Here is a 446,592-nt window from a genome sequence, read left to right on the forward strand (position 1 = left end):
GCAGCGGGCCAGCATTTCCGGGGCCGAAATGGGCTGCCAGGGCGAGGTCGGCGTGGCCTGCTCCATGGCGGCCGGAGGGCTCGCCGCAGTATGGGGCGGCAGCCCGCAGCAGATCGCCTGCGCGGCGGAAATCGGCATGGAGCACAACCTCGGCCTGACCTGCGACCCCGTCGGCGGGCTGGTGCAGGTGCCCTGTATCGAACGCAATGCCATCGGCGCGGTCAAGGCGGTCAACGCCGCGCGGCTGGCACTCCACCGGACCGAGGCCGAGACCTGCGTCAGCCTCGACCAGGTGATCGAGACCATGCGCCAGACCGGGCTCGACATGAGCACCAAGTACAAGGAAACCAGCCAGGGCGGGCTGGCTGTCAATGTGATCGAATGCTGATGTTGCCGGACTGTCCGGCCCACGGATAAGTCTCTCGACAAAAGCCCGGTCGCCCATATGAATGGCGATCATGGGAGAGACCACGCCAGCCGCATCGCTTGCCGAACCCTTCGGCAATTTTTCGCAGATCCTGTCGCATTGGGCGGCTGCCCAGCCGGACAAGCCAGCCCTCCGCGACGATGGCGGAGCACTCAGTTGGGCCGAACTCGACGACCGGATCGAGCGGCTGGCAGCGCGGCTGGCGGAGACCGGGCTGCAAAAGGGGCAATCGGTCGCCATCCTCGGCACGTCCTGCATCGCCTATGCGCTGGTGTTTCTCGCGGCGGTTCGCGCGGGCGGGGTCGCCGCGCCGCTTACGACCAGCGCCAGCCGCGAACAGCTCGAAGGCATGGCTGCGGATTCGGGCGCGCGGCACCTGTTCATCGATGCGGTTAAAAGCGCCGAGCTGGGCGATGATTTTGCGACCGGGCTCGAGCATATCGCGCTGGAGGACATCGACGCCTGGATGGCCCCTGCCGGAACGAAAGCACCCGCTTTCACGCCGGACCCGAAAGACCATTTCAACATCATCTATTCCAGCGGCACGACGGGCATCCCCAAGGGCATCGTCCATTCGCACCAAATGCGCTGGCGACAGTTCGCCGCGACCGCCTCCTCGTTCCTTGGCTCGGGAATGCCGGTCGTCTCGCTGGCCTCGACCCCGCTATATTCCAACACCACCATGGTTGCTTTCCTGCCGCCGCTGCTGGCGGGCGGCACGGTGCGGGTCATGGGCAAGTTCAACACGGTGAAATGGCTGGAGCACGCGCAGGCCGACAAGGCCACGCTGACCATGCTGGTGCCGGTGCAATACCAGCGGCTGATGGCCGAACCGCGGTTCGACGAGTTCGACTTGTCGTCCATGATGCTGAAATACTGTACCAGCGCGCCATTTTCGGCTGAGCTCAAGGCCGAAGTGCTGCGCCGCATGCCCGGCGGGCTGATCGAGATCTATTCGATGACCGAAGGCGGCGTGGTCTGCCTGCTGCCCTGCCATGAGTTCCCTGACAAGCTCCACACCGTCGGGCGACCTGCGCCCGGAAGCCAATTAAAGGTGCTCGACGACGAGGACCGGCCGTTGCCGCCGGGCGAGGCGGGCAACCTCATCGGCCTCTCCCAGACCATGATGGCAGGCTACAAGAACCAGCCTGGCAAGACCCGCGAAGGCTATTGGACCGACCCGGAAACGGGCGAGGTATGGCAGCGGATGGGCGATATCGGCCGGGTCGATGCCGATGGCTTCGTCGAACTCGTCGGCCGGGCCAAGGACATGATCATCTCGGGCGGGTTCAACATCTACCCCAGCGATCTCGAGGCCGAGCTGGCCAAGGACCCGCGCGTCGCGGAAGCGGCGGTGATCGGGATACCTTCGGTGCAATGGGGCGAAACCCCCTTGGGCTTCGTCAGGCTGGCCGACGGCGTGCCGGCGGGCGAGGTCGAGGATATCCTCGGCAGCACCAATGCCCGGTTGGGCAAGACCCAGCGGCTGAGCGCGCTCCATCCCATCGACGAGATGCCCCGCAGCCATATCGGCAAGCTGCTCAAGACCGAACTGCGCGAGCTGGCGGATCGATTTCCCGTGTAAACGGACCACTGCGGCAAAGCGGTGCGGCGCGCCTCTGGGGGAGGGGGCAGGCGCGCCGCACCAGCGCGACCCGGATGCTTGAGCGCTCGGGGTACATCACGGGTCCGCGCGCGCAGGCGCAGCGGTTACAGGGCACGACCAAAAAAATGGAGAATAGGGCCGCGAGACGCAGGTCGCCGGGGGGAGGGGGAGAGAGGTGGCGACCGCGTCTCGCGGCTTTACCGATCGTTGCCGCGCCCGTGGCTGCGGTTCCGATCGTCCGGCTGCCGAGGGATCGTGCAGCCTGAGGGAGCCGGGGTGAACATTCGGGGGGGAGAGGAGGGCTCACCGCCGGCTTCGAGGAGTGAAATAATCTTTCGCACCGCTTTCTAAAAGTGAGAAAACACGCAGGCGAGTTGCGTCAGACGCAACTAACTCGACAGGTTTTGTTCATCTGAGTGCGCCATCCGCAAGAGAGTGTTCGACAATGCCACCTTGGGTTTCCCTTGCGCCCAAGCTGGACAGCCCCCGCGCCCTTGCCTACCGCGCTCGGCCATGGACGACGCACTTCTCCCCGATTCCATCCTTATCGTCGATTTCGGCAGCCAGGTGACCCAGCTGATCGCGCGCCGGGTGCGCGAAGCCGGGGTCTATTCTGAAATCGCGCCTTTCACCCAAGCCGAGGCGGCGTTCAATCGCATGGAGCCCAAGGGCATCATCCTCTCCGGCTCGCCCGCCGGAGTTCCGGAGGATGGGAGCCCGCGCGCACCGATGGCGCTGTTCGAGGCGGGCGTGCCGATCCTCGGCATCTGTTATGGCCAACAGGTGATGAGCCACCAATTGGGCGGCGAAGTGCGGCCCGGGCACGAGGTCGGAGACGGCGGCGAGTTCGGCCGCGCCTACCTGACCGTGACCAGGGATTGCGCGCTGTTCGAGGGGCTGTGGAGTGTGGGCGAACGCCACCAGGTGTGGATGAGCCACGGCGACAAGGTCACCCGCTTCGCCCCCGGTTTCGAGATCGTCGCCATTTCCGACGGCGCACCCTTCGCGGTGATCGCAGATGAAAGCCGCAAGTTCTACGGCACCCAGTTCCACCCCGAGGTCGTCCACACACCCGATGGCGGCAAGCTGCTGGCGAATTTCGTACACAAGGTCTGCGGGCTGGCGGGTGACTGGACCATGGCGGCCTATCGCGAAACGAAAGTGCGCGAAATCCGCGAGCAGGTCGGCGGCAGCAAGGTCATTTGCGGGTTATCCGGTGGGGTCGACAGCTCCGTCGCCGCGATACTGATCCATGAGGCGATCGGCGAACAGCTGACCTGCGTTTTCGTCGACCACGGCCTGTTGCGGCTGGGCGAGCGCGAACAGGTCGAGACCATGTTCCGCGACCACTACAACATCCCGCTGGTGGTGGTCGATGCCGAGCAGATGTTCATGGAAGGCCTCGCCGGCGTCACCGACCCCGAGGCCAAGCGCAAATTCATCGGCAAGACCTTCATCGACGTGTTCGAGGATGAAGCGAAAAAGCTCGGCGGGGCCGAGTTCCTCGCGCAGGGGACGCTCTATCCCGACGTCATCGAAAGCGTCAGCTTCACCGGCGGGCCGAGCGTCACGATCAAGAGTCATCACAATGTCGGCGGACTGCCCGAACGCATGAACATGAAGCTGGTCGAGCCCTTGCGCGAACTGTTCAAGGACGAGGTGCGCGAACTCGGCCGCGAGCTGGGCCTGCCCGACATCTTCGTCGGCCGCCATCCATTCCCCGGCCCAGGCCTCGCCATCCGCATTCCTGGCGAGGTGACCAAGGAGCGCTGCGATATCCTGCGCAAGGCCGACGCGATCTATCTCGACGAGATCCGCAAGGCCGGGCTGTATGACGCGATCTGGCAGGCTTTCGCCGTGCTGCTGCCGGTGCGCACCGTCGGCGTGATGGGCGATTATCGCACCTACGACAGCGTCTGCGCCCTGCGCGCCGTGACCAGCACCGACGGGATGACGGCGGACGTCTATCCATTCGATGCTGCTTTCCTGACCGGCTGCGCGACGCGGATCGTCAACGAGGTGCAGGGCATCAACCGCGTGGTGTACGACTATACCAGCAAGCCGCCTGGGACGATTGAGTGGGAGTGAGGCATCGCCGTGACGCTGCCTAACGCGTGAACACCGCGACCCGGTTCAAGACATAATAGCGGCCTGCAATCGCCATCAGCGCACCGAAGAGTGTGAATGTGATGCCTATGCCGAACAGCAAGGCCTCGCGAATAGGTTCTTCTCCGTATGCAAGCGCGAACAGGATGGATGCCGTGAACGCACCGGCGCAACCCGCTGTGCCGGCTGAATCACCAAAGATACTGTTTGCCGTAGCCCCCACAGCAATTCCAAGGGGCCAGGCGAATACGATGCTCACTGCGAGGCCGAGCAAATTTCCCCAAAGGAGGGCAAGAAGAAATGCACCGGGGTCCCCTGAGAGCTTATCGAAACCGAACAGGATGCTTACGAACCCAGTGGCGGTGATGAGACCGCCTACGGCAGAGGCAACTAAAGCGATCGCAACGACATCGCCGAAATCTAGTTTTTGTGCCATACTGGCAAGATAGCTTGCAAGGAGACTCTGGTCACGCGCTATTGCCGGACGTCGACTTGGTACCAGTCACCTTGACCAACCTACCCTCACCCGATGACCATCCACTTCAATATCGGCGAGGCCAAGGCGCAACTTTCCAAGCTGATTGCGGCCGCCCTGCGCGGGGGAGGAAGTGGTGATCGACAAGGACGGCGTGCCGCAGGTGCGGCTGACGCCGGTTCCTGCCGCGCAAAAGATCGACAAGGAAGAGCGGAAGAAGCGGATCGCGGCGTTTCTTGCCGAGGTCGATACGATGGACTTTGATCGCAGCGGTAGCTGGTAACTCGAATATGACGAGAACGGCCTGCCAGTTTGATCTGCGTTGATACCTCAGCGGTGATCGCGGTCCTGCTCGACGAAGAGGAGCGCGACCATTTCTCGGAGCTGATGTCCGACGCCGACCAATTGTTCATGAGCGCAGGCAGCCTGATCGAATTGCGGATTGTCTGCCGCAATCGTGGCGGCGATTGGCTCGTCTCCCGCGCAGAATTGCTTTTGGCCGAATTCGGTATCGACATCATCCCCGTTGACCGCGAAATGGCCGATCTCGCTCATACCGCTTTCACCCGCTACGGCACGGGCACAGGCCATCCGGCACAGCTCAACTACGGCGACCTGTTCGCCTATGCGCTTGCCAAGAGCCGCAATATCCCGCTGCTGTTCAAGGGCGCGGATTTCGCCGCGACCGATGTGATCGCCGCCACGTAAGCCCCAACGAATTCGCGTGTAGCGCTGCCCGCGCCCTGCTAGCGCGATGCAGGGTCGGAATGGGGGAGAGGCACTATGGCATCATCGGCTGGCAGGGCGCCCGTATCGAGCACGCGACTGTTCTGGGTGGTGATCCTGCTCGCGCTGTCGGTGCTGCTCAATTACGTCGACCGGGGTGCGATCGGGGTCGCCGCGCCGCTGATGATCGACGAGCTCGGCTTCACCGCGACCGAATTCGGCACCGCGGTTTCGGCCTTTTTTTGGGTCTATGCGCCGCTCTGCCTGTTCGTCGGCTGGTTGTGTGACCGATTCTGCGTCTACCGCATGTTCGCCGCGGGCATTGCGCTGTGGGCGCTGGCGACACTGCTGACAGGCTTCGTCAACGGGCTGGTACTGCTGATCGTGCTGCGGTTGCTGCTGGGCCTGGGCGAGAGCATCGCCTTCCCCGGCAGCTCCAAGATCTTCGCCGCCGAAGTGCCGGCACATCGTCGCGGCAGCGCCAATGCGCTGGTCGGCGCGGCGCTGGCGTTCGGCCCGGCGGTAGGTGTGCTGACCGGCGGGGTAATCCTCGAAGCGATGGGCTGGCGGCCGATCTTCTGGATATTCGGCCTCGTTACCCTGCTGTGGCTGGTGCCGTGGCATTTCGCGTCGAAGCCGCTGCGAAGTGACAGCGTGACGGCCCCGGTGGTCGATCCGGTGCCGATGAAGCGCCTGTTCGCCATTCCCACGCTGTGGCTGATGGGCGCGGCGCATTTCATGTCGAACTACGGCTTCTATTTCCTGCTCGCCTGGCTGCCGCTCTACCTGACCAAGACACTGGGCTATTCGATTGCCGAGATGACGTTGCTGACGACGCTCAGCTTCACCTCTCAAGGTATCGCGGCGCTGGTTGCGGGGCGTTTGTCGGACATGGCGGTGGTGCGCGGTGCGGACGAAGCGCGCGTGCGCCGACTGTCGATGATCGGCGGTCAGGCCATTCTGGGCATCGCTATCGCGGGGATCTGGTATGCGAACGACGCCTGGACGCTCGGCGCTTGGCTGGTCGTGGCGGGTATCGGCACCGGCTGCGTGTCGGTAAACCTGTTCGCGGTGGCGCAGATTTTCGCCGGACCGCGCGCGGCAGGAGGCTGGGTCGGCATCCAGAACGCCATCGGCAACGCGTCTGGCATCGTCGGTCCGCTGGTGACCGGGATCATCGTCGACCAGATGGGATCATACGGCCTCGCCTTCGCGCTGGCGGCGGGATGTGCCGCAGTCGGCGCGCTGTGGTGGTGGCTGGTCATCCCGCCGATCCGCCAGATCGACGCATAGGCCGGCGCCTGCGCCTTGCCCTGCAGGAACCGCACGCACGCCCGAACGCTGACTAACCATGCTGGACGATGCGCAGGTCGAGGAAGTCTATCGTCGACTGGCGCGAGAGATGCCCGGCCGTACCCCCGGGGCGAAGGGACCCAAAGGCCAGCCGGATGCCTTCCGGTCCTGCATATCCTGCATGCTTTCCGCCCAGTCGCTCGACCGGAACACGGCGGCAGCGGCGCGCAACCTGTTTGCGCTCGCGCGGACGCCGACGGCCATGCTGGCATTGGGTGAAGGGCAGATTGCCGCTGCCATCAAGCCCTGTGGCCTTTACAACACAAAGGCGCGCAACATCCGCGCCTTCTGCTCCGCCCTTCTGGCAAGGCATGGCGGCAAGGTACCGGAAACACGCGAAGCGCTGATGGCGCTCCCGGGCATCGGGCGGAAATGCGCCGACATCGTGCTCAGCTTCACCTTCGGAGAGGATGTGATCGCGGTCGACACCCACGTGCACCGGGTTTGTAACCGGATCGGTTTGACGGATGCAAAAACGGCAGACCGGACGGCTGCTCAACTGGAGCGGCGCTCACCGGCCTGGGCGCTGCGCGACGGGCATTTCTGGCTGATCCAGTTCGGCAAGCGCATCTGCCGCGCCCGCGCGCCGAAGTGCGATCTTTGCCCCGTAGCGGAGCTATGCGAATTCCTCGCTGCCTCCGGTGTCGAAGGTCAGCCCTCCTTTTCTGGCAGGCGGTAGGGCACGAATTCGCTCAGGAATACATTGCCGGTGTAGAACCCGCCGACCGGATCGATGGTCGTCACGATATCGGTGCTGCAAACCTGCGAGCCGAAACGGCGGAAGACGAGCGTATCGCGGTCGTCCAGGGATTCGGGGTCGCGGGTGCGGTTGACCCAGACGGTCCTGCCGATCTTGTAGACGATTGCCGTCCCGTCGATCACCTGGAAGCTGCGCACGGGAAAATCGCGGATGCAGCTTTCCGGCTCGCCGGCAACGCGGCCTTCGATCAGCTTGGCCAACTTGGCCTCGCCCTTGCTCGCCACGGTGTCGGCCGCGTCCTGCTGTGCGGACACGGCCATGGGCAACGTCAATGCGGCGAGAGCGAAAGCGGAAAGGGCGGTCTTGATCATGGCGCGTCTCCTGCTGTCGCAGTCCATATCACAATCGGCTGAACCGCGCCTGAAAAAACGTCTCAGGGGTGGCCCGGATCCGAACCTGCGGCGATATCTGGCAGGCCGGCCTGGTCGATCCCGTCGGCGGGACCTCCCTCCAGCACGAAACGGCGGTCGCAATAGCCGCAATCGACATAGCCATGCTCGTCGATTTCAAGCCATACCCGCGGATGGCCCAGTGCGGCCGGGCGGTAGTTGGCGCCGCCGCGGATATCGCTCGCGCCGTCGCAACTGACGCGGCGGGTGGATACTTTGACGGCTTCGGGCGGTGCGGTGTTCATGACGGTGCCGATAATCCCAAGACCAGCCGCATGCAATCTCCCCTTTGCACTCGCATCTTCATCGGCCTATCGCCCGGGCCATGACCCAGCCTCCCGCCATTTCCATCCGCGACCTGCAGAAGACCTATGCCGGGGTGAAAGGCGAGCCGGGCAAGCAGGCGCTCAAGGGCGTCAGTTTCGATGTGCCGCAGGGCGAGGTGTTCGGCCTGCTCGGTCCCAACGGGGCGGGCAAGTCCACGCTGATCAACATCCTCGCCGGGCTCGTCACCAAGAGCGGCGGTGAGGCCGAGATCTGGGGCTTCGACATCGATCGCAGCCCGCGCAACGCCAAGCGGTCGATCGGCATCGTTCCGCAGGAAATCGTCTTCGACCCCTTCTTCACGCCTTATGAAGTGCTGGAGAACCAGGCCGGCTTCTACGGCGTGCCCAAGGCCGAGCGGCGCAGCGAGGAACTGCTCGAAGCGGTCCGGCTGGCGGACAAGCGCAACGCCTATGCCCGCACGCTCTCTGGCGGGATGAAGCGCCGCCTGCTGATCGCCAAGGCGATGGTCCATTCCCCGCCGATCCTGGTGCTCGACGAGCCGACGGCAGGGGTCGATGTCGAGCTGCGCCGCCAGCTATGGGAACTTGTGACCGAGCTCAACCGGCAAGGCGTCACCATCGTCCTCACGACGCATTATCTCGAGGAAGCCGAGCAGCTGTGCGACCGGATCGCGATCATCAACCACGGCGAACTGATCGCCAACAAGCCGACCAGGGATCTCGTCGGCATGGCGCGCGAGAAGATCGTGCGGGTTTCGGTCGACAAGGACCTCGGTGGACCGATCATGGAGGCAGGCTTCGTCAAGGCCGAGGTGCTGGAACCCCGCACCCTTGAGATCACCTACAACCGCGACGCCATGAGCGCGGGGATGGTGCTCGCCATCGTCCAGCAGCACGGCTACGGCATCGAGGACGTGACGACGCGCGAGGCAGATCTGGAGGACGTGTTCGTCCAGCTGACAACGGAGAACGTTTAGAAATGAGCGATCACGAGTCGGAATCCGGAGCGTCGAACGACAAGCTCGAGGTGGGCCTCCCATGGTGGACACTGCTGTTTCCTTTTCTCGGGGCAGTGGCGGGCATCCTCGACCTCACCACACTTGGCGGAATCTGGACAGCTGTATTCGGAGCGATACTGGTCGGATCAGTGCTTTCAGCAGTGCATCACGCAGAAGTCATCGCTCACAAGGTCGGAGAACCTTTTGGCACGCTGGTCTTGGCAGTCGCCGTCACGGTCATCGAAGTGGCGCTGATCGTGTCGCTGATGATTTCAAGAGTCGCCAATGCCGAAACACTGGCTCGCGACACCCTAGTCGCCGCAATAATGATCATCATGGCCGCCATGCTTGGGGCCTGCTTCCTCATCGGAGGTTTCAAGTTTCGCGAACAGCATTTCACCCGAGACGGCGCGAACGTCGGCCTTGTCACGCTAGCTGCTCTTGCAGTGCTGGTGCTGGTTCTTCCGAATTACACCGGCAACAATGCGGGAGTGGGCCAATATACGGAATCCCAACTCATCTTCGTCGGTATCGTTTCCCTGATCCTTTATCTGACTTTTGTACTTGTCCAAACCGTTCGTCATGTCGCCTATTTCCTTCCCGCGAATGCGAAATTGAAGGACAAAGACGTACCGCCACCTAGCCTGCAGGTGGCGTGGCTCGCATTCGCCATGCTCATCGTGTCGCTCGCGGCAGTGATTCTGCTTGCCAAGGGCTTGTCTCCCATCATCCAAGGTGCGCTAATCGATGCGAACCTGCCCCTTGCGCTGATGCCGATCCTGATCGCCGGCATGGTGCTTGCGCCGGAAGGATTGGCTGCGGTGAGGGCTGCCCAGCGTGACGACCTCCAATCCGGGATCAACCTTGCCGTAGGATCCGCGCTCGCTGCGATGGGCCTGACCATTCCAGCGGTTGTTTTTGTCAGTATTTTGTTCGAGTTGGATATAACCCTTGGTGTGAACCAGCGGGATACAACGCTGCTAGTCCTGGTCCTGTTTGTATCGGCTGTCGGAATGGCGAGAGGGCGGGTGACCGTGCTGCATGGGATCGTTCACCTCGTGATTTTCGCTACCTATCTCTTCACAACCATGGTGCCATGAAGAAGCGCGACGGACGCATCATCGGTTCCTACGCCGCCGGGCGCACCGCCGCGCCGGCGCAGCAGTCGGGGTGACGGCGCTCTACGATACGATAGGCGTCGATTACGCCAATCTGCGCCGGCCCGATCTGCGAATTGCGGCGCAGATCGATACAGCCCTGGGCGATGCGAAGACGGTGCTCAATGTTGGGGCGGGCACCGGTTCGTATGAACCGGCTGCGCGGCAGGTCACGGCGCTCGAACCGTCGGCCGAGATGATTGCCCAGCGCGCGGAGGACGCGGCCCCGGCGGTCCAGGGCACGGCGGAGGAGCTGCCGTTTGCCGACGACAGCTTCGATGCGGTCATGGCGGTGCTGACCATCCATCACTGGACCGACAAGGCACGGGGGCTGGCGGAACTGCGCCGCGTCGCGCGCGACCGAGTGGTAGTGCTGACCTATGATCCCGATTTTCGCGGCCAGTGGCAAACGCACTACTGGCCGGGCCTGATCGGCCTCGACAATGGCGTGATGCCGCCGCTCGATTTTTTCGCCGCGCACCTCGGCCCGGTCGAGATCGTGCCGGTCATGGTCCCGCACGATTGCATCGACGGGTTCCTCTATGCCTACTGGCGCCGCCCGCAGGCCTATCTCGACTCGCAGATCCGCAAGGGCAGCTCGGGCTTCTGGCTGATCGACGGGGTGGAGGAAGGCGCACGGCGGCTGGAGGCAGACCTTGCCAGCGGTGCCTGGCAGCGAAGGCATGGGGCCTTGCTCGAGCGCGAGAGCTACGATGCCGGATATCGCCTCGTCACCGCGCGCTTCGGGTAGGGAGGGTTCCAACGACAATGTCCGCCTCGATAATCGTCATCGGCACCATCCGCCTGCCACCGCACAAGGTTGACGAGGCGCGTGGAGCGATGCGGCAAATGGTCGAGGCCAGCCGCGCGGAAGACGGCTGCCTCGAATATGCCTACGCAGAGGATGTGCTCGAGCCCGGCCTCGTTCGCGTGATCGAACGCTGGCGGGACTGCGCAGCGCTGGAGCGGCATTTCGCCGCGCCGCATCTCGCCGAATGGCGCGCAAGCTGGCCGGACCTCGAAATCGGGGAGCGCAAGCTGGTGAAATACGATGCCGGAACCGGAATGCCGGCCTGATTCCTGCCTAACGCGGCCGGTGCCCCAGCCCCGCGTCCCGCACGGGCGTGACGATCCAGTGGCCGGGGAATTCCTGCTCCAGCACCTGGCTGCAACAGCGGCACCGGCCTACTTCGCGCCCATACATCGTCTTGACCGTGCGGCGGTCGACATGGTGTCGGCCCAGCGCACAGCGAATTCGCCCGAAAAACATCGGTTGCGACCTCCCGTTATGTTCCCCTGTCGCCGCCGCCCGTATCGTGGCGCGGATGAACGCAAAGTGGCTAGCGGCAAGGCGTTCTCTGCTTGCCGCCATGCGTTGGCAGCGGCATGACGCGGGGATGACACAGTCGCAATTCGGGCCTCCCCATGACGTCCTCATCATCGGTTCCGGTGCCGCCGGGCTCACTGCCGCGCTGGCGCTGGCGGAAACGAAGCGGGTACTCGTGCTGGCCAAGGGTTCGCTCACCGGCGGCTCGACCGCTTGGGCGCAGGGCGGCATCGCCGCCGTACTCGACGAAGGCGACACTTTCGAGGACCACATCCGCGACACCATGATCGCGGGCGCGGGCCTCAACCGGCTGGAAACGGTCGAATTCGTGGTCGAGAACGCGCCTGCATCGATCGAGCGGCTGGTCGAGCTGGGCGTGCCCTTCAACCGCCAGTCCGACGAGCTGCATCTCACCCGCGAGGGCGGGCACAGCCACCGCCGCATCGTCCATGTCGACGACGCGACCGGCTGGGCGGTGCAGGCGGCGCTGGTCAAGGCGGCCGAGGCGCATCCGAATATCACCCTGCTGCCGGGGCGGACCTGCATCGACCTCATTACCAGCCGCAATGCCGAGCGTTACTCGGGCGACGGTCATGTCTGGGGCGCCTATGCCCTCGACGAGGCGAGCGGCAAGGTCGAGGCGCATGTCGCCCGCGCCACCGTGCTGGCCAGCGGCGGGGCAGGCCGGGTCTACCAGTTCAGCACCGCCCCGCGCGGCGCGACCGGCGACGGGATCGCCATGGCCTGGCGTGCGGGCTGCCGCGTCTCCAACATGGAGATGATGCAGTTCCACCCGACCTGCCTCTACAATCTGGAGGTCAAGAACTTCCTCATTACCGAGGCGGTGCGCGGCGAGGGCGGGCGGCTGTTCAACCCGGTCACCGGCGAACGATACATGGAGAAATACGATCCGGAGCGGCTGGAGCTGGCCCCGCGCGATATCGTCGCCCGCGCCAATGACGACCAGATCAAGCGCTATGGCCTCGATTTTGTCCACCTCGATATCAGCCACCAGCCAGCCGATTTCGTGAAGGGCCATTTCCCGACCATTTACGAGAAGCTGATGGGCCTCGGCATCGACATGACGAAAGAGCCGATCCCGGTCGTCCCGGCGCAGCACTACACCTGTGGCGGGGTGCTGGTGGGGCTCGACGCGCGGACCGACCTGCCCGGCCTGTGGGCGGCGGGGGAATGCACCGAGAGCGGGTTGCATGGCGCGAACCGCCTTGCGTCCAACAGCCTGCTCGAATGCTTCGTCTTCGGCGAGGCGGCGGCGAAGGACATCCTCTCCCGCTGGTCCGATCTCGCCCCGCCGCCGCCGATCCGCGAGTGGGACGCCAGCCGGGTGACCGATTCCGACGAGGAAGTCGTCATCAAGCAGAACTGGACCGAGATCCGCCGCTTCATGTGGAACTATGTCGGCATCGTCCGCACGACCAAGCGGCTCGAACGCGCCGCCCACCGCATCCGTATGCTGGGGCAGGAGATCGAGGACTATTACGGCAGCTTCCGTGTCACCACCGACCTCATCGAACTGCGCAACCTGCACCAGAGCGCCGACCTGATCGTCCAGAGCGCGCTCAAGCGGCACGAGAGCCGGGGGCTGCACTACACGCTGGATTACCCGGAAACCGATGCTCTTGCGCGGGATACGGTGCTGGTGCCGTAACGTTCGTCGGGCCTCCACGCCGCTTGGTCGGGAATATTGTTACGCCGGTAGAAGCGCGATTGTTTGAATCGTGCTTTGACGGCATTTGCTGTGTCGGGAGCGGCGCATCAGCCCCCAGCACGACCCCTTTGGTCCCGCGCCGCTCCCGATCGACCACCGATGCCCCCGGCACGAGGAGTTACGGGACTGTGCTCGGCTAAGGCGGTCAGGAAAGTGGCCGGTCATTCACCTGTTCGATGGAGGATGATCTGATGAAGACCCTAGCCCTTGTATTTTCGTTCGCAGCCTTGGCTGCCGCTTCGCAAACGCCTGCTCTCGCGGAAAGCGGCCAGGATGAGATTGTCGTCAGCCCGGCGCGGGCCATGGAAGACTGGCGGCAGAGCATCTCGCGCAACCTCAACCGCCATCTCGACAACGCCGTGGAACGTTTGGGTTCCGCGCCGGATAGTGGCATCGTCCAGCTGCGGTTCAAGCTTGACGAGGCTGGCCGGCCGGTCGCGATGCAAACCTATCGCAGTTCCGGATCGCTTGCCGGCGATCGCGCCGCGCGCTGGGCGGTTCGCCGGCTCGACGGGCTTGACCGGGGGCCGGTGGCGCGCACGCCGGATACGGTGTTCCAGGCCAACATCATCTTTGCCGGTTCTCGGGCGGAGCGGCTCGAGCTGGCTGACAGGCTGGCATGGATGGAACGCGAACGGCTGGCGCGCGGCGATACCGCTGTCGTAGCCTTGGGCCTGTAAGCCGCCCCCCGTGGACGCGAAAGACGGGCGGTCCAGCCGGCAGGCGAGGGCCGCCCGTTGCCGTCGGGGCATCTTGCCCGACCGGCCCGCTTGCGCCATGCAGCGCAAACGCGCAGCCGGGGGAGAGAGCGAGCCGTGCCAGAGATTACCGCCAACGGCATCACCATCCATTACGACGACCACGGGCCGAAGGATGCCGAGCCGATCCTGCTGATCATGGGCTTCGGCGCGCAGATGACGATGTGGCCGCAGGAACTGGTCGATGCGCTGGTCGCCCGCGGCTTCCGCGTCATCCGCCATGATAACCGCGATATCGGGCTCAGCCACAAGTTCGACGGGGTGAAGGCTCCCGGCATGATCCGCATGGCGCTGATGCGCAGGTTCGGCTTCAGGCCCAAGGCGCCCTATGGCCTGCATGACATGGCCGACGACAGTGCCGGGCTGCTCGACGCACTGGGGATCGACAGCGCGCATATCGTCGGCGGCAGCATGGGCGGGATGATCGCCCAGCATGTCGCCGCGCGGCACCCGCACAAGACGAGGTCGCTGACCTCGGTCTTCTCGACCACCGGCCACCCCAAGCTGCCCGCCGCGAAGAAGGAGGCGATGGAAGTGCTGATCAAGCGGCCGGCTTCGCTCGAAGAGGAGGTGTTGGTCGCGCACGGAAAGCGCGTGGTGCGCACGATCGGTTCGCCCGGCTATCCTCCGTCGGAAGAGCGGCTGGAGGAAAACGTTCGCGCCGCCGTACGCCGCAGCGTCTATCCCGAAGGGCCGCTGCGCCAGATGGCCGCGATTATCGCGGACGGGGACCGCACCAGTATGCTCAAGGACATCACCGCCCCGACCCTCGTCTTGCATGGGGAGGACGATCCCCTGATCCCGGTCGCCCACGGCCATGCGACGGCAGCGGCGATTCCCGGCGCGAAGATCGTCACGATCCCGGGCTGGGGGCATGACCTGCCGGTCGAACTGGCGGACGAACTGGCGACGCACATTGCCGGCCATGCCCGCGCTGCAGGCTAGGGCCTCGCTTCGGGCGCGTCGGCCAGTGCGGCCTTCCTCAGCTGCAGTTCCGGCCGCAACCAGCCCCACCACAGGGCATTCACCGGGGCGGAAACCATCCAGGCATTGCGGTCGGTCAGGAACGGGATGCGGGGCAGATCGACAAATCCCGCCGCTGCCACGCATCCGATTACGAACCATGCGGCCGCCAGCCAGCCGAGCGGCCGTTCGTAGCGGCTGCCGAAGCGCACGAGCTGGTCCAATATCCGGTTCTGCCGCATTCTTTTCACCCCGCCCGCGATTCCGAAATTGCGCCGCAGGCTAGCGAAAAAACACGGCTTGAGTCGAAAGATTCAATCACCACTTTTTTCTTCACAGATTGATTTTGGGGCTTGCGCGGTTCGCGACTCAAGCTTTCTCCACGCGTCGCCGTGTATTACCCGAACAAGACACCCTGTAATGGCCGGGCCGGTAACCATTAAATCGCAATTTACCCTCTTGCGCAGGAGACGTCGCTGATTCAGTATCTAGTGGTTCGCTGATAGGGCAAGCCCCAAAACCTAGTCAGATTGGCCCGCAGTTGCGGATTCCCGCAAGAGGGGGAGGAGTCGGTCGAGGCGAGTGCAAGGGGAGGCCTGTGGGCGAAACGGGGGACAGTCAGGGGACGGCGGAACGCATCGACTTTGGCTTTCTGGCATGAGGGTCGCGGCACGGGATTCGTTCCCGCATCGTTGCCCGAATCGTCGGAACAAGTGTAGAACGGGGATGGCTTCCGGGTCGTCCCGACAGAAGAGAGCGGGGCACAGGAAATGGATTTCAAGGCAGGGGATGACCGCGTGATGGAAGCAGACTTGCTGAGCGGAACCGAAGAGACGACCGAACACCCCCCCAAGACACCCGCGGCGAACCCCGCCAGGAAAGCAGTAAAGATGGAAACGCAGGACACGGGCAGCGAAGAACTGGTGGCCGATGCTGCCGGCGGGGCCATGGCCGAGGTGGCGAAGGCCGCAGCGGCCCCCAAGGAAGACAGCAAGAAGATCAACGACCGCCGCTTTACGATCGTCACCGACGAATCGCGCGACGCCCTGCTGACCGATTTCGGCAAGGAAACGCTGATCGACCGCTACCTGCTGCCCGGAGAGAACTTCCAGGACCTGTTCGCCCGCGTGGCCGATGCCTATGCCGACGACGAGGATCATGCCCAGCGGCTCTACGACTATGTCTCGAAGCTGTGGTTCATGCCCGCGACCCCGGTGCTGTCGAACGGCGGCACCAACCGCGGCCTACCGATCTCGTGCTACCTCAACTCGGTTTCCGACAGCCTCGACGGCATCGTCGGCACCTGGAACGAGAACGTCTGGCTGGCATCCAAGGGCGGCGGCATCGGCACCTATTGGGGCAATGTCCGCGGCATCGGCGAACCGGTCGGTTTGAACGGCAAGACCAGCGGCATCATCCCCTTCGTCCGCGTGATGGACAGCCTGACGCTGGCCATCAGCCAGGGCTCGCTGCGGCGCGGCTCGGCGGCCTGCTACATCGACATCCACCATCCGGAGATCGAGGAATTCCTCGAGATCCGCAAGCCGAGCGGCGACTTCAACCGCAAGGCGCTGAACCTGCACCACGGCGTCCTCATCACCGACGCCTTCATGGAAGCGGTCCGCAGCGGCAGCGAATTCGAACTCAGGTCGCCCAAAACCGGCGAGGTGCGCGGCAAGGTCGACGCCCGGTCGCTGTTCCAGAAGCTGGTCGAAACCCGGCTGGCGACGGGCGAGCCCTACATCGTGTTCTCCGACACCGTGAACCGGATGATGCCCAAGCATCACCGCGACCTCGGCCTCAAGGTCTCGACCTCGAACCTGTGCTCGGAAATCACCCTGCCGACCGGCATCGACCACCTGGGCAACGACCGCACGGCCGTGTGCTGCCTGTCCTCGCTCAACCTCGAGAAGTGGGACGAGTGGAACGGCGACAAGCGTTTCGTCGAGGATGTCATGCGCTTCCTCGACAACGTGCTGCAGGATTATATCGACCGCGCTCCGGAAGAGATGGCCCGCGCCAAGTATTCGGCCATGCGCGAACGTTCGGTCGGCATGGGGGTGATGGGCTTCCACTCCTTCCTCCAGTCGAAGGGGCTGCCGCTGGAAGGGCCGATGGCCAAGGCCTGGAACCTCAAGATGTTCCAGCACATCAGCGCCAAGGCCAACGAAGCATCGATGGTGCTGGCCGAGGAACGCGGGCCGTGCCCCGACGCAGCCGACATGGGCGCGATGGAACGGTTCAGCTGCAAGATGGCGATCGCGCCGACCGCGTCGATCAGCATCATCTGCGGCGGGACCAGCGCCTGCATCGAGCCGATCCCGGCCAATATCTACACCCACAAGACGCTGTCGGGCAGCTTCATCGTCAAGAACCCCTATCTCGAAAAACTGCTGCGCAAGAAGAGCAAGGATTCGACCGCGGTGTGGAACTCGATCCTCGAGAAGGGCGGCTCGGTCGCGCATCTCGATTTCCTGACGCCCGACGAAAAGGCGGTGTTCAAGACCAGCTTCGAGATCGACCAGCGCTATTTGCTCGAATTCGCCGCCGACCGTTCGCCCTATATCGACCAGGCCCAGTCGCTGAACCTGTTCATCCCGGCCGATGTCGACAAGTGGGACCTCGCCATGCTGCACTTCCAGGCGTGGGAGAAGGGCATCAAGTCGCTCTACTACCTCCGCTCGAAGTCGGTGCAGCGCGCCGGTTTCGCCGGCGGCGTCGAGGCCGACAACACCGCCGACGCGCCCAAGATCGAGCTCAATGCGGGCGAGCAGACCGATTACGAGGAATGCCTGAGCTGCCAGTAAGGGGTTGAAGGTCGCACCATGAACAACGCCATGCGCAACTCCGGTTGCCTGATCATTGCCGCCATCGTGGCCGTGCTGGCCATTCCGGCGATGCTCCTGCTGTGGCCGCAATATCGCGTTTATTCCAATCGGCTAGCGGGCGAAGCGGCGCTCGCTGAAGCCCAGTCTTCGCGCAAGGTCGCGATCCTCGAAGCGGAGGCCAAGAAGGAAAGCGCCATCGCCCTTGCCGAGGCCGAGGTTATCCGTGCGGAGGGGGCAGCCAAGGCCAATCGTATCCTGCAGGATTCGCTGGGCGGGCCAGACGGGTACCTGCGTTATCTCCAGATACAGGCGCTGGAGGATACCGAAGCCAGCCTCATCTACGTCCCGACCGAGGCGGGCTTGCCGGTGACGGAATCGAGGCGAGTGGGGCAATAGGGGTTGGCAGCTCGGGCGGCGGGAAACCTGCTCGGGCCGATCAACCCCATGGGTCGTCTGCCGAGGAGCGCCTAACCTCACTCTTCCAAGGCCGTCGCGCCGGGTCCGCCAAAACGGGAACCCCCGGTGCCGGACGCGCCCCTGAGGAAGAAGGCCGCCGGTCACCGGGGGAGGCACCGCCCGATCCATCAAGGGAAGATTACGGGGGTGCCGGGCGCGCGGCCCGCATCATCTGCAGGCGGCGCGCGCCAGGGAAATTATCGGGTGAAACGCTCGCTCAGACCGTGGTCGTCGCGCGCGTGCCGAGGCCGGCGGGGATGCGAGCATCTTCCTTCAGCCAGACGCGGTTTTCCGCGATCCGGTCGACCATATCGATCGCGAGGAAGTGGTGCATCTGGTCGGCGCTGTCGGACTTGGTGAGCTTGATGTTGTCGCCATCGACCTCGTCGACGGTGCCGACATGCTGGCCGCGGGTGTCCACGACTTCCATATGCTCCTTGATGCGAAGCTTCTCGAACATGGGAATATCCTTTCGTTTTCAGTTCCTTATGAACCAATAACGGAAGGGGCAGCGGTTCGTTCCGCAATTCGTCGACGCATGCGCACGGCTCACGGGCCGGGCGGTCGTCAGCTGGCGATGCGGTCCACCCGCAGCTCGATCCGCTCGGACACGACCACGCGGTCGCGTCCCTCGTCCTTGGCCCGATAGAGCGCGCGGTCGGCGCGGGCGGTCAGTTCGGCGAGGTCGATTTCCGCGCCCGGCCCGCTGGAGGCGATGCCGATGCTGGCGCTCAGCTGCCGCGCCTCGTTCTCGCGCACCCGTACCTCGACGCCGGCGATCTTGCTGCGGACGATCTCGGCAAAGGCGCTCGCCTCGGCCAGCGTGCGGCTGGGGAAGGCGCCGATGAATTCCTCGCCCCCGAAACGTGCGACGATGCCGTCGGTCCCGGCGAAACATTCCTCCAGCGCGCGGGCCACGCTGCGCAGCGCCCGGTCGCCGGCCTGATGGCCGTATTCGTCGTTGAAGCGCTTGAAGTGGTCGAGATCGATCATCATCACCGAGACCGATCCGCCCCCGGCCCGCGCTCCGTTGCGGAAGGCGCTGTCGAAGACGCTGCGGAACGCGCGGCGGTTGGCGAGGCCGGTCAGCGCGTCGCTTTCCGACAGTTCGCGCAACACGGCGAGATTGTATTCGAGCTCCGCATGGGTGAAGCGATCGCGCAGGTCGTAGAGGAAATTGCGCTGGCGCTGCTCGCCGTTGCGGATGGCGATGACGAGCGCGCCGCCGCCGACGAGGACGGTCAGGATCGCGTGTTCCAGCCACTGCGTCAGCGGCAGCGGCGCGGGCCACAGCGAAACCAGCAGCGTCGCCGCGACGAAGCCGGCGGCAAAGCCGGCCAGTTCCTCGCGCAGGAACGGCAGCAGCATTACCGCCATGGCGAAGAGCAGCGTCGTCGCCATGGTATAGCGCGCCGCGGTGGCCGGCTCGGCAAAGCCCGCCAGGTGAGTCGCCACCGCGGCAAAGGCGATCAGGCAGCTCGCCATCCCCAGCTTGAGGATGCGCAGCGGCAGCCGCCGCGCCAGCAACAGCAGGACGATGGCCGGCGCCACCACCAGCACCGCGCGCAGCGCCAGGCCGCGGGCGAGATATTCGGGCAGGGCCACCGCATCGAGCAGGATCGACAGCACCGTCACCGCCAGTCCGACCAGCTGTTGCTGGAACAGCTCCTGCCGGATGCTCTCGCCGTTGCGTTCGAAATAGGCGCGTCGCAGCACCGGCGGCCAGGCCGCAAAGGCGCCGCCGCGTTCGACCGCCTCGTGCACGGCCTGCTCGATCGCGGAGCGCTGGAACGGGCTGGCGGCGGCGGTCATGCGATGTGTCGGTACCCCTCGTGCCAACGGAGAACGCGCCCGTCCGCCCGGCATGGCCGGGGCAGCGGTTGCAACGAAGCGCCCGCTATGGCCGAAAAGGGTTAAGGCCGCGTTTTCCTTGGCTTAGGGGATGGGCGCAGGAACCGCCCGCAAGGCGGTGGAAAAGACCCGGACTTTCGCCCGGGCTTGCTATCGAATCACCGATGTGATTCCTATGTTGGAAATTCACGCCGATCCGTTGGAGACACAAGATGTCGTTGCTCGAAGCCCGCAAGACCTACAAGCCCTTTGAATACCCGTGGGCCTACGAGTTCTGGAAGCGGCAGCAGCAGATCCACTGGATGCCGGAAGAAGTGCCGCTGGGCGAGGATTGCCGCGACTGGGCGCAGAAGATTTCCGAACACGAGCGCAACCTGCTCACCCAGATCTTCCGTTTCTTCACCCAGGCCGACGTCGAGGTGCAGGATTGCTACCACGACAAATACGGCCGCGTGTTCAAGCCGACCGAGGTCAAGATGATGCTGACGGCGTTCAGCAACATGGAAACGGTGCACATCGCGGCCTATTCGCACCTGCTCGACACCATCGGCATGCCCGAAAGCGAATACAGCGCCTTCCTCGAATACGAGGAGATGAAGGACAAGCACGATTTCCTGCAGCAGTTCGGCGTCGATACGGACGAGGATATCGCCCGCACGCTGGCGGCCTTCGGCGGCTTCACCGAAGGGCTGCAGCTGTTCGCCAGCTTCGCCATGCTGATGAACTTCCCGCGCTTCAACAAGATGAAGGGCATGGGCCAGATCGTCAGCTGGAGCGTGCGCGACGAGAGCCTGCACTGCGAAGGCATCGTCCGCCTGTTCCACGAATTCGTGCGCGAGCGGGACTGCCTGACCAAGGCGGTCAAGGAAGACCTGATCGACATCTGCCAGAAGACCGTGCGGCTGGAAGACAACTTCATCGATCTGGCGTTCGAGATGGGCCCGGTCAGCGGCATGAGCGCGAAGGAAATCAAGAAGTACATCCGCTACATCGCCGACTGGCGCCTGGGCCAGCTGGGCCTGCAGCCGATCTACATGATCGAAGACCACCCGCTCCCCTGGCTCGCCCCGCTCCTCAACGGGGTGGAACACGCCAACTTCTTCGAAACCCGCGCGACGGAATATTCCAAGGCCGCGACCAAGGGCAACTGGAACGACGTGTGGTCGAGCTTCGACAAGCGCCAGAAAGCCAAGGCCGCGAACGAGGAAGACAGCGCGGTGGACGAGGGACCGGATATGTTCGGTGAGACGGGCGCCGGGAGTGTGGCGGCGGAGTAGAAGCATCGGTTTCGGAGCCATCGCTTGACTCGCGTCAAACGTTGACTAAGATCCCGTTTTGTTCCAAGACTTAGGGGCCGATCAATGCTGAAGCGTTCCAGCGCGCCTTCGCCGGCCAATGATCTTCTTGATATTGCAGGCAAGACCAAGTTCGCCACTATTCTCGCCGATCCCCCTTGGCAGTTCCAAAATAGAACGGGGAAAGTGGCACCAGAGCACAAGCGGCTCAACCGCTACGGCACTATGGAACTTGCCGATATCTGCGCGTTGCCTGTTGCGGATATCGCGGACGATCCCGCTCACCTCTATTTGTGGGTGCCAAACGCGTTGTTGCCTGACGGTTTGGATGTGATGAAGGCATGGGGATTCAGATATGTTTCCAACATCGTGTGGGAAAAGGTTCGCAAAGACGGTGAGCCCGATGGGAGAGGTGTAGGGTTCTATTTCCGCAACGTGACTGAAGTTCTGCTTTTTGGTGTTCGCGGCAAGAGCGCTCGAACACTTCAGCCGGGGCGTAGCCAAGTTAATATCATTCGGAGCCGCAAGCGGGAGCACAGCCGCAAACCGGATGAACAGTATCCGATCATTGAGGGATGCAGTTGGGGACCTCGTATAGAGCTATTCTCGCGAGGGAAGAGGAAAGGCTGGACGGTCTGGGGCAATCAGGCTGACGAAAGCTACAAGCCGGACTGGAACACCTATACTTACAATAGCGGCGTAGCTATTCCGACGGAATGACCACCGATCACCTTGTTCCGCAAGACATAGCAGAACTCTACGAGATACATGAATGGCGAAACGCGGTTGGCGTGTTGCAAACTGCTTGCCCGGATGAGTGGATCGACATTCAAGCGGCCCTTCGCGCCTTCCGTCTTATGCGAAGCGAGATCCTGACGGCAGGTGGGAGCCGCTCCTCCATCGTTGCCAGATTGGAGCAACCGCTTAAAGATGCGGGCTGGGTTGAGAAGCAATTCGAGACAGCAATTGTAGTCGATGGCACTCAAAGAGAATCGCCAACGCACAGTGTCGACTGCTTTAAGGGGCGCGTTGCGCTTGAGGTTGAGTGGAACAACAAGGACCCCTTCTATGATAGGGACCTAAATAACTTCAGGTTGCTCTTCGACCTCCAAGTGATTGATGTAGGTGTCATTATCACGCGGTGCTCCGAGTTGCAGGCAATTTTCAACGAGCTTGGCCGTGGGCCGAGCTTCGGCAACTCCACAACGCACATGGGCAAACTGCTTCCTCGGCTGCGAGGCGGTTCTGGTGGCGGCTGTCCGATTGTGGTCTTCGGGATCAGCCAAGCGCTATATGTTGCCGACCAACTGATCTAACGCCACCGCCCCTTCGGTACCGCGTAGCTATCCACCCGCCGCTCAAGCCAATCGTGCCAGCTGGCATTCACCGCGCATAGCAGGGGTTGCTGGGCGATCCCCGGCGCGGGGCCTACCCCTAACCCCTCCCGCAAGCGGGAGGCGACCTTGTGGGTCTGACCCATCGGGAATGGCGCAATCTCCTCCCCTCTCGCGTGCTGGAGGGGCCGGGCGTGGGCGCGGAGCCGCTGGCCCCATACGGCAGTGCATTCTCGAGCCGAATAATCTACCGCAACGCCATGCGCATCGCCGAAATCGCGACCTATTACGCCATCGCGATCAACCTTGTTGCCTTCATGTCGTTCGGCATCGACAAGTCGCTGGCCGAAACGGGCAGCTGGCGGATCAGCGAGGCGGCGCTGCTGGGCTGGGCGCTGATCGGCGGGACACCCGGCGCCTATGCTGGCCGCGCCCTGTTCCGCCACAAGACCCGCAAGCAGCCCTTCAGCAGCGAGTTGCACGGCATCGCCAAGCTTCAGGTCTTTGCTGTGATCGGGCTGGCCGTCTATTTCGCCTTGGCCTGACTCACCGCCAGCAATCCCGCCGCCGGCCCCCAACCGAAAAAAACTTTCCTACATGGCCAAAATCTGGCTCATCCTGCCAGATGACCCGCAAGCGCCCCCAGTCGAAACAGGCCTCCGCTCCCGCCGCCTCGTTCCAGCCGGAACCCGCGGCAGCCCCGCAACTTCCGGCCCACCCGCCCGAGCCGCCCGCCTCGCGCGAGCTCGACGCCCACGGCTTCGACCCCGCCGACTACGACTGGCTCCCCGTCACCCGCAAGCCGCGCAAGGACGGTTGGTCACCCAGCCGCCAGCGCGAATTCATCGCTGCGCTGGCGGAATCGGGCTCGGTCGAGGTCGCCGCCATGCGGGTCCACATGAGCCCGTCCTCGGCCCACCGCCTGCGCCGCTCGCCGGGGGCGGAGCAGTTCTCCGCCGCCTGGGACGTCGCCTTGCAGCATGCCGCGCAGGTGCTGCTCGACACCGCTTTCGAACGCGCCTTCAACGGCACCACCGAGCCGGTGTTCGACCGCGACGGCCATCATGTCGGCACCCGCCATCGCCAGAACGACCGGATGCTGATGTTCCTGCTGCGCGCCTATATGCCCGAGCGGTTCCGCCACGCCCATCGCGACTGGCGCAGCCCGGGCGAGCAACTGCCGCCGCCGCCGGTGTCGATGGAGCAGGCACTGGCGCAGATGGCCCCGGTCCCACCCGCCGAACCGCATTCGCTGATGGCACCCGACGAACTGGAGGACGTGCTGCAATGCGCTGAAATCCTCGATGGCAAGCTGCCTGGCTGGCGCGAGGGCGCGACCGATACGATGCCTGCGCCGCTGCCCGATGTCGAGCGCGAGACCGAGTACGAACTGCTCAAGGCCGGTGTCGAACGCGACAGCGACGGCAATTGGGTCCCCGGTCCGGACTATGTTTTCGAGTGAACTTTGTGTGAACTTCGGGTTCGCGCCGCGGCGCGCTTGACCGGCCCTACCGCGCCGGCACCCGGTCGCGGATGCGGTCGAAGCCGGCCTTTATATTGGCAAACCGTGCCTCGATGTAGGGTTCGAACTGGGTGTCGGTGAAGATGTAGTCCCAGTTGCCCTCGATCCCCTCGCGCACCAGTTCGCCGACATAGCGCGGGTCGATCCCGGCCTCGATCGCGGCGCGGGCCTGCTGGACCAGCTCGGCCGCGCCTTCGCCCTCGTTGACCGGCTCGATCTCGCCGAAGCGTGCCGGCAGGTGGCGGCGCGACTCCATGATCTGCGTGCGGATGAAGCCCGGGCACAGCACGGAAACCCCGATGCCGCGCGGGGCGAGATCGACCCTGAGCCCCTCGCTCAGCGCGACGACGCCGTATTTGGTGACGTTGTAGGACGGGCCGGTCGCGGCGATCAGACCGGCGATGCTGGCGGTGCTGACGATCTGCCCGCCTTCTCCGTGCCGTTCCATCAGCGGGCCGAAGATCTCGATGCCCCACACCACGCTCATCAAATTGACCCCCAGCGCCCAGTCCCAGCTGGCATCGGTCCATTCGCCATAGCCGCTGCCGCCGCCGACCCCGGCGTTGTTGACGAGGATATGGACCTTGCCGAAGCGTTCGATGGTGGCGTCGGCGGCCTGCTGCAGCTCGGCCTTGAGGCTGACGTCGGCGCGCACGCCCGCGACATCGGCGTTGGTGCCCGCCAGCCCCGCCACCGCCGCATCGAGCGCGGGCCGGTCGATGTCGCACAGCATCACCTTGACCCCGGCCGCGGCGAGCGCCTGGGCGATCCCGAGCCCGATCCCCGAACCCGCGCCCGTAACGAATGCGACCTTGCCTTCGAGCTGCTGCATGGTGTGTCTCCCCGCAAGTGCGACCCGCCATGCGCTGCATGGACCTGCACGGCGATACAGGCAATCGCAGACTTCGCCGCGCAGGTGACCGGACCTGCGGGTCCCGCCCCTCTGCGTACGAACCTCGAAGCGTGCTAGGAACCCCAGGGGGCGGGCGGAACCGCGACCGGACGGGTCGTGTCGAACTCGACCCGGAACAGGCGATCGGCAGGGGCACCGGAGGCGATGGTTCGCCTGAGCTGGTAGGCGAAGCGCGCCTCGGGCGATCCGGCCGGATCGACCTCGACAGTCCAGACATTGGTGACGGAGGCGGGCAGTCCGGCTCCTTCGAACATTGCGATGCTCTCGGCGTCGACAGGGAACGACTGGCTGCGCCGGGTGCCCTCATCGGCGGTATCGCCGCCGTACATCGTCACCGCATCGCCGGTGCCGTCCTCGTGCCGATGGTCGTGCTTGAGCCGCAGGCCCGATTCCGTGCGGGTGAGTACCCAGGTGCGCGACCGGTCCCAACTGCCATCGGCGCGCTGGACGTGAAAGGGCACCCGGATCTCGCGCTCATCGCAGCTGCGGACATGCATGACCATCGACGCGCCGCGAAAGGCGGCATCCGCAGCATCGTCGCTGACGAGTGCCCCGGCGTAGGCCTTGCCGCAGTGACCGGCGAGTGCGGTCCAGAATACGTCCTGGGAGTCGGCTGGCTGAGGGGCGGAAGCGCATCCGGTCAAGGCGATGACGGAAACAACGGGCAACAAGGCGATACGACGTGTCATGGCGCGGATCGTGGCACCGTCTTGCTCCGAAGCCAAGCCTTGCCCCGCACCCGCGAGCCTCCTGCGGTTTCATGGGGAGGAGGCGTATCGCCTGGTCCTTGGTGCTGTGCATGGCCTGGCCGCCGGCAGCGCATCAGGCGCACCAATCGATGTGCGATCCGCTCCAGCCGCTGTCTTCGGCGAGGCCTTGTTCGACCATCTCCTCGCTCAGCCATTCCTCGCGGCCTTCGGTCACCCGCCACGCGGCGCGCAGTTCGCGGCCATACTGATCGCGCGTCGGATCGTCGCCGCCATCGATGGTGAACGGGCCGCGGTTGAGCCAGGCGAGCAGCGCGCCGCGCGCCTCGCGGGCCTTGAGGCGCTCCGCCTCGCAGGCCCCGTCGAGTTCGGGCGCGTCGAAGCCGGTCAGGCGGATGCGGCGCTGGCCGAAGGCGATGGTGTCGCCGTCGATCACACAGGCGCCCGAGTGGTGCAAGCCGCACAGGGTGAACCTGGCCTCGGTCGGCGTGCCATTGCGGAGCGAAGCGGGCCGGCCGCTCAGCCACAGGCTCGCACCGATAATGGCGGCCACCACCAGCCATGGGCGGAGCCTGCGCCAGCGGGCGGACCAGCGGCGCTGGCGCTGCCACTTGCGGTCGAACTGCGGCGGGCGGATCACGGCCATGCGCCGCCCCTACACCAGCGCCGCCGACCTTGCATCGCGTGCTTCCCTATTTCCCACGCCTGCGCTAGGCGCGGCGCGTCTGACACGAGGACCCGGAATGGCGGATAGCGACACCCCGATGCTGCAAAAGGCCGAAGTGCTGATCGAGGCGCTGCCCTATTTCCAGCGCTATGCCGGGCGCACTTTCGTGGTCAAATACGGCGGCCACGCCATGGGCGATCCGGAAGCGGCGAAGGACTTCGCCGAGGATATCGTGCTGCTGAAGGCGGTCGGCATCAACCCGGTGGTGGTCCACGGCGGCGGGCCGCAGATCGGCGCCATGCTCAAGAAGCTGGGCGTCGAAAGCACCTTCGTCGATGGCCTCAGGGTGACGGACAAGGCCACCGCCGAAGTCGCGGAAATGGTCCTCTCCGGCGCGATCAACAAGGAACTGGTCGGCTGGATCGCGGGGGCCGGCGGCAAGGCGATCGGCATTTCGGGCAAAGACGGCGGGCTGGTGACCGCGCGCAAGGTCGAACGCACCACGCGCGACCCCGACAGCAATATCGAGCAGGCGGTGGATCTCGGTTTCGTCGGCGAGCCGAGCCATGTCGATACCACCATCCTCGACACCGCCGTCGCCGCCGGGATGATCCCCATCGTCGCCCCGATCGGCGCGGGCGAGGACGGGCACACTTACAACATCAACGCCGATACTATGGCGGGCGCGATCGCGGCCGCACTGGGCGCGGCGCGGCTGTTCCTGCTGACCGATGTGAAGGGCGTCCTCGACAAGCAGGGCGACCTGCTGACCGACCTGACCCCGGCGCAGATCGGCGCACTGAAGGACGACGGCACCATCAGCGGCGGGATGATTCCCAAGCTCGAAACCTGCGTCCACGCGGTCGAAGCCGGGTGCGAGGCGGCGGTGGTGCTCGACGGGCGAGTGCCGCATGCGATGTTGCTCGAATTCTTCACCGCGCGCGGGGCGGGAACGCTGATCCGCGCCGGCGATTGAAGCAATAGGCCCGGCGTATTATACTGTTGATACACCCTCGCGGTCTCGGCTAGGTTCTATACGAGACTGCATCACACGGTTCGAAAGGTAAGCAAGCCTTGCTGCTCTACACAATCTACCAGATCCTGGAGATCATCACCAATGTGGTCGTGATGCTGGTGATCGTCCAGTTCATCATCGGGCTGCTGCTGGCCTTCAACGTCATCAGTACCAGCAACCAGTTCGTCACGGCGGTCTACCAATCGATCAACTCGCTGATGGAGCCGGTGCTGGCACCGATCCGGCGGGTCCTGCCCGGTACCGGGGCGATCGATTTCTCGCCGCTGGTCCTGATCATCGGCTTGCAGATCCTGATGATCATCATCGGCAACGTCATTCGCGCCACCGCATGACCGCAGCTGTTATCGACGGGAAGGCTTTCGCGGCCAAGCTGCGCGAGCGGGTGGGCGAACTGGCCGCCGGTTTCGAGGCGCAGGCGGGCCGCAAGGCAGGCCTCGCCGTAGTGCTGGTGGGGGATGACCCTGCGAGCCAGGTCTATGTCGCCTCCAAGGCCAAGCAGACGGTCGCCTGCGGCATGGCCAGTTTCGAGCATCGCCTGCCTGCCGATACGTCGCAGGCCGATCTCGAGGCGCTGGTCGACCGGCTCAACGCCGATCCTGCGGTCGACGGCATCCTCGTCCAGCTTCCGCTGCCCAAGGGCCTCGATGAGCAGGCCGTGGTCGCGCGGATCAGCCCGGACAAGGATGTCGACGGGCTGACCCCGACCAGCACCGGGCACCTCGCACTGGGCCTGCCGGGGCTGGTGCCTTGTACCCCGCTCGGCTCGCTGATGCTCTTGAAGGACCGGCTGGGCGATCTTTCCGGAATGGACGCGGTGGTAATCGGTCGCTCGATCCTTGTCGGCAAGCCGATGGCGCAATTGCTGCTGGCGGAGAACTGCACTGTCACCGTGGCCCACAGCCGGACACGCGATCTGCCCGACGTCGTCCGCCGTGCCGATATCGTGGTCGCCGCCGTTGGCCGGGCCGAGATGGTCCAGGCCGACTGGCTCAAGCCCGGCGCGACGGTGATCGATGTCGGCATCAACCGGCTCGATCCCGATCCCGGGGCAGAGAAGGGCCGGCTGGTCGGCGATGTCGATTATGCCGGTGCCAGCGCAGTCGCGGGCGCGATCACCCCGGTCCCCGGCGGGGTCGGCCCGATGACCATCGCGGTGCTGCTGCGCAACACGCTGGTGGCGGCGCATCGCAATGCCGGGCTGGCCGTTCCGACCAAGCTTTAGGCTTACAAGTTCCGCGCGAGCGGGTAGGGGGACCGAATGCTGAAAGCCGTTTCCGCCCTTGCCCTTGGCGCCCTGCTGGTATCCTGTGCCGCCAGCCAGCCCCGCACGCCGCGGCAGATGATCGACCGGGCGCTGGCGGCCTCGCCGGGCAACGCCAGCCCGGGCAAGGTGGTTGCCGCCGAACTCGCTTTCGCGCGGCTTGCGCGAGAGAAGGGGCAGTGGACCGCCTTCCGCACCTTCGCCGCCGATGATGCGGTGATGTTCGTGCCCGAACCGGTCAATGCGCGCGAGTGGTTAGCCAGGCAGAAGGACCCGGCGGAATCGGTCAGGTGGCAGCCGCACCAGGTGTGGATGAGCTGCGACGGCTCGCTGGCCGTGTCCAAGGGTGCCTGGCAGCGGCCCGACGGCAGCTTCGGCTATTTCACCACCGTGTGGGAAAGGCAGCAGGACGGCGAGTACAAATGGGTCATGGACCAGGGCGATGTGCTGGCGGAGCCTCTTGCAGAGCCTGACGTGGTCGAGAGCGAAACGGCCTCGTGCACACCGGAACAACCCGGTCCCGATATCCGCCTTTCGCCCGTTGCCCCGGACAATACCCGGATGATCGGCGGCCGTTCGCAGGACGGCAGCCTCGAATGGTCGGTCGCATATTCGCCGGGCACGCATCGCAGGCATATGCTGGTGACCCTCGTGCGCGAAGGCAAGCGGTGGGGCGTGTTCATGCAGACGGTCTATCCTGCCGCAGGTGGCCAATGACCGAGCTCTTCATTTCCGCCTTCATCACGCTGTTTGTTGTGATCGACCCGCCGGGCTGCGCCCCGATCTATGCCGGGCTGACCAAGGGCGCCACGCCCGCCCAGGCGCGCAGCATGGCCTTGCGCGCCACGGTGATCGCCTCGATCATCCTGCTGATCTTCGCCCTGTTCGGTCAGCAATTGCTGGCCGCGCTGCACATCGAGCTCGACAGCTTTCGCATCGCCGGCGGGCTGATGCTGTTCTTCATCGCCTTCGACATGGTGTTCGAGAAGCGCACCCAGCGCCGCGAGGAGCGGGCCGAGAAAATCGCCGCCACACCGGAGGTCGAGGACGTCTCGGTCTTCCCCATGGCGATGCCGATGCTGGCGGGGCCCGGCGCGATCGCCGCGATTATGCTGCTGATGAACGAGGCTGCCGACTGGAACGAGCGCGGCGTGGTGCTGGCGGCGCTCGCGGCAGTGCTGCTGATCACCGCCGCAGCGCTGGTCGCCGCCGGCCCGCTGATCCGAGTGCTGGGCGACCGGGTCGAGGCCGTCATCACCCGCCTGCTCGGCGTGCTGCTGGCGGCGCTCGCGGCGCAGTATGTGATCGACGGGCTGAAAAACAGCTTCGGGGTTTAGGGGCCGGATACGGTCGCGAAGCGACCGCAAGGCCGACCGGCCGCCCGAAGGGGTGGCCCCTCAGGGGCCGGGTCCCCGGAGGATAGCCAAGCCGACGGAGGTCGGCGCCGGCGCTTGAGGCTATTGAAGAGTCACCCGGTCATCATCGCCGTCGCGGCGGCCGAAGAAGTACATCAGCTGGATCAGCAGTTCGCAGCGCGCGGCAAGGTCGGGTGCTTCGAGCAGCGCCTGCTTGCTGGCGGAATCGAACGGGGCGATCTGGCTGACGCCGTTGATCAGGGTCTGGTCGTCCAGGTTCTGGACCGAATCCCAGTCGACCGCATAGCCCTGCGCATCGGCGAAGCGCCGCGCCTCGCGCTCGAACCCGGCGCGTTCGATATGGCTCAGCACTTGGTCGCCGTCTTCGGGAACCAGTTCGGCCTCGACCTGGCGGAACGGGGTCTGCACGTCGAGTTCGCGGAGCAGGCGGAAGCGGCTTTCGCCCTCGAGGATCAGGTTGTAGCGCCCGTCGTCGAGCGCTTCGATCTCGTCGATCTTGCCGACACAGCCCATTGTGTAGAGCGGCGCGCCCTCGACCGCCTCCTGCGGCTGGATCATCGCGATCCGCCGGTCCCGCGCCAGCGCGTCGCCGACCAGCGAACGGTAGCGCGGCTCAAAGATGTGCAGCGGCAAGTGCAATCCCGGGAACAGGATCGCGCCGGACAGCGGGAAGATCGAGAGCCGCATGGCGTTGAGCCTTATCCGAACAGGATCTTGGACAGGCGGCGGCGGGTGGCGACGACCCACGGATCCTCGAGGCCGACTGCCTCGAAGATCTGCAGCAGCTTGGTTCTTGCAGCGCCGCCGTTCCATTCGCGGTCGGTTTCGAACATGGCCAGCAATTCGTCGGCCGCAGCGTCGCGTTGCCCGGCGGCAAAGGCCGCCTCGGCATAGGCGAAGCGGGCGTCCATCTCGCCGCCCGCAGCCTTGTCGCGAAGGGATGCCAGTTCGCTGTCATCGACCTTGTTGGCAGCGAGTTCGAGGGTGGCCCTCACACGCTCGATCGCCGGGTCCTTCGCCACATCTTCCGGAATATCGGCGAGGATCGCCTGGGCTTCGTCGGTCTGCCCCATGCCGATCAGCGCCCGCAGATAGCCCGACATGGCCGCCGCATTTGTCGGCGCAAACTCGATCACCTGCTGGAAGATGCCGGCCGCACGATCTGCGTCGCCGCCTGCCAGCACCTCTTCACCCATGGCGATGAACTGTTCGATCTCTTCGGGCGAGGGGCCCTGCGGCGCGCCGTCACCCTCGGCCCCCGGCTGGATCGGCAGTTGCGAGAGGATCTGGTCGAGCGTCTGCTTCAGCTGCGATTCGGTGCGGGCGTTGGTCAGGTCGGCAACCGGCTGGCCCTGGAACATGGCATAAACCGTCGGGATCGAACGGACCTGGAACTGAGCGGCGATGAACTGTTCCTCGTCGACGTTGATCTTGGCCAGCACCACCCCCTTGTCGGCATAGTCCGCCGCCACCTTTTCCAGCGTCGGCGTCAGCGCCTTGCACGGGCCGCACCATTCGGCCCAGAAATCGAGCACGACAAGCTTGCTCATCGACGGTTCGACGACATCCTTGCGGAACCGGTCGACGGCCTTCTGTTCTTCGATGCTTAGACCCATGCTGGCCAAGAAACTTCCCCTTCGTTCGGTCGCCGCCCCCGTCCATGGGCGCGACTCGGTGCCTGCGCAATGTGGGCCTTCTGCCGCATTTGTGAAGGGCACGGGGCAGGCAGGAAGAGAATCGATTTTTCCGCTTGCGAGGCCGCGAGGTCGCTGCTAACCGCGCGCTTCCCCGGCGATGGAAGGCTTTTGAGCCCTGTCGCGGAACGTCAGTGAGCGGGCGTAGCTCAGGGGTAGAGCACAACCTTGCCAAGGTTGGGGTCGGGCGTTCGAATCGCCTCGCCCGCTCCATCGGCAGCATACATAGCTGCCGGTAGTTCCTCGCCAGTGGCGAGCGCGAGAATAGAGGCAAGTCTGCCGGAAACCTCGATATTTACCCCGCGCTCCGCTTCACGGGGTGTGACTATGACCTGATCGATCAGGCTGCGGATGATCCTTCGGGCATGTAGCGTCGTCTCCTCATCGCTTGTCAAGGCTTTGGCGAGTTTACTCACCTCATCGCGGTACGTTTCGGCGATGTGAGGATGTAAGGTGATTGCAGATACAGCGTCGGATTCAGCCAGCTCGCGCTCGATTCTTTTCCGCTTTTCGTTTGCTTTGCAGAGGGCCTGCTGGATCTCCGGAAATTCTGCGCCGCCCTGGGCGACTGCATCCACTAACCGGCCAATCTCGCGATTGGTTGTATTCAGCTCTTTTTCGAGTGTTTGCAGCTTTCTGCGCTGAGCATTGTGCTTCCGCGCACGTTCTTGGTGAAATTCTCGGACGAAGATCTCAACGAGTTTAGGGTCTAGCATCCGCCGTTGGAGTCCATACAGCACGCGCGACTCGAATTGCCCGGTCGTTATTGTGGCGGAATGGGCGCAGCCTGTCCCCTTTCGATTTGAGGAACAGCCCCAGCGTTCCTTGCCGATAACGATCCAACTCGAACCGCAACAACCGCAAGTTGCCATGCCGGACAAGAGGCGTTTTGGTCGGTGTTGTCGGTTAAAGGTGCGTCCCTCACCCTCATTTCGCCTTTCTTGGACACCGTCCCACAATTCCTGGGAAACAATTCGCAGATGCTCAACCTCGCAGATTTGCCACTCGCTTTCGGGGCGCGGTTTAATCAAGAACTTGCGCGTTTTCGGATTTAGAACTTTCGTCGACCGATTATGGACCAATTGTCCGATGTATATTCGATTTTGCAGAATACCGTTGCGGCGCTTTCGATCGCCAAGGATGGTTCCAGCAAGCCACGGACCGCGTGGTCCGGAAATGCCCTCATCATTCAAACGCCGCGCTATCATGATGGGGCTCATGCCATCTGCGTACTCAGTGAAAATGCGTCGAACGATGTCAGCTCGGTCTGGAACAATTTCACGAAGGCCGAGGATGGGTTCACCGTCTGCATTGATTCTTATTTCTTTTCGATAGCCGTAGGCGATCCCTCCCGGTGATCGACCATCTCTTACAGCACCTTTCTGGCCGCGAACTACCTTGGAACCCATTCCTCGACGGTAGTCCGCGTCAAAGAAGCCTTTTACTACAGCGATCAACTCGGAAATCGGTCCGTCAGAAAGCGTGAAGATGCGAGCATTCGCATATGTCACTTGCTCGTAAATATGGAGGGCATCTCCCGTATGCCTTGCCAGGCGGTCCGTTGCTTCAACGAGAACTTGATCAACGTCCCCTTTGTCCAATCTGGTCAGTAGAGCATTAATTCCTGGGCGAGCGGTTTCACTAAGTCCGGCAGCTCCGCTGGTCGCGTCATCGCTGAATTCGCCGACGATTTCCCAACCTTCTCGCTCGCAACGGCTGCGAAGGTCGTTAAGTTGATCCTCTGTCGAGTTCGGATTTTGCAGATCGCTGCTGTATCTGGCGTATAGGACTGTGCGCATCGTCTTTTCCTTTCGATTCTTCGTAGTCTGCGCGCCGGGCGGCCGCGTGGGCAAGCAGCTTGGCGAGCTCGACAAGGGAGGGGTCCGCTTCAGGCATTGAAGTTCCCCTTGTCGCGTTTTGGTGTGGAAGGGTGCATACTTGCACCGCCGTTCGCCGTAGTGATCAGCCACTTCGAGACCTCAGACGTGAAGGCGAACAGGCCTCTGCGATTGGGGATACGGAAAGTTTCAATCTGTAGCTGACCGCGACGTTTCGCTTGCCGCATCGCTGCGGTATTTTGAAAGCCAAGGGCACGGGCCAAATCAGAGTTGCCGATTAGCGGTCCATATTGCTGGTGCAGGTGGTCTTGCAGCTGACTTGATGATGTGTTCTTTTTCACGTTGTTCCGCCTGGTAGCGCTGAGTTTTGCGCTGTGTTGGCGTTCAAAAGTCGGGAAAAGCGAACGGAAGAAATTTCAGAGTTTCGTTAAGCTATTCGGGAGGAAGAAGTGGGACAGAGCGGCAGGCCGGCAAAGACGGGGCTAGATCGCGAGATGCCCGCCTTTTGGGTTGATCACCTAAAGCGTGCGACCGGGAGCACCAGCGCACGGGAGTTTGCTCGTGAGAAACTGGGGCGTCCCGAACTCGCTGACGCTTTCGCAGGATACGAGACTGGAGCGCATGCACCGAACTGGGTCAAAGGTGACCCCGATTCTTCCCGGATAGTGAAGTTGTCAGAGGAAATTGTGCCAGGTTCCTCTCGCTATCTGACCTCTCCGATGTGGGACGTGCTGCAGGGTCGTGAGATCGCGCCGAACGTCCGCGAGGATTGGCTAGATCAGGTGAAAAATGAGGTGACGTGGGTCAGATCTCAGGCTGGTGCTGCTCCACATAGATACCGTGGAGAGCAAGATCGTCCGGAAGTCATGTTCGCCCGTCTTGAAGCGATGATTGCGCTTATCGATAAAGCGCGGACCGAGTATGACCGTTCTAGCGAGCAAGAACTCCTCAGATTTTATGCGACTATGTCAGAAAAAATCGCTGGTGCAGTGTTTCCAGGTCGGTTCGCTCACACAATCATGCCACACGCAGGCGATTGGGTCGGAGAACCTCAATCTGCTTTCTGGCGTTGGCGAGCACGCTGTGCTGAGAAAGCGATGCGATGGGAGAAGTTCGGTGCGGCGATCGTGGCGATCATGCTCTCCGTAGCTCTTGTCTTTGGGGGAAGCGCGACACCTAGCCAAGTCGTGGTGATTGCCTTTCCGTTGCTCGGTTGCCTGATCGCCCTCGGCACGGCCGAAAAGCCAGTTCGAAAGAGCCCACCCGCTAGGACAACGCCAATTGCTACCTGAGGAACCCGTAAACTCAGCTACCTTGCCAGTTCGGGAACTTCGCCCGCAGACGGTCTATCGTGTGGCGCCATTTCGCCGTCTTGGGCATGCAAACCGTATTCTGGTTGCCGAACATGCCGAGTGCGTGGATCGCCTCGTTGAGAGGCACGCTATCAAGCTAGTTGTATGCACGTCGACGGTGTCAATAGTCAGGACGGTGTTGTTCGCCTTGGCGGTGGGCAAGAGCGCGTTTCCTTCGCCAAAGTTGGCGATGTAGACACGGTCGATCATCAGGACCCCAAAAGCATCAATGCGACTTCGGCAATTTCCTGCACGCGGGCCTCATGGTCTTCATCGTGTCGGATGTGCGATGTCAGGAAATCAAAATTGCTTTGCCCCGTCGCCATATTCAGCTCTTACCATTGAAAAACTTCTGCTCAATAGGATGTGGACATTCCCACATGTGTACAGGTTCACAGCAAATTACTGCAGATTTCGATAAAGCGTCGCATGGTGACAGTTCAGCACTTTCGCCACTTCGCGCACCGATTGCCCCTCTTCGATTAACCGCTTGCCCAGCGCGACTTGCTCGGCACTCAGCTTGGCCGGCCGTCCAAACTTGACGCCACGCCTCCTCGCCGCCTCCCTGCCGGACGATGTGCGCTGCCGTATGAGCTCACGCTCGAATTCGGCGATGCCGGCGAACACGGTCAGGACCATCCGCCCCGCTGGCGATGTCGTGTCGGCCCACGGCTCCGCCAGCGATCTAAGGCCCGCTTCGGCATCGGTCAGCTGCTGGGCGATATCGAGCAGGTCGCGGGTCGAACGGGCAATTCGATCCAAGCGCGTCACCACCAGCGCGTCACCTGCGCGCAGATGCTCCATCAGCCGCGTCAGTTCCGGTCGATCGCGCTTTGCGCCGGACAGCTTTTCTTCGAACAGGCGTTCGCACCCGGCGGCTCGCAACTCACTCCGCTGCAGCTGCAGATCCTGGTCGTCGGTCGATACGCGGGCGTAGCCAATCAGCATGTCGCGAATATGGTGCGAAACAATGTACTTTCGCAACAAACTTTTGCGACATTGATTCGTAAGCGGGATCGGGTGGCGCGGACCTTATCGCACTAATCAGGATTTTCGCGACAGCGCGTAATCCGTGGCAGGGGCTTCCCCAAATCCAATCAGTTCCTTATCTAGGTCATTGCCCGTCGGTCAGTCCCGCGGGTGAGGCTTAGTAACCTCAAACCGTCACCGCCGGTCGAACCAGTTTCGGCCGGGTGGCCGTCGCGTATGTCCAGGGTCCGCCTAAAGGTGGCGGCGCCTTGTGGTGACGCAGGGTTACTAACACCCGGCTCGGGTCCGCCTCTTGATCAGATCGGAGGGAACCTGATGAGGGCCGCAAAATATGTCGCAACTCTGATGTCAGCAGCGCTGGCTCTGCCAATCCCGGCATCCGCTCAGAATAACGATCAGTGGAATGACTTCTGGGAAGCCATTGGCGGCAGCGAGAACGTAGACCGTGTGGGTGAAGACTCGCTCATTGCCCGGCCGTTGCGGGACAACGCCAATGAAATCGTCGGTGCGCGCTTCTTTAGGGAGCGTGGGAGTTCCGATCCGATGGCTGTCTCCCAGCGCAGCTTGCGATCATTTGAAGAAAGCTGTCGGGCGCGGGGCGGAAGTGTTCTCGCGGTCGATAATGTACGCACGACCGTATTCGGCGACAGGGTTTTGGCGCACCTCGTTCAGCCTACCGGCATGCGGCACCAATGGCGAGGTCAAGTTGCGATCTGTGATGGCAGTGATGGGGAACCGATCGCTGGCTTCGTTTCACTCGTGAAGGACAACTCCGAAATCTACCGCAGCGACGACGCCGGAAGCCAGCTGATCGGGGCATTGCTCGGCGGGCTGCGGAATACTACCGCAATCTACCTATTCCGTGCGGATCGCCTGCCTACAGCCACTGATGCAACGGTTCTCTCATCAGCTGAAGAGCGGTGGGATGCCGATTCCGAGGCGCGCATCCGCGCAGCGCGGCAGGAGGCGGAGGTATTCCAAGCCAATCTGGCGATTGGAGACGAGACCAATTGCGGCACCGTAATAGACGTTCGAGGGTCAATGGCGGAGGTGGCAGTCCCCACAAGCCGACGCGCGCCAAATGGAGAAGCGATATTCTGGTCACGCAAGGAGCGTCTTTTTCCGCCCGGACATGGCGTCTGCACGTACGGCTTGTGACGACCCTTCGCGTAATGGACCGCTCCTGGGTGGCTCGTGCCTACTTGGCTGCGTCTAGGATTGGGGTGGATTGGCGACGTCTGGTCAAACGCATTCAAGCGCCATGACGGATGACAGTTGGTTGAGCTAACCATTTAGAAACACAGCGTATCCCATATTCGCAAACGCTGCGAGAACCCTTTTAAGACTGTTTCTTGAGGCTTAGCCTTCTGAAGATAACACGGGAGGGAAAGCGACGAGAGGAATATGAAGCTACTGAGGCGCCTTGGGATTCTGCTAGTCGCATGTGCTGCGATCTATCTCAGCATCCTCGTCTTCGTCGATCCGCGATGCAGGGTTGATGGTAACCCGTTCGATTGTGACGATGACGTGTTAGGACCGATGATCCATATTGTTCCGGATACCGAAAATACTCCTTAGCCAACCTGCGACTGTTTCGAGCTATGGCAGAAACGGGGTCGCAAGCGGACTGTTTGCTCTTGAGCATATGAACCTTTGAAGCGGACTTCAGGATAGCAGTCCAACCTTGCGTCCAGACGGCAGGTTACACTAGATCGACTTGAATCCTACGGCCTTAAAGAATGTGTAAGCAAACGTGCCATTCACTCCAGCAGCGGTGTTGAGCGCGTCAATTCCTGCATCAAAGCGAGCGGCCGAAATGACGCCTTTCTCGATCGCTTCGTCGCGAATGCCTTGGATCATCGCGGCAAAAGTGTTGCGGGTAAAGGCAGCTGCGAGTTGGGGACTGGACCCATCAGCATAGACTTGGCGCGGGTGGACCTTCACCTGCTCGAAACCTCCCGCCGTCATAAGCGGATACAGGCGACGTCCGATCATTGCGTCCCCTCCTTTTTGCGCTTGTAATTCGCACTGGGCGGCAACCGCAGCCAAAGCCGCTTCGTTAGCCGGATGCATCAATACGGAGCCATGATCGCCTTCGATAACCGTCAGTGTGCCTCCAGTTTTCAAAACGCGCTTGAGTTCTGTCAGCGCCGCTTCAGGGTGACGTAAGTGCTCGAGAACAAAGCAAACAAAAACGTGATCGAAGCTGCCCTCGGGGTAGACCAGAGAGTGGATGTCTCCCTCCTCAAGAGTCAGGCGTTGTTCGCTACCAATTAGCCTTTGCCGCGCTCTCGCGATTGAATCCGGCGACACGTCGATCGCTGTAAATCGAGTCTCCGGATTATTGTTGAGCAGAATAGCAGTCTGGCTGCCGACCCCGCAACCGACTTCGAGCACGTGCGCATTCGGAGGGTAGCGAGTATCGTGATGGAGAAGTATCTCCAAAGCGCTTGCCTGATCTTCGAGGCGAAGTTTCGCAGCTTCATCGTAGCCATGGACATAATTCGACATGTGGCTCCTCCTTTCGAAGAGCCGAGTCTGTCATCGTCGGCAACCCTCCGTCTTGAACGTGGTTGCAACGCCGTTAGCTAGCGAAGCACGAAACACTCCTGGTGTCAGTGCATAAGCGGAGCGAAATGTCCGCGTCAGGTGGCTCTGGTCGCTAAAGCCGGCCGACACCGCGGCGTCCGCGATTGGATGACCGGCCAGTATCAAACGACGCGCGCGGTCAAGCCGGATCTGCCGCAACAGCGCAAAGGGTGTGAACCCGGTAGCTCGCTCAACTGCTCTGATGAGCTGGAAACGGCTCACCCCGGCCATCTTGGCCAGTTCCGCCAGCGCGGGTGTCAGGGCTGGATCATCTTTCATCCGCTCGATTACCATGTTCACTCGGGCCGAACTGGGACGCTCTTGCTGCGATCGAAGGCGTATGATCGATACAAACGTGTCGCTTATAGCTTCTTCCAACTCGAGCTGATCGGGGCACTCTTGCGACTGCAAAAGCCTATGAAGGTTGATGAAACGTCGCCTCATCTCTAGATTTACAATGACTGGGCGAAGGAATTCGAGCTCCATGTCGCTCGTGCCGAAATGAACTTCGTCACTACAAGCTGCGGCAATGATCGATGGCTCAACATAGAACATCGTCCATGACCGGATACTCCCTCCGATGGGCGCTCCATCATGAATTTCACCCGGGGACACGGTGATCAGATCGCCGCAAATAGCCTCGACGCGCCCATGTCCGCTCTCAGACCGATGAGCGCCTTCAGTGATCAGGCCCAATCCGAATTCATCATGGCTATGCCGGGAGAACGTGAAATCCGAGGCAATCGTCACACTGCGGATGCCTCGCACGCAGCTTGATACTTCGGTCTTGCTCAAAATCGGCACGGCCGGAGACTAACCCACCTGACAGTTTCGGTCACTTCTTAAATCCTACGGATTAATGTGCCGACGTGCGCTCTTGGCGCAATGCAAAAACTTTTTGAACGACCGCAATTGGGGTCGGATCCCGAATGCCGGGAATTGGCACACCATAGCGGCAAAGCGGTCTTTGGTTTCGCGCGGAGATTCGAACCATTTTTGACGTTATGCTGCAGGCCGCTCTTCGAACGAGGCCGATAGCTTTTTCCCGCAGGCGCCGCACGGTTTCAGCTTTCGCTTCAGTACGGAGAGGCGGCGGTACGGAAAATCGCCTCCGGCATAGTGGCGAATGTCGACGTTGGTCGAGAAACAACCACTCGGGCAATGGAGGCTCATCGAGATTTTGGTAGCATATGCTTCGGCCAATGTCATCCGCCATAGCCGGTCGCGCTGTTTGCGGCGGTACTGATGCTCGTTCACCGGCTTTGCCTGTCCCGGCATCCGGTTGAACAGCCGATAGCCCTGATGCAGCAGTTTCTGCGCCCAACGTAGCTCAGCCTCGAGGCTGTCGGCGCGGGTCTTGCTGGTTTCGAGGATCATGACGCCGGGCAGAGATCCTTCCTGCGCCATGCGGTAAATTTCGTTGTGCACCGAGCCGTTTGTGCCCTGAAGGCCGAGCGCGCGCCGCATGTGGCTCTTGAAGCGCTTTGCCAGCTCCGATGTCTCTCCCACATATAGCGGCAGGCCTCGGTATTGACCATGCGGATCGCGGCGCGACGGATCGTAGACCAGGTAAACGACATAAGCCGCGGGCCCGGCGATCAATTCCGCTTCCTCTGCGATTGCGTCGATTAGCTTCTTCAGTTCCCAGCGGTTCGCGAAATTTGCTTTGGACATCGAACTTCTCCTTTGTTCGATGCCGCCCCACCCCCTCTTCTTTCTTCACCCCTGCCAATTCCCGATTTCACGTGCAGCCGGAGTGGGAGCGTTGCCCGAAGGGCTCCTTCTTCATAATCTGCGCGTAAAAGGGGTAAGCGATGCCTGCATCATTCAATCCTGGGTCATTCGACATCGGCGGTTTTGATCTCGACATCACGCTGACAGACGCGGCGCTGGACGACGTGAACCGGCCCACCCGCCGAATGCTGGCGAACGCCTGTATCGAGATCGATCCATTCGATGCCTACTACGCGTCGCTAGAACTCTTCGAAGCGTTGCAGGCGGTCCATGAGGAATGCGCAGATGCCAAGGCGAAGCTGGCGCGCATATTGTCCACCCGGTGCGACGATTTCCAGCGGTGCCTGTGTTATTCGCTCGCCGGCCGCGGGGTGGTGCAGATGCTCGAAGACTTCTAGTGGTTGCTGCAGATCCTTAAAGGAAGGGCCAAAATCTCAGCCGATTTGCTTCGCAATGGCGGACAAGTGCAAACCGCTCGTTCGCCATACATTGGCGACGAGCCAGACGGTCCTATTGCCGCAGCGAGCCCAGGCTTCGAACTCGGTGCATCTTGGTTTCTCGATCCAGAACTGGGTGGGAGATTGAAGGACTGATCTCGGCAATCATAGACCCTCTCTTAGGCCTCGGTGCGCTGGAACTGTGCCTGCCTATCGGCAGCTTTGCGCCCCAGTTCCGGTCGGACCGGCTCAAGCGCAGAGCGCCTAAAAGCGGACATTGTCGTCGATCGGCTTTGGTAGCCGGATCTGGGAGATTCCCGCCGTTCGCTGACAATTATGTCGAACGGCAGTTCTTCTCAATTTGAGCCATGTCACATAGTGGTGCCTATGTCTGAAACCTTTCTTCGCTTTCAAAGACTGGCAGCTGAGATCAGGTCGAAGAGAACCCGGGCGGCCAACTTGGGGAGAGATTGGGTATGGGGATGGCCTAGGCCGAAAGATCGAGGCGCTTTGCCCTTACGTCATGATCAGACTTAATGGCGATAAACGCCCCTACGATCATGGTGACGGTGAGATCTTCGATCTGCTGCCACGCCAGGCGCCGGTTCTGCAGGTAGGCACCTGCTGCTGCTGGCAGGCCGAAGCTGATGTCCGTTACGGCACGTGCCGTTTCATAGTCCAGATCGAAGTGACGTGCTGCGATCGTGGTCATGTAATCGACGGCGGCGTCGCGCCCGTAATCGGTCGGGTCGTGGATTGCGCTGACCGTGGGTTCGGATTGTAACCGCTCGATGATGAGGCCGCGCTCATCGATGTAGCGGATGTAAGCGTGGGTGAGTGCCCGTACCAGTTCCTCGAATGTTGTCGCGCTTTGCGCTGCATCCGCCTGCATTCTTCGCATCCGCCGCAACTCGCGCTCCAGCAGTACGCTGAGGAGGTCGTGCAGATTTGAAAAATAGTTGTAGATCAGCGATTTGCTGACACTCGCTTCCTGCGCGATCCGCTCCATTGACAGCGCGGCCACGCCTTCATTGGCGATCATTTCTGCCGCCTGGTCGAGAATGGCGGCGCGCCGCTTTTCCGGATCAAGGCGTGTGCGCCGCGCAAGCTTGGGTTTGACCTCCGTCATCGGGCCAACTCTAGCGAGTTCCAGTGAGGATTCCAGCGCCTTGGACTTCTCGCTTGAGTCAAGGGCGTGGCTCAACCTACTGGCCTTATAGTCCATTAAAGGCGCCATATAATGTGCATTCGGCTTGCTTTCGAGCACATTTCCGCTGCTCTATTGACTATTTGTCCATCATATGCGAATGGTCGGGCACAAAGGGAGGAAATAGGGATGTTTGATCGCCATTCTCTGGGCGCGCGCGCCTCGCTGATTGCCATGTCGTTTGCATTAGTTCCATCGGTCGCTTTCGCGCAGCAAGGGACCTCAGACGACACCGCCGCGGCAGAAAATCCGGTAATCGTCGTGACTGCCCAGAAGCGCGAGCAATCGCTGCAGGAAGTACCGATTGCTGTGACAGCGTTTTCCGCCGACACTCTCGACAGCAAGACCATCGACGATGGCCAGGATCTGAGCTTCTCGGTCCCCAACCTGACCGTGACCGATGCTGGCGCTTCGCTGCGCGGGATCGGCAATCTCGCGATTTCCAGCACTTCGGAGGGTGGCCTGGGCTACCATATCAACGGAGCTTATATCGGCTCTCCTTCGACCACCGACGAGTATTACGACATTGAACGGATCGAGGTGCTGCGTGGGCCGCAAGGGACCCTCTACGGGCGGAACACGACCGCCGGTGTGCTCAACATCATTACTCGCAAGCCGACGCAGGATTTCGAAGGTTATGTGACCGGCAACTACGGCAATTACGACAACATGCGGATCGAAGGGGCGATCAATGTCCCGTTGGGAAGCGTGCTGGCATTCCGCGGGGCAGGCTACTTCCTGGATCGGGATGGCTACACCCGGAACCTGTTTACCGGCACCGATGTGGATGACCGCCATCAGTACGCCCTTCGCGGTACGCTGGGTCTCGACCTGGATACCACCCGTGCCAACCTCATGGTCAGCTATTTCAATGAAGACAGCCGGCGCAATTTCGGCACCAAGGGGGTCTGCAAGAAAGATCGCACAATCGGCTGTTCGCCGCTTGAGCGCGGCTTCGAGACTCCGGACTCGCGATCGACGATATTCAACCTGCTGGGTTTTGTAACCGGCACGCTGACGGGCGCGCAGGACTACTTTGCCGGGGCGCTCAATCCCACCAGCCTGCGCGAAATCAACCAGGACATCGATCCCAGCTTCAATGTGGAGGAGTGGTTCGCGACGCTTGAAATCTCGCAGGAATTCGGTGCTCTCACGCTCACGTCGTTGACCAGCTTCCAGGATCGCACATTCGAAACGGTCAACGATTTCGACCGCTTCGTTCCGACTATGAACGCCTTGCGGCCGATCACCTACGACGTCCTCGCCGACGGAACGCGAGTAACGACCAACCAGTTGCAGTCGGGTCGGCGCGACCGGGGCGATTACCGCCAATGGACGCAGGAATTGCGCCTCGCTTCCGATTTCGACGGGCCGTTCAACTTCCTGCTCGGGGCCAATTACTACGACCAGAAAACAAGCTTTTTCGTCGACATCACCCATCTCACTCTGGCAGCTCGTGCGCAGCAGGCAGGTCTGATCCCGGAATACGAAGCATACCGGATCCAGACCGATCCTGCGACCACCAAGAGTTTCGGCCTGTTCGGCGAAGTCTACTTCGATCTCAACGACACGACCCATCTGACCGGCGGGATCCGCTACAGCAACGACAAGAAGACCATCCTCACGCGCGAGCTGTTCCTCAATCCCGTCAATGGCCAGGTGCGGCCGTTCACCGAGGGCAGGTTCAAGAAGGGTGTCTTCACCGGGCGGATCGTGCTCGATCACGAGTTCGCACAGTCGCTCAACGGCTATGTCTCGGCATCGCGCGGCTACAAGGCCGGCGGCATCAACCCCGGCGGGGCGACCGTGCCGACCTTCGATCCGGAATACCTCAATGCTGGTGAAATCGGTCTCAAGTTCCAGTCCGATGATGGCAGCTTCCTGCTCAATTCGTCGGCATTCTACTACGATTACTCCGGCCTCCAGATTGGCCAGGTGGGCGTCACCAGCGCCAACACGGTGAACACCGACGCCTCGGTTCTCGGTGCTGAACTTGAATGGGTTGCACGACCGGGGAGTCGATTCCAGTTCGACGGTTCGTTTTCCTTCCTGAAGACCAAGATCAAGGGCTTCCAGTCGGGGGACGAGGGCGATCCGAACGCCATTGCGCCCGGCGCCGTTCCCGTTATCGGACCCAACGGGCAACCACTCCGCAACGGCAGCGGGGTCGTCATCAAGGATCTCGACGGAAACGACTTGCCGTTCTCACCTTCATGGAAGATTTCGCTGGGCATCCAGTACTCCCTTCCGCTCGGGAATGACTGGGAACTGGTGCCGCGCCTGGATCACTACCAGCAGGGCGAATACTTCGGAACCGCCTTCGCCAAGCCGATCGACCGCTTCGAAGGTTACAGCCAGACCGACTTCAAGCTGCTGTTCGCTCCGGTCGACCGGCAGTGGGAACTGCGCGCTTACGTCAAGAACCTGTTCAACAATGACGATGTCATTCGCATGTCGCAGGAAGGGCCGCTGGTCGGTCGTTTCCGCAGCTTGATCATCCTCGAGCCACGGACTTACGGTATCGAAGCAACTTACAGGTTCTGATCCTTGTTGTCGGGTAACACAAAACGGGCAGGGGTCCTGCTCGCTGCCGCCGCGCTGCTACTCTCCTACGGCGCGGCGGCAACCGCAGAGGTCCCATCTTCGCCGCCACCTGCATGGTCGGTTGCGCCGGCCGCACCGGAACTGGCCAGGATCGGACCATGGAACGTCGGAACCACCGTGCGCCAACTGCCCGTCGCAATGGCTGGCAGCAGGGCGACCGAGCGCGTGCTCGAAGTTCGCTTGTTTTACCCGGCGATTGCAACTTCCGGCCCGCGGGCGACCTATCTCCATACTATCAGGCCGCCCCAGTCGGCGGAGTTTGTGGTGCAAGAGGCCGGCCTAGCCTATCCCGTTGCGACACCGGCAACGGAAGAGTCTTTTCCTCTAGTGGTGGTGTCACACGGTTTCGGGGGTTGGGAAACACATCTCAGCCGGATCTGCGAGGTCCTTGCCTCGCACGGCTACGTCGTCGCAGCGATCGATCACGCCGACGAACGATTTGACACGGTGCCGGGCTTCCTCGCGTCGTTTTCGCATGTGCTGTTGCGCCGGTCGAACGATCAGCGGCAAGCCATCGCCCAACTGACAGGGGGCGAAGCTGGCGCCGGGCTAGCGATCGCTACCGACACACCCGTCGGACTGGTCGGCTACTCCATGGGTGGATACGGCGCACTCGGCACCGCCGGTGCGAGCTACGATGCGCAATCGTCCACTTTGGCGGGTTTGCCCGCTTCGGATGTCGCGGCGTTGAGCGAAGTCACCGCTGACCCCGCTACCGGACTCGGCGCGCTGGTGTTGATCGCGCCGTGGGGCGGGCAACCCGACAGCCGGATGTGGACCGGGCCAGCGCTCGCCCAGGTCAAGACGCCCACGCTGCTCATCGGCGGCAGTGCCGACAAGATCGTCAATTACGGCGAGGGTCTTCGGTGGATCTACGATCACATCGTCGGCAGCGATCGCCGGTTCCTGACATTTCGCGAGGCCGGGCACAATATTGCGGGTAACGCCATCCCGCTGACACCCGGAATGGATCCGCAGGTCGTCGACTATTTCGGCGAGCCGGTGTGGCAGCGCGAGCGCCTCAATCAGGCCATCAGCCATTTCGTCGTCGCGTTCCTCGATGCGCAGCTGAAGGGCATGGACGACCGCGAGGCCTACCTTTCGGTGCCGACCGAAGACGCAAATGATGGCCAGTGGCCGCTTGCATTTGGCACACTGCAGGACGGGCGCACGGCGGGCGAGGCGGAGCCCGGATACTGGCGCGGATTCCAGCGCGGCTGGGCGGCAGGCATGACTCTAGAACACAAGCAGGCAGGTGAATAAGCGATGACCTTTGACCTTTCGGGCCATGTGGCCATCGTGACCGGTGGCAATGCGGGGCTTGGCCTCGGCATGGCTCGCGGACTGGCGAAGGCCGGGGCCGATATAGCCATCTGGGGGCGCAAGCAGGATCGCAACGAAGTTGCGGCAGAAGAACTTTCCGCTCTCGGAGCCAAGGCGAGCGGCTTCGAATGCGACGTGACAGATGCGCAGCAGGTCGCCGACGCCATGCAGGCGACGGTCGCAAAATTCGGAAAGGTGGATAGCTGTTTCGCCAATGCCGGCGGGTCGGGGGTGCAGAAGCCCTTCACCGAGCTTTCGCCGGACGACTGGTCCTACGCGCTCGATCTCAATCTCGTTAGCGTGGTCCATACTTTTCGCGCAGCAGCACGCCAGTACATGGCGCAAGGGAGCGGTGGCAAGTTGGTGGTGACATCGTCGATTGCGGCGCTGCTCGGGGTTCCGGGCGGGGCCTATACGTCGACCAAGGCTGCGGTGTCGGGACTGGTCCGCAGCCTCGCGGTGGAGCTTGCGCCGGCAGGTGTGCAAGCCAACGCCATCCTGCCGGGATTCATCGAGACCGAAATGTCGCGCAACACGCCCAAGGCGTTTCAGGACGCTTGCCTGCGCCGGACGCCTTCGGGCCGGCTCGGGACGATCGAGGACATGGAAGGTGTGGCCGTTTTCCTTGCGTCACCGGCCAGCAGGCTCGTCACCGGCCAGTCGATCGTCATCGATGGCGGCCAGTCGATCTACCCCTTTTAGGACTCTTTCGCCTCAGCGGTGGGCAAAACCTGCCGGATCGTGCCAGCGCATCTGCTCAATGGACTGGGTTGCCGGGGCCGATGTCCGCTGCTGGAAGGCTAGCAAATTGCCCTCGGGGTCGCGTGCATAGCGGATGGACCAGCCCCTAAGTTCGAATGTGTCACCAGCAAAGGCGACGCCCTGCTTCTGCAGTCTCGCTACAGTACCGGCAAGATCGGTCACCTCGAAAGTTGGACCGCTGTAGCCAAGCCTGTCGATCATGCCCTTGCGGTACCCCAGTGGTGTTTGCGGGGTCGCATAGTGCCAGAATTCGAGCTCGAGGTTCCAGGTCGCGAACCAGCTGCCTTCTACAGCGATATTGTCGATATCGACAACGTCGTCGAGCGTCTTGCGCGACGTGCGTGGCAGGTCGCGGTGCGGACCATAGCCCAGGATTCCCGTGTAGAACTGGACCATGCGGTCCTTGTCGCCGGTGACGTTCGCGATGTGCGTAACCCACGCGGAATCGGTCCTGCGCGGCTTGTCGACCTGTTCCATCTCGATCATGATCCCGTCGCGATCGAAGCCATAGGCATAGGTGACGCCGTAGCCGCCGATATCGACCGGTCCGTCGCCACGTGACAGCATTTCCATGCCAAGCTTGCGGAAGCGGGCATAGCCCGGATCGCTCGATGCGGTTTGCCAGCAGATATGGGTATAGCCCGGCCCGATTGCGGAGCGGCGTTCCGGTGCCAGGTCTTCATCGGGGTCAATGTCGGTCAGTTCGATGAAGACCGTTGGCGTGCGGATGAGCGCGACTTCGATTTCACCCTTCCTCTTGCCCAGGATGTCGGCCGGAAGTGCGCCGGCGGGAATGAGCTTTCGCTGCACCACTTCGAACGGCACTGCCTGAGAGTAGTAGGCGATCGTGTCGTCGATATCGGAAACCGTGATACCGATATGATGCACCCCGCGGATGGCATCGGGCGTGGCAGCTTGGACGGCTGGCGCATCGTTGCCAGTGGCGAGGGATGTGCTCCCAGTGCTCGTCGAGCACGCGGTCAGTGCAAGGCTGCTGCTGAGTGCGAGCACTATCGGCCTCATTATTGCTTACCCTTCCTGCGGTAGGCGAGCAGCACATTGCCGCCGATCTCGCCGAATTTGTCGTAGCCGGAATTGACGAACAGCATGCCGCCCGCGACGACTGGTCCCGCGCTGTCGATGCTGCCACCCTTGGCCGTAATGCGGTTGACGGTGCTGAACTCGCGATTGGTCTCCGTCATCCACAGCACCGAACCATCGCGAGCCGAATAGGCCATCAGGCGCCCGTTGTGCGCGCCAGCAAAGATGACCCCCGGTATGGCGGTGACCGGCGCGGACAGCGCTGTCGCGCAGGCGAAGCTCACCTGTTCGCAGGTCATCGGTTCGAGGCGCGACCAGATAGGCTTGCCAGTCAAGACGTCGAAGGCGTGGATGCCCTGGCGCGGTGGACCTTCGGCAAAGCGGCTGTTCGGGGTATCGGCGATCCCGACCCACAGGGTCGCGCCGTCCGATGCCATACCCCAGTGGATCCCGCCGTTGTAGCCTCCCATGCCGGCACGACGCCGCCACAGGATGCGACCCTTGTCGTCCGGATCGAGGCCGAAGATTTCGCCCGACTTCTGTCCGGCCAATATCACGTCCTTGCCCGATGGAGTTGTCACCAGCATCGGCGGCGCCCCGAAGTCGAAATCAGGACCTTCGGTTGCCGGGCAGTTTGCGCCTCCGGCGGCCCCGCAAGCGGCGTTCCATGCATCGCCGGCAACTATCTGGCGAACCCATCGCGGGCGACCCGTCGCGAGTTCCAGCGCCACGATGGCATCGCTGTTCCCGTTGGCCGGGGCGGTGTAGTTCTCGCCCGTACCGACATACAGCAGCCCGCGCCTGGCATCGACCGTCGGGGTCGACCACACAGGCGCACCGCTCGGAGCGAGCACCGTGGCCCCAGCCCGGTTCTTGCCCGCAGGTCTGGCCTTGTCGGTACTGTACCAGCGCCACAGCGGCTTGCCCGTGGCCGCATCGAGCGCGGCCATCCCGCCGCGGAAGGTGCAGCATTCGTAATCGTCGCTGTAAGCGCTCACCACCTCGGTCGAGGACATCGGCACGAACAGCTGGCCGTCATGCAAGGCGAGGCTGCCTGTCCCTGTGCCGTCCGGGTGATCCTTGACCGAGCGTGTCCAGATTGCCTTGCCGGAACGTGCATCGACGGCATGCACCTTGGCATCGAAGTCGATGAAATAGAGTGTCGCGGGGGTGCCGTCCTTGCCGGTCCCAATCAGCGGGGCGGTCCGTACCTCGGCGCCGGCATCGTAGCTCCACCAGATGCAGCCGCTCTTTGTATCAAGTGCATAGAGATGACCCGACTGACTGCCGGTAAACAGCGCTTCTTCGGTGACCGCCGGCTGCGAGCGTGCGCGCTGCGCACCGGGGAAACCGAACGCCCAGGCAAGCTCCAGCTCGCCAACATTTGCCGCAGTGAGTCCGGCTGCATCGGCAGGCTGGTAACGCGTGTTGGCCAGGGCATTGCCCCAGCGGTTCCATTGCGGGCCAGTTGCCAAAGCGAGCTTTCCGTCGCAGCGCGGGCCGGTCGCGGCGGTTGCCGACTGGCCCTTGCCGAGATGTTCGGCGAGGAGAACGATGTCGATCGGCGAGAGTGACGCGGCTTGTGACTTCATCACGCCCTGGAACAGGGCGGCCTTGATGAAGTCGGCGCTGCGCTCTTCGAGTGCACTTCGCTGCGGTGCGCCGCCGACTCCCTTGTCGTGGCAGGCGGCGCAGTTCTCGGTATAAAGCTTTTCCGCATGCGCAGCTTGCCCGCTTTGGGCGAGGGCCGTTCCGGGATCGCCGACTTCGGCGGTGCACGCGGACATTTGCAGCAATGCAGCAAGCAGCCACAAGAATCGTCTTGGCATTCGCTCCGGCCTCCCCTATCGACGAATAGTCTAATAACGGTGAGGGTGTCAATGCGGCACGCATTGGTCATGGCTGTCTTCATGCTTGCCGGCTGCGCTGGCTCGACCGTGACATCCCGCTTTGTACCTCGAACCGATCCGGCGGTCGAATTGCTCAACGACAAGGTCGGAGAAACAGCCTTTCGCGAGGGCTATTTGGGGAGCGGTCCGGACCGCATCCACTACGTCGAAGGCGGCGAAGGGCCAGTGATCCTCTTCGTCCATGGCTTCCCCAGCTTCTGGTACAGTTGGTCGAACCAGCTGCAGGCTTTCCGAGGGTGCCGCAGGGTGATTGCCATCGACGCGCCCGGGGCCAATTTTTCGGGGCGCTCGTCGTTTGACGATGACTACCGGATCGAGCGGCTGGCGAAGCGGCTGGACGACGTGATTGCCGAGCTGGCTGCGGGCGAGCAAATTACCCTTGTTGGTCATGATTGGGGCGGAGCACTTGCCTGGAGCTATGCCGAATGGAAACCGGACCGGCTGGATCGCCTAGTAGTTTTCAGCGCGCCGCCCCATGACCTGTTCCTCGAACTTGCTGCCACGGATCCCGAACAGCAGGCGCGATCGGGCTATATGCAGACATTTCGCGATCTTGATGCCGAAGCCGTACGAGTGAGAGCAATCGGGGCAACACTATATGAGACAGCCTATGCGCCGATGGTCGCAAAGGGCGTTCTGACAGAGGCGGAAGGTGCGCTGTTCGAAAAGACTCTAGCCGACCCGGATGCGGTCAGTGCCGGGATGGCCTGGTACCGTGCCAATATCCCGCCCTTCGCAAGCATCAACCTGGCGCGAGATGCCTGGCCGTCGGCTGTTGCGAAGGCCCGGCTGCCGGTGTTGCTGGTGCGCGGTGCGGACGACCGCACCTTCGTAAAGTCCATGGGCGAATACGCGCGTGCACATGCCGACAGCCTCCAGATCGTTACACTTCCGGATGTCGGCCACTGGACACCGTTCGAGGATGCCGAAGCAGCCAACGCCGCACTGGGACATTTTCTTGGCTTGCCGGACGGGCGCTGCCCCTCCGAGCCTACCATCGGCGAATGACTGAGTATTATTGACCGATGATCCAATACCTAAACCTTAGCCCTGCAGGACTTCGATCGGAAAGCGCGGCATGACGATACTTGCCTACCTGGCTGGGAGCGCGTTCGCTATCGTCGGTATCGCGGTACTCCTCCACCGAATGGGGCTGAGTGAGACGTCCCATGTTCTGAACGCGGAGCAGGCAAGCGAGCTCCTGCGCACGGAATCAGGCAAGGCATTGCCGCGCGACATCGCGATCGCCCTTGACCACTCTGCTGCGATCGCTTTCCCCCAACAGGCTGCGCCCGAACTGCTGTTGGCGATCGGCAACCGCTGGCTTCACCGTTCGCTTGAGCCGCCGCTGATCCAACATTGGGAGATATCTGGCGGAGAATGCCGGCTTCGCTTCCGCGACCCAACTTTGCCGCGCGCGGCAATCGCCCTGCGCGATGCGGACGCTGCGCGCCTTGGGGACGTTTTGACCAAGCTGGTAAAGGAGCATGGCAGATGACCGGGATACTCGAACCGATTCCGCTCGACCAACTGCCATCTCTGGTCCGGTTTGCCATTCCCGCCTTCGTGCTCGCCATCATCGTAGAGATCTTGCTGGTCGTCGGGCGTCGTCGCGGAGACTCGTTCGAGATGCGCGACGCTGCGGCCAGTCTTGCAACCGGAACGTTGAGCACGATCATTGGCGGGGCCACTGCCTTTGCGGCGGTGGCGATCGCGATGGCGACGTGGGAACTGCGCATACTAACGTTGCCGATCAACCTTGCTTCACTGGTTCTCCTCTTTGTTATCGATGATCTGGCCTACTACTGGGGACACCGCACGGCCCACAGGGTCCGCTGGTTCTGGGCCAATCATGTCGTTCATCACTCTAGCCAGTATTTCAACCTAACAACCGCACTCCGCCAACCCTGGTTCGCCAATCTGACCGGGCATGTCGTGTTCAAGCTGCCGCTGGTGCTTGTCGGCTTCCATCCCTTGGCGATAGTATTCGTCAGCGGGATCAACCTGATCTACCAGTTCTGGATTCACACCGAGACGATCGAGCGTATGCCGCGCTGGTTCGAAGCGGTCTTCAACACCCCATCGCATCACCGCGTCCACCACGCCCGAAATCCGCGTTATCTTGACCGGAACTATGCCGGGACGCTGATCATCTGGGACCGGCTGTTCGGCACGTTCGTGGCGGAGGACCCGGTCGAGCCGCCCCGGTTCGGAATCATCAGGAACATCGGCTCGTTCAATCCTCTGCGGATCGCGACGCATGAGTTCAGGGAGATATGGCGCGACCAATTGCGCGGGGGGATAGGCTGGCGGCATCGATTGGCGTACCTGTTTGCACCTCCAGGCTGGTCGCACGACGGCAGTCGCCAGACATCAGACCAGATCAAGGATGCCGCAGTGACAGACCTGTCTTCGCCCACGAAGCAAGGTCCGAGCGAAGCAAGCGCGACAAATGACTGAACCATCGCTTCTGGTCGCGGCATCGGAACTGCCATTGATCGGTGCGGTCCTGTACGCGGCCATTGGCGCCGGACGAAGGTCCTTCGGATTCCCGGTTTTACTATGTTACGTGTCGGCACTGGCCGGGCTTGGGATCGCGGCTGGATTGGGGATCGTTCGCTATTCCGGCCTTGGGACACAGACCGTTGAAGCAGCCCATCGGTTCGCAAGTACTATCAGTGCCGGTACTCTCTTTTCTCTGGCCGGGCTCGCCCTTATCCTTGCCAACCGCGATCGGCCCAGATGGTCTGTTGCGATCGTGATAGTGGCCATGCTGCTTGGTGCTGCTGGTACAGTACTGGGACTAAGAGATGTGTCGTTTCCGGTTGCAAGCCTCCTAGCGTTTTCAATTGGGCTGCACTCGCTCTTAGGCGTTTCGTGCCGCGGCGCCCTGTTGTTGTTTCTGGCCACCTTAGCGGTAATCGCAATGCCTCTGCTCGGCTTCCTGTCGCCGGATTTGCGCATAGCGATGTTTCATGTTGCCCTTGCAGGTTGGGTAGCCGCATTGAGCTATGTCTTGCCTTCACTGGGGCGTGCAAGGTTAAGTGTTTAATGCAATCCAGCAGCTGGTTCTGCAACGGCTGTTCATTGATCGTCTGGCTGCGTCGATCTGAGAGACTCTGTGAGAGCAAATGCACACTCTGCCGGAACGGTCGTAATCAGCTAGGGGCGCGGCTCGCAGCGGGTATTGGAACCCTACGCCGATTCAAAACGGGTTGCGATCAGACTGACAGCATCAACCCGAATGATGACCATCAGCGATTTGCAGTTTCACGGGGGGCAGCGCGATCCAGGGTTTTGAGCAGATAGTTCGCCGCAGCCGCGGCCGAGCCATCTCCCGTCAGCGCCACAGCAACGATGGCCTCATCCTTCGGCGAATAGGCCACGATCGCGCCCGCACCGGGCGTGCCACCGGCGTGGCCGATCCACCGCAGCGTATTGTCTCCGTCCTTAGCCTCGAAAAGCATCAGACCCAAGCCGTAGTAGGTTCCATTGTCGAACATCGGATAAAGGTCGGCGAGCATCGCGGTGGTCGTGTCGGGCCCGAGCAATCGCCCTTCTAGAAGGGCCCCCAGAAAGCGCGTCATGTCGCCCGCATCGCTGGCAAGTGGACCGGCAGCTCCGGCCCAGGAAGCCTCAATGACTGGTCCGGTCCCAGAAACAGGTGGCGCTACGCCTACCGACGAGCCACCGGGCGGCAACGCTCTCATCCTCGTCAGACCCAAGGGTTCGATTATGCGGCGCGTGATCGCCTCATCAATAGGGCGGCCGTCGACCTGCTTCACGATCTCTCCCAATAGGCTGTAACCTGTGTTAGAATAGCGCCAAGCTGCGCCGGGACAGAACAAGGCCCCATGACGACGCACAATGGCCAGCTGCTCAGGTAGATCGAGAAAGTGGGGCGTCGCACGGACTTCCTCATCTTCGTTGGCGCTGTATAGACCTGCTGTGTGTGCAAGAAGGTCGCGAACGGTCATCACATCACCGTTCGGAACGGCGTCGATCCAGCGAGATGCGCGGTCCTCGAGACTGAGCTTCCCCTCCTCGACCAGTTGCAGGACAACCACCGCAGTCGCCATCTTGCCGGCACTTGCCCAGAACAGCAGCGGTGCATCCTCGGAGGTTTCGTTGCGCATCCACATGCCCTCATCGGGCAGCAGAACGGCGGCACTCATCGCGGGAGCCGACACCAAATCGCGAACATTGTCGAACGCCGCGTCCAGCTTTTTTGCTACGGGCGTCTTTAACTGAGCGTCCGGGACGATTGGCCCAATGTTGAACTCGACCGGGGCAAGGCGGCTTGGTCCGACATAGTCCACACGCTCCTCGCAGGTCGAAGTTCGCACATCGCGTGCGAGTAAACTGGCTGGTGCAGCTAGCGCCAACAGAAAGATCGGAAAAACTGTCAGTCTGGTCACTGCCATCCCTTTCGATGATCAGCGTTCATCTCACCTAAAACTTTAACCGGAAATGACGAAAACGTCGGGCAAATGGCTGTTGGGGGCGACTGGATGGCTTACCTTTAGCTTGAACAAGTATGATACAAGCTTTTTACGTCCGCATTGCGATCCTAAACCATAGAAGCAGACAGCCCGCTCACGGCCCAACTGCTGTCATTCCTTTTTCGGCCCGCCAACAAGATAGCTTCTCATCGATTCCCGGTCGGAGTTAATCGCAAAAGGCGGAAAGCATAGCGCCTGCATCACGGACGTTTCTCTTAGAGCCAGGCTTGCCCAGGTAAGCGGAGAATCGCCGTTCACATCTCGAGCCGCGCGTTCAGCACCAGCTCCAATAAGCAACCTGATTGAGTCGAGCGTTCCGTTTGCGGCTGCGCGGTGGAGCGGTGACTCCCCACGAGTGCGTACATCGCGCATGAATGAGCCGGTTTCCATGCCAGGAATCGTGGCCGCGTTCGGGTCAGCACCAGCTGCAAGCAACACCTCGACTACCCGTTCATGCTCGATGCTCTTTTCGCTGCACAGTGCCGCATGGAGCGGCGTTTCACCATTTTCGGCGTTCGCACTTCGCGGGTTGGCTCCTTGTTCGATGAGAAATTCGCACAGCCTCCAGTGACCATGAAATGCTGCGCCGTTTAGCCCAAGATCAGATCCGAGATCTTCCAGTCTTACCCCTCGTTCACAAAGATATCGAATTGCAGAGACATCGCCGTAGTAAGCGCACCATCCTATCAAGGAGACACCGTCCACTTTCGCGGTCGGGTCTTCGCCCTTGTCGGCCCACTCGACGATGAGATCGGTGCGCCCGGCAGCAATCCTATTGAGCATGATGTCCTGCCTCTGCTTTGTGTGTGGCAGTCATTATCCTGCACAGCTGCGGCGCAAGCAACCGTTGTCATGAGAGGCGATGGTCCGCTTCCCTCATCTGAGCCTTCAATAGCTGACTGTCGGCTACCGGCCCACTTTCTGCCGCAAAGTGATGGAATGCAATCGGCGGCTTTCAGCTTCGCAATTCAAAGCGTGGAACGTCGGATATGAGGGTGGAAAGCGGACTGGCGGCTTCTCAAAAGCGCATCACGATGCACAGGCTCAATTTACAACCCACACGCATCGCTGAAAAGCAGGGGGTCAAATGTTTTTGAGCGGGCTCAGAACTCGTTCGATCAATGCAGTGTCGCAATACTCGACGATGTCGACGACGTTCCCGCCTTCGAAAGTGAAAACCCAGCAATAGCGATTGGGGTAGCGCTCGCCTTCCTTGGTTAAGCTGTGGTTTTGGCCTTCTACCGCAATGACGGGGCCATCGCCAATGTAGCGAGATGCTGTAACGATATTCGGTCCGTCAAACTGCGCTGCCAAAGGGCGCAACAGATCGTTGACGACCGATGCTTTACCTTCGAAGGACCGTGACCAACTCGTCGAACCAATAATGTGCCATCGGACATTATCCGACATCATCGCCACGAAGGCGCGACCATCGCCTTTAGCAGTTCCATCAAAAGCTGCTTCTAATACGTCGAGATTGGCCATGTCCGCTTCTGGCACCTAGAGCCGCCAACTGCAACGGCCGCTTCGGGGTCGTTTGCGGCTGGTCCGGTTTCGCGCAGATTTTCGCGATAGCAGCCTGTCCGCTCGGGGCGGGGCGCTGATCGCGCTCACCGACCGATTTGGGTTGGAAAGTGGAATGGCGGCTTTAGTCAGCTGGGGCGAAGGTGCGCACTGGCATGGTGCTCAAGGGCCGTCTATTCGAGATACATGCCGCCAACGGTCGTATTCGATAGTTACTGCGTTCTATGCAGCCGGTGGGTCCATCTGATCCTGCGGCACGAGCGCGGTCGCGACATCATCTTCGTCAGCGCTTGGTCGGAGCGAGGTTCGGCGCTGGCTGCAGAGCACGGCCTTTCGCCGCGCGATCTGGATGCCACCTACCTTTTTATCGACGGAGGGCGCGGGCTGGTGCGATCCGATGCCGGGCTGGCGCTGCTGGCCCGGATGCGCGCGCCCTGGCGATTTCTGTTGTGGCTGCGGGTGGTGCCGCGCCCCCTTCGCGACCGGGTCTATGATCTGGTCGCCCGCAACCGCTATCGCTGGTTCGGCAAGGCCGACCGCTGCTTTGTGCCCCCGCCCGGTATGGCGCACCGCTTCATCGACCGGGATTAAGGGTCAGGCGGAACGCCCAGCCTGCTGCCAGGTGATCGCCAACCCTCCTCGCGGGCGCAGCGAGAAGCGCGGTTCGGAAACGACGTCAGCCGGCCCTTCGACCGGGACCCAACGCTGCAACAGGCTCGCGACCACCAGACAGACCTCCATCATCCCGAAGCCCTGCCCAATGCAAATGCGCGGGCCGTTGCCGAATGGGAGGTAGGACTTGGGCGAGGCTGTCTCGCTGGCAAGGAACCGCGCTGGATCGAAACACTCGGGCTCGGCAAACCAGCGCGGATCGCGGTGCATCGAATAGGGCGAAATCTGCACCAGATCGCCCTTGCGGATGGTGAAGCCTGGCATCTCCACGTCACAAGTCGCGCGGCGCAGGAACAGTGCATAGGCAGGCGGATAGAGCCGCAGCACCTCCATGATGACCGCGCGCAGCACCGGCAGGCTCGGTAAGTTTTCAGCCCGCGGGGGTGCGCCTTGCAGCACGGTGCCCAGTTCGGCACACAGCCGCTCGCGCCACTGGGTTGACTGCACGAGGCAATGCGCCGTCCAGCCCAGCAACGCGCCAGAGGTTTCGTGTCCCGCGATCAGCAGGCTCATCGCATCGTTGCGGATCGCGATCCGGTCTCCCGCGTGCTGTTCCGCCAACATCGAGAGCAGATCCCCCCGGTCGCCTTCCGTCTCGGCAAGGCGGGCATCGACCAGACGGCAGACGAATTCGTCCATCACCCCGATCGCCCAGCGCTTGCGGCGCTTGGCCGCGAGCGGGAGCCAGTCGGGCAGCACCAGCGGTGCGGTGGACTCGTGGAAGGCGGTTTCGGACAGGGTCTGGATCGCCGCCTCGATGACGTCGCCATCGGACGGAGGAGGGCTGGAAAAGAAGGTATCGGCCGCGATGTCGAGTGTCAGCCGCGCCATGGCGGCATCGGTCTCGATCGTGACCTCGCCCCGATCGCCTGCCCTTTCGGACCATGCCTCGCCAAGACGGCGGGAGTGGAGCACCGCCTTCGCGCCATAATCGGGCAGCCGCTGGCGAGCGAAGGCGGGTAGCACCTTGCGGCGGCGGGCGCGCCATTCCTCGCCTTCGGCCAGCAGCATGTTGGCGCCGGTCCACTGCGCGACGACCTGTGTCAGTTTCTCGAAGCGGATGAAGCTTTGCCACTGGTGGACCAGCACGGCCTCGACATCGTCCGGGTGGAACAACAGCCACGAGCGGTAGGGCCCGAGCCGCAACCGCACCGCATCCCCGTGGCGGGCGCGCATGTCGGCATAGAAGGCGAGCTGGTCGCGCTTGATCCGCATCAGGTGGCCGAGCCCCAGCGACAGAGTCAGCGGGCTGCGCTCCCGCCGAGATGGGGCAGGGTTCGTCATGCCACTGGCTCGCCCACGGTAACCGGCGCATCCTGCCCGCGCAGGTAGCGAAGGGGCAGGACAACCAGCAGCACGGCCGCGCCCATCAGGGCAGAGGCGAAATTGACATGGCCCAGCGCCTTGCCAATCGCTGCAGCGGCGGTGAAATCCCGCGCCTCCGAAGGGTCGCGATAGGAGAGTGGCGCGCTGGGCTGCGCAACAAGGATCAGGCCGACGGGGTCGCGGCGCTGCAACCACCCGGCAAAGGCGGCCTGCCACGTCTGCCCCGGATCGAAGACGAGCCGCGCCGCTTCCGGCACCCAAGGCCGCCAGCGGGGCAGCCACTCGGGCACGTTGGCGCGGTAGGTCGGCCAGCCCTCGGGGAAGCGCTGGAGCAGATCATGACGATGGTGCCAGCGTACCATGCCGGCCACGAACACCCACGCCATCACTGCCGCCGAAGCGACCCAGACATTGCCGATGATCACCCCGATCACGATCCAGCTCAAGGCGGATGACAGCTGCATCGGATTGATGAGATATGCGAACACGCCGGTGCGCACGAGGCGCTTGGTAGGATCAAGCGGGATCGGCGTGCCCTCGCCATGGACCACGAACATCTGCACCGCCGACAGGCCGAGCACGAAGCAGGCCGCCAGCACCGGCAATCCCGCAAGGATCAGCCATAAGTGCCGGGCACCCATGTTCCAGCTTCCGCCCATCGCTAGCATGATTACCGATGGCAGCACATAGAAGGCGAGAGAGCCGTATCCCAGCGCCAGCAGCGCCGCCCGCCATGCGAGATGCTCGCCCCGTGCTGTCCAGCGAGCGAGGTGGATCGCCGGGAGGTGTGCCACGAGAAACACCAGCACGATGCCTGCGAACCAGAACGGCCCCGCCATCACCAGCGGATCGAGCGAGGAGAACACCATGCCGTGCAGGCCAAGGATGATCGGCAGCACGAGATAGAGCGGGCGGATGGTCGGGAACAGGAAGGCCAGCACCGGGCCAAACAGGATCGCCCCGCCGATCCAGATGTCGGCAGGAAGCCCCATAACCATCAGCACATCGCCGCCATAGCGCCACCACCCTGCTGCAATCGCCAGCTGGTGCGTGGCGAAGATCATCGCGAAGCCATAGAGGAAGGCAAACACGCCACCCACGATCACGCGCGGCTCGTGACGGTGCCTCGCGCCCAGCACCAGCACGGCCGCCAACGGTCCGAGGAACAGCGCCCAGCGCAGCGCCCACAGCCATTCGCGCGGAAGATCGATGTCGATCATGCCAGCACCGCCCGCACGATGGGCTCGCGCAAGGGCTGGGGCAGCCGGGTTTCGAACAGCTCGACCACCAGAAACACGACCGGGAGACCCAGCGCGAGGTAAAGCGCCAAAGGCGGCAGAAGAATGATCAGCGCCAACTGGATGATTGTGCCGAGCCGCATCAGCGCACCCTCGCGCGAGCGGGTTGCGGGCATGGCGAGCAGCAAGCCAGCAAGGATTGCCGGGAAGATCAGGGCCAGCGGGAAGGCGAGCAGGTGATCCGGATTACCTTCGGCAAGCGCAGTCACTATAGTCGCAAGCCGCACCGCCACGCCCGAGCCGATCGCCAGGGTCAGCGCCACCTTGATGCTTCTGCGCAGTCTGAACAACAGTCCTAACCCCGTCCCCTTCATTGGCAACTTCATCGGACACGATGTTGGCCAAACCATTGTTCAAAATCGCGTTATCAGCAATGAGTGAACAAAATTCACCATCGGCTGCGAAATGCACCAAGACGATAAGCATACGGCAGGTTAGGGGTCGGCTTGCGGAACGGCAGCTTCCCGCGGTTGAATTCCAAGACCGGACAGGCCGCAACCGGCCCAGAAGCCGCCAGGCTGTGACCGTTCCCCTAATGGCCAATCAAGGCCCAGGAGAACGAAAATGGGTTACTCGAGATTTGACCCCGCTATGCAGGCCCGTGCGGCATGGAATGCTGGCAAGACCGTTGGCACGAAGCGACCGCTAACACAAAAGCAAATCTGGGCGATCCGCTTCCATCTCGATCGAGAGGGCCGACTGCGAGACAAGGCACTCTTCGATCTCGCTATCGACAGCAAGTTGAGAGGTTGCGACCTGGTCAAGATCAAGATCGGCGACATCGTGGCGGGGTCGGACGTCCGCACCCGGGCAATCGTGATTCAGCAGAAAACCAATCGCCCGGTCCAGTTTGAATTGACTGCGGATGTTCGTGCAACGTTGCTTTCATGTTTGGAGCGACGCTGCGGGACGATCACCGACTACCTCTTTCCAAGTAGGATCGACCACGTCGGCCACATGAGCACGCGCCAGTATGCACGGCTTGTAGACGAGTGGGTGACAGCAATTGGTCTGAGGAAGTCCGAGTACGGAACGCACTCGCTTCGGCGGACTAAGGCCGCGATGATCTACCGCGCCACGGGCAACATCCGAGCTATCCAGATACTGCTCGGCCACACGAAAATCGAGAACACCGTGCGCTATTTGGGCGTCGACGTTGAAGACGCCCTTCTGCTGGCGGAGCGTACCGAAATCTGACCTAAGCCGCGGTCGGCCGGCGCCACTGGCCGACCGCTTTCAGGCGGGCGCGGAGGTTTATCAACTGACCGCAATTAGGGTGGTTTGCGGACTGGCTGCTTTCGGTGAAGAGAAGGGTGAAGCGGCCGGCGGCCCGGTTTCGCTACGCAGCGCGAGGATGGCGCGAAGAGTTTCGACGGCGGACCCAGAGACTGATCGCCAGAATGATCCCCCATCCGCCGACGATCCAGAGCGCAGGCAAGAGCGCTTCCATCGGATTGGTTAGCCGCAGTGCCGTGCCGTAGATCATGGCAGGGGTTACCGCCTCACGTCGCTGAGAGGTCCATTCGCCGCCCAGCTTCGAAGCGATGGCTTTGCCGCCCGTTGACAAGGCGACAATCGCATCGCCCGTCGCAGCCTCGATGCGGACGGTATTGTTGACCGCAGGCAGATTGCCCCCGTTGTGACCATAGATGAAGCCTCCACGGGTGCTTGTCGCAAAGAGCTGCAATCCGAGACCCCAATGAGGAGATCCCAGCAATTTCGCTTCGGGCACGCGCATGGATACGAGCAGACCCGGCGAGATCACACCCCGACCAGGCGCTTCTCCCGCGGAACCCTCGATATGCGCTTGAGCAAAGCGCGCCATGTCGTTCGCTGACGAATAGAGCGATGCCGCCGCCGCTGCCGTGTAGCGGTAGTGCGGGGCAGCTGCACCATCGGAATCGAAGAACTCGGCAACGTCCGCAGCGCCAGCGGCGCCCGTCCGAAAGGTCGATCGCTCCATGCCGAGCGGCTTTAGGACCGCACGTCCCATGTAGTCTGCGAACGGCTCCCCTGAAACCTCTTCGATCATCAGTTGAAGGAGGGTGTAACCTCCACCCGAGTAACGCCAAGAGCCGGGCTCCTCGCCAACGCGTACCGCGCCAGTTCGTAACGGGCAGGCGTCGGCAGCTTTCGTCAAGGACTCTTCGATCGATTGCAGCTTCGCGTACGGTGAGAATCCGCAATAACCCAAGTCGTCGGTCAGACCAGCAGTATGGCTCAACAATCGTCGCACGGTGACTTGCTCGTTCGGATAATCACGGCGAGGGAGTTTCCAGCGTTTGACATAACGCGAAACGGGAGCATCCAGATCGATCTTGCCGGCTTCGACAAGCGTCATCACGCCCCAGGCCGTTACCCATTTGCTGACCGAAGCCATCTGGAACAAGGTGTCGCCGGAAACCGGTTCGCCGATCGACATCGTGTGCAAATGAGCGACCCTACCGTCCTCGATCAGGACGAGCGCAAGATTGCCACGATGGTCCCTCGCTTCTTCGCGCGCGGCATCGACGAACGCATCACTGCCGGTCCCCTCGATTTTCATTCCGCCAATTCCGGCCAGCGGCGCGAGGGTGACGAGTACGGCCCAGATTACCATCAGAACCGATGCGGCCATCGCAAATTTGAAACGCGAAAGCTTCGCCGTCATTTGCCCCCCAACACGTCAGTTTCCGCAACGCGGACAAAAATCAGGTGTTTGCGCAACTAGCGTTTTAAGAGGTGACAGGTTTGAGGCCAAGCCGCTTAGGGCCTTATTGTCCGCAATTGGGGTCGGGAGCGGAATGTCCGGTTATGGTAACCCCGAAATAAAAGCGGACATGTGACGAGGCACGGGGCTACTCGATCATATAGCCAACAGCACGACGCCTGCAATGATGAGTGCACAGCCTCCAAGCCGGGCGAGTGTCATCTTCTCGCCAAGCATGATCACGCCGAGCAGCGCCCCGACCATCATCGACATTTCACGCGCAGGCGCCACGGCATGCAACGGCGCGCCCATTTGGAGGGCCGTTAGGACAAGGATGTAGCCCAGCGGCGCGAGGAACCCGACAGCAGCGGCCAGCATCCAATAGCCGGTCAGGCGTTTACGAAAACCGGGCCAGTCGCGAAGAACGGTGGGTAGCAGGAAAAGCAGCCGCACAGTGTTCGCGCACCAGTCGAGGAGGATGGGATTGATACCGAGCACCTTTGTTCCCCATCCGTCGACGACAGTATAGCCCGCGATCATTGTACCCGTCGCGCCACCCCAAGCCACCCCTGTGCGGGCAGCGGGATCAGCAAGACGCGTAATTCGCCCGCCCGTCGCCAGCATGACGATGCCGCCGACTACGGCGAAGAGCCCGGTAACTGCACCGACAGTTATGTGCTCTCCAAGCAAAGTAAACGCGCCAAGTGCGGACAGCATCGGTCCAGTGCCTCGCGCGACAGGGTACACGACCGACAAGTCCGCCACCTGATAGCCACGCTGCAATACGAGGCTGTAGGCAAGATGAAGGATGCCGCTCGCGACGATGCAGATGACGACCTGCCTTGTCATTGGAAAGCCAAAGCGTGCGATCGCCCAAGCCGCAGCGGGCGCATAGATCAACGTGGCGAAGCCGGTGTAGGCGGCAACGAACGGTGCGCCGACGGATGCTGCCTTCTTGGCAAGCAGATTCCAGGTAGCGTGGGTGAAGGCGGCAACGACGACAAGCAACAAAGCAAACACAGACATGCGGCACTCCTCGAGCAGGATCGGCGATCCCTTACTCGACGTCTCCGCCTCTGGGCTTTTGTCCCTCGGGTGCAGCCGAGACCACCGGCCTCGGTTTTCGCAACGCTCGGTCCAGCGGCGTTGTCGCCCGGAACCCTAGTTGCCACTCAGTCGATGGCATAATCTTTGCGCGGTGACTGGTTCAGGTCAAGCGTCTGCTTTCAAGCCTGCAATTAGCGGATCGAAACGTCCGCAATAGGGTCGGCTGCAGAAAGGCAGCTTTCCTCGCTTTCAAGCCTCGAAGCGGACTGGCGGCTTCCGGCCCACTTTCAGTCACGCACCTCCGTGATCTGCGCAGTGAGATGTTGCTCGCGAAGAGCCACATCACTGTTGTGCGCGTTGCGCCACTTCCGCCGAACGGATCGATGCAGGTCGACAACGCGCCAGGCCGAAAGCGGCGTCCGCCGAGTCTGGAGCTCGCCGGCAACCTCGTGGTCGAACCTGTTGCGACAGGCCAACGGCAGCATGTCACGTGCTACACGGATCAGCTCTGCACTGGCGGGCGGCCCCATGAACAGACGTTTTGCGATTTGCCCTTGGGCAAGGAACGCCAGGGCAACCGTGACAGACGCGAAGATAGCCGATGCCATCGGGCCGCCGATAAATGGCGATATCGCAAGTGGGCTCAGCAAAAGCGCCGAGGTAACAAGGAGCGCCGCGAGCTGGTATCGAAGCATCAAAAACTCGATGCGCGCGGCGCACCGCGATTGTTTAAGGGGGTTCATAGTCTCTCCTTCTACGATCCGATCGGGCTTTCGCCATATTTGCGAAGGACATCGTCGAAGGCTTCGGCCATCAGGTCCTGCAAACTGAAGCCATTGCGCCGCGCACAGGTGTGCATGGCCAGCGAGAGTTGAGGTGAGAAATAGCCCGAAATCGCCTTACGCCCGACCCGGCTTGGAGGGGTCTGGGGTTGAGTTGCAGGCGTCACGGGTTCGGTCGTCGCATCGTCCTTAGGTTGCTTGTCAGCAAGATTGGCAAAGCGGTTCATGCGGACATCCTTTCCAGTTCGCGTGTGGAAATGTTCAGCTGTTCACATGCCCAAATGTGAAGCTGTTCGATTTCGACCGCTGCTTTACCGCCGAGATCTATCTCGAAGACCGTATGGCCGCCTGCGACCGCATGACGATAGGCTGCGCGGTCGGGCAGGATGACCGGGCAGGTCTGCGCCCCGAATCCTGCAACCAATTCCTTCGCATCGGCGTAGATCAGCGGAGCATTGGGCGGGCCGGCGGTAAATATAACAAAGGCCGGCTTGGCGAGCAGTTCGACCAGGCGGATGGTCGTTCTCATTGCGGCGAGATCGAACGCGCTGGGACGGCACGGTATAAGAACAAGGTTCGCGCAATCGACGGCTTTGCTGGCTGCAAGATCGGCATGGGGCGGTGTGTCGATGACGATCAACTCGGCGCCTTGCTCAGATGCAGCTTCGATTTTCGAGGCGATGCGCGGTGGCGCGCTGTCGATGATCTCGGGTGGCACGCCTTGCCGCCATTCGGCCCATTGCGAGGCGCTGGCCTGCGGGTCGGTGTCGATCACAAGGCTGATCTGACCTGCTCTGGTCGCAGCGGCGGCAAGGTGGATCGCCAGCGTCGTCTTTCCCGCACCGCCTTTCTGGCTGACGATAGCGACGGTGCGGGTGTTCGGATGTGGTGTTGTTGTCATGCGCGATGGTCCTCATGTTCACATGTAAGAGTGTGGGCACATTCGGATGTGACCATGTTCAGCGTCCGCGTTCCAAATCTCGCGCACGCTCCAAATCGCGTTCGCGGTCGCGCATGAGCTCGTCCTGGCTGCGGCTGATGCCGCTGCGCGATGGGGGCTTTTCGAGCGTAATGTCGCGCTCGCGGTTCTGGAGGACGGCCATCGCGTATTCGGGGCCGAGCTTGTCTGAGAGCTTCTGAAGGTCTTCCTTGAAGCCGGGATAGTGGTCGGGCGATCTGGTCTTGGCCTGCGAGATGTCCATCGCGCTGATTTTCTCGCCGGTCCTGGTCTCGACCTGGCGCTGCACACGATCGGGATTGTCGGTCACCAACGTAGCGTGCTCGGCGATGCGGGTGACTGCGACCAGAAAAGAGGCCGTGCTGTTGAGCGCACGTTCGCGCTCGGACATCATGATGATGCCATCCCTGGCGGTCATGCCCTGAGCGACATGCACGTTGATTGCATAGGCGAGATCGAGCCGCTCGAGCATCGGGTCACCTTGCGGCAGCTGGTACAGCTTGCCATCGCCCTCCTTTATCGTGACCTTGCCGCCATCGATGCGCTCGACATGGGCAATATCGCCGTTGAGCAACCCACGTTCGCCGTCCTTCGCGGTCCAGCGAATGCGGTCCTGTTCGTGAAGGGCGATGCTTTTCCATTCGAAGATCGTGACCGCATCGTGCTTGAGATTGGCGGGGAGTCGCGAGGGATCGAGTGTTCTGAGCTCACCATCGCCCATATGCAGCTCGACCTTGCCATCTGAGACGTCGACGACCTCGCCGCGCTCACCGCGCTGGAACTTTTGGCTCGGCAAGTTCGTCTGGAATGCGACCACGCGACCTTCGTGATAGCCTTTGAGTTGGCGTGCGCCTTCGCGGGTGATGGTTACCCGGTCGAGTACATCGAGGCGGATACTGTTCGCACCGAGCTCGCCCCGCGCAGCCAATGCCTTCTGCGCCTCCGCATTGCCCGCGCTTCGCATGGCGCGACCTGCGGCAAGGAGGACGGTACTGTCGCGCTGATCCTTCGGTAGCTCGGCCCACATGGTAGCAGCAGTCTTCGGTATATCTCCAGGCGCGACCTCGATGGTCGCTGCTTTTAGCTCCTTGAAAGCCTGATCGATGTCACCATCCCCCAGCGCACGATTGAGCGCTTGCATCTGCGGCGTCTGCGCGCGCAGGTTCTCAGCGATGTCGCTCCTGCCTAAATCCTGATCTTGAAGCTGGGCGAACGGCTTGCCCGCCTCGATGGCCGGTAGCTGCTTGATATCGCCCGCCAGGACGAGCCGGCCGACATCCATCCGGTTGGCGAGATCGATCAGACGTGCGAGCCGATCCGTACCGATCTGGCTCGCCTCGTCTACCATCACCAGCGTGCCCCTCAATTCCTCCCGCGCCTCCGCCCCCCTTTCGACGCTTGCACTTCCGTCGAGAACCCGCGCATACCGGGCCAGAAAGCCATCCACAGTGGATGCCGGAGCTGCGGTTTTCTCCCCAAACTCACGCGCAATGCGCCCCACATGAGACAGCGCCACCACATTTCGCCCTTCCTCCCGCGCAATGGCGGCAACCGGAGCCAATGCGGCTGACTTCCCGACACCAGCGCCGCCTTGAACCAAATGCACGCGATCTTTGCTCGTCAGAATATCGGCCCCGGCCTTTTCCTGACCCTGATTGAGGCGTCGCAGGCCTATGGCCCGCGCCTGTTCCTGCAGGCGCGCAACCACACCATCCCGCTCTGCGATGGGCTCAACGCTGTCCTTTCCCGCTTGCGCCAAAGCAACGACCTTGTTCTCCATCACCATGGCCTGCTGCGTGGTAAGCATCCGGTCGCGATCGGCCGGGCCGCTGCCAAGCAAAAGACCCCGTTGCTGAAGTTGCTCGATACGCGCCTCAATGGCTTCGACGGTAAATGGTCCCTGGCGCTCAAGCGAATGGCGGATCAAATCATTGCGACTGAAAGCTGCCTCGCGCTCACCCAATTCGCGCGCAGCTGAGGCGACCGCTTGTGCTGCCGCAAACGCTTTGGGATCAAGCCGGCCAAGCCTCTCCGGGACCAATGGGTCTTTATCCTTCGGGGTCAGCCCCATAGCGCTGGCAATCGCCATGCCCTTGGCGCCGATCCCGCGAATGCCGGCCACAAGCCGGGTCCAGACAGTCTGCTCGGCGCTGGATCGCGCCAGAGCTTTGTCGATCAGAGGTTTGGGATCAAAGCCAACACGCTTTGCCGTTTTCTCCCACCGCTCTTTCTGACCCGCTATGTCCGGGTCCGCATCCTTGCCCTTGCGCGTCGCGAGAGCAGCAAGTTCAAGTTCTCTGGCGCTGCTTCGACCATCCTTTTCGGCTTCGGCCACCACCTCAGCGCGCCGGGTCGAAAAGGCTTCAATCACTTCGCGGGAAACACCCCTGATCTCGAATGCTCCATCGACCGCCTCCCTCGCGGGAACAGTTTCATAGCCGAGCGCCTCGACCCTCGCGCGCATTTCGGCGTTATGCACCGCGCTCATCACATGCTGAGCGCGGTAAAATTCAGGGTTGTGGACCGCTCGCCACTTGCCGTCAGCGGTCTGGGTCGCATTGATGCCGACGCCGTGAATATGGAGGTGGGGCTCCATGTTACGGTTCACATCGTGCAGAAAACTCGCGACAAGGAGGTTGCCCGTGCGCTCGGGCACAGCGGTGCCCAGTTCGTTGTCCCAGACCCGCGCTTCTACCACGTTCTTTTCGGCCCATTTCAGGGCCACCTTCGCGGACTCCTTGAACGCTTCGATCAGGCGCTTGTCGCCGCCAACGAGCGCCATAAGTGACACAGACTTTGAGACGCTGAAGTGGAGTTCGTCGCCAGGCCGGTGAAATCCGTCCTTGGCCCGGATTTCCGAACCGTCGGGCAGCCTGCCTTCGATGACGGCCGCGAACGTGTCCTTGTCGACCGAACCACTCAGTCCCAGCGTCTCAGCACCTTTGCCAAGCCATTCGCTGGTATCGAGCGATTGGTCGGACGTGTAGTAATTGTCGGCGGTGTAATATTCGACCGCAGCCGCACCGCCCGAAACTGGCGCAACATGGATCATTGCCGATCCTCATGTGCGATGACACGAAGGCCGAGTTCGCGCTCTGACTCAGGAAGCTGGCAGTCATTGCGGCCGTATTCGCGCTCAATCAAACGGCACATCTGAGAGGGGCTGTCGATCAGTTTTGAAGCCTGCCAGACAGACCACCCATTAAAGAGCCCTGGCAGCACAAGCCCGATCATCAATCCGAGGGCCAGCAGCAATCCTCCGCACGAAGAAAGGAATTTAAGCGAAAGCATCCGATTGTCACCGAGATAAAGCCCGCGCATTTCCCGGGGCTCGCTCGCCAGCTCAATCGTCTTGGCCAGTTGATCGGCGATCTGGGTGAGGCGCGTTTCAAGCGCTTCGAAAAGTTTCGGCTCGAGCTCTTCGAATGCGGCCAGCAACTCCTCGGTCTTGGTCAGGAAAGGCGAAAGACTGGCTTCGTCCTGCTTTCGAAACTCGGCGATGAGCCGCTGCTGCGCGAGACGGTTGGCTTCTTCACCACCATTCCATTTCTCGTGAAGTTTATGCTGCATCCGGACGTTGTCGGCCTGTGCCCGGTCCATTTCGATCACGAGTTCTTTGAGCTGATGAATCAGGCCGCTTACAGTCGTGTCGAGCCGTGGGGCAGCTGTTTTCTGGAAGATCGCTCGCCCGGCGTCATAGGCCTCAACCAGCTCCTCGGCGAGGTCGCGAAGTAAAGCCGCGTTCGAGAGACTCCGCTCGGCCGCGATACCACTGAAGCGGGTGTAAATCTCGACAGAAACAGAGGTGTGGAGCTGTTCAGTCTTCGCCATAAGGACCTCCCGGCGAGAGGGACGGCCGCGAAGTCTCTGTATTCCTTAAGTATCTGATATATGGCGGTTCTACAGGACACCTGCAGACCGCAAGTATGACAGAGCCAGCTTTCCGCAACCAACTACAAAACGTTACTTGACCCGTATGGCACCGTTTTCCGTGGGTTTGTCCGCTCCACCGAAAGCAGGCCACCTGCATGGAGTGTGAAACTCTATTTTCGTCCTCCGGAGTCCGGGCGAGCGAGTTTGAGGCATTTCGAAGTCTTCTTGGATTTCCGGTGGGGCGCAGCCGGCCGAACGGCCGGAACATTCGCGTGGGCGTTCTGACCTGACTCATGCCGCATTCTCCCGATAGACATTCGGGTGACCGGCGCGATTGAGATCGAGGGCCGACATTGGCTGAGGTGCTGTTTCCGGCTCTTGGTCCAGTTCGCTGCAGCAACGCTGGTAAAAGCCATAGGCGAGCCGCTCAAAGGGCCATCCCGTACCGATCAGATTCAAGATCAGTGGCGGCTCTTCATTCAAGGCAGCTTGGAATGCGGCGCGGTTGATAAGGACGCGATCGTATGCATCGAGCACGAAATCGCAGAAGGATGCCCCATCAACCCGAGTGAACATTTCACCCAGAAGCATCGCATCCGGGCCAACGCAATGCTGCTCGACCAGCTGCCGTATTGGGTCATTCCAACTGTCGAAATGCTCCAGCCAGACGTCGTGCCAGATCGCCCAGGTCAACCGATCTTCGGTGCCTGACAGCCGCTCACAAATGGCGTCGGCGGTCTGATCGTAGATCGCCTCGAACAGCGCGGGCAGAGCTGCAAATATCGGCTCTGGATCGACCTCGCGCAGCAGGATCGCGGCAGCATGCCGCCAGCTCAGAACATCTGTTCGCCGGGGATGGTATGTTGGCCACCAAGGATTGCCGTCTTGCAAGGCATGCCAAAGACCTTCGAGCTTCGAAGGAGTCATGTTGCGTACCCTTTCGCGAGCTTCGCCAAGGAGGCGGAGGCAAGCTTCCCGAAGCTGCCGTGATCATCTTGGCCAGACGGTTCTGGTGTGAACGAACCTTCGCCCAATATCCCCTCTGGGTAGCCTTGTGCCGCCCTGAGCATCGGCAAGAGGCCAGTGGGGTTGCGCAGCAGTCCAGCCAGGCATTTTCGAACTGATCGGGCTCGATAGCGATGCTCGCCAGGCAATCGGGCATTGCGATCGATGATCACGATGCAGACCGCTGCGCGCTCGCGTCCCAGCCTCTCGCATGCTTGACCGAATGTAGCCTCTGAAATGCCATGCCAGCGGCATATCGTGGCTGATGCATCGACAAGGTCGTGCCAGCTCGGTGGTCGTCCTTGAGGAAGGATGCTTTGATAGTCGGAAGTAGCAATTCGAGCGACCAACGCGGGCGTGACCTTTGTCGCACGATCATTATCACCTCTGCCGCAACGAGCGCCGCTACAGTTTTTCGCAGAGTTTGATTCAGGTATGTTGGGTGTAACGATTTCTTCCGTCTGGTCGGAAGATTTCGTTGCACCAGAGGGAAGTTCCAGCAGTACCAAGAGAGCTTCAAGCGCATTCCTCAATGCTTCCAGCTTCTCGACATCGTTGATGCGAGAGACGCGGCCGCGCGGCAGGATCTCGCTCGCCCGCTCGAGTGCTTCCGGATTATCAGAGGCCCGGACTTCTCGATTGAGCGCCGTAACTTCCTGCTTGAGGCAGAATACCGCGCTAGCCTGCAGTTCGATCGCTTCGCGCCGCGCCTGCCATTTGGTCCAGCCATCGATCAGCGGGCGAAGACTGATCCCCGCAAGCGCGACGATATTGCCATTGTGACGCTTGCCGCTGCGTCTGGCATGCGGAGTGTGAGTACGCTCTATAAAGCCGGCTTCGAGCAGTTCCGCTTCGGCATTGTGCAGGACCTTGGTCGAGATGCGCAGGGAAGCTGAGATGCTTTGTGGCTGCTCCCAAGTCCCACAGATTTTGCCGGATTCGAAGTCGGATTGTCGGCATGCTCGAATGAAGTATTGCAGAATGCGAACCGCCGTTGCCGAGAGCCGCTCTTCTTTGCATGTGCCAGGCGCGATTTCTGTGATGAGATCGGAGAGTTTGTAGATGGTGACGCCATCAGGCAAACCCCCGTGAGTAAGGGAGACGCTCATTTGGCACCTCCGGCAAGGTTTGCCCTTGCACCCGATTCGACCATCGCGTAGAAGCAAAGGATAGCCGTGACGCTATGAATTTTGCCGCCGGGAAGGGTGCCAGCCCTTCCGGCGGTTTTTCGTTTACACCATAGATCTGGTGGATCTGACACTCGCGGTGAGGATCGCTGTGGGCGGAAGTGAGGCCGTTTTCGCTCCTCGTCGCATATCAAAGCTGTCCAGGTGGACCTCCGTACACTCCTGCAAGTTTGATAATGTTCTGAAAAATAGAAAGAAAACATACTACACGCTTATCCTCGCGAATTTGTATGTTTCCGTCAGAATCCTTTCGCCCGCTCCATTTCTCCCGATTTGTCGTTTGTCCCTGCGCATGCTCGCCCGGTCGAGTTTTCGCTTGCCTTCGCACGTCCTTGGTGCTGAAGGCGGCGCTCATCATGTAACAGTGTAACATCACCTGGCGTCCAAGGCGCCGCGTGATGCAAGCTCGTCAAACGCGAATGAAGGACCAGACTACGCCATGCGCGCCAACGCCACTGCACGCCGTCTCGCCGTTTCCTCCCTTGCCTTCGCCACGGCCCTGGCCGCGCAGCCGGCGCTGGCGCAGTCCGCGCCGTCAGCTGATCCCGCGGCGACACAGCCCGATGACGATCTGCACAATCGCCGTACGGGCGAGGGCGAGGAGATTGTCGTCACCGCGGCGGGGCTAACCCAGCTCGACGTGCTTGCCGGCACGTCGGTGGTCGAAGGTTTCGAACTGCAGCGGTCGCTTGAGGCCAATATCGGCGAAACGCTGGTCAAGCTCCCCGGCGTGACGGCGAGCGGTTTCGCCCCCGGTGCCTCGCGGCCGGTCCTGCGCGGGTTCCAGGGGGACCGCGTGCGCGTGCTGGTCGACGGCATCGGCTCGATCGATGCCTCCAATACCTCGGTCGACCATGCTGTCACCGTCGATCCCCTGACGGCGGAGCGGGTCGACGTGCTGCGCGGCCCTGCCGTGTTGCTGTTCGGTAGCCAGGCCATCGGCGGTGCTGTCAACGTGATCGACAAGCGCATCCCGCGCCGCATGCCCGACGAGAAGATCCATATCGACGCCTTGCTGCGCGCCGATACCGCGCTCGACGCGCGTGAAGGCGGCCTGTCGGTCGACCTGCCCGTGGGATCGATGTTCGCCTTCCACGCCAGCGGATCCTATCGCACCACCAACGATCTCGAGATACCCGGCTATGCCGTGGCGCCCGAACTGCGCGCGGACCTGCTGGCCGATGCCGCGGAGGAAGAGGCCGAGGGCGAATTCGAGGAAGCAGCCGAACTGCGCGAAGCGGCGGAACAGCGCGGCACCGTGCCCGGGACGGCTACCGAAACCTGGACAGCCAATGCCGGCCTCACCCTGTTCGCCGGCGAGAGCAACCTCGGCTTCGCCATCGGCTGGTACGACAGCACCTACGGCATCCCGATTCGCCCCGGCGCCGGCCACCACGGCGAAGAAGGCGGCGAAGAGGAGGAAGGCGAAGAAACGGTTTCGATCGGCCTCGAGCAATTCCGTGCCGATATGCGCGGCTCGCTCGACCTCGGTGACGGGTTTTTCGGCGAACTCGTGACCCGCGCCGGCTTCAGCGACTATACGCATACCGAATTCGAAGGCGACGAAGTCGGCACGGTCTTCGACGTCCAGGGCATCGAGGGACGCGCCGAACTGGTGCAGAACCGCAAGGGCGGCTGGGGCGGCTCGACCGGCATCCAGTACTATACCCGCGATTTCGACGCTTTCGGTGCCGAAGCCTATGTGCCCAAGAACGTGACCAACCAGTTCGCGATCTTCTCGCTGCAGGAATTCGAGGCCGGACCGGTCCACCTCGAACTGGCCGGACGATACGAGATGACCGATGTCCGCGCGCCCACCCTCGATGTCGAGCGCAGCTTCGATACGCTGTCCGGTGCCATCGGCATCGCCCACGAAACAAGCGGCGGCCTGCGCTTCGGCCTCAACGGCAGCCGCGCCGAGCGCGCGCCGAGCGCCGAGGAACTGTTCTCCGACGGTCCGCATATCGCGACGCAGGCTTTCGAAATCGGCGACGTCACGCTGGGCAAGGAAAGCGCCTGGGGCGTCGAGGCCTTTGTCCGCGGGCGCATCGGCGCTGCCACCATCAGCGTGGCTGCATTCAAGAACTGGTTCGACGACTACATCTATCTCAGCGAGACCGGGCTCGAGGAAGACGACCTGCCCGTGTTCCAGTACCTGCAGTCGGATGTCGATTACTGGGGCGTTGAAGGCGAGGTGAAATTCCCGCTGGTCGATACCGGCCCGCTGCGTTTGACGGCCGACCTGCGCGGCGAATACGTCCGGGCCGAATTGTCCGACGGTACGCCGCTGCCGCGCATCCCGCCGCTCAGCCTGCTGGGCGCGCTGGAGGCCGATTTCGAGGCGTTCAACCTGCGCGGCGAGGTCGAATGGTTCGACGGGCAGGAGAGGACCGCGCCGTTCGAAACCGCGACCGACGGCTTTACCCTCGTCAACGCCTCGGTCGCCTGGCGGCCGCTGCGCGGCGACAATAACGTGACGCTGCTGCTGAAGGCGGAGAACCTGCTCGACGTGACAGGCCGCCGCCACTCCAGCTTCACCAAGGAATTCGTACCGCTGGCCGGACGCAATATCCAGGCCAGCGTCCGCTTCAGCTTCTAGCTTTCGACCTCGAAGCTGATTTCCGCATTGGCTTCGAGGCGTTCGACCAGGTCTTCGCCGAGAAACGCCCCGGCAGTGCCGACACCGCCCCCGGCGGTGCAATCGAGCAGGGCCATGCCGGTCTCGGCCAGCATCCGGCTGGTCGAGCCGTAGCCGGGATCGTACTTGCCCTTGACGCCGAGGCGTACCTCCTCGTCGTTAAGCCCGGTCTTGCCGATGAAGAGCACGTCGTAGAAACCCTGCTCGCGCTGTTCCTTCGTCGGGCCTTCGCCCGGCTTTGGCGGCTTGGCGCCGAAGGGGTTCTTGAGCATTTCAGCGACCGCATTGGCCGCAGCCTTGCCGGCCTCGCCGGGGCTGGTCAGCATCATCTCGTCGTACTTGAAGTTCTCGCCATAGGGATGACCGAGCAGGAAATTGGTGCGGTGGACGTTCTTGGTGTTGATCGTCGCCATGATGAAAGGCGCGGCCCACTTGCCGGTGTCCTCGTCGTATTCGGGAATCAGGCCGGTGGGCTGGTTCGGCCCTTCGAAGCCCGGCGTCAGCCCGAAGGGGCTGGAGAGGATCGGGATCAGCTTGGGGTTCTTGGCCACCGCCTTGACCGTGGCGGTGAGGCTGGCAGCGGTCCCGCCCGAGAAGGTACCAGCCATCGCCCGCACGCGGCCCTTGACGCGGCTGCAGGGCTTGCCGAATTTTTCCTGCGAGGCCTTCTGCAGCATCAGCACGCCGAGATCGAAGGGGATCGAATCGAACCCGCTGGAGAAGCAGATACGCGCGCCGCTGGTCTTGGCCGCTTCGTGGTGCTGGTCGATTTTCTCGCGCATCCAGCCCGGTTCGCCGCACAGGTCGGCATAGTCGGTGCCGGTGGCAACGCAGGCGGCGACCAGTTCGTCGCCATAGAGCTGGTAGGGACCGACGGTGGTCAGCACGACCTTCGTCCGGCGGCACATCGCCGTCAGCGTTTCGGGGTCCGAGGCATCGGCGACCACCAACGGCGTCGAGGCAGGCGCCCCGATCTCGTCGCGAACTTCCTCCAGCTTGGCCAGGCTGCGGCCTGCCATCGCCCACTTGGGCGCATCGGGCTTGCCGCCATAGTGGCGGACGAAATGCTCGGCGACCAGCCGTCCGGTGTAGCCGGTGGCGCCGTAGACGATGATATCGAATTCGCGGTCAGACATAAGCCATCCTCTTTCCGTCACCCCCGCGAAAGCGGGGGTCCCGCTGATCTTCAGGGATGCTCTCAATAAAAGCGGGACCCCGGATCAAGTCCGGGGTGACGAGTCAGGTAATGGGTGTTCCTGAAACGGGAGTCAAAGCGTTCCCTTGTCAGAAGCGGAATTGCCGGCTGGCAAGGTCGTACATGATCTCCTCCGAGCCGCCGCCGATCGCCATCACCCGCACCTCGCGGTAGATCCGCTCCACCCGCCCGCCGCGCATGAAGCTGGCGCCGCCCATGATCTGGCAGGCCTCGCGCGCGCAATATTCCATGGTCTGGGTCGCCTGCACCTTGAGCAGGGCGAAGTCGCCGGGGAAGGCGCAGCCGGTCTTCACGGTCCAGGCGGCATGGTCGATCATCGCCTGCGTCGCCTGGATCATCTGCAACATCCGCGCGAGCTTGTGGCGGATAGCCTGGCGCGTCACCAGCGGCCGACCGAAGGTCTCGCGCTGCCGTGCCCAGTCGAGCGCGTCTTCGTAGCAGAGCCGGGAGTAGGCCGCCGCCTGCTGGGCCATGCCCAGCCGCTCGCCGTTGAAATTGCGCATGATCCCGCCGAAGCCTTGGTTCTCCGGCCCGATCAGATTGCTTGCCGGGACCTCGACCGCGTCGAAATGGATCGTCGCCGTGTCCGAGGCGTGCCAGCCCATCTTGGCCAGCGGCGTGCGGGCAACGCCGGGCCGGTCCATCTCGACCAGCAGCAGCGAGACGCCGCCCATACCCTCGCCGCCGGTGCGAACGGCGAGCGTTATGTAGTCGGCCCGCATGCCGCTGGTGATGTAGGTCTTCTCGCCGGTGACCACATAATGGTCGCCGCGCCGCTCGGCCCGGGTGCGGAGCTGGGCGACATCCGATCCGCCGTCCGGCTCGGTGATGCCGAGGCATATTATCTTCTCGCCGCTCAGCACTGCGGGCGCAATCCGCTGCTGCAATTCGGGGCTGCCCATGGCGATGATCGGCGGCAGGCCGATACCGTGGGTCAGCAGCGAGGCGGGTATGCCGCCCGCGCCTGGCCGGCACATTTCCTCCGACTGGACCAGCGAGTGGAAGATATCGAAGCCGCCTTCTTCGATCGTCCCGCTGCCACCCAGATGCTCAGGGTAGCCCATGCCGATCACCCCCGCTTCGGCGGCCTTGCGATGCAGCTCGCGCGGCAATTCGCCTGCCGCTTCCCATTCCGCGACATGCGGCATGATCTCGCGGGCGACGAAGCTCCGCACGCTCTGGCACACGGCCTCATGCGTTTCGTCGTAATGCGGCGACCGGGCGCGCCACTGGTCGAACAGCGGGGTTTCCATGATGCGGTATGCCTCCCTTGGTCGCTCTATCCGGTTTCCTGTGTCCGTGTCGACAGGCCTCGCCCCGGCCGGGAACCGCGCCGGTTTTCCGACCGTTCGGATAGCGGGGTGGGAACGTAACGACAGGATCAATCCCCGATGCCGCATACCCTCACGCTCAAGGCCATTCGCCCGGTCACGCACAACGTCAACGAACTGACGTTCGACCGGCCTGAGGGCTTCGACTTCCGACCCGGACAGGCCACCGATCTGGCGCTCGACCGCGACGGATGGCGCGGCGAGCAGCGGCCCTTCACCTTCGCTTCGCTTCCCGGCGAAGAGCGGTTGCAATTCGTCATCAAGTCCTACCCGTCCCATTCAGGCGTCACCGAGCAGATCGGCCAAATGGAGCCAGGCGACCGGGTTATCATCGAGGATCCGTGGGGCGCGATCGAGGACAAGGGACCGGGCACGATCATTGCCGGCGGGGCTGGGATCACCCCCTTTATCGCCATCCTGCGTGCCCGCCAGGAGAAGGATGGAACGCTCGAGGGATATCGCCTCATCTTCTCCAACGAGCGCGAAAACGACATCATCCTTCGCGAGGAGCTGGAGGCGATGCCCGGGCTCGATCTCGACCTTGTCCTGACCGACGAACAGGCGCCGGGCCTACACTCCGGCATGGTGGACGGCGACTATCTCGATCAGGCGGGCGTCGACCTGTCCGGTATCGTCTACCTGTGCGGCCCGCCGCCGATGGAGGAAGCGCTCGTCACGGCGCTGAAGGCGCGCGGGGTCACAGACGACCGTCTAGTCCGGGAAGAGCAGTAACCCCCTGTCAGGCCGCAGCGCTAAAGCCGCGGCAGGGTAACGCCGCGCTGGCCCATGTATTTGCCTGCGCGGTCGGCATAGGTCACCTCGGGTCGTTCGTTGCCAGCCAAGAACAGGAACTGGCACGCCCCTTCGTTGGCATAAATCTTGGCCGGCAGCGGGGTGGTGTTGCTGAATTCCAGCGTCACGTGGCCTTCCCAGCCCGGCTCCAGCGGGGTCACGTTCACGATGATCCCGCAACGGGCATAGGTGCTCTTGCCCAGGCAGATCACCAGTACATCCTCGGGGATGCGGAAATATTCCACCGTTCGCGCCAGTGCGAAGCTGTTGGGCGGAATGATGCAGACATCGGTCTCGCGGTCGACGAAACTGTTGCTGGCAAAATCCTTCGGATCGACCACCGCGCTGTCGACATTGGTGAAGATCTTGAACTCGGGCGCCACCCGCGCGTCATAACCGAAGCTCGACAGCCCGTAGGATATGCACCCCTCGCGCCGCTGCGCCTCGACGAAGGGTTCGATCATCCCCTCGTTCATCGCCTTGTCGCGGATCCACTTGTCGGAAAGAATCGCCATGTCCGCACGATTCCCCAATGTGCCCGGGGCGGCAAGCAATGCTAGCCGATTTCCCCTATTTGATTTGCTTTGCCCCGAGCGCGGGATTGATGGCGGTAATGTGGTTGAGCCACTTCTTCGGCCGCCGCAGCATGTCCTTGGGATAGCTGACCTTCAGTCCGGCCAGCTCCGCCATGCGGCCCACGAAATGGATGCAGTTGCGCGTCTCGAGGTCGTAGTACTTGCCAGGTGCGCTGCGCCATGACTCGATCTCGCGCTTGATCCGCGCGTATTGCGCATCGCTGATCGTCAACGTGAAGTGGCGGTTGGTCTTCGGGATCGTCTTGGGCTTTTCCGAGATGACCGTGTGTTCCACCGGACCCTTGAGGATTGCCGGCGTGGTGCGGAGCGCGGAGAAGCCGTAGTTTTCGTCCACCCGCTTGCCGGTCGACAGCGTGCCTTCCAGCACGACGAAGGCATGGGGATAGCGCCCGAACAGCACCGAGCCGTCGAAGGAATGGAAGTGCATCTTCACTTCCGCTGCGGCAGCGCCCGACCAGGCGAAGGCGAAAATGGCGAGGAGAAGCTTGAGGTATCGGCCCATGGGCGCGCGTCTTAACGCTCGAATCGGTCCATGATAAGCCCCCGTTTTCCGTCCGTTTCCTGCCTTCAAACCCTATCCTGCCAGCAGCGTCGCATTGCCGCCGGCAGCGGTCGTGTCGATGCAGACCACGCGCTCGGTGGCGAAGCGGGCGACATAGTGCGGCCCGCCGGCCTTGGGCCCCGTGCCAGACAGTCCTTCGCCGCCGAAGGGCTGGCTTTCCACTACCGCCCCGATCTGGTTGCGATTGACGTAGAAGTTCCCGACCCGCGCCCGCGCCTCGACGAAGCGGCGGGTGGCTTCGATCCGGCTGTGCAGGCCCAGCGTCAGGCCGAAGCCGGTGGCATTGATATCCTCAATGACCTGTTCCAGCTGGTCGGCCCGGAAACGGGCGACATGGAGCACGGGGCCGAAGTTCTCGCGCTTCAGATCCGCGATCGACTCGATCTCGATGATGGTCGGCGCGACGAAACAGCCTTGGGCGGCGGACGCGGGCAGGTCGCGCCGCCAGACCTGTGCGCCGCCCTGCTTGCGACGGGCGACATGGCGCTCGAGCGCTGCTTGTGCATCGGGATCGATCACCGGGCCGACGTCGGTGGCGAAGTCCGCCGGATCGCCGATCGAGAGCGCTTCGAACGCGCCGCGAATGATCTCGAGCATCCGGTCGTAGACATCGTCCTGCAGGTACAGCACGCGCTGCGCCGAACAGCGCTGGCCCGCGCTCTGGAACGCGCTGGCGACGACGTCGCGCGCGACCTGTTCCGGCAGCGCGCTGCTGTCGACGATCATCGCGTTCTGCCCGCCGGTCTCGGCGATGAAGGTCGCGATCGGCCCCTCGCGCGCGGCGAGCGCACGGTTGATCGCGCGCGCCGTGTCGGTCGAGCCGGTGAAGGCGACACCTGCAAGGCGAGGGTCGGAGGTGATCATCTGGCCTACGTCGCCCGTACCGGGGAGCAGCTGGAACACATCCTCCGGAATGCCCGCCTCGTGGCACAGGCGCACCGCCAGCGCGGCGATCAGCGGGGTCTGCTCGGCCGGCTTGGCGACCACGGTGTTGCCGGCGGCCATGGCGGCGGCGGCAGGGCCGATGAAGATCGCCAGCGGGAAGTTCCACGGGCTGATCGTGGCGAAGACCCCGCGGCCCGCCAAGTGCAGCCGGTTCTCCTCCCCGGTCGGGCCGGGCAGGATGGTGGGGGCGGTAAACTGGCGCCGCGCCTCGGCGGCATAATAACGCAGGAAATCGACCGCCTCGCGCACTTCGAGCACCCCGTCGAGCACGGTCTTGCCCGCTTCGCGGCGGCAGAGACTGATAAATTCGTCTGTGTGCGCCTCGAACAGGTCGGCGGCTTCTTCCAGCAGCAACGCGCGCTTCTCGCCGCCGAGCGCGTTCCAGCCCGGCTGGATAGTCACGGCGCGGGCAATGGCATCGCGCACCTCCCCTTCGGTCGCATCGCGGCGAATGCCGACTGTGTGGCCAAGATCCTGCGGGGCGGTGATCGGGGCTTCCTCGCCTGCCTGCGCTGCCGGGAAGGTCGGGCCGGCGTGCCATTGACGCTCCTCCAGCGCATGCAGCCGCGCCAGCAATGGTTCGCGCACCAGGGGATCGGCGAGGTCCACGCCCGCGCTGTTCCTGCGATTGGGGAAGATATTGGCGGGCAGCGCGATATCCGGATTGCGGCGCGGGGAGAGCGCGGCGAGTTCCGCCACCGGATCGCCCGCCAGCTCGACGGCAGGAACCTCGGCATCGGCCATGCGGTTGACGAAGCTCGAATTGGCCCCGTTCTCCAGCAGGCGGCGGACGAGATAGGCCAGCAAGTCCTCGTGCACGCCGACCGGCGCGTAGATGCGCACCCGGGACTTGCGATTGCCCTCGGCTGCGGCGAGCGCGTCGTAAAGTTCCTCGCCCATGCCGTGCAGGCGCTGGAACTCGAACTCGGGGCCCTGTTGGCCTGGCTCTCCACCGCTGGAGGCCATGCTGCCAGCGAGCGCCTTGATCGCGCCCACGGTGTAGGCATTGTGCGTGGCGAATGCAGGATAGATCGCGTCCTGTGCTTCGAGCAGCCTGGCCGCGCAGCCGAGGTAGCTGACATCGGTCGCCACCTTGCGGGTGAAGACCGGGAAATCCGTGTACCCGCCGACCTGGCTCAGCTTGATCTCGCTGTCCCAGTAGGCGCCCTTGACCAGTCGGACCATCAAGCGGCGACCGTGACGGCGGGCGAGCCTGATCACCCAGTCGCACAGCGGCGCGGCGCGTTTCTGGTAGGCCTGGATGACGATGCCGAAGCCTTCCCAACCCTCTGCGAAGAGATCGTCGTCGGCGACCAGTTGCTCGATGATGTCGAGCGAGATTTCGAGCCGCTCGGCTTCCTCGGCGTCGATGTTGAAATGCATGTTGGCCGCGCGCGCCTGCAGGGCGAGGTCGCGCAGCATCGGCACCAGCGCCGCGACTGCCGCCTGCTGGTGGAACACGTCGTATCTCGGATAGAGCGCCGACAGCTTGACCGATATGCCCGGGCTCGACCGCATCGATCCGTCGCTCTCGGCCGCCAGCCGGGCGATCGCCGCAGCGTAGGACTGGCGATAGCGCTCCGCATCGGCAAAGGTCAGCGCGCCTTCGCCCAGCATGTCGAAGCTGTGGGTGATGCCCTTGGTGCGTTCGGGCCGGGCACGCTTCAGCGCCTCGTCGATGGTGCGGCCATAGACGAACTGCCCGCCGAGGATCTTCATCGCCTGCAATGTCGCCTTGCGGATGACAGGTTCGCCCAGCCGGTTGATCGTCCGCTTGAGCGTAGTGCCCATGCCGCGCTGCTTTTCGTCCGGCCGATCCAGCACTTCGCCGGTCAGCATCAGCGAGAAAGTCGCCGCATTGACAAAGGTGGAGCTGCTTTCGCCCAGGTGCTCGCTCCAGTCGATATCGCCCAGCTTGTCGCGGATGAGCGCGTCGGCGGTGGCGTGGTCGGGCACGCGCAGCAATGCCTCGGCGAGGCACATCAGCGCGATGCCTTCCTCGGTCGCGAGGCCATAGGTCTGCAGGAAAGCATCGATCCCGCTCGCCTTGCGGCTGCGGGCATCCTCGATCAGCCTGACGGCCAGTGCCTGCGCCTCGCGATGCACGCCTTGCGCGGCAGCCGCCTGCCGCAGCCGCTCGGCCACGCAGGCCTCCTCTTCCATCCGGTAGGCCTGGCGCAGGGCGGTGCGGTCGAGCGGGGCGAAGTCTGGCATGGGCGCGGGTTTCTCTCGAGCTGATGACTCACGGGGTCTTGCCGCCCGTGAACCCGAAAATTGGCGCAATCAAGGGGCCTCGCATTGCCGCAAAGGAGCCGCTATCCCCGCCGCAACAAACGAACATATCGAGGGGAGGGAAGGCGATGGATATTGCCAGGCTGATGTATCGCGACGGGCTGATGGCGGGCGAGCGCATCCTCGTCACCGGCGGCGGCACCGGGCTGGGCAAGGAAATGGCCGAGGCCTTCCTCAAGCTCGGGGCGGAAGTCCACATTTGCGGCCGGCGCGAGGGCAAGCTGCAGGAAACCGCCGACGAGCTGATGGGGCGGCACGGCGGGAAAGTGACGGGCCATGCCTGCGACATCCGCAGCCACGATTCGATCAAGGCGATGATCGACCGCATCTGGGAAGGCGGCGCGCTGACCGGCGTGGTCAACAACGCCGCGGGGAATTTCATCAGCCGGACCGAGGACCTTTCCGTCAACGGCTTCAATGCCATTGCCGACATCGTCTTTCGCGGCACCTTCTATGTCACGCACGAAGTCGGCACGCGGCTGATCAAGGAAGGCAAGCGCGGCAACTTCCTCGCCATCCTGACCACCTGGATCTGGAACGGCGGGCCCTTCACCGTGCCATCGGCCATGAGCAAGAGCGCGATCAACAACATGACCCAGAGCCTCGCCGTCGAGTGGGGTCGCTATGGCCTGCGCTTCAACGCCATCGCCCCGGGGCTTTTCCCCACCGACGGGATGAGCGCGCGCCTCAGCCCCGGCGGGCGCGGCGGCAATTCGGGTGACCGGATGAACCCGATGGGCCGCCATGGCGAAATGCACGAACTTGCCAACCTCACGGTGTTCCTGATGGGCCCAGGGGCCGAGTGGGTCAACGGCCAGACCATCGCCATCGACGGTGCGGGTTACCAGGCCAACAGCGGCAATTTCTACCAGGCGCTGGCCCCGCTGGGCGATGCCGAGTGGGAGCATATGCGCACCATGATCAAGGGCACCAACGCCAGGGACAAGGCCGAGCGGAGCGTCGATACGCGCGAAGGGTAGGCGCCATGGCGCAGCTGGGCGAATCCCGTTTCTGCACCGCGCACGAGGTGCTGGGCGACGGCTCGGTTGCATTGACCTGCTCCGATGATCGGCGCGCATGGCCCTGGCTGGCGCTCGATCCGCATCACCCGATCGTGGTGCAGACGGTGAACTTCTGGGCCTCGGTCGAGGCCGGGCTTGCCAAGCACAGCTGGGACGACGGCCAGTGGACCGCGCTCACGGAAATGGAATGGCAATGCGGCGCGCCCGGCTGCGGCCATGCGCATCATGGCCTGGCGGATTACTACGATGACGATGGCAAGCAGCGCTTCCGCATCACCATGTTCGATGCCGCCGGTCGGCTGGTTTACCGCATGAGCGGGGCGGGGGTGGTCTTCCGCACCCGCAATTTCGAAGGCTGGCGCGCCGAGGCCAAGGCGGCGGCGGGCTCGGAGCGCGCGCCCTTCGTGTTCGCGGCGGACGAGGCCGTCCATGCGCCGGTGGCAGGCGGCAGCTTCCTCGGCGCCGATGATGCGGGGCTGGCGCTGGTCACGCCCGGGAACGGCCTGCCCCCGGGCCACCCCTACATGAGCGGTTCCGGCGACCATGTGAACGCGACCCACTTGGCCGAAGCGGTGCGACAATACGCCGCGCTGGTGCTGGGCAAGGGCGCAGCCCTGCCGAGCGGCGGGGAAATGCACTTCCGGCGCTATGTCGAGCTGGGAGTGCCGTTCAGCATAGCGGGGGACGACACCGCGTCGGTGACCATTCACCAGGCCGGCAGGCCCTGCTGCGAGGCGCGGTTCGACTACGCCTGACGGCGCCTAGCGATCTTTCGGCTTGCCCTTGAACGGCAGCTTGCCGCCTGTCCCGCCCTTGCGGTGGGGCTTGGGCTTTGCGCGCTGGCGATCCTCGGAGCGAGCTCCCGGCCCGCCGGGCACGCGCGTATTGTCGCGGCGCGGGGGCGGCCCCTTCCTGTCGTCACGGCGGCCATCGCGCTGCCCTTCGCGGCGGTTTTCGCGGGCCGCATCGCGCGGGGTTTCGTTCGAGGGCTCGATCAGAATCTTCTCCTGGTCGTCCTCGCCCCCGGCGGTGCGCTCGACCGCGGCGGCAAACTTGCCCGCCACATTGCGCGGGATCTGGAAGAAAGTTTCGTTCGGCCCGATGCGGATCGCGCCGATCTCGTTGCGGGTGATGTGCCCGCGGCGGCACAGCAGCGGCAGGATCCAGCGCGGATCGGCGTTGCGGCGACGGCCGATGTCCATGCGGAACCACACCGTGTCCTCGAAGCCCGGGCGGTGGCGCTCCTGCTGCGCGGCGCGGCGCGCCTCGGGCGTGTTTGCCAGCAGGTCTTCGGGCTCGGGCATCTTGGCCCGGTGCGAGGCCACCAGCATAGCGGCGATATCTTCGGGGCTTTTCTCGGCCAGCAGGCGGTCGGCCAGTTCGCGGTCGCCTTCGTCGATCTCGACCGGCTGGAGCAGCACCTCCAGCAAGCGCTCGCGGTCCCTCGCCTTGATCGACTCGCGGTCGGGCGCATCGGTCCATTCGGCTTCGATCCGGGCCCGGCGGAGCATTTCCTCGACCCGGCGGCGGCGCGAGAACGGCACGATCAGCACGGCGGTGCCCTTCTTGCCCGCGCGCCCGGTGCGGCCCGATCGGTGCTGCAGTGTCTCCGCGTCGCGCGGGATCTCGACATGGACGACGAGGCTCAAAGAGGGCAGGTCGATCCCGCGCGCGGCAACGTCGGTGGCGACGCAGACCCGGGCGCGGCGATTGCGCAGCGCCTGCAGCGCGTGGTTGCGTTCCTGCTGGGAATGTTCGCCAGACAGGGCCACGACCGCAAAGCCGCGCTCCTGCAAGGTCGCGTGAAGATGCCGCACATTGTCGCGGGTGGCACAGAACAGGATGGCAGTCTCCGCCTCGTGGTAACGAAGCAGGTTGACCACCGCGTTCTCGATCTCGGGCGGGGAGACGGTCACCGCCTGGTAGGCGATGTCGCCATGCCCGCGCTGGTCGCCCAGAGTCGCGATGCGCAGCGCGTCGTGCTGGTAGCGGCGGGCGAGCGCCTCGATGGGCTTGGGCATAGTGGCCGAGAACAGCAGCGTGCGGCGGCTTTCGGGCGTTGCGTCGAGGATTTCCTCGAGCTCTTCGCGGAAGCCCATGTCGAGCATTTCGTCCGCTTCGTCGAGCACGACGGCGGCGAGCGCGGAGAGGTCGAGTGCGCCGCGTTCCAAGTGGTCGCGCAGGCGCCCTGGAGTGCCGACGACGATATTGGCCCCGCCGCGCAGCACCTGGCGCTCCTTGGTCGGATTCATGCCGCCGACGCAGGTGGCGATGCGGGCGCCCGCCGCCTGGTAGAGCCAGGCGAGCTCGCGGCTGACCTGCAGCGCCAATTCGCGTGTGGGCGCGACTACCAGCGCGAGCGGCCCGGCGGCGAAACGCAGCTTGCCGTCATCGTCGAGCAGTTCACCGGCCATGGCGAGGCCGAAGGCGACGGTCTTGCCCGAACCGGTCTGCGCCGAAACGACCAGGTCGCGCCCGGCCGCTTCGGGTTCGAGCACGGCGGCCTGCACCGGGGTGGCATCGGCATAGCCGCGCTGGGCCAGCGCATCGCGCAGGGCGGGGGGGAGATTGGAGAAACTCATGATCGGATCTCGCAAGGGTCAGCCGCATCGCAGCCAGGACGTCAGGTGCAGCGACGCGGCGGTTGGGTGCCCGCAGGCAAGTCCGACACTGTCGAAAAAAGTTGGTGCGGTCGAGAAGACTCGAACTTCCACGGGCTTTCGCCCACAACGACCTCAACGTTGCGCGTCTACCAGTTCCGCCACGACCGCACACAGTCAGGGCTGCCAGATTGCGGGCCCCGGGGTGGTAGGAGCGCGCCCCTAGCAGCGTGTTCCGGACGCTGCAAGCGGCTTTGCGCGAATTGCGTGCGCAGGGCCGGGCTCAGTTGGGGCTCCAGCCGATCCGGGCGCGCCGCGCGCGTTTCGGCACCGAATTGGTCGCCTCGTTGATGGTCACCGATTCCCCGGGCGCCAGCGTCGTCACCGGAGGCTTGATCTCCCAGCGCCACACGCGGTTGTCGTTCGAATCGTACAGGGCAACCAGGACGTTGGGCACCCGCCGCGTCTCGCGCCCGATGTTGGTGATCTTGCCGCTGACGGCGAACAGTATGCTGCCGTCGGACATGGGCCGGCGGTCCTGCTGGCTGGACGGGAAGTCGAGCCTCAGGTCGGGCTGGTCGAGGCCGAAGGTCGGTTTGCTGACCGGTAGCCAGTCGGGCGTGCCGTAGAAGGATATCGCCGCGATGGTGCCCGCAGCTGCCAAGGCGAACAGCGCGGCAACCGCGGTCCAGATCTTGAGCGGATTGCGCCGCGCGCGGAACGGCGGCTCGTAATCGAACTGCGAATATCCCTCTTCGGGGTCGGGCACCGGCGGCGGTGGAGGCGTCGGTTCGCCGAACGGCGGCGGCCCTTCGAACACGCCGCGAGCGGGCGGAGTATCTGCCGCATCGTCGGCGGCGGTTTCCGGTTCTGCAGGCGCGTCCTCGGTCGCCGCCACGGGGGGCGGGGCGGGCTCGGGCCTGGCCGACGCCTGGCGGGGCTCGGCTGCGGGACGATCCGCCGTTTCCCCTGTCGGCGCGCGTCCGGCGGGCGGCGCGGGTCTGGCAGTCACCTCGGGAGTGGCGGCGGGGGCGGCTGCCATGCCGGTCTGTGCGTCCGGTTCCGCCGAGGGCGGTCCGGCGGCAGGCCGGGCTGGCGGTTCAGGCCCGTCCTGGAACCAGCTGTGCCTGCACTTGGCGCAGCGAACGGTGCGGCCTTCGACGCCAATGGCGCTGTCGGGCACCACATAGCGGGTGGAACAGGCGGGGCACGCAATGATCATCCGGCTACCGCCTTACGACGCATAGCGAATCGGTGGCAAGGGCGGCTGCGGTGGATGCATTTGCGCTTGGCGCTTTTTTCCACATGGAAGCCTCGCTATAGGCCCTTTCGACGATGCCAGGTGCCATTCCGCCCCACTCCCGCAAGGCTGCAAGATGAGCGAGCGCGACGAAGAGGTCGTGACCTTCGACAATGTCGGCCTGCGTTACGGGACCGGCAAGGAAATCCTCAGCGACATCAGCTTCACGCTGTGGCCGGGGAGTTTCTATTTCCTTACCGGCGCGAGCGGAGCGGGGAAGACCTCGCTGCTCAAGCTGCTGTATCTCGCCCAGCGCCCGTCGCGCGGGGTGATCCGCATGTTCGGGACCGATGTCATCACCCTGCCGCGCGGTCGCCTGCCGACCTATCGCAGGCGGCTGGGGGTGGTGTTCCAGGACTTCCGCCTGGTCCCGCACCTGTCCGCCTATGACAATATCGCCCTGCCGCTGCGGGTTTCGGGCGTGCCGGAGGCGGAACTGGCCAAGCCCGTGTCGGACATGCTCGACTGGGTCGGCCTTGCGCACCGGGCCGAGGCGCGCCCGGCGACGCTGTCGGGCGGGGAACAACAGCGCGTCGCCATCGCCCGTGCGGTCATCGGTCGCCCCGACGTGCTGGTGGCCGACGAGCCGACCGGCAACGTCGACCCCGACATGGCGATAAAGCTGCTGCGCCTGTTCGAGGCATTGAACCGGCTGGGGACGACGGTAGTGGTCGCGACCCACGACCTGCACCTGCTGCAGAAGGTGCCGCAATCGATGATCATGCGGCTCGACAAGGGGCGGCTGTCCGATCCGACCGGTATGCTGCGTAACCCGCCGCGCCGCCCTGCCGGGGGGCGCGCGTCATGAGCGGAGCCGACCATGCGGATCGTGGCCGGGCGCGTCGCGGGCTGTCGCCCTTCCGCGGCGAGCGTACCAGCCAGCTCCTGCCGCAGGGCAGCCTGGCCGGCCCGGTGCCCTGGGTGATTGCCATCATGGTGGCGCTGACGGTCGTGGCAACTGCCGCCGGGCTGGCGCTCAGCAACCTGGCGCAGGGCGCCCGGGCGGAACTCTCGGGCGGCGCCACGGTGCAGATCGTCCAGGCCGACAGCGAGGACCGCGCTCGCCAGGCTGCAAGGGTGCGCGAGGTGCTGGAAGGCTTCGGCGACGTCGCAAGCGTGCGGCAGGTGCCGCAGGGCGAACTCGAAAGCCTGCTCGAACCCTGGCTCGGCGCCGGGGTAGACCGAGAGGCCGTGCCAATCCCGGCGCTGATCGACGTGCGATTGAGCGAGGCCGCCACGCCGGACAAGCTGCGACGGATGCGGGCCGCGATCATGCAGGTCGCGCCGGATGCGCGGATCGATGCGCAATCGACATGGCTGCAGCCGGTGTTTTCGGCCATCACCTCGCTGCAATGGCTGGCGGTCGCGCTGGTCGTGCTGCTTGCGGGAACGAGCACGGCGGCGGTGTTCCTCGCCGCTCGCAGCGCACTGGGCAGCAATCGCGACACGATCGAGATCGTCCACCTGCTGGGCGGCACCGATGTCCAGATCGCGCGGGTGTTCCAGCGCACAGTCGGCTTCGATGCGACGCTGGGCGGGGCGGTGGGCCTGGTGCTTGGAATGACGGCAGTGCTGCTGCTGGGCCGGCAGTTCGCCGCGCTCGACAGCGGGATGGTCGCGGGCGGAGGGTTGCGCTGGTACGACTGGCTGGCAATCGCGGCGGTTCCCGTCATCACGGTGGCGCTGGCGATGGTCACGGCCCGGCTGACGGTGGTCGCCGCACTGAGGAAAATGCTGTGATCTGGCGGTCCGCCCTGCTGGTCCTCATCGCCTGGGCGCTCGGGTTCCTCTGGTTCGCGGTCAGCCTGCCGCGCCCGCTCGAGGGCAAGTCCACCGACGCGGTAATCGTGCCCACGGGCGGGGCGGGGCGGATCGCCCGCGGGATCGAAATCATCGACGCAGACCAGGCCCGGCTGATGCTGGTGACCGGGGTCGACCGGGACGTGAAGCCGCGCGAGTTCGCGGCCGAGTTCGATGTCTCCATGGCGCAGATGCAGTGCTGCATCGTACTGGGCTATGTCGCCGAAGACACGCGTGGCAACGCGGCGGAAACGGCGGACTGGGTCGCCACCAACAAGATCAGGTCGCTCCGCCTCGTCACCTCGGACTGGCACATGCGCCGGGCGGCGGGCGAATTGCGGAGCAAGCTGCCGACCAATATTGAAGTCCTCGAGGACGCGGTGCCGACCGAGCCGTCGCTGTTCATCCTGTTCCTCGAATACAACAAGATGCTCGCAAGCCTGTTTTCGCGATGAACGTGCTGCGCAGTGCCCTGTTCTATCCGGTCTATTACATCGGCAGCAGCATCTATGTGGTGCTGGCGCTGCTGGCGTTCGTCGTCGACCGCAAGCTGTTCCGCCGCGCGGTCAAGGGCTGGGCGGGGTACCACCGCGATTGCCTGCGCACGATCGTCGGGATCGACATTGCGATCGAGGGCGAGCGGCACGAGGGACCGGCGCTTTACGCGATCAAGCACGAAAGCTTCTTCGAAGCGCTCGACGCGCCGCAGATGTTCCAGTTTCCGGTGGTCTTCGCCAAGAAGGAACTGTTCCGAATCCCGGTGTGGGGCTTCCTCGCGCAGCAATACGGCCTGGTGCCGGTCGCGCGCAGCGAAGGCGCGAAGACGCTGCTGAGGATCATGCGCGAGGCACGGCGCAAGGCCGACGAGGGCCGCCCGCTGGTGATTTTCCCCGAAGGAACCCGCGTGCCTCACGGACAGCGCGGAAAGCTCCAATCGGGCTTTTCCGGCATTTACAAGATGGTCGGCCTGCCGGTGGTGCCGGTCGCGGTCGACAGCGGCCCGCTCTACCACAGCTGGATCAAGCGGCCCGGGACCATCACCTACAAGTTCGGCGTGCCGATACCGCCCGGCCTGCCGCGCGACGAGGTGGAACGACAGACTGAGGCTGCGATCAACGCACTCAATGCGACTTAATGATCCCGCCCGAAGTCGGGCTTTGCGTCGTCCTGCCCTTCGTCGATGATCGAGCGGCGGATGGCGCGGGTGCGGCTGAAGAGGTCGTGCAGCGTCTCGCCGTCGCCTGAACGGATGGCGCGCTGGAGCGCGGTGAGATCCTCGGTGAAGCGGCCCAGCATTTCCAGCACGGCATCGCGATTGTTGAGGAAGACGTCGCGCCACATCACAGGGTCGCTGGCGGCGATGCGGGTGAAGTCGCGGAAACCGCCGGCGGAGTACTTGATCACTTCGCTGCGGGTCACGCCTTCCATGTCCGACGCGGTGCCGACGATGGTATAGGCGATCAGGTGCGGGATGTGGCTGGTGACGGCGAGCACGATGTCGTGATGCTCGGCATCCATGATTTCGACCTTCGCGCCGAGCGACTGCCACAAGGCAGTGAGCCGCCTGACCGCCTCTTGCGGCGCGCCTTCGGGCGGGGTTAGGATGCACCAGCGGCCCTCGAACAAGGTCGCGAAACCGGCGTCCGGCCCGCTCTGTTCCGTCCCGGCGACCGGGTGGGCGGGGATGTTGACGTGACCGGGCAAGGCCTCGGCCAGCGCCTTCTGCACCGACCGCTTGGACGAGCCGACATCGCTGACGACGGCATCTGCGGACAGGGCAGGCGCGAGTTCGCGTGCTGCCTCGCCCATGGCACCGACCGGGACGCAGAGGACGACAAGGTCCGCCCGGGCGACGGCATCGGCGGCCGTCTCGCAGACGGTGCCGACCAGCCCGCGCTCGGCGGCGCGCTGGCGCGTTGCCGGATCGCGGTCATAGCCGGTGGTCTCGACCTGCGGCAGACGATCGCGCAGGGCGAGGCCGAGCGAACCGCCGAGCAGCCCGAGGCCGATGATGGCGACCCGCTGGAAGCTCACTGCGCGGCTTCCGCCGCCGCGGCGATCGCGGCGGCGATGGCATCCATGTCCGCGGCGGTGCCGATAGTGATGCGCAAGGCCTGCGGCAGGCCTTGGCCGGGCAGGTGGCGCACGGCGTAGCCCGCATCGGCCAGCGCTTCGAGCGCGGCGGCGGCGGTCAGCGCGCCCTCGAACAGCACCAGCACGAAATTGGCCTTGCTCGGCAGCGGGCGGATGCCGTGATTGCCCAGCGCCGCCATAGCCTCGCTGAAACGCGCCAGTTCGCGCGCGTTGTGGTCGCGGGTCGCAGCGATGAAGGACTGGTCGGCCAGGCCCGCCAATGCCGCCGCTTGTCCCCCGTTGGTGACGTTGAACGGCCCCCGAATGCGATTGAGCGCATCGATCAGTTGAGGCGCGCCTGTGGCCCAGCCAATCCTCTCGCCGGCCAGGCCATAGGCCTTGGAGAAGGTGCGGGTGACGAGCACGTTCTCATGCGCAGCGGCGAGCTTGAAACCGCCGTCATCCTCCTCCGGCGCAAGGTATTCGGCATAGGCCTGGTCGAGCACCAGCAGCACCGATGCAGGCAGGCCCGCATGGAGCCGCGCGATCTCGACGCGGGGCAGGAAACTGCCGGTCGGATTGTTGGGGTTGGCAACGAACACCACGCGGGTCCGCCCGTTGACCGCCGCCAGCAGGGAATCGACGTCGGTGGCGTAGTCTCTGTCGGGCGCTTCGACCGGCGTCGCGCCGCAGCGCCGTGCGGCAATGTCATAGACGGCGAAGCTGAAACGGCTGAACAGCACTTCGTCACCGGGTCCGGCAAAGGCCTGCGCCGCAAGGTTGAGCAGTTCGTCCGAACCGGTGCCGCAGACCACACGCTCAGCATCGAGGCCGTGCACCTCGGCGATCTTGCCGCGCAGCGCCCGCGAGTCCGGATCGGGGTAGCGCGCCGGGCCGGCACTGGCGGCGAGCGCCTCCAGCGCGGCTGGCGAGCACCCCAGCGGATTCTCGTTGGCGGACAGCTTGATGAGCTCGTGTCCGCCCTTGCCGATCGATTTTCCGGGGACATAGGCATGGATGCCAGCGATCCAGGGCTTGATGGTGGGGCGGCTCGTCATAGTGCGGGCCTCCTAGAGCAACGCGTTGACACGGCAAAAAAGAAAATACAGCCCTTCGACAAGCGCAGGGCGAACGGGTACGGGCAATCTCCAAATCCCGTTCGGGCTGAGCCTGTCGAAGCCCTTTCCTTCCTGCTGGCGTATTCTCGAGTGTCCAATCCGCACCACACAATTGCGCTGTCTGACCCGCTGTCCCTCGACAGCGGGCAAGTGCTTGAGCGTGTCGAGATCGCCTACGAAACCTATGGCGCGCTGGCGGCGGACAAGTCGAACGCGATCCTCGTCTGCCATGCGCTGACCGGCGACCAGTATCTTGCCAGCACCCACCCCATCACCGGAAAGCCCGGCTGGTGGGAACGGATGGTCGGGCCGGGCCTCCCGATCGACACGGATCGCTATCACGTGATCTGCGCCAATGTTATCGGCAGCTGCATGGGATCGACCGGGCCCGCCAGCCTTGCCCCCGACGGCGAGCCTTTCGGGATGCGTTTTCCTGTCATCACCATTCGCGACATGGTGCGCGGACTTGTCGGCCTGCTCGACGGGCTGGGGATCGAGCAGCTTCACGCCGTGGTCGGCGGCTCGATGGGCGGAATGCAGGCCCTGAGCCTTGCCGCCAACTGGCCCCAACGCGCCGCGCGCGTGCTCGCCATTGCCACCACTGCGCGGCACTCGGCGCAGAATATCGCCTTCCACGAGGTCGGGCGGCAGGCGATCATGGCCGACCCGAACTGGCGCGAGGGGGATTACTACACCAGCGAGCAGGCTCCCGACGCCGGGCTGGCGGTAGCGCGGATGGCGGCGCATATCACTTATCTGAGCGAGGAAGGACTGACCGAGAAATTCGGGCGGCGCCTCCAGGATCGGGCGGAAAAGACTTTCGGGTTCGACGCCGATTTCCAGATCGAGAGCTACCTGCGCTACCAGGGCAGCGGCTTCACCCGGCGGTTCGATGCCAACAGCTACCTCTACATTACCCGCGCGATGGACTATTTCGATATCGCCGAAGAGCATGGCGGCAAACTGGCAGACGCCTTCGCCGGCACGACGGCACGCTTCTGCCTCGTCAGCTTCGACAGTGACTGGCTCTACCCGACCGCCGAGAGCCGTCACGTCGTCCATGCGCTCAATGCCGCGGGCGCGCCCGTCAGTTTCGTCGAGCTGAGCGCCCCGTTCGGCCATGACAGTTTCCTGCTCGACGTCCCGGCGCTCGACCGGGTGGTGAGGGGTTTCCTCGATGGCTGAGTTGCGCCCCGACCTTCGCACCATTCTCGAGCGGATCGAGCCGGGCAGCCGCGCGCTCGATGTCGGGTGCGGCGATGGCGCGCTGATGGCGGCGCTGCGCGACGGCAAGCAGGTCGATGCGCGCGGTATCGAGATCGACGGGACCTGCGTCGAGCGCTGCGTGGCGCAGGGGCTCAGCGTGGTGCAGGGCGATGCCGACCGCGACCTCGCCTTCTATCCCGATGGCGCGTTCGACTACGCCATCCTCAGCCAGACGCTCCAGACCACCGCCCGGCCCGACCATATGCTGGCCGAGCTGCTGCGGGTCGGCAGGCGCGCTTTCGTCAGCTTTCCCAACTTCGCCTATTGGCGGATGCGCTGGGCGCTGGTGAGCAAGGGTCGCATGCCGGTGACGCGCCACCTGCCCGTCAGCTGGTACGAGACGGCGAACATCCACCATGTGACGGTGAAAGACTTCGAGGAACTCGCCGGCGGCCTCGGCATCCGGATCGAGAACCGCTGGTTCTTCACGCGGGAACGCGAGGTGTCCGGCGGCGGTGCCAACTGGCGCGCGGAATATGCCCTGTTCGAGGTGAGCCGCGACGCCGCCCCGGTCAGAGGTAAGAGATAGCGACCACTGCCGCCAGCGCAGCCCCGGTCACCGCGCCTGCAATCTTCGAACTGACGCCGAGCCAGTAGTTTAGGGGCAGTGTCTGGCGCGAAACGTCATGTTCCTCGTGCGCCATCCGTGTGGTCCCGCTCCTCAAATCGGCAATTGCGGCCAAAGCGCAAAAAATTGAAATAAGCACCAGCGTGACCAGAACGACATACCATTGCATTTCGGCGACCTCCTAAGCGACGGCATAACTTCGTTACTTCAACCAAGCTCCGCCAAGATTATCTTATCCGTTCGACGCTATTCTGCCAGATATTTCGCATGCCACCCCACGTGCTCGGCCATGAAGGTCGAGATGAAGTAGTATGAATGGTCGTAGCCTTCCTGCAGCCGGATGGTCGGCTCCATCCCCGCTTTCGCACAGGCCATGGCGAGCAGGCCGGGGCGAAGCTGTTCCTCGAGGAAGGTGTCGGCGGTGCCCTGGTCCACCAGCAGATGGGAATGCCGCGCGCCGTCCTCGATCAGGGCAACAGTATCATATTCGCGCCATGCTGAGCGGTCTTCGCCCAGGTAGCGGCCCAGCGCCTTTTCGCCCCACGGCACCTCGCCCGGCGCAACGATCGGGGCGAAGGCGCTGATCGAGCGGAAGCGGGCCGGGTTGCGCAAGCCGATGGTCAAGGCACCGTGGCCGCCCATGGAGTGCCCGGTGATCGACTGGCGGGCCATGTCGAGCGGGAAATGTGCGGCAACCACTGCGGGCAGCTCACGCTCGATATAGCTGCGCATACGGTAGTGCTTTGCCCAAGGCTCCTGCGTCGCATCGACATAGAAACCCGCGCCCTTGCCGAAATCGTATTCGTCTGCGACATCGGGCACATCGTCGCCGCGCGGGCTGGTGTCGGGGGCGATGAAGGCGACGCGGTGCTGCGCGCAGGCGGCGCGGAATTCGCCCTTCTCGGTGACATTGGCATGGGTGCAGGTGAGGCCCGAAAGATACCATAGCACCGGCAACGTCTCGCCCTCGGCATGGGCGGGAAGGAAGACCGAGAAGGTCATCTCGGTGCCGGTCTCCGCCGACCGGTGTGCGTAGACGCCTTGCACCCCGCCATGGCTACGGATCTGGCTGATGGTTTCGAGGGTCATGGGTTCAGCCTTTGCACTTCGGTTTGCTTCCCCGTCACTCCGGCCCCCGAGCCGGGGTCCCGCTTCTTTCGCGATATTGCGCTCGGCCGGAAGAAAGCGGGACCCCGGATCAAGTCCGGGGTGACGGGATCTGGTATCTCAGGTCTTGGCGGGAATCGCCGCCGCCACCGGCGCATGGCCCCAATGCCGCAGCAGGCGCAAGATGTCCGCGCCGGACAGCCCGACCGTCGCGGTGTTGCGCAGCGGGTGGACGTTGACCAGCCCAGCTCGCGCCAGCCCGCTGTCGAGCACCACGGTCACGCTTCCGGGCGCCGCATTGATCATGGCGAGGGGAGTGACCGACCCGGGCGCGATGCCGATCAGGCGCTGCATGTCCTCGGCATTGCCGAAACTCACCCGCTTGCAGCCGATCGCCTCGGGCAGGCGTTTCAGGTCGACGCGGATGTCGGCGGACACGGTCACGAGCCAATAGGCGCCGCCCGCATCCTTGAGGAACAGGTTCTTGGTATGCTCACCGGGAAGATGCGCCTTGATGTCGGCGCTTTCCTCGACGGTGAAGACCGCCGGGTGTTCATGCACCCGGTGCGGGATCGCATGCGCGAGAAGGTCCGCCATGAGGCCTGCTTCACCTGTTGCGGCCCCCACCCCTAACCCCTCCCCGCCGGGGAGGGGGATTGCTGGCCGCGCATCGTCAAACGATCAGCCCATCCGGTGCAGGGCGCAGAGCTTGTTACCGTCCGGATCGCGCAGATAGGCGAGATACATGCCCGAACCGGGACGCTCGCCCGGCGGGTCCTCGATCGCGGTGCCGCCGTTGGCAACACCTGCCGCGTGCCAGGCGTCGGCCTGTTCCGGGGTCATCGAGAAGCCGACCGTGCACCCGTTGCCATGGGTCGCCGGCTGACCGTCGATCGGCTGGGTGACGAGGAAAGCGCCGCCATTGTGGAGATACATCAGCCGCCCCTTGGGATCGACGATGCCCTCGCGCCCGCCCATTGCCTTGAACGTCGCGTCGTAGAATTTCTTGGACCGGTCGATATCGTTCGATCCGACCATCATGTGGCTGAACATGCCGCTCTCTCCTCTTTGCGTTGCGTTTCGCTACCTGTCCCCGGGCACGAGTCGGGTCAATAGACAACCACGCTGCGGATCGACTTGCCTTCGTGCATCAGGTCGAAGGCGGTGTTGATCTCCTCCAGGCCCATGACGTGCGTGATCATCGGGTCGATCTCGATCTTGCCGGTCATGTACATGTCGACGATTTTCGGCACGTCGGTGCGGCCCTTGGCCCCGCCAAACGCCGTGCCGCGCCAGTTGCGGCCGGTGACGAGCTGGAACGGACGGGTGGCGATTTCCTTGCCCGCTTCGGCGACCCCGATGATGATCGAGGTGCCCCAGCCGCGGTGGCATGCCTCCAGCGCAGTGCGCATCACTTCGGTGTTGCCGGTGGCGTCGAAGGTGTAGTCGGCGCCGCCATCGGTCATCTCGACGATCTTGGCCACAACCTCCTCGCGGCTCATTCCGGCAGAATTGAGGAAGTGGGTCATGCCGAAACGCCTGCCCCATTCCTCGCGGTCGGGGTTGATGTCGACGCCGACGATGAGGTTCGCCCCCGCCAGCCGTGCGCCCTGGATGACGTTGAGACCGATCCCGCCGAGGCCGAACACGACGACATTGTCGCCGACCTGCACCTTGGCGGTGTTGGTCACCGCGCCGACCCCGGTGGTGACGCCGCAGCCGATGTAGCAGGCAGACTGGAACGGCGCGTCCTCGCGGATTTTCGCCACCGCGATCTCGGGCAAGACGGTGAAGTTCGAGAAGGTCGAGCAGCCCATGTAGTGATAGATCGGCTGGCCCTTGTAGCTGAAGCGCGTCGTGCCATCGGGCATCAGCCCTTTGCCTTGCGTCGCGCGGATCGCGGTGCACAGGTTGGTCTTGCCGCTGAGGCACGACTTACACTGGCGGCATTCGGGGGTGTAGAGCGGGATCACGTGATCGCCCGGCTTCACACTGGTGACGCCCGCGCCGACTTCGCGCACGATGCCAGCGCCTTCATGGCCCAGAACGGAGGGGAAGATGCCCTCGCTATCGAGCCCGTCGAGCGTATAGGCATCGGTGTGGCAGATGCCCGTCGCCATGATCTCGACCAGCACTTCGCCCGCCTTGGGTCCGTCGAGATCGAGCTCGACGATCTCCAGCGGATTCTTGGCTTCAAAGGCGACGGCGGCGCGGGTCTTCATGGGGGTGGTCTCCTGATGTCGGTCGGCGAGGGACTAGGCGCTTGGGCGACGCGAGGTCAATCGCGCTTTCCGCCTTGGCGCGCCCCTCCGCCTGCGATACGTCTTGGCGCCCAGGGCAGGAGAGGGAGAGTTCCATGCCGCGACTCAAACAGGCCGGGCGCGAGGCGGGCAATCCCTATGCCGACCGCATCTTCACCCTGTTGTTCGGCGAGCGTGACCCGATCGCGGAACCTGGCACCGCCACCGGCACGCCGGGCAATTGGTGGACGGTGTTCAACATCGTCCCCGACGCTTTCCGCCACACCACCGAAGGCTTCCAGTTCTACCGCTCGCCCGAACGCAAGCTCGACCCGAAGCTGCGCGAGCTGGGCCAGACGCGGGCGGGCTACACCGTCGGCTCGCAATTCGTGTTCTCGCAGCATTGCAAGGCCAGCCGCGATGCCGGCCTGACCGAGGACCAGGTGCAGGCCATCCCGCACTGGGCGGCGGCGGGCTGCTTCAGCGAAATCGAACGCGCAGTACTGGCCTATACCGATGCGCTGGTGCTGCAACGCGGGCGGGTGCCCGACGGGGTGTTCGCAGTGCTCAAGGCGTATCTCTCGGACGAGGAAATCCTCGAGCTGACCTACATTACCTGCACCTACATGATGCACGCCGTGATGAGCCGGGCGCTGAGGCTCGAATATGACGATGTCGACGACCGGGTCGTCGAAGTGCCTGCACCGGGCGAAGGTTCGCAGGACGTCATGGCGATGGTGGACGAAAGGGAGACGGACTGATGGCCTATCATCATCTGGCGCTGGCCGCGAAGGACATGAGGGCGACCCACGAATTCTACGAAGGGATCATGGGGTTCGAACTGGTCAAGGTCGAGGTCGCGCCGATCATGTCGGGTGGGTGGGGCAAGCACTTCTTCTACCGCATGGACGGCGACGACAGCCGCTTCATCGCCTTTTGGGAACTCCACGACGGGCCGGGGGCGGAGGACTACATATTCGACCTTAACAAGGCGGCCAGGCTGCCACCTGCCACCAATCACTACTCCTTCGCCGTGAGCAGCGAGGAGGAATTCGCCCAGTGGCGCGAGAAATGGCGCGCGGCAGGGCTGCAGGTGTTCGAGATCGACCACAATTGGTGCAAGTCGATCTATACCCAGGATCCCAACGGCAACGCGGTCGAATTCTGCCTGACCACCGGCGAATTCACGGCCGCCGACCGCGAACGCGCGCTGGCAGCGCTAGACGAGACCGAGTTCAAACCCTCGCCGCCACCGGCGATGATGAAGATGTGGGAACCGGCCTGAGCGTGAACGTCGGCGCGCACCGGTTTGCCGAGCTGCTGAATGCGGGCGGGCTGATCACGGCTCCGGGCGTGTATGACGGGCTGAGTGCGCGGCTGGCGGCGGCGAGCGGGGCGCAGGCGCTCTACCTCACCGGCTATGGCGTCAGCGCCAGCCTGCTCGGCCAGCCCGATGCGGGCTTCCTCGGCCGGGGCGACATGGTGGGCCGGATCGAACGATTGCTGGGCGCGGTCGACGTGCCGCTGATCGTCGATGCCGATACCGGCTTCGGCGATGTGGCGGAAACGGTGCGGGCCTACGAAGCGGCCGGCGCGGCGGCGATCCAGATCGAGGACCAGCGTTTTCCCAAGCGTTGCGGCCATACGCCGGGGCGCGAGGTGGTGCCGCTGGAAGAAGCGCTCGACCGGATCAAGGCCGCGCTCGATGCGCGGCAGGATAGGGCCTTCAAGATCGTCGCCCGCACTGATGCGCGGACGGCGCACGGTCTCGCCGCCGCCATCGAGCGGGCACAGGCGTTCCACGAACTGGGGGCGGATATCCTGTTCGTCGAAAGCCCGGAAAGCGTCGAGGAACTGGAGGCCATCGGCAAGGCTATTCCCGGCGCCAAGCTGCTCGCCAATATGGTCGCGGGCGGACGCACTCCGTTTCTTCCGCCCTCAGAACTTGCGGCCATGGGCTTCGCCGTCGCGATCTATCCGGTGATGGGGCTCGCCGCCTCTGCCTCCGCGCTGCAGGCCGCCTATGCCGGATTGGCGAGCGGCGTGCCGGACACCTCGGCCCATATGCCCTTCGCCGATCTCAATCGTACGGTCGGCTTCGAGGCGATCTGGGCGGAGGATGACTGCCCGGACTGAAAATCCGGCAACTCAATCGGAACGCCAAGTGCCGGCACGGCTCGCTCAGAACTGCGTCAGGCTCAGATTGTTGCCATCGGGATCGAGGAACCATGCGATCTGGGGACCGCCACCCGGCGCTTGCCAAATCCCGTCTTCGCGCTGGCCGAAGCCTTCGTAGATCTGGAAAGTGACGCCGCGGTCACGAAGAACGGACATGGTAGTGGCGATATCATCGACCAGCCAGCCGAGGATCGTGTGCGGGCTGGGCGTGTGACCGCCGATATCGCTCAGCCGCATCATGGTGCCATTGAGGTCATAAACCACCGCGAAGTCATCTTCGGAAAGCTGCGTCAGGCCGAGCGTTTCGCCATAGAAAACCTTTGCCGCCGCGCGATTGGCTGTTCCGATGAAGATCACCGGCTTGCATTGAGCTAAAGACATGGCAGCACCTCCTTCTCCCGGGAGGCATCTTACCAGCAGTGCTGGCGACTGTCAGCTTTCGTGCACGGTCTTGCTGACTAGGCAAGCGGCAACCCCGTCAGCGCCATCTTCCAGTCCGTAGCCCGACCACTTGACCCCACCGAACGGCGCATCGGCCGCGCTGACCGTCCCGCCGTTGATGGCGATCATCCCGGCCTCGATCTCGCTCGCCAGCCGCATCTTGCGCTTGGCGTCCTGCGTCCAGGCGTAGGCGGCAAGACCATAAGGCAAGCGGTTGGCTTCCTCGACCATCGCATCGTAGCCACGCATGGGGTTGATGATCGCGACCGGCCCGAACGGTTCCTCGTTCATGATCTCGGCGTCGGTCGGCACTTCGCTCATCACGGTCGGCTGGTGGAAATAGCCCTGGTTGCCGATCCGCTCACCGCCGGCGAGTACCTTCGCGCCATGCTCGCGCGCGTCGGCGATCTTCTTCTGGATGCCGTCCGGGCCGCGTTCGCTCGCCATCGGGCCCATCTGGGTGTCGGCGTCCATGCCGTTGCCGACCTTGACCGCCTTGGCCCGGTCGACGAATCCGTCGCGGAACCGCTCGAACACATCTTCCTCGACGAGGAAGCGAGTAGGGCTGACGCAGACCTGCCCGGCGTTGCGGAACTTGTTGCCCGCCATCGTATCGAGCGCCTTGTCGATATCGGCATCGTTGAACACCAGCACCGGGCCGTGGCCGCCCAGTTCCAGCGTGGCGCGCTGTAGGTTCTCGGCTGCCAGCTTGGCGAGTTGCTTGCCGACCGCGGTGGAGCCGGTGAAGGTGATCTTGCGGATGACAGGGCTGCCCATCAGGTGCTCGCTGATTTCCGACGGCACGCCGAACACCGCCTGGCACACGTCACCCGGCACGCCTGCATCGAGCATCGCCTGGACCATGGCGAGCCCGCCAGCCGGGGTTTCCTCCGACGGCTTGACGATGACCGAGCAGCCGGCGGCGAGCGGGCCGCCGATCTTGCGCATCACGTTCAAGGCCGGAAAGTTCCAGGCGCTGAAACCGGCTACGGGGCCGACCGGCTCATGCCGCACCTCTGCGCGCTGGCCGTCCGGGCGCACCAGCGTCCTGCCATAGAGCCGCTTGCACTCGCCGGCATAGAATTCGAGCAACATGGCGCAATAGATCACTTCGCCTGTGGCTTCCTTGTGCGGCTTGCCCTGTTCGCAGGTGATGGCGGCGCCGATATCCTTCGCCCGCTCCCAGATCAGCCCGGCAGCCTTGCGCAGCACGGCCTCGCGTTCGTCCGCCCCGGTCACGCGCCACTTGGCGAAGCCGGCCTTGGCGTTGGCGAGGGCGGTGTCGAGATCGTCGGCACTTGCGCGCGGCAGGGCGGCGATCGCTTCGCCCGTCGCAGGATCGAGCACATCGATCGTCTCGCGGCCGGAGGTGATGGCCTTGCCGCCGATCAACAGGGATAATTGGGGGTAGCTGCTCATGGTAATCCTCTCGTGTGCACCGCGTGCGCGCCTGATAATGGCCGGAGGCGGGCGTGTAGCGGCAATGCCAGGTCCATCTGGGCGGGGGACATTGCTTAGTAAAGGGGCAGCGTGGGTTAAGGTTCCGCATTATAGGACATGGCCGATGCTGAATCTGCTCCCCGCTCTCGCGCTCGCCGCCGCGCCCGCTCCGTCGATTGGCCCTGTTCCCGCCCAGGATGCGGGCCTGACCCTGCAGCAACAGGCTGGCCTGCGCTGTGCGGCGGCCTTCGCCATCGTCCAGCGCGACCGGAATGCAGGTACCGCGGCCCACCCCGGCTATCCCGACATGGAAGTGCGCGGGAAGGAATTCTTCGTGCGAACCGGCGCGCAATTGATGGACGAACTGGGGATCGATCGCGGCCGGGTGCAGGCGCTCATCCTTGCCGAGGTCGCGGCGCTGGACGCATCGCGCAGCCTCGAGGATGTCAGGCCCGGGTGCCTGCTCCTGCTCGACGCCTCCGGCCTCTGACCGTTCATCGGCGGGTCACGCTGCATCGCCTATCAGAGCGCGCTTTGCTGCGTTGTTCCAGGAAGGACTGACCATGCGCCGTATGCTGCTGACCGCCGTCGTGGCGCTCTCCCTCGTCCCCGTAGCCGCCTCGGCCCAGGAAGAGGAAGACGCTGCCGCCGAGCTGACCGAAACGTTGCGCGACCCGCGCACGCAGGACCAGATGGCTGCATCGGTCTCGGCGCTGTCGCGCGCATTGCTGGACATGGATCTCGCGCCCTTGGCCGAAGCTATCGGCAAGGCGACCGGCGAACCGGTGGAGGCACTGGAGCGCGGTCGGACCTTGCGCGAGATGTCGCCCGATGCCGAACGTGTTCCCGAAGCGATCGAGCGCGAGCTGCCGCAGGCGATGGACCGGATGGCCGACATGGGCGATGCTTTCGCCCTGATGCTGCCCGCGCTGCGCCAGATGGCAGAGCAAATATCGGCGAACCTCGAACAAGCCGTGGAAGAGTCCACCGAAAGGGCGCGATAAACGCCGCCCACCTGTGGATTTTCCGCGCCGCATGCGGCATGGAAACATCCCATGTGGCGTGTCTATTGCTTCCCCCTTTGCCCGTTCAGCCGCAAGATCCGCCTGTTGCTGGGTGAAAAGGGCGTGGGCTACGAGGTGTGGCGGACCGATCCGTGGGATGCGGACGACGAATTCTGGAACATGAACCCTGCCGGCCGCACCCCCGTGGTGCGTGATCCGGCGCGGGATATCACCCTGGCCGACAGCCGCGCTATCGCCGAATATTTCGAGGAAACCGTCGATCGCGCGCCGATGATCAACGGCACAGCTGCCAATCGTGCGGAAATCCGCCGGCTGGTGGCGCTGTTCGACGAGAACTTTTTCGGCGACGTCACCCTGCCGCTGCTGCACGAGCGGATGAAGAAGCGGCTGATCCTGCGCGAACCGCCCGACAGCCGCGTGCTGCGCGAGGCGATGAAGCTCGCGCATGGTCATCTCGACTACATCGATTGGCTGGTCGATACCCGGCCCTGGCTTGCCGGCGCGCAGATGAGCCTCGCCGACCTCGCCGCTGCGGCGCAGATCTCGGTCGCCGACTATCTCGGCGGGATCGACTGGAAGGGACACGACCAGAGCCGCGACTGGTACACGGCCTTCAAGAGCCGCCCGAGTTTCGGCCCGTTGCTGAGCGAACGGATGGAAGTAATCCAGCCGCCGACGCACTACGCGATGCTGGATGCCTAATTGGCTTTTCGCAGCCGCCTCCGCGGCTGCGTCCTCGGGGCTGTTCCTTCGCTGCGCTACGGGCCCCTGTGCGCGCGGTCGCGATTGCGGCCCCTCCGCCGGGGCCGTTCTGAAGCCACTGTAATCTCCACCCCCGTTCGCACGAACTCGCGGGTGTTGGCGCATCAACCGGCGATGCCTACATTTCCCTGCAAAGGAGACACCCGATGACCGATCCCAAGGCCATTCCCGACAGCCAGTGGCGCGAGAAGCTCGATCCCGAGCAGTACCATATCCTGCGCGAGAAGGGGACGGAGCGGGCCTTTACCGGCAAGTACGACAAGCATTACGATGCGGGCGAATATTACTGCGCCGGCTGCGGGGCCAAGCTGTTCGAAAGCGACGCAAAATACAACAGCGGCTGCGGCTGGCCGGCCTTCACCCGCCCCAGCGACGGTGAGGCCGTCGCCGAGCACCGCGACACATCCTATGGCATGATCCGTACCGAAGTGACCTGTGCCAATTGCGACGGGCATCTTGGCCATGTGTTCCCCGACGGACCGCGTGACCAGGGCGGTTTGCGTTACTGCATCAACAGCGCCGCGCTCGAGTTCGAACCGGCCGAAACAGCTGGCGACAAAAGCGGATAGGCCGTTCACGCCGCATTAGCCTTGCTCTATGCAAGGCGCGCAGCAGGCGGCATGGGCCGTCGATGCGTGACGGGATGGTTCGAGCGTAATGGTGCAGCGAGGCAGCCGCCGTAAGGCGGCGGAGCAGGCGAGACGGACAAGCGGCGCCCAGCAGCCGCCGGGCCGCATAAGGCTCTGGCTGCGCCGCATCCTGCTCGGCGGGGGCGTGGTCGGCCTGCTCGGGGCGCTTTTCCTCGGCCTTGCGGTGCTGTTCGCGGCCCGCTCGCTGCCCAGCTATACCCAGCTCAAGGCGACGCAGAACGCGCAGACCATCGTCGTGCGCGCGCGCGACGGTTCGGAAATCCTCGAACTCGGGCCGAGTTTCGGCAAGTGGATCCCGCACCGGCAGATCCCGCAGGTCATGAAGGATGCCATGGTCTCGGTCGAGGACCGGCGGTTTTATTCGCATTTCGGTATCGACCCGCTGGGCCTGATGCGGGCGGTCTATGAAGCGGTGACGGGCGACGAGCGGATTTCCGCGACTTCCACCATCACGCAGCAGCTTGCCCGCAATGTCTTCCTCAACTCCAACCGCTCGCTCGACCGCAAGATGCGCGAAGCGGTGCTGGCCATGGCGCTCGAGACGAAGTTCTCCAAGGAACAGATCCTCGAACTCTATCTCAACAAGGTCTATTTCGGCGGCGGCGCCTACGGCATCGACAGCGCCAGCCGGAAATTCTTCAGCCACCCTGGAACCGAGCTGACCACGGCCGAGGCGGCGATCATTGCCGGACTGGTCAAGGCGCCGAGCCGCTATTCCCCGACCGCCGACGTCGACGCCGCTGTCGACCGTGCAAAGGTCGTCCTGCGGCTGATGCGCGAACAGGGCCGGATCAGCCAGAGCGAGGCGCAGGTCGATGTCGGCGCGGTCAAGCTGAAGGCGGAACCGGGCCAGAACTCGGTCCGGTATTTCACCGACTGGGCCCTGCCGCAGCTCGAGATACTGCTGCCCGAAACCTTCGAGCCGATCGAGGTGTGGACCACCATCGACGTCGGGATGCAGCGTGCGGCGCAGGCCTCGATCGAGGCCAATACGCCTGGCGGCGCGCAAGGTGCGCTGGTCAGTATGGACCGCGACGGGGCCGTGCTGGCGCTCGTCGGCGGGCGCGATTACGTCGAAACCAGTTTCAACCGGGCGACCACTGCATTACGCCAGCCGGGCTCGTCGTGGAAACTGTTCGTCTATCTCGCCGCGCTGGAGGCGGGCTATACGCCCGAGGATACGGTCAAGGATGTGCCGGTCACCATTCAGGGCTGGAGCCCGCGCAATTCGGGCGGCGGCTATGCCGGCGAAATGGACCTGCGCAGCGCCTTCGCCTTTTCCAAGAACACCGTTGCGGCGCAACTTGGCAACGAAGTCGGCTTCAGCGCTGTCGCCTCCATGGCCAAGCGGCTCGGCATCACGACGGAGATTTCGACCGTGCCCTCGATGGTGCTGGGGTCGAACGAAGTGCGGCTGATCGACATGACGCGTGCCTTTGCGGCGCTGTCGGCGGGCGGCAATTCGGTCGAGCCCTACGGCATCGTCAAGGTCACAACATCGGGCGGGGACGTACTCTATCAGCACCAGAAGGCACGTTCGATCAAGCTGGTGCCCGACTATGTCGCTGCCGGAATGCTCGACCTGCTGCAGGCTGCGGTTCAGACCGGCACGGGCCGGGCGGCCCAGATCGGGCGCCCCGTTGCCGGCAAGACAGGCACGACCTCTTCCAACAAGGACGGCTATTTCGTCGGTTTCTCCAGCGGGGTGACCACCGGCGTGTGGATGGGGCGCGACGACAGCCGCGCGGTCGGCGGACTGCAGGGCGGGCGGGCCCCTGCCCAAGCCTTCGCAGCCTTCATGCGCTACGCCGTGCGCAACCGGCCGGTCGAGCAGTTCAACACGGACAGCGAATTGCCCGAATGGCAGACGGAACCCGACGAGGAATATTATTTCGGGGATCCGGACGACTACTACTACATCGACGAGCAGGGCAACCTGATCGAACCGGGGCGGATCGAAGGCCCGCGCGGTGACGGTCTGCCGCCGGAAAGCGAAGGCGGTGCGGGCACGGCCGACCGGCCAAGGCGCGGTCCCGATGGGGCCGACGACGAACAGCCGCAGGCGGCCAGCGACGATTTCCTCGACCGGGCTACGGGCGGCAGCAACGAGCCTGCCCGCACACCGCCCACCCAGCCGCGCATATATACGCCGCCGCAACCGCGTACCGTCACCCCGCCGCGTCCGCCGCAATAGGCCTGCGCGTGCACGCCGGTTCAGGCTACGCCGATACGAGACCCGTGAAATAGCCCCCGCCGGACGGACCGGGCGGGGGCTGATCGTTCAGGCGGGGCCGGACAGGGCCGACGTTACTTCTGGATGCGGACGGCCTGGAAGAAGGCAGGCGCACCGCGCCGCTCGATCCGCAGCAGAACGGATTCGCGACCCGCACGCTCGGCCTCGGCCACGATCGCCTCGAGGTCGGCCACGCTGGCAACCGGCTTGTAATTGGCACCGGTGATGATGTCGCGCCGACGCAGGCCCTTCTGCGCCGCATCCGAGCTGGGATCGACCACGGCGACCGCAAGGCCCTGGACCGAGGCATTGACCCCGAGCTGCTGGGCGATCTCGGCCGTCATCGGCAACACGCCGAGGCCGAGCTTGGCCGCAATGCCTTCGCTGCCCTGCATGTTGGGGGTCGTGTTGCTGTCCTGGTCCTCGTCTTCGGAGAACACCTGCGCCTGACGGATCTGGTCCTCGCTGGGACGGCGGCCGACCGTGACGTTGAGCCGGCGCACGGCGCCCTCACGCACCACCTCGACCGGGATGCTGGTGCCCGGCGCGATGTTGGCGATGATGAACGACAGCGTCTGTTCGGGCGTCACGTCCTTGCCGTCGATCTTGGTCACAATATCGCCCGGCCGGATGCCGGCACGGTCCGCAGCCTCGCCCTCGACCACGGTCTGGACGAATTCGCCGCGGTTGCGCGGAAGGCCGAGCGCGCTGGCGACGTCTTCAGTCACCGGCTGGATCTGGACCCCGAGATAGCCGCGTTCGATGGTATCGCCGCGGCGAAGCTTCTCGACGATCGGCGCAGCGATGTCGGCGGGGATGGCGAAGCCGATCCCGACGCTGCCGCCCGACGGGGAGAAGATGGCATTGTTGATGCCGATCACATTGCCCTGCATGTCGAACAGCGGGCCGCCCGAATTGCCGCGGTTGATGCTCGCATCGGTCTGGATGTAGCGATCGTAGGCGCCGCCGCCGGTGTTGCGCAACTGGGCCGAGACGATCCCGCTCGTGACCGTGCCGCCGAGACCGAACGGGTTGCCGATGGCGATGACCCAGTCGCCCACGCGGGCCTGCGTGGAATCGCCGAACTGCACGAACGGGAAGGGTTCGCTGCGGCTGATCTTGAGCACGGCGAGGTCCGACTGGGCATCGGCGCCGACCAGTTCGGCGCGGTATTCGCTGCCGTCCGGCATGGTGACGCTGATTTCCTCGACCGTGCCGCGCCCTTCCGGGCTGATGACATGGTTGTTGGTGACCACGTAACCGTCGGCCGAGATGATGAAGCCCGAGCCGAGCGACTGCGCTTCGCGCGTTTGCGGCTGCGAGGGCTGGCTGCGCTGGTTGAACAGGCCTTCGAAAGGCGTGCCCGCAAACGGATTGCGGTTGTCGACCTGCACCCGCTGGCGGGTCGAGATGTTCACCACTGCCGGCTGCAGTTGCGCGGTCAGGTCGGCGAAGCTCTCAGGGGCGCCGGCGCGCGGGACGACACCTGCCATGGCACGGTCGTCGTTGACGGCAACCTGGGCCCCGGCCGGTTGGCCGGTAACCAGGGAAATGGTCGCGCCGCCAAGAAGCAGCGCAGTGCTGAGGCCATATGCGTATCGCACGGGTTTCACCTTCTCTCGTTCCTCTTCGTCGTTACCCCGGTAGCTACGTTCGGGCAGCGCTTCGGGTTTCATCGTCGCCTGCGATTTCAGCGTCCGGCCACTGAACCTGCGTTTAACGACAGCTGTAGTCGAAGACGCCGGTCGATGGCCGTAGGCGTTTCGTCACCCGGTCTCCTACTGCCCGCGGAACTGCCGCAGATATTCGTTGTCCGGCGACAGGATGATCGATGTCTCTCCGGTGCCCTCGCCCTTGGCGAAGGTCGCTTCGTAACTCTGCATGGCGCGGTAGAAATCGTAGAATTGCGGATCCTTGCCGAAGCTTTCGGCATAGATGCGCGCCGCTTCCGCGTCGGCTTCCGCCCGGATGACGGTGGCGTCCTGTTCGCCCTCCGCCCGGATCGTCACCGCTTCGCGGCGCCGGTCCGAACGCATCCGTTCGAAGGCTGCGAGCAGCGGCTCGCCGCTCGGCAGGTCGGTGCGCTTGATCTGCACGTCGATGACCTCGGCGCCGTAGGCGCGCGCCTGCCGGTCGAGATTGACGCGCACGGTGGCGAGCGCGGTGCCGCGTTCGGCCGTCAGCATGGCCTGGAAAGTGCGCCGGCCCAGTTCCTGCCTCAGTACCGAATTGAGGATCGGTTCCAACGCTGTCCGGACGCCCTCGGTGCTCCCCGCGCGTTCCACCATGCGGATCGGATCGACGATGCGGAACCGTGCATAGGCGTTGACGAGCAATCGCTGCTGGTCGTTCGACAGCACTTCCTCGTCCGTCATTTCAAGGTCGAGGACACGCTTTTCGACCAGTTCCACGGTCTGCAGCAAGGGCACACTGAAATAGAGCCCGGCATCGGTGCTCCCGCCGGGGGTGTTGATCGTCCCGACCGGGCGACCGGTCTGGATAACGACCGCCTGCTGTTCTTCCGGCACCACGAAGGCGCTCATGAAGAAACCGATCACGGCGATCGCCACGGCGAGGAAGGCCAGCTTGTAGTTTTCCCAGAGCGTATCCATCGTTACTGCCTCCCCGTCACGGTCGTGGCAGGTGCGGCGGGCTGCGCGGTGGCACCCCGGCGGACTTCCGGCAGCGGCAGGTACGGTGTGACCCCGCGCGGTTCGACGATGGTCTTGTCGGTCGTGCTCAGAACACGCTCCATTGTTTCATAGTAAAGGCGCTGGCGGGTCACCTCGGGGGCGAGCCGGTACTGTTCGTACACCTTGTCGAACGCCTGTGCTTCGCCGCGGGCGAGCGAGAGCTGCTGCTGGGCATAGCCGCGCGCCTGGTTGCGGGCGGCATCGGCGTTCTGTTCGGCCACCGAGACGTCCTTGAACGCGTCGTTGACTTCTTCCGGTGGGTCGGCCTTGTCGATTTCGACGCCGAGCACCTCGATGCCCGAACGATAGCGGTCGAGGGCTTGCTGCATCCGCTGGCGCACGGCCTGTTCGATGCCGGCGCGGCCTTCGCCCGAAAACGTTTGGTCGAGCGACTTTTCCGCCACCGATGCGCGCATCGCGGCTTCGGCCACTTCCTTGACCGTCTCGATCGGCTCGACCAGCGAATATTTGAAGCCGCGCAGGTCCTTGATGTTCCAGCGGACGATGTAGCTGAGATCGACCAGGTTCTGGTCGCCGGTGAGGATCAGCTTCTCCTCTCGCGCGCCGTCCGGAATGCGCACGGAACGCACGCCCTGGACATCCTCTACATCCACGGTCTGGACGGGGAAGGGCAGGGTGAAATTGAGGCCCGGGCTGAGCGTTCGCGAATAATCGCCCAGCGTCTTCACGACCGCCTGCTCCTTTGGCCCGATCTGGTGCACCATCGTCATGCCGAGGCCCACTACGACCAGCCCGCCGAGGATGACGGGGAACCAGCTCTTGCCGCCTGGGCGTTCCGGCAGGCGGAAATTGGGCCCGCGGCCACCGCCGCCGCCCCGCCGCGGCCCTTCCGGCCCGCGGTTCCTGAAGATGTCCTCGATGCTGGCCGAGCGGCGCGGTTCGCCGCCTGAGCCTGGCGGCAACCAGGGATTGCGCGGGCCGTTGGGCTTGGCCGGGCCGGAATCGTCGCCGCCGCCGTCTCCGCCGCCGTCGCTGCCGGCACCTTCGCCGCCGCCGCCGCTACCCTTGCCGCCCCACGGGCTCTTGCCGGCCATTGCCAGCCCTGCCCAACTACGATGACCCCACGCTCGGAACCTGTCAAAACTCTCCATGCCTGACTGTATAGGTTGCCCGCCGGGGAAAAACAGGGGTGGCAGCTGCAAAATTGCTGCTATCGAGCCGCGACATATGGACGACAGCCAGTTGCAAGCCGCCCTTCCCGCTGCGATCGCCGCGCGCGTGACCTCGTTGAAGCTGCGCGAAGGCGTGGTTACCGTGGTGCTCGACGGCACCGGGCTCGACGCGAACACCCACGAGGCCATGCAGGCCGACACGCGGGCCGTTCTTGCATCCCTGCCGGGTGTGGCGGATGTCCGCACGGCGGTGATGGCCGAGCGGCCACGACGCCGTATCGTTGCGGTCGGATCGGGCAAGGGCGGGGTCGGGAAATCGACGCTGACCGCCAATCTCGCGGTCGCGCTCAAGCGCCGCGGCGTGAAGGTCGGGGTCGTCGACGCCGATGTCTACGGGCCTTCGCAGCCGGTCCTTCTCGCCAGTGCCGACAAGAAGCCCCAGGCCGAAGGGCAGAAACTGCAACCTGTCACCGGCGTGCTCGATATTCCCATGCTTTCGATGGGCCACCTGGTGCCCCCGGGCCGCGCCCTTGCCTGGCGCGGGCCGATGGCGGGCGGGGCGCTGACCCAGCTGATGGACGCAGACTGGGGCGATGTCGAACTGATCCTGATCGACCTGCCTCCCGGCACCGGCGACGTGCAGCTGACCATGGTGCAGAAGCACAAGCCCGATGGCGCGGTGATCGTCTCGACCCCGCAGGATCTCGCCCTGATCGATGCCGCACGCGCGGGACAATTGTTCGAAACTGCCGGCGTGCCGGTGATCGGCCTGGTCGAGAACATGGCCGGCTATGCCTGCCCGCATTGCGGCGAGGTTTCCGATCCCTTCGGGCAGGGCGGTGTGGAAAGCGCGGCGGCAAGGCTGGAATTGCCGTTCCTGGGGCGTATTCCGCTGGCGATGGACATTCGCATTGCCAGTGATGCCGGGACGCCGCCTGCCGCCGGCGACGATGCCGGGGGGGCACATTTCGCCGCCATCGCCGCGCAGGTCGCCGACTGGCTGGACGGCGGGCACACGCGCTGATGGTGCTGGTCAGCCGCCGCGGGGTGCTGGCCGGGGCGGCCGTCGGCGGCGGGCTGCTGGTGGCGTGGTCGATGTGGCCGCGCGACTATGCCAGCGGCCTCGCACCGACCGGCGAGGAGGCCGATTTCGACGCCTGGCTCAAGATCGCCGCCGACGGAATCGTGACCGTCGCCCTGCCGCAGCTGGAAATGGGGCAGGGCGTATCGACCGTCCTGCCGCAGGTCGTCGCGACGGAACTCGGGGCCGACTGGCGCCAGGTCGCGGTCCAGCCGGTGGCGCCGAGCGGGGCCTACGCCAATATCCCCCTCGCCGCCAAATGGGGACGGCTGTGGCTGCCCTCGGCAGTGCCCGGCTTCGTCGAGACCGGACCCGACGATCTGGTCGTAAGGCGCTGGGCCGAGGCACAGCGCTTTTGCGCGACGGCGGAAGGGACCTCGCTCGCCGCGTACGAGGCCCCGTGCCGGGCCGCTGCCGCCGCGGCCCGGGCCATGCTGGTGCAGGTCGCTGCCGACCGCTGGGATGTTGCCGCGGAGGAATGCGACACGGCACGCGGCTTCGTGGTCCATGGCAGGAAACGGCTGCGGTTCGGCGAACTTGCGCTGGATGCCGCCGAACTCGACCCGCCCGACCCGCCGCCGCTGCGCGCGGAGGCGCCTGCGGAGCGACCCGGCCCTGGCACACAAGACGCGGCCCGGTCGTTGCCGCGCCTCGACCTTCCCTCGAAGGTCGACGGCAGTCATGTCTTCGCCGGCGACGTGCGCCTGCCGGGCATGGTCTATGCCGCGATCCGGCATGGCCCGGCCGATCGGGCGCTGCTGGCGGGGTTCGATGCGGCTGCGGGGCGCGCCGTTCCGGGCTATGTCGGTGCAGTGCAGGGAAAGCGCTGGCTGGCGGCGGTGGCGGAGAACTGGTGGGCGGCGGAACGAGCGCTTGCGGCCATGGTGCCCCGTTTCACCGCCGCGTCGCGCCCGGACAGCGAGGCGATCGAGGGGCTCCTGGCCGAAGCGCGCGACAAGGGCGAAAGTTATCGGATCGCACAACGCGGCGACGGCGCCGAAGCGATGGGCAAGCCCGACCTGACGCTGCATTACGATATCCGCCCGGCGATGCACCTGCCGCTGGAAACGGCCACGGCGACGGCCTGGCTGCGCGACGGTCGGCTCGAACTCTGGCTCGCGAGCCAGGCGCCCGAAGCGGCGCGATCGGCCGTGGCGGCGGCGCTCGATCTCCGAACCGAGGATGTGATCCTCTATCCGATGCCGGCGGGCGGCAGCTTCGATGCGCGACTGGAGCACGGCCATGCGATCGAGGCGGCGCTGATTGCCCGCGAAACCGCGGGGCCGGTGCAACTGGTGTGGTCGCGCTGGCAGGAGATGCTGGCCAGCCATCCCCGAGCGCCGGTCGCGGCGAAAGTCAGCGCCCGGCTCGCGCCTGACGGCAGTATCGCGATCTTGCGCACCCGGCTGGCGGTGCAGCCCTGGGGCAGGGAGGCAGGGAGCCGATTGTTCGGTAACCGGACGAACTGGGCCGCCATCGAGGAGACGGAAGGAGAGGCCGATCCGATCGTGGGCGAGGGGGCCATGCCCCCCTATGCCATTCCGCACGTGGTGGTCGACCACGTCCCCGTGCGCACCGGCCTTCCCGCCGGGCGGATGCGCGGGCAGGCCCATGGCTATACCGCCTTCGTGCGCGAAAGCTTCATCGACGAGATCGCGCTGCGCAACGAGCGCGAGCCGCTTTCGTACCGCATTGCCATGCTGGGTGAGGATCCGCGCCTTGTCGAATGCCTCCAGCGCGCCGCGCGGCTGGCCGAATGGGGCGGCGGCAGCGACGGCCGCGGCCAGGGCCTCGCCTGCCATCGCATGGACCTGGGTGACAGCACCGGCCGCATCGCCTGCATCGCCACGGCCAAGCAGGAAGCGGGCGGGGTGCGGGTGACGAAATTCAGTGTCGCCGTAGATATCGGCCGCATCGTCAATGTCGATATCGCGCGCCAGCAGATCGAAGGCGGGCTGCTGTTCGGAACCGCTCTCGCCCTGGGGTCGGACATGGGCTGGCAAGGCGGGTTGCCTACCAGCGCCCGCCTCGCCGCCATGAACATGCCCGTCCTGGGGGATTGCCCGGAGATCGAGGTCGAGTTCCTTCCCGGCAAGGGCGCTCCGTTCGATCCCGGCGAACTGGGCATGGCCGTCGCCGCCCCGGCCATCGCCAATGCGCTGTTTTCTGCCACCGGCTTGCGCCTGCGCAACCTGCCACTGCTGTCGGGCGGACTTTAGTTCCGCTTGACGGCGGGCGCGCATTCGGGTTGGCGGCGCGCATGACCTGGCATGCCCAATCGCTCCCCGCCGACCACAAGCCCGTGAAGAGCGGGCGGATCGGCGTGCTGCTGGTCAATCTCGGCACGCCCGACGCGCCCGATGTCGCCTCGGTCAAGCGCTACCTGCTCGAATTCCTGTCCGACCGCCGCGTGGTCGAGATCCCGCCGATTGCCTGGCAGCCGATCCTGCGCGGCATCATCCTCAACACGCGCCCCAAGAAGAGCGCCGCAGCTTACCAGAAGGTCTGGACCGATGAGGGTTCGCCACTGGCGGTGATTACCCGCAGGCAGGCCGAAGGTTTGCAGCTACGGCTGGGCGATGGAGTCCATGTCGACTGGGCCATGCGTTACGGCCAGCCGTCGATCCCTGACCGGCTGAAAGCGATGGCCGAGGCAGGATGTGACCGCATCCTATTCGCACCGCTCTACCCGCAATACTCCGGCGCGACGACGGGGACTGCGGTCGACAAGGCGGCCGAAACGCTGAAGGATATGCGCTGGCAGCCGGCGCTGCGCGTGCTGCCGGCCTATCACGATCACGCCGGTTATCTCGATGCGCTGGAGGCCGACACGCTGCGCCAGCTCGACGCGCTCGATTTCGTGCCGGAAGTGCTGCTCTTGAGCTTCCACGGCATGCCGCTGCGCACGCTGGAACTGGGCGATCCCTATCACTGCCAGTGCCGCAAGACCGCGCGCCTGCTGGCCGAGCGGCTCTCCGCGCACGGGAGATGGGCCGATATGCGGGTCGTGACGACGTTCCAGAGCCGCTTCGGCCGGGCACAGTGGCTGGAACCCGCGACGGACGACACCATCATTGCCGAGGCGAAAGCGGGCACGAAACGGATGGCGGTGGCCATGCCGGGCTTTTCCGCCGACTGCCTGGAGACGCTAGAAGAAATCGCCATGGAGGGCCGCGACGAGTTCCTCGAAGCGGGCGGCGAGCGATACCAGGCGCTCGCCTGCCTCAACGACAGCGATGCCGGCATGGCGATGCTGGAAGCGCTGGTGCGGCAGGAACTGGCAGGCTGGATTTAACCTTCATTGGGTAGTGATTTGCTACTGACATTGCTGTAAGGAACTTCGCCATGGCTACCCTCGCAGCGCATTCCGCCCCCGCCCCCGTCCCGACCCATTGGACCGAAGGCAACCCGACCGAAGCCGAGCTTGCCCATATCCCCGGCGAAGGCGGCTGGCCGATCGTCGGCAACACCTTCCGGATGCTGGCCGATCCCCATGCCTTTGCCCGGCGGATGTACGAAACCTACGGCAAGGTCTATCGCAACCGCGCCTTCGGCGGCTGGCAGGTGGCGCTGATCGGGGCCGAGGCGAACGAGCTGATGCTGTTCGACAAGGGCAAGATCTTTTCCAGCGAGCAGGGTTGGGGGCCGATCCTCGACCAGCTGTTCCCGCGCGGGCTGATGCTGATCGATTTCGACCATCACCGCGCCGACCGGCGGGCGCTGTCGATCGCTTTCAAGCCCGAACCGATGCGGCACTACGCCGGCTCGCTCAACCGCGGCATCGCCCGGCGGATGGTGGAATGGGGGGAGGGACCGATGGCGTTCTACCCCGCCATCAAGCAGCTGACGCTCGACCTTGCGGCAGACAGTTTCCTCGGCCTGCCGTTCGGGCCGGAAGCCGACGCCATCAACACAGCCTTCGTCGACATGGTCCAGGCCTCGGTCGCGCCGGTACGCAAGCCCTTGCCATTTACCCTGATGAAGAAGGGGGTCGATGGCCGCAAATTGCTGGTCGAGTATTTCACCAAGGAAACGCACCGTATCCGCGCCGAGGGCGGCGGGCAGGACATGTTCAGCCAGTTCGCCACCGCCGAATACGAGGACGGCAGCCAGATGCCGGTCGACGAGGTGGTCGACCACATGAACTTCCTGATGATGGCGGCGCATGACACGATCACCTCCAGCGCCACCTCGCTCGTCTACCTGCTCGCCAAGCATCCCGAATGGCAGGAAAAGCTGCACCAGGAACTGACCGCGATCACCGGCGGCGAGGGCAAGGAGCTCGCCTACGACCAGCTGGGCGAGCCCGAGCTGACCGAGATGGCGTTCAAGGAAGCGCTGCGGCATATCCCGCCGGTGCCCTCCATGCCGCGCCGCGCGCTCAAGGGCTTCGAATACGGCGGTTATCACATTCCCGCCGGGACGGGCGTGGGGATCAACATCCACCTGGTCCACCACATGGAAGAATACTGGGACAGCCCGTTCACCTTCGATCCGATGCGCTTCACCGCCGACAAGGTGAAGGCACGGCACAAATATGCCTGGGTCCCCTTCGGTGGCGGCGCGCACATGTGCCTGGGGCTGCATTTCGCGTATATGCAGATAAAGATTCTGATGGCGCATTTGCTGACCCGTTACCGGATCGAGATTGCCGAGGGCTACGACCCGGCGTGGCAGGCGTGGCCGATCCCGAAGCCCAAGGATGGCCTCAGGATTGCGCTCAAGAAGCTCTAGAAATCGATCGCGATGCCGTCCTTGACCCAGTCGCCGTAGCGGGTCGGGCTCAATTCCTCGTCCACCTTTGCCTTCTCCGGCATGGGTGCCGGTTCGTCGGTCCAGTGGGCCGGCTTCTTGAAGTCCTTCGGACGTTGGGTGGCGCGTTTCATGGTGTCGAGATGCGCGCACTGGCGCTCGGTTGCAATACCGACTAACCGCCGCCCCATGGCCCAACCGACCGGAATCCATGCGCGCCGCGCCGCGCTCCAGATGCTCGATGCCGTGCTGCGCCGGGGCGAGACGCTGGAACAGGCCGAAGGGCCCGCGCTCAAGACCTTGCGAAGCACGCCCGACAAGGGGCTGGCCCGCGCGCTCGCCAACGAGACGCTGCGCTGGCTGACCGATCTCGACGCGCTGATCGACAGCGCGACCAGGCAGCCTCTGCCTGACGATGCCAAGGTGCGCACAGTCCTGCGGTTGATGCTGGCCGGCTGGCTGCGGCTGGAAACACCGCCGCATGCGGTCATCGCCACCGGCCTACCGTTGTTGGCGGGCGGGCCACGGCGACTGGCGCACGGGGTTTTCTCGACGCTCGACAAGCGGGGCGCGCGACTGCCCGAAGTGCCGACCCTGCCGGAGCGGGTGCGCGAACGCTGGGGCGAGCGCACCGCCAGCATCGCCGCCGGTCTCGCAGAACCGCCGCCGCTCGATCTCACGCTCCGCGACCCGGCAGAGACGCAGCACTGGGCCAACCAGATGGCTGCCGACAGCTTCATGCCCGGCCATTTGCGCCTGCCGCGCGGCTCTGCGGTGGAGACGCTGCCCGGCTTCAAGGAGGGCGCGTGGTGGGTGCAGGATCTCGCCGCCTCGCTGCCCGCGCGGCTGCTGGGGCCCGGAACAAAGGATGGCGAGGGACGGCACGTGCTCGACCTCTGCGCCGCACCGGGGGGCAAGACGCTGCAACTGTCCGCTGCCGGCTGGAAGGTCACTGCGCTCGACCTCAGCAAGCGGCGGCTGGACCTGCTCAAGGACAATCTCAAGCGCACCGGCCTCAAGGCCTCGCCCATCCGCGCCGATGCGCTGACCTGGGAACCGAAGCACCAGTTCGATGCGATCCTGCTCGACGCGCCTTGCACGGCGACGGGCACCTGCCGCCGCCATCCGGATGTTCTGCATCGCATCGGCCAGCGCCAGATTGCAGAGATGGCGGAGCTTCAGGCTGCGCTGCTGCTCAGGGCCGCCACCTGGCTGAAGCCCGGCGGGACGCTGGTTTACGCGGTGTGCTCTCTGGAACGTGAAGAGGGCGAGGAGCAGGCGGCGAAAGTCGCACTGGCGCCAATCCCGGTCGGCAGGGGCGAGCTGCCCGACGGTATCGAGCCAACCGCCGAGGGCTGGCTACGTACCGAGCCCGGCATGCTGACCGATCGGGGCGGTCTCGATGGGTTTTTCGTCGTGCGATGGACGAAGCCCGTAACCTGAACAGCGGCGGGAACCTTTCCCGGCTCGCATCGTTCGCTTGGAACTTCAAGCGGGGTCAAATGCAACACCCAATTCGGTTCTCGACCATTGTCCGCCCACTGGCAGGCCGGGTCTGCGCGTGAGCGAAGCGCCTGTGTCCCCGTCCGCTCAGCGGCCTGTCGGCGGATCGGCGCATGGCGCAGAGCGCCCGCTGAGCGAGGCCTACGCCCTCGAAAGCGCAGGCGCAGCCTTCAATGCGCTCGCCGACACCATGCCGCAGATCGTCTGGTCGACCTTGCCCGATGGATCGCACGATTACTACAACCGGCACTGGTACGAATTCACGGGCGTGCCCGAAGGTTCGACCGACGGCGAGGGATGGGCGGAGCTGTTCCACGCTGAAGACCAGCCCAATGCCTGGGAAAATTGGCGCCGCAGCCTTGAAACCGGCGAGCCGTACGAAGTCGAGTATCGCCTTCGTCATCATTCCGGGGAATACCAGTGGATGATCGGTCGCGCCCTGCCGATCAGGGCCGCAGACGGCTCTATCGAGCGGTGGATCGGAACCTGCACCAACGTCAACGAACAGAAACGGGTCGCCCTGCTCAACCAGATCCTGGGGCAGGAACTGAGCCACCGCATCAAGAACATCTTCGCCGTCATCTCCGGTCTCGTCAGCCTTACGGCGCGCAACAATCCCGGCTTCTCGGACGTGGCGCAGGAACTGCTCGGCCGCATATCGGCGCTGGGCAGGGCGCATGAGCTGGTGCGGCCGCACAGCGACAAATCCCGCCGCGAAATCGGTGACGTGACTTTGATCACGCTGATCGAAAGGATCTTCTCGTTCTACCCTGCCTATGACGAGGGTAGGGTCCGGATCGAAGGAGGCGATGTGGAAATCGCCAGCAGCGCGGCGACGCCCATGGCCCTGCTCCTGCACGAACTGGCGACGAACGCAATCAAATACGGCAGTCTTTCGACCTCCTCAGGCACGCTTACGATCAAGCTCGTCGACCGGGGCGACACCATGCAGTTGATCTGGACGGAAAGCGGTGCGCCAAGTTTCGAGAGTGGGGAAATCGTTCCCGGTTTCGGCAGCCGCCTGGTCGACCTTGCCGTGCGTAACCAGCTCGGCGGCAATTATACGCGGAGCTGGGAATTGGAGGGCCTGAAGCTCGATGTTACTATCGAAAAGGCCCGGATTCAGGCGGCCTGAGCGTCGTCGAACAACCGTAGCACAGGCGGAGGGGGAGGGGTCAGCCCGTTGCGGCGACGCTCGACGAAATCGATGAGCTGGCGCAGTTCGCCCACCCCGACCGGCTTCTCGACAGCGCCGATAGTGCCCGACACACCATCGCCGAGCTGCGCGGTATTCGCCGTCACGAAGATCACCTGCACGCCGAAATCGACGGCAAGGCGCCGGCCGATTTCCGGTCCGGTCGCCCCGTCCGCCAGATTGACGTCGACCAATGCGATATCGACCGTCTCGGCGTCACGCGCCAAGGCAAGGGCGCTGCCGAGATTGTCGGCGACACCAACGGGGATGTGACCGAGGTCACGCACAACTTCTTCCATTTCGAGAGCGATCAGGAACTCGTCTTCGACGATCAGGACACGGGCGGGCATAGCTAACTACATGATTTTGCTGAATGGGTTCGGGTTTCGTAAAAAATAACGCCGTGCCACCCGCCCGGTTCCGAAAATCTGACCCTCTCAGCCCTTGACCTTGGAGGCGAAACTCTTGCGAAGTTTCATGAGCTTTGGCGGGATGACCGCAAGGCAATAGGGATTTCGCTGGCCTTCGCCGTCCCAGTAGTCCTGGTGGTAGTCCTCCGCCGGATACCATTCCGACGCGTCTTCGATCGTCGTCACCGCCGTCTGGCCGCTGCCGGCGTTCCAGCGCGCGATCGCGGCTTCCGCCTCGTCCCGCTGTTTATCGTCGAGCGGAAAGATCGCGCTCCGGTACTGGGTGCCGACATCGCCCCCCTGCCGGTTGAGCTGGGTTGGGTCGTGGGTGCCGAGGAACATGTCGTAGATTTCGGCCAGGCTGATGGCCTCCGTATCGAAAGTTACGCGGATCGCCTCGGCATGGCCGGTCGTACCGGTGCACACTTCCTTGTATGTGGGGTGGGGCTTGGTGCCGCCGATATAGCCGCTCTCGACGTCGGTTACGCCGATCACGTCCTTGAAAACCGCCTCGGTGCACCAGAAACATCCGCCGGCGATGATCGCTTGCTGGGAATTGCTCATTGAAATCTCCATCGGTTGCATGCGAACATAGGTGCACAGGCCGAATTTGCCATATCGGCGTTCGGCAGTTGTCCGATTTCACTCAAGGGGTTGTTACCATGAAAAAGCTGATTGTGGCCGCCATCGCCGGGGCCTTCGCGCTCGCCGTACCGGCGCTGGCCGACGGGCACATGAAGTCCGGGGCAGGCCACGACATGTCCGACCCGGCAACCTTTGCCGCCCATTATGCCGAAGCGCTGTCGGGCGCGATCAACCATCCGACGCGGGCGGAGGACCGTGCGCGCGACAAGTATCGCCATCCTGCCGAGACGCTCAGCTTCTTCCGTGTCGCGCCCGACATGAAAGTTGGCGAATACTCGCCCGGCGGTGGCTGGTACTCTCGCCTGCTTGGGCACTACCTCGGCGGCGAGGGCCAGCTGGTTGGCATTTATGCCAACCCCCTGACCGTCTCCAGCGATCCGGCACGGCAGCAGCGCATTCGCGACGCGGCAGCCGGCTTTTCGGCCGAGGTGGCTGGCTACACCGGCCTGCCTGCGGAAAAGTTCGGCGGGATCACGCTCGAAAACATCGGCGACGACCAGCGCGGAACCTTCGACCGGATCCTGGTGATGCGCGCGCTCCACGGGATCACGCGCGGGGGAACGGCCGATACGGAGATCCGTGCCCTGCGCGACCTGCTCAAGGACGACGGCTTGCTCGGTATCGAGCAGCACCGGGCCAAGGCGGATGCCGCGTGGAGCTACGCCAATGGTTCGAAGGGCTATCTGAAGCAGCAGGACGTGATCGACTTCATGCGCCTCAACGGCTTCGAATTGGTGGCGACCAGCGAAATCAGTGCCAATCCCATGGACACCGCCGATCACCCGGAAGGCGTATGGGAGATGCCGCCCGTCCTGCGTACCAAGCGCGAAGATCTGAAAGACAAGGGCGAGAGCGATCGCATGACGCTCTTGTTCCGCAAGGCGCAGTGACGCTAGAGGGCGGCGGCATGAGACAGATCACCGTCGCCGCCCTCCAGCTGCCGCTCGGTAGCGCTGACGAACAGGCCAATATCGCCGCCGTGGGCGAGCTGGTCGAGCAGGCCGTCGCGCGCGGGGCGGAGATTATCCTGCCGCCGGAGCTCTTCTCGGGCCCCTATTTCTGCCAGGTCGAAGACGAGGCGCTATTCGCACTGGCCCGGCCGACGCTCGAGCATCCTTCGGTCGTCGCCATGCGCAAGCTCGCCGGCAAGCTCAAGGTGGCCATTGCGACCAGCTTCTTCGAACGCGACGGGCACCATTACTACAACACGCTGGCCATGATCGGCCCCGACGGCGAGGTGATGGGCACCTATCGCAAGAGCCACATTCCCGACGGGCCGGGGTACGAGGAAAAATACTATTTCCGCCCCGGGAACGACGGGTTCAAAGTCTGGCAGGTGTGCGGAACGACCATCGGCGTCGGCATCTGCTGGGATCAGTGGTACCCCGAATGCGCCCGCGTGATGGCGCTGATGGGGGCGGAACTGCTGTTCTATCCCACCGCGATCGGCTCCGAACCCTATGACGCCGAACTCGACACCAGCCGCATGTGGCAGCGCGCGATGCAGGGTCATGCGGTCAGCAACTGCATGCCGGTGATCGCCGCCAACCGCGTCGGCACGGAAGGCGCGGCGAATTTCTACGGCCACAGCTTCGTCACCAACGAGTGGGGCGACAAGGTCGTCGAATTCGGTGCAAGCGAAGAAGGCGTGCTGGTGGCAACGCTCGATCTCGACCAGGCGGCGAAACACCGCGCCGGCATGGGCTTCTTCCGCGACCGCCGGCCACAGCTCTACAGCCGTATCTGCGAGGATATCTGACCAGCACCTACCTGGTCGCGCTCGGTTCGAACCGCCGGCACCACCGGTTCGGGGTCCCGCGCGATATCGTCAGCGCGGCGATGGAGGAACTCGCAGCCCTCGGCACCGTCAGGGCCCGGTCGCCGGTCATCGTCACTGCCCCCGTTGGCCCTTCGCAGCGGCGCTATGCCAACGCGGTATTGCTGCTGGAAACCGAGCTCGATCCGCCCGCACTCATGTCGGCCCTGCACCGGGCCGAACACGAATTCGGCAGGCGGCGCTGGCGCCATTGGGGGGACCGGGCTCTCGACCTCGATATCGTGTTGTGGAGCGAAGGTGCCTTCGTTTCCGCCGCAGTGACGATCCCCCATCCGCTGTACCGCGCGCGCGCTTTCGTCCTTGAACCCGCGGCCGTCGTCGCACCGGGCTGGCGTGATCCGCAATCCGGCCTCACGGTGCGACAGGCAAAAGCCCGCTTGACCCGCAAGCGCCCGCTCCCCTAGGGGAAGCGCCCGAGCCGGTCGCTTGCCGAACCGGCCGCCCAGGTGGGCCCTTAGCTCAGTCGGTAGAGCAACTGACTTTTAATCAGTAGGTCGCTGGTTCGAACCCAGCAGGGCTCACCACCTTTTTTCGATACCTTACAAGCCATCAGCGAGGTAAGGTATGCCGTCGGGTCCGATCTAGGTCCGATTAGTTGTTGGCTGGTCGATCTACGAAGACGGTTTTGCCCGTGGGCCCGTCGGAAAAGAGATAGATGATTTCGCTAGCGTCGAGATCGTAGATGCAACCGTATTCCTGTTCCAGCTCAACCCCGAATCCATTCATGGTAGTAAACTCGCGTCGCACAAAGCCTTCCGGCCCCTTCCGAGAGTAAACCCAACCTGCCAAATGCGGATCAAACTCTTGTGGCGTCAGTAGATGGCGCTTCAACTCGGTTTCACATGCTACTGTAGCGTCCACCTTCCCAGTCTCCGCTTCGTCCTCCATTCCCCCACATGCTCCGACACAAGCTAGCGCTCCAAGCACAAGAAATTTCCGCACAGCCATCTCCTTTAGGGTCGTAAATGCCGTGGCTGAAAATGCAGTGACTCGCAAGTTGCGAGGGTGCGACGTGTTTCTGGAGAAAATGACCCGGACGGGGTGCTCAAGCTTTTAGGCGGGGCGATCCGCCGCGCACGATCTGAATGCCAAATGTCTCAAGAGGCGCTTGCTGATTTGGCCGAGATTGATCGCTCTCACATGGGGCGCATCGAGCGCGGAGAAAGGAATATCACGATTCTCAATCTCAGGAAAATTTCGAGCGCTTTGGATGTTTCGATGGCGGAGCTTCTGTCCGCTGCGAGGCTCTAGCTGTGCATTCGCCGTCAATTGATCAGACTCATTGAACGCCTAGCGCCCTAATTTCGACCATCCGAGCCGGGTCAATTTCTTCCCGAAAGCCACCGTTCGTTGAAACAAGCGCTGATGTCAGCTTCGCGCCCCAAAATCGGCCATTCGGACCGAATTTCTCGATTGCTAAAAGCGGACGTTCTCCCCGGCCATTCCGGCCAAGGTGAAAGCTGATGACATTCTCGCAATTTGACCCAACGACGCAATGCAGGGTGCCAAGGAACTTTAGCGCGAAGGCTGGTCCAAAGCGACCATTTGACCAGAAGCAGATTTGGGCAGTTCGGTTCTTTCTCAATCGCGAACAGCAGGTACGCGATCGATCGCTGTTCGATCTCACGATCGAGAGCAATTCGAGGGGCTGTGGTCTCGTCTGACTCAAGACTGGCAAATTGAGCAGTGGGCCTGAAATCAGAACGCGGGCTGCGATTATTCAGCGAAAGACCGGTCGAGCAGTTCAATTTGGAGAAAGCTTAAAACGCAATAGCGAGTTTGTTCACCTGGCTCGAACGGAGAGGTGGTGCGGTCGAGGACTATGTGCATTCAAGACGCGCCGATCAAACACGGCATCTCAGCAAACGCCAATATGCGCAACTGGTGCATGTAAGGGCCGAAGGGATTGGCCTCCCAACCGAGGACGATAGAATCCATTCGCTTCGCCGCACCAACGCTTCGATTATCTACAGAGCCACAGGCGACATTAGGGCGACAAAAACTCGCTCGGCCATCCAGGATTGAGAATATCCGTCGCTTTCCAAGGGTCGATATCGGGGACGCGCTGACACTCGCGGAGAAAGCTGAGATTTGACCACACTTGAACGCCAGGTCGGTAGGCGCTGACGTCCGTTCATCGAGCGGAATGCGGTGCAGTATCTGCCACTTTCTCGATACCAGGCTTCTAGTGCAACTATCTTGAGGGTTCGACTTCGCAACTTCGCCGAGACGATTTGCGAAACAATTCATCGCGTACCACCGCCTTCGAGGCCATGCGCGAAATTGCAGAGGCCCAATTTTTTACCGAATGAGCGTCAGCTTGCTGTAAGAGCGCCCGATCGGGATATCCATGCCGGTATCCAGACATAGCGTGGCGCCGCCTTGCGCGACGACGCGATCTCGCCGGACGACGAACGATCGGTGCACCTGCGCGAACTGGCCCTGCGGCAGCGACTCGATCAGTTTGCGCAGTGTCGTCGTGGCGAGGAAATTGCCCTCGTCGCTCCATACCTGCACGAAGTTTCCCTGCGCCTCGAAGCAGGCGACCCGGTCCAGCCGCACGTGACGCGTCGTCCGGTCCACCCGCAGGGTGAGAACATCCGGTTCGCGGGCGCGATGTTCCCCTTGCTCGGCCAGCCTTCGCCTCGCCTTGTCGAGCGCACCAGCAAATCGCTCGGCGCCAACCGGTTTGAGCAGGTAATCGACCACGTCCAGATCGAACCCGTCGAGCGCGTGTTCGCGATGCGCGCTGACGATGATCGTGAGCGGAGGGCTATCGAGCCCGCGCAGAAGGTCGAGCCCGCCGAAGCGCGGCATGCGGATATCGAGGAACATGAGATCGACATGCGTCCGGCCGAGCACTGCGAGCGCTTCGGCCGCATTGCGGCACTGGCCGACGATCTCGATATCGGGCTGGCTACGGCAGTGATGCGCCAGCACTTCGTGCGCCAGCGGTTCGTCGTCGACCAGCATCACCTTCAGCATGGGCGCAGCTCCAGCTCGAGCTCGGCCCGCCACCGGTCGCCGTCACGCCGGCTCGTCAGCGAGAATCCATCGCCAAGTATCAGCTCGAGCCTGCGGCGCAGGTTGCTGAGGCCAAGCCCCGGCGCCCCATCACTCTCGACATCGGGATCGAGCGAATTCTCGCACACAAAGCGCAGTGTGTCTGCATCAAGGCTGGCGGTGATGCCGATCCGGCTGGCGCGATCCGAAGGTTCGATCCCGTGCTTGAAGGCGTTTTCGACCAGCATGATCAGCAGCAGCGGCGGGACGCAAAAATGCCGCGCTTCGTCCGGCCAGTCGCACCGCACCGCGCAGCGATCGCCCAGCCGCAGCATCTGCAAGTCGAGATAATTGCGCAAATATACGATCTCATCATCCAGCCGCACCCACTCGCGCTGGCCTTCGTAAACGGTGTAGCGCAGCAGGTCCGACAGCTTGAGCACGGCCTCACCGCTCTCCGCGCGATCCCGCAGGCACAGGGCGTAGATCGTGTTGAGCGAATTGAACAGGAAATGCGGGTTTATCTGCTGTTGCAGCAGGTCCAATTCGGCCCGGACCAGCGCGTGCCGCCCCGAGGCATCGCGTTGCTCGGCAAGCAGGCGCTCGCCCGCCAGCACGATGGGCAGCACCAGCGCCAAAACCCCGAAGGTGAAGCCGAAATTGATCGGGTCGAATGGATCGCGGGTTTCCGATGGCAGGATGGTCCAGTCCGGCAGGTTGAGCGGCAGGTTCATGACGATGCTGCCGACTATCGGCGTCGCCACCACCCAGTAGCTCACGCTCGCCAGGGCAAACGGGATCCAGCCGTGGGTGCCCAGCATCCGCCGCACCAGCAGGTGCCGCGCGCCCCAGTAGAGGCCATAGAACAGCACCGCCACGACCGCGAACTGCCAGAGATAGCCCAGCGCCTCGGCCGGGTGCGCCGAGATGCGGGCGGGATCGAACCAGACCGACAGCGGCTGGTTGCGCACCGCATCGGCGGTCGAAGCAAAGAGCGAGGTCGTCGCCATCGTCCAGGCGCAGAGCAGCGCGATCACCGCACCGTCGAGCGTGACCGGCATCCGGCGTAGCAGCGCGGCCACATCGCCGCCGCGCAGGCGGTAACCCTCGCGCCCGCCCAACAGGAGCGCCGCGGCGCTGAACAGGGCGGCGACGGTGCTCTCTGGGATGCTTGGCAACAAGGTGCCGGGGCGGTCTGCCGCAACAAGCAAGTGCACGGCAACCGGGTAGATCACGAACCCCGCCAGCCATGCCGCCAGGGCAGCAGCCGGTCGCATCGAAAGCGCGAGCGCATGCGCCGCGATGAAGGGCACCGCAGCGAGTGTTGCCATCGCCGCATGCCATGCGAACGCGCCCAGCAAGCGGTCGTCAGCGGCCTGCTGGCGCCAGAGCGCGGCCAGCAGGATCGCCGCGACCAGCGGCAGCGCCCGGACCAGTCGGATTTGCAAGACTTCCGCCGAAGCGCGCACCTTCAATGCCTTTCCTGCCATGCGGCAACCAAACGACAGCCCCTATACAGCGCATTCCTTACGCCAGGTGTCACCCGCGAATGACGAACGGCGCCAAATCGATGACAAACGGCCGACAGGCGCCGATCCGCCCCGCAAACTGGCATTCGTCACGACAAGCCTCCCCCTGATCATCGCGCGATTGCTGTCCCGTGCAAACCCGGCGAGGTGACAACCCGGCACGATCTGGAGGCACCATGCTCGAAATTCGCGACCTTGCAAAAACCTATCGCGGCGGCGTGCGCGCGCTCGACGGACTGGACCTGACGGTATCGGCGGGAATGTTCGGCCTGCTTGGTCCCAATGGCGCGGGCAAAAGCACGCTGATGCGCACGCTCGCCGGGCTGCAACTGCCCGATCGCGGCAGCATCAGCTTCGATGGGTCGGACGTGCTTGCGGACCCGCGCGCCCTGCGAAAGAGGCTCGGCTACCTGCCGCAATCCTTCGGCGCCTACCCCTATATCGGCTGCCGCGCGCTGCTGCGACACATGGCTGTGCTCAAGGGTCTGCCGGATTCGGCCGAGACGCTGGCGCAGGTCGACCGCCTGCTCGAACTGACCAATCTTTCCGACCATGCGCGCCGTCCGGTCAGCGGTTTTTCCGGCGGGATGCGCCAGCGTTTCGGCATCGCCCAGGCGCTGCTGGGCGATCCGGCGCTGCTGATCCTCGACGAACCGACCGCAGGCCTCGATCCCGAAGAGCGGCTGCGGCTCTATAATGTGTTGAGCCAGCTCAGCGACGACAGAATTGTGCTGCTCTCCACCCACATCGTCGACGATGCCGAGCAATTGTGCCCGGAGGTCGCGATCATTGCGGGCGGGCGCATCAGGGCGGGGGGCAAGACCGCCCAGATCGTCGGCGCGCTCGACGGCCGTGTCTGGCTGGGCAGCACCGCCAAGCCGGAAGCGGCCAACGGGGCAATCCTGCTCAGTTCGTCCTATCGCCGGGGGGCGCTGGTTCGACGCTATTGGTCGCCCGCGTGCCCCGGCTCCGGCTTCGAACCGGCGCCGCCGAACCTTGAGGATCGCTATTTCCTCGAACTGCGCCAGCTCGAGGCGCGGCCATGACAGGGGCGCTGCAAGTGCGCAACGAAGCGCGTCTCCTGTGTCGCCATCCGCTGGTCGGGCTGGCACTGGTCAGCGCGGCCATGATGAGCGGCATGCTCGCCGCTGGTAGCGCGGCCCCCGTAGGAAGCACCCCCGCCGAAGCCCTGCTGCGGGCCAATTTCTTCATCCCAATATTCGTCCTGCCGTTCCTCGCCGCCGCCATCGGCCCGGTCGTGTTCCTGCGCGAGGTCGAGCACGACATGCGCGAGCTTGTCGGCAGCTATCCGCTCACCGCGAGACAATGGCTCGCGAGCCGTATCGGCAGTTGCCTGGCGCTGCTGCTGGCGGCATGCGTCATGGCGCAGCTGGCGATCCTAGCGGTGCTGTCGGGCAGAAACGGCCAGTCGCTGCCGCAGGGCATGCTGGAATCGCTCGGCTGGCTGGCGGTGATCCATGCGCCCGCGTGCCTCATCTGGAGCTGCGTGCTCGCCCGGCTGAGCAGCGCAACGGGCCATCCGGGCGTGCTCTATTTCGGCGCCGGGTTCGGCTGGGTCGCCTATATCGGCCTCGCCAGCGTGACCGGCACGCCGCTGATCGCGGGGAGCTATGTCGCATGGGAGCCGCTGCGCCAGGCGCTGCTGGTGCTCGATCCCTATGCGATCACCGCGATGACCAGCCCGATTCCCGAAAGCGGCCTACTCCGGTCCCGCACTGCCGATATCCTGGCGGGCCGCGCGGTGTGGCTTATCGCCTGCCTCCTTCTCCTGCGCGGCATCGCCGAGATGCCGAGCCGGGTGGGGCGAGCCGGGAGCGGCGCGGATGCGGCGGCGGGAAGGCCGATGCGGGCGGAGGGTATAGGGCGCCTGCCGCGCCGCACAGGGCTTCTCCTGCTGCATGTGCGCCATGTCGTGCGCGACCGGGTTTTCCCCCTGATGATCGGCGGGTGGATCCTGCTGCTGGGATCGGAAACCTTCAGCGGCCTGGCCTATGCCGAACCCCTGGCGCAGGTCGATCCCAACAGCCGCGATGCGCTCAACCGCGTGATGTGGGACGTCGTGCCGATCGCTGCGGCGCTGGTGCTGCTCTATGCGACAGACCGGATTTGCCGGATGTTCCCGGCGCTTCGGATGCACGAGCTGGTTGCGGCGACACCGTATCGCTCGCGGGCGATAGTGGGGTCGCAGGTGCTGGCGATCTGGGCGGTTGCGATCCTGTTCCTCGCCCTGGCGGGGCTTGTGGTGATGGCGGCGCAGCTGGCGGCGCATAGCCCGGTGGAGCCGCGCGAATACGCGCTCCAGTTCGGGCTTGCGCTGCTGCCGCTGCTCATGCTCGGCATGATGTTCGTGTCGATCCACGCGCTTGTGCGGCTGCGGTTCGCCGCAAATCTCGCCAACCTGGCCGTGATCCTGTTCGGCTTCACCAGCCTCGCGCCCGCGCTGGGCCTGCATCATCCGCTGTGGCGCCCGCTCGCCACGCCGCTGGTCGCGCCGGACCATTACTGGGGTTTCGAAGGCAGCATTGCAGGCTTCGCGCCCTTCGCGGCATTCTGGTTTGCCGTGGCGCTCGCCCTGCTTCTCATGGCCGTGTTGCTCTACCATCGCGGCATGGCCTTCCGGCAGGTTCGCTGGCGCTCGGCAATCCGAGCGCCGCTACTGGGGATTGCCCTTGTAATCATGGCCGGGGCCGGGATGCATGGCCGCGCGATCCACACCGCGCTGGCTGCGGAAGGCTTGCTGGTCACGCCCGAAGACAGGCGAGCGCAACGCGCCGATTACGAGCGGACTTACAGCCACTGGGCGAACGTGCCGCAGCCCGACGTTGCGTCTGTGCGTTTCGCGGTCGACTTCGACCCGGAGTCCAGCAGCGCCGCACTTGTCGCCAGGATGACGCTCGTCAACCGCTCGGACAGCACGATCACGCAGCTCCTCGTCGGCCGCAACCTGCTGCCGCTCGATGGCGAGCTCCGATTGTCGGCAGGGCGGGCGGTGCGCACGGATGCGCGCCTTGGCCAGACGGTGTTCCGCCTCGACCGCCCGATGCAGCCCGGCGAGACGCGCGAGCTGGTCTTCGCTGCAATGCTCCACCAGTCCGGGCTGGTTCCCGCCTCCATGCCGCTGGTGCTGCGCCCTTCGTTCAGCAGCCTTCCCGCCCATGCCATGCTGCCGGTGATCGGATACCAGCGGGAGCTGACGCTGCGACACCCCGAAAGGCGGGCGGAACAGGGCTTGCCCGCCTTGCAGCTGACCCCGCCGAGCCGATTGCCTCCCCAACCGGCCACGCTGGCAAGCGGCTCCGCGCACTTCGAAAGCACGATTACGACTGCCCTTGGCCAGCATGCGATTGGGCCGGGCGAACTGGTCCGGTCGTGGCAGGCGGACGGGCACCGCCATTTCCTCTATCGCAGCGATGGGCCGATGCGCAGCATGCCCGCATTCTATTCCGTACCGTGGCGGCCCAAATACGCCGAAGCGGGCCCGGTCACAGTCGAAATCCTTGCCCCGAAAATCCTTGCCAAGGACGATCCCAACCTGCTCGGCACGCTGGACGCGCTGGCGCTGCTCGGGAGCGAGGTCGCGCCCTATCCGCAGCGCACCTTCCGGCTGATCGCTATCCCCGAAATCGGGCCGAGCGGCTACGCCCTGCCGCAGACCGCCCTGCTCTCGCACCGGCTGGCATTCCGCGCGCGTCCGCGCGCCGACGCGGGCTTCAGCCAGGCCTATCGCCGCGCCGCGCACGAGGCTGCGCATCAATGGTTCGGCCATCGGATCGGTCACGGCGTTCCCGAAGAGCACGCCTTCCTGATCGAATCGCTCGCCAAGTATGCCGAACTGGTCGTGATCGAGCGCCGCTTCGGCAGCGCGGCGTTGCGCGCGCTCGTCGCCTATGAGCTGGATCGCTATCGGCAGGCGCGGCTCGACATGGCCTTTCCCGTAGCGCCGCTGATCGATGCCGAGGACAACGAAGACATGTATTCACGAGCCACACTGGTGTTCGCCTGCCTGCGCCAACGCGTCGGCGACGAGCCGATCCTTACTGCGATCCGGCAAATCACCGATCAAGGCGAGCGGTCGGGGCGACCGGCAAGATCGCTGGACTTCGTTGACGTCCTTGTCGCAACGAGCGGCCCCGAGGCTGAGGGCGCGGTCCGAAGTCTACTGCTTACAAACGCACCAATCACAGACGCTTTCGAAAAATCGGGTTGCGAACTGGCAGGCTAAAAACTCAGCAGTGCCCTATGTTGCCCAATTCGGACCTTTGCTTACCCGGTGTGCGGTCCGGCAGGACTACGTCAGATCTTGAGCACCGCATTGCAACACGCCGACAAATGCAATGCTCGTCCTCAACTTTAGTGCAAAGGCAAATCGAAACCCGACAGTCCGCTTTCGGCCCAACGCTGGCGGTCAGTTATGCGCGCCAAGATCGGTCGTTCAACCTAGTCAAACGTGATCCGCAAACCTGCCGTTCATTCATTCGGCTCTGAAAGCAAACTGTAACAGCCGCCAGTGTTTTGCAGGCGCCAATTGCTTCTATCCCCGCCCAATATCGGTCAGGCGCGCTTCATCTCCTCGGCCAACCAGTCTGCAAAAAGGCGAGCCCGCGCTGTCGGGCGACGACCTGCTGGGAACACCGCCCAGAAATCGATTGTTGGCAGTCTCCAGCCTGGGAGCACCGGCACAACCTCGCCGCTCTCGATCTCGCGTTCGATCATCCTGTCAGAGACCATTCCGAGCCCGAACCCGGCGAAAAGCGCCGCACGAAGACCTTCGGCCGAGCTTACGCGCAAGGGACCATCGACGGTGACGGAGACCGAGCTTGATCCCTGTTTGAACTGCCAGGCCGCAGCGCCTTCGAACCGTGTGTAGGTGATCACTCGGTGTTGAGTCAGTTCTCCCGGTGTCTTGGGTTCTCCGTGCTTCTCGATATAGCCGGGCGAGGCGACAACCATGCGTTTGGCGACATCGACCCGCTTGGCGACCATTGCGCTGTCCTCGAGATCGCCTGCTCTAAGGCCAAGGTCGATCCCTTCCTCGATCAGGTCGATCCTGCGGTCGTCCAGAACGAGGTCGACGAACAGGTCGGGGTGGCTGGCAAGGAATGCGTCCAGTCGCGGAATGATCTGCTGGCTGGCATAGACCGGCGGGGCGGCGATGCGGAGACGTCCGGTGAGCGCGCTGTCCTCGTCCTTCGCGGCGGCCTCCGCCGCGTCCGCCTCGTCGAGCGCGATCCTCGCTCGCTCGTAGAAGCGTTGTCCCGCATCGGTCAGCGAGTGATTGCGGGTTGTGCGGATCAGCAGCCGCACGCCGAGATAATCCTCCAGCGCGGCCACGGCCTTCGATACGGCGGGTTGACCGATATTGAGCAGCTTGGATGCAGCCGAGAACGATCCCGCATCGACCACGGTCACGAACTGGCGCATGGCAACGAGGCGATCCATGACTTCTTCCTATTCCGTTCAGGAATAAGAATTAGCGCCGAAGGCACTCTTCTGCAACGATGAAGAATAGCGCATCTCCTGCTCATCCGCAGCGCCCCCTCGCAATGCGGCCAACAGGAGATACACAATGACCACTTTCCCGATCCACACTCCCGATACCGCCCCCGAAGGTTCGAAGGACCGCCTGACCGCAGTCAAGAACGCCTGGGGCTTCATTCCCAAGCTGCAGGGCACGCTCGCCGAGAGCCCGGTGGCGCTCAAGGGCTATGATGATCTGTTCAACCTGATTGCTGCCGAAGGCACGCTGACCGCTGCCGAGGCGCAGGTCGTCTACCAGGCGATCAACGTCTATCACGGCTGCGAATACTGCACCGCCGGCCACACATTCCTCAGCCGCCAGGCTGGTGTTCCGGAAGACGTGATCCAGGCCATCCGCAACGAGCAAACCATCGCCGATGCGCGCCTCGAAGCGCTGCGCCGTTTGGCCGAGAAAGTCGCCGAAACGCGTGGCTTTGCCGGTGACGATGCGGTCGATGCCTTCATCGCAGCAGGCTTCACCAAGGCTCAGGTGCTGGAAGTCGTCACGATCATCGCGACCAAGGTGATCAGCAACTACACCAACCACCTTACCCACACCCCGCTCGAAGACTTCATGGCCGACCCGGCGCTGCGCTGGGAAGACCCGAAAGGTCGCACTGCCGCCCGCAAGGAACTGGCCGCAGCCGCCTGAGCGAGCACAAGCCCCCCAGCCCCGGCGGCCACCCCCTCCCGTCCCGCCGCCGGGGCACCCCCTTTAAACCAAGGATTATCGCCATGACCGCTTCCGACCCGCTCTTCACCCCGATCCGCTACGGCGCGATCGAAGCGCCCAACCGGATCGTCATGGCGCCGATGACCCGCACCCGCGCCGACGCCGAGGATGCGCCGCACCAGTTGCAGGCGACCTACTACACGCAGCGCGCCAGCGCCGGGCTGATCGTGTCCGAAGCCACGCATATCTCACCGCAGGGCAAGGGCTATGCGGGCGCGCCGGGCATCCATTCGCAACAGCAGATCGAAGGCTGGCGGATCGTCACCGACGCGGTCCACGCCGCAGGCGGACGCATGGTCCTCCAGCTGTGGCACGTGGGCCGTGTTTCGCATCCCTCGCTGCAGCCGGGCGGCGCTTTGCCGGTCGCGCCGTCTGCCATCGGTTTCGAAGGCCAGGCCTTTACCTATGAGGGCATACAGGATTTCGTGGTGCCACGCGCGCTCGAGACCGACGAGATTCCCGGCATCGTCGCCGACTACGCACAGGCCGCCGCCAATGCGAAGGCCGCCGGGTTCGACGGGGTCGAGATCCACAGCGCCAATGCCTATCTGCTCGACCAGTTCCTGCGCGACGGCACCAACCAGCGAACCGATCTTTACGGCGGCTCGATCGAGAACCGCGCACGGCTGACGCTCGAAGTCACCGACGCGGTGATCGCGGCGTGGGACGCCGATCGCGTCGGAATCCGCCTGTCGCCCTCGCTCACCATCAACGGGACGAGCGACACCAACCCTGCCGCGACCTTCGGCTATGTCGCTACCGAACTTTCGAAGCGCAAGCTCGCCTATCTCCACGTGGTCGAGCCGAGCGACCCGCGCGGCGATCCCGCCGACCGGCTGATCGATCCGATCCTGCTGAGAAAGGCCTTCGACGGACCCTATATCGGCAACGGTTCATATACCGGGACACGCGCCCGTGCCGCCATCGACGAAGGCCGGATCGATGCCGCATCCTTCGGCCGTCCGTTCATCGCCAACCCCGACCTGCCGCGCCGTCTGGCCGAAGGTCTGCCGCTCAACGCGATCAACGTGGAGCGCATCTATGGCGGCGGCGGCGATGGCTACACCGACTATCCGGCTTACTCCGACGAGAAGGAGGTCGTGTGATGCCCCACGATATCTTCCAGTATTACGGGTTCGACTGGCTCGCCTCCGCGCTGGCCGTGGCGATGATCTACAACCTCGGCAGCGGACGCCGCATCGGCTTCGCCTTCGGCATGGCCGCGAACCTGTCCTGGTTCGTCTTCGCCGCGCTGACGCTGAGCGTGCCGATCTTCCTCTCCAACATCGTGTTCATCACGCTCAACTTCCGCGGCTGGCGGAGCTGGGCGGAGAAACAACCCGCGAGCCTGCCAACCAAGGAACAAATCGCATGACCATCATCACCTTCCTCGGTCAGGGCGCGATGGGCAGCCGCATGGCGGACCGGCTCGAAGCCGCCGGGCACAAAGTCACCCGCTGGAACCGCAGCGGCGCCACGCAGACCCCACGCGAAGCGGTTGGCGGCGCCGATATCGTCATTGCCATGCTGCGCGATGATGAGGCGTCGCGCAGCGTCTGGCTCGATGCCGAAACCGGCGCGCTTGCGGGCATGAAGCCTTGTGGCCTCGCCATCGAAAGCTCGACCATCACCCGCGACCATGCGCTGGCGCTGGGCGAGGCAGGCGCCGCAACTGGTGTCCGCTTCCTTGATGCTCCGGTGCTGGGCAGCCGCCCACAGGCAGAAGCGGGCCAACTGGTCCACCTGATCGGCGGCGATGAAAGCGACATTGCAGAGGTCCAGCCCGTCCTTGCCGCGCTGGGAGGCAAGCATTTGCATGCGGGCCCTGTCGGCGCCGGCGCATCGCTCAAGCTGATCGCCAACACGCTGTTCGGGATCCAGGTGGCCGCCATGGCCGAACTGATCGGGCGGATGAAGGCCCTCGGCCTGGATCCGGCAACCGCCATCGGCCAGCTCGCGGAAACGCCGCTGCTGTCGCCCGGCGCGCAGGGTGCCAGCGGGCTGATGCTGGCGGGCAAGGACGATCCGATGTTCCCGGTCGAGCTGGTCGCCAAGGATTTCGGATATGCCATTGGCGGTCAGCCGCAGGCCATGCCGATCGCCAGCACCGCGCTCGGCTTATTCGAGACCGCCATGGCAAAGGGCTTCGCGGACGAGAACCTGACGGCGGTTCGCAAGCTCTATCCTTGACACCGAGGCGGACCATAGGCAGATAGTACGACATTCGTAGTATCTGTCTATGGTGAGGAATTGAGCCAGACGACAGCCTTTCGTTTTTTGACACACTTGGGACGGCTGCTTCTTGCCTCGCTGTTTCTGCTTGCGGGCCTCAACAAGATATTGAACCCGGGCGAGACTGCGGCGTTCATGGCAGAGGCCGGTCTTCGCCCCGCCGAAGTGCTGTTGCCCTTGACGATCCTGCTTGAAGTGGGCGCCGGGGTCCTGCTGGCGTTGGGCCGAAAGGGCGCTGCCCACGCAGCAGGGGTCCTGGCCGTCTTTACCCTCGCTACCAATGTCGTCTTTCATCAGTTCTGGCAATTCGACGGGGAATTCGCGCAATTGCAGCTGTCGCTGTTCTTCAAGAACGTCGCGATTGCAGGGGCGCTCCTGATGATTGCTAGTCTTGAATGGCAACGGCCTTGACCAGCGACCCGCAGTCGCTGGAAATGGCGCGTTCGTTGCGGGTGCTGATCCGCGCCTTCATGATCGACGAGCAGCGACTGGCCTCGCCTTGCGGGGGCATCCACTACAACGGACCCGACTTCCAGTCGCTGCATTTCATCAGCGACAACAGGGGTTGCAGGGCATCCGACGTGGCGGCCTTTCTGGGGCTCTCGGCAACGACCATGCAGTCGGTGATCGACCGGCTTGTCCGGCGCGGCTTGGTCGAACGGCATCGCAGCACGACCGATCGCCGCGCGGTATCGCTGGCGCTGAGCGAGGCAGGGCAGACCGCGCGGAGCATTATCCTGGCGCAGGACTCGGCCAATTGCAGCCTTATGCTGTCCGCCCTTGGCGGCGAAGAGCGGGAGTTGTTCGTCGAACAGCTCCGCCGGATCGCGCAGCGCGTAACGGACTCCAGCTGATGCTCGGCGCGAAGCGGCTTCTTGAGCTCGTCGAGCCGCAAGACCTTGGCGGCAAGCAGCGGGTCGTCGCTCACAGGAACCTCTGCCTTGGTCCGCCCGATGCCAAGCACATGAGCGGAGGATCGCAATTCGCCGCGGCGATACGATTGCTAGAGCGTGTGACTGGCGAGCCCTTGATCGAGGCGTCGTGCCAGTTTCGCAAATCTCCCAAGGTTGGCGAGGAGCTGGAAATCGAGATCGACCATCTCAGGCAGGGGCGATCGATAACGCAGGCCGGCATGTCGTTGGCGATCAATTGCGAGGCAGGCGCGAAGATTTCGGCCAGCCTCGGCAAGCGCGATGACATCGGTTCGCATCAGTGGTGGCAAGCACCCAATGTACCCCGGGCCGAGGATTGCGAGCCGCTGCGCTTCATCCGCTGCGATCCGGGGGACCAGCACGGCGAGCTCGATTTTCGGTTCGCAGCGCCGCCTTCAACGCTCGGGCCGGGCCAACTTTCTTTCTGGGTGCGCTGGGATGATGAAGACCCGGTTTCGTCGCCATTTCTCGCGCTCCTCGCGGACTATCTGCCCGAAGCCAATCACTGGGCGATCGGGCGCCCCGCAGGCGCATTGAGCCTCGACAACGCGATCCGCATAATTGCTCGCCCACGCACCGAATGGGTTCTCTGCCACGCGCAACTGGCTGCAATCGCGGACGGCCTCTATCATGGCGAGATGCGTCTCTATTCTGCAGAGGGGGCGCTCCTGGCGCTAGCCCACCAATCGGGCGTAGTCCGGCTTTTCTGACAACCTCCGGCGCGGGCCCGCTCGTGACCTTCTTCGGCCCACGTATTCCTGTCAGGCATAGCTCATAGCACTTCCTGCCCGCTACCGGGCGGCTCGTGCCTGACGCACATTCGCATCATCGAAAAAGACACCCCCGAGGTCCCGGCGGCACTCTCTCCCCCTCTCCCAGCATGCCGCCGGGATCCAGTTGGAGAACCGATGATGAAAACCCTGCTTGCCTCCGCCGCCCTCGCGCTCGCCGCGACCACGGCCCTCACCCCGGCCGCTGCCTTTGCGCAGGATGCGGCCACCACTGCCACTGCGCAGCCGGACTATTTCGACGATTACGACAGCCTCAAGCTCGAACGCGATGCGGCCGGCGTTCTGGTCGTCACCTTCCATTCGGACGGCGGCCCGCTGACCTTCACCGCACAGGACCACACCCAGTTCGTCGAGGCGTTCTACCGGATCGCGCAGGACCGCGACAACATGATCGTCATCCTGACCGGCGCCGGCGGCCAGTTCATCCCCGGCATCGACTTCGGCAGCTTCGGCAATGTGGCCGATCCCGATGTCTGGAGCGTCGTCCATGACGAAGGCGTCCAGATCCTCGAGAATCTCGCTAATATCCGCGTGCCGGTGATCGCCGCGGTCGAGGGCCAGGCCAACGTCCACAGCGAATACGCGCTGATGGCCAATGTCATCGTCGCCGGACGCGGTGCGAGCTTCAACGACCTGCCGCACTTTGCCGGCGGGATCATCCCGGGTGACGGCATCTTCACGACGTGGAGTTACCGCGCCGGTCCGGGCCGCGCCGAAGCCTGGCTGCTCGATCCCAAGCCGATCAGCGCCAGCACCGCCCAGCAATGGGGTGTCGTGTCCGAAGTCGTCGCCGATGGACAGGCGCTGACCCGCGCTCGCGAGCTCGCCGCGATCTATCTGACCAAGCCCGAAGTCACCCGCCGCAACACCCGCGTGCACTTCATCCAGCCCCTCAAGGAGCGGATCGTGCGCGAGGTCGGCTACGGCCTCTCGCTCGAAGGCGCCTCGGCCGACGCGCTGGTCAAGAGCCTCAATGCAGGTGGCGGACAATGACCCGCCACAAGGATGGCCTTTGGTCGCTGCTCGCCGGCTTCCTTCTCACCACGCTCGTGATGGTTCCCCCGATCGTCCAGGCCCACGCCGACAAGTCGGCGCGCGACGCCGCCTACCAACAGGAGTTTGCGCTATGAACAGTCTAGCATCCGATCTCGCCGCCTTCCGCGCCGAGTTCATGGGCAAGGTGCCCGCCGAAATCCGCGACGCCATGGAACGCGCCGATGCCGAACTCCTTGCCTCGGGCATCGTCGAGAAGGCACTGAAGGCGGGCGACAAGGCTCCGGCCTTCAACCTGCCAAACGTCACTGGCGAAGCGGTCGCGCTGCGCGCTCTGCTGAAGTCCGGTCCGGTCGTGCTCAGCTTCTATCGCGGCGGATGGTGCCCCTATTGCAATCTCGAGCTGCGCGCGCTGCAGGCTGCGCTGCCCGGTATCGAAGCGCTTGGCGCGAAGCTCGTCGCGGTGAGCCCGCAGACCCCGGACGAGAGCTTGTCGACCGCCGAGAAGAACGAGCTCGCCTTCGCGGTGCTGTCGGATGGCAGCAGCGCGGTCGCGAAGAGCTTCGGCATCGCCTTCGATCTCGCCGAGGAATTGCGCCCGATCTATTCGAAGTTCGGCCACGGCCTGCCCGAGATGAACGGCAGCGAGGATTGGGTCCTGCCCATGCCCGCGAACTATGTCATCGACCAAAGCGGCACAATCGCCTTCGCCTTCGTCGATCCCGACTATCGCAACCGGCTCGAACCCGCCGCAATCCTCGAAGTGCTTAGCGCGCTCGCCAAGAAGACGGCCGCCTGAGCCATGGCCCGTGCCATCACTCTCTCGCGTGACTTCGCCGATGCCGAAATGGCGCTGGCGCTTGCCGCCTTCGCCCGCACGTCCAGCCTCATGGGCGTGGCGATGGTCATTGCCGCCGATGCAACACTGCGCATCACCCTCCCGCTTATCTCCCTCCTCAAAGGAGTTGTCGCATGATTACCGTCCACGCCTTCGCCACACCGAACAGCCTCAAGGTGCCGCTCGCGCTCGAGGAAGCCGGGTTCGAGTACGATCTGCTTCCCGTCAACATCCGCAGCGGCGGGCAGAAGGATCCCGCCTTCCAGGCGCTCAATCCCAATGCCAAGGTGCCGGTACTGGTGGAAACGAACGGCGACGAGCGCTTCGTCCTCACCGAAAGCGCCGCCATCCTCATCTGGATCGCCGAGAAGACCGGCAAGCTCCTGCCTGCGTCCGGACCGGCCCGCGCCCGCGCGTTCGAGCAGTTGTTCTTCCACGCTTCAGGCCTCAGCCCCGCCTTCGGCAACGCCGGCTTCTTCCAGCGCGTCGCGCCCGAACCGATCCCGATCGCCATCGAGCGGTTCAAGGGCGAGGCGAACCGCCTGCTCAACCTGCTCCACCGGCACCTCGGCGACACGGCCTATGTCGCGGGCGACGAGCTGACCATCGCCGACATCGCCCACTGGGGCTGGCTGTGGCGGCGCGAGTTCGTGGGCGTAGACTTCGCGGCCCGCGACAATCTCGCCCGTTGGTACGCCGAACTCGAAGCGCGGCCAGCCTTTATCCGCGCGGTCGAGCGAACGAGCGCCCTTGCGGACGCCTGACTTCGCAACTCCAACATCACTTCCAAAGGAAAAACCATGTCCGACCGTACCAAACAAAACCTGTTCCATGCCTTCCTTCCCATCGGCGGAACCGGCCTCAGTTTCTCGCTCATGTTCCTCGCGATCGCGATCGCAGGACCGGTGAGCATGATGGCTGCCTGAACGCGGCCGCAAGGAGACAACCCATGACCTTCACCCGCGATACTGCATTGGGCGTGCTGCGCCTGACGCTCGTCACCGTCTTCCTCGCCTTCGGCTATGTGAAGTTCTTTCCCTTCGAAGCCGACGGGGTCGAGCCGCTGATTGCCGCGCATCCGCTGCTCTCCTGGCTGCTACCTGCGTTCGGCAAGGCGGGGGCCTCGGCCTTCCTCGGGATCGTCGAGATCACCGCAGGGCTGCTGCTGCTCGCCGGGTTCAGGAGCCGGATAGCAAGCCTTACTGGCGGTTTGCTGACGCTCGTCACCTTCGCCATCACCGTCACACTGTTTCTCTTCATTCCGCGCGTATTCGAGGCATCCGCCGGCGGCTTCCCCGCAATCTCCGGCACCGGCGGCTTCCTGCTCAAGGACGCCGTGCTGTTCGCCGCAGGCCTCATGTTCGTCGCCGATCCTCTGCCCGCTTCAATAAACTCAACTGCACTCACCACGACCACCACTTAAGCCGTTCCTCAAGGAGATCCGATATGACCCGTTCCATCATCATCACCGGTGCCAGCAAGGGCATCGGCTTCGCCGCCGCCGAGCGCCTCGCCAAGCAAGGCTGGCATGTTATCGGCACCGCTCGCCGCGCCCCGGACAAGGCCTTTCCCGGTGAGTTCATCGAAACCGACCTCGCCGATGAAGCCGCAACCGACACGCTTGCCGCCGATCTCGCCGGGCGCGGCAATGTCGTCGGCGTCGTCAACAATGTGGGGCTCACCGCACACGAGAAGTTCGGCGAGGTCGCCTGGCGCGACTTCGCGCGCCTCCAAGATCTGAATCTGCGGCCTGCACTCACGCTCACGCAGGCGATCCTGCCGAACATGCGGGCACGGGGCTTCGGCAGGATCATCAACGTCACTAGCCTCGTAACCCGCGGCTTGGGGTGGCGGACCAGCTACGCTGCCGCGAAGTCGGCGCTTGAGAGCCTGACGCGCTCGATGGCGATCGAACTCGCGCCCGAACGAATCACCGCCAACGCCATCGCGCCAGGTCCGGTCGAAACCGAGTTGTTTCGCGAAAACTCGCCCCCGGGCAGCGAAGGCGAAAAGCGCTTCCTCGCGCTGATGCCGATGAACCGCTTTGCGCAGCCGGACGAGATCGCAGCAGCGATCGCATTCCTTGCCAGCGAGGATGCCGCATTTGTGACCGGACAGACGCTGTTCGTCGATGGCGGGGCCAGTTTGCCGCGAGCACGGTGAAGGTCGGATTTTGCCATTTGCGGGAAGGAAGCGGACAGTCGGCAATCGGCCCAATATCAGCCAAGAATGGCCTCAATGCGTAATCGCTTTAACAGCCTAGACACGCTCGTTGGATGCCATGCTTTACCAGCAGGCGACGAAATACCAGCTTTGTTAAGCGCCTCCGCCGTAGCTCTCAGAGATCTTGGGGCTGAGAGAGAGAAAGATCGTCGATCAATGGTCGCACCGCCTCCGCATATTGCTGGGCATTGAGTTGATTTTCCTCGGCAAGACGACGGCCATTTGCGCCGAGCTTCACGCCGCGAGCTTTGGCAGCCGCCAAGGCGGCCTTTGTGCGTTCACTAATCCTTCGTCCTTCTTCCTCTGCCATCGCAGCGAAGATATGAAGCATAAATCTGTCTGCCTGTGGCATGTCAGCGGCTACGAAGTCGACACCGCTGTCCATGAGGCCGCTGACAAAATGAACGTTTCGTGCCAATCGATCAAGCTTGGCGATCACGAGCTGCACTTTTGATTTTCGGCAGTGCGCGAGTGCCGCTTGTAGCTGAGGACGTGAAGACTTCTTCCCGCTCTCGACTTCGATGAATTCAACAAAGTCGGCGCTGCCGATCAGCGCCATAATTGCACTGCGCTGAGCTTCCAATCCTAAGCCCGATTGCCCTTGTCGCTGCGTGCTCACCCTAAGATACGCCGCGGGCTTCGGATTATCGGCTTTGTTACGGGTAAAGGTTGGTTTATGTGTTACGCCCGCCATCATCCAATCTCCCAAATCGGGTATTTGGCCGATACGGCACTGAAGATTAAGAGGCCTTCGAGGAAGATGTCTTGCGGCAATCGAAATCCCACAGTACCGGCTCGCGCTCTTGCCTCCTCGGCCGGTTGCCATGAGTGACGTTGATTGCACTGAGCAGAGACCATCCTGAAGCAGAATTTCTTCAGCGCTGGCTTGTGCAGCTCTGCCGGCAGATTTGAGCAGAGCCACCATGCAAGCTCGCTGTCCAGTCCAGCCAATCGACTTAGGTAACGACTGCCCTTTGCGGTATGGCCATCGAACACATATGCCGGGAGCCCCTCGACTAGCTCCGTCCAGGCGAGGCGCTCCCCAACCTGTCTCACCGCTTGAGCTTGCTCCCACTCTTCCCAAAGTGCGGCAACAACGGCAGGAAAGATAGTGTTCGTCGAGCGGCATAGCTTCGCCCCGTCCTTACGAAGGCTCGTGGGCATGCCATCTGCTGTTGATTGCTCGAAAAAACGATCAGCCGATCCATTCCGCTGGGGCATTGCCTCCGAAGGGAAACGATCAGTCCCCACTAGGAGCCAAACCGCAATCGTACGTCGAAGCTGACAACGATCAGGCGCCCAAGCAAGCGAGCGGAGTTCCTCTTCGGACCTGCTTGCGACAGACGCGATGTACTCAGATGATGAGCCGCCGTGTTCAAGGATGGTAACGAGATCGTCAGTCACCCGACATTTTGCCGCAGCTGCTAATCGGGAAATTGCCCAGGCCAAGCAATGTTCATCTCCGCCCAGCTTTGCTCGCAAGCGCGCGGATGATCCCAAGGACGCGACAGCGAGGCAACCTTGGATATCGCCAAAGGATACGTCCTCCCAAGCGATGATGTTCAATCGCCGGAAGACGCCAACTAAACTGCCTCCGCAGAGATACCGTGCAGCCGATATCGCCTGATCAGCTTCACCTCGACGGATGGCCTTTTGTAGGAGACTGGAAGCGACCCAACGGTCTGGGAATTGAATGTCGTAAGCGGGTGGCAGCTCAAATTCTGCGATTTCCGGGAAAGGGAACTGGGCTTCGAACTCGCTGATGGCACGATCTGGCATTTAGACCTCCTTTTCGGAGGTCGCGCAGCGTTGCTCCCTTCAACTTTCGTAGCTTGTGACGACTTTAGAGCAAGTTTGATGGGTGGCAGCCATTGGGCCGGTAGCGGACTGGCGGGTTTTGGCCAATACGCGTGCATAGCGGACTTTCACACTGTAAATCGCAGATGTCGCCAGCCGATATGTTGACGCACCAGTTTGGTCGTTGCAGCTGGACCGCGATTTCTGAACTGCTATCCTCCAACCTTCGTGCGCAACGTGACGCGCTGCGTTGCAGCTGGACCGCGATTTCTGAACTGCTATCCTTTCATCCATGGCTCTTGTCTCCTGCGCGTAGTTGCAGCTGGACCGCGATTTCTGAACTGCTATCCTAACAGCAGCAGGAGCCGACCATGACCGATAGTTGCAGCTGGACCGCGATTTCTGAACTGCTATCCTAGCTGCCCTGGTGGCGGCGATTGATGGGAGTTGCAGCTGGACCGCGATTTCTGAACTGCTATCCTACACCCAGCCAACGGACGAGCAGATCGAGCGTTGCAGCTGGACCGCGATTTCTGAACTGCTATCCTTGATGCGCTCTCAAACCGTTGAACAAAAACGTATTTAAGAGGCATCGGAGACAGCAAAATCCTTCTGCCCAAACGTCAGAAAAGGACAAGCTGGCCAGGATTCTTGCGCTGGCGAAGGCGTGACTGGCCGTCAAAGCGGATGATGTTCTCATATTGCCGGTCCGTAAACCCAAGGATGTGCACGTCGCCCTTGTCCGGCAAATTGCGTTCGATCCGCTTTACATTGGCCTCGTATTGCTCCTTGCCGGAACAGAACCGAGCATAGATCGAAAACTGGCTCATTTCAAAGCCTTCATCGAGCAAATACTCGCGGAACTTGGTAGCAGCCCGGCTTTCTTCCCTGGTGCCCACAGGCAAGTCGAACATCACCAGAATCCACATCAGCCGATATCCGCTAAGATGGGAGTGGCCATCGCCCTTCACCGCATTTCGCCGTTAGGGACATGGCGGGCGATGGCGTTCCAGGCGAGCTGCGCCGGGGTCTGGAACAGCGCCAGCTCCACTCGCCCCTGTTCAAAACTGGCCGCGAGTGATTGGGCCAGGCGTTGGATTGCTACGCTTGTGGGTGTCGTCGAACCTTGCAGGTCAAGATCAGCCGACAGCAACGATGCCAACCGGGCCTTGGCCTGGCCGTCCAGCTCGGCCAAGCCCTCCTCCACCATCTGATAAACAGCTGCATCGACCAGCGGGCGAAAAGGCTCGACCAGATCGTCAGCCAAGGCAAAGGCGTTCAGCCGGTTGGCGTGATGGAGCCCGATCGTGGGATGCAGACCGGCAGCGATAACCGCACGCGCCACGGCAGCGCGCATGACGGTGTAGCCAAAATTGAGCAGAGCATTCGCGCCGTCCGCGTCCCGATCCCTCCGAAAATCCTGGCCCATCAGCGCCGGCCAGTAACGGCGTGCCGCCTGTGCCTCAGCATTGGCTGTATCACCGGATTTGACCCGCTCGGCCATGAGGAGGAGTGCCTGCCTCTCTACTCGCCCAAGCGCGGTGAGCAGGCTTCCCTGATTGCGGACCTTCGCCTGCACCACGGCCTGCCAGGCACGTTTGCGAAACGGAATGCCGACATCCCATTGCGCGAAAGCGTGCGTTCTGGGCGTGGTGCCCTTCAACCGGAACCGTCATGGCGACGGGAGCATGATTGGCGGCGCACAGCACCATCATTGCGCCGCGTTCCGCCAGCTTGACGACTAGGTTGGTGGTCAAGGTTACGCCGTGGGCATGGATGATGATGGCGGCGATATCATCGAGTGCCACCCGTCCCATTTCCTCGCCACCGAGCGTGACGAGCAACAGGCCGCGATGGGCAGATAAATGCACTTCATCCGTTGCGATGTCGACAATCCGATTCATGCCTGACAGAAAACCTCCAGCATAAGCTGGGTCAATGTCTGACAGATCGAAGTAAGGACGTGGTTACTTTATCGTCGTTTCAATCCCGTGGGCCGGGATCGTGAACATGACCAAGTTCGTCGACGCGGATTTGGCGAGCATTTGATGCTTTCAAGCCAGATGGAGACGAGGTGAAATAACGAAATGGGTCCTCGCCCGCTTCATGACGTGATTTCAGAGCTCCTGCTTCATTGTGCTTGGCAAATGTAATTTCACCTCTTGCTGCAAACTTCACCACCCGCATGATCTCCCGCTCGCCGCCATCGCGCTCCACCGCCAGCAGATCATTCTGCCGTAAGCTGAGCACCTTCTTGGCTGCCGGATGCGGGCGCACCTCGGCAAAATCGCGCTGATGGGCATCGAACATCGTGATGATGCTGGAATGTTCGTTACCCTCGCGATCCTTCCACTTCGTTACCCATTTGCCATCCGGAAGGCGCCAGACGTCGAAGCGAGCATTGGCATCGCCCTTCACCGCCTTGTAGGCGCGGCCATCCTTGTCACGGATCGGGATCACGTTGAGCGGTTCGGTCAGGCGGACGCGGCGGATACCCTTATAGGGGCCATCACGTTTGGCGAATTTGCGCAGGGCCTTCTCGAAATCCTTGCCGCTGGTGCCGAGCGTTGCCTTGAACAAGGCCTCCTGCAAATCGTGATCGGGCATCCGCTCCGGGTCAGTCAGATCGGCAGGCTTGAGGCTGAGGAGCGGTTTGCGCGTGACGACGATCGGCACACCTTTGGCGTTGGTCCGCCCGGTCAGGCCATAGGCGGTATCATTGTGCAAACGGCCTGAGGTGATATCGCGATCCTTACGTGGCCTGCCTTTACGTCCGTGGTCGGGCTTGAAGCTGATCGTGGTGGCATACAGTTTTTCGCGCAGGTCCTCGTGGAAACCCTCCCATGGCTTTGGCAAGTCGGCAAACTGACGATCCAGATTCTGCTCCTCCGCACGCCCGGCGGCAGTGGCAATCTTCTGGATCATTCCCGCATCGGTCGCCCCCACCACTGCCGCGTCAATCGCATGGTGGCGATGGTCGAGCCGGTTCTTGGGCGCACTGGAATGCTCATTCTCCACCCAATTATGGTCGGGCAGGATATCGTTGAGGCCCCACAACCGGCGCAGCATGGCCGTCATGCGCCCTGTCACGGCATAGACCCGGCGCCCTTCGTCGGGCGTATAGAGGCTGGAGAGATATTTGCCCGCGATACGAGAGAGATACTGCGTATCAGTCAGCTGCCGGGCGATGAAACCGCCGTCACGCTCAACCCGCTCAATTGCGTTGGGGCCGAAGCGCCATTGCTTCGACTTGTGCAGCCGCGCTACCTGATCCCGAACGATCGGCCAGCGGTCGGTTTCGCCCCACCGCTCCCACGGAGTCTTGTTGCCCTTCTGCCGGTTACAATGGGTATGGGTGACTACCTTGTTGCCCACGCTATCGTCCAAGCAGCGAGAATAAGGGATGATGTGGTCGATATCTGCGGACCCGTTCATCAGCATCTCGATGGAGATCATCTCACCGCAATATGGGCATCGGCGATCGAGCGGATTGGCAGGGTTCAGGTGTTCCCATATGCGCAGTAGCATGCGGTTGCCGCCTGAATCGCGTTGGCCGATCTGCTCCAGCTTCTTGCTGCGTTCAGCCGCTGCATCGGTAGTCTGTTTGATGCGCCTGTTATGCTCGGCCTTCTGCTTTTCGTTGAGCTTCAGCTCGCGCGCCAGCTCGACATAGATATATTCTGGCCGCCCATATCGGCGGATAATTGCGTTCACCAGCCTGCGCAGCTGGTTGAGGCCAATATGGACGGTGGGGTTGGTGATCTTTCCCCACTGGCGTTCCAGTTCGTCACCATACTCCTCCTTGCCGGGCGCGATTTCGCGGGCGAGGATCTCGCCGTAATAAGGCAGTTCATCGTGGCACTCGCCCGTGCGATGATCGCTGTGTTGATAACCGGCACGCTCCGCCGCCTGCGCATAGGTGACGACATTGGCCTTCAGCTGTTCGAGCAGCGCGCTGGTGGCGGTGAGGCCGAACCGGCCATGACCATCGGGTAGATGGGCGTTGGCAATCGCTTCCGCCCGTTTCCGGTCCACGCCGCAATCCGATTGCAGCCAGGCGAGCAGCTTTTCGGTGCCTTCCTCGTTCAGCAGTCGTTCGATAATTTGCCATTGCCGCCCGACGGAGAAAGTGGTCCAGTCCGGCCCGAAACGGTCCTTGTGCATCAGTTCGGCCCGAACCTCATCGCCGATCAGATCCTTGCGGTTTTCGCTTTCCTTGTTGAAGCGTTCACCCTCCACAAGCTTGATCGTGCGGCCCAGCGTCTTGAACGCGACTTTCTTCTTGTCCTGCAATTTGAGGATCAGCTTGTTACGCTCGTCCAGTGTCAGTTTGCGCGAGGGTGCCCCAGCGGAAACCACCTCCAGTTGATTGACCTCTTCATAAAGCCGCCGCTGCTGGAACAGCGGATGCGCCTTGGGCAGGCGTTCTTCGTCTTCGGGAATGCCGTACCATCCAGCGAAGCTGCATCTGCCGACGACCTGTGCCTTCAGCGAACGCTGAAAAAAGATCACGCGCTGGATCGCAGCTCTTGTTTCATCTGTCAGGAGCGAAAGGTGATGCGGTGCTTGCGCGAGCCAGATCTGCTCGAACTCATGTTCGTAATGCCTGCGGTCCGGGTAGAAATCATAGCCATCGGCATCTTGCCGCATCCGCACGCGCTTCACGTCTTGTTGATACAGGAATTCGCCCAGTGTGCGCGCACCGGAATCCGCGATTGCTTGATCCAGCGCCTTGGTGCCGCCGGCGATCTTGCCGTCCTCACTGTCTTTGCTGACCCGGTCCGCCTTGCGGTTCGACTTGAACCCGCGCCGCTGGTTCAGGTGGAACAGCGCGCGGCCAATCTGATGCGGAGTAAGCTTTTCGTCGAGCGCACGAACACGCAATTCGTATGGATCCTCGCCATGCAGACCCCGCCCCGCGCCCTTGTCTTGCGGCAGAAGCCCATGCTTAATCAACACCACGACCAGTGCCGAACGTCGCCCGAGGTAGCGATCCCGCCGCCGACGCATGGCACGCGCATCGCGCCGGTCCACCGCCAGGCTCGACCCGGACTTGGGATCGCGCCCGTCGGAAAAGATACGCACGCCGATATCGCGGATCGTGTCGCCATCATAAAGACACCAGCCAATGGAATTGGTGCCGATGTCGAGACCAAGACGAGTAGCCATCCGATTCTCTCCGCGAATCTGTGTATAAGAAAAATTGCATCCCGCCAAACAACGGTCTAGAGGGTTTTCTTCAGAAATCGCAGGTCTGGTTGTGAACAAGCAGCTTGACTGCACCAAATAAGACGGGGGCTACGGCCCCCGTTTGATTCTTGGGAATATAGCACTGACCGCTGCCTGGGTTGGATTTCGGTTCTGTCGGTATTGCAGGACTTGCCCCGTTAGCACATGCTCTGCCTAAGCAAGCGCCTCGCTCAGCGAATGTCAGTTATTGGGGTTTTCAGCAGGATGTCGCAATGTTAGAGATTAGGGCGCAAAGCTGTCATGCTGTCGTCAGATGTGCCGGGCGATTTGAAATTTTCTGCAATTAGGTTCCAAGTCCCAGTTTTGTGCCATTTGCAAGTGAGGGAACTTGGCAGAACAGGGACACATTTAGCTTGCGTTTTAGAACTGGCTTAAGAGGGTGTCTTATAGAGCGCTTCGGACAGCTTATATCCCAACGTAGGGTGATGCTTGAACGGAACACCCGGTTTGTAGTCCGAGGCAAGCTGGTAGATCGTATGCTCGAAATTCTCATCCGCGCCCTTGTTGCGCGGCCAAGCTGCCTTCGATTTGCGCCACTCCTCACCTTTTTCCGTACATCTAGCCAGAACCTCGTCCCAGTTCTTCGGCTCATGCGACTCCAAGTGCCAATAGATTTTCGCGAAAAGCGTCTCCCACGACTTATGACTCGGCATGATCCGACATTTGCCCGCTAGGCGGAGGTAACCGTTGCAAAAATGATACCCGACATGGGTCGGCCCACCGCGCTGCGATGTGCGTACTCTACAGCAGTCTTTGAAAAAGAATGGCCCGGCAGGATGTTCCGCCATCATAAGCGTGAGCTGGGCTTCAACCTGCTCTATGGTCGTGCGATCGCGAGCACCAAACACAAGATCATCCGTGAATGATCCCATGTAGATTTCAGTCTCAGGAAGCCCCTGAAACACCCGTCCGATCAGATCGCTCGCTATCACGTTCGACGCTGGGGAGCCTTGCGGCAAACCCTGCCGGGCCATCTTCTTTTCTTCTTCGGTCCCTCCCTTCATAGGGAGATACCTGTTTGCACAAATCACCCATCTCAGAACCTGCCACGGCAGATTCAGGTCAGGGAGTTTGGCAGGTCTGATGGACGGGTAGAAGTTGGAGACATCAGCTGAAAGCCAATACCTCAATCCATTTGCAATTTCGTCGCCAATGCGACGGGCGGCGGTATCGGGTCCGCGCCACCTTTCGTTGAAGTCGTAAGGGTTGCGGTGTCCTGTTGCAATGAGGATGTCAGCGACCAGTGCCTGCAAGGCAAGAACGTGCTTCGGGAAGCTTTGGACAGTCCGCTTACCACCGCAGGGCTTGGGAGTTACTTCGAGAACAATCATCCCCTTCTGTTTTCCAAAGGGGTTCAGGCGCTGCCCCATTTTGTCGAGTACATCCTTCGAAAGCTTAGACGCCTTGAGGTCCTTTAGCGGCAACTTGCGATGCGCCATTACGTAGGCAAAGGCCTTCATTTGCTTGCTGTTCAACGCAAGGCCAATAAGGGCGCGGCATTTTCCATTGTCGCCGGAGATGGATGCGCGCCGCAACCTACGCATCCACTCCTCATGCGCTTCCGCAACTTCGTAGATGTACTCCCTATCAGCTTCAGATAGGTCCGAGACTTTTAACATTAAATCACGGGTTTCGCGGGCTCGTTCTAGGACCCGCATAATCGAATGACGCGCGCCAAGTGAATTGCCGATAAGAAAGCCGGACATGTTGCTAGATCGACTTGCCGCTGTGATCGATTACCGGATCGCAGGTCTGCTCCGCCAAGTAGGCATCCAGATCGCTCTTCCTGTAGCGAACACCTCTGGCTCCAACCCTGACATAAGTCGGCCCCATGCCCGTTCGCGCCCAGCGTGTGAGCGTCCCATAATGGACATCCAAATATTTTGCGGCCTGAAGGCGAGAGAGAAGAGGCGGCATACGGTTCCCCTTGTAGAGGGAAGGCAGCGCAGCCACAGGAAGGCTACGTGCCTTCCTTGGTCTTCAATCGCAGATAGCTACACAACAGCATGACAAATGCAAGCCCCTGCGCTTCTGTATGTGCCAATGTTCTCATAAGTTATTGAAATTGCAATAATTGCACAAGCTATTCGAGTGCATTGGTTACGCTTTGCGCCGCTTCCTTCAAAGCCTCGTCATACAGATGCGCATAACGTTTTGTAGTGTGAGGCTGGGAATGCCCAAGCAGTGCGCCAATCACCTCAAGCGATGCCCCTTTTGAGACCAGCAAGCTGGCGAAAGAATGGCGGAGATCGTTCAAGCGGCAATTCGTGATCTTGCATTCTGCAAGGAGGGATTCGAACGTCTTGCGCACCTCGGTCAGGCGGCCCGAATGGCCGATGCCTGGAAATACAAATTCCTGACCGTTTGCGCTTTTCTTCCGCTGAGTAAGAATCTCAACCGAGGCATTGCTGAGGTGAACGCGCTGTCGCCGCCTTTGCTTTGTCTTAAATGACGGGATATCCCAATGGGCGCTCTGAAAGCTAATTTCATCGTAGCGCATCGCCAACACCTCCGACTTTCGAGCGCCGGTCATCATTAGGACCGCTATGGCATCCGCACTCGCGTCACCCCGTCGTTTGTTCAGCGCGATGCTCAGGCGCTTCATTTCCGTTACGGTAAGATAGCGCTCGCGCCCCTCCTCCTTATCTCGAATGACCCCCTTTCCAGCAGGTTTTTTTGATATCAGCCCTTCAACCTCAGCTCGTGCGAGAACTACTCGAAGATGACTATGGCAGCGGTTTGAATATATCGGCCCCGACTCTTTGGTGACCCGGTCTAGAAAAGCTTGAATGTCAGACTGAGAAAGCTGTTTGAGCTTTGTATACGGTCCGAGATGAGGAAGGATTTTACGTTCCCAAGATGCTTTGAAATCGCGCTGGTGTGCCTCGCTTCGCTTGGCCAGCAAGCTGTCCCGGTACCAATGCCAATATTCTCGGAGGCCGACCGCATCTCGCTCGGTCTTCTTCTCGATCGCTGGGTCAATGCCCTGATCGACCAGCCTGCGCAGTTCCTCGGCACGCTTCCTTGCCGCGCCGATCTTCCAAGGGCCTAACTCGCCAATCGTAATCCGTTTCTCCCTTTTGTCAGGTGCCATATAAGAAAAGACGAACGCCTTGCGGCCCGAAGGGTAGGCCTTGAGGCCCAACCCCCTCGTGTCCGAACATCGATAGAGCTTTGCGCTCTTCGTGGGTGCCTCAACCGTGTCGCAAAGTTGCTGGGTGAGGCGGGTCGTCGATTTCCTCGGCATAGGTCCGATCTAGGTCCGAACATCAATGCGCATTTGCGCTTTTTGGTGATACCTCATGCTACAACCAAACTCGTAATGTTTCCAAGGAATATCGGGGATAATCGTAGAAATCCGCTACTATGCCCAAGGCCTCGGTCACTGACTTTTAATCAGTAGGTCACTGGTTCGAACCCAGCAGGGCTCACCACCTTCGCCCGGCAGATCTTTTGCGGGCCTTACCCTCCATTAACCATCCGTCGCCATAAGGCTTTTCCGAAAGCCGGGCTCTGGGGACACCGATGGACGATCTGCTGGCAGAATTCATTGCCGAAACGCGCGAGATGCTGGACGCGCTCGGGGGCGAGCTCGTTGCCTGGGAGGCCGAGCCCGACGACCGCGAGCGGCTCGATGCGATCTTCCGTTTCGTCCACACGGTGAAGGGCAACTGCGGGTTCTTCGACTTCCCGCGCCTGGAAGCCCTCAGCCATGCGGCCGAGGATGCTTTGGGCGAGGTTCGCGCCGGACGCCGACTGCCCGACGAAGCGCTGGTCTCTGCCGTCCTCGCCATCATCGACCGCATCGGCGAACTGACGAACGCGGTGGAGGCGGGCGAGGAAATCGCCGCCGAAGGCGACAGCAATCTCATCGCCGCCCTCGCCCATGATCCCGACAAGGCCGAAGCCGCCTCGCTCGCCAAGCCGGGCAAGGACGGCGAAGGCAAGGGGCGCGCGTCGGCCAGCAACCAGCGTTCCATCCGCCTTCCGGTCGAACTGCTCGACCGCATGATGAGCGGCGTTTCCGACCTGGTGCTCGCGCGAAACGATCTTGCCCGCGTGTTGGGCGAACTGGGTGCCGATCCGCGCATCGACGGTCCGTTCGAACGCATAACCGCCATTCTCGACGACGTTCGCGACGCCGCCACGCGCATGCGGATGCAGCGCATCGAGTTCCTGTTCTCGGCCTTGCCGCGGCTGGTGCGCGATCTCGGCCAGGAACTGGGCAAGCAGGTGATGATCGACCTCGAAGGCCAGGATGTCGAGCTCGATCGCGAAATGATCGAATCGATCCGCGATCCGCTCACACACATCATTCGCAACGCCATCGATCACGGGCTCGAGCCGCCGGCACAGCGGATCGAGGCAGGCAAGCGGGAAATCGGCGTCGTATCGGTATCCGCCCGCCAGTCCGGCAACCAGATCTACCTCGTCGTCAGCGACGACGGGCGCGGTATCGACGCGGACCGGCTGGTCCGGAAAGCCATCGAAAACGGGATCCTGAACCCGGACGACGTTCCCGGCATGTCGTTGGCCGACAAGCACAACCTGATCTTCGCGCCCGGGCTTTCGACCGCCAGCGAGGTAACGTCGATCTCCGGCCGCGGCGTCGGCATGGACGTGGTGCGTGCCAACATCGAGAAGATCGGCGGATCCATCGGCGTCGCGAGCGAGCCCGGCGCAGGCGCCACCATCCAGATGCGCCTGCCGCTGACGCTCAGCATCATATCCACCCTGACAATCATGAGCGCCGGCCAGCGCTTCGCACTCCCGCGCTCGGGCGTCGAGGAAGTGATCTTCGGCGGCGATCCCGATCTCGGCTACACCGAGGTCGGTGACGGCCGCTTCATCGCGTTCCGCGGCCGGCGCATTCCGTGCGTCCCCCTGTCGGAAGTGCTGGGCCAGGACAACGACCTGCCGATGCAGGAGCGGACCTTCATCGTAGTGCGGCACTCACCGACCGAAATCAGCGCCGTCGTAGTGGACAAGGTGCTCGACCACGAAGAGGCCGTCATCAAGCCGGTCGCCCCTGCCATTACGGCGACGCGGCTCTACACCGGGGCGACATTGCTTTCGGACGGCACTCCCGTCCTGGCGCTCGATATTGCCAGCATCGCGATCGACCATAGTATCGTGACCGACAGCCGCTCGCGCGCGATCGCGCTCGAGATCGAGCAGGCCGAAGCAGCAGCCGAGAAGGATGCCATGCGGGTGATGCTGTTCGTCGATCATGAGGGCCAGCAGCGCGCGGTCGAAATGGACCTGGTCGAGAGGATCGAGACCATCGAGACCGCTATCGTGGAACGGCATGCCGGCAGTAGCCGGGCTGTGATCGATGGCCGGCTGCGCGTGCTTGGCGGTATCGACGACCGTGCCGTGGAAACCCAGAAACTGCGCCTGTTGCGCCTGCGCGATGGCGGCCGCGAGGCTTTCTTCGTCGTTCGCGCCATCATCGACGTCGCCGCCATCGAGGAAGATGTCAGGAAAGGTGCCGAGGAACGGGGTACGCGCGGCTACGTCGTGGTCGGGGGGCGGGCAATCCCGCTGCTCGATGCGGCCGATGCGGTCGCCCGCTGGGGCGATCCGTGCGAGCAGGAGGCACATTGATGATCGGAGAATTGCTCCTCGTCGCCACAGTGGGCGGACGCAACATCGCTCTCCCGGCCGCCGACGTAGCTTCGGTGAGCGAACTCGAACGGGTAACGACGGTGCCACGCGCGCCGGCGTGGATCGAGGGTATCGGCGCCCAGCGCTCCCGCGCGCTGACGGTCGTCAATTGCCACCGCGCTATCGGCTTGCCGGGCGAGGCGGCAACAGCCGGCGGCGAGACACGCTGCATCGTCGTGAAGATCGACGAACATCTTTATGCCCTGCGGGCCGACGCCATCCTCGATGTCACCATAGCCCAGAGCGATGTGACCCCGGTTCCGACGGGCCTCGGCAACGAATGGCGCTCTGTCGCGACAGGCGTGATCGAGACATCGTTCGGCCCGGCCGTGATGATCGACGTCCGGGCTGTCATCGCCGGTCCGCAGCGGCAAGCGGCTTAATCACCTGGTTACCATGTCGCGTTACAGTGGGCGCGACCAACAAGGAATGCAGCAATGAAATCGTGCCTGATTGTCGATGATTCGCGGGTAATCCGGAAGGTTTCGCGGCATATCCTCGAAACCCTGGGATTTGCGGTGGAGGAGGCCGAGCACGGCCAGGAAGCCCTCGCCAAGTGCGAAACCGCCATGCCCGACGTAATCCTGCTCGACTGGAACATGCCGGTGATGAGCGGGATCGAGTTCATCACGCAGTTGCGCGGTCGTCCCGGTGGCGGGGAGCCGAAGGTGGTTTTCTGCACCACGGAGAACGATGTCGCCCATATCCGCGAAGCGATCGATGCCGGTGCCGACGAATATGTGATGAAGCCCTTCGATCACGAAACACTGCAGATCAAGCTCCAGCTGGTAGGCTGCGCGTAAAGGAGCCCGTTATGGGCTCCGCCCTCGCACATGATCGGCGCGGCGGCGGACCGGTAATCGCCAGGCCCGGCGCAATCCGGGTGATGGTGATCGACGATTCGATCACGGCACGATCGGCCCTCAGCCGCACGATCGAGGCCCGCCGCGACATGACGGTGGTCGCCACGGCGGGCAGCGCCGAAGTCGGTCTCGAACTGCTCGACGATCGCACGGCCGATGTCATCCTACTCGACCTGGAAATGCCGGGCATGGGCGGGCTCAAGGCCCTGCCTGCCATTCTCGCCAAGGCCAACGGCGCCAAGGTCCTGGTCGTCTCGACCTTGACGACGAGAGGGGCTGAGCCCACGCTGGCGGCGCTTGCCATGGGCGCGGCCGACACGCTGGCCAAACCCAGCAGCGGCAATTTCGGGGAAGCCTATCGGGGCGAGCTGCTCGGCAAGATCGTCGCTCTGGCGACGCCGCTGCGGACGAAGGCTTCCCAGCCTGCCGTCCGCGACCCGGCTCCTCGCCCGGCGCGCTCCCGCATCAAACCGGGCGTGATCGCGATCGGTGCATCGACCGGCGGCATTCACGCGCTCGGGCGCTTTTTCGGCGCCCTGCCGCAGGCTGTAAATGTGCCCATTCTGGTGACGCAGCATCTGCCCGAAGCCTTCATGCCTGTTTTCGCCAGGCAGATTGCCAGCATGTCGGGCCGAGCGGCCATGGTCGCCGAGGAAGGCATGCCGCTGCGGCCAGGCGAGGTGATGATCGCGCCCGGCGACGGGCATCTAATGCTGAAAGAAGGGCCGGACGGTCCGGTAGCAACCATCGGCCGCTTCGATGCGCCGAGCGGGTGCCGCCCGTCGGTCGATCCGATGCTGGAGTCGGTGGCGGCGCATTACCGTTCAGCCGGCTGCGGCGTGGTCCTTTCCGGAATGGGTCGCGACGGCACGCTGGGCGCGAGGATCCTCGGCGATGCCGGTGGCCTGCTGCTCGCGCAGGACGAGGAAAGCTGCGCCGTCTTCGGCATGCCGCGCGGGATCGTCGAGGCCGGTCTTTCTGCCGAAACCTCCCCGCCCGAGCGTCTGGCGGCCTTTATTGCAGCGCGGGCGGGAGCAGCGTGATGGATGTCAATTCGGCCTCGCTGCAAATCGTCGCAGACCTCTTGCGCGCCCGCACGGGGCAACATCTCGGGCCGGGGCGGATGTGGCGCATACCCGGGGCGCTGGCGGGGATTTTTCGCGAGCATTCGGTTTCCAACGTCGACCAGCTGGTGTGCCTCCTCGCCGAGCCCGGCGCCGACAGGCTGGCGCGGGAAGTGGTCGAGGCGCTGTTGAACAACGAGACCTATTTCTTCCGCGACAAGGTCATGTTCGACATGCTGGGCGAACGGGTCCTGCCGCAGCTTTGGGAAAGTCGTGCCGCCCAGCGGACCCTGCGCATCTGGTCGGCCGGGTGTTCCAGCGGGCAGGAACTCTATTCGGTCGCAATGTTGCTCATGGCCCAGCGCGAACGATGGGCGGGCTGGAAGCTCGAGCTGGTCGGGACGGACATTTCGCAAAAGATCATCATGACCGCGCGCCAGGCGATGTTCTCGCAATTCGAGGTGCAGCGCGGGCTGACGGTCGTCCAGATGCTCGGCTATTTCGACCAGACCGATCACGGCTGGTCGCCGCAGGAGTCACTGCGCCGGATGGTCACGTTCCGCGAACACAATCTGCTGGAGCGGCCGCCGGCAGAGGCGCCATTCGACCTTATCCTGTGCCGCAATGTCCTGCTCTATTTCGATCCAGTCAATCGCAGTCGCGTGTTCGAACGCCTGCGCGAAGGCATAGCGCCGGACGGCCTGTTGATGCTCGGCGCGGGCGAGACGGTCGTCGGCCAGACCGACGCCTTTGCCCCTGCGAAGGATGGCTCGGGTCTGTACCTGCCCCAGCGCAGTGCGCACGCGCCCGTGCGGAGGTTCGGATGATGCCGGAAATCACGGTAAACACGGGCTTAACCCTTGCTTAGTTTTTGCGGGATAAATCCGTCTGAGCGCAGGACAGGCGCGGATGTGACAAGGTTGCTGGCGCCGTGAAGGATACCCGTTCCGAACTCTGGGCAACCAAACACCTCGTGTTTGCGCCCATCATCGTACTTTCAGCGATTTTCGCGCTGACGGTCGCCGCGATGGTCGCGCTCGACGGTACCGATTATCTGCCCTGGCAAGTCCTGGCAGGGCTGGGGCTTGCCACCTATGCAGCGGCAATCTGGGCACTCGCACGATGGAATTCGGCAGGGTTCGACCGCATGGAGCGCCTCGGCAAGATCGATTCGCTCACCGGCCTCCCCAATCGCCGGGCGATCCACGCCGATGTCGCCCGCGATGCGGCCGGTGCGCAGGAACTCGCTATCGCCATCGTGGATCTCGACGGTTTCAAGTCGGTCAACGATCATTACGGCCATGGTATCGGCGACCGGCTGATCAAGGCCGCTGCCGAGTGCATTGTCGGGACCTGCGGACAGGACGCACGCTGCTATCGCCTGAGCGGCGATGAATTCGCAGTGGTCGTGATCGGGCCGATCGCCGGCAATATCCTCGAAGGGCTATGCCGCACACTGATCGAACAATTTCGCACACCGCTGTTCATCGACGATCGCCGGATCACCGTGGGTGCCAGCGTGGGCCTTGCCCGCAGCAACGGGCGGGACGGATTGTCGCATTCCGAATTACTGCGCCGCGCCGACGTTGCGATGTATGCCTCGAAACGCGGCGGCAAGATGCGCTGCACCTGGTACATCGAGGAATTCGACCGCAACCGCGAAGCACGCCGCGATCTCGACAACGACCTGCGGACGGCACTCGCCAACGAGGAATTCCGGCTCCATTACCAGCCGCTCGTCGATGCGCATTCCGGCGAGATTGTCGCGGTGGAATCGCTCCTGCGCTGGGAAAGGGCGGATGGCCAGGCGATAGGCCCCAATGTCTTCATTCCGATCGCCGAGGAAAGCGGCCTCATCAATGCCATCGGGCTGTGGGTGCTCCGGCGTGCGTGCACCGATGCGAGGGACTGGAACGACCTGAAGCTGTCGGTCAATGTTTCGGCGGCGCAGCTGCGCAATCCCGAGTTCCCGGTCCAGGTGGGCCAGGTGCTCGAGGAAACCGGCTTTCCCGCCGAGCGGCTAGAGCTGGAGGTTACCGAAACCTGCCTCGTGCTCGATCCGGTGGTGGTCGGACGCAGTCTCGACGTGATCCGCCAGTTCGGGGTCAGCATTTCGCTGGACGATTTCGGGACCGGCTACGCCTCGATCGGATTCCTGCGGCAGTTCCGCTTCGAGAAGCTGAAACTCGACCGGTCGCTGGTGGTCGATGCCCAGGGCGACGACGGCAGCCGCGCTATGATGATTTCCAGCATCTCGCTGGCCCGGGCCATGGCCATGGACGTTACCGCCGAAGGCGTCGAAACCGAAGACCAGGCCGCCATGGTGAGGGCAGCCGGTGCCGACCAGATACAGGGCTGGCTCTATTACCGGGCGATGCCCAGCGACCAGATCAACCAGCTTCGGGACAAGTTCTGCGTGGCCGACGGTAACGGGCGCCTGCAGGGCAACAAGGACAGGGGAGTAGGATAGGATGAGCGCGATCGACGATCTCGCAAAGGACGTGCGTAACAGCGTCGAGCAGGAACTGCGGGCCGAGCTCGTCTCGGACGGAGTCCTTGCCGACGACCGTACGAGCCACGGTGCCGGCGGGTTGAACCTCCGGCGGGGCAAGGGGCAATTGCTGGTCACGATCGGCGTACCGGTTTCTCTTTTGCTGGCGGTTGCCATGACCGGCTGGATCGGGCTGGGCCAGGTTGCCGAAGCGCAGGATGTGGCCCAGGCGATCCAGTATGCACGCAGCAGCCTGCTCCTGGTTCTTGCCATCGCGTGCGCCGTCATGTTCGCCGGGGGGGTCTACCTCAACAAGACGATTGTCGAATTCGCGGCCAACATGGTCGAGCAGATGAACCATATCTCGCACGGCCGGACCGACATGGTCATCGCCGGGCAGGACCGGGTCGACGAATTCGGCGACATGGCTCGTTCGCTCGAAATCATGCGGCGGGGGACCAAGCGGCTGCTGACGCTGACCGAGCGGGAAAAGAGTGCCAAGGCCGAACGCGATGCCTTGCGGGCCCAGCGGGACAACGAGATCAAGGATTTCGCCGCGCATTTTGATCGCACCATTGCCGAGGTCGTCAGCGGAGTGGCTGCCGCCGCATCGCAGTTGCACGCCACGGCCAGCGATATGTCGCGGACGGCGGAACAGTCCACTCACCGTTCGGAAGAGGTGGCCAAGTCGATGGAAGAAGCCGCAGCAGGGGCCTCGGCCGCTGCTGCCGCCAGCGACGAATTCGCCATGTCGATCGGCGAGATCAGCCGCCAGGCGGCCGATTCCGCCGAAATGGCTCGCAAGGCGCGCACCACGGCGGGCGAGGCCGACGGAACCATTTCCGCGCTCGACCAGGCCGCGACCCAGATCGGCCAGGTGGTGGAGCTGATCTCCAGCATCGCCAGTCGCACCAATCTTCTCGCACTCAATGCCTCGATCGAGGCAGCACGGGGCGGCGAGGCAGGTCGCGGTTTTGCGGTGGTCGCATCGGAAGTGAAGGAACTGGCCAGCCAGACGACCCGCGCGACCGAGGATGTCGCGGCGCAGATCCAGGCGATCCAGCAATCGACCGGCGCCAGCGTCAGGGCGCTGCGCACCGTCAGCACCGACATCCAGCAGATCGAATCGACCGCGATCGCCATCGCCTCGGCGGTGGACCAGCAGTCGGTGGCCGGGCAGGACCTGGCACGCAGCATTGATCGTGCCGCACGAAACAGCGAGAATGTTGGCCAGCACGTGCGCGAAGTGCGCGAGAATGCGCTGCGGACCGGCTCTGCGGCGGCTCAGGTGCTGAACTCGGCCAGCGAGCTGGAGCAGCAGGCGTCGACCCTGCGCGCGCAGGTCGATACCTTCATGGCCAAGATCAGGTCGGGAACGACCAGCTAGCAAGCCGCGCCGCCATTGCGCGCCAGCCCCTTCGCGGGCATATTGGTTGCAGCTCGCAACCAATATGCCCGAGGGGAGCTGGCCTCAATGATCGAATTTACCGTCAACGGAACGCCAATCTCGGTCGAAGCCGATCCGGCCATGCCGATCCTGTGGGTCGTGCGCGAGAAACTGGGGATGACCGGCACCAAGTTCGGTTGCGGCATCGCCCAGTGCGGCGCCTGCACCGTACATCTGGATGGCCAGCCCATCCGCAGCTGCTCGATCCCGGTGTCCGAAGCCGCCGGCAGGGACGTAACGACGATCGAGGGCATCGCTGGTCCTGAGGGCGAGCTGAGCAAGGTCCAGCAGGCGTGGATCAGCGAGCAGGTGCCGCAATGCGGCTATTGCCAGTCGGGCCAGATCATGGCGGCGACCGCCTTGCTGCGCGACAACCCGAGCCCGTCGGACGCCGATATCGACGCGGCGATGAGCGGCAATATCTGCCGCTGCGGCACCTACACCCGCATCCGCCGCGCCATCAAAGTGGCCGCCGGGCAAATGCCCGCCCGGACCGAGGAGGGCGCGGCATGAACGAGCAGACGTCTCTCGAGCCGGAGCGTAGCCAGTCCAAAAGCCGCTTGGCCAAATGGTCGCGGCGCGGCTTTATCGGCGCCGGCGTGCTGGCAGGGGGCGGCCTCCTGATCGGCATCGGCGTACGGCCGGGCAACCCCGTCGGCAAGCTTGGTCCGATCGTGGCGGGCGGCGAAGGCGAGCACCTCGTCAACAGCTGGGTCAAGATCGACAGCGACAACATCGTCACAGCCATCGTCCCGCATTGCGAGATGGGTCAGGGCGCGCATTCGGTGCTGGGCCAGATGCTGGCCGACGAACTCGACGCGGCGTGGGACAAGGTCCGGGTGATGCAGGCGCCGGCGGACGGCAACTATGTCGTCACCGACACGGCGCGCATGTTCGTCGCGCCCTTCACGATGAACGCGGCAGACTGGCTGGAGCCGACCTGGAACGGGCTGTTCACCCAGATCGGAAAGCTCGCCGATGCGATGATCACCGGTGGCAGTTCCTCGATCAGGACCACCGGCCAGCACCAGATGCGCATTGCCGGCGCGGCGGCGCGGCAGATGCTGGTCGGTGCGGCAGCGCAGGCCTGGGGCGTCCCGGCTGGCGAGATAACCACGGCCGACAGCATGCTGATGCACGAACGGTCGGGCGAGTCCGCGCCCTATGCCGAATTCGCCAGCGCTGCGGCCGAACAACCGATGCCGCAGGTGCCCAAGTTGAAGGATGTCAGCGAATACCGCCTGATGGGCAAGAGCAAGGCCCGCACCGACATTCCCTCGAAGGTCGATGGCACCGCCAAGTTCGGCATCGATGCCCAGCCCGATGTCGAAGTGCTGGCCTATGCCGCCGTGCGTCGGCCTCCGGTGCCTGGGACCACCGTCAAGGCGATGGATGCCGCGCAGGCCAGGGCGATGCCGGGTGTGCTGCAGATCCTCAACATGGGCGATCATGTCGCCGTTGTGGCCGACAGCTACTGGCAGGCACAACAGGCGCTGGCTGCGGTTACGACGGAGTGGACGGCTTCGGCCAGTTCGATCAGGACCACCGCCGACCAGTTTGCCGCCTTCGCCAAGGCGCTCGACGAAGCCGGCGACACCGGCGGCAGCGAAGCGGCGGGCAAGGGCGATGTGGCCAAGGCTTTTGCGGCGTCGGCCAAGACAGTCGAGGCCGAATACCGCGTCCCCTTCCTCGCCCACGCGCCGATGGAGCCGATCAATTGCACCGCCAGCTTCAAGGACGGCAAGTGCGAGATCTGGACCAGCACACAGGTACCGCTGATGGCGCGCAGCGCGGCGGCTGGGGCGATCGGGGTCGATGCCGGGGACGTCATCGTCCACCACCCGATGCTGGGCGGCGCCTTCGGGCGGCGGCTGGAAAGCGAATATGTCACCATGGCGGCGCGGATCGCCAAGGCGACCGGCTATCCGGTAAAGATGATCTGGAGCCGCGAGGAAGACACGCAGAAATCGATCTATCGCAACGCCGACACCTGCCGGTTCAAGCTGGGCCTCGACAAGGATGGTTCGCTGGTCAGCTACAGCAGCGCCTTCACCCAGCGCAACGACCCGCCGCAGGCCTGCGTGCCCGCCGGATACGCCATTCCCAACCTGTCGGTTCGGGTGGCCGAGGCGCCGCTCCACCTGCCCTTCGCCGCCTGGCGCTCGGTCGACCATTCGCAGCACGGTTTCTTCATCGAAAGCATGATCGACGAGGCGGCACATGCGGCGGGCAAGGATCCGCTGGACTATCGGTTGGCGATGCTGGCCAGCGCACCGCGCCACAAGGCGGTCCTGGAGAAGCTGCGCGAGGTGAGCGGATGGGACACCCCGGCAGGGGACGGCAAGGGTCGCGGCGTGGCTCTGGTCGAAAGCTTCGGCTCCATTGTCGCAGAGGTCGCGGAAGTGGACATGACGGGCGGCGAGCCGCGCGTTACCAAAGTGTGGGCGGTGGCCGATCCGGGCTATGTCATGAACCCCGACGGCTTCCGTAACCAGATCGAAGGCGGGATCGTTTTCGGGCTTACTGCGGCGCTTTATGGCGAACTCGATCTTGAGGACGGCGCAGTCGTGCAAAGCAATTTCCACGATTACCCCATGATGCGCATGAACGAGGCGCCCGATATCGCTGTTACACTTGTCAACAGCGGGCCGGTGCCGGTGGGCGGTGCGGGCGAGCCGGGCTTGCCGCCCGCTGCTCCGGCGCTGGCGAATGCGATTTTTGCCGCCACGGGCAAGCGCATCCGCAAACTGCCGATCGCGAAGCAATTCGCATGACGGGGGCAGCCATGTCCCTTCGTCTTGCGACCGTCGCCTCTTGTGCATTGCTGCTCGCAGCCTGCGGATCGGCCGAACAGCCGCCGGTCGAACAGATCGTTGTGCGAGAGCCGGGCCAGGCTTCCGCGGCATCTCCGTCCGTTCCCGCAGGGCCGGTGCCCGCAGCAGGCGATCTGGTAACGCGAGGAAAGGCTGCCTTCGCGTCCTGCGCCGCCTGCCACTCGGTCGAGCCCGGCGCACCTTCGGGCGTCGGGCCGAACCTGCACGGCGTGGTCGGCCGCAAGGCTGGGGCGGTCGAGGGCTTTGCCTATTCCGATGCGCTCAAACGCTCGGGCCTGACGTGGAGCGCGGCCGAACTCGACGCCTTCCTCGCCGATCCCGCCGCGAGGGTGCCCGGCACGGCCATGGCCGCAGGCGCGGTGAGCGAGGAAGCGACCCGAAAGGCGATTATCGCCTATCTTGCAACGCTGACCGGCTAGGCGAGCCTTGGACCAGGGCCGCGTTTTCGCTTTCCTGCAGGCACGACAGGCAGCCGGCCAGCGCTGTGTGCTGGTAACGGTATTGAGCGTCGAAGGGTCTTCCATGCGCAATCCCGGCACACACATGGGCGTGGCCGGGGATGGCAGCTTTGCAGGTTCGCTGTCAGGCGGATGCATCGAGAACGCGGTGGTGGCAGAAGCGCTCGAAACGCTCGCGGATGGGTCCCCGCGCGTTGTGCGCTTCGGCGCCGGGTCGCCCTACGTCGATATCAAGCTACCCTGCGGCGGCGGCCTCGATATCCACTTCCAGCCGCTGGAGGGGACGGACCTCGTGACAAGGGCTTGCGAAGCCATTGCCCGGCGCGAACCTTTTTCCATGGCGATCGAGGGCCAAGCGCGTTTCATCACCGGCTGGCAACGGGGCGATGCAACCTTCGGTCATTGGCCCGAACTGCGCCTGCTGATCGTAGGCCACGGGGCGGGGGTCGAGGCGCTGGCCAAGCTCGCCCGGGCAATGGAACTTGGAAGCCATGTGTTGACGCCTGATGAGCGTATTCTTGCGACCCTCGCCACACACGAGCTTTCGGCCACGAAACTGGACAAGACCACCGACACGCACTTGCTTGCGAGCGACCCGTGGACCGCCATCGTCTTCCTGTTCCACGATCATGACTGGGAAGTGCGGCTCATGCATAAAGCGCTGGAACTGCCGCACTTCTACCTCGGTGCCATGGGCAGCCGGAAAGCCCATGCAGCACGGTGCGAGGCATTGGCGAAGGCCGGCATCGGCGCCGGAACCCTTGCCGCCATAAAGGCGCCGCTGGGCCTGTTCCATTCGTCGCGCGACCCCGAAACATTGGCTCTCAGCGCGCTGGGAGAGATTGTGCAGGCCTACCAGGCAACCGACTTCGAGGGCCGGTATGGCTAGCGTTGTTCCCGTGGCAGTTGCAGTGCTGGCAGCGGGGCAGTCGCGACGCTTCGGCGAAGCGGACAAGCTGGCGGCCCCGTTCCGCGGCGGCTTGTTGGGCCATCACGTGTGCGCAACGCTCGGCCCGCTACCCTTCGCGCATCGCTGGATCATCGCGGCGGACGACAGCCATCCATGTGTGCCTGAATGGCGGGCTCAGGGTTTCGCCGTTGAGATAAACGATCACGCGACCAGCGGCATCGGAAGCTCCGTCGCTGTGGCGGCACGACTGGCGCGGCAGGCCGGGGTCGCCGCCCTGCTGGTCGCGCTGGCGGACATGCCGCTGGTGCCGGCGTCGCATTTTGCCGACCTGCTGGAACAGGCAGCGCCCGATGCCTTGCTCGCGTCGCACAACGGCGTGTCCCCGACACCGCCCGCCCTGTTCGGTTCGACTTTCTTTGACGAGCTTGCGCAAGCAAGCGGCGATGCCGGGGCCCGCGGCTTGCTGGCGGGGGCAGCCATCGTGCCCTGCGACCCGGACGTGCTGGTCGATATCGACGATCGGGAAACGCTTCGACGCCTCGCTTGACCGGCATCCTCTGGCGTTGGTCGAACGCGCCATTGGCATAGTTGCATGCCCTGCTAGAAAGCCCGTCATAAAACATTCGATTGGGGGATTGTCCGATGAGAACTCTTCACGCCCTGCTGGCGACCAGCGCGCTAGCCATGCTCCCTGCCGCCGCCATGGCTCAGGATGCGGGTGCGGAACCGGCCGTTGCAGCCGCGCCCGCCGCTGCGGAGGAAGTCAAGAAGGACGAGAAATGGGACGTCAACGCCCCGCGCGGCGCGACCATCCGGCAGGTCCCGATCAGGACCGAGGAAGGCACGTGGATGGATGTCGACGTCTCGCCCGACGGCGGAACTGTCGCCTTTACCCTGCTCGGCGACATCTACACCATGCCGATCGGCGGCGGGACGCCGACCCGTATCGCGGAGGGCATGGCCTGGGAAGTTCACCCGCGCTTCTCGCCCGACGGTCGCCGCATTGCCTTTACCTCGGACCGGGGCGGCGGTGACAACATCTGGCTGATGAATGCCGACGGCAGCGACAAGAAGCAGCTGACCAAGGAAGACTTCCGCCTGCTGAACCAGCCGAGCTGGAGCCCGGACGGCCAATACATCGTCGCCAAGAAGCACTTCACCACCGGTCGTTCGCTCGGCACCGGCGAGGTCTGGCTCTACCATGTCTCGGGCGGGGGCGGCGTCAAGCTGGTCGAGCGGCCGAGCGAAGCGCACCAGAAGGAACTGGGCGAGCCGGTCTATGCGCCCGACGGCAAGGCGATCTATTTCACCCGTAACGACACCGGCGGCCCGATCTTCGAATACGCTCAGGATTCCAACGCCGGCATCTTCGTCATCGAAAAGTACGAGATCGACAGTGGGGAACGCAGCACGGCGGTTGGCGGCTATGGCGGCGCGGTGCGCCCGGCACCGTCGCCGGACGGCAAGAGCATCGCCTTTGTCCGCCGCGACAAGGACCAGTCGCAGCTCTGGATAAAGGACTTCGCCAGCGGCGAAGAACGCATGATCTACAGCAAGCTCGATCTCGACGTGCAGGAAACCTGGGCCGTGACCGGCGTCTATCCCAATATGGACTGGACGCCCGACGGACGGTCGATCGTGTTCTGGGCCGGCGGGAAGCTGCGCCGCGTCGACAAGGACGGTTCGGGTGAAGCGGTCATCCCCTTCCGCATCGACGACACCCGCGACATTGCCGATGCGCCGCATCCGGTAGTCCCGGTCGCACCCGACAGCTTCACAACCAGCATACCCAAGTTCGCCGTGGTATCGCCCGATGGCGCTAACGTCGTCTTCGAAACGCTGGGCAAGCTCTACAGCAAGCCCGTAGGCGGCGGCACACCCCGCCGCTTGTCCTCGGCCGAAGGCATCGAGGCCTGGCCATCCTTCAGTCGCGACGGCCGCAGCATCGTTTTCGTGCGCTGGACCGACGACGGTCTCGGTCGGGTGGTGGTCGCCAATGCCGGTGGCGGCGGCGAGAAGATCGTGACCGGTCAGCCCGGCCACTACGCGGTCCCCCGGTTCTCGCCGGATGGCAAGACGATCGTTTTCGAGAAGCGCGGTGGCGGCTACCTGACCGCGCCCGAGTATTCCGATGCCCAGGGCATCTACCGCGTCGCCGCAGCCGGGGGCACGCCGGAACTCGTGTCCGACGCGGGCTCAGCGCCGCAGTTCGGAAACGGCAATGATCGCCTGTTCATGGTCGAACGCAGCGGGAGCGGCATTTCGCTCGTCTCCACCGACTTCAACGGCGAGGCGAAGCGCACGCATGCGACGGGCGATCTCGCCAGCGAGTTTCATGTCTCGCCCGACGGGCGCCTCGTCGCCTTCCGGCAGAATTACGAAGTCTTTGCCATGCCGCTGATGCCCGGCGGGCAGGCCGTCGGCGTTGGCGAGAAAGGCGGGTCGCTGCCCGTGACCAAGGTCTCGACGGGCGGTGCCGACTACATCGGGTGGACCGATGGCGGCCGGACCCTGACGTGGACGATGGGGCCGGTGCTCTACCGGGCCGACACGGCCACCTTCTTTGCCGACGCCCCGGGATCCGATGCGAAGTTCACGCCGCCTTCCAGCGGGGTCTCGCTCGCCATGCAGCAGCGTGCGTCCAAGCCGTCCGGCACCGTCGTGCTGACAGGTGCCCGGATACTGACCATGGCCGGCGAAGGGGCCGGAGCCATCGAGAACGGTACCATCGTGATCGAAGGCGACCGGATCGTGTCCGTTTTCGACAGCACGACCGCGCGCTTCGCGCCACCTGCCGGGGCCAAGATCATCGACATGTCGGGCAAGGTCATCATGCCGGGCCTCGTCGACGCCCATGCCCATGGTCCGCAGGGCGTCGGCGACCTCATCCCGGAACAGAACTGGTCGCTGGTGCAGAACCTTGCCCTCGGCACAACGACGATTCACGATCCCTCGTCGCAGGCCAGCATGATCTTTGCTGCGGCCGAGCGCCAGCGTGCCGGAATGCTGCTCTCCCCGCGCATCTTCTCGACGGGCGAAATCATCTACGGCGCCCGTGCGGCCGACGTCTATGCCCGAATCGACAGCTACGAGGATGCGCTGGCGCATGTCCGCCGGATCAAGTCCCAAGGCGGCATCTCGCTCAAGAACTACAACCAGCCGCGCCGGGAGCAGCGGCAAATGGTGGTCGCGGCTGCGGCAGCCGAAAACATGCTGGTGGTGGCCGAGGGAGGGTCGCTGTTCGGGATGGACATGAACCTCGTGGCCGACGGCAATTCGACGGTCGAACACAATGTGCCTGTCGATGTCTTCTACGAGGACGTGCTGCAATTCTTCGGGCAAAGCCAGACCAACTACACGCCCACGCTGGTCGTCACCTATGGCGGGCTGGCGGGCGACCCCTACTGGCGGCAGGCGACCGATGTGTGGGAGAACCCGCTGATGGTGCATACGCCGCCCAAGATGCTGCTGGCGGAAACCGCGCGCCGCACCAAGGCCCCCGAGTGGGCCTTCGTCGACGACAACAACGCCCGCGAGGCACGCAAACTGGCCCAGCGCGGTGTGAAGGTCAGCATCGGCGCCCATGGGCAACAGGCGGGCATCGGTTCGCATTGGGAGCTGTGGAGTTTCGTACGGGGCGGCATGACCCCGGTGGAAGCGCTGCGCGCCGGGACCATCGTGCCCGCCCAGTCGCTCGGCATGGCGGCGGACATCGGCAGCCTCGAAGTCGGCAAGCTGGCCGACCTCATTGTGCTCGATGCCGATCCCAGCGTCGATATCCGCAATTCGGACAAGATAGCCCAGGTCATGCTCGGCGGGCGGCTTTACGATGCGCGGACCATGAACGAGGTCGAGACAGGCACCGCCAAGCGCAAGCCCTATTGGTGGGAGTGACCGCGCCTAGCCCGCGCGCCTGAAGTTCATCCCGGGGGCGCGGCTCGGCGGGGCGGCAAGCTGCGCGCGGCGCGGACGGTCTCGGACCACCTGCCCGCCGCTGCCGCCTGCCTTGCCCATCGCAAGGGCCCGTTCGGCCCGTCGCAGCGTGTCGTGCGGACAGGTGCCGATAGCGGCGATCCCGACCGAGGCGGACAGCGGCATAGTGACATGGCCGGCGCGAAGATGGTCGGCGAATACACCCTGCGCCGAGCGGCACAGGCGGATGGCAGCATCGTCCCCGGTTTCCAGCAGCAATACGGCAAACCGGCTCCCGCCAATCCTGGACAGGGTGTCACCGGTCCGCATGACGTTGCGCAGGACTTCGGCGAAACCGGCCAGCAGGCTGTCGCCGAAGCCGTGGCCCAACCGGTGGTTGATGGCACCGAACAGGTCGATGCCGAACAGGGCGAGCGATCCGGCAAATCCCCTGTCGGTAACATGGGTCAACATGGCGTCGAAGGCGATGCGGTTGGTGAGGCCTGTCAGCGGATCGGTCATCCGCGCGGCAAAGAGGCGATCCTCGAGCATGCGGCGCTCGTGCACGTCCCGCAGGATGCCCAGCACGCTGCCGCGCCCGGCGCCATCGCGCATCGGCACCAGGCGCATTGCATACCAGCGCCCGTCGTGGACGCCGGTCCCGATGCGGAATTCAATCCAGGCGCGTTCGCTGTTGCCACCAGCAGCCAGCGCGAGCTCCGCTTCGACAGCGTGCAGGTGCGGCTCCGCTACCAAATCCTGCAGGCGCGGAGGGATGAGCAGCGGTGTCGCCGTCTGGCCGGACTGCGGACGCAGCAGGGCAATGCCCTGCGAAGCCTGCGTTATGAAGCCGTCGCTATCGGCCTTGAAGATGATATCGTTCGCTGCACCCGAAATCAGCTCGCACAATTGCGCGAGTTCCCCTGCTGAAAAATCCAGCATCATTGCTTCTGCCCCCACAGATACGACCCGCAATATATTGCGAGAATATTTAGTTACCCCTGTTAGTCGATTTAATTAACTTGTGTTACTTTAGAATCGACATACCGAGTATTAACTATAGTCTGTGGAAAATTGGAAGAAGTATTTCACAGGTCGATCATGATGCGTATCTGGTGCGGGTTGCAGCCATAGGCTTCGGAAATGACTCTCCTTGCCTCGGCAATGGCTGCTTCGGCGTGCCCGATGTCGCGACCGGTGATCAGTTCCGCTTCCGCCACGCCCAGGACCATGGCCAGCGCGCCGATACGGCTGCTGACCGGTTGCGATCGGTCATGCTCCCACGCCCACACGGTCGGCTTGCTAACGCCGAGCTGCTCGGCAACCTGCGCCAGGGTTAGTCCGCGTTCCTGCCGCAAGGTGGCAAGCCGCTTGCCGAGCGAGCCCTGGCCAAGACCGGGTGCCTGGGCGAATTCCTCTCGCGGGGCAATCGAGCTTTGCAGTTCCGCAGCGCTGAGCGCGGCTTCCGGAAGCGGCTGGAGAAAACGGCATCCGTGGAGCGAAGCGCTACGCCATACGACCTTGGCGACGGTAGGGCCGGCGTGGGGCAGGTCGACGACCACTTCCTCGCCCTCGCCGAGCGCTACGTCGCTTTCCAGCAGCAGGCCTCCGGTCGAGATATTGTGAAGCCGGACAAGCGTTTCCTCCCCGTTAGCGCGCATGCCCTCGGCGGCCAGCCGGATGGTGCGGCGGACCGAGGTGCGGGGATCTTCGGCTGGGGATCGGGGGGCGGCATCAAGCAAGCCGGGAATAGCCACGTCGTCGTTCTCCTGTCAGGGCAGGCGAACGCTCGGGCCTTAGAGTTAAGGACGTGTTAGCGGGTTTGGTTAACGCGGCGTAGCCGAAGCATTCTTCAGCCGAACCGACGGTCGAGCCACTTCGCCATGGCAACCCCGCCTGTGATGAGGAAAGGGACCAGCACGAAACTCAAGGTGACCTTGGCCAGCACCTGACCGATCAGCAGGTTCGTGATGTCGAACTCGCCATAGAAGGCCAGCGTCACGAAGATGATCGAATCGATCGCCTGGCTGAGCGCGGAGGCGATCGCGCCGCGGACCATCAGGCTCAGCGTGCCGCCTTCGGGTCCGGCGCTGCCGGCCAGCTTGGAGAAAATCCAGATGTTGAGCAGGAGCGACGTGATATAGGCCGCCGGCCCGGCCATCAGGATACGCGGCGTCTGGCCCAGAACCCGTTCGAAGGCAGCCAGGTCTTCGGCGCGGAACTGCAGCATGTCGGGCGACGCGGGAAGGTTCAGGACGAGTCCGATCAGTGCCGCCGACAGGGCAAGCGGCAGGAAACCGATCCACACCAGCTTGTTGGCTGTGGCCTTGCCGTAAAGCTGGGCGATCGTGCTGGAAATGACCACGAGCAGGAGGAAGGGGAAGATACCCGCCTCCACGGCCAGCTGGCTCGGCCAGAGCTGCACCTGCTTGTAGGCGACCACGCCGGCAAGGACAGTCATCCCGCCATAAAGGACGAGATAGGTGAAAAGCCCGACGGGAAGGCGAGGGGCCGGGTTCGCAACCGGTGTGTCGACGGTGGTCTGTTCCATGGCCGGGGCTTAGGCGAGAGCAGGGGGACAAGGGAAGTGGCTATGGCATCCCTGGCCGCTAGTTTCCCACGACGCCAAGCCGCAGCGTCGTCGCCGCGATTGACTGGAAAGCCCCGAGCGGCAAAGGGGCGGATACCGTTTCGCCTGCGAAAGACTCTCCATGCCGCCCTTCGTGACCAGCATCCTCGGTATCCTGGCTATCCTCGCCATCGCGTTCCTGCTGTCGACGGGCAAAAAGCGGATCAAGCTGCGGGTCGTGGGCGCAGCCTTTGCGCTGCAGGCGGTGATGGCGCTGCTCGTGCTCCGTACGCCGTTCGGTGTGCAAGCGATCCAGGGGCTGTCGAACGGCGTTATTGCCCTGCTCGACTATTCCAAGGTCGGTATCGCCAGCGTGTTCGGCCCAATGGAAGGCAATCCTTTCGCCAACACTTTCGTCATCGCCGCGCTGCCGGTCATCGTCTTCTTCGCCGCGATCGTCTCGATCCTCTATCACTGGGGTATCATGCAGCGGCTGGTGCGTTGGGTCGGCGGCGCGATCGGCTGGATTACCGGCATCAGCAAGGTCGAGGCGCTCGGCAGCGCGGCCAACATATTCGTCGGCCAGTCGGAAAGCCCGCTGGTGGTGCGGCCCTACCTCGCCGCCCTCACGCCCAGCCGCCTGTTCACGCTGATGGCTGTCGGCATGGCCGGTGTCGCGGGGACCATTCTTGCGGCCTACGCCAGCTTCATCGGCGAGGAATCCGTGCCGTTCCTGCTGGCGGCCGCCTTCATGTCCGCGCCCGGGGGCATATTGATGGCCAAGATCATCATGCCGGATGACGAGTGCGACCTTGCACGCGATGCCGCGGGCCTGAGCGCCGGCAATCCGGAAAAGGTCGAACTGCCCGATGCCCGCATCAGTGCGGAAGGGCCCGCCGCGCTGGTCGAAAGCGGCAAGCCGCACGAGGTCGAGGTCGCCGAGACCTTCGAGGAAGGGCACAAGCCCGCCAACGTGATCGAGGCGGCCGCACAAGGCACGCAGACCGGGGTCAAGCTGGCTGTGGCGGTCGGGGCCATGGTGATGGTGTTCGTCGCATTGGTGGCGCTGGCCAACGGCATCCTCGGCGGGATCGGCGGATGGTTCGGCTATCCCGATCTCAGCTTCCAGCAGATGCTCGGCTACGTCTTCGCGCCGGTCATGTTCCTGATCGGCATTTCCGACTGGAGCCAGGCGCAGGTTGCCGGGGGGCTGTTCGGGACCAAGATCGTTCTCAACGAATTCGTCGCCTTCATCGACCTCGGGGCCATGACCGGCAACGAACTGACCGAGCGCAGCCGCGCCATCGTGACCTTCGCCCTGTGCGGTTTCGCCAATTTCAGCTCGATCGCGATCCAGATGGCCGTGACCGGCGGACTTGCGCCCAACCAGCGGCCCGTTATCGCCAAGCTGGGTATCCGCGCGCTTGCTGCGGGCTCCCTCGCCAACCTCATGAGCGCCGCACTGGCTGGCCTCTTCCTTCCATACTAAGATACGCCTCCATGACCGACATCGCATCCGTTTCGCTCGACCAGCCGCTCGAAAACATCGCCGACGAGCTGGGTCGCTCCTTCGCCGAATTCGGCTTCGCCATCGTCCGGGATCACGGCATCCCGCAGGATCTGATCGATCGTGCCGAAGCCATGTCGAAGGCGTTCTTCGCCCTGCCGGAAGAGACGAAGCTGCAATACAAGATCGAAGGCGCCGGCGGCGCGCGCGGCTATACCCCGTTCGGGACGGAAAAGGCCAAGGACGCCCGCGTTCACGACCTGAAGGAATTCTGGCATGTCGGCCGGACGCTGCCGGCCGATCACCCGTTGGCCGAGTACATGGCGCCCAACGTCTGGCCGGACGAGGTGGCCGGGTTCGAGGAGACCTTCGAGCAACTCTACGCCGCTTTCGAACAGGCAGGACTGCGCGTTCTGGAGGCGATCGCCATCCATCTGGAACTTGATCCCAAGTTCTTCGACGATACCGTGCGCGACGGCAATTCTGTAATGCGCCTGCTGCGCTACCCGCCGCTCGAAGGCAAGGAAGCCGAAGGCGCGATCCGTGCCGCCGCCCATGGCGACATCAACACCATCACTCTGCTGCTGGGGGCGGAAGAGGCCGGGCTCGAGCTGCTGACGAGGCAAGGCGAATGGCTCGCGGTCAATCCGCCGCCGGGTGCGCTCGCAGTCAATATCGGCGACATGCTCGACCGGCTGACCAACGGCAAACTGCGCTCGACCACGCACAGGGTGGTCAATCCGCGGGGCGAGGCCGCCTATCGCGCCCGGTATTCGATGCCGTTCTTCCTGCACTTTCGGCCGGATTTCGTGATCGAACCGCTCGCCTCGTGCGGCCGCGAGGTCACCGGAAACGAACCGCAGCCTGCCATCTCGTCGCACGAGTTTCTCTTGCAGCGCCTGCGCGAGATCAACCTCGCCTGATTGGCGCGGGCTCCGGACAGAACAGATTCTCCCGCTGTGTTGCATTGCAGCAACATACTTAAACCATTGTAATTTATGACATCAGGTCAGTTTTGCCGCCTTGCGTGCCGGTGGATGAAATGCTGCCACGGCACTGTAACAATTCGCCTCTCTGGGCCATAGGCGAGAACCGGCTGGGTTCCGACTCAACAGATTCGTCACGATCGTTCCAGAGCGCTCCGAAGGGGTTATCCATGAAGCTCAAGTATTTTCTCGCCGCGACTGCTGCGAGCCTCACTACCGCTGTCGTCCTGCCTGCGCCGCTCGCCGCGCAGCAGATTACCTCGGGCATCGAAGGCACCGTCACCGATGACAGCGGCGCTCCGCTCGCCGGCGCGACCGTCGTCGTCACCGACACCCGCACGGGCCAGTCGCGCACGCTGGTAACCGGCAGCGAAGGCCAGTTCCGCGTCGACAGCCTCGTCACCGGCGGCCCCTACACCGTCACCGCAACCTCGGGCGGCTTCGAAGGCCAGACCATCGAAGAAGTCTTCATCAACCTGCAGGGCAACACGCAGCTGACCTTCGCCCTTTCGGCCGGTTCGGAAGTGATCGTCGTCACCGGCGAGCGTGTCTCGCTGAGCCAGCAGGCGATCGGCCCCGGCCAGTCGTTCGGCGCCGACGCGATCGAGGCTTTCCCGTCGATCAGCCGCGACGTGCGCGACATCATCCGCATCGACCCGCGCGTCAGCCTCGACCGTTCCAACGAAGTCGATCGCGTCAGCTGCCTTGGCGGCAACGACCGTTCGAACGCCTTCACCGTCGACGGCATTGCCCAGTCGGACCTGTTCGGCCTGAACGGCACGCCGTTCGCCAGCCGCAACTCGCTGCCGCTCCCGTTCGATGCGATCCGCGAAACCTCGGTCGAGTTCGCGCCGTTCGACGTCCAGTACGGCCAGTTCACCGGCTGTGCCATCAACGTGGTGACCAAGTCGGGCCGTAACGATTTCTTCGGTTCGGCCTTCTTCACCTACGCTTCGGACAGCCTGCAGGGCGACACCGCCGACGGCGTCGATTTCTCGGCCTCGCCCTACAAGGAAAAGCGCTGGGGCGCGACGCTGGGCGGCCCGATCATTCCCGATCGCCTGTTCTTCTTCCTGGGTTACGAGCAGACCGACCTGGCCGACAGCCAGGAAGAGGGTCCGTCCAGCCTCGGCTTCCCCAACAACACGCCGTGGGTAAACGACGTCCAGTTCCAGCAGTTCTCGGATATCCTTTCGAACACCTACGGGTTCGAAACCGGCGGCATCGCACGTGAACTGGCCGAATCGAGCGAGCGCTACTTCGCCCGTATCGACGCCTACATTACCGAAGATCACCGCCTCGAGGCGACCTACCAGAAGCTCAAGGAAACCAACGTCGAATCCGACGATTTCAACCTGGTTTCGCGGATCTTCACGGGCCTCAACAGCTTCGAGGACGAAGGCACCAACAGCGACTATTACTCGGTCCGGTTGTATTCCGACTGGTCGGACAACTTCTCGACCGAAATCCGCGCGAGCCGTGCCGACGTCCAGGACGTGCAGGGCCCGGTCGGCGGCGGTGAAGCGCAGTCCGACAACCCGATGCCGCGCTTCGTTGTCGGTGTCAGCAACAACGGCCTCAACGGCTCGATCGTGGCAGGCCCCGGCTTCTCGCGTTCGTCGAACGAGCTCAACACCAAGGTCACCCAAATCAAGGCGCTCGGCCGCCTGACCATGGACGAACACACGCTGACCATCGGCGGCGAGTTCAACCAGCTCGACGTGTTCAACCTGTTCGCCCAGAACTCGACCGGCACGCTGACCTTCAACAACCTGACCGATTTTGCCAACGGCATCCTGTCGGGCGGCAGCAACACCAACCCCAACGGCGACGCCATCGCCGCGGGCGGGGCGGCCGGTGCCTACGGCAACTTCACCGCGTCGGGCGACATCAACGATGCGGCTGCCGAATGGAAGCGCAACACCTTCGCAATTTATGTCCAAGACGACTGGCAGGCGACCGACCAGCTCAATGTGGTCGGCGGCGTTCGCGTCGAGTGGCTTTCGGGCGATGCGCCTGAAAACAACCCGAACTTCCTGGCTCGCTACGGCTTCTCGAACTCGGTCGGCTTCGGCAAGCTCGATCCGGTGGTCCTGCCGCGTCTCGGCCTGACCTACGAGCTGTTCAACGAAGGCTTCTTCAGCAACACGCAGATCAAGGGCGGGATCGGTCGCTTCACCGGCGGCGATCCGGCTGTGTACTTCTCCAACGCCTTCTCGAACAACGGCTTCGTCACCGGCTTCGGCCAGACCGGCGCAACGGCCAACACGCAGCAGGGTACTGCAGCCTGTTTCCCGACTACCGGCGGCCGCGCCGACGTGGTCGTGAACGGTCAGTTCACTGGCATTCCCGGATGCGTGACCTCCAACGCGGCGATCCTTTCGGCGCGTGGCCTTGCCGATACCCAGTCGACCGATCCGAATTTCGAAATGCCGACCGTGTGGCGTGCCAACCTCGGCATCGCGACCACGCTGGGCACCGAAACCGGCTTCTTCAGCGACTGGCGCCTCAACCTCGATTTCATCTATTCGAAGTTCGAGAATCCGGTCGACTTCGTCGACCTGGCGCAGGTGGTGAACCCGGCGCTCGGCCTCGGCGGCTTCACGGTCGATGGTCGCCCGATCTATCGTTCGATTGACCCGACCACGATCGGCCGCGTCAACGGCGTGACCAGCGCTTGCCAGGCCCAGCTGCAGAACCAAGGCGGCGTTCCGCCGGTCTATACCAATGTTGGTCCGCAGTGCTTCTTCACCACCAGCGGCACCGGCCTCAACGGCGGCACCGTCGGTCGTGACGACGAAATCCAGCTGACCAACGGCGCGAGCTACGAAAGCAAGATCGCCTCGGTGATCCTGTCGAAGAACTGGCGCAACGGCATCTTCACCGATGGCGGCCGCATCAACCTGAACTTCGGCTATGCCTACACCGATTCCGAGAACAACCGGAACAACAACAGCTCGACGGCTACTTCCAGCTTCGACATCTCGGCAGCGTTCGATCGCCAGAACTCGGCCGTGGCGCGCAGCGAATATTCGTCGACCCACAACATCACGCTGGGTCTCAACGTGCGCGAGCAGTTCTTCGGCGACAACGACACCAGCTTCGGCTTCGTGTTCGTTGCCCGTTCGGGCCGTCCTTACTCGGTCGTGTTCGACAACGGGCCGGGCGAGGTGCTGAACGACAGCGTCAGCGGCGATTTCAACTCGCTGATCTACGTCCCGACTGGCGTGGGCGATCCGAATGTAGTGATTGCGAACACGGCCTTTGCGACCGCGCTCGACAACTTCATCTCGGCCACCCCTTGCATCGCCAAGTACCGTGGCGAGACGTTGCCGCGCAACTCGTGCGAGAACCCGTGGTTCTACGATCTGGACCTGCGTTTCAGCCAGGAAATCCCCGGACCGATGAGCGCGTTCGGCCTGAAGGACGACAAGCTGCGCCTGTTCGTGGACTTCGACAACTTCCTGAACTTCATTGACAGCGATGCCAACACCTTCGAACGCTTCAGCTATACCGAAGGTCTGGTGGTCGCGAGCATCGATAGCGCCGGTCGCTATGTCTACGGTCCGATCACGGGGCAGTACAATGCCACCGCCGGCACTGTCAGCCTGCGCGAACCGCTGATCCAGAGCTCGTCGTCGCTTTGGAAGATCCAGGTCGGCGTCAGCTACGACTTCTAAACCCGGTCATCCGGTCAAAGATACGAGGGCGGCGGCTTCCCATCAGGGAGGCCGCCGCTTTTCTTTGTTCCCGTCCTGCGCAATAAGGCCGCCATGCAGAGCGCCGCGCCCGAGGGAACCAGTTTCACGACCACCCGGCGCAAGCCCAGTGTACCGGTGATCATCGGCATCGTGATCCTGCATGTCGCCATCTTCTACGGACTGTTGCGGGCCTTTGCGCCGGGCATCACCACCCAGATCGAGGATACGGTGCTGTCGGCGGTCACAGTAACGGTCACCACGCCGCCCGAACCGGAGCCTGTCGCGCCCGACGAAGCCGGAGCCGCCGGCGACCCCGGCAAGGAGGCGATACCCAAGCCGACAACGGCCCCGACCCCCGAACGACCTCTTCGCCGCGACAGGCCGGAACCCAAGGCAACCTCCACCGGCAGCGCCACCAATTCGGGCGCTACCGACGGAGGGAACGGCACCGGGGCGGCCGGCTCGGGCGATGGGACGGGCGCGGGCGGAACAGGCTCAGGGCGGGGCGGAGGCATCGCTGTCAAGCCCTCGGTGCGCTCGGGCGAACTCAACCAGGCGCGCGATTTCCCGGTTCCGGAAGGCGGACGGCAGGCGCGCTTCGGGAAATCCGTGACCGTCGTCTTCACTGTCACGCCCGAGGGGCGCGCCACCAATTGTTCCGTTGCCCGCAGCGAGGTGGATGCAGAAGCGACGGCCCGCGTGTGCCCGCTGGTGCTCGAGAAGATACGCTTCAATCCTGCCCGTACGGCAGACGGCACGCCCGTCGAAGCGCGATACGGCTACCGCGTCGATTTCAGTCCGCGCGGGTAGCTGCGGGTATCAATCCTTCGCCAGCAGCTTCTGGCCCTGTTCCTTCATCGCCCCGGCGATGACCGGCTCCATGAACGAGACCAGCGGCGGCAGGGCGATTTCGACGACCAGCTGGCGATCCTCGATATCGACCGTACCGCGCAGGGTCTGGCCCATCGCCTTGATGGTGAGCCCCATGCGATCCTCGCTCGGCCAGTCCGTCAGAACCTCGGCCATGGGGCCGGGGATGTGCTCGACCATCTTGTGGGCGTTGTCGCGCAGGCGGCGGCGGGCTTCCTCGCGCGGGAGCTCGTGCGGGATCGGGACGCGCATCAGCCGGGCGTCCTTTGCCGCTCGAGATCGAAATCGGGCAGGGGCACACCACTGCCTTCCTCGCTGCCGCCGTACTTGTAGTCGAGATAACGATGCTTGATCGCCAGGTCGTCGAGCGAGCCCTGGGCCAGTTGCCGGGTAACGCTGTCGATCTCGCGGCTGATCTTGCCGAGGCCCTGGACGAGCTGCTCCTCAGGTGTCGCGCCAGCGCGCTGCTCGGTCCGCAGATGGGGCGGAATTGCGCGATAGCTGTCGATCATCTCCGGCAGCGTCTCGCCGACCAGCTGGCGGATTTCGCGCATTGCTTCGTGGTCGGCGGGAACCTTTTCGAGCTGCAGGCCGAGCGCATCGAGCTGGACGCCCATGTCCTCGACCACTTTCACTGCAGGCGCGGGGAGGGCGCTGCGCTGGTGCTCCAGCCACAGCTCGGTCCGCGCAACCATCTGCCGGACATCGCCCTTGTTGATGTCCGCGCGCTTGGGCACCTTGACCTTGGGAAAGCTGGAAAAGACGCCTGTTGCGATCGCGGTTGCGACCACCAGCATCATCACGCCCCAGAAACCGATCCCGTCGAACATTGCTCCGGCAATTCCGGCACCGACCCAGATTGCGAACACGGCCAAGGCAATGTTGCGCAGCTTCCTGACCAGGTTGTCGCGTTTCAGTCTGGCCGAGCCCTGCCCGATCGAGCGCGCCCGGCGATGGACGCCGCCATCGCGTTGCAAGGCCAGCGACTGCTTGGCCGCGCTCAGGATCGCGTCACTCTGGCGGGTCGTGTCGCTCATCAGCTACCCAGCGACAGCAGCGAGGGTTCTGACGCGGCCACCTTGGCCTGGGCCTGGGCCTGACCTTCGGCACGGGCGATATAGCCCTTGGACTTCTCGACCTCCTGGGTCAGCACCGTCACGGTCTGCTTCATGCTGTCGAGCGCGCGCAGCTTGAAGGTGTCCACCTCGTCCATCGTGTCGTAGATGTTCTGGAAGGCGCGCTGCAGCGTTTCCAGCGGGATGGTGCTGGCGGCGGCCTGCTCGTGGATCTTGCCGGTCTGCTCGCGCAACATGGTACTGGTCGAATCGATGATCCCGGCGGTGGTCGAATTGAGCGCGGTGATCTGCTGCAACACCAGCCGCTGGTTGGTCATCGCTTCGCTGACGGTCACGGCCGTTCGCAGCGCTCCGACAGTGGTGGTGCTGGCGCGGTCGACGCCCTTGACCAGTTCGACATTGTTCTTCTTGACCAGGTCGAGCGCGAGATAGCCCTGCACGCTGACCGCCATCTGCGTCAGCAGGTCCTGCGTGCGCTGGCGGACGTAGAACAGCGCGGTTTCGCGCACCGCCTTGGCTTTGGCCGGATCGATGCCGTCGAGTTCGTTGGCCTTTTCCTCCAGCTTCTCGTCGAGCGTGCGCGAGATATGGATCATCTGTTCCAGATTGCCCATCGCTTCCCACAGCTTGGCCCGCTCCACGTCGATCGCAGCGTTGTCCATCAGCAGCTCGTCTTTGCCGTTGGCGAGCTTGCTGAGGATGTCCTGGATATGCGTCTGCGCACTCTGGTAGCTGCGGAAATAGCTGTTGAGCTTGTTGCCGAACGGAATGATGCCGAGGATCTTGCGCGTCCCCGTCAGCTTGCCGCGCTTCGAGGGGTCGAGTTCTTCCACCACCGTGCGCAGTTCGGCCAGATTGGCGCCGACGCCTTCGTCCTTGCTCATCGCCCGGACCGGACGGTCGAGGAAGCGGTTGGACATGCCCGCCGCCGCCATGATTTCCTTGCGGCCCATGTTGGTGATCTGGTCGACCTTCTTGCCAAACTCGGGCGAATTAGCATCGACCGAAAGCAGGTCGTCGACGAAGCTGTCGACCTTCTCGTCGAGCTTGGACTTCTGCTCGGTCGTGACAGGGACGAGGCCGGCGGCCTTTTCGGCCGTGACCAGCGGCACCGGATCGGGCGGGGTCAGCTCGAATTCTACGGCAGTGGCGGTCTTGGTCTCGTTTGTGGCCATGGGTACCCTCGGTGCTCCTTCAGCACTGTATTAGGTGTCTAAGACACGAAGTTCAAGCGGCCGTATCCACGGTCCACGGGCCATCATACCGCCGCCAGGGACGGGGCAAAGCGAATTGTGCCTGGCTGTCGCTTACGCGGCGAGGTCGAGCGGCTGGATTTCGCCGGACAGGTAAAGCTTCTTGGCCTTGGCCCGGCTGAGCTTGCCCGACGAGGTGCGCGGCAGTGTGCGCGGCGGGATCAGTTCGACCACGCAGTTCATGCCCGTGACCGACTGCACCTTTTCGCGGATGGTGTCGCGCAGCTTGATGCGCTCTTCGGGATCGGACACGCGGCAATGCACCAGCACCGCCGGTGCTTCCTCGCCGGTATCGCTCTCCACGCTGAAGGCGGCGATGTCGCCATGGTTGAAGCCGGGCAGCTGCTCCACGGCCCACTCGATATCCTGCGGCCAATGGTTCTTGCCATTGATGATGATCATGTCCTTCGCCCGGCCGACGATGAACAGGTAGCCGTCGGCCATGTATCCCATGTCGCCGGTGTCGAGCCAGCCGTCCACGAGGCAGTCCTCGGTGGCTTCCTCGTTGCGGAAGTAGGAATGCATGACGCTGGGGCCGCGGCACCAGACCTTGCCGATCTGGTGATCGCCCTTGGCCGCCCCGCTTTCGCCGCGGATTTCGACATCCATGTCGGGCAGGGGCTTGCCGCAATTGACGATCGCGCGGTAGCGCGCCGGCCGGCTGAGGTCGCGGCGCCCGCCCGACAACCGTTCCTCTTCCACCAGCTCGACCCGGATGCCTTCGCCCGGCGGCATCACGGTCACCGCCAGCGTCGCCTCCGCAAGGCCGTAGCTGGGCGTGAAAGCGCTGGCCTTGAATCCCGCAGCCGCAAAGGCGTTGACGAAATTCTGCATCACGTCCGGGCGAATCATGTCCGCCCCGTTGCCCGCGAGCCGCCAGCGCGACAGGTCGAAGCGTTCCTCGACATGGCTCTGACTGGAGATGCGGCGCGCGCAGATATCGTAGCCGAAGGTAGGCGAATAGCTCATCGAATTGCCGGGATTGCGGCTGATCATGTCGAGCCAGGCCAGCGGCCGGCGGGCGAAATGTTCGGTCTTGAGATAGTCGCAGCTGACCTGGTTGCCGATCATCGACAGGAAGCAGCCGACCAGGCCCATGTCGTGATACAGCGGCAGCCAGCTGATGCCGCGATCGCCTTCGCCGATGTTCATGGTGGTGGCGTGGCCATAGAGATTGTGCAGCAAGGCCCGGTGGGTGACCGCGACGCCGGTCGGGAAACGGGTCGAACCGCTCGAATACTGGAGATAGCAGATGTCGTCCGGACCGACCTCGGGAAACTCGCAAGGATTTTCGGGACGGGCAGCGAAACTCGCCCAGTCGGACCCGTCACACCCCTGTTTCGCCGCTGCTGCTTCCGCCATCTCCGCGATTTCGGGCGGGTAGAGCAGGATTTTCGGATCGCTGCTGGAAAGTTGCACGCCCAACTGGTCGATATAGCTTTCCTTGCCGCCGAAGGTGGTCGGCAACGGCAAGGGCACCGGCCACGCCCCTGCATAGACGCAGCCGCAGAACAGCGCCATGAACTCCGGCACTGTTTCTGCCACCAGAGCGACGCGGTCTTCCTTGCCGATACCGGCAGCGATCAGCCGGCGGGCCATCGCCAGCGCATCGGCACGCAGTTGGGCATAGGGATAAACCCGCTCCAGCATTCCGCGGGCGTCGTGAAAATTGAACCCCTTTTCGCTGCGCGCGGCATAGTCGATCGCGTCGTTGAAGATCGCGAAATCGGACCGCCGCCGCGGCAACGGGCAGTCGTTCGGGGTCGGAATCAGTGTGGAATCTGTCATAATATTCGGCGAAACCCGTATCTTTCCGCGCAGTTAGGCGCGCCCTGTCCCTGGCTGCGGTGCAATTAACGATGCCTGCACCGTCACAAAGTTTTCCCATTTGATAATGACTGTGGCACGAATATGGCCGATGCGACCGCGCCAAGGCAATCGGACCCGGGCAAAAGCTGTGCCCAAGCCGCTCGACGAGGCGCGACTGAGGGACCTGGCGCTGGCCTATGTCGCGCGATTTGCGACCAGCACCGGCAAGCTCGAAGCCTATCTCAAGCGCAAGCTGCGCGAACGGGGCTGGGCGGGCGAGGACGAGCCCGACCTGCGCGCGATTGTGAGCCGCTATGCGGAACTCGGCTATGTCGACGATGCCGCCTACGCCCGCGCCAAGAGCGGCGAGCTGCTGCGGCGCGGTTACGGCCAGCGGCGGGTCGACCAGGCGCTGGGGCAGGCCGGCATCGGCGAAGGTCTGCGGACGGCCGTGACGGCGAGCGAGCACGAGGCTCGCGATGCAGCGGTGCGGCTGGCGCGCAAGCGCCGCTTCGGACCTTTCTCTGTCGGTCCCGTCGATCGCACCCTTCGCGAAAAGCAGCTTGCGGCGATGATACGTGCGGGGCATGGCTTCGAACATGCCAGGGCAGCGCTCGCAGCTGCCAGCGAAGACGAGGCGGAAGCATGGGTCAGCGAAGCGATCGAATAGGGCACGCATTCTGTGCACTCGTGGCGGCGGTCGGTCTGGTTGCCTGTTCGCCCCAGGCGGGGGCGGAAGCGGCGACAAAGCCGGAAGCGGCGATGCCGGCGACACATCCCGAATCGGGCCTCGCCATTGTGCCGGTCACAGTCACGGGAAGCAGCGGCTCCCACGTCTTCCGTGCCGAGGTTGCGGCGAGCCAGGAAGCGCAATCGCGCGGGCTGATGTTCCGCACCGCTCTCGGCCCCGACGAGGCAATGATCTTCCCGCGCGAGGAACGTCCCGCACCGGCGCGGTTCTGGATGAAGAACACGCCGATACCGCTCGACATCATCTTCATCGGGCCGGATCGCCGCATTGCCAATATCGCCGCCATGACGGTTCCGTACTCGCTCGACGGGGTCGAATCCCAGGGTATCGCGATCGCGGTTCTCGAGATCGCCGGCGGCCGGGCGGCCGAACTGGGCATCGTCCCGGGCGACAAGGTCGAATGGTAGGCGGCTTTCCTGTGGCTGGGCTGGAACTTGCCGCTTTCCCCCCACTCTCCAATCCGCTAATCGCGCCCGCACCATGAGCATTCTCGGCAAGATCTTCACCTGGTGGGATGGCGCGACCATCGGCACGCATCTCTGGACGGCTCGCAAGGGCGAGCATGTCGGGACCGATGCCCAGGGCAACAAGTATTATCGCTCGCAGGTGAAGGACGGCCAGCGGGAACGCCGCTGGGTGATCTACGACGGCCCCAACGACGCCAGCCGGGTGCCGGCGGAATGGCATGGCTGGCTGCATGGCGCGTTCGAAGATGTGCCGGAAAGTTTCCTTCCGCCGCCGCGTATCTGGGAAGCGGACTATTCGCCCAACGCCACCGGCACCCCGCAGGCCTACCGGCCGCAGGGTGCGCTCGAGCGCGGCGGACGCCGGGCGAGGGCGGTGGGCGATTACGAGGCGTGGAGCCCGGACGCCTGACCATGCGCGGCCCGGCGATCCTTGCGGCCGTGCTGGCGCTTGGCGCCTGCAGCGATCAGCCGCCCGAGCCCGAGGCCGTCGAGACCGCCGTGCCCAAGGAACTGCAGTCAGCAGCCCCGGTGCGCGATGTCGCGCGAGTCGAAGGCGCGACGCCGATGATAGAGCGCGTGGCCACCATCGGCCTGCTGAACAAGCGCAACAACATTGCGCAGGATCTGGTGATGAAGCCCGGCGAATCGCGCCGCGTCGGCGACATCATCGTGCGGGTATCGGCTTGCGAGCGGACGGCGCCGTGGGAAATGCCGCAGGAAACCGGTGCCTTCGTGCAGGTGCTGGTCGAAGGCAAGGGCGACGAAGAAGGCCAGTGGCGGAAGATCTTTTCCGCCTGGATGTTCAAGAATTCGCCCAGCCTCAGCGTCGTCGAACACCCGATCTACGACGTGTGGGTCAAGGATTGCGCGATGCGGTACCCGGGCGAAGCGTCGGGATCGGCGGCGGGCGGATCGGAGGGGGCAGACTCCGGCGGCCGCAATGATGCGCCGACGAAGCGCCCTTCGCCAGCACCGTCGGCTTCTCCTTCGCCGACACCGTCCCCTTCACCCTCGCCGACCACCGAGGCATAGGCTTCGGCGAGGCTCATAGGCTGGTCCCCACGCGCGGCGTCGAGCAGTTCGAGGTAGCGTTTCTGCGGGATCTCCACTGCGCCCAGCGACGCCAGGTGCGGCGTCATGAACTGGCAGTCGAACAATTTGCACCCGGCACGTTCGAGCAGGGCCAGCAGCCATCCGAGAGCGACCTTGGACGCATCGCGCCTGCGGCTGAACATGCTCTCGCCGCAGAACACGCGGTCGAAGGCGACGCCGTAGACGCCGCCCACCAGTTCGCCGTCCAGGCGACACTCGATCGAATGGGCGTATCCCGCACGGAACAGTTGCAGGTAGCTCGCCACGATCCTTTCGCTGATCCAGCTTTCGGGATGCCCGGCGCGGGGCGCGGCGCAGGCGCGCACGACCCCTTCGAAGTCGGTGTCCAGGCTGACGGCAAAGCGGCCCTGCCTGATCGTCCGGGAGAGCGACCGCGAACAGCGAAACCCGCCGATCGGGATGATGGCACGCTCGCGCGGTTCGACCCAGAAGACCTCGCGATCCTCGCGGCTGTCGGCCATTGGGAAAATCCCGTTGCGGTATGCGAGCAGCAACAGGTCGACGGGAATGGCATCGGACGAGGTCGCGCTGTCCGGGTTTGGGCGGGGCGAAGACATGCGGTCGCGCTTATGCCACCGCAAGAAGGCAATCGCCACGGCATTCGCTGGCGCAATTGGTGCTTGCACCCCGGCGCCGCTTTGTCCTAGAGGCCCGGCTCGCTGCAGGGGTGTAGCTCAGCTGGTAGAGCATCGGTCTCCAAAACCGAGGGCCACGGGTTCGAATCCTGTCACCCCTGCCATTTCCTCACATCGGAAATTCGTGCCGGTTGCGATTTTCGCAATCGGGCCAGCCCGTGCGCCGCTCAATTCAGGATATGGCAAGGTGAACCGTGCAAATTCATCGATGAACCGATTAGCGGTTATCGACGAAAGGTGCGTAATCATGAGCAGCCAAAGCTATCGCAGCAGCCGCCCGGACAACTGGACCTGCCCGCGGCCTTATAGCGACGCGAGCCTGCGTTACATGGCCTACGGGCCCGTGCAGCCGATGGGACAGGTCGGCTGGATAAGCCGCTTGCTGCGCATGGATTGACACGAGCCCTCCGCATGACCCGCCGGGAACCGAATGGTCGGGCTGCGATTGTACCTTGCAGGCCAATCGGCCGATTTCTGCAAGGAAGCGCGCGATGTCCAACATCACCAGAGGCGACAATCCCGGTGCTGTCGCAGGCACTTTGAGGCCGCTGCCGGAATCGACCTATCGCCGGATGCGGCATGGTCCGGTCAGGCCGATGCAAACCCCCGGCTTGCTGGCCCGCCTGTTCGGCCTTCATTGAGCGCCAGGCCAACCGGCAGTGCGAAAAAGGGACGGAGCGGCAGTGGCCGCCCCGTCCCTTCTTTCTTGGTGCCATCCTGTTGATGGTGCTGGCGCGATAGAGGCGGATGGTTGATTTTTCATTGCAGCGCCGCACCAACCGGCCGTGCGGCAAGGGCTGTGCGATCCGCTTGCTTTTGCCGGACGCCGCCACTAGATGCGGTCGGGCCTCCCGACATCGGAGACTCACCAGCCCCTCCCGGTCCTCGACCGGGGCGGCGATGGGGGCTACCCGGAAGGCGTCTGAAACTATTGCGAGCGAGAGCGGCCATGGCCGAAGATGTGACAAAGAAGAAAACCGCACCCGGCGAGTTCTTTCGCCAGGTGCGCAGCGAAACCGCCAAGGTCGTCTGGCCGACGCGCGAGGAAACGGTCCGCACGGCGATTTTCGTCGGCATACTGATGCTCGTGCTGTCGCTGTTCTTCCTCGGCGTCGATTCGGTCTTCAGCGCCATCGTCAACTGGCTGATGTCGCTCGCCTGATTTTCCGGCCCATTGCGGCCCACAGCAAACAACGGAACCACTGATGGCACGCTGGTACATCATTCACGCCTACTCGGGCTTCGAGAACAAGGTCCGCGATTCGATCATTTCCGAGGCCGAGCGCCTGGGCCTGTCCGAGGCGGTCGAGGACGTGCAGGTCCCGACCGAAACCGTGACGGAAGTGAAGCGCGGCAAGAAAGTGCAGGTCGAGCGCAAGTTCATGCCCGGCTACGTGCTCGCCAAGCTCAAGCTGACCGACGATGTCTACCACCTGGTCAAGAACACCCCCAAGGTGACCGGCTTCCTCGGCACGAACAACAAGCCGCAGCCGATCAGCGAGCGCGAGGCCGCCCGCTATTTCGGCGGCGTCGAGGAAGCCAAGGCCGCACCGAAGCGCGATATCAGTGTCGATTACGAAATCGGCGACAGCGTGAAGGTTCTCGACGGGCCCTTCGCCAGCTTCAACGGGCTGGTCGAGGAACTCGACTTCGACAAGGCGAAGGTCAAGGTGTCGGTTTCGATCTTCGGCCGCGCGACTCCGGTCGAGCTGGACTTCGAGCAGGTCGAACTGGCCAAGTAACGATCACGCTTCGGAAAAAATTCGAAGGGCTCGCCGGGAACACCGGCGGGCCCTTTTGCTTGGGGTGTATTGCCGCGCGCAGGTCGACCGGCCGCAGAACAAAGTAAACATGGGCTTTAGCCAAAATTTAGAATTGTAACATAAGACCCGGCCGTCGGGCGGAAGGCTTGCGGGGAAAGCGACCCCGTTACCGCCCCGAAAGGGATCCAGCATGAGCGCCATCGAAGACGTCGCCCGCCAACTCCAGGCAGAACTTCAGGCACCTTCCGATTTTGCAGCCCCGGCTCGCAGAGGGAGCCTGTCCGGCTGGTTCCGCAACCTGCCGGTCAAGCACAAGCTGGGCGCCGTCTTCGGCGGCTTTCTCGGCATATTCGCCCTGATGGGGCTGGTCCTTGCGATCGGCATTTCCGAACTCGACAGCCGTTCGCAGGCGCTCGCCGAGGTGCAGGGGGCGGTCAAGGCGTCGGCGGACCTGCGCAGCACTACGGGGGAATTCCGCTACAATGCGGTGCGTTTCATCTTCGCCCGGGAAAAGGTTGCGCTCGACCGGCAGCAGCAGGGATACCGCAAGGCCAAGAACGAGATTGCCGCCATCGATGCGGTGGTCGCCGCAAGGATGCCCGAAGCCGCTCCGAGGCTCGAACAGATGCGCGGTGCCTTTGCCGCATACGAGGCCAAGTTCGACGAGCTGGTCGCCAACATCGCCCGCGAAGGCGCGAGCAAGCGATCGAGTGACCTCGCTTTCCAGCTCTCCACGCTTGGTGACGAGCTCTACACGCAGGCCCAAGCGTTCGAGCGCGACCTGACCGGCAGGGCGGCAGCAATCGAGGCATCGAGCCGCGGCTACTATACCCGCCTGCTGGTTGTCCTCGCACTTGCTGCCGCCATGGCGGTCGCCATCCTCCTGGCGGGATCGAGAGCGCTGGCGCGCGACCTCGGTGCCAAGATCGGCGAAATTGCCGGGGGCATGAGCCGGCTCGCCAAGGGCGACCGGCATTTCGATATCGACGGTATCGAGCGCAAGGACGAGGTGGGCGAAATGCTGCGGGCGCTGGCCCTGTTCAAGAAGGCTAATGTTCGTCTCGAACAATGGGCCGCAGAGCGCGCCGAGCGCGCTGCCACGGAACTCGAGCAGCAGGAACGGGCCAGCGAGGAACGCCGGCGGCTGCTGGGCGAGCTGGCATCGCAATTCGAGCGGACCATCGGCGGCGTGGTCAGCGGGGTCGCCGCCGCATCGAGCCAGCTCCGGGGCACTGCCGGAACCATGGCAGGGGCGGCCGAACAATCGACGCTCCAGACAGGCCGGGTCGTCCAGGCCATGGCCGAAGCGAACGCCGGGGCCAATGCCGCGGCAGCCGCGAGCGACGAATTCGCCATGTCGATCGGAGAAATCAGCCGTCAGGCCGCATCGTCGGCGGAGCTTGCCCGCGAAGCCAGCGGCACTGCCGTCGAGGCCGACCAGACTATCTCGGCCCTGTCCGATGCTGCCGAGGAAATCGGCCAGATCGTGGACATGATCCAGTCGATCGCCCGGCGCACCAACCTGCTCGCGCTAAATGCGTCGATCGAGGCCGCTCGCGGCGGCGAGGCGGGGCGCGGTTTCGCGGTGGTCGCATCCGAGGTCAAGGAACTCGCCGCGCAGACGAGCCAGGCGACCGAGAAGGTGGCCGACAGGATTGCCGCCATCCAGCAATCGACCGGTGCCAGCGTCACGGCGCTGCGGCGGATCGGCCAGCAGGTCGGTCAACTCGAATCGACCGCAATTTCGATTGCCAGCGCGGTGGACCAGCAGTCTGTCGCCGGGCAGGACCTTGCCCGAAGCATCGACATGGCTGCGCGCGCGACCAACGCCGTGTCCACCCATATCGAGGACGTGCGCGAGCTGTCGCTGTCGACCGGCGCGGCCGCCAGCCAGGTGCTGGCTTCGTCGACCGAGCTCGAGCAGCAGGCCGACGATCTGCGGGCAGAGGTGGACAGCTTTCTCGAACGAATTCGCGCCCGCTGACCGGGCCGCCAGGCCGTCAGTAAACGCTGCGGGCCGCGACCGTCCCCTTCGTGGCGAGCGAGAAACGCGGTTCGATCGGAAGCGCGGCGTCGGTGATGTGATCGGCGACACGTCGGCCAACCGCCGGCCCGTGCTTGAACCCGTGACCCGACCCGCCGCCTACCAGCCAGATATCGTCGTACCCCGGCAGGCGGTCGATCAGGAAATCGCCGTTCGATGAATTCTCGTACTGGCAGACCCGCGAATGAACCAGCGGCGCCGATGCCAGGTCGGGGAACCGGCGGGAGAGGTAATCGCGCGCCGCTTCGACCGTTTCCGCGGCGACGCGCCGGTCCTGCGTGTCCGGATCGACCTCCGCGCCATGCTTGTCGAAGGCAATCTTGAAACCCTGCTGTTCGAGGTCGGGCAGGCCATAGACGATCTCGCCGCCGTTGAAGTCGGCCCAGACGGGCAGTGCGGGCGACTTGAACCGGTCATCCCCGGCCGCGCTGCCGAAGTGGAGCACTTCCTGCCGCGTCGGGACGATCCGGCCGGCCAGCACCTCGGGGAAGAGTTTGCCCAGCCACGGGCCGCAGGCATAGACGACCTTGCCGGCCTCGACCCCGTCGCACACCTGCCACGAACCGCTGGACAGCCTTTGCGGCGCTCCTGCCTCGGCATGGATCACCGCCAGCCCGGCATCGGCAATGAGCGACTGGACCGCGCGTCCGGCCATCAGTGCGCCCGTTTCCGCTTCGACGAAACCGGCCTCTCCGTCTTCGAAACGGATCTGGGGGAATCGTTCGCGGAGCATGGCGGCGTCGCCGCGCCAGAATGTGCGCCCGTTGGCTTCGAGCCAGGCGATGCTCGATGCCATGTACCGGTCGGCATCGGGCGAAAACCACAGCACGCCGGTGCGATGGAGCAGGGGCAGGGCACTCCGGTCGGACAGCGCCTGCCATTCGGCGAGCGATTCGAGCGCCATCGCCGAATAGATCGTGTCGCCGCCGTAGGAGAGGCGGGTAACGCGGCTCTCACCGGCAGAGGACGCCCGCGCATTGGCCGGGCCGTACTGGTCGACGAGGGCGACCCGCAGACCGCGCCGCGCCAGCATGGCGGCGGACCAGGCCCCGAAGACGCCCGCGCCCACCACGGCGACGTCGTAAGGCCCGCTCTTGCCTGCTCGGGCGCGAGTCGGGGCAACAAGGCCCGCCGCGCCTGCGGCAGCGCCTAGCAGCAAGCCTTGCCTGCGGGTCATTTCCATAGCCATGGAATGGTTCCTCCCTCCGTGTGGGACCATAGCCGTCCAGTGCCGGCCCGCAAGGTGGGCCGCAGGGCCAAACCGGGCGATGCCCCTTGCATTTGCCGCGCATTCCGCTATGCGCGCGCCTTCCCTGACATCGATCGGGAAACCCGCGGGAGGTTCGGTTCGCCGGACCGCTGACCGCTTACCATGAGCTGCGGCTGGAAACAGGCGCGGCGACAGTGAGAAAAGGAGTGGCCCCATGGCCAAGAAGATCGACGGCTATATCAAGCTGATGGTGCCTGCCGGCACCGCCAACCCCTCGCCTCCGCTCGGGCCGGCACTCGGCCAGCGCGGCGTGAACATCATGGAATTCTGCAAGGCTTTCAACGCCGCGACGGACAGCCTCGAGAAGGGCGCGCCGATCCCGACCGTGATCACCGTCTATGCAGACCGTTCGTTCACCTTCATCACCAAGCAGCCTTCGGCCACCTACCTCATCAAGAAGGTCGCCAAGCTGAAGTCTGGTTCCAAGGAGCCGGGCAAGGTTTCTGCCGGGACCATCACCCAGGCCCAGCTGAAGGAAATCGCCGAGCTGAAGATGGCGGATCTCAACGCGAATCATATCGACCAGGCCATGAAGATCATCGAAGGTTCGTGCCGCGCGATGGGCCTCAGCGTGGTGGAGGGCTAAGATCATGGCAACTGCAACCAAGAAGGCGAAGCTGCTGGCCGAAAAGCTGGATGGCGAAAAGCTCTACACCGTCGACGAAGCGCTCAGCACGCTGCGCGAATATGCGTCGAAGAAGTTCGACGAAACCGTCGAAGTCGCGATGAACCTGGGTGTCGATCCGCGTCACGCCGACCAGATGGTCCGCGGCATGGTTTCGCTCCCGGCCGGCACCGGCAAGGACGTCCGCGTTGCTGTGTTCGCCCGTGGCGACAACGCCGACAAGGCGCTGGCCGCCGGCGCCGACAAGGTCGGTGCGGAAGACCTCATGGAAGACATGGCCGCAGGCAATCTGAACTACGACCGCGTCATCGCGACCCCGGACATGATGGGTGTCGTCGGTCGTCTCGGCAAGGTGCTGGGCCCGAAGGGCCTGATGCCGAACCCGAAGCTCGGCACCGTGACCCCGAACGTCGAACAGGCGGTCAAGGACGCCAAGGCGGGCCAGGTCGAATTCCGCGTCGAGAAGCAGGGCATCATCCACAGCGGCATCGGCAAGCTGTCGTTCAAGGACGAAGACCTGAAAAAGAACTTCGCCGCCCTGACCGACGCCGTCGTCAAGGCCAAGCCCTCGGGCTCGAAGGGCAAGTACGTCCGCAAGGTCACGCTGACCTCGTCGATGGGCCCGGGCCTGAAGGTCGACCTGGCGGAAGTCGAAGGCGCGTAAGGCGCGCAGGCAGCGAAGCGGCAGCGCATCACGCCACCGCCTCGCTTCCGGGTCAAACAAGCAAGGGGCCGGGGGTGCGAACCTCCGGCCCTTTTGCGTGTCAGCCGCGCAGTACCCTGCGCGCTTGGGCCAGTGCGCCGCTCTTCTCGGCTAGCGCCCTGGCTGCGGCTACCGTTCCATCGAATGCTGACAGCGAGCCGAGCAGGAAGCGGTTCGCAATACTGCCCTTGAGCAGCAGGAAGCTCGCGCATTCCACGCTGCCGGTGCCGAACAGTTCCTTGTGCGCGCCTTCGCCTTCGGTGAAGTCGAACCAGCGGAACCGGCGCTCGGCGAACAGGCACTCCAGCGCGTGCATCTGCAGTACGGTGCCGGGCGACAGCCGCGCCCAGTCGGGATCGTAACCGAGGTGGGCGTAGACCAGCGTCTCGCCTTCCACCGGCAGCGAGAGGTAGGCGATGGCCTTGCCCTGCGCCCGCAGCAGGAAGCAGCGCATCTCGCCCGCTGCGGCCTTGGCCATGATGGCGGCACGGCCAGCCTCGTCCTCTGGCAGACCGGCGTCCAGCAGGCGGGCCTGGTAGGTGCGGGCGGACAGCGGCAAGGCTTCGGCCAGGAATGCCGCGACCTCGGCGGGTGTGCGATGCTCGCTCACGTCCAGCGCCCCGCCGACTTCCTCCGCCAGTTTCCGCGCCTTGCGGCGAAGGGTGGACCGGGTCTTGCCAGAAAATCGCGCCAGATAGTCGTCATAGCTGCCAGCCATGTCGATATAGTAGCGGCGGTAGTCCTGCCGGCCGCCGATCACGAAGCCCGGGTGCTGCGCCACGACTGTATCCATCAGGTCGCGCGGGACCGAATGGACCCGCAGTCCGTCGTGCGAGCCGACGCCGATTGTCACGGGTATGCGGCGGGCAAGCACATCGTCGAGCGAGAAACTCAGCGAGACCAGCCGCTTCTCGATCGACAGCAGGTGCCGCGAGCCGAGCGTGAAGCGCACGGGAATGGTCCGGACAGGCATCGGCCTACGCGCTCCGGCTTTCCGGGTGGTGCAAGCAAGGCGAGCCTGATGGACACCCGCCAACGCGCGAAAGGACCTGACAGTGCCCATTCCTGTCCGCGGGAACGCTCGCTTTTCCTGTAGCACGTCCGGTCGTCATGGCCCTCACGAGGCCGTGACGGCCCTCCTTCCGGGACGCTGCGCCCCGCTTTGGATCAAACCCGGGCAGAATGTAACGCGGACGGGTTAAGGTAAGGTGTCGCCTCCCTGACCATGCGGCGGGCGCAGGCGCTGTGCCGGGCGCTAGATCCCGCCGGTGACGCAGTCCGTACCGGACGCCTCAAGCTCCCGCACGAGCGCGTCGGTGCATGCCCGCAATGCACCCGCATCGGTCGAGCGGATGACGAAATTCGCGCCGACCCTGCCTTCGCGGAAAAACGGGTAACTGCCGATCTGGCACTGGTCGTGCGCTTTTTCCGTCGCCCGGAGGATGTCCGCGACCTCGCTTTCCGGTGTCCAGCATCCGATTGTCGCGCTCAGCAACGGCGCGCCGCCTTCGAGCGTGCCGGTCAGCGCATCGAGCATGCCGGCCGTGATATGGGGCACACCCGCCATCAGGAAGATATTCCCGATCCTGATCCCGGGCGCGCCGGACATACGGTTCGGGATCAGTTCGGCCCCTGCCGGGGCCCGGGCCATGCGCAGCCGCGCTTCGGTCAGTTCGAGGCCGCGACCGGTATAATACCGTTCGAGAATGGCGCGGGCCTCCGGGTGGACCTCGACTTCGAGGCCGAGCGCCTCGGCCACGGCATCGACGGTAATATCGTCATGGGTCGGGCCGATCCCGCCGGTAGTGAAGAGATAGTCATTGTCGGCCCGCAGGGCGTTTACCGCCGCAACGATCCTTTCCATGACGTCGGGCACCACGCGCACTTCGGCGAGGCGAATGCCCTGTACCTGCAGCCAGCTTGCGACCTGCGCGATGTTCTTGTCGTGCGTGCGGCCGGACAGGATTTCATCGCCGATGACGATCAGGGCGGCGGTATAGATGCGTTCGGGATTCGTGGTCATCCCGCCTGCCTAAGCGAAGCCGGCGGCAAGCGCTACTCTGCCGCTTCCAGCATTTCGTCGACACCGATCGCGTTCGCCCCCGCACGCCGGAAGGCGAGCAGGCCGTCGTCGACCGGATCCTGCTGCATCCGTTTCCGGTCGAGCACATACTCCTGGTTGAGCCGCCACGGGTATGCCACCGAATTGCGCGGCATGATGTGCTTGCCGCGCTGGATGTAGCCGCTGGAAAAATCGAAGATATCGTCTTCCTCGATGGCGGCTTCCGCCTCGGCGGTCAGCACCGGTTCCGCGATTTGCGTGCCGGTCGCCTTCATCCTGTTCAGCACGCGGCAGACATAGTCGGAATTGATATCCGCCCGCAGCGTCCAGCTGGCGTTGAGGTATCCGAACACCACCGCCAGGTTGGGCAGGTTCGAGAACATGCAGCCCTTGTAGTAGAACCGCTTGCTGAAATCGACCGGCTCGCCATCCACCGAAACCGCGATCTTGCCGGCGACCGCCAGCTTGAGGCCGGTTGCCGTGACGATGATGTCGGCTTCCAGCACCTCGCCATTGTCGAGTTCTATGCCGTTTTCGAGGAACCGGGCGATCTTGCCCGTCTTCACCGAAGCCTTGCCGGCCTTCATCGCTTCGAACAGGTCATTGTCCGGCACCAAGCACAGGCGCTGGTCCCAGGGATTGTAGGGCGGGGTGAAGGCAGCCTTGTCGAAATCCTTGCCGAGCGCTTTCTCGATCCGCTTGTAGAGGCCCTTCTTGACCTTTTCGGGCTTGTTGCGGGCGGACTTGAAGCCGATGTCCTGCAGCTTGATGTTCTTCCACCGGGTGATCCTGTAGGCCGTCTCTTCGGGCAGGACCTTGCGCAGGAAATTGGCGACCGCATCCTTGGCCGGGCGGCTGAACATCCAGGTCGGCGTGCGCTGGAGCATGGTCACATGCGCCGCCTTGTCGGCCATCGACGGGACGATGGTGACTGCCGTTGCGCCGGAGCCGATCACGACCACCTTCTTGCCGGAATAGTCCAGATCCTCGGGCCAGAACTGCGGATGGATAACCCGGCCCCTGAACCCGCCGGTCTGGAAGCCCGCGTCATAGGGTTCGTCGTAATCGTAGTAGCCTGAGCCAAGGTAGAGGAAATTCGCGGTCAACCGCTTCTTCTCGCCATCCTTGAGCTGGACCGTGACGGTCCACCGTGCGGTCGATCGGTCGAAGTCGGCGCTCAGGACGCGGTGCCCCGTGCGGATATGCTGGCGGATGCCGCGCTCGTCGACGATGCGGTTGAGATATTCGAGGATCGAGGGCGCATCGGCGATCGACTTCTCGTGCTTCCACGGTTCGAACACGAAACCAAGCGTGTGCATGTCGCTGTCCGAGCGGATGCCGGGATAGCGGAACAGGTCCCACGTCCCGCCGAGGTTTTCGCGCATTTCGACGATGGCATAGCTGTGATCGGGGCACATCATTTCCATGTGCGCCGCCATGCCGATCCCGCTGATTCCGGCACCGACGATCAGGACGTCGAAATCGGTTTCGATGTCGCTCATGGATTAAGTCCTCTCCTGCAACGGATACGAGATAAGCACATCTGCGGAGGATTGGCGAGTCTTGCGAGACCGAGGCTGACGCGGCGCTTTCGGGCCGCTAGGGCAGCAGGCATGAAGTACTTCGTGCATTTGCCCCTGCTCGCGCTTTCCGTTCCCGCACTGGCGCAGGACCCTGCCGACCAGAGGGTCATTGTCGTGACGGGACAGGGCCTGCCGGATACGCCGGCCGAGCCGGCCTATTCGGTGCGTGAACTGGATCGCGAGACAGTGATCTCCGCCCCGTCGGGACGTATCGAGGAAGCGCTGGGCGCAGTCGCCGGGTTCCAGCAATTCCGCCGTTCCGACAGTCGCTCCGCCAATCCCAGCGCGCAGGGCGTTACCTTGCGCGCGCTCGGCGGCAATGCCTCGAGCCGGGCGCTGGTGACGCTCGACGGGGTGCCGATGGGCGATCCGTTTTTCGGTTTCATTCCCTTTGCCGCGCTGCTGCCGGAACAGGTCGGCAGCATCCGCATCACGCGCGGCGGAGGATCGGGGCCGTTCGGCACAGGGGCACTGGCGGGCACAATCGCCATCGACAGTGCCGACATCGACACGCTCGGCCCGCTGACCGCCTCCGCCCTCGTCAACGACCGTGGCGAGACGGAGACGAGCGCGGGCATCGCGACGCGGGTCGGCACTGGCTATGTGGCGGCGGGCGGCCGATGGGACCGCGGTGACGGGTTTCAGACCACGCCCGCCGACCAGCGTGTCGCCGCGAGCGTACCGGCCGCTTTCGACAGCATCGCCGGCCAGCTGCGCATGGTTGCACCCCTGTCCGATACGCTGGAATTGCGGGCGCGCCTGCTGGCCTTCGACGATCGCCGCACCTTGCGTTTCGATGGGGCCGACAGCAGCGCCACCGGGCAGGATGCCAGCCTGCGCATCGTCGGGCGGGGTGCCTGGCAGTTCGATGCGCTGGCCTATCTCCAGGCGCGCAATTTCACCAATGTCGTGGTCAGTGCGACGCGGTTCGTGCCGGTGCTCGACCAGAGCGATACGCCGGCCACCGGAATCGGCGGCAAGCTCGAATTGCGCCCGCCGGTCGGCGATGACCATGTGCTGCGCGTCGGCATCGACTATCGCCGCGCCGATGGCGAGATGCAGGAACAGGCGATCAGCGCCTTCACCGGCCAGGTCACCGCGCGCCGCCGCGCCGGCGGGGCGACGAGCGACCTGGCACTGTTCGTCGAGAACGACTGGACCTTGGGGCGAGTGGTCCTCACCGGCGGTCTCCGGGCCGACCGCACCGCGATCACGGGCGGCTTCTTCCAGGAAAGCACGCCGGCCGGCGCGGTGACGATCGACAACCGCTTCGCCGACCAGACCGACTGGACCGTTACTTGGCGGGGCGGGGCACTCTACCGTGTCGGCGAAACCCTGTCGCTTAGGGCAGCCGCCTACAGCGGCCTGCGCCTGCCGACGTTGAATGAATTGTACCGCCCCTTCGTGGTGTTCCCGGTGACCACACAGGCCAATGCCGGGCTCGGCGTGGAGCGGCTCGAAGGCTTCGAAGCCGGGTTCGACTGGACCCCGGCGGAGGGCGTGGAAGTCTCCCTCACCGCATTCGACAACCGGGTGAAGGACGCCATCGCCAATGTCACGCTGGCCCCGAACCTGCGACAGCGGCAGAACCTGCCGGCGATCGAGGCTCAGGGGCTGGAGCTCGGCACGCGGATCACGCGCGGACAGGTCAGCTTCGACGGTACGCTTGCCTGGACCGATGCCGAAGTGCGGGGGTCCGGCCCGTCGCTCGCACTCGACGGCAACCGGCCCGCGCAAACCCCTCGCTGGGCTGCGGCGGCGACTCTCGGATGGACGCCCTTCGAGGGCGGACTGCTGGCGATCACGCTGCGCCATGTCGGCGCGCAGTTCGAAGACGACCTCGAGGCCGATGTGCTGCCCCCCGCGACGACTCTCGGCGCCTTTGCGGAAGTGCCGCTTGCCGGTCGTGTTTCGCTGGTGCTGCGCGGCGAAAACCTGACCGGCGAGACCGTCGTCACCCGCAATGCCGGCGGCAGCATCGATCTCGGCGCACCGCGCACGGTGTGGGGCGGGCTCAGGTTCGGATTCTGACTTCCGGGAGTAGATCTGGAGCGGGTGAAGGGAATCGAACCCTCGTCGTCAGCTTGGGAAGCTGCTGCTCTACCATTGAGCTACACCCGCATCTTTGGCGCTTCGTCGACGTATCTTCGGCGCGGCCGCGCGCTTGCCTGAAGGTGTCGGCGCGGTCAATATGAGAGTGTGGGCCACGTTCCGACGCGCGGTTTTTTCTTGCATCGTGGTGTGGCATAGGCGGTCGGGAAGACGTCGCAATCGCAACCACGGAACAGCCCATGAAACTCTTCACCGCGCATCCCGAATCCGTTGGCGAAACCTATTTCGAGCACATGCGCGTGGCGAGCAGCTTCGGCTGGCCCATGCTGGGGGCGGGGATCGCCTGCCTTCTGCACGGCATCTTTCCCTTCCTGTTCCAGCACACCGGCAGCACGGTCGTCCGCCGCCTGCACGCGCGCATGGTGACCAACCGCGTGCGGGTCGACCGGTCGAACCAGCGCGGGCAGCAACTCGACTGGTGCATCTGATCGCCAGCTAGGCCGCGCGCAGGCTCTCCATGTCGATCACGAAGCGGTATTTGACGTCGCTGCGTTCCATGCGCTCGTAGGCCGCGTTGATGTCCTGCATGGGGATCACTTCGATTTCCGGCACGATGCCCTTCTCGGCACACAGGTCGAGCATCTCCTGCGTTTCCGCGAGGCCCCCGATGCCGCTGCCGGTGAGGATTTTGCGCCCCAGCAATATGCCCGAATGCAGTTCCGGCATTTTCTCGATCATGCCGACCAGCACCTGCGCCCCGTCGATCCGCAGCAGGTGGAGATAGGGCGCGACGTCGTGGCGGACCGGAATGGTGTTGAGCACCAGGTCGAAATACCCGGTCTTAGCCTTCATCGCCCCCTTGTCGGTGGTGAGGAGGAAATCGTGCGCACCCAGCGCAATTGCATCCTGCCGCTTGTCCTCGGTGCGGCTGAGCACAGTGACTTCGGCGCCCATCGCCACGGCAAACTTCACGCTCATGTGGCCGAGCCCGCCAAGCCCCGCCACCGCGACCTTGCTGCCCGGGCCGACCTTCCAGGTCCGCAAGGGGGAATAGGTCGTTATCCCGGCGCAGAGCAGCGGCGCCGCGTGCTCGCTGCTCAGCGCCTCGGGCACCTTGAGCACGAATTCGTCGCGGCAGACGATGCGCGTCGAATAGCCGCCATGGGTGACCGATCCGTCGATCCGGTCGCGCCCGCCATAGGTGCCGACCGAGCCGTTGAGGCAATATTGTTCGAGGTCCTGCTCGCAGTGGGCGCAGGCCTTGCAGCTGTCGACGAGGCAGCCGATGGCGACGCGGTCGCCTACCTCGTGCCGCGTCACGCCGTCGCCCACTGCCGCTACCGTGCCGACGATCTCGTGGCCCGGAACGCAGGGGTAGGTCGTGCGGCCCCAGTCGTTGCGCGCCGTGTGGAGATCCGAATGGCAAATGCCGCAATGGCTGATGTCGATCAGCACATCGTCGGCGCGCAGGCCCCGGCGGGTAATGTCCATCGGGCCGACCCCGCTGTCAGGCGCGGTCGCGCCATAGGCTCTCGTCGGGTATTCGTTGGTCGCTGCGGTCATGCGTCCCCTCCTATTTCGGCGGCATCCGGATCGCGCCGTCGAGACGGAACTGGTGGCCGTTGATGTAACCGTTGCGGGCGATTTCCAGCACCAGCGAGGCGAATTCCTCCGGATGGCCGAGCCGCTTGGGGAAGGGCACGCTGGCGTTGAGCTGGTCCCACATCTGCGGGTTGCGGTCCTTCATTCCCAGCATCAGCGGGGTCGCGAATATGCCCGGCATGATCGAATTGACCCGGATGCCGAGGTCCATCAGGTCGCGCGCCATGGGCAGGACGAGGCCGTTCACACCGTTCTTGCAGCTACCGTAGATGACCTGGCCGATCTGCCCGTCCTGCGCCGCGACGCTGGCGGTGAGGATGATCGCCCCGCGCTCGCCGTCCTCGGTCACGGGACCGCTGTTGGCCATGCCGAGGGCCGAGTGGCTGGCGATGCGGAAGCTCGCCGTCAGTATGCCTTCGGCGCCGAAGGCGTAATCTTCCGTCGGCAGCTTCTTGTAGCAGCCGTTCTCCTTGTCCCAGCTGATCGTCTTGCCGCGCTTGCTCGCCATGGCGCAGTGGACGGTCAGGCGTTCCTGCCCGTTGGCGGCGCGGGCGGCGGCGAAGCCATCGACCACCGATTGTTCGTCCATGATGTTGACGTGATGGAACGTCGCCCCGATCGCCTCGGCCTTGGCTGGCCCCTCGCCGGTATTGATGTCGAAGATGGCAACCTTGAAACCGGCCTCGGCGAGCGCGACAGCGCTGGCGTGGCCGAGGCCCGAGGCTCCCCCCGTAACGATGGCGGCGTGGCCGTCAGCGAAATTCATGTGTCTCTCCCCTCGCTTGGGCCTCCCATCGACCCTTGCGCCTGCTATGGCCCCGGAACAGAACTGGAGTCAAAGCCGATGTCCGCCCAGCCCGTCACCGATCGCCGGAGGTTCATGGCAGCCACCGGCAGCGCTTTCGCCGCGCTTGTCGCCAGCGGCTGCGCCCTTCGCGGCGGGCTCGCGAGCGGAGGGGGGACGTCGGTGGGTTACGGACCGCTGGTGCCCGACCCGGCGGGCCTGCTCGACCTGCCGGCCGGCTTTTCCTACCGCGTCCTGTCGCGTCTGGGCGATACGATGGAGGACGGCTTCACCGTGCCGGATCGCGCCGACGGCATGGGCTGCTTCGACATCGGCGGCGGCCTGATCGCGCTCGTTCGCAATCACGAGCTCCCGCCGGGCGTCGATGCGGGCGGCAAGCTGCCGAAGGGCTACGGTAAGGGGCCCGACGGAGAATTCCTACCGGGCGGCACCACCACCGTGGTGCTCGACGCCGCGACCCTCGAGGTCGACCGGGCCTACCGGACGCTCGCCGGCACGGTCAGGAATTGTGCCGGCGGCACTACCCCCTGGAACAGCTGGCTGACGTGCGAGGAACCCGGCTCTCGCGGCCTCGCGGCCATGCCCGATCACGGTTATGTGTTCGAAGTGCCGGCCGCCGCGGGCGGGCTGGTCGATGCCGTGCCGCTCAAGGCGATGGGCCGGTTCAATCACGAGGCGGCCTGCGTCGACCCGGCTACCGGCGCGGTCTACATGACCGAAGACCAGGACGACGGGCTGTTCTACCGTTTCCTGCCAGCGCAACCGGGCGTGCTGGTCAAGGGCGGCCGCCTGCAGGCGCTTTCGCTGGGCAAGGATCTTGGCGACAGTTCCAACAAGTCCGCGCCGCGCCTTGCACGGGGGCAGGCCTATCCCGCACGCTGGATCGATCTCGACGACGTTACCTCGCCACTGGACGACCTGCGCAAGCGCGGTGCCGCCGCAGGGGCGACGACCTTTGCCCGGGGCGAAGGCGTGCACATGGGGCAGGATGCGGTCTATTTCTGCTGCACGAGCGGGGGTGCGGCCGGGCTGGGGCAGATTTTCCGGCTCACACCTTCCCGCTCGGACAGGGCCGACCGGCTCGAGCTGTTCTTCGAATCCGACAGCCCCGACCAATTCAATTTCGGCGACAACCTGACGGTCGCGCCCAACGGCCACCTGGTCGTTTGCGAAGACCAGTACACCGATGTCGTCGACAACCATCTGCGCGGGATCGACCGCGCGGGGCGACCTTACGACATCGCCCGGCTGAGGGCTCAGACCGAACTGGCGGGGGCGTGTTTCTCGCCCGACGGCAGGACCCTGTTCGTCAATGTCTACAGCCCGGCTGCCACGCTCGCCATCGTCGGACCCTGGGCCGCCTGAGGCGCTGCGAAGGTGTCGTCGTTCCTCTTCGGTTTCGCGCTGGTGCTGCTGGTGTCGCTGGGCGCGCGCGACCAGTTGCTGATGGCCCAGCTTTCCGGCCGGACTGGGCCAGGCGTCCTAGTTGCGGGCCTGCTGGCCGCACTGGCATCGTCATGCCTGATGGCCTGGGCAGGGACGGTTGTTGCGGCACAGCTTTTTCCGGAGGCCGGGCGGATGCTGATCGCCATTGCCCTTGCCGTGGCGGCCGTCGAACTTGCCTGGCCGATCCGGTCGCAGCCCCTGCGCGAGCCGACCCATTCGGTCTTCGCCGCCTTTCTCGTCCTGCTGGCCCGCCAGATCGGTGACGCGGGCCGCTTCATCGTCTTCGCCGTTTCCGCCTGGACCGCCTTGCCCTGGCTCGCCGCTGCCGGGGGCGCGCTGGGCGGGGCAGGCGCGCTGGCGATCGGATGGGCGATGGGCCCCGCGCTCGGACAAACGCTGCCGCTCCGGGCAATCCGCCGCGTCTTGTCGGCGGTGCTTTTCCTTGCGGCGCTGGCCATCGGCCTCGACGTGCGCGGAATGGCCTGACCGACCCGGTCGATAACTGTCGCCACCCTATCCGGTGAAACCGAATGGGGGCGGCCGCGTTTCATAGGCACACAGCACACCGACGGGAACGGAGAAAGATTATGCCGACTGCAGGCGACAACTCGAAAAAGGCACTGGTCAGCGAACTCAACGGGCTGCTGGCCGACCATTTCGCACTCTACACCAAGACCAAGAACTTTCACTGGCACGTGAAGGGCCCGCGGTTCCGCGACCTGCACCTGCTGTTCGACGAGCACGCGGTCGAGATCCGCAACTACATCGACGTCATCGGCGAACGCGTGCGCAAGAACGACGCCGCCACGCTGACCTCGATCGGGGCGATTGCCGAGCACACGCAGATCAAGGACCAGGACAAGACCGATCTCAAGCCCGAGGCCATGGTCAAGGAATTGCATGACGACAACGTGAAGGTTCTGGACCGGATCAAGAAGCTGAAGGACCTGACCGAGCAGACCGGCGACAACGCCACCGACGGCATCCTCGACGACATGACCGATCAGGTCGAACAGCGCATCTGGTTCCTCAAGAGCACTCTTCAGTAACGCAAATGCGCGATGCGGATACGAATGCGGGCCGCGCGGGGGATGACCCCATGCGGCCTTTTCGGCTAGGGTCGATGCATGACCGATATCCGCGTGATCGACGATGCCGATGGCGTCCGCATTGCCGACTGGCTTGAACGCCGCTTGCGACAGGCCCTAGAGGCGAGCGACGGTCGCGTCGCGGTAACCGTGCCCGGGGGGTCGACCCCGTTCCCGATCATCGCCGAACTGGTGACGAGGCCGCTGGATTTCGCGCGGCTCGACGTCTGGCCCAACGATGACCGGATCGTGCCCGAGGATCACGAGGCATCCAACAGCGGCAAGCTGCGGGCCTTGCTGGAACCGGTGGGAGCGCAGGTCATCGCGCTGAACGAAGATTCCGCGCCGCCGCGCTTCGCCCTCGCCTGGCTCGGGATGGGGCCAGACGGACATATAGCCTCGCTGTTTCCCAACACCGATCCCGATCCTGCCGATCCCTTGCCGGTGCGGCGCCTGACCCCCGATCCGCTCCCGCCGCATGCTCCGTTCGACCGGATCACCCTTACGATCCCCAGCCTGCTGGCCAGCGATGCCGTGCTGTTCACTCTGGGAGGGGCGGAGGACAAGCGGGCTGTTTTCGATGAAGCCCTGCGGGGGGAACACGATCTTCCGGTTGCGCGGCTCCTCGCAAACGCGCAGCAACAGGTGACATGCTTCACCTGATTCCCAGTCCCGTCCACCGCGCGCTGCTGCCTCTGGCGCACGCCATCAGGCACCGCTGGCGGCGCTGGCGCAAGACCCGGCTCTATGGATGCGGGGTCATCATCTGCAACCTCGAGGGCGAGGTGCTGATGCTGCGGCACAGCTACGGTCCGGCGGTCTGGTCGCTGCCAGGCGGCGGCATCGGCCGCGGTGAGGATCCGGCAGCCGCGGCGCTGCGCGAGGTATACGAGGAACTGCGGATCGAACTTGCACGGGTGACGCTGCTCGGCATCGTCGAGGATACGATCTCCGGATCACCGCACACCACGCACCTGTTCCATGCGGTGACCGACCAGTATCCGCAGGTCGACCGGCGCGAAGTTGTGGAAGCCCGTTTCTTTCCGCGCCATTCGCTGCCCGAGCCGCAGGGGCGCACGACCCGCACGCGGCTCGACCGCTGGCGTTCGGAAATGCAGGGGCAGGCCTAGAACAGCGGTAGCTGGCCCGATTTCCGGGCGGTGCGCCCGGCTGTCACTTCGGCCTCCTGTTCGAGGTTGGACAGCGTCAGGCCCATCAGCCTGATCGGCAGCGGCAGGGGCAATTGGGCCTCCAGCAAGTCGCGGGCAATGGTCGCGAACTCCTCCGCACCGGCGACATAATGCGGCACCGAATGGGCGCGGGTGACCGATCGGAAATCGTTGTATTTCATCTTCAGCGTGACCGTCCGCCCCCTGGCCCTGGTCCGCTCCACGCTGTCCCAGACGATGGCGATGATCCGCTCCAGCGTTTCGCGCAGCTCGTCGGGCTCGTGCTGGTCGACACTGAAGGTCCGCTCTCCGCCGACCGACTTGCGGATGCGGTCGGCGCGCACGGGCCTCAGATCGATTCCCCGCGCCGCCCGGTAGAGATAGTCGCCGAAACTGCCGAAATGCGCCTTGAGCCAGGCAAGGTCCTTCGCCGCCAGATCGGCCCCGGTTTCGATCCCCAGCCGCGCCATTTTCTCCGCGCCCTTGGGGCCGACGCCATGGAACCGCCGGATCGGTAGCGACTGGACGAAGGTCGCCCCTTCGCCCGGCCTGATGACACACAGCCCGTCGGGCTTGTTCTGGTCGCTGGCGAGCTTGGCGAGGAACTTGTTGTAACTGACCCCCGCGCTGGCGGTGAGGTTCGTCTCGGCGCGGATGCGCTCGCGGATCAGCTGCGCGGTGCGGGTGGCGGACCCGACGCCCTGCAAGTCCTCGGTGACGTCGAGATAGGCCTCGTCGAGGCTCAGGGGTTCGACATGCGGAGTGTAGTCGAGGAAGATCTCGCGGATCTGGCGGCTCGCTTCCTTGTAGGCGTCGAACCGGTGGCGCACGAAGATCAAGTCGGGGCACAGCCGCTTCGCCGTGACCGAGGGCATCGCGCTCCTCACTCCGAACCTGCGCGCTTCGTAGCTGGCGGCGGCGACCACACCGCGCCCGCCGCCGCCGCCGACTGCGATCGGTTTGCCGCGCAGCTCCGGATTGTCGCGCTGCTCGACGCTTGCGAAGAAGGCGTCCATGTCGACATGGATGACCTTGCGCAAACCCTGCGCTTCGTCTTCCTCAGGATTGAACTCATCGTCCGACACGGCCATCTTCCTATCTCCGCATGCGCGGCAATTGAAGCACAGTGCGCGGGATTTCGGTCCGGGGTGCTGCCAAGATGCTAGGCAGCGGCGCGGTGCACAGGCACATGACGCGCATCATGGTGGGCACCCGTATCTCTTCCAGTGACGGCCATTCGCGCTCGTTAGGGCGCGGGGAATTCGTCGCGCTGATGGCGGCGCTGATGAGCCTTGGTGCACTGGCGATCGACGGGATGCTGCCCGCGCTAGAAGTGATTGCCGGCTCCTACGGGGTCGACGATCCCAACCGCCGCCAGCTGGTCGTGGGGGTTTACCTGCTGGCGACCGGGGTCGGCTGCATCGCGCCTGGCAGCTTTGCCGACCGCTTCGGCCGGCGACCTGTGCTGTTCTTCGCCCTTGCTTCCTACATCGTGCTCTCCGTCGCCTGCGCCTTCGCGCCCTCGTTCGAAGCCCTGCTCGTCCTGCGCGCCTTGCAGGGGCTGGCGACCGCCGGCCTCGGCGTGGTGCCGGTCGCGGTGATCCGCGACCGGTTCGAAGGCGATGCCATGGCGCGGCTGATGTCGACCATCTTCATCGTCTTCATGGTGGTGCCGGTGCTGGCCCCCAGTGTCGGCCAGGCGGTGCTGGTCTTCGCGCCTTGGCCGTGGATCTTCGCTTTCATGGGGTTCGTTGCCGCGGTGATATCGCTGTGGACCTTTGTGCGCCTGCCGGAAACGCTCGCGCCGACCCAGCGGCAGCCGCTCGATATCAGGACCGTACTGCACAACCTGCCGCTGACCTTCACGACGCGCGCGGCGGTGGGTTATGTGCTGGGCAGCGCGATCACCTTCGGGGCGATGTTCGGCTACATCAACAGCTCGCAGCAGCTTATCGGCGAGCATTTCGGCGCGGGCGAGGATTTCGCCTTGATCTTCGGCGCGACCGCCTCGACGCTGGCGGTGTCGAGCTTCACCAATTCGCGCATCGTCGAACGTTTCGGCGCGCGGCGCGTGTCGCATACGGCGCTATGCGTCTTCATTGTCGTCTCGGCGGTGCAGGTCTACGCCGCGCATTACCATCCGGATTCGCTCGACTGGTTCGTGCCGCTGATGGCGGCGAACCTGTGCCTGCTCGGTTTCATGGGCGCGAACTTCGGCTCAATCGCGATGCAGCCGTTCGAACATGCGGCGGGCGCGGCCTCCTCGGCGCAGAGCTTCATCCGCATGCTGACGGGGGCGGGGTTGGGGATACTGATCGGCCAGGCGTATGACGATAGCGCGCGGCCGCTGGCTTATGCACTGTTCCTGTGCAGCCTGACGTCATTGTTCCTGGTGCTGTTCAGCGAACGCGGCAGGCTGTTCACCCGTCCGAACGACCAGCGCAAGTTCCCTGCCGGGCACGAAATCCACTAGGCTGCGCCGAGTCTCCGCCAGGCCAGCCCGGCGAATTCGCATAGCAGGGGCCGCGTGTCGCGCGGGTCGATGATGTCTTCGACATTGAAGCGTTCGGCGCTGCGGAAAGGCGATGTGACCTTGCCCAGCCGTTCGCGGATCGCCTCCAGCTCTGCCGCGGGGTCTTCCGCCGCCTCGATCTCGGACTTGTAGGCGACCTCCAGCCCGCCTGCGATGGGCAGGCTGCCCCAGTCGCCCGAAGGCCAGCAATAGCGGTACTGGTAGGTGTCGGCATTGCTCATCGCGCTGCCGGCGATGCCATAGGCGCGGCGCATGACGATGCTGGCGAGCGGGACGGTCGCCTTGTAGACCGCGTTCATCGCCTGCACGCCGTAGCGGATCGTGCCCGCCATCTCCGCCTCGCGCCCGATCATGAAGCCGGGGTTGTCGACCAGGTGGACGATCGGCAGGCGGAACTGGTCGGCCAGTTTGACGAAGCGTTCGACCTTCTCGGAGGTCTTGGCATCCCACGACCCGCCAAGATAGCTGGGATCGTTGGCGAGGACGAACACCGGCCAGCCGTCGACCCGGGCGAGCGCCGTGATGGTGGCGCGGCCCCACATCTTGCCGATCTCGAACACGGTGCCCCTGTCGAACATCAGCTCCATCGCGCGGCGCATCGAATAGACCTGCTTATCCTCGCGCGGGACGAGGCTGAGCAGGGCTTCCTCGCGCCGGTCGGCGGGGTCGCCGGTCTCGACGCGGCGGGCGAGCTGGCCGACATACTCGGGCATGAAGCCGAGGAAATGGCGCGCGCGGGCGAAGGCTTCGGCCTCGCTGGCGACCTCGTCATCGACCACGCCGTTGCGGGTGTGGATGCCGCTGCCCCCGAGGTTTTCCTTCGCCTCCTCGTGGCTCGCCGCGCCGTCCTTCCACGCGTCGCCGAGGCCATCGACCACGGCGGGGCCGGCGGCGAAGATCTGGCTGAGGCCCCTGACCATGATCGAGTAATGGCTGGCGACGATCCGCGCTGCGCCGAGGCCGGCGGTGGGGCCGAGCGCGAGTGCGACCACCGGCACGGTGTCGAGGTTCTTCACCACCTCGCCCCACATGTGGACCGCGGGGATATAGGTCGCGCCGATCATCTCCAGCGTCTTGACGCTGCCGCCGCCGCCGGTGCCGTCGATCATGCGGATGATGGGCAGGCGCAGTTCGTGCGCCATCTTCTCGGCTTGCTCCATCTTGCGCCCGATCCCCGCATCGGCCGCGCCGCCGCGAATGGTGAAGTCGTCCGCCGTAGCGACCACGGGCCGTCCGTTGATGGTGGCCTTGCCGAACAGGAACGGGGCGGGGAGGACGGCTTCGAGATTGCCCTCGCCGTCATAGAAACCCTTGCCGGCGATCTTGCCGATTTCGCGGAAGGAGCCTTCGTCGACCAGCGCCGCGAGCCGCGCGCGGGCATCCATCTTGCCGCGTCCGTGCTGCCGCGCGACCTTGTCCGGCCCGCCCATCTGCTCGGCGAGCGCTTCGCGGCGGCGCAGTTCCTCGAGTTCCTTTTCCCAGCTCATCTGGTCCCCTTGGCCCACCCCTAACCCCTCCCGCAAGCGGGAGGGGGACTCGGTAGCGCCACTTTCTCCCCTACCGCTTGCGGGAGGGGCCGGGGGTGGGCAAGTCTATTCTTCAGCAGGCGCCACTACGCACAGCACGGCCTCGACCTGCACCTGCGAGCCCTGCTGGACCGACAGCCCGGTCACCGTCCCGTCGAACGGCGCGGTGAGGGCGTGCTCCATCTTCATCGCCTCGAGCACCATCAGCCGCTGGCCCGCAGTGACCGCATCGCCCTCGGCCACATCGACCGCGATGACCTTGCCCGGCATGGGGGCGATAATGTCGCCGTCGTGGGCGTGAAGATGCCCGCCGCCACGAACTCCGAGAGACAATTCATAGGCTTGGCCATCCTGGAACCCGAGCGCGGTCGCACCGCCAATCGGGTATGCTTGTGTACTGAAGCGGTGGTTGTCGGGAAAGTCGGTCTCGAAACGTCCGTCGACATAGATACCGCTTTGGTAGGCGCGCTCGGCGTTGAGGCGAAAGCCGGGAATTTTTGCGCGGCTTTCAAACATGCTGCGCAAAGCTGGATTGCCAAAGACCAGCTTATCCATCGCATCCTTGAACAGCGAGATCGACACCGCTTGTGCCGGCGCAAGTTTATCAAGATTGCGTTCGATTGCGCCCGTATCGAGCTGCGCTGCGTTGAAATCCTCGTCTTGAAGCAGGCGGGCAAGAAAGGCTGCATTGGTCTTGACCGGCCAGACCTCGACCTGGGAGACAGCCTCCTCGAGGGTCGCGATGGCCGCAATACGGTCAGGTGCGGAAGCTACGACCTTTGCGATCATGGGATCGTAGAATGACGACACTTCGGCCTGCTCTTCGATTCCAGTTTCGATCCGCGCCAGATCGGTAGGCAGACGCAGGTGATTGAGACTACCCGTACTCGGCAGAAACCCCTTCGCTGGATCCTCCGCATAAAGCCTCGCCTCGATTGCCCAGCCGTTGATGCTTAGCTCCTCCTGCTTCAGCGGCACCGGCTCCCCGCTCGCCACGCGCAGCTGCCACTCCACCAGGTCCACGCCGGTGATCTCTTCGGTCACCGGGTGCTCCACCTGAAGCCGCGTGTTCATCTCCATGAAGAAGATACGATCTGCCCGCAGGCCCTCGCTGGCGTCGGCGATGAATTCGATCGTGCCTGCGCCCTCGTAATCGACCGCCTTGGCGGCGCGCACGGCGGCGGCGCAAATGGCTTCGCGGGTCGCCTCGTCCATGCCGGGAGCGGGGGCTTCCTCGATCACCTTCTGGTGGCGGCGCTGGAGCGAGCAGTCGCGTTCGAACAGGTGGACGACATTGCCGTGGCTGTCGCCGAAGACCTGCACCTCGATGTGGCGGGGCGAGGCGATCCACTTTTCCAGCAGCACTTCGTCATTGCCGAAGCTGGCCTTGGCCTCGCGCCGGCAGCTTTCGAGGCTCGCCTCAAAGTCCGCCGCGTCATCGACCTTGCGCATCCCCTTGCCGCCGCCGCCCGCGACCGCCTTGATGAGGACGGGGTAGCCGATGGCGTCAGCTTCGGCCTTGAGGCGCTCGACCGACTGGTCCTCGCCCTCGTAGCCCGGCGTCACCGGCACGCCGGCCGCGCGCATCAGCTTCTTGGCCGCGTCCTTGAGACCCATCGCCTCGATGCTCGACGGCTTCGGACCGACCCAGATCAGCCCCGCGTCGATCACCGCCAGCGCGAAGCCTGCGTTCTCGGACAGGAAGCCATAACCCGGATGGATCGCCTCCGCGCCGGTTTCCTTCGCCGCCGCAATGATCTTCTCGCCCACCAGATAGCTTTCCGCCGCGGGCGAGGGGCCGATATGCACCGCCTCGTCCGCCTGCCGCACGTGCAGCGCCTTCGTATCGGCATCCGAATAGACCGCGACCGTAGCGATCCCCATTTGGCGCGCGGTGCGGATGATGCGGCAGGCGATCTCGCCGCGATTGGCGATCAGGAGCTTGCGGATCATTCGCCGACCCCCGGCGCGCCGAGCCTGTCGCATTCGCTCGGCGGTTCCATGGTGAAGCTGGTGTTGGCGACCTTCCACCCGCCCTCGGTCAGCACCATGCTCAGCGAATTAATCCCGCAATGGGTCGTCCTGTCGCCGATCATGAAGCGATAGGGCCCCCAGACCTGCGCCATGTCGCCATCGACCAGTACGGTTGCATAGGTCATGCGCTCGTCCAGCCCCTTGGGCGTCCCGGCCCAGCGAGCCAGGTGGTCCGCCACCGCGACGACGACGGTTTCGGGTGCGCCGGGCACCATCCGGTCATGGATATAGATCGTCGCGCCGGGATGCATGGCACGGGCGAGCGCCGTCTTGTCGTCGCTTCGCAGCGCCTCGAAGAAGGCGTCGGCACCGGCGATGACGGCATCGTGCGGGTCGCCGTGCGCGACATCATCCTGGGCGGTGACAGGTGCGGCGAAAGCAAGCGCGAAGCCTGCGCAAACGGGGATTCCTCTCATGCCCGCAGCGCTACGCGCTGGCGGCGCGCTCCGCAAGATTGGCGCGGGTCCAGCGCGGCATTTCGGAGGGGCGGGGAGGGTCGTTCGCCAGCGCCTCGAAGAAAGCTGCCGCGGCGTGGCGGATCTTGTCCCATTTGCTGGTCGAGACACGGCGATCCCAGGCCGCCGTCCCGCGCCGGCGGACCTCGCGGCCGATTTCGCCATAGATGCGCGCGGCGCTGAGCACGGCCCAGCGGCTGCGGAACGGGAGGCGTGCGGCCCCGACGCGGGCAGCGGCCTCGTGCGCTTCCATCAGCGCTACCAGCTGCGCCGCCATGTCGGCCAGTTCCTGGCGGTGGTGCGGCTTGGTGTGCTGGCCGGGTTCGATGTCCTCCTCGACCAGCCATTCGACGGGCAGGTAGCAACGGTCCGCCGCATCGTCCTCCACGATGTCGCGGGCGATATTGGCGAGCTGGAAGGCGAGGCCGAGGTCGCAGGCGCGGTCCAGCGTGTCCTCGTCCTGCGGTGACACTCCCATCACCACCGCCATCATCACGCCGACCGCGCCCGCGACGTGGAAGCAGTAGCGCAGCAAATCGCCTTCGCTGCGTGGCCGCCAGTCGCGCGCGTCGAGTTCGAAGCCGTCGATCACGTCATCGGCCATGGCCTGCGTGATCCCGCATTCGCGCGCGACGAGGCCGAAGGCGTCGAAGGCCGGATCCCCGGTCGGCTGGCCGTCGAGCGCCTGGCGGGTGAGCGCGCGGATCTCCTCGACACGGTCCATCGCGCCCGACTGGTCGCCCAAGGTCCCCCCGTGGTCCTGCGCATCGGCGAGATCGTCGCAGCGGCGGCACCAGGCATAGAGCAGCCACACCCGCTCGCGCGTGGTGCGGTCGAACAGGCGGCTGGCGGCGGAAAAGCTCTTGGAGCCCCGCTTGATCGACAGCCGGGCCTGTTCGACCAGTTCCGCCCTGTCGAGGCTCACAAATCGTCGGCCTTCATGCGGAAGATCGGCGTGTGCGGCACATATGCCGCCATCTTCTCCAGCAGGTCGGGCAGGGTTTCCGCCGCGATCAGGATGTTCTGGTGCGCCGGGCGGACGAAGCCGACCTCGGCCATCTTGCGGTTGAAGGCGATCAGCTCGTCATAGAAGCCGAAGGCGTTGAGCAGGCCGACCGGGTTGGAGTGATAGCCCAGCTGCGCCCAGCTCATCGCTTCCCACAGCTCGTCCATGGTGCCCACCCCGCCGGGGATGGTGACGAAGCCATCGGAAAGGTCGGTGAAGCGCTGCTTGCGCTCGTGCATCCCGCTGACCGTGATCAGTTCGGTGCAGGCATGGTTGGCGACTTCGGAATTGACCAGCGCTTCCGGGATCACGCCGATCACTTCGCCGCCCGCCTCCAGCGCGCCGTTTGCGACCGCACCCATCAGCCCGAGCCGCCCGCCGCCATAGACGACGCCAATGCCGCGTTCGGCCAGATCCCGGCCAACATCACGGGCGAGGTCGATATAGCGGGTGTCCTCCGGGGTGGCGGAGCCACAGTAGACGGCGAGGCGTTTCATCAGGAGTCAGTTGCTTTCTGTGTCAATCGACGCTGCCAATGCCGCCAGGCGAACCAAAATACAAACACTGCAAACATGGATTGCAGAGTGAGAGCGAAATAGAACTCACGATAGCCAACGAAAAAGGCAGTGTAACCGTTCACAAGCACGTTCGAGGCCATGATGGCTACGCCAAGCATCACTCCCTCTCGCTCCCAAACCCATATCAGCACGGCAGCAAGCGGATCGAAAATCACGAGGCTGGTCCAATAGAGATTCCATGGAAGAGGTCTGAAATCGTATGGCAACCACCCGTGCTTGAGGATGTCCAGAGCGTGCGTGGTTGTCCCAATAAGGAACCCGACCGTCCAGATTGCCCGACTGGCTAACATCACCGATCCACCATGCTTCGCATGGTCCCCCTCCCCGTGCCGGGGAGGATCAAGCCAAATCCTCGATCATCAACCCAGCCGTCGCCTTGGCGCTGCCGACCACGCCGGGAATACCCGCGCCGGGGTGCGTCCCCGCGCCGACGAGGTAGAAATTGCCGATCACGTCGTCGCGGTTGTGGCCGCGGAAGTATGCGCTCTGGGTCAGCACCGGTTCGAGGCTGAAAGCGCTGCCGAGATGCGCGTTGAGATCATGCGCGAAATCGGTCGGGGCATAGTGGAACTTGGTCACGATCCGGTCGTGGATATCGGGGATCAGGCGGCGGCCGACCTCGTCGAGCACGCGCTTCTCCAGGATCGGGCCGATTTCGTCCCAGTCGATCTTGAGTTTGCCCATATGCGCCACCGGCACCAGCGCATAGAAGGTACTCTTGCCCTTGGGCGCCATGCTCGGATCGGTCACGGTCGGGTGGTGCAGGTAGATGCTGAAATCCTGCGGCAGTACGCCGTTGCTGTAGATGTCGTCCAGCAGGCCTTTGTAGCGCGGGCCGAACAGGATCATGTGGTGCGGGATGCCGGGCCAGGTGCCCTCGAGCCCGAAATGGACCACGAACAGCGAGGGGCTGTAGCTCTTGCGCTTGAGCTTGCGGCCCATTGACCAACCGCGCTGGCTGCGGCCGAGCAGATCCTTGTAGCTGTGGACGATGTCGGCATTGCTGGCGACCGCATCGAACCGCTGTTTGAAGCCGCTCTGGGTCTCGACCTCGGTCGCGCGCTTGCCCTCGACATGCACCTGCACCACCGGATCGCCGACGATGATCTTGCCGCCGAGCCGTTCGAAATGGCGGATCATGCCGGCGATCAGGCGGTTGGTGCCGCCGCGGGTCCACCATACCCCGCCGTCCATCTCCAGCTTGTGGATCAGGGCGTAGATGCTGCTGGTCTTCATCGGGTTGCCGCCGACCAGCAGCGTGTGGAAGCTCAGCGCCTCGCGCAGCTTCTCGCTGCGGACGAAGCTCGAAACCATCGAATAGACGCTGCGCCATGCCTGCTTCTGAGCCAGAGCAGGCGCGGCCTTGAGCATCGACTTGAAATCGAGGAACGGCACAGTGCCGAGCTTGATGTAGCCTTCCTCGTAGACGCCCGCGCTGTATTCGAGGAAGCGCTGGTAGCCGTCGACATCGCGCGGATCGAGTTTCTCGATCTCCTTGAACAGCTTCGCCTTGTCGTTCGAGTAATCGAAATTGGTCCCGTCGGGCCAGTTGAGGCGGTAGAACGGGCTGACGGGCATCAGCTCGACATCCTTGCTGATGTCGCTCCCCGACAGGGCCCACAGTTCCTTGAGGCAATCGGGGTCGGTCACCACGGTCGGACCGCCGTCGAAGGTGAAACCGTCGCGTTCCCAGTAATAGGCGCGGCCGCCCGGCTTGTCGCGCGCCTCGATCACCGTGGTCGCAATCCCCGCGCTCTGCAGGCGGATGGCGAGCGCCATGCCGCCGAAGCCGGAACCGATTACGCATGCAGTCTTGCCGGTATCACCCATTGGTCGTCTTCCTGTTGGTCGCGAGCGACCGCCCTTTGCCGAATATCGCCTTCAGTGCCGCCGGTATCGCCACGGGCGGCTTGCCGGCGAGCACCCGGAACTTCTCGAACGGGATCGAGCGGGCGGCATAGAATCGCTCGATCAGCCGCTCGTCCAACCGGTAGAACCGCTGGAAGATCCGGTAGCGCTCCTTAGCGGCGGGCGCGCCGAAAAGTATCCTGCCCAGAAGGCGGTAATAGGCCGTCCGGTCCCAATGCCGGCGGGCATGGGCGGCGAGCAGCGCGGCCAGCTGGTCTCCGGGCAGATCGGCATTGTCCGCCACCAGCAGCGCGGTTTCGACCGCCTGCGGGATCGTATAGCTGGTGAGCGGATGGGCCAGCAGGGCGCGGGCGCCGGCCTGCGGTATGGTCGCAAGCTGCTGTTCGCGCGCGAAGGCCCCGAAATCGCCGCCGGTGATGACGGGCAATATGCCGGTCTCGCTATCGACGATTTCGCCCTCCCACCCTTGCTCGGCGGCGTAGCGGTCGAGCCGGCGCGAGAGTTCGCTGCGGTCGAGGATCGGCTCGTCCTGGTAATAGGTATCCTCGAAAAACACGTCGTTGGCGCCAAGTGGAAGCACGTAGACGAACCGGTATCCCCCGAGCTGCTCGACGCCGGCATCCATGATAACCGGGCGGGCGATGCCGTGCGGTTTGCCGGTCCGCAGGTGGCGGCCCATGAAGACCTGCCATCCGCCGCGCAGGTGCGTGGTCTGGCCGAAGCCCCGGCAATCGATCACCGCCCGGGCGGGAATGCTCTCGCCACCCGCCAGCGTGACGCCAGCGGGCGTGCAATGGTCGACGCGCTTGCCCGTGCGGATGGTCTGCTGCGACAGCTCGCGCCGCAGGCCGGCATCGAAATCGGGCGAGGCGAGCGAGAAATAGCGGGCCTGCAGCGTCCGGGCAAATTCGGGGAAGACGACGTCGTAGCCGGTCCATTCGGTTTTGCGAAACGGCGCCATCAGCGCATGGCCGCGCTCGTCAAGGTCGGAGTCGAACCAGCTCCACCGGTGGATGCCGCCCAGCCGCTCGTCGGCCTCGACCAAGAGTACATCGAGCTCTGGCCGCTGCTGGCGCAGCGCGAGCGCGATCAGCCCGCCCGACAGCCCGCCGCCGACAATCGCCACATCTGCTCTGCGCCCGTTCATTGCGCGCTGCCCTAGTGTAGTGGACAGGGCAGGGCAATTGCCTTGCCACGCAATCTGGCTGTGGCATCACGCCTACCATGCTCTCTGCCGCAAGCTCCGTCCTCCTGCCGCATCGCAAGGCGATCATCGCCACCGTCATCGTGCTGGTCGGTGCGCTCGCCATCCTGCTGGCGATGGACCGCCCGCCGATCTGCACCTGCGGCACGGTCAAGCTGTGGCACGGCGTGGTGCAATCGGCGGAGAACAGCCAGCACATCACCGACTGGTATTCGCCCAGCCATTTCACCCACGGGCTGATCATGTTCTTCCTCGCCTGGCTGCTGTGGCAGAAGTGGGGCCTGTTCGGCGGTGCCTTGCAGAAATGGGCGCTGCCGATCGCGGTGCTGGTCGAGGCGGCGTGGGAAATCAGCGAGAACACCGAGACGGTGATCAACCGCTATCGCGAGGTGACGATCAGCTGGGGCTATGCGGGCGACAGCATCGTCAATTCGATGGCCGATATCGGCTGGATGATCCTGGGCTTTGTGTTCGCGGCGCGTGTGCCGTGGCAGGTCAGCCTGGTGCTGGCGCTGTTCTTCGAACTATTTACCGCCTGGGCGATCCGCGACAATCTGACGCTGAACGTGCTGATGCTGTTCTGGCCGCTGGAAGCGGTGCGGCAGTGGCAGGCGATGGGATGATGGCCGGAACGCACTGGCGGCCCATCCGTTTTCGCCGCATGCCCAACAGAACATACCTCTTGCTGGCCGCCTGCGTAGCGGCCGTGTCCGTCCCCTCGCACGCGCAGGATGCCGCAGGCGGACCGCCCGAACGGCCTGAAACCGTGTTCGACGGCGACTTCCTGTCGATCGGCATCGGGGCAGGCATCGGGCCGAGCTATTCCGGGTCTGACGATTACACGATTTTTCCGTTGCCGGTCATCCAGGCCAGTGTCGGCGGCATCGACATCAACCCGCGGCCCGCGGGGCTCGCGTTCGATTTCGTGCCCGACGCGCGCGACGGCGTGTCGTTCGACCTCGGCATCGCCGGTCGCGTCCGCAGCGACCGGGTCGACCGGATAGAGGATCCGGTGGTGAAATCGCTCGGCGAACTCGACCGGGCGGTCGAACTGGGGCCGACGGCGGGGATCAAGTTTCCGGCGCTCCTCAACCCGTTCGACAGCCTCACCATCGGCGTCGACGCGCTGTGGGATGTCGCCGGGGCGCATGACGGGATGACGGTGTCGCCTCGGGTGACCTACTTCACCCCGCTCAGTCGCGGTGCGGCCGCCTCGCTCAGCGTGGGGGCGAGTTTCATCGACAACGATTTTGCGGACTATTACTATTCCGTCTCCCCGACCCAGGGCCTTGCCACCGGGTTGACCCCGTTCGCGGCCGAAGGCGGGCTGGAAAGTATCGGCACTAACCTGCTGCTCGCCTTCGACCTCAACGGCGACGTCACGGACGGGGGCCTGTCGCTGGTCGCCATCGGCGGCTATTCGCGCCTTGTAGGCGATGCCAAGAGGACTCCGCTCACCAGCGAACGCGGCAGCGCCGACCAGTTTCTGGCGGGCCTCGGGATCGGCTACACCTTCTGACGCGATGCGCCGGGAAGAAGGGCTCCGGTTTCCCGGAGCCCTGCATTTCCTATTCGGCTTCCGCAGCCTTTTCCAGGCCGAGGTCCGGCCTCGGTGCCGGCAGCGGCGCATCGCGGTCCCCGGTCTTCAGGTAGGTGTCGAACCATTCCATCATGCGCAGGTTGTAATCGTAGCGGCTGGCTGCGCGGCGGTTGCCGTGCGGTTCGCCGGGATAGAGCACGAGGCGGACAGGCACCTCGGGCTTGCGGGTCTTGATGTTGCGATACAGCTCGTAGCTCTGCGTCGGCGAAACGCGCGTGTCACTGTCGCCGTGCATGATCAGGATGGGTGTGTCGGCCTTGTCGACGTGGAAGATCGGGCTGCGTTCCAGCAGGTGGTCCCATTCCTCCCACGGCCACTTGCGTTCGTGGACGAGGTACATCTCGTTGGGAATGTCTGTGGTTCCGAACTTCGAGATGTTGTTGGAGATGCCGACGAACATCACGCTGGCGGCATATTCGGCCGAATAGAAGGTCGCGCCCCACGCACTGGCATAGCCGCCATAGGAACCGCCGGTGATCCCGACGCGGTCGGCATCGGCGAGGCCCTCCGCCACGAAATAGCGCTTGGCATCGACGATATCGTCGAATTCCTTGCCGCCGTAATCGCCCTGGTGCTCCTTGGCGAAGGCGACGCCGTAGCCGGTCGAGCCGCGATAATTGGGCAGGAACACGGCATAGCCCTTGCCCGCCGCGACCTGGCCGGGCTTGCTGTAGGCGGTCTGCCAACCGTCCGATTCATGCGCCTCGGGGCCGCCGTGGACGTTCATGATCAGCGGCGCGCCGCCCTTGGGTGCGCCGCCGACCGGCTCGATCAGCACGCCTTCGATGGTGCGACCGTCGCGCGCGGTGTAGCGGACGGTGCGCTGGGTGCCGAAGTCGATCTCGGCCAGCCAGGGGTTGTGGCTGGTCCAGCGCTGGAAACTGCCGCTGTCGAGCGTGAACAGTTCGACCGGGTGGCGCGCGCTGTGAGCCAGCACGGCGATCCTGTCGCCCGCGCTTTCGACCGCAGCCAGCACCAGCGCGCCGGGATCGATTTCCTCGACCGTGCTGCCGTAGATCCGCAGCACGCTCTTGGTGCCCTTGTGGATCACTGCGGCCAGCCGCCCGTCGGCCAGCCATTCGGCATCGACCGCAGCTTCGGCAGCGCCTTCGTTGAGCGGGGCGAAGGTGCCGGTGACGGGATCGGCGCGGAACAGGGTGGTGGCTGCCGGATCGTGGCGGTCGATGGCCGCGATCAGCGACAGCGCGCTGCCGTCGGGGGCAATCTCGACGTCCTCCAGCTTGCCCGGCGTTGCCACCTCGACCGTCTTGCCGGTGGCAAGGTCGAGGATGTTGACCCGGGTCGAGGTATATTCGTCATCGACGCGCGGGCTTGGCGCGGTCTTGATCATCGCGCGCTTGCCGTCGGGGAAGATGTCGATGGTGCTGACGTAGCCCGGCACCTTGATCTCGCGCGGCTTGGCATCGGGCTCTGCGCCGATGGTGGCGGCAAACAGCCGGTTGAGCTGCGCTTCCTCTTCGTAGACGACGGCGTCGAAGCCTTTCTTCTTCTCGGCATCGCGGGTCTTGTCGGGCGCGGCGCCGGCCAGCAGGTACACGGTGCTGCCATCAGGTGCGAAGGCATAGGTCGACACGCCTGCATCCTCGATGCCCGCCAGCTTGCGCGGCGCGCCGCCGTCGACGGGCACGCCCCACACGGCGCGCTTCTCGTCCTTGGCGGCCCACAGATACGTCACCATCAGCCCGTCGGGGCTGAAGCCGACCTGGCCGGGGCTGACGTCCGCGGGCAGGTAGGCCCGCCATTGCTCAGGCCCCCAGGCGAGCTTCAGTTCCTGCTTCGTTGCGCCATCATCCTCGCCCTCGGTCACATCGGGCAGGCTGGCAGTGGTGAAGGCGATCCGGCTGCCGTCCGGCGAAACGGCGAAGGTGCCGACAGCTTCCAGCTTCGCGACATCTTCCGGCGTCATCGGACGGGCGAGGGCGGCGGCGGGGATGAGCAGGGTGGCGGTGAAGAGCGCAGTCCGCAGGGTTTTCATCGGGCGGTATGACCTCTCGTTTGTGGTTTCGATGCGGGGGGCTATAGCGATGCAACGCCGGAGCGCAAACCCGGACCAAAAGGGGAGAGACCAGCCATGACCAGACCCATTTTCCGCCTCGCCGCCACAGCCGCGATCGCGCTCGCAGCCGCGACGCCCGCCTTGGCCGAAACGGTGGTCATCCATGCCGGCGCCGTTATCGCCGACGCGTCGGGCAACCCTTCCGGCCCCGCCACCATTACCGTTACAGACGGCCGCATCGTCAGCATCGTCGACGGCTTCCAGCCGACTCCGGACGGCGCCACCATGGTCCACCTGCCCGACTATACCGTCCTCCCGGGCCTCATCGACCTGCATGTCCATCTGACCGGCGATCCGGGCGGCGATTTCTGGAAGGAAGCGACCGAGCCCGACGAATGGGGCGTGGTCGTGGGGGCCAAGAACGCCCGCCTGACCGCGCTGGCGGGCTTCACCACCGTGCGCGAGGCCGGCAGCGCGCAGCAGACCGCCTTCGTCCTGCGGCGCGGTATCGCGGAAGGCCTCATGCCCGGGCCGCGGATCGTGGCGGCAGGCCCGGCGCTGGCCATCGTCGGCGGCCATGGCGACACCAACGGGTTCCGCCCCGAGGTCAACGAACTGCTCGATACCGGCTTCACCTGCACCGGCGCGGTCGAATGCGCGGCCAAGGTACGCCTCGCCAGCCAGAACGGTTCGGACATCATCAAGATCACCGCCACCGGCGGCGTGCTGAGCCAGCAGGGGCGCGGGCTGGAAGCGCATTTCACGGCCGAGGAAATGAAGGCGATTGCCGATACCGCCCATTCGCTCGGCCTCAAGGTCATGGCCCATGCTCATGGCGCGCGCGGGATCGAGGCGGCTGCCCGGGCAGGCATCGATACGGTGGATCACGGCACGTACATCGACAAGGCGGCAGCCGATGCGATGATCGCCAACGGCACCGTTCTGGTCCCCACGCTGATGGCCTTCCAGGGCATCAGCGAGCGGCTGGGCAAGGGCATTTACACCCCGGTCGTCGAGGAAAAGGTCCGTGCGGTTGCCGAAACCGCCAAGGTGTTCATGGGCCGGGCCCACAAATGGGGCGTCAAGATCGCCTTCGGCACGGACGCAGGTGTGTTCGACCATGGCCGCAATGCGCAGGAATTCGCGCTGATGGTCGGGCAGGGCATGTCCAACCGCGAAGCGCTGGCCAGCGCCACAACCGTTGCGGCCGAGGTGCTGGGCATGGAAAACGAGATCGGCAAGCTCGCCCCGGGCTATTCGGCGGACATCATCGCCGTGAAGGGCAATCCGCTCGACAATGTCCGCGTGCTCGAGGATGTCGACTGGGTCATGGTGCGCGGACGAGTGGTCGAATAGGCCGCAAGTCCCTCGTCGAGTTGTCGTGCGCTTTGGGCGAAGGCCGATGCCATCGCCTGAAGGACGCATTACCGCCCGCTTGTCTTTGTCATGCACGTGTATTACGTGCATAATACAGTATCAGACGAAAGAGGGACCTCGCCATTATGAAACTCATCCGTACCGCGCTGCTTGCGACTGCTGCGCTCGCCCTGCCGGCCGCACCCGCCTTCGCGCAGGAGGCGACCGCATCGGCCGACACGCCTGCCGTTGCCGCCCAAGCGACGGAACGTGATCGCCTCTTCGCCCTGTTTGCCGAATCCGACGCGCGCAGCCTCGAGCTCAACCCGCTCGGCCGTCTCTTCCGCGGCGACGACAGCAATGCCGGGCGGCTCGGCGACTTCCTGACCGACGCCAGCTATTATGCCGGCCTGCGCGATACGCAGCTCAACCTCGCGCTGCTGGCGCAGATCGACCGCAGCAAGCTCGATCCGACCGACCAGCTCGCCTACGACGTGTTCAAGTGGACGCAGGAAGATGCGCTGCGCGGCCAGTCGGCCCAGATCCGCGCGCTGACCGAGGTGCGCCCGGTCAACCACTTCTTCGGCTTCCACACCTTCTATCCCAACTTCGCCAGCGGCAAGGGCGCCGCACCGTTCAAGACGATGGCGAATTACGAGGACAACCTGACCCGGCACGACGATTACATCGCCATCACCGACCGCGCGATCGCCAAGTCGCGCGAAGGGATGAAGTCGGGCGTGCTGGAAACCAAGCTGACCATCGGCATCGTCATCCAGCAGCTCGATACGCTGCTGGCGATCCCGGTCGACGACTCCCAGTTCATGGGCCCGACCAAGATGTTCCCGGAAAGCTTCTCGGCTGACGACAAGGCCCGCCTGACCGCCGCCTATCGCGCCAAGACCGAGGAAATCAACGCCGCCCACACCCGGCTGCGCGATTTCCTGCGCGACGAATACCTGCCGGCGGCGCGTGAACAGGTCGGTCTCAGCCAGATGAAGGGCGGGGCGGACCTTTACGCCCAGTTGATCGAGAGCACGACTACCATCCCGATCACCGCCGACGAGATCCACCAGCTTGGCATGAGCGAGGTCGAGCGAATCAAGGGCGAGTTCGAGAAGATCAAGGCCGAGGTCAGGTTCAAGGGCACGCTCAACGAGTTCTTCGACTATGTCCGCACCGATCCCAAGTTCCAGCCGAAGAGCCGCGAGGCGCTGACCCAGCGCTATTACGACATCGGCAAGATGGTCGACAAGCAGATCGGCAAGTACTTCTCGCTGCTGCCCAAGACCGGACTCAAGATCGAACCCTACGACGTCTCGATCGAGCAGTTCCAGGCCGGCGGATCCTACCAGCAGGGCACGCCCGACGGTTCGCGCCCCGGCACCTTCTATTTCAACGCCTACGACCTGCCGAGCCGGCTGACGCCGGGTGAGGTCACCCTGTACCTCCACGAAGGCGCGCCGGGCCACCACTTCCAGATCAGCCTGGCCCAGGAAAACGAGGCACTGCCGGCCTTCATGCGCTTCGGCGGCAACACCGCCTATGTCGAAGGCTGGGCGCTCTATGCGGAAACGCTCGGCTACGAGATGGGCTTCTACAAGGACCCGTGGAATCGCTACGGCACGCTGGGCGACGAGCAGCTGCGCGCCATGCGGCTGGTGGTCGACACCGGCATCCATGCCAAGGGCTGGACGCGGGAACAGGCGATCGACTTCATGCTCGAAAACTCGCCGATGACCCGCACCGAAGTGGTGGCCGAGGTCGAGCGCTACATCGCCATCCCCAGCCAGGCCGTCGCCTACAAGGTCGGCGCGCTGACCATCCAGCGCCTGCGCAAGAAGGCGGAAAGCGAGCTGGGCAGCAAGTTCGACATCAAGGACTTCCACGCCCAGGTGCTCGGCACCGGCGCCCTGCCGCTGGCGGTGCTGGAGCAGAAGATCGACCGCTGGATCGCGAGCCGCAAGTGAGGTGAGACGGGCGGCGGGGCTATTCGTCCCCGTCGTCCCCGTCCGCTGACGGTTCGCTTCCTCTTTGCTTGATCAGGCTGGCCAGTTTGCCACGCTGGAACAGCGCCGGCCGGGCGTTGTCGTCGATGCTGTAAAGGCTTTCGAACAGATATCGGTCGAATGGCCCCATACGCTCGGGGAGTGTGGTCGGATCATCGACTTCGAGCAGGCGGAGTAGCGAATCCGGTCGGGCCATCTCGGCGGCATCCGTATCGAGCGGCAGCATCATGTGAAGCGTTGCGAAGTCGGCCAGTTGGCCCAGCGATACGCCGTGAATTTCGTCGATGTCGATCAGGAGGAACGTGAAGCCGATGTCCTGAAGGAGAGGGGCTTGCAACCTGCTTGCCCGCGGGCTGACGGTGGTGGCGGCGCCCCACCCCTGCGATCCGACTTCGAAGGCCTGCGCGAGGTTCTTCGCGTTGCGACCCCAGCGGCGATTGATTTGCCAGGCATAAGACTCGCGCACGGGTTCGAGCAGCCGGTCTCGCGCGCGCCGGCTGAGGCCCGTGAACCAGCGCTGGTTCTTGCTGCGCAAGGCTTTGGCCAGCGTTTGCGGCTCGTCGACGAAGATCACGGCGGCCGATGGACTGCAAGGCCGGTCGGGAACTTCGATGCCGACATCGCGCGCGTTGGCATTCAGAAGCTCGCGAAATTTCGGGGTCAGATCGTGCCCGAGACCCATGATGATCGGGCAGAAATGACCTTCGACGCGGGCAAGCTGGTCCGAGGATTCGGACAGCAGGGTTCGTAATTCGTTGCGAATTTCCGAGGTGCTTCCCTCGACGACGATTTCTTCGCCCGGTTCGGCCGCATGATTATCAGTTTCATCAGCCGGTGCAGAAATGGCCAAGGCCATGGCAAATGAAAAAATGAGCGGGTCCGCCATAAGCCGGAGTATAAACGGTGCACGTCGATTGTAAACTTGGGCGCGACCCGCGAGTCCGGGTGGGGTCGGTGTCCGTACTGGACATCCATCGACGCGGGCGGCAGGACGGGCGCATGACTGACGAGATCATCTGGTGGGGCGGCGCATTGCCGCATCTGGCGCAGCTCAACGATCATGCCGCAGGGCACCTGCAGGGACACATCGGGATCGAGTTCGTCGAGGTCGGGGCGGACAGCATTACCGCGCGCATGCCGGTCGATGAACGGACCCGGCAGCCCTACGGCCGGCTCCACGGCGGGGCCTCGGTGGCGCTGGCGGAGACGGTAGGCTCGGTCGCCGCATCGATGGTCGTCGACCGCACGCAGTTCGCGACCGTCAGTATGGAGATCAACGCCAACCACATCCGCCCGGCCTACGACGGTTGGGTCTATGGCACCGCGACGCCCGTAAACTTAGGCCGAACGACCCAGATCTGGTCGATCCGCATCGTCGACGAGTCGGGCAAGCTGGTTTGCATCTCGCGCCTGACGATGGCGGTGATTTCGCTCGACCGGAAGTAGCGTTCAGGCGGCTTGCGCTTCGCGCGCGGCAACGGGCAGCTTGGTGCCCCGCGCCGCCGTCCGCTTGGCCCCGGCCTTGATCTCCTTGTGCAGGTCGCGGACGTAGCTGTCGAAATCGAGCTGGATCGTGTGGCGCCGCGCCTTGTAGTACTGGCCGGTGTGGTACTCCTCGTCCTTGACGATCACGCGGTGCATCTCGGCAGGTAGGGGCGGGGCGTATTCGCCCGCCAGATAGGCCGCGACGAGCTTGCTCTGCTGCTCGGCGAAGTTGACCAGCGTCGGCAACGGCTGGGCGAGGCCCATGTAGAACAGGTCGGGCACTTCGGGCTTGAGGATGCGCTTGAACAGCGGCGGCGGGCGATTGTCCTCGTCGGCGGTGAAGGCCGGATCGCTGAAGAAGGGGAAGCGGATGTCGTAGCCGGTCGCCCAGATGATCGCATCGACCTCTTCGCGGGTACCGTCGGTAAAGATTACGCCGTCTCCGTCGAGCCGCTCGATGGCGGGCTTCATCGTCAAATCGCCCGAACCCGCGCGGACGAGGAACTCGCCGCTGACGGTGCCGTGGCTTTCGAACGGGCCGATCTCCGGTTCGGGCAGGCCATAGTCGCTCATCTTGCCGACGAGGTTCCTGACCATGCGCGCGCCGAGCCACTGGCGCACCGACTTGGGCATCCAGGCCGGGGCGGGGTTCTTGTCGAGCGGCTGGCCTTTGAAGTACTTCGGGAAGATCCACACGCCCCTTCTGGTCGAGACGAACAGCTTCGATGCGACGGTGCGCTGCGACAGCTCGCTGGCGATATCCATCGCGCTGTTGCCCATGCCGACCACGAGCACCCGTTTGCCCATGCAGTCTACCGGGGACGTCGGGGTGCGGTAGTTGTGGCTGTGGATCTGCGGCCCGGTGAAGGCGCCGGGATACTCCGGAATGCGCGCCGCCCAGTGGTGCCCGTTGGCGACTGCCAGCGCGTCATAGTGGCGCGTCTCGCCGGTCGACAGGGTGATAACCCACCCGCCTTCGCTGCGCCGCTCGGCCTTCTCGACGCGGGTATTGAAGGTGATGTGCCGGCGCAGGTCGAAGTGATCGACATAGTCGTGGAAGTATTGCAGCAACTGCTCGTGGCTGGGGTAGTCAGGCCATGCCGCCGGGACGGGATAGTCCTCGAACGCCAGCCGCCACTTCGACGTGTCGATATGCAGGCTCTGGTAGCAGGACGACATGCCGTTGGGGTTGTTGTAGTACCAGTTGCCCCCGATGTTGTCGGACGCTTCGAAGATGTCGAACGGGATGCCGTAGTCCTTGAGCCGCTTCGCCGTGGTAAAGCCGCTGCACCCCGCGCCGATGATGCAGACTTTCGGCAGCGCTGCTTCTCTCATGCCAGCAGCCCCATCATCCGTTCATAGGCGGCGGCGAAGTCTTCCTTGAAGTCCTGCACCACCTGGCCGGCACCGCGCTGTTCCTTGACCATGCCGACGCCCTGGCCGACGAAATAGGTCGCCAGTTCCTGCGCCGCGCGGTTGCCGTTGACGCTGGCCTTGTCGATCGCCCGCAGGGTCGGCTCGGACAGCAGCATCATCAGCGGCATGGGCAGGGCGGGGATCTCGGCCTCTTCCCATTTGCTGTGCCATTCGCTGCGCAGCTGGCGGCTGTACTTGCCGGTTCGGTGCTTCGAACGGATGGTGTCGCGGCTGGAGGCGGCGATCATCTTCTCGCGGAACACCTCGGTCGTCTCGGCCTCGCTGGTGGCGAGCCAGACGCTGCCGCACCAAACGCCTTCGGCCCCCATCGCCATCATCCCGGCCATCTGCTTGCCGGTCATGATCCCACCCGCCGCCAGCACCGGGATATCGGCCCCGGCTTCCTCGATGGCGTCAAGCACCTCGGGGATCAGCACCACGGTGGCCACATCGCCGCAATGCCCGCCGCCTTCGCCGCCCTGGGCGACGATGATATCGACCCCGGCGGCGATCTGCTTCATCGCATGCTCCTTGGCCCCGACCAGCGCGGCAACGGGAATGCCGCGCTTCTTGCCCGCCTCGATCATTTCGGGCGGAGCGGTGCCCAGCGCATTGGCGATCAGCCGCACGGGGTGGTTGAAAGCGACTTCGAGCAGTTCCTGCCCCAGCGAGGTATTGGGCCGCTGCCTGCCGCCCATCGGCTCGGCGTTCTCTTCCGCGATGCCCGCCTCGCGCAGGATGGCGCGGGTGAAGTCGCGGTAGTGGGCCGGTATCTGGGCGATGATCTCGTCGGCGGTGATGTCCATCTTCACCGCCTGCACCTCGGGGATCAGCACATCGACGCCGTAGGGCTTGCCGTCGACATGGTCGTCGATCCAGCGCAGTTCCTGTTCGAGCTGCTCGGGCGTCGAGCTCACTGCCCCCACCACGCCGAACCCGCCCGCGCGGCTGACGGCGGCTACCACATCGCGGCAGTGCGAAAAGGCAAACAGCGGGAATTCGCATCCCACCATCTCTGTCATGCGAAAGGCCATTGTGCGATCTTCTCCGGGATTCAGCGTTTCTCGATTGTCACCGGCATCTGGGTGAAGCCGTGGAGGAACGGGCTCGCCAGCCGGGTCGGCGTGCCTTGCGGGACGATGCGCCAGCCGCGCTCGACGATCTCCTCGATCACCGTGCCGATCTGCGCCTCGGCCAGCCGCGCCCCGACGCAGCGGTGGATGCCGTGGCCGAAGGCGAGGTGCCGGCGGGCATTGTCGCGCGCGACGTCGAAGCGGTCGGGATCGGCGAAGACGGCCTCGTCGCGATTGGCCGAGATATACCACATCACCACTTTCTCGCCCGCCGGAATGTGCTGCCCGCCCAGTTCGGTGTTTCGCGTGGTGGTGCGGCGCATGTGCGTCACGGGCGATTGCCAGCGGATGATTTCCTGCGCCGCATTGGGAATCAGCTTGGCGTCGCCATGCAGCACGTCGAGCTGGTCGGGGAACAGGTCCAGCGCCTCGACCAGCCCGCTGATGGAATTGCGCGTGGTGTCGTTCCCGCCGACGATCAGCAGCGCGATATTGGCGAGCCGCTCCATCGGCGTGAGGCTGCCCATCGCTTCGGAATGGACCATGCGGCTCAGCAGGTCGTCGGCCGGCGGGGCGGCGCGGCGTTCGTCGAGCAACTGGTCGAAGCGAGCCAGCATTTCGTGCATCTGCTTGACCCATTCGGCGCGGTACTCGTCGCTCTGGGCGTTTTCGCCTACGCCGCTGGCATAGTCCGACCAGCGCTTGAGATCGGGCGTCTCGGCATCGGGATCCATGTCGAACAGGATGCACAGCATGCCCATGGTCTGCGGGATCGAGACCTCGCTCACCCAGTCGAAGGTTTCGCCGATCGGCAGCCTGTCGAGCAGGGTGGCGCACCGTTCGCGCACCTGCACCTCCCGCGTCTTCATCTGGCTGGGCGCAAAGGCCGGCTGGATCACCTTGCGCTGCGCGGTGTGGACCGGCGGATCGGCGGCAATGAAATTGGGCAGGTTGCTCTCGGGCGGCGGCGTGGTGATGGTGATGTTGCCGTTCATCCAGCTCGACGAATAGGTTTCGTGATCCAGCTCGACTGCACCGACCAGGTCGTGCGTCACCACCGACCAGTAGGGGCCATAGAGGCTCTCCGGGCAGTAGCTGACGGGCATCTCGCGCCTCAGCTGCGCGAAGGGCTCGTGCCAGCGGTTTTCGACATAGAGCGCCTCGCGGCTGACATCGACGGGCGCGATCGCCCGCTTCTCCTGCACGGCTGTGGCCATGATTGCCTCCTCTTCCCGCCGCGAAAGGTTGCATAGCGAGACGAATCTGGCAACTTGTTCATGAGGGGAGACAGAAGGCATGGCGACCACTGCACCGGTCATCGACAAGGATGCGCTCAAGGCGAAATACGCCGAGGAGCGCGACAAGCGGCTGCGCGCCGATGCCTCGGCGCAGTATGTCCGGCTGGAAAGCGAATTCGCCGACCTCGCGGTCGATCCCTACACGCCGGTGGTGGCGCGGGACCCCGTCACCGATCACGTCACCTTTGCCTTCGTCGGGGGCGGTTTCGCCGGGCTTTGCGCCGGGGCGCGGTTGAAGCAGGCCGGCATCGACAGCGTGCGCATCATCGACAAGGGCGGCGATTTCGGCGGCACCTGGTACTGGAACCGCTATCCCGGGGCGCAGTGCGACACGGCGAGCATGGTCTATATGCCGCTGCTCGAGGAAACCGGCCACATGCCAAGCGAGAAATACGCCCATGCCCCGGAAATCCGCGAGCATTGTGCCCGCATCGGGCGGCAGTTCGGGCTGTATGAAAATGCGCTGTTCCATACCCAGGTGACGGCGATGGAGTGGGACGAGGCGCGCGGCGTCTGGGTGATAGCGACCAACCGCGGCGACCGCTTCACGGCGAAGTATGTCGGCATGGGCACGGGGCCGCTCCATGTCGCCAAGCTGCCGGGCCTGCCGGGGATCGAGAGCTTCAGGGGCAAGAGCTTCCACACCAGCCGGTGGGACTACGCCTATACCGGCGGCGACCCCGAAGGCACGCCGATGACCGGGCTGGCCGACAAGCGCGTCGCCATCATCGGAACCGGCGCCACGGCGGTGCAGTGCGTGCCCGAGACCGCGAAATACGCGAAAGAACTGTTCGTCTTCCAGCGCACCCCGTCTTCCGTCGATGTCCGCGCCAACGCGCCGATCGACCCCGACTGGTTTGCGCAGGTCTCCGGCGAAGGCTGGCAGAAGGCATGGCAGGAAAACTTCACCGCCCATTTCGGCATGGGGATGCCGGCGGAAGACCTGGTGAGCGACGGCTGGACCGACCTCGCCAAGCGCATCCGGGCCAACATGATGAAGGTGCCGCCCGCCGAATGGACGCCGGAAAAGGTGCTCGAACTGTTCGAGGATGCGGACTTCGAGAAGATGGAAGAAATCCGCCGCCGTGCCGAAGCGCTGGTGGACGACCCTGACACCGCCGAGAACCTCAAGGCGTGGTATCGCCAGCTGTGCAAGCGGCCGTGCTTCCACGACGAATACCTGCAAGCCTTCAACCGTCCGGGCGTCAAGCTGATCCATACCGACGGGCTGGGGGTCGAGCGCATCACGGAGAAGGGTGTGGTGGCGAACGGCACCGAATACGAAGTCGACTGCATCGTCTATGCCTCGGGCTTCGAAGTCTGGACCGATTTCGAAAGCCGCACCGGTTTCGATCCGGTCGGGCGAGGCGGCGTCAAGCTGTCGGAGCATTGGGGCAGCGAGATGCGCACGCTGCACGGGCTGCAGATGCACGGTTTTCCCAACGCCTTCCTGGTGCAGGCGACGCAGGGCGCGGCGTTCATCGCCAACTACCCGCACAACCTCGTCGACCACGCCGATACCATCGCTGCCATCGTCGCTCACATGGAACGCGAGGGGCTGCGGGAAGTCGAACCCACGGCAGAGGCCGAGCAGGCATGGCTCGATTTCCTGCTGACCGGGCGCGGCAATGCGCTGGGCAATACCGAATGCACGCCCGGCTATTACAACAACGAAGGCGCCGGGCTGCGCGACCGGGATCGCTACAGCGTTGGCCATCCGGGCGGGGCGATGGCGTTCTTCCACCACATTGCCGCGTGGCGCACCTCGGGCGCGTTCGAGGGGCTCGCATTTCGCTAGGCGCGGCGCTGGATTCTGTCGCCGCGACCCGCTAGAAGGCAGGCATCCCCGGGGAGCCTGCTCATGGCTGAGAGGGGCGTGTAAGCAGCGCCCGACCCGTCGAACCTGATCCCGTTAGCGCGGGCGGAGGGAAGGGTGGTGTTCGCCGCATCCTCCCCCCGTCCGCTTGTGCCGGATCGTGAGGAGTTGAGCCGTGGCGCAAGCCGATGCCCTGCCAGCCTGGATCGCCCTGTTCACGGGCCTCGCCATCCTTGCGGCGAGTGTCGGCGAACTGCGTGCGCCGGGCGGCTGGACGAAGCTGGTCGAGGAGCTGGAGGCGTCCGTCGCCCTGCGTTTCGTGACCGGCTTCGTGACGCTGATGTTCGGCGCGCTCGTGTATCTTGCGGTTCCGTGGAACTCCGCCAACTGGCTGGCGATGGTCGTCACCGTGATCGGCGGGCTGGGCGTCGCCAAGGGTCTGCTGATCCTCGCCGCGCCGGACCGCATCATGGGGCTGGGCCGCAAGGTGCTCGGTACCAATTCCGCCCTCATCGCCGGGATCGACGCGCTGCTCGGCGCCGGCCTTATCTTCGCCGCCCTGTCGCGGCTCCAGACCCTGTAACGAAAGACCTGACCCATGGCTGACATCAATTCGAAGCTCGAAATCGGCGTGACGACTGGCCCCATCCGCGGCTCGAAGAAGATCCACGTCGGCGCCCGCACCGGCAGCGGTGTGCGCGTCGCCATGCGCGAGATTTATCTCGAGGGCGGGGAGGAGCCGGTTCGGGTCTACGACACCTCCGGCCCCTACACTGACCCCAATGCCACGATCGACATCCAGGCCGGCCTGCCGCCGCTGCGGCGGGACTGGATCATGGCCCGCGGCGATGTCGAGGAATATGCCGCGCGCGAGGTCAAGCCGGAGGATAACGGCCAGCTCGGCCCCGACCGCAGCGGCGGCGTCCCGCCGTTCCCCAATGTCGCGAAGACGGTACTCCGCGCCAAATCGGGCGCAAATGTCAGCCAGATGCACTACGCCCGCAAGGGCATCATCACGCCCGAGATGGAATATGTGGCCGAGCGCGAGAACCTGGGCCGCGAAATGGCGCGCGAGCTGATCGCCGCCAACCGCGAAGGCACGCAGAGCTGGGGCGCCAGCATACCCGATGTCATCACCCCTGAATTCGTCCGCGATGAAGTGGCGCGGGGCCGGGCCATCATCCCCAACAACATCAACCACCCCGAGTCAGAGCCGATGGCGATCGGGCGCAACTTCCTCGTCAAGATCAACGCCAATATCGGCAACAGCGCGGTGGCATCGGACGTGGCGAGCGAAGTCGACAAGATGGTCTGGTCGATCCGCTGGGGCGCCGACACGGTGATGGACCTCAGCACCGGGCGCAACATCCACGACACCCGCGAATGGATCATCCGCAACAGCCCCGTGCCCATCGGCACCGTGCCGATCTACCAGGCGCTGGAAAAGGTCGGCGGCATTGCCGAGGAGTTGACCTGGGAAATCTTCCGCGACACGCTGATCGAGCAGGCCGAGCAGGGGGTCGACTATTTCACCATCCACGCCGGCGTGCGCCTGCCCTTCGTGCCGATGGCGGCCAACCGTGTGACCGGCATCGTCAGTCGCGGCGGCTCGATCATGGCGAAATGGTGCCTCGCGCATCACAAGGAATCGTTCCTCTACGAACGCTTCGACGAGATCACCGAGATCATGAAGGCCTACGACATCGCCTATTCGCTGGGCGACGGCCTGCGCCCCGGCAGTATCGCCGACGCAAACGACGAGGCGCAGTTCGCCGAGCTCTACACCCTGGGCGAACTGACCCACCGCGCCTGGCAGCAGGACGTGCAGGTGATGATCGAAGGGCCGGGCCACGTGCCCATGCACAAGATCAAGGAGAACATGGACAAGCAGCTCGAGGTCTGCGGCGAGGCGCCGTTCTACACCCTCGGCCCGCTCGTCACCGATATCGCGCCGGGCTACGACCACATCACCAGCGGCATCGGCGCGGCGCAGATCGGCTGGTACGGCACGGCGATGCTCTGCTACGTCACGCCCAAGGAGCACCTCGGCCTGCCCGACCGCGACGACGTGAAGGTGGGCGTGGTCACCTACAAGCTCGCCGCCCACGCCGCCGACCTCGCCAAGGGGCACCCGGCCGCCAAGGTCCGCGACGATGCGCTGTCCAAGGCCCGCTTCGAATTCCGCTGGCGCGACCAGTTCAACCTCAGCCTCGACCCCGACACGGCCGAGCAATACCACGACCAGACCCTGCCGGCAGAAGGCGCCAAGACCGCGCATTTCTGCAGCATGTGCGGGCCCAAGTTCTGCTCGATGAAGATCAGCCAGGACGTGCGGGACTTTGCCAGCAAACAGAACCAGGGCGCAGACGGCTTCGTCGCCAGTGCGCAGAGCGGCGCCGAAGCCGCCGCCGCGAGCCGCGAGGCGGCGCTGAAGGGGATGGAGGAAATGAGCCGCCGCTACAACGAAGGCGGACGGGAGTTGTATATCGGGCAGGGGGACCGGGAGCGGGATTGATTGCTTGACCGAACTAAGCCTCTTCGATGTCGAGAAACTTTAGGCGACGGCCAGCTTGCTGACATGTCACTCGGACTGCGCGATTCACGAGGGGGCCAATGATATCGTCAATAGCATCTTCGAGGCCAGTCACCCGCTGATGACGTCCCTTCACATCGATTTCGAGCCAGTCCTTGTCTAAGTCCAGCGCCCGCAATGTCCCAATGACGTGGACGACCTCGCTGTTCGGCGCTGTAGTTTGAAGCATAGCTTGAACATGCTCATTCGTATATGATCTGGAGTCGCCAGTTAAAGTTACCTCTTTCGGATTATCATAGGAGTAGATGCGGACCTTTTCATAGGCTCGGCCGGTTGGTGAAAGCGTCCGCGTCAATTTCACGAAGGCCTCCCGATAATCTTCGCGATCAACGACACGCTCCAAAGCGCTTTCACTAGGATTGGTCGCGGCCTGTACGATATCCAGAAATTTATCAGTAACGTGTGCGGGTTCGACGTGACCCTTGAACATGTCGCTCTGGCGAGGTGCCTCTACTGATACCGCGAATTGATAGCTGCCGGGAGCGGCCTGGAAAAGCCAAGGGCGGCAATAGTCACGAACCTCTGCAGGTGCAGGTCCACGCGACCTGAACGGCAACTCACTGAGATATTCTATAGTCCTGATAAACATACTCTGAATATTCTGGACTTTGCTGACAATGACATCCAGCGGTGCACCGCCGACTAAAATTTCGCCACCGCTTAATGAAACGATCACCTGTCCCGGTAGAAACTTTTTGTCCGATTTGCGCTTAGCCTCTTCGGTCCAGACGGCTTGTATGACCGCTCGAAGCTGATCCTCAATGTCTGACGGCAGGGGGCTATTGAGAAGTTGCAGGCTTAGGTTAGCAGCCCGCTCGAATTCGCCGCCCTTGAAAAGCAAAGAGGCAGCTGAGAGTCCAAACACCGCACGAGTTTGGTGCTTTTCAAGCGGGATCTCATCTAAGGCTTCGAGTTCGTATGCGGCCGCTTGTCGATAGAGTCCCTCTGCATCGGCCCGGTTGACTGATCTCATCTGACCCGCAAGGAATGCGAGATCGGCGCTCTTCTGATGTGTCTCTGCCCAGGTCATGATCCGATCGTTTCTGAAAGCAGTATGACCTTTTGTTCAAACCCAGCAACGCCTGCGATTGCTCTCATGAAACTCGTCCCGCGCTTCGTTTGGTCGACCTTTGACCGCAGTCTCTGATCGCATTGCGATCGTCGCCCCTGATCAACGCCGGAAATTTCGAACCGATAAGCATTCTCAAGGTCCGAAACTGCTGTGCCTCTGGGTGCGATGTAATAATCAGCTCCCGTTAAGGTTTCGGCACGGTGGACAGCAACTAAGCCTTGAAGGAGTTCCACGGCTGCAAGGCATATACCATACGCTCCAGCCTCTGTGGTATCTATGGTATTCGCGTAGGCGGCCGACAGCGAAGGTGACGCAGGCAACCAGCTAACCGAAGCCTGCGACTCGGCCGATCCATTCTCTAATTGGAAAACTGCTGGAGCCTCATGATGCCGCTGCAAACAAACAGACGCCGCTTCGAAGAAATGTTGAGCTATAGCCGGTGTTAAGCCGGGATGGCGCCGGTCCATGTTTTTCATGTCAAGTACTGCTACAGTCATCGGCGCTTATTTGACCAAAAATCGCCGCCTGACAAGCCTTCGTCAGCGACTAGTTTGAGGAGTCGTCTCCCCGACGTTACCCCTTCACAGTATTCGAGGAACAAAAGAGCCTAACCCTTCCCCAACCGCACCAGCTCCCTGTCCAGCGCCTGCAAAAACCGCGAGCGGTCCTCCTTGCGGAACGGCGGTGGCCCGCCGGCGCTCCCACCCAAAGGCCCGTCCATCCCGGCGCGCAGGTCGGCCATGATGGCACGGGTGGCCACGGCGCCTCCGATGGAGCCGGCGTCGAAGGGCTTGCCGGTGTGCGCCAGCACGGTCGCGCCGGCCTTCAGCGCGCGGTCGGCGAGTAGGATGTCGCCGGTCACCACCAGCGTCCGCGGACCGGCGTGCGCCGCGATCCAGTCGTCCGCCGCATCGAAGGCGTCGGAGACCGTCACCCGCTTCACCCGCGCGCTCACCGGCACGCGGAACATCTGGTTGCTGACCACGCGCACATGCGCACCGTGCCGCTCGGCCACGCGGTAGATCTCCTCCTTCACCGGGCAGGCATCGGCATCGATGAGGATGGTGACGGGATATTGCATGCGTTCGGTCTTAGCGCAGCCCGCCCACGCACGTCACCCCGGGCTCGACCCAGGGTCCCGCTTCTCTGGTGACGCGCCTGTAGGTAGCGGGACCCCGGCTCGGAGGCTGGGGTGACGGTTTCGGGGAAGGTGAGCGCGCTCCGCTTCCCCAAAAACACTTTCCTACACACCCCCATCCGTGCCTTATCCTGACCGATGAGCAAGCACCCGTCCCCCACCGCCTTTGCCCCGGCCGGCCTGCCGGGTTCCGCCGCCCGCCACGATGGCTGGAGCCTCGAGAAGCAGGTCGGCTTCCTGCGCCAGCTTTCCGCCACCCATTCGATTGCCGATGCCGCGAAGTCGGTCGGGATGTCGCGCCAGTCGGCCTATCGGCTGCGCTCGCGGCTCAAGGGCAAGGCGTTCGACCTGGCGTGGGAGGTGGCCTTCCACCATTCCTACGATGTGCTGGCCCATGCCGCGCTGGAGCGCGCGCTCAACGGGGTCGAACGGCCGGTGTTCTTCCAGGGCGAGCAGATCGGCAGCTATCGCAACTATGACGAGCGGCTGACCGTGGCGCTGCTCGACCGCATGACCGTGGGCGGCAATCCCGCCTTCGGGCGGCTCGGCCCCGGCGCGGAACGGCATGCGCGCGATTTCAAGGCGCTGCTCGGGCGGATCGCGGCGGGCGAGGAGGTCGAAACCGGCGCGCCCGGACCCGGCGAACCCGGCGAGATTGAGCAACTGCGGGCTTTTCGCAGTGCCGCCTGTGCGACCTTCAGGCCATGGGATGAGGATGACGATGAGGATGAGGATGAGGAGGGCGATCGGGCTGGAGATCAGCCCGAAGAAGCCATGCCCGGCGCGTGTCCGGAGAGCTGGTCAGACGCGCAATTAATTGCGGCATTACAGGAGGTTGAGCGCCAAAAGCGAAAGTGACGCGATGTCACCTTCGTCACTTTCGTCACCTTTGCCGCGGCTTGTGGGCAGGGCGGGGTCCTTACCCCGGCTGCTGCGTCAGGCGCACCAGGCTCCAGTCATAGCCCATGGCCTTGACCCGCTGCTCCAGCAAGGCGCGGGTCGCGGCGTCGGGGCGGGCCTCGCGGGTCAGCATCCACAGGTAGCGCCCGCTCGGCTCGCCGACGATCGACCAGGGGTATTGCCCGCTCGCATCCGGCTCGCCCCGGTCGAGCACCCAGTAATCGCCATAGAAGGGACCGAAGAAACTGACCTTGAGCTTGGCCCCGTCCGATCCCTCGACCACCTTGGCCTTGCCGGTGGACTGTCGGAACTCGCCGTCGAGACTGTCCTGGTAGCAGGAGTTGACGACCCTGATCCTGTTGTCCTCGCGCAGCGAATATTCGGCGGTGACGCCTTCGCAGCCCTTCTGGAACGGCGCTTCATAGCGGCCGTATTCGTACCAGCTGCCGAGATAGGCGGGGAGGGCAACGGCCTTGGCCGGCTCCGGCACGCTGGCATTGCCGACCGGCCCCGGGGTGCCGACACAGGCCCCCAGCGCGAGGGTGGCGGGGGCGAGGACGAGCGCGAAGGCGGCGCGGGGAAGGGACCGGGTCATGCAGGGTGGAACCTGCAGGAAGGAGGGCGGTTCCTTGGCGCGGCCCAGCAATCGTTAGGTGATATGGCCCACCCGTGCTACATGGCCTGTGCTGACGTCGAATATTGCGACGGACTTCGAAATTTGCGCTCCGCCGCTTGCCTGTTCCGACAGGCCCCGGCGTTAACCGGACGACGACTTCCTTTCACTGGACGATCTGACGCACGACCGCGCGGCAAGTCGCCGCGCGGCAACCACACGCGTTCTTGAAAGGAACACACCATGGCCAAGACCGGCACCGTCAAATTCTTCAACATCGACAAGGGCTACGGCTTCATCGCACCCGACGATGGCTCGGCCGACAGCTTCGTCCACATCACTGCCGTGCAGGCAGCGGGCATGACTTCGCTCGACAAGGACCAGCGCCTCAACTTCGACGTCGAACAGGGCCGCAACGGCAAGGAAAGCGCCGTCAACCTGTCGGCCGCCGACTGATCCGGCCCGCGCCCGCTTCGCCCAGGTGGCGGGGCGGGCGCGACCACCCTGCCAGAAGGCCCCGCGATGATGAACCACAGCTACGAATTCTACATCGCCCGCGCGCACGAAGCGCACGCCGCCGCTGCCGCAGCGCAGCTCGACAATGTCCGCGACCGCGAGATGCGCGCGCACAAGACCTGGCTCGGCCTGGCCGAACAGGCCCGCAAGGTCGTGCTCCAGCGCGAGAAGGCGCTGCGCGCCAAGGAAGCGCTGCGCGAAGCCGGGTACTAGGCCCGGACCACGCCTCCCCCCACTGCCAGCGGCCCTCCGGACGGCGCGGCTACTGTATGATCGTTACCTCGACGCGCCGCGCCTGTTCGGGCGTGACGTCGGCGCTGGTCGCCTCGTCGGGCTTCACCAGCGTTGCCTGCGCTTCGGGTACGCCCAACGCGACGAGCGCCGTCTGCACCGCCTGGGCGCGGTTCTTGGACAGCTCGGCATTGGCGGCGGCATCGCCGGTCGGATCGTTGTAGCCCGAGACGGCGAGGCGCGCGGCCGGATTGGCCTTGAGGTACTCCACCACCGGCCCTGCGGCGGCGGCGAAATCGGCCGAGACCTCGGCCTTGCCGGTATCGAAATAGGTCGTCACCATCGGCCGTCCGTCGCGCTCCCCGGCAACCACGCCGGCGCCTTGCGGCACGGCCGCAGCAGCGGGCTCGACCGCTTGCGGCGCAGCCGGGGCAGCCGCCGGTGCCGGAGCGGCTGGGGCCACCGGCGCCTCGTCCGGCCGGCTCATCCAGAAGGCCAGCCCGGCCGCGAGGGCGATCGCGCCGACCACCACCGCAGCAGCGAGGCAGCCGGTCTCGACGATGCCGTCGTCGACCGCCGCGCCGCCGCGCCGGTCGCCGCCGCGCGGTGCCGCCGGGCTCGCGGCAAGATGCGAGGCGGGCGCCGGTGCCGAGGCTGGCGCCGGAGCCGGAGCCGGTGAGGATGCTGTCGGTGCCGCCGTCTCGGGCGTCCTGATGGGAGAAACTTCGGCAGGCGCGGCCGCCGCTGGCATCGCCGCCAGCGAGGCGGCCGCAACGCCGGCTCCGGTTCCGGCGGCGGCAATGCCCGCTCCGCGGGCCGCCCCGCCGAACACCGACAGGCGGTCGAAATGGTCGGCCAGAAGGTAGTAGACGGTGACGCGGTTCTTTGTCCTATCGCCCTTCATGCGTTCGCCGATCCGGGCGATCCCGGCATCGAGTGTCGCATCGTCGTCTGCCAGCGCCAGCTTCTTCTTCAGGTAGTTCTCCCGCACCCGGGCGGTTTCCTTGGGATCGGAGAAGGACACCAGCGAGGAATCGAGCTTCCTCAGGGCAATGCCGCAATAGTTGACGATCTTCCTGACCACCGCCTCGTCGGCATCGGCGGCGTATTTGCGGACATCTGCAAACCAGTCCTGATCCATGACAATCCTCCCCCGCTGCCCCATCGGCAGCCAGTCGGCCCGTCATGTCGGCTAGGCATTCCAGTGTTAGACTCGGGCCGAGCGGCGGCCACTCTATCCCATTGCCGGGCAATGGCAAATGGAGTCGCACCGGGGCTTTGCCGGCGCTCTTTCGCCTTGCCGCGCAGGATACTCCGCATGGCCTAAACCGCTCGCAATCGGGCCGGGAAGGGCCATATCGGATACAGTCGAACGCAACGGAAGAAGGAGCATCCCCCATGCAGATCCAGTTCAACTCCGACAGCAGCGTGATGGGCACCAGCAATGTCGCGGAACGCATTGCGCGGCACGTGCGTGACCGGCTGGCGCGGTTCGATGACCGGCTCACCCGGCTCGAAGTGCATGTCAGCGACGCCAACGGACGCAAGGGCGGGGCCGACGACAAGTCTTGCACCATCGAGGCGCGGCCCCGCGGCGGCCGGGCCATCGGCGTGACGGCGCGGGCAGCCGATGTCGATGCCGCCGCGCGCAAGGCGGCGGCCACGCTGGCACAGCGGCTCGAGCGGTTCTTCGGCAAAGCGATGCGCCACGGGCACGACCTTCGACCGGAAAAGCAGCTTTAGCCGCCGCTCGCCTCGGCATCGTTGACTTGGCTCGCCGCGCCCATCACAGGGGCGCGGATGAGCGAACTGGTCGACAGGGCAGAAGCCGCCTTGCGCGGGGGGCGTAGCGCCGAAGCACGTGGCCTGCTGGAACGGGCGCTAGCAGGCGCACTCCCGGTCGCGCTCGAGGCGGAGGCACGCTCGATGCTGGGGCTGGCGCTGGTCGGGCTGGGGCATCCGAAGGATGCCTTGTCGCACTTGCAGGCGGCGGTGGCGGCAGAGCCGGACGAGGCCATGTTCCGCTACAACCTCGGATGCGGACTGTCTGCTGCGGGGGACACGGACGGGGCCGTGGCCCAGCACCAGGCTGCGGTCCGCCTCGCTCCGGGAATGGCCCCGCTGGTGCTGGCCCTTGCGCAGGCGCAAATGCAGGCCGGCAATCCGCTGGAGGCTCGCACGGTTCTCGAGCGCCTCGATGCCGCGACGCTCCGAACCCCTGTGGTCCGCCGCCTTCATGCCGGCGCCGCCGCCGCATCGGGCGATACCCATGCCGCGCTCGACCTCGCTCGCCGGCTCCTCCCCGATAAGGGGGACTATGCCGATCCGCAGGCAAGGGCCGACGCGATGACGGTCGCCTCGCTGGCCCACGCCGCCCAGGCCTATGAGGAAGCGCAGGGCATCCTCGCCGCCATCCTGCGCCATCGTCCCGACGATGCCGACGCCGCGACGGTGCTTGCCCAGCTCCTGATGTGGACCGAGGGGCCGGCGGCGGCTGGCGAGCTATTGCGCCAGGCCCGTGCCGCCGGCGCCTCGTCTCCGCGCATGCTGACGGAACTGCTCGCACTCGATGAGCCCGTGGACCAGGAGGTCGAGAGATTGGCCGCGGATTCCGCCCTGCCGCCGTTCGAGCGGGCCGACCTGTTGCTGGCGATGGCACAGCGGGCGGACCGCGCAGGCGATGCGGCGCGGGCGTGGGACCTCGCAACGCGCGGGAAGGGTCTCCTGTCGCGGCCACCCGGTCGCGACTGGCGCGCCACCGTCGATCGCCAGCGCAGGCTGTTCGCCGCCAGCGAGCCGGTCGTCCTGCCGCCGGACGGACCGCAGCATCTCTACCTCCTCGGTACGCCCCGGTCGGGGCAGTCGCTGGTGCAGTCCATCCTTGCGGCCGCCCCAGGCGTGACATCGGTCGGCGAAAGGGGCGCGCTGTTGCAGCATCTCCTGTTCCAGGATGCGTCGATCGAGACGATGGCGAAGGACCCGCGGGCGGCCTTGCTGCGCGACCTCGCCGTGGCCGATGGCAGGGGCCTCGCCAGGGTGGCACCGGAGGCGGGATGGATTGTCGACAAGTCCCCGCTCCATCTGGCCGTTGCGGGTCTCGTGGCGCGGGTCCATCCTGCCGCCCGCTTCGCGGCGGTGCTGAGGGATCCGGCCGACGTGGCGGTCTCGATCTTCCTCCGGCGCTTTCCGCCCGTATACGACTACGCCGACGATTTCGCCGCCGTCCTCGATCACCTCGATTTCGCGCTGGATGCGATTGCCGCGTGGCGCGCCGAAGGGCTGGACATCCACCTGGTGGATTTCGACCGTTTCCTCGATGATCCTGCTGCGAGCGGCGCGGCCCTGTTCGACTGGCTGGGCCTCGCCTGGAACAACGAGTATCTCGAACCCTCCCGCCGGACGGAGCCGGTCCCGACCTACAGCGCATTACAGGTCAGGCAGAAGGTCGGCGAAGGGAAATCGCGCGGGGCCGCTCCCTACGCATCCATGCTCGAACCCTTTGCGCAGCCGCTGGCGGCATTGCGGGCAAAGCAGGCGCAACTGTTCGCCGGGACAGCATAGACCGACCCTGTGCCGCTTTACAGTCGCGCGCATCGATGGGATGCAATGGTGGCGAGTTTCCGGCATTGGGGGGAAGAAATCATGGCGGAAGGCAAGCCTGCATATCGGGTGGAATTCGTGGAACGCACCGGCATGCGGCGGCTCGAGGAAAGGCGCGGCTTTGCCCGGTTGCTGATGCCGCTGGCCGGAAACGAGAACCATGTCGATGTGATGTATCTCGGCGCCTATACGGTGCTGGCCGAAGCGGTCGCGGCGGTGCCGGGTATCTCGATCCTCGACACATCGCGCTATTTCCCGATCATCAAGGACATCTACGTCGACTTCCACCGCTCTGCCGCGAGCGACGTTACGGCGGAGTACGGGCTGACCGATCAGGAAATCGAAGGCCTTCTTGCAGATCTCGATCGCAAGGGCAGCGCCGGCTACCGGGCGGAGTTTCCCATGCATGACGCGGATGGAACACACGTCGCAACCGGCCGGGTGACGGTCAAGCTGCTGACGCTGGGCTGGCAGCGCCCAAGCTGATCTCGCCTAGCCGCCCTGGAACAGCGGCGCCTGCGGCTCGCCCGTCTCCGATTGTTCGGAAGGGGGCGAAAGCACGGCCACGCTGGTGCGCGTTCCGCGCGTCACCGACATGACGGGCGCATTGCCTGTATCGCTATCGGCGGCGCTTGCCTGCACTACGATCTGGCGGTCGGCGTCCGCATCGATTGTCGGGCTTGCTTCTTCGTAGGCCACATATTCGACCGGCTCCGCGAAAAGGGCGGGCCCATCGAACCGCGCAGACGCGTAGAGGCCCCTGCTGCCCAGCTCCTCCACCTCGAAGCGCCCTTCCGGCGTCTCGATGGCATAATGGTCGGGCAGTGCCGCGGCTGTCCGGCGGGTCACTCCCTCGTATCCTGTCGCCTGCAGTGCAGGCAGCGCATAGGCGAGGCTGTCATCCCTGATCAGGGCGGTATTGCCGATTGCCGAGCCTGCGCCCGCACCGGCTGCAGCGAAGACGATTGCTGCCATCGCCACGGCAAATCTTATGTCCAGTTGCCCCCTCCCTTGTCCCGGGGCCTCCATCGCAATGCTCCATAAAAGGTTTCGGTCTGTCAGGACGGGAATTGCCCAGCGGGCATGTTGTTCCGGCCAAGTCCATTCCAGGCGTCCGCTCGAATGCTCTGTGGCGCGGCGCAGCGACAGCGGGTAGTGTGGCGGCGGGAGGGTATGGGTCTTGGCCAGTTTCCAGTCGCGGATTGCCGAGCTCCTGCTGCCGTTTCTCGGCGTCAAGGCGTTCTTTTCCGAACCCGAGAGGATGCCCGGACGCCTCGCCCGGGAACGCGCCAGGAAGCCGGCACGACCGCGGGCGAAATGGCACCAACAGTTCCGCATTACCGAGGACAGTTCGCGGGGTTATCCGGTCGTCACGGTCGCGCCGCTGGAACCTGTGGCAAGCGGCGCCCCGCACCTGCTCTACCTCCATGGCGGCGGCTATGTGCTCGACGTCTCCAGCTTTCATTTCGATGCGGTGTGCAGCCTTTGCCAGCGTCTCGGCGCGTCGGCAACGATACCGGTCTATCCTCTGGCGCCGGAGAACAAGGCTTCGGAAATCCTGTCTGCGATGGGCGCGCTGTATCGCGAAGTCGCCGGGCGTCATGGCGCGGAGCAACTGGTCGTGATGGGTGACAGCGCCGGTGGCGGCATGTCACTCGCGCTGGCGCAGTCGCTCAAGGCCGGGGGGGAGGCGCTGCCGGCAGCGCTCGTATTGTGGTCGCCATGGCTCGATGCCACCGCCACTGCCGAAGGGCAGGCGTCTATCGAACCGCAGGACAAGCTGCTGGCAAGATCGGGGCTGGTGGCCTGCGGCGAGGCTTATGCCGGCACATTGCCGCTGACCGATCCGAGGGTCAGCCCGCTTTTCGGCGATCTGGCCGGGCTCCCTCCGATGGCGATTTTCGCAGGCACGCGGGACATCCTTGTCGTCGACGCAAGGCGGCTTGCGGCCTCGCCGGAAGTGGCGGGCGACCCCCGGTCGCGGTATCGCGAATACCCCGAAATGCAGCATGTGTGGATGCTGTTGCCGCTGCCGGAAGCGCGCAGGGCGGTGTCGGAGACCGCGGATTTCATCGAACAGGCGATCGCCCGATGATGCGCCGCTGGACGGTATTCTTCTGGGCCGCGGCCGCCTACAATCTCGTGATAGGTGCGATGGGCTTTGTCGATCCGGCCGGTACGCTCGACGACAAGGCGATAGCGCTCCTCGTCGCTTCCTTCGGTATCGTCTACGGCCAGGTCGCGCGCGATCCGTTGCGGTTGGCGCCGGTGCTGTGGGCAGGGGTGTTCGGCAAGCTCGGCATGGTGACGCTCATGGGGGCGACCGCGATCGGCCCGACAGCGCATGCCGCGCTCGCCCCCATTCTCGCGGGTGATTTCGTTTTTACCTGCGGATTCCTCGCTTTCCTGCTGGGGCCGGCGAGGCAAAACAACTCGGAGAGGAGACAGCCATGAGTGAAATGTCCGGTGGATGCCTGTGCGGTCAGGTTCGTTTCGTGGCCAGTGCTGAGCCGGTGATGCAGGCCAATTGCCATTGCAAGAACTGCCAGCGGCAGTCGGGCTCCGCCTTCTCGACAATCATCGGCATTCCCGAAGCGGCGCTGTCCGTCGAGGGCGAGGTCAAGGCCTTTGCCGACAGCGGCGAAAGCGGCCAGCCGGTCGTCCGCGAATTCTGCCCCGACTGCGGCTCGCCTTTGTTCAGCAAGGTGGCGGCGGCACCGGGCCTTGTCTTCATCAAGGCCGGGACGCTTGACGATACATCGGCGTTCGCTCCATCGATGCATCTGTGGACCCGCAGCAAGCAGGCCTGGGTCGATGTCGGCGGGCAGCTTGCGTTCGAGACCAATCCGGGCTGAAGGATTTTACCATGCGTATCGTTCTGCCCGTCATCCTCCTGCTTGTCGCAGCCTGCCACAACGGCGAGACCGAAGGAGCTGTGCCGGGCACATCACCGCAAGGCTTCACCGCCATCGCGCCCGACGAGGTTATCACAGTCGGCGGGACGGAGCCGTTCTGGGGCGGGACGGTGGACGGCGAAACCTTTCTCTATACCACTCCGGAGAGCATGGACGGCACGGCCATTGCGGTCGCGCGGTTCACCGGACAGGGCGGGCTGGGATTCTCGGGCACGCTGGGCGGCCAGCGGCTCGATCTGCTGATTACGCAGGGCGAATGCTCCGACGGTATGAGCGACCGGACCTACCCTTTCGTGGCGACCCTCAAGATCGGCGAGGACGTGCGCCAGGGGTGCGCGCACACGGACCGGCAACCGTTCTCCGGCCCTGCGATGCCCTGATGCACGCATATTTGCGACGAGCCGCAGCGGAAACAGGGAACAGGGACAAGCTTCGTAGCGTTGGGTGGCGGTACGGTCGGTGTTCTCCGGCCGGATAGGGACAGGCGTCAAACCCAACCTGAAGAGGAACATCCCCCATGCTCAAGACCCCCACTGCCCGCCTTTCGGGCCTGCTGTTCGCCGCGGGAAGCGCATTTGCCCTTGCGGCCTGTAGCGAACCTGCCGAAGACGCTGCCGTCGCCGATCCGGCGCTGGCCGAAGAAACCGCAGCCGCCGAGGCCGAAGCCCCCGGCTCCATCGTCGCCGTGGCGCAGGGCAACCCCGATTTCTCGACGCTCGTCACCGCAGTGACGGCGGCCGAACTCGGCCAGACACTGGCCGGCCCGGGTCCGTTCACGGTCTTCGCGCCGACGAACGCCGCCTTCGAAAAGCTGCCCGACGGCACGCTGGAAACGCTGACGGCACCAGAAGGGAAGGAACAGCTCACCGGCATCCTTACCTACCACGTCGTCGAAGGTGAAACCAACGCAGCCGCGCTGACGAAGGCGATCGCCGACAATGGCGGCAGCTACGAACTGACCACGGTCAACGGCGGCAAGCTGACCGCCACGCTCGACGGCGACAAGGTCGTCCTGACCGACGCCAAGGGTGGCAAGGCCACCGTCACCGCGACCGATGTCGATGCCGCGAACGGCGTCATCCATGTCATCGACACTGTCGTGATGCCGGGCTGATAGCCACGCAGGAAAAGGGGAGGGGCGGACCGGATACACCGCCCCTCCTTCATTGCACAGGCAGGCCGACCCCTGCCGCCCGCAATTCCGGCGCCAACCGGCCCGTCAGCAAGAGCCACCACATCCGGAAGTCGGCAGCCAGGCTCCAGAGCGGGTGAGTGAAGGTCGCCGGACGGTTCCGCTCGACAGCGAAATGCGCCAGCCAGGCGAAGGCGTAGCCGGCAAGCGGCATGCCTGCCGCCAGCCACCACGAACCGCTCGCGACAGCCAACACAGCCAGCAGCACGACCAGCGATGTGCCGATGTAGTGCAGCGCACGGGTAAGCGGACGGCTATGTTCGCGCAGATAGAATGGCCAGAACTCCGCGAAGCTCCCAAATGTCGCGCTGGCCGCCATGGTCTCAGAACAGTCCGGGGATTTCGTACTGGGCAGCACTCGGCCGGGAAGGCTGCATCAGCAGCTTCTCCGCGCCCGCAGCCCGTGCCGACTGGACACCTTGCTGTCCGCCGGATGCGATCGCGGTGCACGACCGCCCGGCAAGGAAATCGAGCGCCTTGGCTATTGAATCCTCGGTCGGATCTCCCAACGGCTTGAGGATGTCGTCGGTGGCGGCGCAGGTTCGCCCGAATGCCGACGCGAGGCCGGTGTAGTAATTGCTGCCGCCGTCGCGGTTCTCCGTCTGGAAAGCGACCACCCGCAAGCGATCGTCGCAGGCGTCACGGTCGCGCGCGATCTGCCCGACCGGCTTGCCGAAGGTGTTCGAACCGATGAGCGCGGTATTGGTACCGAGATAGGGAATGAAGCTGTTGGCTACCAGCTCGCTCGCCGACGCGGTGCTGCGGGTGCCGATCACAGCGATCTTGGTCGCGGCAATAGCTTGCGGCTGGCTGGCGAAATTGCGCGTCGAGTTGTTGTTCGAAAGCGAGCTGCGGTAAGTGGTCCGGCTGAACACCTGCCCGACCTTGTTGGCGCCCAGCAGGTCGCCCAGCAGATCGGCCACGGACACCAGCCCGCCGCCATTGTAGCGGAAATCGAGGATGACCTCGGTAACGCCCTGGCTGCGCAGTTGCTGCACCGCGTCGCGCAGCTGCTGGTTGGCGGAGTCCACGATGAAGGTGCGCAGGTTGATATAGCCGACCCGCTTGCCGCCGTCGTTGAGGATCCGCACGCCATAGCGGTCCGAAATCGGATCGAGGGCATAGTCCGCCTTGGTCACCGTAACGTTCGACGTCACGCCGGCGGTATTGCGGATAGAGAACGAGCGGGTCAGGCCGGCAGTGCTCGGCCCGAGTGCGTTGACGACTGCCTGTGGTCCGCCCGAAGCCATCAGGGAAGCGACGGTCGTGCCGTCAATGCTGATGATCTCGGTACCGCGGTCGAACCCTTGCGCGAATGCAGGCGCATTTTCGTAGGCTTCCATCACGAAGACGCGGTTGGCCGTGGTGTCGTAAGCAAGGCGGATGCCGAAGCCCGCGCTCGATCCCGAATTGATCAGCGCGTTCTCTTCCGCGATCGAGGTGATGTAGGTGAAGAAGCGGTCGCGCGACTGCGCCCGGGCCGGGGCGACCAGTGCGTCGATATAGGACTGGACGTCGCTGTAGTTCGCCTTGTTGACGGTCGCGTCGACGAGCGTCGGGAAGAGGTAGAATTCGTTGATCTGGGACAGCACCCAGTCCTGCCGGGCCGACAGGGAACAGGTCGAGCCCGTACCTCCGCCTCCGCCGCCTCCACCGATCGGCGGAGCGCTCCCCCCCGAACTTTCGCCACCGCAGGCGGCCAGCGACAGCGCCAAGACGGAAGATAGAATTGCGCGACCCAGACCCATAGAAACAGCTCCCAACTACATGGCCCCTGCCATGTCCCGGCGGCGGGAAACACAGCATTAGGGCTGAACGATGGCTGAGCAAGCGTCATTTTGGCGCGAATAGGCCGCAAATCGACCTGCTAGCTGTTGAAAACCCTCCGTCCGCTCCCTCGCCAAGCACGGGCTTTGGGCCTAGCACCATTGCCCCTAGGAGAGGATTTCCATGGCCGACTGGCTTTCGACCGTACTGCCTGCAGCCTGCCCCGCCAACAACGGGCTGGCCCTCGCACGTGTCGGATCCGCAAAGCTGGTCGGGCGCAGCGGCTTCGAGCTCACGAGTCCGGCATTCCGCGCCGGGGGCGAGCTCGATCCCAGCTTCACTGCCGAGGAAGAGGACGCCGTGGCCCCGCCACTCGAATGGACCGCGCCCCCGCCGGGCACACAGGAACTGGCGGTGATCGTGGAGGATGCGAGCAGCGCCGATGCGAAGTGCCACTGGCTGGTCTGGGGCCTGGCCGGGCAGCGCGGCAAGCTGCTCGAAGGCGAGGCGCCGCCGAGGACCGGGAAGAACGCGCAAGGCAATTCGGAGTGGCTATTGCCTTCCTTGCCCGAGGGCATTGCTCCACACACATACGTTTTCCAGCTTTTCGCGCTGGATATCCCGCTGACGCTTATGCCCGGGGCGACGCGCGAACAACTGCTTGGGGCAATGGACGGCCATGTCGTCGCCGCCGCTGCCCTCACTGCCACCTACCGGCCGTCGGAGGGGGACGACTGGGATGAAGACGACGATGATTTCGAATAATAACGCAAGGAAAGGAATACATCATGGCTAACGCACTGCAAAAGCCGGTCAATCTTTCGGCCGATCTGGAAGCCGTCGTCGGCAAGGGTCCGATGACCCGCGCCCAGGTGACCTCGAAGGTCTGGGAATACATCAAGGCCAATGACCTTCAGGACAAGAAGGACAAGCGCCAGATCAATCCCGATGGCAAGCTGGGTGCCGTGATCGGCAAGGACCAGATTTCCATGTTCAAGATGACTGCTGCGGTCTCGAAGCACCTCAGCTAAGTCTGCTATTGCGTGCGGCGGGTGAAGGGCCAGTCGGTCACTTCGCCCGCCCACAGCGCCAGCCAGACGATAAGCGGCTGTGCGAACATCCTGGGCACGTGATAGGCGAGACCCAATCCGCCGTCCTCGCGCGCCATATCGATCGCGAAATGGTTGATATTGGCGGGGAACACGCAAACGGCATAGATGGCCAGACCGATGGCTGCCGCCCTTCTCCATCGCAATGAACGGGACTGCGCTAGGCCGATGGCCCCGGCGATTTCTGCTGCGCCCGTCAAAGCCACTACCGCTCCGGGCCAGGGCACCCAGCCCGGCGTGATGCTCAGGAACGGCAAGGGTGCTACGAGGTGCAACACCCCCGCTGCGAGGTAGAACACCGCCAGCAGCCACCGCAGGCAGGTCCGTATCACCGGCCGGGCGACCAGTCCGGAGCCGCCAGTTCGAACCCGGCAAAGTCGAACCCGGGCGCGACTACGCACGACACCAGCGCGAAGCCCGACGGGCCCGGAAGCGGGCGTGCAGCTTGCCACCAGCCTGGCGGGATCACCTTCTGCAGCTGCTGGCCGGCGAGCACATCCGCGCCCAGCGTCAAAGTCTCGGGTGGCGGTTCGTCAGGCGCACAAAGCGATAGCTCAAGAGGATCGCCTGCATGCCACAACCATATCTCCGCCGCGTCGACCCTGTGCCAATGCGAAGACTGGCCCGCCTCCAGCAGGAAATGGATGGCCGTCGACGACGCACGCTCTCCCTCAAGCGCGGGTGCGCGCCAGGTCTCGGCATACCAGCCGCCTTCCGGGTGTGGTTGCAATTCCAGCCGTTCGATCAGCGCTTCCGCCGTGGTCATCGCGGGCCGACCTCCACGCCTTTCCAGAATGCGATCCGGCCCGCTATCTCTGCCGCCGCAGGCAGGGGCTCGGCGTAGTACCAGGCGGCATCGCGGTTGGTGTCGCCGCCGACGACGAGCGAATGGTAGTTCGCTGTGCCTTTCCAGGGGCAGCGGGTGGTGGTGGCGCTGTCTTCGAGGAACGAAGCATCTACATCGCTTCGCGGGAAATAGTGATTGCCCTCGACCACCACGGTGTCATCGCTGCGGGCAATAACCTGGCCGTTCCAGCGTGCTTCGATTGCCATGTGTATTCTCCTCGCCGGTTGGCGCACACCAAATCCTTGCGCGCTCTTTTCCAGTAGCTAGTGTCCGCCCACCCATAATGCCACGGAGTTTCATGATGAAAGCTGCCGCACTGCTGTCGCCCCTGCTGTTTCTCGCAGCCCCGCTGGCGGCAAAGACGCCGGAAGAAACCGCCGCGGCTGCACTCGAGGCCGCGCCGGTATGGGATGGCCATAATGACGTCCCGATCCAGTTGCGGGGCCGGTTCGGCAACGTCATCGGCTCCTTCGACTTCGAGGATACGACCGACACCGGCGAGGAAGACGGTTCGCGGGTGATGCACACCGATCTCGCGCGGCTCGACAAGGGGCAGGTAGGGGCGCAGTTCTGGTCCGTCTATGTCAGCGCCGCGCTGACAGAACCGGAAGCGGTCCAGGCAACCGTCGAGCAGATCGACGTCACCAAGCGCCTGATCGCGCGCTATCCAGAAAGGCTGCAACTGGCCCTTTCGGCCGATGACGTGGCGCGGGCGATGAAGGCCGGCAGGATCGCTTCGCTCATGGGCATGGAAGGCGGCCATTCGATCGGCTCCAGCCTTGCGGTCCTGCGGCAAATGTATGCGATGGGCGCGCGCTACATGACGCTGACCCATTCCAAGACGCTGAGCTGGGCCGACAGTGCCACGGACGAGCCAAAGAATGGCGGCCTGACCGCCTTCGGCAAGGATGTCGTGCGGGAAATGAACCGCATCGGGATGCTGGTCGATCTCAGCCACGTGAGCGAAAAGGTGATGATGGATGCGCTCGATGTTGCGACAGCGCCCGTCATTTTCAGCCATTCCGGCGCGCGAGCCATCAATGGCCATGCGCGCAACGTGCCCGATACCGTTCTGGCACGGTTGAAGCAGAACGGCGGAATCGTGATGGTAGTGGGCCTGCCCGGCTTCCTCGACGAAGGTGCGCGGCAATGGAATGCCAACCGCGCGGCGGAAGAGGCGCGCCTCAAGGCCCTTTGGCAGGGGCAGCCGGGCGAGGTGGCCGCCCGGCTCAAGGCATGGGATGATGCCAATCCGCTCCCCAAAGCGGCAGTTTCGGACTGGGCGGACCATATCGATCATGTCCGCAAAGTGGCGGGCATCGATGCGATCGGCATCGGCGGGGATTTTGACGGCATGCCGTCCGGCCCTGTCGGGGCAGAAGACGTGTCCGGCTACCCCGCACTTTTCACCGAACTTGCGCGGCGTGGCTACAGCCAGTCGGATCTCGAGAAGATTTCCTCCCGCAACATGATGCGCGTGATGCGGGCTGCCGAAGCGACGCGGGACTCGCTCCGCGCCGCGCCACCGATCGAGTCACCTGCGGGCGACGCGGGCTGATCCGTCCCCAGTCGGGCGTTGGTCAGTTCGAAGCGGAAAGCTCCGACCCCAGTTTCAGCACCTTGTCGCCGTCGTCCTGCTTGATCAGGTAGGCCGGGTTCTCGCTGTCGCCTTTGCGGGTCACTTCGCTGCCCTTGAGCTTGCGGGTGACCTCGCGTTCGAAGCGTTCCTCGATCTTGCCTTCGGCAGTTCCGCTGCCCCACTTCCAAGTCACGTTCTGGCCGGTGCGGAAGCTGTTCGAACTGCTCACTCGGCTTCTCCGGGGACGTCGCCTACCCGCGAAGTCGCGTCCACTTCATTGTTAGACGTAAGTGCCGGAACGATCCAGACGATCGACATCGCCACGATTGCGAGCAACAGGCTGATGCCCAGCACCCACCGCATATGCCCCGTCTTGACCGCGCCGGTCGCCTCTTCATCTTCGATGTGGATTGTGCCGTCGGGATCCTGAGTGGACATGCTACCCTCCTATGGTGCGTTGAAACTGTCTGTCGGCAACGCCCCGGCAGGATAGCCGTTCCTCAGTCGCGGAGCAAATCGTTGATACCGGTCTTCTCGCGGGTCTGGGCATCGACCGTCTTTACGATTACGGCGCAGGCAAGGCCCGGGCCGCCGTCCTTGCCGGGCATGGAGCCGGGCACGACGACCGAATAGGGCGGGATGTGCCCGCGGATCACTTCGCCGGTGTCGCGGTAGACGATCTTGGTCGACTGGGTAATGAAGACCCCCATCGCCACCACGCAGCCTTCGCCAACGATAACGCCCTCGACTATTTCGGAGCGGGCACCGATGAAGCAGTTGTCGCCGATGATCGTGGGGTTGGCTTGCAGAGGCTCCAGGACCCCGCCGATGCCTGCGCCCGCAGAGATGTGGCAATTGGCGCCGACCTGCGCACAGCTGCCGACGCTGGCCCAGGTGTCGATCATGGTCCCGTCGCCGACATGGGCGCCGATGTTGACGAAGCTCGGCATCAGAACGACGTTCTTCCCGATATGCGCGCCGCGGCGGGCGATCGCACCCGGCACCACGCGGAAGCCCGCTTCACGGAAGCGCGCATCGTCCCAACCTTCGAACTTGCTCGGTACCTTGTCGAACGCCGGCGCGCCAACGGCGCCTTCCATGACCGCGTTTTCGCGCAGTCGGAACGACAGGAGGACGGCTTTCTTGAGCCACTGGTTGACCTGCCAACCGCCAGCACCGTCAGGCTGCGCCACACGGGCACTGCCGTCATCGAGCATGGCCAAGGCCGTCTCGACCGCATCCGCGACATCGCGACTGTCCGCGCTGATGTTGGCGCGGTTCTCCCACGCCTGCTCGATAACGGTCTGGAGATCGGTCATGGCAGGAAATCCGTTGCTGGTAGGAAAGGAGCTGGACAGGCTGCTAGTCGTCTCTGACCGGCAGGGCAAGCGGGCGGGTTTTTTGTATAATCCAACCGCTAGTTCAGCCAATCTTTAGGATGTTTCCGTCAAACGTTTCCGAACGGAAGGGTCGCCACATGGTTACAAGTGCAGGGTCGTCGCGCTGGTTGAACGGTTTGGGGCTTGGGCTGTGCCTTGCCCTGGCAGCTTGCGGGGGTGGGGGCGGGCCGCCGCCTGTCAGTACGCCGCCGCCTGCTCCTTCGCCGACGCCCATACCAACGCCGACCCCCACGCCGACCCCGACACCGACGGCGTCGTTCAACACGCAGGAATTGCGCCAGTCCGACGGGCCGGAGTTCCACGGGGCGGTGACCGCCTGGAGCCGCGGCATCACCGGCCGGAACGAGACGATTGCCATCGTCGATACGGGAATCGATCGCGACAGTCCCGAATTCACCGGCCGGATCCACCCGGATTCGCGCGACGTCGCTGGCAATGCGGGCTTCGACGCGATCGACGACCATGGCACCAATGTCGCCATGGTTGCGGCGGCCGCGCGCGACAATACCGGCATCCTCGGCATCGCTTTCGACGCGAGGGTGCTGGTCCTGCGGGCCGACCGGCCCGGCAGTTGCACGGCGACCGAAACCGACGGCGACCTGGCCGGTTGCCAGTTCTTCGACCGCGATATCGCCAGCGGCGTCGACCAGGCCATTGCCAGCAGGGCGGCGGTCGTGAACCTCAGCCTCGGCGGGAGCCGTCCGACGCAGGTGCTGATCGACGCGGTGCGGCGCGCTTCGGCTGCCGGGGTCGTCGTCGTGGTCTCCGCCGGCAATTCGGGCGACGGCAGCGACCCGGCCATTCCGCCCGACCAGCCCGATCCCTTCGCCAGCGGTATCCTGGCGGCAGGTGGCAGCAACGTCATCATCGTCGGCTCGGTGGACGACAACGGGCAGTTCTCCGGATTCAGCAACCGGGCCGGCAATGACGCGGCCTCCTTCATTGCCGCGCGCGGCGAACGCATTTGCTGCGTCTACAAAGACGGGCAGCTGGAAATCACCACCGATTCCAGCGGCAATCGCTTCGTCACGCTGTTTTCCGGCACGAGCTTTTCCGCGCCTCAGGTGGCAGGGGCAGTGGCCTTGCTCAAGCAGGCCTTTCCGAACCTGACCGGCCAGCAAATCGTGCGCATCCTGCTCGACACGGCACGCGATGCCGGTGCGGCCGGAACCGATGCCACCTTCGGACGGGGCATCCTCGATATTGCCCGCGCCGTGTCGCCGCAGGGTACGACCACGCTGGCCGGCAGCGCCGTGGCCATCGAACTGGGCAACGACACCGGCACCGCTTCGGCGGCCATGGGGGACGCGCTCGGTGGCCAGTCGCTCAGCTCCGTCGTTCTCGACAGTTATCGCCGCGCCTATAATTACGATCTCGGGACGCGGCTGCGCGGCGCGGCCATTGTGCCCCGGCTGGAGGGTGCAGTGCAGCTCGGCGGACGCCGGGTGTCGGCGGGCAACGAGACTGTCTCCATGGCCTTCACCATCGATGCCGAAGCGCGGCCCGCCTTCGGATCGGCGGCATCGCCGCTCTTCCTCAGCGGCAGGGATGCGGAGATGGCGCGGGTCCTGGCGGGGCAAGTGGCCTTGCGGATCGCCCCGGACATGCAGCTGGGCTTTGCATTCTCGCAATCGTCTGACGGGCTAGCGGCGCATTTGCAGGGCAAGCGGCGCCCGGCTTTCCTGATTGCCGGTGATGCAACCGGCGATAGCGGCTTCCTGAGAGCCGACCAGGGTTCGGTCGCCATCCGGCGCGATCTGGGTGCGACCGGCCTGACGGTAACGGGCACCACGGGGGAAGCGCTGCTCGGCACCCGGCGACAGGCCGACGATGTGCAATCGCGCGATCGTGAACGCTACGGGATCGCCCGGCTGGGCGTCGCCGCAGATCGCCGCTTCGGCCCGGTGCAGGCGGTCGTCAGCGTCGACTGGCTGCGCGAGGACCGGACGGTACTGGGCGGCTATTTCCACGATGCCTTCGGTGCGGGCGGTGCCGACAGCCTGTTTGTCGACGCCTCCGTCGGGATCGATGTTGCCCCCGGCTGGTGGGTCGGCGCGGAGGCTCGTCAAGGCTTCACCCGCGCGCGCCGTTCCGGGGCGATCTCGGCAGGGTCGGATCTTGCCAGCACCGCCTGGGCGTTCGATATCGTGCGGCAAGGAGTCCTGCAGCGGAGCGATACGCTCGGTTTCAGGCTGGCGCAGCCGCTGCGGGTAGAGAGCGGCGGCCTACGTCTCGACCTGCCGGTTGCCTATGATTACACCGTCGAAAGCGCCACCTTCGACGTGCGGCGGCTGAACCTGTCACCCGGCGGGCGCGAGCTACTCGGGGAACTGGCCTGGCGCGGCGAGCTGCTCGGCGGGGACATGGCTGCCAGCGCTTTCTATCGCCGCGATCCCGGGCATTACGCCGACGTGCCCGACGATCGGGGAGTCGTGATGCGCTGGATCAAGGAGTTCTAGATTCCTATTCCGGCATTCCTGCCGCAACGAGGAAGTCGTATGCCCGCTCGATCAGCGGCGTGACCCGCTCGCTCATGCTCTTGGCATGGGCGGAGGAGGCGGTGCCGTCGATGACGCGCTTCTTGATGCCCTGCATGATGCCTGCAAGCCGGAACAGGTTGTAGCCGAAATACCAGTCCATCGGCGGCACCGGGAAACCGGTCCGCGCGACATAGCGTTCGACCGCTTCCTCCATTGACGGGATGCCCAGCGCGGCGGTGTCGACATCGGCAAGACCCGCGCGTCCGTCGGAGGCATTCTTCCAGTTGAGCATCAGATAGCTGAAATCGGCGATCGGATCGCCCAGCGTCGACAGTTCCCAGTCCAGCACCGCGATGACGCGGTTCCCGGTCTTGTGGAAGATGACGTTGTCGAGCCGGTAGTCGCCATGGACGACCGAGCTGCCATGCTGCGGCGGGATCGAACCCGGCAGCCACTCGATCATCCGCTCCATCTTGGGCTGGTGCTCGGTTTCGGAGAGCTTGTACTGCTTGGTCCAGCGATTGATCTGGCGCGCGCAGTAATCGTCGGGCTTGCCGAAATCGCCCATGCCGATGGCCTGAGGATCCTTCGTATGCAGGTCCGCCATGGTGTCGATCAGCGAATTGTAGAGCTCGCGCCGGTCTTCGTTCGAGCATCCGGGCAATGCGCCGTTCCACAGCGAACGGCCGTCGGCGAGGCTCATGACGAAGAACTTGGAGCCGATGACTTCCGGGTCCTCGCACAGGCCGTAGGTGCGCGGAACAGGGAAGCCGGTGGGATAGAGCCCCGTCATGGCGGCGTACTCGCGGTCGACCGCATGGGCGCTCGGCAGCAGCTTGCCGAAAGGCTGGCGGCGCAGGACGTAGGAGGTGCTGGGTGTGTCGATGCGGTACGTCGGGTTCGACTGGCCACCCTTGAACTTGGTGTAGCTTATCGGCCCTTCATACCCATCGACATTGGCCTCGAACCAGGCGGTCAGCCGACCCAAATCGAGCCGGTCCGCCTCCGGCACCTCGATGGTACCGACCATTACCTTGTCGAAATCGATTGGCTGCGCTTGTTCCGTCATCAGTCGAACACCACCACGCTCCGGGCCGATGTGCCCTGCTTCATCTTCTCGAAGCCCTCGTTTATCTTTTCGAGCGGGATGCGCTCGGCGATGATCGTGTCGAGATCGAGCAGGCCGCGCATGTAGAAATCGACGAGGCGCGGCAGGTCGACCGGGAAGTGGTTCATCCCCATGATCGCGCCCTGCAGCTTCTTGCCGCTGAGCAGATCCATCGCGCCGAGCCCGACCTTGCAGTCGAGCGGCATCATGCCGAGGATCGTCGCGGTTCCGCCGCGCCGCAGCACCTTGACCGCGAGGTCGGCGCTAGCCTGCCGGCCGACGGCTTCGATGGCATGGTGCACGCCGCCGCCGCTGATCTTCATCACCTGGTCAACGGCATCGCCGGCCATGGCATCGACCGTATGGGTCGCGCCGAGGACTTGCGCGAGCTCGCGCTTCTCGGCGATAGGGTCGATCGCAATGACCTTGCCGGCCCCTGCAATCTTGGCGGCGTTGATGGCGGCAAGGCCTACCCCGCCGCAGCCGACAACTGCCACGGTCTCGCCCGGGACCACGGAACAGGCGTTGAAGATCGTGCCCGCCCCGGTCGTCACCGCGCAGCCGATCACCGCCGCGCGGTCGAGCGGCATGTCCTTGTCGATCGCGACGCAGGCGTGTTCGTGGATCAGCATCTGCTCGCAGAAGGCCGACAGGTTGAGCATCTGGCCGACCGGCCCGCTGCCGTCGGCGCGCATGATGCGCGGGGCGGCATCGGGCGCGCGGCGGGTGTCGGCGCCGAGGCACAGGGCCATGCGGCCGGTGACGCAGAATTCGCAGTGGCCGCAGAAGGCGCTGAGGCAGGATACGACATGGTCGCCCGGCTTCACCGTCTTCACTTCGCTGCCCACCGCTCGGACCACGCCCGCCGCCTCGTGGCCGGGAATGGCCGGGAGCGGGTGCGGATAGGCGCCTTCGATGAAGTGCAGGTCCGAATGGCACAGCCCGCAGGCCTTGGTGTCGATCAGGACCTCGTGCGGGCCGGGATCGGCAAGTTCGACCTCACCGATAGTGAGCCCGCCGACCTGTTTCAGGATTGCGGCTTTCGCCATTTGTCTCTCCTCGTTTCTCCCCTCCCGCTTGCGGGAGGGGAGAATGCTTACCGCGCCACGCCCATGTCGCCCGAGCTGAAGGCATTGTCGTTGCCCATGGTCGGGGCCTTGCCGTCGCGCAGGGCGTTGGCGGTGGGACCGGCTTCGGGCAGGTGGCGGGCAAACTCGATCCGCGCGATGGTGCGGGCGTGGACTTCGTCGGGGCCGTCGGCCAGGCGCAGGGTGCGCTGGTGGGCATATGCACTGGCGAGGCCGTAGTCCTCGGAAACGCCGCCGCCGCCATGCGCCTGGATCGCATCGTCGATGATGCGCAGCGCCATGTTGGGCGCCTGCACCTTGATCATGGCGATTTCCTGCTTGGCGTTCTTGTTGCCGACCTTGTCCATCATGTCGGCCGCCTTGAGGCAGAGCAGGCGGGTCATGTCGATGTCGATACGGGCGCGGGCGACGCGCTCTTCCCAGACCGAGTGCTTGTAGATCGGTTTGCCGAAGGCTTCGCGTTCCTGCAGGCGGCGGCACATCTTGGCCAGCGCCTCTTCGGCGACGCCGATGGTGCGCATGCAGTGGTGGATGCGGCCCGGCCCGAGGCGGCCCTGCGCGATCTCGAACCCGCGGCCTTCGCCAAGCAGCATGTTGGTCACGGGAACGCGGACGTCCTTCATTTCCACTTCCATGTGGCCATGCGGCGCATCGTCGTAACCGAAAACCGGCAGGTGGCGCAGGATGTTGACGCCGGGCGTGTTTTCCAGCGGCATCAGCAGCATCGATTGCGCGGCGTGGCGCCCGGCGGAGAAGTCCGTCTTGCCCATGACGATGGCGACCTTGCAGCGCGGATCGCCGAGGCCCGACGACCACCACTTGCGGCCGTTGATGACATATTCGTCGCCGTCGCGCTCGATCCGGGTTTCGATATTGGTCGCGTCGGAGGAGGCGGTGAAGGGCTCGGTCATCAGGAAGGCGGAGCGGATCTCGCCGTTCATGATCGGGGTCAGCCACTTGTCCTTCTGTTCGCGCGTGCCGTAGCGGTGGAACACTTCCATGTTGCCGGTGTCGGGCGCGGAGCAGTTGAACACTTCGCTGGCGAAGCCGACGCGGCCCATTTCCTCGGCGCAGAGCGCGTATTCGAGATTGGTCAGGCCCGGCCCTTCGAATTCATAGCTCTCGTCGACATGGTGGTGGCCGTCGTTGCGCGGCGGCATGAACAGGTTCCAGATGCCTTCGGACTTGGCCTTGGCCTTCAGTTCCTCGACGACAGGGATGACCTTCCAGCGGTCGCCCTCGGCGTCCTGCTGCTTGTAGGTCGGCACGGCGGGCCGGACATGCGCGTCGATGAAATTCTTGACGCGGTCGCGCCAGTAGGCCTGCCGTTCGGTGGGTTCGAAATCCATGGGATTGCCTCTCTCTTCCTGTCGTTCGTATCGAGTCTTGTCGGGCGACCGTGGCACGCGGCGCGGTGCGCGCCAAGCCCCGTGTTGGTGTCAGTCGGCGGGCTGGGCCGCCGCCGCCTTGGCCTGTTCTTCCAGCTTAAGCAGCATTTCGAAGGCGCTCGGCGCTTCCACGTCCCAGCTTTCGCGCGGGCCGATGGTGATGCCGCCATCGACGATCAGCGATGTGCCGGTGACGAAGCCGGCCGCCTCGCTGGCGAGGTAGGCGCAGGCCTCGGCAATGTCGCGCGGCTGGCCGCCGCGCTTCACCGGCTGGGCGTTGCTGCTCATCTGGGCGATGAAGCCCTTGGCCATCTCCTTCTGCTCGTCGGGAATCTCCAGCGAGCTGGTGAAGATGTTGGTGTTGATGAAGCCCGGCTGGATCGCGTTCACGCGGATGCCGAACTGCGCGAGGTCGGCGGCGGCCATCTTGGTCAGGTGGAGCACGCCGGCCTTGGCCACGGCATAGGCGGTGGGCGAATAGCCCGGACCGACGGCGGCGACGCTGGAGACATTGACGATCGCCGCGCCCGGACGACCCATCATGTGCGGCACGGCATAGCGGATGCCGAACGCGACCGAGCGCAGCAGCAGGTCCATCGTCCGGTCCCAGTCGCCCGGTTCGATTTCGTGGATCTTGCCGCGCGCTCCGCCCGCGCCGGCGTTGTTGAAGACCACGTCGATACCGCCGGTTTCCGCAGCGGCGCGGTCCATCAGCGCCTTGATCTCCTCGGTCGAGCAGACGTCGCAGTGCTGGTAACGGACATCGCCGTCGATCTCGCTTTCGAGCGCCTTGCCGACCTCATCATTGATATCGGCGGCGTAAACGGTCGCGCCTTCGCGGGCGAACAGGCGGGTGCTTTCGAGACCGATGCCCGACGCTGCACCGGTGATGACCACCGTCTTGCCGGTGAATCGCATGGCTGTCTCTCCCTTGCCCTGTGGCCCATTTCATTTTGCAACCAGCTTACGCCTGCTTACGTGCGCGTCAACGCGCTTTCGGGTGACGCTACGGCAAGGCGGGGCGGGCAGACGGCGCTTGCAGGCGAGGGTCGAATCAACTTAACGTAAGCGTCAAGTTCGAGACTATGAGAGGAGTCGGAACATGTCCGATCTAGAGACTTTCCGCAGCGAAACCCGCGCCTGGCTGGCGGCGAATTGCCCCCCGGAAATGCGCGAGCCGGTGCGTGACGACGGCGATATCTACTGGGGCGGCCGCAAGGCGACCTTCAAGAACGATGCGCAGAAGGCATGGTTCGAAGCCTGCGTCGCCAAGGGCTACACCGTCCCCGCGTGGCCGAAGGAATACGGCGGGGCAGGGCTCTCGCCAGCCGAAGCCAAGGTGCTGCGCGAGGAAATGGCCGCGATCGGCGCGCGCCCGCCGCTCTCCAGCTTCGGGATCTGGATGCTCGGCCCGGCGCTGCTGCACTTCGGGACCGAGGGGCAGAAGAAGAAGTTCCTCAATGAAATCGCCCGCGGCGAAATCCGCTGGTGCCAGGGCTATTCGGAACCGGGCAGCGGCTCCGACCTCGTTTCCTTGCAGACCTATGGCGAGGATAAGGGCGATTACTGGATCGTCAACGGCCAGAAGATCTGGACCTCCTATGCCGACAAGGCCGACTGGATCTTCTGCCTCGTCCGCACCGACAAGGAGAACAAGTATCAGGGCATCACCTTCATGCTGTACGACATGGAGAGCCCTGGCGTTTCGACCAAGCCGATCCTGCTGATCAGCGGCAACAGCCCGTTCTGCGAAACCTTCTTCGACGATGTGAAGGTGCCGAAGAGCTATGGCGAAGACGTGCCGGGCTATGTCGGCGAGATCAATCGCGGCTGGGACGTCGCCAAGTACCTGCTCGGCCACGAGCGCGAGATGATCTCGGGCGCGGACGGGGGCAACACCGGCACCATCGGCGCGGCGCTCAGCCGCAGCGCGGGCGAGATCGACCCGGTCCTGCGTGCCGAACTGGCGATGTTCGATGTCGATGCGCTGGCCTATGGCGCGATGGGCGAGAAGTTCCTCGACGAGATCAAGGTCGGCAAGGCGCATCCGGCCCAGCCGAACATGATGAAATACGCCGGGACCGAGCTCAACAAGCGCCGACACGAACTGGTGATGAGCGCGGGCGGCAGCCGGGCGCTCGAATGGGAAAGCGAGGAGACCGGCGGCGGCAAGGCCGCGCGGGGCTGGCTGCGCACCAAGGCCAACTCGATCGAAGGCGGCACGAGCGAAGTCATGCTCAACGTCATTTCCAAACGCATCCTCGACCTGCCGGGAGCCTAGTAGCCCTCTCCCCTTCAGGGGAGAGGGTTGGGAGAGGGGATTAACCCCCCAACTCATAGAAATTCATAGGGCCGGGGCGACATTCCCCTCTCCCCGGCCCTCTCCCCTGAAGGGGAGAGGGAGATTCAAATGCCCCTGTATCATAACGAAGATCAGGCCATGCTGGCCGAAACCGCGGCGCAGTTCATGGCCGAGGAAGGCAGCATCGCGAAGCAGCTGCGCCACTGGCGCGACCGCAATTGCAAGGACGGCTTCGGCCACGGCCTGTGGGAACAGATGGCCGAACTCGGCTTCACCGGCATCATAGTGGACGAGGAAGACGGCGGGCTGGGCATGGGCCACGTCGAGGCGGGGATCGTGCTCGAGGAAATCGGCCGCAACCTGACCCCGTCGCCTTTCCTGACCTCCTCGGTCCTGGCGGCGACTGCACTCAAGCATGGCAGCAACGACCTCAAGGGCCGCTACCTGCCGGGCCTGATCGAGGGCAAGAGCGTCTTCGCCGTGGCGATCGACGAAGGGGCCAAGCACCGCCCCGAAACCATAAAGTGCCGCGCCGAGCGTTCGGGCAATGGCTTCAAGCTTTCCGGCCAGAAGGATTTCGTCGTCCACGGGTCCAGCGCCGACATGCTGGTCGTGGCGGCACGGACCTCCGGTTCGGACGGCGATGCCGACGGCATCACCCTGTTTGCCGTGCCCAGGGATGCGGCGGGCATGAGCCACGACGCCGTGCGGCTGGTCGACAGCTCGATGGCGACGCATACGAAGTTCGACGGTGTCGAGCTCGATGGCGACGCGGTGATCGGCGACGTCGACAATGGCCGCGCCGTGCTGAACGCCATGCTCGATGCGGGCCGCGTCGGCAGCGCTGCCGAGGGCGTCGGCGTCGCGCGCGGGGCGATGGACATGACGGTCGATTACATCAAGCAGCGCAAGCAATTCGGCAAGGTCATCGGCGAGTTCCAGGCGCTCCAGCACCGCTCGGCGCATCTCTATTCCGAAGTCGAGATCGCGCGAGCCGCGGTGATCAAGGCACAGCAACTGCTCGACGGCGGCAGCGAGAAAGCCTCGCTCATGGCCTCGGTCGCCAAGGCGAAGGTCGCCAGGACCGCCGGCCTCGCGGTGCGCGAAGGCGTGCAGATGCATGGCGGGATCGGCATGACCGACGAATACGACATCGGACTCTACATGAAGCGCGACCGTGCGCTGCAGGAGTTCCTGGGCGATGCCTATTACCACGCCAACCGCGTGGCGGAATTGCAGGGTTACTGAGCGGGAGAGAGACGATGATGAAACTCAACGAGCTGTTCGGCCTGCAGGGCCGTGTGGCGCTGGTCACTGGCGGCAGCCGCGGGATCGGCAAGATGATCGTCGAAGGCCTGCTCGCGGCCGGGTGCGAGCGCGTCTATATCAGCGCCCGCAAGGTCAACGAGATCGAGGAAACCTGCGCCGAGCTGGGCGAGAAGGTCATCGGCATTCCCGCCGACCTCAGCCAGATGGACGGGATCAAGGCGCTGGCCGACGAACTCGCCAAGCGGGAGAGCAAGCTCGACCTGCTGGTCAACAACGCCGGTGCCGCCTGGGGCGAACCCTTCGAGGAGTTCACCGAGGCCGGCTGGGACCGGACGATGGATCTCAACGTCAAGACCCCGTTCTTCCTGACCCAGAAGCTCCATCCCCTGCTCAAGGCGGCGGCGACGGCGGAACGGCCGGCCAAGGTGCTGATGATCGCCAGCATCGACGGGATGAAGTCGAACCCCTGGCCGACCTACCCCTACCAGGCGTCCAAGGCCGGGCTGATCCACCTGACCCGGCGAATGGCGGCGGAGCTGGTCAAGGACAACATCATCGTCAACGGCATCGGCCCGGGGGCCTTCCCCAGCGCCATGAACCGCGCCGCGCGCGACAACCCCGAGGCCTCCGCCCGCGGCATACCCTCGGGCCGGGTCGGCGTGACCGAAGACATGGCGGCCGGCGCGATCTACCTGCTCAGCCGTGCGGGCGACTATGTCGTTGGCACGACGCTGGCGATCGACGGCGGGGTGGTCAACGCCAATGTCGGCGCGGGCAACTTCGTCGACCCGTCAGGACGCTAGAGCTAAAGCCTTCAGCCGCCGCGCCTCGCGGAAGGTCACCAGCTTGCGCTGCTGCTCGTCCCACAGCGCCAGCATCATCGGCTTGATGGTCTGGCGCAGGGTGAAGCGGTTGAGTTCGGCCAGCCGCGGGTGCGCGCGCAGCGCCTCGGGCAGGCGGTAGAACGGGATCCGGCTCGCCAGGTGATGGACGTGGTGGATACCGATGTTGCCGGTGAACCAGCGCAGCCATGCCGGCAGGTGCAGGTAGGTGCTGCCCGCCAGCGCGGCCTCGTGGAACTCCCACTCGCCCTTGCGGTCCCAATGGGCATCCTCGAACTGGTGCTGGATGTAGAACAGCCACACCCCCATGCTCGCCGCGGTCAGCAGCACGGGGAAGAACACCGCCGCCACTGCAGCCAGCCCGAACACATAAATCAGCCCCGCGAACACCCCCGCGAGCGCCGCATTGCTGCCCATCGAGCTGATCCAGTACTCCTTGCCTTCGCGCATCAGCCCGATCGGCAGGCGGTGGCGCAGCAGGAAGAGGTAGGCCGGCCCCAGTCCGAGCAGCACCACCGGATGGCGATAGAGCCGGTAGCCGAGCCGCTTCCACCGGCTGCCTTCGAAATATTCGCGCACCGTCAGCGTATCGACATCGCCGAAGCCGCGCGCGTCGAGATTGCCCGTCGCCGCATGGTGCAGCGCATGGGCCCGCCGCCAGCAGTCATAGGGGGTCAGCGTCAGCACGCCCAATGCGCGCCCGACCCAGTCGTTGCCGCCGCGCTTCTTGAAGAAGGCGCCGTGGCCGCAATCGTGCTGGATGATGAACAGCCGCAGCAGCAGCAGCCCGGCGAGCGGCGCCAGCACCAGCGCCGCCCAGTACCCGCGCTCGACCGCGAACAGCATGGCACCGAACACCGCGATGAAGGGGGCGAGGGTGATCGCCAGCTCGGTCCAGCTGCGCAAGGGGCGCGGCTCGTAGAACGGCTTCAATTCGCGCGCCAGCTGGCGCGGGTTGATCTCTTCTGCCTGTGCCAACTGCGCCGGGGCAAACTCTTGCGGCCTCACTGCGATCCTCTCGTCCAATCGGTTGGCGCGAGCATTAGCAGGCCGAATGTTAATGTCACGCGACACCGGTGCGAAAGCCGTGGTGAAGGGCGCTGCGACGGGTGTGGCGGAGGGTGGGGGCGCGAAAGCCTGTCCTGAGCCTGTCGAAGGGTTCACACCAAAACCCGACAGCGCGAACTTCAGGAACCTCGCCCACAGGCGCGATGGAAATTTTGCAAAAGTCGGGCGCCAGATACGACAAAGCCCCGCGGGTGAGGCGGGGCTTCGTGGCGGCGGCCGGGGATTGCGGGCGAGGTGGGGGCATGGCGGCGGCGCGGTGGTAGCGGGGCGGGGGCGTGTAGGAAAATGGATTTGTGGGTCGAGCAATGGTCCGGAATTGGGCCGATTGCGGACCGTCCGTTTTTGATGCTCACAGCAGTGTAAGCCGACAATCGGCTTACGACCCCGTTCCTGACGCTGTTGCGACCGGTTCGACGAATCCTCTAGAGCGGCTGCGCTAGAGGTAACTGGCATCGAGGTGAGGCGCATGCTCTGCCAGCCAGCCAAGGGCCGCCTGAACATCGGCTTCTGCGAGATCATAGCAATCCTGCATCATTGCGACCTTGCCATCGCGAAATCGCCATAGGCTGGGCGCCGAGAAATACAGCAGCGGCCGATCGCCGAGGCGATAGACGCCCATCGCCCGCGCGCTGACCACATCAGGGCCGAACTCGCGAACTCCTACCCCGAACCACCATCGCTGATCGAAGTGACGGTCAAAGCCCTCGATGGATTTGCGGAAACCGGCGAGCACCGCGTCCGCACCTGTCAGATGACAGGCAAAGGGAACACCGGAAACCGTGTAGGTCACGTCGTCGTCGACGAGCGGGCGCAGGCTATCCCAGTCACCCGTTGCAGCAGCGCGGTCAAAAGCGGCAATCCATGTGCGCCAGATGTCGATCATTTGCTTGTCCTCCTTGGGCCTTTGCATCGCCGCAGAAGGTAATCGACACAATTACCTCGACGTCATAAACGGTCGCGATGAGTTTCGGAACCACACTCGCACGTCTGCGCCGTCACCGTGGCTGGTCGCAGGAAGCACTGGCCCTCCGGGCCGGCCTTTCGCAGCGCCATGTCAGTTTTCTCGAGACCGGACGGGCGCGGCCCGGTGACACGAGCCTTCGCAAGCTGATCGCGGCGCTGGGGCTGCGTGGCTGGGAACAGCGCCACCTTCTCGCCGCGCTCGTGCCTGCTGCTGACAGGACGGTCACCGCCGGATACGACCCATCGTTCATCGAGCGTGTCGCCGAGACGCTGTCACCGTGGCCGACTTATGTTTTCGATCCCGGCGGGACGTTGATCCTCGCGAACAGCGCGCTGCGACGCCTTCTTGCCCGTGTCGCTCCGGGGGAGGATCTGTGGCACGCCACGGCACCAGCGCGAGGACCGAACATCTACGACCTTGCACTCCATCCTGCGGGCCTGACGCGATGGATGGTCAATCCTGAAGAGGTTGTGCCGGAAACGCTCCGTCGCTTGCGCATTGAGGCAGCGACCGATGCGAGACTTGCGCCGATTACGGTCAGGCTCGAAGCCTATCCTGCCGCTGTTAAATTTGCATCCGCGCCAGCGATACCGCCTGCTGTGCTGATCGAGCGCTACGCATTCGACCGCAGCATTCTTTCGGTCGTGTCGATCATGTCCCATCTTGCCTCGCCAGGCGAGGTGGAACTCGCCACACTTCGGATCGAGACCTTCGTGCCTGCTGACGAGAAGTCCGCGGCCATGATGAGCAGCTTATGATCTCGGTCGACGGAAGCCGCCATTCGCCTCCCCACCCAACTGCGGCCATAAGCACGGTTGATGCGCGGTCTTGAAAGCAGCCTGGCAGCTTTCCCTCGCGTCTGCAAAAAGGCTGCCGTTCGGGAAACGACCCGTTTGCGGTCATTTCCGCCACTGCTAATATCCTCAATATGATACGGCATTATCTCATCGCGGCAGCGCTCGTCGTCGGGTTGACGAGCAACTCTGCGGAAGCATGTGTGTATAATGCTCCGCCAAGCAGTCGCATTGCCAAAGCCGGTGCGAATACTGTTGCTCTGGTCACAGTGATGCAAGCCTCTTACACTGGGCAACGCAGACCGGATTACCGCCCGTGGAAGGGCACTGTTCAACTAAAGCGTGTGCTTCGCGGTGCTACCAGAACACAGCGCTTTTCGATTGAACGTAGTGGAAGTAGCGCGGCTTGCGACGATGGCATCCCGCCGCCCGCAGTAGGCCAAATTTGGGTTCTCTATCTGGGCCAGCGTGACGGTTCGCAGGTAGTCCTGCTGTCATATCCCCTTGATGTTGCTCGTTCAGCGGATCCGAACTTGTTCTCCCGCAAGGTTGGCGGCTAACCACCCATAGTCGAACATTAGCGGTGCTGATTACAGGAGCAAAGATGCCGGTCCGCTCGTGCACGTTCGTGTAATGGGCTCGAACGTCCGAAATTGGGGCGCAAAGCCGTCCAACAGCTAACCCCTACCCCATCAACCCCCGCACAAACGGGATCAGCCCGGTCTGCCGGGTGCGCTTCATCCGCTCGGCGTGCAAAATCTCGCGCACTTTCACGAAGCACGCGTCGACATCGTCGTTGATCACCACGTAATCATATTCCGCCCAGTGGCTGATCTCGGCCCGGGCGCGGTCCATGCGGCGGTCGATCACGTCCTCGCTGTCGGTCCCGCGCCCTTCCAGGCGCTGGCGTAGCGCCTCGAGCGTCGGCGGCAGGATGAACACGGTGACGACGTCCTGCTCGTCCTTCTGCTTCAGCTGCTGGGTGCCCTGCCAGTCAATGTCGAACAGGAAGTCGCGCCCTTCCTTCAGGCCGCGGCGGATATAGCCCTTGGGCGTGCCGTAGCGGTTGCCGAACACCTCGGCCCATTCGTAGAAGTCGTCTTCCTCCACCATCGCATCGAACTTCGCATCGCTGACGAAGTGGTAGTCGACGCCGTCGATCTCGCCTTCGCGCGGAGGGCGGGTGGTGGCCGAAACCGACAGCTCGATCGCGTCGTCGGCGCCCAGCAGCATGCGGCTGATGGTGGTCTTGCCCGCGCCCGACGGCGAGGAGAGGATGAAGAGGAGGCCGCGCCTGTTGAGTGCGTCGGATTGATCGTGAGCCATGCGCGTCCTTGCACCGGCGGGGGGCGGGAAATCAAGCGGGCGACCGCACTAGTTCTCGTCTTTCGCCTGTTCCGCCAGCTTGCGTTGACCGCGCAGGCGCGCGCGGCGGCGGTTGCTGAGGTCGAGCAGGAGTTTCAGCCCGATTCCTGCGCCGACCATGGCCGCACCCGGCACCGAGCGGGTGGCGAGCTGCGCCGCAGCGGCGGCGGCCAGCGTCTGGCGGGCCTTGCGGTTGGCGATGATGTCCTTCGCCGTATCCTTGCCGAACCGGCCCTTGAGCAGGTTCCGCTCCACCGCGCGGCGGACGATGGTGCCGCCCGCGCGGATCAGTATGTCAGCGAGGACGAGGTTGGTGGCGGCATCGGGGCTGGGCCCGGGGAAGGCCGGATCTTCGGCACTGCTTACGGCATCATCGGGCCTGGTCGCATCCGCAGCGGGGAGCGCCTCGTCGCCTGCGGCTGTTTTCCTGCGCGAAGGCTTTGGCGATGCGGCCATGGGTCCCTTCCGTGGCGCCGCGAGTGCCGGTGCGCCGGTTACTTCTTGCGGCCGAAATCGACCGTGACGACGTTCGATCCGTCGTCCTTCTCGGTAACGGCCGGGTGCGCGGGCTGTTCCGCCTCGTCGTTTTCCGGGTCGTCATGCGGTTCGGGCGCCATGTCGGCGACGGTGGCCTGGAACTGCAGCCCGAAATCGACCGCCGGGTCGACGAAGGCGGTGATCGCGGCGAAGGGCACGAACAGCTTGGCCGGCACCTGGTTGAAGCTGAGCCCGACGGAAAAGGCGGTGTCGCTGACTTCGAGATCCCAGAACTTGTTCTGCAGGACGATGGTCATCTCGTCCGGGAAGCGCTCGGAAAGGTGGCGCGGGATCGATACGCCCGGCGCGCCGGTCTTGAATGTGATGTAGAAATGGTGGCTGCCGGGCAGCTCGCCGCCGCCCGACTGGATTTCGCCGAGCACGCGGCCGACGACGGCGCGCAGCGCTTCCTGCACGATCTCGTCGTAGGGGATGAGGCTGTCGGGGGTCTCGTCGCTCATGCGGTTCAAGTGGCTCGCCGCGCGGCGCGGGTCAAGCGCAGAATGCTTGCCTGTCCGCCACCTTAGGTTGTAGCGGGCCCGCATGCGCAGCGGCAGAATCGAGCGGAATACCGCGGAAACCAGGATCCTCGTCGAGGTCGATCTCGACGGGACCGGAACCTATGACGTATCGACCGGGATCGGCTTTCTCGACCACATGGTCGAACAGTTCAGCCGCCACTCGCTGATCGACGTGACGATGAAGGTCGCGGGCGACCTCCATGTCGACCAGCACCATACCACCGAGGATAGCGCCATCGCGCTGGGGCAGGCGCTCAGCGCAGCGCTGGGCGACAAGGGCGGGATCGGGCGATACGGCCAGGCCTACAGCCCGATGGACGAAACGCTGAGCCGGGTGGCGCTGGATATCTCAGGGCGGCCCTATCTCGTCTGGCGCGCGGGCTTCACCCAGGAGAAGCTGGGCGAATGGGACACCGAGCTGATCGAGCACTGGTTCCATTCCGTCAGCCAGAGCGCGGGTATCACGCTGCATATCGAGCTGATCTACGGCTCGAACAACCACCACATCTGCGAAAGCATCTACAAGGGCTTCGCCCGGGCGATGCGGCAGGCGGTCGAACTCGACCCGCGCAAGGGCGGGGCGATCCCCAGCACCAAGGGGCAGCTCGGTGGGTGAGGTAATTGCCCTCGTTGATTACGGCGCGGGCAATCTTCACTCTGTGCACAACGCGCTGAAAGCGGCGGGTGCGCATGGGGTGAATGTGACCCAAAACCCCGACCTCGTGCGCAAGGCCGACCGGGTGGTGCTCCCGGGCGTCGGCGCCTTCGGGGCCTGCGCGGCGGGGCTGCGCAGCGTTACCGGCATGGTCGATGCTCTGGAAGAGCGGGTGCTGCTCGGCGGCGCGCCCTTCCTCGGCATCTGCGTGGGGATGCAGTTGCTGGCAACGCGCGGGCTCGAACATCTCGAGACCCTTGGGCTCGACTGGATCCCCGGTGAAGTGCGGCTGGTCGAGCGGGCCGACCCGAGCGTCAAGGTGCCGCACATGGGCTGGAACGATGTCGCGCTGACGCCGCATGCCCGCAATCATGCGCTGGTGGCGGCGGGCGAGGCCTATTTCCTCCATTCCTACCACTTCCACGCCCGCGAAGGCCGGCATGTGCTGGCGATGACCGACCACGGTGGCGGGCTGGTGGCGGCGGTCGCGCGCGACAATATCGTCGGCGTGCAGTTTCATCCCGAAAAGAGCCAGGCCTACGGGCTGGGGCTTCTGTCGCGTTTCCTGGAGTGGAAGCCTTGATCATCTTTCCCGCAATCGACCTCAAGGGCGGTGAAGTCGTGCGGCTGGCCGAGGGCGATATGGCCCGCGCCACCGTCTATGGCGACAACCCTGCCGCGCAAGCGATGCTGTTTGCCGAGGCCGGGGCCGGGCACCTGCATGTGGTCGATCTCGACGGCAGCTTTGCCGGGCGGGCGGAGAACCGCGATGCGGTCGAGGCGATCGTCGCGGCCTTCCCCGGCTATGTGCAGCTGGGCGGCGGCATCCGCACGCGCGAGGCGGTCGAGGGCTGGTTCGATCTCGGCGTGGCGCGGGTCGTGATGGGCTCGGCGGCGCTCAAGGACCCCGAATTCGTTAAGGACATGGCGCGCGAGTTTCCCGGCGGTATCGTCGTCGCGGTCGATGCGAAGGACGGCATGGTCGCGACCGAGGGCTGGGCCGAGGTGTCCGATGTGCCGGTGACCGATCTGGCAAGGCGCTTCGAGGATGCCGGGGTCGCCAGCCTGCTGTTCACCGACATCGGCCGCGACGGACTGCTGAAGGGCGTGAACATCGAGGCGACCGTGGACCTCGCGCGCAGGGTCGATATCCCGGTGATCGCCAGCGGCGGGGTCAAGGGCTTGGACGACATCCACATCCTTTCGCTCCACGCGCATGAGGGGATCGAAGGGGTCATCACCGGGCGCGCGCTGTACGAAGGGCGGCTGGATCTGGCGGCGGCGATTGCGATGGGGGCGCGGGCAGGATGACCGTTCGTATCCGCGTCATTCCCTGCCTCGACGTTGCCGATGGCCGCGTGGTCAAGGGCGTCAACTTCGTCGATCTCAAGGACGCCGGCGATCCGGTCGAGCAGGCGCGGGCCTATGATGCGGCGGGGGCGGACGAGCTGTGCTTCCTCGACATCTCTGCCAGCCACGAAGGGCGCGGGACGCTGCTCGATGTGGTGCGGCGCACGGCGGAGGTGTGCTTCATGCCGTTGACCGTCGGCGGCGGGGTGCGCAGTGTCGAGGATGCCCGCGCCCTGCTGCTGGCAGGGGCAGACAAGGTCGCGATCAACAGCGCCGCCGTCGCCCGGCCCGAACTGGTGTGCGAAATCGCGGAGAAGTTCGGCAGCCAGTGCGTGGTGGCGAGCGTGGACGCGCGGCGCGTGGCCGAGGGCAAATGGGAAATCTTCACCCATGGCGGGCGGAAGCCGACCGGCATCGACGCGGTCGAATATGCCGGGCTGGTGGCGGAGCTGGGCGCGGGCGAACTGCTCGTCACTTCGATGGATGGCGACGGGACCAGGGCGGGTTACGACCTGGCGCTCACCCGCACCATCGCCGACAGCGTGTCTGTGCCGGTCATCGCGAGCGGCGGCGTGGGCACGCTGGAGCACCTGGTCGAAGGCGTCAGCGAAGGCCATGCCAGTGCGGTGCTCGCCGCCTCGATCTTCCACTTCGGCACCTATTCCGTGGCGCAGGCGCACGCCGCGCTAAGGGCTGCCGGCTTGCCAGCGCGCGGGGTTTGAACCAAGGTCGCCGGCATGGAACCCGTCCCCGATACCCTTTCTCGCCTCGAGCAGACCGTGGCTGCGCGCCGCACGGCCGACCCGGCCGCGAGCTATGTGGCCAGGCTTCATTCGAAGGGCCTTGCCAAGATTGCGCAAAAGCTCGGCGAGGAAGCGACCGAGACGGTGATCGCCGCGCTCACGGGCACCACCGAGGAGCTGACCGGCGAGGCGGCCGACCTTCTCTTCCATCTTGCCGTGCTGCTCGGTGCCAAGGGCGTGACCTTGGCCGAGGTGATGGCCGAGCTCGACCGGCGCGAGGGCGTGTCCGGTCTCGACGAGAAAGCTTCGCGGGGAGCGGAATAGATGCCGATCGACGCCACCGATCCGTATAACGACGCCAACATCTTCGCGAAGATCCTGCGCGGCGAGATCCCGTCGACCAGGGTCTACGAAGACGAGTGGGCCTATGCCTTCGAAGATATCAACCCGCAGGCCGACATCCATACGCTGGTCATTCCCAAGGGTCGCTATGTCAGCTGGGACGATTTCTCGGCCAAGGCATCGGCGGAGGAAATCGCCGGCTTCGTGCGCGCAGTGGGCGAAGTGGCGCGGATGAAGGGATTGGTCGAGCCGGGCTATCGCCTCCTCGCCAACATCGGCGGGCATGGGCACCAGGAAGTTCCGCATCTGCACGTCCATATCTTCGGCGGCCATCCGCTGGGGCCGATGATCGTGCGGCGCGGGTAGGGACCTCCTAATTCTTCCGTCACCCCGGACTTGATCCGGGGTCCCACTCCTTTTCTGGCCTGGCAATACTCCCCAAAGAAAAGCGTCACCCCGGATCGAGGCCGGGGTGACGAAGGGAGTGCAATGGCGGAGTGGGGGCCTTGCAGCCCATCGTATCCCCGAGTCGCTTCATCGAAGCCGCTTGCTAGGCGACTCGCCGCTCCGCTAAGGGCGGCGTTAAGCATGGTGGCAGCCCTTCCTCCCGACCTTCCGCGGCCCGGCGGCGTCTTTGCTGGCGCCGTGCATCTCTATGCGGTACGGGTCTATTACGAGGACACCGACCTTTCCGGCATCACCTACCACGCCAACTACCTGCGCTGGTTCGAACGCGCGCGGTCGGACGTGCTGCGGATGTTGGGCATCGACCAGCGTGCCGCGATCGAGGCGGGTGAGGGCGCCTACGCCGTCGCGGACCTGTCGCTCAAATATTTCCGCCCGGCCAAGCTCGATGACGATATCGTCATTCACACGCGGTGCAGCCAGATAAAGGCAGCGAGCGTTACGATGCACCAGCGCGCCTATCGCGATACCGAATTGCTGACCGAGGCGGTGTTCCGCGTCGGTTTCGTCGCCCCCGATGGCCGCCCGCGCCGCCAGCCCGAAGCCTGGCGCGCGGCCTTCCAGACCGTTCTGTCCGAGGAAATTCCCGCATGAGTTTGACGTTGTTAGCTGCCGCCGCCCCGACGCGGCTCGATCCGCTGCAGCTGTTCCTGGATGCCGACATTGTGGTCAAGGTCGTGATGATCGGCCTGATCCTGGCGTCGATATGGAGCTGGATGATTATCATCGGTTTCGCGCTGCGACTGTCGGGACTGCGCAAGAACGGGGCCGCGTTCGAGAAGGAATTCTGGCAGGCGGAGGACTTCGAGACGATCATGCGCGAATACGCCCGCAAGGATGTTCCCAGCGCCCGCATTGCCGGGGCCGCGATGAATGAATGGAAACGCTCGACCGCCAAGGGGCTGAAGGACCGCGACGGTGCCTCGCAACGGATCGGTGCAGCGATGGCGGGGCAGGTTGCCGAGGAGGCCGACAGCCTGGCAGCGCGACTGAACTTCCTCGCTACCACCGGTTCGGTGGCGCCCTTCATCGGCCTGTTCGGCACCGTGTGGGGCATCATGAACAGCTTTTTCCAGATCGGGCAGCAGGAATCGAGCTCGCTCGCGGTGGTCGCGCCGGGGATATCGGAGGCGCTGTTTGCGACCGCCATCGGCCTGTTCGCCGCCATCCCCGCCGTCATTGCCTACAACCGTTTCAGCGCTGCCGTGAACCAGTACGAGGCGCGCCTGCAGCGCTTTGCCGACAAGTTCCACGCCAACCTCGGCCGCGAAATGGAGCGGATGTGATGGTGTTCGGGCACGAACGGGAAGGGAGCCGCTGACATGGCGATGGGTGTCCTCTCGAGCAAGCGCGGGCGCAACAGCCGACGCGCGCCGATGGCGGAGATCAACGTCACGCCCTTCGTCGACGTCATGCTGGTGCTGCTGATCATCTTCATGGTCACCGCGCCGCTGCTCAATGCCGGGGTCCCGGTGGACCTGCCCGACAGCCGCGCCAATCCGCTGCCCGACGAGCCGGAACAGGTTTCGGTTTCGATCGGCAATGACGGCGTCGTCTACATCGACGATGTGCCGCAGGCTCCCGGCGCGCTGGCGCAAGGGCTGGAGGCGATCGCCCCCTCGGCCGACGGCACGCCGCCGCAAGTGACGCTGCGCGCCGACCGGACGCTGGACTACGGCAGGGTGATGGCGGTGATGGGGGAGCTCAACCGGGCCGGGTTCACCTCGGTCCAGATGGTCACCAACAGTTCATCTGAAGCACCATAGCCGTTCATCATGGGTACAACCGCTCTCCGCCGTGAAGATGGCCTCGGTCTCGGGGTGGCGGTGGTGCTGCATGCGCTGCTGGTGGCGCTGCTGCTGTTCCAGAACCAGGACCGGCTGACACTCGGTTCCAGCGGGACGATGACCGTTACGCTGGGTGACGGCGACAGCGAAGCGGGCAGCGCGCCCGCGCTCGGCGTGCCCGACGCGCCGGAGATCGTGGAGCAGCCAGAAGAGCCGCAGGAAATAGTGGCGGAGCCGCAACCGCGCCCCGTCGTCGAGCCCCGGCCTCGCCCGACGACTTCGGCCCGGCCCAATCCGCGTCCCAGCCCGCGCCCCACCACGCGGTCCAAGCCCGCCGAACAGCCGCGCACGACCCAGAAGCAGGCGACGCAGAAACAGGCGACCGACACCCGCAAATCGCAGACGTCCAAGGGCACGGAGACGGGCAAGAAGGACGGCAAGGGAAAGTCGAATTTCGACAGCGAGTTCGGCGATCTCGGCAAGAGCAGCGGCAGCACGGCCGAGGTGAAGGCCGACATCAAGGTCAGCATCGGCAGCCAGGTGGCGCCGTTCTGGAACCGTTGCCGCGTGTCGGGCCTCGATATCGACAAGCTGCGCGCGGTGGTCAGCTTCCGGCTCGACAAGTCGGGCAAGCTGTCGGGCTGGGACGCGCCGCGCGTCACGGGCCAGAACGCCGCCAATTCGGCGCAGGCCGGCATCTTCGGCGAATGCGCGGTGCGCGCATTGCGCCAGGTGGGGACCTTTACGGGCTTGCCGGCGGACCGTTATGACCTGTGGCAAAGCTACGAGTTCGAATTCAGGAAAAGGTAGATCATGCAGCTTTCCCGTCCAGCCCTCGCCATCGCCCTCTTCGCTGCGATCCCGGCCATCGTTCCGGCCCTGTCGGCGCAGGACGTCTCGACCGTCGATCCCACGGGCGAGGCCCCGGCGCAGGGCACCATCGCGCGCGAGGAAGTGGTCGGCACGCTCAATGCCGACGATGTCGGTATCGCCATCCCCGCCTTCGCTGCCGATCGCGATGTCGCGACCCAGGCCAGCGCCGGCGGCACCGACGCGCTCGGGGTGGAACTGGCGCGGGTGATCACCGCGAATCTGCGCAACAACGGCCTGTTCAAGCCGACCGGCCCCGACGCCCTGCCCAGGCCGAGCTATCCGCAGATCACCGATCCGCAATGGGCCACCTGGTCGAGCCGCGGTGCGGAAATGCTGGTGCAGGGCTATGTCCGCGCTCGCGGCGACGGCAAGCTGATCGTCGGCTGCTATCTCTACGACATGGCCCTGCAGGACGAACTGGCCCGCAGCGGCTGGGTGGTCGAGCCGCAGGACTGGCGCCGCGCCGCGCACAAGTGTTCGGACCTCGTCTATTCGCGGCTGACCGGCGAAAGCCCGTTCTTCGACAGCCGCGTCGCCTTCATCGCGGAGACGGGGCCCAAGGACAACCGGACCAAGCGGCTGGCCATCATGGACAGCGACGGGGCCAATTTGCGCTTCATCACCGGCGCCGGCGCGACCGCGCTGACCCCGCGCTATTCGCCCGATTACAAGCGGCTGATGTACCTCAGCTATCTCGACGGCAATCCGCGCATCTACATCTACGATATCGGCACCGGGCAGCAGCAGCTGGTGACGCAGAGCACCAACCCGACCTTCGCCCCGCGCTGGAGCCCGGACGGCAAGTGGATCCTCTATTCCATGGCCGTCGGCGGCAACACCGACATCTACCGCGTCAGCGCGTCCGGCGGGCCGAGCGTGCGCCTGACCAACGAAGCGGGCATCGACATCGGCGGGTCCTATTCGCCCGACGGCAGCCAGATCGTGTTCGAAAGCGACCGGTCGGGCAGCCAGCAGCTCTACATCATGAACGCCGACGGCACCAACCAGCGCCGCATCAGCTTCTTCGGGGGGCGCGCCGCGACGCCGGAATGGAGCCCGCGCGGCGACCAGATCGCCTTCACCCACATCGCCGGCGACTTCAACATCGCCGTCGTCGGGACCGACGGGCGCAATTTCCGCAAGCTGTCGAACGGCTGGCAGGACGAGGCCCCGACCTGGTCGCCCAACGGCCGCATCATCCAGTTCTTCCGGACCGAGCGCAACAGCGGCGCCACCGCGCTCTACCAGGTCGACCTGACGGGCGAGAACCTGCGCAAGCTGGACACGCCGGTCAACGCTTCCGACCCGGCGTGGGGACCGATCCTGCCGTAACCGCGTTCATAAGAAGAATCCGGGTCGCACCCGCCGTACCGACCGACGAATTGCCAATGAGGAGACGCCCCATGACTATCCGTATCGCAACCGCCACCGCGCTTGTCGCCGCCGTCGCGCTGGCGGGCTGCAAGTCCAAGGTGCCCGAAGACGTCGTCGATCCCGGCGTATCCGTGTCGCAGCCCGATACCGGCGCCTCGACCGGCGTCGCCGGGCCTGCCGTCGGCACGCAGGCGCATTTCGAGCGCGCGGTGAACGGCCAGAACGTCATCTATTTCGATACCGACCGTTACAATATCGACAGCGCCGACGCCGCCGCCCTGCAGACCCAGGCGCAATACCTGTCGCAGTATCCCAATCTGACGATCACGGTCGAAGGCCACGCCGACGAACGCGGGACGCGCGAATACAACCTCGCGCTGGGCGAACGGCGCGCCAATGCGGCGAAGAACTACCTCGTCAGCCTGGGTGTCGCGGCCAGCCGCATCTCGACGGTCAGCTATGGCAAGGAACGGCCGGTCGCGCTGGGTTCGGACGAAGCCTCGTGGGCCCGGAACCGTCGCGCCGTTTCGATCGTGATCGGGGGATAGGCGCCCGGCGGCGCCTGTCCGGCCTCAGTGCCGGACGGGGGCCGCGATGGCGAAGCTTTCGCCCGAGGATTGGCCGCCAGCCTGCCCGCTCGCTACGGTCAGCACGAACAGCGCCATCGCCAGCACACTCACGGTGGCGGCGAAATTCAGCTGCTGGCTCATCTCGCGGAACATGGTTTGCATCTCTTCGTTGGACTGGCGGCGCCTATAGCTCCGACAGGTGAATGATATATTGCGATGCAACATTTCACATTGCAACTTGTTCCCGAACTTTCTTTCCGTCGCAACACACCCTAGATTGAGCGCCATGATCACCCGACCAACGACATTGCTGTGCCGTAATGGCTAGGCCCGGCCGGTCGAGTGACTGGGGCTTCCCGCGCTGGCGCGGCTATGGCGCCACCCGCGAGGCGGTGAATGTCCGCATCTGCGACCGCCACGGCTGCGACGAGCCGGGCGACTGCCCTGCGCCAAAGGCCCCCAACAGCCCCGAACGCTGGTATTTCTGCCAGCGCCACGCCGCCGAATACAATTCCAAATGGGACTATTTCGAAGGGCTGGAGAAAGCCGACCGCGAAGAACGCGCCAAGGCCGAACGCGCCGAAACCTCCGGCTATGCCGAGGCGCAGCACTACGGCTGGGCCGCGTCGGGCGACGGCAGCCGCAGCGCCGACGAAATGCGCGCGCTGGAAGTGCTGGAACTGGAAAGCGACGCGGAGTTCACGGCGATCAAGAAAGCCTGGCGCGAAAAGGCCAAGCTGGTCCACCCCGACGTGAAGCCGGGCGACAAGGACGCTGCGGCGCAGTTCCAGAAGCTGCAACTGGCCTATGAGGTGCTCAAGGCGGCGGAAGAGCGCAGGGTCTGGCGGGGCTGAGTACCGAGAGAAATTCTGATCTAGCCCGATCTACCTACGGATTGGCCCGCGCCGACAGACAATCTGCGTACTCTTCAAAAATCAAACTCATGTCATACGGAGAACTGACGAAGAGGTCATGCTCAGCTGGCAGTATCGTAACGAAGCGAGGCAATTCGTTGTTCGCTGCCAGATACTCCCGTGTGCGCGGGTCGCGATCACCAAGAATGAGCCGTGAGCAGCTGCTTGCCGGAGTGACGGCTTTCCAGGGATAATCGAACCGATCGACAAACTGTGGAACGTAGCTGGCCATATCAAGCATCTGAGCGCGGTCGAATTTCAGGTTGCCACCATCCTCCTTGTAGATGTTGAAGGTTGTCCAGTTCCCGTAAAAACTTCCCTTTGCGTCGGCTCTTGCACGTGGTTCCTTCTCTTCCTCGTCGACCCTCGAAAGATGATGCTGCAGTCCGTCCATGACAGGGACCAAAGCCAAAAATTGCATCCCTTCAAGTCGCTCTTTGCCCAAGGCGCCCAGCGCAAGATGATTACCAAGACTCGTCAGAATCAATGGCGGGTCAATGCCGTCAGAGTCGCGATAGAAATCGACGGTTGATCTGACTTCATCCATTGCCAATTCCATTTCACCTGCAACGTTCAACGTACGGATATTGGTACCCCAATAGCCGACTGAAGCTATCGTATAGCCCCGATCAAGGAATTGAGTATAAATATTAAAGCGGTCTAAACCATTCAGTTTCATGCCCAGTTTTCGGAATTTTTCAATGTCCTCCAATCTGTTCGGATCGACGTAGAACAGCCCCCCACCTGGGCCTCCTGTAACTTCTACCACGACTTCGTTCTTCGCAGAGGCATTTGAGCGAGTTTCGATGACAGGCACTAGGAGGTCATCCATACTGAGAGCGACAAGCTCAGAGGTGTACCCGTCGGAAGTCCAAGTCTTGCACAATTCGCGGGCTGGCTTACTGCCTGAATCATTCAAGCGCATCAGGCAGTCGTGCCAATCGGATGCGATACCGAAACTCGGTTTGTCCCTATGTGAGCGGATTATCTCTTTGAAGACACTGTCGGAAGCGATTGAAACGCCGGAATCCGCGGTGCTCTTGGCCTGCAATCCCGCCAAAACCAGCAATGCCGAAACTAAAGCGATTAGTTTTGTCGATCTGCGCATCGAGCGAAACCCCCTATGCAGACAAGCTATGCCAGTGCAGGTCGCAAAGCAATCGTGACTCTTTGATTGGCATTTCTTAAATACAGGGCGTTACGTGCAACCAAGAATACGTCGAAATCTAAACCTGTGGCGATACCTAGACTGGACCTACCTAATTATCATTCCACCAAGGCACATCCGTCCACGGCCGCAGGTCCAGCTCGTGTGTCCACGCGCTCCTCGGCTGGTGGGCCAGGTGCCAATAGGTCTCCGCCACCGCCGCCGGGTCTAGCAACCCGTCCTCGCCCTTGTGGTCCTTGAAGGCTTCGAAGCGGTCGCCCAGCATCTTGCCGAGCGTGTCGGGCGCGTCGACCGGTCCGTCGATCACCACATGGGCGATGTGTACGCCTTTGGACGCAAATTCGGCGTTGAGGGTCTGGCACAGCATCCGGCGGCCGCCCATCGCGGCGGCGTGGCTGTGCTGGCCGGCGTTGCCGCGCACGGCGGCGGTGGCGCTGGTGACGATCAGGCTGCCCGATCCGCGCTCGACCATGCGGGGCATCAGTGCGTGGGCCAAGCGGAACAGGCCGAAAGTCCCGAGCCGCCAGCCGAGTTCAAAGGTGCGGTGCGGCGTGTCGGCCAGCGCGCGGTTGCCGATCTGCGCGCCGAGATTGTAGAGCGCGGCGCTGATCGGGCCGTTCTCCGCCTCGACCTGTTCGACCAGCGCTTCGATGGTGCCGTCCTCGCTGGCGTCAAGCAGCGTGCCGCTGGCGCTGCCGCCCGCCGCCTCGATCTCCGCTACGAGACTGTTCAACCCTTCCGCCCCGCTCCTGCGGGCGAGCACCACGTGATATCCGCCCGCCGCGAAACGCTTGCCGACATGGCCCCCGATCCCGGCCCCCGCGCCGATCACCAGGAAGACAGGCTTGGGGTCGCTCATGGGCTTAGTCTCCGTAACGCATCCGGACCTTGCTCGCGGCGCTGACCGCGGCCTGCCGCGCGCTGTCGGTGTCAGGCCCCGTCGCCAGCGCTACCCCCATGCGGCGCCAGGGCCGCGTTGTCGGCTTGCCGAAGATGCGCACATCGGCGCCCTCGGCCATGGCCTCGGCCAGCCCCGAATAGCTGACCGTTTCGCTCTCGCGGTCGGCCAGGATCACCGCGCTGGCCGCAGGCCGCGCGCGGATTTCGGCCGGAACATGCAGCCCCATGATCGCGCGCGCATGCAGGTCGAATTCGCTGAGGTTCTGGCTCAGTGAGGTGACCATGCCGGTGTCATGCGGGCGGGGGCTGAGTTCGGAGAAGATCACCTCCTCGCCCTTTACGAAGAACTCGACCCCGAACAGGCCCCAGCCTTTGCCCTTGCCTTGCAGCGCGGTGACGACCCTGGCCGCCATATCCTGCGCCGCCGCAATAGCGCTCTCCGACATCGGCGTCGGCTGCCAGCTTTCGCGATAGTCGCCGCGTTCCTGCCGGTGGCCGATGGCGGGGCAGAAGGTGATGCCGCCTGCGTGGCGCACCGTCAGCAGGGTGATCTCGTAGTCGAAATCGATGAACTGCTCGACGATCACCCGCGCCCGGTCGCCGCGCATATTGGCGACGGCATAGTCCCACGCCGCCTCCAGCTCGTCCGCGCTGCGGACCGTGCTCTGGCCCTTGCCGCTGGAGGACATGACCGGCTTGATGACGCAGGGCACGCCGGTGAACGCCGCCGCTGCGCGCACTTCATCGATGCTCTCGGCATAGCGATAGCGCGAGGTGGTGACGCCCAGTTCCTGCGCCGCGAGGTCGCGGATCGCGTCGCGGTTCATGGTCATCTGCGTGGCATAGGCGCTGGGGACCACGTTGACGCCCGCCGCCTCGATCTCCGCCAGCACTTCGGTGCGGATCGCTTCGATTTCGGGTACGACATAGTCGGGCGCGTGCCTGGCGACGACCGCCCGCAGCGCCTCGGCATCGAGCATGGACAAGACCTCGCAGGCATCGGCCACCTGCATCGCCGGGGCCGCGGCGTAGGAATCGCATGCCACTACATAGGCGCCGAGCCGCTTGGCCGAGATCACGAACTCGCGCCCCAGCTCACCCGAGCCGAGCAGCAGGATCTTTGCGGTGTGTGCCATGCGCGCCTTACTCTCCTGCCGTCATCGCCGCCGACCGTAGCGGGCCGCAGCGATGACGGGAAGAGTATGCGCGGGGGTGTGTCAGACCGCGTCCAGCGCCTGCGCGAAGTCGGCGATGAGGTCGTCCGGATCCTCGATGCCGACGCTGACGCGGACGAGGTTGGGCGTTATGCCCAGCGCCGCCTTGCGCTCGTCGGGAACGGAGAGGTGGGTCATCGCCGCAGGGCAGCTGGCGAGGGTTTCGGTGCCGCCGAGGCTGACCGCCAGCTTGGCGATCTTCATCGAATCGAGGAAGCGGAACGCCTCCGCCTCGCCGCCTTTCACGAACAGCGAGAAGGTGCTGCCAGCGCCGCTGCAATGGCGCTCGAAAATGTCCTTCTGGCGCGGATCGGTGATGAAACCGAGATAGCCGAGCCCCTCCACCTTTGGGTGGTCCTTGAGGAAAGCGCAGACCTTGGCCGCGTTCTCGCCCGCGCGCTGCATCCGCAGTTCGACGGTCTCGAGGCTGCGCATCAGCATCCACGCCGTGTTGGGATCGGCGATGCCGCCCATGGTGTTGCGCATCATCCGGATCGGGGTGATCCACCGCTTCGGGCCGGAGACGCTGCCGGCGACAAGGTCGGAATGGCCGCCAACGTATTTGGTCAGCGAATAGACCACGAGGTCCGCACCCTGGTCGATCGGGCGCGCCCACAGGGGGCCGAGGAAGGTGTTGTCGATCGCGATCGGGCAATCGTCGCCCAGCGCAGCATCGCGGGCATCGCGCACGGCCTCTACGTCGACCAGAGCGTTGGTCGGGTTGGCCGGACTTTCGAGGTAGATCATCGCGACCTTCCCGCCCTGCGCCGCGGCCTGGGCCTTGGCGGCCTCGATCACTGCGGCGATCTCGTCGCGGGTCGCCCCGGCGGGAAAGTCGAGATAGGTCACGCCGAAGCGGCTCATGTGCTTGGCGACGAAGCCTTCGCTGGCGGCATAGAGCGGCCCGGAATGGACGATCACGTCCCCGGCATTGCACAGCGCCAGCATCAGCACGGTGATCGCGGTCATGCCGCTCGAAAAGCACAAGGCTTCTTCCGCGCCGTCCCAGATGGCGAGACGGTCTTCGAGGATTTCCTGGTTGGGGCCGTTGAAGCGCGAATAGACGAGGCCTTCGGCGCCGCCCGGACGCTTGCCGGTGATGCCTTCGAAGTGGCGCTTGCCCGCGGCCGAATTCTCGAAAGCGAAGGTGCTGGTGAGGAAGATCGGGGCCTTCAGCGAGCCTTCGGACAGGGCCGGGTCGTAGCCGTGACCCATCATCAGCGTGCTGGGTTTCAGCTCGCGGCCGCCGATGGTCTTGATCGGCTGCTTGGGTTTGCGGCGGGGGGTCGGGGTGTCGACAGCATCGGTTGCGTCCGTCATGCGGGCGGCCTTCCTTCATTCACGCTCCCAGGAAGGCAGGAGCCGGATAGGCGCTCGCGCGGCACCCGTTGCTAACCTCCGCAGCAACGCCTCTCCGCCCGTGGCCGAATGATGCAGCGCCAAATACCGCCGCGCCGCGCGGTCCGCAACCGGTTGCAGATGAAATTATCCCAGGATTGCGGCGACGCTCCACACGACACCGACGATCATGACGATGCCGAAGATGTCGAGCCACAATCCGGCCCGCACCATGTTGCGCATGGAGATATTGCCGGTGGACCAGGCGATGGCATTGGGCCCCGTGCCGGATGGCAGCATGAAGCCCCAGCTGGCGGCGATGGCGGCCGGCATGGCCAGCAGCATCGGGTCGACGCCGAGGGCGACGACCAGGCTCGCCACCACCGGGATGATCCCGCTGGCGGTGGCGACATTGCTGGCGAATTCAGTGATCAGCACCACCATGGCGACAATGGCCAGCGCCACCACCACCAGCGGCAGCGCCTCCAGAGGCAGCAGGGCCTGACCCAGCCAGTCGGCGAGGCCCGAGGCGGCCATGCCGGCAGCCAGCGCCAGCCCGCCGCCGAACATCATGATCACGTCCCACGGTGCGCGGTTGGCCTCGTGCCACACCAGCAATGGCCGGCCGGTGCCGTCGGGCACGAGGAACAGCGCCATGGCGGCGAGGATGGCTATGGTGCCGTCGGTCCAGCTGCCCTTGGGCAGGTAGGGCGCGGCCCAGTATTGGGTGACCCACAGGAAGAAGGCCGCGGCGATGACCGGCAGCAGGCGTTTCTCCGCAATGGTCCACGGGGCATGGTCCTCGATCGCGGCACGCGCGGCGCCGACGTCGAAGGGGTGGGCGGAGATGCGGTGGACCCGCGCGACGATGACCGCGGCGAGCGGGATGCCCAGCAGCACCATCGGCACGCCATAGGCCATCCATTCGACGAAGCTGACCTGCACCCCGATCATCTTGTCGAGCAGGCCGACGGCGATACCGTTGGTGGGCGAACCGACGATGGTGCCCAAGCCGCCGATGCTGGCGGCAAAGGCGATCCCCATCGGCAGGGCGCCGGAAAGGCCTTGCTGGGATTGCTCCGCCGGATTGCCCGCGAACGGCGTCACGCCGCCGCCAGCCAGCACCGCCAGCGCCATCGGCATCATGATCAACGCGGTCGAGGTGTTGGATATCAGCATGGACAGCGTCGCCGTGCTCAGCATGAAGGCGAGCAGCAGCCGGGTCTGGTTGCCGCCGCTGCCGACCAGCTTGAGGATCGCGAGGCTCAGCCGGCGGTGCATGCCGGTCCGCTCGATCGCCAGGGCGATGAAGGCCCCTCCCAGCAGCAGAAACAGGATCGGTTCGTAATAGGCGCTGGCCGTCGCCTTGGCGTCGAGCACCCCGGCGAACGGCAGTACCAGGAACGGCATCAGTGCTGTCGCGGTGAGCGGGATCGCCTCGGTCATCCACCAGCTGGCCATCAGCACGACCAGCCCGGCGACCACGAATGCCTCGCGCGACATGCCGGCGGGCGGCGGCAGGAATATACCTGCCGCCAGTGCCAATGCGCCGATGATGAGGCCGATACGGCTCGCGCCCATGCAAACTCCCCTTGCGCCTGTACCTAGCGGCCAGGCGGCAGAGGGCAAGCGCTACGGCAGGCTATTCGACGACGTAGCCGTCCTCGTTCTCGGGGTTCTGCATGTCCACCACGATCACGCGCGGGGTCAATTCCTTGCGACGGATCATCTCGTTGATCTTCTTGCGATGCTCGAGAATCAGCCGCGCGACCGAACGCGGAACCCGCGTGCCTTGCGACTTGCCGATGTCGTCACCCTCGAGCGTCACCACGTCGTTGTAGCTCGGCTCCAGCTGGCCGCCGGCAAGATCGGAAATGTCGGTCTCGTAAAGCGATGCGTCGATACTCTTCGTGTTTTCCAACACCCCGGCGACATCGTCGCGGGCGAATTTCTCGATATGGGTGCGCAGGTCGGCGTCCCAGTTCGCGAAGAAGAACGGGCGCGCTTCCTCATAGATCTTCGAGACGTGCATGGTCCCGCCGATTTTCTCGACGCCGCGCAGGCTGTTGACGAATTCGCGGGCGTTGTCCGACAGCAAGCGCGAGACATTGGCGCCGGTAAAGGCCTCGCCGGCGATCGACGGCCCGCCGATTTCGCCGCGGAAGAAGCCGTAGATGACCTTCGGGTCGTTCCAGTTGGGATAGACGATCTTCGTGCGGATGTCCTTCGGGCTCATCGCCACGCCGTTGATCGTGATGACCTTGGCTTCGTCGAGCGGGACGTTGTCAACACCGAACTTAGGCAGCGAAGGGGACCGGACGGGATATTTCTGCGCCAGCTGTTCGATGACGGCGGCGTTGTGGAGGTTGATCCAGAAGGCCAGTTGCTCGTTGCGCGGCAAGGCGGCGATATCGACCTGCTCCGCCACGCTTTCGAGGTCCTGCTTGTAGGCCGTCAGGCTGTCGATGATGTCCTGTTCGAGAAACTCGAAGATTACCCGGTTGCCTTCAAGCCGGTAGCGCGAGGTGTGGCCCCAGGCGCGCCGCGAACCCAGCGCCGGATCGACGGAAGGCGCCGCCTCGCGCGAGGAGCGGCCCATGCGGAAGACCACATAGCGCAAGGCTTCGTCCCACACCGCGTAGTCGAGCGAGGTCTGCTGCACGGCCGACTTGGGCACGAAGCGGGCGAATTCGCCGCTGGTCGTCGCGCTCGCCTCCTGTGCGCTCGCAGGAGCGGCGCCAATGCTGGCGACAAGAGCCATGGCGACGCCGGCGGACAGGGCGGCTGGGAACGTGCGGCGAAGGATGGACATCGGATGCTCCGTTGCGACGGGGGAGTAAGCGGGGCGGGGCCACTGTGCGCGCGGCCGTGCGGGATGTGTTACCCGCACGGCGTGTGCGCAACGGCTGGCTGTCGATGAAACGACCGCAGCAATCGACCAATGGCAACAGTAGCGGACCGGCGAACGGCCCCGGCCGCCCGGGCTCCGAACCCTACTTGGGGGCCAGCACCATGAGCATCTGGCGCCCTTCGAGGCGCGGGAAGCTCTCGACCTTGGCGATTTCCTCGACATCGTCGCGGACGCGGTTGAGAAGGTCCATGCCGAGTTGCTGGTGCGCCATTTCGCGCCCGCGGAAACGCAGGGTCATCTTGACCTTGTCGCCTTCCTCGATGAATTTCACGACGCTGCGCATCTTCACATCGTAATCGTGCTTGTCGATGTTGGGGCGCATCTTGATTTCCTTGATGTCCTGGGTCTTCTGCGTCTTGCGCGCCAGGTTGGCTTTCTTCTGCGCTTCGTAGCGGTATTTGCCGACATCGAGGAACTTGGCCACCGGCGGGTCCGCATTGGGGGACACTTCGACGAGGTTGAGGCCCAGTTCGTTGGCCTGTTCCATCGCTTCGCGGGTGTACATGACCCCGAGGTTCTCGCCTTCGTGATCGATCACGCGGACCTTGGGGGACTGGATGAGATTGTCGTATCGCGGACCGCTCTTGACCGGCGGCTGCATGGAACGACGAGGTGGACGGGCTATGGGGCTTTCTCCTGTTATGGCCTGTTCGGGTGGCGGCTATGTAGGCGCGCCGTCGCGGATTCGCAAAGATTCAGGGCGCTGCGGGAAAAATTCCCTCGGCCCTGTTGCAAGGGCGCGCCTGTTACGCTGCTGCACGCCAGAGCGGGAAGGTCGAAAGCCTGCCGCGTACTGGTAGCAGTGCATCGATACGGTGCGAGGGTTGCAACGCCTTGAGGATCGCCGGATCGCCTGCGTCCATGCCGCCGGTCAGCGTGCCGAAGGCTGGCAGGATCATGCGGTCGCTGGTTGCGCTCTTCGCCCGGACGGCGCAGGGGCGGCTGATATGCCGCTGGCGGATCTTCACGCGCAGCTTGGGATGGTAATGGCCGGACAGTTCGGGCCGCGTCTCGCCCCGGCGCGCCTGGTGGCGCAGCACGATCCCTGCGATCTCCAGTTCCTCGGCCACCGCGCCGCCATAGGTGCGGTGCAGCACCTCGTCATGGTTGCCGGTGATCCAGGCCCAGTCGAGCGAGCGCGTCAGCGCCTCGAGCATCCCCGCCGCATGGGGTTCGAGCCGCGTCGTGCCGTCCTCGTCGTGAAAATTGTCGCCCAAAGTGATGACGCGCCGCGCGCCCGTCGCCTTCACCGCGTCGGCCACCCGTTCCAGCGTGGCGCGACTATCGTAGGGCGGCAGCATCTGGCCGTGGCGGGCATAGAAGCTCGCTTTCTCGAGGTGCAGATCGGCCACCAGCACGGCCCGCTCGCGCGGCCAGTAGATCGCCTGGTCTTCGGTGAGGACGAGTTCTTCCGACGCGAACGAAAAGGGAACCATGGCTTTCACTTGCCGCCTCCCGCTCGCTTTGGCAAGTGTGCGCAATGACCGACTGGACACCCCATACTGCCCGCGCGAAGGAATGGTTCGAAACTTTGCGCGATTCCATTTGTGCCGAGTTCGAGGCGATCGAGCGCGAGGCCGGCTCCGACGCTTCGTTCCGGTACACCGCCTGGGACCGCGAGGAAGAAGGCAATCCCGATCCCGGCGGCGGGGTGCAGGGCCTGATGAAGGGCAAGGTGTTCGAAAAGGTCGGGGTCAACGTCTCGACCGTGAAGGGCAATTTCTCGCCTGAGTTCGCCGCGCAGGTCAATGGCGCGAGTGCGGAACAGCCGGGCTTCACCGCCACCGGCATCAGCCTGGTGGCCCATATGGCCAACCCGCATGTCCCCGCGGTGCACATGAACACCCGCTTCCTGACGACGCAGGCTGCGTGGTTCGGCGGCGGCGCGGACCTCAATCCGCCGATCCCGTACGAGGAGGACACCGAGGAGTTCCACGCCCGCTTCCGCGCCGCCTGCATGGGGCACAACCCGACCTATTACGAACGGTTCAAGAAGTGGGCCGACGACTATTTCTTCATCCCGCATCGCGGCGTCCATCGCGGCGTGGGCGGGATTTTCTACGATCATCTCGAATGCACGGACGACGCCGCGTTCGAGCGCAACCTGGCCTTCACGCAGGATGTCGGCAGGGCCTTCCTCGACATCTATCCGAAGCTCGTCCGCCGCCGGATGGAAAGCGCTTTCACACCCGCTGACAAGCTGACCCAGCTCGAATGGCGCGGGCGCTATGCCGAATTCAACCTCGTCTATGACCGGGGCACGCTGTTCGGCCTCAAGACCGGCGGCAATATCGACGCCATCCTGATGAGCCTGCCGCCCGAAGCGGTATGGACTTGATGGAGGTCGCGCAGGCCGACCGCGACGCGTTTTCCGGACGCGCATCGTCGATCGACTACGCCGCCACCCAAGATCTCTACTATCTCGGCAATTACGTCCGCCAGATTCCGTCGAACCTCGCGCGGATGATGGAGAACGCACATGATTGGGAGCACCTCCCTTTCGTCCATCCCTCGTCCTTTGCGGCCATCGCAGCGGTCGAAAGCGGCCCATGGGGCTGGCGCTGCAAGACTGCGCTTCCGAACGATGGCGGCGATCAGCTGATCGAGCTGCTGGTCGATAACGACCGGCATTATTGGGCGACCACCGTGGTCGAGGGGCCGGGAAAGGGGACGCAGATCCACACGCAGGCCAGCGCGCTCGATGCGGGCGGAATCGAAGTCGAGGTACGCTTCTACCTGCCGCTGGCGCCGCAGAGCGCGGAGCAGGGGGCGATGATCCTCGGCTACCTCCAGACGCAATACGCCACGCTCTATGACGAGGACGAGGCGCTGATGCTGGGCGGCAGGCCGCGCTGGACGAGCGCAAGGCGCTGCTTGGCCGGGCGCGGAGCGACACGCTCGACATGGGGCCGGTGTCCGCGCTTGATCCGGCTTTAGTGCATGAGGGCGTGCTGGGCCGCGAACCGGTGCTGGTTCGCTTTTGGCAGGACCGCTGGATCGCTCATGCCGCGCGCTGCCCGCACGCTCTGGCGCCGCTGCGTGAAGGCCGGTTGGACGAGCTCGGCGGTCTCACCTGCCCTTGGCACGGTTACCGCTTCGACCTGCGGTCGGGCAGGGAGGATTACAGGCGCTGCGGTCCCCTCCAACTCCTTGAAACCGCGGTCGAGAATGCTCGACTGATCGTCAGGGCCGCTGTATCGCGCGGCTGATGCGCGCGCTTCGCCACCCCGTCAGGCTGATCCCCGTGCTGTTCGCACTGGCGATAGCCATCGGGACGGTGCTGCTGATGCTGCCCGCCTCCAGCGCCGACGGCAGCGGTGCGCCGTTCCTTGCGGCGCTGTTCACCTCTACTTCGGCGGTCTCGGTCACCGGGCTGATCGTGGTCGATACGCAGACCTACTGGTCGGGTTTCGGGCAGGGCGTCATCCTGCTGCTGATCCAGGTCGGCGGGCTCGGCATCATGACGGCGGCGACCTTGCTCGGGCTGATGGTCGGGCGCGGCTTCGGACTGCAGATGCGCATGGCCACCCATGTCGAGCGCAACCGCCTGACGGGGCGCAACGCCGCCTCGGTTCTCAGGATGGTGCTGGCAATCACCCTGTTCATGGAAGTCGCGATCGCCGTCGTCCTGATTTCCCGCTTCGCTGCAGCCTATGATTTTACCCTCGGCCAGTCGGTCTGGCACGGGGTGTTCCATTCGATCAGCGCGTTCAACAATGCGGGTTTCTCTACCTTCACGGCTGGCATGATGGATTACCAGGGCGACGGGTTGATCCTGCTGCCGATCATGCTGGCGATCATTGCAGGATCGCTCGGCTTCCCGGTCTACGAGGATTGGCGCGAACACCGCTTCGATACGAAGCGATGGACACTGCACAGCCGTATCACGCTGGCCGGGACGGGCTTCCTGCTGCTGACCGGCTTCCTCGCGCATCTGGCGATGGAATGGACCAACCCGGCAACGCTGGGGCCGATGGGGACAGGCGACAAGCTGCTCAATGCCGCGTTTCACGCGGTCATGCCGCGCACCGCCGGGTTCAACAGCCTCAATGTCGGCGATTTCCGCGAAGAGACGCTGGTCGCCAATTACATCCTGATGTTCATCGGCGGCGGCTCGGCCGGCACGGCGGGCGGGGTCAAGGTCACGACCTTCTTCGTGCTGGTCGCCATCGTCCTTGCCGAAGTTCTGGGACGGCGCGACGCGGCCATGTTCGGTCGCCGCTTCGGACACAAGGTCGAGCGGCAGGCCCTGACCGTCGTCGCGCTGGCGCTATTCCTGATTGTCGGGGCGACCATGTTCATTACCTCCGTCACGAACCTGCTGCTCAAGGACGTCCTGTTCGAGACGATCTCCGCCTTCGCCACCGTCGGCATGTCGACCGGGATCACCGCGGGCCTGCCCCCGTCGGCGCAAGCTGTGCTTATCCTGCTGATGTTCGTCGGCCGGGTCGGCACCATCACCACGGCTGCCGCGCTGGCGATGCGCGGCGGCGACCGCAAGTATCGCTACCCCGAGGAGAATCCCATTGTCGGCTGACAAACGCGCCCCTGTCCTGGTCATCGGCCTCGGCCGTTTCGGCAGTGCCGTCGCCTGCTCGCTGGAGCGGATGGGGCATGAAGTGCTGGGCATCGAAAGCGACCCGGCGATCGTCGACGATCACCGCGACCTGCTGACACAGGTGGTGGAGGGCGACTCGACCGAGGTCGCAACCCTCGACCAGCTGGGCTGTGCGCAGTTCGAATCGGCGGTGGTCGGGATCGGGGCCAATATGGAAGCGAGCGTGCTGACGGTGCTGGCGCTGGTGGACCTCGGCGTGCCGAATATCTGGGCCAAGGCGAATAACGAACGGCACGGCCGCATCCTCGAACGGACCGGGGCGCACCATGTCGTTTTCCCCGAGCAGAAGATGGGCGAGCGGGTGGCGCGCCTGCTCAACGAGAACCTGCTCGATTTCATTTCCTTCGGCGATGACTTCGGCATTGCGCGGCTGCGGCCGCCCGAACTCATCCTGGGCCTCCCGCTGGTGACCAGTGCCTGCCGCAAGAAATACGAGATCACCGTGGTCGGGGTGAAGCGCGAAGGCGAGGATTTCATCCACGCCACGCCCGACACGATCATCCTGCCGGGCGACGAGCTGGTCGTTTCCGGGTTGGTCGAGAAAATCGAGGCTTTCGCCGCAATCCGCTAGCGGCCCCAGCCGGCGTCCGCCACCTTGGCTTTGCCATAGGCGATGAGGCACCGCATGTAGCGCTTGTGGAACTGGATCGGATTGTCTTGGGCAATGTCGATCGCCATCCACCTGGCACAGGTCAGCTGTCCGCTGTTCCCGGCGTTGAGCGGGGCGGGCAAGGCGATGCCGAACTGCGCCACATCGGGGGCAATGCGCAGGAAGTTGAAACACCCCGCATCCTCGCAGGCTTCCGCCTCCACCGATGCGGCCGAGAACCGGTAGACCTGGTTTACCAGCAGCCGTTCCGATCGCAGGGCGAGCGCGAGGATGTTCCAGTCCTTGTGCTGGCCCTCGCTGGTCCAGGCGGGCGGATCGCCGCTGCAATCGGCAGGGTTTTCCTTGGGGCAGGCATTGGGCGGCAGGGTCAGCGTTCCGTCGATGACGGCATAGACTCGCGGCGGTGCGGGCGCGTTGTCGTCGCTTTCCGCTGCCCGCTTGCGCGCCTTGAACGCCTCTATCACCGAATCCCCGAACAGGCCGAAGCGGACGCCGCCGTCGATGAACATCGTGTTGTCGATGAAGACCGGCGGTGCCGCCATCGGGGTGGAGGACGAGGCGACGATCGCATCGACATAGCAATCCAGCCAGCGCGCCGCCTTGCCCTGGTGGTTGGAGACGTAGCGGGTCGCCATGTCGCCCATGTCGAAGGCGATGCCGTCGCCCGTGTCGGCATCGACTGCCCCAACATAGAGCCGGCGCCCATCGGCATGCCGGCGCGCCACTTCCGCCAGTGCCGTCGTCGCCCGGACGGCACCACTGGCATCGGTCACTTCGTAGCTTTTGGTGAGAAAGCCTTCGAGCCGCCCCTTGAGCGGGTCGAGATCGGCAAAGGCGCCCTTTTTCAGCAGGTCGAGATAGTTCGCCGCGTCCGGCTTGCCGTCCTTGGGCTTGCTGTAGACGTCGATCAGCTGGCTTTCGCTGTCGATGGTATAACCGTCGGCGGCGAAGTGGCCCTTGTCGACGAAGGCGAAGGTGGACAGGATCGCCCCTGTCGAAATCCCGGTCACGACCTGCAGGTCGGGAATGTCGCCATCGCCGCCCCAGCCGCTGAGGATTCCCGCGCCATAGGCGCCGTGTTCGCTGCCCCCGGAAAGAAACAGGACCTTGGCCTCCTCGCCGCGCTCCGCACCATTGTCGTGCGCGGCCAGGCTGCTTTCGATCACCTGCGCGAAGGGCGACAATGGCCCGCGCGCGTTTTCCCGGTCGTCGGGTATGTCCACGGTCAGCCGGTGGGCGACGAAGTTGCACATGTCGCCCTGCGCCGTCAGCGGCGCCTTCTGGTTGATGGTGCATCCACTGGCGGTTACCGCCAGAGCCAGGACCGCCGCCGCAATCTTTGCCCGCATCCCGTCCCCCACCCGATGCCTTAGATGGCAGTGACGATAGCGGGCGGCTGCGAAAAGGCGAGGGGCCAGGATCGCATTTTGCCCGGACAGTTCTTTTTGCATTGCAATATGCCACCATGCGGCCACATTCTGGTGGAGCATGCTGCGCCAGTACGAACTGATAGAACGGGTCAAGGAATACGACCCCGACGCCGACGAGGCGCTGCTCAACCGCGCCTATGTCTATACCGTGCAGAAGCACGGCAGCCAGAAGCGCGCCAGCGGCGACCCTTATTTCAGCCATCCGGTCGAAGTGGCGGGCCTGATGACCGACCTGAAGCTCGACCAGGATTCGATCATCACGGCGCTGCTGCACGATACCGTCGAGGACACGCTGGCGACGATCGAGGATATCGAGAAGAATTTCGGGCCCGATGTCGCGCGGCTGGTCGACGGGGTGACCAAGCTCAGCAAGATCGAGCAGATGCCCGAGAACGAGCGCGCGGCGGAGAACCTGCGCAAGTTCCTGCTGGCGATGAGCGAGGACATCCGTGTGCTGCTGGTCAAGCTGGGTGACCGGCTGCACAACATGCGCACGCTGCATCACATCAAGTCGCCGGAAAAGCGCCAGCGGATCGCGCGCGAGACGATGGATATCTATGCCCCGCTGGCCGAGCGGATCGGCATGTACGAATACATGCGCGAGATGCAGTTGCTGGCCTTCGAACAGCTCGAGCCGGACGGGTACAAGACCATCACCGAACGCCTGGCGGAACTGCGCAAGCAGGATGGCGGGCAGGTCGATGCCATCGCCCTGGCGATCAAGCAGGCGCTGGCGGAGGCGGGCCTCAAGGTCGAAGTCTCGGGCCGCGAGAAGCATCCCTATTCGATCTGGCAGAAGATGGCGGAACGCCACGTCAGCTTCGAACAGGTCAGCGATATCTTCGCCTTCCGCATCATCACCGAAAGCGTGGCCGATTGCTATCGCGCGATGGGCGTGCTGCACACCGTCTGGCAGTTCATCCCCGGGCGGTTCAAGGATTACATTTCGACGCCCAAGACCAACGGCTACCGGTCGCTCCATACCTCGCTGATCTACGAGAATTCGATGCGGGTGGAGGTGCAGATCCGGACCCGCGAGATGCACCAGAGGAACGAGTTCGGCCTTGCCGCCCACTGGGCCTACAAGCAGCACGAAACGCCGGACGGGCAGGTTGGCTGGCTGCGCGACCTGATCGAGATCGTCGATGCCAGCCACGATGCCGAGGAACTGCTCGAGCACACCCGCATGGCGATCTACCAGGATCGCATCTTTGCCTTCACGCCCAAGGGCGCGCTGTTCCAGTTGCCGAAGGGGGCGACGCCGGTCGATTTCGCCTTTGCCGTCCACACCGACCTGGGGGCGCAGACCGTCGGGGCCAAGATCAACGGCCGGCACATGCCGCTGCGCACGGCGCTGGGCAACGGCGATGTGGTCGAGATCATCAAGGGCAAGGAAGCCGAACCGCAGTTGAGCTGGCTCGCCTTCGTCGTCACCGGCAAGGCCCGCGCCTCGATCCGCCGCGCCGTCAGGCTGAAGGAACGCGCCGAAGTCGCGGAACTGGGCCGCAAGCTTTACGACGACATTGCCGACCGTGTGCCCGCGAAGATCGGCAAGAAGGCACTGCGCGAGGCGCTTCGCCGGCTTGGGATCGAGGACGAGGAAGACCTGATGTACGCCATCGGCGCGGCCCAGATTTCCGACCTCGACGTCATGGAAGCGCTGGTGCCCGGCTGCACGGCGGAATTCGAGAACGAAGCCCCGGCCTGGTCGAAGCGCGACAAGGCGATTTCCATCCGCGGGCTTACCGCCGGGGTCGGCTACACCCTCGCCGATTGTTGCCATCCGGTGCCGGGCGACCGGATCGTCGGAACGCGCAAGCCGGGCGAGGGGGTGGAAGTCCACACCATCGACTGCCTGACGCTTGCGAGCGGGATCGATCGCGACTGGATCGACCTGCAATGGGGCCAGCGCAGCCAGGGCGCTGTCGGGCGGCTCAGGGTCACGCTCTACGACCGGCCCGGGACGCTGGCGGAGATGGCGACCATTTTTGCCAAGAACCATGTCAACGTGACCCATCTCGAGCAGACGCAGCTCGATCATCCCTTCACCGCCTACGAAGTCGATCTGGAGGTGCAGGACCTTGCCCACCTGACCCGCATGCTCAGTGCGCTGCGCGCGAGCGACGCGGTCGCCCAGGCAGAACGCATCTGATGGCGGTGTTGGGCCTCGACCATGTCCAACTGGCGATTCCGGCGGGCGGCGAGGATCAGGCACGGGCGTTCTGGGTCGGGCTGCTTGGCCTCACGGAAGTGCCCAAGCCGCCGCAACTCTCCCCTGCCGGGTGCTGGTTCAACGGCGGGTCGCTCAGCCTGCATCTGGGCGTGGACAGGGACTTCCGCCCCGCGACCAAAGCGCATCCCGCGCTGCTGGTCGACGATCTCGACGGGCTGCGCGCAAGGCTGGAGACGGCAGGCCATCCGACCCGCGATGACACAGCGATAGAAGGCTACGCCCGCTTCTTCGCCGACGACCCGTTCGGCAACCGGGTGGAGTTCATGCAGCGGGTATGAATCTTGTCTAGAATCCACGTCGCCCCGGACCCGATCAGGGGCCCCGCTTTTCATCGGGCGCAGCGCCAAAGGCAGCGGGACCCCGGGTCAAGCCCGGGGCGACGGCAGAATCAGAGAAGTTCGAGCGTAAGGCTGACAGGGTCGCCCACGACCAGATCCTCCGCGCGCAGGACCTTCTTCCCGACCAGCAATATCCATGTCTTTTCTTGCGTTACCGCTCCGCTGCTTGAGTGCGGCATCTTGGACGGAAACACCGAAGTCTTCCACCTCGTCCCGCCGACCTGCGCCCAGCACTTGACCGAGCCGAACCCGCGCCGCGTGCCGTATTCGAGCCGCTGCAAGGTCGCATGCATGGTGATGGCCTCGGCCGGTTCGCCGGAAATGCGGACAAGATGGTAAGACGCCGAGCCGTCCCACAGCACCAGCGGCGTGGTCAGCGAGAGCGTGTCGCTCACTCCGCGACCGGGCGCACCGGCACGGGGATGTTGCAGATATCCGCGCCGCCCGCAGGCACGATGAAGAAGGCATCGCGGCGGTTGGCGCGCGCGTCGGCGTATTGCGCGAAGCTTTCGCTCTCGGTCGAGAGATACTCGAACTTCGGCTGTTCGGCGGCGGGCAGGTCGCTGGCGACGCGGACGGTCAGGATCGGGGTGCGCTTGTCGAACTCCTCCTCGGCATAGAAGCCCAGGTCGCCCTTGCCGCGCGGCAGCGAGGAGAGGAACTCCATCCCCGCAATTACCCGCCCGACCAGTGCGATATTGCGATCGAGATGCCGCGGCGCATGGCCAATCACGGTGTAGAGCTCCGCCCCCGAGCCAGTGTCCGGCGAATAATTCCGCCCGACCCCGACCATGCCGTAGCAGTGGGTGGGTGCAACCGTTGGGCTTTTCCCATCGCTTTCAAACATCGCGATAGGCCATCCGTCGACGACATAGGTTTCTAAGGAAAAACTATCCGCCCGGATCGTGCGCATCGTGGAACCAATCCTCTCTAGGTCAGCTTCACTCAAGGTTTGGGCCTCGGGGCCCGCAAAACGGAGCATTGACTTAAGGGCACCCACTCGTTGTGTTTCGGTGACTGGATAGATTGGCCGACCAAACACCTCTTGAAGGTATATGTGATACTCATCCTCCCCCATCACCTTCAGCCCCTTCGGTAGCGGCTTGGTCTCGCCGGTCGCTTCGGGGTTGTCGTAATTGGGATCGCCCCACTGGACGACGTAATTGTCCTGGACCCGGTTGACGCTGATGTTGTCGTACCACTTGGCGCGGGCGAGGGTGCGGATGTTGCCGACCCAGCCCTGGCTGAACGGCGCAGGCATCAGCTGGATTATCACCTGGCGCGCATTGCCTTGCGGGTCCGGGGCGAGGGTCATCACCAGCAGGTCCTCTGCCGGAATCGAAACCCAGTCAGCGGCAGGCGCGGCGGCGACGATCTCGCCGGGTGAAGGTGCTCCCTGCGGTGCCTCCTGTGCAGCCAGCGGCAAGGTGAGGGCCAGAGCGACAAGCGCGGCGACCGAAGGAGTTTTACCTGTCATGCCGCGCACCCTGCCACGCGGCGCGCCGAACGCAAGCCCTGCCCGCGTCAGTTCATCATGTCTTCGTAGAGAAAGGCATATCGGCGGTGCGCGCTCGTATCGCGGGTCAGGTCGAGCGTGCCCCGACGCTTGAAAAACCGTACCCCCGCCTTGACGCGTGAGGCCATGCCCCGAGGGCTGCGATAGAGTTCGTCGCCGCGGATGATGTCCGGGCTGGGCGTGTGAACGGGGGTCGGGGATTGTGCCATGGCATTCGAACGCACCAAGGGGCGTCAGCGTTCCTCAATCGGCGGCATCTTCCAGCGCATGGATATCCTCGTCGCTCAGCCCGAAGTGATGGCCGACCTCGTGGATCACCACATGCGCGACCAGGTGCTCCAGCGTCTCGTCCCCGCGCTCGGCCCATTCGTCGAGGATCGGGCGGCGGAACAGGCGGATGCGGGTGGGCAGCGTGCCCGACATTTCGATGCTGCGCTCGGTCAGCGCGTGGCCTTCGTAGAGGCCGGTCAGCTCGAACGGGTCCTCGATCCCCATCTCCGCCAACGTTTCCTCGTCGGCGAAATCCTCGACCTGTAAGACGACGTCGCCCATTTCGGAGCGGAACACTTCCGGCAGCCGTTCGAGCGCGGCGAGGCCGAGTTCTTCCATCTCTTCGAGGCTGATCGGGGTGCCGAAGCTGCGGGTCATCGACGCGAGGTAGGCCGAGGTGCTTGCGCCTGCAAGCCGGCGCCGCTAGAGGCCCGCGTTCTTGTTTGGCCTATCGCACCCAAGTAGCGAAGCGGAAGGACGATACACCCGTCCTCAAGCAGCGAAGCGGTAGGACAACAAGATGCGGAGCAGTGGCCGAGTGGTCGAAGGCGCACGCCTGGAAAGTGTGTATACGGTAACCCCGTATCGAGGGTTCGAATCCCTCCTGCTCCGCCAAAAGGGCTCGCCCGAGAGGGCGGGCCCTTTTGGCGTTGTAGGAGTGGTGGACGAACCCTTGTTCGGAGTCGAAGCGCAGCGAAGACGTCCGCAGCGAAGCGAAGGAAATCCCTCCCGCTCCGCCACCCTGCCACTGTGGCGGGACCCCGCCTCCTTTGATCGCCATCATGAAGGCCCGCCCTATACAACAGCCGGTTCAATGTTGACACCGGTGTCTTTTTTGATCATTCATGTTGTCTGCCGGCTCGCAATGCGGTTGCGAACCGGTGTTCCGACGGGAGGGGAAGGCAATTCACCAGAGCGTGGTTTTGGTTGCGGCCATGGTCGCACTGGGATGCGGCAGCTACGCCGTTACGGGGGATCGCGCGAAGGCGCCGGCCATTATTGCGGACCCCGCCGTCGCAAGGGCCAATCCCCTGCCTGACTTCAGCTATGCCGGCTACGGCTTCGGCATGGCGGACATCCCCGACGATCCTGGAACCGTGCTGGACGTGTCCGATTACGGGGCCATTGCCGACGACGGCAGGGACGATGCCAAGGCCGTCCTGAAGGCGATCGCGGCGGCAGATGGGATCGAAGGCCGGGTCACCGTGCGCTTTCCAGCCGGACGCTTCCAGATCGGCGAGATTATCCCCATCGAACGCAGCGACCTTGTCCTCGACGGCGCCGGGCCAGCCGAGGGCGGGACCGAGCTCTATTTTCCGCGTCCCCTCCGGGTCGTCGATACGTCCGGCCGCCAGGACGAACTGCGCGCCTACCTGAAACGCGAAAACAAGTTCCAGGTCGAGCCCGACCAGAACATCAACTTCCTGTTTTCAGAATACAGCTGGTCGGGGGGCTTCATCCTCGTCGGTCCCAAGGATGCTGCCCCGGTGGCGTATGCCAGCGAAAGCGAGAAGGGCAGCCGGATCCTTGCTCGCGGGGTCGCGGGACGGCAGTTCGATCGACGCCTTACCGTCGGCGACACCAGCCGGCTCGAGGTCGGGCAGGCCGTGCAGTTGCAATGGTTCGCCCCGGATGGCCCGGACAGCGCGCTGCTCAAATCGATGTACGGTGACATCGCGCGCTGGAACGACAAGCAGTCCGATCCCGACCTCCGGCTGAACATCGGCCAGCGCCATTGGGAATCGGACAAGCGGCCGACCGTGGCGCAGACCACGCGCATCGCTGCCATCGACGGGGACGCCGTAGTTCTCGGCGATCCCTTGATGCACGCCGTCTCGGCCGCGCAGCCCGCGCACCTTGCCGAATGGAACCACCTTAGCGGTGTCGGCATCCAGGATCTCAAGTTCACCTTTCCCTACAGCCCCTGGTACGGTCATCACCTGGAGCAGGGTTTCAACGCGATCTACATGACCGGCCTGTTCGACGGCTGGGCGCGCAATCTCGTGATGGAGAACGCCGACAGCGCAATACTGACGGACGATGCCGCCTCCCTGACCATTTCCAAGGTCACGACGACGGGCAATCACAAGGCACACTACGCGGTCCATGTCGGCGCGGTGCACAATGTGCTTGTGCAGGACCTGAGGGTAGAGAACCCGGTGATCCATCCGCTCAGCGTCAATACGCGCTCGACGCGCTCGGTTTTCCAGCGGGCCACCGTGCTGCGCGACGGCATCATCGACCAGCATAGCGGCTCCAACCACCAGAACCTGTTCGACCAGATCGTGATGTCGATCAAACCGCGCAAGCGCGGCGGCGCGTGGACTTACCGGCTGTGGGAAGGCGGCGGCGCACCTTACTGGAAGCCGGGCCACGGGCTGATGAACACCCATTGGAACATCCGCCTCGAGATAGCCGGGGATATGCCCGAAAGCGAGGTCGTCAGGATTACCAGCGGACTGGAAGGGCCGGGCGCGCGCATTGTCGGATTGCACGGCAACCGCCGCTTCGAAGTGGACTATCGGCCCGATCCCTACATCGAAGGAACAAACGCCGTCCCGGCCATCCCGTCGCTCTACGATTACCAGCTTGCCCGCCGCCGGGCGCGCTGATCAAGTTCCACCCCATTTCCGGATCCGACCCATGAACATCGCTCTCATCATCGAAAACAGCCAGGCTGCGAAAAGCTCGATCATCCACGACGCGCTGGTCGCCGTGGCCGGCGAACACGGCCACACGGTTCATCACTACGGGATGTACACGCCCGAGGATGAGGCTTCGCTGACCTATGTCATGAACGGACTGCTGACGGGGATCGTGCTCAATGCGGGGGCCGCGGATTTCGTCGTCACCGGCTGCGGGACGGGCATGGGTTCCATGCTTGCCTGCAACGCCATGCCGGGAGTGTTCTGCGGCCTCGTCATCGATCCGACCGATGCCTTCCTGTTCAGCCAGATCAACGACGGCAATGCCATGTCCATGCCCTATGCCAAGGGCTTCGGCTGGGCGGCGGAACTCAACCTGCAGGATTGCTATCGCAAGATCTTCGAGAATGTCGGGGGTGCCGGCTATCCGAAGGAAAGGGCGGCGATCATGGCGACAAACCGCGGCATCCTGAAAGACCTCAAGGCGGCGGCATCGCGCGACATGATCGAGGTGCTGCGAGCGGTGGACCAGGACCTGCTGCGGGCCGCGATTGCAGGCGAAAACTTCGACGGGCTTTTCTATCCGAACTGCAAGGACGATAGCATCGCATCGTACCTGCGCAGCCTTTGACGGTCGTCGCGCGGTGATCAATCCTTTCGACCTTACCGGCCGCGTCGCCCTGGTCACGGGCGCCAACACCGGCATCGGCCAGGCAATCGCGATCGCGCTGGCAGCCGCAGGGGCGGATGTCGCCCTGGCCGGGCGGTCGGCGGCCGAAGAAACGCTCAGCGCCGTGCGGGCACTCGGCCGTAGCGGCATGCTCATCGCCGCCGACCTGTCGTCCGCGTCACCTGCCGGCGATGTCATCGAAAAGGCTATCGCCGGGCTTGGCGGGCTGGATATCCTCGTCAACAACGCCGGCATCATCCGGCGGGCCGACGCGGTGGACTTCACCGAGGAGGATTGGGATGCGGTCATCGACACCAATCTGAAATCGCTGTTCTTCCTCTCGCAGGCGGCAGCGCGGCGGATGATGGAAACCGGTGGCGGCAAGATCGTCAACATCGCCTCGATGTTGAGCTTCCAGGGCGGCGTGCGCGTGCCGAGCTATACCGCGGCCAAGTCGGCCGTCGCCGGATTGACCAAGGCGCTGGCGAACGAATGGGCGGCAGCCGGCATCAATGTGAACGCCATCGCGCCGGGATACATCGCCACTAACAACACCGCAGCGCTCCAGGCCGACGAGGTCCGCAACCGGCAAATACTCGAGCGTATCCCGGCGGGCCGGTGGGGCAATCCCTCCGATATCGGCGGCGCAGCGGTGTTCCTTGCCTCCGCCGCATCCGACTATGTCAACGGCCATATCCTCGCCGTCGATGGAGGATGGCTGGCACGCTGAACGGTCAGGCCCGCGAGCCAGCCTCGGGCGGGCCCACCGTGTCGCGCGCCACCACTTCGGAGGGCAGGATCGTCGGGACGGCGAGCGCCTGGTCGTGGCCGAGGAGGCGCCCGGCAACCTTTTCGGCCGCAAGTTCGCCCATTTCGATCAGCGGCCAGCGCACCGTGGTGAGCGACGGCCAGATGTGTTGCGCCGTAGGGCTGTCGTCGAAACCGATGACCGACAGCTCGCGCGGTATCGCGAGGCCCATTTCCAGGGCGACATGCATGACGCCAGCTGCCATTTCGTCATTGCTGGCGAAGATCGCCGTGGGGCGATCCTCCCGGTGCAGCAGGGCCTGGCCGGCCGCAACGCCGGATTCGAACCGGTAGTTTCCCGGCGCGCACAGGCTGGGATCGAGGGTCAGCCCGGCGGTCCGAATGGCGGCCTGGAACCCCTGTTCGCGTTCGGCGGCCGAGCGGAAGCCTTCCGGGCCCCTCACGAACCCTATCCGTGTGTGGCCGGCCTGCGTCAGCAGCCGGCACGCGGCCGCCACAGTTTCGCTGTCGTTCGAGGCGACGCAGCGGTCCGGCGCATCGAGCGGCGCCGAACCGACGCGGACATAGGGAATGTCCAGCGACGAACACAGCCGGGCGAGGTCGTCGCGCTCCGAGATGGGTGGCAGGATCAGCACGCCAAGCGGGCGATGTCGGGTCAAGAAACCGCGCACGTCGTCGAGCATGTGCGGCGACGTCCGATCGACCGGTCGGACAGCCAGGGCAAGGTCGCTGTTCGCAATGGCCCGCAACACACCCTTCTGGAAATTCAGGACAGTCTGGGCATTGGGATTGTCGTGCAACAGGACCAGGGTCATGTTGCGGCGACGGGCCAGCGCCCGGGCCTGGGGATTGGGGACATAGCCGAGCTCGGCTATCGCCTGCTCGACCTTCCCCCGGGTCTCGCCCTTCAAGCCGCTCTCGCGGTTTATGACCCGGCTTACCGTTTTCTTCGACACGCCCGCGCGCGCGGCGACGTCGTTTATGGTCGGTTGGGCGGTGCGTGCGGATGAGCTCATAGGAATGACGCGAGATAGCGCGCGACGAGGGTAAATCGCAAGCGGATAACCTCCTCCCGCTCATGTTTGACACCGGTGTCAAAATGCTGCATGGATGCATCGGGGAGAGGGAGATTCGATGCAAAATTCGATCGCCGCGATATTCGTCGAGGCACGTCGCACGGGTGCGGTAGTCGATGCGTATCCGGGCGAAGCTCCCTCGAGTCTCGAGGCGGCCTATCGCATTCAGGACGACGCCATCGCGCGTAGCCGCAGAACAATCGGCGGCTGGAAGGTGGGGCGCATCGCTTCCGATCTCGCTGCCAAGTTCGGCGCCGAGCGGATAGCCGGACCGATATTCGCCGACTCCATCGTCGCATCGCTGCCGGGGACAGTCCCGAGCGTGCCGCTGCTTACCGGATTTGCTGCCATCGAAGCGGAGTTGCTGCTCCGCGTGAAAAACACGCCGCCGTCCGGGCTGACGCTCGCAAAGGCACTGGATTACGTGGACGAGGTGCGCTTCGGTCTCGAAGTGGCTAGCTCGCCGTTTCCCGGCATCAACGATTTCGGCCCGACCGTCACGGTGAGCGATTTCGGCAACAATTTCGGCCTCGTGCTGGGCCCCCCGATAGAGGACTGGCGGGGCCGCGACTTGCTGGCTGCACCGGTACAATTGTCGATCGACAGCCACGTGGTCGGTCGGGCGTGTCTGCAGGACATGCTCGACGGTCCATTCGGGGCATTCTGCTTCCTGGCCGATTGCCTGCACCGGCGCGGGCACGTGCTGGAACCCGGTCACTGGGTATCGACAGGGGCCATTACGGGGGTCCATCCCTTCGCGCCCGGCGAACGGGCCGATGCGACCTTCGATGATGCCTATTCCGTCGCGTGCCGCGGCGTAGCCTTCGTCGAAGGCGCAGGAATTGCCGGGAGGGCACCGCAATGAGCGGCGCCACCCCGCCGCCCCGCGTCGGCAGATACCGCTGGGGCATCGTCGCGCTGCTCTTTTTCGCGACCACGGTAAACTATATCGACCGGACCATGCTCGGGCTACTCAAGCCCGACCTCGCGCTCGAACTGGGGTGGAGCGAGGATGACTACGGCAACATAGTCACGGCTTTCCAGGCCGCCTATGCGATCGGCTTCCTAATCTTCGGCGCGATCATCGACCGCTTCGGCCCGCGCATCGGCTATGCCATCGCGATCGCGGTCTGGACCGTCGGGCACGTTGCACACGGTTTCTCGTCATCGATAGCGGCATTCATGGCATCGCGCGTGGTTCTGGGGCTGGGCGAGGCTGGCCATTTCCCGTCCGTCGTTCGTGCCAGCAGCGAATGGTTTCCGCAGAAGGAACGGTCCTACGCGATCGGTTGGGTCAATTCGGCGACCACTATCGGAGTGATCCTCACTGCGCCGACACTCGCCCTGTTCATGGGCGTGCTGGGCTTCGACTGGCGGACGACCTTCATCGTGACCGGGTTTTTCGGCGTATTGCTGCTTGTGCTCTGGCTCGTGCTCTACGGCAATCCGCGCGATCGTGACGGTGTCAGCAAGGGGGAACTGGCATGGATCGAACACGATCCGCCGGAAAAGGTCGAGCAGCTGGTCTGGGGCACCATTGCAAGGCGACGCGAAGCCTGGGCCTTTGCCGTGGCGAAACTGCTCACCGATCCGGTGTGGTTTCTGATGCTGTTCTGGCTGCCGAGTTTCTTCAGCCAGACTTACGGCGTCGACCTCAAGGTCATGCTTTTGCCGATGATCGTCATGTATCTCATCTCCGACGTCGGCAGCATTGCAGGCGGCTGGCTGTCGTCGCGGCTCATCCAGCGCGGTTACAGCGTCAATCGCGCGCGCAAGTTCACGATGGCCCTGGCCGGTCTGTGCGTAATGCCGATCCTGTTCGTCACCACGATCGATGACATGTGGATCGCAGTCGGGCTGATCGGCCTTGCGCTCGCGGGCCATCAGGCTTTTTCCACTAACCTACTGTCGCTGCCGCCCGACATGTTTCCCAAGCGCGCGGTCGGTTCGGTCATCGGTCTCGGCGGCTTCATGGGCGGGATCGGCGGCATGGTAATGGCCAAGTCCACCGGGCTGGTGCTCGACGCCACCGGCGGGGACTACACGGTCATCTTCGCGGTCTGTACGACGGTTTACTTCATCGCCTTGCTTGCAATTCACGCGCTGTCGCCGCGTCTCGAGCGGGTAGAGATTTCTTAGCATAACAAGGTTCAGGAGAGGGTATCGAAATGGCCAACGAAATCGAAATGACACCGGTTACCTCTAGCGGTAGCGCATCCGTGCGGAGCGTCCCCGGCCTGCGTTGGGCGCGGAGCGTCCTGTTGGTATCCGTCGCCTCGATCGGATTCGGCGCGACGCCGGTCCTCGCCCAGTCGGCTCCTGAACAGGCGGACGATCCGGCAACGGAGCCCGTTGCGGGCGAAGGCGAAGGGATCATCGTTACCGGCATCCGCGGCTCGCTTGAAAAAGCCGCGCAGATCAAGCGCGATTCCTCCCAGATCGTCGATGTCATCACCGCCGAGGATGTAGGCAAGCTACCTGACGCCAATGTCGCCGAGGCTCTGCAGCGTGTGACGGGGGTGCAGATCACCCGCGTGTTCGGCGAAGGCCAGGCGGTGAACATCCGCGGCCTGCAACAGGTGCGCGTCGAAGTCGACGGGCGAACCCTGCTCGGTTTCTCGGCCAGGGTTTCGCCGCCCGAGAACGACAATCTCGGCCGCTCGTCGGGTCTCGATGCCGTCCCGTCTTCGGTGTTCGGCCGGCTGGAAGTCCGCAAATCGCCGCTCGCCAGCCAGGCGGAAGGCGGCCTGGGCGGCACAGTGAACCTGTTCACCCCGAAGCCGTTCGACTTCCGCAAGACGACGCTGTCCGTCCGCGCACAGGGGACCTACTCGGACGGCGCCGACAAGTTCGAACCGGCCTTCACCGGGCTTTTCACCACCAAGTTTGCCGACGGCAACATCGGCATCCTGCTCGCTGGCGAATACCAGAAGCGCACGTCCAGCCTCCAGCTGTTTGAACGCAACAACTGGCTCAATCGCCGCAACGGGGGCACCACCGACGTCCTAGCGCCGCTGCTCCTCCAGTACGAAAACGTCGACATCGACCGTTCGCGCTACGGTGTGAACGGCGCGCTGCAATTCAGCATCGGTGACAACTTCGTCCTGACCGCCGATGCGCTCTATTCCAAGGTGGAAGCCGATCGCACCAACCAGGCGATTACCTTCAATCTGCCGACCAGCAACACGGCAACGATCGTGACCAATGCCGTCAACGAGGGCGGCTACCTTGTGGCCGGCACAGCCACCGGTCGTGTCCGCGTCCAGAACCAGCGTCGGCAGGACCCGACCGACAATTTCCTGGCCGGTCTCAACGGCAAGTTCGACGACGGTACTCTCAGCCTCGAAGCGGACGCTTACTATAGCCGCGGTACCTTGCGGCAGCAGATCGAGGTCGTGGTTCTCGACAGCGTCACCAATGTGGTGGGCAGGTACGATTTCCGCGACGGCCCGATACCCAGCCTGACGCTGGAGCGCCCTGCGGGTACGCCCTTCGACCCCAACCTCGTCAGCAACTTCATATTTCCGACAAGCGGCACGCTCACTTTGCGCGCCAACCTGCTTCCTGCCACGCTGGAGGAATGGACCGGAAAGTTCGACGTCGGATATGACGGCGGCTCAGGTGTCGTTGTCCGCGCCGGGGTCCGTTACGTCGACCTCAGCGCGGAATCGGATTCCTTCCGCAGCCGCGGCCTCGCGACGGCAGCCGAATTGGCGCCCTTCGCGGTGCCCGGCAATCCGGATTTCCTCGATCGTATCCCGGGCTCGTTCCCGCGCAGCTTCCTGAGCTATTTCCCCGATCCGGACTTCCTCATCCCGCGGGTCACCGCCACGGAACCGCCGCTTGCGACGCAGGAGGCGAGCCCTAACGGATATCGCCGGAACGTCGATCGCGACTATGATCTGAGCGAAAAGACCCTCAGCGGATATTTCATGTTCGACGCCGAGGGCGAGCTGTTCGGCATTCCCGCCAAGGTCAATGCCGGCGTGCGTGTCTCGCATACCAAGTTCCGGGTGGACACTTTCTCGCTCCTGCGGGGCGTGTCCGTGCTGACCACCGACCGCAACAGCTACACCAACGTGCTGCCGAGCGCGAACGTCACTTTCAACGTGACGGACGATTTCCTCGCCCGCATTTCGGCATCGCAGACCATGCAACGCGCCGGGCTGGCGGATCTTGCCCCCAGCACCTTCGTCAACCAGACGAACCTCACGTCCGGGGGCGGCAACGCGCAGCTGACGCCGCCGATTTCGACCAACTTCGACGTGTCGTTCGAATACTACACCGGCCGCAGCTCGCTCTTCTCGGCGGCGTTGTTCTACAAGGATGTCGAGGATTTCATCGCGACCGGCACGATCGAGGAAATCATCCCCGGGTTCGAATCCGACGGGCCCTACCGCACGTCCCGGCCCTTCAACATTGCGTCGGCAAAGGTGCGGGGCTTCGAGGTCGGAATGCAGCAGTTCCTGGACTTCCTTCCATCGCCGTTCGACGGTCTCGGGGTGATTGCCAACTACACCTATGCCGACAGCGAAGACAGCAACGGCTTCCCCCTCGTTGCGACGTCGAAGCACAGCTACAACCTCGTCGCGCTCTACGAAAAAGGCCCGGTATCGGCCCGTGTGGCGTATAACTGGCGGGACGATGCCGTCTTCGAGTTCACACAGGGGCGACCCGAGGTGATCGCTGCCCGCTCGCAGCTGGATGCGCAGCTAGGTATCGACCTTACCGACAGGATTGCCCTGTCGTTCCAGGCGCAAAACCTCATCCCCGAGGATTCGGCGACGGTCGAGATCAGCAACTTCAACCCGACGGCGCTCAACAGCTATGCCCTGTCGGAGCGACGGCTTAGTGTCGGCGTGCGCGCCAAGTTCTAGGAGGCCCGGCGGCCCGATGGCGACGAGGAACCGGTAATGGGCCGTATCGTCGTCATCGGCGAGGCGATGATCGAGCGCCATGACGGTGCCGCGCACACCAACTATGGCGGCGATACGCTCAATACCGCGGTGCATCTGGCAAGGCTCGGGCACGATGTCGCCTACGTCACCGCGCTGGGCCGCGATGCGGAAAGCGATTGGCTGAGGCATGCCTGGTCCAGCGAGGGGATCGACACGACCCATGTGCTCCAGCATCAGGACCGGACGGTCGGACGCTACGCCATCGCGCTCGACCGGCATGGCGAACGGACCTTCACTTACGACCGCGACCGCAGCGCCGCGCGCGACATGTTCGCGTTGGCCGGTATCGAGGCGGCAATGCAAGCGGCCGACGATGCGGCGCTGGTGATCTATTCGCTCATCACGCTGGCGATCCTGCCGCCGACCAGCCGCGACAGGCTATTGGCGCTGAGCGCACCGCTGGCATTCGACGGGAATTATCGGGCGCGTCTGTGGAGCGACCGGCACGAGGCCGCTGAGGTTCGCGACCTGGCCGTTTCCCATGCCGGCATCGGCTTGCCCACGCTCGAGGACGAGGCGATGATAATGGGCGGGGAAACAAGCCCAGATGGCGTCGCACGCCACTGGCAAAGCCTCGGTTGCAAGGAAGTCGTGGTCAAGATGGGAGCCAGCGGGGCCCGGCTGCCCGACGGCGAGATTTCGCCGCCCGGGCGAATTGTGCGGCCAGTCGATACGAGCGGTGCCGGGGATGCCTTCAACGCAGGATATCTCTCCGCCCGACTGCGCGGCGGGACGCCTGCCGAGGCTGCGGCGGAGGGTCATCGTATCGCGGGCTGGACGATCATGCGGCAAGGGGCGATCCCTCCGCTTTCCGCGTGAATTCGGCAACCGGGCACGGCAAAGACGTTGGGCCCACGCTTCGTAAAATCGGTACGGGTTCCGATAGATGCGATCTCTACAGGAAGTTCGCCTCGGTCCATGCCGGCAGCAACAGCCTCGATCCCGAAATCGTCTGGGCAAAAGTCGCCGCGCTGGCCGAAGGCGCGGAGATTGCCAGCGTGAGGGCCTAGGGCCGGGGCTGCTTCTCAGCCGCTTCGGTCGCGGTCGGACGTTCCAGTTCCTCGTCCAGCTGCTCGGCCTGTTCGCCGATCTTCTTGCTGGTCGCGTCGTATCTCTCTTCGAAGCTGGGTTCGGCCTTGCACGCGCCGAGCGCAAGGACCGGGCTCAAAAGGGTCAGGGCCAGCCGCATCAGTAGTTCTTCCGGTATTGCACGTTGATGTCGGTCCCCCCGGATCCCCCGGCCTGGGTCAGGATGGAAAGCGCCGGGGTCAGGCTGATTTCGAGTTGGGTGGCGGTATAGCCGCGAGCGTCGGTGATGAATTCGATATAGATATCGTCGGTGATGTACTGCCCGGCGGCAAGCGCCGTCCCTCGGCCCGCGGTCTCGTCGGCACCGAGGATGCGCAGCCGGTCGATGCCGGTGGCGGAGCGCAGCCTGCCGATCGGGTCGAGCCCGCCGCCGCCCCCGCGCAGCGAGTTGAGCGAAGCGGCAAGCTGGACGGCCTGGATGGTCGACAGGTTGCCGATCGAACTGCCGAACAGGATCCGTGCGAGGATCTCGTCCTGCGGCAGGCCCGGCACGCTGGTAAAGGCGATGACGGGGTCGAAGGCGCGGCCCGTGACATTCACGTTGACGCGCACGTCCTCGATCGTTTCGGTCGCGACCAGCGAGATGGTGGGATCGTAACCCGCCCCGCCGGTGAAGCCGATCCGGCCGTCGGTCAGCTGGAACGAGCGGCCGGCAAAGCCGAGCGTCCCGCGGATCAGCTGCACCGGGCCGGAGATGCGCGGTTCGGCACTGGTCCCCATAATGCGCAGGTCGGCCCGCCATTCGGATTCGAGGCCCATGCCCGATACATAGAGACGCTCGCCGGCCCTGACATCGAGATCGAGCCGGACCAGCGACAGCAGCCCGGGCGAAGGCTCTGCCGGTTCCGATCCGGTAATGCGGACGGGGCCGCGCGGCGGCTTGAAGCGCACACCCGACAGCTCCGGCACTTGCGCTGCGCCCTGGCGGGCGAGCTGGTAGCGGGCTTCCGGCAGCGCGATGGTGCCGCTGAGCAGCGCGGTCTGGCCCGCGGTCTTGGTGAGCCGGGCATCGCCTGTGGCGGCGAAGGCGAGCCCGCCGCTGCGGGCCAGCCGGGCCCGGTCCATCTCTATCGCGATGTCCATCGGATAGCCTTCGGCTTCCGCCAGGCTGACGAAACCGGATGCCTTGACCGTGCCGCTGCCGGCGGCGGCCGTCAGTTGCTCGATCTCCAGCCGCGATCCGGCGAACCGGCCCGCCAGGGTCATGTTGGCAAGGCGCGTACCATAGGCCTGGTTCTCGTAGGTCAGACCCTTGCCGCGCACGATCCCGGCCAGTTGCGGCCGCGCCACCCGGCCGGTGAAGTCCGCCGCGAGGCCGATCGATCCGGCAAGGCTCTGGTCGCGGAGGCCGGTGAAGGAAAACAGCGTGTCGGCCGGTCCGTTGTAGCGGATGCCGCCGCCCAGCGGCGCCGACAGCAGCCGCGTGGTCCAGGTGCCCGCGCCCGGCGGCAGCGGACGCAGCGATGCGACCATCCGTCCGATGACCGAACCCCGCCGCCGGAGCACGGCGCGCGCCTCGCCGCCATCGGGCAGCAGCTTGCCGACGAAATTTACGTCGACCGGCTGGCTGACCGATGCGGCGGTGGTGCGGGTGAAATTGTCGATGGAGAGCCGTGCATCGGCGCGGGGGAAGGCACTGGGCGAGGGCTGTTCGAAATCGAGGCTGCCGGTTGCCCTGCCGCTTACGCCCAGCGAGGGGAAGAAGGCGTTGGCCATGGCGATATCGAGCGAATCGAGCCGGCTCTGGATCTTGATGCCGCGCCCGTAGGTGCCTGCCAGCCTGGCACTGCCGCGCCCGAAGTCGACCTTGGTCGGCAGCAACTCGTAGCTATCCGTTCCCGGGATGATCCGCGCCGGACTGGTCGTGGCGAATGCAATCCCCCGGACTCGCCCCCTGACGGCGGCCCGCCAAAGGTCCGGCCTCAGTTCGGCATTGGCAGCCACCCGGAAGGGGGCGCCGCGGGCGCCCTCTGCCACGAGTTTCGCCGTGCCCCTGCCGGCGCGGTAGTCGATCTTCAGCCGGGCCGCGTTGATGCTGGTGCCGTCGAAACTGGTGCGGTTGACCTGGGCATCGGCGATGACCTGCGGCTGGTCGAACAGGATGATCCGGGCATCGACGATGGCCGACCCGACCGAAAGGCGGGCCGGGCCGGGCAGGACGGTATCCTGCGCGCGCAGGTTCACCAGCGCCTGCTGGTAACGACCGCTGGCCCCCAGCCGGACAAGCCCGTTCACTCCCTGTCCCTCGGCGACCAGCTGGCCCGCGAAGGGGCCTGCCGCTGTCCTGGTCAGGGAACCGGAGAAAGCGATGCCGCCGAGGTCGGCGCGGTTGATACCCAGCGTCAGAGTGTCACCCATGCCCAGCGATACATCCGCCGTGAGCGGGCCGTAATCGGTTTGGCCCCGCGCATCGAGCCGGTAGCCGCCCCGGATCGTGACGATATCGGCCTCGAGGTCGGCGAGGCCGATGCCGAGATCCGGCCGCGACGCGGTGACGGTTGCCCTGATATTGTCCGCCGTCCCGGCCAGCCGAACGCCGACCGGCCCATAAGCGTCGGTAATCCCGTTGGCGGTGACGGCCAGCCTGCCGTCCGGCGAATAGGTGCCGCTTCCGCCGGTGACGCGCACGTCGGGGGCGGTGAGCCGCAGGTTGGAGAACCGGAAGATGCCGTCGGTGCCGTAGCGGACGTCGCTTGCCGCCACCACATTGCCGCCGAGGAAGGACCGCACGCCTTCGCTGAAAAGGCTGGTAGAGCGCGCCCGCAAGCGCCCGCGCAGCGCGAAACCGGATTGGCCCGAACGCTCCAGGTCGACATCGGTATCGATATTGAAGACGCCGACGCTGGCGATCCGGTAATTGTCGATCTTGCCGTCGATCGCCCCGGAGTAGAAACCTTTCGACGTGTCGGCGAGCAGGACCAGCCCCGCATCGATCCGGTCGGACCGCAGGCGCATGTTGTCCGACAGGATGCGCGGCCAGTCCACGGCCAGGTCGCCGGCGAGGGTGACATTGGCCAGCGTACCGCCGGCCACGGTGTCGAGCCCGGTGACCCGGGCGGCCCGCGCCCTGACAGGGATCATGACGGCATCGGCATCCACTTCGGCCTTGCCGCTCGCGCTGAAGCGTTCGAGCCCCATGTCGCCCAGCACCAGCCGGTCGGCGTTGAGCGTATATTCGACCGTCGGGGTGGCGAAGGCGCCATCGAGACGCAGCATGGCGCGCAGGCCACGGCCGGTAAGGTTCTCGGCAAGCGACGAGGGTCGCAGCAGGACGAAGCCGAGCTGCAAGCCGTCGAAGCTGTTGTCAGACAGGTCCACCACCCCTTTCGCGTTGAGCCTGAACGCATCGGACGCGGCATTGCCGAGCAGGTCGATCCGCCGCTTCGCCAGCGAGCCTGTGACGTCGATTTGGGTTTCCGGCCCGAGCAGGGCTGCGGTCGACCCTTCGAACATGCGTCCGATCCGGGTCGGCCCGGCGATCGCGAAGGTGCCGTCGCGCGCCGTCAGCGCCAGTCGCGCCAGTCGCTCCGCGCCATAGTCCGCCTCGGCCCGACCGTTCCACCGCGCCCAGTCGCCCTTGCCCGCAACCCGCAAGCGGAGCGGTTCCGAAAGGCCGGCCAGCGCGGCGAGCACCCCGTCCTGCGGGGCGCGCAGGTCGAGCTGCAGGTCGAGCCTGTTCCGCTCGGGCACGGCATCGAGCACCAGTGCAAGGCGGTCGCCCCCGGCAGTGCCGCCTCCTGCCACGGTCGCTGCGTTCATCTTTACCTGCGCCCGCCGGTCGGCAATCCGCGCCGTCCCGTCGATCGCGGCGACCTGCCGCCGGCCGGCGACAGCTGGCTCCGCCACCAGCCGGGCGATCCTGAACGAGCCGATTTCGATATCGAGGTCGGGCAGCAACGGCTGGTCGCTGGGCGGGGTGGGGGCGAAGGCGGGTGCGCGCCGCAGCGTGGCGAGGTCGGCGGTCAGCGAGCGGATGTCGATGCGGTTGCGCAGATAGGCGAACGGCCGCCAGTCCATCTGCGCGTCGGGCACGACCATAAAGACGCCTGCGGGATCCGACAGCGCCAGGTCGTGCACTTCCAGCTTGCCGTAAACCGATCCCTCGATGCGGCCGACACCGATCCTAAGCCCGTTCTCGAATTCGAGTTCGCCGATCTGCCGCGCGATGAACCGGTGGCCGGGGGCGGTATCGATCCAGACCATCGCCGCGGTCAGTGCCAGCAGTAGCAGCGCAAACAGGGCCGCGAAACCGAGCGCGACGCGACGTGCCAGCGGACGGCGGGGCGAGGCCCGGATCGGTTCGACCGCCACGGTATCCGCCCCTTCCATCAGAAGGCCTGCCCGATGCCGACATAGACCGCAAAGCTGCTTTCGCCTGTTCGCCGGTCGAGCGGCATGGCGACATCGACGCGGACCGGGCCGAAATTGGTGTAGTACCGGCCGCCTACCCCGATGCCGATCCTGAGGTCCGAAAAGTCGGGCGTGGTCGCGGCATAGACCTGGCCGACATCGGCGAAGGCGACAGCGCCGAAGTTGCCGAAGCGATAACGCAGCTCCACCGAGCCTTCGACAAGGCTGCGCCCACCGAGCGGCCGCACGACGAAGGGGTTGTCTTCCTCGTCGGGATCGGCCGGGTCGAAGGCGGGGTTCGGCAGCAGCACCCGCGGCCCGAGCTGCTGGTACCCGAACCCGCGCACCGACCCTCCACCTCCGCCGTAGAACCGCCTGGACGGCGCAAGGTCTTCCCTGTCGATGCCCTGGATCGTGCCGACCCGGGCGCGGCCGGCAAGGACGAGGGAATCGGTTGGCGAGAAATAGGCCGAGCCGTCGAGCCTTGCCCGGACATAGGGACTGAAGCCGCCTTGCAGCGATCCTTCCGGTTCGACGAGCGCGGTAAGTCGGAAGCCCTCGGTCGGGTTCAGCAGGTCGTCGCTGCGGTCGATACCGACCTGTCCGGTAAGGCCGCCGATGACATAGGTCCGCCGGTCCAGCGCCCCCCGGGCAATGTCGAACAGCTGCTCGTTGGTGCCGAGGATCTGCGCTCCGACGGCGTAGGTGAACGGCTTCTGCCAGATCGGCGTGGAATCGTAACTGTAAAGCACCGAAATCCGTCCGGTGTAGGCTTCATAGGCGTCGTAATCGCTGTGCAGTACTTCGGCCCCGACCGAGAAAGTCAGGTCCCGGCGGCCCGCATTCGATCGCCGGAAGGTGACGCCAGCGCCTTGTTCCTGCGTGCCGGCGACGGCCTGGGCGATCAGCGCCCCTTCGGGCGGGAAGAGGTTGCGATGGGTCCAGCTGCCCTCCACGCGGAAGCCCTGTCCAGTCCCGAAACCGGCGCTGGCCGCCAGCGTACGGGGCGGCCCGGCCTCCTGTGTCACGACGATGGTCGCAAATTCCGTGCCTTCGCCCGCATCCTCGCCGGTTCGTTCGGGGACCACTGCCACGGAATTGAACAGCCCCGTCGCCACCAGCGCCTGGCGCAGGTCGTCCACCGCGCGGCTGTCGTAGATCTCGCCGCGTTCGAAGCGGGCCAGCAGGGCCACGTGTTCGGCATCGAAGGCCAGTGTCCCGTCGGTGCGGATGCCACCGAACCGCGCGCGCGGACCGAGCGCGACCGGCAAGGTATAGGCCCCCTCGCCGCTTTCGGGATCGAGCAGGATATCGCGGCGGCCGACCTCGGCGAAAGGATAGCCGTTTTCCGGCAGGGCGACGGCGACCTGGGCTTCCGCGCCCTGCACCCGGGTCGCGACAATCGGCTCGCCCACTTGCAGCGCCAGATTGTCGCGCACCAGGCCGGCCGGAACGGTAGGCCCGGATCGCACGTCGATCGCGCTGAAGCTGTAGCGCGGACCGGGATCGACCGCGATGCGTGCGGCGACCCGGCCGTCGCCGCCTTCGGCCGCTGGCTGGATTTCCGTCGTGACGGTCGCGGAATACCAGCCTTCCGACGCGACGATGCGCTGCAGCAGCACGGAATCGTCGGTCAGCCGCGCCCGCAACTGGGAAATGTTCGCGGCTGTATCGGTGCCAAGGCCGAGCGCGGACAAGTCCGAGAAGAGGTCGCGCATGTCCGTGGGCGTCTGGCTGTCGGCCAGGTCGAGGCCCGTCAGCTCGACCCGGTAAGGCACCTCCGCCGGTGCTTCGTCATCCCCTTCGGGCTCGGTGAACTCGACCGTTTCCAGCTCGAATTCCTCGAGCGGTGGAAGCGGGGCCAGGAGTTCCGCGTCGCGGATCGGCGCATCGCCGATTTCTTCCACCACATCGCCATCGGCAAGCGCCGGATCGCCGAGCGGTGCCTCCTGCCCTTCCAGCGGTTCGGCACCGGCCTCTTCGGCGGCAAGGCGACGTTCGAATTCCGCGATCGATTCGAGCGGCAGGTCGAGTTCGGGATCGTCTTCCGGTGCCAGCTCGGGCACCTGTTCGTCGAACTCCTCGTCGTCGATGACGATCTCTATTTCGGGCAGGGGAAAGCCTGGCGGGGGCTGCGGAACGTCGAGACCGGGTGGCGGCGCGACCGCCGCCGGCGCGGGTTCGCTGTCGTCGTTCCCGGCGGATTGGGCCAGCACCGGTGACGCCATTCCCGCGGCCAGAACCACGGCGACACAGGCCGCAAGGGTGCGGACCTGCTGGGCAGCGCGGCTGTTCGTGTCTGCCAAATCCTGCGGCCTTTCTGCCATCGGCCTGTCATACACCGGGCGCCGATCCTGCGATCCCGCCCGGCCGCGTCACGCCAACCGAACCGCGCGACCCACCGCACGCTTCGAACCAGCCACCCCGTCTAGCCGGAGTTTGTTCGACAAATCAATGACCTTGCGGCGGGCAGCAGGGTTATCCCGGTAGTCGCAGCGACCACCGCCGGGCCCGTCGGCCTTGCGGCGTGTCACGGGCGCTGACACTAGTGTCGCCATGGCGAGCAAACGGATCCTGCTGTTCGGTGCCAGCGGGACTATCGGCCGCGCGGTGGCGCAGGCGCTGGTCGCAGCCGGGCACGAGGTTACAAGTGTGTTCCGCCATGCGCCGGGGGACGCCGGCTGGCCGTTCGGCGCGGCGCGACAAGCGGCGGTGACGGACCCTGCATCCATTGCGAGCGATGCCTTTGGCGGCGAAGGCTTCGACGCGGTTGTCTCCTGCCTAGCCTCGCGCAGCGGCGCGCCGGACGATGCGTGGAGGATCGACTACGGCGCCAACAAGTCGATCCTGGAGGCGGCGATGGCGCAGGGCGTGCCGCAGATGATCCTGCTCTCCGCTATCTGCGTCCAGCGGCCCTTGCTGGCGTTCCAGCACGCCAAGCTCGCCTTCGAGCAGGAGCTGCGCGAAAGCGGGCTCATCTGGACCATCGTGCGCCCGACGGCCTTCTTCAAATCGCTCTCCGGACAGGTGGCACGGGTGGCGGCGGGCAAGCCGTTCCTGCTGTTCGGCGATGGCGAGCTGACCCGCGGCAAGCCGATCAGCGACGGCGACCTGGCGCGCTTTATCGTCGGCTGTCTCGACGATCCTGAGCGGCACAACCGCATCCTCCCCATCGGCGGCCCCGGCCCGGCCATCAGCCCGCGCGAGCAGGGGGAAATGCTGTTCGAGCTGACAGGAAAACCGACTCGCTATCGCAGCGTGCCCGTGGGAATGTTCAGCGTAGCGGCGACAGTGCTGGGCGCGCTCGGCAAGGTTTCGCGGCGGGCGGCGGAAAAAGCCGAATACGCCCGCATCGCCCGCTACTACGCCACCCAGTCGATGCTGGTGCTGGACCCGGCGACCGGCGAGTACGACGAAAGCGCTACGCCCGAGACGGGGGCGGAGACGTTGCGGGATCATTATGCGCGGATGTTGGGGGAGCGCTAGACAACCTTGGCTGGATCGGCGAGTTGGACCAACGGTTCGTTTCCAAGCTCGGGCTCGCCAAACGCGGGTCAATGCCCAAACGTAACTTCTTATACTGCCGCGGAATTTTCGCAGCTTTGGTGGCGAAATCAGTCAATCAGTTTGAAACGAGGGCCTCCACCTCGCCATCACCTCTCCATATAGACTATCTTCATAAGTTTCGCTATATGGATTGCCGGGGCCGAAGCCCCGGCGCACCGTGTTGCTACAAGCAAATGATCGCAATTAGGGCGATTGCCCCGGCAGCGACAAGGGCCGTAGTAAGCATGGTGAGCCTCCAATCTCCGGGGTCAGAACCGCCCTGGTCGGTTGCGTCAGCAGGTTCACTTCACCACCCGAAAGAGTGATGAAGTATCGTTGGAGGAAGCGCCAACTTCCCCGGCTTCTGAGGCCCCGACGTTAGAACCGTTCGGGGCCTCATTTTCGTTCGGCAGCGAATAACTTCCGTCATCATGCTGCACAATATCTTCGCGATCCCTTAGCTTCTTAAGGAGGTTGTAGATGGCAGATGAATTCCGCTTCAGCCCCTTCACAAACTCTGGAAATTCGCAAAGGTGCTCTTTGACATCCTTTGCCTTCGCGCGAGGGTGATCAGCAAGATAGGCCATTGCCGCGTCCGCAAGCGGCGAACCCTTATAGTCATGCCCCTGAACGTCCTCGATCTCCCCACTCCGCACACGCGCTTGATGGCGCTCGTATCCTTCGGGCGTGAAGAGGTGTCCACGGTAACGGACGAGCTTTTTTGCATCTTCCAGTTTCGCCGTTGCACCATAGAAAGATTTCGCATTCGGGTCTTTCGCCAGCTTGGAAGCGAATGGCTCGGGCATCTCCTCGCGAACCTTCTCATACGCGATTCCGTCAGGATGCTGAGAAGCAATCTCAAGAATTGTGCTCATCCATGTGCCCTTGCCAGACAGGCGGGCCTTACCGACGTTTGCATTACCGATGCCGCGCTTGGTTGCCTCGCGCCCACCATGGATAGCCGCCGCCACCTTGATAAGCTGACCAAGCTGCTCCTGCTTCTCAGTCAATTCCTTAATAGTAAGACCCATCCGGGCGTGCTCTTCTTCCCAACGGGCCAGATCGTCGGCCGTTGGTAGGGCCTTAAAGTAGTCGAAGAAGGTTCCCGATGGCATAATCATCGCCCCTACCCTGATTCTCTCGGTCCAACAAGAGGGGGCATGATGAAAAAATGAAATTTCGGGGGATGGCTGATGACGGGGCCAAATCGGGAACGTAGGCGTCCTTAGCGCCCACGTTGGTGGAGGGAATGAATTCCGAGACGGTAGACTTCATCCGGTCACACTTGCGCTAACTCCCGCCGCTTGTGCCAAAGCCAAAAATCCGCTGTCCTACACATTGGCCATTGCGGTACTATCGCTGTGGCTCTTTCCCATTGTCGGTCCTCGCTTGTGCGCGTCGCTCGTTCAGGCGTGGCGTGTGGGCGCAAGGCTTGCCCCTCAGAGGGGTCCCTCTGCGCTCCTCTTTTTTTCTGCGGTCTCTGCGTGAACCCCCTGGCGCGGGGGCTTCGACAGGCTCAGCCCGAACGGAGTAGGGAGTACTGAGCAGAACGCCAGGGCAAACACGCTGCCCGATCCCGTGACACCCACCGCTTGCCATCCGCCGCAAGCCACTGACCCGGAACAAGAAATTGCGGCAAGGCAAAGGTGACGCACTGTCACCTTTGTCACCTTTCCGCCCTCTATCTGACGCTATTCCTCGTTTCCGCCGCTCTTCGGTTTTGGCGTGAACTTTGAGTGAACTTTGGCCGCTCGCGCCGCCCCTAAACCCGCGCTAGCGCCCGCTCGAATGCCCCCAGAGCGGTGTCGATATCGCTGTCATCCAGTGCCGAGGACATCTGCGTGCGGATCCGCGCCTTGCCGCGCGGGACCACGGGGAAGGAGAAGGCGGTCACATAGACGCCCTCGACCATCGCCTCCTGCGCGAACCGCGCGGCCTTGTCGGCTTCGTAGAACATGATCGGGATGATCGGATGTTCGCCCGGGATCAGGTCGAAGCCGATGGCCTCCAGCCCCTCGCGGAACCGCTTCGTGTTGCGCATCAGCTTCTCGCGCGCTTCGCCGCGGCGCACCAGTTCCATCGCCTTGAGCCCGCCGGCGACCACCGGCGGCGCGACGGTGTTGGAGAACAGGTAGGGGCGCGACCGCTGGCGCAGCAGCGCGACGACTTCCTTCTTCGCCGAAGTATAGCCGCCGCTCGCCCCGCCGAGCGCCTTGCCCAGCGTGCCGGTGGTGATGTCCACCCGGTCCATGCAGCCGCGATATTCATGCGTCCCGCGCCCGCTGGCGCCGAGGAAGCCGGTGGCGTGGCAATCGTCGAAATGGACGAGGGCGCCGTATTTCTCGGCCAGGTCGCATACCTCGTCGAGCCGGGCGATGTGCCCGTCCATCGAAAACACCCCGTCGGTGGTGATCAGCTTGAACCGCGCGCCCGCCGCATCGGCTGCCTTGAGCTGTTCCTCGAGGTCGGCCATGTCGTTGTTCTTGTAGCGATAGCGCTGGGCCTTCGACAGGCGCACGCCGTCGATGATGCTGGCGTGGTTGAGCTCGTCGGAAATGACCGCGTCCTCCGCGCCCAGCAGCGTCTCGAACAGGCCGCCGTTGGCATCGAAGCAGCTGGGATAGAGGATGGTGTCCTCCATCCCGAGGAAGTCCGACAGTTCGGCCTCGAGCTGCTTGTGGATGTCCTGCGTGCCGCAGATGAAGCGGACCGAGGCCATGCCGAAGCCGCGCTCGTCCAGTCCCTCGCGCGCTGCCGCCATGATTTCGGGATTGTTGGCGAGGCCGAGGTAGTTGTTGGCGCACAGGTTGATCAGCTCGCGCCCGTCGACTGTCACCGTCGCGTCCTGTTGCGAGGCAATGCGGCGTTCGTTCTTGGTCAGGTTCTGCGCCTCGATCGCGTCGAGTTCGGCCTGCAGATGGGCCTGGAAATCACCGTACATCGCCGCTTACTCCCAGTTCAGCACGACCTTGGCCGCTTCGCCCGAAAGCATCGCGGCAAAGCCCTGCTCGAAATCGTCAGCCTTGAAGCGGTGGGTGATGATCGGGGTCAGGTCGAGCCCGCTCTGGATGAAGACCTGCATCTTGTACCAGGTCTCGAAGATCTCGCGGCCATAGACGCCCTTGAGCGTCAGCATGTTGAAGATGACCTTGTGCCAGTCGATCCGCACATCGCCTGCGGGCAGCCCGAGGATGGCGATCTTGCCGCCATGGGCCATGTTGTCGACCATCGAGGCGAAGCCCGCCTCGCTGCCCGACATCTCGAGCCCGACGTCGAAGCCTTCGGTCATGCCGATGGCCTTCTGCACGTCCTTGAGGTTCTCGCGCCCGACATTGACGGTGCGGGTCGCGCCCATCTTCGCGGCGAGGGCAAGGCGGTCGTCGTTGAGGTCGGTGATGACGACGTGCCGCGCCCCGGCGTGGCGGCAGACGGCGGCGGCCATGATCCCGATCGGGCCGGCGCCGACCACCAGCACATCTTCGCCCAGCACGTCGAACTGCAGTGCGGTGTGGACGGCATTGCCATAGGGGTCGAACAGCGAAGCGACATCGAGGTCGATCTTCGGATCGTGAACCCAAACATTGGCGGCGGGGAGGGCCAGGTACTCGGCGAAGGCGCCCGGGCGGTTGACCCCGATCCCTTCGGCATGGGCGCACATGTGGCGGCGGCCCGCCATGCAGTTGCGGCAACGGCCGCAGACCACGTGGCCTTCGCCCGAGACGATCTGGCCCGGGTGGAAATCGTTGACGTTGGAGCCGGTCTCGACGATCTCGCCGACGAATTCATGGCCCACGATCATCGGCACGGGGATGGTCTTCTGGGCCCATTCGTCCCACTTCCAGATGTGCATGTCGGTGCCGCAGATGGCGGTGCGGCGGACCTTGATCAGCACGTCGTTGATGCCAATGGCGGGAACGGGAACGTCTTCCATGGTCAGCCCGACTTCAGGCTTGGACTTGACGAGGGCCTTCATTCGTAACTCCTGATCTTTGCTGGCCGATAGGGCTTCGGGGGGTGCCAGCACAGCGTGACCGGTTGCCCCTGGGCCGCATCGTCCTTTAGGTTGGACCACCACCTTGCCGGCCTGGCAGGTTGGCGCGGACCCCTTGCGAGGCCCGTCTCTGGATGCAGGAACGCAGGAGCGCTCCGTGGCGCTCCCCATAGACAACGCGGCGCGGGTGGCAAGCGGCAAAGTGCCGTTACGGAAAGCCGCGGCGGCCACCCATTGGTCAAAGCCGAAGGTAAGCCTATATCGGCTGCACAGGAGCCTGCCATCATGTCCGAGAACGACACCATCCTGGCTGCCGCGACGGCCCAGGTCGAACGCGCGAGAGCCGAACCCCGCCTTCGGCCGACGATCGCCGGCTTCTTCGACGAAGCGACCTATACCGTGAGCTATGTCGTCAGCGATCCGGCCACCGGAGCTGCCGCAATCATCGATTCCGTGCTCGATTACGAAGCGGCTGCCGGCCGCACGTCCTACCGCTCGGCAGACCGGATCGTCGAATATGTCACCGGCAATGCGCTGACGGTGGAATGGCTGATCGAGACTCACGCCCATGCCGACCATATCTCGGCCGCGCCCTACCTGCAGGAACGGCTCGGCGGCCGGCTCGCGATTGGGGCGGAGATCGTCCGGGTGCAGGAGGTGTTCGGCAAGCTGTTCAACGCCGGCACCGAATTCCAGCGCGACGGATCCCAGTTCGACCGCCTGTTCCGCGACGGCGACACCTTTCGCATCGGGTCGCTGGAAGGCATTGCGCTGCATGTTCCCGGCCATACGCCGGCCGACATGGCCTTCATCGTCGGCGACGCCGCCTTCATCGGCGACACCATGTTCATGCCCGATTACGGCACGGCGCGGGCCGACTTCCCGGGCGGCGATGCGCGGCAGCTCTACCGCTCGATCCGGCGCCTGCTTGCGCTGCCCGCGGAAACGCGGCTGTTCCTGTGCCACGACTACAAGGCGCCGGGGCGCGATGTCTTCGCCTGGGAGACGACGGTCGGGCAGCAGCGCGAAGGGAACGTCCATGTTCGCGACGGAGTGAGCGAGGAAGATTTCGTCGCCATGCGGACTACGCGCGACCGGACGCTGGCGATGCCGGCGCTGATCATCCCCGGCGTCCAGGTCAATATCCGCGGCGGGCATTTGCCGGAGCCGGAAGCGAACGGGGTCAGCTACATCAAGATCCCGGTCAACGCGCTGTGATCCTGCCAGGTTTTCCCGATGCTGCCCCGGTGGACGGGCTTGTCGGCGGCGTTCTGATCGGCCTCGCCGCCGCCATCATGTTGCTCGGCTCGGGCCGTATCGCGGGGATTTCCGGCATCGCCGCACAGGCCCTGCGCATCTCGCGCGGCTCCATGCCGGTGTCGAGCGCGTGGCTGTTCCTTCTCGGCCTGCCGCTCGGGTCGCTGGTGGTGGCCTTTGCGAAAGGCGGCCTCGACGGCCGGTTCGCGAGCCCGCTCGTCCTCGCGATTGCCGGCTTTCTGGTCGGCGTGGGGACCCGGCTGGGGAGCGGCTGCACCAGCGGGCACGGGGTCTGCGGGGTCAGCAGGCTGTCGCAGCGTTCGCTCGTCGCGACGGCGGTGTTCATGGCAAGCGGCATCGCCACGGTGGCTGCCATGAACGCGCTTGGGCTGGAGGTGCTGCCATGATGCGGGACGCTGCGCCCTCGATCGTGTCGGGCACACTGTTCGGCGCCGGGCTCGCTCTCGGCGGGATGACCGATCCGGCCCGCGTGCGCGGTTTCCTCGACCTGTTCGGTAACTGGGACCCGACCCTGGCCTTCGTCATGGGCGGGGCGGTGCTGGTCATGGCCATCGCCTGGCGCGTGCAGAAGCGCATGGCACGGCCCGTGTTTGCCGCGTCTTTCGCGCTTCCTGATCGCAGCGATCTGACGCCTCGGCTGGTGGCGGGATCGGCGCTGTTCGGCGTCGGCTGGGGTGTCGCCGGCCTGTGTCCGGGACCTGCTGTTGCCGCGCTCGTTATCGCCCCCGGCTCGGCTGCCATCTTCCTCGTCGCAATGGTGGCGGGCATGGTCGTGGCGGAGCGGCTCTTGCCTTAAGTCCAGCGGTGGACATACGCTGCGGCTTGGGCCAAACAGGCATGATACGCAGCAAGGCGGGGGAGCAATGCGGTTCAATCCGTTCGAGACGGTGAAGGAAGAGGTGGCATTGTCGCCGCGCGTCTCGGACGAGGTCAAGACCTCGACCTGCTACATGTGCGCCTGTCGCTGCGGCATCAGGGTCCACCTCAAGAACGGCCAGATCCGCTATATCGAAGGCAACCCCGATCACCCTGTCAACAAGGGCGTGCTGTGCGCCAAGGGCAGCGCGGGCATCATGCACCAGCGTTCGCCGGCCAAGCTGACCAAGCCGTTGTTGCGGATCGGCGAGCGCGGCTCGGGCGAGTTCCGCGAGATCGAATGGGACGAGGCGCTGGAAGTGGCGACCGGGTGGCTTGGGGAGGTGCGGCAGCGCGACCCGAGCAGGCTCGCTTTCTTCACCGGCCGCGACCAGTCGCAATCGCTCACGGGCTGGTGGGCAACCCAGTTCGGCACCCCGAACTTCGCCGCGCATGGCGGCTTCTGCTCGGTCAATATGGCCGCAGGAGGCCTCTACACGCTAGGCGGGGCGTTCTGGGAATTCGGCGAGCCCGACTGGGAACTGACCAAGTACCACATGATGTTCGGAGTCGCCGACGACCACGATTCCAACCCGATCAAAATGGGGCTCGGCAAGCTCAAGACGCGCGAGGGGACCAAGTTCGTTTCGGTCAATCCTGTCCGCACCGGTTACAGTGCGATTGCGGACGAATGGATCGGCATCCGCCCCGGCACCGACGGGCTGTTCCTGTTTGCGATCATCCACGAGCTGTTGCGGGCGGAAAGGATCGATTTCCCCTACCTCGCCCGCTACTCCAACGCGCCGTGGCTGGTGATCCGCGAGCCGGGCGCGGCCGATGACGGGCTGTTCCTGCGCCACGAGGACGGCCAGCCGCTGGTCTGGTGTCTCGACGAGAAGCGCGCCCGCCGCGCCAATGCGGTGCACCGGACGCCTGCCTTCGCCGGGGAACGCGAGGTCGACGGACGCAAGGTCGTGCCGAGCTTCCAGATCCTTGCCGAGCGTTATCTCGACCCGCAATACGCACCCGAAGCCGTGGCCGAAACCACCGGCGTCCCGGCCGAGACCATCCGCCGCATCGCTGCCGAACTGGCGGAGGTGGCGTTCGGGCAGGAAATCGTCATCGACCAGCCCTGGACCGATAGCTGGGGCCGCAAGCACAAGCAGATGGTCGGCCGCCCGGTCAGCTTCCATGCGATGCGCGGCATCTCGGCGCATTCGAACGGCTTCCACACCTGCCGCGCGATCCATATCCTGCAGGCTTTGCTGGGCAGCGTCGATGTGCCCGGCGGCTGGCGCTACAAGGCCCCGTTCCCCAAGCCGGTCCCGCCAGGCATCAAGCCGGCTTGGCCGCAGCCCGAGGCGGGCGTGCCGTTGAAGGGCCCTCCACTCGGCTTTCCCAAATCACCGGCAGACCTGATCGTCGATCATCACGGCGAGCCGCTGCGGATCGACAAGGCCTATAGCTGGGAACATCCGCTGGCGCTCCACGGGCTGATGCACATGGTGCTGCACAATGCGGCCAAGCAGGATCCCTACGGCATCGACGTGCTGTTCCTATTCATGGCCAACATGGCCTGGAACAGCTCGATGAATATCCCCGAGACGCTGGGCTACTTCACGGCGAAGCGCGAGGACGGCGAATATGTGATCCCCAAGATCATCTATTCCGATGCCTTCTGGTCGGAGACGGTTCCCTATTGCGACCTGATCCTGCCGGATACGACCTATCTCGAGCGGTTCGATTGCATCTCCATGCTCGACCGGCCGATCAGCTCAGCCCATGGCGGCGGGGATTCGATCCGCCAGCCGGTGCTTGAGCTCGACCGCGATGTCCGCCCGTTCCAGACTGTGCTGCTCGACCTTGGCGCGAGGCTGGGCCTGCCGGGCATGACCAATGCCGATGGCTCGGCAAAGTATCCGGGCGGGTACGAGGACTATATCGTCAACCACGAACGCGCGCCGGGCGTCGGCCCGCTGTCGGGCTGGCGCGGCAAGGATGGGCGCAAGTCGGGCGTCGGCGAGGTAAATCCCGACCAGATGCAGCGCTACATCGAAAACGGCTGTTTCTGGCATGAAGAGCTGCCCAAGGCAGCGCAGTACTTCAAGTTCGCCAACCGGCAGTACCTTGAATATGCCGAGAAAATGGCGTGGATCGGCCATGCCGATCCGATCGTGTTCCAGCTCTACAACGAGGACCTGCAGACCTTCCGCCTGGCCGCGCGCGGTCACGGTGCGGTGCAGCCGCCCGACGAGCACCGCGAGCGTATCGATACCTTTTTCGACCCGTTGCCGATCTGGTACCAGCCCTTCCTCGAAGCGCAGGAAGGCGGCGACGAGTTTCCCGTCCATGCGCTGAGCCAGCGGCCCATGCACATGTACCACAGCTGGGGAAGCCAGAACGCTTGGCTGCGGCAGATCACCAGCGCCAACAAACTGCATGTGCATCGCGCGCTTGCGGAAAAGCACGATCTTGCCGACGACGACTGGGTCTGGATCGAGAACCCGCGCGGGCGGGTGAAGGCGCAGGTCAAACTGGTGACGGGCGTAAACGAGAATGTGGTCTGGACCTGGAATGCCATCGGCAAACGCAAAGGTGCCTGGGCGCTCGATCCGGACAGTCCGGAGATGACGCGCGGCTTCCTCCTGAACCACATCATCACGGAAATGCTGCTGCCGGAAAAAGGCTCGCCGGCCTATTCCAACTCCGACCCGGTCACCGGCCAGGCGGCGTGGTACGACCTGCGGGTGCGGCTGCGCAAATGCGCTGCGCACGAAGCTGGCGAGACCGAGCCGATGTTCGAACCGCTGGCGCGCTACAAGCGCGGGCCGGAGGGGCCGTCCGATTTCGGCAAGGCGTTGAAGGGAGAGCCGGCATGACCGACCTTCCCAAATGCTCCGACAAAAAGCTCGGCCTCGTCATCGATCTCGACATCTGCGTCGGCTGCAATGCCTGCGCGGTCAACTGCAAGGAATGGAACACCGCCGGCAAGAGCGCGCCGCTGACCGACTACGATCCCTACGGCAAGAAGCCCGACGGGGTCTGGTTCAACCGCATCCATACTTACGAGACCACGGACGAGGCGGGCCGGGGGCAGACGGTCCACTTCCCGCGCTCGTGCCTGCACTGCGAGGATGCGCCCTGCGTCACCGTGTGCCCGACCGGGGCCAGCTACAAGCGGACCGAGGACGGCATCGTGCTGGTCAACGAGGACATCTGCATCGGCTGCAAGCTGTGTTCGTGGGCCTGCCCCTATGGCGCGCGCGAGTATGACGAGCAGGAAGGCGTGATGAAGAAATGCACGCTCTGCATCGACAAGATCTACAACGAGACCCTGCCTGAGCAGAGCCGCGTCCCGGCCTGCGTCTCGACCTGCCCCTCCGGTGCGCGCCACTTCGGCGACCTGGGCGATCCGGAAAGCGACGTCTCGAAACTGGTCGCCGCGCGCGGCGGGTACGACCTGATGCCGGAACAGGGCACGAGGCCGACCAACAAGTACCTGCCGCCGCGCCCCCGCCAGCGCGGTGAGGCTGAAAAGGCGCCCCGCATGCTGGGCCATGCCGATACGGCGACCGATGGCGCCGGGCTAATCGCCCGCTGGGTCGACAAGATCCTTTCGTAAGAGACCGAGCGATGCATCCGGCGAGATCCGTCATCTTCTTCACTACCGCCAGCGGGGCCGGCTATGGCCTGATGATCTGGCTGGCCGTGCTCGCCGCCATGGGCATCCTGCCCCAGGATAGGGCGTTCGGCCTTGTCGCCTTCGGTTTGGGCTTCGCCCTGATAATCGGCGGGCTGCTCTCTTCCACCTTCCACCTCGGCCATCCGGAGCGCGCCTGGCGAGCCTTGTCGCAGTGGCGCTCGAGCTGGCTTTCGCGCGAGGGCGTTGCGGCGATCATCGCCTTCGTCCCGCTCGGCCTGTTTGCGCTGACCTGGATTTTCGCACTGGCAGAGCCAGGGATGTCGGCGGCACTGGGCCTGGCTGGAGCGGCCATGGGGCTGTTGACCGTGTTCACCACCTCGATGATCTACGCTTCGCTCAGGACGATCCCGGCCTGGCACAATGGCTGGACGGTGGCAGGCTACCTGACCTTCGGCCCGATGAACGGCGCCATCGTCGCGGCCGCGATCTTGCTGCTGTTCGGACACGATGTGGCGGCGGCCATCATGTCGGCCCTTGCATTGGTCCTGCTCGCCACCGGCCTGCTGGTCAAACTGCTCTACTGGCGTGCCATCGACCGGGCAGTACCCGCCAGCACGGCCGGTTCCGCCACCGGGCTCGGACATCTGGGCAAGGTCGAGATGAGCGCCAGCCCGCACGACATGGACAATTACCTGCTGCGCGAAATGGGTTTCCGGATCGCCCGCAAGCACGCCGCCAAGCTGCGGGCTATCGCGCTGGCACTGGGCTTCATCGTCCCCTTCGTCGCCACAGGAGCGGCCTTGCTGCTGGAGAGCGTTCCGGTCCGAGCGGTCTTGCTCCTGCTCGCATGGCTTGCCTGCCAGATCGGCCTTGCAGCAGAGCGCTGGCTGTTCTTTGCCGAGGCGAAGCATGTGGTGACGCTGTATTATGGCGAGCAGGCGGTCTGAGACGGCCCACCGACGCTTGCGGGGTGTGGTTTGCAATGACAGAGTCGGCACTGGTCGAGGGCGGGGAGAACAGCCATGAACATCGATTTCGCGCCCGAGCTTGAGGCGTTCCGTGCCGAGGTGGCGGAGTTCTTCGCCACCGCGCCGACCCCCGCCATCCGCGAGGCCGGGCGCAAGACCACCAGCGTCTTCGCCCCGTTCGACCAGTGCATGGAATGGCACCGGATCCTCTACGCCAAGGGCTGGGCCGCGCCGCACTGGCCGGTCGAATACGGCGGCACCGGCTGGAGCGTGGAGCAGCGTTTCATTTTCGCCGAGGAATACCGCAAAGCCGATCTGCCGCCGTTGCTGCCGCAGGGTCTCGGCATGGTCGGGCCGCTGCTAATCGACCTCGGTACGCAGGAGCAGCGCGACCGCTACCTGCCCGGCATCCTCAAGGGCGAGGATTTCTGGGCGCAGGGTTATTCCGAGCCCAATGCCGGATCGGACCTCGCATCGCTCAGCTGCCGCGCCGAGCGCGACGGCGATGATTACATCATCAACGGCTCCAAGATCTGGACCACCTACGCCCACCACGCCAACCGCATGTTCATGCTGGTGCGGACCAGCAACGAGGGCAAGAAGCAGCAGGGCATCACCTTCCTGCTGCTCGACCGGACCGACTACCCGGGCATGGAAATCCGCCCGATCATCGGCCTCGACGGTTTTCCGGAGCAATGCGAGGTGTTCTTCACCGATTGCCGCGTGCCGCAATCGGGCCGGGTCGGTGAAGAGAACGACGGCTGGAGCGTCGCCAAGCACCTGCTCAAGCACGAGCGCGGCGGGGGTGCGGGGGCTAGCCCGACGCTGATGCGCTATCTCGAACGCGCGCGGCAGGCGGCGGCGGAAACGCCATCGCCGTTTGGCGGGACCATGGCCGAGGATCCTGTATTCCAGCGCGACCTGGGCGAGCTCGAGGCCGACGTCGCCTCGATGGCCCATTTCGAGAAGCTTGCCATCAGCGGCCACGAAATCGCCCGCGACCCGGCGTTCCCCTCGATGAACAAGACGATGAATTCGGAACTGGTCCAGCGCGCTTCGGTGCTGATGACGCGGGTGTCCGGCCTCGACGGGATGGCGCGGCAGCTGGAAGCCTTGCGGGTCGGTTCGAACATTGCGCCGCTGGGTAGCGAGTTCGACCTCGTTTCGATGCCACTCTATCTCAACAGCCGGGCGACGACGATCTATGCAGGCGCAAACGAAGTCCAGCGCGACCTGATTTCGCGCACTGTGGTTGGTTCTGGGGTGGGGGGCTGAGGCGATGGATTTCAGCTTCACCGACGAACAGCAGATGCTCCGCGACGGCGTCGCCCGCTATCTGGAGAAGGAATATCACTTCGATGCGCGGCAGAAGGTGGTGCGCGGCGAAGCTCACTGGTCGGCGGAGGCCTGGGCGCAATACGCCGAGTTCGGCTTGCTGGCGCTGCCCATTGCCGAGGAAGCAGGCGGGCTGGGCGGATCGATCAGCGATTGCGTGGCGGTGGCCGAACTGTTCGGCAAGCACCTGGTGGTCGAACCCTATCTCGGCAGCGTCATGCTGGCAGGCGCAGCGCTGGCTGCCAGCGATGCAGGGAACGAATGGCTCGGCAGGATTATGGCGGGCGAGGCGATTGCGGCTTTCGCTTTCGAGGAAGGCAAGGGCACGCCTTCGCTGGACCATGTCGCCATGGCCGCTCGTGCAGCGGGAGATGGCTACACGCTCAGCGGCGAGAAGCGGCTGGTCCTTGCCGGGAAGCAGGCCGATGTATTCGTGGTCGCCGCACGCACGGGCGAGGGCGGGCCGGTCAGTCTGTTCCTCGTGCAGCCCGATGGCGTGGAGGCGCAGGACTTCACGACAATCGACGGGTGCAGCGCGGCGCATCTCACCTTCAAGAGCGCCGTTGCCACCCTGCTGACCGATGATCGCGTCACGATCGACCGCATCCTCACTCACGCAATCATCGTCCAGTGCGCCGAGGCGGTGGGCGCGATGCAGGCGCTGCTGGCCATCACCGCCGACTATGCCATGACCCGCAAGCAGTTCGGCACGCCGATCGGCGCGTTCCAGGTCGTGGCGCACCGGCTGGCCGACATGAAGATCGCCTGCACCAAGGCGCGTGCGACGCTGCTTTACACCACCGCACTAACGGAGGCGGGGCAGGTCGGGCCGCGCGAGCTGGCAACGCTCAAGGGCCAGACCGGCAAGCTCGGGCGCATGGTCGGTGAAGCTGCGATCCAGACCCATGGCGGGGTCGGCATGACCGACGAACTGAGCGTCAGCCACTATCACAAGCGGCTGCTGGCGCTCGATGCGCGCTTCGGCAGCCACGACTATCACCTGCGCACCCTGGGAGCGCGCTGAACCGGTGCGGCTGCTCGGCGCGATCCTTGCCGGCGGACAGTCGCGCCGTTTCGGCACCGACAAGGCGCTGGCCACGCTGGATGGAGCAAGGTTGATCGACCTCGTCGCCGCCACGCTCTCGCTGCAATGCGACGGCGTTGTCGTTTGCGGCCGCGCCGACGATGCCTTCGAATGCCTCCCGGACCTGCCGCACGCCGGCCTAGGCCCGCTCGGTGGGCTCAACGCAGCGCTGCATCACGCACGGGCGCACGGGTTCGATGCGGTGCTATCGAGCGGCTGCGACGTGCCCAACCTGCCGCGTGATTTGTCCACGCAGCTTGGTGGAGCGGCAGCCAGCCATGCCGCGGACCAGCCCGTGGTCGGCTGGTGGTGCGCAACCCTCGCTGGTGATTGCAGCGCTTTCCTGCAATCGGGAGGCCGGTCGCTCTATCGCTTCGCCGCGCATGTCGGAGCGCGGGCGGTGACGGTCCGTCCGCCGCTTCGCAATATCAACCGGCCCGTCGATCTCGCGCCGGTCGGCAACCAGTAGCAATCCGAAACTTGGGGGCGACAAACCCCCGCGCCGCCTGCTATCCCCCGACTCATACGAGAGGAGAGCCCAATGGCACAGGATTACACCAATCTCATCGACGGCGAGATGGTTGCAAACGGACAGTGGATGGACGTGGTCAACCCCGCCAACGAACAGGTCATCGGCCGAGTGCCGGCTTGCGGCAAGGACGAACTCGACCGCGCCGTCGCCGCAGCCCGCCGCGCTTTCAAGACATGGTCGAAGACGCCGGTGGATGAACGCCGCGCGGTGATCCAGCAGGTTGCCGGGATCATCAAGGAGAACGCGGACGAACTGTTCCGCCTGCTCACCGCCGAACAGGGCAAGCCGCACGCGCAGGCGCAGGGCGAGATCATGGGCGCTTTCATGATGGCCAGCGCGCAGTCGACACTGAGCCTGGAGGAAGTGGTCAACGAAGACAGCGACCAGCGCCTCAGCCGTACGCGCCGCGTGCCGGTGGGGGTGGTCGGCGGCATCGTGCCGTGGAATTTCCCTGTCATGATGGCGATGCAGAAGATCGCCCCGGCAATGCTGAGCGGCTGCACCATCGTCCTAAAGCCGTCGCCCTTTACCCCGCTGACCACGCTGCGCATTGCCGAGCTGATCAAGGACGTGGTCCCGGCCGGCGTCGTCAATATCATAACCGGCGAGGACAGCCTCGGCCCGCTGATCACGGCGCACCCCGATATCGACAAGATCACCTTTACCGGTTCGACCGCGACGGGCAAGAAGATCATGGAAGGCGCCAGCGCCGATCTCAAGCGCATCACGCTCGAACTCGGTGGCAACGATGCCTCGATCGTGCTGCCCGATGCGGACGTCCAGAAGGTCGCCGAGCAGCTGTTCTGGTCGAGCTTCACCAACGCTGGGCAGATCTGCGTCGCGGCCAAGCGCATCTATATCCACGAGGACATCTATGACGAGCTGAGCACGGCCATCGCCGAATATGCCAAGACGGTGAAGGTCGGCGACGGGTCCGAACAGGGCACCGGTGTCGGTCCGATCCAGAACAAGAAGCAGTATGACCGCGTGCTGGAGCTGATCCAGGATGCCAAGGACAACGGCTACAAGTTCCTCGTCGGCGGAGAGGTCGATCCTTCGGGCTCGGGCTATTACGTGCCGATCACCATCCTCGATAATCCGCCGGAAGACGCGCGGATCGTGGCGGAGGAGCAGTTCGGCCCGGTCATGCCGCTGATGAAGTTCTCGACCGAGGAAGAAGTCATCGCGCGGGCCAACAACTCCGACTACGGCCTTGCCGGCGCGGTCTGGACGGGCAATCCGGACAAGGGCGTCGAGATCGCCGAGCAGCTCGAGACCGGCACCGTCTGGGTCAACGAATATCTCCACCTCTCGCCCTTCGCGCCGTTCGGCGGGCACAAGCAGTCGGGCTTCGGGGCGGAGTACGGGATCGACGGCCTGAAGGAATTTACATATCCACAGGTGATTACCGTCAAGAAGAACGCTATGCTCTGATCACTTCAGGGTCGTTGAGGTCAGCGGGGGCGGGGGTGCAAACCTCCGCCCCTTTGCTTTGGCCCTTAGTTTTTGCCTCAGGCTTGCACCACCTGCTGCTCGATCGCGCCGAAGATCGAGTGGCCCTCAGCATCGTCCATCCAGATGCGGACGCTGTCGCCGGGGGCCATGAAGCGGGTCGTGGGCTCGCCGCCGGCAATGGTCTCGATCATCCGGATTTCGGCGATGCAGCTGTAGCCAAGGCCGCCTTCGCTGCATGGCTTGCCCGGTCCGCCATCGGCATCGCGGTTGGAGACGGTGCCCGAGCCGATGATCGAACCCGCGCCGAGATTGCGGGTCTTCGCCACATGGGCGACGAGGTCGGCGAGGCTGAAGGTCGCATCGACCCCGGCATTGGCGCGGCCGAAGGGCTGGCCGTTGTAATCGACCTTCAATGGCAGGTGGATCACATTGCCCTGCCACGCCTCGCCCAGTTCGTCCGGCGTCACGCAGACTGGCGAAAAGGCGGTCGCGGGCTTGGACTGGAAGAAGCCGAAGCCCTTGGCCAGCTCGCCCGGGATCAGCCCGCGCAGGGAGACGTCGTTGACCAGCATCAGCAGCTTGATGTGCCCGGCGGCCTGTTCCGGCGTGGTGCCCATCGGCACATCGTCGGTGATGCAGGCGATCTCGCCTTCCATGTCGCAGCCCCACGCCGTTTCCTTCAGCGGGATGGGGCTGCGCGGCGGGAGGAAATCGTCGCTGCCGCCCTGGTACATCAGCGGATCGTGGTAGAAGCTCTCCGGCACCTCGGCGCCGCGCGCCTTGCGCACCAGTTCGACGTGGTTGATGTAGGCGCTGCCGTCGGCCCACTGGTAGGCGCGGGGCAGGGGCGCGTGCGCCTCGCGCTCGTGGAAGCGTTCGCACGGCACGACCTGGTGCTCGACATCGGTGTAGAGTGCCTGCAGCTGCGGGGCGATATGCTCCCAGTCGTCGAGCGCGGCCTGCAGCGTCGGGGCGATATGCGCCGCGGAGGAGTAGCGGGTGATGTCTTTCGAGACGACCACCAGCTGGCCGTCACGGGTGCCATCATTCAGTGTGGCAAGCTTCATCGTTCGTACTCCGGCCTAAGGGTCAAGGGGCGTCTGGTTGATTGTCGGGGTAAGCGCGCTGGAACTCCGACAACGCCAGGCAGGCGGCCTCGATCCGGGCGATATGCGGCTTGTCGTCGAAGCCGTAGGCGAACTTGCGGGCGTTATAGACTTGTGGCAGCAGCACGGTCTCGAACAGGCCAGGCGCATCGAACAGGAAATCGCCCGTCCCGATCTCGGCCAGCCGCCGTTCCAGAGGGTCGAGCGTCCGGGCGAGCCAGTGCCGGTACCACGTGTCGACCTCGTCCTGCGAATGGCCCAGCGGATCGGCCAGGTACTTCAGCACCGGCAGGTTGTTAACCGCATGGATCTCCGTTGCGACGGCATAGGTCAGCTCGCGGCATGTGTAGCGGTCCTCGATGCCCTTGGGCAGCAAGGGCGGCTCGGGATAGGCCTCGTCAAGCCATTCGAGTAGCGCCATCGATTGTGCGCGGTCGCGCCCGTCCGCCTCCAGCATCGGTACGCTGCCGTAAGGATTGCGGGCGGTGAACCCTCCCCCCTTCTGCTCGGACGTGCGCAGGTCGACCGGCACTACCTCGTAGTCGAGACCCTTCAAATTCAGGGCGATTCGAAGGCGATAGCTGGTGGAGCTGCGGAAATAGGCGAACAGCCGCATCATGCGGACCTCACGGGCATGGACCACTTGGACCACAGTCCAGGGTGAAAAAAATTCCGGCCCCAACGCCCGGTCGTTTCGGGCACGGTAACCGGGCGCGGGAAAGGCGGATTGCTCATCCCGGCACCATGCCACAGCGGCAATATGTAGGACAGCGCCCGCTACCTGTCATCAGAACGCCGCGATCCCCGTGACTGCCCGGCCCAGGATCAGCGCATGGACATCATGCGTGCCTTCGTAGGTGTTGACTGTCTCCAGGTTCACCATGTGCCGGATGACCTGGTATTCCTCGCTGATGCCGTTGCCGCCATGCATGTCGCGGGCGTGGCGTGCGATCTCCAGCGCCTTGCCCACATTGTTGCGCTTGACGATGCTGATCATCTCCGGCGCGAAGGTGCCTTCATCCATCAGCCGCCCGACGCGCAGCGAACTTTGCAGGCCGAGCGAGATCTCCGTCATCATGTTGGCGAGCTTGAGCTGGTAGAGCTGCTTCGATGCCAGCGGCACGCCGAACTGGTGCCGGTCGAGGCCGTACTGGCGGGCAGCGTGCATGCAGAATTCCGCCGCGCCCAGGGCGCCCCAGCTGATGCCGTAACGGGCCCGGTTGAGGCAGGAGAAGGGGCCCTTCAGCCCCTGCACGTCGGGCAGCAGCGCGTCGGCGCCGACCTTGACCTCGTCCATCACGATCATGCCGGTGGTGCTGGCGCGCAGCGAAATCTTACCTTCGATCTTGGGTGCTGAAAGCCCCTTCATGCCCTTTTCCAGCACGAAGCCGCGAATGCCGCCGCCGTGCGCCTCGCTCTTGGCCCAGACCACGAAGACATCCGCGAAAGGCGCGTTGGAGATCCAGGTCTTGGAGCCGGAGATGACGTAGCCGTCGCCGTCCTTCTTCGCGACGGTCTTCATGCCCGCAGGGTCGGAGCCTGCGTCGGGTTCGGTCAGGCCGAAGCAGCCGATCAGCTGGCCGGAGGCGAGACCCGGCAGGTATTTGCGCTTCTGCTCTTCCGAACCGAAGGCGTGGATCGGATACATCACCAGGCTGGACTGCACCGAGGCCATCGAGCGATAGCCCGAATCGACCCTCTCGATCTCGCGGGCGATGAGGCCGTAGGCGACATAGCTCGCGCCCGCGCCGCCGTATTCCTCGGGCACCGTGGCGCCTAGCAGTCCGGCCTGGCCCATCAACGGAAACAGTTCGGGTGCGTCGATCTCTTCGGCAAAAGCCTTGATAACGCGCGGCTGCAACTGGTCTTGCGCGAAGCCGTGGGCGGCATCGCGGATCATCCGCTCTTCTTCGGTAAGCTGTTCGTCGAGCCGGAACGGATCGTCCCAGCTAAAGGGGGTCATGCCCGAATTGGCGCCTGCCATGGTAACTCCTGCAATCGGCCTTTGCGGCCTTGCAAGTGCTTTGTCAGGTGCAGCGCGCCGCTTCAAGCCCGCTGTTAGGCTGCGGTGTCGAGGACGCGGTGCATGGTGGCGAGCATGGTACTGGGCGGGCAGGGCTTCTGCACCAGCACGGCCTCGGGGAACCGCGCGGCGACCTCTTCCGCCGAAAACAGGGAGGAATGGAAAATGACCTTGACGTCTTCCGCCATCAGCTTTTCGGCGAGGGGGAACACATTGTCCTTGCCCAGCCCGATATCGAGGATGGCGAGGTCGGGCTTGCGTTTCTGGTAGGACAGCATGGCGGCCGAGACATCGGGCAGCGGCCCTTCGACCTCGCATCCGGCTTCCTCGACGGTCAGGCAGAGATCATAGCCGATGACCGGTTCATCCTCGGCAATAAGCACCAGCGGCTGTTCCATTGTTCCCACTCCTCATGGTTCGACCCTGAGGGTGTGAACGTTGCCTGGCGGGTTCGGTTCCCGCGCCCGGTTCAGCCTTCGAGCCTGCCGAAGCGCGCCTCGTATCCCGACGTGTCGCCGCTCGCGAGGAGTTGCGCCTGCCCGACCCAGTCGTCGCGCCTTATGCGACCCTCGAAACGGCCGAGTTGCGCATCGATCCGGTCGATGTCGCTATCGCTCCACGCGGCGATCTGCGCAAAGTGCGTCACGCCCAGTTCGCCCAACAGGGCCACCAGCTTGGGGCCCACGCCCTTGATACGGGTGAGGTCGTCTGTACCCGCCGTCCCGGCGGTGTCGATGGCCGGAGGCGCGGCAGGCGCCGGTGCGTCTGCATTCGTTGCGGGTTGCGCCATCGGTCCATCGGGCCGCGGGGCAACGACGGGCCCGGTGGCCGCCACGGGCGGGGCATCGATCAGTGCCTGGTTGCGGGTGGCCGGGCGGTTCTGGTCCTCGGCCATGTCGCGGATAACCGTCGTGCGGCGGCCGCCGCGAAACACCAGCCAGGCCACGATGAGGCCAAGCAGGAAGACGGCGAGGAACAGCGGCCAATAGGCTTCGACCAGTGCCATCATTTGTCAAACTCCCCTTGCGGTTCAGCCGGTGCGCCCAGCGCGTCGCCCGGCGTTACCATGTCCTGCGCAGCCGACCGGCCCCACAGCAGCCAGCCGATAGCGACCCCGGCGATGTAGGTGAAGAGCGACAGGATGACGAGTTCCAGCCAGATCGGCATCAGCGCGGTCCCGGCGTATCGATGGGCGTCGGGCGAACCTGCAGCTTCGCCACCACGGTAAATTCGATCCGGCGGTTGGCCGGGTCGGCCGGGTCGAGCCCCGGCATGGGCTGCGACGAGCCGAACCCGCGGGTCTGTAGGCTGGCCGAGCTTATGCCCCGTTCGACCAGGGCACGCTTGACCGCTTCGGCCCGGTCGCGCGAGAGGGCGCGGTTGGCCGCTTCGTCGCCCGATGCGTCGGTATGGCCGGTTATGGCGATCCGTGCGCCGGTGCAGGGCTTGAGCGCGGTTGCAACCTCGTTGAGCAGATCGGCCCCGTCCGATGCCAGCGACGAGCTGGCTTCCTCGAACCTGATGCTGCGGGCTTTCAGGATCGCCGCCACGTCGCCCTGGCATTGCAACATCTCGGGCGGGCTGCCGCCGGCGTCCGCCAGCATGGTGCCGTCGGTCCAGTGAACGCCGCCAACCCCGTCGATGGCGGCGACATCCCTCGCCACCGCGCCGCGCAGGTCTTCCGCGACATCGCCCCGTGCGGTCAGCAGCGGATGGCGGCTAGGTGAGCCTTGTATGGTTGCGAAACTGGCGACGACCGGCCTGTCGCCGATCACTTCGGCGGCCTGTTCGGACAGCCGGTTTGCGAGCGGGGCTGCACCAAGCGCCGCGGCGCCGAGGGCGAGGAGCGCGGACAGCATGGCTCCGCCAAGGATCGTCGGGACGGGGCGAGCCTTCATGACGCCATCCTAGCCGCCGATGTTCTTGCGGAACAGCACCCGATCTTCCGGCCCGAAGCCGCGGTGCCAGATGACGAGGCCGTAGGTGCCGAGGATAAGCGGGATGCCGAGCAGCAGTTCCAGCCACTCCGGCAGCAGGGTCGCGAGGTAACCGACGACGATTGCCGGGGCCGCTGCCCAGACCAGCGCCCAGCGCCAGTTGTTGATCGGATGGCCGAGGATCCGGCTGAGGAGCAGCGCCTTGACGACCGAGGCCAGCCCGAGCGCGATCATCAGCGAGATCGCCGCTCCTGCGGCCATGAAGCCGTCGCCCCAGCCGAACTGCGGCCCCCAACGCTCGATCGACAGGAGCAGGCCGGCCGTGAGTGCCGCCTGCAGGGTGATGGTGCCGATGGAGATCCAGAAATTGCGCAGCCGCGCGACATAGACCAGCGCCGCTTCCGAGACGACGGCGGTCGCGGCGACAACTTCGGCGGCGAGCAGGAAGGCCAGCGCGCCAGTGCCGCCGACGAAGGCTCCGTCAGGTCCGAACAGGCCCATCAGAGCCTCGCCCGGGATGCCGAGCGCAAGCGCGATGCCGGCTTGGGCGGCGATGATCCAGAACCCGACCTGGCAGACCTGGGCGGCGATGGCGGCGAAATTGCCGGTCTGCAGGTTCTTGGTGATGACCGGGCCGAGCACGGGTTCGAAGCTCGTCTTGAGCTTCTGCGGCAGGCTCGCCACCTGCTGCGCCATGTAATAGATGCCGACCGCGACGGGCGAGGCGAAAAGCCCGAGGATGAAGATGTCGAGCCGGCGGGTACCCCATTCGATCGCATCGGCAGTCGCCAGCGGCAGCGCCCGGGCGACCAGCCTTGCCATGTAGGCCGGGTGCGGGCGCCAGCCTTCCGGCCGGCCGTAGGTGCGCAGGAACGGCCACAGTGCGGTCACCAGCCCGGCATAGATCGAGGCGAGATAGGCCATCGCCAGCCCGCCGTCCGGGATGGTGAAGTAGAGGACCCCCGCCATGATCGAGATGGACCACGGCTCGACGATGGCCCGGGCTCGCACGGTGGTGGCGATATCGAACTTGTAGGCCTGCGCGGCCAATGCGATTTCCGTCAGCGCGAAACCGGGGATGGCGAGGACCAGCAGCCTGTCCCACTCGCTGCCCATGCCGTTGGGGAACATGGGTGCGGGGAAGAACCAGAGGATGGCGGCGGCCACGGACGAAAACAGCAGAGCCAGCACGAAACCGTCGAGAACGAGGTTCGAATGCGGGCTTTCGCCTTCGGTCAGGCGCTGCGCCAGCCCGCGCTTTTCGCCCATCGAGCAAATCATGGCGAGCAGTTCGACCACCACTAGCGCGGAAGCGAAGCGGCCGATCGCCTCAGCCCCGTAGAGCTGGCCGGCGATGAACAGGAACGGGATGCGGGCGAGCAGGCGCAGCAGGAAGCCGAAGAAATTGGTCCGCCCGCCTTTCGCCAGCGCGGCCATGTCCTCGGCCGCTGCCTGCGGCGAAACTGCGTCGGGCGGGTTCGGGTTCATGCAGCCGGGTCCCGCTCGGCCCGGAGCGGGCGGGCAAGGAGTTGCTGGACCACACCGCGGGCATCCTCGCCCGCCAGCAGGGCGCCCACCGCCTCCACGATGGGCATGTCGACGCCGTGCTGCTGTGCCAGGCGTGCCAGCACCGGCGCGGTATGGGCACCTTCGGCCACAGTCCGGCGGTCGGCCATCAGCGCGGCCGCGGACTGCCCTTCGCCCAGCGCCTTGCCGAGCGAGAAATTGCGGCTCGAGGTCGAGGAGCAGGTCAGCACCAGATCACCCAGGCCGCACAGGCCCGCGAGCGTCTCCGCACGGGCGCCGAGTGCCTCGCCGAAACGCAGCATTTCCGCATAGCCGCGCGCGATCAGCGCGGCGCGCGCATTCTGGCCGAGGCCGAGCCCGTCGACCACCCCGCAGGCGATGGCGAGCACGTTCTTGACCGCCCCGCCGATTTCAGCCCCGGTCACATCGTCGCTGTAATAGGGGCGAAAGGCCGGACGGGCGATGACGGGCTTCAAGCGGTCCCATTGCTCCCGTCCACCGGCGCAGGCGAGAGTGACTGCGGTCGGAAGGCCGGCCGCCACCTCGTGCGCAAAGGTCGGGCCCGACAGGACGGCGACGGCGCTGCCGGGGCACGCTTCCTCGGCTACATCCCGCATCAGTCGCCCGGATGCCTGCTCGATGCCCTTGTTGCAAAGCACAAGATCGCGCGGCGGTCCGGGAAGGTCGGCCAGCACGGCGGCACTGTGCTGGGCCGGGCTGACAACCAGCACCACGGGGATGCCGTTCAGGTCCGGTATCTCGCCGGTGGCGCGGATCGCGGGAGCAAGCATCGCCCCGGGCAGGAACGGCGTATTGCGGTGCGCGCTGTTGATCTCGTCGACGACCTCCAGCTCGCGCGCCCATAGCAGCACCTCGCGCCCGTCGCTCGCCAGCATCTGGGCCAGCGCGGTGCCCCATGCCCCACCGCCAAGGACTGCCACACCCGGTACCGTGCCCCTTATCATGCCTTGTACCCTGCACCGCGAACCGGTTCGGCGGCGGGATCGAGCGGCCAACGCGGGCGGGCCTGGAAATCGAGCGGATCGCCCGCGCCGCCGTCGGCACGCTCGCATCCGGCCCAGGCGATCATCGCCGCATTGTCCGTACACAATGCCAGCGGCGGCGCCACGAATTGCATTCCGCGCGCAGCGGCGAATTCCTCCAGCGCCGATCGCATCGCCTGGTTGGCCGCCACGCCGCCAGCCACCACCAGCGCCGGCAGGGGCTCGCACGCGTCGAGCGCAACGCGCAGCCGATCGATCACGCAGTCGAGCGCGGCCTGCTGGAAACTGGCGGCGATATCGGCATCGCGGTAGCGACCGGATTCCTTCGCCCGCAGCACCGCGCTCTTGAGACCGGCGAAGCTGAAATGCGGCTCGCCGCTGCCGACCAGCGGGCGGGGCAGGGGAACGGCCCCGGCATCCCCTTGGATCGCCAGACGCTCGACCGCCGGTCCGCCCGGATAACCCAGCCCGAGGATCTTTGCCGTCTTGTCGAAAGCTTCACCCAACGCGTCGTCGATCGTGGTGGCAAGGCGGCGGTATTGCCCGACGCCTTCGACCCGCAGGATCTGGCAATGGCCGCCGGAGACCAGCAGCAGCGCATAGGGAAAGGCGAGCGACGGGTCCGCCAGTCGCGGGCTGAGCGCATGGCCTTCGAGGTGGTTGATCGCCAGCAAGGGCTTGCCGGCCGCCATGGCGAGCGCTTTGGCACTCACCAGCCCGACCATCACCCCGCCGATCAGCCCGGGGCCGGCGGTCGCGGCAATGGCGTCGAGCTCCGCAAAGTCGAACCCCGCGTCCGCCATCACCGCATCGATCATGGGGGCGAGCCGTTCGGCATGGGCGCGGGCGGCGATTTCGGGCACGACCCCGCCGAAGGGCGCATGCGCCTCGTCCTGCGAGGCGATGCGCTGGGCCAGGATCTGCCGATCCGTCGTCACCAGCGCAACTGCCGTTTCGTCGCAGCTTGATTCAATACCCAGCACAACAGCCATGCGGCTTCCCCTTAGACGAAGGCCCCGCTAGAGCAAGCAAAGCCGATGCCTGACACACCCATCCTCCGTCTCGGAACCCGCAATTCCCCGCTCGCGATGGCGCAGGCCGAGGAAACCCGCCGCCGCCTGTGCGAGGCCCATGACTGGGCCGAAAACGAGGTCGAGCTGGTCCCGGTGGTAGCGAGCGGGGACAAGATCCTCGACCGGCCCTTGGCTGATATCGGCGGCAAGGCCTTGTGGACCAAGGAACTCGACGGCTGGCTGCACGAAGGCCGGACCGATGTCTCGGTGCATTCGATGAAGGATGTGGAGACGCTCCGCCCCGACTGGTTGCACATCGCCGCGATCCTGCCGCGCGCGGACAAGCGCGATGTGCTGGTCGGGGCAGGCAGTATCGCCGAGATACCGTTCGGCGCGGTGGTCGGCACCAGCGCCCCGCGCCGCGCGGCGCAGATGCTGCACAGCCGGCCGGATGTGAAGGTAGTGACATTTCGCGGTAATGTCGCGACGCGGTTGCGCAAGCTTGCCGAAGGCGAAGCCGATGTAACCCTGCTTGCCGCCGCCGGCCTGGAACGCCTGGGCCAGTCGGGCATGGGCACTCCGCTCGATCCCGAAAGCTGGCTACCCGCGCCGTCGCAGGGGGCGATCGGGCTCGAATGCCGCGCCGCCGACATGCGGGTCAGGGACTTGCTGTCGCCGCTCGATCACGGGCCGTCGCGCGCCGAGGTCATGGCCGAACGCGGCCTGCTCGCAGCGCTCGACGGCAATTGCCACAGCCCCGTCGCCATCCTCGCCACTACGGACAGGGAGGGGGTAGCCCTGCGGGCCGCAATCTTCAGCCCCGACGGCAGCGAACGCATCGAGCGCGAGGCGCTGGTCGGACAGGATGACCCTGCAGCACTGGCGGCGCTGGCGGCCGAACTGCTGGACGGGGCTGGCCCGGCGGTACGCAGCGCATTCGGGGGTCCGGGCGGAGACGTGGATTGAGCGCCCGGATCTTTGTCCTGCGGCCCGAACCCGGCCTGACATCCACTCACGTCACGGCATTCGATCATGGCCTGCGCCTGCGCGGGATGCCGTTGGCGAAAGTCGAGGCGGTCGCCTGGCGCGCGCCGGCAGAGGCATTCGACGGGCTGCTTGTCGGCAGTGCCAATGCGATCCGGCATGGCGGGGCGGAACTGGACAAGGTGCGCCACCTGCCGGTGCTGGCGGTGGGCGAGATGACGGCACAGGCCGCGCGCGAAGCGGGCTTCGCCGTCGAGCGGGTGGGGGAAGGCGGCCTCCAGCAGCTCCTCGACAGCCTCGGCGGACAATCGCGGCGGTTGCTCCGGCTTGCCGGCGAATCCCGCGTCGCGCTGTCCCCGGCCGAAAACATCGTCGCCACCACGGTGGTCTGCTACGCGGTGCGTTACCTGACGCTGGTCGGTGCACAGGCGGCGATGCTGGACGAAGGGGGCATCGTCCTCCTCCATTCGGGCGACATGGCGCGCCACTTTGCCCAGCAATGCGAAGCACTTGGGCTCGACCGGAGCAGGCTCGCGCTGGTCGCGATGTCGGCGCGCGTGGCGCAGCAGGCCGGCAACGGATGGCAGGCTGTCCACATAGCCCCATCGATGAACGATGCCGCCATGTTGGAAATCGCCGCCAGTCTGTGCCAGACAGGTGGCGGGGACGGAGCTGCCGCACAGCTTGCGTAAAGGAAGACCGCGCAAGAATGTGCGGCACGGGTCGAAATTTGACGGGGATGACGGTTTGACAGGCGGATCGACGACTAGCGATTCCTTCAAGGGCATGATCGGCATTGCGTTACTGGTCATATTGCTCGGCGCATCGGTCGCCGGATATCTCTGGTGGCGCAGCGGGTTCGGGGGCGGACAGGATACCGCCGCCGCGCTCGAGGACGTACCACCGCCCGAACAGCAGGCGCTAGCCGGATCGCCCGCATCTCCCAGCCCGACCGCGTCGGCTGCCGCAGAGCGCGCGGTCGAGCGGGTTGAGCAGCAGCAGGGCGGGCTCGAGGCCCGGCTGGCAGCGGCGGAGCAGCGACTGACGCGGCTCGACCTCCAGGCCCAGGCGGCCGCCGGCAATGCCGCGCGGGCGGAGGGGCTATTGATTGCCCTCGCCGCGAGGCGCGCGATCGAGAAAGGCGCGGAACTGGGATACCTATCCGACCAGTTGCGGCTGCGCTTCGGTGACGGCTGGCCCAACGCGGTCGACACGCTGATTTCCATGTCGCGCAATCCGCTGACGCTCGACAAGCTCGTGGCGCGGCTGGAAGGGCTCGAACCCGATCTCCGCTCTGCCAGCCAGGAACCGAGCCTTGCCTGGCTGCGTCGTGAGATCGGTGCCCTGTTCATCGTCCGGCGCGAAACCGCCCCGTCATCGCAGCCAGTCCAGCGGATGGAGCGGGCGCGGATGTTCCTCGAAAGCGGGCGGGTCGAGGCAGCGATAGAGGAAGTCGAACGCATGCCCGGCGCGCCATCGGCATCCGCCTGGATCGCCGACGCGCGTCGCTATGCCGCAGCCCAGCGGGCGCTCGACCTGATCGAAACAGCCGCGCTGCTGGAACAGGGGCGGCTGCGTGACGGGGCCGGCAACATGATCGGGCAACCGAGCCCGGTGCAGGAAATCACCCCGCCCGAGGCCCAGCCGCAGTCGCGCAATCGCCTAATGCCGTAGCAGTTCCGGGCGCGTTCCGGTGACGCCGCGCGCCTCGTTCATGAAAAAATCCTTGAGCATGGGGGTGCGCTGCACGGCGCCCATTCCCAGGCGCCGGACCGCGCTCGCCGCCTTGCCGCGGACGCCGAACAGGCGGGTCAGGCTGTCGGTCGCGCCCATCACCATCAGCGCATCGAGCGCGCGCCAATCCTCGTATTTTTCCAGCATCTGCGCATCGCCCGGATCGAGACCCAGACGACGCCCTTCGCCCAGCACTTCGACCAGCGCTCCGACATCGCGCAGGCCCAGGTTGAAGCCCTGGCCCGCGATCGGGTGCATGCCATGCGCCGCATCCCCTACCAGCGCCAGCCGCTCGCCGATGAGTTTCGAGGTGTGCTGGAAGCTGAGCGGATAGGACGAACGCCTGCTGTTGAGGCTGATCGACCCGAACAGCCCGCCCATCCGCTTCTCGACCTCGGCCAGGAAGGCGCGGTCCGACAGTTTGAGCACGCCGGCCGCGTCGCTCTCGTCCACTGTCCACACCAGTGCGCTGCGGTGCCGGCCGTCCGGCCCGTCGAGCAGGGGGAGCAGGGCGAAGGGCCCATCAGGATAGAAGATTTCCCACGCGACATTCTCGTGCGGCTTTTCGTGATCGAGCCCGACGATGATGGCGCGGTGGCTGTAGTCCCACTTGGCGAGGTTCAGCCCTTCCTCATCCCGCGTCGGCGATCCGCGACCCTCTGCGGCGACCATCAGGCGGCCCTTCAGCACGGTGCCGTCCGCCAGCGTTGCCGAGACGCCAAAGGCATCGCGCTGCCGCTCGATCACCTGCACCGGCGCGTGCCAGGCGATATTGGGCTCTGCCTTGGCCGCGTCGAACAGCGTAACCCTGAGCGTGCGGTTGGCGAACATCCGTCCGAGCGAATCCTCGTGCGGTTCGGGACGGAAATCGATCCGGCCCGGTTTCATCTGGTCGGAGACGGCAATGGCATCGATCGGGCAGCCGTGCGGCTCGAGCATGTCGGCAAGGCCGATGTGGCGGAACAGGTTCCAGCTGGCCGTGGAGATCGCCGTGGCGCGCCCGTCGAACCCTTCGGCCGTGACATCGGCCGGGTCGGCGCTGTCGACCACGTGGCAGGTGAACCCGCGCCGCGCTGCGGCCAGTGCCAGCGTCATGCCGACAAGCCCGCCGCCCAGGATCAGCAGATCGCGTGTCTCGGCCATGGATTCCCTTTGCTTAGCCATCTACAGGGCGCGATAGGACCTAAGTGATGCTCTCCGCAAGATCGACCTTCAGCCGCATTGCCGCAGCCTTTGCCCTGCTGATGGCGGCCCTGTTCGCGGCCCAGCCCCTAGCGGCGCAGGAAACCTACATCCGCGCTTCGCTCTTGGCGGAGGGGCCGGTCGCACCAGGAGGCGAGGTCATGCTGGCCCTGCGTTTCCAGCCGGTCGGGCCCGAATGGCACGGCTACTGGAAGAACCCCGGCGATGCGGGGCTCGGGATGCAGCTCGAGTGGGACCTGCCCGAGGGCGTGACGGTGGGCGAGCCGCTCTACCCCGTCCCCAAGCGCCTGCTGATCGACGGGCTGATGAACCACATCTTCGAAGGCGACTATGCGGTGCTGGTGCCGCTCAGGCTGGCGAAGGACTGGCGCGGTGGGGACCGTCTGACCATCGGCGTGGAAGCCTTCTATCTCGCCTGCACCGACGAGATCTGCGTGCCGCAGGATGCCAAGCTTTCGACGGTCGTCCCCATCGGCTCTGGCGACAGTGGCAGCAGCGACTTCACCCGATGGCACAGTGCGCTTGCCCCCTTGATCGAGAGCAAGGGCAGGTTCGAAGTGCGCGGCGAGCTGCTGCGGGTGGCGATCCCGGTCCCGTCCTCGCTCGAACTGGGTCAGCCGCATCTTTTCGTTGGTGTACGCGAACTGGGCGGCGGCTTGCAGCCTTCCTACGCCGCGCCGCAAGGCTTCCTGCGCCAGGGCGACTGGCTGGTGGCAGAGGTGCCGCTCAACCGGCTGGTGCTGCCGAGGGGTGCGAGGGTGCAGTTCGCCCCCGCACCAGAAGAGATCGACGGCATCATCGCCTGGAGCGACAGCGAGGGCCTGCGCTTCGTCGCCCAGCGCGGCGAGGTGCTGGGGGGCGGCACGAGATTGATGGCGCGCGATGGCGATACGCCTGCGCTGTGGTTGCTGCTGGCCGGGGCGCTCTTGGGCGGGCTGCTGCTCAATGTCATGCCCTGCGTCTTCCCGATCCTCAGCCTCAAGGCGCTGAGCCTCGCCCGCGCGGGAGAAGGCGAGCGCGAGGCGCGGATGGAGGGCCTTGCCTATACCGCCGGGGTGATGCTGGCCTGCGTCGCACTGGGCGCGATCATGCTGGCCCTGCGCGCGGCGGGCGAGCAGATCGGCTGGGCTTTCCAGTTGCAGGAGCCGGCGGTGGTCGTCGCCCTGCTGGCGCTGGCTGCTTTGATAACCGCGAACCTGTGGGGGCTTTTCGAACTGCCGGGCCTCGCCATATCGGGCGGCAGCACGCCGCGCGGTGCCTTTGCCACCGGTCTGCTGGCCGCCTTCGTGGCGACGCCCTGCACCGGGCCTTTCATGGCGGCGGCACTGGGCGCGGCATTGTTGCTGCCGGCACCCGTCGCCCTCCTGCTGTTTGCGGCGCTGGGGCTGGGTTTGGCGCTGCCGTTCCTGCTGCTCGGCTTCGTCCCCGCGCTGCGCAATCGCTTGCCCAAGCCAGGTCCGTGGATGGTGACGTTCCGCAAGGCGCTGGCGATCCCGATGGGCCTGACCGCGCTGGCGCTGGTCTGGCTGCTCTGGCGAATGGGGGGGTGGATCTTCGCGATCAACGCCGTTGCGCTTGTCCTGCTGGTCGTCGTCATGGTGGGCGGCCTGCTCGGAATGCCGCTACGCTGGCAAGGCAAGCGGCTGTATCTATACCTGATGCTCGGCGGGCTCGCTGTGGCTTCATTGGTCCGATTGCCAACGAGTTATGCGCCCGCGTCGGTCGAGCAAGGGGAGACGGTGCTCGATGCCGCGGCATTCTCGCGCCCTGCCCTCGACGAAGCCCGCGCCAGCGGCAAGCCGGTGTTCGTCTATTTCACTGCCGACTGGTGCGTCAGCTGCAAGGTCAACGAGAAGGTCGCGATCGAACGCGAGGCGACCCGCGCGGCCTTCGACAAGGCGGGTGTCGTCACCCTGCGCGGCGACTGGACCCTGCGCCAGCCGGAGATCACCGAATTCCTCAGCGAGCGCGGCGTCGCCGGCGTGCCGCTCTACCTGTGGTACGAACCGGGCGCGGCCCAGCCGGAGCAATTGCCGCAACTGCTGGGGCCGGACAGCCTCATCGAGCTGGCGGAACGGCAGCGCTAGCTTCCGGCCCGCTGCGGCAGGCATCGACCAGCTCGCGGGTCAGCGGGCTGGGGGCCATCACCAGCGTTCCCGCGCCCGGCACCGTCGCCTCGACTTCGCGGGTGCCGGTCAGCGCCTCGAGGTCCGGATCGTCCGCCGCGACCGATCCCTGCCAAAGCCACGCGCGACCGTTCCAGGTCGAATCCACCGGCAGCCGCAGGGCATGGAAATTGCCGACCAGCGCCATCATCGCCTGTGCCTTGCGGTCGGCACGCACGAAGCGGGTGAAGGTCAGTTTCGCCTTATCGCCCGTCCCCTCGCCCAGACCTTCACATTGCATCGCCAGCAGCGGTGTCTGACCGGGCACGCCGAACAGCAATCGACCCTGCTGCTGCGCCGGTGCCCAGATCGCATCGGTTGTATCGGGCGAGGGGATCGGGGCGGAGGCTTGCGGCAGCTCGTCCTGCGCCAGCCCGCGCTCCACATAGTCGTCGGCCGCCGGCGGCTGGCACGCGGCGAGCAGGAGCAGCAGGGCAGGTGCGATCCTCATGGATGCGAGATGCGCGGGCAAGGTCCGATAGGCAAGCCGCGTTCCGAAGCTGTCCTCAGCCCCCGCGAATGAAGGCCCGGATATCGCGCGAAAGCTTCGCCCGGTCCTCGTCGCGGACATACATCATGTGGCCGGAGCCGTAGTATTGCCACTCGATCCGGTCCTGCGGAATGCCGGTCCGCTTAAGCGAGTATTCCGCGCCGAAGAAGGGCGTGGCGAAGTCGTAATAGCCCTGCGCCACGAAGGTTCGCAGGCCCGAATTCTGCCGCATTGCCTCGCCGATGAAGGGCGCGACATTGAGATAGGCCCCGCGCCCGCCGCCCGACAGCGACCATTCCCAGTTCCGGCCCGGCTCGCGCCCGATCGACTGGTACTCGCGGTCCGTCTGGAATCCCAGGGTTTCGCGGGTCCAGCTGTTGACCGCGGCCGTATAGCCGGCGTCGATACCGTAGAAGCTGGGATCGTTGTCGGGCGTCTCGCCGGCATTGTCATAGTCGCGCCCGGTATAGCGCGCATCCAGTCGCCCGATGGTGAGGCCCCGATCGCGCAGCAGTTCCTTGTAGAACCGCTCCGACGTGACGCGCAGGTCCGCCTGGTCGAGATAGGTTTCGGAAAGGCCGGTAAGCCGCGACAGCTCCTTACGCACGGCTGCGCGCTCGTCGGCGGGCAGGTCCTGCCCCTTGAGCAGCGCGGTGGCGAAGGGTCCGATGGCAAATTGCCGTGCTTCCTCCGCGACAGCCTCGACCGAGGGAGCCTCCACCTTGCCGTGGAACCAGGCGGCGGCGGCCATGTTGGGCAGGGTCACGATATAGGCGAGCTCGTTGCCCGGGGTGGGCTCGCGCCCGGCGAAATCGAGGATGGTCGAGATCAGGATCAGCCCGTTGAGGCCGACATCGTTGTAGGTGTTCCCCTCCAGCTCGCGCGCGACCATGGCGGTACGGGTGGTGCCGTAGCTTTCGCCGCCGAGGTATTTGGGGCTGTTCCATCGACCATTCTCGTTGAGCCACTGCCGGATGACCTTGGCGACCGCGCGGGCATCGGCTTCGAGGCCGAAATACTTTTTCGGCTCCGTGCCCTTCATCAGGTAGCTGAAGCCCGTGCCCGGCGGGTCGATGAAGACGAGATCGGCGACATCGAGCAGGCTGTCGGGATTGTCGAGCAGCGGATAGGGGGGCGCTCCGTCGTCGCGCGCGTCGCTGGGGATCGCCACGCGCTTCGGCCCGAAGGCGCCCATCATCAACCAGACCGAGCCCGAACCCGGCCCGCCGTTGAACAGGAAGAAGACGGGCCGCGTGGGATTGTTGCCGGCCTTCACATAGCTGGTGGTAACGATCACCGCCTCGGGCGTGCCATCCTCGGCGGAGAGCAGGTTTTCCTTGATCGTCGCCCGGTAATCGACCCGCTGCCCGCCAAATGTGCCCGACATGTCGCGGGAGCGGGTCTGGAGGTCGGGGGTGGCGGATTTTTCGGCAGCGGGCTTGTCTTGCGCGAGCGCGACCGGTGGGGTGGTGATGGCGAGGCTGGCCGCTGCTGCGAGCGCGAGTTGTTTTAGCATTCCGCGACTATGGCAGCACTGTCCGCGCAGGTAAATTGGGTGCCAAGCCCGCTGCGAAAGATGCTGACCCGCTGGGCGGCCAGGGACCGGCTAGGGCTTCCCACCCATCCGTTTGTAGCGCGTCTTGCCGTAGCGGTCCTTGCGCGTGCCGGGGCGTCCCGCATCGCTTCGCCCGACCAACGGGGCCTTCTTCTCGCCATCGGGGATGCCGAGTTCGTCGGCTTCGAGCCGCCTGATCTCGTCCCTGAGCCGCCCAGCCTCTTCGAACTCCAGGTTCGCTGCCGCATTGCGCATGCGCTTTTCGAGGTCTTCGATGTAGGCGCGCAGGTTGTGGCCGACGAGGTTGTTGCGCTCTTCGTCGCCGGTGTCGACGACCACCCCGTCGCGGCTGGCGGCGTGGGCGACGATGTCGGCAATGTCGCGCCGGATCGTCTCGGGCGTGATTCCGTGCTCTTCGTTATAGGCGCGCTGCTTCTCGCGGCGGCGGTCGGTTTCCGCCATCGCGCGTTCCATGCTGCCGGTGACGCGGTCGGCATAGAGGATCACCCGGCCATCGACATTGCGCGCGGCGCGGCCGATGGTCTGTACTAGCGAGGTTTCGGAACGCAGGAAGCCTTCCTTGTCGGCATCGAGGATGCAGACAAGGCCGCATTCGGGGATATCGAGCCCTTCGCGCAGCAGGTTGATCCCGATCAGCACGTCATAGACTCCGAGGCGGAGGTCACGGATCAGTTCGATGCGCTCCAGCGTCTCGACGTCGCTATGCATGTAGCGGACCCGCACGCCCGCTTCGTGCATGAACTCGGTCAGGTCCTCGGCCATGCGCTTGGTCAGCGTGGTGACGAGGGTGCGGTAGCCCTTCTTCGCGGTGGCAAGGCATTCCTGGATGCAGTCCTGCACCTGGTCCTCGACCGGCCGGATCTCGACCGGCGGGTCGATCAGCCCGGTGGGGCGAATGACCTGTTCGGCAAACACGCCGCCGGTCTGCTCCATTTCCCAATTGCCGGGCGTGGCGCTGACGGCGAAGGTTTGCGGGCGCATGGCGTCCCACTCGTTGAAGCGCAGCGGGCGGTTGTCGATGCAGCTCGGCAGGCGGAAACCGTATTCGGCCAGCGTCAGCTTGCGGCGATGGTCCCCGCGCGCCATCGCGCCGATCTGCGGCACGGTCTGGTGGCTTTCGTCGACGAACAGCAGCGCGTTCTCGGGCAGGTATTCGAACAGCGTCGGCGGCGGTTCGCCCGGGAGCCGGCCGGTAAGGAAGCGGCTGTAGTTCTCGATGCCGGCGCAAGATCCGGTGGCGGCGATCATCTCCAGGTCGAAATTGGTGCGCTGTTCCAGCCGCTGGGCTTCGAGCAACCGGCCCTCGGCATGGAGTTCCTTGAGGCGTTCCTCAAGCTCGAACTTGATGGCGGCGCTGGCCTGTTTCATCGTCGGCCCAGGCGTGACGTAGTGCGAATTGGCATAAACCCGCACCTTGTCGAGGCTTTCGCCCTTCTTGCCCGTCAGCGGGTCGAATTCGGCAATTTCCTCGATCTCGTCGCCGAAGAAGCTGACGCGCCAGGCGGTGTCTTCGAGATGGCTCGGGAAGATTTCCAAATTGTCGCCGCGCACGCGGAAATTGCCGCGCGCGAAGGCGGCATCGTTGCGCTTGTACTGCAGCGCGACGAGCTTGCGGATGATCTCGCGCTGGTCCTCGCTCGCGCCTTTCTTCAGGTCGAAGATCATCGCCGAATAGGTTTCGACCGAGCCGATGCCGTACAGGCAGCTGACCGAGGCAACGATGATCACGTCGTCGCGTTCGAGCAAGGCTCGGGTGGCCGAATGGCGCATCCGGTCGATCGCCTCGTTCACCGAGCTTTCCTTTTCGATGTAGGTGTCGCTGCGGGGCACGTAGGCCTCGGGCTGGTAGTAGTCGTAATAGCTGACGAAATACTCGACCGCGTTGTTGGGGAAGAAGCTCTTGAACTCGCCATAGAGCTGTGCGGCGAGGATCTTGTTGGGGGCCAGCACCAGCGCCGGGCGCTGCAGCGTCTCGATCACCTTGGCCATGGTAAAGGTCTTGCCGCTGCCGGTCACGCCCAGCAGCACCTGCGTCTGCTCTCCGTCGCGCGCGCCCGCCACCAGTTCCGCGATCGCCGTCGGCTGGTCGCCCGAAGGCTCGTACTCGCTGACCAGTTCGAAGCGCTTGCCCGGCAGCGACTTCTCGGGCCGCGCGGGGCGATGGGGGACGAAATTGTCGCCGGTCTCGGGCTCGTCCAGCCCGCGCCTGATTACCAGTTCAGCCATGGCGGTACATATGGAGAACCTGTGGCGAGCGCACAAGGACCGCAATTGCGGATGTTACAGCTTGACCGGTTTTCATCTGCGCCGGAGGCTCTATCCTGTCGCGCGCAGGCCATGAGGGAGACGGGTGATGGGCAGGTTGGGTGTTCTTGCAGTCTTGGCGGCCGCCGCTGTCGGGGCGTGCAGTGGCGGCAGCGACGAAGCGGACGCCGCGGCGACAGCTGCCGCGAATGCCGATGCTTTCAGGCCGCAGCCGGGCCTTTACCGGATAACCGTCGATGCCGGCGAGATGATGGGCATGGCCGATATGGGCAATGCGATGTTCAGCGAGCAGACCTACTGCCTGACCGAGCAGCAGGCCGCCGGCGGCTTCCGCGAAGCACTGGCACAGAACCCGGGCGGCGAATGCAGTTACGAGAAATTCGAGCTGGCAGGCAGCAGGATCGATGCGGTGCTGGTGTGCAGCGTCCAGGGTATGACGATGCGGATGGAGCAGAAGGGCACGGCCACCCCGACCTCGTCCGATCTCGACATCACGATGAAGATGTCGCTGCCCGGCATGGGCGAACAGGTAACCACCGCCAATGTGAAGCATGAGCGGATCGGGGATTGTCCGCAATGACCCTGGTCGTTCGAATGCTGGCCTTCACTGCCCTGGGCGGCTTGCTGGGCGGATGCAGTGACAAGGCGGAGATCGGGGACGACGAGATCATGGCGCAGGCGCGAACGCTGACGAACCCGGCGGCAGGTCTCTACGAGGAAACCACCCGGATCCTCTCGGCCGAAGTGCCCGGCGCCCCGCCTGCCCAGGCCGACCGCCTGCGCGACGAATTGTCCGGGTTGAAGCCTAATACCGCGCGCCGCTGCATCACGGCCGAACAGGCCGGGGCCGGATTCGACCGGGTGCTGCGGGAAATGGGGGAGGGCATCAACGGCATGGCCTGCCGCTTCACCCGCTTCGAAGCCAGCGCGCCCCGGATGAAGGCTTTCCTGTCGTGCAGCGGGCCGGACGACGCCGCAGCCGGGCTCGCCATGGCAGGCACGACGTCGGCGGAAGGCTTCGACGTGACCATGGACCTCGATGCGCAAGGAGCGGGGATCGCCGGCGGGGCGATGAAGATGCGCATGCAGGTCATGTCCAGGCGGATCGGCGATTGCCCGGTCCCGGGCAGCGCGGAGCCTCCGCCCTCCGACTGACGCGGATTGGCCTTGCATCCGGCGGAACCGGGGCACATCATGACAGTTCCATGACCATGCGTGCCCCCTCTGCAACAGGACTGCCGATCCCGCTCGACCGGGTGGAGATCGCCCGCAGGCTCCAGCTCGCGCGCGAGCCGGAGGCGGAGACCATTCCGCGGCCGCATTTGCGCTATCTTCTCGGCGAGCTGCAAGCGGTGACCTATCCCCTTCGCCGCCTCTACGCCCGCAAGGTCCGCGGTTACGCCCTGCCCCGGACGCGCAGGCCCCGGACCGTGATGGTTCTGCCCGGCTTTGCCACCCATCCCACGAGGATGCGGTATTTCGCCCGGACGCTGGAAGAGGCCGGGCATACCGTCAAGCGCTGGGGACTGGGGTTCAACTGGGGGCCGACGGAAGAGAATTTCGCCCTGCTCGAGGGGCGGTTGCTTGACCTGCATCAGCGGGCGGGGGAGCCGGTAGTCCTCGTCGGCTGGAGCCTCGGCGGGCTATTCGCGCGCGAGCTGGCTAAGGCGCATCCCGAGGCCGTGGCCAAGGTCATCACCATGGGGACGCCGTTCTCCTTCTCGCCGCGCGCCAACAATGCCTGGCGGATATACCAGTTCGTGGCCGGACACAGCGTCGAAGCACCGCCTGTCGGCAAGGACATCGCTGCAAAGCCGCCGGTCGAAACCGTCGCGCTGTGGAGTGCCAACGACGGGGTGGTCCACCCGCGGGCTGCGCGCGGCAAGCCCGGGGAACGGGATCGCGCCATTGCCCTGCGCTGCCGACATATGGGATTTGCCCATTCCCACGAAGCCATCGAAGCTGTTGCGCGGGAACTCGAACGCGGTTAGCCGTTTGTGTGGGAGAGACGGGGGCGCAAGCCGCCGCGTTTTCCTTTGGGGATTGCATGCCGGACGGGGATGGGTGTTTCGACGAGAGAAGCGACCGGGCAGGAGCGATCCGTCCCGCCTACCGCGACTATGACGCCTGGTTCCAGGCGCAGGACAATGGCTACCTGCGGCGCAAGCATCTGGAAGCCGAAGGACAGTTCCGCCGCACCGGCATAACCTTCAACGTCTATGGCGAGGATGAGGCCGAAGAACGGCTGATCCCGTTCGACATGGTCCCGCGTATCGTCACCTCGGCCGAATGGCGGCGCCTGAGCCGCGGCATCGAGCAGCGGGTGCGGGCGATCAACGCTTTCCTGTACGATCTCTATCACCGGCAAGAGATCATCCGCGCAGGCCGTATTCCCGAGCGGCTGTTCCGCAACAATGCCGCCTGGTTGCCGCAAATGGTCGGCTTCACGCCGCCCGGGGGCGTCTATACGCACATCGTCGGCATCGACCTGGTTCGCACCGGGCCGGACGAATTCTATGTCCTCGAAGACAATGCCCGCACGCCCAGCGGCGTATCCTACATGCTGGAAAATCGCGAAACCATGATGGCGATGTTTCCGGAACTGTTCACCCGGATCGGGGTGGAGCAGGTGTCGAACTATCCCCGCAGGCTGGCGAAGAGCCTTGCCGATTGTGCCCCTGACTGTGCCGGCGGGAAGCCGGTCGTGGCGGTGCTGACACCCGGAATATACAACAGCGCCTATTTCGAACACGCCTTCCTCGCCGACCAGATGGGCGCCGAACTGGTCGAGGGAAGCGACCTGCGCGTGGTGGACGGGCGCGTCGCCATGCGCACGACCCGCGGCTTCAAGCCGGTCGACGTGATCTACCGCCGCGTGGACGACGATTATCTCGACCCCCTGACCTTCGTGCCTTCCAGCGTCCTTGGGGTTCCCGGAATCATGGACGTCTATCGCGCCGGGCGCGTGACTATTGCCAACGCCCCCGGGACGGGCATTGCGGACGACAAGGCGATCTACAGCTTCATGCCCGAGATCGTCGAGTTCTACACCGGCGAAAAGGCCCTCTTGCCGAACGTAGAGACATGGCGCTGCGCGGACAAGGACAGTCTGAAATACGTGCTCGACAATCTGGCCGAACTCGTGGTGAAGGAAGTCCATGGTTCGGGCGGATACGGGATGCTGATCGGCCCGACCTCGTCGAAGCGCGAGATTGCCGCCTTCCGCAAGAAGCTGGAGGCCAATCCGGCCAATTACATCGCCCAGCCGACGCTGGCGCTGTCAACCTGCCCGATCTTCACCAAACAGGGCCTCGCCCCGCGCCATGTGGACCTGCGCCCCTTCGTCCTCGTCTCGCCCGACCATATCGATATCACGCCGGGCGGACTGACGAGGGTGGCGCTGAAAAAGGGATCGCTGGTCGTCAATTCGAGCCAGGGCGGCGGCACCAAGGATACCTGGGTGCTCAAGGAATGAAGGGCGGGCCGACACCATGCTAGGCCGCACGGCAAACAGCCTGTTCTGGATGTTCCGCTATCTCGAGCGGGCGGAAAACACGGCGCGCATCCTGCAGGCGGGCCTGCGCATGGCCGTCACGCGAGATATTGCGGCTGCCGAGGCGGAATGGCGCTCGATCATCCAGACCACGGGCCGCAAGGAAGCCTACGAACAGCACAACGGCACCTACACCGGCATCCAGGCGTGGAACTTCATCCTGCGCGACAGGGGCAACCCCTCGACGGTCAAGGACATGATGGATGCTGTGCGCAACAATGCCCGCGCCTCGCGCAATGCGATAAGCGGGGAATTGTGGGAGGTCGTCAACGAAAGCTGGATGCTCGTCTGCGACCTGCTGGCGCGACCTGTGACCCAGCAGCAGGTCGGTCATGTGCTGGCCGCCATCCGCCGTGCCGGGACGCTGGCCCACGGAGCGCTGGCCGGCAGCATGCTGCGCAACGAGGGGTATCATTTCGCCCGCGCGGGCACCTTCGTGGAGCGCGCCGACAGCACTGCCCGCATCCTCGACATCAAGTATTACCTGCTGCTGCCTTCGCTGTCCTATGTCGGCTCCAGCCTCGATACGGGGCAGTGGGAGAACATCCTGCGCTCGGTATCCGGATATCGCGCCTACAGCTGGCTCAATGCCGGCCAGATCGAACCTCGCGGCATTGCCCAGTTTCTGGTGCTCGACCGGCGGTTTCCGCGCAGCCTTGCCTTCTGCCACGAGGCCCTTTGCGAGGAACTGAACGCGCTGGCCCGCCTGCACGGCGGTGAGGGGACGTGCCACGATCTGATGCGCCGGTCCGATGCGCAGCTGGCCGACCTCACCGTCGACCGCATCTTCGATCAGGGGATGCACCAGTTCCTGGTCGAGTTCATGGCCACCAATGCCGAAATCGCTGCGGCGATCGGCACCGACTACAGGTTCCTTGCCTGATGCGCCTCGATGTCCGCCACACGACCCGCTACAGTTTCACCGAGCCTGCCCTGCATGGGCTGCAGCGCCTGCGATTGACGCCCAAATCGACCCAGGGCCAGAAGGTGGTGACCTGGTCCATGCGGTTCGAGAATGCCCGGGAGGAATTCTCCTACGAAGACCAGCATTTCAACACGGTCACGATCGCATCGGTCGCGGAAGCGGCGCGCCATGTGGTGATCGAATGCACGGGCACGGTCGAGACCGAGGACAAGGCCGGCATCATCGGGCGGCATTCGGGTCACCTGCCGCTCTGGAGTTTCCTGGGCCAGACCGCCCTGACCCGGCCGGGACCGCGCCTGCGCGCCTTCCTGCGCGAGCTGGGCGGCGACCGCAGCGACCGGCTCGACTGGCTGCATCGCCTGTCGTCGGCGGTCCGCGAGGCCGTGCCATATTCCATCGGGGTCACGGGCGTCCAGACCACTGCGGAGCAGGCGCTGGAGCAGGCTGGCGGGGTGTGCCAGGATCATGCCCACGTCTTCCTCGCCGCAGCGCGCATGGTTGATGTGCCGGCCCGGTACGTCAGCGGCTACCTGATGATGAACGACAGGGTCGAACAGGATGCCACCCATGCATGGGTGGAGGCGCATGTCGATGGCCTCGGCTGGGTCGGCTTCGACATTTCCAACGGGATCAGCCCGGACCGGCGCTATGTCAGGGTGGCCACTGGCCGGGACTACCGCGATGCGGCACCGGTTGCCGGTGTCAGCCTGGGCGGCAGACAGGCGGGGATGGAGGTCGAGGTGGCGGTGGCGCAACAGCCGTCCGGTCAGTAGGGACAGCGACCGCAGCCGGATTCGAGGGAAGGGGATCGATGACCTATTGCGTGGGCATGGTGCTGGACCGGGGCCTGGTACTGATGAGCGATACCCGGACCAATTCGGGCGTCGACAATATCTCCACCTTCCGCAAGATGTTCCACTGGACGGTGCCGGGCGAACGGGTGATCACGATCCTTTCGGCCGGCAATCTCGCCACCACCCAGGCTGTCGTCAGCCAGCTGGAAGAACGCAGCAAGTCGCCCGATCTCAGGGCCAATTCGCTGCTCGGCATGCCGACCATGTTCACGATCGCGACCGAGATCGGGCGGTTGCTGCGCGACACCATCGACACGCGCCAGAAAGCCAATGGCGATGCGGCGCGCACCCGCTTCACGGCATCGATGATCCTTGCCGGGCAGATCGCCGGCATGGAACCGCGGCTGTTTCTTGTTTATCCCGAGGGCAACTTTATCGAAGCGAGCAGCGACACGCCTTTCTTCCAGATCGGCGAGCTCAAGTACGGGCGGCCGATCATCCTTCGCGCCTACGATCGCAGCATGAGTTTCGAAGACGCGGTCAAGCTGTTGATGGTAAGCTTCGATTCGACGCTGAAGGCCAACCTTTCGGTCGGAATGCCGCTCGACCTGATGGTGATCGAACGCGACCGGTTCGAACCCACCCATACGCGCAGGATCACCGCCGAGGACCCGTTCTTCCAGGAAGTGTCGTCGCGCTGGGGCGACGCCTTGAAGTCCGCCTTCCAGTCCCTGCCGGCATTCAGGTTCGACGAATAGGGGATTGTCCCTAGATATTGTCCCTATCCGCACAATTGCGGATGGCAAAAACAAGCGGGAATGGTCGGAAACGGATTGAAATCCGGCACATCTTGCCGAATGTAAAATAGTTTCCGGATGTCCGAATTGGTCCGTTTCAGTGGTGAACTTCCTTAGTCCGCCAAAAAAGTCATGCGAAGACAGTGGGCATGACCGAACGCATCACCCTTCATTGCATCGACGGTGACAGCCGCGTTCGCGCGGAACTCGCCAGTGCGACCTTCGCTGCCGGCCACCATGCGGAGGTCTATTCCTCCCTTGCCGAACTCGCCGAGCGCATTCCCCGCCAGGGCATCGTGCTGGCCCGCGACGATCCCGGGGGAAGGGGTTTCTCCGAAACCATCCGCGAACTCGACGACCTCGGCATCTGGCTGCCTCTCGTGGCTGCCGACGACCGGCCGACGACGGGGCGGATCGTCGCTGCCATGAAAGCGGGCGCGCTGGACTACCTGCTGCTGCCGGCGACGCCCGACAGCCTCACAGCGATGATCGTGCGGATTGCGAGAGAAGCGGAAAGGGCCGCCGCCGACCGGAAGCGACGGATCGAGGCGCGCGGGCGGATCGCCGCACTGTCCAACCGGGAACGCGAGGTGCTCGACTGGTTGTCGGAAGGAAGCAGCAACAAGGTTATCGCCCGGGAACTTGCGATCAGCCCGCGCACGGTCGAAATCCACCGGGCCAACATGATGCACAAGCTCGGGGCGCGGCATACGGCCGAAGCCGTCAGGTTGCGACTGGAAGCCCAGATCGACCCGCGGCCGCCCGCCTGACCGTGCAAACGCCTAGCGGCAGAAGCTCGACTGGCTCCGCTCGAGATGGAAATGGTCGCGGTGGGCGGCATTGTATTCCGGCCCCAGCACTGTGCCGAAACGCTTGCAGGCACTCTGCTGCACGACCCGCAGGAATTCGCGCTCCTTCGCGTCCCCGTCCTTCCAGTCGGTGAGGACGCTGACCCTCCGGCCGTCTTCCAGCACGAAGGCCGCGATATCGACCGCTTCGGCCCGCGCATGGGCGGACCGGCGCGAAGACCCGGCGACATTGCGGCACGCATAGCTGCCCATGGTCTCGATGCGCCGCAACGGGCTGCCGAGGATCTGGCGGGCCGCGCGGTCGACGCCGAAGCGGGCCCAGCCGCTCAGCGCCTCTGCGAGGGGGCAGGTGACCGGTCCGAGATTGGCCAGTTCGAGCGTCGACCGGTCGCCGGCGAGCGCCTGCAAGGTCACCGCATTGAGCGCGGAGCAACCGGCGCCGTAATACTTGTCGGGCAGGGCATCGAAACGCGAGCCGGTGGCGCTGAGCTGGCTCAGGCATTGCTGCCCCTGCGGGCTCGTCACCACGGCCTGGGTGCGTGCAGGTGCTCGCGTTTCCCGGCTCGCCTGGCTGCCTTGGGGCAACAGGCTGCCGCAGGCCGCGAGGGCGGGGGCGAGGAGCAGGAGGAGGGTGGCCGTGCGCATGGGCGCACTTTCCCCCTATATGGTTAACCGTTCCCTAATGGCGCCGGCATCCGGCCTCAGGGTGCGTCGACCTGTTCCCACAGTTCGATCTTGATGCCGTCGGGATCGAGCAGCCAGGCGAACTTGCCATAGCCCTCGTCCGAAAACCCCAGCACTTCGATGCCCTTGGCCTGCAATTGCTCGACCATGCCGGCGCAATCGTCGACCCGCAGGTTGATCATGAAACCGCCCTTGCCGGGCTGGATGTACTGGTCGTCGGAAAAATGGCTGACCAGCGAATATGGCTGCGCGCCCAGTTCTTCCGACCAGTGCAATTGCGGCCCGTATTCGCCCTCGATCCCGAGGATGTCGCGATACCATGCGCGGGTCGCTGCGGGATCCTTCACGACGTAGAACACGCCGCCCAAACCGGTCACCTTCGCCATTGCCTCACCTCCTATTGGTCGCCAGCGACACCAGCCAGATCGCCGCCCACGAGGCGACGAAGCCGGGCAGGATCTCGTAGACGCCGGGGCCGCCCATGAAGGCGCTGTTCCAGCCGAGCGCGATCCATGCGACGACGACGCCTGCCCCGGTCACCAGCCCGGCCAGCGCCCCGGCGCCGGTCATCCTGTCCCAGGTCAGGGCCAGCACGATCAGCGGTCCGAAGGCCGCGCCGAAACCCGCCCAGGCGTTGGAGACCAGCCCCAGCACCTCGCTGTCGGGGTCGCCGGCAATGGCAATGGCGACGAGAGCCACCGCGAACACACTCAGCCGTCCGATATTCACTGCCTCGCGTTCGCTCGCCTGCTTGCGCAGGAACAGGCGGTAGAAATCTTCCGTCAGGCTGCTCGAGGCGACCAGTAGTTGCGAACTGATCGTGCTCATCACCGCTGCCAGCAGCGCGGCGAGCAGGAAGCCGGTCACGACCGAATGGAACAGGGTTTCGGCAAGGACGATGAAGATCGTCTCGGGATCGTCCAGCACCAACCCGTTGCGCTCGATATAGGCCCGTCCGGCGAGACCGACCCCGATGGCGCCGAGCAGGCAGACCCCCATCCAGCCCATCCCGATCGCGCGCGCGGCAGGCACATCGGCGACACTGCGCAGCGCCATGAAGCGCACGATGATGTGCGGCTGGCCGAAATAGCCCAGGCCCCAGGTGACCGCGCTGAGGAAGCCGATGAAGGTCAGCCCTTGCGTCAGGCTGAGGAATCCTTCCTGCGGCACTGCGGCAATGCTAGCGCCCGACGCGCCGCCCGGCCCGAACATGACGACCAGCGGCATGACGACGAGCGCCGTCACCATGATGAGGCCCTGCACGAAATCGGTCAGGCTGACGGCGAGGAAACCGCCGACCATGGTGTAGGCGAGGACCACGCCTGCCGTGACCCACAGGCCCAGCGTGTAGTCGCTTACCGAAGCGCTGGAGAACAGTGCGGCAAAGCTCGTTTCGAACAGCTTGCCCCCGGCTACCAGCCCAGAGGCGGTGTAGACGCTGAAGAAGGCCACGATGATGACGGCGCTGATGACCCGCAGGGCGACAGCTTGCCCCGGGAACCGGTTGGCGAGGAATTCCGGGATCGTGAGCGCATTGCCCAGTTCCTCGGTCTGCCGGCGCAGCCGCGGGGCGACGACGATCCAGTTGACCAGCGCACCGGCGAACAGGCCGATGCCGATCCACGCCTCCACCAGTCCGGCGGTATAGAGCGCACCGGGCAGGCCGAGCAGCAACCAGCCCGACATGTCGGAGGCTCCGGCGGAAAGCGCCGTGACCGCGGGGCCGAGGTCGCGCCCGCCCAGCAAGTATCCCTCGCTGTCCTGCGACGACTTGCGCCAGGCATAAAGCCCGATGCCGAGCATGAGGACGAAATAGGCGGCAAGCGAAAGGACGGTTCCGGTCTGCATGGGCGAACGGGTAACAGGGGCATCGCCGCTTGGAAACCGCGGGGCGTGGATAAACGAATGGGGCGGACCCCGGGTCATGGGTCCGCCCCTGCGTATGGGGCCCGCCGGCATGGTGGAGGCGTGACGGGCGGGCCCCGGGGAGTTCCAGGCGATTACTCGGCCGTGTCAGCGTCTTCCGCCGGGCTCGGGGCCGTGTCGCCTTCGCCCTGCGCCGATCCTGCGATCAGGGCATTGCCGCTGGCGGAAAACATGCCGGCAGGCAGGGTCCGGACGACGTTGCCCTGCTGCACGACCAGCTGCTGCACCCGTCCGCGGCTGTCGGCCACGACTTCGCGAACCTTGCCGAGCGGGGCGCCATCGGGGGTCATGACGGGCATTCCGGGGGCGACGCTCGCCGTACCGCCCGCGGCACCGGCAGCGCTGCCGGCGACCGCAAGGGGCGTCGCGGCGATCGAGCCCATGGCCGAGCCGGCGGCACTGCCGCTACCGGCGAGACCGGGAAGCGCAGGCGATGGGACTCGCGATGCCGCGCCCTGGGCTGCCGAAGTCGTGCGGGCGGCGGCCCCTTCTGCGATCGAGCGCGCCTGGCCGACAAGGGGCGCCGCGGCACCGGTCACCGCATCGGTGCCGATCAGCTGGGCACCGGCATTGCCCGACGCGCTGCCTTCGCCGCTGGCCGAGCCCGTGAACACGGGCGGGATCGGCAGATCGGCAAGGCTGGCGCTGGACGCATTGGCCGACCCGCTGGCGCTGCGCCGCGCCTCGACGCGGCCGCGACGGGCATCGACGGATTGTTCGCCTTCGGTCGATCCGCGCGCGGTGCTGTCGACCGTGCTGCGCACAGTGCGCGTGGTGGTGTCGACGGTGGAGCCGATGTTGCCGCCGAGCGTGCCGCCCAGCGAGCCGCCGAGCCCGCCGCCGCCGAGCAACTGTGCACTGGCTGCGGACGGAACGAGGGCGAGAAATCCGGCTGCAAGGATGAGCTTCTTCATGTCGTTTCCTTTCGTCTGGTCGCGGGCGAAAGATGCATCGCCCGCTCGGAAGGAAAACGGCCCGGGCCTGAGGTTTAATCCGTCACGCCGTGAAAAATGTCATTTTTTCCGCGCACAGGAACCGCACAGCAGGCCGCGACCATAGGTGGCGTCCGGCCCCTTATTGCCCAGATCCTGCGCTTCTGCATCGAGCCGCGTCCGCCAGTTGCCGCCGCCTGACAATGCCGCGGCAAGGCGCGCGGCGGCCAGCGGCGCAGCGAAGGAGGTCCCGCGCCATCTGACCCGTTTCCCCCGCGCATCGAGCGCATAGACATCGGCGCCCGGCGCTGCATAGTCGAGGTTGAGCGCCCGCCCCGCTTCGATCAGCGCACGGCCACGCGCGTCGACGCCGGTGATGGCCACTACCCCGGGATAGGACGCGGGATAGGCGGGCGGGGCGGCAGGGCCGTCGTTGCCGACCGCGGCGACCACCGTGACGCCCTTGCGCTGCGCCGCCGTTACGGCATTCCCGATCACGGCGTTCTTCGGGCCGACGAGGCTGATGGTGACCACCCTAGTCCCGCTCGCAACCAGCCAGCCGAGCGCCCTGGCAATGGCGAGCGCGTTTCCGCCGGCAGGATCGGCGCCGTAAACGTCGGCCACCCGCACTCGCGCCACCCCTGCAGAGCGCAACAGCGATGCGACCGCGCTGCCATGGTTGGCTGGCTTCGGCGCTCCCTTAGCGAAGCCCCGGGTCGCGGTTGTCGCAATCGCCGCCGATGGCGCGCTGTCGATCACGCCGACCTCTGCGGCAATCGTGGCTGCCTGCATCATGACCAGGAGCGGGGTACCAGTCGCCGCCGGCGACAATCCGGCCGTGCCCGACTGGAAGTGCAGATGGTCGGCCGTAACGTCGGCGCCCGGAGCCAGCCCTCGCGCAAGATTCTCGGCCTTTGCCAGCGGAAGGCCCGCTGGGATCCCGAGGCGGACGACAGCGAGGTCGAGACCTTTGATCTGCTCGGTAGAAAGAACCACGAAGCTGGCCCTGCGAAGAGCGGCGAGGTCGGCTTCGGTCGCGCCCTGCAGCAGCAGCTCGCCGCGCCGGGCGAGGTCTCCTCGTGCGTCGGCCTCGATGGAATCGGGATGGTCGCGCAGCAGCCGGCGCGTGGCCCGGGCGCGCAGGTCGAGCAGGCGCTGCGCCTCGCGGCGCAATTCGGCGTCCGTGCGCTCGAGAATATCGCCGACGCGGTCGCCAACCTCGCCGGTCACGTCAACCGGGTCCGGCAGGCGCACTTGCGGCAGCGCCAGCTGCGCCGCGAGCGGCGGTGCCACCAGCAAGGCGGCAGTCAGGATAGTGGGCAGCAGCAAGCGCATCGGTGTCCCTTTTCGGAAATTCGCATTAAGCCTGGATGAAACGTGCGGTGTCATCCGTTTCATCCATGGAAAGGCACGAAAGCTGAGCCAGACGTTCGAACAGCAGGTGCTTGCGCTGCTGCCGCGCTTGCGGCGGTTTGCGCTCGGCCTCGCGGGTTCGCCGTCGGATGGCGACGATTTGTGTCAGATGACGATCGAACGTGCGCTGACCCGCCGCGAGCAGTGGCAGGAAGGGACGCGCCTCGACAGCTGGATGTACCGGATCATGCGCAATATCCTTATCGACGAGAAACGCAGCAGCGCCCGCCGCGGCCAGACCTTCGTCGACGAGGAAGCCGGATTCGCCGTCGGTGCCGATGGCGCGCAGGAATCGCATGTCGAACTGTCCATGGTCGACCGTGCGCTCCAGCAATTGCCGGCAGAGCAGCGCGAGGCGGTATTGCTGGTGATGGTGGAAGGTTACGCCTACAAGGAAGCGGCGGACATCGTCGGTTGCCCGGTCGGCACGCTCAATTCGCGGCTGGTGCGCGGGCGCGATGCCCTGCTCGAACTACTGGGAGATGCGGCATGAGTACCGATCCCATCATTACCCCCGAGATGATTGCCGCCTATGCCGACGGCGAACTCGATGCGGAACGCGTGGCGATGATGGAAGCCGCCGTTGCCGCCGATCCCGGTATGGCCGATCTCGTCGCCAAGCACAGGGCGCTCAGGGCAAGGTTGTCGGCGAATTTCGCCCCGATGCTGGAGCAGCCGGTACCGAGCAACCTCACTGCATTGCTCCAGCCCGCAAGTGGCGACAGCGGGGTGGCGAGTTTTGCCGCCGCGCGCCAGCGCCGGGGCCTTGCCCCTGTCGTTCGCCGCTGGGCGCCGATTGCCGGACCCGCGCTGGCAGCCTCTCTGGTGCTGGCGATGTGGCAGCCCTGGCAGGGAAGCCGGTCCTCGCCCGGCTATGCTCGAGGCGCGCTTGCCTCCGCGCTCGATACGCAGTTGGTTGCGACGCAGCGTCCCGGCACGCAAACACGGATACTGCTCAGCTTCGAGAATGCGGCCGGCCAATACTGCCGCGCATATCGCGGGGGCGAGAGCGGCGGGATTGCCTGCCGCGACGCTACCGGATGGAAGATCGAACGGGCATTCGGCGTCGAGGCAGCCCAGTCGGGCGAATACCGCCAGGCCGGCAGCGAGAGCGAGATCCTGTCCGCCGCACAGGAGATGGCACAGGGCGGGGCACTGGATGCTGCCGGGGAATCCGCCGCCAGGCAGCAGGGCTGGCGCTAAGTTTGCGTACCGCGCGCTGCTGATGGCATCCGGCGGATATGCAAAGGGGCCGAACCTTCCGGCCGGCCCCTCTGTCGATTTGCGGGCGATGCTGCCTCAGCTATTGGGGATGACCGTCACCTCACCCATGCGGTAGCCCCGCTCGGCCATGTCTTCGATATAGTCGAAGCGTTCGTGCTTCAGTTCCCGGGCGTATTCTTCCCACGCCTCGCGCCGGTCCTCGACATCGCTCGCGTCGCGCAGGTCGCTCACCAGTTCCTTCTGGGCCTCGGTCACATCGATGCGGTAGTCGAACCAGAGGGAGTTCTCGATCCCGGCGATGGGATAGGCGAGGATGAGCTTCTCCTCTTCCTGCGCGAGGACTTCCTCGTACATCATGGGCAGGCTGGCATGTACGGCGCTGCCCGCTCCGAGCAGGGCCAGCGCGAGCATCGACTGGTAGGTTTTCATTGTTGGTCTCCATTTGTCCGGCCACGTCCGATGTGGACCGATCGTATGGCCAACGGACGCCGCGCCCGGTTTAATCCCTCCGAACGCGGATTTTTCGGCCATTGCCAGCACGCCCGCGAGCGGCCATCAATCCGGCCGACGTTATCCGGAGAGGAAATCCGCCATGACCTACGCCAACCGTTTCGCCGGCAAGACAGTGATCGTCACCGGCTCCTCCATGGGCATCGGCGAGGCGATCGCGCGCCGCTTCCATGCCGAGGGGGCCAATGTCGTGATCAACTCGCGCAAACAGGCGGATTGCGACGCGGTGGTGGCGTCGCTGGGCGAGCGGGCCATCGCCGTGCCGGGCGATGTCTCCTCCTCCGCCTTCGCGACCGAAATCGTCGAGAAGACCGTGGCCGCGTTCGGTGGGATCGACGTGCTGGTCAACAACGCCGGGGTCGGCTTCTCCGGCCGGCTGAGCCAGGCGAAGGACGAGGATATCGACCGCATCATCGACATCAACCTCAAGGGCATACTCTACCTGACGCGCGAGGCCTTTCCCCACCTGCTGAGCGCCAAGGGCAACGTCATCAATATCTCCAGCGTATCGGGCCTCGGCGGCGACTGGGGGCTGGGGATCTACAACGCCAGCAAGGGCGGGGTGTGCAACCTTACTCGGGCGATGGCGCTGGAGTTCGGGCGGCAGGGTGTGCGCGCCAACGCCATCTGCCCGTCGATGACCCGTTCCGACATGACCACCGGCGTGACGGAGAACGACGGCGCGCTCAAGATGCTGGCCAACCGCATGCCGCTGGGCCGCCCGGCCGAGCCGGAGGAAATCGCCGGCCCTGTGCTGTTCCTGGCGAGCGATGATGCGGCCTTCGTGAACGGGGTGAACCTGCCGGTCGACGGCGGCGTGACAGCATCGAACGGGCAACCCAACTTCTTCGGCTGAAAACCGCGACGCGGCGGCTCCTGCCATCGTGAAAGTGCTGCGACGCGGCACGTAACGCTGGTCGGCCGACGAATTGCGGGAACCTTATCCCGGGCAAATCTTTTGGAAATCAACGCGCAGGTCGCTGTGCGCCAAATCAATACCCCCAATTGATGAGGAAGATTTCCATGATCCATTATATGAAAACGTCCGTTGCGGCGCTTGCAATCGCGACTTCGGTTTCCGCTGCCGCACAGGATAGCGAAGGTCCCTACTTCGACGGTTTCTATGTGGGCGGGCACATTTCTCTGGACAGCCCCACCAGCAACAATGGCGATGTGACCTTCGACACGAACCGTGACGGCGAATATGGCGATGTCGTGCGTACCACCACTGGCGCCAACGCTTTCGGCCCGGGCTTCTGCGACGGCGCGGCCTTCACGGCCGTGGCTGCCGACGGCTGTGCCAATGACGACGACGACCTCGGCTACGGCATCCGCCTCGGCTATGACACGCGCATCGCTCCGAATTTCGTCGGCGGAATCCTTCTCGAAGGCACCAAGTCGGACATGAGGGACTATACCACAGCCTTCAGCTCGACCCCGGCGAACTACGTGTTCACGCGCGAGCTCGACTATGCGATCTCGGCGCGCGGCCGCCTTGGCTTCTCGCCCGGCGACGGTCGCGGGCTGTTCTATTTGACCGGCGGCGCAAGCTACGCCAAGATGGACCTGGGCTTCTCGACCTCGAACGGCGCGAACTCCTTCACCGTGTCCGATGACGGCGAATGGGTGCTTGGCGGCCAGGTCGGTGGCGGCGCCGAACTCGCCCTCAACCGGAACCTCTCGATCGGGATCGAGTATCTCTACAACTCCTACGATGCAGGGGACGCCTTCGTCGAAGTCGGCCCGGGCACGGCCGGCCCGACCAACCCCTTCCTGCTGGTGTCGGGCGGCACGAACATGCGCCCGGCAGAAACCGACCTCAACTTCCACAGCCTGCGCGCAACGGCGAACTTCCGCTTCTGACGCCGGGATTTTCAGCAAGACCAGAATTGAAAAGGGGCACCCGATCGGGTGCCCCTTTTTGTGCCGGGATTTGGCCGTCAGGCGTCCATGCGCCGCTTCGCCTTCTTGCGCTCGTGCGGATCGAGGATGGCCTTGCGCAGGCGGATGCTCTTGGGCGTGACTTCGACCATTTCGTCGTCGTCGATATAGGCGATGGCCTGTTCCAGCGTCATCACGCGGGGCGGGGTGAGGCGGATGGCATCGTCCTTGCCGGTGCTGCGGAAGTTCGTCAGCTGCTTCGACTTCATCGGGTTGACTTCAAGATCGTCCGGCTTGGCATTCTCGCCGATGATCATGCCCTCGTATATCTTCGCCCCGCCGCCGATGAACAGCTCGCCGCGTTCTTCCAGGCTGTTGAGCGCATAGGGCACCGCCTCGCCCGGAACCATCGAAATCAGCACGCCGTTCTGCCGGCCTTCGATCGGACCCTTGTAGGGGCCGTATTTCTCGAACAGCCGGTTCATGATGCCGGTGCCGCGCGTGTCGGAGAGAAACTCGCCGTGATAGCCGATGAGGCCGCGCGACGGGGCGGAGAAGGTGATGCGGGTCTTGCCCATGCCGCTTGGGCGCATCTCGACCAGTTCGGCCTTGCGGCGCTGCATCTTCTCGACGACCGTTCCCGAGTGTTCGTCGTCGACGTCGATGACGACGGTTTCGTAAGGCTCTGTCCGCTGCCCGCCCTCTTCGCGGAACAGCACGCGCGGCCGGCTGATGCCCAGCTCGAACCCTTCGCGGCGCATGGTTTCGATCAGCACGCCCAGCTGCAATTCGCCGCGCCCGGCGACTTCGAAGCTGTCCTTGTCCTCGCTCTCGGTGACGCGGATGGCGACATTCGTCTCGGCTTCGCGCAGCAGGCGGTCGCGGATCATGCGGCTGGTCACCTTGTCGCCTTCGCGGCCTGCCAGCGGCGAATCGTTCACGGCAAAACGCATGGCCAGCGTCGGCGGGTCGATCGGCTGCGCGGCGATGGGCTCGGTTACCGAGGGATCGGCGACGGTGTTGGCGACGGTCGCCTTCTCCAGACCGGCGAGGGCGATGATGTCGCCTGCCTGCGCGGTATCCACCGGCACACGCTCGAGCCCGCGGAAGCTCATCAGCTTGGTCGCACGACCGGTTTCGATCACCTTGCCGTCGCGGTCGATGGCGTGGATCGGATCGTTGAGCTTGATGGTCCCGGACTGTACCCGCCCGGTCAGGACGCGGCCCATGAAATTGTCGCGGTCGAGCAGGGTCGCAAGGAAGCTGAACTTGCCCGCCGGGTCGAGCCCCGGCGCCGGAACGTGATCGACGATGCGCTGGAACAGGGGGGTCAGGTCGCCGCTGCGGGCATCCTGGTCTTCGCTGGCATAGCCTTCGCGGCCCGATGCATAGAGCACCGGGAAATCGAGCTGCTCGTCGTTCGCGTCGAGACTGACGAACAGGTCGAACACCTCGTCGAGAACTTCCTGCGGGCGGCCGTCGGGACGGTCGATCTTGTTGACGACGACGATGGGCTTGAGGCCCAGCGCCAGCGCCTTGCCGGTGACGAACTTGGTCTGCGGCATCGCGCCTTCGGCGCTGTCGACCAGCAGGATGACGCCGTCGACCATGCTCAGGATCCGCTCCACCTCGGCGCCGAAGTCGGCGTGACCCGGGGTGTCGACGATATTGATGCGGTTGGTCTGACCGCCGTGTTCCCACTCGACGCTGGTGCACTTGGCGAGGATGGTGATCCCGCGCTCTTTCTCGAGGTCGCCCGAATCCATCGCGCGTTCCTCGATGCGCTGGTTTTCGCGGAAGGTACCCGACTGGCGGAACAGCTGGTCGACCAGCGTGGTCTTGCCATGGTCGACGTGGGCGATGATCGCCACGTTGCGAAGATCTGCGGACATGTGGTTTCTCTGCTGGGGAGGGCGCGCCCAATGCTGCGCCGCAACAATTCGAGCGCGCCCCTAGCGGAGCTTTGCGCCTGCGGCAACTGTGTCCGGCTTGCAACAAGCAGCGCGGGAATAGTTTGCCATAGAATGCCGCAACTTGAGAGCGACGCCATCTTTACATATGCGCGGGAAAGACGCGGCCGCACCCCCACTTCCTAAAAACCCCGCAGCCGCTCAAGGAAGAGGAACGCTTTCACATGAAATTCACTGCTTTCGCAGGCGGGGCTTCATCGCGCGCCGCTACGGCTCGCCTGGCTTTGCTGGCCGGTGCTGCCACGGTCGCTCTCGCTCCTTCCGTCGCCTTCGCGCAGGATGCCGAGGCGCCGGCCGACGATACCGAGGTTGTCGAGGAAAACGTCATCGTCGTCACCGCCACCAAGCGTGAGCAGACGTTGCAGGAAACCCCGATTTCGGTTTCCGTGACCAGCGGCGAAACGCTCGAGCAGGCCCAGATCCGCGACGTGCTCGACCTGCAGACGGTTGCTCCCTCGCTGCGCGTCAGCCAGCTGCAGAACTCGTCGTCCTCGACCTTCATCATCCGCGGCTTCGGCAACGGCGACAACAACTTCGGCATCGAACCGTCGGTCGGCGTGTTCATCGACGGCGTGTTCCGTTCGCGCTCGGCCTCGTCGCTCAACGACCTCGCCAATGTGCAGCGCATCGAAGTGCTGAACGGGCCGCAGTCGACCCTGTTCGGCAAAAACGCATCCGCCGGTGTGATCTCGGTCGTGACCCGGGCGCCGCAGTTCCAGTTCGGCGGCTCAATCGAAGCCGGCTATGGCGAATTCAACGACATCCGGGTGAAGGGCGACATCACCGGCCCGATCACCGACACGATCGCTTTCGCCCTCGACGGCAGCTACAACAAGCGCGACGGCTATGGCCGCATCGTGAACCTCGACGAGGAGGTCAACGACCGCAACCGTTACACCGCGCGCGGCCAGTTGCTGTTCGAACCGTCCGACAGCCTGCGCATCCGCGCGATTGCCGACTACGGCAAGATCGACGAAAGCTGCTGCGTCGTCAGCACGCTGATCGCGGGCCCGACCGCACCGGCCGTGTTCGGCGTGGGCGGCGCGCTCAGCACCGATTTCTTCAGCTACGACACCTTCCTCAACCAGGTTCCGGTGAACGAAGTCGAAAACTACGGCGGCTCGATCCAGGGCGATCTCGAGTTCGGCGCGCTGACGCTGACCTCGATCACCGCCTATCGCGAATTGAAGAACTTCGTCGACCAGGACGTCGACTTCACCAGCGCCGACATCGTGCGTGAAGTGCGCGACCAAAAGGTCGAAACCTTCACCCAGGAACTGCGCATCACCTCGGACTTCGACGGTCCGTTCAACTTCCTGCTCGGTGGTTTCTTCTTCGACGAAACCGTGACGCAGGACAGCGCGCTCAGCACCGGTGCCGCTGCCCGGCCGTTCTTCACCCTGCTGGCGCGTGCCGCCACGCGAAACCCGGCCTTCACCTTCAACGGGGTGGAAGCCGGTCTCGGCCTGCCGCAGAACAGCATCTTCTCGGCCGGCGCGCTGACCAGCGAAGTCTATTCGATGGATAACACCTCGTGGTCGGTCTTCGGTACGGTCGACTTCGAACCGGTCGATGGCCTCGTCTTCACCGGCGGCTTCAACTACACGAAGGACAAGAAGGACTTCGCGCTGCAGGGCACGGCCTTCGACGAGCTGGCCAACATCAACCTGGTCGATGCCTTCATCACCGGCGCGACCGGTGGCACGGTTCGTACCCGCCAGCAGTTCCTCGGCCTGCCGGTCCTGACGCAGCAGGCCCTGGCGGCCGCGGCGACCAACCCGACCGTCAACCCGCTGCTGGGCCTCAGCGCGTTCCAGTTCCAGCCGCCGTTCCTGACCATCCCCAACGCGGTGGAAGACGGTAAGACCCGGGACGACGACCTGAGCTACACGCTGCGTGTCGCCTACCAGTTCAACGACAGCATCAACGCCTATTTCAGCTATGCCACCGGCTTCAAGGCAAGCTCGATCAACCTGTCGCGCGACAGCCGTCCGGCTTTCGGGGACTTCATCCCCGGCCCGGGCCGTTCGACCTTCCTGGCCCCGGCATCGCCGATCACCAACGGCGGTCTCAACGTCGCCAACCTGACGACCGGTTCGCGCTTCGCCGGACCGGAAGAGGCCGAGGTGTGGGAACTGGGCGTCAAGGGTCAGTGGGACGGTCTGAACGTCAACCTGGCGCTGTTCGACCAGACGCTGCAGGGCTTCCAGTCGTTCCTGTTCACCGGCACGGGCTTCCAGCTCAACAACGCCGGCGAACAGTCGGTCAAGGGTATCGAACTCGACACCCGTATCCAGCCGAGCGACGGTCTCGTCTTCACCTTCGCCATGACCTACCTCGATCCGCTGTTCGACAGCTTCACCGACAGCCCGGTCGGCGATCTGTCGGGCCTGCGGCCGGGCGGCATCCCCGAATTCAACATCGCCACCTCGGCGACCTATACCCATGAATTCGGCGACAGCGGCAACCGCCTCATCACCCGCGTGGACTACAGCCACGAAAGCAACACCGACATCAACAACGGCTTGCCGACCTTCAATGCGGCGCTGGGCAATACCCAGATCTTCCGCCGCGAAGTGAACCTGGTGAACGCTTCGATGACGCTGGCGCTCGACAGCGGTCTGGAGCTGGGCGTGTGGGCGCGTAACCTGCTCGACGACCAGTACATCCTCACTGTCTTCGACGGTGTGGCCCAGTCGGGCACGGTGTCGGGCTACCCGAGCTCACCGCGCACCTGGGGTGGCCTCGTCCGCTTCAAGTTCTGACAACCGGATCGTCACGGCCCGCTCCAGGGGATGGAGCGGGCAACGACCACAGGGGAAGGGGGCCGTCGGCCCCCTTTTTCTTTTGTCTTCAGCACTTTCGTCTTGCCACTGCGGTCGAGGCAGTGCCAGTATTGCCAAACTGCAACTGGACGGGGGGATCGATCAGTGAATTACTATGCCGGATTCTGGATTCGCGTGGCGGCTTATCTGATCGATATCGTCGTGCTCTACATCGCCCAGTTTGCCATCTTCGCAGTCCTTGGCGTCAGTCTTTTTGCCAGCGGCTCGCTCGAGAGCGGTGCCAGCGACGTATTCGCGACGACCGGAGGCACGCTGGCGTACCTGGTCACGCTGGTTGGTACCATTCTCTATTACGTGCTGATGGAAAGTTCCGAACGCCAAGGCACGCTCGGCAAGATCGCGCTCGGCCTGATCGTCACCGACAGCGCCGGCAACCGTATCTCGGCGGCGCGGGCCACGGGGCGCTACTTCGCCAAGATCGTTTCCGCCATGATACTGCTGATCGGTTTCATCATGGTCGCCTTCACGGAACGCAAGCAGGGCTTGCACGACCTGATGGCCGGAACCCTCGTGCTGAAGGCGCGCCCAGGCGAAGTCGGGCTCGACACGCTGAACCAGACTTTCGGCTGAGGGCGGCTAGAGCGTCCTGAGCGCCTGCGCCGGCTTCGCCCGCAACAGCGGCAGCGAGCCGGCCAGCGCGAAGGCGACCACCAGCGCGAGGCCTGCGCCGAGTACTGCGAGTACTGTCGGCCAGTCGGGTAGCCAGTCGAATTCGAACAGCTGCGTAATGACGAGCCAGGCGAGCCCGCTGCCGATGGCGAGCGCGACCACCGCCAGCACCGCCGCCAGCAGCAGGTATTCGACCAGCTGCATGGTCAGGATCTGCCCACGGCTGGCGCCGAGCACTCGCAGAACAACCGTGTCGTAGGTTCGCGCCGCCCGCGCCGCTGCAATGGCGCCCAGCAGCACCGCCAGGCCGGCCAGAACCGCCACCGACGCGGCCGCCAGCGTGGCGATGCCGACCTGCGACAGGATCGTGCGGGCCTGAACCAGCACCTGCCCGACTTCGATCACCGAGCTGGAAGGAAAGGCCTGCACCAGCTCGCGCAGCAGTGGCCCGGTGGGGGTGTCGCCCCTGAACTCGATCGTCGCGGCATAGTTGTGCGGAGCGTCGGATATGGCGTTGGGGCTGAACACCAGCACGTAGTTGAACCCCATGCTTTCCCAGTCGATCTGGCGGGTGGAGGCTACGCGCACGGTGCGTTCCACCCCGAGCAATGCGATGGTCAGGTAATCGCCGACCTCGAGGCCGATGGCCTGCGCGAATTCGTCGTCGACCGATACCAGCGGTTCGCCGTCGTAGAAGCGGCCCCACCATTCCCCGCTGACGAGCGAATTGCCTTGGGGGATTTCGTCGGCATAGGTCAGGCCCCGCTCGCCGCGCAGCGCCCAGGCGCCATCTGGGATTTCCTCCAGGTCGGCGACGCGGGTCATGTTGTCCCTGGGCCCATAGGCGATGATCGAGCCGCGCATGGCGGGCAGGGCGCGTATCATGGCCTTGTCGTCCTGCGTCCAGACGATCTGCTCGAACTCGCCGACCCGGTCGCGCGGGATGTCGAGGACGAAGTAGTCCGGCGCCTCCTGCGGCACGCGGCTCTGGATATTGCCGTCGATCGAGGTCTGGATCGCGGCCAGAAGCACGAAGGCACTGAGGCCGAAACCGAGCGCGGTCACCAACGCACCGGTGGAGGTGCCGGGGCGGCTGAGGTTGGCAAGCGCGTTGCGGACCAAAGGATTGGCCGGTCGACCCACCTTGGTAGAGGCCTTGCGGATCGCCCAGCCGAGCAGGGCCAGCACCGCCAGCATCGCTGCCGCGCCGCCGAGGAAGCCCGCCGCCAGCAACGGCTGGCGCGAAGTCAGTAGGGCGAGCGCGATAATGCCGGCCAGCCCGCCGCCGACCCACAGCAGCGCCGCCCGGTCCCTCGCCAGCGGCGTCACCCGGGCGCGCATCAGCGCCATGGCAGGGTAATGGCGTGCCCTCAGCAAGGGCGTGGCAGCGAAGACCAGCGCCACCAGCAGTCCGTATCCGCTCGCCAGAAGCAGCGCGAGCGGCTCGATGGTGAAGCCGCTCTGGACCGGCAGCAGGCCCTGCAAGGCGACACCGAGGACGGGCGTGACCGCTAGCCCGACAATCAGACCCGCAACGCTGCCGACGAGGGCCGCCAGCCCGATTTGCAGGGCATAGATGCGGGCAATGTCGCCACTGGTTGCCCCCAACACCTTGAGCGTCGCAATGCTCGATCGCCGGGCTTCGAGATAGGACGAAACCCCGCCGCCGATGCCGATCCCGGCAATGACCAGCGCGGCGAGCCCCACCAGCGTGAGGAATTCGCCCATCCGTCCCACGAAGCGGTCGGCCCCGGGACTGGCCCGGTCCCGGTCGCGGAAGTCGAAGCCGCCCAGCGGGAAGCGCTGCTTCAGCTGCTCCTGCACCGCCTCGGGATCGGTCGCGGGGTTGGCGAAGGCGATCCGGGTCTTGGACTGGTACATCGCGCCGGGCTGGATCAGTCCCGCGTCATAGGGCGCCTGCAGATTGGTAATAACGGTAGGCCCAAGCTGGAAGCCTTCGGAAAGCTTGTCGGGCTCGTCTCTGATGATGCCTGCAGCCTTCAGCGTCAGCGTGCCGAGTTCGAAACTGTCGCCGACCTTCATGTCGAGCCGGTCCATCGCCCCCTGGCCGACCCAAGCCTCGCCCGCCTGCGGCGGTCCGACGCTGCGGCCGTCGGTCAGCGTCAGCGTGCCGTAGAGCGGATAATTGTCCTCGACCGCTTTCAGCCCTACCGGAGCGGTCCGCTCGCCGCGCCGGGCGACAACCTGCATACGGGTGCCTTGCGATACCTCGCCCAGCGCCTTCAGCGCGGCGAGTTCCTCGTCATTGGGGCTGCGCTGCCAGATCTCGACCTCGAGGTCGCCGCCCAGCAGTTCCTGTCCGCGATTGGCGAGTTCCTGTTCGATCGCTGCGGTCAGCGTCCCGATCGCGGCGAGCGCCCCGGTGCCGAGAAACAGGCACACCAGCAGCAGCCGCAGCCCCTTGAAGCGCAGCGAGAGTTCGCGCCGCGCCAGTGTCCACGCCGTGCCCCAAGAAAGCGACTGGCTCATGCGGCGGTGTCGCTCGCAATCCTGCCGTCGGCGAGGGTGATGATCCGGTCGCAGCGTTCGGCGAGGCTCGGATCATGGGTAATGATGACCAGCGTCGCCCCGGTTTCCGCACGGCGGGCGAACAGCATGTCGATGATCTCCGCGCCGGTCGCGGCGTCGAGGTTGCCCGTCGGCTCGTCAGCGAAGATCAGCGTCGGGCGCGGCGCTGTGGCGCGGGCGATGGCGACGCGTTGTTGCTCGCCGCCCGATAGCTGGGTGGGGTAATGGTCGAGCCGGTGACCGAGGCCCACCGCCTCGAGCTCGGCCCGGGCGCGGGATTGCACGTCGCCGTCGCCAGCCAGTTCCATCGGGGTCGCGACGTTTTCCGTGGCTGTCATTGTCGGCAGCAGGTGGAAGGCCTGCAGCACGATGCCGATGCGGCCCCGGCGTGCGCGGGCGAGACCATCCTCGTCCATGGCAGCAAAATCCGCGCCGGCAACCTGGAGCGTGCCGGAGGTCGCGCGTTCCAGTCCGGAGAGCACCGCCATCAGCGAACTCTTGCCCGACCCCGACGGACCTAGCAGCGCGAGGACTTCACCTGTCTTCACGTCGAGATCGATGCCTTTCAGGATCTCGACCGGATGCTTGTCCTGTCCGAGGGTGAGCCTGAGCTGGCGGGCGGAAATGGCGAATTCCTCGGGACCCGGGACGGGGGAGGGTGCGTTGGGGGTTTCGGTCACAATAATCCGATGGCATAGCCGAACCCATGGAACAAGTAAGGTGGGCGAAAGCCCTAAGCCGTTTGTCGATTGTGCCGCTGGCCTTGGCGCTGGTCTCGTGTGGCGATGGGACTGCAGAGGCCCCTGTGGCCGCCCGGGCGGAGAGTGAGGCTGCCGCAATCGAAGTTCCGGTCATGGGGCCCGAGCGGCGGATCCTGGCGTTCGGCGACAGCCTGTTCGCCGGCTACAATGTCGCCAAGGAAGACAGCTATCCGGCAAAGCTGGAGGCCGCCCTGCGCGCACAGGGGATCAACGCCAGGGTCACCAATGCAGGGGTGTCCGGCGACACCAGTGCGGCGGGCGCCCAGCGGTTCGATTTCACGCTGAATTCCATGGAAGGGAAGCCCGACCTCCTCATCCTCGAACTCGGCGGCAACGACCTGCTGCGCTCGATCTCGCCCGAGCAGACGCGGGCCAATCTCGAGGCGATCATCAAGACGGCGCAGGCGGCGGATATTCCCGTCTTGCTGATGGGAATGCAGGCCCCGCCCAACATGGGCGAACGCTATGTCGAGGAATTTGCCGCGGTCTATTCCGGACTTGCGGAAAAATATGACCTCGAATTCATCCCCTTCTGGGTGGCTTCCGTGGCCGACCGGCCGGAGCTGATCCAGCAGGACCGCGTCCACCCGACCGAACAGGGCATTGAGGTCCTGGTCGGCGATACGGTGGACGAAGTGGTCGCGGCGCTGCCCAAGCGATAACGCCCAAGCGCTAACGCCGAAGCGCTAAAGCGACGTCACCAGCTCCCCGCCGCTGACGTGCCAGACCGCGGCTTCCTGCTCGATGGCCGAGAAGGGGGCGATTTCGGTCCCGGTCATCCAGACCTGCGTTCCGGTAGCCCGCAAGCGATCGAACAGCACCTCGCGGCGGACCGGGTCGAGATGCGCCGCCACTTCGTCGAGCAGCAGCACGCCCGGCCTGCCCTTGGCTGCCAAGGCCCCATGGGCAAGGGTGATGGCGATCAGCATGGCTTTCTGTTCGCCCGTCGAACAGGCGGCGGCAGGAACCTGCTTGCCGGCCATGGTGACGGCGAGATCGTCGCGATGCGGGCCGACCAGTGTGCGGCCGGCGCGGCGGTCCTGCCTGCGGCTGGCCTGCAAGGCGTCCAGCAGGGACGCCTCCTCGCCGGGTGATCCGCTCTCGAGCACGAGGTGGGGGCGGGCAAAGGGTTCGGCGGGATGGTCGGCCAAGGCGGCGCAGAGCGCTTCGACCAGCCGCGTCCTTCCCCGTGCCAGCGCGCTGCCGTGGCGGGCGAGCTGGATTTCCACCCCGTCGAGCCAGGCTGGCTCGGGCTCCCGTTCGTCCGCCATCAGGCGGTTGCGCTCGCGCAATGCGGCCTCGTAACGCGTGGCGTTCCGGGCATGATCGGGATCGAGCGCCAGCGCCATCCGGTCGACGAAGCGTCGCCTGTCGCTTGCCGGGCCCATGAATATGCCGTCCATCGCGGGGGTCAGCCAGGAAACTGCGAGCCATTCGCCCAGGGCGACTGCGCTTGCCTCCGCCCCGTTGATCCGGACCCGCCGACGTCCGGGCCGGGTCGGATCGATCGCGGTGCCGAGCTGGATCGCATCGCCGCCGTCTGCATGCGTCAGGCTGGCTCCGACGGTAAAGCCGCCCGAACCGCCGCTGCGCGCCATGTCCGGCAGCGCCGCGCGACGCAGGCCGCGGCCCGGGGCCAGCAGGGAGATGGCTTCGAGGATGTTGGTCTTCCCGGCGCCATTCTCGCCTACCAGCAGGTTGAATCGCGCAGCTCCGTCGAGGCGCGACTGAACGTGGTTGCGAAAATCGGACAAGATGATGCGATCGAGCGCCATGGGCTCCATGCGCCTAGCCCGGTGCAGCGCTCGATTCCACGAAAAAGCCGGTTCCTACGAATTGGGAAAAATCCCCAATCTTTCGCTTCGATGAACAGGATGTAACAGCGTGTCTCCTGAAAAAAGCGCGGATTTCCGCCATTTTTCGAAACTGGCACACCCCATGCAAAGCTGCTTTCGTGAACGGGAAGGTCCCGCTCAGACAGGAAAACACAAGGAAACACAGACAATGACGTTCGAATTTGCAGCCAACCGCTTCCTCGCCGCCGCCTTCGCACTGGTCCTTTCGGCCGCTGCCTTTGCGACCGCGATCGTCCCTGCCACCCCCGCGCTGGTTGCCTGATAACGGCAGCAGTCCCAGGAAAAGGAACACCCCCATGTTCGATCAGACCAATATCGGCAGCCGTCTCTTCGCCGCCGTTACCGCCCTTGCCATCTCTTCGCTGGTGATGGCCTTCGCCATCGTCCCCGGCAGCCCCGCAGGAATCATCGCATGACCCAGCTTTCAAACAATCGCAGCGGCCTTCCGGCCAAGAGCTTCCGGCTCGACCGTAGCAACGGCAAGATCTGGGGCGTCTGCGCCGGTATCGCCAACTATTTCGGCATCGACCCGATGCTGGTCCGGGTAGGCTTCGCCCTCGGCACCATCCTCGGCATGGGATCGCTGATCCTGGTCTATGTCGCGATCGCCCTGATCGCCGATTGAGCGGGGGACCCGGGGTCCCCCCTCAACCCCGACTGTCACATGGCCGAGATACCACCGTCGAGCTTGAGCTCCGCCCCGGTCATGAAGCGGCTTTCGTCGCTGGCGAGATAGAGCACCGCATTGGCGATATCGCTCGGCTCGCCGACGAACTTCAGCGGGATCTGCCGCGCCAGCTTTTCCAGCAGCACGCCCTTGTCGAGATTGTGGTGCCGCGCGGTACCGTCCAGGATCGGCGTATCGACGAAGGTCGGATGGACCGAATTGCAGCGGATCTGCATGTTGTTCTTGGCACAATGCAGCGCGATCGACTTGGTCAGCATCCAAACCGATGCCTTCGAGGCGTTGTAGGCAGGCATGGTGTCGCTGGCGATCAGGCCGGCAATGCTGGAAATATTGACGATCGAGCCGGGCGCGTGCTCGCGCATCAGCGGCAATGCCGCCTGGCAGCCATGGAAGATGCCATCGACATTGATCGCGAAGCAGCGCTTCCAGTCTTCGAACTTGCAGGTCTCGATATTGCCCGCGACGCCGATGCCGGCGTTGTTGACCAGGACATTGAGCCCGCCCATCGCGTCCCGTGCCATTGCAACTGCCGCGTCCCACTGCGCGCGGTCCGTCACGTCATGCCCGATCGAGAAGGCGGTTCCCTCGCCATGCGCAGCGTTTATCGCGGCCGCGGTTTCAGCGGCGCCCGCAGCGTTGATGTCGGTACAGAGCACATTTGCACCTTCGGCAGCCAGCAAGCTGCAATGCGCCGCGCCAAGCCCCTGGGCGGCGCCGGTCACCAGCGCCATCTTGCCTGCCACACGTCCCGTCATGCGTAATCCTCTCCAAGAAATCCGGGCGCCATCAACATTGCGATCCGCACATCCACGCCGTGGCCGCGTTTGCGCCAATCCGCAACGAATTGCGGCAGGTCGCGCAGGGCAACCCGGTGAACGACGATATTTTCCCCCTCGGTACCGCCACCCGGGCCCACCTTCTCGAGATCGTGTGCCCGCAGCAGGGTGAAAGCCTCGCTTACCATTCCGGGACTGGAGTAGAACTCGCCGATGGTTTCCATGCGGCCCGCACGGTACCCGGTTTCTTCCTCCAGCTCGCGGATGGCGGCCTCGATCGCATCCTCGTTTTCCGAACCTTGCTGGTCACCGATCAGGCCGGCCGGAATTTCGAGGCATGTCCGCCCCAGCGGCACGCGGTATTGCTCGACCAGCAGGACATGACCGTCGTCGATGGCGATGATGGCGGCGGCCCTGATGCCACGCGACCGGCTGGCGTATTCCCAGCGGCCCCGGCGCTTGGCGGTCACGAACTTGCCCTGCCACATGATTTCTTCGGGCAGGTCTGCGTCTCTGTCGGTCATGCCAGGGGGCTTAGACCTCTATCAGGCGGTCGGGCAACTCGTTCGCGTCATCCTCGCGCCGCGGGAAGTGTTCGGACAGGACCTTGCCGACATCGCGCACCCCCGCCGCCATTCCTTCGGCAAAGCGGCCCTGGCGGATTTCGACCAGCATGTCGGCCATAGCCTCGCCCCAGACCTCGGCCGAGACCAGCTGCGCGATCGGCTCGTCGGCGACTATTTCCGCACGGTGTTCGCGCATGGAGAGATAGATCATGATCCCGGTCTTGCCGGTGGTGCGGCTTTCCGCGCCGACCTTGAAGTGCTTGATCGCCTGCGCGTGGACGCGCGTGGTTTTCAGGGGGCCGGGAATGCAAAGGAAGCGCAAGGGGTCCCAACTCAGCGCGAACCAGCTTGCGGCGAAGGCGATGACGCCCAGGGCGATGGTCATGCTGGCAAGCTCGCCTGTCGTCCAGTCGTGCCGCCAGCCGCCGCTGAGGCTGTCCCACAGATCCATGAAGGGTTGCGGCAAAAGGGCGAAAACGCTCATCGCCGAGAAAGCGAGCGCCACCGCCCATACCAGCACCACATCCGAATATCCGTCGGACCGGTCGGCCAGAACGGTGACGATTTCGCCCGAGGTATGGTCTTCGGCCGCAGCGACCGCATCGGTTACGATCCTGTGCTGCTCTGCGCTGAGATAGGCCATCGTTACCACCCCCCGGAGGCGCCGCCGCCCCCGAACGAACCGCCGCCGCCGGAAAAGCCCCCGCCGCCACCGAAGCCGCCGCCCCAGCCGCCACCTCCGCCACCATCACTGATCCCGCGGGCGATCGCCTTGCCCGCTTCCCACAGGATGATGTCGCCGACGGTGCTGCCGAGACCGCTGCGATACCGCCGCCTGCGGCCACGGCCGGTCAGCGCCGGCAAAATGAAGAAGAACACGACAAACGCGATCCAGATGATTGCGCCGACAGGAAAGCCCCCGTCGCTTTCACGGGCGCTGGCGGCTTCCGCCGCGACCTTGGCGGCTTCCTCAGGTGGCAGTTGCAGTTGCTGGATGATCGCATCGGTCCCGGCCACGATACCCCCGGGCATATCGCCCTCCCTGAACTCGGGCACGATCGCATTGTTGATGATGAGCGAGGATACCGCATCGGTCAGGTAGCCTTCGAGGCCATAGCCGACTTCGATCCTGACCTTGCGCTCGTTCGGCGCGACGATCAGCAGCGCGCCATCGTTGCGCTGCGCATCGCCGATACCCCAGTTCCGCCCGACCTGGTAGCCGTAGTCGGATATGTCGTAGCCTTGCAGGTCGGCAATGGTCGCCACCACCAGCTGTCGCTGCGTGGTTTGTTCAAGCGCCTCGAGCTTCGCTGTCAGCTCAGCTTCGGTCGCGTCGGGGATTATGTTCGCTTGGTCCACTACCCGCCCGCTCAGCGCAGGAAAATTCTGCGCTGAAACGGTGATGGGTAGCAGAGCTACAAGCGCTGCAACGGCAATGGCGAGAAAACGCATTGGATTGTGCGGCTGCCTCACTCGCCTTCGGTCATGTCGAGAGTGGGCGCCGCTTCTGCGCCCGGGGTGACCGCCTTATAGGGGACCAGGGGTTCGGCGCCATGGATGATGTTCGCGCCGATGGTGTCGGGGAAGGTGCGAATGGTGGTGTTATACTGGCGTACCGCCTCGTTGTAGTCGCGGATGGCGACGGCAATGCGGTTCTCCGTCCCCTCGAGCTGGCTCTGCAGCGTCAGGTAGGCTTGGGTCGACTGGATGTTCGGATAGGCCTCGAAGCTCGCCAGCAGGCGGCCGATCCCGGCGCTCATCTGCGACTGGGCTGCGGCGAATTCGGCCATCTTGGCTTCGTCGCCAAGGTCCTCTGCGGTCACATTGACGCTGGTCGCCTTGGCACGCGCCTCGGTCACCTGTGTCAGGATCGTCCGTTCGTTCTCGCCCGCGCCCTTGGCTACTTCCGCAAGGTTCGGGATGAGGTTCGCGCGGCGCTGGAACTGCGCCTCGACGTCCGCCCACTTGGCCTTCGCGTTTTCCTCGGCCGCCGGCACCGAATTGATGCCGCAGGCGGCCAGCGAAAGGGCCCCGAGGCCGATCAGGGACGAACGAAACAGGGTGCGAAGGTCCATCGAAATCTCCCGCGAAAAATACTGTGTTGCCAGTATAGAACAGCGCTGCGGGCAATCAAGCGAATTGCGGGGACGGCGCCCGTATCGTGCCCCGGCCACGGCTTGGCGCGAGCGGCCGTTCCGTGGCGACAGGCAAACCGTGATACCGGCGTTTACAGGATTTGACCTTTGCGCCCTTGGAAACGATTGCGGATTAGGGCATCAACCATCGCTTAACCACGTGGGAGGTTGGAATGCTTTCGGAATTCAAGGAATTTATCGCCAAGGGCAATGTCCTCGACCTGGCAGTCGCTGTGCTGATCGGTGCGGCTTTCGGGACGATCGTCAAGTCACTTACGGATGATATGCTGATGCCGTTCCTCGGACGGGTCATAGGCACGGTGGACTTCTCCAACCTGTATTTTGTCCTCAGCGGCGATGTCGAGCCGGGAAGTTCGCTGGCGGCGGCGCGTGCCGCCGGCGCAAACGTACTGGCCTATGGCAATTTCATTTCGGTGATCATCAATTTCCTGATCCTGGCCTTCGTCATTTTCCTGCTGGTCCGTCAGGCCAACAAGATCATGGGCAAGAAGGAAGAGGCTCCGGCCGGTCCGACCGAAGTCGAACTGCTGACGGAAATTCGCGACAGTCTGCGCCATCGGCCCTGATTTCGACACTTTCCGGGAACCATCGGGTCGGTCGGGCGCTTTTGCGTCAGTCCGACTGTCGGGCAGGGAAACTTAATCAGAGGGAACACCATGCGTAAAATCGCCATTCTCGCCGCTGCAACCGCCTCGCTCGCTCTCGTCGCGTGCGGCCCCGGCGCCGAAACCGAAACCGAAGCCCAGGCCGATGCCATGGAAGAGCAGGCCGACGTGACCGAGGAAATGGCTGAAGAAGCCCCGACCGAAGGACAGGAAGAAGCTCTCGAGGCACAGCAGGACAGCGAAGAAGCCGCTGCCGACCAGCTCGAAGACGCCGCCGACGCCGAAGAAGGCGCAACCGGCATGTAATTTCCAGCCCCTAGCTGGATTGGGAAGAGGGCGGGCCTGCGGGTTCGCCCTTTTTCTTTCAGCCTGCGGTCACTTCACATTAAGGCGAAACCGCCTATATCGGCCCTGCCCGTTTCGGCGGGCTATGGTGATAAATTGCGGCGTGCAATAGGCACAACGGACCCGGGGGCAGTACCCGGCGGCTCCACCAAAAACCTCCGTTCGACCGGGGGTTCCTGACGGGGCCGAACCAGGATCGACGTGTGTTGAAAGACGTTGTTTTCACCCGGGCTGAGTAACCCGTAAAACTGTTCACAAACCATAAGTGCCAACGATAACGAAGCACTCGCTCTTGCCGCGTAACATGATGGGCTAACGCCCTGACGTTACAAAGCTAAAGCGCGGTTGGACCGACCGGGCAACAGAACGGATTCCGGGGGCCCGGGGCGGGCCTAGCAACAGAACCGCCCCACCGTTTTTCCACGAATTCAGTGTGCCGAAAGCGCTTCGGCTTCGCGGCGCTCGCGCTCGTATCGCAGCGCGTCGAGGATCTTTGCCCCGGCGAGGAACACTGCGCCGCTGCAGGCCCAGAATAGCATCTGACCCTGGAAACCCGGAAACTGGTCGAGATAGGCGGTGCCGCGCTCCATCGCGCCCAAAGCCAGCGCATAGATGATCATGAACGCTTCGAAGCGATTCTTGATCACGAACAGGCGGCCGACCTTGCGCAGCATGAAACCTCTCAATCCTTAACGCCTCGACCTGCACGGGCCGTGCCAATGGCGGGCCAGTGCGGGATACGGTGGTTAATGCAAGAGCGATTGTAAACGAGGCCGACAAGGCGACAAGGGCGTTAACCCAAAATCGAGAGGTCGAACGATTCCAACAGGTTGGCCCGCGCGGTTCGGACCGCTTCCGCGAGAGCCATGGAGCCGATATCGGCCGGATCGATCTGTTCGGGCCAATACCGGCCGATAACCCTTTCGAGCGAGTCTGCGCGAGCTTCATCCAGCATGAAGCGCGGATCGACCGTCGCCGGGTCGGCCACCACCCGCAGCCGCAGGCAGGCGGGGCCGCCGCCATTGGCCATCGATTGGCGCACATCGACCGGGATCACCTGCCGGATCGGGCCATTGCTTGCGAGCATCGACTGGCACCAGTTCCAGACGCTTGCGCTCTTCCGACATTCCTCGGGCACCACCAGCGCCATTTCGCCCGAAGGCAGGGTGAGCAACTGGGCGTTGAAGAGATAGGTCTTGATCGCTTCGGCAAGGCTCACCGCGCTCGACGGCACCTCGACCACTTCCAGCGCCGGGAAGGCGTCACGGATCACGTCATAGGCGCCCAGCCGGTCGGCAAAGGCTTCCTCGTGGGTGAACAGCACCCGCTCGTTGGCGACCGAGACGACATCGTTGTGGAATGCGCCCGCCTCGATCGCGGTGGGGTTCTGCTCGATAAAGACGCAAGCCGCCGGATCGAGCCCGTGGAGCCGGGCCACGGCACGGCTGGCCTGTTCGTGCTGGCGCGCAGGAAAGCGACCGCCCGGCCTGCCATAGACGAACACCTCGACACCCGCCGCGCCGTGCCCTTCGCAGAAGCGCATATGGTTGGCCGCACCCTCGTCACCGAAGCTGGGCGGCACCGCCTCGTGCACCGTGAAATGGTCGCGATTGCCAAAAGCGATATCGAGCTGCGCTTTGGTGTCGCGCCATTCCTGCGCGCGGTGGACCATGGTGACGAGATTGGCCGGGGTCAGGTGGCACTTGCCATCGACGGTGTCGGGCGCGGGGCTGACCGTGGCGGCATTGGCGGTCCACATGCTGGAAGCCGACCATGCCGCTGCCAGCAGTGCGCGGTCGCTCGCCGGATCGACTGCCAGCCGCCGCAGCGTTTCGGTGTTGGGCCGGGGCAGTGGCAGCAGATACCCTTGCGCCAGGCCGCGAGCCATATTGCCCCGCATCTTGGCGATGCCCTGCAATGCGGCCGCGCGGGGATAGGACGGATCGCCCTTGTGGCTCGCACTGGCGATATTGCCGAGACTGAGGCCGGCATAGTTGTGCGAGGGGCCGACGATGCCGTCGAAATTGATCTCGACCAGGTTCGCTCCGGACTTCACCGCGCCACGCTCCACACTTCGTCGCCTTTGCTGACGCCGAGCGTCTTTGCGCTGCGGGCGCAGATCTGCACGCTGCCATCGTCCTCGAATTCGCGCATGCCGAAAGTACAGCGGAAACCCGACAGCGTCCCGGTGGCGATGATGGCCCGTTCGCCGATGTCGAGTTCGGCGCCCGATAGCGTGGCCGGGCGGGCCTGGGCGATGCTTTTCACATCGTCGGTCCGCGCCACCATGGTCGGGCCGCCGTCGAAGATGTCGACATAGCCGTCGAAACGGAAGTTCTCGTTCTCCAGCATCCGCATGGCCGCGCGGCCGGTCGGGTGGGGCAGGCCGATCACCTTGGTCGCTTCCTCGTCCAGCATGGCGACATAGACCGGATGCTTCGGCATCAGGTCGGCAATGAACTGGTTGCCGTTGATGGCGTTGAAATAGTCGGCTTCCTGGAAGCCCATGCCGAAGAAGCGACCCGCGACCCCATCCCAGAAAGGCGAGCCGCCGCGCTCGTCGATGATACCGCGTAGTTCCGCCAGGATGCGGTCGGCAAAGCGGCTGCGGTGCATCGCGATGAACAGGTACCGGCTGCGCGCCAGCAGCAGGCCGAGGCCGCCCGCGCGCTCGTTGGGATGGAGGAACAGGCCACCCACTTCGCTCGACCCTTCGAGGTCGGTGACGAGGCTCAGCAGTTCGGCCCGCACCGTGCGGTCAAGTTCCTTGGAATACTGGGTCAGCGTGTTGAGGCGATAGGAATAGAACGGCCAGCGTTGCCCCACCTGGGTCATCATCTGGCAGGTGCCGCGCACTGCTCCGGTCTCTGTATTTTCGAGGACCAGTACGAACTGCTCGTCGGCAAGGTCGTCGTCGGCGCGATTGAAGGCCTTCTGCGACCGGGCCAGCTTGGCCGCCAGCGCGTCGCGGTCGGCCGGCAGGTTGGTGAACCCGCCGCCGGTCAGCTTGGCCATTTCGTACAGCGGTTCGATATCGTCGGTGTGCGCAGCGCGCAGGCGGAAACTCAAAGCTCTTCTCCCCTCGCCAGCCGGTGGAGGACAAGCGCGGACAGCGCCGCCCGTTCGCTCAGGCTGGACACGATCATGAATTCTTCCGGCGAATGGATCTTGCCGCCGCGCACCCCCATGGTGTCGACCACGGGCACACCGCAGGCGGCGATATTGTTGCCGTCGCAGACGCCGCCGGTCGCCTGCCAGTCGATGCTGAGACCCAGCTCGGTGCCGCAATCGCGCACGAGGTCGAACAGCTTCTGCGCGCGGCGATCGACCGGCTTGGGCGGGCGGGTGACCCCACCGTGCAAGTGGACGGACACGTCGTGCGCCTGCCGCACCTGCGCCATCAGTGCGTGGAGCCCGGCCTCGAACCGCTCGCCCGCGCTCGGCTCCTTCGGGCGGATGTTGAAGCGCAGCACCGCATTGTCGGGCACGACATTGTTGGCTGCGCCGCCTTCGATCCGGGCCGGGTTGACCGGGCAGTCGTCAGTCTGGAGGTCCTTGAGGCCGAGCGTAAGTGCAGCGGCGGCGACCACGGCGTTGCGCCCATCCTGCGGATTGCGGCCGGCATGGGCCGAGCGCCCGCGCACGATCAGCGAATAGTTCCCCGTGCCCCCACGTGCATGGGCGAGATTGCCTTCGGGCGTGGCCGAGGGCTCGTAGGTCAGCGCAGCATATTTGCCGGTCGCCAGTTCCTCGATCAATCTTGCGGAGGAAAGCGAGCCGGTCTCCTCGTCCGAATTGATCAGCACGTCATAGCCGATGTCTTGTCCGGCCTCGCTTCGCTCCAGCGCCATCAGCGCATGCAGCATGACCGCGATCCCGCCTTTCATGTCGGCGGTTCCCGGGCCGTTGACGATATCGTCGCTGAGCCAGGTGTTGCCCTGGAACGGATGGTCTGCAGGATAGACCGTGTCCATATGCCCTGTCAGCACCAGCCGCCGCTGCGCGTCGGGCCGGACCCGGACGACCAGGTGCCGGCCATGTGGCTTCTCGTATTCCTCGCCATCGGCGCTGATGGCGTTAACAGGGGCAGGGTCGACCAGCGAAACCTGGCCCGGCAGCGCCGCGAAGGCGTCCGCCAGCATCGCTGCGACGGTCTTCAGCCCGTCGAGGTTTGCCGTGCCCGAATTGACCGCGCTCCACGCCAGCACTTGCCCCAGCATGGCCGATTGGTCGATGGCGTCGAGAAAGGCGGCGGTCGGTTTCATCCGCAACCGCCTCTAGCGGGGGAATGGTGAGGTTCCAAGCCGTTGCAATTGCCCGTCCACTTCGCCATAGCCCGCCTGGTCCTCCCCAGACAGACATTGCCATGATTCCCGTGCGATGGTCATACTGCGCGGCGCAAAGAGTGAGGACGCATGCCCGAATATGTTCTGCGTGACCGTTTGAAGGTCGATGCCGCGTTGGCCGATTTCATCGAGGGCAAGGTTCTCGCCCCGCTCGGCATGGAAGCCAGCGCCTTCTGGGAGGGCTTCACCGACCTGTGCCAAGACTTCGTGCCGGAAAACCGCGCGCTGCTGAAGAAGCGCGACGAGCTGCAGTGGCAGATCGACGACTGGCACAAGGAACGCGCCGGGCAGCCGCACGACCACGAGGCCTACAAGGCATTCCTGCACAGGATCGGCTATCTTGTCCCCGAACCGGGCGAGTTCGAGATCGGCACCCGCAATGTCGATCCCGAGATCGCGACCATGGCAGGGCCGCAACTTGTTGTGCCAATCCTCAATGCGCGTTTCCTGCTCAATGCCGCCAATGCGCGCTGGGGCAGCCTCTACGACGCGCTCTATGGCACCGATGCGCTGGATGCCCCGCCGGCACGGCCCGGTGGCTATGACGAGGAACGCGGCGCGGCCGTAATCGCACGGGCACGCCAGTTCCTCGATGAGGCGCTCCCGCTCGTCGGTCAGAGCTGGGCCGATATCGCCGACGAGCATGATGGGAAACTGCAGGACGAAAGCCAGTATGTCGGCAAGACCGGTAAGGGCCTGCTGTTCAGGAACAACGGCTTGCACATCGAAGTGAAGTTCGACCGTGAACATCCGGTCGGCCGCACCGACAAGGCCGGCATTGCCGATGTCGTGATCGAAAGCGCGCTGACCGCTATCGCCGATTGCGAGGATTCGGTTGCCGCCGTCGATGCCGAGGACAAGCTGCTGGCCTATTCCAACTGGCTCGGCGTGATCCGCGGCGACCTGGAGGAAAGCTTCGAGAAGGGCGGGCGGACGATGACCCGCGCCCTCTCACCCGACAAGACCTACACCGACCGCGATGGCAATGCGCAGACCCTGCCGGGTCGCAGCCTGCTGTTTGTCCGCAATGTCGGGCACTTGATGACCAATCCTGCGATCCTGCTGGAGGATGGCACCGAAATCCCTGAAGGGATCATGGATGCGGTGATCACCAGCGCGATCGGCGCGCATGATGTGCGAAGCCTTGGCAAGTTCGGCAATAGCCGCACGGGCAGCATCTATATCGTGAAGCCCAAGATGCACGGGCCGGAGGAATGCCGCTTCACCAACGACCTGTTCGATGCGGTCGAGCGGTTGCTCGATATGCCGCACAATACGATCAAGGTCGGGGTGATGGACGAGGAACGCCGAACCTCGGCTAACCTCGCCGCCTGCATCCATGCGGTGCGCGACCGTGTCGTGTTCATCAATACCGGCTTCCTCGACCGCACAGGCGACGAGATCCACACCTCGATGCAGGCCGGGCCGATGGTCCGCAAGGGTGCCATGAAGAACAGCACCTGGCTCAAGGCCTATGAAGACCGCAATGTCGGCATTGGCCTTGCGCACGGCCTCTCGGGGAGGGCACAGATCGGCAAGGGCATGTGGGCGGCGCCAGACATGATGGCCGATATGATGGTGCAGAAGATCGGGCATCTTCGCGCCGGGGCCAACACGGCCTGGGTGCCGTCGCCGACCGCCGCGACGCTACATGCGCTGCATTACCATCAGGAAAACGTGTTCGAAGTGCAGAAGGGATTGGGTGACATTCCCTCGCTCGACCTGCTGCTGCAGATCCCGCTCGCAGAAGGCACGAACTGGTCCGAGGCGGAAGTGCGCGAGGAACTCGATAACAACGCGCAGGGCCTGCTCGGCTATGTCGTGCGGTGGATCGACGCCGGCGTGGGCTGCTCCAAGGTGCCCGACATCAACGACGTCGGCCTGATGGAAGACCGCGCAACCTTGCGCATCTCCAGCCAGCACATGGCCAACTGGCTGCTCCACGGCGTCGCCACCGAAGAGCAGGTGATGGACAGCCTGCGCCGCATGGCCGCCAAGGTCGATGCCCAGAACGCGGGTGATCCCTTTTACGAGCCGATGGCCGGCAACTGGGACTCCAGCCTTGCCTTCCAGGCCGCCTGCGACCTCGTGTTCAAGGGCACCGAGCAACCGAGCGGCTATACCGAGCCGCTGTTGCATCAGTGGCGATTGCGCAAGAAGGCGGCGTGACGCGAAAACATCCTGTGCGGTCAGGGTTTGTCGGTTTGCTGCAAGCTTTTGCCTGCGCAACCGGTATGCTTGTCGCGGGACACAGGGAGGATTTTGACATGGGTTCGAGAGGAATGTTGGCCGCGGTAGCAGCAGTGGGCTTGGTTTTGTCGCCGAGTTCTGCCTTTGCACAGGACATAACGGCCCAGTCCATTTTCAAGAACGGATATGAACTTCTCGAGCAATGCGGTTCGAGCGACGCCTCGAATCTGGCGCGCTGCGACTGGTACATCATGGGAATATGGGACGCGTTCGGATTGCTTGCCGATATCGAGGCTACGGAACGTTACATGTGCCTTGCAGCCGGTACCCCGGTGGATGTCCTGCGCGGCGAGGTCGTAGCCTATCTGCAGCGCAGCGACGCAGATCTCTCGAAGTCAGCTGTCAGCGCCGTCGTCAACGCGCTGATAGAAGCGAACCCCTGCTAGCTTTCAGCGCCTCCGGGTAAGCCACGCCGCCGTGGCGACAAATTCTTCGACCCTGAGGGTTTCAGCGCGGCGCGTCTGATCGATCCCGAGAGACTCCAGCGCGTCCGCCGCGCCTTCAATTCCCTTGAGGCTCTGCCGCAGCATTTTGCGGCGCTGGCCGAAGGCAGCCTCGGTCAGGCGTTCGAGGACGCGGGCCGATACGCCGTCGGGCATGGCTGCCGGCTCTACGTGGACAATCGCGCTCATGACCTTGGGCGGCGGGGTGAAGGCGCTGCGGTGAACCTTCATCGCCAGGGCCGCCTTGCTCCGCCACTGTGCCAGCACGGCGAGACGACCATAGGCCGATGTGTCGGGCGCGGCGACGATCCGCTGGGCGACCTCCTGCTGGAACATCAGCGTCAGCGAGGTCCATTGCGGCGGCCAGTGCTCGCCGCCGAGCCAGCGCACAAAGAGTGCGGTGCCAACATTGTAGGGCAGGTTGGAGAGAACCGTGAAGGGCTCGCCGCCCATCAGCTCACCATGATCTAGCCTGAGTGCGTCGCCTTCGATCACTCTGAGCCGTCCGGGAAAAGCCTCACCCAGTTCGGCCAGCGCCGGCAGGCAGCGGCGGTCCATCTCGATCGCCGTCACCCGTGCACCGGCCTTGAGCAGGGCCCGGGTCAGCCCGCCTGGACCGGGGCCGACTTCGAGCACCGCCTTGTCCTTGAGGTCGCCGGGAATCGCGGCGATCCGGTCCAGCAATTGTGCGTCGAACAGGAAGTTCTGCCCCAGCGCCTTCGCGGCGGAGAGGCCGTGCCGGGCGATGACTTCGCGCAAGGGGGGAAAGTCAGCCATCGCCGCGCCGGGTGGCACATTCGCCGGCCATGCGGATCGCCGCGATCATCGCGCCCGGATCGGCAATTCCCTGGCCCGCGATATCGAAAGCCGTGCCGTGATCGGGGCTGGTGCGAACAAACGGCAAGCCCAGCGTCACATTGACTCCCTCGTCGAAATCGAGCGCCTTCACCGGGATCAGCGCCTGGTCGTGATACATGCACAGGGCGGCATCGAACTGCGTGCGACTGCGCGGGGTGAACAGGGCATCGGCGGAATGCGGCCCGGTTGCCTCGATGCCTTCGTCCCGCAATTGTTCGATGGCGGGATGAATGATGTCGATCTCCTCGCGCCCGAACTGGCCGCTTTCGCCGGCATGCGGGTTCAGCCCGGTGACGGCCAGCCTAGGCTTGCCAATGGCAAAATCCCGCACCAGCGCAGCGGCCGTTATGCGGCCCTTCGTCACGATAAGATCGTGGGTCAGCAGCCGCGGCACGTCGGCGAGCGACACATGCACCGTCAACGGAACCGCGCGCAGGCTGGGCCCGGCGAGCATCATGACGGCTCGTTCGCGCGGCAGCCCGCTGCGATCGGCGAGCATCTCCGTCTGTCCCGGGAAGTCACCCGCGATGGCGCTGATCGCGGCCTTGCTGACGGGGGCCGTCACCACCGCCGACACCGCGCCGCGAAGGGCAAGGTCGATTGCCCGGTCGAGCGAGCCATAGGCAAGCGCAGCGGTCGCGCTGTCGGGCTGTCCCGGGCGGAAAAGGTCGCTGGATTTCCCGGTCAGCGGCAAGGCGCGATCGAAGACCGCCGCAACCCCTGCCATGTCATTGACGGTTTCCGCCGGACAGTGGAGGCCGATCGCCGCCGCAGCAGCCTGCATCACGCCCTCACCGTCCACGACCACGAAGGGCGGAAGACCCAGGTCCCGACGACGAATCCAGGCCCTGGCGATCAGTTCCGGCCCGATCCCCGCCGGATCGCCAATGGATATGGCGAGCGGGGCCATCGCAGCCGTCAGTTGTATTCGATGTAGGCGTCGTTGCGCAGGTCGCGCAGGTAGGTCCGCGCCCGCTTCTGGATGCGTTCGTCCTCCAGCGTCGCGACCACTTCGTCGACCGAGGGCAATCCTGCCACCTGCGGATCGTCGCGGCCGCACAGCAGCAGGACACGCACGCCTTCCTCGAGCGAGCCGAAAGGCGGGGTCGCCTGCCCGATCTGCAACTGCAGCATGGCCGGCTGGAGCTGTTCAGGCAGGTCGCGCACGGCAATCTGGTCGTTGACCACGACTTCGGCATTGACGGTCTGGGCCGCCCGTTCGGCATCGCCGCAACCGCGGATCGACTGGACCGCACCCTGGAAAGCTTCGAGCTGCCGACCGGCCTGTTCCTCGGTCACATTGGCGGGGAACTTGATCGAAATCTGCTTGAGGCTGAGGGTCGCATCGCGCGGATCAGCCATCAGGATCTGGCGCTTGTCGCGCAGGTAAACGATCACGAAGCCGCCCGGGATCTGCACAGGGCCGGTCAGTTGCCCGGTCTGCATGCCGCGCACGGCTTCGGCCATGGGGCCGGGCAGGGTGGCAAGCTGGACATAGCCGAGATCGCCGCCGACCGCTGCGGTGGACGCTTCGGAAAACTGGCGCGCATAGCCCTGGAAGCTTCCGCCCTGGCGCAGCTGCTCCATGATCTGCCGTGCGTTCTGCAATACGGCAGCTTCGGTTTCGGTCGTCGCCGGGAGATAGATTTCCATAATGTGGAATTCTTCCTGCCCGCGCGAATCTTCCATCCGCTTGATGTATTCCTGCGCCTCTTCGACGGAGACGTTGACGAACGGGCCGATCATCCGGCGGATCAGCCGCTGCCATGCCAGTTCACCCTGGATCTGGCGCTTAAGCGAGGCAGGCGAGGAACCTATAGACAGCAGGTAGCTGTCCATGGCCTCTTTCTGCCCGAAATTCTGCACTGCCAGCTGTTCGTAACGCTGGTTGATCTCGGCAGCAGGGATTTCGATCTCCTGCGCGGCCGCTTCCTGGATTTGCAGCGTCTCGTCGATCAGGTTGCGCAGCACCTGCATCCGCACGCGCGCAAGCTCTTCCGCACCAAGCTGCCCGCGCGAGGCCGAGGCGATCAGGGCCGTCCGATGGTCCACGTCGGTGCCGGTGATAACCGTCCCGTTCACCACTGCCGTTGCCAGCCTCACATTGGGGTTGGCATCGCCCAGCAGGGAGAAGTTTTCCGGCAGGCCGAGGGGATTGGCTGTAGGCGCGGGCGCTTGCGCAGACGCTTGCCCAGACTGGGCCTCCGCCTCCTGCGCGGCGAGGGCTACCGGCGAAAAAGCGACACTGCACAGGGCCGATGCGGCAAGGAAGCGGCCGGCAATGGCGGAAACGGCATTGGTGATCACGTTCGATCCTGTCTTGCACCCCGTGGGGACGATAGTCCCGGGGCAGAAAAGTGTGGGTCGGCCGCTTCACAGAATGCGGCTTAACCTTGGCTGAGTGCGGCCTAGCGTGTTTGCCCTGCCAAGCCAATCGCGCACTGTGCCGACGATGGCAGGGGCAGTGGAAAGTCAGCGGAAGCCGAGGTTGCGGAGCGAAAAGTAAAGCTGGAACGTGTCGCCGCGCTCGGCATCGCCCTGGTCGATGTAGTCGCGCCGCCAGGTGAAGCCGAATTCAAGGCAATCGTCCTGGTAGGCGATACCGAGCCGCGTGCGCAGCGGTTCGAACCCGTCGGAAGTCAGGGTCGGGTCCTCTTCCCGGTCGGTCAGGTTGAAGACGCCGGCCCCGAACACGGACCAATAGTCGGCAAAGGCGATCCGCGCTGCGGCGCTCACTTCCTCGCGGTCCTGCAAATCCTCGATACCTTGCGCGATGTCGCGATTGAGCCGCAGGTAGCCCAGTTCGAGATAGGTCCGGCGGCTGCCGATGGTCGCATCGAGTTCGTTCCGGCGGATCGCGAAATTGTCCTTGTCGAGCCGGTAACGGTGCGTGAGCGAGACGAAATCCTTGAACCGGATTTCCGTCCGCCCGACGAAGTCGCTGACCCTTTCCGAAATCCCTGTTCCGTCGATCAGGAAGTCGGGGTTGTCGCCGACGCGATAGGACTGGCCGATGGTCGACTTCACGCGCCAGCCTGGGCGCGTCAGTTCCCAGTCGATACCCCATGTCACGCGCACGCCGTCCTCGATACGGTCGTAACCCGGAAAACGGTTGAGCGCGAAGAGGTTGGAATCCTCGAGGTCGATGGCGCGCGCGTCTTCGTTGGGCACGGCGAGATTGCGGATCGGCGGGCTCGCCACGAGCTGCACCCGCGGTGTGAACACCTGTGTGCCGCCCAGCGCCGGCCCGGCGAAAGGCCATTGGAGGTCTGCCGCCACCAGCGCGATGCCGCGCGCCTCCCACCCCGGATTGCCCCGGTAGATAGCCGTCGCGGTAAGGCCGTTCTCGTCGGAGTGATAAACATCGCCGCGTGCCAGCGCGGTAAACTGCAGCACCTGCCCAAGGCCGGTCACCTGGCGCAGGTCCCAACGTGCGCTGGCGAAGGCGCGCTGGGTATCCTGCCCCTCGTCCCGCACGATGGCGAGCGTGTTGGCCTGCAATTCCACCTTGCCGCCCAGGACAGGATCGGCCAGCCGGCGGCGATAGTCGAACACGGGCAATGCGAAGGGGACCTGCCCCTGGGGCTGGTTCAGGCGCAGGGTCTGCGTGGCGTAGCCGGCCAGTTGCAGGTAGCTGTCGCGGTCGATCCGTTCGACTTCCACCAGCGAACGCAGCCGGTCGTCGCGGCTGATGTCGTAGCGGCGCAGGAAGGTGCGGTCGCTCGCACGGCGGATCGAGGCCGTGACGCTCCAGTTGGGATCGAGCTGGAACCGTCCGTTGGCGAACAGATAGCCGCGAAAATCGCGCTCTGCCGTCGGGGTGCCCGTGATGTCGGAGATGCGGCGGCTGTGGGTGGCATAGGCGGTGACCTGGTACGCTCCCTCGCCGGTCACGTGCCGCCATTTGGCTGAGGCCATCGGCGGCGCATCGGTATAGACATAGGCGCCGAGGGTCAGGTCCTTGTTGTCGGCCAGTCGCAGGTAATATTCGCCCGAAAGTTCGAGCCCGTTGGATTCCGAAACGCGAACATCCGGAATGAGGATGCCTGAAACCGCGCCGCCGTCGGTGCGGATGGCTAGGCCCGGCAGCGGAAGCAGGCGGGCACCGAAGATTTCGAGATAGGCGCCGCGGAATCGGACCCGCTTGTTCGCAGGATCATAGACAACGCGCTCCGCCGTGATGCGCCAGCTCGGGTTCTTGGCGCATCCCTGCTCGTCCACCACCGCGCAGGCGCTGTAGGCGGCGCGGGTGAGGATGATGGAGCCGTCCTCGTTGCGCTGGCCGCTCTCGGCGGCGAGCCTGCCGCCTTCCCGCAAGGCCAGCAGCAGGTCCTCCATGGCCCCGGCTTCGAACTTGTCGTTGAGTTCGACCGAATCGCTGAAGAGCTGGTTGCCGTCGGCATCGACGAAGCGCACGTTGCCTGTGGCCGTGATGATACCGGTGCGCCGGTTCCAGGCCACGGTGTCGGCGCGGACGGACTGGTCCTCGCTGCGCAGGATGACATTTCCGCGCGCGGTAACGACATCGCCCTGCGAATCGTAATCGACCGCGTCGGCCTCGAAATCGACTTGGCGCGACTGTGCCGGGGCGGGCTGCTGCGTCACGGGTTGCGGCGGCCCTTCCTGCGCAAACGCCGGCAAGGCACAGGTCAGGACGGCCAGCGACAGGGCGTGCCGGACTGTGCGGCGCGAGCAGTTCGAGAGGCAGGAGAGTGGCGAGGCCGAGGCAGGGCGCATGGCTTGCCTATTGCACCAAGCACTCCTAATCGCAATCGCACTTCAACGCATTGCCGAACCCCCTCAGCCGCATGGCGGGACCGGGACGGAGCAAGAGCCGATTCTTTGCCGGAGCGACCATGAACATCACTTTCGCCGCCACCCTGCCTGCCGATGCGACGCTCGTCGCCCATGTCGTCCACCGCGGCGGCACTCCCTCTTCGCTGGAGCAGGTCCTTGCCGAAGGGGCTCGTATCGCCCGTTTCAAGGGCGGTGCCGGCCAGCTGTTCGAAGGGTTCGTCGACCGCTCGGGCAAGGTCGTGCGGGTGGCCCTGGCCGGCGCCGGCGAGGCGGACGCGGCCGATCACCTGACCGGCCTCGAGAAAGCGGGTGCGGCCATCGCGGCAAAGTATCTGTGTTCGGGGGAAAGCGCGCTCGTGCTCGATCTTTCGGGTTCGGGCCTCAATGCCGCGCAGGCTGCCGCCGTATTGCTCGGCCTGCGTCTGCGCAGCTGGCGGCACGATGCTTACCGCACGCGCATCAAGGACGAGCAGAAGAAGACGCTCGCTGCCGTGACCGTTGTCGGCGCGCCCGAGGGTGCCGAGGCTGCCTGGACGGGGGAAGCCGCCCTTTGCGACGGGATCGAGTTCGCGCGCGACCTCGTCGCCGAGCCCGCGAACATCCTCTATCCCGTCGAATTCGTCGCACGCTGCGAAAAGGCGCTGGCGGGGACGGGGATCGAGATCGTCGTGCTCGACGATGCCGACATGGAAAAGCTCGGCATGGGTTCGCTGCTGGGCGTCGGCCTCGGGTCCGAGCGTGAATCACGGCTTTTGTGCATGAAGTGGATGGGCGGCAACCCGGGTGACCGGCCGACCGCCTTCGTCGGCAAGGGGGTCACCTTCGACACCGGCGGAATCAGCCTGAAGCCGGGGCCGGGCATGGAGGACATGAAGTGGGACATGGGCGGCGCCGGGGCTGTCGCCGGAGCCATGGTGGCGCTGGCGAAGCGCAAGGCCAGGGCCAATGTCATCGGCGTGTGCGGGCTGGTCGAGAACATGCCCGACGGACGGGCGCAGCGCCCGGGCGACATCGTCACTTCGATGTCGGGGCAGACCATCGAAGTGCTCAATACCGATGCCGAAGGGCGGCTGGTGCTGTGCGATGCGCTGACCTGGACGCAGCAGCAGTTCGATCCTGTCGCCGTCGTCGATTTCGCTACTCTGACCGGCGCCATGATCATCTCGCTGGGCAACGAGCACGGCGGGCTCTTCTCGAACGACGATACGCTAGCCGAAAAGCTGCTGGCGGCAGGCAAGGCGACCGGCGACAAGCTTTGGCGTTTCCCGCTCTCGCCGGCCTACGACAAGCTGCTCGACAGCCCGATCGCCGACATGAAGAACATCGGGCCGCGCGGGGCGGGCTCCATCACGGCGGCGCAGTTTCTCCAGCGCTTCATCGACAAGGATCGGCCGTGGGCGCACTGCGACATCGCCGGCATGGTCTGGGCCGATAAGCCCGGCCAGACCTGGGACAAGGGCGCAACCGGATACGGCGTGCGGATCATGGACCAGTACGTCCGCGACGTTCTGGAGGGGTGAGCAGCCCGGATGGGTAGGATGCGCAAGAAGTCGGACTTGCCGACGAAGACCTGCGCGTCCTGCGGCCTGCCCTTCACCTGGCGCAAGAAATGGGAGCGGGACTGGGACAATGTGAAATATTGTTCCGACCGCTGCCGGCGCGATGCAAAGGCGCCGTCATGAAAGTCGACTTCTGGCAGCTCTCGCGTGATCCGGCGGAAAAGGTGGTCGCGATGATCGCTGCGCGCGTGCTGGGCGAGGGCGAGCGGCTGCTGGTCGTGGCCGCCGATGAGGAGCAACGCGCTATGATCTCGCGCGCCTTGTGGGAGGCGAAACCCGAGACCTTCCTTGCCAACGGCGATGCCAGTGAACCTCATGCAGATCGCCAGCCCATCCTCCTGTCGGATGCCTGCGAGCCGGTCAACGGCGCCAGCCACGTGATCTTTGCCGACGGCCAATGGCGCGCGGCGGATGGCTTCGCCCGCGCCTTCCTGCTGTTCGACGATGCCACGGTGGACGCTGCGCGCGGTGTCTGGCGTTCGCTCGATGGCAATGAGGGGCTGGAACGCGCCTTCTTCCGGCAGGACGATGGCAAATGGGTCAAAGTCGCCTGACCAGCCACAGCTTGGCTGCTGTGCCGACGCGAATGGCATGAGTGCGCGGCTTTGACTTGCCCGCCGCGCACGGCGGCGCTAAGGGCGCGCGCAACATTCTTGCCCCCCTTACATCAAAGGAAATTCCCATGGCGGTTACCCGCACCTTTTCGATCATCAAGCCGGATGCCACCAAGCGCAACCTTACCGGCGCCGTCACCAAGATGCTGGAAGAAGCCGGCCTGCGCGTCGTTGCCAGTAAGCGCATCCGCATGACCCGCGAACAGGCCGAAGGCTTCTACGCGGTTCATAGCGAACGCCCCTTCTTCGGTGAACTCGTCGACTTCATGATGAGCGAGCCGGTGGTGGTGCAGGTGCTCGAAGGCGAAGACGCCGTCGCCCGCAACCGCGACATTATGGGCGCGACCAACCCGGCCGATGCCGCACCGGGCACGATCCGCAAGGAACTGGCGCTGTCGATTGGCGAAAACACCGTCCATGGTTCGGACAGCGAAGAGAACGCGAAGATCGAGATCGACTACTTCTTCAAGCCGGAAGAGATCGTCGGCTGACGGTCAGCTTCGATCGATGCAGACCAAAGGCCGTCTTGCAAAAGGCGGCCTTTTTGTTTGCGACCACAAAGCTGAATGCGTTTGTCGCATTTCTACAAGTAACTGATATCTATTGACTTTATGGTGAGCGGCGAGTAACTGCGCCGCGTGCTTACCCGATCGCGCCTTCGCACCGTCGAGACATTCATCGCCTGCCTGAACAGCGGCGATATCGATGGCTTGGCGCGGGTGTGCGATGCCAATGTGCAGTTTATCGACAGCCTGTCGGAAACGGTCGCGGGCCGCGACAATATCATCGGACTCATGGCATCGTTCGGCGATGCCGCTCTCGGGCTGAAGGTCGATCCGTCATCGATCCTGACGCATCGCGAACTGGTGTTGGTACGTGCCGAAATGCGATCGAGCGATCCCAGATTTGCCGGGCCGGTCTATCTGACTTTCCTTGTTGCGGGCGGCAAGATCGTAAGCATCCAGTCGAGCCGGGGCGCAGACGCCGCCTCGATCATTCGCGCCTATCGCCAACCGCCCCCGCGGCTGCAGGCCTAGAATTCGTCGGCTGCGTCCAGCAGCCCGGTCAACCGCTTGGGGGCCATGCTGCGCCAGCTCCGCTCCAGCCAGTAATCGACCTGCGACCAGTCGCAGCCTGGGCGATTAAGGATCACCCCGACCCATCCGCTGGCACCGTAATAGGCGGGCTTGTAGAAGGCCTCCGGATCGCGCTCGACCAGTTCGGCCAGCTCGTCCGGCCCGCTGGTCTTGACCAGCAGCGCGACGTGCTCTTCGCCGTGGTGCTGGTCGCTGAAATAGGCGAAATACCTGCCGCTCTTTCCGCCGGTACGCCAGCCGGGGGCACCGTGGCTGGGGCGTTCTTCCGCCTCGGGCAGGGCCAAGGCGCGTTGGCGGACCTGCTCCAGCAGCCAGTCGCGGTTGTAGGGGCGCGAGACGAAATCGGCGAGCACGCGGGGGTAGAGCTGGTGTTCGGCCAGTTTCACCCGGTAGGCCAGCGTCTCCTCGGTGTCGCCGTCGATGATAGCGACCTTGATCTGGCCGAGGACTTCGCCGCCGTCCAGCTCGCTGGTGACGAGATGGACCGAGCTGCCGCCGAACTCGTCGTCCGCCTCCAGCGCGCGGCGATGGGTGTGGAGCCCCTTGTACTTCGGCAGCAGGGCGGGGTGGATATTGAGCATCCGGCCTTCCCACTTCGTTACCATCTCATCCGACAGGATGCGCATGTAGCCCGCCAGAGCCACGAACTCCGCCCCCGTCTTGCGGATCGCTGCATCCATCGCGCGGTCGTGTTCCTCGCGGGAAAGCCCAGCGTGACTGAGAGCAAAGGTCGGGATCCCTTCCGCCTCGGCCACGGTCAGCCCGCCGGCATCGGGATCGTTGCTGGCGACCAGCACTATGTCGTAGGGGCTGTCGGGCAGGCGGCTGGCATAGAGTAGCGCGGCCATGTTGGTGCCGCTGCCGGAAATGAGGACGGCAACCTTGGCGAGTCCGGCGTCAGCCAAGGTGCACTGCCTCCCAGTCCTCCTTGGCGGACCATGTCCCGGCCGACCCGCGCACGGTGCAGCCTTTCTCCCCGGACTCGATCCTGCCGATCCGGAGCACGGTTTCGCCTGCGTCGATCAGTGCCTGTGTGACGGTATCGACCTTGTCCGGCGCGACCGCCAGCACCATGCCGACACCGCAGTTGAAGGTGCGGGCCATCTCGCCCGGCTCGATCCCGCCCTGCGCCTGCAGGAACGCCATCAGGCGTGGCTGTTCCCATGCATCGGCGTCGATGACCGCGTGCGCGCCATGCGGCAGGACGCGGGGAATATTCTCGAGCAGGCCGCCGCCGGTGATATGCGCCAGCGCGTCGATATGGCCTGCCCGCACGACCGGCAGAAGGCTGGCGACGTAGATGCGGGTGGGTTCGATGAGGTGTTCGACCAGCAGGCGCTCGTTGTCGAACACCGCAGGGCGATCGAGCTTCCAGCCCTTGTCCGACGCCAGTCGCCGCACGAGCGAATAGCCGTTGGAATGCACGCCGGACGAAGCGAGGCCGAGCAGCACATGGCCGGGCGCAACCTTCTCGCCCGTCAACTGCTCGCCGCGCTCGACAGCGCCGACGCAGAAACCGGCGAGGTCGTAGTCGCCGGCCGCATACATGCCCGGCATCTCCGCAGTCTCGCCGCCGATCAGCGCGCAGCCGGCGATCTTGCAGCCTTCGGCGATGCCCGCGATGACCCGTTCGGCCACGCCGTTCTCCAGCTTGCCGGTCGCGAAATAGTCGAGGAAGAACAGTGGCTCGGCGCCCTGTACGATCAGGTCGTTGACGCACATGGCGACAAGGTCGATCCCGACGGTATCGTGCCGCCCGGTGTCGATCGCCAGCTTGAGCTTGGTTCCGACCCCGTCATTGCCCGCCACCAGCAGCGGATCCTTGTAACCCGCCGCCCTCGGATCGAAGAAACCCCCGAAACCGCCGATTTCGCCATCCGCGCCCGGGCGCATGGTGGCTTTCACCAGCGGCCCGATCGCCTTGACGAGGGCATTGCCGGCGTCGATCGAGACGCCCGCATCGGCATAGGTGTAGCCGGTTTTTTCAGAACTATCCGCAGACATGGCAGGCCCTTTACCTATTCGCGCTTGGAATCACACCATGCTTTGGGCAAAAGGCGCGGGATTTTCCCCGATGGCACCGATTGCAATCCCGTCCCGCCCGCAAGGCCTGCTCTCTCTCCTGCCGGTGCGGCTGGGGCTCGCGGCGCTTGCGCTTGCCGTTGCGGCAGGGATTGTCGCGGCATTCGCCCAGGTTGACGGGGAACGTGGCATCCCCGTAATTTCCGCGTCCAGCGACATCGAGGTTTCGGGCATTGCCGTAGATGTTACGGCGTCGAGCGACCAGGAAGCACGCAGCAAGGGCTGGGAAGAGGCCGTGCGCAAGGGCTGGGCCAAGCTTGGCGGGCCGGCCCTGCCGGACGGACAATTGCTTTCGCTGGTCTCGGCGGTCGTGATCGAGCGCGAGCAGCTGGGCGGCAACCGCTACATTGCCTCGCTCGGCATCACCTTCGACCGACCGCGCGCCGGTGCCTATCTGCGCGGCGAAACCCAGGTCGCGCGGTCCGGCCCCATGCTTCTGGTTCCCGTCACGCTGTCGGGCGGGGCGGCCACAGTGTTCGAGCAGCGCAATCCGTGGCAGCGCGCGTGGGCCGAGTACCAGCCGGGTGCCAGCCGGATCGACTATGTCCGCCCGACGGGTGCCGGCAGCGATTCGTTGCTTGTGACCTACGGCCAGACCGGCCGGCCCAGTCGTGCCTGGTGGAATACCGTCCTCGACCAGTTCGGAGCTTCCGACGTCCTGATCCCTGTCGCGCGCCTCGACTACCAGTATCCCGGCGGACCCGTGCGTGGCACGTTCACGGCGCGATACGGCCCGGACAATACCTATCTCGACAGTTTCACGATGACCGCCAAATCGCCCGACGCTTTGCCGCAGATGCTGAAAGAGGCTGTCTTGCGGTTCGACCGGATCTTCACCGCTGCGCTACAGGAAGGCAAGTTGCGACCCGACCCGACCCTCAGTCGCGGCGGCGGATCGGTCGATCCCATCGTCCAGCGACTGATCGACGCGGCCCGCGCCGCCGAGGCGGCTGAACGGAGTGCGAGCAGCAACGCCGCCGATGCTGCGGACGACGCGGACACGGCTCCCGACCCCAGCACGAGCGTGGTGACGGAAAGCGGGACCTATATCGTCCAGTTCGTCACGCCCGACGGCGGCGCCTTCGATGCGACGATTTCGGGTGTCCGGGCAACGCCGGGCGTTCGCGGGGTCGGCGTGTCCAGCACCGCGATCGGCGGAACGTCGGTCATGCAGGTGTCCTTCAGCGGCTCGCTCGACCAGCTTGCCGCAGCGCTGCGGGCGCGCGGCTTCACGGTGACGCAGGGCAGCAACGCGCTCCGCATCAGTCGCTAAGGCAGCTCCCGTGGCCGAGGCTTCGCAGATCGCATTGCCATTGTCGCAGGCGCTCCCGCCCGATCCTTTGCGGATTGTGGTAGGCAACGCCAATGCCCGCATCATCGAAATCCTTGCCGAACCTTCGGCCTGGCCCTTCGGCACCGCCATCCTCATGGGGCCGCCGCGCTCGGGCAAGTCGCTGCTGGCGCGCTGGTTTGCCGGCAAGGGGCTGGGGACGGTGGTCGAGGGTGCCGACCGGCACGACGAGACGGAGCTGTTCCATCGCTGGAACCGGGCGCAGGAAAGCGGCGAGAAACTGTTGCTGGTCGCCGATGGCGAAGGGTGGGACATTGCCTTGCCCGATCTCCGCTCCCGCCTTGGCGCTGCCCAGCATCTCGCCATCGGCACGCCCGACGACGCCATGGTTGCCGACCTCATGGTCAGCCATGCCGCGCGGCTCGGCCTTGTGCTGGGCGAGGATGCGCTTACCTATCTGGTACCCAGGACGACACGCAGCTTTGCGGGTATCGAGAAACTGGTTGCGACAATCGACCGGCTGAGCCTCGAAAGGAAGCTGCCGCCGACCCTCGGGATCTGGCGCGATGCGCTGGAAGCCGTTCATGGCCCGGAGCAGGCGCGCTTGCTCTAAGGGAAGAAAAGTGGGACACTCCCGCCGATGCTGAAAAGCCTGATCGACTACCTCGACTCCATCCAGCAGCGCGATCCTGCACCGCGGACCCGAGGGGAAGTGTTGCTGTATCCCGGTGTGCTGGCGCTCGGCCTGCACCGTGTGGCGCACTGGCTGTTCGAAGCCCGGCTGTTTTTCCTCGCCCGCTTCGTAAACCATTTCAGCCGTTTCCTGACCGCGATCGACATCCATCCGGGCGCGAAGATCGGGCGCAACTTCTTTATCGACCATGGCTTCACCGTGATCGGCGAAACCGCCGAGATCGGCGATAATGTGACGATCTACCAGTGTGTCACGTTGGGCGGGACCAATCCGACCAATGGCATCGGCGGCAAGCGGCATCCGACCATTGCCGACAATGTCATTATCGGCTCCGGCGCGCAGGTGATCGGCCCGATCACTGTCGGCAAGCGCGCGCGGATCGGCGCCAATGCCGTGGTGATGGACGATGTGCCCGAAGGCGCGACCATGATCGGGGTCAAGGCCCGGTCGACCTTGATCCCGGCCGAGGAATGGGCGCGTGAATTCATCCCCTACGGGACCCCGTGCGAAGATGCCGAGGGCAACCGGGTCGACTGTTTCGAGAAGCTCGAGACCGAGCTGAAGGACCTGCGCAACGAGATCGCGGCACTGCGAGCCGAGCGCGAGACTGCAGAGCCCAAGGAAGTGGCGCGCCGCAGCGGGACCGATAGCTGATGAAGTCCGGCTTCGGCGACACCGTCGTCGCGTTCCCGGGCAGGCAGCCAAACCAGGTCGGCTTCGCGCGCGAGGAACTCCAGCGCATCCTCGATCTCTATGGCCGCATGGTGGCCGCTGGCGAATGGCGCGACTACGCGATGGACTTCACCCGTGACGTCGCGGTGTTCGCTGCCTTCCGCCGCGCCGCCGAGCGCCCGCAGGCCCGGGTCGAGAAGCGCCCGGCACTGCGCAACAAGCAGGGCATGTGGACGCTGTTCGGCGAACACGGGCAGGTGCTGAAGCGCGGCCATGATCTTGCCGGCGTGCTCGCCCCGATGGAGCGGCGTCTGGTCAAGGCGGTGGGCGACTAGCGCTCAGGCACGCCGGTAAAGGAAGGCGGTCGTCACGATCGAGGGCATGATCAGGCCCTTGAGGTAGGAAAGCGGATGGCGCCCGATGGTGAAGTCGGCCTCCACCATACCGAAATGGGCCCAGTAGTGGGTCGCAATGAGTCCGAGGATGCTGAACCACATCGTCCAGAGCGCAAATCGTTTCCCGAAAACAACAAGGGTGAGGCTGGCGATGATTCCCACGCGCAATGCTGCCTGCACACCGTTGTAGAGCCCGTCGCCGGTTAGATTTCGCCCCTGCACGAAGTCGGACAGCATCGTGACGTGGTAGAAAATGAACAGGCTTGCCAGCGCGCAGATGAGGATGCTCTGGAACAGGCGCAACGGGCCCTCGCGCGAGGCGGTCAAGACATTCACCGAGCGTGCCGTTCCCTTGCCATTGCTCAGGCAGCGACCGGCAGGCGTGATTGCACCCCACCGGGCAGGCCGCCGACGATGGCCTGCCGGATCGGGGTCCAGAACGCACTTAGCGAGAGCAGCGCGGACCCGATCACAAGCGCCGTCAGCGCCACGTTGAGCTCCACCGCGCCGAACCTATCGAACAGAAAGGTCAGCGCCGCCAGCACATAGGCGAGGGCGGACACCAACAGCGCGCGCCGATCGATAGCGAGCGCGACGAGGCCGAACAGCACATAGACCGCCAGCACGCCGACCGCAGCACCGACACCGATGGCGTCGCCGCGCGTCACGCCGAGCGCGTAGAAGATCGGATGCGCGATCATCGGCGCGGCCAGCAGGTGGAGCCAGAAGGCGACATCGCTGCGGCGGGTCTTGCGCTCGCGGTCGCTGACATCCCAGCGCATGGCGAAGGCGAAGATCGCGAGGCCCGCAAGGAACACCAGCCCGAGGACGATGTTCTCGCCATTGTCGAGATTGTTCGGCCCGATGATGGCGAAGATCAGGGCGATGGCGGTGACAGCCGCCGCGCCTGCTCCGGCAGCGACAGTGATGGGCACCATAAAGCGGCGCCAGTGAAACCATGCAGCCCCAGCTGCAATGACGCCGGACAAGGCAAGCATCACAGCGCCGATACGGCCCATTTCCTCGTTCTTGCCGAGGAGGCCGATGGATCCGCCAGCGACCGCCGCGAAGACAGCGACAACAAATGCAATCAGCAGGATAATGCTGGGAAGGGCCATTCTCCGCTTGCGTGTGAAAAATTCCGCCAATGGCCATGCGGTTGCGGCGATGAGCACCCCGGCGAGCATCATCTGCATCGTCTGTCTGACGAATTGGGCCTTGCTGTACTCGGTGAAGTCGGCCTGGGTCGCCGTTTCCCAATTGAAGTTGGCCGGTAGCGGGAAGATATTGCCCGCAATCGCCTGCCCGATGGCCCCGGCAGCAACCAGCATGATCACCACGCCGATTGCGACGAAAATGTCGTTGAAGCTGGTGACGAGGCGGAACTGTTCTTCGTCGGTAACCGGGCTCTGCCGCATTGCCGCGACATGCGCCCGCAGCGCATCGGCTGCCTCCTGCTTCAAGGCCCCGGCAGCTACCGCCGAATTGATCTCGTCCTGCGAATACACCGGGCTCTCCCCTCCCTGTTGAGGGGTAGAGGATAGGCCCGGTGTATTATGCTGTCAATACAGTTGGCGGATCAGCCGCGCGTGCTGGTCGGCACGCCCGCGCCGAGGACCTTTTGCATGGCCTTCAGGATATTGCCCGACTGCTCGCTGCCGCTCTGCGGGGCGGTCAGGTTGGAGAAGTCGCTGATCTTGTCCCAGTTGGCGGCGAAGCCTTCGACCGTGCGGTCTTCCTCGCGCAGCCAGACCGCGTCGTTCATGACGGTCCAGGCCGAGTGATAGCCGCCGGCGCCAGCGCCGACGATGGCGTTGGTCGGCGCATCCTCGCTGACGAGGAACAGCGCGGCCGGGACTACATTGACCGGGTCGAACAGCTTGAAGGCTTCTTCGGGGAAGAGGTCTTCGGTCATGCGGGTGCCGGCGACCGGGCTCAGCGTGTTGACCTTGATGTTGTACTTCGCGCCTTCGAGCTGGAGCGTCTTGGTCAGGCCGGCGAGGCCAAGCTTGGCCGCGCCGTAGTTGGCCTGGCCGAAGTTGCCGAACAGGCCGGTGCTGCTGGCGGTCATCAGGATGCGGCCATAGGCCTGTTCGCGGAAGGTTTCCCAGCAAGCCTTGGTGACCATGGCTGAGCCGGTCAGGTGCACCTTCAGGACGAATTCGAAGTCTTCCGGGGTCATCTTGGCGAAGGTCTTGTCGCGCAGCACGCCGGCGTTGTTGATGAGGACGTGCACGCCGCCCCACTTCTGCTTGGCGTCGGCGACCATCTTTTCCATCTGCTCGAATTCGGTGACCGACCCGCCGTTCGACATAGCTTCGCCGCCCATGGCCTCGATCTCCTCGACCACCTTCAGCGCCATGTCCGAATGACCAGTGCCGTCGCGCGAACCGCCGAGGTCGTTGACCACGACCTTGGCCCCGCGGCGGGCGAGCTCGAGCGCATACTCGCGGCCAAGGCCGCCGCCTGCGCCGGTGACGATGGCTACCTTGTCCTTGAACGAAATGGTCATGGCGATGTCCTCCTGAAAGACGTTGAAAGGGGGCTTGCGGACTTTACGTGTCCGTCAATCTGGCGGCTGGGTGGCACTTTCGCAGGTGCGTTGCAACACGCAATTCGGTTAGGCCCGATGCCGTAGGGGCAGGGCGATTTGACGCTGTTACAATCGTTCGAGCGCGGGCAACAATTGGTCGAATCGTTCGATAACCGCGTCCCCGCCGAGCTCGTGCGGAACCATGTCGCAATAGCCGTAGGCGGCCACCACCACCGGCACGTCCGCCCCCCTGGCAGCAGCCACATCGTAGCTGGAGTCTCCGACGAAGGCGAAGCTGCCCCCGCCACAGCGCCGGCGCGCCTCAATGACGGGATCGGGCTTTGGCTTGGCGTTTCCCTTGCCCATGGTGTCGCCGCCGATGATGGTCACGAAGCGGTCGGCGAGGCCCAGCGTGGTGAGAATGCCGCGGGCGAATTCCTCGAACTTGTTGGTCACCACCGCCATCTGCACGCCCCTGGCGGCGAGTTCGTCGAGCGCCTGCTCCACGCCCGGATAGGGCCGCGAATGGACCGCATTGTTGGCAGCGTAGTATCTGAGCATTTCCTTGTAGAGCGGCTTGAACTCGGCTTCCGGCAAGCCGCCCTGCTGTTCCACCGCGCGCGCCAGCATGATCTTGGCCCCGCCGCCGATGAGGTCCTTGGAGCTGTCGACCGGCACCGGCGCGAACCCGCCCAATTGCAGCGCATGGTTCACTGCCATGCCGAGGTCGCGGAAGGTGTCGAGCAATGTGCCGTCGAGATCGAACCCCACGGCGCTGAAGCGGAAATCTGCCATGCGACGGGCGATGCCGGGATGCTATGGAAACTGCAACACATTGCTGGCAAAGGGCCAAGCCATGAACCAGACACGCGAATTCGCCGCCGTCATCCTTGCCGCGGGCAAGGGCACCCGCATGAAAAGCGACCTGCACAAGGTCTTGCACCCGATCGCCGGGCGGGCGATGCTCGATCACCTGATGGACAGCCTCGAGGCGCTGCACCCCTCGCACACCGTTGTCATCGCCGGCGACCGGCACGAGCAATTGCGCGACGCGGTGGCCGGCCGCAACGTCACCGTAGCGCTGCAGGAGCCGCAGCTCGGTACGGCCCATGCAGCCTTGCAGGCCGAGGAAGCTCTCAAGGGCTTCAACGGTCTCGTCATGATCTGTTTTGGCGATACGCCGATGGTGAAGGCACAGACGGTCCAGCGGATGATCGATGCGCTGGACGATGCGACCAAGGTGGCGGTGCTCGGCTTCCGCCCCGTCGACACGCTGACATACGGCCGGATCATCACCGCCGAGGATGGCAGCGTGCTCAAGATGGTCGAATACAAGGACGCCAACAATCGCGAGCTCGAGTGCGACCTGTGCAATTCGGGCGTGCTGATCGCGCATAGCGACGATTTGTGGCGACTGCTCAAGTCGGTCGGCAACGACAACGCGCAGGGAGAATACTATCTGCCCGATGTCGCCACCAACGCCATCGCCGAGGGTTTGCGGGTGATGTCGGTCGAGACCGATCCGGCAGAAGTCGCGGGCATCAACAGCCGCGCCGAACTCGCCGCTGCCGAAGCGCAATGGCAACAGTTCAAGCGCGAAGAGGCGATGGCCGAAGGGGCGAGTCTCAAGGCGCCCGAAACTGTGTTCTTCAGCTGGGATACCGAGCTGGGCCGCGATGTCGTGGTTGAACCGAATGTGGTCTTCGGACCCGGGGTAAAAATCGCCGACGGTGCGATAATCCGCGCTTTCAGCCACCTGGAAGGAGCGACCGTCGGGGAGGGCTGCGAAGTCGGCCCCTATGCCCGCCTGCGTCCCGGTGCGGTACTGATGAAGGGCAGCAAGGTCGGCAACTTCGTCGAGATGAAGAAGGCGACGCTGGGAGAAGGGGCCAAGGCCAACCACCTGACCTATCTCGGCGATGCCACCATCGGCGCGGGCGCGAACATCGGCGCAGGCACCATAACCTGCAACTATGACGGCTACTTCAAATACCAGACCGTGATCGGTGAACGCGCCTTCATCGGCTCGAACAGCGCGCTGGTCGCCCCGGTCACCATCGGCCGCGATGCCATCGTCGCGGCGGGAAGCACCGTCACCCGCGACGTCGCCGACGGCGAACTGCGCATGGAACGCGCCGAACAATCGGTGAAACCCGGCTGGGCCGACCGCTTCCACGACACGATGAAAAGGAAGAAGGCGGCGGAGAAGAAGGGCTGAGCGGGGATCAGTCCATTTGCTGGCTTTGTCAGCGTCCGTTCGAAACGCTGATCCAGTGGCATCACACCGTGCCCAAGGCGAAGAAGGGTCGGGACACGGTGCCGGTTCACCCGATCTGCCACAAGGCGATCCACGCCTGCTACACCAATGCGGAACTCAAACGGTTCGGCACCGATCGCGAGCTGCTGCTGGAAAGCGAGCAACTGGCGCGGTTCGTGTCGTGGATCCGCAAAAAACCAGCCGATTTCAATGCCCCCTATCGGCGCTAGCGACCGGGGCGGCATGGGTGGATGTTTTACAAGCTTTTAAGCATTGCAGAGTATGACTTAACGCAATTGTCCGAGGGTTCCTTCCGGTCGCACGGAACTGAAGCAGGTAGCCAGACGGATTATGGAACGACGCACGCATCCCCGCATCACGGTCTTTTCCAAGGCCGGTCTTCGCGATGGCCAGTGTCCGCAGGATATCCTCCTGCTGGATATGTCGCGCACCGGAGCACGCATATTGTTGGCCGAAGGGCATGCGCTTGCCATGGGCCAGTTGATTGCTATCAAGCTTGGCGTGCTGCCCACATTCGTCGGCCGCGTGACGCGGACGGAAGGGCGGGTGTTCGGCATCGCCCTGGTCGACAAACTCCATCCTTCCGTGGTCGAGAGCGCACACCAGTATTGTCGCGGTGGCGACCTTGGCGAGCTTGCCCGCAAGGCATCCTAGCATCGACGAGCCGCCCGCCTTCGGTCGCGGTCTCGAACAGGGGATGCGAGACCTCGACCTCAACGAGCGGCTTGCCGGGTACCGGGCCGGATTGCCCGGAGTAGATCATTCAACCGGGTTCGTATTCGCGTGACCGCTCGGCAGGCGCACTTTGCGCGCCGTCGACCTTGCGCTCCCAGGTTTCGAACTCGCGCCGGCTTAGCAAGTAGCGCCAGCGGGCTTCGTCGAAGGTGATCAGCTTGTCGCGCACCGCCTGGACGACCTCGCGCTTGCGGCTTTCCGACCAGTGGATGTCGTGGCTCTCGGGGAGGCCTGCACGCTTGATGCGCGAGGCGATCGTTTCGTGCGGGGGATAGGGCATGTGACTTCTCCTGCGTTGGCCCCCTGTGAAGCCAATCTTGCGGAGTGCACTTAATTCCGGATTGTCGAAGATGGTTGTCGCAAGGTTAAGCACCCGAATGGTGCATGGGGCGCGACGAAGCGTTTCCACGCATCCCTGACCGACTGTCAGGCGTCGATGGAATCGCTGCGGCGGACCGCCTGCAGCTTCACTGTCGCAAGTGCCGCGAGGAGTATGGCGGTGATGAACAGCGGAGCGGTAAAGAAATAGGTGCCGTCGAACGCCGAGGTCATAGCAAGCGCGAAAAGCCCGCCGAACGCCGGGACCGCCACGCCGGGCTCCGTGCGCAATCTTCGCGGCATGGACAGGGCGAACGGTACCAGCATGATCACCAGCCCCGCCGTCGCAAATATGCCCCAGTCGAATACGAACTGGATCGCCGCATTGTGCGGGTGCCGGATGAGCGGCAGCATGTTCCGGTCAGGCACCCGGTCGAGCACCAGATCGAACTGGAACTGGCCATGTCCCGCCACCGGGCGTTCGCGGATCATTTCGAAACCCGCTTCCCACAGGATGCCGCGGCCGGAGGAATAGCCTGCGGCATTGACCCCGCTGCCGTAGCTGTTGTCGGCCAGACGGTCGGAGGAGGACCCGAAGCCGTAGATGGGCCGATCGGGCGCGGTCAGCAGGGTCGCGGGGTAGGCTAGTGTTGCACAGGCGAGACAGGCCGGCAGCACGCGCTTCCAGCCGGGCCGATGTAGCAGGACGAAAAATGCCGGGAACATGATCGCAACGCCGAGCGCATTGCGGCCGCCTGACCATGCCAGCAGGTGATAGGCGAGGAACAGGCAAACGAGTGCCAGGGTCATCTGCCTCCTGGTATTGGCCAGGGCAAGCCAGCCGACCGCCAGGCCGAGCAGGGGCGCGCCATAGAAAACGTAGTGGCGCGGATTGGCGACTGCGACGCTGAAGGCTTCCCACGGCAGGCTGTCGTCACCGCCGTATACGGCAGCAACGGCATAGACCACGGCCGAGAGGGCCAGCAGGCCGAGCGTGAGGCTGATGAGCCATGCCGGTCGGGCGCTCCGCCAAGGGCCGGAAAGGCGCGACCACAAGGCGATGGCGAAAGTCCCATGCAGCAGCCAGATTCCCTGCATCAACCACGAGTCGTCGGGGCGAACGGCGTAAATGCTCGATACGGTGGCGCCGGCCAGCCACACCGCGATCCCCAGCCGAACCGGGCGCGGCATCTCCCGAAGCGAGGCCACCGGGTTCCAGCGTGCCAGAAGGCACATCACCACCACCAGGAATTCTATTGCCAGCAGGGGCGTTGCAAACCAGCGGTCGACTGGCACGCGAACCCCGCCGTCATAGGTGGAGACGGCGTAGAACGGCAGCGCCAGTCCAACCATCACGACCGCGCATACTCCCGCCAGCGCGGCCAAGCCCGGTTCAGCAATGGTTTCCTTAGCGGTCGGATGGCCCATGGGGCCGACGGTATGGTTCGAAAGGTGGCAAGGCGACCCCGAAGGGCCGCCCGTCCACAATTCTTATTCCCCCGAACCGCTGCCCGGCTCGCTCCGCCCGTCCATCAGCTGCTGCATGAGATAGACCCACTGCATTGCCTGCAGCATGGCACGCTGTTCGTTGTCAACGCCGCCCGAATGGCCACCCTTGGTTTCCTCGAAATAGAGGTAGGGTTGGCCGTTTGCCGCCATCCGTGCCGCCGCCTTGCGGCCGTGGCTGGGGTGAGTGCGGTCGTCGGCGGTGGAGGTGACATACATGATGCGCGGGAAGGTCTTGTCCGCGGTCAGCTTTTGATAGGGCGAGTAGCCGTCGATCCAGGCCTTTTGCTCGGGGATGCGCGGGTCGCCATATTCGCCGATCCACGAGGCGCCGCGCCCGATCAGGTGATAGCGCAGCATGTCGAACAGCGGGATCTGGACGATGGCGGCGTTGAACAGGTCGGGCCGCTGGGTGAAGGCAGTGCCGACCAGCAGGCCGCCCTGCGATCCGCCCTGGATGCCGAGATGCTTCGGCGAGGTGAAGCCGCGCGCGACCAAGTCATCGCCGATGGCGATGAAATCGTCCCACGTGCGCTGCTTGTTCTCGCGAATGGCGGTCTGGTGCCATTCCGGCCCAAACTCGCCGCCGCCGCGCATGTTGCCCAGCACATAGGCGCCGCCGCGCTCCAGCCAGAGCTTGCCGGTCGAGCCGAGATAGCCCGGCAGGCGCGGCACCTGGAAGCCGCCATAGCCGGTCAGCAGGGTGGCGGTGGTGCCGTCCATCACCATGCCCTTTGGCTTGACGATGAAATAGGGAATCGTCGTCCCGTCCTTGCTGACCGCCTCGTACTGCTCGATTTCCATGCCGGTGGCATCGAAGCGGCTGGGGCTTTCCTTGACCACTTCCAACGTCACGCCGTCCTTGGCGTAATACCAGGTGCCGGGCGCTAGGAAATCGGTCGAGGTGAACATGATCTCGTCGGTTTCGTCCGACGAGGTGGCGATGCCGACGGTCGAATTGTCGGGCAGGGCGATCTGCTGGCTGCTCCAGGATCCGTCGGCGAAGTCGAACTTCAGCACCTTGCCGCGGACGTTGTCGAGCAGGCTGACATAGAGGCTCGACTTGGTTGAAGTCGCACCGCTCTTGGTCTGGCGCTCGCCCGGGGCCCAGACAAGCGTCATCGGCACACCGTTGGGATCGGCCTTCCACGCTTCGAGATCGGCCGAGACGATCGAGTCCGCCGGGAACGTCACGCCGCCCCGCGCCCAGTCGACGTCGGTCGAAAACAGGATCTGCCCGTCGATGATGCCATAGGGCCCGGCCTTGGTCGGCAGGTCGAGCTGCAGCCACTGGCCATCTTTCTCGTAGAAATAGAGCCGCTCGTGGAACGAGATGCCACGATAGGCCATCCGCCCGTGGATGGTGGCTTCGCCGTCGCGTAGCAGGTAGGCCCCGGCGGAAACGTCGGTCTTGTCGCCGCGGAAGATTTCCGGGGCATCCTTGATCGAAGTGCCGCGCTTCCACAGGCGGGTGGTGAAGGGGTAGAAGCTCTCGGTCACGGTGTCCGGGCCGAAATTGCGGCTGACGAGCAGGGTGTCCTGGTCGACCCAGCTCGCACCGCCCTGGCTCTCGACGAGCTCGAAACCGCCTTCGACGAAGCTCAGCGTTTCGAGATCGAATTCGCGGGCAACGCTCGCGTCCTTGCCGCCGTCCGACAGCGAGACCATGCAGCGGGTACCATCGGGGGGCAGGCAGGACATGCCGCCATAGACCCATTCCTTGCCTTCTGCGGCGGCGAGCGCATCGACATCGAGGATGGTTTCCCATTGCGGCGTGGCGGTGCGCCAGCTTTCCATGGTGGTGCGCCGGACGATGCCCTTGGGATTCTTGGCGTCCTGCCAGAAATTGATCAGGCCGTAATGGGTGAAGGCGACGCCCGGCACGCGGTCGTCGGCGTTGAAAATCGCCAGCGCTTCGGCCTTCAACTGCTCGAAGCGCGGGTCGTTCTGCAGGGCGGCGATGGTTTTCTCGTTCTCCTTCGCCACCCAGTCGAGCGCGCGGTCGCTGCGGGTTTCCTCCAGCCAGATGAATGGATCGTTGGCGGATTCCCATTCGGTATCGGTCACGGTGTTACCATCCTGTGCGGCGAGCGGCGCAGCCGCGAGAGTGGCGAGCGCCAGGCCGGTAGCCAGCGCGCGGGCGGAGACGAGTTTCATGGTTGCAGCCCCTTTGCATTGCAATCGCGGCAGTCTGGCGGCTTGGGCAGCGAAGGCAAGGCGCTTTGCAGGGTGAAAAGCGCCGTTCGTCGATACGAAAAAGGGCGGCCCTGGCAGACCGCCCGTTTCGTTTCCGGCGTGCGCCTTTGCTTACTCCTCGACGTGCTCCGCAAGGACCGTCAGGCCGTTTTCGCCCACTTCTGCGAAGCCGCCTCGGACTTCGATAAGTTCGGGCTGCGCGTTTTCGGTCTTGTAGACCTGAACCGCGCCGTCGCGGATCGTCGACATGAAGGGCGCATGGCCCTCCAGCACGCCGAACTCGCCTTCCGTGCCGGGGACGACCACCATGTGGACGTCCTCGGAGCGGACCTGACGCTCTGGCGTGACGAGTTCGAAGTGGAGTGCCATCGCGATCAGGCTTCCTCGGCCAGCTTCTTGGCCTTCTCGACCGCCTGGTCGATGCCGCCGACCATGTAGAAGGCGGCTTCCGGCAGGTGGTCGTATTCGCCGTCGACGACAGCCTTGAACGACTTCACCGTGTCTTCGAGCTGGACGAACTGGCCCGGGATGTTGGTGAAGACTTCGGCGACGTGGAACGGCTGCGACAGGAAGCGCTGGATCTTGCGCGCACGGGCGACGGTCAGCTTATCCTCTTCGCTCAGTTCGTCCATGCCGAGAATGGCGATGATGTCCTGCAGCGACTTGTACTTCTGCAGCGTTTCCTGAACCTTGCGGGCGGTTTCGTAGTGTTCCTGGCCGACGACGCGCGGTTCGAGGACGCGGCTGGTCGAGTCCAGCGGGTCCACCGCCGGGTAGATGCCCAGTTCCGAGATCGCGCGGCTCAGCGTGGTCGTCGCGTCAAGGTGTGCGAACGAGGTTGCAGGCGCCGGGTCGGTAAGGTCGTCCGCAGGGACGTAGATCGCCTGCACCGAGGTGATCGAACCCTTGGTGGTCGAGGTGATGCGTTCCTGCAGGTTACCCATGTCGGTCGACAGGGTCGGCTGGTAGCCCACCGCCGAAGGAATACGGCCGAGCAGCGCCGACACTTCCGAACCGGCCTGGGTGAAGCGGAAGATGTTGTCGACGAAGAACAGCACGTCCTGGCCTTCCTGGTCGCGGAAGTATTCGGCCATGGTCAGGCCTGACAGGGCGACGCGGGCACGGGCACCCGGAGGCTCGTTCATCTGGCCGAACACGAGGGCAACCTTGCTGCCTTCGCTGGTGGCGTTGCCTTCGGCGTCCTTGGCGATAACGCCCGCGTCGAGGAATTCGTGGTAGAGGTCGTTACCTTCGCGGGTACGCTCACCGACGCCCGCGAAGACGGACACGCCGCCGTGGCCCTTGGCGATGTTGTTGATCAGTTCCTGGATCAGCACGGTCTTGCCCACGCCCGCGCCGCCGAACAGGCCGATCTTGCCGCCCTTGGCGTAAGGCGCGAGCAGGTCGATGACCTTGATGCCGGTGACGAGAATGGCGGCTTCCGTCGACTGGTCGATGAAGGCCGGAGCCTCGGCGTGGATCGGGGCGGTCATTTCCGCGCCGATCGGGCCGCGCTCGTCGATCGCCTGGCCGACGACGTTCATGATGCGGCCGAGGGTCTTGGGACCGACCGGAACCGAGATCTGCGCACCGGTGTTGACCACTTCCTGGCCACGGGTGAGGCCTTCGGTGGCGTCCATGGCGATAGTGCGGACGGTGTTTTCGCCGAGGTGCTGGGCAACTTCCAGAACCAGCGTGTTGTCGCCGTTCTTGGTTTCCAGCGCGGTCAGGATCGCGGGCAGCTCGCCCGGGAACTGCACGTCGACGACGGCGCCGATGACCTGGCTGATGGTGCCATTGGTGGTCTGGTTGAGGGCAGGTGCGGTAGCCATGTTGGTTTCCTTGAGCCTAGCTTAGAGCGCTTCCGCGCCCGCAATGATTTCGATAAGTTCGGTGGTGATCGCGGCCTGGCGGCTGCGGTTGTACTGGATGGTCAGCTTGTTGATCAGGTCGCCGGCGTTGCGCGTGGCGTTGTCCATCGCGGTCATCGACGCGCCCTGTTCAGAAGCTTCCCGTTCGAGCAGCGCGCCGAATACCCGCGTCTTGACGTAGCGCGGCAGCAGCGCTTCGAGGATTTCCTCTTCGCCCGGTTCGTATTCGACCACTGCGTCGCCGCCGGTCGCACCTTCGGGCGAGGGGACTGGGATCAGCTGGACCGTGGTCGGGTCCTGCGCCAGCGCGCTCTTGAAGGTCGGGTAGATCAGATGCGCGACGTCGAACCTGCCCGCTTCGAACATCTCGACCAGCTCGGCAGTGATGGCTTCGGCCTCGGCATAGCCCGGGGTACGGACCGTCGAGGTATCGAACCCGTCGGCGACCTGCTTCTCGAAGTCGCGCTTGATCGGTGCGCGGCCCTTCTTGCCGACGAGGTAGAAAGTCACGTCCTTGCCTTCGGCGATCAGCTTACGCGCCTGCAGCTTGGCTTCCTTGACGATGTTCGAGTTGAGACCGCCGCACAGGCCCTTGTCGGTGTTGACCACCACCAGCAGGTGCTTCTGGTTCGAACCGGTGCCTGCTAGCAGCTTCGGCGCGCTGTCGCCCGATACCTTGCCCGCGAGCGAGGCCATGACTTCGGCCAGCCGCGCCGCATAGGGGCGCGCAGCTTCGGCCGAGGCCTGGGCACGGCGCAGCTTGGCCGCGGCGACCATCTGCTTGGCCTTGGTGATCTTCTGGGTCGACTTGACCGAGTTGATCCGACCTTTGAGTTCTTTCAACGAGGCCATGATGGCTCCCTAGGTGGTCTCTTCAGGCTCAGGCGAACTGCTTGGCGAAAGCGTCGAGCGCGGCCTTGGTCTTGTCGGCCACTTCGCCTTCGAACTTGCCGCTGTCACGGATGCCGGCGAGCACGTCGGCGTGTTCCGAACGCATGAAGCTCAGCATCTGGGCTTCGTATTCGGTGACACGGTCGGTCGGGATGGCGTCGAGATAACCGTTGGTGCCGGCATAAATCGACACGGTCTGCTCTTCGAACGGCAGCGGGCTGAACTGCGGCTGCTTGAGCAGCTCGGTCAGGCGGGCACCGCGGTTGAGCAGCTTCTGCGTCGAGGCGTCGAGGTCCGAACCGAACTGGGCGAAGGCCGCCATTTCGCGGTACTGCGCCAGCTCCAGCTTGATCGAGCCCGAAACCTTCTTCATCGCCTTGGTCTGGGCCGCACCGCCCACGCGCGACACCGACAGGCCGACGTTGATGGCCGGACGGATGCCCTGGTAGAACAAGTTGGTTTCGAGGAAGATCTGGCCGTCGGTGATCGAGATCACGTTGGTCGGGATATAGGCCGACACGTCACCGGCCTGGGTTTCAATGATCGGCAGCGCGGTCAGCGAACCGCCGCCCTGGCTGTCGTTCATCTTGGCCGCACGCTCGAGCAGGCGGCTGTGGAGATAGAACACGTCGCCCGGATAGGCTTCGCGGCCCGGCGGGCGGCGCAGCAGCAGCGACATCTGGCGATAGGCGACGGCCTGCTTGGAAAGGTCGTCGTAAACGATCACGGCGTGCATGCCGTTGTCGCGGAAGAATTCGCCCATCGCGCAACCGGTGTAGGGCGCGAGGTACTGGAGCGGAGCGGGCTCCGAAGCGGTCGCGGCAACGACGATGGAATATTCCATCGCGCCGTTTTCTTCGAGCTGCTTGACGATCTGCGCCACGGTCGAGCGCTTCTGGCCGACGGCGACGTAGATGCAATAGAGCTTCTTCGATTCGTCTCCGCTCGCGTTGACTTCCTTCTGGTTGATGAAGGTGTCGATGGCGACGGCGGTCTTGCCGGTCTGGCGGTCGCCGATGATCAGCTCGCGCTGGCCGCGGCCGACGGGGACGAGGGCGTCGATGGCCTTGAGGCCGGTCTGCACCGGTTCCGAAACCGACTGGCGCGGGATGATGCCCGGTGCCTTCACTTCGACGCGGCGGCGCTCGGCGCCTTCGATCGGGCCCTTGCCGTCGATCGGGTTGCCCAGCGCATCGACGACGCGGCCGAGCAGGCCCTTGCCGACGGGAACGTCCACGATGGTCTCGGTCCGCTTGACGCTGTCGCCTTCCTTGATCTCGGCGTCCGAGCCGAAGATCACGACGCCGACATTGTCGGCTTCGAGGTTCAGGGCCATGCCCTGCACGCCGTTGGCGAATTCGACCATTTCACCGGCCTGGACATTGTCGAGGCCGTGGATGCGGGCGATACCGTCACCCACCGAAAGAACGGAACCGACTTCGCTGACCTGCGCTTCGGTGCCGAAACTGGCGATCTGGTCCTTGATGACCTTGGAGATTTCTGCGGCGCGGATATCCATGGAACTAGCCCTTCATGGCTTGAGCAAGAGTGTTGAGACGGGTGCGGATCGAACCGTCGATGCGCTTCGAACCGATGGTGACGACGAGGCCACCCAAGAGGTCCGGATCGACGGTCGAGGAAACTTTCACGGTGCGGCCTTCGCGCGCGGTCAGCTTGGCGCGGAGCGTTTCGAGCTGGTCGTCCTTGAGTGGATGGGCGCTGACGACTTCGGCGGTCACTTCGCCGCGCTGCGCCGCCGCGATGGTGCGGAAGGCGCGGATCATGTCGGGCAGTTGCGACAGCCGGCGATTGTCCGCCAGCACGCCGAGGAAGTTGGCAGTGAGCGGAGCAAGACCCAGCACCTTGGCCACGCCGGCAACGGCGGCGCCCTGGTCCTTGCGGCTGACCTGCGGGTTGGTGGTGACAGCGGCAAGGTCGCTCGATTCGGCGAGCGCAGCGCTCAGCTTCTCGAGGTCGCCTTCGACTGCGCTGACCCCTCCTGATTTGGGGCCTGCCTCTGCGGCAAGCTCGAACAGAGCCGAGGCATAACGCCCTGCCAGGCTAGCCTGAATACCGGCGGAAATATCCACGCGCTTGAGGTCCTCTTCGGGTCCGGGAATAACGATGCATCGCTTGGGCCGAATGGGGCGCACGAATGGCACCCCGGCAAAGCTGGCGCGCGCCTAGCATCGGCCCTTGCGAAGTGCAACCCGAGTCGGGTGCAGATTTTGCAGCATGTGTTTCCGCTTTGCCCGATCTCCCGGTCCGCAATATAACAATGGGCGAGAGGGAGAGGACAAATGCGCATCACACCCATGGCCGTCAAATGCGGGGTCGAAATCAGCGGTATCAGTCTGGCCGACGCCGACGGTGCAGCGATGGAGGCGATCAAGCAGGCGATCTACGACCACGGCGTCGCGGTGTTTCGCGAGCAGCACGATTTCACGCCCGAGGCGCATATCCGCTTCGCCCAGCGCTGGGGCGGGATCGACATCAACAATTACTTCCCGCTGACCGAAGAGCATCCGGAAATTGCCATCGTCCGCAAGCGCGAGGACCAGACCACCAATATCGGCGGCGGCTGGCACACCGACCATTCCTACGACCAGATCCCGGCGATGGGCTCGGTGCTGGTCGCGCGCCACCTCCCGCCCAGCGGCGGCGACACCATGTGGGCGCATATGGGCGAGGCCTACGACGCGCTGCCCGATGACCTCAAGGCCGAGATCGAGGGGCTCGAGGCGTTCCACACCGCCGACCATATTTACGAGGAGGGCGGTCTATACGCCCGGACCGACATGGGCGATGATCTGCGCGGGCAGGGGCTCAAGACCGGCGCGGTCCACCCGGTCGTGATCCGCCACCCGCACACCGGGCGCAAGCTGCTCTATGTCAACAGCGCCTTTACCGTAAACATCGTCGGCCGCACGCGCGAGGTAAGCATGCCCTTGCTCCAGCGGCTCTATGATGCGGCAACGGCGGCGGACAACACGTGCCGGTTGCAGTGGGAACCGGGCACGGTGGCGATCTGGGACAATCGCACGACCTGGCACTACGCGCTCAACGACTACCAGGGCTACGCCCGCGAGATGCACCGGATCACGCTGAGCGGCGAGGCGCTGGCGGCTTAGCTCACCCTGAGCAACTTCCGCCACGACCGGTCATCGCGATAGTCTCGCCATTTCTGATCCTGCCTGCGGCATCTGCGACAGCTGCGTCTCCCGCCTCGAAGGCAGCTGCGGTGGCTTCATCGCCGCTGCTCCCAAACTCCGCGATGGTTGAGTCATATGCCGTGTGCCATGCTTCTTCTATCGCGGCGGCCTCTTGGGTAGTGCAGATGCCCGGAATCCCGAATCCCGTGGAAATGCAGACTTCACCCTGATCTGTAGCGATACAATCAACCTCCGAAGACACTGGCATGCAAGCGGAAGCCATATTGGAGACCTTGAACCTCGAAATCGCCGCTTTGTAGTCGGCCCAACAGGCATTTTCCCCTGATTCTCCAGCTTCGCCGGCACATCGACAACTGCTGACGGCCAACTTCTGGAGCTGCTTCTCATTAACCATTGAGGCAGGAGTATTGGGATCGAACCCATCAAGGGGATACTCTGTATCGATTGCGTTCGGTAACGCCGACTTAGAAGTATGGAAGTGGCCGATAGTCCATGTGCCTGTTACCAGTGCTACTGCGGCCGTTACCATCATGAGCAACTGTGTCCGGCTCATTTCTTCACCTCACACTTATACACCAACCGCTCGTTCGGCTGCTCGGGCAGCTTGCTCGTAACTGCGTTTTGCAGGTCGCCCAGCTTGGCGGCGGCGTCTTCGGTCTTGCAGGTCGGGGTCGAATAGGCCTCGCGCGCCTTGCGCGCCTCGGCCATGGCGCTGGCGGTGAGGAGGTAGCGGTCGGTGCGGTAGGTGCGGGTTTCGGGATCGTAGCGCGCGACCGAGACGGCGGCTTCGTCGTTCGGCACGAACACCCGGCTCCATTCGCCCGACTTGAAACCGTACTGCGTGCGCCCGTTGACGCAGCCTCCGGCGGTCCAGTCGAACTCGACGGTCGGTGCAGGATCGCCGGTGATGCGGCTGCGCTCCGGAACCAGGGTGCACGCGAGTTTCGCATCCGACGAAGTAGCGCTTGACGGTTCGGACCCGTTTGCATCTGCGTCCTCTTCGGTCATGGTCTCGGCCACGCGGCGGTCGATCTCGTCGAGACCGGGACGGGTGAACCACAGCGCCAGCGCGGCGACCAGGGCCACGCCAGCGACGCCTGCGGCAATGCGGGCGTGCCGTTCCCGGCCCGGTGAATTCCGCAACTGGCTGAACGCGAAGCCGGACCCCGCTGCAACGAGTAGCAGCACCAGCGCCATGGCCATGCGGTTCTCGCGCTCTGCCTGTACGGCCATGCCGGCCTCCAGCTCGGCCCGGGCGCGTTTTTCCCGCTGGCTTTCGCTCCGGGCGGCAAGGTCGGCGCGGGCCTGCTCCTGCTCCGCGCGCAAGCGGGCCTGCTCTTCAGCATCGAGTTCCGCCAGCGAACGGCAGGGCCCGTTGCTCACCCGCGCCGCCACCCCGTTGTCGCGCAGGAATGGGACGAGTTCGCGGTTGGAAACGGCGAAATAGAATTCCGCGTCGGCCCCGTCGCTTTCGGCCCCGAAGCTGTTGACTCCCAGCACCCGCCCGCACTGGTCGAGCAGCGGCCCACCGGAATTGCCACGCGCGATCGGCGCGGTGTGAAGGATGGAATCGAATTGTCGGCTCGGCCGCTGGCCGCTGACGAAGCCGCGGCTGTTGACCGTCGGTTGCGGCCTGAAGATATCGCCGATCTCCAGCCCCTGCGCCCGATCGACGTTCATCGGATAGCCGACGGAGACGACTTCGGCCCCTTCGCTTTCGCGTGTGCCTGCCAGGGTCAGCGGCGGCAGGCGCAGGCTGCCCGTGATCTCCAGCAGCGCGAGGTCGCGTGCTGCATCGACCATGACGATCCGGGCATAGCTCGCATCATCGCCGTCGCTCGGCACGATGCCTATACGCAGTTCCTCGTCCATTGCCGCGTCGCGCACGACATGGGCGTTGGTAACGATTCTCGTCGGGCTGACAGCGAATCCGGTCCCGTGGCTGAGCGGGAAGACTTCCCCGCCTTCACTGCCGATGATGACCACGCGGACGACTCCGCGGGCGGCCGCCTGGATGTCGGCAGGATCGGCCGAAAGGGGTGCCGGCGTGCCCAGCGACAGGCCAAGGAGAACGGCGAACAGGGCTAGGAGGCGCAACATCCCGCGGTGTTTGGCGGGCAAAGGCTTTGACCGCAAGCTTCGGGACGCATCGGGCTGTCCCCCCGTGCATATCGCGCGCTCACCGACTAGGAAGGAACCGATGACCATGGACGATACAGCCTGCTGGGATGCCGTGATGCGCCGCGACCGAAGGTTCGACGGGCGCTTTGTCACCGGCGTGCTGACGACCGGCATCTATTGCCGCCCTAGCTGCGCCGCGCGCCATCCGCACAGGGACAATGTCAGATTTTTCACGAACGGTGCCGAGGCGCGCGCGGCGGGCCTGCGCGCCTGCAAGCGCTGCCTGCCCGACGAGGTAGGGCGCGACGAGGCGGCGGTGCTGGCGGCGATCGACGAGATCAAGTCCAGCGGCGGCGCGCCGACGCTCGACGAACTGGCCCAGCTGACCGGCTATTCGCCCACTCACTTCCAGCGCGTCTTCACCCGCGCCACCGGCCTTTCGCCCGCCGCCTATGCCCGCGCCTTGCGCGAGGAACGGGCGAGGGAGGCGCTGGTCGGTGCGGACAAGGTCACCGATGCGATCTACGATGCCGGATACGAGGCGCCGAGCCGCTTCTACGATGCGATGCAGGGGAAACTGGGCATGAGCGCCAGCGACTGGAAGAACGGCGGCGCGGGCCGCACCATCCACTACGCGATCGTCGAGACCACCATCGCCCCGATGCTGGTCGCCGCGACCGAAAAGGGCGTGTGTTGCCTCAGCTTCAACGCCAAGGGAAGGGGGGGCGAGGAGGACCTGCGCGCCCGTTTCCCCAAGGCCAAGCTGGTCCAGGGCGGCGCGGCGTTCAGCGAACTGTTCGAGCGCGTCGTCGCAGCGGTCGAGCAACCCGGGACGGGCGCCGACATCCCGCTCGACGTCAAGGGAACCGCCTTCCAGCAACGCTGCTGGCAGGCTTTGCGCGAAATTCCGCCGGGCGAAACCCGCAGCTATGGCGAACAGGCCGCCGCGATCGGCAATCCCAAGGCCAGCCGCGCGGTCGGCAGCGCCAATGGCGCGAACCATGTCGCGGTGCTGATCCCGTGCCACCGCGTCATCGCGGCCGACGGCACGCTGGGCGGATACGCCTACGGCCTCGAAATCAAATCCGAACTTCTGAAGAGAGAAGCGAAGTGAGCAAGTACGATACCTTTGCCGCGCTGCACGTGCCGGGCGACCCGCTGATCATCTTCAATATCTGGGATGCAGGCAGTGCCAATACTGTAGCGGCCGCGGGCGCGAAGGCGATCGCCACCGGCAGCTACGGCGTGGCCGAGGCGCATGGCTACAAGGACGGCGAGACCTTTCCCTTCGATCTAGCACTGGCCAATTGCCGCCAGGTCGTGGGCGTGACCGAGCTGCCGGTGAGCGTGGACATGGAGGCAGGCTATGGCGACACGCCCGAAGAAGTCGCCCGCTCGGCCGCTGCCGTGGCCGAGGCGGGGGCGGTCGGCGTTAACCTCGAAGACCGCGCCCCGGGTCAGACCGTGCTGCTGCCGATCGCCGAAGCCGCCGCGCGGGTCGCCGCCGTCGCCAGTGCCGGCCTGTGGGTCAACGCCCGCACCGACGTCTATCTCGGCAAAAAGCTGGAAGACTACACCCCCGCGCTGGTGGACGACGTCATCGCCCGCGCCGAGGCCTTTGCAGAAGCGGGCGCGAACAGCCTGTTCGTCCCCTTCCTCGGCGACCATCCGACCATCGCCGCCATCTGCGAACGCTCGCCCCTGCCGGTCAACGTCCTGTGGGCACCGGGACGCGGGACCAGGGCCGAACTCGCAGCGCTCGGCGTGGCCCGGATCAGTTACGGCCACGGACCGTGGGCTGCCGCCATGGCATGGCTGTCCGAACAGGCGAAGGCGGTCTTTGCAGGCGATATCGCGCCCTATGGCAGGGACCGGCCGGCCTAGAACTTGTCGGGTCGCAGCACCTCGGCCGAGGAACGCAGCACGACCAGCCCGTGGCTTTCCAGCAAGGGCTCCAGCATCTCGAGGAACCGGTCGGCCTTCTCCCGGTTCGCCACGGCGAGGAAGATATACTTCGCCGTGGCGCCGCTGATCAGATCTTCCGACCAGGCGCCATGGGCCCCGCGCCCGCTTTCGGTGCGGATCAGCGTGTGCCCGGATATGCCGGCATCGGCTGCCAGGCGCGCAAGGCGCGGGGTCAACGGGGCGTCGACGAGAACCTCGATACGATCGCGCGGGGTAGTATGCATCACGACAAAGCTCCGAAAGTCTCGGCCATCCACCGGAACAGCGGGATGCCCAGCACGATATTGAACGGGAAGGTCACGCCAAGCGACATGGCCAGATAGAGCCCGGCATCGGCCTGCGGCAAGGACAGGCGCATGGCGGCAGGAACCGCGATGTAGGACGCGCTGGCGGCAAGGACGCCGAGCGCAGCGGCAGACGCCATGTCGAGACCGATCGCGGTGCCCAGCATGACACCCACCGTCCCGTTGACGATCGGGAAGGCGATCGCCAGCGCGGCCAGCCGCAGGGTCAGCGCCCGGGTCTGCAGGATACGCCGCATCGCGATCAGCCCCATATCCAGCAGGAAAAGGCACAGCACCCCGGTGAAACCGGCCTTGAAGAGCGGGGAAATGGGTTCGTAGCCGTCCTTTCCGATCAGGATGCCGATGATGAAACTGCCGATCAGCAGGACGACCGAGCCGTTGAAGAACACCTCGCGCAGCAGGCCCGGCGAAAACTCCATACCGCCCTGCCGCCGGGCGATGAACAGGCCGGAGAGGATCGCCGGCGTCTCCATCATCGCCAGCACGGCCACCATGAAGCCGGCAATGGCGAAACCGTCGTTGCCGTAGACCTGGCTGGCGGTGACGAAGGTCACGACGCTGACGGAGCCATAATGCGCCGCGACGGCCCCCGCATTGGTACGGTCGAGCTTGCCGAAGCCGGTGAGCACCGGCGCGACGACGAAGGGGATGAGGGCGCTCAGCAGCACGCCGACGCCCATCGCCTTGAGCAGGTCGGATCCGATGCCCGCCGTGGCGACCTCGACGCCGCCTTTGAGGCCGATGGCGGCCATGAGGTAGAGCGACATGCCCTTGGCGATGGTTTCCGGTACCGCCAAGTCCGATCTGGCAGCAGCTGCGAGAGCGCCGAGCACGAAGAAGAGCACCGGTGCCGATAGCAGTGTTGCAGAAAGCTGATCCAAGATAAGATCCCCTGCCGCAGGCCCGCCCCGCGTTCCTTCAACGCGCGTCGACGCAGCCCTTCATTGGTCGCGGGCCAATGCCGACGCGCATCCTGATAATCAAATAACATGGATTGCGAAAAATATATAAGCAAGTCTAATGACACGATGGTCACGCTGCGTCAGTTCGAAATCTTTGCCCGGATCGCGGAGACGGGGAACATGAGCGATGCGGCGACGCAGCTGGGGCTGACGCAGCCGGCGCTGAGCCAGCAGTTGCGCTTACTGGAGGACCGCCTGGGGATGCGTCTGTTCGAACGGGTGCCGAGGGGGCTCCAGCTCACTCCGTCAGGCCGCCAACTGCTGCAACCCGCGCGCCAAATCCTCGGCGCGGTGCGCGACTTCGGGGAAGCTGCCGACCGGCTGGCGGCCCGGCCGGCGGCAACGATCCGCTTCGGTGTCACTCCGACCATCGGGCCCTATCTGATGCCGCAGGTGATCCGCGAACTCCATCGCAGGTATCCAGACCTCAGGCTCTACATCCGCGAAGGCATCCCGGCGGAGCAGCAAGCCGAGCTGGCGGCAGGCGAACTCGACATGGTCCTGTCGCCATTGCCCATCGCACCGCGCGGCCTACAGGTCGAACCCCTGTTCCGCGAACGGCTGCGCATCGTCGCTCCGCCGGACGATGCGCTGGCCTCGGCGGGACGGCTGCCGGCAGGCGCGTTCGCCGGGCGCACCTTCCTGACGCTCGACCATCGGCATCATTACCACCGCCAGATCGAAGCCGTCTGCGCCAGGCTCGGTGCCAGCATCCTGGCCGACTATAGGGGGACCAGTCTCGAGGCCCTGCGGCAGATGGCGGCATCGGGCGTGGGACTTGCGCTCCTGCCCGAGCTCTACATTGCCTCGGATGCCAGCGGGCTCGATGGTGTCGTCCTGACAGAGCCGGAGGGGTGGGACGAGTATCGCAGCGTAGGTGCGGCCTGGCGCGCATCGGCGGCCTTCGCCCATCTCTATGCGGAAGTCGCCGAAACCATCGGCCAGCAGGCCCGGCTCCGTCTCGGGCTCTCGTTAACTTCTGGCCCCTAAGGGAGCCGCGAAACGGGACAGGCCCGGCATCCGCCGGTCCGCGCCATTGACACGGCAGGCACAATGTCGTCCCCGTCGGCAAACGCTTGCAACAGGCGAAAGAGAACGTCGCATGACCACGCTGACCCAATCGACTCCGCAACCGCTTTGGCGCCGGGTCGTCGATTTCCCGCTCGTCACGATGGCGATTGCCGGTGCCCTGATCCTGGGGACCAGCGCCGCACTCGGCTTCGTGGTCGCGCGCCTGCTCGACAAGTTTGCCATGGGCGAAAGTACCGCAGGCGTCATCATCGGGGTGGTGCTGCACACGCTGGTTTTGTTCGGCCTCTACAAGATCGTCATCCGCAACCTCGGTGCGCGCAAGCATGACGATCTTGCCATCGAGCACGCGTTCCGCGACCTCGGTCTTGGCACTGCGGGTGCCTTCGGGATCATGACGCTGATCGTGGGACTCGCTGCGATCCTCGGGGTGTACTGGATCGTAGGCCGGGGCGGGATGCAGAGCTGGGTCTGGCTGCTGTTCATTGCCGGGATCAACGCGGCTTTTTTCGAGGAACTGCTGTTCCGCGGCGTATTGTTCCGCTGGACGGAAGAGTTCGCCGGGAGCTGGGCCGCGCTGCTGGTCAGTTCCGCGCTGTTCGGCCTGCTGCACCTGTGGAACGCCAATGCCACCTGGTTCAGCAGCTTCGCCATTGCGATGGAAGCGGGGATCCTGCTGGGCGGGGCCTATATGCTGACCCGTTCTCTGTGGGCACCCATCGGGCTTCACTTCGGCTGGAACGTGACGCAGGGGCTGGTCTGGGACGTGCCGGTTTCGGGCTACGATGTGGACGGTATGGTCACCGCGCAGCTGGGCGGCAACCCGATACTGTCGGGCGCGCCCTTCGGGCTGGAAGCCTCGCTCATCGCGCTTATCGTGGCGACCACTTTCGGACTCTGGCTGGTCAAGCTGGCGATGGACCGGGGCCAGATCATGCGCCCGTGGTGGTCGCGGGAGGATTGAGCTAGCGCGCCCAGCCTTCGCGGGCGGGCTCGAGCGAGGCGAGGAAGACATCGGCGCTGTCCAGGTACTCTCGCTGTTTCGCCTCGCCCATCCGGTCCCATGTGGCGTAGATGCGCGCGATGCGCGGGTTCTGCTCCAGCCGGTCGCGGTGGCGGGCCATGAAGTGCCAGTAGAGCGGGTTGAAGGGGCAGGCGCCTTCGCCGGTCTTCTTGGCTGGCGAGTAGGAACAGCCTGAGCAATAATTGCTCATCTTGTTGATGTAATTGCCCGAGGCGGCATAGGGCTTCGAGGCCAGCACGCCGCCGTCGGCATAGAGCACCATGGCGCTGACATTGGGCAGCTCGACCCATTCGTAGGCGTCGGCATAGACGGCCAGGTACCAGTCCTGCACCGCCTTCGGCTCGATCCCGGCGATCAAGGCGAAGTTGCCCAGCACCATCAACCGCTGGATGTGATGGGCATGGGCGTTGGAGCGGGTCGAGCGGACGCAGTCGGCGAGGCAGCGCATATCGGTCTCGCCGGTCCAGTAGAATTCGGGCAGCGGCCGCGTTGCCTCGAGTTCGTTCGCTTCGGCGAGGCCCGGCATCCTGTACCAGTAGAAGCCGCGGACATATTCGCGCCAGCCGATGATCTGGCGGATGAATCCCTCGACCGCATTGAGCGGCGCGCGCCCCTCGCGGTACTCCTCTTCCGCCCGGCGGCATAGTTCGACCGGATCGAGCAGCCCGAGGTTGATGCTGGTCGAGAGCATGGAATGGAACAGGTCGTTCTCGCCATGCACCATGGCGTCCTGGTAGTCGCCGAACTTCGCCAGCCGTTCGGCAAGGAAGGCATCGGCAGCTTGCTCAGCCTCATTGCGGGTGACGGGCCACCGGAAGGGCTCGAGATCGCCGAAGTGCTCGCCGAACCGATCCGCCACCAGCTCGAGCACTTCGCGGGTGATCGCGTCCGGCTCGAACAGCGGGCGCTGCGGGGCGGAGAGGCCCTCCCTGGGCGGCTTGCGGTTCTCGCTGTCGTAGTTCCACTGGCCGCCTTCCGGCTCGCCCCCGTCCATCAGCAGGCCGGTCTTGCGGCGCATTTCGCGGTAGAAGAATTCCATCCGCAATGTCTTGCGCCCCTCGGCCCAGTCGGCGAATCCGGCCTTGGAGCACAGGAAGCGGTCGTCCGGCAGGATCGTGACGGGGCAGGGGAACTTGTCGGCCCATTCATCCATCGCCTGCTGCACCCGCCATTCGCCCGCCTCGACGACGCGCACCTCGCGCGGGCCATGGCGTTCGATGGCGCGGGCGACTTCGCCTGTGAAGCTGCCCGCGTTGTCCTCGTCGGTCAGCCTGACGTAGTCGACAGTCCAGCCGGCATCTTCGAGTTCGGCCGCGAAATGCCGCATGGCGGAGAAGATCAGGGCGATCTTCTGCTGGTGGTGTTTGACGTAGGTCGCCTCGTCCCACACCTCCATCATGAGGATGACGGTATCGTCCTTTGCCCGCCCCCGCAGCGAGGCGAGCGTGCGGGTAAGCTGGTCGCCGAGGATGGGAACGAGGATCGGACTGTCGGTAGGCATACCAAGCCCAATGCGCGAGCCTGCAAAGCGTTGCCAAGCTGCCCCTTGGGGCAGGGCGCGCTAGAACCCCTAGTCGAGCTTGGGCGGCATCCCCGGCTCGGCCTTGGCCATCGCCGCCTGGTAGGCTGGACGCTCTCCGATGCGCTTGAGATAGGCCTGCAGGTTGGGCATGCCGTCAATCCCCATGCCGCTCATCGCGCGGCTGGTGGTGAGCTGGAAGCCCATCATGATGTCTGCCGTTGTCAGTTGCGAGCCGCCGAAATAGTCGGCCTCGCCCAGCCGCTTTTCGACAATGGCCCAGCCCTTGGCGTTGCGGTCGGCGACGAAGGGCGGGATCTGCCCGCCTTCCACCATGCGGCCGGCGACCAGCGCCATCATGCCGTTGGTCATGAAGGTCGCATTGGCCCAGTGATAATAGAACAGGTGGTCGGCGAAATCGGGGTGGTCCTTCGTCGGCACGAGCCCGCGGTCCCCGTATTGCGCGATGATCCAGTCCATGATCGCGCCGCTTTCGCCCAGCACGAAGTCGCCGTCGGTGATGACCGGCGCGATGCCCATCGGATGCAGCGCCTTGTATTCGTCGGGCGCGAGGTTGTTGTCGGTCCGCCGGGTGTAGAGCCTGACCTCGTAATCGATCCCCAGCTCCTCGCACAGCCACACGATGCGTTCGGATTGCGACAGGCGCAGGTGGTGGACGGTGAGCATCGGGCAGGTTCCTCTCAGACGAAGCTATAGGGATCGATATCGACCGATACGCGCACTCCGCGCGGCAAGTCCAGCGGCGCGAGCCAGTCGCGGATCGCGTCCTGCACGCGGGCCGAGCGGCGGGCGTTGATCAGCAGGCGGTAGCGATAGCGGCCGCGCAGCAACGCCATCGGGGCCGGGGCGGGGCCGAGGATGGCGATGTCCTCGATCCTTGGGCGTGTATCGCCGATCCGGCGGGCAGCATCGCGCGCTTCGGCCTCGTCCTCGCTCGACACGATGATCGCGGCCCAGCGGCCGAAGGGCGGGGCGCCGGCATGGCGGCGGGCCTCGGTTTCGGTAGCATAGAAGGCGTCGCGGTCGCCGCTGGCGAGGGCCGCGATCACCGGTGCGTCGGGATGACGCGTCTGGATCAGCACCTCGCCCGGTTTCGATCCGCGACCGGCACGTCCGGCGACCTGCGCCACCTGCTGGTAGGTACGTTCTGCCGCACGCAAATCCCCGCCTTCGAGGCCTAGGTCGGCATCGACCACACCGACCAGCGTCAATTCGGGGAAATGGAATCCCTTGGTCACCAGCTGCGTGCCGACAATCACGTCGATTGCTCCCGTCTCGGCCATGGCGACGAACTCGGCGGCCTTGTCCGGCGTGCCGAGCGTGTCGGACGTCGCCACCGCCACGCGTGCTTCCGGAATGATCTCGGCCACCTCGTCGGCGATCCGTTCGACTCCCGGGCCGCAGGCAACGAGACAATCGGGTTCGCCGCATTCCGGGCAGCGCGGCGGCTGGGGTTCCTCGTGCCCGCAGTGGTGGCAGGCGAGCTTGCGGCTGAAGCGATGTTCGACCAGCCAGGCGCTGCAATTGGCGCACTGGAAACGGTGGCCGCAATTGCGGCACAGCGTCAGCGGGGCGTAGCCCCGCCGGTTGAGGAACAGCAGCGACTGCTCGCCGCGCTCCATCCGGGCAAAGAGTTCGCGGGCGAGGCGCGGGGCCAGCCAGCGACCGCGCTCGGGCTTTTCCTCGGTCAGGTCGATCAGTGAAATGGCGGGCAGTTGCGCTGCGCCGAAGCGGCTCGGCAGGTCGAGTTTGCGATAGACTCCGCTCTCGGCCATTTGCAGGCTTTCGAGCGCTGGGGTGGCGCTGGCCAGCACCACCGGCAGCGCTTCGAAATGGCCGCGCATCACCGCTACGTCGCGGGCGTTGTAGCGCACGCCGTCATCCTGCTTGAAGCTGACTTCGTGCGCCTCGTCGACCACGATCAGCCCGAGGTTCGCGTAGGGCAGGAAAAGCGCCGAACGCGCGCCCACCACCACTTGCGCCTCGCCGGTCGAGATGGCCCGCCATGCCCGCCGCCGCTCGGTCGATTTCTGGCTCGAATGCCAGACGACGGGCGCCGCGCCGAAACGGTCTGCGAACCGGCGCAGGAAAGCCTCGGTCAGCGCGATTTCCGGCAGCAGGACCAGCACCTGACGGTTCATGCTCAGGGCTGCGGCAATGGCCTCGCAATAGACTTCGGTCTTGCCTGATCCGGTGACCCCGTCGAGCAGGATGGGTGAGAATTTGCGCGCCTCCACCGCTGCCACCAATTCGCCGGCCACCGTGTGCTGGTCGGGCGAAAGTTCCGGGGTCGCGAAATCGGGCAGGGCACGGGGGTAGGGCCGGTCGATATCGACAACGACCGGCTCCAGCACTCCTTGGCCGACAAGGCCGCGCAGCACGCCTTCGGACACATCGGCGAGGTCCGCCAACTCGCGGATCGTCGCCTGTTCGCCCTCCAGCCGCTCCATCGCCTTCTCGCGCTGCGGTGTCATGCGTTCGGGCATCCCTCCAGTGAGCCGGTATTCGGTCACGGTCGAGGGGCCGCGCATCGCACCGCCGCTCGCCAGCACCATGCGCGCCACCGCGCCCATCGGCGCGCAATAATAATCCGCCGTCCATTCGATCAGTCGCCGGAGTTCGGCCCGCAACGGCCGAATCGGGACGATGTCGCGCAAGGGACGCAGTTTTTCCTCGGGCACCGATTGGCCCGGAAGGCGTTCCTCCTCCCACACCACGCCGAGGATTTCGCGCGGGCCGAGGGGGGCGATCACAACGCTGCCGGGCACAACCGTCATCCCTTCCGGCACCCGGTAGTCGAGCACCGGCAGGGCGGCGTTGAGTGTGAGGAGGCGCGCGCGGTTCATCTTGCCATCATATGGAGACTGGCAGGTGAGCGCGACAAGCCAAGGAGGCGAAGAAATGACTGAGATTATCACCCGCCGTTCGATGCTGGCCGGGACTGCCGCGACCGCGCTGCTGGCGCTGCCGGCCTGCACCACCATGGGCGGCGGCTTCAGCCTGACCGAAGCCGTCCGGCGCCTGCTGCTGCTGTCGAGCGAGCGGGCATTTGCACGGCTTGCCGCGGACGGCGGCTTCTGGGACGAACAGGTGGCCCGGATCGGGCTGGGCCAGTTGCTGGGCGCGCGCGGGGATGTGCTGTCCAACATCCTCACTTCTGCGCTGTTCAAGGACCGGCTGGAAGGAGTGTTCGCCGATTTCGCCATCGACGCGAGCTACCGGGCGGCCCCCATCGTGACCGACGCGGTGCGGGTCATCGGGTTGCAGAATGCCGTCGACCTTGTCCGTGGCGGGCCGAGCGCTGCGACCGATTATCTGCGGCAGGACATCGGCCTCGCGCTGCTCGACGCCATGGTCCCCGGCCTGACCGATGCCATCCGGCTGGCCGACGATCCGCTGGTCGGGCAGGCAATCAACGCACTGACCGGCGTGGACGTGCGCGGGGTTGCGAGCCGGCTGGGCAACCGGGTCAACGATACGATCTGGAACGAGCTCGGCCGCGAGGAGGCCGCGATCCGCGCCGATCCGCGCAGCACCCGCGATCCGTTGCTGATCGGCGTGTTCGGCGCGGCCTCGCGGTTCTAGCTCAAACGCGACCATTGGCGGGGCTAGCCCCCATGCGCGCGCTTCGGTAGGGAGACCGGGAATCACCCTTGCCGGAGCGCGCCGACCCATGAAATTCTTCGCCGACACCGCCGAAATCGACGCAATCCGGGAACTGGCCGCCACCGGCCTGCTCGACGGCGTCACCACCAACCCCAGCCTGATCGCCAAGTCGGGGCGGGATTTCATGGAAGTGACGAGGGAAATCTGCGGCATCACCGATGGCCCGGTCAGCGCCGAAGTGGTCGCGCTCGATCACGCGACGATGATGAAAGAGGCCGAGGTACTTCGCAAGATCGCCGACAATGTCTGCATCAAGGTGCCGCTGACCATCGACGGGCTCAAGACCTGCAAGGCGCTGACGGGCGATGGCACCATGGTCAATGTGACCCTGTGCTTCAGCGGCAACCAGGCGCTGCTCGCGGCCAAGGCGGGGGCGACCTTCGTTTCGCCTTTCGTCGGGCGACATGACGACAACGGCATGGACGGGATGGACCTCATCCGCGATATCCGGCTGATCTACGACAATTACGATTTCGGCACCGAGATCCTCGTCGCCAGCGTACGCCACACCACTCATGTGCTCGAAAGCGCCCGCATCGGTGCGGACGTCATGACCGCACCGCCCAAGGTGATCATGGACCTCGCCAGGCATGTGCTGACCGACAAGGGTATCGAAGGCTTCCTCAAGGACTGGGCCTCGACCGGGCAGAGTATCCTCTAAAGGCAGGCGGCGTTGAGCGACGAAAGCCCCCTCGACCAGTTCAAGCGCGCCCTGACCGGCACGGCGCGCGCGCTCGCGCATGAGCCCGAGGTCGAAGTGGCTTGGAGCGCCGACAGCCCCAGTGCGCAGGGCAAGAACTTCCGCGTTCCCTTGCCCGGCCGCAATGTCCCGCGCGAACAGGCCGCCGAAGCGCGCGGCTTTGCCGACAGTTTCGCGCTCAAGCTGCGCCATCACAACCAGGCGCTGCACGATCGGGGGGCGCCGTCCGAACCGATTGCCCGCGCCTGTTACGACATGGTCGAACAGGTCCGCTACGAGGCGATTGGTTCGAACAACTATTCCGGTATCTCGGGCAATCTTGATGCGGCGGTGGAACTGCGCACCGCCACCGATCCCATCGCCCGCGCCCAGAACGAGAGCGAGGTCCCGCTCCAGACCGCGCTCGGCCTGATGCTGCGCGAGGCGCTGACCGGCAAGCCGATCCCGCCCCGCGCCAAGGCGGGCGTCGAGATGGTCCGCGAATTCATCGAGGCCCGCACCGGCGACGACTTCGAAGCGCTGGCCGGTTCGCTTGGTGACCAGAAGGCGTTCCAGTCGCTCGCGCTCGACATGCTTCAGCATCTCGAGCTGACCCAGCCGACCGACGCGCCTGACGATGCGGGCGAGAACGGCGAGGACGACCAGCAGGGCGAGGAAGAACAGGACGAGGGCGACGAGGACGAAGCCGCCGGCGACCAGCAGCCGCAGCCCGCCGAAATGGCCGGCGAGCAGCAGGAAGGCGAGGCCGACGGCGAAAGCGAGGTCGAAGCCTCCGACGAAATGGCCGATGGCGAGGCCGGCGACGAGGGCGAGGAAGGCATGATGCCGGTCCGCCCCAACCGTCCGTGGACCGACATTCCCGAAAGCTTCGACTACAAGCCCTTTACTGAGGCTTTCGACGAAGTCGTCGAGGCTCCCGAGCTGTGCGATGCCGAGGAACTCGACCGGCTGCGCGCCTATCTCGACAGCCAGCTGACCGGCCTGCAGGGCGTAGTCACAAGGCTCGCCAACCGGCTCCAGCGCCGCCTGATGGCGCAGCAGAACCGCAGCTGGGATTTCGACCAGGAGGAAGGGCTGCTCGATGCCGCAAGGCTCGCCCGCGTGGTCATCAGCCCGGGCCATTCGCTCAGCTACAAGATCGAGCGCGACACCGAATTCAAGGACACCATCGTCACCCTGCTGATCGACAATTCCGGCAGCATGCGCGGACGCCCGATTAGCATCGCCGCGATCAGCGCCGATATCCTAGCCCGCACTCTCGAACGCTGCGGGGTCAAGACCGAGATCCTCGGCTTCACCACCCGCGCTTGGAAGGGCGGGCAGTCCAGAGAGAAATGGCTCGCCGACGGCAAGCCGGCGCAGCCCGGCCGCCTCAACGATCTGCGCCACATCCTCTACAAGAAGGCCGACGAACCCTGGCGCCGCGCCCGCCGCAACCTCGGCCTGATGATGCGCGAGGGGCTGCTGAAGGAAAACATCGACGGCGAGGCGCTGCTATGGGCGCACAACCGCCTGATCGCCCGACCCGAGGATCGCCGCATCCTGATGGTCATCAGCGACGGCGCCCCGGTCGACGACAGCACACTCAGCGTCAACAGCGCGGGCTACCTCGAAAGCCATTTGCGCAAGGTGATCGACTGGATCGAGAAGCAGAGCCCCGTGCAGCTCGTCGCCATCGGCATCGGGCACGACGTGACCCGATACTACAAGCGCGCGGTGACGATCATGGATGTGGAGCAACTCGGCGGGACGATCATCGAGCAGCTGGCCGATTTGTTCGAGGTGGAGTGATGGGCGAAGAGGTGGTCGAGTACGTCCATCTGCCCGCAGGGAGCGACCTGCCCCACATCACTCGTCAACCTCGCCGCATGATGGTCCTTGTCGGGCAGGATTGCGAAGCCGATTGGCAGGAGAGAGTTAGCGACTGGATTGTCGAATCAGGCTGTCTCTACATGATGGCCTGGGGTCGCGACTGTACGTCGTGGGATGATAGCGTCGATCACGCGATGCACAGGAAGGCTGGATACGCTGACGTTTCAGACGACAATTTCGTGATGACAACCTGGCACGACGGTGAGCCCCTGCATGAGGTGTTCTTCTTCGCTCGCATGTGTGCTTTTCATCCCGAAATTGCCCTTCCCACTCTGACGATTGTCGATATCCGTGCAGAGGCGAGAAAAGCGGCGGTTCTGGCTTTGCATGAAGCGGAAAGCGCTGGCCTGCTCGAGGATGCGTTCGAGAACCCACGCAACCGATCGCTGGTTGACCGGCTGAAGATTCTGATGAGGACCAGATGAACGTCACCGAAGCCGTCCAGACCCGCCGCTCCGTGCGCGCTTTCCTCGACAAACCTGTCGAGCAGGCCACGCTCACCCGCATCCTCGAAACGGCGCAGCGCAGCCCTTCCGGGGGCAACACCCAGCCGTGGCATGGCATCATCCTCACCGGCGCGCCGATGCAGACGCTGTTCGCGCGCATCGCGCAGGACCTGCCCAAGGGGCGCGAGGCCTTCGCGCCTGAATACCACGTCTATCCGCCCGAGCTCGACGGCGCGTATGAGCTGCGCCGCCGCGGGGTGGGCGAGGACATGTATGGCGCGCTCGCAATCGCCAAGGAGGACAAGGGGCAGCGGCTGATGTGGTTCGCCAACAACTTCCGCGCTTTCGGGGCACCGGTACTAATGCTGGTCCACACCCCCCGCTACATGGGCCCGCCGCAGTGGAGCGATATCGGCATGTGGCTCCAGACCATCGGCCTGCTGTGCCGCGAAGAGGGCCTCGACACCTGTTTCCAGGAGGCGTGGGCGGTCTACACCCCGCAGATCCGCGAGATGGTAGATATCCCCGATGACCACATCTTCTTCTGCGGCGTCGCAATCGGCTATCGCGACCCCGATGCGCCGGTGAACAACTTCCCCGTCGCCCGTGCGCCGATTGACGAGAGCGTGCGCTGGGAAGGTTGGGATTGACCTTGCGGGCGGTGCCTAGCAAAGCGCCGCCACCATGACCGACACCCCCCTCAAGCTGTTCAACAGCCTGACCCGCCAGCTGGAGGAGTTCCAGCCCGTCCACACCGGCGTTGTTGGTGATCCGGCTCAACCGCCGGAGGCGCGGGTCTATTCCTGCGGGCCGACGGTCTACAACTACCAGCACATCGGCAACATGCGCGCTTACGTGTTTGCGGACACGCTGGGGCGGACGTTGCAGTGGAAGGGCTACAAGCTCACCCACGTCATCAACATCACCGATGTCGGCCACCTCACTTCCGACGCCGACGAGGGCGAGGACAAGATGGAGAAGATGGCCGCGCGCGAGGGCAAGAGCGCGTGGGATATCGCGAAATTCTACCAGGAGGATTTCGAGCGCGATCTGGCCCGGCTCAACGTGCAGCCCAAGCAACACCCGCGCGCGACCGAATATGTCGCGGCGATGATCGAGTGGGGCAAGCGGATCGCGCCCGAGCATTGCTATGAACTCGACAGCGGGCTCTATTTCGATGTCTCGACCGTGGCCGACTATGGCCGGCTGGCGCGTGCCGTCACAGAGGACGGCGAAGGCCGGATCGAGAGCGTCGAAGGCAAGCGCAACGCCGCCGATTTCGCTATCTGGCGCAAGACCCCGCCGGGCGAGACGCGGCAGATGGAATGGGATTCGCCTTGGGGCAAGGGCGCGCCGGGCTGGCATCTCGAATGCTCCGTGATGGGCGAGGCGCTATTGGGCTTTCCCTTCGACATCCACACCGGCGGGATCGACCACCGCGAGATCCACCACCCGAACGAGATCGCGCAGAACCAGGCCTATTGCTGCAACGCCAAGGACTCTGGGGGCCTCGACGACGCGCGCAATTCCGGCGCGACAATCTGGATGCACAACAACTTCCTGGTCGAACGGTCGGGGAAGATGTCCAAGTCCTCGGGCGAGTTTCTGCGGTTGCAACTGCTGGTCGACAAGGGTTTCCACCCGCTCGCCTACCGCATGATGTGCCTGCAGGCGCATTACCGTAGCGAGCTGGAGTTCAGCTGGGAGGGGCTGGAAGCGGCGCTTGTGCGGCTGAAGCGGATGGTGATGGCGGTCGAGCGGCTGGCCGATGCGGCGGCCGGCGGCACCACTGATCATCCCAAGTTTGCGCCCGCGCTGGCCAAGTTCGACGAGGCGATGGCCGACGATCTCAATACTGCCGTCGCCGTCACCGCGCTCGAAGATGCGCTGGCGACCAAGAAGGTCGATGACGGCATCAAGCGAGCTGTGATCGAGCGGATGGATGCCGTGCTCGGCCTAAACCTTTTCGGGCTTACCCGCGCCGACCTGCGCATCCGACCCAAGGAGGCGCAGATCACCGAAGCCGAGATCGAAGCCGCGCTGGCCGAGCGCAAGGAGGCCCGCGCCGCCAAGGACTTCGCCCGCTCCGACGCGCTGCGCGACGAACTCGCGGCCAAGGGCGTCGAAGTGATGGACGGCGACCCGCTCGGCTGGGAGTGGAAGCTCTCTTGAAGCTCTGGCGGCTCACCCGCGCGCCTTACCTGGCGCTCGACGGGTCGGGACCGGAGAAGCATGGCGCGCGGTGGGTCTCGGCGGGGCGGCCGGTGGTGAACTTCGCTTCCGAGTCCGGCCTCGCGGTGCTGGTGGTGCTGCGCTACCTGCCGCGCGACCTTGCCGGCATCGACGACGACTACCTGCTCGGCTGGACCGAGATCGATGCTGTCCCCGAACGCCTGCCCTTTGCCCACGACCAGGCGGAGAAGCGCCGCATCGGCGACGACTGGCTCGCCTCGGGCCGCTCGCTGCTGGCGGCGGTGCAATCCGCCGTCCTGCCCGAAGCCGACGTTGTGATGATGAACCCGGCGCATCCCGATGCGGCGCGGGTTCCGTCGCTGGTGTCGCGCCCGTTCGACTTTCGAACCACGCTGAGCCTGCCGCCCGGCGCCTAGCGCGCCCGCAGCAGCCAGCAGTTGATCGAGAAGCGCGCGTCCTCCCACGCGTCGCCGGGCACGCGGATCGGCTCGACCTCGTGACGCGCGAAGGAGGGGAAGGCGACCAGGCGGTTGTGCCGCGGCGCGATCCGCGCTTCGCCTGCGTTGCCGACGAACGGTTTCAGTACCAGATCGCCGCCGGTGAACGCGGCGCGCGGGCGGTGCAGGTAGCAGACCAGGCTGATGATACGGTCGCCAGGCTGGGTCTCGCGGTTCTCGGCCGTCATGGTGTCGATGTGTTCGCGAAAGAAGCCGCCGTCGCGGTGCGCGGCCATCTCCACGTCCCACGCCATAATGGGGAAGGGGGCGAGGCCGAGCGCGGCGCACAGCGGTTCGAAATGCGCTTCGACCGCGGCGATGAAGCGGCTGCCAGCGGGTCCGAGGTGGGACGTCGAGCAAGCCTGGCGGTGTTCCGCCGATACAAGGTAGGATCCGCGGTCCGTTACCACGGCCGGTTCGAACAGCCCCTGCCCGCCCAGCGCATGATCAAGCAGCTGCTGTGCCACCGCCTGCTCGAGGAAATCGTCGATCACCGCGTGGCGCGGCAGGCCGGCTGCGTTCATCGCCGGTTGCCCGCAAGCCCGTTCGCGCTAGGACAGGCCCGCCGAAGATAATGCCAGAGGTGCCGCATGCCCGTTGCCGTCCTGTCCGCTCTCGTCCGTCCCTTGGTCGAACCGCATCTGCCGCCCGGCATTGAAGCGAAGTTCTTCACCTCTGTCGAGGAATTGCTGGCGTTCGCTCCCGAGGCCGAGATCGGCTGGTTCGATCTCGACGACAAGGCGACGATGGTCGAGGCCGTCACGAGGGCGGAGAAGCTCAGGTGGTTCAGCTCGATCTACGCCGGGCTCGACTTCCTGCCGCAGCAACTGATGCTGGAACGGGGGGTTACGGTCACCAACGGCGTCGGCATCAACGCCATCACCATCGCCGAATATGTCGTGATGGGGATGCTGGTCCACGCCAAGGGCTACCGCGAAGTGGTCCGCGCGCAGGACCGGCACGAATGGCTGGCGGATTCGCCGGGCAAGATCGAACTGGCCGGATCGAAAGCGCTGCTGCTCGGCTACGGGGCGATCGGACAACTGATCAAGCCGCGGCTGGAGGCCTTCGATGTCGCGGTGACGGTGGTCCGGCGCTCCGCCAAAGGAAACGGAGACGAAGGCGTGCTGACGCCCGACCAGTGGCGCAGCAAGCTGGGCGAGTTCGACTGGGTCATCCTCGCCGTGCCCGCCACGCCGGAAACCAGCGGCATGATCGGTGCCGCGGAACTGGCGGCGATGAAATCGAGCGCCGTGCTGGTCAATATCGCGCGCGGCGAGGTCGTCGACCAGTCCGCGCTGGTGGCCGCGCTCGAGGCCAAGGCCATCGGCGGGGCGTTCCTCGACGTTACGACGCCCGAACCGCTCCCCGCCGACGATCCGCTATGGTCGCTGGGCAACGCCCATGTCACCATGCATTTGTCCGGCCGGGCGCAGACGAAGATGTTCCAGCGCTCGGCGGAAAGGTTCGTGGCGAACTGCCACCGCTATGTCGCGGGCGAGCCGGTCGAGCCGCGGTTCGACCTGACTTTGGGCTATTGAGCGCCCGCGACGGCAGCGGAAGGTCACACTAAGTTCACACCTTAACCCAACAATCATCACGCTGCTGCGCCTAGGCATCCTCCAGCAGCAACAGCTCGCACTCCACCACCATGCGCGGTGTGGGGAGCAGGGTGTTTTCCACCCCGCATACTGTCGCATCGGCGACTAGCTGGCGCGGGATGGCAAACTCATGTTCGGGCAGGGCGGCGACCAGGTCCTCCCCTGCCTCGACAGCCGCTTCGCCTTCGAAGGCGATCCGCAACCGATGCCGCGTCCCGGCAAAGGTGATGCTGGCCCAGGCGGTTTCGGCATGGAGCAGGAACTCGCCATGTCCTCCGGCCAAGGCCAGCATTGCGCCGCGCAGACGTTCCCCCGTGGAGCGACGCGCGGGTCGCGGGGCGGGCGAAAGAGCGATCGGATCAGCCCGCATGACGCATCTCCCCGTAGCTGCGCATAAAGCCGTCGACGCGCCGTTCCATATCGGTGCGCGGCATCCGGCCGTTACGAAGGTCGAGCACGAAACGCGGGTCATGCGTCGCCAGCCGGCCGAATTTCGTGGCCGGCATATCGTGTTCGCGCAGGAATTTTTCGATCCGTCTGATGAGCATTTGACCCTTTGAACCTCCAAGCCGATTCGCCGTCCGTTCCATGATTCGTGCGTGGCCAAATCCTACTTGTCTAGGAAAAATCTTTCGTCTATGTAGGAAGAATGACGGACAGTAGCGATACGGCACGGGACCCCGTTGGCGTGGATGTGCGCGAGCGATTGCTGGCGCTTTCGGACAATTCGGGCATCAGCCTGTCCCGGCTTTCTGCCTTGATCGGGCGGAATTCCAGCTATCTGCAGCAATTCATTCGCAAGGGCAGTCCGCGCAAGCTGGAAGAGGGCGACCGCCGCACGCTGGCCGGATTCTTCGGGATCAGCGAGTCCGAGCTCGGCGCTTCCGAGGAAAAATCCTACAATACCGCCCGGTCCGTGCGGGGCGAGGACTTCGTCGCCGTCCCGCGCCTTGCCATCGCAGTCTCGGCGGGGCCCGGCCAGTTCGCGGGCGGGGAGACGCCGTTCGACAATTTCGGTTTCTCGGGCCGCTGGCTGCGCGACAACGGGCTCGACCCGAAGATGCTCAGTGCAGTGACGGTGGAGGGCGATTCGATGGAGCCGCTATTGCGCCATGGCGACGAAGTCCTGATCGACCGCACCCCCGGCCCCTGGCGCGACGGCATCCACGTGGTCCGCGTGGGCGATGCGCTCAGCGTCAAGCGCCTCGCACGGGCAGGCCAGGACCGGGTCAGCCTGCTGAGCCAGAACCTGTCCTATCCGCCGCTCGAACTGCCGTTGGACGAGGTCGACGTGATCGGCCGGGTGGTGTGGAAGAGCGGGCGGGTGTGACCCTTGCGCTTCGCGGCCAGCCGAGCCACATCCCCGGCATGACCGAAACCACCACCCAGCCGCCGATGAAGGCGGGGATCATTCCCGTCACGCCCCTCCAGCAGAACTGCTCGCTGATATGGTGCACCAAGACCAACAAGGCGGCGCTGATCGATCCGGGCGGCGATCTCGACCGGCTCAAGCTGGGGCTGGAGAAGACCGGGGTCGAGCTCGAAAAGATCCTCATCACCCACGGCCATATCGACCATTGCGGCGAGGCAGGCGTGCTGGCGAAGGAGCTGGGCGTGCCGATCGAGGGTCCGCACGAGGCCGACCGGTTCTGGATCAGCCGGCTGGACGAGGATGGCGCGAAATACGGCATCCGGGGTGAGGTGTTCGAACCCGATCGCTGGCTCGAGGATGGCGACAAGGTCACGGTTGGCGAGTTGGAACTCGACGTCATCCACTGCCCCGGCCACACCCCCGGCCATGTGGTCTTCTACCACGCGCCGAGCCGCTTTGCCGTGGTCGGCGATGTGCTGTTCCAGGGCAGCATTGGCCGCACTGATTTCCCGATGGGCAACCATCAGGACCTGATCGACGCGATCACCCAGAAGCTGTGGCCGCTGGGCAATGACGTGACCTTCATTCCCGGCCACGGCCCGACGAGCACCTTCGGCCAGGAACGCAAGACCAACCAGTTCGTCAGCGATTATATGCTGGGATAATTCCTCCCCATTCTGGGGAGGACTACATCACCCCCAGCACGATCAGCACCGCTACTACGGCGAGGCCGAGCTGGGTGAGCATCGTGATCAGCGTGCCCACCATGCGCCCCTTGCCGAAAGCGCCGCCGTCCATGCCAAGGCCATGGGCCACGCGACCGAGCATGTAGATCGCCGCGACCCAGGCCAGCCAGGGCTCGCCGCGCCCGGCCAGTTCGATGGCGGCGATCAGCACCAGCACGAAGACGGTGTTCTCGACGAAATTGAGCTGCGCGCGCATCCGCGCGGTGAGCGGGCCGCCGGCATCGTCGCCGATCGAGACCTTCAGCTTGCCGCGCAACTGCCCGACGCGGATGCCGAGCCAGATATTGATGATCGCGGCCGCGGCTGCGGCGCACAGGGTGACAGGCAGGACGGCGGTGACGCTTAGCATGACGGAACTCTCCCTTTCCGCTTCGGTTTCGGTTCGCTACCCCTTGCCGCGACCCTTCGCAATCGCGCGACGCGAAAGGTCCGGTGATGGCTTGCAAGTCGGCAGGATTCGGCTATAGGGCGCGTCTTCCCGTCAGGGTCGGCCCTCCGGTACCGGCGCACTTGTGCGCTGCGGTGGCTTCGCCTAGTGCGGCTTTGACTTAGACAATTTGAACGAATTCAAGGAACAGGTGCCGCCATGGCTGTCCCTAAGAGAAAAGTATCGCCGCATCGCCGTGGCAACCGCCGTTCGCACGATTCGCTGAAGGTCGAAGCCTTCCACGAATGCAGCAACTGCGGCGAACTCAAGCGTCCGCACAACCTGTGCGGTCACTGCGGCTTCTACAACGGCCGCGAAGTCCTCGCCCCGAGCCTTTAATCCACTTTAGCTGGAGAGCGCCATGAGCCTGCCGCGTATCGCCATCGATGCGATGGGCGGTGATGAAGGCGTGCGCGTGATGATCGACGGTGCGGCCGAGGCCCGCCGTCGGCACGACCGGTTCAAGTTCCTGCTGGTCGGCGACCAGGAGCGCATCGAGCGCGGCCTGGCGACGCATCCCAACTTGCGGGCGGCCTCCGAAATCCTCCATTGCGACGATGTCGTGGGCGGCGACGAGATCCCGACGCAGGCGCTGCGCCGGGCCAAGACCACCAGCATGGGCCTCGCGGTAAACGCGGTGAAGGTCGGCGATGCGGGTGCCGCGGTCAGCGCCGGGAACACCGGCGCGCTGATGGCGATGAGCAAGCTGGCGCTACGCACCATGCCCGGGATCGACCGGCCCGCGCTCGCCGGGATCATGCCGACACTGGGCGACAACGACGTCATCATGCTCGACCTCGGCGCCAATACCGAGGCGGACGCGCGCAACCTCGTCCAGTTCGCGATCATGGGCGCGGCCTATTCGCGCATCCTGACCGGGCGCGAGAAGCCGCGCGTGCGGCTGCTCAACATCGGCACGGAAGAGATCAAAGGCTTCGACCGCCTGCGCGAAGCCGCCGCGCAGCTGCAGGAGGCCACCGGTCTCGACATGCAGTTCGACGGCTTCATCGAATCGGACAAGATCAACCGCGGCGAGGTCGATGTCGTCATTACCGACGGCTTTTCCGGCAATATCGCGTTGAAGGCGATCGAGGGAACGGCGCGTTTCGTCACCGACCTGCTGCGCCGCGCCTTCACCAGTTCGGTCCGGTCGAAATTCGGTTTCCTCGTCTCGCGTCCGGCGACCGAGCTGCTGCGCCATCATCTTGATCCCAACAACCACAACGGCGCGGTCTTCCTCGGCCTCAACGGCGTGGTAGTGAAGAGCCACGGCAGTGCGAACGCCTCCGGTGTCGCCAATGCCGTCGCCGTCGCGGCGCGGCTGCTGGAGGACAATTTGACCAAGCGCATCGCCTCCGACCTCGCCGAACTTGGCGACCGAATGTGGCATGCGACCGGCAACGGCAGCACGACCGGAGACGCGGGCAAGTGATCCGCTCCGTCATCCGTGGCAGCGGTTCCGCCCTGCCGCGGCGGGTCGTCACCAATGCCGAACTGGCGGCGCAGGTCGATACCAGCGACGAATGGATCGTCGAGCGGACCGGCATCCGCCAGCGCTATATCGCCGGCGAGGGCGAGACGACCTCGACGCTCGCCATCGATGCGGCCCGCGAGGCACTCGATGCTGCCGGAATCGACGGCAGGGATATCGGTCTGATCGTGCTCGCCACGGCCACGCCCGACAACACCTTCCCCGCGACCGCCACGAAGGTGCAGCACGCGCTCGGCGCGCATGGCTGCATCGCGTTCGACGTGCAGGCGGTGTGTTCGGGCTTCCTCTATGCGTTGACGACCGCCGATGCGCTGCTACGTACCGGCGCGGCGAAGACGGCGCTGGTGATCGGGGCGGAAACCTTCAGCCGCATCCTCGACTGGGACGACCGCACCACCTGCGTGCTGTTCGGCGACGGAGCCGGGGCAGTGGTGCTGGAAGCTGTCGAGGGTACTGCTGACGGCCCGGGGATCATTGCTACCCGGCTGCATGCCGACGGGGCGCAGCACGATCTGCTCTATGTCGATGGCGGGCCGTCGACCACGCAGACGGTCGGCCATCTCAGGATGAAGGGCCGCGAGGTGTTTCGCCACGCGGTGGTCAACCTCGCCGATGTGCTCAACGAGGTGCTGGACGAGGCGGGTGTGACGGCCGACAACATCGACTGGGTCGTGCCCCACCAGGCAAATGCCCGTATCCTCGATGCGACGGCTCGCAAGCTGGGCTTGCCGATGGAAAAGGTGGTGGTGACGGTCGATCGCCATGCCAACACCTCGGCGGCTTCGGTGCCGCTGGCGTTCGACACGGCGGTGCGCGACGGGCGCATCCAACCCGGCGATCTGGTAATGTTCGAAGCCATGGGAGGCGGATTTACCTGGGGTGCGTGCCTCGCGCGGATGTAAATCAGGCCCAGGTCGGATGGCGGCAGTGCGGGCTAAATCAGTGCCCGCAAAGGATTTCTTTCGTTCATGCGTTGCGGAATCGGGTGGGCTTCTGTAGTTTCCCAGCATTACGAATGCCTGGGTCGCGCCACGAAAGGGATCGATAGGGAGACAAGCACATGTCGCGATCGGTGGGAACGCTGACAAGGGCAGATCTGGCGGAAGCCATCAACAGGAAAATGGGGTTCAGCCGGGCGGAATCGCTCGACATGGTCGAATCCATCCTGGGCCATATGACCGACGCCCTCAAACGCGGGGAAAACGTCAAGATTTCGGGCTTCGGCAGCTTCGTGCTGCGCGACAAGAAGGAACGCATCGGCCGCAACCCGAAGACGGGTGTCGAAGTGCCGATAACTCCGCGCCGGGTCATGACTTTCCGCGCCAGCCAGCTATTACGGGAACGTATCGCCAAAGGAGGCTGACCGTGACCGCATTCGACGATGGCAAGGAAGACGGCGCGCTGCGCACCATCGGCGAACTGGGGCAGGCCCTCGGCCTCAAGGCCCATGTCCTGCGGTACTGGGAAGACCAGTTCCCCATGCTGCAGCCGCTGAAGCGCAGCGGCGGCCGGCGCTATTACCGGCCCGAAGACGTTGCGCTGGTCGAGACGATCGACCGGCTGGTAAATCGTGAAGGCTACACGCTGAAAGGGGCGCGGCAGGCGATCGCGGAAGGCAAGACGGCCAGCGGCGCCACGGTCCAGCCGGCGCCAGCGCCAAGCGCGACCGCACCTGAGACTGGCCCTGTCGGCACGGCGCCTGCGGCATCGGCTGCTCCTGAAATCATCACGGAACTCAACGATATCCGGGCGCGGCTCGCCGCGGCGGTCGGCGCCTGACGCGCCTGCCGCTTATTCCGCCGCCATCAGTTCGGCTTCCTGCAGGTCCACGCTGACGAGGCGGCTGATGCCGCGTTCGACCATGGTGACGCCGAACAGCCGGTGCATGCGGCTCATGGTCACGGCGTTGTGCGTGACGATGAGGTAGCGGGTGTCGGTTTCCTGCACCATCGAATCGAGCAGGTCGCAGAAGCGGTCGATATTGGCATCGTCCAATGGCGCATCGACTTCGTCGAGCACGCAGATCGGCGCCGGGTTGGTCAGGAACAGGGCGAAGATCAGCGCGGTGGCGGTCAGCGCCTGTTCGCCGCCCGACAGCAGGGTGAGCGATTGCAGCCTCTTGCCCGGTGGCTGGGCGTAGATTTCGAGGCCAGCCTCCAATGGATCGTCGCTGTCGATCAGCGCCAGATGGGCATGGCCGCCCTGGAACAGCTTGGCGAAGAGCACCTGGAAGTGTTCGTTGACCTGTTCGAAGGCGACCCGCAGCCGCTCGCGCCCTTCGCGGTTCAAGTTGCCGATACTGCCGCGCAGGCGGTGAACGGCCTCGACCAGTTCGGCCTGTTCGGCGGCGCTGGCGCCGTGCTCCTGCTCGATCCGCGCCAGTTCGTCGGCGGCGACCAGGTTGACCGGGCCGATCCGCTCGCGGCTGGCGACCAGCCGGTCCATTTCCTCGGCCTCGGCTTCCTTGGACTGGACCCGCTCGGCCTCGAAGGCGAATTTCTCCGCCAGCAGCGGCGGCGGACACTGGAAGCGCTCGCCCGAAATGCGCGCCATTTCGGCGCGGCGCGATTCCTCGTTCTCGGCCCGCGCGACCAGGGTAGCGCGGGTTTCGCGGGTGGTGGCCAGGCGCTCGGTCGTATCAGTCAGTTCGCGGTCGGCGGAATTGGCGAGGCCTTGCGCTTCCTCGACCGCGGCATTGGCGGCGGCCAGTTCCTCGCCCAGCCGGTTGCGGACAATATCGCCCTGCTCGATCTCGCGCATCAGCCCTTCGGGCTTGGCGGCGGTCACGGCGCGTTCGGCCTCGATCTCGTCGAAACGCGCTTCCATCCCTGCCAGCCGCTGCGCTGCCTCCCCTGAACGGACCTGCCAGCTCGACCGTTCGGCCCGCTGCGAGGCTGTGCGTTCGCGCGCGACGGCAAGGCCCTGGTCGTGCGCGGCGAGTTCGGCGGTGGAGGCCTGCATGGCGGAACGGGCGGCATCGTTCTTGGCCTGTGCTGCTTCGAGCTGGGCACGACCGGCGGCCGGGTCGGGCAGGGCAGCGCGCTTGTCCTGTGCGGCGGCAAGCTCGGCCTCGGCCTGTTTGCGCTGATCGGCAAGGTCGGCTTCGCTTTCCTTGACTTCTTCCAGCCGCGCCGCGACGCGTTCGCGCGCCGCCTCGGCCTGGTCGAGCGCGCGGAGCGCCTGCCGCTCGCGCTCGGCGGCTTCGCCGACACCGCGTTCGGCCGCAACCAGAGCGCGCTGGAGTTCGGTCAACTCGTCCTGCGCCCTGGCCTGCGCCGCCTGCGCGTCTTCGCGGGCAGCCCGCTTGGCCGGGAGCGCTGCCTCCAGTTCGGCCAGCCGGTTTGCCGCTTCGAGCCGCGCCGCTTCCGCCGCTCCTTGCCCTCGCGCCACCAGCCCGTCCCAGCGGCGCAGCGCGCCGCCCTTGGTCACCAGCCATTCGCCCGGATTGAGCACCCGGCCGTCGTCGCTATCCACGACATGGACCAGCGCCAGCCGCGCGGCGAGCTGCGGCGGGCAGTCGAGCACATGCGCGGCGAGGCTATCGGATACCTGCTTCGGTGCCTCGCGGCCGGTCCAGAAGCTGCCCTCGGGATCGCCTTGCGGCCTGCCCAGCGGGGCCTTGCCGTCGCGCCCCAGCACTGCGGCAACTGCGCGTTCGTATCCTGGTGCGGCGCGGATCCTGTCGAGGGCGGCGGGCAGTCCCTGTCGCCCCGCGGCCTGCTTCTCGCGCGCCTGCCGGTCACGGTCGAGCGCGGCAAATTCGCGCTCCAGACCCGCAAGTTCGGCCTGAGCGGCGGAGAGAGCATCGGCGGCGGCGTCGCGCGCCTGTTGCAGCGCTTCCTTGCGGCTCCGCTGCGCCTCCAGCTCGTCGCGAAGGCGCGCGAGTTCGCGGGTAGCAGCCTCTGCCGCAGCCTTGGCCTGCTCGACCGCAACCTCCGGATCGCCGCCTTCGGCCAGCGCCGCCCGCGTCTGCGCTTGTCGCTCGGCATCGCGGTCGAGCCGGGCCAGCCGCGCCTCGGCCTGTTCGATCGCGGCACCCGCGACGCGCCATTCGGCCTCGACCCCGGCGTGGTCGGCAGTCGCCTTGGCCAGCGCCAGTTCGGCACCGCGGCTGGCGCGTTCCGAGTCTTCCAGCCTGGCGGCGAGGGCGGGGCGGCGTGCCTCGTCCTCGGCCAGCAAGGCTTCGCCCGCCAGCAGGTCTTGCTCCAGCCGCTTGAGAGCATCGGCGGCGTCGCGGGTCATCCGGTCAGCTTCGACCCGGTCTTCCTCCAGCCGCGCCTTTTGCCGGTCGAGATCGGCGAGCCGCTGTTCGGCGGCGTCCAGCTGGCTGGTCAGCGCCGCCATGCGGTGTCCGTGCGCACTGGCATCGTCGCGCCGGTCGGCCTGTTCCTCGCGGGCTTCGGCGAGCTTTTCGGCGGCTTCGCGCTGCGCCTTCTGCGCCGCTTCCACCGCCGCCTGCGCGGCCGCCACGCGTTCGTCCGAAGCCTTGGCCTCGGCCTGCGCCGCTTCCGCCGCCGCCGCCGCATCGCGCCAGCGGGCGAACACCAGCCGCGCTTCGGCAAGCGAGATCTCGTCGGTCAGCTTGGTGTAGCGTTCGGCCTGCTTTGCCTGCCGCCGCAGCGAAGAAATCTGGCTGTCGAGCCCGGCCATCAGGTCTTCGAGCCGTTCGAGGTTCTTCTCGGTCGAGCGCAGCTTGCTCTCGGCATCGCGCTTGCGCACGTGCAGGCCCGCGATACCGGCGGCTTCTTCCAGCATCATCCGCCGTTCGACCGGCTTGGCGGAGATGACCTGCGCGATCTTGCCCTGGCTCACCAGCGCCGGGCTGTGCGCCCCGGTGGCGGCATCGGCGAAGGTGAGCGCCACGTCCTTGGCGCGGACATCGCGACCGTTGACGCGGTAGGCGCTGCCTGCGCCGCGCTCGATCCGGCGGGTGACTTCCAGCTCCTCGCCGTCGCTGTCGGTTCCCTGGAGGACGACCTCTGCGAAATCGCGCTGTGGGCGGGTTTCGGTGCCGGCGAAGATGACATCGTCCATCTCGCCCGAGCGCATCGACTTGGCCGAGGTTTCCCCCATGACCCAGCGGATCGCTTCGAGCAGATTGGACTTGCCGCATCCGTTGGGGCCGACAACGCCGGTCAGCCCCGGCTCGATCCGCAGTTCGGCAGGCTCAACGAAGCTTTTGAAACCGCTAAGCTTGAGCCGCCGGATCTGCATCTGGTCGCCTTACCGGGCCCCGGCGCGCTGGAGGATGGGTTCCAGCTTGGCCCAGCTGTTTTCTTCCACCTTGCGGCCGTTCACGAAGAAGGTCGGCGTACCGGTGACGTCGAATTCCTGGCTCTGCTTGTCGGACCGGTCGGCAATCGCCTTGACCGCATCGACATCGGCAAGGCAGGTCTTGGCCTGGTCGCGGCTGAGCCCGCGGGCGGCGAAGAAGTCGAGCAGGCCGGCAGCCTCGGCCGCAGCGGCGAAACGCTGGCTTTCGGGCAGCGCCATGGCCTGTTCGAGCCCGGCCTGGTTCTGCTGCGCGCCGCCCAGCACGGTTTCGAGGTTCATCCACACCTGTTCCGACAGCGGCACCATGGCTTCCGGTCCGCTGCAGCGGACGAGCCGCGCGAGGATCAGGTCGATGCCGTTGTGGACCTGGTTGCGCACCTCGAAACTGACCTTGCCGGTATCGATGTATTTTTCGCGTAGCTGTTCGAAGCCGGTCTGGGTGAAGTTGGCGCAGGCGCCGCAGGTGAGCGAGCCGTATTCGACCAGCTTGATCGGCGCGTCCGGATTGCCGATCTGGTAACCGTCGTACTGCGTCACCGTGGTGACTTCCGACCACTGCTTGCCGGCCGGGGGCGCGACAGCGGCGACGGGTTCGCCTTCCAGCGAAGCCTCGGTCCCGGCGTCGGAGCCGCAAGCCGCAAGCGCGAGGGCAAGCGGCGCAGCCAAGGTTGCGATCAGAGAGCGGCGCAGGATCGTCATGGTAGCAGGGTCCTTTGTCGAATGGGGGAGGCTAGACGCGAGAATCGCGGGGTGGAAAGGGCGGGGGCGGCAAACAGGATTAGTATCCACAGGGCTTCCCACAGGCGCGCATCACTGCGGGCCGTAGAGTGGCGAGGGGACACCCGCCAGCACCGGAGCCAGCGAGGACCAGTCGTGCACCTTTGGCAGGGTCTTGCCGTCGAGCGCGAAGCTGGGCGTGCTGTTGATCCCGTATTTCGCCATGTCGGCGGTGGAGGTGGCGGATAGCTTCGCTGCGAACCGGTCGTCGGCCATGCAGGCATCGAGATCGCCGCGGCTGATCCCGCGCGGCTCCAGCAACTGGTAGATGTCGAGATCCCACATGATGGCGCGCCGCTTGGCCGGGCCCGGACCGGTAAACCACCGCGTCTGCTGTTGTGCCGTCGGCTTTTGCGCCTTGGGCAGCCACTGCGGCTGCGACCACATGATCGCGGTGTGGTTGCCCTTGAACTTGTCCTTCCCGCCGCACCACGCCGCCATGGTCATGGCGATATCGATTTCGTTGCGCTGGATGTAGCGGACCTCGAACCTGACCTTGCCCGGCGCGACATAGCCCAGCTTCACCACCTCTTCGCCCGTGCGCGAGAAATTGGCACAGGCCGGGCAGGTGTAGCTGACGAATTCGGTCAGCAGCCGCGGCGCGGCCGGATCGCCGATCACGTGCGAGGCCTCGCCGCGTTCGACGGTATTGACCCAGTTCTGCGTCTGGGCCGACAAGGCCACCCCGGCGAAGATCGCCAGCCCGGCACCGGTCGCGCGAAGCGCAAGCTGCCGCAGTGTCATTGCTCTCGTTCCTCCTGTTGCCCCAGGCTGCGCGCCAGCCCTTCGAGCACGGCGCGCATTTCCGGGTCGCCGATATCGCGCAGGGATTCGCCCAGTTCCATCGGGATGGGTTTCAGCGACGGCGGCGCCACCGGGCGGCTATCAGCATCGTTCGCCTTAACCGCGCCTTGCCGCAGCTTCACCCGCGCCACCGCATTATAGCCGAAGAACCGGTTAACCCGCTCGACGATTTCAGGGATGACGTGCTGGATGATCGGGGCATGGGCCGGCAGTACGACCAGTTGCAGGATGCCGTCGGCCTTTTCGCCGGGGGGGAAGCGGATCGCCTCGGGCGCGCACACCTTGGCGTGCCGCTCGCCGACGATTTCCGGCCAGCGGGTAACCACCGAGCTTTGCACGAAGCCGAACCGGCGGAAAGCCGTGCGCCCGATCTGCGGCATCAGGTCGCCCACGGCCTTGGCCATGCCGCCGCGCGGACGCGTATATTCTCGGCCTACCGCCTTGCTGCCCGAGGCCTTCGGGGCATTGGTCTTCTTGCCACGTTCCATCGCGGATGCGCCCATGCCATAGGCGGCGCGTGACTGCCAGCGACAACGCCATCGAGCCGACTATCTCCGGCGCGCTCCTGCGCTGGTACGACCGCCATGCGCGCGATTTGCCGTGGCGGGCGGGGCCGGGCGAGCCTGCGCCCGACCCCTACCGCGTCTGGCTGAGCGAGATCATGCTGCAGCAGACGACGGTTGCGGCGGTGAAGCCCTATTTCGACAGGTTCACCGCGACCTGGCCCACCGTCGAGGCGCTTGCCAACGCGCCAGAGGGGGACGTCATGGCGGCCTGGGCGGGGCTGGGGTATTATTCGCGGGCACGCAACCTGCTGAAGGCCGCGCGGGCCGTGGCCGAGCGCGGCGGCTTTCCCGACAGCGAGGCCGGACTGCGCCTGCTTCCAGGGGTGGGCGACTATACCGCCGCGGCCATCGCCGCGATCGCCTTCGGTCGGCGGGCGGTGGTGGTCGATGCCAATGTCGAGCGGGTCGTGTCGCGCTTGTTCGCGATCGACACGCCGCTGCCGCAGGGGCGCAGGGCGATCCGCGCCGCCACCGATTCGATCACGCCGGAAGAGCGCGCGGGCGATTTCGCGCAGGCGATGATGGACCTTGGCTCGCAGGTCTGCACCGTGCGCCAGCCGCAATGCCTGTTGTGCCCGCTCGCCGCGCATTGCACGGCGCGCACGATCGAGCCCGAACGCTTTCCCGTAAAGCCGGCGAAGAAGGCCAAGCCGCTGCGGCAGGGGCGCGCCTTCTGGATCGAGCGCGAGCGCCATGTCTGGCTGGTCCGCCGCGAAGGCACCGGCATGCTGGGCGGGATGCGCGCGCTGCCCGATGACGGGTGGAGTGCGAAGAGCGACGGCGACGGCGCGGCGCCGGTCGAGGGCGAGCGCAAATCGCACGGCATCGTGCGGCACGGCTTCACCCATTTCGAGCTGGAACTCGAAGTCCTCGCTGTCACCGGTCCCTCGGCAAAACCGCCCGGCGAGGGCGAGTGGTGGCCGCTCGAACGGATCGAAGAGGCCGGCCTGCCGACCCTGTTTGCCAAGGCGGCAAGGTGCGTGCTGGCGGGCTAGACGATCCCGCCGCCGATGCTGAGGCGCACGACGGCAATCAGCCCGACGATCAGGCAGAAATTGCGCCCGCCGTTGCTCGACGACAGCGCGCCCAGCACTACGCCGATCACGATCAGCGGCAGGGCCAGCCAGTTGGCCCAGCCCAGCAGGGGAATGGTGGCCGGGATCACGATCACGAGCGAGACGAGGCCGACGATATACGCAAGGATGTTGAGCATGTGTGTTATATGTGTAGCACGGTCGCCCATTGCAAGCCCGCGTTCAGGCGCAAACCCCGATTGACGCGATTTCGCGCTTCGCCCAAGGAAGCGCAAACAGTTTCGATCGAGGACTTTCCCCCATGGCCTATCGCGATTTTGCCGCCGACCAGCTTTCCCGCCGCGCGCTGCTGCGGGGCGGGGCGTATCTTTCCGCCGCCGGGGCGCTAGCGCAGGTGCCGTTCAGCCGCGCGCTGGCGAGCAACGCGGCGATGTGGCCGTCCGTCACTGCCACGGTCGAGGATTATGTCGCCAAGGGCAAGGTCGCCAACATGATCGCGACCTTCGGCTGGGGGCAGCAGGCGCCGACGGTGATCGCCCGCGGCACGCTCGAACTCGACGGTGCGGCGAAAGCCGACATGGACAGCCTCTATCGCATCTATTCGATGACCAAGCCCGTCACCGGCATCGCCGCAATGATGCTGATCGACGACGGCAAGCTTGGTCTCGACCAGCCTATCGCGGAAATCCTGCCGGCCTTTGCCGACATGAAGGTGCAGAAGATTTACGACGGCGCCATTACCGAGGACAATCTGGAGCCCGCCGTGCGGCCGATCACGGTGCGTCACCTGCTCACCCACACGGCTGGCCTAGGCTATACGATCATCCAGAAGGGCCCGATCAAGACCGCGATGGAAGACGCCGGGATCATCGCCGGACAGGTCAGCCGTATCCCGATCCCCGGTCTCAGCCGCGGCAAGCCGGTGCGCAGTCTCGAAGCCTTTGCCGACGGTCTCGCCAAATTGCCGCTGGTGCGCCAGCCCGGCACGCGCTGGGGTTATTCGGTGGGGCTCGACCTCCTGGGCCGGGTTATCGAAGTCGCCGAGGGCAAGCCTTTCGCCGATGTGCTGAAGGACCGCATCTTCGACCCCTGTGGCATGGACAGCACCTGGTTCTCGGTCCCGCAGAGCGAGATCGGCCGCTTCACCACCAATTACGGCATCCTCGGCGGCATCCCGCTGCCGATGGACCCTGCCGCCAGCTCGATCTATCTCGACGAACCGCCGTTCGCCATGGGCGGGGCCGGCCTCGTCTCCAGCCCGCGCGATTACGACCGCTTCCTCGCCATGCTGCTCGGCTACGGCATGATCGACGGCAAGCGGGTGATGAGCGAGGCTGCGGTTCGCGTGGCGACCGGAAACCTGCTTCCCGCAACCGCAACTGTCGAGGGTACCTGGATGGCCGGGCAAGGCTTCGGTGCCGGCGGCCGCGTGATGGACGACGCCTTCGGCTGGGGCGGGGCGGCGGGCACCGCGGCCTTCGTCAAGTTCGGCAATGGGGGCCTGCGCGCGCAATTGTTCACCCAGTACATGCCGAGCGAGGCCTACACGATCCAGAACAAGTTCCCCGAACTGGTGGCGGCCGATCTTGCCGCCATGGCGGGCCAGTAGGCTTGGCCCCGCCGGTAGCTTTCGGCGGCTCGCCGCTCGACCGGGCGGACCATGTCCGTGCCGATCCGGATCGGCTGGCGGGATACATGAACTGGAAGGCGCGGCTGCTGGCGCTCGATGCGCTGATGCCCTCGCTCGACGATTACGGACGGCTCGCCTGGGGCAGCCTGGCCGATGCGGCGGAGGATGCCGAGCTGGTGTTCCTCGGCCTCGACCGGTCCGACGGCGGGGAGCGTGCGTGCTTTGCCGCCGTGCCTCCGCAGGGCGATGCCAGCCCGCGCATGGCCAATCCGCAGCTTTGGGCGCTGATGGCGAGCCTCGAGCCGGGCGACCTCGCGCTCTATGGCGGGGCGCGCAGCCTGGTCGACTGGCACGCGCGGCACCGCTTCTGCGCGCAATGCGGCAACGGCACGAAGCCCGCCAAGGGCGGCTGGCAACGGAGCTGTGACGCCTGCGGCGCGCAGCATTTCCCGCGCACCGATCCGGTCACGATCATGCTGGCCGAACACGATGGCCGCCTGATGCTGGGGCGCGGCAAGGGCTGGCCCGAGGGACGCTTCTCGGCGCTGGCCGGCTTCGTCGAGCCGGGCGAGACGATCGAGGAAGCCGTTGCCCGCGAGGTGTTCGAGGAAGCGGGCGTCCGCGTCCGCGACGTGACCTATATCGCCAGCCAGCCCTGGCCTTTCCCCAGCCAGCTGATGATCGGCTGCCACAGCCACGCGCTCAGCGACGCGCTCGAGATCGACACGACCGAAATGGCCGAGGTGCGCTTCTTCACCCGCGAGGAAGTGGCGGCTTCCATGGCGGGCGACGGCCCCTTCGTCACGCCGCCGCGCCATGCGATTGCCCATACGCTGATAGAATGGTGGCTCGCCCAATGACGCAAACCGCACCCCGCACCTTGCA

Annotated in this window: 452 protein-coding genes, 6 tRNA genes, 1 other RNA gene, 4 pseudogenes, 1 CRISPR repeat array and 2 riboswitches (2 of these 466 cut by a window edge); of the genes and pseudogenes, 251 read left to right on the forward strand and 212 right to left on the reverse strand. The window is 64.8% G+C overall.

Annotated features, from left to right (window positions below; all coding sequences use genetic code 11):
- The 3 genes from WAB17_RS07405 to guaA form a co-directional block, all read left to right on the forward strand.
- A protein-coding gene (locus WAB17_RS07405; protein WP_435416719.1) for an L-serine ammonia-lyase crosses the window boundary here: on the forward strand, window positions 1-388 show its final stretch. Its footprint begins 998 nt before the window's first position; 388 of the gene's 1,386 nt are visible here — the last part of the coding sequence; its start codon lies off the left edge, out of view; its stop codon occupies window positions 386-388.
- A gap of 70 nt (window positions 389-458) precedes the next feature.
- The gene (locus WAB17_RS07410) at window positions 459-2,012 is read left to right on the forward strand and encodes a class I adenylate-forming enzyme family protein (RefSeq protein ID WP_435416720.1); all 1,554 of its coding nucleotides are present in this window, start codon (window positions 459-461) and stop codon (window positions 2,010-2,012) included.
- Between the two features lie 534 nt (window positions 2,013-2,546).
- Window positions 2,547-4,121 carry a glutamine-hydrolyzing GMP synthase gene (gene guaA, locus WAB17_RS07415; RefSeq protein ID WP_435416721.1) on the forward strand — a complete coding sequence of 525 codons (1,575 nt, stop codon included), beginning with the start codon at window positions 2,547-2,549 and terminating at the stop codon, window positions 4,119-4,121.
- Between the two features lie 19 nt (window positions 4,122-4,140).
- Here the strand turns inward: guaA and WAB17_RS07420 are convergent, their stop codons facing one another.
- Window positions 4,141-4,575, reverse strand: coding sequence for a hypothetical protein (locus tag WAB17_RS07420; protein WP_435416722.1), 435 nt, complete (start codon window positions 4,573-4,575; stop codon window positions 4,141-4,143).
- Window positions 4,576-4,750: 175 nt separating this feature from the next.
- On the opposite strand from WAB17_RS07420, the gene WAB17_RS07425 reads away from it, so the two are divergent.
- From WAB17_RS07425 to WAB17_RS07440, 4 genes are all read left to right on the forward strand, one after another.
- Window positions 4,751-4,897, forward strand: coding sequence for a hypothetical protein (locus WAB17_RS07425; RefSeq protein WP_435416723.1), 147 nt, complete (start codon window positions 4,751-4,753; stop codon window positions 4,895-4,897).
- Between the two features lie 29 nt (window positions 4,898-4,926).
- Entirely contained in the window at window positions 4,927-5,322 is a 396-nt protein-coding gene (locus WAB17_RS07430) for a type II toxin-antitoxin system VapC family toxin (RefSeq protein WP_435416724.1), read from the forward strand.
- 75 nt (window positions 5,323-5,397) lie between these two features.
- Complete coding sequence (locus WAB17_RS07435) at window positions 5,398-6,633, forward strand: MFS transporter (protein WP_435416725.1); 1,236 nt, start codon at window positions 5,398-5,400, stop codon at window positions 6,631-6,633.
- Window positions 6,634-6,691: 58 nt separating this feature from the next.
- Window positions 6,692-7,372 carry an endonuclease III domain-containing protein gene (locus WAB17_RS07440; RefSeq protein ID WP_435416726.1) on the forward strand — a complete coding sequence of 227 codons (681 nt, stop codon included), beginning with the start codon at window positions 6,692-6,694 and terminating at the stop codon, window positions 7,370-7,372.
- On the opposite strand, the gene WAB17_RS07445 is transcribed toward WAB17_RS07440, so the two are convergent.
- Entirely contained in the window at window positions 7,345-7,764 is a 420-nt protein-coding gene (locus tag WAB17_RS07445) for a hypothetical protein (RefSeq protein WP_435416727.1), read from the reverse strand. The two genes, WAB17_RS07440 and WAB17_RS07445, sit on opposite strands and share 28 nt — an antisense overlap.
- Before the next feature lie 62 nt (window positions 7,765-7,826).
- On the reverse strand, window positions 7,827-8,087 hold the full coding sequence (locus WAB17_RS07450; RefSeq protein WP_435416728.1) for a zinc-finger domain-containing protein: 261 nt from the start codon (window positions 8,085-8,087) through the stop codon (window positions 7,827-7,829).
- Window positions 8,088-8,167: 80 nt separating this feature from the next.
- Between WAB17_RS07450 and WAB17_RS07455 the strand changes: the two genes are divergently transcribed.
- From WAB17_RS07455 to WAB17_RS07485, 7 genes are all read left to right on the forward strand, one after another.
- Window positions 8,168-9,106: an ABC transporter ATP-binding protein gene (locus WAB17_RS07455; RefSeq protein ID WP_435416729.1), complete on the forward strand. Its 939-nt coding sequence runs from the start codon at window positions 8,168-8,170 to the stop codon at window positions 9,104-9,106.
- A 2-nt stretch (window positions 9,107-9,108) separates the two neighbouring features.
- Window positions 9,109-10,227 (forward strand): calcium:proton antiporter, encoded by a 1,119-nt coding sequence (locus tag WAB17_RS07460; protein WP_435416730.1) that lies wholly within the window; start codon window positions 9,109-9,111, stop codon window positions 10,225-10,227.
- Between the two features lie 70 nt (window positions 10,228-10,297).
- Window positions 10,298-11,035 (forward strand): class I SAM-dependent methyltransferase, encoded by a 738-nt coding sequence (locus tag WAB17_RS07465; protein ID WP_435416731.1) that lies wholly within the window; start codon window positions 10,298-10,300, stop codon window positions 11,033-11,035.
- Between the two features lie 17 nt (window positions 11,036-11,052).
- Window positions 11,053-11,361, forward strand: coding sequence for a putative quinol monooxygenase (locus WAB17_RS07470; protein WP_435416732.1), 309 nt, complete (start codon window positions 11,053-11,055; stop codon window positions 11,359-11,361).
- Window positions 11,362-11,681: 320 nt separating this feature from the next.
- Window positions 11,682-13,280 (forward strand): L-aspartate oxidase, encoded by a 1,599-nt coding sequence (gene nadB / locus WAB17_RS07475; protein WP_435416733.1) that lies wholly within the window; start codon window positions 11,682-11,684, stop codon window positions 13,278-13,280.
- Between the two features lie 251 nt (window positions 13,281-13,531).
- Window positions 13,532-14,020: an energy transducer TonB family protein gene (locus WAB17_RS07480; RefSeq protein WP_435416734.1), complete on the forward strand. Its 489-nt coding sequence runs from the start codon at window positions 13,532-13,534 to the stop codon at window positions 14,018-14,020.
- 135 nt (window positions 14,021-14,155) lie between these two features.
- Window positions 14,156-15,043 (forward strand): alpha/beta fold hydrolase, encoded by an 888-nt coding sequence (locus WAB17_RS07485; RefSeq protein ID WP_435416735.1) that lies wholly within the window; start codon window positions 14,156-14,158, stop codon window positions 15,041-15,043.
- Here the strand turns inward: WAB17_RS07485 and WAB17_RS07490 are convergent.
- A complete protein-coding gene (locus WAB17_RS07490; protein WP_435416736.1) occupies window positions 15,040-15,303 on the reverse strand; it encodes a hypothetical protein in 264 nt (87 codons plus the stop codon). The two genes, WAB17_RS07485 and WAB17_RS07490, sit on opposite strands and share 4 nt — an antisense overlap.
- Window positions 15,304-15,831: 528 nt before the next feature.
- Here WAB17_RS07490 and WAB17_RS07495 point away from each other — a divergent pair.
- Window positions 15,832-17,868, forward strand: coding sequence for a ribonucleoside-diphosphate reductase subunit alpha (locus tag WAB17_RS07495; RefSeq protein WP_435416737.1), 2,037 nt, complete (start codon window positions 15,832-15,834; stop codon window positions 17,866-17,868).
- Between the two features lie 18 nt (window positions 17,869-17,886).
- Entirely contained in the window at window positions 17,887-18,285 is a 399-nt protein-coding gene (locus tag WAB17_RS07500) for a membrane protease subunit (RefSeq protein ID WP_435416738.1), read from the forward strand.
- Between the two features lie 277 nt (window positions 18,286-18,562).
- Here WAB17_RS07500 and WAB17_RS07505 read toward each other — a convergent pair whose 3' ends face one another.
- Both WAB17_RS07505 and WAB17_RS07510 read right to left on the reverse strand, forming a co-directional pair.
- Entirely contained in the window at window positions 18,563-18,805 is a 243-nt protein-coding gene (locus WAB17_RS07505) for a DUF2171 domain-containing protein (RefSeq protein ID WP_435416739.1), read from the reverse strand.
- Window positions 18,806-18,912: 107 nt separating this feature from the next.
- Entirely contained in the window at window positions 18,913-20,157 is a 1,245-nt protein-coding gene (locus WAB17_RS07510) for a diguanylate cyclase (RefSeq protein ID WP_435416740.1), read from the reverse strand.
- A gap of 251 nt (window positions 20,158-20,408) precedes the next feature.
- Between WAB17_RS07510 and WAB17_RS07515 the strand changes: the two genes are divergently transcribed.
- The 5 genes from WAB17_RS07515 to WAB17_RS07535 all read left to right on the forward strand — a co-directional run bounded on the left by WAB17_RS07515 (window position 20,409) and on the right by WAB17_RS07535 (window position 24,287).
- Window positions 20,409-21,473 (forward strand): ribonucleotide-diphosphate reductase subunit beta, encoded by a 1,065-nt coding sequence (locus WAB17_RS07515; RefSeq protein WP_435416741.1) that lies wholly within the window; start codon window positions 20,409-20,411, stop codon window positions 21,471-21,473.
- 84 nt (window positions 21,474-21,557) lie between these two features.
- Entirely contained in the window at window positions 21,558-22,211 is a 654-nt protein-coding gene (locus WAB17_RS07520; RefSeq protein ID WP_435416742.1) for an MT-A70 family methyltransferase, read from the forward strand.
- Window positions 22,208-22,807, forward strand: coding sequence for a BglII/BstYI family type II restriction endonuclease (locus WAB17_RS07525; RefSeq protein ID WP_435416743.1), 600 nt, complete (start codon window positions 22,208-22,210; stop codon window positions 22,805-22,807). The genes WAB17_RS07520 and WAB17_RS07525 overlap by 4 nt, the downstream gene beginning before the upstream one ends.
- Before the next feature lie 149 nt (window positions 22,808-22,956).
- Complete coding sequence (locus WAB17_RS07530) at window positions 22,957-23,370, forward strand: DUF1294 domain-containing protein (protein WP_435416744.1); 414 nt, start codon at window positions 22,957-22,959, stop codon at window positions 23,368-23,370.
- An 80-nt stretch (window positions 23,371-23,450) separates the two neighbouring features.
- Window positions 23,451-24,287, forward strand: a complete 837-nt coding sequence (locus tag WAB17_RS07535) for a hypothetical protein (RefSeq protein WP_435416745.1) — start codon at window positions 23,451-23,453, stop codon at window positions 24,285-24,287.
- A 46-nt stretch (window positions 24,288-24,333) separates the two neighbouring features.
- Here WAB17_RS07535 and WAB17_RS07540 read toward each other — a convergent pair whose 3' ends face one another.
- The 3 genes from WAB17_RS07540 to WAB17_RS07550 all read right to left on the reverse strand — a co-directional run bounded on the left by WAB17_RS07540 (window position 24,334) and on the right by WAB17_RS07550 (window position 26,613).
- Complete coding sequence (locus WAB17_RS07540; RefSeq protein ID WP_435416746.1) at window positions 24,334-25,179, reverse strand: SDR family NAD(P)-dependent oxidoreductase; 846 nt, start codon at window positions 25,177-25,179, stop codon at window positions 24,334-24,336.
- 134 nt (window positions 25,180-25,313) lie between these two features.
- A complete protein-coding gene (locus tag WAB17_RS07545) occupies window positions 25,314-25,949 on the reverse strand; it encodes a hypothetical protein (protein WP_435416747.1) in 636 nt (211 codons plus the stop codon).
- A gap of 133 nt (window positions 25,950-26,082) precedes the next feature.
- Window positions 26,083-26,613, reverse strand: coding sequence for a thermonuclease family protein (locus WAB17_RS07550; RefSeq protein ID WP_435416748.1), 531 nt, complete (start codon window positions 26,611-26,613; stop codon window positions 26,083-26,085).
- Window positions 26,614-26,710: 97 nt separating this feature from the next.
- On the opposite strand from WAB17_RS07550, the gene argB reads away from it, so the two are divergent.
- The 5 genes from argB to WAB17_RS07575 all read left to right on the forward strand — a co-directional run bounded on the left by argB (window position 26,711) and on the right by WAB17_RS07575 (window position 30,268).
- Complete coding sequence (gene argB / locus WAB17_RS07555) at window positions 26,711-27,610, forward strand: acetylglutamate kinase (RefSeq protein WP_435416749.1); 900 nt, start codon at window positions 26,711-26,713, stop codon at window positions 27,608-27,610.
- 98 nt (window positions 27,611-27,708) lie between these two features.
- Entirely contained in the window at window positions 27,709-28,002 is a 294-nt protein-coding gene (locus WAB17_RS07560) for a YggT family protein (protein ID WP_435416750.1), read from the forward strand.
- Window positions 27,999-28,892 (forward strand): bifunctional methylenetetrahydrofolate dehydrogenase/methenyltetrahydrofolate cyclohydrolase FolD, encoded by an 894-nt coding sequence (gene folD / locus WAB17_RS07565; RefSeq protein WP_435416751.1) that lies wholly within the window; start codon window positions 27,999-28,001, stop codon window positions 28,890-28,892. The genes WAB17_RS07560 and folD overlap by 4 nt, the downstream gene beginning before the upstream one ends.
- Window positions 28,893-28,928: 36 nt before the next feature.
- Window positions 28,929-29,648 (forward strand): hypothetical protein, encoded by a 720-nt coding sequence (locus WAB17_RS07570; RefSeq protein WP_435416752.1) that lies wholly within the window; start codon window positions 28,929-28,931, stop codon window positions 29,646-29,648.
- Window positions 29,645-30,268 carry a MarC family protein gene (locus WAB17_RS07575; RefSeq protein ID WP_435416753.1) on the forward strand — a complete coding sequence of 208 codons (624 nt, stop codon included), beginning with the start codon at window positions 29,645-29,647 and terminating at the stop codon, window positions 30,266-30,268. Before WAB17_RS07570 ends, WAB17_RS07575 begins: the two co-directional genes overlap by 4 nt.
- A gap of 120 nt (window positions 30,269-30,388) precedes the next feature.
- On the opposite strand, the gene WAB17_RS07580 is transcribed toward WAB17_RS07575, so the two are convergent.
- The gene (locus tag WAB17_RS07580) at window positions 30,389-30,994 is read right to left on the reverse strand and encodes an LON peptidase substrate-binding domain-containing protein (RefSeq protein WP_435416754.1); all 606 of its coding nucleotides are present in this window, start codon (window positions 30,992-30,994) and stop codon (window positions 30,389-30,391) included.
- A gap of 11 nt (window positions 30,995-31,005) precedes the next feature.
- Window positions 31,006-31,923, reverse strand: a complete 918-nt coding sequence (locus WAB17_RS07585; protein WP_435419357.1) for a tetratricopeptide repeat protein — start codon at window positions 31,921-31,923, stop codon at window positions 31,006-31,008.
- Window positions 31,924-32,139: 216 nt separating this feature from the next.
- Here WAB17_RS07585 and WAB17_RS07590 point away from each other — a divergent pair.
- Window positions 32,140-32,214 (forward strand) — tRNA-Gly (locus WAB17_RS07590).
- A 533-nt stretch (window positions 32,215-32,747) separates the two neighbouring features.
- Here WAB17_RS07590 and WAB17_RS07595 read toward each other — a convergent pair.
- Both WAB17_RS07595 and WAB17_RS07600 read right to left on the reverse strand, forming a co-directional pair.
- Window positions 32,748-33,800 (reverse strand): annotated as a pseudogene (locus WAB17_RS07595) (recombinase family protein); the annotation flags it as partial.
- Window positions 33,801-33,889: 89 nt separating this feature from the next.
- Entirely contained in the window at window positions 33,890-34,180 is a 291-nt protein-coding gene (locus WAB17_RS07600) for a hypothetical protein (RefSeq protein ID WP_435416755.1), read from the reverse strand.
- Between the two features lie 378 nt (window positions 34,181-34,558).
- Between WAB17_RS07600 and WAB17_RS07605 the strand changes: the two genes are divergently transcribed.
- Complete coding sequence (locus tag WAB17_RS07605; RefSeq protein ID WP_435416756.1) at window positions 34,559-35,131, forward strand: hypothetical protein; 573 nt, start codon at window positions 34,559-34,561, stop codon at window positions 35,129-35,131.
- Between the two features lie 462 nt (window positions 35,132-35,593).
- Here the strand turns inward: WAB17_RS07605 and WAB17_RS07610 are convergent, their stop codons facing one another.
- Window positions 35,594-36,139, reverse strand: a complete 546-nt coding sequence (locus tag WAB17_RS07610) for a recombinase family protein (protein ID WP_435416757.1) — start codon at window positions 36,137-36,139, stop codon at window positions 35,594-35,596.
- Window positions 36,140-36,496: 357 nt separating this feature from the next.
- On the opposite strand from WAB17_RS07610, the gene WAB17_RS07615 reads away from it, so the two are divergent.
- Window positions 36,497-37,339: a hypothetical protein gene (locus WAB17_RS07615; protein ID WP_435416758.1), complete on the forward strand. Its 843-nt coding sequence runs from the start codon at window positions 36,497-36,499 to the stop codon at window positions 37,337-37,339.
- Window positions 37,340-37,888: 549 nt separating this feature from the next.
- Here the strand turns inward: WAB17_RS07615 and WAB17_RS07620 are convergent.
- The 3 genes and pseudogenes from WAB17_RS07620 to WAB17_RS07630 form a co-directional block, all read right to left on the reverse strand.
- Window positions 37,889-38,704 (reverse strand): annotated as a pseudogene (locus WAB17_RS07620) (methyltransferase domain-containing protein); the annotation flags it as partial.
- An 18-nt stretch (window positions 38,705-38,722) separates the two neighbouring features.
- A complete protein-coding gene (locus WAB17_RS07625) occupies window positions 38,723-39,565 on the reverse strand; it encodes an AraC family transcriptional regulator (protein ID WP_435416759.1) in 843 nt (280 codons plus the stop codon).
- A 207-nt stretch (window positions 39,566-39,772) separates the two neighbouring features.
- Entirely contained in the window at window positions 39,773-40,444 is a 672-nt protein-coding gene (locus WAB17_RS07630) for a hypothetical protein (protein ID WP_435416760.1), read from the reverse strand.
- Between the two features lie 140 nt (window positions 40,445-40,584).
- Here WAB17_RS07630 and WAB17_RS07635 point away from each other — a divergent pair, with 140 nt between their 5' ends.
- Complete coding sequence (locus WAB17_RS07635) at window positions 40,585-40,902, forward strand: hypothetical protein (RefSeq protein ID WP_435416761.1); 318 nt, start codon at window positions 40,585-40,587, stop codon at window positions 40,900-40,902.
- A 526-nt stretch (window positions 40,903-41,428) separates the two neighbouring features.
- Here the strand turns inward: WAB17_RS07635 and WAB17_RS07640 are convergent.
- Window positions 41,429-42,070, reverse strand: a complete 642-nt coding sequence (locus tag WAB17_RS07640) for a TetR/AcrR family transcriptional regulator (protein ID WP_435416762.1) — start codon at window positions 42,068-42,070, stop codon at window positions 41,429-41,431.
- A gap of 252 nt (window positions 42,071-42,322) precedes the next feature.
- Here WAB17_RS07640 and WAB17_RS07645 point away from each other — a divergent pair, with 252 nt between their 5' ends.
- Genes WAB17_RS07645 through WAB17_RS07655 form a run of 3 tightly spaced genes read left to right on the forward strand, consistent with a single transcriptional unit; the run spans window position 42,323 to window position 46,777 of the window.
- Entirely contained in the window at window positions 42,323-44,692 is a 2,370-nt protein-coding gene (locus WAB17_RS07645; RefSeq protein WP_435416763.1) for a TonB-dependent receptor, read from the forward strand.
- A gap of 6 nt (window positions 44,693-44,698) precedes the next feature.
- On the forward strand, window positions 44,699-46,015 hold the full coding sequence (locus tag WAB17_RS07650; RefSeq protein WP_435416764.1) for an alpha/beta hydrolase family protein: 1,317 nt from the start codon (window positions 44,699-44,701) through the stop codon (window positions 46,013-46,015).
- A 3-nt stretch (window positions 46,016-46,018) separates the two neighbouring features.
- Window positions 46,019-46,777, forward strand: coding sequence for an SDR family NAD(P)-dependent oxidoreductase (locus WAB17_RS07655; protein WP_435416765.1), 759 nt, complete (start codon window positions 46,019-46,021; stop codon window positions 46,775-46,777).
- Window positions 46,778-46,789: 12 nt separating this feature from the next.
- On the opposite strand, the gene WAB17_RS07660 is transcribed toward WAB17_RS07655, so the two are convergent.
- Together WAB17_RS07660 and WAB17_RS07665 are read right to left on the reverse strand one after the other, a co-directional pair.
- The gene (locus WAB17_RS07660) at window positions 46,790-47,860 is read right to left on the reverse strand and encodes a VOC family protein (protein ID WP_435416766.1); all 1,071 of its coding nucleotides are present in this window, start codon (window positions 47,858-47,860) and stop codon (window positions 46,790-46,792) included.
- The gene (locus tag WAB17_RS07665) at window positions 47,860-49,665 is read right to left on the reverse strand and encodes a PQQ-binding-like beta-propeller repeat protein (protein ID WP_435416767.1); all 1,806 of its coding nucleotides are present in this window, start codon (window positions 49,663-49,665) and stop codon (window positions 47,860-47,862) included. Before WAB17_RS07665 ends, WAB17_RS07660 begins: the two co-directional genes overlap by 1 nt.
- 111 nt (window positions 49,666-49,776) lie before the next feature.
- On the opposite strand from WAB17_RS07665, the gene WAB17_RS07670 reads away from it, so the two are divergent.
- The 4 genes from WAB17_RS07670 (at window position 49,777) to WAB17_RS07685 (ending at window position 52,840) form a co-directional block, all read left to right on the forward strand.
- Window positions 49,777-50,796 (forward strand): alpha/beta fold hydrolase, encoded by a 1,020-nt coding sequence (locus WAB17_RS07670; protein ID WP_435416768.1) that lies wholly within the window; start codon window positions 49,777-49,779, stop codon window positions 50,794-50,796.
- 70 nt (window positions 50,797-50,866) lie between these two features.
- Window positions 50,867-51,286: a hypothetical protein gene (locus tag WAB17_RS07675; protein WP_435416769.1), complete on the forward strand. Its 420-nt coding sequence runs from the start codon at window positions 50,867-50,869 to the stop codon at window positions 51,284-51,286.
- On the forward strand, window positions 51,283-52,248 hold the full coding sequence (locus WAB17_RS07680) for a sterol desaturase family protein (protein ID WP_435416770.1): 966 nt from the start codon (window positions 51,283-51,285) through the stop codon (window positions 52,246-52,248). Before WAB17_RS07675 ends, WAB17_RS07680 begins: the two co-directional genes overlap by 4 nt.
- Entirely contained in the window at window positions 52,241-52,840 is a 600-nt protein-coding gene (locus WAB17_RS07685) for a hypothetical protein (RefSeq protein WP_435416771.1), read from the forward strand. The genes WAB17_RS07680 and WAB17_RS07685 overlap by 8 nt, the downstream gene beginning before the upstream one ends.
- 202 nt (window positions 52,841-53,042) lie before the next feature.
- Here the strand turns inward: WAB17_RS07685 and WAB17_RS07690 are convergent, their stop codons facing one another.
- The 3 genes from WAB17_RS07690 to WAB17_RS07700 all read right to left on the reverse strand — a co-directional run bounded on the left by WAB17_RS07690 (window position 53,043) and on the right by WAB17_RS07700 (window position 55,775).
- The gene (locus tag WAB17_RS07690) at window positions 53,043-54,206 is read right to left on the reverse strand and encodes a serine hydrolase domain-containing protein (RefSeq protein WP_435416772.1); all 1,164 of its coding nucleotides are present in this window, start codon (window positions 54,204-54,206) and stop codon (window positions 53,043-53,045) included.
- A gap of 195 nt (window positions 54,207-54,401) precedes the next feature.
- Window positions 54,402-55,073, reverse strand: a complete 672-nt coding sequence (locus tag WAB17_RS07695; protein WP_435416773.1) for an ankyrin repeat domain-containing protein — start codon at window positions 55,071-55,073, stop codon at window positions 54,402-54,404.
- A 300-nt stretch (window positions 55,074-55,373) separates the two neighbouring features.
- Complete coding sequence (locus WAB17_RS07700; protein ID WP_435416774.1) at window positions 55,374-55,775, reverse strand: nuclear transport factor 2 family protein; 402 nt, start codon at window positions 55,773-55,775, stop codon at window positions 55,374-55,376.
- Between the two features lie 225 nt (window positions 55,776-56,000).
- Between WAB17_RS07700 and WAB17_RS07705 the strand changes: the two genes are divergently transcribed.
- The gene (locus tag WAB17_RS07705; protein WP_435416775.1) at window positions 56,001-56,405 is read left to right on the forward strand and encodes a thiol-disulfide oxidoreductase DCC family protein; all 405 of its coding nucleotides are present in this window, start codon (window positions 56,001-56,003) and stop codon (window positions 56,403-56,405) included.
- A 3-nt stretch (window positions 56,406-56,408) separates the two neighbouring features.
- Here WAB17_RS07705 and WAB17_RS07710 read toward each other — a convergent pair whose 3' ends face one another.
- From WAB17_RS07710 to WAB17_RS07720, 3 genes are read right to left on the reverse strand one after another with little or no spacing between them, the layout of a single operon-like run.
- Entirely contained in the window at window positions 56,409-57,770 is a 1,362-nt protein-coding gene (locus WAB17_RS07710) for a cytochrome P450 (protein ID WP_435416776.1), read from the reverse strand.
- Window positions 57,767-59,032 (reverse strand): methyltransferase family protein, encoded by a 1,266-nt coding sequence (locus WAB17_RS07715; RefSeq protein ID WP_435416777.1) that lies wholly within the window; start codon window positions 59,030-59,032, stop codon window positions 57,767-57,769. Before WAB17_RS07715 ends, WAB17_RS07710 begins: the two co-directional genes overlap by 4 nt.
- Window positions 59,029-59,400 carry a hypothetical protein gene (locus WAB17_RS07720; protein ID WP_435416778.1) on the reverse strand — a complete coding sequence of 124 codons (372 nt, stop codon included), beginning with the start codon at window positions 59,398-59,400 and terminating at the stop codon, window positions 59,029-59,031. Before WAB17_RS07720 ends, WAB17_RS07715 begins: the two co-directional genes overlap by 4 nt.
- 274 nt (window positions 59,401-59,674) lie before the next feature.
- Here WAB17_RS07720 and WAB17_RS07725 point away from each other — a divergent pair, with 274 nt between their 5' ends.
- On the forward strand, window positions 59,675-60,307 hold the full coding sequence (locus WAB17_RS07725; RefSeq protein ID WP_435416779.1) for a tyrosine-type recombinase/integrase: 633 nt from the start codon (window positions 59,675-59,677) through the stop codon (window positions 60,305-60,307).
- Between the two features lie 142 nt (window positions 60,308-60,449).
- On the opposite strand, the gene WAB17_RS07730 is transcribed toward WAB17_RS07725, so the two are convergent.
- From WAB17_RS07730 to repC, 9 genes are all read right to left on the reverse strand, one after another.
- Window positions 60,450-61,760 carry a serine hydrolase domain-containing protein gene (locus WAB17_RS07730; RefSeq protein WP_435416780.1) on the reverse strand — a complete coding sequence of 437 codons (1,311 nt, stop codon included), beginning with the start codon at window positions 61,758-61,760 and terminating at the stop codon, window positions 60,450-60,452.
- Between the two features lie 195 nt (window positions 61,761-61,955).
- Window positions 61,956-62,825 carry an EamA family transporter gene (locus WAB17_RS07735; RefSeq protein ID WP_435416781.1) on the reverse strand — a complete coding sequence of 290 codons (870 nt, stop codon included), beginning with the start codon at window positions 62,823-62,825 and terminating at the stop codon, window positions 61,956-61,958.
- Between the two features lie 308 nt (window positions 62,826-63,133).
- Window positions 63,134-63,589 carry a hypothetical protein gene (locus WAB17_RS07740; RefSeq protein WP_435416782.1) on the reverse strand — a complete coding sequence of 152 codons (456 nt, stop codon included), beginning with the start codon at window positions 63,587-63,589 and terminating at the stop codon, window positions 63,134-63,136.
- An 11-nt stretch (window positions 63,590-63,600) separates the two neighbouring features.
- Window positions 63,601-63,855: a ribbon-helix-helix domain-containing protein gene (locus WAB17_RS07745; RefSeq protein WP_435416783.1), complete on the reverse strand. Its 255-nt coding sequence runs from the start codon at window positions 63,853-63,855 to the stop codon at window positions 63,601-63,603.
- Window positions 63,852-64,529: a ParA family partition ATPase gene (gene parA, locus WAB17_RS07750; protein ID WP_435416784.1), complete on the reverse strand. Its 678-nt coding sequence runs from the start codon at window positions 64,527-64,529 to the stop codon at window positions 63,852-63,854. Before parA ends, WAB17_RS07745 begins: the two co-directional genes overlap by 4 nt.
- Before the next feature lie 58 nt (window positions 64,530-64,587).
- A complete protein-coding gene (gene mobF / locus WAB17_RS07755) occupies window positions 64,588-67,638 on the reverse strand; it encodes a MobF family relaxase (protein ID WP_435416785.1) in 3,051 nt (1,016 codons plus the stop codon).
- On the reverse strand, window positions 67,635-68,417 hold the full coding sequence (locus WAB17_RS07760; protein WP_435416786.1) for a hypothetical protein: 783 nt from the start codon (window positions 68,415-68,417) through the stop codon (window positions 67,635-67,637). The genes mobF and WAB17_RS07760 overlap by 4 nt, the downstream gene beginning before the upstream one ends.
- A gap of 333 nt (window positions 68,418-68,750) precedes the next feature.
- Window positions 68,751-69,386, reverse strand: coding sequence for a hypothetical protein (locus tag WAB17_RS07765; protein ID WP_435416787.1), 636 nt, complete (start codon window positions 69,384-69,386; stop codon window positions 68,751-68,753).
- Window positions 69,383-70,573 (reverse strand): replication initiation protein RepC, encoded by a 1,191-nt coding sequence (repC, locus tag WAB17_RS07770; protein ID WP_435416788.1) that lies wholly within the window; start codon window positions 70,571-70,573, stop codon window positions 69,383-69,385. The genes WAB17_RS07765 and repC overlap by 4 nt, the downstream gene beginning before the upstream one ends.
- Window positions 70,574-71,090: 517 nt before the next feature.
- On the opposite strand from repC, the gene WAB17_RS07775 reads away from it, so the two are divergent.
- Window positions 71,091-73,250, forward strand: coding sequence for a TonB-dependent receptor (locus WAB17_RS07775; protein WP_435416789.1), 2,160 nt, complete (start codon window positions 71,091-71,093; stop codon window positions 73,248-73,250).
- Here WAB17_RS07775 and WAB17_RS07780 read toward each other — a convergent pair.
- A complete protein-coding gene (locus WAB17_RS07780; RefSeq protein WP_435416790.1) occupies window positions 73,247-74,425 on the reverse strand; it encodes a saccharopine dehydrogenase family protein in 1,179 nt (392 codons plus the stop codon). The genes WAB17_RS07775 and WAB17_RS07780 overlap by 4 nt on opposite strands.
- Window positions 74,426-74,573: 148 nt before the next feature.
- Entirely contained in the window at window positions 74,574-75,758 is a 1,185-nt protein-coding gene (locus WAB17_RS07785; protein WP_435416791.1) for an acyl-CoA dehydrogenase family protein, read from the reverse strand.
- A gap of 138 nt (window positions 75,759-75,896) precedes the next feature.
- Between WAB17_RS07785 and WAB17_RS07790 the strand changes: the two genes are divergently transcribed.
- Window positions 75,897-76,568: an FAD-binding oxidoreductase gene (locus tag WAB17_RS07790; RefSeq protein ID WP_435416792.1), complete on the forward strand. Its 672-nt coding sequence runs from the start codon at window positions 75,897-75,899 to the stop codon at window positions 76,566-76,568.
- 20 nt (window positions 76,569-76,588) lie between these two features.
- Here the strand turns inward: WAB17_RS07790 and dcd are convergent, their stop codons facing one another.
- From dcd to putA, 3 genes are all read right to left on the reverse strand, one after another.
- The gene (gene dcd, locus WAB17_RS07795; RefSeq protein WP_435416793.1) at window positions 76,589-77,143 is read right to left on the reverse strand and encodes a dCTP deaminase; all 555 of its coding nucleotides are present in this window, start codon (window positions 77,141-77,143) and stop codon (window positions 76,589-76,591) included.
- Between the two features lie 55 nt (window positions 77,144-77,198).
- On the reverse strand, window positions 77,199-77,726 hold the full coding sequence (locus WAB17_RS07800) for a hypothetical protein (protein ID WP_435416794.1): 528 nt from the start codon (window positions 77,724-77,726) through the stop codon (window positions 77,199-77,201).
- A 72-nt stretch (window positions 77,727-77,798) separates the two neighbouring features.
- Window positions 77,799-80,945 (reverse strand): bifunctional proline dehydrogenase/L-glutamate gamma-semialdehyde dehydrogenase PutA, encoded by a 3,147-nt coding sequence (gene putA / locus WAB17_RS07805; protein ID WP_435416795.1) that lies wholly within the window; start codon window positions 80,943-80,945, stop codon window positions 77,799-77,801.
- Window positions 80,946-81,091: 146 nt separating this feature from the next.
- On the opposite strand from putA, the gene WAB17_RS07810 reads away from it, so the two are divergent.
- Window positions 81,092-82,003, forward strand: a complete 912-nt coding sequence (locus WAB17_RS07810; RefSeq protein WP_435416796.1) for an SDR family oxidoreductase — start codon at window positions 81,092-81,094, stop codon at window positions 82,001-82,003.
- Window positions 82,004-82,008: 5 nt separating this feature from the next.
- The gene (locus WAB17_RS07815; RefSeq protein WP_435416797.1) at window positions 82,009-82,800 is read left to right on the forward strand and encodes a hypothetical protein; all 792 of its coding nucleotides are present in this window, start codon (window positions 82,009-82,011) and stop codon (window positions 82,798-82,800) included.
- 6 nt (window positions 82,801-82,806) lie between these two features.
- Here the strand turns inward: WAB17_RS07815 and WAB17_RS07820 are convergent, their stop codons facing one another.
- The 3 genes from WAB17_RS07820 to WAB17_RS07830 all read right to left on the reverse strand — a co-directional run bounded on the left by WAB17_RS07820 (window position 82,807) and on the right by WAB17_RS07830 (window position 85,867).
- Window positions 82,807-84,627, reverse strand: coding sequence for a DEAD/DEAH box helicase (locus WAB17_RS07820; RefSeq protein ID WP_435416798.1), 1,821 nt, complete (start codon window positions 84,625-84,627; stop codon window positions 82,807-82,809).
- Window positions 84,628-84,729: 102 nt separating this feature from the next.
- Window positions 84,730-84,816: transfer RNA gene (locus tag WAB17_RS07825), tRNA-Leu, on the reverse strand.
- 112 nt (window positions 84,817-84,928) lie between these two features.
- The gene (locus WAB17_RS07830; RefSeq protein ID WP_435416799.1) at window positions 84,929-85,867 is read right to left on the reverse strand and encodes an MJ0042-type zinc finger domain-containing protein; all 939 of its coding nucleotides are present in this window, start codon (window positions 85,865-85,867) and stop codon (window positions 84,929-84,931) included.
- A 154-nt stretch (window positions 85,868-86,021) separates the two neighbouring features.
- On the opposite strand from WAB17_RS07830, the gene ftsE reads away from it, so the two are divergent.
- Genes ftsE through WAB17_RS07850 form a run of 4 tightly spaced genes read left to right on the forward strand, consistent with a single transcriptional unit; the run spans window position 86,022 to window position 88,880 of the window.
- Window positions 86,022-86,753 (forward strand): cell division ATP-binding protein FtsE, encoded by a 732-nt coding sequence (ftsE, locus tag WAB17_RS07835; RefSeq protein ID WP_435416800.1) that lies wholly within the window; start codon window positions 86,022-86,024, stop codon window positions 86,751-86,753.
- Window positions 86,750-87,685: a cell division protein FtsX gene (locus WAB17_RS07840; protein ID WP_435416801.1), complete on the forward strand. Its 936-nt coding sequence runs from the start codon at window positions 86,750-86,752 to the stop codon at window positions 87,683-87,685. Before ftsE ends, WAB17_RS07840 begins: the two co-directional genes overlap by 4 nt.
- Window positions 87,682-88,200 carry a YdcF family protein gene (locus tag WAB17_RS07845; protein ID WP_435416802.1) on the forward strand — a complete coding sequence of 173 codons (519 nt, stop codon included), beginning with the start codon at window positions 87,682-87,684 and terminating at the stop codon, window positions 88,198-88,200. Before WAB17_RS07840 ends, WAB17_RS07845 begins: the two co-directional genes overlap by 4 nt.
- Complete coding sequence (locus tag WAB17_RS07850) at window positions 88,197-88,880, forward strand: lysophospholipid acyltransferase family protein (protein WP_435416803.1); 684 nt, start codon at window positions 88,197-88,199, stop codon at window positions 88,878-88,880. The genes WAB17_RS07845 and WAB17_RS07850 overlap by 4 nt, the downstream gene beginning before the upstream one ends.
- Here WAB17_RS07850 and WAB17_RS07855 read toward each other — a convergent pair.
- On the reverse strand, window positions 88,877-89,779 hold the full coding sequence (locus tag WAB17_RS07855; protein WP_435416804.1) for a prephenate/arogenate dehydrogenase family protein: 903 nt from the start codon (window positions 89,777-89,779) through the stop codon (window positions 88,877-88,879). The genes WAB17_RS07850 and WAB17_RS07855 overlap by 4 nt on opposite strands.
- On the reverse strand, window positions 89,776-90,876 hold the full coding sequence (gene hisC / locus WAB17_RS07860; RefSeq protein ID WP_435416805.1) for a histidinol-phosphate transaminase: 1,101 nt from the start codon (window positions 90,874-90,876) through the stop codon (window positions 89,776-89,778). The genes WAB17_RS07855 and hisC overlap by 4 nt, the downstream gene beginning before the upstream one ends.
- Before the next feature lie 150 nt (window positions 90,877-91,026).
- Between hisC and metX the strand changes: the two genes are divergently transcribed.
- Together metX and metW are read left to right on the forward strand one after the other, a co-directional pair.
- Window positions 91,027-92,121, forward strand: coding sequence for a homoserine O-acetyltransferase MetX (gene metX / locus WAB17_RS07865; protein WP_435416806.1), 1,095 nt, complete (start codon window positions 91,027-91,029; stop codon window positions 92,119-92,121).
- A complete protein-coding gene (metW, locus tag WAB17_RS07870; RefSeq protein WP_435416807.1) occupies window positions 92,114-92,731 on the forward strand; it encodes a methionine biosynthesis protein MetW in 618 nt (205 codons plus the stop codon). Before metX ends, metW begins: the two co-directional genes overlap by 8 nt.
- Here the strand turns inward: metW and WAB17_RS07875 are convergent.
- From WAB17_RS07875 to WAB17_RS07895, 5 genes are all read right to left on the reverse strand, one after another.
- Entirely contained in the window at window positions 92,715-92,939 is a 225-nt protein-coding gene (locus WAB17_RS07875; RefSeq protein WP_435416808.1) for a hypothetical protein, read from the reverse strand. The genes metW and WAB17_RS07875 overlap by 17 nt on opposite strands.
- A 77-nt stretch (window positions 92,940-93,016) precedes the next feature.
- Window positions 93,017-93,859 carry an S-formylglutathione hydrolase gene (fghA, locus tag WAB17_RS07880; RefSeq protein WP_435416809.1) on the reverse strand — a complete coding sequence of 281 codons (843 nt, stop codon included), beginning with the start codon at window positions 93,857-93,859 and terminating at the stop codon, window positions 93,017-93,019.
- Between the two features lie 138 nt (window positions 93,860-93,997).
- Entirely contained in the window at window positions 93,998-94,474 is a 477-nt protein-coding gene (locus WAB17_RS07885) for a prolyl-tRNA synthetase associated domain-containing protein (protein ID WP_435416810.1), read from the reverse strand.
- An 84-nt stretch (window positions 94,475-94,558) separates the two neighbouring features.
- Window positions 94,559-94,930 (reverse strand): VOC family protein, encoded by a 372-nt coding sequence (locus WAB17_RS07890; RefSeq protein WP_435416811.1) that lies wholly within the window; start codon window positions 94,928-94,930, stop codon window positions 94,559-94,561.
- Between the two features lie 56 nt (window positions 94,931-94,986).
- Window positions 94,987-96,099 (reverse strand): S-(hydroxymethyl)glutathione dehydrogenase/class III alcohol dehydrogenase, encoded by a 1,113-nt coding sequence (locus WAB17_RS07895; RefSeq protein WP_435416812.1) that lies wholly within the window; start codon window positions 96,097-96,099, stop codon window positions 94,987-94,989.
- Between the two features lie 134 nt (window positions 96,100-96,233).
- Between WAB17_RS07895 and WAB17_RS07900 the strand changes: the two genes are divergently transcribed.
- The 3 genes from WAB17_RS07900 to WAB17_RS07910 are packed head-to-tail and all read left to right on the forward strand — an operon-like array spanning window position 96,234 to window position 98,253.
- A complete protein-coding gene (locus WAB17_RS07900) occupies window positions 96,234-96,878 on the forward strand; it encodes a carboxymuconolactone decarboxylase family protein (RefSeq protein ID WP_435416813.1) in 645 nt (214 codons plus the stop codon).
- Window positions 96,878-97,402, forward strand: coding sequence for a VOC family protein (locus WAB17_RS07905; RefSeq protein WP_435416814.1), 525 nt, complete (start codon window positions 96,878-96,880; stop codon window positions 97,400-97,402). Before WAB17_RS07900 ends, WAB17_RS07905 begins: the two co-directional genes overlap by 1 nt.
- Window positions 97,387-98,253 (forward strand): isocitrate lyase/PEP mutase family protein, encoded by an 867-nt coding sequence (locus WAB17_RS07910; RefSeq protein ID WP_435416815.1) that lies wholly within the window; start codon window positions 97,387-97,389, stop codon window positions 98,251-98,253. The genes WAB17_RS07905 and WAB17_RS07910 overlap by 16 nt, the downstream gene beginning before the upstream one ends.
- Window positions 98,254-98,298: 45 nt before the next feature.
- Here WAB17_RS07910 and WAB17_RS07915 read toward each other — a convergent pair whose 3' ends face one another.
- Both WAB17_RS07915 and WAB17_RS07920 read right to left on the reverse strand, forming a co-directional pair.
- Window positions 98,299-98,676 (reverse strand): VOC family protein, encoded by a 378-nt coding sequence (locus tag WAB17_RS07915; protein WP_435416816.1) that lies wholly within the window; start codon window positions 98,674-98,676, stop codon window positions 98,299-98,301.
- 51 nt (window positions 98,677-98,727) lie between these two features.
- Window positions 98,728-100,155, reverse strand: a complete 1,428-nt coding sequence (locus tag WAB17_RS07920) for an NAD-dependent succinate-semialdehyde dehydrogenase (protein ID WP_435416817.1) — start codon at window positions 100,153-100,155, stop codon at window positions 98,728-98,730.
- Window positions 100,156-100,300: 145 nt separating this feature from the next.
- Here WAB17_RS07920 and WAB17_RS07925 point away from each other — a divergent pair, with 145 nt between their 5' ends.
- The 5 genes from WAB17_RS07925 (at window position 100,301) to WAB17_RS07945 (ending at window position 104,807) form a co-directional block, all read left to right on the forward strand.
- Complete coding sequence (locus WAB17_RS07925; RefSeq protein ID WP_435416818.1) at window positions 100,301-100,666, forward strand: hypothetical protein; 366 nt, start codon at window positions 100,301-100,303, stop codon at window positions 100,664-100,666.
- A 73-nt stretch (window positions 100,667-100,739) separates the two neighbouring features.
- Window positions 100,740-101,180, forward strand: a complete 441-nt coding sequence (locus WAB17_RS07930) for a hypothetical protein (protein WP_435416819.1) — start codon at window positions 100,740-100,742, stop codon at window positions 101,178-101,180.
- A 51-nt stretch (window positions 101,181-101,231) separates the two neighbouring features.
- On the forward strand, window positions 101,232-101,903 hold the full coding sequence (locus WAB17_RS07935; protein WP_435416820.1) for a glutathione S-transferase family protein: 672 nt from the start codon (window positions 101,232-101,234) through the stop codon (window positions 101,901-101,903).
- A 206-nt stretch (window positions 101,904-102,109) separates the two neighbouring features.
- The gene (gene msrB, locus WAB17_RS07940) at window positions 102,110-102,532 is read left to right on the forward strand and encodes a peptide-methionine (R)-S-oxide reductase MsrB (RefSeq protein WP_435416821.1); all 423 of its coding nucleotides are present in this window, start codon (window positions 102,110-102,112) and stop codon (window positions 102,530-102,532) included.
- An 88-nt stretch (window positions 102,533-102,620) separates the two neighbouring features.
- Complete coding sequence (locus tag WAB17_RS07945; RefSeq protein WP_435416822.1) at window positions 102,621-104,807, forward strand: transglycosylase domain-containing protein; 2,187 nt, start codon at window positions 102,621-102,623, stop codon at window positions 104,805-104,807.
- Between the two features lie 113 nt (window positions 104,808-104,920).
- On the opposite strand, the gene WAB17_RS07950 is transcribed toward WAB17_RS07945, so the two are convergent.
- From WAB17_RS07950 to hflK, 3 genes are all read right to left on the reverse strand, one after another.
- Window positions 104,921-106,522: a Do family serine endopeptidase gene (locus tag WAB17_RS07950; RefSeq protein WP_435416823.1), complete on the reverse strand. Its 1,602-nt coding sequence runs from the start codon at window positions 106,520-106,522 to the stop codon at window positions 104,921-104,923.
- A gap of 102 nt (window positions 106,523-106,624) precedes the next feature.
- Window positions 106,625-107,458 carry a protease modulator HflC gene (gene hflC, locus WAB17_RS07955; RefSeq protein WP_435416824.1) on the reverse strand — a complete coding sequence of 278 codons (834 nt, stop codon included), beginning with the start codon at window positions 107,456-107,458 and terminating at the stop codon, window positions 106,625-106,627.
- A 2-nt stretch (window positions 107,459-107,460) separates the two neighbouring features.
- Window positions 107,461-108,594, reverse strand: coding sequence for a protease modulator HflK (gene hflK, locus WAB17_RS07960; protein WP_435416825.1), 1,134 nt, complete (start codon window positions 108,592-108,594; stop codon window positions 107,461-107,463).
- 133 nt (window positions 108,595-108,727) lie between these two features.
- Here hflK and WAB17_RS07965 point away from each other — a divergent pair, with 133 nt between their 5' ends.
- Genes WAB17_RS07965 through WAB17_RS07980 form a run of 4 tightly spaced genes read left to right on the forward strand, consistent with a single transcriptional unit; the run spans window position 108,728 to window position 114,487 of the window.
- Window positions 108,728-109,696, forward strand: a complete 969-nt coding sequence (locus tag WAB17_RS07965; protein ID WP_435416826.1) for an Mrp/NBP35 family ATP-binding protein — start codon at window positions 108,728-108,730, stop codon at window positions 109,694-109,696.
- On the forward strand, window positions 109,696-111,972 hold the full coding sequence (locus WAB17_RS07970) for a molybdopterin cofactor-binding domain-containing protein (RefSeq protein WP_435416827.1): 2,277 nt from the start codon (window positions 109,696-109,698) through the stop codon (window positions 111,970-111,972). Before WAB17_RS07965 ends, WAB17_RS07970 begins: the two co-directional genes overlap by 1 nt.
- A 41-nt stretch (window positions 111,973-112,013) precedes the next feature.
- Window positions 112,014-113,048, forward strand: coding sequence for a ferrochelatase (hemH, locus tag WAB17_RS07975; protein WP_435416828.1), 1,035 nt, complete (start codon window positions 112,014-112,016; stop codon window positions 113,046-113,048).
- A gap of 50 nt (window positions 113,049-113,098) precedes the next feature.
- Window positions 113,099-114,487, forward strand: a complete 1,389-nt coding sequence (locus tag WAB17_RS07980; RefSeq protein ID WP_435416829.1) for a cytochrome P450 — start codon at window positions 113,099-113,101, stop codon at window positions 114,485-114,487.
- Here WAB17_RS07980 and WAB17_RS07985 read toward each other — a convergent pair.
- Window positions 114,484-114,639 carry a DUF1674 domain-containing protein gene (locus WAB17_RS07985; protein WP_435416830.1) on the reverse strand — a complete coding sequence of 52 codons (156 nt, stop codon included), beginning with the start codon at window positions 114,637-114,639 and terminating at the stop codon, window positions 114,484-114,486. The genes WAB17_RS07980 and WAB17_RS07985 overlap by 4 nt on opposite strands.
- Window positions 114,640-114,694: 55 nt before the next feature.
- Between WAB17_RS07985 and WAB17_RS07990 the strand changes: the two genes are divergently transcribed.
- Window positions 114,695-115,948 carry an RsmB/NOP family class I SAM-dependent RNA methyltransferase gene (locus WAB17_RS07990; protein WP_435416831.1) on the forward strand — a complete coding sequence of 418 codons (1,254 nt, stop codon included), beginning with the start codon at window positions 114,695-114,697 and terminating at the stop codon, window positions 115,946-115,948.
- Window positions 115,949-116,066: 118 nt separating this feature from the next.
- Window positions 116,067-117,143, forward strand: a complete 1,077-nt coding sequence (locus WAB17_RS07995; RefSeq protein ID WP_435416832.1) for a sensor histidine kinase — start codon at window positions 116,067-116,069, stop codon at window positions 117,141-117,143.
- On the opposite strand, the gene WAB17_RS08000 is transcribed toward WAB17_RS07995, so the two are convergent.
- Window positions 117,131-117,553, reverse strand: a complete 423-nt coding sequence (locus tag WAB17_RS08000) for a response regulator (protein ID WP_435416833.1) — start codon at window positions 117,551-117,553, stop codon at window positions 117,131-117,133. The two genes, WAB17_RS07995 and WAB17_RS08000, sit on opposite strands and share 13 nt — an antisense overlap.
- 87 nt (window positions 117,554-117,640) lie before the next feature.
- Window positions 117,641-118,177: a peptide-methionine (S)-S-oxide reductase MsrA gene (gene msrA / locus WAB17_RS08005; RefSeq protein ID WP_435416834.1), complete on the reverse strand. Its 537-nt coding sequence runs from the start codon at window positions 118,175-118,177 to the stop codon at window positions 117,641-117,643.
- 98 nt (window positions 118,178-118,275) lie between these two features.
- On the opposite strand from msrA, the gene WAB17_RS08010 reads away from it, so the two are divergent.
- The 4 genes from WAB17_RS08010 to WAB17_RS08025 all read left to right on the forward strand — a co-directional run bounded on the left by WAB17_RS08010 (window position 118,276) and on the right by WAB17_RS08025 (window position 120,619).
- Window positions 118,276-119,148 carry a class I SAM-dependent methyltransferase gene (locus tag WAB17_RS08010; protein WP_435416835.1) on the forward strand — a complete coding sequence of 291 codons (873 nt, stop codon included), beginning with the start codon at window positions 118,276-118,278 and terminating at the stop codon, window positions 119,146-119,148.
- A gap of 17 nt (window positions 119,149-119,165) precedes the next feature.
- Window positions 119,166-120,017, forward strand: a complete 852-nt coding sequence (gene aguB, locus WAB17_RS08015) for an N-carbamoylputrescine amidase (RefSeq protein ID WP_435416836.1) — start codon at window positions 119,166-119,168, stop codon at window positions 120,015-120,017.
- Complete coding sequence (gene folK, locus WAB17_RS08020; RefSeq protein ID WP_435419358.1) at window positions 120,002-120,499, forward strand: 2-amino-4-hydroxy-6-hydroxymethyldihydropteridine diphosphokinase; 498 nt, start codon at window positions 120,002-120,004, stop codon at window positions 120,497-120,499. Before aguB ends, folK begins: the two co-directional genes overlap by 16 nt.
- Window positions 120,500-120,543: 44 nt before the next feature.
- Window positions 120,544-120,619: transfer RNA gene (locus tag WAB17_RS08025), tRNA-Lys, on the forward strand.
- Window positions 120,620-120,686: 67 nt separating this feature from the next.
- On the opposite strand, the gene WAB17_RS08030 is transcribed toward WAB17_RS08025, so the two are convergent.
- Complete coding sequence (locus WAB17_RS08030; protein ID WP_435416837.1) at window positions 120,687-120,983, reverse strand: hypothetical protein; 297 nt, start codon at window positions 120,981-120,983, stop codon at window positions 120,687-120,689.
- 153 nt (window positions 120,984-121,136) lie between these two features.
- Here WAB17_RS08030 and WAB17_RS08035 point away from each other — a divergent pair, with 153 nt between their 5' ends.
- Entirely contained in the window at window positions 121,137-121,346 is a 210-nt protein-coding gene (locus tag WAB17_RS08035; protein ID WP_435416838.1) for a helix-turn-helix domain-containing protein, read from the forward strand.
- Between the two features lie 1,050 nt (window positions 121,347-122,396).
- Here WAB17_RS08035 and WAB17_RS08040 read toward each other — a convergent pair.
- Both WAB17_RS08040 and WAB17_RS08045 read right to left on the reverse strand, forming a co-directional pair.
- The gene (locus WAB17_RS08040) at window positions 122,397-123,080 is read right to left on the reverse strand and encodes a LytR/AlgR family response regulator transcription factor (RefSeq protein WP_435416839.1); all 684 of its coding nucleotides are present in this window, start codon (window positions 123,078-123,080) and stop codon (window positions 122,397-122,399) included.
- Window positions 123,074-124,588 (reverse strand): sensor histidine kinase, encoded by a 1,515-nt coding sequence (locus WAB17_RS08045; protein ID WP_435416840.1) that lies wholly within the window; start codon window positions 124,586-124,588, stop codon window positions 123,074-123,076. The genes WAB17_RS08040 and WAB17_RS08045 overlap by 7 nt, the downstream gene beginning before the upstream one ends.
- Window positions 124,589-124,803: 215 nt before the next feature.
- Between WAB17_RS08045 and WAB17_RS08050 the strand changes: the two genes are divergently transcribed.
- Together WAB17_RS08050 and WAB17_RS08055 are read left to right on the forward strand one after the other, a co-directional pair.
- A complete protein-coding gene (locus WAB17_RS08050; RefSeq protein ID WP_435416841.1) occupies window positions 124,804-125,673 on the forward strand; it encodes an ABC transporter ATP-binding protein in 870 nt (289 codons plus the stop codon).
- Entirely contained in the window at window positions 125,670-128,870 is a 3,201-nt protein-coding gene (locus tag WAB17_RS08055) for a hypothetical protein (RefSeq protein WP_435416842.1), read from the forward strand. Before WAB17_RS08050 ends, WAB17_RS08055 begins: the two co-directional genes overlap by 4 nt.
- Before the next feature lie 329 nt (window positions 128,871-129,199).
- Here the strand turns inward: WAB17_RS08055 and WAB17_RS08060 are convergent, their stop codons facing one another.
- The gene (locus tag WAB17_RS08060) at window positions 129,200-130,087 is read right to left on the reverse strand and encodes a LysR family transcriptional regulator (RefSeq protein ID WP_435416843.1); all 888 of its coding nucleotides are present in this window, start codon (window positions 130,085-130,087) and stop codon (window positions 129,200-129,202) included.
- A gap of 127 nt (window positions 130,088-130,214) precedes the next feature.
- On the opposite strand from WAB17_RS08060, the gene WAB17_RS08065 reads away from it, so the two are divergent.
- The 15 genes from WAB17_RS08065 to WAB17_RS08135 all read left to right on the forward strand — a co-directional run bounded on the left by WAB17_RS08065 (window position 130,215) and on the right by WAB17_RS08135 (window position 138,847).
- Entirely contained in the window at window positions 130,215-130,817 is a 603-nt protein-coding gene (locus tag WAB17_RS08065) for a carboxymuconolactone decarboxylase family protein (RefSeq protein ID WP_435416844.1), read from the forward strand.
- An 83-nt stretch (window positions 130,818-130,900) separates the two neighbouring features.
- Window positions 130,901-132,004, forward strand: coding sequence for an alkene reductase (locus WAB17_RS08070; RefSeq protein WP_435416845.1), 1,104 nt, complete (start codon window positions 130,901-130,903; stop codon window positions 132,002-132,004).
- Window positions 132,004-132,273 carry a hypothetical protein gene (locus WAB17_RS08075; RefSeq protein ID WP_435416846.1) on the forward strand — a complete coding sequence of 90 codons (270 nt, stop codon included), beginning with the start codon at window positions 132,004-132,006 and terminating at the stop codon, window positions 132,271-132,273. Before WAB17_RS08070 ends, WAB17_RS08075 begins: the two co-directional genes overlap by 1 nt.
- A complete protein-coding gene (locus tag WAB17_RS08080; protein ID WP_435416847.1) occupies window positions 132,270-133,088 on the forward strand; it encodes an NAD(P)-dependent oxidoreductase in 819 nt (272 codons plus the stop codon). The genes WAB17_RS08075 and WAB17_RS08080 overlap by 4 nt, the downstream gene beginning before the upstream one ends.
- Window positions 133,089-133,148: 60 nt before the next feature.
- Window positions 133,149-133,541 carry a DoxX family protein gene (locus WAB17_RS08085; RefSeq protein ID WP_435416848.1) on the forward strand — a complete coding sequence of 131 codons (393 nt, stop codon included), beginning with the start codon at window positions 133,149-133,151 and terminating at the stop codon, window positions 133,539-133,541.
- On the forward strand, window positions 133,526-133,984 hold the full coding sequence (locus WAB17_RS08090) for a MarR family winged helix-turn-helix transcriptional regulator (protein ID WP_435416849.1): 459 nt from the start codon (window positions 133,526-133,528) through the stop codon (window positions 133,982-133,984). The genes WAB17_RS08085 and WAB17_RS08090 overlap by 16 nt, the downstream gene beginning before the upstream one ends.
- Window positions 133,984-134,772, forward strand: a complete 789-nt coding sequence (locus tag WAB17_RS08095; protein WP_435416850.1) for a thioesterase family protein — start codon at window positions 133,984-133,986, stop codon at window positions 134,770-134,772. The genes WAB17_RS08090 and WAB17_RS08095 overlap by 1 nt, the downstream gene beginning before the upstream one ends.
- A 198-nt stretch (window positions 134,773-134,970) precedes the next feature.
- A complete protein-coding gene (locus WAB17_RS08100; protein ID WP_435416851.1) occupies window positions 134,971-135,846 on the forward strand; it encodes an enoyl-CoA hydratase/isomerase family protein in 876 nt (291 codons plus the stop codon).
- Window positions 135,843-135,983 carry a hypothetical protein gene (locus WAB17_RS08105; protein WP_435416852.1) on the forward strand — a complete coding sequence of 47 codons (141 nt, stop codon included), beginning with the start codon at window positions 135,843-135,845 and terminating at the stop codon, window positions 135,981-135,983. The genes WAB17_RS08100 and WAB17_RS08105 overlap by 4 nt, the downstream gene beginning before the upstream one ends.
- The gene (locus tag WAB17_RS08110; RefSeq protein WP_435416853.1) at window positions 135,980-136,645 is read left to right on the forward strand and encodes a peroxiredoxin-like family protein; all 666 of its coding nucleotides are present in this window, start codon (window positions 135,980-135,982) and stop codon (window positions 136,643-136,645) included. The genes WAB17_RS08105 and WAB17_RS08110 overlap by 4 nt, the downstream gene beginning before the upstream one ends.
- Before the next feature lie 3 nt (window positions 136,646-136,648).
- Window positions 136,649-136,822: a hypothetical protein gene (locus WAB17_RS08115; protein ID WP_435416854.1), complete on the forward strand. Its 174-nt coding sequence runs from the start codon at window positions 136,649-136,651 to the stop codon at window positions 136,820-136,822.
- On the forward strand, window positions 136,819-137,448 hold the full coding sequence (locus tag WAB17_RS08120) for a glutathione S-transferase family protein (protein WP_435416855.1): 630 nt from the start codon (window positions 136,819-136,821) through the stop codon (window positions 137,446-137,448). Before WAB17_RS08115 ends, WAB17_RS08120 begins: the two co-directional genes overlap by 4 nt.
- 36 nt (window positions 137,449-137,484) lie before the next feature.
- The gene (locus WAB17_RS08125) at window positions 137,485-137,610 is read left to right on the forward strand and encodes a hypothetical protein (RefSeq protein ID WP_435416856.1); all 126 of its coding nucleotides are present in this window, start codon (window positions 137,485-137,487) and stop codon (window positions 137,608-137,610) included.
- 23 nt (window positions 137,611-137,633) lie between these two features.
- Entirely contained in the window at window positions 137,634-138,107 is a 474-nt protein-coding gene (locus tag WAB17_RS08130) for a DUF417 family protein (protein WP_435416857.1), read from the forward strand.
- Between the two features lie 23 nt (window positions 138,108-138,130).
- Window positions 138,131-138,847, forward strand: a complete 717-nt coding sequence (locus tag WAB17_RS08135) for an SDR family oxidoreductase (protein WP_435416858.1) — start codon at window positions 138,131-138,133, stop codon at window positions 138,845-138,847.
- Between the two features lie 56 nt (window positions 138,848-138,903).
- Here WAB17_RS08135 and WAB17_RS08140 read toward each other — a convergent pair whose 3' ends face one another.
- The 10 genes and pseudogenes from WAB17_RS08140 to WAB17_RS08185 form a co-directional block, all read right to left on the reverse strand.
- A complete protein-coding gene (locus WAB17_RS08140) occupies window positions 138,904-139,086 on the reverse strand; it encodes a recombinase family protein (RefSeq protein ID WP_435419359.1) in 183 nt (60 codons plus the stop codon).
- Window positions 139,023-139,604: a recombinase family protein gene (locus WAB17_RS08145; protein ID WP_435416859.1), complete on the reverse strand. Its 582-nt coding sequence runs from the start codon at window positions 139,602-139,604 to the stop codon at window positions 139,023-139,025. The genes WAB17_RS08140 and WAB17_RS08145 overlap by 64 nt, the downstream gene beginning before the upstream one ends.
- Complete coding sequence (locus tag WAB17_RS08150; RefSeq protein WP_435416860.1) at window positions 139,601-140,686, reverse strand: hypothetical protein; 1,086 nt, start codon at window positions 140,684-140,686, stop codon at window positions 139,601-139,603. The genes WAB17_RS08145 and WAB17_RS08150 overlap by 4 nt, the downstream gene beginning before the upstream one ends.
- 201 nt (window positions 140,687-140,887) lie before the next feature.
- A CRISPR array of direct repeats spans window positions 140,888-141,252; the repeat unit is 36 nt; unit sequence GTTGCAGCTGGACCGCGATTTCTGAACTGCTATCCT.
- Window positions 141,253-141,327: 75 nt separating this feature from the next.
- A complete protein-coding gene (gene cas2, locus WAB17_RS08155) occupies window positions 141,328-141,633 on the reverse strand; it encodes a CRISPR-associated endonuclease Cas2 (RefSeq protein ID WP_435416861.1) in 306 nt (101 codons plus the stop codon).
- Between the two features lie 38 nt (window positions 141,634-141,671).
- Entirely contained in the window at window positions 141,672-142,367 is a 696-nt protein-coding gene (cas1, locus tag WAB17_RS08160; RefSeq protein ID WP_435416862.1) for a type II CRISPR-associated endonuclease Cas1, read from the reverse strand.
- Between the two features lie 28 nt (window positions 142,368-142,395).
- Window positions 142,396-142,608, reverse strand: a pseudogene (locus WAB17_RS08165) (type II CRISPR-associated endonuclease Cas1); the annotation flags it as partial.
- Between the two features lie 79 nt (window positions 142,609-142,687).
- The gene (cas9, locus tag WAB17_RS08170) at window positions 142,688-145,873 is read right to left on the reverse strand and encodes a type II CRISPR RNA-guided endonuclease Cas9 (protein ID WP_435416863.1); all 3,186 of its coding nucleotides are present in this window, start codon (window positions 145,871-145,873) and stop codon (window positions 142,688-142,690) included.
- Window positions 145,874-146,325: 452 nt separating this feature from the next.
- Window positions 146,326-147,660 (reverse strand): reverse transcriptase domain-containing protein, encoded by a 1,335-nt coding sequence (locus tag WAB17_RS08175; protein ID WP_435416864.1) that lies wholly within the window; start codon window positions 147,658-147,660, stop codon window positions 146,326-146,328.
- A 4-nt stretch (window positions 147,661-147,664) separates the two neighbouring features.
- On the reverse strand, window positions 147,665-147,871 hold the full coding sequence (locus tag WAB17_RS08180; protein ID WP_435416865.1) for a helix-turn-helix transcriptional regulator: 207 nt from the start codon (window positions 147,869-147,871) through the stop codon (window positions 147,665-147,667).
- 166 nt (window positions 147,872-148,037) lie between these two features.
- A complete protein-coding gene (locus WAB17_RS08185) occupies window positions 148,038-149,201 on the reverse strand; it encodes a tyrosine-type recombinase/integrase (RefSeq protein WP_435416866.1) in 1,164 nt (387 codons plus the stop codon).
- Between the two features lie 278 nt (window positions 149,202-149,479).
- Here WAB17_RS08185 and WAB17_RS08190 point away from each other — a divergent pair, with 278 nt between their 5' ends.
- The 13 genes from WAB17_RS08190 (at window position 149,480) to WAB17_RS08250 (ending at window position 165,582) form a co-directional block, all read left to right on the forward strand.
- On the forward strand, window positions 149,480-151,561 hold the full coding sequence (locus WAB17_RS08190; protein WP_435416867.1) for a chemotaxis protein CheA: 2,082 nt from the start codon (window positions 149,480-149,482) through the stop codon (window positions 151,559-151,561).
- Window positions 151,561-152,004 (forward strand): chemotaxis protein CheW, encoded by a 444-nt coding sequence (locus tag WAB17_RS08195; protein WP_435416868.1) that lies wholly within the window; start codon window positions 151,561-151,563, stop codon window positions 152,002-152,004. The genes WAB17_RS08190 and WAB17_RS08195 overlap by 1 nt, the downstream gene beginning before the upstream one ends.
- 54 nt (window positions 152,005-152,058) lie before the next feature.
- A complete protein-coding gene (locus WAB17_RS08200; protein WP_435416869.1) occupies window positions 152,059-152,424 on the forward strand; it encodes a response regulator in 366 nt (121 codons plus the stop codon).
- 11 nt (window positions 152,425-152,435) lie between these two features.
- Complete coding sequence (gene cheB, locus WAB17_RS08205; RefSeq protein WP_435416870.1) at window positions 152,436-153,527, forward strand: chemotaxis-specific protein-glutamate methyltransferase CheB; 1,092 nt, start codon at window positions 152,436-152,438, stop codon at window positions 153,525-153,527.
- Entirely contained in the window at window positions 153,527-154,375 is an 849-nt protein-coding gene (locus tag WAB17_RS08210; RefSeq protein ID WP_435416871.1) for a CheR family methyltransferase, read from the forward strand. The genes cheB and WAB17_RS08210 overlap by 1 nt, the downstream gene beginning before the upstream one ends.
- 104 nt (window positions 154,376-154,479) lie before the next feature.
- Window positions 154,480-156,018, forward strand: coding sequence for a putative bifunctional diguanylate cyclase/phosphodiesterase (locus WAB17_RS08215; RefSeq protein ID WP_435416872.1), 1,539 nt, complete (start codon window positions 154,480-154,482; stop codon window positions 156,016-156,018).
- Between the two features lies 1 nt (window position 156,019).
- On the forward strand, window positions 156,020-157,426 hold the full coding sequence (locus WAB17_RS08220; protein WP_435416873.1) for a methyl-accepting chemotaxis protein: 1,407 nt from the start codon (window positions 156,020-156,022) through the stop codon (window positions 157,424-157,426).
- Window positions 157,427-157,513: 87 nt separating this feature from the next.
- Complete coding sequence (locus WAB17_RS08225) at window positions 157,514-157,999, forward strand: (2Fe-2S)-binding protein (protein WP_435416874.1); 486 nt, start codon at window positions 157,514-157,516, stop codon at window positions 157,997-157,999.
- Entirely contained in the window at window positions 157,996-160,260 is a 2,265-nt protein-coding gene (locus WAB17_RS08230; protein WP_435416875.1) for a molybdopterin cofactor-binding domain-containing protein, read from the forward strand. The genes WAB17_RS08225 and WAB17_RS08230 overlap by 4 nt, the downstream gene beginning before the upstream one ends.
- A gap of 11 nt (window positions 160,261-160,271) precedes the next feature.
- Window positions 160,272-160,739 carry a c-type cytochrome gene (locus WAB17_RS08235; protein ID WP_435416876.1) on the forward strand — a complete coding sequence of 156 codons (468 nt, stop codon included), beginning with the start codon at window positions 160,272-160,274 and terminating at the stop codon, window positions 160,737-160,739.
- A gap of 7 nt (window positions 160,740-160,746) precedes the next feature.
- Window positions 160,747-161,667, forward strand: a complete 921-nt coding sequence (locus WAB17_RS08240) for an XdhC family protein (RefSeq protein WP_435416877.1) — start codon at window positions 160,747-160,749, stop codon at window positions 161,665-161,667.
- Complete coding sequence (locus WAB17_RS08245) at window positions 161,660-162,235, forward strand: NTP transferase domain-containing protein (RefSeq protein WP_435416878.1); 576 nt, start codon at window positions 161,660-161,662, stop codon at window positions 162,233-162,235. Before WAB17_RS08240 ends, WAB17_RS08245 begins: the two co-directional genes overlap by 8 nt.
- A gap of 95 nt (window positions 162,236-162,330) precedes the next feature.
- On the forward strand, window positions 162,331-165,582 hold the full coding sequence (locus tag WAB17_RS08250; RefSeq protein WP_435416879.1) for an amidohydrolase family protein: 3,252 nt from the start codon (window positions 162,331-162,333) through the stop codon (window positions 165,580-165,582).
- 6 nt (window positions 165,583-165,588) lie between these two features.
- Here WAB17_RS08250 and WAB17_RS08255 read toward each other — a convergent pair whose 3' ends face one another.
- From WAB17_RS08255 to WAB17_RS08265, 3 genes are all read right to left on the reverse strand, one after another.
- Complete coding sequence (locus WAB17_RS08255; RefSeq protein ID WP_435416880.1) at window positions 165,589-166,545, reverse strand: sensor domain-containing diguanylate cyclase; 957 nt, start codon at window positions 166,543-166,545, stop codon at window positions 165,589-165,591.
- A gap of 143 nt (window positions 166,546-166,688) precedes the next feature.
- Window positions 166,689-167,357 (reverse strand): helix-turn-helix domain-containing protein, encoded by a 669-nt coding sequence (locus WAB17_RS08260; RefSeq protein ID WP_435416881.1) that lies wholly within the window; start codon window positions 167,355-167,357, stop codon window positions 166,689-166,691.
- A gap of 95 nt (window positions 167,358-167,452) precedes the next feature.
- Window positions 167,453-168,151: a queuosine precursor transporter gene (locus tag WAB17_RS08265; RefSeq protein ID WP_435416882.1), complete on the reverse strand. Its 699-nt coding sequence runs from the start codon at window positions 168,149-168,151 to the stop codon at window positions 167,453-167,455.
- Between the two features lie 160 nt (window positions 168,152-168,311).
- Here WAB17_RS08265 and WAB17_RS08270 point away from each other — a divergent pair, with 160 nt between their 5' ends.
- From WAB17_RS08270 to WAB17_RS08285, 4 genes are all read left to right on the forward strand, one after another.
- Window positions 168,312-169,658, forward strand: coding sequence for a NupC/NupG family nucleoside CNT transporter (locus WAB17_RS08270; RefSeq protein ID WP_435416883.1), 1,347 nt, complete (start codon window positions 168,312-168,314; stop codon window positions 169,656-169,658).
- Window positions 169,659-169,669: 11 nt separating this feature from the next.
- Window positions 169,670-170,599, forward strand: a complete 930-nt coding sequence (locus WAB17_RS08275) for an isopenicillin N synthase family dioxygenase (protein WP_435416884.1) — start codon at window positions 169,670-169,672, stop codon at window positions 170,597-170,599.
- A gap of 233 nt (window positions 170,600-170,832) precedes the next feature.
- Window positions 170,833-174,342, forward strand: coding sequence for a TonB-dependent receptor (locus WAB17_RS08280; protein ID WP_435416885.1), 3,510 nt, complete (start codon window positions 170,833-170,835; stop codon window positions 174,340-174,342).
- 93 nt (window positions 174,343-174,435) lie between these two features.
- Window positions 174,436-175,173, forward strand: coding sequence for a hypothetical protein (locus WAB17_RS08285; RefSeq protein ID WP_435416886.1), 738 nt, complete (start codon window positions 174,436-174,438; stop codon window positions 175,171-175,173).
- Between the two features lie 9 nt (window positions 175,174-175,182).
- Here WAB17_RS08285 and WAB17_RS08290 read toward each other — a convergent pair whose 3' ends face one another.
- The 4 genes from WAB17_RS08290 to WAB17_RS08305 all read right to left on the reverse strand — a co-directional run bounded on the left by WAB17_RS08290 (window position 175,183) and on the right by WAB17_RS08305 (window position 179,350).
- On the reverse strand, window positions 175,183-175,485 hold the full coding sequence (locus tag WAB17_RS08290; protein ID WP_435416887.1) for a polyhydroxyalkanoic acid system family protein: 303 nt from the start codon (window positions 175,483-175,485) through the stop codon (window positions 175,183-175,185).
- Window positions 175,485-176,270: a hypothetical protein gene (locus WAB17_RS08295; RefSeq protein WP_435416888.1), complete on the reverse strand. Its 786-nt coding sequence runs from the start codon at window positions 176,268-176,270 to the stop codon at window positions 175,485-175,487. Before WAB17_RS08295 ends, WAB17_RS08290 begins: the two co-directional genes overlap by 1 nt.
- Complete coding sequence (locus WAB17_RS08300) at window positions 176,270-177,484, reverse strand: toxic anion resistance protein (protein ID WP_435416889.1); 1,215 nt, start codon at window positions 177,482-177,484, stop codon at window positions 176,270-176,272. The genes WAB17_RS08295 and WAB17_RS08300 overlap by 1 nt, the downstream gene beginning before the upstream one ends.
- A gap of 132 nt (window positions 177,485-177,616) precedes the next feature.
- Window positions 177,617-179,350, reverse strand: a complete 1,734-nt coding sequence (locus tag WAB17_RS08305; protein WP_435416890.1) for a fatty acyl-AMP ligase — start codon at window positions 179,348-179,350, stop codon at window positions 177,617-177,619.
- A 169-nt stretch (window positions 179,351-179,519) separates the two neighbouring features.
- Here WAB17_RS08305 and WAB17_RS08310 point away from each other — a divergent pair, with 169 nt between their 5' ends.
- The 4 genes and pseudogenes from WAB17_RS08310 to WAB17_RS08325 all read left to right on the forward strand — a co-directional run.
- Entirely contained in the window at window positions 179,520-180,041 is a 522-nt protein-coding gene (locus WAB17_RS08310) for a regulatory protein RecX (protein WP_435416891.1), read from the forward strand.
- Between the two features lie 92 nt (window positions 180,042-180,133).
- Window positions 180,134-180,529, forward strand: coding sequence for a DUF192 domain-containing protein (locus tag WAB17_RS08315; RefSeq protein WP_435416892.1), 396 nt, complete (start codon window positions 180,134-180,136; stop codon window positions 180,527-180,529).
- A 73-nt stretch (window positions 180,530-180,602) separates the two neighbouring features.
- A complete protein-coding gene (locus WAB17_RS08320; RefSeq protein ID WP_435416893.1) occupies window positions 180,603-180,998 on the forward strand; it encodes an NADH:ubiquinone oxidoreductase subunit NDUFA12 in 396 nt (131 codons plus the stop codon).
- Between the two features lie 221 nt (window positions 180,999-181,219).
- Window positions 181,220-181,396 (forward strand): annotated as a pseudogene (locus WAB17_RS08325) (DUF2155 domain-containing protein); the annotation flags it as partial.
- A 35-nt stretch (window positions 181,397-181,431) separates the two neighbouring features.
- Here the strand turns inward: WAB17_RS08325 and aat are convergent.
- Window positions 181,432-182,259: a leucyl/phenylalanyl-tRNA--protein transferase gene (gene aat, locus WAB17_RS08330; protein ID WP_435416894.1), complete on the reverse strand. Its 828-nt coding sequence runs from the start codon at window positions 182,257-182,259 to the stop codon at window positions 181,432-181,434.
- Window positions 182,260-182,365: 106 nt separating this feature from the next.
- On the opposite strand from aat, the gene WAB17_RS08335 reads away from it, so the two are divergent.
- From WAB17_RS08335 to WAB17_RS08360, 6 genes are all read left to right on the forward strand, one after another.
- Window positions 182,366-182,441, forward strand: a tRNA-Trp gene (locus WAB17_RS08335).
- Window positions 182,442-182,584: 143 nt separating this feature from the next.
- On the forward strand, window positions 182,585-182,734 hold the full coding sequence (locus WAB17_RS08340; protein ID WP_435416895.1) for a hypothetical protein: 150 nt from the start codon (window positions 182,585-182,587) through the stop codon (window positions 182,732-182,734).
- Between the two features lie 94 nt (window positions 182,735-182,828).
- Window positions 182,829-182,978 (forward strand): hypothetical protein, encoded by a 150-nt coding sequence (locus WAB17_RS08345; RefSeq protein WP_435416896.1) that lies wholly within the window; start codon window positions 182,829-182,831, stop codon window positions 182,976-182,978.
- Between the two features lie 308 nt (window positions 182,979-183,286).
- On the forward strand, window positions 183,287-183,499 hold the full coding sequence (secE, locus tag WAB17_RS08350) for a preprotein translocase subunit SecE (protein WP_435416897.1): 213 nt from the start codon (window positions 183,287-183,289) through the stop codon (window positions 183,497-183,499).
- Window positions 183,500-183,542: 43 nt separating this feature from the next.
- Window positions 183,543-184,079 carry a transcription termination/antitermination protein NusG gene (gene nusG, locus WAB17_RS08355; protein ID WP_435416898.1) on the forward strand — a complete coding sequence of 179 codons (537 nt, stop codon included), beginning with the start codon at window positions 183,543-183,545 and terminating at the stop codon, window positions 184,077-184,079.
- Window positions 184,080-184,290: 211 nt separating this feature from the next.
- Window positions 184,291-186,084 (forward strand): methyl-accepting chemotaxis protein, encoded by a 1,794-nt coding sequence (locus tag WAB17_RS08360; RefSeq protein WP_435416899.1) that lies wholly within the window; start codon window positions 184,291-184,293, stop codon window positions 186,082-186,084.
- Between the two features lie 16 nt (window positions 186,085-186,100).
- Here WAB17_RS08360 and WAB17_RS08365 read toward each other — a convergent pair whose 3' ends face one another.
- Window positions 186,101-187,333: an FAD-dependent oxidoreductase gene (locus tag WAB17_RS08365; RefSeq protein WP_435416900.1), complete on the reverse strand. Its 1,233-nt coding sequence runs from the start codon at window positions 187,331-187,333 to the stop codon at window positions 186,101-186,103.
- Between the two features lie 235 nt (window positions 187,334-187,568).
- Between WAB17_RS08365 and rplK the strand changes: the two genes are divergently transcribed.
- Window positions 187,569-188,000: a 50S ribosomal protein L11 gene (rplK, locus tag WAB17_RS08370; RefSeq protein ID WP_435416901.1), complete on the forward strand. Its 432-nt coding sequence runs from the start codon at window positions 187,569-187,571 to the stop codon at window positions 187,998-188,000.
- 4 nt (window positions 188,001-188,004) lie between these two features.
- Window positions 188,005-188,703 carry a 50S ribosomal protein L1 gene (rplA, locus tag WAB17_RS08375; protein ID WP_435416902.1) on the forward strand — a complete coding sequence of 233 codons (699 nt, stop codon included), beginning with the start codon at window positions 188,005-188,007 and terminating at the stop codon, window positions 188,701-188,703.
- A gap of 100 nt (window positions 188,704-188,803) precedes the next feature.
- Here the strand turns inward: rplA and WAB17_RS08380 are convergent, their stop codons facing one another.
- The 3 genes from WAB17_RS08380 to WAB17_RS08390 form a co-directional block, all read right to left on the reverse strand.
- Window positions 188,804-189,715, reverse strand: a complete 912-nt coding sequence (locus tag WAB17_RS08380) for a GNAT family N-acetyltransferase (protein WP_435416903.1) — start codon at window positions 189,713-189,715, stop codon at window positions 188,804-188,806.
- 282 nt (window positions 189,716-189,997) lie between these two features.
- Complete coding sequence (locus tag WAB17_RS08385; protein ID WP_435416904.1) at window positions 189,998-190,765, reverse strand: competence/damage-inducible protein A; 768 nt, start codon at window positions 190,763-190,765, stop codon at window positions 189,998-190,000.
- Window positions 190,766-190,797: 32 nt separating this feature from the next.
- Window positions 190,798-192,306 carry a flavin-containing monooxygenase gene (locus WAB17_RS08390; protein WP_435416905.1) on the reverse strand — a complete coding sequence of 503 codons (1,509 nt, stop codon included), beginning with the start codon at window positions 192,304-192,306 and terminating at the stop codon, window positions 190,798-190,800.
- Window positions 192,307-192,417: 111 nt separating this feature from the next.
- Here WAB17_RS08390 and WAB17_RS08395 point away from each other — a divergent pair, with 111 nt between their 5' ends.
- The gene (locus WAB17_RS08395) at window positions 192,418-194,418 is read left to right on the forward strand and encodes a TonB-dependent receptor (RefSeq protein ID WP_435416906.1); all 2,001 of its coding nucleotides are present in this window, start codon (window positions 192,418-192,420) and stop codon (window positions 194,416-194,418) included.
- Between the two features lie 16 nt (window positions 194,419-194,434).
- On the opposite strand, the gene WAB17_RS08400 is transcribed toward WAB17_RS08395, so the two are convergent.
- Window positions 194,435-194,508, reverse strand: a tRNA-Gly gene (locus WAB17_RS08400).
- 170 nt (window positions 194,509-194,678) lie between these two features.
- Here WAB17_RS08400 and WAB17_RS08405 point away from each other — a divergent pair.
- Window positions 194,679-194,927, forward strand: coding sequence for a DUF6356 family protein (locus WAB17_RS08405; protein ID WP_435416907.1), 249 nt, complete (start codon window positions 194,679-194,681; stop codon window positions 194,925-194,927).
- 7 nt (window positions 194,928-194,934) lie between these two features.
- Here the strand turns inward: WAB17_RS08405 and WAB17_RS08410 are convergent, their stop codons facing one another.
- Together WAB17_RS08410 and WAB17_RS08415 are read right to left on the reverse strand one after the other, a co-directional pair.
- Window positions 194,935-196,002 (reverse strand): NAD(P)-dependent alcohol dehydrogenase, encoded by a 1,068-nt coding sequence (locus WAB17_RS08410; RefSeq protein WP_435416908.1) that lies wholly within the window; start codon window positions 196,000-196,002, stop codon window positions 194,935-194,937.
- Between the two features lie 10 nt (window positions 196,003-196,012).
- Window positions 196,013-196,807 carry an SDR family oxidoreductase gene (locus WAB17_RS08415; protein WP_435416909.1) on the reverse strand — a complete coding sequence of 265 codons (795 nt, stop codon included), beginning with the start codon at window positions 196,805-196,807 and terminating at the stop codon, window positions 196,013-196,015.
- A 78-nt stretch (window positions 196,808-196,885) separates the two neighbouring features.
- Here WAB17_RS08415 and WAB17_RS08420 point away from each other — a divergent pair, with 78 nt between their 5' ends.
- The 5 genes from WAB17_RS08420 (at window position 196,886) to WAB17_RS08440 (ending at window position 200,510) form a co-directional block, all read left to right on the forward strand.
- Complete coding sequence (locus WAB17_RS08420) at window positions 196,886-198,211, forward strand: alkaline phosphatase PhoX (RefSeq protein ID WP_435416910.1); 1,326 nt, start codon at window positions 196,886-196,888, stop codon at window positions 198,209-198,211.
- 12 nt (window positions 198,212-198,223) lie between these two features.
- On the forward strand, window positions 198,224-198,778 hold the full coding sequence (locus WAB17_RS08425; RefSeq protein WP_435416911.1) for a TMEM165/GDT1 family protein: 555 nt from the start codon (window positions 198,224-198,226) through the stop codon (window positions 198,776-198,778).
- A 101-nt stretch (window positions 198,779-198,879) separates the two neighbouring features.
- A complete protein-coding gene (locus WAB17_RS08430) occupies window positions 198,880-199,341 on the forward strand; it encodes a Dps family protein (RefSeq protein ID WP_435416912.1) in 462 nt (153 codons plus the stop codon).
- A gap of 78 nt (window positions 199,342-199,419) precedes the next feature.
- Complete coding sequence (locus WAB17_RS08435) at window positions 199,420-200,043, forward strand: 6-phosphogluconolactonase (protein ID WP_435416913.1); 624 nt, start codon at window positions 199,420-199,422, stop codon at window positions 200,041-200,043.
- Window positions 200,031-200,510, forward strand: a complete 480-nt coding sequence (locus WAB17_RS08440; protein WP_435416914.1) for an NUDIX hydrolase — start codon at window positions 200,031-200,033, stop codon at window positions 200,508-200,510. The genes WAB17_RS08435 and WAB17_RS08440 overlap by 13 nt, the downstream gene beginning before the upstream one ends.
- Here the strand turns inward: WAB17_RS08440 and dinB are convergent.
- Window positions 200,507-201,640 carry a DNA polymerase IV gene (gene dinB, locus WAB17_RS08445; RefSeq protein ID WP_435416915.1) on the reverse strand — a complete coding sequence of 378 codons (1,134 nt, stop codon included), beginning with the start codon at window positions 201,638-201,640 and terminating at the stop codon, window positions 200,507-200,509. The genes WAB17_RS08440 and dinB overlap by 4 nt on opposite strands.
- Before the next feature lie 98 nt (window positions 201,641-201,738).
- On the opposite strand from dinB, the gene WAB17_RS08450 reads away from it, so the two are divergent.
- A complete protein-coding gene (locus tag WAB17_RS08450) occupies window positions 201,739-203,022 on the forward strand; it encodes a multidrug effflux MFS transporter (protein ID WP_435416916.1) in 1,284 nt (427 codons plus the stop codon).
- Here the strand turns inward: WAB17_RS08450 and WAB17_RS08455 are convergent.
- The 8 genes from WAB17_RS08455 to crtY all read right to left on the reverse strand — a co-directional run bounded on the left by WAB17_RS08455 (window position 203,019) and on the right by crtY (window position 211,697).
- The gene (locus tag WAB17_RS08455; protein ID WP_435416917.1) at window positions 203,019-204,569 is read right to left on the reverse strand and encodes an acyl-CoA carboxylase subunit beta; all 1,551 of its coding nucleotides are present in this window, start codon (window positions 204,567-204,569) and stop codon (window positions 203,019-203,021) included. The genes WAB17_RS08450 and WAB17_RS08455 overlap by 4 nt on opposite strands.
- A gap of 105 nt (window positions 204,570-204,674) precedes the next feature.
- Complete coding sequence (locus tag WAB17_RS08460; RefSeq protein ID WP_435416918.1) at window positions 204,675-206,561, reverse strand: acetyl/propionyl/methylcrotonyl-CoA carboxylase subunit alpha; 1,887 nt, start codon at window positions 206,559-206,561, stop codon at window positions 204,675-204,677.
- On the reverse strand, window positions 206,558-207,058 hold the full coding sequence (locus WAB17_RS08465; protein WP_435416919.1) for a hypothetical protein: 501 nt from the start codon (window positions 207,056-207,058) through the stop codon (window positions 206,558-206,560). Before WAB17_RS08465 ends, WAB17_RS08460 begins: the two co-directional genes overlap by 4 nt.
- A 10-nt stretch (window positions 207,059-207,068) precedes the next feature.
- Window positions 207,069-208,022: a phytoene/squalene synthase family protein gene (locus tag WAB17_RS08470; protein ID WP_435416920.1), complete on the reverse strand. Its 954-nt coding sequence runs from the start codon at window positions 208,020-208,022 to the stop codon at window positions 207,069-207,071.
- A complete protein-coding gene (locus tag WAB17_RS08475) occupies window positions 208,019-208,600 on the reverse strand; it encodes a TIGR00730 family Rossman fold protein (protein ID WP_435416921.1) in 582 nt (193 codons plus the stop codon). The genes WAB17_RS08470 and WAB17_RS08475 overlap by 4 nt, the downstream gene beginning before the upstream one ends.
- Entirely contained in the window at window positions 208,600-208,836 is a 237-nt protein-coding gene (locus tag WAB17_RS08480; RefSeq protein ID WP_435416922.1) for a hypothetical protein, read from the reverse strand. The genes WAB17_RS08475 and WAB17_RS08480 overlap by 1 nt, the downstream gene beginning before the upstream one ends.
- 184 nt (window positions 208,837-209,020) lie before the next feature.
- Entirely contained in the window at window positions 209,021-210,511 is a 1,491-nt protein-coding gene (locus WAB17_RS08485) for a phytoene desaturase (RefSeq protein ID WP_435416923.1), read from the reverse strand.
- Window positions 210,504-211,697 carry a lycopene beta-cyclase CrtY gene (gene crtY / locus WAB17_RS08490; RefSeq protein ID WP_435416924.1) on the reverse strand — a complete coding sequence of 398 codons (1,194 nt, stop codon included), beginning with the start codon at window positions 211,695-211,697 and terminating at the stop codon, window positions 210,504-210,506. Before crtY ends, WAB17_RS08485 begins: the two co-directional genes overlap by 8 nt.
- Window positions 211,698-211,774: 77 nt before the next feature.
- Between crtY and WAB17_RS08495 the strand changes: the two genes are divergently transcribed.
- A complete protein-coding gene (locus WAB17_RS08495) occupies window positions 211,775-212,377 on the forward strand; it encodes a DUF2585 family protein (RefSeq protein ID WP_435416925.1) in 603 nt (200 codons plus the stop codon).
- A gap of 38 nt (window positions 212,378-212,415) precedes the next feature.
- Window positions 212,416-213,273, forward strand: coding sequence for a MipA/OmpV family protein (locus WAB17_RS08500; protein ID WP_435416926.1), 858 nt, complete (start codon window positions 212,416-212,418; stop codon window positions 213,271-213,273).
- Between the two features lie 49 nt (window positions 213,274-213,322).
- Here WAB17_RS08500 and WAB17_RS08505 read toward each other — a convergent pair whose 3' ends face one another.
- On the reverse strand, window positions 213,323-215,350 hold the full coding sequence (locus tag WAB17_RS08505) for a prolyl oligopeptidase family serine peptidase (protein WP_435416927.1): 2,028 nt from the start codon (window positions 215,348-215,350) through the stop codon (window positions 213,323-213,325).
- Between the two features lie 96 nt (window positions 215,351-215,446).
- Between WAB17_RS08505 and WAB17_RS08510 the strand changes: the two genes are divergently transcribed.
- The gene (locus tag WAB17_RS08510; protein ID WP_435416928.1) at window positions 215,447-216,727 is read left to right on the forward strand and encodes an amidohydrolase family protein; all 1,281 of its coding nucleotides are present in this window, start codon (window positions 215,447-215,449) and stop codon (window positions 216,725-216,727) included.
- Window positions 216,728-216,873: 146 nt separating this feature from the next.
- Window positions 216,874-218,697 (forward strand): DUF885 domain-containing protein, encoded by a 1,824-nt coding sequence (locus WAB17_RS08515; RefSeq protein WP_435416929.1) that lies wholly within the window; start codon window positions 216,874-216,876, stop codon window positions 218,695-218,697.
- A 19-nt stretch (window positions 218,698-218,716) separates the two neighbouring features.
- On the opposite strand, the gene WAB17_RS08520 is transcribed toward WAB17_RS08515, so the two are convergent.
- A complete protein-coding gene (locus WAB17_RS08520) occupies window positions 218,717-219,622 on the reverse strand; it encodes a hypothetical protein (RefSeq protein WP_435416930.1) in 906 nt (301 codons plus the stop codon).
- A 113-nt stretch (window positions 219,623-219,735) separates the two neighbouring features.
- On the opposite strand from WAB17_RS08520, the gene WAB17_RS08525 reads away from it, so the two are divergent.
- Entirely contained in the window at window positions 219,736-220,182 is a 447-nt protein-coding gene (locus tag WAB17_RS08525; RefSeq protein WP_435416931.1) for a hotdog fold thioesterase, read from the forward strand.
- 3 nt (window positions 220,183-220,185) lie between these two features.
- Here WAB17_RS08525 and WAB17_RS08530 read toward each other — a convergent pair whose 3' ends face one another.
- From WAB17_RS08530 to WAB17_RS08540, 3 genes are read right to left on the reverse strand one after another with little or no spacing between them, the layout of a single operon-like run.
- Complete coding sequence (locus WAB17_RS08530; protein ID WP_435416932.1) at window positions 220,186-221,556, reverse strand: flavin-containing monooxygenase; 1,371 nt, start codon at window positions 221,554-221,556, stop codon at window positions 220,186-220,188.
- Window positions 221,553-222,659 carry an NAD(P)H-dependent flavin oxidoreductase gene (locus WAB17_RS08535; RefSeq protein ID WP_435416933.1) on the reverse strand — a complete coding sequence of 369 codons (1,107 nt, stop codon included), beginning with the start codon at window positions 222,657-222,659 and terminating at the stop codon, window positions 221,553-221,555. The genes WAB17_RS08530 and WAB17_RS08535 overlap by 4 nt, the downstream gene beginning before the upstream one ends.
- Window positions 222,660-222,691: 32 nt before the next feature.
- Window positions 222,692-223,927, reverse strand: a complete 1,236-nt coding sequence (locus WAB17_RS08540; protein WP_435416934.1) for a cytochrome P450 — start codon at window positions 223,925-223,927, stop codon at window positions 222,692-222,694.
- Between the two features lie 79 nt (window positions 223,928-224,006).
- Here WAB17_RS08540 and WAB17_RS08545 point away from each other — a divergent pair, with 79 nt between their 5' ends.
- The 3 genes from WAB17_RS08545 (at window position 224,007) to thiC (ending at window position 228,339) form a co-directional block, all read left to right on the forward strand.
- Complete coding sequence (locus tag WAB17_RS08545; RefSeq protein WP_435416935.1) at window positions 224,007-225,806, forward strand: flavin-containing monooxygenase; 1,800 nt, start codon at window positions 224,007-224,009, stop codon at window positions 225,804-225,806.
- 39 nt (window positions 225,807-225,845) lie between these two features.
- A riboswitch (TPP riboswitch) is annotated at window positions 225,846-225,955 on the forward strand.
- A 44-nt stretch (window positions 225,956-225,999) separates the two neighbouring features.
- On the forward strand, window positions 226,000-226,407 hold the full coding sequence (locus WAB17_RS08550; protein ID WP_435416936.1) for a hypothetical protein: 408 nt from the start codon (window positions 226,000-226,002) through the stop codon (window positions 226,405-226,407).
- Window positions 226,408-226,422: 15 nt separating this feature from the next.
- Window positions 226,423-228,339 carry a phosphomethylpyrimidine synthase ThiC gene (gene thiC / locus WAB17_RS08555; protein ID WP_435416937.1) on the forward strand — a complete coding sequence of 639 codons (1,917 nt, stop codon included), beginning with the start codon at window positions 226,423-226,425 and terminating at the stop codon, window positions 228,337-228,339.
- Between the two features lie 13 nt (window positions 228,340-228,352).
- Here the strand turns inward: thiC and WAB17_RS08560 are convergent, their stop codons facing one another.
- From WAB17_RS08560 to WAB17_RS08570, 3 genes are all read right to left on the reverse strand, one after another.
- Window positions 228,353-229,447: a hypothetical protein gene (locus WAB17_RS08560; protein WP_435416938.1), complete on the reverse strand. Its 1,095-nt coding sequence runs from the start codon at window positions 229,445-229,447 to the stop codon at window positions 228,353-228,355.
- Window positions 229,444-229,986: a hypothetical protein gene (locus WAB17_RS08565; protein ID WP_435416939.1), complete on the reverse strand. Its 543-nt coding sequence runs from the start codon at window positions 229,984-229,986 to the stop codon at window positions 229,444-229,446. The genes WAB17_RS08560 and WAB17_RS08565 overlap by 4 nt, the downstream gene beginning before the upstream one ends.
- A 110-nt stretch (window positions 229,987-230,096) precedes the next feature.
- Window positions 230,097-230,570 (reverse strand): YaiI/YqxD family protein, encoded by a 474-nt coding sequence (locus WAB17_RS08570; protein WP_435416940.1) that lies wholly within the window; start codon window positions 230,568-230,570, stop codon window positions 230,097-230,099.
- 195 nt (window positions 230,571-230,765) lie between these two features.
- Between WAB17_RS08570 and WAB17_RS08575 the strand changes: the two genes are divergently transcribed.
- Window positions 230,766-231,485 (forward strand): hypothetical protein, encoded by a 720-nt coding sequence (locus WAB17_RS08575; protein ID WP_435416941.1) that lies wholly within the window; start codon window positions 230,766-230,768, stop codon window positions 231,483-231,485.
- A 61-nt stretch (window positions 231,486-231,546) separates the two neighbouring features.
- Here the strand turns inward: WAB17_RS08575 and WAB17_RS08580 are convergent, their stop codons facing one another.
- Entirely contained in the window at window positions 231,547-232,122 is a 576-nt protein-coding gene (locus WAB17_RS08580; RefSeq protein WP_435416942.1) for a lipocalin family protein, read from the reverse strand.
- Between the two features lie 261 nt (window positions 232,123-232,383).
- On the opposite strand from WAB17_RS08580, the gene WAB17_RS08585 reads away from it, so the two are divergent.
- The gene (locus WAB17_RS08585) at window positions 232,384-232,596 is read left to right on the forward strand and encodes a cold-shock protein (RefSeq protein WP_435416943.1); all 213 of its coding nucleotides are present in this window, start codon (window positions 232,384-232,386) and stop codon (window positions 232,594-232,596) included.
- Window positions 232,597-232,662: 66 nt separating this feature from the next.
- Window positions 232,663-232,869 (forward strand): hypothetical protein, encoded by a 207-nt coding sequence (locus WAB17_RS08590; RefSeq protein ID WP_435416944.1) that lies wholly within the window; start codon window positions 232,663-232,665, stop codon window positions 232,867-232,869.
- 49 nt (window positions 232,870-232,918) lie between these two features.
- Here WAB17_RS08590 and WAB17_RS08595 read toward each other — a convergent pair whose 3' ends face one another.
- Window positions 232,919-234,028, reverse strand: a complete 1,110-nt coding sequence (locus tag WAB17_RS08595; RefSeq protein ID WP_435416945.1) for a DUF2853 family protein — start codon at window positions 234,026-234,028, stop codon at window positions 232,919-232,921.
- Window positions 234,029-234,285: 257 nt separating this feature from the next.
- Here WAB17_RS08595 and WAB17_RS08600 point away from each other — a divergent pair, with 257 nt between their 5' ends.
- From WAB17_RS08600 to WAB17_RS08610, 3 genes are all read left to right on the forward strand, one after another.
- On the forward strand, window positions 234,286-234,630 hold the full coding sequence (locus WAB17_RS08600; protein WP_435416946.1) for an HPF/RaiA family ribosome-associated protein: 345 nt from the start codon (window positions 234,286-234,288) through the stop codon (window positions 234,628-234,630).
- A gap of 57 nt (window positions 234,631-234,687) precedes the next feature.
- A complete protein-coding gene (locus WAB17_RS08605) occupies window positions 234,688-236,448 on the forward strand; it encodes a tetratricopeptide repeat-containing sulfotransferase family protein (protein ID WP_435416947.1) in 1,761 nt (586 codons plus the stop codon).
- 81 nt (window positions 236,449-236,529) lie between these two features.
- A complete protein-coding gene (locus WAB17_RS08610; protein ID WP_435416948.1) occupies window positions 236,530-236,973 on the forward strand; it encodes a PaaI family thioesterase in 444 nt (147 codons plus the stop codon).
- Between the two features lie 6 nt (window positions 236,974-236,979).
- Here the strand turns inward: WAB17_RS08610 and WAB17_RS08615 are convergent, their stop codons facing one another.
- Entirely contained in the window at window positions 236,980-237,462 is a 483-nt protein-coding gene (locus WAB17_RS08615; protein WP_435416949.1) for a hypothetical protein, read from the reverse strand.
- A gap of 205 nt (window positions 237,463-237,667) precedes the next feature.
- On the opposite strand from WAB17_RS08615, the gene WAB17_RS08620 reads away from it, so the two are divergent.
- From WAB17_RS08620 to WAB17_RS08640, 5 genes are all read left to right on the forward strand, one after another.
- Entirely contained in the window at window positions 237,668-238,582 is a 915-nt protein-coding gene (locus WAB17_RS08620; RefSeq protein ID WP_435416950.1) for an alpha/beta hydrolase fold domain-containing protein, read from the forward strand.
- Window positions 238,579-238,941, forward strand: coding sequence for a hypothetical protein (locus WAB17_RS08625; protein ID WP_435416951.1), 363 nt, complete (start codon window positions 238,579-238,581; stop codon window positions 238,939-238,941). Before WAB17_RS08620 ends, WAB17_RS08625 begins: the two co-directional genes overlap by 4 nt.
- Window positions 238,938-239,342: a GFA family protein gene (locus tag WAB17_RS08630; RefSeq protein ID WP_435416952.1), complete on the forward strand. Its 405-nt coding sequence runs from the start codon at window positions 238,938-238,940 to the stop codon at window positions 239,340-239,342. The genes WAB17_RS08625 and WAB17_RS08630 overlap by 4 nt, the downstream gene beginning before the upstream one ends.
- 11 nt (window positions 239,343-239,353) lie before the next feature.
- Window positions 239,354-239,782, forward strand: a complete 429-nt coding sequence (locus WAB17_RS08635; RefSeq protein WP_435416953.1) for a COG3650 family protein — start codon at window positions 239,354-239,356, stop codon at window positions 239,780-239,782.
- A gap of 137 nt (window positions 239,783-239,919) precedes the next feature.
- Window positions 239,920-240,516 carry a fasciclin domain-containing protein gene (locus WAB17_RS08640; RefSeq protein ID WP_435416954.1) on the forward strand — a complete coding sequence of 199 codons (597 nt, stop codon included), beginning with the start codon at window positions 239,920-239,922 and terminating at the stop codon, window positions 240,514-240,516.
- 49 nt (window positions 240,517-240,565) lie between these two features.
- Here WAB17_RS08640 and WAB17_RS08645 read toward each other — a convergent pair whose 3' ends face one another.
- The gene (locus tag WAB17_RS08645; protein ID WP_435416955.1) at window positions 240,566-240,913 is read right to left on the reverse strand and encodes an Mpo1-like protein; all 348 of its coding nucleotides are present in this window, start codon (window positions 240,911-240,913) and stop codon (window positions 240,566-240,568) included.
- A gap of 4 nt (window positions 240,914-240,917) precedes the next feature.
- A complete protein-coding gene (locus tag WAB17_RS08650; protein WP_435416956.1) occupies window positions 240,918-242,309 on the reverse strand; it encodes a S41 family peptidase in 1,392 nt (463 codons plus the stop codon).
- A 235-nt stretch (window positions 242,310-242,544) separates the two neighbouring features.
- On the opposite strand from WAB17_RS08650, the gene WAB17_RS08655 reads away from it, so the two are divergent.
- Window positions 242,545-243,126: a YbhB/YbcL family Raf kinase inhibitor-like protein gene (locus WAB17_RS08655; protein WP_435416957.1), complete on the forward strand. Its 582-nt coding sequence runs from the start codon at window positions 242,545-242,547 to the stop codon at window positions 243,124-243,126.
- Between the two features lie 23 nt (window positions 243,127-243,149).
- Window positions 243,150-243,392 carry an SWIB/MDM2 domain-containing protein gene (locus WAB17_RS08660; protein ID WP_435416958.1) on the forward strand — a complete coding sequence of 81 codons (243 nt, stop codon included), beginning with the start codon at window positions 243,150-243,152 and terminating at the stop codon, window positions 243,390-243,392.
- Window positions 243,393-243,397: 5 nt separating this feature from the next.
- On the opposite strand, the gene WAB17_RS08665 is transcribed toward WAB17_RS08660, so the two are convergent.
- Genes WAB17_RS08665 through WAB17_RS08675 form a run of 3 tightly spaced genes read right to left on the reverse strand, consistent with a single transcriptional unit; the run spans window position 243,398 to window position 244,523 of the window.
- On the reverse strand, window positions 243,398-243,802 hold the full coding sequence (locus WAB17_RS08665; RefSeq protein ID WP_435416959.1) for a DoxX family protein: 405 nt from the start codon (window positions 243,800-243,802) through the stop codon (window positions 243,398-243,400).
- Window positions 243,799-244,236: a cupin domain-containing protein gene (locus WAB17_RS08670; RefSeq protein ID WP_435416960.1), complete on the reverse strand. Its 438-nt coding sequence runs from the start codon at window positions 244,234-244,236 to the stop codon at window positions 243,799-243,801. Before WAB17_RS08670 ends, WAB17_RS08665 begins: the two co-directional genes overlap by 4 nt.
- On the reverse strand, window positions 244,233-244,523 hold the full coding sequence (locus WAB17_RS08675) for a DUF427 domain-containing protein (protein WP_435416961.1): 291 nt from the start codon (window positions 244,521-244,523) through the stop codon (window positions 244,233-244,235). The genes WAB17_RS08670 and WAB17_RS08675 overlap by 4 nt, the downstream gene beginning before the upstream one ends.
- A 95-nt stretch (window positions 244,524-244,618) precedes the next feature.
- On the opposite strand from WAB17_RS08675, the gene WAB17_RS08680 reads away from it, so the two are divergent.
- Entirely contained in the window at window positions 244,619-245,875 is a 1,257-nt protein-coding gene (locus WAB17_RS08680) for a dipeptidase (RefSeq protein WP_435419360.1), read from the forward strand.
- Window positions 245,876-245,897: 22 nt separating this feature from the next.
- Here the strand turns inward: WAB17_RS08680 and WAB17_RS08685 are convergent, their stop codons facing one another.
- The 3 genes from WAB17_RS08685 to dapD all read right to left on the reverse strand — a co-directional run bounded on the left by WAB17_RS08685 (window position 245,898) and on the right by dapD (window position 247,215).
- Window positions 245,898-246,125: a DUF2945 domain-containing protein gene (locus tag WAB17_RS08685; RefSeq protein ID WP_435416962.1), complete on the reverse strand. Its 228-nt coding sequence runs from the start codon at window positions 246,123-246,125 to the stop codon at window positions 245,898-245,900.
- Entirely contained in the window at window positions 246,122-246,334 is a 213-nt protein-coding gene (locus WAB17_RS08690) for a hypothetical protein (protein ID WP_435416963.1), read from the reverse strand. Before WAB17_RS08690 ends, WAB17_RS08685 begins: the two co-directional genes overlap by 4 nt.
- A 62-nt stretch (window positions 246,335-246,396) precedes the next feature.
- The gene (gene dapD, locus WAB17_RS08695; protein WP_435416964.1) at window positions 246,397-247,215 is read right to left on the reverse strand and encodes a 2,3,4,5-tetrahydropyridine-2,6-dicarboxylate N-succinyltransferase; all 819 of its coding nucleotides are present in this window, start codon (window positions 247,213-247,215) and stop codon (window positions 246,397-246,399) included.
- A 389-nt stretch (window positions 247,216-247,604) separates the two neighbouring features.
- Here dapD and WAB17_RS08700 point away from each other — a divergent pair, with 389 nt between their 5' ends.
- Complete coding sequence (locus WAB17_RS08700) at window positions 247,605-249,755, forward strand: S8 family peptidase (protein WP_435416965.1); 2,151 nt, start codon at window positions 247,605-247,607, stop codon at window positions 249,753-249,755.
- A 4-nt stretch (window positions 249,756-249,759) separates the two neighbouring features.
- Here WAB17_RS08700 and WAB17_RS08705 read toward each other — a convergent pair whose 3' ends face one another.
- The 4 genes from WAB17_RS08705 to WAB17_RS08720 all read right to left on the reverse strand — a co-directional run bounded on the left by WAB17_RS08705 (window position 249,760) and on the right by WAB17_RS08720 (window position 254,278).
- A complete protein-coding gene (locus WAB17_RS08705; protein ID WP_435416966.1) occupies window positions 249,760-250,845 on the reverse strand; it encodes a phosphotransferase family protein in 1,086 nt (361 codons plus the stop codon).
- On the reverse strand, window positions 250,845-251,933 hold the full coding sequence (locus tag WAB17_RS08710; RefSeq protein ID WP_435416967.1) for a Zn-dependent alcohol dehydrogenase: 1,089 nt from the start codon (window positions 251,931-251,933) through the stop codon (window positions 250,845-250,847). Before WAB17_RS08710 ends, WAB17_RS08705 begins: the two co-directional genes overlap by 1 nt.
- A 47-nt stretch (window positions 251,934-251,980) precedes the next feature.
- Complete coding sequence (locus WAB17_RS08715) at window positions 251,981-253,321, reverse strand: acyl-CoA dehydrogenase family protein (RefSeq protein WP_435416968.1); 1,341 nt, start codon at window positions 253,319-253,321, stop codon at window positions 251,981-251,983.
- A 90-nt stretch (window positions 253,322-253,411) separates the two neighbouring features.
- On the reverse strand, window positions 253,412-254,278 hold the full coding sequence (locus WAB17_RS08720) for an SDR family NAD(P)-dependent oxidoreductase (RefSeq protein WP_435416969.1): 867 nt from the start codon (window positions 254,276-254,278) through the stop codon (window positions 253,412-253,414).
- A gap of 184 nt (window positions 254,279-254,462) precedes the next feature.
- Here WAB17_RS08720 and WAB17_RS08725 point away from each other — a divergent pair, with 184 nt between their 5' ends.
- The 3 genes from WAB17_RS08725 (at window position 254,463) to WAB17_RS08735 (ending at window position 257,734) form a co-directional block, all read left to right on the forward strand.
- Window positions 254,463-255,641 (forward strand): acyl-CoA dehydrogenase family protein, encoded by a 1,179-nt coding sequence (locus WAB17_RS08725; protein ID WP_435416970.1) that lies wholly within the window; start codon window positions 254,463-254,465, stop codon window positions 255,639-255,641.
- Window positions 255,642-255,770: 129 nt separating this feature from the next.
- Window positions 255,771-256,910 (forward strand): acyl-CoA dehydrogenase family protein, encoded by a 1,140-nt coding sequence (locus WAB17_RS08730; protein WP_435416971.1) that lies wholly within the window; start codon window positions 255,771-255,773, stop codon window positions 256,908-256,910.
- A gap of 17 nt (window positions 256,911-256,927) precedes the next feature.
- Window positions 256,928-257,734, forward strand: coding sequence for an SDR family NAD(P)-dependent oxidoreductase (locus tag WAB17_RS08735; RefSeq protein WP_435419361.1), 807 nt, complete (start codon window positions 256,928-256,930; stop codon window positions 257,732-257,734).
- Here WAB17_RS08735 and WAB17_RS08740 read toward each other — a convergent pair.
- Window positions 257,723-258,751 (reverse strand): fatty acid desaturase, encoded by a 1,029-nt coding sequence (locus tag WAB17_RS08740; protein WP_435416972.1) that lies wholly within the window; start codon window positions 258,749-258,751, stop codon window positions 257,723-257,725. The genes WAB17_RS08735 and WAB17_RS08740 overlap by 12 nt on opposite strands.
- 526 nt (window positions 258,752-259,277) lie before the next feature.
- Entirely contained in the window at window positions 259,278-259,724 is a 447-nt protein-coding gene (locus tag WAB17_RS08745) for a nuclear transport factor 2 family protein (protein WP_435416973.1), read from the reverse strand.
- A 77-nt stretch (window positions 259,725-259,801) separates the two neighbouring features.
- Between WAB17_RS08745 and WAB17_RS08750 the strand changes: the two genes are divergently transcribed.
- Entirely contained in the window at window positions 259,802-260,563 is a 762-nt protein-coding gene (locus WAB17_RS08750; protein ID WP_435416974.1) for a helix-turn-helix domain-containing protein, read from the forward strand.
- Window positions 260,564-261,283: 720 nt separating this feature from the next.
- Here the strand turns inward: WAB17_RS08750 and gmk are convergent.
- The 3 genes from gmk to WAB17_RS08765 are packed head-to-tail and all read right to left on the reverse strand — an operon-like array spanning window position 261,284 to window position 262,962.
- The gene (gene gmk, locus WAB17_RS08755) at window positions 261,284-261,925 is read right to left on the reverse strand and encodes a guanylate kinase (RefSeq protein ID WP_435416975.1); all 642 of its coding nucleotides are present in this window, start codon (window positions 261,923-261,925) and stop codon (window positions 261,284-261,286) included.
- A 48-nt stretch (window positions 261,926-261,973) separates the two neighbouring features.
- Window positions 261,974-262,420 (reverse strand): hypothetical protein, encoded by a 447-nt coding sequence (locus WAB17_RS08760; protein WP_435416976.1) that lies wholly within the window; start codon window positions 262,418-262,420, stop codon window positions 261,974-261,976.
- 38 nt (window positions 262,421-262,458) lie between these two features.
- Window positions 262,459-262,962: an SspB family protein gene (locus WAB17_RS08765; protein ID WP_435416977.1), complete on the reverse strand. Its 504-nt coding sequence runs from the start codon at window positions 262,960-262,962 to the stop codon at window positions 262,459-262,461.
- Between the two features lie 82 nt (window positions 262,963-263,044).
- Between WAB17_RS08765 and hisB the strand changes: the two genes are divergently transcribed.
- The 12 genes from hisB to pal all read left to right on the forward strand — a co-directional run bounded on the left by hisB (window position 263,045) and on the right by pal (window position 271,159).
- A complete protein-coding gene (hisB, locus tag WAB17_RS08770; protein ID WP_435416978.1) occupies window positions 263,045-263,638 on the forward strand; it encodes an imidazoleglycerol-phosphate dehydratase HisB in 594 nt (197 codons plus the stop codon).
- On the forward strand, window positions 263,631-264,260 hold the full coding sequence (gene hisH, locus WAB17_RS08775; RefSeq protein WP_435416979.1) for an imidazole glycerol phosphate synthase subunit HisH: 630 nt from the start codon (window positions 263,631-263,633) through the stop codon (window positions 264,258-264,260). The genes hisB and hisH overlap by 8 nt, the downstream gene beginning before the upstream one ends.
- Window positions 264,257-264,988: a 1-(5-phosphoribosyl)-5-[(5-phosphoribosylamino)methylideneamino]imidazole-4-carboxamide isomerase gene (gene hisA, locus WAB17_RS08780; RefSeq protein WP_435416980.1), complete on the forward strand. Its 732-nt coding sequence runs from the start codon at window positions 264,257-264,259 to the stop codon at window positions 264,986-264,988. The genes hisH and hisA overlap by 4 nt, the downstream gene beginning before the upstream one ends.
- Window positions 264,985-265,749 (forward strand): imidazole glycerol phosphate synthase subunit HisF, encoded by a 765-nt coding sequence (hisF, locus tag WAB17_RS08785; RefSeq protein WP_435416981.1) that lies wholly within the window; start codon window positions 264,985-264,987, stop codon window positions 265,747-265,749. Before hisA ends, hisF begins: the two co-directional genes overlap by 4 nt.
- A gap of 15 nt (window positions 265,750-265,764) precedes the next feature.
- Window positions 265,765-266,094, forward strand: a complete 330-nt coding sequence (locus WAB17_RS08790; RefSeq protein WP_435416982.1) for a phosphoribosyl-ATP diphosphatase — start codon at window positions 265,765-265,767, stop codon at window positions 266,092-266,094.
- Window positions 266,095-266,478: an HIT domain-containing protein gene (locus WAB17_RS08795; protein WP_435416983.1), complete on the forward strand. Its 384-nt coding sequence runs from the start codon at window positions 266,095-266,097 to the stop codon at window positions 266,476-266,478.
- Between the two features lie 222 nt (window positions 266,479-266,700).
- Window positions 266,701-267,171 carry a YbgC/FadM family acyl-CoA thioesterase gene (locus WAB17_RS08800; protein ID WP_435416984.1) on the forward strand — a complete coding sequence of 157 codons (471 nt, stop codon included), beginning with the start codon at window positions 266,701-266,703 and terminating at the stop codon, window positions 267,169-267,171.
- A complete protein-coding gene (gene tolQ / locus WAB17_RS08805) occupies window positions 267,168-267,863 on the forward strand; it encodes a protein TolQ (RefSeq protein WP_435416985.1) in 696 nt (231 codons plus the stop codon). The genes WAB17_RS08800 and tolQ overlap by 4 nt, the downstream gene beginning before the upstream one ends.
- Window positions 267,864-267,899: 36 nt before the next feature.
- Complete coding sequence (locus WAB17_RS08810; protein ID WP_435416986.1) at window positions 267,900-268,343, forward strand: ExbD/TolR family protein; 444 nt, start codon at window positions 267,900-267,902, stop codon at window positions 268,341-268,343.
- Window positions 268,344-268,352: 9 nt separating this feature from the next.
- Window positions 268,353-269,174 carry a hypothetical protein gene (locus tag WAB17_RS08815; RefSeq protein ID WP_435416987.1) on the forward strand — a complete coding sequence of 274 codons (822 nt, stop codon included), beginning with the start codon at window positions 268,353-268,355 and terminating at the stop codon, window positions 269,172-269,174.
- Between the two features lie 3 nt (window positions 269,175-269,177).
- Window positions 269,178-270,569: a Tol-Pal system beta propeller repeat protein TolB gene (gene tolB / locus WAB17_RS08820; RefSeq protein WP_435416988.1), complete on the forward strand. Its 1,392-nt coding sequence runs from the start codon at window positions 269,178-269,180 to the stop codon at window positions 270,567-270,569.
- A 71-nt stretch (window positions 270,570-270,640) separates the two neighbouring features.
- Window positions 270,641-271,159, forward strand: coding sequence for a peptidoglycan-associated lipoprotein Pal (pal, locus tag WAB17_RS08825; protein ID WP_435416989.1), 519 nt, complete (start codon window positions 270,641-270,643; stop codon window positions 271,157-271,159).
- Between the two features lie 24 nt (window positions 271,160-271,183).
- Here pal and WAB17_RS08830 read toward each other — a convergent pair whose 3' ends face one another.
- Entirely contained in the window at window positions 271,184-271,342 is a 159-nt protein-coding gene (locus WAB17_RS08830) for a hypothetical protein (protein WP_435416990.1), read from the reverse strand.
- Between the two features lie 158 nt (window positions 271,343-271,500).
- Here WAB17_RS08830 and WAB17_RS08835 point away from each other — a divergent pair, with 158 nt between their 5' ends.
- Window positions 271,501-272,034 (forward strand): J domain-containing protein, encoded by a 534-nt coding sequence (locus WAB17_RS08835; protein WP_435416991.1) that lies wholly within the window; start codon window positions 271,501-271,503, stop codon window positions 272,032-272,034.
- Between the two features lie 34 nt (window positions 272,035-272,068).
- Here the strand turns inward: WAB17_RS08835 and WAB17_RS08840 are convergent, their stop codons facing one another.
- The 8 genes from WAB17_RS08840 to pdeM all read right to left on the reverse strand — a co-directional run bounded on the left by WAB17_RS08840 (window position 272,069) and on the right by pdeM (window position 281,061).
- Window positions 272,069-273,202 (reverse strand): hypothetical protein, encoded by a 1,134-nt coding sequence (locus WAB17_RS08840; protein ID WP_435416992.1) that lies wholly within the window; start codon window positions 273,200-273,202, stop codon window positions 272,069-272,071.
- Between the two features lie 151 nt (window positions 273,203-273,353).
- Window positions 273,354-274,121 carry an SDR family NAD(P)-dependent oxidoreductase gene (locus WAB17_RS08845; RefSeq protein ID WP_435416993.1) on the reverse strand — a complete coding sequence of 256 codons (768 nt, stop codon included), beginning with the start codon at window positions 274,119-274,121 and terminating at the stop codon, window positions 273,354-273,356.
- 4 nt (window positions 274,122-274,125) lie between these two features.
- Window positions 274,126-275,298 (reverse strand): formate-dependent phosphoribosylglycinamide formyltransferase, encoded by a 1,173-nt coding sequence (gene purT, locus WAB17_RS08850; RefSeq protein ID WP_435416994.1) that lies wholly within the window; start codon window positions 275,296-275,298, stop codon window positions 274,126-274,128.
- A gap of 81 nt (window positions 275,299-275,379) precedes the next feature.
- Window positions 275,380-276,696, reverse strand: a complete 1,317-nt coding sequence (locus tag WAB17_RS08855) for a cystathionine gamma-synthase family protein (RefSeq protein ID WP_435416995.1) — start codon at window positions 276,694-276,696, stop codon at window positions 275,380-275,382.
- A gap of 165 nt (window positions 276,697-276,861) precedes the next feature.
- Complete coding sequence (locus WAB17_RS08860; protein WP_435416996.1) at window positions 276,862-278,295, reverse strand: SLC13 family permease; 1,434 nt, start codon at window positions 278,293-278,295, stop codon at window positions 276,862-276,864.
- Between the two features lie 61 nt (window positions 278,296-278,356).
- Complete coding sequence (locus tag WAB17_RS08865) at window positions 278,357-279,526, reverse strand: DUF547 domain-containing protein (RefSeq protein WP_435416997.1); 1,170 nt, start codon at window positions 279,524-279,526, stop codon at window positions 278,357-278,359.
- A 181-nt stretch (window positions 279,527-279,707) separates the two neighbouring features.
- Window positions 279,708-280,226, reverse strand: a complete 519-nt coding sequence (gene infC, locus WAB17_RS08870; RefSeq protein ID WP_435416998.1) for a translation initiation factor IF-3 — start codon at window positions 280,224-280,226, stop codon at window positions 279,708-279,710.
- Window positions 280,227-280,371: 145 nt separating this feature from the next.
- A complete protein-coding gene (gene pdeM / locus WAB17_RS08875) occupies window positions 280,372-281,061 on the reverse strand; it encodes a ligase-associated DNA damage response endonuclease PdeM (protein WP_435416999.1) in 690 nt (229 codons plus the stop codon).
- Window positions 281,062-281,105: 44 nt separating this feature from the next.
- Here pdeM and hemF point away from each other — a divergent pair, with 44 nt between their 5' ends.
- The 5 genes from hemF to WAB17_RS08900 are packed head-to-tail and all read left to right on the forward strand — an operon-like array spanning window position 281,106 to window position 284,814.
- Window positions 281,106-281,963, forward strand: a complete 858-nt coding sequence (hemF, locus tag WAB17_RS08880) for an oxygen-dependent coproporphyrinogen oxidase (RefSeq protein ID WP_435417000.1) — start codon at window positions 281,106-281,108, stop codon at window positions 281,961-281,963.
- Window positions 281,954-282,562, forward strand: coding sequence for a hypothetical protein (locus tag WAB17_RS08885; RefSeq protein ID WP_435417001.1), 609 nt, complete (start codon window positions 281,954-281,956; stop codon window positions 282,560-282,562). The genes hemF and WAB17_RS08885 overlap by 10 nt, the downstream gene beginning before the upstream one ends.
- Entirely contained in the window at window positions 282,562-282,834 is a 273-nt protein-coding gene (locus WAB17_RS08890; protein WP_435417002.1) for a Rieske 2Fe-2S domain-containing protein, read from the forward strand. The genes WAB17_RS08885 and WAB17_RS08890 overlap by 1 nt, the downstream gene beginning before the upstream one ends.
- Complete coding sequence (locus WAB17_RS08895) at window positions 282,834-284,162, forward strand: TrkH family potassium uptake protein (RefSeq protein ID WP_435417003.1); 1,329 nt, start codon at window positions 282,834-282,836, stop codon at window positions 284,160-284,162. The genes WAB17_RS08890 and WAB17_RS08895 overlap by 1 nt, the downstream gene beginning before the upstream one ends.
- On the forward strand, window positions 284,152-284,814 hold the full coding sequence (locus WAB17_RS08900) for a potassium channel family protein (protein WP_435417004.1): 663 nt from the start codon (window positions 284,152-284,154) through the stop codon (window positions 284,812-284,814). The genes WAB17_RS08895 and WAB17_RS08900 overlap by 11 nt, the downstream gene beginning before the upstream one ends.
- On the opposite strand, the gene WAB17_RS08905 is transcribed toward WAB17_RS08900, so the two are convergent.
- The gene (locus WAB17_RS08905) at window positions 284,811-286,202 is read right to left on the reverse strand and encodes a patatin-like phospholipase family protein (protein ID WP_435417005.1); all 1,392 of its coding nucleotides are present in this window, start codon (window positions 286,200-286,202) and stop codon (window positions 284,811-284,813) included. The two genes, WAB17_RS08900 and WAB17_RS08905, sit on opposite strands and share 4 nt — an antisense overlap.
- A gap of 139 nt (window positions 286,203-286,341) precedes the next feature.
- Here WAB17_RS08905 and WAB17_RS08910 point away from each other — a divergent pair, with 139 nt between their 5' ends.
- Together WAB17_RS08910 and WAB17_RS08915 are read left to right on the forward strand one after the other, a co-directional pair.
- Window positions 286,342-288,435: a RelA/SpoT family protein gene (locus tag WAB17_RS08910; protein WP_435417006.1), complete on the forward strand. Its 2,094-nt coding sequence runs from the start codon at window positions 286,342-286,344 to the stop codon at window positions 288,433-288,435.
- The gene (locus tag WAB17_RS08915; protein WP_435417007.1) at window positions 288,435-288,794 is read left to right on the forward strand and encodes a VOC family protein; all 360 of its coding nucleotides are present in this window, start codon (window positions 288,435-288,437) and stop codon (window positions 288,792-288,794) included. Before WAB17_RS08910 ends, WAB17_RS08915 begins: the two co-directional genes overlap by 1 nt.
- Window positions 288,795-288,904: 110 nt before the next feature.
- Here the strand turns inward: WAB17_RS08915 and WAB17_RS08920 are convergent, their stop codons facing one another.
- From WAB17_RS08920 to WAB17_RS08935, 4 genes are read right to left on the reverse strand one after another with little or no spacing between them, the layout of a single operon-like run.
- On the reverse strand, window positions 288,905-289,249 hold the full coding sequence (locus WAB17_RS08920; RefSeq protein ID WP_435417008.1) for a DUF1905 domain-containing protein: 345 nt from the start codon (window positions 289,247-289,249) through the stop codon (window positions 288,905-288,907).
- The gene (locus WAB17_RS08925; RefSeq protein WP_435417009.1) at window positions 289,246-290,331 is read right to left on the reverse strand and encodes a peptidylprolyl isomerase; all 1,086 of its coding nucleotides are present in this window, start codon (window positions 290,329-290,331) and stop codon (window positions 289,246-289,248) included. The genes WAB17_RS08920 and WAB17_RS08925 overlap by 4 nt, the downstream gene beginning before the upstream one ends.
- A gap of 47 nt (window positions 290,332-290,378) precedes the next feature.
- A complete protein-coding gene (locus WAB17_RS08930) occupies window positions 290,379-290,579 on the reverse strand; it encodes a hypothetical protein (protein ID WP_435417010.1) in 201 nt (66 codons plus the stop codon).
- Window positions 290,580-290,613: 34 nt separating this feature from the next.
- On the reverse strand, window positions 290,614-291,018 hold the full coding sequence (locus tag WAB17_RS08935; RefSeq protein ID WP_435417011.1) for a metallopeptidase family protein: 405 nt from the start codon (window positions 291,016-291,018) through the stop codon (window positions 290,614-290,616).
- Window positions 291,019-291,164: 146 nt separating this feature from the next.
- Between WAB17_RS08935 and WAB17_RS08940 the strand changes: the two genes are divergently transcribed.
- The 4 genes from WAB17_RS08940 (at window position 291,165) to kduD (ending at window position 294,685) form a co-directional block, all read left to right on the forward strand.
- Window positions 291,165-291,255: transfer RNA gene (locus WAB17_RS08940), tRNA-Ser, on the forward strand.
- Between the two features lie 320 nt (window positions 291,256-291,575).
- A complete protein-coding gene (locus WAB17_RS08945) occupies window positions 291,576-293,252 on the forward strand; it encodes a hypothetical protein (protein ID WP_435417012.1) in 1,677 nt (558 codons plus the stop codon).
- Between the two features lie 31 nt (window positions 293,253-293,283).
- Window positions 293,284-293,916: an RpiB/LacA/LacB family sugar-phosphate isomerase gene (locus WAB17_RS08950; protein ID WP_435417013.1), complete on the forward strand. Its 633-nt coding sequence runs from the start codon at window positions 293,284-293,286 to the stop codon at window positions 293,914-293,916.
- Between the two features lie 13 nt (window positions 293,917-293,929).
- On the forward strand, window positions 293,930-294,685 hold the full coding sequence (gene kduD, locus WAB17_RS08955; protein ID WP_435417014.1) for a 2-dehydro-3-deoxy-D-gluconate 5-dehydrogenase KduD: 756 nt from the start codon (window positions 293,930-293,932) through the stop codon (window positions 294,683-294,685).
- Between the two features lie 4 nt (window positions 294,686-294,689).
- Here kduD and WAB17_RS08960 read toward each other — a convergent pair whose 3' ends face one another.
- Complete coding sequence (locus WAB17_RS08960) at window positions 294,690-295,739, reverse strand: LacI family DNA-binding transcriptional regulator (RefSeq protein WP_435417015.1); 1,050 nt, start codon at window positions 295,737-295,739, stop codon at window positions 294,690-294,692.
- A gap of 118 nt (window positions 295,740-295,857) precedes the next feature.
- Between WAB17_RS08960 and WAB17_RS08965 the strand changes: the two genes are divergently transcribed.
- Genes WAB17_RS08965 through WAB17_RS08985 form a run of 5 tightly spaced genes read left to right on the forward strand, consistent with a single transcriptional unit; the run spans window position 295,858 to window position 301,767 of the window.
- On the forward strand, window positions 295,858-296,664 hold the full coding sequence (locus tag WAB17_RS08965; RefSeq protein WP_435417016.1) for a 2-keto-4-pentenoate hydratase: 807 nt from the start codon (window positions 295,858-295,860) through the stop codon (window positions 296,662-296,664).
- Complete coding sequence (locus WAB17_RS08970; RefSeq protein WP_435417017.1) at window positions 296,661-297,938, forward strand: MFS transporter; 1,278 nt, start codon at window positions 296,661-296,663, stop codon at window positions 297,936-297,938. The genes WAB17_RS08965 and WAB17_RS08970 overlap by 4 nt, the downstream gene beginning before the upstream one ends.
- 29 nt (window positions 297,939-297,967) lie before the next feature.
- A complete protein-coding gene (locus WAB17_RS08975; protein WP_435417018.1) occupies window positions 297,968-300,676 on the forward strand; it encodes a TonB-dependent receptor in 2,709 nt (902 codons plus the stop codon).
- Window positions 300,677-300,712: 36 nt separating this feature from the next.
- Window positions 300,713-301,576 (forward strand): sugar kinase, encoded by an 864-nt coding sequence (locus WAB17_RS08980; RefSeq protein WP_435417019.1) that lies wholly within the window; start codon window positions 300,713-300,715, stop codon window positions 301,574-301,576.
- A complete protein-coding gene (locus tag WAB17_RS08985; RefSeq protein ID WP_435417020.1) occupies window positions 301,573-301,767 on the forward strand; it encodes a hypothetical protein in 195 nt (64 codons plus the stop codon). The genes WAB17_RS08980 and WAB17_RS08985 overlap by 4 nt, the downstream gene beginning before the upstream one ends.
- Here the strand turns inward: WAB17_RS08985 and WAB17_RS08990 are convergent.
- Genes WAB17_RS08990 through WAB17_RS09000 form a run of 3 tightly spaced genes read right to left on the reverse strand, consistent with a single transcriptional unit; the run spans window position 301,764 to window position 308,502 of the window.
- On the reverse strand, window positions 301,764-301,946 hold the full coding sequence (locus tag WAB17_RS08990; protein WP_435417021.1) for a hypothetical protein: 183 nt from the start codon (window positions 301,944-301,946) through the stop codon (window positions 301,764-301,766). The two genes, WAB17_RS08985 and WAB17_RS08990, sit on opposite strands and share 4 nt — an antisense overlap.
- The gene (locus WAB17_RS08995; RefSeq protein WP_435417022.1) at window positions 301,946-306,175 is read right to left on the reverse strand and encodes a translocation/assembly module TamB domain-containing protein; all 4,230 of its coding nucleotides are present in this window, start codon (window positions 306,173-306,175) and stop codon (window positions 301,946-301,948) included. Before WAB17_RS08995 ends, WAB17_RS08990 begins: the two co-directional genes overlap by 1 nt.
- The gene (locus WAB17_RS09000) at window positions 306,175-308,502 is read right to left on the reverse strand and encodes an autotransporter assembly complex protein TamA (RefSeq protein ID WP_435417023.1); all 2,328 of its coding nucleotides are present in this window, start codon (window positions 308,500-308,502) and stop codon (window positions 306,175-306,177) included. The genes WAB17_RS08995 and WAB17_RS09000 overlap by 1 nt, the downstream gene beginning before the upstream one ends.
- A gap of 250 nt (window positions 308,503-308,752) precedes the next feature.
- Here WAB17_RS09000 and WAB17_RS09005 point away from each other — a divergent pair, with 250 nt between their 5' ends.
- Window positions 308,753-309,682 carry an NAD(P)H-binding protein gene (locus tag WAB17_RS09005; RefSeq protein WP_435417024.1) on the forward strand — a complete coding sequence of 310 codons (930 nt, stop codon included), beginning with the start codon at window positions 308,753-308,755 and terminating at the stop codon, window positions 309,680-309,682.
- 362 nt (window positions 309,683-310,044) lie between these two features.
- On the opposite strand, the gene WAB17_RS09010 is transcribed toward WAB17_RS09005, so the two are convergent.
- The 3 genes from WAB17_RS09010 to tdh all read right to left on the reverse strand — a co-directional run bounded on the left by WAB17_RS09010 (window position 310,045) and on the right by tdh (window position 313,715).
- The gene (locus WAB17_RS09010) at window positions 310,045-310,857 is read right to left on the reverse strand and encodes a hypothetical protein (protein WP_435417025.1); all 813 of its coding nucleotides are present in this window, start codon (window positions 310,855-310,857) and stop codon (window positions 310,045-310,047) included.
- Between the two features lie 647 nt (window positions 310,858-311,504).
- Window positions 311,505-312,683, reverse strand: coding sequence for a glycine C-acetyltransferase (kbl, locus tag WAB17_RS09015; protein ID WP_435417026.1), 1,179 nt, complete (start codon window positions 312,681-312,683; stop codon window positions 311,505-311,507).
- A 6-nt stretch (window positions 312,684-312,689) separates the two neighbouring features.
- On the reverse strand, window positions 312,690-313,715 hold the full coding sequence (tdh, locus tag WAB17_RS09020; protein WP_435417027.1) for an L-threonine 3-dehydrogenase: 1,026 nt from the start codon (window positions 313,713-313,715) through the stop codon (window positions 312,690-312,692).
- Window positions 313,716-313,763: 48 nt separating this feature from the next.
- Window positions 313,764-313,876, reverse strand: a riboswitch (SAM-I-IV-variant riboswitch).
- A gap of 142 nt (window positions 313,877-314,018) precedes the next feature.
- Here tdh and WAB17_RS09025 point away from each other — a divergent pair.
- The 10 genes from WAB17_RS09025 (at window position 314,019) to WAB17_RS09070 (ending at window position 324,862) form a co-directional block, all read left to right on the forward strand.
- Window positions 314,019-314,951 carry an MBL fold metallo-hydrolase gene (locus tag WAB17_RS09025; RefSeq protein WP_435417028.1) on the forward strand — a complete coding sequence of 311 codons (933 nt, stop codon included), beginning with the start codon at window positions 314,019-314,021 and terminating at the stop codon, window positions 314,949-314,951.
- Window positions 314,948-315,397, forward strand: a complete 450-nt coding sequence (locus WAB17_RS09030; protein ID WP_435417029.1) for a YeeE/YedE family protein — start codon at window positions 314,948-314,950, stop codon at window positions 315,395-315,397. Before WAB17_RS09025 ends, WAB17_RS09030 begins: the two co-directional genes overlap by 4 nt.
- Window positions 315,397-315,807 carry a DUF6691 family protein gene (locus WAB17_RS09035; RefSeq protein ID WP_435419362.1) on the forward strand — a complete coding sequence of 137 codons (411 nt, stop codon included), beginning with the start codon at window positions 315,397-315,399 and terminating at the stop codon, window positions 315,805-315,807. The genes WAB17_RS09030 and WAB17_RS09035 overlap by 1 nt, the downstream gene beginning before the upstream one ends.
- Window positions 315,808-315,874: 67 nt before the next feature.
- On the forward strand, window positions 315,875-318,745 hold the full coding sequence (locus WAB17_RS09040) for a molybdopterin oxidoreductase family protein (protein WP_435417030.1): 2,871 nt from the start codon (window positions 315,875-315,877) through the stop codon (window positions 318,743-318,745).
- Window positions 318,742-319,488, forward strand: a complete 747-nt coding sequence (locus tag WAB17_RS09045) for a 4Fe-4S dicluster domain-containing protein (protein ID WP_435417031.1) — start codon at window positions 318,742-318,744, stop codon at window positions 319,486-319,488. The genes WAB17_RS09040 and WAB17_RS09045 overlap by 4 nt, the downstream gene beginning before the upstream one ends.
- Before the next feature lie 11 nt (window positions 319,489-319,499).
- Complete coding sequence (locus tag WAB17_RS09050) at window positions 319,500-320,456, forward strand: dimethyl sulfoxide reductase anchor subunit family protein (RefSeq protein WP_435417032.1); 957 nt, start codon at window positions 319,500-319,502, stop codon at window positions 320,454-320,456.
- Window positions 320,457-320,531: 75 nt separating this feature from the next.
- On the forward strand, window positions 320,532-321,752 hold the full coding sequence (locus tag WAB17_RS09055; RefSeq protein WP_435417033.1) for an acyl-CoA dehydrogenase family protein: 1,221 nt from the start codon (window positions 320,532-320,534) through the stop codon (window positions 321,750-321,752).
- A gap of 4 nt (window positions 321,753-321,756) precedes the next feature.
- Complete coding sequence (locus tag WAB17_RS09060) at window positions 321,757-322,836, forward strand: acyl-CoA dehydrogenase family protein (RefSeq protein ID WP_435417034.1); 1,080 nt, start codon at window positions 321,757-321,759, stop codon at window positions 322,834-322,836.
- Window positions 322,837-322,840: 4 nt separating this feature from the next.
- Window positions 322,841-323,365, forward strand: a complete 525-nt coding sequence (gene mobA, locus WAB17_RS09065) for a molybdenum cofactor guanylyltransferase (RefSeq protein ID WP_435417035.1) — start codon at window positions 322,841-322,843, stop codon at window positions 323,363-323,365.
- Window positions 323,366-323,437: 72 nt separating this feature from the next.
- Complete coding sequence (locus WAB17_RS09070; RefSeq protein WP_435417036.1) at window positions 323,438-324,862, forward strand: aldehyde dehydrogenase family protein; 1,425 nt, start codon at window positions 323,438-323,440, stop codon at window positions 324,860-324,862.
- A 77-nt stretch (window positions 324,863-324,939) separates the two neighbouring features.
- On the opposite strand, the gene WAB17_RS09075 is transcribed toward WAB17_RS09070, so the two are convergent.
- The 10 genes from WAB17_RS09075 to tsaD all read right to left on the reverse strand — a co-directional run bounded on the left by WAB17_RS09075 (window position 324,940) and on the right by tsaD (window position 333,472).
- A complete protein-coding gene (locus WAB17_RS09075) occupies window positions 324,940-325,950 on the reverse strand; it encodes a fumarylacetoacetate hydrolase family protein (RefSeq protein ID WP_435417037.1) in 1,011 nt (336 codons plus the stop codon).
- Window positions 325,951-325,972: 22 nt separating this feature from the next.
- Window positions 325,973-326,605: a maleylacetoacetate isomerase gene (gene maiA, locus WAB17_RS09080; protein WP_435419363.1), complete on the reverse strand. Its 633-nt coding sequence runs from the start codon at window positions 326,603-326,605 to the stop codon at window positions 325,973-325,975.
- A 171-nt stretch (window positions 326,606-326,776) separates the two neighbouring features.
- Window positions 326,777-327,952, reverse strand: coding sequence for an acyl-CoA dehydrogenase (locus tag WAB17_RS09085; protein ID WP_435419364.1), 1,176 nt, complete (start codon window positions 327,950-327,952; stop codon window positions 326,777-326,779).
- A gap of 95 nt (window positions 327,953-328,047) precedes the next feature.
- Window positions 328,048-328,410, reverse strand: coding sequence for a response regulator (locus WAB17_RS09090; protein WP_435417038.1), 363 nt, complete (start codon window positions 328,408-328,410; stop codon window positions 328,048-328,050).
- A 71-nt stretch (window positions 328,411-328,481) separates the two neighbouring features.
- On the reverse strand, window positions 328,482-329,021 hold the full coding sequence (locus WAB17_RS09095; RefSeq protein WP_435417039.1) for a hypothetical protein: 540 nt from the start codon (window positions 329,019-329,021) through the stop codon (window positions 328,482-328,484).
- A complete protein-coding gene (locus WAB17_RS09100) occupies window positions 329,018-329,179 on the reverse strand; it encodes a hypothetical protein (RefSeq protein ID WP_435417040.1) in 162 nt (53 codons plus the stop codon). Before WAB17_RS09100 ends, WAB17_RS09095 begins: the two co-directional genes overlap by 4 nt.
- Entirely contained in the window at window positions 329,179-329,910 is a 732-nt protein-coding gene (locus WAB17_RS09105; RefSeq protein WP_435417041.1) for an OmpA family protein, read from the reverse strand. The genes WAB17_RS09100 and WAB17_RS09105 overlap by 1 nt, the downstream gene beginning before the upstream one ends.
- Before the next feature lie 9 nt (window positions 329,911-329,919).
- Entirely contained in the window at window positions 329,920-331,437 is a 1,518-nt protein-coding gene (locus WAB17_RS09110; RefSeq protein WP_435417042.1) for a lipopolysaccharide biosynthesis protein, read from the reverse strand.
- Window positions 331,434-332,441 carry an NAD(P)H-dependent glycerol-3-phosphate dehydrogenase gene (locus WAB17_RS09115; RefSeq protein ID WP_435417043.1) on the reverse strand — a complete coding sequence of 336 codons (1,008 nt, stop codon included), beginning with the start codon at window positions 332,439-332,441 and terminating at the stop codon, window positions 331,434-331,436. The genes WAB17_RS09110 and WAB17_RS09115 overlap by 4 nt, the downstream gene beginning before the upstream one ends.
- On the reverse strand, window positions 332,438-333,472 hold the full coding sequence (gene tsaD, locus WAB17_RS09120) for a tRNA (adenosine(37)-N6)-threonylcarbamoyltransferase complex transferase subunit TsaD (protein ID WP_435417044.1): 1,035 nt from the start codon (window positions 333,470-333,472) through the stop codon (window positions 332,438-332,440). The genes WAB17_RS09115 and tsaD overlap by 4 nt, the downstream gene beginning before the upstream one ends.
- Window positions 333,473-333,517: 45 nt before the next feature.
- Here tsaD and hemC point away from each other — a divergent pair, with 45 nt between their 5' ends.
- The 3 genes from hemC to WAB17_RS09135 all read left to right on the forward strand — a co-directional run bounded on the left by hemC (window position 333,518) and on the right by WAB17_RS09135 (window position 336,151).
- Complete coding sequence (gene hemC, locus WAB17_RS09125) at window positions 333,518-334,459, forward strand: hydroxymethylbilane synthase (protein WP_435417045.1); 942 nt, start codon at window positions 333,518-333,520, stop codon at window positions 334,457-334,459.
- Window positions 334,456-335,169 (forward strand): uroporphyrinogen-III synthase, encoded by a 714-nt coding sequence (locus tag WAB17_RS09130; protein WP_435417046.1) that lies wholly within the window; start codon window positions 334,456-334,458, stop codon window positions 335,167-335,169. The genes hemC and WAB17_RS09130 overlap by 4 nt, the downstream gene beginning before the upstream one ends.
- 94 nt (window positions 335,170-335,263) lie before the next feature.
- Window positions 335,264-336,151, forward strand: coding sequence for a hypothetical protein (locus WAB17_RS09135; protein ID WP_435417047.1), 888 nt, complete (start codon window positions 335,264-335,266; stop codon window positions 336,149-336,151).
- Here the strand turns inward: WAB17_RS09135 and WAB17_RS09140 are convergent.
- Window positions 336,140-337,354 (reverse strand): FAD-dependent monooxygenase, encoded by a 1,215-nt coding sequence (locus WAB17_RS09140; protein ID WP_435417048.1) that lies wholly within the window; start codon window positions 337,352-337,354, stop codon window positions 336,140-336,142. The two genes, WAB17_RS09135 and WAB17_RS09140, sit on opposite strands and share 12 nt — an antisense overlap.
- A 47-nt stretch (window positions 337,355-337,401) precedes the next feature.
- Here WAB17_RS09140 and WAB17_RS09145 point away from each other — a divergent pair, with 47 nt between their 5' ends.
- Window positions 337,402-339,501, forward strand: coding sequence for a protein-disulfide reductase DsbD family protein (locus WAB17_RS09145; protein WP_435417049.1), 2,100 nt, complete (start codon window positions 337,402-337,404; stop codon window positions 339,499-339,501).
- On the opposite strand, the gene WAB17_RS09150 is transcribed toward WAB17_RS09145, so the two are convergent.
- The 3 genes from WAB17_RS09150 to uvrB all read right to left on the reverse strand — a co-directional run bounded on the left by WAB17_RS09150 (window position 339,473) and on the right by uvrB (window position 343,871).
- Window positions 339,473-340,030: a hypothetical protein gene (locus tag WAB17_RS09150; RefSeq protein WP_435417050.1), complete on the reverse strand. Its 558-nt coding sequence runs from the start codon at window positions 340,028-340,030 to the stop codon at window positions 339,473-339,475. The two genes, WAB17_RS09145 and WAB17_RS09150, sit on opposite strands and share 29 nt — an antisense overlap.
- Window positions 340,031-340,085: 55 nt before the next feature.
- Window positions 340,086-341,585, reverse strand: coding sequence for a S10 family peptidase (locus tag WAB17_RS09155; RefSeq protein WP_435417051.1), 1,500 nt, complete (start codon window positions 341,583-341,585; stop codon window positions 340,086-340,088).
- A 90-nt stretch (window positions 341,586-341,675) separates the two neighbouring features.
- Window positions 341,676-343,871, reverse strand: coding sequence for an excinuclease ABC subunit UvrB (uvrB, locus tag WAB17_RS09160; RefSeq protein WP_435417052.1), 2,196 nt, complete (start codon window positions 343,869-343,871; stop codon window positions 341,676-341,678).
- A gap of 127 nt (window positions 343,872-343,998) precedes the next feature.
- Between uvrB and WAB17_RS09165 the strand changes: the two genes are divergently transcribed.
- The 8 genes from WAB17_RS09165 (at window position 343,999) to WAB17_RS09200 (ending at window position 350,749) form a co-directional block, all read left to right on the forward strand.
- On the forward strand, window positions 343,999-344,490 hold the full coding sequence (locus tag WAB17_RS09165) for a DUF3617 domain-containing protein (RefSeq protein WP_435417053.1): 492 nt from the start codon (window positions 343,999-344,001) through the stop codon (window positions 344,488-344,490).
- Complete coding sequence (locus tag WAB17_RS09170; RefSeq protein WP_435417054.1) at window positions 344,487-345,065, forward strand: DUF3617 family protein; 579 nt, start codon at window positions 344,487-344,489, stop codon at window positions 345,063-345,065. The genes WAB17_RS09165 and WAB17_RS09170 overlap by 4 nt, the downstream gene beginning before the upstream one ends.
- Window positions 345,066-345,115: 50 nt before the next feature.
- A complete protein-coding gene (locus WAB17_RS09175; protein ID WP_435417055.1) occupies window positions 345,116-345,901 on the forward strand; it encodes an esterase/lipase family protein in 786 nt (261 codons plus the stop codon).
- A gap of 56 nt (window positions 345,902-345,957) precedes the next feature.
- Window positions 345,958-347,385 (forward strand): circularly permuted type 2 ATP-grasp protein, encoded by a 1,428-nt coding sequence (locus WAB17_RS09180; protein WP_435417056.1) that lies wholly within the window; start codon window positions 345,958-345,960, stop codon window positions 347,383-347,385.
- A 16-nt stretch (window positions 347,386-347,401) separates the two neighbouring features.
- Entirely contained in the window at window positions 347,402-348,346 is a 945-nt protein-coding gene (locus WAB17_RS09185) for an alpha-E domain-containing protein (RefSeq protein WP_435417057.1), read from the forward strand.
- The gene (locus WAB17_RS09190; RefSeq protein ID WP_435417058.1) at window positions 348,346-349,161 is read left to right on the forward strand and encodes a transglutaminase family protein; all 816 of its coding nucleotides are present in this window, start codon (window positions 348,346-348,348) and stop codon (window positions 349,159-349,161) included. Before WAB17_RS09185 ends, WAB17_RS09190 begins: the two co-directional genes overlap by 1 nt.
- A gap of 38 nt (window positions 349,162-349,199) precedes the next feature.
- Complete coding sequence (locus tag WAB17_RS09195) at window positions 349,200-349,940, forward strand: peptidase (protein WP_435417059.1); 741 nt, start codon at window positions 349,200-349,202, stop codon at window positions 349,938-349,940.
- A 188-nt stretch (window positions 349,941-350,128) separates the two neighbouring features.
- Entirely contained in the window at window positions 350,129-350,749 is a 621-nt protein-coding gene (locus WAB17_RS09200; RefSeq protein ID WP_435417060.1) for a response regulator transcription factor, read from the forward strand.
- 12 nt (window positions 350,750-350,761) lie between these two features.
- Here the strand turns inward: WAB17_RS09200 and WAB17_RS09205 are convergent, their stop codons facing one another.
- From WAB17_RS09205 to WAB17_RS09225, 5 genes are all read right to left on the reverse strand, one after another.
- The gene (locus WAB17_RS09205; RefSeq protein ID WP_435417061.1) at window positions 350,762-351,433 is read right to left on the reverse strand and encodes an extensin family protein; all 672 of its coding nucleotides are present in this window, start codon (window positions 351,431-351,433) and stop codon (window positions 350,762-350,764) included.
- Window positions 351,434-351,489: 56 nt separating this feature from the next.
- Entirely contained in the window at window positions 351,490-351,858 is a 369-nt protein-coding gene (locus WAB17_RS09210; protein ID WP_435417062.1) for a VOC family protein, read from the reverse strand.
- A 4-nt stretch (window positions 351,859-351,862) separates the two neighbouring features.
- Complete coding sequence (putP, locus tag WAB17_RS09215) at window positions 351,863-353,320, reverse strand: sodium/proline symporter PutP (RefSeq protein WP_435417063.1); 1,458 nt, start codon at window positions 353,318-353,320, stop codon at window positions 351,863-351,865.
- 152 nt (window positions 353,321-353,472) lie between these two features.
- Window positions 353,473-354,312, reverse strand: coding sequence for a hypothetical protein (locus tag WAB17_RS09220; protein WP_435417064.1), 840 nt, complete (start codon window positions 354,310-354,312; stop codon window positions 353,473-353,475).
- A 99-nt stretch (window positions 354,313-354,411) separates the two neighbouring features.
- A complete protein-coding gene (locus tag WAB17_RS09225) occupies window positions 354,412-355,665 on the reverse strand; it encodes a S8 family serine peptidase (protein WP_435417065.1) in 1,254 nt (417 codons plus the stop codon).
- Window positions 355,666-355,747: 82 nt separating this feature from the next.
- Here WAB17_RS09225 and WAB17_RS09230 point away from each other — a divergent pair, with 82 nt between their 5' ends.
- Together WAB17_RS09230 and WAB17_RS09235 are read left to right on the forward strand one after the other, a co-directional pair.
- Window positions 355,748-356,236 (forward strand): RNA polymerase sigma factor, encoded by a 489-nt coding sequence (locus tag WAB17_RS09230; protein WP_435419365.1) that lies wholly within the window; start codon window positions 355,748-355,750, stop codon window positions 356,234-356,236.
- Window positions 356,233-356,946 carry an anti-sigma factor family protein gene (locus tag WAB17_RS09235; RefSeq protein WP_435417066.1) on the forward strand — a complete coding sequence of 238 codons (714 nt, stop codon included), beginning with the start codon at window positions 356,233-356,235 and terminating at the stop codon, window positions 356,944-356,946. Before WAB17_RS09230 ends, WAB17_RS09235 begins: the two co-directional genes overlap by 4 nt.
- Before the next feature lie 96 nt (window positions 356,947-357,042).
- Here WAB17_RS09235 and WAB17_RS09240 read toward each other — a convergent pair whose 3' ends face one another.
- Complete coding sequence (locus WAB17_RS09240; protein WP_435417067.1) at window positions 357,043-357,396, reverse strand: hypothetical protein; 354 nt, start codon at window positions 357,394-357,396, stop codon at window positions 357,043-357,045.
- Window positions 357,397-357,559: 163 nt separating this feature from the next.
- On the opposite strand from WAB17_RS09240, the gene WAB17_RS09245 reads away from it, so the two are divergent.
- The gene (locus WAB17_RS09245) at window positions 357,560-358,333 is read left to right on the forward strand and encodes an SDR family NAD(P)-dependent oxidoreductase (RefSeq protein WP_435417068.1); all 774 of its coding nucleotides are present in this window, start codon (window positions 357,560-357,562) and stop codon (window positions 358,331-358,333) included.
- Window positions 358,334-358,512: 179 nt separating this feature from the next.
- Window positions 358,513-359,340 (forward strand): outer membrane protein, encoded by an 828-nt coding sequence (locus WAB17_RS09250; protein WP_435417069.1) that lies wholly within the window; start codon window positions 358,513-358,515, stop codon window positions 359,338-359,340.
- A 77-nt stretch (window positions 359,341-359,417) separates the two neighbouring features.
- On the opposite strand, the gene typA is transcribed toward WAB17_RS09250, so the two are convergent.
- Entirely contained in the window at window positions 359,418-361,250 is a 1,833-nt protein-coding gene (gene typA, locus WAB17_RS09255) for a translational GTPase TypA (RefSeq protein ID WP_435417070.1), read from the reverse strand.
- Window positions 361,251-361,492: 242 nt separating this feature from the next.
- Here typA and WAB17_RS09260 point away from each other — a divergent pair, with 242 nt between their 5' ends.
- Both WAB17_RS09260 and WAB17_RS09265 read left to right on the forward strand, forming a co-directional pair.
- Complete coding sequence (locus WAB17_RS09260) at window positions 361,493-364,093, forward strand: TonB-dependent receptor (RefSeq protein ID WP_435417071.1); 2,601 nt, start codon at window positions 361,493-361,495, stop codon at window positions 364,091-364,093.
- Window positions 364,094-364,258: 165 nt separating this feature from the next.
- Window positions 364,259-364,744 carry an RDD family protein gene (locus tag WAB17_RS09265; protein WP_435417072.1) on the forward strand — a complete coding sequence of 162 codons (486 nt, stop codon included), beginning with the start codon at window positions 364,259-364,261 and terminating at the stop codon, window positions 364,742-364,744.
- Window positions 364,745-364,750: 6 nt separating this feature from the next.
- Here WAB17_RS09265 and WAB17_RS09270 read toward each other — a convergent pair whose 3' ends face one another.
- Together WAB17_RS09270 and WAB17_RS09275 are read right to left on the reverse strand one after the other, a co-directional pair.
- Entirely contained in the window at window positions 364,751-367,273 is a 2,523-nt protein-coding gene (locus WAB17_RS09270) for an ABC transporter permease (RefSeq protein WP_435417073.1), read from the reverse strand.
- Window positions 367,270-367,992, reverse strand: a complete 723-nt coding sequence (locus tag WAB17_RS09275) for an ABC transporter ATP-binding protein (RefSeq protein ID WP_435417074.1) — start codon at window positions 367,990-367,992, stop codon at window positions 367,270-367,272. The genes WAB17_RS09270 and WAB17_RS09275 overlap by 4 nt, the downstream gene beginning before the upstream one ends.
- A gap of 26 nt (window positions 367,993-368,018) precedes the next feature.
- On the opposite strand from WAB17_RS09275, the gene WAB17_RS09280 reads away from it, so the two are divergent.
- Window positions 368,019-368,735: an arylesterase gene (locus WAB17_RS09280; RefSeq protein WP_435417075.1), complete on the forward strand. Its 717-nt coding sequence runs from the start codon at window positions 368,019-368,021 to the stop codon at window positions 368,733-368,735.
- A gap of 24 nt (window positions 368,736-368,759) precedes the next feature.
- Here WAB17_RS09280 and recF read toward each other — a convergent pair whose 3' ends face one another.
- Window positions 368,760-369,848: a DNA replication/repair protein RecF gene (gene recF, locus WAB17_RS09285; RefSeq protein WP_435417076.1), complete on the reverse strand. Its 1,089-nt coding sequence runs from the start codon at window positions 369,846-369,848 to the stop codon at window positions 368,760-368,762.
- A gap of 377 nt (window positions 369,849-370,225) precedes the next feature.
- Here recF and WAB17_RS09290 point away from each other — a divergent pair, with 377 nt between their 5' ends.
- Both WAB17_RS09290 and WAB17_RS09295 read left to right on the forward strand, forming a co-directional pair.
- Window positions 370,226-370,345: an enoyl-CoA hydratase gene (locus WAB17_RS09290; protein WP_435417077.1), complete on the forward strand. Its 120-nt coding sequence runs from the start codon at window positions 370,226-370,228 to the stop codon at window positions 370,343-370,345.
- Window positions 370,342-370,554, forward strand: coding sequence for a PspC domain-containing protein (locus tag WAB17_RS09295; protein WP_435417078.1), 213 nt, complete (start codon window positions 370,342-370,344; stop codon window positions 370,552-370,554). Before WAB17_RS09290 ends, WAB17_RS09295 begins: the two co-directional genes overlap by 4 nt.
- A 35-nt stretch (window positions 370,555-370,589) precedes the next feature.
- Here the strand turns inward: WAB17_RS09295 and WAB17_RS09300 are convergent, their stop codons facing one another.
- The 5 genes from WAB17_RS09300 to WAB17_RS09320 are packed head-to-tail and all read right to left on the reverse strand — an operon-like array spanning window position 370,590 to window position 374,034.
- On the reverse strand, window positions 370,590-371,372 hold the full coding sequence (locus tag WAB17_RS09300) for an SDR family oxidoreductase (protein WP_435417079.1): 783 nt from the start codon (window positions 371,370-371,372) through the stop codon (window positions 370,590-370,592).
- Complete coding sequence (locus WAB17_RS09305) at window positions 371,369-371,917, reverse strand: NUDIX hydrolase (RefSeq protein ID WP_435417080.1); 549 nt, start codon at window positions 371,915-371,917, stop codon at window positions 371,369-371,371. Before WAB17_RS09305 ends, WAB17_RS09300 begins: the two co-directional genes overlap by 4 nt.
- 10 nt (window positions 371,918-371,927) lie before the next feature.
- Window positions 371,928-372,602, reverse strand: a complete 675-nt coding sequence (locus WAB17_RS09310; protein ID WP_435417081.1) for a TPM domain-containing protein — start codon at window positions 372,600-372,602, stop codon at window positions 371,928-371,930.
- A 2-nt stretch (window positions 372,603-372,604) separates the two neighbouring features.
- Window positions 372,605-373,411 (reverse strand): TPM domain-containing protein, encoded by an 807-nt coding sequence (locus WAB17_RS09315; protein ID WP_435417082.1) that lies wholly within the window; start codon window positions 373,409-373,411, stop codon window positions 372,605-372,607.
- Between the two features lie 17 nt (window positions 373,412-373,428).
- Window positions 373,429-374,034: a LemA family protein gene (locus WAB17_RS09320; RefSeq protein ID WP_435417083.1), complete on the reverse strand. Its 606-nt coding sequence runs from the start codon at window positions 374,032-374,034 to the stop codon at window positions 373,429-373,431.
- 233 nt (window positions 374,035-374,267) lie between these two features.
- On the opposite strand from WAB17_RS09320, the gene mscL reads away from it, so the two are divergent.
- The 3 genes from mscL to ssrA all read left to right on the forward strand — a co-directional run bounded on the left by mscL (window position 374,268) and on the right by ssrA (window position 375,441).
- Window positions 374,268-374,681: a large conductance mechanosensitive channel protein MscL gene (gene mscL, locus WAB17_RS09325; protein WP_435417084.1), complete on the forward strand. Its 414-nt coding sequence runs from the start codon at window positions 374,268-374,270 to the stop codon at window positions 374,679-374,681.
- Between the two features lie 90 nt (window positions 374,682-374,771).
- Window positions 374,772-375,026 carry a hypothetical protein gene (locus WAB17_RS09330; protein WP_435417085.1) on the forward strand — a complete coding sequence of 85 codons (255 nt, stop codon included), beginning with the start codon at window positions 374,772-374,774 and terminating at the stop codon, window positions 375,024-375,026.
- Window positions 375,027-375,095: 69 nt separating this feature from the next.
- Window positions 375,096-375,441: a transfer-messenger RNA gene (gene ssrA / locus WAB17_RS09335) on the forward strand.
- Window positions 375,442-375,493: 52 nt separating this feature from the next.
- On the opposite strand, the gene WAB17_RS09340 is transcribed toward ssrA, so the two are convergent.
- The 4 genes from WAB17_RS09340 to WAB17_RS09355 all read right to left on the reverse strand — a co-directional run bounded on the left by WAB17_RS09340 (window position 375,494) and on the right by WAB17_RS09355 (window position 379,330).
- Window positions 375,494-375,739, reverse strand: coding sequence for a hypothetical protein (locus tag WAB17_RS09340; RefSeq protein ID WP_435417086.1), 246 nt, complete (start codon window positions 375,737-375,739; stop codon window positions 375,494-375,496).
- Between the two features lie 119 nt (window positions 375,740-375,858).
- Window positions 375,859-377,121, reverse strand: a complete 1,263-nt coding sequence (locus tag WAB17_RS09345) for an N-succinylarginine dihydrolase (protein WP_435417087.1) — start codon at window positions 377,119-377,121, stop codon at window positions 375,859-375,861.
- A complete protein-coding gene (locus tag WAB17_RS09350; RefSeq protein ID WP_435417088.1) occupies window positions 377,118-378,134 on the reverse strand; it encodes an arginine N-succinyltransferase in 1,017 nt (338 codons plus the stop codon). Before WAB17_RS09350 ends, WAB17_RS09345 begins: the two co-directional genes overlap by 4 nt.
- Window positions 378,131-379,330: a hydrolase gene (locus tag WAB17_RS09355; RefSeq protein ID WP_435417089.1), complete on the reverse strand. Its 1,200-nt coding sequence runs from the start codon at window positions 379,328-379,330 to the stop codon at window positions 378,131-378,133. Before WAB17_RS09355 ends, WAB17_RS09350 begins: the two co-directional genes overlap by 4 nt.
- A gap of 150 nt (window positions 379,331-379,480) precedes the next feature.
- Here WAB17_RS09355 and WAB17_RS09360 point away from each other — a divergent pair, with 150 nt between their 5' ends.
- Together WAB17_RS09360 and WAB17_RS09365 are read left to right on the forward strand one after the other, a co-directional pair.
- Entirely contained in the window at window positions 379,481-381,580 is a 2,100-nt protein-coding gene (locus WAB17_RS09360) for a malate synthase G (RefSeq protein ID WP_435417090.1), read from the forward strand.
- Between the two features lie 140 nt (window positions 381,581-381,720).
- Window positions 381,721-382,047: a Rap1a/Tai family immunity protein gene (locus WAB17_RS09365; protein WP_435417091.1), complete on the forward strand. Its 327-nt coding sequence runs from the start codon at window positions 381,721-381,723 to the stop codon at window positions 382,045-382,047.
- Window positions 382,048-382,050: 3 nt separating this feature from the next.
- Here the strand turns inward: WAB17_RS09365 and rsmA are convergent, their stop codons facing one another.
- The 4 genes from rsmA to WAB17_RS09385 all read right to left on the reverse strand — a co-directional run bounded on the left by rsmA (window position 382,051) and on the right by WAB17_RS09385 (window position 387,699).
- Window positions 382,051-382,881, reverse strand: coding sequence for a 16S rRNA (adenine(1518)-N(6)/adenine(1519)-N(6))-dimethyltransferase RsmA (rsmA, locus tag WAB17_RS09370; protein ID WP_435417092.1), 831 nt, complete (start codon window positions 382,879-382,881; stop codon window positions 382,051-382,053).
- Entirely contained in the window at window positions 382,874-383,872 is a 999-nt protein-coding gene (gene pdxA, locus WAB17_RS09375; RefSeq protein WP_435417093.1) for a 4-hydroxythreonine-4-phosphate dehydrogenase PdxA, read from the reverse strand. The genes rsmA and pdxA overlap by 8 nt, the downstream gene beginning before the upstream one ends.
- An 8-nt stretch (window positions 383,873-383,880) precedes the next feature.
- Window positions 383,881-385,269, reverse strand: a complete 1,389-nt coding sequence (locus WAB17_RS09380; protein WP_435417094.1) for a peptidylprolyl isomerase — start codon at window positions 385,267-385,269, stop codon at window positions 383,881-383,883.
- Window positions 385,270-385,434: 165 nt separating this feature from the next.
- Window positions 385,435-387,699, reverse strand: a complete 2,265-nt coding sequence (locus tag WAB17_RS09385; protein WP_435417095.1) for an LPS-assembly protein LptD — start codon at window positions 387,697-387,699, stop codon at window positions 385,435-385,437.
- A 119-nt stretch (window positions 387,700-387,818) separates the two neighbouring features.
- Here WAB17_RS09385 and WAB17_RS09390 point away from each other — a divergent pair, with 119 nt between their 5' ends.
- The 5 genes from WAB17_RS09390 to WAB17_RS09410 all read left to right on the forward strand — a co-directional run bounded on the left by WAB17_RS09390 (window position 387,819) and on the right by WAB17_RS09410 (window position 390,969).
- Window positions 387,819-389,279, forward strand: coding sequence for a leucyl aminopeptidase (locus WAB17_RS09390; protein WP_435417096.1), 1,461 nt, complete (start codon window positions 387,819-387,821; stop codon window positions 389,277-389,279).
- Window positions 389,280-389,288: 9 nt separating this feature from the next.
- Window positions 389,289-389,441 carry a DUF2256 domain-containing protein gene (locus tag WAB17_RS09395; RefSeq protein WP_435417097.1) on the forward strand — a complete coding sequence of 51 codons (153 nt, stop codon included), beginning with the start codon at window positions 389,289-389,291 and terminating at the stop codon, window positions 389,439-389,441.
- Window positions 389,438-389,872, forward strand: a complete 435-nt coding sequence (locus WAB17_RS09400) for a DNA polymerase III subunit chi (RefSeq protein ID WP_435417098.1) — start codon at window positions 389,438-389,440, stop codon at window positions 389,870-389,872. The genes WAB17_RS09395 and WAB17_RS09400 overlap by 4 nt, the downstream gene beginning before the upstream one ends.
- A gap of 128 nt (window positions 389,873-390,000) precedes the next feature.
- Entirely contained in the window at window positions 390,001-390,423 is a 423-nt protein-coding gene (gene ndk / locus WAB17_RS09405; RefSeq protein ID WP_435417099.1) for a nucleoside-diphosphate kinase, read from the forward strand.
- 147 nt (window positions 390,424-390,570) lie between these two features.
- Entirely contained in the window at window positions 390,571-390,969 is a 399-nt protein-coding gene (locus WAB17_RS09410; protein WP_435417100.1) for a nuclear transport factor 2 family protein, read from the forward strand.
- Here the strand turns inward: WAB17_RS09410 and purN are convergent.
- Together purN and purM are read right to left on the reverse strand one after the other, a co-directional pair.
- Window positions 390,966-391,934, reverse strand: coding sequence for a phosphoribosylglycinamide formyltransferase (purN, locus tag WAB17_RS09415; protein WP_435417101.1), 969 nt, complete (start codon window positions 391,932-391,934; stop codon window positions 390,966-390,968). The two genes, WAB17_RS09410 and purN, sit on opposite strands and share 4 nt — an antisense overlap.
- Window positions 391,927-393,033 (reverse strand): phosphoribosylformylglycinamidine cyclo-ligase, encoded by a 1,107-nt coding sequence (gene purM, locus WAB17_RS09420; protein WP_435417102.1) that lies wholly within the window; start codon window positions 393,031-393,033, stop codon window positions 391,927-391,929. Before purM ends, purN begins: the two co-directional genes overlap by 8 nt.
- Window positions 393,034-393,103: 70 nt before the next feature.
- Between purM and WAB17_RS09425 the strand changes: the two genes are divergently transcribed.
- Genes WAB17_RS09425 through WAB17_RS09440 form a run of 4 tightly spaced genes read left to right on the forward strand, consistent with a single transcriptional unit; the run spans window position 393,104 to window position 396,103 of the window.
- Window positions 393,104-394,384 carry a heavy-metal-associated domain-containing protein gene (locus WAB17_RS09425; RefSeq protein ID WP_435417103.1) on the forward strand — a complete coding sequence of 427 codons (1,281 nt, stop codon included), beginning with the start codon at window positions 393,104-393,106 and terminating at the stop codon, window positions 394,382-394,384.
- 10 nt (window positions 394,385-394,394) lie between these two features.
- Window positions 394,395-395,015: an ATPase gene (locus WAB17_RS09430; RefSeq protein WP_435417104.1), complete on the forward strand. Its 621-nt coding sequence runs from the start codon at window positions 394,395-394,397 to the stop codon at window positions 395,013-395,015.
- Between the two features lie 27 nt (window positions 395,016-395,042).
- Window positions 395,043-395,750, forward strand: a complete 708-nt coding sequence (gene epsC / locus WAB17_RS09435; protein ID WP_435417105.1) for a serine O-acetyltransferase EpsC — start codon at window positions 395,043-395,045, stop codon at window positions 395,748-395,750.
- On the forward strand, window positions 395,750-396,103 hold the full coding sequence (locus WAB17_RS09440) for a DUF2794 domain-containing protein (RefSeq protein WP_435417106.1): 354 nt from the start codon (window positions 395,750-395,752) through the stop codon (window positions 396,101-396,103). The genes epsC and WAB17_RS09440 overlap by 1 nt, the downstream gene beginning before the upstream one ends.
- Before the next feature lie 3 nt (window positions 396,104-396,106).
- Here the strand turns inward: WAB17_RS09440 and WAB17_RS09445 are convergent, their stop codons facing one another.
- The 4 genes from WAB17_RS09445 to WAB17_RS09460 all read right to left on the reverse strand — a co-directional run bounded on the left by WAB17_RS09445 (window position 396,107) and on the right by WAB17_RS09460 (window position 399,491).
- Window positions 396,107-396,499 (reverse strand): hypothetical protein, encoded by a 393-nt coding sequence (locus WAB17_RS09445; RefSeq protein ID WP_435417107.1) that lies wholly within the window; start codon window positions 396,497-396,499, stop codon window positions 396,107-396,109.
- A 26-nt stretch (window positions 396,500-396,525) separates the two neighbouring features.
- A complete protein-coding gene (locus WAB17_RS09450) occupies window positions 396,526-397,671 on the reverse strand; it encodes a hypothetical protein (RefSeq protein WP_435417108.1) in 1,146 nt (381 codons plus the stop codon).
- Window positions 397,672-397,742: 71 nt separating this feature from the next.
- Complete coding sequence (locus WAB17_RS09455; protein WP_435417109.1) at window positions 397,743-398,675, reverse strand: SDR family NAD(P)-dependent oxidoreductase; 933 nt, start codon at window positions 398,673-398,675, stop codon at window positions 397,743-397,745.
- 147 nt (window positions 398,676-398,822) lie between these two features.
- On the reverse strand, window positions 398,823-399,491 hold the full coding sequence (locus WAB17_RS09460; protein WP_435417110.1) for an HAD hydrolase-like protein: 669 nt from the start codon (window positions 399,489-399,491) through the stop codon (window positions 398,823-398,825).
- A 61-nt stretch (window positions 399,492-399,552) separates the two neighbouring features.
- Here WAB17_RS09460 and glmU point away from each other — a divergent pair, with 61 nt between their 5' ends.
- The 3 genes from glmU (at window position 399,553) to WAB17_RS09475 (ending at window position 401,628) form a co-directional block, all read left to right on the forward strand.
- Window positions 399,553-400,914 (forward strand): bifunctional UDP-N-acetylglucosamine diphosphorylase/glucosamine-1-phosphate N-acetyltransferase GlmU, encoded by a 1,362-nt coding sequence (glmU, locus tag WAB17_RS09465; protein ID WP_435417111.1) that lies wholly within the window; start codon window positions 399,553-399,555, stop codon window positions 400,912-400,914.
- A 68-nt stretch (window positions 400,915-400,982) separates the two neighbouring features.
- Window positions 400,983-401,183 (forward strand): hypothetical protein, encoded by a 201-nt coding sequence (locus tag WAB17_RS09470; RefSeq protein WP_435417112.1) that lies wholly within the window; start codon window positions 400,983-400,985, stop codon window positions 401,181-401,183.
- A gap of 121 nt (window positions 401,184-401,304) precedes the next feature.
- The gene (locus WAB17_RS09475) at window positions 401,305-401,628 is read left to right on the forward strand and encodes a PilZ domain-containing protein (RefSeq protein WP_435417113.1); all 324 of its coding nucleotides are present in this window, start codon (window positions 401,305-401,307) and stop codon (window positions 401,626-401,628) included.
- Between the two features lie 109 nt (window positions 401,629-401,737).
- On the opposite strand, the gene WAB17_RS09480 is transcribed toward WAB17_RS09475, so the two are convergent.
- The 8 genes from WAB17_RS09480 to WAB17_RS09515 all read right to left on the reverse strand — a co-directional run bounded on the left by WAB17_RS09480 (window position 401,738) and on the right by WAB17_RS09515 (window position 410,581).
- Entirely contained in the window at window positions 401,738-401,989 is a 252-nt protein-coding gene (locus tag WAB17_RS09480; RefSeq protein ID WP_435417114.1) for a DUF1153 domain-containing protein, read from the reverse strand.
- 146 nt (window positions 401,990-402,135) lie between these two features.
- A complete protein-coding gene (locus tag WAB17_RS09485; protein WP_435417115.1) occupies window positions 402,136-403,455 on the reverse strand; it encodes an O-antigen ligase family protein in 1,320 nt (439 codons plus the stop codon).
- Between the two features lie 63 nt (window positions 403,456-403,518).
- Window positions 403,519-405,690: a prolyl oligopeptidase family serine peptidase gene (locus WAB17_RS09490; RefSeq protein WP_435417116.1), complete on the reverse strand. Its 2,172-nt coding sequence runs from the start codon at window positions 405,688-405,690 to the stop codon at window positions 403,519-403,521.
- A 150-nt stretch (window positions 405,691-405,840) separates the two neighbouring features.
- Window positions 405,841-406,098, reverse strand: coding sequence for an ATP synthase F1 subunit epsilon (locus WAB17_RS09495; RefSeq protein WP_435417117.1), 258 nt, complete (start codon window positions 406,096-406,098; stop codon window positions 405,841-405,843).
- 5 nt (window positions 406,099-406,103) lie between these two features.
- Window positions 406,104-407,561 carry a F0F1 ATP synthase subunit beta gene (gene atpD / locus WAB17_RS09500; RefSeq protein WP_435417118.1) on the reverse strand — a complete coding sequence of 486 codons (1,458 nt, stop codon included), beginning with the start codon at window positions 407,559-407,561 and terminating at the stop codon, window positions 406,104-406,106.
- A 21-nt stretch (window positions 407,562-407,582) separates the two neighbouring features.
- Entirely contained in the window at window positions 407,583-408,452 is an 870-nt protein-coding gene (locus tag WAB17_RS09505) for a F0F1 ATP synthase subunit gamma (protein ID WP_435417119.1), read from the reverse strand.
- Between the two features lie 28 nt (window positions 408,453-408,480).
- Entirely contained in the window at window positions 408,481-410,010 is a 1,530-nt protein-coding gene (gene atpA, locus WAB17_RS09510) for a F0F1 ATP synthase subunit alpha (RefSeq protein WP_435417120.1), read from the reverse strand.
- Between the two features lie 4 nt (window positions 410,011-410,014).
- A complete protein-coding gene (locus WAB17_RS09515; RefSeq protein ID WP_435417121.1) occupies window positions 410,015-410,581 on the reverse strand; it encodes a F0F1 ATP synthase subunit delta in 567 nt (188 codons plus the stop codon).
- A 210-nt stretch (window positions 410,582-410,791) separates the two neighbouring features.
- Here WAB17_RS09515 and WAB17_RS09520 point away from each other — a divergent pair, with 210 nt between their 5' ends.
- A complete protein-coding gene (locus WAB17_RS09520) occupies window positions 410,792-411,622 on the forward strand; it encodes a TauD/TfdA dioxygenase family protein (RefSeq protein WP_435417122.1) in 831 nt (276 codons plus the stop codon).
- Window position 411,623: 1 nt separating this feature from the next.
- On the opposite strand, the gene WAB17_RS09525 is transcribed toward WAB17_RS09520, so the two are convergent.
- Complete coding sequence (locus WAB17_RS09525; RefSeq protein WP_435417123.1) at window positions 411,624-412,217, reverse strand: hypothetical protein; 594 nt, start codon at window positions 412,215-412,217, stop codon at window positions 411,624-411,626.
- Complete coding sequence (locus WAB17_RS09530; protein ID WP_435417124.1) at window positions 412,214-413,764, reverse strand: trypsin-like peptidase domain-containing protein; 1,551 nt, start codon at window positions 413,762-413,764, stop codon at window positions 412,214-412,216. Before WAB17_RS09530 ends, WAB17_RS09525 begins: the two co-directional genes overlap by 4 nt.
- A 100-nt stretch (window positions 413,765-413,864) precedes the next feature.
- Here WAB17_RS09530 and ada point away from each other — a divergent pair, with 100 nt between their 5' ends.
- Together ada and WAB17_RS09540 are read left to right on the forward strand one after the other, a co-directional pair.
- The gene (gene ada, locus WAB17_RS09535) at window positions 413,865-414,899 is read left to right on the forward strand and encodes a bifunctional DNA-binding transcriptional regulator/O6-methylguanine-DNA methyltransferase Ada (protein ID WP_435417125.1); all 1,035 of its coding nucleotides are present in this window, start codon (window positions 413,865-413,867) and stop codon (window positions 414,897-414,899) included.
- Window positions 414,896-415,669: an isocitrate lyase/PEP mutase family protein gene (locus WAB17_RS09540; RefSeq protein WP_435417126.1), complete on the forward strand. Its 774-nt coding sequence runs from the start codon at window positions 414,896-414,898 to the stop codon at window positions 415,667-415,669. Before ada ends, WAB17_RS09540 begins: the two co-directional genes overlap by 4 nt.
- Here WAB17_RS09540 and WAB17_RS09545 read toward each other — a convergent pair.
- Window positions 415,666-415,974 (reverse strand): P-II family nitrogen regulator, encoded by a 309-nt coding sequence (locus tag WAB17_RS09545; protein WP_435419366.1) that lies wholly within the window; start codon window positions 415,972-415,974, stop codon window positions 415,666-415,668. The genes WAB17_RS09540 and WAB17_RS09545 overlap by 4 nt on opposite strands.
- Window positions 415,974-416,936, reverse strand: a complete 963-nt coding sequence (locus WAB17_RS09550; protein WP_435417127.1) for a sodium-dependent bicarbonate transport family permease — start codon at window positions 416,934-416,936, stop codon at window positions 415,974-415,976. Before WAB17_RS09550 ends, WAB17_RS09545 begins: the two co-directional genes overlap by 1 nt.
- Before the next feature lie 147 nt (window positions 416,937-417,083).
- Here WAB17_RS09550 and WAB17_RS09555 point away from each other — a divergent pair, with 147 nt between their 5' ends.
- On the forward strand, window positions 417,084-418,007 hold the full coding sequence (locus WAB17_RS09555) for a LysR substrate-binding domain-containing protein (RefSeq protein WP_435417128.1): 924 nt from the start codon (window positions 417,084-417,086) through the stop codon (window positions 418,005-418,007).
- 112 nt (window positions 418,008-418,119) lie between these two features.
- Window positions 418,120-419,010: a lysostaphin resistance A-like protein gene (locus tag WAB17_RS09560; RefSeq protein ID WP_435417129.1), complete on the forward strand. Its 891-nt coding sequence runs from the start codon at window positions 418,120-418,122 to the stop codon at window positions 419,008-419,010.
- A 1-nt stretch (window position 419,011) separates the two neighbouring features.
- Here the strand turns inward: WAB17_RS09560 and WAB17_RS09565 are convergent, their stop codons facing one another.
- The 3 genes from WAB17_RS09565 to WAB17_RS09575 form a co-directional block, all read right to left on the reverse strand.
- A complete protein-coding gene (locus WAB17_RS09565; protein ID WP_435417130.1) occupies window positions 419,012-420,571 on the reverse strand; it encodes a cryptochrome/photolyase family protein in 1,560 nt (519 codons plus the stop codon).
- A 69-nt stretch (window positions 420,572-420,640) separates the two neighbouring features.
- Window positions 420,641-421,276 carry a glutathione S-transferase family protein gene (locus WAB17_RS09570; RefSeq protein WP_435417131.1) on the reverse strand — a complete coding sequence of 212 codons (636 nt, stop codon included), beginning with the start codon at window positions 421,274-421,276 and terminating at the stop codon, window positions 420,641-420,643.
- Window positions 421,277-421,290: 14 nt separating this feature from the next.
- The gene (locus WAB17_RS09575) at window positions 421,291-423,456 is read right to left on the reverse strand and encodes a primosomal protein N' (protein ID WP_435417132.1); all 2,166 of its coding nucleotides are present in this window, start codon (window positions 423,454-423,456) and stop codon (window positions 421,291-421,293) included.
- A 55-nt stretch (window positions 423,457-423,511) separates the two neighbouring features.
- On the opposite strand from WAB17_RS09575, the gene WAB17_RS09580 reads away from it, so the two are divergent.
- The 7 genes from WAB17_RS09580 (at window position 423,512) to WAB17_RS09610 (ending at window position 429,903) form a co-directional block, all read left to right on the forward strand.
- Entirely contained in the window at window positions 423,512-424,195 is a 684-nt protein-coding gene (locus WAB17_RS09580; RefSeq protein ID WP_435417133.1) for a DUF4197 domain-containing protein, read from the forward strand.
- 88 nt (window positions 424,196-424,283) lie between these two features.
- On the forward strand, window positions 424,284-424,937 hold the full coding sequence (gene fsa, locus WAB17_RS09585) for a fructose-6-phosphate aldolase (protein ID WP_435417134.1): 654 nt from the start codon (window positions 424,284-424,286) through the stop codon (window positions 424,935-424,937).
- 12 nt (window positions 424,938-424,949) lie between these two features.
- The gene (gene cobT, locus WAB17_RS09590; RefSeq protein WP_435417135.1) at window positions 424,950-426,767 is read left to right on the forward strand and encodes a cobaltochelatase subunit CobT; all 1,818 of its coding nucleotides are present in this window, start codon (window positions 424,950-424,952) and stop codon (window positions 426,765-426,767) included.
- Window positions 426,767-427,273: a DUF7684 family protein gene (locus WAB17_RS09595; RefSeq protein WP_435417136.1), complete on the forward strand. Its 507-nt coding sequence runs from the start codon at window positions 426,767-426,769 to the stop codon at window positions 427,271-427,273. The genes cobT and WAB17_RS09595 overlap by 1 nt, the downstream gene beginning before the upstream one ends.
- Window positions 427,270-427,944 carry a nitroreductase gene (locus tag WAB17_RS09600; protein ID WP_435417137.1) on the forward strand — a complete coding sequence of 225 codons (675 nt, stop codon included), beginning with the start codon at window positions 427,270-427,272 and terminating at the stop codon, window positions 427,942-427,944. The genes WAB17_RS09595 and WAB17_RS09600 overlap by 4 nt, the downstream gene beginning before the upstream one ends.
- Window positions 427,945-427,978: 34 nt before the next feature.
- The gene (cysS, locus tag WAB17_RS09605; protein ID WP_435417138.1) at window positions 427,979-429,466 is read left to right on the forward strand and encodes a cysteine--tRNA ligase; all 1,488 of its coding nucleotides are present in this window, start codon (window positions 427,979-427,981) and stop codon (window positions 429,464-429,466) included.
- Window positions 429,463-429,903, forward strand: coding sequence for an RES family NAD+ phosphorylase (locus tag WAB17_RS09610; RefSeq protein ID WP_435417139.1), 441 nt, complete (start codon window positions 429,463-429,465; stop codon window positions 429,901-429,903). The genes cysS and WAB17_RS09610 overlap by 4 nt, the downstream gene beginning before the upstream one ends.
- Here WAB17_RS09610 and WAB17_RS09615 read toward each other — a convergent pair.
- Window positions 429,900-430,508, reverse strand: a complete 609-nt coding sequence (locus tag WAB17_RS09615) for a 2OG-Fe(II) oxygenase (protein WP_435417140.1) — start codon at window positions 430,506-430,508, stop codon at window positions 429,900-429,902. The two genes, WAB17_RS09610 and WAB17_RS09615, sit on opposite strands and share 4 nt — an antisense overlap.
- 66 nt (window positions 430,509-430,574) lie before the next feature.
- On the opposite strand from WAB17_RS09615, the gene WAB17_RS09620 reads away from it, so the two are divergent.
- Window positions 430,575-431,525: a D-2-hydroxyacid dehydrogenase gene (locus tag WAB17_RS09620; RefSeq protein ID WP_435417141.1), complete on the forward strand. Its 951-nt coding sequence runs from the start codon at window positions 430,575-430,577 to the stop codon at window positions 431,523-431,525.
- Window positions 431,526-431,595: 70 nt separating this feature from the next.
- Here the strand turns inward: WAB17_RS09620 and WAB17_RS09625 are convergent, their stop codons facing one another.
- Both WAB17_RS09625 and WAB17_RS09630 read right to left on the reverse strand, forming a co-directional pair.
- Entirely contained in the window at window positions 431,596-431,955 is a 360-nt protein-coding gene (locus WAB17_RS09625; RefSeq protein WP_435417142.1) for a hypothetical protein, read from the reverse strand.
- Entirely contained in the window at window positions 431,945-432,133 is a 189-nt protein-coding gene (locus WAB17_RS09630) for a hypothetical protein (protein ID WP_435419367.1), read from the reverse strand. Before WAB17_RS09630 ends, WAB17_RS09625 begins: the two co-directional genes overlap by 11 nt.
- A gap of 101 nt (window positions 432,134-432,234) precedes the next feature.
- Here WAB17_RS09630 and WAB17_RS09635 point away from each other — a divergent pair, with 101 nt between their 5' ends.
- Together WAB17_RS09635 and WAB17_RS09640 are read left to right on the forward strand one after the other, a co-directional pair.
- Window positions 432,235-432,915 carry a S24 family peptidase gene (locus WAB17_RS09635; RefSeq protein WP_435417143.1) on the forward strand — a complete coding sequence of 227 codons (681 nt, stop codon included), beginning with the start codon at window positions 432,235-432,237 and terminating at the stop codon, window positions 432,913-432,915.
- 38 nt (window positions 432,916-432,953) lie between these two features.
- A complete protein-coding gene (locus WAB17_RS09640) occupies window positions 432,954-433,622 on the forward strand; it encodes an MBL fold metallo-hydrolase (RefSeq protein WP_435417144.1) in 669 nt (222 codons plus the stop codon).
- A gap of 22 nt (window positions 433,623-433,644) precedes the next feature.
- Here WAB17_RS09640 and WAB17_RS09645 read toward each other — a convergent pair whose 3' ends face one another.
- A complete protein-coding gene (locus tag WAB17_RS09645) occupies window positions 433,645-434,052 on the reverse strand; it encodes an MAPEG family protein (RefSeq protein ID WP_435417145.1) in 408 nt (135 codons plus the stop codon).
- Between the two features lie 237 nt (window positions 434,053-434,289).
- On the opposite strand from WAB17_RS09645, the gene rpmF reads away from it, so the two are divergent.
- The 5 genes from rpmF to WAB17_RS09670 all read left to right on the forward strand — a co-directional run bounded on the left by rpmF (window position 434,290) and on the right by WAB17_RS09670 (window position 437,401).
- On the forward strand, window positions 434,290-434,469 hold the full coding sequence (gene rpmF / locus WAB17_RS09650) for a 50S ribosomal protein L32 (protein WP_234092927.1): 180 nt from the start codon (window positions 434,290-434,292) through the stop codon (window positions 434,467-434,469).
- Window positions 434,470-434,491: 22 nt separating this feature from the next.
- Window positions 434,492-435,562 carry a phosphate acyltransferase PlsX gene (gene plsX, locus WAB17_RS09655; protein WP_435417146.1) on the forward strand — a complete coding sequence of 357 codons (1,071 nt, stop codon included), beginning with the start codon at window positions 434,492-434,494 and terminating at the stop codon, window positions 435,560-435,562.
- On the forward strand, window positions 435,559-436,524 hold the full coding sequence (locus tag WAB17_RS09660; RefSeq protein WP_435417147.1) for a beta-ketoacyl-ACP synthase III: 966 nt from the start codon (window positions 435,559-435,561) through the stop codon (window positions 436,522-436,524). The genes plsX and WAB17_RS09660 overlap by 4 nt, the downstream gene beginning before the upstream one ends.
- A gap of 158 nt (window positions 436,525-436,682) precedes the next feature.
- Window positions 436,683-436,985, forward strand: a complete 303-nt coding sequence (locus WAB17_RS09665; protein WP_435417148.1) for an integration host factor subunit alpha — start codon at window positions 436,683-436,685, stop codon at window positions 436,983-436,985.
- A 2-nt stretch (window positions 436,986-436,987) separates the two neighbouring features.
- On the forward strand, window positions 436,988-437,401 hold the full coding sequence (locus tag WAB17_RS09670; protein WP_435417149.1) for a MerR family transcriptional regulator: 414 nt from the start codon (window positions 436,988-436,990) through the stop codon (window positions 437,399-437,401).
- A gap of 12 nt (window positions 437,402-437,413) precedes the next feature.
- Here WAB17_RS09670 and smc read toward each other — a convergent pair whose 3' ends face one another.
- The 4 genes from smc to WAB17_RS09690 form a co-directional block, all read right to left on the reverse strand.
- Window positions 437,414-440,836 (reverse strand): chromosome segregation protein SMC, encoded by a 3,423-nt coding sequence (gene smc / locus WAB17_RS09675; protein ID WP_435417150.1) that lies wholly within the window; start codon window positions 440,834-440,836, stop codon window positions 437,414-437,416.
- A 9-nt stretch (window positions 440,837-440,845) separates the two neighbouring features.
- On the reverse strand, window positions 440,846-441,595 hold the full coding sequence (locus tag WAB17_RS09680; protein WP_435417151.1) for a thioredoxin domain-containing protein: 750 nt from the start codon (window positions 441,593-441,595) through the stop codon (window positions 440,846-440,848).
- A 111-nt stretch (window positions 441,596-441,706) separates the two neighbouring features.
- Window positions 441,707-442,417, reverse strand: a complete 711-nt coding sequence (locus WAB17_RS09685; protein WP_435417152.1) for a DsbA family protein — start codon at window positions 442,415-442,417, stop codon at window positions 441,707-441,709.
- Window positions 442,414-442,980 (reverse strand): DUF721 domain-containing protein, encoded by a 567-nt coding sequence (locus WAB17_RS09690; protein WP_435417153.1) that lies wholly within the window; start codon window positions 442,978-442,980, stop codon window positions 442,414-442,416. Before WAB17_RS09690 ends, WAB17_RS09685 begins: the two co-directional genes overlap by 4 nt.
- Here WAB17_RS09690 and WAB17_RS09695 point away from each other — a divergent pair.
- The gene (locus WAB17_RS09695; protein WP_435417154.1) at window positions 442,971-444,038 is read left to right on the forward strand and encodes an A/G-specific adenine glycosylase; all 1,068 of its coding nucleotides are present in this window, start codon (window positions 442,971-442,973) and stop codon (window positions 444,036-444,038) included. The genes WAB17_RS09690 and WAB17_RS09695 overlap by 10 nt on opposite strands.
- On the opposite strand, the gene WAB17_RS09700 is transcribed toward WAB17_RS09695, so the two are convergent.
- Window positions 444,035-444,256 (reverse strand): hypothetical protein, encoded by a 222-nt coding sequence (locus WAB17_RS09700; protein WP_435417155.1) that lies wholly within the window; start codon window positions 444,254-444,256, stop codon window positions 444,035-444,037. The two genes, WAB17_RS09695 and WAB17_RS09700, sit on opposite strands and share 4 nt — an antisense overlap.
- A 122-nt stretch (window positions 444,257-444,378) precedes the next feature.
- Between WAB17_RS09700 and WAB17_RS09705 the strand changes: the two genes are divergently transcribed.
- The 3 genes from WAB17_RS09705 to WAB17_RS09715 form a co-directional block, all read left to right on the forward strand.
- A complete protein-coding gene (locus WAB17_RS09705) occupies window positions 444,379-445,686 on the forward strand; it encodes a serine hydrolase domain-containing protein (RefSeq protein WP_435417156.1) in 1,308 nt (435 codons plus the stop codon).
- Window positions 445,687-445,772: 86 nt separating this feature from the next.
- Window positions 445,773-446,567 (forward strand): NAD(+) diphosphatase, encoded by a 795-nt coding sequence (gene nudC / locus WAB17_RS09710; RefSeq protein WP_435419368.1) that lies wholly within the window; start codon window positions 445,773-445,775, stop codon window positions 446,565-446,567.
- Window positions 446,564-446,592, forward strand: the 5' end (the start) of a protein-coding gene (locus WAB17_RS09715; protein ID WP_435417157.1) for a DsbA family oxidoreductase. It continues 664 nt past the right edge of the window; only the first 29 of its 693 coding nucleotides appear in the window; the start codon lies at window positions 446,564-446,566; the stop codon falls past the right edge of the window. Before nudC ends, WAB17_RS09715 begins: the two co-directional genes overlap by 4 nt.

It is taken from the genome of Parerythrobacter aurantius, from assembly GCF_045291475.1.
GTDB lineage: Bacteria > Pseudomonadota > Alphaproteobacteria > Sphingomonadales > Sphingomonadaceae > Parerythrobacter > Parerythrobacter aurantius.

Coding starts and splice junctions, on each gene's coding strand:
- WAB17_RS07410 (WP_435416720.1), top strand. CDS start 459: ATGGGAGAGACCACGCCAGCCGCATCGCTTGCCGAACCCTTCGGCAAT.
- guaA (WP_435416721.1), top strand. CDS start 2,547: ATGGACGACGCACTTCTCCCCGATTCCATCCTTATCGTCGATTTCGGC.
- WAB17_RS07420 (WP_435416722.1), bottom strand. CDS start 4,575: ATGGCACAAAAACTAGATTTCGGCGATGTCGTTGCGATCGCTTTAGTT.
- WAB17_RS07435 (WP_435416725.1), top strand. CDS start 5,398: ATGGCATCATCGGCTGGCAGGGCGCCCGTATCGAGCACGCGACTGTTC.
- WAB17_RS07440 (WP_435416726.1), top strand. CDS start 6,692: ATGCTGGACGATGCGCAGGTCGAGGAAGTCTATCGTCGACTGGCGCGA.
- WAB17_RS07445 (WP_435416727.1), bottom strand. CDS start 7,764: ATGATCAAGACCGCCCTTTCCGCTTTCGCTCTCGCCGCATTGACGTTG.
- WAB17_RS07450 (WP_435416728.1), bottom strand. CDS start 8,087: ATGAACACCGCACCGCCCGAAGCCGTCAAAGTATCCACCCGCCGCGTC.
- WAB17_RS07455 (WP_435416729.1), top strand. CDS start 8,168: ATGACCCAGCCTCCCGCCATTTCCATCCGCGACCTGCAGAAGACCTAT.
- WAB17_RS07460 (WP_435416730.1), top strand. CDS start 9,109: ATGAGCGATCACGAGTCGGAATCCGGAGCGTCGAACGACAAGCTCGAG.
- WAB17_RS07470 (WP_435416732.1), top strand. CDS start 11,053: ATGTCCGCCTCGATAATCGTCATCGGCACCATCCGCCTGCCACCGCAC.
- nadB (WP_435416733.1), top strand. CDS start 11,682: ATGACACAGTCGCAATTCGGGCCTCCCCATGACGTCCTCATCATCGGT.
- WAB17_RS07480 (WP_435416734.1), top strand. CDS start 13,532: ATGAAGACCCTAGCCCTTGTATTTTCGTTCGCAGCCTTGGCTGCCGCT.
- WAB17_RS07490 (WP_435416736.1), bottom strand. CDS start 15,303: ATGCGGCAGAACCGGATATTGGACCAGCTCGTGCGCTTCGGCAGCCGC.
- WAB17_RS07495 (WP_435416737.1), top strand. CDS start 15,832: ATGGATTTCAAGGCAGGGGATGACCGCGTGATGGAAGCAGACTTGCTG.
- WAB17_RS07500 (WP_435416738.1), top strand. CDS start 17,887: ATGAACAACGCCATGCGCAACTCCGGTTGCCTGATCATTGCCGCCATC.
- WAB17_RS07505 (WP_435416739.1), bottom strand. CDS start 18,805: ATGTTCGAGAAGCTTCGCATCAAGGAGCATATGGAAGTCGTGGACACC.
- WAB17_RS07510 (WP_435416740.1), bottom strand. CDS start 20,157: ATGACCGCCGCCGCCAGCCCGTTCCAGCGCTCCGCGATCGAGCAGGCC.
- WAB17_RS07515 (WP_435416741.1), top strand. CDS start 20,409: ATGTCGTTGCTCGAAGCCCGCAAGACCTACAAGCCCTTTGAATACCCG.
- WAB17_RS07520 (WP_435416742.1), top strand. CDS start 21,558: ATGCTGAAGCGTTCCAGCGCGCCTTCGCCGGCCAATGATCTTCTTGAT.
- WAB17_RS07525 (WP_435416743.1), top strand. CDS start 22,208: ATGACCACCGATCACCTTGTTCCGCAAGACATAGCAGAACTCTACGAG.
- WAB17_RS07535 (WP_435416745.1), top strand. CDS start 23,451: ATGACCCGCAAGCGCCCCCAGTCGAAACAGGCCTCCGCTCCCGCCGCC.
- WAB17_RS07540 (WP_435416746.1), bottom strand. CDS start 25,179: ATGCAGCAGCTCGAAGGCAAGGTCGCATTCGTTACGGGCGCGGGTTCG.
- WAB17_RS07545 (WP_435416747.1), bottom strand. CDS start 25,949: ATGACACGTCGTATCGCCTTGTTGCCCGTTGTTTCCGTCATCGCCTTG.
- WAB17_RS07550 (WP_435416748.1), bottom strand. CDS start 26,613: ATGGCCGTGATCCGCCCGCCGCAGTTCGACCGCAAGTGGCAGCGCCAG.
- argB (WP_435416749.1), top strand. CDS start 26,711: ATGGCGGATAGCGACACCCCGATGCTGCAAAAGGCCGAAGTGCTGATC.
- folD (WP_435416751.1), top strand. CDS start 27,999: ATGACCGCAGCTGTTATCGACGGGAAGGCTTTCGCGGCCAAGCTGCGC.
- WAB17_RS07570 (WP_435416752.1), top strand. CDS start 28,929: ATGCTGAAAGCCGTTTCCGCCCTTGCCCTTGGCGCCCTGCTGGTATCC.
- WAB17_RS07575 (WP_435416753.1), top strand. CDS start 29,645: ATGACCGAGCTCTTCATTTCCGCCTTCATCACGCTGTTTGTTGTGATC.
- WAB17_RS07580 (WP_435416754.1), bottom strand. CDS start 30,994: ATGCGGCTCTCGATCTTCCCGCTGTCCGGCGCGATCCTGTTCCCGGGA.
- WAB17_RS07585 (WP_435419357.1), bottom strand. CDS start 31,923: ATGGGTCTAAGCATCGAAGAACAGAAGGCCGTCGACCGGTTCCGCAAG.
- WAB17_RS07605 (WP_435416756.1), top strand. CDS start 34,559: ATGTGGGACGTGCTGCAGGGTCGTGAGATCGCGCCGAACGTCCGCGAG.
- WAB17_RS07610 (WP_435416757.1), bottom strand. CDS start 36,139: ATGCTGATTGGCTACGCCCGCGTATCGACCGACGACCAGGATCTGCAG.
- WAB17_RS07615 (WP_435416758.1), top strand. CDS start 36,497: ATGAGGGCCGCAAAATATGTCGCAACTCTGATGTCAGCAGCGCTGGCT.
- WAB17_RS07630 (WP_435416760.1), bottom strand. CDS start 40,444: ATGTCCAAAGCAAATTTCGCGAACCGCTGGGAACTGAAGAAGCTAATC.
- WAB17_RS07635 (WP_435416761.1), top strand. CDS start 40,585: ATGCCTGCATCATTCAATCCTGGGTCATTCGACATCGGCGGTTTTGAT.
- WAB17_RS07640 (WP_435416762.1), bottom strand. CDS start 42,070: ATGACGGAGGTCAAACCCAAGCTTGCGCGGCGCACACGCCTTGATCCG.
- WAB17_RS07645 (WP_435416763.1), top strand. CDS start 42,323: ATGTCGTTTGCATTAGTTCCATCGGTCGCTTTCGCGCAGCAAGGGACC.
- WAB17_RS07655 (WP_435416765.1), top strand. CDS start 46,019: ATGACCTTTGACCTTTCGGGCCATGTGGCCATCGTGACCGGTGGCAAT.
- WAB17_RS07660 (WP_435416766.1), bottom strand. CDS start 47,860: ATGAGGCCGATAGTGCTCGCACTCAGCAGCAGCCTTGCACTGACCGCG.
- WAB17_RS07665 (WP_435416767.1), bottom strand. CDS start 49,665: ATGTCCGCGTGCACCGCCGAAGTCGGCGATCCCGGAACGGCCCTCGCC.
- WAB17_RS07670 (WP_435416768.1), top strand. CDS start 49,777: ATGGCTGTCTTCATGCTTGCCGGCTGCGCTGGCTCGACCGTGACATCC.
- WAB17_RS07675 (WP_435416769.1), top strand. CDS start 50,867: ATGACGATACTTGCCTACCTGGCTGGGAGCGCGTTCGCTATCGTCGGT.
- WAB17_RS07680 (WP_435416770.1), top strand. CDS start 51,283: ATGACCGGGATACTCGAACCGATTCCGCTCGACCAACTGCCATCTCTG.
- WAB17_RS07685 (WP_435416771.1), top strand. CDS start 52,241: ATGACTGAACCATCGCTTCTGGTCGCGGCATCGGAACTGCCATTGATC.
- WAB17_RS07695 (WP_435416773.1), bottom strand. CDS start 55,073: ATGCTCAATAGGATTGCTGCCGGGCGCACCGATCTCATCGTCGAGTGG.
- WAB17_RS07700 (WP_435416774.1), bottom strand. CDS start 55,775: ATGGCCAATCTCGACGTATTAGAAGCAGCTTTTGATGGAACTGCTAAA.
- WAB17_RS07705 (WP_435416775.1), top strand. CDS start 56,001: ATGCCGCCAACGGTCGTATTCGATAGTTACTGCGTTCTATGCAGCCGG.
- WAB17_RS07710 (WP_435416776.1), bottom strand. CDS start 57,770: ATGACGAACCCTGCCCCATCTCGGCGGGAGCGCAGCCCGCTGACTCTG.
- WAB17_RS07715 (WP_435416777.1), bottom strand. CDS start 59,032: ATGATCGACATCGATCTTCCGCGCGAATGGCTGTGGGCGCTGCGCTGG.
- WAB17_RS07725 (WP_435416779.1), top strand. CDS start 59,675: ATGGGTTACTCGAGATTTGACCCCGCTATGCAGGCCCGTGCGGCATGG.
- WAB17_RS07730 (WP_435416780.1), bottom strand. CDS start 61,760: ATGACGGCGAAGCTTTCGCGTTTCAAATTTGCGATGGCCGCATCGGTT.
- WAB17_RS07735 (WP_435416781.1), bottom strand. CDS start 62,825: ATGTCTGTGTTTGCTTTGTTGCTTGTCGTCGTTGCCGCCTTCACCCAC.
- WAB17_RS07740 (WP_435416782.1), bottom strand. CDS start 63,589: ATGAACCCCCTTAAACAATCGCGGTGCGCCGCGCGCATCGAGTTTTTG.
- WAB17_RS07745 (WP_435416783.1), bottom strand. CDS start 63,855: ATGAACCGCTTTGCCAATCTTGCTGACAAGCAACCTAAGGACGATGCG.
- parA (WP_435416784.1), bottom strand. CDS start 64,529: ATGACAACAACACCACATCCGAACACCCGCACCGTCGCTATCGTCAGC.
- mobF (WP_435416785.1), bottom strand. CDS start 67,638: ATGATCCATGTTGCGCCAGTTTCGGGCGGTGCGGCTGCGGTCGAATAT.
- WAB17_RS07760 (WP_435416786.1), bottom strand. CDS start 68,417: ATGGCGAAGACTGAACAGCTCCACACCTCTGTTTCTGTCGAGATTTAC.
- WAB17_RS07765 (WP_435416787.1), bottom strand. CDS start 69,386: ATGACTCCTTCGAAGCTCGAAGGTCTTTGGCATGCCTTGCAAGACGGC.
- repC (WP_435416788.1), bottom strand. CDS start 70,573: ATGAGCGTCTCCCTTACTCACGGGGGTTTGCCTGATGGCGTCACCATC.
- WAB17_RS07775 (WP_435416789.1), top strand. CDS start 71,091: ATGCGCGCCAACGCCACTGCACGCCGTCTCGCCGTTTCCTCCCTTGCC.
- WAB17_RS07780 (WP_435416790.1), bottom strand. CDS start 74,425: ATGTCTGACCGCGAATTCGATATCATCGTCTACGGCGCCACCGGCTAC.
- WAB17_RS07785 (WP_435416791.1), bottom strand. CDS start 75,758: ATGGAAACCCCGCTGTTCGACCAGTGGCGCGCCCGGTCGCCGCATTAC.
- WAB17_RS07790 (WP_435416792.1), top strand. CDS start 75,897: ATGCCGCATACCCTCACGCTCAAGGCCATTCGCCCGGTCACGCACAAC.
- dcd (WP_435416793.1), bottom strand. CDS start 77,143: ATGGCGATTCTTTCCGACAAGTGGATCCGCGACAAGGCGATGAACGAG.
- WAB17_RS07800 (WP_435416794.1), bottom strand. CDS start 77,726: ATGGGCCGATACCTCAAGCTTCTCCTCGCCATTTTCGCCTTCGCCTGG.
- putA (WP_435416795.1), bottom strand. CDS start 80,945: ATGCCAGACTTCGCCCCGCTCGACCGCACCGCCCTGCGCCAGGCCTAC.
- WAB17_RS07810 (WP_435416796.1), top strand. CDS start 81,092: ATGGATATTGCCAGGCTGATGTATCGCGACGGGCTGATGGCGGGCGAG.
- WAB17_RS07815 (WP_435416797.1), top strand. CDS start 82,009: ATGGCGCAGCTGGGCGAATCCCGTTTCTGCACCGCGCACGAGGTGCTG.
- WAB17_RS07820 (WP_435416798.1), bottom strand. CDS start 84,627: ATGAGTTTCTCCAATCTCCCCCCCGCCCTGCGCGATGCGCTGGCCCAG.
- WAB17_RS07830 (WP_435416799.1), bottom strand. CDS start 85,867: ATGATCATTGCGTGCCCCGCCTGTTCCACCCGCTATGTGGTGCCCGAC.
- ftsE (WP_435416800.1), top strand. CDS start 86,022: ATGAGCGAGCGCGACGAAGAGGTCGTGACCTTCGACAATGTCGGCCTG.
- WAB17_RS07840 (WP_435416801.1), top strand. CDS start 86,750: ATGAGCGGAGCCGACCATGCGGATCGTGGCCGGGCGCGTCGCGGGCTG.
- WAB17_RS07850 (WP_435416803.1), top strand. CDS start 88,197: ATGAACGTGCTGCGCAGTGCCCTGTTCTATCCGGTCTATTACATCGGC.
- hisC (WP_435416805.1), bottom strand. CDS start 90,876: ATGACGAGCCGCCCCACCATCAAGCCCTGGATCGCTGGCATCCATGCC.
- metW (WP_435416807.1), top strand. CDS start 92,114: ATGGCTGAGTTGCGCCCCGACCTTCGCACCATTCTCGAGCGGATCGAG.
- WAB17_RS07875 (WP_435416808.1), bottom strand. CDS start 92,939: ATGCAATGGTATGTCGTTCTGGTCACGCTGGTGCTTATTTCAATTTTT.
- fghA (WP_435416809.1), bottom strand. CDS start 93,859: ATGACCCTCGAAACCATCAGCCAGATCCGTAGCCATGGCGGGGTGCAA.
- WAB17_RS07885 (WP_435416810.1), bottom strand. CDS start 94,474: ATGGCGGACCTTCTCGCGCATGCGATCCCGCACCGGGTGCATGAACAC.
- WAB17_RS07890 (WP_435416811.1), bottom strand. CDS start 94,930: ATGTTCAGCCACATGATGGTCGGATCGAACGATATCGACCGGTCCAAG.
- WAB17_RS07895 (WP_435416812.1), bottom strand. CDS start 96,099: ATGAAGACCCGCGCCGCCGTCGCCTTTGAAGCCAAGAATCCGCTGGAG.
- WAB17_RS07900 (WP_435416813.1), top strand. CDS start 96,234: ATGCCGCGACTCAAACAGGCCGGGCGCGAGGCGGGCAATCCCTATGCC.
- WAB17_RS07905 (WP_435416814.1), top strand. CDS start 96,878: ATGGCCTATCATCATCTGGCGCTGGCCGCGAAGGACATGAGGGCGACC.
- WAB17_RS07915 (WP_435416816.1), bottom strand. CDS start 98,676: ATGTCTTTAGCTCAATGCAAGCCGGTGATCTTCATCGGAACAGCCAAT.
- WAB17_RS07920 (WP_435416817.1), bottom strand. CDS start 100,155: ATGAGCAGCTACCCCCAATTATCCCTGTTGATCGGCGGCAAGGCCATC.
- WAB17_RS07925 (WP_435416818.1), top strand. CDS start 100,301: ATGCTGAATCTGCTCCCCGCTCTCGCGCTCGCCGCCGCGCCCGCTCCG.
- WAB17_RS07930 (WP_435416819.1), top strand. CDS start 100,740: ATGCGCCGTATGCTGCTGACCGCCGTCGTGGCGCTCTCCCTCGTCCCC.
- WAB17_RS07935 (WP_435416820.1), top strand. CDS start 101,232: ATGTGGCGTGTCTATTGCTTCCCCCTTTGCCCGTTCAGCCGCAAGATC.
- msrB (WP_435416821.1), top strand. CDS start 102,110: ATGACCGATCCCAAGGCCATTCCCGACAGCCAGTGGCGCGAGAAGCTC.
- WAB17_RS07945 (WP_435416822.1), top strand. CDS start 102,621: ATGGTGCAGCGAGGCAGCCGCCGTAAGGCGGCGGAGCAGGCGAGACGG.
- WAB17_RS07950 (WP_435416823.1), bottom strand. CDS start 106,522: ATGAAACCCGAAGCGCTGCCCGAACGTAGCTACCGGGGTAACGACGAA.
- hflC (WP_435416824.1), bottom strand. CDS start 107,458: ATGGATACGCTCTGGGAAAACTACAAGCTGGCCTTCCTCGCCGTGGCG.
- hflK (WP_435416825.1), bottom strand. CDS start 108,594: ATGGCCGGCAAGAGCCCGTGGGGCGGCAAGGGTAGCGGCGGCGGCGGC.
- WAB17_RS07965 (WP_435416826.1), top strand. CDS start 108,728: ATGGACGACAGCCAGTTGCAAGCCGCCCTTCCCGCTGCGATCGCCGCG.
- WAB17_RS07970 (WP_435416827.1), top strand. CDS start 109,696: ATGGTGCTGGTCAGCCGCCGCGGGGTGCTGGCCGGGGCGGCCGTCGGC.
- hemH (WP_435416828.1), top strand. CDS start 112,014: ATGACCTGGCATGCCCAATCGCTCCCCGCCGACCACAAGCCCGTGAAG.
- WAB17_RS07980 (WP_435416829.1), top strand. CDS start 113,099: ATGGCTACCCTCGCAGCGCATTCCGCCCCCGCCCCCGTCCCGACCCAT.
- WAB17_RS07985 (WP_435416830.1), bottom strand. CDS start 114,639: ATGAAACGCGCCACCCAACGTCCGAAGGACTTCAAGAAGCCGGCCCAC.
- WAB17_RS07990 (WP_435416831.1), top strand. CDS start 114,695: ATGGCCCAACCGACCGGAATCCATGCGCGCCGCGCCGCGCTCCAGATG.
- WAB17_RS08000 (WP_435416833.1), bottom strand. CDS start 117,553: ATGCCCGCCCGTGTCCTGATCGTCGAAGACGAGTTCCTGATCGCTCTC.
- msrA (WP_435416834.1), bottom strand. CDS start 118,177: ATGAGCAATTCCCAGCAAGCGATCATCGCCGGCGGATGTTTCTGGTGC.
- WAB17_RS08010 (WP_435416835.1), top strand. CDS start 118,276: ATGAAAAAGCTGATTGTGGCCGCCATCGCCGGGGCCTTCGCGCTCGCC.
- aguB (WP_435416836.1), top strand. CDS start 119,166: ATGAGACAGATCACCGTCGCCGCCCTCCAGCTGCCGCTCGGTAGCGCT.
- WAB17_RS08030 (WP_435416837.1), bottom strand. CDS start 120,983: ATGGAGGACGAAGCGGAGACTGGGAAGGTGGACGCTACAGTAGCATGT.
- WAB17_RS08040 (WP_435416839.1), bottom strand. CDS start 123,080: ATGCTGAAGGTGATGCTGGTCGACGACGAACCGCTGGCGCACGAAGTG.
- WAB17_RS08045 (WP_435416840.1), bottom strand. CDS start 124,588: ATGGCAGGAAAGGCATTGAAGGTGCGCGCTTCGGCGGAAGTCTTGCAA.
- WAB17_RS08050 (WP_435416841.1), top strand. CDS start 124,804: ATGCTCGAAATTCGCGACCTTGCAAAAACCTATCGCGGCGGCGTGCGC.
- WAB17_RS08055 (WP_435416842.1), top strand. CDS start 125,670: ATGACAGGGGCGCTGCAAGTGCGCAACGAAGCGCGTCTCCTGTGTCGC.
- WAB17_RS08060 (WP_435416843.1), bottom strand. CDS start 130,087: ATGGATCGCCTCGTTGCCATGCGCCAGTTCGTGACCGTGGTCGATGCG.
- WAB17_RS08065 (WP_435416844.1), top strand. CDS start 130,215: ATGACCACTTTCCCGATCCACACTCCCGATACCGCCCCCGAAGGTTCG.
- WAB17_RS08070 (WP_435416845.1), top strand. CDS start 130,901: ATGACCGCTTCCGACCCGCTCTTCACCCCGATCCGCTACGGCGCGATC.
- WAB17_RS08075 (WP_435416846.1), top strand. CDS start 132,004: ATGCCCCACGATATCTTCCAGTATTACGGGTTCGACTGGCTCGCCTCC.
- WAB17_RS08080 (WP_435416847.1), top strand. CDS start 132,270: ATGACCATCATCACCTTCCTCGGTCAGGGCGCGATGGGCAGCCGCATG.
- WAB17_RS08090 (WP_435416849.1), top strand. CDS start 133,526: ATGGCAACGGCCTTGACCAGCGACCCGCAGTCGCTGGAAATGGCGCGT.
- WAB17_RS08095 (WP_435416850.1), top strand. CDS start 133,984: ATGCTCGGCGCGAAGCGGCTTCTTGAGCTCGTCGAGCCGCAAGACCTT.
- WAB17_RS08100 (WP_435416851.1), top strand. CDS start 134,971: ATGATGAAAACCCTGCTTGCCTCCGCCGCCCTCGCGCTCGCCGCGACC.
- WAB17_RS08105 (WP_435416852.1), top strand. CDS start 135,843: ATGACCCGCCACAAGGATGGCCTTTGGTCGCTGCTCGCCGGCTTCCTT.
- WAB17_RS08110 (WP_435416853.1), top strand. CDS start 135,980: ATGAACAGTCTAGCATCCGATCTCGCCGCCTTCCGCGCCGAGTTCATG.
- WAB17_RS08115 (WP_435416854.1), top strand. CDS start 136,649: ATGGCCCGTGCCATCACTCTCTCGCGTGACTTCGCCGATGCCGAAATG.
- WAB17_RS08120 (WP_435416855.1), top strand. CDS start 136,819: ATGATTACCGTCCACGCCTTCGCCACACCGAACAGCCTCAAGGTGCCG.
- WAB17_RS08125 (WP_435416856.1), top strand. CDS start 137,485: ATGTCCGACCGTACCAAACAAAACCTGTTCCATGCCTTCCTTCCCATC.
- WAB17_RS08130 (WP_435416857.1), top strand. CDS start 137,634: ATGACCTTCACCCGCGATACTGCATTGGGCGTGCTGCGCCTGACGCTC.
- WAB17_RS08135 (WP_435416858.1), top strand. CDS start 138,131: ATGACCCGTTCCATCATCATCACCGGTGCCAGCAAGGGCATCGGCTTC.
- WAB17_RS08145 (WP_435416859.1), bottom strand. CDS start 139,604: ATGATGGCGGGCGTAACACATAAACCAACCTTTACCCGTAACAAAGCC.
- WAB17_RS08150 (WP_435416860.1), bottom strand. CDS start 140,686: ATGCCAGATCGTGCCATCAGCGAGTTCGAAGCCCAGTTCCCTTTCCCG.
- cas2 (WP_435416861.1), bottom strand. CDS start 141,633: ATGTGGATTCTGGTGATGTTCGACTTGCCTGTGGGCACCAGGGAAGAA.
- cas9 (WP_435416863.1), bottom strand. CDS start 145,873: ATGGCTACTCGTCTTGGTCTCGACATCGGCACCAATTCCATTGGCTGG.
- WAB17_RS08175 (WP_435416864.1), bottom strand. CDS start 147,660: ATGTCCGGCTTTCTTATCGGCAATTCACTTGGCGCGCGTCATTCGATT.
- WAB17_RS08180 (WP_435416865.1), bottom strand. CDS start 147,871: ATGCCGCCTCTTCTCTCTCGCCTTCAGGCCGCAAAATATTTGGATGTC.
- WAB17_RS08185 (WP_435416866.1), bottom strand. CDS start 149,201: ATGCCGAGGAAATCGACGACCCGCCTCACCCAGCAACTTTGCGACACG.
- WAB17_RS08190 (WP_435416867.1), top strand. CDS start 149,480: ATGGACGATCTGCTGGCAGAATTCATTGCCGAAACGCGCGAGATGCTG.
- WAB17_RS08195 (WP_435416868.1), top strand. CDS start 151,561: ATGATCGGAGAATTGCTCCTCGTCGCCACAGTGGGCGGACGCAACATC.
- WAB17_RS08200 (WP_435416869.1), top strand. CDS start 152,059: ATGAAATCGTGCCTGATTGTCGATGATTCGCGGGTAATCCGGAAGGTT.
- cheB (WP_435416870.1), top strand. CDS start 152,436: ATGGGCTCCGCCCTCGCACATGATCGGCGCGGCGGCGGACCGGTAATC.
- WAB17_RS08210 (WP_435416871.1), top strand. CDS start 153,527: ATGGATGTCAATTCGGCCTCGCTGCAAATCGTCGCAGACCTCTTGCGC.
- WAB17_RS08220 (WP_435416873.1), top strand. CDS start 156,020: ATGAGCGCGATCGACGATCTCGCAAAGGACGTGCGTAACAGCGTCGAG.
- WAB17_RS08225 (WP_435416874.1), top strand. CDS start 157,514: ATGATCGAATTTACCGTCAACGGAACGCCAATCTCGGTCGAAGCCGAT.
- WAB17_RS08230 (WP_435416875.1), top strand. CDS start 157,996: ATGAACGAGCAGACGTCTCTCGAGCCGGAGCGTAGCCAGTCCAAAAGC.
- WAB17_RS08235 (WP_435416876.1), top strand. CDS start 160,272: ATGTCCCTTCGTCTTGCGACCGTCGCCTCTTGTGCATTGCTGCTCGCA.
- WAB17_RS08245 (WP_435416878.1), top strand. CDS start 161,660: ATGGCTAGCGTTGTTCCCGTGGCAGTTGCAGTGCTGGCAGCGGGGCAG.
- WAB17_RS08250 (WP_435416879.1), top strand. CDS start 162,331: ATGAGAACTCTTCACGCCCTGCTGGCGACCAGCGCGCTAGCCATGCTC.
- WAB17_RS08255 (WP_435416880.1), bottom strand. CDS start 166,545: ATGATGCTGGATTTTTCAGCAGGGGAACTCGCGCAATTGTGCGAGCTG.
- WAB17_RS08265 (WP_435416882.1), bottom strand. CDS start 168,151: ATGGAACAGACCACCGTCGACACACCGGTTGCGAACCCGGCCCCTCGC.
- WAB17_RS08270 (WP_435416883.1), top strand. CDS start 168,312: ATGCCGCCCTTCGTGACCAGCATCCTCGGTATCCTGGCTATCCTCGCC.
- WAB17_RS08275 (WP_435416884.1), top strand. CDS start 169,670: ATGACCGACATCGCATCCGTTTCGCTCGACCAGCCGCTCGAAAACATC.
- WAB17_RS08280 (WP_435416885.1), top strand. CDS start 170,833: ATGAAGCTCAAGTATTTTCTCGCCGCGACTGCTGCGAGCCTCACTACC.
- WAB17_RS08285 (WP_435416886.1), top strand. CDS start 174,436: ATGCAGAGCGCCGCGCCCGAGGGAACCAGTTTCACGACCACCCGGCGC.
- WAB17_RS08290 (WP_435416887.1), bottom strand. CDS start 175,485: ATGCGCGTCCCGATCCCGCACGAGCTCCCGCGCGAGGAAGCCCGCCGC.
- WAB17_RS08295 (WP_435416888.1), bottom strand. CDS start 176,270: ATGAGCGACACGACCCGCCAGAGTGACGCGATCCTGAGCGCGGCCAAG.
- WAB17_RS08300 (WP_435416889.1), bottom strand. CDS start 177,484: ATGGCCACAAACGAGACCAAGACCGCCACTGCCGTAGAATTCGAGCTG.
- WAB17_RS08305 (WP_435416890.1), bottom strand. CDS start 179,350: ATGACAGATTCCACACTGATTCCGACCCCGAACGACTGCCCGTTGCCG.
- WAB17_RS08315 (WP_435416892.1), top strand. CDS start 180,134: ATGCCGGCGACACATCCCGAATCGGGCCTCGCCATTGTGCCGGTCACA.
- WAB17_RS08320 (WP_435416893.1), top strand. CDS start 180,603: ATGAGCATTCTCGGCAAGATCTTCACCTGGTGGGATGGCGCGACCATC.
- aat (WP_435416894.1), bottom strand. CDS start 182,259: ATGTCTTCGCCCCGCCCAAACCCGGACAGCGCGACCTCGTCCGATGCC.
- WAB17_RS08340 (WP_435416895.1), top strand. CDS start 182,585: ATGAGCAGCCAAAGCTATCGCAGCAGCCGCCCGGACAACTGGACCTGC.
- WAB17_RS08345 (WP_435416896.1), top strand. CDS start 182,829: ATGTCCAACATCACCAGAGGCGACAATCCCGGTGCTGTCGCAGGCACT.
- secE (WP_435416897.1), top strand. CDS start 183,287: ATGGCCGAAGATGTGACAAAGAAGAAAACCGCACCCGGCGAGTTCTTT.
- nusG (WP_435416898.1), top strand. CDS start 183,543: ATGGCACGCTGGTACATCATTCACGCCTACTCGGGCTTCGAGAACAAG.
- WAB17_RS08360 (WP_435416899.1), top strand. CDS start 184,291: ATGAGCGCCATCGAAGACGTCGCCCGCCAACTCCAGGCAGAACTTCAG.
- WAB17_RS08365 (WP_435416900.1), bottom strand. CDS start 187,333: ATGGCTATGGAAATGACCCGCAGGCAAGGCTTGCTGCTAGGCGCTGCC.
- rplK (WP_435416901.1), top strand. CDS start 187,569: ATGGCCAAGAAGATCGACGGCTATATCAAGCTGATGGTGCCTGCCGGC.
- rplA (WP_435416902.1), top strand. CDS start 188,005: ATGGCAACTGCAACCAAGAAGGCGAAGCTGCTGGCCGAAAAGCTGGAT.
- WAB17_RS08380 (WP_435416903.1), bottom strand. CDS start 189,715: ATGCCTGTCCGGACCATTCCCGTGCGCTTCACGCTCGGCTCGCGGCAC.
- WAB17_RS08385 (WP_435416904.1), bottom strand. CDS start 190,765: ATGACCACGAATCCCGAACGCATCTATACCGCCGCCCTGATCGTCATC.
- WAB17_RS08390 (WP_435416905.1), bottom strand. CDS start 192,306: ATGAGCGACATCGAAACCGATTTCGACGTCCTGATCGTCGGTGCCGGA.
- WAB17_RS08395 (WP_435416906.1), top strand. CDS start 192,418: ATGAAGTACTTCGTGCATTTGCCCCTGCTCGCGCTTTCCGTTCCCGCA.
- WAB17_RS08405 (WP_435416907.1), top strand. CDS start 194,679: ATGAAACTCTTCACCGCGCATCCCGAATCCGTTGGCGAAACCTATTTC.
- WAB17_RS08410 (WP_435416908.1), bottom strand. CDS start 196,002: ATGACCGCAGCGACCAACGAATACCCGACGAGAGCCTATGGCGCGACC.
- WAB17_RS08415 (WP_435416909.1), bottom strand. CDS start 196,807: ATGAATTTCGCTGACGGCCACGCCGCCATCGTTACGGGGGGAGCCTCG.
- WAB17_RS08420 (WP_435416910.1), top strand. CDS start 196,886: ATGTCCGCCCAGCCCGTCACCGATCGCCGGAGGTTCATGGCAGCCACC.
- WAB17_RS08430 (WP_435416912.1), top strand. CDS start 198,880: ATGCCGACTGCAGGCGACAACTCGAAAAAGGCACTGGTCAGCGAACTC.
- WAB17_RS08435 (WP_435416913.1), top strand. CDS start 199,420: ATGACCGATATCCGCGTGATCGACGATGCCGATGGCGTCCGCATTGCC.
- WAB17_RS08440 (WP_435416914.1), top strand. CDS start 200,031: ATGCTTCACCTGATTCCCAGTCCCGTCCACCGCGCGCTGCTGCCTCTG.
- dinB (WP_435416915.1), bottom strand. CDS start 201,640: ATGGCCGTGTCGGACGATGAGTTCAATCCTGAGGAAGACGAAGCGCAG.
- WAB17_RS08450 (WP_435416916.1), top strand. CDS start 201,739: ATGACGCGCATCATGGTGGGCACCCGTATCTCTTCCAGTGACGGCCAT.
- WAB17_RS08455 (WP_435416917.1), bottom strand. CDS start 204,569: ATGAGCTGGGAAAAGGAACTCGAGGAACTGCGCCGCCGCGAAGCGCTC.
- WAB17_RS08460 (WP_435416918.1), bottom strand. CDS start 206,561: ATGATCCGCAAGCTCCTGATCGCCAATCGCGGCGAGATCGCCTGCCGC.
- WAB17_RS08465 (WP_435416919.1), bottom strand. CDS start 207,058: ATGAGAGGAATCCCCGTTTGCGCAGGCTTCGCGCTTGCTTTCGCCGCA.
- WAB17_RS08475 (WP_435416921.1), bottom strand. CDS start 208,600: ATGAAACGCCTCGCCGTCTACTGTGGCTCCGCCACCCCGGAGGACACC.
- WAB17_RS08485 (WP_435416923.1), bottom strand. CDS start 210,511: ATGGGTGATACCGGCAAGACTGCATGCGTAATCGGTTCCGGCTTCGGC.
- crtY (WP_435416924.1), bottom strand. CDS start 211,697: ATGAACGGGCGCAGAGCAGATGTGGCGATTGTCGGCGGCGGGCTGTCG.
- WAB17_RS08495 (WP_435416925.1), top strand. CDS start 211,775: ATGCTCTCTGCCGCAAGCTCCGTCCTCCTGCCGCATCGCAAGGCGATC.
- WAB17_RS08500 (WP_435416926.1), top strand. CDS start 212,416: ATGCCCAACAGAACATACCTCTTGCTGGCCGCCTGCGTAGCGGCCGTG.
- WAB17_RS08505 (WP_435416927.1), bottom strand. CDS start 215,350: ATGAAAACCCTGCGGACTGCGCTCTTCACCGCCACCCTGCTCATCCCC.
- WAB17_RS08510 (WP_435416928.1), top strand. CDS start 215,447: ATGACCAGACCCATTTTCCGCCTCGCCGCCACAGCCGCGATCGCGCTC.
- WAB17_RS08515 (WP_435416929.1), top strand. CDS start 216,874: ATGAAACTCATCCGTACCGCGCTGCTTGCGACTGCTGCGCTCGCCCTG.
- WAB17_RS08520 (WP_435416930.1), bottom strand. CDS start 219,622: ATGGCGGACCCGCTCATTTTTTCATTTGCCATGGCCTTGGCCATTTCT.
- WAB17_RS08525 (WP_435416931.1), top strand. CDS start 219,736: ATGACTGACGAGATCATCTGGTGGGGCGGCGCATTGCCGCATCTGGCG.
- WAB17_RS08530 (WP_435416932.1), bottom strand. CDS start 221,556: ATGAGAGAAGCAGCGCTGCCGAAAGTCTGCATCATCGGCGCGGGGTGC.
- WAB17_RS08535 (WP_435416933.1), bottom strand. CDS start 222,659: ATGACAGAGATGGTGGGATGCGAATTCCCGCTGTTTGCCTTTTCGCAC.
- WAB17_RS08540 (WP_435416934.1), bottom strand. CDS start 223,927: ATGGCCACAGCCGTGCAGGAGAAGCGGGCGATCGCGCCCGTCGATGTC.
- WAB17_RS08545 (WP_435416935.1), top strand. CDS start 224,007: ATGGCGACCACTGCACCGGTCATCGACAAGGATGCGCTCAAGGCGAAA.
- thiC (WP_435416937.1), top strand. CDS start 226,423: ATGGCTGACATCAATTCGAAGCTCGAAATCGGCGTGACGACTGGCCCC.
- WAB17_RS08560 (WP_435416938.1), bottom strand. CDS start 229,447: ATGACCTGGGCAGAGACACATCAGAAGAGCGCCGATCTCGCATTCCTT.
- WAB17_RS08565 (WP_435416939.1), bottom strand. CDS start 229,986: ATGACTGTAGCAGTACTTGACATGAAAAACATGGACCGGCGCCATCCC.
- WAB17_RS08570 (WP_435416940.1), bottom strand. CDS start 230,570: ATGCAATATCCCGTCACCATCCTCATCGATGCCGATGCCTGCCCGGTG.
- WAB17_RS08575 (WP_435416941.1), top strand. CDS start 230,766: ATGAGCAAGCACCCGTCCCCCACCGCCTTTGCCCCGGCCGGCCTGCCG.
- WAB17_RS08580 (WP_435416942.1), bottom strand. CDS start 232,122: ATGACCCGGTCCCTTCCCCGCGCCGCCTTCGCGCTCGTCCTCGCCCCC.
- WAB17_RS08585 (WP_435416943.1), top strand. CDS start 232,384: ATGGCCAAGACCGGCACCGTCAAATTCTTCAACATCGACAAGGGCTAC.
- WAB17_RS08590 (WP_435416944.1), top strand. CDS start 232,663: ATGATGAACCACAGCTACGAATTCTACATCGCCCGCGCGCACGAAGCG.
- WAB17_RS08595 (WP_435416945.1), bottom strand. CDS start 234,028: ATGGATCAGGACTGGTTTGCAGATGTCCGCAAATACGCCGCCGATGCC.
- WAB17_RS08600 (WP_435416946.1), top strand. CDS start 234,286: ATGCAGATCCAGTTCAACTCCGACAGCAGCGTGATGGGCACCAGCAAT.
- WAB17_RS08605 (WP_435416947.1), top strand. CDS start 234,688: ATGAGCGAACTGGTCGACAGGGCAGAAGCCGCCTTGCGCGGGGGGCGT.
- WAB17_RS08610 (WP_435416948.1), top strand. CDS start 236,530: ATGGCGGAAGGCAAGCCTGCATATCGGGTGGAATTCGTGGAACGCACC.
- WAB17_RS08615 (WP_435416949.1), bottom strand. CDS start 237,462: ATGGCAGCAATCGTCTTCGCTGCAGCCGGTGCGGGCGCAGGCTCGGCA.
- WAB17_RS08625 (WP_435416951.1), top strand. CDS start 238,579: ATGATGCGCCGCTGGACGGTATTCTTCTGGGCCGCGGCCGCCTACAAT.
- WAB17_RS08630 (WP_435416952.1), top strand. CDS start 238,938: ATGAGTGAAATGTCCGGTGGATGCCTGTGCGGTCAGGTTCGTTTCGTG.
- WAB17_RS08635 (WP_435416953.1), top strand. CDS start 239,354: ATGCGTATCGTTCTGCCCGTCATCCTCCTGCTTGTCGCAGCCTGCCAC.
- WAB17_RS08640 (WP_435416954.1), top strand. CDS start 239,920: ATGCTCAAGACCCCCACTGCCCGCCTTTCGGGCCTGCTGTTCGCCGCG.
- WAB17_RS08645 (WP_435416955.1), bottom strand. CDS start 240,913: ATGGCGGCCAGCGCGACATTTGGGAGCTTCGCGGAGTTCTGGCCATTC.
- WAB17_RS08655 (WP_435416957.1), top strand. CDS start 242,545: ATGGCCGACTGGCTTTCGACCGTACTGCCTGCAGCCTGCCCCGCCAAC.
- WAB17_RS08660 (WP_435416958.1), top strand. CDS start 243,150: ATGGCTAACGCACTGCAAAAGCCGGTCAATCTTTCGGCCGATCTGGAA.
- WAB17_RS08670 (WP_435416960.1), bottom strand. CDS start 244,236: ATGACCACGGCGGAAGCGCTGATCGAACGGCTGGAATTGCAACCACAC.
- WAB17_RS08675 (WP_435416961.1), bottom strand. CDS start 244,523: ATGGCAATCGAAGCACGCTGGAACGGCCAGGTTATTGCCCGCAGCGAT.
- WAB17_RS08680 (WP_435419360.1), top strand. CDS start 244,619: ATGAAAGCTGCCGCACTGCTGTCGCCCCTGCTGTTTCTCGCAGCCCCG.
- WAB17_RS08690 (WP_435416963.1), bottom strand. CDS start 246,334: ATGTCCACTCAGGATCCCGACGGCACAATCCACATCGAAGATGAAGAG.
- dapD (WP_435416964.1), bottom strand. CDS start 247,215: ATGACCGATCTCCAGACCGTTATCGAGCAGGCGTGGGAGAACCGCGCC.
- WAB17_RS08705 (WP_435416966.1), bottom strand. CDS start 250,845: ATGACGGAACAAGCGCAGCCAATCGATTTCGACAAGGTAATGGTCGGT.
- WAB17_RS08710 (WP_435416967.1), bottom strand. CDS start 251,933: ATGGCGAAAGCCGCAATCCTGAAACAGGTCGGCGGGCTCACTATCGGT.
- WAB17_RS08715 (WP_435416968.1), bottom strand. CDS start 253,321: ATGGATTTCGAACCCACCGAACGGCAGGCCTACTGGCGCGACCGCGTC.
- WAB17_RS08720 (WP_435416969.1), bottom strand. CDS start 254,278: ATGCGATTCACCGGCAAGACGGTGGTCATCACCGGTGCAGCGTCGGGC.
- WAB17_RS08725 (WP_435416970.1), top strand. CDS start 254,463: ATGTCCGATCTAGAGACTTTCCGCAGCGAAACCCGCGCCTGGCTGGCG.
- WAB17_RS08730 (WP_435416971.1), top strand. CDS start 255,771: ATGCCCCTGTATCATAACGAAGATCAGGCCATGCTGGCCGAAACCGCG.
- WAB17_RS08735 (WP_435419361.1), top strand. CDS start 256,928: ATGAAACTCAACGAGCTGTTCGGCCTGCAGGGCCGTGTGGCGCTGGTC.
- WAB17_RS08745 (WP_435416973.1), bottom strand. CDS start 259,724: ATGATCGACATCTGGCGCACATGGATTGCCGCTTTTGACCGCGCTGCT.
- WAB17_RS08750 (WP_435416974.1), top strand. CDS start 259,802: ATGAGTTTCGGAACCACACTCGCACGTCTGCGCCGTCACCGTGGCTGG.
- gmk (WP_435416975.1), bottom strand. CDS start 261,925: ATGGCTCACGATCAATCCGACGCACTCAACAGGCGCGGCCTCCTCTTC.
- WAB17_RS08760 (WP_435416976.1), bottom strand. CDS start 262,420: ATGGCCGCATCGCCAAAGCCTTCGCGCAGGAAAACAGCCGCAGGCGAC.
- WAB17_RS08765 (WP_435416977.1), bottom strand. CDS start 262,962: ATGAGCGACGAGACCCCCGACAGCCTCATCCCCTACGACGAGATCGTG.
- hisB (WP_435416978.1), top strand. CDS start 263,045: ATGCGCAGCGGCAGAATCGAGCGGAATACCGCGGAAACCAGGATCCTC.
- hisF (WP_435416981.1), top strand. CDS start 264,985: ATGACCGTTCGTATCCGCGTCATTCCCTGCCTCGACGTTGCCGATGGC.
- WAB17_RS08790 (WP_435416982.1), top strand. CDS start 265,765: ATGGAACCCGTCCCCGATACCCTTTCTCGCCTCGAGCAGACCGTGGCT.
- WAB17_RS08795 (WP_435416983.1), top strand. CDS start 266,095: ATGCCGATCGACGCCACCGATCCGTATAACGACGCCAACATCTTCGCG.
- WAB17_RS08800 (WP_435416984.1), top strand. CDS start 266,701: ATGGTGGCAGCCCTTCCTCCCGACCTTCCGCGGCCCGGCGGCGTCTTT.
- tolQ (WP_435416985.1), top strand. CDS start 267,168: ATGAGTTTGACGTTGTTAGCTGCCGCCGCCCCGACGCGGCTCGATCCG.
- WAB17_RS08810 (WP_435416986.1), top strand. CDS start 267,900: ATGGCGATGGGTGTCCTCTCGAGCAAGCGCGGGCGCAACAGCCGACGC.
- WAB17_RS08815 (WP_435416987.1), top strand. CDS start 268,353: ATGGGTACAACCGCTCTCCGCCGTGAAGATGGCCTCGGTCTCGGGGTG.
- tolB (WP_435416988.1), top strand. CDS start 269,178: ATGCAGCTTTCCCGTCCAGCCCTCGCCATCGCCCTCTTCGCTGCGATC.
- pal (WP_435416989.1), top strand. CDS start 270,641: ATGACTATCCGTATCGCAACCGCCACCGCGCTTGTCGCCGCCGTCGCG.
- WAB17_RS08830 (WP_435416990.1), bottom strand. CDS start 271,342: ATGCAAACCATGTTCCGCGAGATGAGCCAGCAGCTGAATTTCGCCGCC.
- WAB17_RS08835 (WP_435416991.1), top strand. CDS start 271,501: ATGGCTAGGCCCGGCCGGTCGAGTGACTGGGGCTTCCCGCGCTGGCGC.
- WAB17_RS08840 (WP_435416992.1), bottom strand. CDS start 273,202: ATGCGCAGATCGACAAAACTAATCGCTTTAGTTTCGGCATTGCTGGTT.
- WAB17_RS08845 (WP_435416993.1), bottom strand. CDS start 274,121: ATGAGCGACCCCAAGCCTGTCTTCCTGGTGATCGGCGCGGGGGCCGGG.
- purT (WP_435416994.1), bottom strand. CDS start 275,298: ATGGCACACACCGCAAAGATCCTGCTGCTCGGCTCGGGTGAGCTGGGG.
- WAB17_RS08855 (WP_435416995.1), bottom strand. CDS start 276,696: ATGACGGACGCAACCGATGCTGTCGACACCCCGACCCCCCGCCGCAAA.
- WAB17_RS08860 (WP_435416996.1), bottom strand. CDS start 278,295: ATGGGCGCGAGCCGTATCGGCCTCATCATCGGCGCATTGGCACTGGCG.
- WAB17_RS08865 (WP_435416997.1), bottom strand. CDS start 279,526: ATGTCCATCCTTCGCCGCACGTTCCCAGCCGCCCTGTCCGCCGGCGTC.
- infC (WP_435416998.1), bottom strand. CDS start 280,226: ATGCAGCCGCCGGTCAAGAGCGGTCCGCGATACGACAATCTCATCCAG.
- pdeM (WP_435416999.1), bottom strand. CDS start 281,061: ATGGTTCCCTTTTCGTTCGCGTCGGAAGAACTCGTCCTCACCGAAGAC.
- hemF (WP_435417000.1), top strand. CDS start 281,106: ATGACCGACTGGACACCCCATACTGCCCGCGCGAAGGAATGGTTCGAA.
- WAB17_RS08885 (WP_435417001.1), top strand. CDS start 281,954: ATGGACTTGATGGAGGTCGCGCAGGCCGACCGCGACGCGTTTTCCGGA.
- WAB17_RS08895 (WP_435417003.1), top strand. CDS start 282,834: ATGCGCGCGCTTCGCCACCCCGTCAGGCTGATCCCCGTGCTGTTCGCA.
- WAB17_RS08905 (WP_435417005.1), bottom strand. CDS start 286,202: ATGCGGGCAAAGATTGCGGCGGCGGTCCTGGCTCTGGCGGTAACCGCC.
- WAB17_RS08910 (WP_435417006.1), top strand. CDS start 286,342: ATGCTGCGCCAGTACGAACTGATAGAACGGGTCAAGGAATACGACCCC.
- WAB17_RS08915 (WP_435417007.1), top strand. CDS start 288,435: ATGGCGGTGTTGGGCCTCGACCATGTCCAACTGGCGATTCCGGCGGGC.
- WAB17_RS08925 (WP_435417009.1), bottom strand. CDS start 290,331: ATGACAGGTAAAACTCCTTCGGTCGCCGCGCTTGTCGCTCTGGCCCTC.
- WAB17_RS08930 (WP_435417010.1), bottom strand. CDS start 290,579: ATGGCACAATCCCCGACCCCCGTTCACACGCCCAGCCCGGACATCATC.
- WAB17_RS08935 (WP_435417011.1), bottom strand. CDS start 291,018: ATGACCCGCAGCTTCGGCACCCCGATCAGCCTCGAAGAGATGGAAGAA.
- WAB17_RS08945 (WP_435417012.1), top strand. CDS start 291,576: ATGGTCGCACTGGGATGCGGCAGCTACGCCGTTACGGGGGATCGCGCG.
- WAB17_RS08950 (WP_435417013.1), top strand. CDS start 293,284: ATGAACATCGCTCTCATCATCGAAAACAGCCAGGCTGCGAAAAGCTCG.
- WAB17_RS08960 (WP_435417015.1), bottom strand. CDS start 295,739: ATGAGCTCATCCGCACGCACCGCCCAACCGACCATAAACGACGTCGCC.
- WAB17_RS08965 (WP_435417016.1), top strand. CDS start 295,858: ATGCAAAATTCGATCGCCGCGATATTCGTCGAGGCACGTCGCACGGGT.
- WAB17_RS08970 (WP_435417017.1), top strand. CDS start 296,661: ATGAGCGGCGCCACCCCGCCGCCCCGCGTCGGCAGATACCGCTGGGGC.
- WAB17_RS08975 (WP_435417018.1), top strand. CDS start 297,968: ATGGCCAACGAAATCGAAATGACACCGGTTACCTCTAGCGGTAGCGCA.
- WAB17_RS08980 (WP_435417019.1), top strand. CDS start 300,713: ATGGGCCGTATCGTCGTCATCGGCGAGGCGATGATCGAGCGCCATGAC.
- WAB17_RS08990 (WP_435417021.1), bottom strand. CDS start 301,946: ATGCGGCTGGCCCTGACCCTTTTGAGCCCGGTCCTTGCGCTCGGCGCG.
- WAB17_RS08995 (WP_435417022.1), bottom strand. CDS start 306,175: ATGGAAGGGGCGGATACCGTGGCGGTCGAACCGATCCGGGCCTCGCCC.
- WAB17_RS09005 (WP_435417024.1), top strand. CDS start 308,753: ATGGCGAGCAAACGGATCCTGCTGTTCGGTGCCAGCGGGACTATCGGC.
- WAB17_RS09010 (WP_435417025.1), bottom strand. CDS start 310,857: ATGCCATCGGGAACCTTCTTCGACTACTTTAAGGCCCTACCAACGGCC.
- kbl (WP_435417026.1), bottom strand. CDS start 312,683: ATGTACGGTGATTTCCAGGCCCATCTGCAGGCCGAACTCGACGCGATC.
- tdh (WP_435417027.1), bottom strand. CDS start 313,715: ATGAAGGCCCTCGTCAAGTCCAAGCCTGAAGTCGGGCTGACCATGGAA.
- WAB17_RS09025 (WP_435417028.1), top strand. CDS start 314,019: ATGTCCGAGAACGACACCATCCTGGCTGCCGCGACGGCCCAGGTCGAA.
- WAB17_RS09035 (WP_435419362.1), top strand. CDS start 315,397: ATGCGGGACGCTGCGCCCTCGATCGTGTCGGGCACACTGTTCGGCGCC.
- WAB17_RS09040 (WP_435417030.1), top strand. CDS start 315,875: ATGCGGTTCAATCCGTTCGAGACGGTGAAGGAAGAGGTGGCATTGTCG.
- WAB17_RS09045 (WP_435417031.1), top strand. CDS start 318,742: ATGACCGACCTTCCCAAATGCTCCGACAAAAAGCTCGGCCTCGTCATC.
- WAB17_RS09050 (WP_435417032.1), top strand. CDS start 319,500: ATGCATCCGGCGAGATCCGTCATCTTCTTCACTACCGCCAGCGGGGCC.
- WAB17_RS09055 (WP_435417033.1), top strand. CDS start 320,532: ATGAACATCGATTTCGCGCCCGAGCTTGAGGCGTTCCGTGCCGAGGTG.
- WAB17_RS09060 (WP_435417034.1), top strand. CDS start 321,757: ATGGATTTCAGCTTCACCGACGAACAGCAGATGCTCCGCGACGGCGTC.
- WAB17_RS09070 (WP_435417036.1), top strand. CDS start 323,438: ATGGCACAGGATTACACCAATCTCATCGACGGCGAGATGGTTGCAAAC.
- WAB17_RS09075 (WP_435417037.1), bottom strand. CDS start 325,950: ATGAAGCTTGCCACACTGAATGATGGCACCCGTGACGGCCAGCTGGTG.
- maiA (WP_435419363.1), bottom strand. CDS start 326,605: ATGCGGCTGTTCGCCTATTTCCGCAGCTCCACCAGCTATCGCCTTCGA.
- WAB17_RS09085 (WP_435419364.1), bottom strand. CDS start 327,952: ATGACCCCCTTTAGCTGGGACGATCCGTTCCGGCTCGACGAACAGCTT.
- WAB17_RS09090 (WP_435417038.1), bottom strand. CDS start 328,410: ATGGAACAGCCGCTGGTGCTTATTGCCGAGGATGAACCGGTCATCGGC.
- WAB17_RS09095 (WP_435417039.1), bottom strand. CDS start 329,021: ATGATGGCACTGGTCGAAGCCTATTGGCCGCTGTTCCTCGCCGTCTTC.
- WAB17_RS09100 (WP_435417040.1), bottom strand. CDS start 329,179: ATGCCGATCTGGCTGGAACTCGTCATCCTGTCGCTCTTCACCTACATC.
- WAB17_RS09105 (WP_435417041.1), bottom strand. CDS start 329,910: ATGAAGGCTCGCCCCGTCCCGACGATCCTTGGCGGAGCCATGCTGTCC.
- WAB17_RS09110 (WP_435417042.1), bottom strand. CDS start 331,437: ATGAACCCGAACCCGCCCGACGCAGTTTCGCCGCAGGCAGCGGCCGAG.
- WAB17_RS09115 (WP_435417043.1), bottom strand. CDS start 332,441: ATGATAAGGGGCACGGTACCGGGTGTGGCAGTCCTTGGCGGTGGGGCA.
- tsaD (WP_435417044.1), bottom strand. CDS start 333,472: ATGGCTGTTGTGCTGGGTATTGAATCAAGCTGCGACGAAACGGCAGTT.
- hemC (WP_435417045.1), top strand. CDS start 333,518: ATGCCTGACACACCCATCCTCCGTCTCGGAACCCGCAATTCCCCGCTC.
- WAB17_RS09135 (WP_435417047.1), top strand. CDS start 335,264: ATGATCGGCATTGCGTTACTGGTCATATTGCTCGGCGCATCGGTCGCC.
- WAB17_RS09140 (WP_435417048.1), bottom strand. CDS start 337,354: ATGGCCGAGACACGCGATCTGCTGATCCTGGGCGGCGGGCTTGTCGGC.
- WAB17_RS09145 (WP_435417049.1), top strand. CDS start 337,402: ATGCTCTCCGCAAGATCGACCTTCAGCCGCATTGCCGCAGCCTTTGCC.
- WAB17_RS09150 (WP_435417050.1), bottom strand. CDS start 340,030: ATGAGGATCGCACCTGCCCTGCTGCTCCTGCTCGCCGCGTGCCAGCCG.
- WAB17_RS09155 (WP_435417051.1), bottom strand. CDS start 341,585: ATGCTAAAACAACTCGCGCTCGCAGCAGCGGCCAGCCTCGCCATCACC.
- uvrB (WP_435417052.1), bottom strand. CDS start 343,871: ATGGCTGAACTGGTAATCAGGCGCGGGCTGGACGAGCCCGAGACCGGC.
- WAB17_RS09165 (WP_435417053.1), top strand. CDS start 343,999: ATGGGCAGGTTGGGTGTTCTTGCAGTCTTGGCGGCCGCCGCTGTCGGG.
- WAB17_RS09170 (WP_435417054.1), top strand. CDS start 344,487: ATGACCCTGGTCGTTCGAATGCTGGCCTTCACTGCCCTGGGCGGCTTG.
- WAB17_RS09175 (WP_435417055.1), top strand. CDS start 345,116: ATGACCATGCGTGCCCCCTCTGCAACAGGACTGCCGATCCCGCTCGAC.
- WAB17_RS09180 (WP_435417056.1), top strand. CDS start 345,958: ATGCCGGACGGGGATGGGTGTTTCGACGAGAGAAGCGACCGGGCAGGA.
- WAB17_RS09185 (WP_435417057.1), top strand. CDS start 347,402: ATGCTAGGCCGCACGGCAAACAGCCTGTTCTGGATGTTCCGCTATCTC.
- WAB17_RS09190 (WP_435417058.1), top strand. CDS start 348,346: ATGCGCCTCGATGTCCGCCACACGACCCGCTACAGTTTCACCGAGCCT.
- WAB17_RS09195 (WP_435417059.1), top strand. CDS start 349,200: ATGACCTATTGCGTGGGCATGGTGCTGGACCGGGGCCTGGTACTGATG.
- WAB17_RS09200 (WP_435417060.1), top strand. CDS start 350,129: ATGACCGAACGCATCACCCTTCATTGCATCGACGGTGACAGCCGCGTT.
- WAB17_RS09205 (WP_435417061.1), bottom strand. CDS start 351,433: ATGCGCACGGCCACCCTCCTCCTGCTCCTCGCCCCCGCCCTCGCGGCC.
- WAB17_RS09210 (WP_435417062.1), bottom strand. CDS start 351,858: ATGGCGAAGGTGACCGGTTTGGGCGGCGTGTTCTACGTCGTGAAGGAT.
- putP (WP_435417063.1), bottom strand. CDS start 353,320: ATGCAGACCGGAACCGTCCTTTCGCTTGCCGCCTATTTCGTCCTCATG.
- WAB17_RS09220 (WP_435417064.1), bottom strand. CDS start 354,312: ATGAAGAAGCTCATCCTTGCAGCCGGATTTCTCGCCCTCGTTCCGTCC.
- WAB17_RS09225 (WP_435417065.1), bottom strand. CDS start 355,665: ATGCGCTTGCTGCTGCCCACTATCCTGACTGCCGCCTTGCTGGTGGCA.
- WAB17_RS09235 (WP_435417066.1), top strand. CDS start 356,233: ATGAGTACCGATCCCATCATTACCCCCGAGATGATTGCCGCCTATGCC.
- WAB17_RS09240 (WP_435417067.1), bottom strand. CDS start 357,396: ATGAAAACCTACCAGTCGATGCTCGCGCTGGCCCTGCTCGGAGCGGGC.
- WAB17_RS09245 (WP_435417068.1), top strand. CDS start 357,560: ATGACCTACGCCAACCGTTTCGCCGGCAAGACAGTGATCGTCACCGGC.
- WAB17_RS09250 (WP_435417069.1), top strand. CDS start 358,513: ATGAAAACGTCCGTTGCGGCGCTTGCAATCGCGACTTCGGTTTCCGCT.
- typA (WP_435417070.1), bottom strand. CDS start 361,250: ATGTCCGCAGATCTTCGCAACGTGGCGATCATCGCCCACGTCGACCAT.
- WAB17_RS09260 (WP_435417071.1), top strand. CDS start 361,493: ATGAAATTCACTGCTTTCGCAGGCGGGGCTTCATCGCGCGCCGCTACG.
- WAB17_RS09270 (WP_435417073.1), bottom strand. CDS start 367,273: ATGAGCCAGTCGCTTTCTTGGGGCACGGCGTGGACACTGGCGCGGCGC.
- WAB17_RS09280 (WP_435417075.1), top strand. CDS start 368,019: ATGGAACAAGTAAGGTGGGCGAAAGCCCTAAGCCGTTTGTCGATTGTG.
- recF (WP_435417076.1), bottom strand. CDS start 369,848: ATGGCGCTCGATCGCATCATCTTGTCCGATTTTCGCAACCACGTTCAG.
- WAB17_RS09290 (WP_435417077.1), top strand. CDS start 370,226: ATGTTCGATCAGACCAATATCGGCAGCCGTCTCTTCGCCGCCGTTACC.
- WAB17_RS09295 (WP_435417078.1), top strand. CDS start 370,342: ATGACCCAGCTTTCAAACAATCGCAGCGGCCTTCCGGCCAAGAGCTTC.
- WAB17_RS09300 (WP_435417079.1), bottom strand. CDS start 371,372: ATGACGGGACGTGTGGCAGGCAAGATGGCGCTGGTGACCGGCGCCGCC.
- WAB17_RS09305 (WP_435417080.1), bottom strand. CDS start 371,917: ATGACCGACAGAGACGCAGACCTGCCCGAAGAAATCATGTGGCAGGGC.
- WAB17_RS09310 (WP_435417081.1), bottom strand. CDS start 372,602: ATGGCCTATCTCAGCGCAGAGCAGCACAGGATCGTAACCGATGCGGTC.
- WAB17_RS09315 (WP_435417082.1), bottom strand. CDS start 373,411: ATGCGTTTTCTCGCCATTGCCGTTGCAGCGCTTGTAGCTCTGCTACCC.
- WAB17_RS09320 (WP_435417083.1), bottom strand. CDS start 374,034: ATGGACCTTCGCACCCTGTTTCGTTCGTCCCTGATCGGCCTCGGGGCC.
- mscL (WP_435417084.1), top strand. CDS start 374,268: ATGCTTTCGGAATTCAAGGAATTTATCGCCAAGGGCAATGTCCTCGAC.
- WAB17_RS09330 (WP_435417085.1), top strand. CDS start 374,772: ATGCGTAAAATCGCCATTCTCGCCGCTGCAACCGCCTCGCTCGCTCTC.
- WAB17_RS09340 (WP_435417086.1), bottom strand. CDS start 375,739: ATGCTGCGCAAGGTCGGCCGCCTGTTCGTGATCAAGAATCGCTTCGAA.
- WAB17_RS09355 (WP_435417089.1), bottom strand. CDS start 379,330: ATGAAACCGACCGCCGCCTTTCTCGACGCCATCGACCAATCGGCCATG.
- WAB17_RS09360 (WP_435417090.1), top strand. CDS start 379,481: ATGCCCGAATATGTTCTGCGTGACCGTTTGAAGGTCGATGCCGCGTTG.
- rsmA (WP_435417092.1), bottom strand. CDS start 382,881: ATGGCTGACTTTCCCCCCTTGCGCGAAGTCATCGCCCGGCACGGCCTC.
- pdxA (WP_435417093.1), bottom strand. CDS start 383,872: ATGGCCCCGCTCGCCATATCCATTGGCGATCCGGCGGGGATCGGGCCG.
- WAB17_RS09385 (WP_435417095.1), bottom strand. CDS start 387,699: ATGCGCCCTGCCTCGGCCTCGCCACTCTCCTGCCTCTCGAACTGCTCG.
- WAB17_RS09390 (WP_435417096.1), top strand. CDS start 387,819: ATGAACATCACTTTCGCCGCCACCCTGCCTGCCGATGCGACGCTCGTC.
- WAB17_RS09395 (WP_435417097.1), top strand. CDS start 389,289: ATGGGTAGGATGCGCAAGAAGTCGGACTTGCCGACGAAGACCTGCGCG.
- WAB17_RS09400 (WP_435417098.1), top strand. CDS start 389,438: ATGAAAGTCGACTTCTGGCAGCTCTCGCGTGATCCGGCGGAAAAGGTG.
- ndk (WP_435417099.1), top strand. CDS start 390,001: ATGGCGGTTACCCGCACCTTTTCGATCATCAAGCCGGATGCCACCAAG.
- purM (WP_435417102.1), bottom strand. CDS start 393,033: ATGTCTGCGGATAGTTCTGAAAAAACCGGCTACACCTATGCCGATGCG.
- WAB17_RS09425 (WP_435417103.1), top strand. CDS start 393,104: ATGGCACCGATTGCAATCCCGTCCCGCCCGCAAGGCCTGCTCTCTCTC.
- epsC (WP_435417105.1), top strand. CDS start 395,043: ATGCTGAAAAGCCTGATCGACTACCTCGACTCCATCCAGCAGCGCGAT.
- WAB17_RS09440 (WP_435417106.1), top strand. CDS start 395,750: ATGAAGTCCGGCTTCGGCGACACCGTCGTCGCGTTCCCGGGCAGGCAG.
- WAB17_RS09455 (WP_435417109.1), bottom strand. CDS start 398,675: ATGACCATTTCGTTCAAGGACAAGGTAGCCATCGTCACCGGCGCAGGC.
- WAB17_RS09460 (WP_435417110.1), bottom strand. CDS start 399,491: ATGGCAGATTTCCGCTTCAGCGCCGTGGGGTTCGATCTCGACGGCACA.
- glmU (WP_435417111.1), top strand. CDS start 399,553: ATGAACCAGACACGCGAATTCGCCGCCGTCATCCTTGCCGCGGGCAAG.
- WAB17_RS09475 (WP_435417113.1), top strand. CDS start 401,305: ATGGAACGACGCACGCATCCCCGCATCACGGTCTTTTCCAAGGCCGGT.
- WAB17_RS09480 (WP_435417114.1), bottom strand. CDS start 401,989: ATGCCCTATCCCCCGCACGAAACGATCGCCTCGCGCATCAAGCGTGCA.
- WAB17_RS09485 (WP_435417115.1), bottom strand. CDS start 403,455: ATGGGCCATCCGACCGCTAAGGAAACCATTGCTGAACCGGGCTTGGCC.
- WAB17_RS09490 (WP_435417116.1), bottom strand. CDS start 405,690: ATGAAACTCGTCTCCGCCCGCGCGCTGGCTACCGGCCTGGCGCTCGCC.
- WAB17_RS09495 (WP_435417117.1), bottom strand. CDS start 406,098: ATGGCACTCCACTTCGAACTCGTCACGCCAGAGCGTCAGGTCCGCTCC.
- atpD (WP_435417118.1), bottom strand. CDS start 407,561: ATGGCTACCGCACCTGCCCTCAACCAGACCACCAATGGCACCATCAGC.
- WAB17_RS09505 (WP_435417119.1), bottom strand. CDS start 408,452: ATGGCCTCGTTGAAAGAACTCAAAGGTCGGATCAACTCGGTCAAGTCG.
- atpA (WP_435417120.1), bottom strand. CDS start 410,010: ATGGATATCCGCGCCGCAGAAATCTCCAAGGTCATCAAGGACCAGATC.
- WAB17_RS09520 (WP_435417122.1), top strand. CDS start 410,792: ATGCGCATCACACCCATGGCCGTCAAATGCGGGGTCGAAATCAGCGGT.
- WAB17_RS09525 (WP_435417123.1), bottom strand. CDS start 412,217: ATGAGCCGGACACAGTTGCTCATGATGGTAACGGCCGCAGTAGCACTG.
- WAB17_RS09530 (WP_435417124.1), bottom strand. CDS start 413,764: ATGTTGCGCCTCCTAGCCCTGTTCGCCGTTCTCCTTGGCCTGTCGCTG.
- ada (WP_435417125.1), top strand. CDS start 413,865: ATGACCATGGACGATACAGCCTGCTGGGATGCCGTGATGCGCCGCGAC.
- WAB17_RS09545 (WP_435419366.1), bottom strand. CDS start 415,974: ATGCATACTACCCCGCGCGATCGTATCGAGGTTCTCGTCGACGCCCCG.
- WAB17_RS09555 (WP_435417128.1), top strand. CDS start 417,084: ATGGTCACGCTGCGTCAGTTCGAAATCTTTGCCCGGATCGCGGAGACG.
- WAB17_RS09560 (WP_435417129.1), top strand. CDS start 418,120: ATGACCACGCTGACCCAATCGACTCCGCAACCGCTTTGGCGCCGGGTC.
- WAB17_RS09565 (WP_435417130.1), bottom strand. CDS start 420,571: ATGCCTACCGACAGTCCGATCCTCGTTCCCATCCTCGGCGACCAGCTT.
- WAB17_RS09570 (WP_435417131.1), bottom strand. CDS start 421,276: ATGCTCACCGTCCACCACCTGCGCCTGTCGCAATCCGAACGCATCGTG.
- WAB17_RS09575 (WP_435417132.1), bottom strand. CDS start 423,456: ATGAACCGCGCGCGCCTCCTCACACTCAACGCCGCCCTGCCGGTGCTC.
- WAB17_RS09580 (WP_435417133.1), top strand. CDS start 423,512: ATGACTGAGATTATCACCCGCCGTTCGATGCTGGCCGGGACTGCCGCG.
- fsa (WP_435417134.1), top strand. CDS start 424,284: ATGAAATTCTTCGCCGACACCGCCGAAATCGACGCAATCCGGGAACTG.
- WAB17_RS09595 (WP_435417136.1), top strand. CDS start 426,767: ATGGGCGAAGAGGTGGTCGAGTACGTCCATCTGCCCGCAGGGAGCGAC.
- WAB17_RS09600 (WP_435417137.1), top strand. CDS start 427,270: ATGAACGTCACCGAAGCCGTCCAGACCCGCCGCTCCGTGCGCGCTTTC.
- cysS (WP_435417138.1), top strand. CDS start 427,979: ATGACCGACACCCCCCTCAAGCTGTTCAACAGCCTGACCCGCCAGCTG.
- WAB17_RS09615 (WP_435417140.1), bottom strand. CDS start 430,508: ATGAACGCAGCCGGCCTGCCGCGCCACGCGGTGATCGACGATTTCCTC.
- WAB17_RS09620 (WP_435417141.1), top strand. CDS start 430,575: ATGCCCGTTGCCGTCCTGTCCGCTCTCGTCCGTCCCTTGGTCGAACCG.
- WAB17_RS09625 (WP_435417142.1), bottom strand. CDS start 431,955: ATGCGGGCTGATCCGATCGCTCTTTCGCCCGCCCCGCGACCCGCGCGT.
- WAB17_RS09630 (WP_435419367.1), bottom strand. CDS start 432,133: ATGCTCATCAGACGGATCGAAAAATTCCTGCGCGAACACGATATGCCG.
- WAB17_RS09635 (WP_435417143.1), top strand. CDS start 432,235: ATGACGGACAGTAGCGATACGGCACGGGACCCCGTTGGCGTGGATGTG.
- WAB17_RS09640 (WP_435417144.1), top strand. CDS start 432,954: ATGACCGAAACCACCACCCAGCCGCCGATGAAGGCGGGGATCATTCCC.
- WAB17_RS09645 (WP_435417145.1), bottom strand. CDS start 434,052: ATGCTAAGCGTCACCGCCGTCCTGCCTGTCACCCTGTGCGCCGCAGCC.
- rpmF (WP_234092927.1), top strand. CDS start 434,290: ATGGCTGTCCCTAAGAGAAAAGTATCGCCGCATCGCCGTGGCAACCGC.
- plsX (WP_435417146.1), top strand. CDS start 434,492: ATGAGCCTGCCGCGTATCGCCATCGATGCGATGGGCGGTGATGAAGGC.
- WAB17_RS09665 (WP_435417148.1), top strand. CDS start 436,683: ATGTCGCGATCGGTGGGAACGCTGACAAGGGCAGATCTGGCGGAAGCC.
- smc (WP_435417150.1), bottom strand. CDS start 440,836: ATGCAGATCCGGCGGCTCAAGCTTAGCGGTTTCAAAAGCTTCGTTGAG.
- WAB17_RS09680 (WP_435417151.1), bottom strand. CDS start 441,595: ATGACGATCCTGCGCCGCTCTCTGATCGCAACCTTGGCTGCGCCGCTT.
- WAB17_RS09685 (WP_435417152.1), bottom strand. CDS start 442,417: ATGACACTGCGGCAGCTTGCGCTTCGCGCGACCGGTGCCGGGCTGGCG.
- WAB17_RS09695 (WP_435417154.1), top strand. CDS start 442,971: ATGCGCCCATGCCATAGGCGGCGCGTGACTGCCAGCGACAACGCCATC.
- WAB17_RS09690 (WP_435417153.1), bottom strand. CDS start 442,980: ATGGGCGCATCCGCGATGGAACGTGGCAAGAAGACCAATGCCCCGAAG.
- WAB17_RS09700 (WP_435417155.1), bottom strand. CDS start 444,256: ATGCTCAACATCCTTGCGTATATCGTCGGCCTCGTCTCGCTCGTGATC.
- WAB17_RS09705 (WP_435417156.1), top strand. CDS start 444,379: ATGGCCTATCGCGATTTTGCCGCCGACCAGCTTTCCCGCCGCGCGCTG.
- nudC (WP_435419368.1), top strand. CDS start 445,773: ATGAACTGGAAGGCGCGGCTGCTGGCGCTCGATGCGCTGATGCCCTCG.